404 protein-coding genes, 4 tRNA genes and 2 pseudogenes (2 of these 410 running past the window's edge) are annotated in these 455,549 nt (G+C 65.3%); 196 read left to right on the top strand and 214 right to left on the bottom strand.

Features of this window, described 5'->3' with window-relative positions:
- Nucleotides 1-854, top strand: partial view of a non-homologous end joining protein Ku gene (gene ku, locus CI41S_RS04215; protein WP_139857558.1) — the 3' portion only. 115 nt of this gene lie to the left of the window's left edge; the window shows 854 of its 969 coding nt (coding positions 116-969); the start codon falls outside the window, past its left edge; its stop codon occupies nt 852-854.
- A 47-nt stretch (nt 855-901) separates the two neighbouring features.
- Nucleotides 902-1,132 (top strand): hypothetical protein, encoded by a 231-nt coding sequence (locus tag CI41S_RS04210; protein WP_139857557.1) that lies wholly within the window; start codon nt 902-904, stop codon nt 1,130-1,132.
- A 30-nt stretch (nt 1,133-1,162) separates the two neighbouring features.
- Here the strand turns inward: CI41S_RS04210 and CI41S_RS04205 are convergent, their stop codons facing one another.
- Nucleotides 1,163-1,384, bottom strand: coding sequence for a Flp family type IVb pilin (locus CI41S_RS04205; RefSeq protein WP_347339231.1), 222 nt, complete (start codon nt 1,382-1,384; stop codon nt 1,163-1,165).
- Nucleotides 1,385-1,483: 99 nt separating this feature from the next.
- Nucleotides 1,484-4,960: an AAA family ATPase gene (locus CI41S_RS04200; protein WP_139857556.1), complete on the bottom strand. Its 3,477-nt coding sequence runs from the start codon at nt 4,958-4,960 to the stop codon at nt 1,484-1,486.
- 127 nt (nt 4,961-5,087) lie between these two features.
- Between CI41S_RS04200 and CI41S_RS04195 the strand changes: the two genes are divergently transcribed.
- The 3 genes from CI41S_RS04195 to CI41S_RS04185 all read left to right on the top strand — a co-directional run bounded on the left by CI41S_RS04195 (nt 5,088) and on the right by CI41S_RS04185 (nt 8,998).
- A complete protein-coding gene (locus CI41S_RS04195; protein WP_139857555.1) occupies nt 5,088-5,567 on the top strand; it encodes a DUF6647 family protein in 480 nt (159 codons plus the stop codon).
- 144 nt (nt 5,568-5,711) lie between these two features.
- Nucleotides 5,712-7,454 carry a thiamine pyrophosphate-requiring protein gene (locus CI41S_RS04190; protein WP_347339244.1) on the top strand — a complete coding sequence of 581 codons (1,743 nt, stop codon included), beginning with the start codon at nt 5,712-5,714 and terminating at the stop codon, nt 7,452-7,454.
- A 329-nt stretch (nt 7,455-7,783) separates the two neighbouring features.
- Entirely contained in the window at nt 7,784-8,998 is a 1,215-nt protein-coding gene (locus CI41S_RS04185; RefSeq protein ID WP_139857553.1) for an NAD(P)/FAD-dependent oxidoreductase, read from the top strand.
- Between the two features lie 125 nt (nt 8,999-9,123).
- On the opposite strand, the gene CI41S_RS04180 is transcribed toward CI41S_RS04185, so the two are convergent.
- The 5 genes from CI41S_RS04180 to CI41S_RS04160 all read right to left on the bottom strand — a co-directional run bounded on the left by CI41S_RS04180 (nt 9,124) and on the right by CI41S_RS04160 (nt 14,970).
- Entirely contained in the window at nt 9,124-10,368 is a 1,245-nt protein-coding gene (locus CI41S_RS04180) for an ABC transporter substrate-binding protein (RefSeq protein WP_139482339.1), read from the bottom strand.
- A 38-nt stretch (nt 10,369-10,406) separates the two neighbouring features.
- Nucleotides 10,407-11,885: an ATP-binding cassette domain-containing protein gene (locus tag CI41S_RS04175; RefSeq protein ID WP_139857552.1), complete on the bottom strand. Its 1,479-nt coding sequence runs from the start codon at nt 11,883-11,885 to the stop codon at nt 10,407-10,409.
- Nucleotides 11,885-12,811 carry a branched-chain amino acid ABC transporter permease gene (locus CI41S_RS04170; protein WP_139857551.1) on the bottom strand — a complete coding sequence of 309 codons (927 nt, stop codon included), beginning with the start codon at nt 12,809-12,811 and terminating at the stop codon, nt 11,885-11,887. Before CI41S_RS04170 ends, CI41S_RS04175 begins: the two co-directional genes overlap by 1 nt.
- A gap of 1 nt (nt 12,812) precedes the next feature.
- A complete protein-coding gene (locus tag CI41S_RS04165; RefSeq protein ID WP_139857550.1) occupies nt 12,813-13,688 on the bottom strand; it encodes a branched-chain amino acid ABC transporter permease in 876 nt (291 codons plus the stop codon).
- Nucleotides 13,689-13,782: 94 nt separating this feature from the next.
- On the bottom strand, nt 13,783-14,970 hold the full coding sequence (locus CI41S_RS04160; RefSeq protein WP_244626398.1) for an ABC transporter substrate-binding protein: 1,188 nt from the start codon (nt 14,968-14,970) through the stop codon (nt 13,783-13,785).
- A gap of 1,318 nt (nt 14,971-16,288) precedes the next feature.
- Here CI41S_RS04160 and CI41S_RS04150 point away from each other — a divergent pair.
- From CI41S_RS04150 to CI41S_RS04140, 3 genes are read left to right on the top strand one after another with little or no spacing between them, the layout of a single operon-like run.
- Entirely contained in the window at nt 16,289-18,325 is a 2,037-nt protein-coding gene (locus CI41S_RS04150; protein WP_244626397.1) for a GAF domain-containing sensor histidine kinase, read from the top strand.
- Nucleotides 18,322-18,711 (top strand): response regulator, encoded by a 390-nt coding sequence (locus tag CI41S_RS04145; protein WP_139857548.1) that lies wholly within the window; start codon nt 18,322-18,324, stop codon nt 18,709-18,711. Before CI41S_RS04150 ends, CI41S_RS04145 begins: the two co-directional genes overlap by 4 nt.
- Complete coding sequence (locus CI41S_RS04140; RefSeq protein ID WP_139857547.1) at nt 18,708-19,958, top strand: adenylate/guanylate cyclase domain-containing protein; 1,251 nt, start codon at nt 18,708-18,710, stop codon at nt 19,956-19,958. Before CI41S_RS04145 ends, CI41S_RS04140 begins: the two co-directional genes overlap by 4 nt.
- A gap of 21 nt (nt 19,959-19,979) precedes the next feature.
- Here the strand turns inward: CI41S_RS04140 and CI41S_RS04135 are convergent, their stop codons facing one another.
- The 3 genes from CI41S_RS04135 to CI41S_RS04125 form a co-directional block, all read right to left on the bottom strand.
- Complete coding sequence (locus CI41S_RS04135) at nt 19,980-21,569, bottom strand: MDR family MFS transporter (protein WP_139857546.1); 1,590 nt, start codon at nt 21,567-21,569, stop codon at nt 19,980-19,982.
- Nucleotides 21,570-21,788: 219 nt separating this feature from the next.
- The gene (locus CI41S_RS04130; protein ID WP_210242622.1) at nt 21,789-22,901 is read right to left on the bottom strand and encodes a zinc metalloprotease; all 1,113 of its coding nucleotides are present in this window, start codon (nt 22,899-22,901) and stop codon (nt 21,789-21,791) included.
- Between the two features lie 201 nt (nt 22,902-23,102).
- Nucleotides 23,103-23,618 carry a YcgN family cysteine cluster protein gene (locus CI41S_RS04125; protein ID WP_139857545.1) on the bottom strand — a complete coding sequence of 172 codons (516 nt, stop codon included), beginning with the start codon at nt 23,616-23,618 and terminating at the stop codon, nt 23,103-23,105.
- Nucleotides 23,619-23,892: 274 nt separating this feature from the next.
- Between CI41S_RS04125 and CI41S_RS04120 the strand changes: the two genes are divergently transcribed.
- The 3 genes from CI41S_RS04120 to CI41S_RS04110 are packed head-to-tail and all read left to right on the top strand — an operon-like array spanning nt 23,893 to nt 27,402.
- A complete protein-coding gene (locus tag CI41S_RS04120) occupies nt 23,893-26,202 on the top strand; it encodes a transglycosylase domain-containing protein (RefSeq protein WP_139857544.1) in 2,310 nt (769 codons plus the stop codon).
- A 1-nt stretch (nt 26,203) separates the two neighbouring features.
- Nucleotides 26,204-26,782, top strand: a complete 579-nt coding sequence (locus CI41S_RS04115; RefSeq protein WP_139857543.1) for a DUF1214 domain-containing protein — start codon at nt 26,204-26,206, stop codon at nt 26,780-26,782.
- Nucleotides 26,779-27,402 (top strand): DUF1254 domain-containing protein, encoded by a 624-nt coding sequence (locus CI41S_RS04110; RefSeq protein ID WP_139857542.1) that lies wholly within the window; start codon nt 26,779-26,781, stop codon nt 27,400-27,402. The genes CI41S_RS04115 and CI41S_RS04110 overlap by 4 nt, the downstream gene beginning before the upstream one ends.
- Here the strand turns inward: CI41S_RS04110 and CI41S_RS04105 are convergent.
- Nucleotides 27,399-28,241 carry an MBL fold metallo-hydrolase gene (locus tag CI41S_RS04105; RefSeq protein WP_139857541.1) on the bottom strand — a complete coding sequence of 281 codons (843 nt, stop codon included), beginning with the start codon at nt 28,239-28,241 and terminating at the stop codon, nt 27,399-27,401. The two genes, CI41S_RS04110 and CI41S_RS04105, sit on opposite strands and share 4 nt — an antisense overlap.
- Before the next feature lie 92 nt (nt 28,242-28,333).
- Between CI41S_RS04105 and CI41S_RS04100 the strand changes: the two genes are divergently transcribed.
- Nucleotides 28,334-29,194 (top strand): LysR family transcriptional regulator, encoded by an 861-nt coding sequence (locus tag CI41S_RS04100; RefSeq protein WP_139857540.1) that lies wholly within the window; start codon nt 28,334-28,336, stop codon nt 29,192-29,194.
- On the opposite strand, the gene CI41S_RS04095 is transcribed toward CI41S_RS04100, so the two are convergent.
- Nucleotides 29,191-29,937 (bottom strand): hypothetical protein, encoded by a 747-nt coding sequence (locus tag CI41S_RS04095; protein WP_139857539.1) that lies wholly within the window; start codon nt 29,935-29,937, stop codon nt 29,191-29,193. The genes CI41S_RS04100 and CI41S_RS04095 overlap by 4 nt on opposite strands.
- Before the next feature lie 18 nt (nt 29,938-29,955).
- On the bottom strand, nt 29,956-30,150 hold the full coding sequence (locus CI41S_RS04090; protein WP_139857538.1) for a hypothetical protein: 195 nt from the start codon (nt 30,148-30,150) through the stop codon (nt 29,956-29,958).
- A gap of 294 nt (nt 30,151-30,444) precedes the next feature.
- Between CI41S_RS04090 and CI41S_RS04085 the strand changes: the two genes are divergently transcribed.
- The gene (locus CI41S_RS04085; RefSeq protein WP_139857537.1) at nt 30,445-31,377 is read left to right on the top strand and encodes a DUF2336 domain-containing protein; all 933 of its coding nucleotides are present in this window, start codon (nt 30,445-30,447) and stop codon (nt 31,375-31,377) included.
- A gap of 67 nt (nt 31,378-31,444) precedes the next feature.
- On the opposite strand, the gene CI41S_RS04080 is transcribed toward CI41S_RS04085, so the two are convergent.
- Nucleotides 31,445-32,524, bottom strand: coding sequence for a helix-turn-helix transcriptional regulator (locus tag CI41S_RS04080; RefSeq protein WP_139857536.1), 1,080 nt, complete (start codon nt 32,522-32,524; stop codon nt 31,445-31,447).
- Nucleotides 32,525-32,839: 315 nt separating this feature from the next.
- Between CI41S_RS04080 and CI41S_RS04075 the strand changes: the two genes are divergently transcribed.
- Nucleotides 32,840-34,507, top strand: a complete 1,668-nt coding sequence (locus CI41S_RS04075) for an adenylate/guanylate cyclase domain-containing protein (protein WP_172627898.1) — start codon at nt 32,840-32,842, stop codon at nt 34,505-34,507.
- 5 nt (nt 34,508-34,512) lie between these two features.
- Here CI41S_RS04075 and CI41S_RS04070 read toward each other — a convergent pair whose 3' ends face one another.
- Nucleotides 34,513-34,941, bottom strand: coding sequence for a GFA family protein (locus tag CI41S_RS04070; RefSeq protein WP_139857534.1), 429 nt, complete (start codon nt 34,939-34,941; stop codon nt 34,513-34,515).
- A gap of 209 nt (nt 34,942-35,150) precedes the next feature.
- Here CI41S_RS04070 and CI41S_RS04065 point away from each other — a divergent pair, with 209 nt between their 5' ends.
- Nucleotides 35,151-35,594 carry a GFA family protein gene (locus tag CI41S_RS04065; protein ID WP_488230464.1) on the top strand — a complete coding sequence of 148 codons (444 nt, stop codon included), beginning with the start codon at nt 35,151-35,153 and terminating at the stop codon, nt 35,592-35,594.
- Between the two features lie 173 nt (nt 35,595-35,767).
- Here CI41S_RS04065 and CI41S_RS04060 read toward each other — a convergent pair whose 3' ends face one another.
- Complete coding sequence (locus CI41S_RS04060; RefSeq protein ID WP_139857532.1) at nt 35,768-36,112, bottom strand: DUF1491 family protein; 345 nt, start codon at nt 36,110-36,112, stop codon at nt 35,768-35,770.
- Between the two features lie 215 nt (nt 36,113-36,327).
- Here CI41S_RS04060 and CI41S_RS04055 point away from each other — a divergent pair, with 215 nt between their 5' ends.
- Nucleotides 36,328-37,983 (top strand): ankyrin repeat domain-containing protein, encoded by a 1,656-nt coding sequence (locus tag CI41S_RS04055; protein ID WP_139857531.1) that lies wholly within the window; start codon nt 36,328-36,330, stop codon nt 37,981-37,983.
- Between the two features lies 1 nt (nt 37,984).
- On the opposite strand, the gene CI41S_RS04050 is transcribed toward CI41S_RS04055, so the two are convergent.
- Both CI41S_RS04050 and CI41S_RS04045 read right to left on the bottom strand, forming a co-directional pair.
- On the bottom strand, nt 37,985-38,740 hold the full coding sequence (locus tag CI41S_RS04050) for a peptidoglycan-binding domain-containing protein (RefSeq protein WP_172627897.1): 756 nt from the start codon (nt 38,738-38,740) through the stop codon (nt 37,985-37,987).
- Nucleotides 38,733-40,547: a PAS domain-containing sensor histidine kinase gene (locus tag CI41S_RS04045; RefSeq protein ID WP_172627958.1), complete on the bottom strand. Its 1,815-nt coding sequence runs from the start codon at nt 40,545-40,547 to the stop codon at nt 38,733-38,735. The genes CI41S_RS04050 and CI41S_RS04045 overlap by 8 nt, the downstream gene beginning before the upstream one ends.
- A 431-nt stretch (nt 40,548-40,978) precedes the next feature.
- Here CI41S_RS04045 and CI41S_RS04040 point away from each other — a divergent pair, with 431 nt between their 5' ends.
- Nucleotides 40,979-41,362, top strand: a complete 384-nt coding sequence (locus tag CI41S_RS04040) for a DUF5330 domain-containing protein (RefSeq protein ID WP_139481902.1) — start codon at nt 40,979-40,981, stop codon at nt 41,360-41,362.
- Between the two features lie 92 nt (nt 41,363-41,454).
- Nucleotides 41,455-41,889 (top strand): SufE family protein, encoded by a 435-nt coding sequence (locus tag CI41S_RS04035; protein ID WP_139857529.1) that lies wholly within the window; start codon nt 41,455-41,457, stop codon nt 41,887-41,889.
- A 33-nt stretch (nt 41,890-41,922) separates the two neighbouring features.
- Here the strand turns inward: CI41S_RS04035 and CI41S_RS04030 are convergent, their stop codons facing one another.
- Complete coding sequence (locus CI41S_RS04030; RefSeq protein ID WP_139481904.1) at nt 41,923-42,336, bottom strand: Ros/MucR family transcriptional regulator; 414 nt, start codon at nt 42,334-42,336, stop codon at nt 41,923-41,925.
- A 184-nt stretch (nt 42,337-42,520) separates the two neighbouring features.
- Entirely contained in the window at nt 42,521-43,405 is an 885-nt protein-coding gene (locus CI41S_RS04025) for a DUF308 domain-containing protein (RefSeq protein WP_139857528.1), read from the bottom strand.
- Nucleotides 43,406-43,742: 337 nt separating this feature from the next.
- Here CI41S_RS04025 and CI41S_RS04020 point away from each other — a divergent pair, with 337 nt between their 5' ends.
- Together CI41S_RS04020 and CI41S_RS04015 are read left to right on the top strand one after the other, a co-directional pair.
- Nucleotides 43,743-45,392 (top strand): ArnT family glycosyltransferase, encoded by a 1,650-nt coding sequence (locus CI41S_RS04020; RefSeq protein WP_139857527.1) that lies wholly within the window; start codon nt 43,743-43,745, stop codon nt 45,390-45,392.
- Nucleotides 45,393-45,566: 174 nt separating this feature from the next.
- Nucleotides 45,567-46,346 (top strand): class II aldolase/adducin family protein, encoded by a 780-nt coding sequence (locus CI41S_RS04015; protein ID WP_139857526.1) that lies wholly within the window; start codon nt 45,567-45,569, stop codon nt 46,344-46,346.
- Between the two features lie 204 nt (nt 46,347-46,550).
- Here the strand turns inward: CI41S_RS04015 and CI41S_RS04010 are convergent, their stop codons facing one another.
- Both CI41S_RS04010 and CI41S_RS04005 read right to left on the bottom strand, forming a co-directional pair.
- Entirely contained in the window at nt 46,551-47,951 is a 1,401-nt protein-coding gene (locus CI41S_RS04010) for a M20/M25/M40 family metallo-hydrolase (protein ID WP_139857525.1), read from the bottom strand.
- Nucleotides 47,952-48,041: 90 nt separating this feature from the next.
- Complete coding sequence (locus CI41S_RS04005) at nt 48,042-49,667, bottom strand: helicase HerA-like domain-containing protein (protein ID WP_139857524.1); 1,626 nt, start codon at nt 49,665-49,667, stop codon at nt 48,042-48,044.
- 407 nt (nt 49,668-50,074) lie between these two features.
- Here CI41S_RS04005 and CI41S_RS04000 point away from each other — a divergent pair, with 407 nt between their 5' ends.
- The 12 genes from CI41S_RS04000 (at nt 50,075) to CI41S_RS03945 (ending at nt 60,170) form a co-directional block, all read left to right on the top strand.
- The gene (locus tag CI41S_RS04000) at nt 50,075-50,440 is read left to right on the top strand and encodes a DUF2267 domain-containing protein (protein ID WP_139857523.1); all 366 of its coding nucleotides are present in this window, start codon (nt 50,075-50,077) and stop codon (nt 50,438-50,440) included.
- 59 nt (nt 50,441-50,499) lie between these two features.
- On the top strand, nt 50,500-50,907 hold the full coding sequence (locus tag CI41S_RS03995; RefSeq protein ID WP_139857522.1) for a DUF4332 domain-containing protein: 408 nt from the start codon (nt 50,500-50,502) through the stop codon (nt 50,905-50,907).
- A gap of 102 nt (nt 50,908-51,009) precedes the next feature.
- Nucleotides 51,010-51,867, top strand: coding sequence for a dihydropteroate synthase (gene folP, locus CI41S_RS03990; protein WP_139857521.1), 858 nt, complete (start codon nt 51,010-51,012; stop codon nt 51,865-51,867).
- Nucleotides 51,864-52,250 (top strand): dihydroneopterin aldolase, encoded by a 387-nt coding sequence (gene folB, locus CI41S_RS03985; RefSeq protein WP_139857520.1) that lies wholly within the window; start codon nt 51,864-51,866, stop codon nt 52,248-52,250. The genes folP and folB overlap by 4 nt, the downstream gene beginning before the upstream one ends.
- A gap of 19 nt (nt 52,251-52,269) precedes the next feature.
- A complete protein-coding gene (gene folK, locus CI41S_RS03980) occupies nt 52,270-52,761 on the top strand; it encodes a 2-amino-4-hydroxy-6-hydroxymethyldihydropteridine diphosphokinase (RefSeq protein ID WP_139857519.1) in 492 nt (163 codons plus the stop codon).
- 128 nt (nt 52,762-52,889) lie between these two features.
- The gene (locus tag CI41S_RS03975) at nt 52,890-54,764 is read left to right on the top strand and encodes a methylmalonyl-CoA mutase subunit beta (protein ID WP_139857518.1); all 1,875 of its coding nucleotides are present in this window, start codon (nt 52,890-52,892) and stop codon (nt 54,762-54,764) included.
- Nucleotides 54,761-55,231, top strand: coding sequence for a GFA family protein (locus CI41S_RS03970; protein WP_139857517.1), 471 nt, complete (start codon nt 54,761-54,763; stop codon nt 55,229-55,231). The genes CI41S_RS03975 and CI41S_RS03970 overlap by 4 nt, the downstream gene beginning before the upstream one ends.
- A gap of 39 nt (nt 55,232-55,270) precedes the next feature.
- Nucleotides 55,271-57,427, top strand: a complete 2,157-nt coding sequence (gene scpA, locus CI41S_RS03965) for a methylmalonyl-CoA mutase (RefSeq protein ID WP_139857516.1) — start codon at nt 55,271-55,273, stop codon at nt 57,425-57,427.
- A gap of 64 nt (nt 57,428-57,491) precedes the next feature.
- A complete protein-coding gene (locus CI41S_RS03960; RefSeq protein ID WP_175607147.1) occupies nt 57,492-57,815 on the top strand; it encodes a hypothetical protein in 324 nt (107 codons plus the stop codon).
- Between the two features lie 113 nt (nt 57,816-57,928).
- Nucleotides 57,929-58,921 (top strand): methylmalonyl Co-A mutase-associated GTPase MeaB, encoded by a 993-nt coding sequence (meaB, locus tag CI41S_RS03955; RefSeq protein ID WP_139857515.1) that lies wholly within the window; start codon nt 57,929-57,931, stop codon nt 58,919-58,921.
- On the top strand, nt 58,918-59,565 hold the full coding sequence (locus CI41S_RS03950; protein WP_139857514.1) for a pyroglutamyl-peptidase I: 648 nt from the start codon (nt 58,918-58,920) through the stop codon (nt 59,563-59,565). The genes meaB and CI41S_RS03950 overlap by 4 nt, the downstream gene beginning before the upstream one ends.
- 239 nt (nt 59,566-59,804) lie before the next feature.
- Nucleotides 59,805-60,170: a hypothetical protein gene (locus CI41S_RS03945; protein WP_139857513.1), complete on the top strand. Its 366-nt coding sequence runs from the start codon at nt 59,805-59,807 to the stop codon at nt 60,168-60,170.
- Between the two features lie 52 nt (nt 60,171-60,222).
- On the opposite strand, the gene CI41S_RS03940 is transcribed toward CI41S_RS03945, so the two are convergent.
- From CI41S_RS03940 to CI41S_RS03925, 4 genes are all read right to left on the bottom strand, one after another.
- Entirely contained in the window at nt 60,223-60,549 is a 327-nt protein-coding gene (locus CI41S_RS03940; RefSeq protein ID WP_139857512.1) for a DUF1330 domain-containing protein, read from the bottom strand.
- 38 nt (nt 60,550-60,587) lie between these two features.
- Nucleotides 60,588-62,291: an amidohydrolase gene (locus CI41S_RS03935; RefSeq protein ID WP_139857511.1), complete on the bottom strand. Its 1,704-nt coding sequence runs from the start codon at nt 62,289-62,291 to the stop codon at nt 60,588-60,590.
- A 237-nt stretch (nt 62,292-62,528) separates the two neighbouring features.
- Nucleotides 62,529-65,081 (bottom strand): MASE1 domain-containing protein, encoded by a 2,553-nt coding sequence (locus CI41S_RS03930; protein ID WP_244626395.1) that lies wholly within the window; start codon nt 65,079-65,081, stop codon nt 62,529-62,531.
- Nucleotides 65,082-65,434: 353 nt separating this feature from the next.
- Nucleotides 65,435-67,210: an adenylate/guanylate cyclase domain-containing protein gene (locus CI41S_RS03925; RefSeq protein WP_139857509.1), complete on the bottom strand. Its 1,776-nt coding sequence runs from the start codon at nt 67,208-67,210 to the stop codon at nt 65,435-65,437.
- Nucleotides 67,211-68,115: 905 nt separating this feature from the next.
- Here CI41S_RS03925 and CI41S_RS03920 point away from each other — a divergent pair.
- Nucleotides 68,116-69,486, top strand: coding sequence for a TIGR03808 family TAT-translocated repetitive protein (locus tag CI41S_RS03920; RefSeq protein WP_139857508.1), 1,371 nt, complete (start codon nt 68,116-68,118; stop codon nt 69,484-69,486).
- Nucleotides 69,487-69,508: 22 nt separating this feature from the next.
- Here the strand turns inward: CI41S_RS03920 and CI41S_RS03915 are convergent, their stop codons facing one another.
- From CI41S_RS03915 to CI41S_RS03900, 4 genes and pseudogenes are all read right to left on the bottom strand, one after another.
- Nucleotides 69,509-69,988: a TIGR03809 family protein gene (locus tag CI41S_RS03915; RefSeq protein ID WP_139857507.1), complete on the bottom strand. Its 480-nt coding sequence runs from the start codon at nt 69,986-69,988 to the stop codon at nt 69,509-69,511.
- 785 nt (nt 69,989-70,773) lie between these two features.
- Nucleotides 70,774-71,535 (bottom strand): annotated as a pseudogene (locus CI41S_RS03910) (IS5 family transposase).
- Between the two features lie 191 nt (nt 71,536-71,726).
- Nucleotides 71,727-72,461 (bottom strand): hypothetical protein, encoded by a 735-nt coding sequence (locus CI41S_RS03905; RefSeq protein ID WP_139857506.1) that lies wholly within the window; start codon nt 72,459-72,461, stop codon nt 71,727-71,729.
- Entirely contained in the window at nt 72,458-73,027 is a 570-nt protein-coding gene (locus CI41S_RS03900) for a sigma-70 family RNA polymerase sigma factor (protein ID WP_139857505.1), read from the bottom strand. Before CI41S_RS03900 ends, CI41S_RS03905 begins: the two co-directional genes overlap by 4 nt.
- Before the next feature lie 412 nt (nt 73,028-73,439).
- Between CI41S_RS03900 and CI41S_RS03895 the strand changes: the two genes are divergently transcribed.
- Nucleotides 73,440-74,588 carry a GGDEF domain-containing protein gene (locus CI41S_RS03895; RefSeq protein ID WP_139857504.1) on the top strand — a complete coding sequence of 383 codons (1,149 nt, stop codon included), beginning with the start codon at nt 73,440-73,442 and terminating at the stop codon, nt 74,586-74,588.
- Between the two features lie 62 nt (nt 74,589-74,650).
- Nucleotides 74,651-75,757 carry a DUF2336 domain-containing protein gene (locus CI41S_RS03890; RefSeq protein WP_139481932.1) on the top strand — a complete coding sequence of 369 codons (1,107 nt, stop codon included), beginning with the start codon at nt 74,651-74,653 and terminating at the stop codon, nt 75,755-75,757.
- A 90-nt stretch (nt 75,758-75,847) separates the two neighbouring features.
- Here CI41S_RS03890 and CI41S_RS03885 read toward each other — a convergent pair whose 3' ends face one another.
- Nucleotides 75,848-76,486, bottom strand: a complete 639-nt coding sequence (locus CI41S_RS03885) for an NrsF family protein (RefSeq protein WP_139857503.1) — start codon at nt 76,484-76,486, stop codon at nt 75,848-75,850.
- 2 nt (nt 76,487-76,488) lie between these two features.
- Entirely contained in the window at nt 76,489-77,034 is a 546-nt protein-coding gene (locus CI41S_RS03880; protein WP_139481934.1) for a sigma-70 family RNA polymerase sigma factor, read from the bottom strand.
- A 339-nt stretch (nt 77,035-77,373) separates the two neighbouring features.
- Here CI41S_RS03880 and CI41S_RS03875 point away from each other — a divergent pair, with 339 nt between their 5' ends.
- Both CI41S_RS03875 and CI41S_RS03870 read left to right on the top strand, forming a co-directional pair.
- Nucleotides 77,374-78,039, top strand: coding sequence for a hypothetical protein (locus CI41S_RS03875; RefSeq protein WP_139857502.1), 666 nt, complete (start codon nt 77,374-77,376; stop codon nt 78,037-78,039).
- Between the two features lie 139 nt (nt 78,040-78,178).
- A complete protein-coding gene (locus CI41S_RS03870) occupies nt 78,179-78,958 on the top strand; it encodes an enoyl-CoA hydratase (RefSeq protein WP_139481936.1) in 780 nt (259 codons plus the stop codon).
- A 178-nt stretch (nt 78,959-79,136) separates the two neighbouring features.
- Here the strand turns inward: CI41S_RS03870 and CI41S_RS03865 are convergent, their stop codons facing one another.
- Complete coding sequence (locus CI41S_RS03865; RefSeq protein ID WP_139857501.1) at nt 79,137-80,996, bottom strand: acetyl-CoA hydrolase/transferase C-terminal domain-containing protein; 1,860 nt, start codon at nt 80,994-80,996, stop codon at nt 79,137-79,139.
- A gap of 268 nt (nt 80,997-81,264) precedes the next feature.
- On the opposite strand from CI41S_RS03865, the gene CI41S_RS03860 reads away from it, so the two are divergent.
- Together CI41S_RS03860 and CI41S_RS03855 are read left to right on the top strand one after the other, a co-directional pair.
- Entirely contained in the window at nt 81,265-82,647 is a 1,383-nt protein-coding gene (locus CI41S_RS03860; protein WP_139857500.1) for a TolC family outer membrane protein, read from the top strand.
- A gap of 140 nt (nt 82,648-82,787) precedes the next feature.
- Nucleotides 82,788-83,756 (top strand): amidohydrolase family protein, encoded by a 969-nt coding sequence (locus tag CI41S_RS03855; protein ID WP_139481939.1) that lies wholly within the window; start codon nt 82,788-82,790, stop codon nt 83,754-83,756.
- Nucleotides 83,757-83,761: 5 nt separating this feature from the next.
- On the opposite strand, the gene CI41S_RS03850 is transcribed toward CI41S_RS03855, so the two are convergent.
- The 3 genes from CI41S_RS03850 to CI41S_RS03840 form a co-directional block, all read right to left on the bottom strand.
- The gene (locus tag CI41S_RS03850; protein ID WP_139481940.1) at nt 83,762-86,890 is read right to left on the bottom strand and encodes an efflux RND transporter permease subunit; all 3,129 of its coding nucleotides are present in this window, start codon (nt 86,888-86,890) and stop codon (nt 83,762-83,764) included.
- A gap of 87 nt (nt 86,891-86,977) precedes the next feature.
- Nucleotides 86,978-88,225: an efflux RND transporter periplasmic adaptor subunit gene (locus tag CI41S_RS03845; RefSeq protein ID WP_139857499.1), complete on the bottom strand. Its 1,248-nt coding sequence runs from the start codon at nt 88,223-88,225 to the stop codon at nt 86,978-86,980.
- A gap of 150 nt (nt 88,226-88,375) precedes the next feature.
- Nucleotides 88,376-89,767 carry a CoA transferase gene (locus CI41S_RS03840; RefSeq protein ID WP_139857498.1) on the bottom strand — a complete coding sequence of 464 codons (1,392 nt, stop codon included), beginning with the start codon at nt 89,765-89,767 and terminating at the stop codon, nt 88,376-88,378.
- 105 nt (nt 89,768-89,872) lie between these two features.
- Here CI41S_RS03840 and CI41S_RS03835 point away from each other — a divergent pair, with 105 nt between their 5' ends.
- Nucleotides 89,873-90,160, top strand: coding sequence for a hypothetical protein (locus tag CI41S_RS03835; protein WP_139857497.1), 288 nt, complete (start codon nt 89,873-89,875; stop codon nt 90,158-90,160).
- A 168-nt stretch (nt 90,161-90,328) separates the two neighbouring features.
- Here the strand turns inward: CI41S_RS03835 and CI41S_RS03830 are convergent, their stop codons facing one another.
- The 4 genes from CI41S_RS03830 to CI41S_RS03815 form a co-directional block, all read right to left on the bottom strand.
- A complete protein-coding gene (locus CI41S_RS03830) occupies nt 90,329-90,880 on the bottom strand; it encodes an REP-associated tyrosine transposase (RefSeq protein ID WP_139857496.1) in 552 nt (183 codons plus the stop codon).
- Between the two features lie 78 nt (nt 90,881-90,958).
- Nucleotides 90,959-94,522 (bottom strand): error-prone DNA polymerase, encoded by a 3,564-nt coding sequence (locus CI41S_RS03825; RefSeq protein ID WP_139857495.1) that lies wholly within the window; start codon nt 94,520-94,522, stop codon nt 90,959-90,961.
- Nucleotides 94,519-96,009 (bottom strand): Y-family DNA polymerase, encoded by a 1,491-nt coding sequence (locus CI41S_RS03820; protein ID WP_139858553.1) that lies wholly within the window; start codon nt 96,007-96,009, stop codon nt 94,519-94,521. The genes CI41S_RS03825 and CI41S_RS03820 overlap by 4 nt, the downstream gene beginning before the upstream one ends.
- 184 nt (nt 96,010-96,193) lie before the next feature.
- Nucleotides 96,194-96,997, bottom strand: a complete 804-nt coding sequence (locus tag CI41S_RS03815) for an ImuA family protein (RefSeq protein WP_139857494.1) — start codon at nt 96,995-96,997, stop codon at nt 96,194-96,196.
- Between the two features lie 254 nt (nt 96,998-97,251).
- On the opposite strand from CI41S_RS03815, the gene CI41S_RS03810 reads away from it, so the two are divergent.
- Nucleotides 97,252-98,676 (top strand): UdgX family uracil-DNA binding protein, encoded by a 1,425-nt coding sequence (locus CI41S_RS03810; protein WP_139857493.1) that lies wholly within the window; start codon nt 97,252-97,254, stop codon nt 98,674-98,676.
- Between the two features lie 495 nt (nt 98,677-99,171).
- Nucleotides 99,172-100,800 carry an inorganic phosphate transporter gene (locus tag CI41S_RS03805; protein ID WP_139857492.1) on the top strand — a complete coding sequence of 543 codons (1,629 nt, stop codon included), beginning with the start codon at nt 99,172-99,174 and terminating at the stop codon, nt 100,798-100,800.
- 230 nt (nt 100,801-101,030) lie between these two features.
- Here CI41S_RS03805 and CI41S_RS03800 read toward each other — a convergent pair whose 3' ends face one another.
- The gene (locus CI41S_RS03800; protein ID WP_139857491.1) at nt 101,031-102,203 is read right to left on the bottom strand and encodes a M20 aminoacylase family protein; all 1,173 of its coding nucleotides are present in this window, start codon (nt 102,201-102,203) and stop codon (nt 101,031-101,033) included.
- 489 nt (nt 102,204-102,692) lie between these two features.
- Here CI41S_RS03800 and CI41S_RS03795 point away from each other — a divergent pair, with 489 nt between their 5' ends.
- The 4 genes from CI41S_RS03795 (at nt 102,693) to CI41S_RS03780 (ending at nt 106,494) form a co-directional block, all read left to right on the top strand.
- Nucleotides 102,693-103,223 (top strand): MaoC family dehydratase, encoded by a 531-nt coding sequence (locus tag CI41S_RS03795; RefSeq protein ID WP_139857490.1) that lies wholly within the window; start codon nt 102,693-102,695, stop codon nt 103,221-103,223.
- Between the two features lie 11 nt (nt 103,224-103,234).
- A complete protein-coding gene (locus tag CI41S_RS03790) occupies nt 103,235-103,675 on the top strand; it encodes a MaoC family dehydratase (protein ID WP_139857489.1) in 441 nt (146 codons plus the stop codon).
- 302 nt (nt 103,676-103,977) lie between these two features.
- A complete protein-coding gene (locus CI41S_RS03785) occupies nt 103,978-105,597 on the top strand; it encodes a GMC family oxidoreductase (protein WP_139857488.1) in 1,620 nt (539 codons plus the stop codon).
- A gap of 6 nt (nt 105,598-105,603) precedes the next feature.
- On the top strand, nt 105,604-106,494 hold the full coding sequence (locus CI41S_RS03780; RefSeq protein ID WP_139857487.1) for an alpha/beta fold hydrolase: 891 nt from the start codon (nt 105,604-105,606) through the stop codon (nt 106,492-106,494).
- Between the two features lie 373 nt (nt 106,495-106,867).
- On the opposite strand, the gene CI41S_RS03775 is transcribed toward CI41S_RS03780, so the two are convergent.
- Nucleotides 106,868-107,275, bottom strand: a complete 408-nt coding sequence (locus tag CI41S_RS03775) for a GFA family protein (protein WP_139857486.1) — start codon at nt 107,273-107,275, stop codon at nt 106,868-106,870.
- A gap of 227 nt (nt 107,276-107,502) precedes the next feature.
- On the opposite strand from CI41S_RS03775, the gene CI41S_RS03770 reads away from it, so the two are divergent.
- The 4 genes from CI41S_RS03770 (at nt 107,503) to CI41S_RS03755 (ending at nt 110,222) form a co-directional block, all read left to right on the top strand.
- On the top strand, nt 107,503-108,453 hold the full coding sequence (locus CI41S_RS03770; RefSeq protein ID WP_139857485.1) for a metallophosphoesterase family protein: 951 nt from the start codon (nt 107,503-107,505) through the stop codon (nt 108,451-108,453).
- A 14-nt stretch (nt 108,454-108,467) separates the two neighbouring features.
- Entirely contained in the window at nt 108,468-108,791 is a 324-nt protein-coding gene (locus CI41S_RS03765; protein ID WP_139857484.1) for a cupredoxin domain-containing protein, read from the top strand.
- 94 nt (nt 108,792-108,885) lie between these two features.
- Nucleotides 108,886-109,443 carry a sigma-70 family RNA polymerase sigma factor gene (locus CI41S_RS03760; RefSeq protein ID WP_139857483.1) on the top strand — a complete coding sequence of 186 codons (558 nt, stop codon included), beginning with the start codon at nt 108,886-108,888 and terminating at the stop codon, nt 109,441-109,443.
- A complete protein-coding gene (locus tag CI41S_RS03755) occupies nt 109,440-110,222 on the top strand; it encodes an anti-sigma factor family protein (RefSeq protein WP_139857482.1) in 783 nt (260 codons plus the stop codon). The genes CI41S_RS03760 and CI41S_RS03755 overlap by 4 nt, the downstream gene beginning before the upstream one ends.
- Nucleotides 110,223-110,345: 123 nt before the next feature.
- Here CI41S_RS03755 and hpnO read toward each other — a convergent pair whose 3' ends face one another.
- Nucleotides 110,346-111,737, bottom strand: coding sequence for an aminobacteriohopanetriol synthase HpnO (hpnO, locus tag CI41S_RS03750; RefSeq protein ID WP_139857481.1), 1,392 nt, complete (start codon nt 111,735-111,737; stop codon nt 110,346-110,348).
- Nucleotides 111,738-111,839: 102 nt separating this feature from the next.
- Here hpnO and CI41S_RS03745 point away from each other — a divergent pair, with 102 nt between their 5' ends.
- Complete coding sequence (locus tag CI41S_RS03745; protein WP_139481961.1) at nt 111,840-112,475, top strand: DUF2147 domain-containing protein; 636 nt, start codon at nt 111,840-111,842, stop codon at nt 112,473-112,475.
- A gap of 76 nt (nt 112,476-112,551) precedes the next feature.
- On the opposite strand, the gene hpnN is transcribed toward CI41S_RS03745, so the two are convergent.
- Nucleotides 112,552-115,167 (bottom strand): hopanoid transporter HpnN, encoded by a 2,616-nt coding sequence (gene hpnN / locus CI41S_RS03740; RefSeq protein WP_139857480.1) that lies wholly within the window; start codon nt 115,165-115,167, stop codon nt 112,552-112,554.
- A 453-nt stretch (nt 115,168-115,620) separates the two neighbouring features.
- On the opposite strand from hpnN, the gene ispH reads away from it, so the two are divergent.
- Together ispH and hpnH are read left to right on the top strand one after the other, a co-directional pair.
- Nucleotides 115,621-116,547, top strand: coding sequence for a 4-hydroxy-3-methylbut-2-enyl diphosphate reductase (ispH, locus tag CI41S_RS03735; protein WP_139857479.1), 927 nt, complete (start codon nt 115,621-115,623; stop codon nt 116,545-116,547).
- A gap of 41 nt (nt 116,548-116,588) precedes the next feature.
- Nucleotides 116,589-117,755 carry an adenosyl-hopene transferase HpnH gene (gene hpnH / locus CI41S_RS03730; RefSeq protein ID WP_139481964.1) on the top strand — a complete coding sequence of 389 codons (1,167 nt, stop codon included), beginning with the start codon at nt 116,589-116,591 and terminating at the stop codon, nt 117,753-117,755.
- Between the two features lie 108 nt (nt 117,756-117,863).
- On the opposite strand, the gene CI41S_RS03725 is transcribed toward hpnH, so the two are convergent.
- The 6 genes from CI41S_RS03725 to CI41S_RS03700 form a co-directional block, all read right to left on the bottom strand.
- Entirely contained in the window at nt 117,864-118,598 is a 735-nt protein-coding gene (locus CI41S_RS03725; protein WP_371815022.1) for a phosphorylase, read from the bottom strand.
- Complete coding sequence (gene shc, locus CI41S_RS03720) at nt 118,595-120,589, bottom strand: squalene--hopene cyclase (RefSeq protein ID WP_139857478.1); 1,995 nt, start codon at nt 120,587-120,589, stop codon at nt 118,595-118,597. The genes CI41S_RS03725 and shc overlap by 4 nt, the downstream gene beginning before the upstream one ends.
- A 59-nt stretch (nt 120,590-120,648) precedes the next feature.
- Entirely contained in the window at nt 120,649-121,905 is a 1,257-nt protein-coding gene (gene hpnE, locus CI41S_RS03715) for a hydroxysqualene dehydroxylase HpnE (RefSeq protein WP_139857477.1), read from the bottom strand.
- Nucleotides 121,905-122,744 (bottom strand): presqualene diphosphate synthase HpnD, encoded by an 840-nt coding sequence (hpnD, locus tag CI41S_RS03710; RefSeq protein ID WP_139857476.1) that lies wholly within the window; start codon nt 122,742-122,744, stop codon nt 121,905-121,907. Before hpnD ends, hpnE begins: the two co-directional genes overlap by 1 nt.
- The gene (gene hpnC / locus CI41S_RS03705; RefSeq protein WP_139857475.1) at nt 122,741-123,619 is read right to left on the bottom strand and encodes a squalene synthase HpnC; all 879 of its coding nucleotides are present in this window, start codon (nt 123,617-123,619) and stop codon (nt 122,741-122,743) included. Before hpnC ends, hpnD begins: the two co-directional genes overlap by 4 nt.
- A gap of 193 nt (nt 123,620-123,812) precedes the next feature.
- Nucleotides 123,813-124,049, bottom strand: coding sequence for a hypothetical protein (locus tag CI41S_RS03700; protein WP_139481969.1), 237 nt, complete (start codon nt 124,047-124,049; stop codon nt 123,813-123,815).
- 406 nt (nt 124,050-124,455) lie between these two features.
- On the opposite strand from CI41S_RS03700, the gene CI41S_RS03695 reads away from it, so the two are divergent.
- The gene (locus tag CI41S_RS03695; RefSeq protein ID WP_139481970.1) at nt 124,456-124,959 is read left to right on the top strand and encodes a hypothetical protein; all 504 of its coding nucleotides are present in this window, start codon (nt 124,456-124,458) and stop codon (nt 124,957-124,959) included.
- 134 nt (nt 124,960-125,093) lie between these two features.
- Here the strand turns inward: CI41S_RS03695 and CI41S_RS03690 are convergent, their stop codons facing one another.
- From CI41S_RS03690 to CI41S_RS03675, 4 genes are all read right to left on the bottom strand, one after another.
- Complete coding sequence (locus CI41S_RS03690) at nt 125,094-127,478, bottom strand: efflux RND transporter permease subunit (protein WP_139481971.1); 2,385 nt, start codon at nt 127,476-127,478, stop codon at nt 125,094-125,096.
- 196 nt (nt 127,479-127,674) lie between these two features.
- On the bottom strand, nt 127,675-128,469 hold the full coding sequence (gene eutC, locus CI41S_RS03685; protein ID WP_139857474.1) for an ethanolamine ammonia-lyase subunit EutC: 795 nt from the start codon (nt 128,467-128,469) through the stop codon (nt 127,675-127,677).
- 4 nt (nt 128,470-128,473) lie between these two features.
- On the bottom strand, nt 128,474-130,060 hold the full coding sequence (locus CI41S_RS03680) for a B12-binding domain-containing radical SAM protein (RefSeq protein ID WP_139857473.1): 1,587 nt from the start codon (nt 130,058-130,060) through the stop codon (nt 128,474-128,476).
- A 133-nt stretch (nt 130,061-130,193) separates the two neighbouring features.
- Entirely contained in the window at nt 130,194-131,576 is a 1,383-nt protein-coding gene (locus CI41S_RS03675) for an ethanolamine ammonia-lyase subunit EutB (protein WP_139857472.1), read from the bottom strand.
- 348 nt (nt 131,577-131,924) lie between these two features.
- Between CI41S_RS03675 and CI41S_RS03670 the strand changes: the two genes are divergently transcribed.
- Both CI41S_RS03670 and CI41S_RS03665 read left to right on the top strand, forming a co-directional pair.
- Nucleotides 131,925-133,631, top strand: coding sequence for a methyl-accepting chemotaxis protein (locus CI41S_RS03670; RefSeq protein WP_139857471.1), 1,707 nt, complete (start codon nt 131,925-131,927; stop codon nt 133,629-133,631).
- Between the two features lie 559 nt (nt 133,632-134,190).
- Nucleotides 134,191-135,690 (top strand): sensor domain-containing diguanylate cyclase, encoded by a 1,500-nt coding sequence (locus CI41S_RS03665; protein ID WP_139857470.1) that lies wholly within the window; start codon nt 134,191-134,193, stop codon nt 135,688-135,690.
- A gap of 20 nt (nt 135,691-135,710) precedes the next feature.
- Here the strand turns inward: CI41S_RS03665 and CI41S_RS03660 are convergent, their stop codons facing one another.
- The 10 genes from CI41S_RS03660 to CI41S_RS03615 form a co-directional block, all read right to left on the bottom strand.
- Entirely contained in the window at nt 135,711-136,589 is an 879-nt protein-coding gene (locus tag CI41S_RS03660; RefSeq protein ID WP_139481977.1) for a transglutaminase family protein, read from the bottom strand.
- Complete coding sequence (locus CI41S_RS03655) at nt 136,586-139,129, bottom strand: circularly permuted type 2 ATP-grasp protein (RefSeq protein WP_139857469.1); 2,544 nt, start codon at nt 139,127-139,129, stop codon at nt 136,586-136,588. Before CI41S_RS03655 ends, CI41S_RS03660 begins: the two co-directional genes overlap by 4 nt.
- Nucleotides 139,130-139,246: 117 nt before the next feature.
- A complete protein-coding gene (locus CI41S_RS03650; protein WP_139857468.1) occupies nt 139,247-142,513 on the bottom strand; it encodes a transglutaminase family protein in 3,267 nt (1,088 codons plus the stop codon).
- 202 nt (nt 142,514-142,715) lie between these two features.
- The gene (locus CI41S_RS03645; RefSeq protein ID WP_139857467.1) at nt 142,716-144,239 is read right to left on the bottom strand and encodes a UxaA family hydrolase; all 1,524 of its coding nucleotides are present in this window, start codon (nt 144,237-144,239) and stop codon (nt 142,716-142,718) included.
- 193 nt (nt 144,240-144,432) lie between these two features.
- Nucleotides 144,433-145,209, bottom strand: coding sequence for an HpcH/HpaI aldolase family protein (locus tag CI41S_RS03640; protein ID WP_139481981.1), 777 nt, complete (start codon nt 145,207-145,209; stop codon nt 144,433-144,435).
- 51 nt (nt 145,210-145,260) lie between these two features.
- Nucleotides 145,261-146,346 carry a malate/lactate/ureidoglycolate dehydrogenase gene (locus tag CI41S_RS03635; protein WP_139857466.1) on the bottom strand — a complete coding sequence of 362 codons (1,086 nt, stop codon included), beginning with the start codon at nt 146,344-146,346 and terminating at the stop codon, nt 145,261-145,263.
- A gap of 72 nt (nt 146,347-146,418) precedes the next feature.
- Nucleotides 146,419-147,147: an ABC transporter ATP-binding protein gene (locus tag CI41S_RS03630; protein ID WP_139481983.1), complete on the bottom strand. Its 729-nt coding sequence runs from the start codon at nt 147,145-147,147 to the stop codon at nt 146,419-146,421.
- Nucleotides 147,147-148,922 (bottom strand): branched-chain amino acid ABC transporter ATP-binding protein/permease, encoded by a 1,776-nt coding sequence (locus CI41S_RS03625; RefSeq protein ID WP_139857465.1) that lies wholly within the window; start codon nt 148,920-148,922, stop codon nt 147,147-147,149. The genes CI41S_RS03630 and CI41S_RS03625 overlap by 1 nt, the downstream gene beginning before the upstream one ends.
- Nucleotides 148,919-149,794 (bottom strand): branched-chain amino acid ABC transporter permease, encoded by an 876-nt coding sequence (locus CI41S_RS03620; protein WP_139481985.1) that lies wholly within the window; start codon nt 149,792-149,794, stop codon nt 148,919-148,921. The genes CI41S_RS03625 and CI41S_RS03620 overlap by 4 nt, the downstream gene beginning before the upstream one ends.
- A gap of 181 nt (nt 149,795-149,975) precedes the next feature.
- Complete coding sequence (locus tag CI41S_RS03615) at nt 149,976-151,121, bottom strand: ABC transporter substrate-binding protein (RefSeq protein WP_139481986.1); 1,146 nt, start codon at nt 151,119-151,121, stop codon at nt 149,976-149,978.
- Between the two features lie 248 nt (nt 151,122-151,369).
- On the opposite strand from CI41S_RS03615, the gene CI41S_RS03610 reads away from it, so the two are divergent.
- A complete protein-coding gene (locus CI41S_RS03610) occupies nt 151,370-152,365 on the top strand; it encodes a GntR family transcriptional regulator (protein WP_139857464.1) in 996 nt (331 codons plus the stop codon).
- A 4-nt stretch (nt 152,366-152,369) separates the two neighbouring features.
- Here the strand turns inward: CI41S_RS03610 and hpaR are convergent, their stop codons facing one another.
- The gene (gene hpaR, locus CI41S_RS03605; RefSeq protein ID WP_244626435.1) at nt 152,370-152,834 is read right to left on the bottom strand and encodes a homoprotocatechuate degradation operon regulator HpaR; all 465 of its coding nucleotides are present in this window, start codon (nt 152,832-152,834) and stop codon (nt 152,370-152,372) included.
- Between the two features lie 186 nt (nt 152,835-153,020).
- Here hpaR and hpaH point away from each other — a divergent pair, with 186 nt between their 5' ends.
- From hpaH to CI41S_RS03575, 6 genes are all read left to right on the top strand, one after another.
- A complete protein-coding gene (gene hpaH, locus CI41S_RS03600; protein WP_139857462.1) occupies nt 153,021-153,827 on the top strand; it encodes a 2-oxo-hept-4-ene-1,7-dioate hydratase in 807 nt (268 codons plus the stop codon).
- A gap of 21 nt (nt 153,828-153,848) precedes the next feature.
- Complete coding sequence (locus CI41S_RS03595) at nt 153,849-154,247, top strand: 5-carboxymethyl-2-hydroxymuconate Delta-isomerase (protein ID WP_139857461.1); 399 nt, start codon at nt 153,849-153,851, stop codon at nt 154,245-154,247.
- Nucleotides 154,240-155,781, top strand: coding sequence for a 5-carboxymethyl-2-hydroxymuconate semialdehyde dehydrogenase (gene hpaE, locus CI41S_RS03590; protein ID WP_139857460.1), 1,542 nt, complete (start codon nt 154,240-154,242; stop codon nt 155,779-155,781). The genes CI41S_RS03595 and hpaE overlap by 8 nt, the downstream gene beginning before the upstream one ends.
- A gap of 119 nt (nt 155,782-155,900) precedes the next feature.
- Nucleotides 155,901-156,884: a 3,4-dihydroxyphenylacetate 2,3-dioxygenase gene (gene hpaD / locus CI41S_RS03585; RefSeq protein ID WP_139857459.1), complete on the top strand. Its 984-nt coding sequence runs from the start codon at nt 155,901-155,903 to the stop codon at nt 156,882-156,884.
- 149 nt (nt 156,885-157,033) lie between these two features.
- Complete coding sequence (locus tag CI41S_RS03580; protein ID WP_139857458.1) at nt 157,034-157,906, top strand: fumarylacetoacetate hydrolase family protein; 873 nt, start codon at nt 157,034-157,036, stop codon at nt 157,904-157,906.
- A gap of 24 nt (nt 157,907-157,930) precedes the next feature.
- A complete protein-coding gene (locus CI41S_RS03575; RefSeq protein ID WP_139857457.1) occupies nt 157,931-159,559 on the top strand; it encodes a thiamine pyrophosphate-dependent enzyme in 1,629 nt (542 codons plus the stop codon).
- Nucleotides 159,560-159,574: 15 nt separating this feature from the next.
- Here the strand turns inward: CI41S_RS03575 and alkB are convergent, their stop codons facing one another.
- The 4 genes from alkB to CI41S_RS03555 all read right to left on the bottom strand — a co-directional run bounded on the left by alkB (nt 159,575) and on the right by CI41S_RS03555 (nt 163,168).
- A complete protein-coding gene (gene alkB / locus CI41S_RS03570) occupies nt 159,575-160,228 on the bottom strand; it encodes a DNA oxidative demethylase AlkB (protein ID WP_139857456.1) in 654 nt (217 codons plus the stop codon).
- A gap of 12 nt (nt 160,229-160,240) precedes the next feature.
- Entirely contained in the window at nt 160,241-160,984 is a 744-nt protein-coding gene (locus CI41S_RS03565; RefSeq protein WP_139857455.1) for a 2OG-Fe(II) oxygenase, read from the bottom strand.
- 155 nt (nt 160,985-161,139) lie between these two features.
- Nucleotides 161,140-161,826, bottom strand: a complete 687-nt coding sequence (locus tag CI41S_RS03560) for a DUF2848 domain-containing protein (protein ID WP_139857454.1) — start codon at nt 161,824-161,826, stop codon at nt 161,140-161,142.
- Nucleotides 161,819-163,168 carry an amidase gene (locus CI41S_RS03555; protein WP_139857453.1) on the bottom strand — a complete coding sequence of 450 codons (1,350 nt, stop codon included), beginning with the start codon at nt 163,166-163,168 and terminating at the stop codon, nt 161,819-161,821. The genes CI41S_RS03560 and CI41S_RS03555 overlap by 8 nt, the downstream gene beginning before the upstream one ends.
- Nucleotides 163,169-163,367: 199 nt before the next feature.
- On the opposite strand from CI41S_RS03555, the gene CI41S_RS03550 reads away from it, so the two are divergent.
- The 4 genes from CI41S_RS03550 to CI41S_RS03535 all read left to right on the top strand — a co-directional run bounded on the left by CI41S_RS03550 (nt 163,368) and on the right by CI41S_RS03535 (nt 167,298).
- Nucleotides 163,368-163,781: a Zn-ribbon domain-containing OB-fold protein gene (locus CI41S_RS03550; RefSeq protein WP_139481999.1), complete on the top strand. Its 414-nt coding sequence runs from the start codon at nt 163,368-163,370 to the stop codon at nt 163,779-163,781.
- 4 nt (nt 163,782-163,785) lie between these two features.
- A complete protein-coding gene (locus tag CI41S_RS03545; RefSeq protein WP_139482000.1) occupies nt 163,786-164,925 on the top strand; it encodes a thiolase C-terminal domain-containing protein in 1,140 nt (379 codons plus the stop codon).
- Nucleotides 164,926-165,101: 176 nt separating this feature from the next.
- Nucleotides 165,102-166,016 (top strand): SDR family oxidoreductase, encoded by a 915-nt coding sequence (locus tag CI41S_RS03540; RefSeq protein WP_139482001.1) that lies wholly within the window; start codon nt 165,102-165,104, stop codon nt 166,014-166,016.
- Between the two features lie 169 nt (nt 166,017-166,185).
- Nucleotides 166,186-167,298 (top strand): SMP-30/gluconolactonase/LRE family protein, encoded by a 1,113-nt coding sequence (locus CI41S_RS03535; protein WP_139857452.1) that lies wholly within the window; start codon nt 166,186-166,188, stop codon nt 167,296-167,298.
- Nucleotides 167,299-167,428: 130 nt separating this feature from the next.
- Here the strand turns inward: CI41S_RS03535 and ppc are convergent, their stop codons facing one another.
- The 3 genes from ppc to CI41S_RS03520 form a co-directional block, all read right to left on the bottom strand.
- The gene (gene ppc, locus CI41S_RS03530; RefSeq protein ID WP_139857451.1) at nt 167,429-170,236 is read right to left on the bottom strand and encodes a phosphoenolpyruvate carboxylase; all 2,808 of its coding nucleotides are present in this window, start codon (nt 170,234-170,236) and stop codon (nt 167,429-167,431) included.
- Between the two features lie 102 nt (nt 170,237-170,338).
- On the bottom strand, nt 170,339-171,883 hold the full coding sequence (locus CI41S_RS03525) for an acyl-CoA synthetase (RefSeq protein ID WP_139857450.1): 1,545 nt from the start codon (nt 171,881-171,883) through the stop codon (nt 170,339-170,341).
- A 75-nt stretch (nt 171,884-171,958) separates the two neighbouring features.
- Nucleotides 171,959-172,771, bottom strand: coding sequence for a crotonase/enoyl-CoA hydratase family protein (locus tag CI41S_RS03520; RefSeq protein WP_139857449.1), 813 nt, complete (start codon nt 172,769-172,771; stop codon nt 171,959-171,961).
- Nucleotides 172,772-172,869: 98 nt separating this feature from the next.
- Here CI41S_RS03520 and CI41S_RS03515 point away from each other — a divergent pair, with 98 nt between their 5' ends.
- A complete protein-coding gene (locus tag CI41S_RS03515; protein WP_139482006.1) occupies nt 172,870-173,745 on the top strand; it encodes an SDR family oxidoreductase in 876 nt (291 codons plus the stop codon).
- 311 nt (nt 173,746-174,056) lie between these two features.
- Here the strand turns inward: CI41S_RS03515 and CI41S_RS03505 are convergent, their stop codons facing one another.
- Nucleotides 174,057-175,097, bottom strand: coding sequence for an IS110 family RNA-guided transposase (locus CI41S_RS03505; RefSeq protein ID WP_139857447.1), 1,041 nt, complete (start codon nt 175,095-175,097; stop codon nt 174,057-174,059).
- Nucleotides 175,098-175,302: 205 nt separating this feature from the next.
- Between CI41S_RS03505 and CI41S_RS03500 the strand changes: the two genes are divergently transcribed.
- Entirely contained in the window at nt 175,303-176,439 is a 1,137-nt protein-coding gene (locus CI41S_RS03500; RefSeq protein ID WP_139857446.1) for a hypothetical protein, read from the top strand.
- A gap of 79 nt (nt 176,440-176,518) precedes the next feature.
- Here CI41S_RS03500 and CI41S_RS03495 read toward each other — a convergent pair whose 3' ends face one another.
- The 3 genes from CI41S_RS03495 to CI41S_RS03485 are packed head-to-tail and all read right to left on the bottom strand — an operon-like array spanning nt 176,519 to nt 179,422.
- Nucleotides 176,519-177,109 (bottom strand): Smr/MutS family protein, encoded by a 591-nt coding sequence (locus CI41S_RS03495; protein WP_139857445.1) that lies wholly within the window; start codon nt 177,107-177,109, stop codon nt 176,519-176,521.
- Complete coding sequence (gene mltA / locus CI41S_RS03490) at nt 177,106-178,740, bottom strand: MltA domain-containing protein (RefSeq protein WP_172627895.1); 1,635 nt, start codon at nt 178,738-178,740, stop codon at nt 177,106-177,108. The genes CI41S_RS03495 and mltA overlap by 4 nt, the downstream gene beginning before the upstream one ends.
- Nucleotides 178,718-179,422: a Tim44/TimA family putative adaptor protein gene (locus tag CI41S_RS03485; protein ID WP_139479585.1), complete on the bottom strand. Its 705-nt coding sequence runs from the start codon at nt 179,420-179,422 to the stop codon at nt 178,718-178,720. The genes mltA and CI41S_RS03485 overlap by 23 nt, the downstream gene beginning before the upstream one ends.
- Nucleotides 179,423-179,823: 401 nt before the next feature.
- Here CI41S_RS03485 and secB point away from each other — a divergent pair, with 401 nt between their 5' ends.
- Complete coding sequence (gene secB / locus CI41S_RS03480; RefSeq protein ID WP_139857444.1) at nt 179,824-180,312, top strand: protein-export chaperone SecB; 489 nt, start codon at nt 179,824-179,826, stop codon at nt 180,310-180,312.
- A gap of 324 nt (nt 180,313-180,636) precedes the next feature.
- Here the strand turns inward: secB and dnaQ are convergent, their stop codons facing one another.
- Genes dnaQ through CI41S_RS03460 form a run of 4 tightly spaced genes read right to left on the bottom strand, consistent with a single transcriptional unit; the run spans nt 180,637 to nt 183,487 of the window.
- Nucleotides 180,637-181,362, bottom strand: coding sequence for a DNA polymerase III subunit epsilon (gene dnaQ / locus CI41S_RS03475; protein WP_139857443.1), 726 nt, complete (start codon nt 181,360-181,362; stop codon nt 180,637-180,639).
- Nucleotides 181,363-181,390: 28 nt separating this feature from the next.
- Nucleotides 181,391-181,990 (bottom strand): dephospho-CoA kinase, encoded by a 600-nt coding sequence (coaE, locus tag CI41S_RS03470; RefSeq protein ID WP_139857442.1) that lies wholly within the window; start codon nt 181,988-181,990, stop codon nt 181,391-181,393.
- A gap of 41 nt (nt 181,991-182,031) precedes the next feature.
- Nucleotides 182,032-182,640 (bottom strand): Maf family protein, encoded by a 609-nt coding sequence (locus tag CI41S_RS03465; protein ID WP_139857441.1) that lies wholly within the window; start codon nt 182,638-182,640, stop codon nt 182,032-182,034.
- Nucleotides 182,641-182,650: 10 nt separating this feature from the next.
- Complete coding sequence (locus CI41S_RS03460) at nt 182,651-183,487, bottom strand: pyruvate, water dikinase regulatory protein (RefSeq protein ID WP_139479580.1); 837 nt, start codon at nt 183,485-183,487, stop codon at nt 182,651-182,653.
- 445 nt (nt 183,488-183,932) lie between these two features.
- Here CI41S_RS03460 and hemJ point away from each other — a divergent pair, with 445 nt between their 5' ends.
- The 7 genes from hemJ to CI41S_RS03425 all read left to right on the top strand — a co-directional run bounded on the left by hemJ (nt 183,933) and on the right by CI41S_RS03425 (nt 192,374).
- Nucleotides 183,933-184,355, top strand: a complete 423-nt coding sequence (hemJ, locus tag CI41S_RS03455) for a protoporphyrinogen oxidase HemJ (protein WP_139479579.1) — start codon at nt 183,933-183,935, stop codon at nt 184,353-184,355.
- A gap of 250 nt (nt 184,356-184,605) precedes the next feature.
- Nucleotides 184,606-185,871, top strand: a complete 1,266-nt coding sequence (gene rho / locus CI41S_RS03450; protein WP_021078151.1) for a transcription termination factor Rho — start codon at nt 184,606-184,608, stop codon at nt 185,869-185,871.
- 309 nt (nt 185,872-186,180) lie between these two features.
- A complete protein-coding gene (gene mnmE / locus CI41S_RS03445; protein ID WP_139857440.1) occupies nt 186,181-187,506 on the top strand; it encodes a tRNA uridine-5-carboxymethylaminomethyl(34) synthesis GTPase MnmE in 1,326 nt (441 codons plus the stop codon).
- A 265-nt stretch (nt 187,507-187,771) separates the two neighbouring features.
- Entirely contained in the window at nt 187,772-189,655 is a 1,884-nt protein-coding gene (gene mnmG, locus CI41S_RS03440; protein ID WP_139857439.1) for a tRNA uridine-5-carboxymethylaminomethyl(34) synthesis enzyme MnmG, read from the top strand.
- 144 nt (nt 189,656-189,799) lie between these two features.
- A complete protein-coding gene (rsmG, locus tag CI41S_RS03435) occupies nt 189,800-190,483 on the top strand; it encodes a 16S rRNA (guanine(527)-N(7))-methyltransferase RsmG (RefSeq protein ID WP_139857438.1) in 684 nt (227 codons plus the stop codon).
- Between the two features lie 13 nt (nt 190,484-190,496).
- The gene (locus CI41S_RS03430) at nt 190,497-191,348 is read left to right on the top strand and encodes a ParA family protein (RefSeq protein WP_139479576.1); all 852 of its coding nucleotides are present in this window, start codon (nt 190,497-190,499) and stop codon (nt 191,346-191,348) included.
- Between the two features lie 141 nt (nt 191,349-191,489).
- Entirely contained in the window at nt 191,490-192,374 is an 885-nt protein-coding gene (locus CI41S_RS03425) for a ParB/RepB/Spo0J family partition protein (protein WP_172627894.1), read from the top strand.
- Between the two features lie 116 nt (nt 192,375-192,490).
- Here the strand turns inward: CI41S_RS03425 and holA are convergent, their stop codons facing one another.
- The 4 genes from holA to CI41S_RS03405 form a co-directional block, all read right to left on the bottom strand.
- The gene (gene holA / locus CI41S_RS03420; protein ID WP_139857436.1) at nt 192,491-193,522 is read right to left on the bottom strand and encodes a DNA polymerase III subunit delta; all 1,032 of its coding nucleotides are present in this window, start codon (nt 193,520-193,522) and stop codon (nt 192,491-192,493) included.
- Between the two features lie 112 nt (nt 193,523-193,634).
- The gene (gene lptE / locus CI41S_RS03415; protein ID WP_139857435.1) at nt 193,635-194,186 is read right to left on the bottom strand and encodes an LPS assembly lipoprotein LptE; all 552 of its coding nucleotides are present in this window, start codon (nt 194,184-194,186) and stop codon (nt 193,635-193,637) included.
- Nucleotides 194,173-196,797, bottom strand: coding sequence for a leucine--tRNA ligase (gene leuS, locus CI41S_RS03410; protein ID WP_139857434.1), 2,625 nt, complete (start codon nt 196,795-196,797; stop codon nt 194,173-194,175). The genes lptE and leuS overlap by 14 nt, the downstream gene beginning before the upstream one ends.
- A gap of 226 nt (nt 196,798-197,023) precedes the next feature.
- Nucleotides 197,024-198,715: a sensor domain-containing diguanylate cyclase gene (locus CI41S_RS03405; protein WP_139857433.1), complete on the bottom strand. Its 1,692-nt coding sequence runs from the start codon at nt 198,713-198,715 to the stop codon at nt 197,024-197,026.
- Between the two features lie 109 nt (nt 198,716-198,824).
- Between CI41S_RS03405 and CI41S_RS03400 the strand changes: the two genes are divergently transcribed.
- Complete coding sequence (locus CI41S_RS03400) at nt 198,825-199,529, top strand: YggS family pyridoxal phosphate-dependent enzyme (RefSeq protein ID WP_139857432.1); 705 nt, start codon at nt 198,825-198,827, stop codon at nt 199,527-199,529.
- A gap of 182 nt (nt 199,530-199,711) precedes the next feature.
- On the opposite strand, the gene CI41S_RS03395 is transcribed toward CI41S_RS03400, so the two are convergent.
- Together CI41S_RS03395 and CI41S_RS03390 are read right to left on the bottom strand one after the other, a co-directional pair.
- Nucleotides 199,712-200,497, bottom strand: a complete 786-nt coding sequence (locus CI41S_RS03395; protein WP_139857431.1) for a 2-keto-4-pentenoate hydratase — start codon at nt 200,495-200,497, stop codon at nt 199,712-199,714.
- A gap of 14 nt (nt 200,498-200,511) precedes the next feature.
- Nucleotides 200,512-201,051, bottom strand: coding sequence for a L,D-transpeptidase family protein (locus CI41S_RS03390; protein WP_139857430.1), 540 nt, complete (start codon nt 201,049-201,051; stop codon nt 200,512-200,514).
- A 274-nt stretch (nt 201,052-201,325) separates the two neighbouring features.
- On the opposite strand from CI41S_RS03390, the gene CI41S_RS03385 reads away from it, so the two are divergent.
- Together CI41S_RS03385 and CI41S_RS03380 are read left to right on the top strand one after the other, a co-directional pair.
- A complete protein-coding gene (locus CI41S_RS03385) occupies nt 201,326-202,012 on the top strand; it encodes a response regulator transcription factor (RefSeq protein WP_139479567.1) in 687 nt (228 codons plus the stop codon).
- Between the two features lie 59 nt (nt 202,013-202,071).
- On the top strand, nt 202,072-202,512 hold the full coding sequence (locus tag CI41S_RS03380) for a cyclic nucleotide-binding domain-containing protein (protein ID WP_139479566.1): 441 nt from the start codon (nt 202,072-202,074) through the stop codon (nt 202,510-202,512).
- Between the two features lie 353 nt (nt 202,513-202,865).
- On the opposite strand, the gene CI41S_RS03375 is transcribed toward CI41S_RS03380, so the two are convergent.
- The 9 genes from CI41S_RS03375 to CI41S_RS03335 all read right to left on the bottom strand — a co-directional run bounded on the left by CI41S_RS03375 (nt 202,866) and on the right by CI41S_RS03335 (nt 213,270).
- Nucleotides 202,866-203,681 (bottom strand): exodeoxyribonuclease III, encoded by an 816-nt coding sequence (locus CI41S_RS03375; RefSeq protein WP_139857429.1) that lies wholly within the window; start codon nt 203,679-203,681, stop codon nt 202,866-202,868.
- Nucleotides 203,682-203,773: 92 nt separating this feature from the next.
- The gene (locus tag CI41S_RS03370; protein ID WP_139857428.1) at nt 203,774-204,607 is read right to left on the bottom strand and encodes an outer membrane lipoprotein carrier protein LolA; all 834 of its coding nucleotides are present in this window, start codon (nt 204,605-204,607) and stop codon (nt 203,774-203,776) included.
- A gap of 98 nt (nt 204,608-204,705) precedes the next feature.
- Complete coding sequence (locus CI41S_RS03365; protein ID WP_139857427.1) at nt 204,706-207,192, bottom strand: DNA translocase FtsK; 2,487 nt, start codon at nt 207,190-207,192, stop codon at nt 204,706-204,708.
- 16 nt (nt 207,193-207,208) lie between these two features.
- Nucleotides 207,209-208,432: an aminotransferase class I/II-fold pyridoxal phosphate-dependent enzyme gene (locus CI41S_RS03360; RefSeq protein WP_139857426.1), complete on the bottom strand. Its 1,224-nt coding sequence runs from the start codon at nt 208,430-208,432 to the stop codon at nt 207,209-207,211.
- Nucleotides 208,433-208,788: 356 nt separating this feature from the next.
- Nucleotides 208,789-209,193, bottom strand: a complete 405-nt coding sequence (locus CI41S_RS03355) for a GFA family protein (RefSeq protein WP_139857425.1) — start codon at nt 209,191-209,193, stop codon at nt 208,789-208,791.
- A gap of 200 nt (nt 209,194-209,393) precedes the next feature.
- On the bottom strand, nt 209,394-210,842 hold the full coding sequence (locus tag CI41S_RS03350; protein WP_139479560.1) for an ammonium transporter: 1,449 nt from the start codon (nt 210,840-210,842) through the stop codon (nt 209,394-209,396).
- Nucleotides 210,843-210,883: 41 nt separating this feature from the next.
- Entirely contained in the window at nt 210,884-211,222 is a 339-nt protein-coding gene (locus CI41S_RS03345) for a P-II family nitrogen regulator (protein ID WP_044539269.1), read from the bottom strand.
- 306 nt (nt 211,223-211,528) lie between these two features.
- Nucleotides 211,529-212,860 carry an ammonium transporter gene (locus tag CI41S_RS03340; RefSeq protein WP_139857424.1) on the bottom strand — a complete coding sequence of 444 codons (1,332 nt, stop codon included), beginning with the start codon at nt 212,858-212,860 and terminating at the stop codon, nt 211,529-211,531.
- Between the two features lie 71 nt (nt 212,861-212,931).
- On the bottom strand, nt 212,932-213,270 hold the full coding sequence (locus CI41S_RS03335; protein WP_139479558.1) for a P-II family nitrogen regulator: 339 nt from the start codon (nt 213,268-213,270) through the stop codon (nt 212,932-212,934).
- Nucleotides 213,271-213,581: 311 nt separating this feature from the next.
- Between CI41S_RS03335 and CI41S_RS03330 the strand changes: the two genes are divergently transcribed.
- Nucleotides 213,582-214,475 carry a DUF4339 domain-containing protein gene (locus tag CI41S_RS03330; RefSeq protein ID WP_139857423.1) on the top strand — a complete coding sequence of 298 codons (894 nt, stop codon included), beginning with the start codon at nt 213,582-213,584 and terminating at the stop codon, nt 214,473-214,475.
- Nucleotides 214,476-214,560: 85 nt separating this feature from the next.
- Here the strand turns inward: CI41S_RS03330 and tesB are convergent, their stop codons facing one another.
- Nucleotides 214,561-215,421, bottom strand: coding sequence for an acyl-CoA thioesterase II (gene tesB / locus CI41S_RS03325; RefSeq protein ID WP_139857422.1), 861 nt, complete (start codon nt 215,419-215,421; stop codon nt 214,561-214,563).
- Nucleotides 215,422-215,610: 189 nt separating this feature from the next.
- Here tesB and CI41S_RS03320 point away from each other — a divergent pair, with 189 nt between their 5' ends.
- Nucleotides 215,611-216,831, top strand: coding sequence for a ubiquinone biosynthesis hydroxylase (locus CI41S_RS03320; protein WP_139857421.1), 1,221 nt, complete (start codon nt 215,611-215,613; stop codon nt 216,829-216,831).
- A 101-nt stretch (nt 216,832-216,932) separates the two neighbouring features.
- Here CI41S_RS03320 and CI41S_RS03315 read toward each other — a convergent pair whose 3' ends face one another.
- Nucleotides 216,933-217,130, bottom strand: coding sequence for a Trm112 family protein (locus CI41S_RS03315; RefSeq protein WP_018269337.1), 198 nt, complete (start codon nt 217,128-217,130; stop codon nt 216,933-216,935).
- A 103-nt stretch (nt 217,131-217,233) separates the two neighbouring features.
- Nucleotides 217,234-217,776, bottom strand: coding sequence for a TetR/AcrR family transcriptional regulator (locus tag CI41S_RS03310; RefSeq protein WP_139857420.1), 543 nt, complete (start codon nt 217,774-217,776; stop codon nt 217,234-217,236).
- Between the two features lie 105 nt (nt 217,777-217,881).
- On the opposite strand from CI41S_RS03310, the gene CI41S_RS03305 reads away from it, so the two are divergent.
- From CI41S_RS03305 to CI41S_RS03275, 7 genes are all read left to right on the top strand, one after another.
- A complete protein-coding gene (locus CI41S_RS03305) occupies nt 217,882-218,232 on the top strand; it encodes a hypothetical protein (RefSeq protein WP_139857419.1) in 351 nt (116 codons plus the stop codon).
- A 14-nt stretch (nt 218,233-218,246) separates the two neighbouring features.
- Nucleotides 218,247-219,050, top strand: coding sequence for a crotonase/enoyl-CoA hydratase family protein (locus tag CI41S_RS03300; RefSeq protein WP_139857418.1), 804 nt, complete (start codon nt 218,247-218,249; stop codon nt 219,048-219,050).
- Nucleotides 219,047-219,469, top strand: a complete 423-nt coding sequence (locus tag CI41S_RS03295; protein ID WP_139857417.1) for a PaaI family thioesterase — start codon at nt 219,047-219,049, stop codon at nt 219,467-219,469. Before CI41S_RS03300 ends, CI41S_RS03295 begins: the two co-directional genes overlap by 4 nt.
- 25 nt (nt 219,470-219,494) lie before the next feature.
- Nucleotides 219,495-220,307, top strand: coding sequence for an SDR family oxidoreductase (locus CI41S_RS03290; RefSeq protein WP_139857416.1), 813 nt, complete (start codon nt 219,495-219,497; stop codon nt 220,305-220,307).
- A 183-nt stretch (nt 220,308-220,490) separates the two neighbouring features.
- Nucleotides 220,491-223,025: a bifunctional diguanylate cyclase/phosphodiesterase gene (locus tag CI41S_RS03285; RefSeq protein ID WP_139857415.1), complete on the top strand. Its 2,535-nt coding sequence runs from the start codon at nt 220,491-220,493 to the stop codon at nt 223,023-223,025.
- Nucleotides 223,026-223,249: 224 nt separating this feature from the next.
- A complete protein-coding gene (locus CI41S_RS03280) occupies nt 223,250-223,528 on the top strand; it encodes a PepSY domain-containing protein (protein ID WP_139479548.1) in 279 nt (92 codons plus the stop codon).
- A gap of 94 nt (nt 223,529-223,622) precedes the next feature.
- On the top strand, nt 223,623-224,210 hold the full coding sequence (locus CI41S_RS03275) for a cytochrome b/b6 domain-containing protein (RefSeq protein ID WP_139857414.1): 588 nt from the start codon (nt 223,623-223,625) through the stop codon (nt 224,208-224,210).
- Between the two features lie 18 nt (nt 224,211-224,228).
- On the opposite strand, the gene CI41S_RS03270 is transcribed toward CI41S_RS03275, so the two are convergent.
- Complete coding sequence (locus CI41S_RS03270) at nt 224,229-224,903, bottom strand: LON peptidase substrate-binding domain-containing protein (protein ID WP_139479546.1); 675 nt, start codon at nt 224,901-224,903, stop codon at nt 224,229-224,231.
- 114 nt (nt 224,904-225,017) lie between these two features.
- Nucleotides 225,018-225,938 carry a thioredoxin gene (gene trxA, locus CI41S_RS03265; protein WP_172626590.1) on the bottom strand — a complete coding sequence of 307 codons (921 nt, stop codon included), beginning with the start codon at nt 225,936-225,938 and terminating at the stop codon, nt 225,018-225,020.
- A gap of 430 nt (nt 225,939-226,368) precedes the next feature.
- Between trxA and CI41S_RS03260 the strand changes: the two genes are divergently transcribed.
- The 4 genes from CI41S_RS03260 (at nt 226,369) to CI41S_RS03245 (ending at nt 229,666) form a co-directional block, all read left to right on the top strand.
- Nucleotides 226,369-226,443: transfer RNA gene (locus CI41S_RS03260), tRNA-Gly, on the top strand.
- Between the two features lie 276 nt (nt 226,444-226,719).
- On the top strand, nt 226,720-227,343 hold the full coding sequence (locus CI41S_RS03255) for a DUF2865 domain-containing protein (RefSeq protein WP_139857413.1): 624 nt from the start codon (nt 226,720-226,722) through the stop codon (nt 227,341-227,343).
- Nucleotides 227,344-227,608: 265 nt separating this feature from the next.
- Nucleotides 227,609-228,886, top strand: coding sequence for a PQQ-dependent sugar dehydrogenase (locus CI41S_RS03250; protein ID WP_139479544.1), 1,278 nt, complete (start codon nt 227,609-227,611; stop codon nt 228,884-228,886).
- 192 nt (nt 228,887-229,078) lie between these two features.
- On the top strand, nt 229,079-229,666 hold the full coding sequence (locus CI41S_RS03245; protein WP_139857412.1) for a c-type cytochrome: 588 nt from the start codon (nt 229,079-229,081) through the stop codon (nt 229,664-229,666).
- Nucleotides 229,667-229,928: 262 nt separating this feature from the next.
- Here CI41S_RS03245 and panE read toward each other — a convergent pair whose 3' ends face one another.
- The 3 genes from panE to CI41S_RS03230 form a co-directional block, all read right to left on the bottom strand.
- Nucleotides 229,929-230,849 carry a 2-dehydropantoate 2-reductase gene (panE, locus tag CI41S_RS03240; RefSeq protein WP_139857411.1) on the bottom strand — a complete coding sequence of 307 codons (921 nt, stop codon included), beginning with the start codon at nt 230,847-230,849 and terminating at the stop codon, nt 229,929-229,931.
- Between the two features lie 114 nt (nt 230,850-230,963).
- The gene (locus CI41S_RS03235; RefSeq protein ID WP_172627893.1) at nt 230,964-231,569 is read right to left on the bottom strand and encodes a 2-hydroxychromene-2-carboxylate isomerase; all 606 of its coding nucleotides are present in this window, start codon (nt 231,567-231,569) and stop codon (nt 230,964-230,966) included.
- A gap of 180 nt (nt 231,570-231,749) precedes the next feature.
- Entirely contained in the window at nt 231,750-232,337 is a 588-nt protein-coding gene (locus tag CI41S_RS03230; RefSeq protein WP_139857410.1) for a DUF2239 family protein, read from the bottom strand.
- Nucleotides 232,338-232,468: 131 nt separating this feature from the next.
- Between CI41S_RS03230 and CI41S_RS03225 the strand changes: the two genes are divergently transcribed.
- Nucleotides 232,469-233,134: a glutathione S-transferase family protein gene (locus CI41S_RS03225; RefSeq protein ID WP_139857409.1), complete on the top strand. Its 666-nt coding sequence runs from the start codon at nt 232,469-232,471 to the stop codon at nt 233,132-233,134.
- Nucleotides 233,135-233,142: 8 nt separating this feature from the next.
- Here the strand turns inward: CI41S_RS03225 and CI41S_RS03220 are convergent, their stop codons facing one another.
- Nucleotides 233,143-233,583 (bottom strand): DUF1330 domain-containing protein, encoded by a 441-nt coding sequence (locus tag CI41S_RS03220; protein ID WP_139857408.1) that lies wholly within the window; start codon nt 233,581-233,583, stop codon nt 233,143-233,145.
- A 104-nt stretch (nt 233,584-233,687) separates the two neighbouring features.
- On the opposite strand from CI41S_RS03220, the gene CI41S_RS03215 reads away from it, so the two are divergent.
- A complete protein-coding gene (locus CI41S_RS03215; RefSeq protein ID WP_139858550.1) occupies nt 233,688-234,023 on the top strand; it encodes a GIY-YIG nuclease family protein in 336 nt (111 codons plus the stop codon).
- Here the strand turns inward: CI41S_RS03215 and CI41S_RS03210 are convergent.
- The 3 genes from CI41S_RS03210 to ggt form a co-directional block, all read right to left on the bottom strand.
- Nucleotides 234,020-234,895: an SDR family oxidoreductase gene (locus tag CI41S_RS03210; protein WP_139857407.1), complete on the bottom strand. Its 876-nt coding sequence runs from the start codon at nt 234,893-234,895 to the stop codon at nt 234,020-234,022. The genes CI41S_RS03215 and CI41S_RS03210 overlap by 4 nt on opposite strands.
- A 220-nt stretch (nt 234,896-235,115) precedes the next feature.
- Nucleotides 235,116-236,411 carry an MFS transporter gene (locus tag CI41S_RS03205; RefSeq protein WP_139857406.1) on the bottom strand — a complete coding sequence of 432 codons (1,296 nt, stop codon included), beginning with the start codon at nt 236,409-236,411 and terminating at the stop codon, nt 235,116-235,118.
- 203 nt (nt 236,412-236,614) lie between these two features.
- Entirely contained in the window at nt 236,615-238,381 is a 1,767-nt protein-coding gene (gene ggt / locus CI41S_RS03200; RefSeq protein ID WP_430649993.1) for a gamma-glutamyltransferase, read from the bottom strand.
- A 92-nt stretch (nt 238,382-238,473) separates the two neighbouring features.
- Between ggt and CI41S_RS03195 the strand changes: the two genes are divergently transcribed.
- Nucleotides 238,474-239,790: an MFS transporter gene (locus CI41S_RS03195; RefSeq protein ID WP_139857405.1), complete on the top strand. Its 1,317-nt coding sequence runs from the start codon at nt 238,474-238,476 to the stop codon at nt 239,788-239,790.
- 134 nt (nt 239,791-239,924) lie between these two features.
- Here CI41S_RS03195 and purH read toward each other — a convergent pair whose 3' ends face one another.
- From purH to CI41S_RS03180, 3 genes are all read right to left on the bottom strand, one after another.
- Nucleotides 239,925-241,517: a bifunctional phosphoribosylaminoimidazolecarboxamide formyltransferase/IMP cyclohydrolase gene (gene purH / locus CI41S_RS03190; RefSeq protein ID WP_139857404.1), complete on the bottom strand. Its 1,593-nt coding sequence runs from the start codon at nt 241,515-241,517 to the stop codon at nt 239,925-239,927.
- 387 nt (nt 241,518-241,904) lie between these two features.
- On the bottom strand, nt 241,905-243,656 hold the full coding sequence (locus CI41S_RS03185; protein WP_139857403.1) for a heparinase II/III family protein: 1,752 nt from the start codon (nt 243,654-243,656) through the stop codon (nt 241,905-241,907).
- A gap of 180 nt (nt 243,657-243,836) precedes the next feature.
- Entirely contained in the window at nt 243,837-245,189 is a 1,353-nt protein-coding gene (locus CI41S_RS03180; RefSeq protein ID WP_139857402.1) for an RsmB/NOP family class I SAM-dependent RNA methyltransferase, read from the bottom strand.
- A gap of 223 nt (nt 245,190-245,412) precedes the next feature.
- Between CI41S_RS03180 and CI41S_RS03175 the strand changes: the two genes are divergently transcribed.
- Both CI41S_RS03175 and CI41S_RS03170 read left to right on the top strand, forming a co-directional pair.
- Nucleotides 245,413-245,637, top strand: a complete 225-nt coding sequence (locus tag CI41S_RS03175) for a DUF1674 domain-containing protein (protein WP_139857401.1) — start codon at nt 245,413-245,415, stop codon at nt 245,635-245,637.
- A 65-nt stretch (nt 245,638-245,702) separates the two neighbouring features.
- On the top strand, nt 245,703-246,314 hold the full coding sequence (locus CI41S_RS03170; protein WP_172627892.1) for a thermonuclease family protein: 612 nt from the start codon (nt 245,703-245,705) through the stop codon (nt 246,312-246,314).
- A 70-nt stretch (nt 246,315-246,384) separates the two neighbouring features.
- Here CI41S_RS03170 and CI41S_RS03165 read toward each other — a convergent pair whose 3' ends face one another.
- Both CI41S_RS03165 and acs read right to left on the bottom strand, forming a co-directional pair.
- A complete protein-coding gene (locus tag CI41S_RS03165) occupies nt 246,385-246,900 on the bottom strand; it encodes a L,D-transpeptidase (RefSeq protein ID WP_139857400.1) in 516 nt (171 codons plus the stop codon).
- A 317-nt stretch (nt 246,901-247,217) separates the two neighbouring features.
- On the bottom strand, nt 247,218-249,170 hold the full coding sequence (gene acs, locus CI41S_RS03160; protein ID WP_139857398.1) for an acetate--CoA ligase: 1,953 nt from the start codon (nt 249,168-249,170) through the stop codon (nt 247,218-247,220).
- A gap of 199 nt (nt 249,171-249,369) precedes the next feature.
- On the opposite strand from acs, the gene CI41S_RS03155 reads away from it, so the two are divergent.
- Nucleotides 249,370-249,879, top strand: coding sequence for a DUF2059 domain-containing protein (locus CI41S_RS03155; protein WP_172627891.1), 510 nt, complete (start codon nt 249,370-249,372; stop codon nt 249,877-249,879).
- A 278-nt stretch (nt 249,880-250,157) separates the two neighbouring features.
- Complete coding sequence (locus CI41S_RS03150) at nt 250,158-251,327, top strand: DNA topoisomerase IB (protein WP_139479527.1); 1,170 nt, start codon at nt 250,158-250,160, stop codon at nt 251,325-251,327.
- A 155-nt stretch (nt 251,328-251,482) separates the two neighbouring features.
- Here CI41S_RS03150 and CI41S_RS03145 read toward each other — a convergent pair whose 3' ends face one another.
- The 3 genes from CI41S_RS03145 to tsaD form a co-directional block, all read right to left on the bottom strand.
- Entirely contained in the window at nt 251,483-251,896 is a 414-nt protein-coding gene (locus CI41S_RS03145; protein ID WP_139479526.1) for an EVE domain-containing protein, read from the bottom strand.
- 2 nt (nt 251,897-251,898) lie between these two features.
- Nucleotides 251,899-252,879 (bottom strand): NAD(P)H-dependent glycerol-3-phosphate dehydrogenase, encoded by a 981-nt coding sequence (locus tag CI41S_RS03140; RefSeq protein WP_139857393.1) that lies wholly within the window; start codon nt 252,877-252,879, stop codon nt 251,899-251,901.
- 232 nt (nt 252,880-253,111) lie between these two features.
- A complete protein-coding gene (tsaD, locus tag CI41S_RS03135) occupies nt 253,112-254,185 on the bottom strand; it encodes a tRNA (adenosine(37)-N6)-threonylcarbamoyltransferase complex transferase subunit TsaD (protein WP_139857390.1) in 1,074 nt (357 codons plus the stop codon).
- Nucleotides 254,186-254,363: 178 nt separating this feature from the next.
- Here tsaD and CI41S_RS03130 point away from each other — a divergent pair, with 178 nt between their 5' ends.
- The 4 genes from CI41S_RS03130 (at nt 254,364) to CI41S_RS03115 (ending at nt 258,387) form a co-directional block, all read left to right on the top strand.
- Complete coding sequence (locus tag CI41S_RS03130) at nt 254,364-255,104, top strand: uroporphyrinogen-III synthase (RefSeq protein ID WP_139857388.1); 741 nt, start codon at nt 254,364-254,366, stop codon at nt 255,102-255,104.
- Between the two features lie 113 nt (nt 255,105-255,217).
- Complete coding sequence (locus CI41S_RS03125) at nt 255,218-256,435, top strand: COG4223 family protein (protein WP_139857386.1); 1,218 nt, start codon at nt 255,218-255,220, stop codon at nt 256,433-256,435.
- Between the two features lie 20 nt (nt 256,436-256,455).
- Complete coding sequence (locus tag CI41S_RS03120) at nt 256,456-258,201, top strand: heme biosynthesis HemY N-terminal domain-containing protein (RefSeq protein ID WP_139857384.1); 1,746 nt, start codon at nt 256,456-256,458, stop codon at nt 258,199-258,201.
- A gap of 110 nt (nt 258,202-258,311) precedes the next feature.
- A tRNA-Thr gene (locus tag CI41S_RS03115) sits at nt 258,312-258,387 on the top strand.
- Between the two features lie 523 nt (nt 258,388-258,910).
- Here the strand turns inward: CI41S_RS03115 and CI41S_RS03110 are convergent.
- Entirely contained in the window at nt 258,911-260,128 is a 1,218-nt protein-coding gene (locus CI41S_RS03110) for an NAD(P)/FAD-dependent oxidoreductase (protein WP_139857382.1), read from the bottom strand.
- A 182-nt stretch (nt 260,129-260,310) separates the two neighbouring features.
- The gene (locus CI41S_RS03105) at nt 260,311-261,360 is read right to left on the bottom strand and encodes a polysaccharide deacetylase family protein (protein ID WP_139857380.1); all 1,050 of its coding nucleotides are present in this window, start codon (nt 261,358-261,360) and stop codon (nt 260,311-260,313) included.
- 228 nt (nt 261,361-261,588) lie between these two features.
- On the opposite strand from CI41S_RS03105, the gene CI41S_RS03100 reads away from it, so the two are divergent.
- Nucleotides 261,589-261,861, top strand: a complete 273-nt coding sequence (locus CI41S_RS03100) for a hypothetical protein (RefSeq protein ID WP_139857378.1) — start codon at nt 261,589-261,591, stop codon at nt 261,859-261,861.
- Between the two features lie 195 nt (nt 261,862-262,056).
- Complete coding sequence (locus CI41S_RS03095) at nt 262,057-262,275, top strand: hypothetical protein (protein ID WP_139479517.1); 219 nt, start codon at nt 262,057-262,059, stop codon at nt 262,273-262,275.
- Between the two features lie 114 nt (nt 262,276-262,389).
- Here CI41S_RS03095 and CI41S_RS03090 read toward each other — a convergent pair whose 3' ends face one another.
- A complete protein-coding gene (locus CI41S_RS03090; RefSeq protein ID WP_139857376.1) occupies nt 262,390-264,078 on the bottom strand; it encodes an MFS transporter in 1,689 nt (562 codons plus the stop codon).
- A gap of 150 nt (nt 264,079-264,228) precedes the next feature.
- Here CI41S_RS03090 and CI41S_RS03085 point away from each other — a divergent pair, with 150 nt between their 5' ends.
- The 7 genes from CI41S_RS03085 (at nt 264,229) to CI41S_RS03055 (ending at nt 272,173) form a co-directional block, all read left to right on the top strand.
- Nucleotides 264,229-265,599 carry a hydrolase gene (locus tag CI41S_RS03085; protein WP_139857374.1) on the top strand — a complete coding sequence of 457 codons (1,371 nt, stop codon included), beginning with the start codon at nt 264,229-264,231 and terminating at the stop codon, nt 265,597-265,599.
- A gap of 146 nt (nt 265,600-265,745) precedes the next feature.
- Nucleotides 265,746-267,131: a cytochrome P450 gene (locus CI41S_RS03080; RefSeq protein WP_139857372.1), complete on the top strand. Its 1,386-nt coding sequence runs from the start codon at nt 265,746-265,748 to the stop codon at nt 267,129-267,131.
- Nucleotides 267,132-267,199: 68 nt separating this feature from the next.
- The gene (locus CI41S_RS03075) at nt 267,200-268,609 is read left to right on the top strand and encodes an adenylate/guanylate cyclase domain-containing protein (protein ID WP_139857370.1); all 1,410 of its coding nucleotides are present in this window, start codon (nt 267,200-267,202) and stop codon (nt 268,607-268,609) included.
- A 209-nt stretch (nt 268,610-268,818) separates the two neighbouring features.
- Nucleotides 268,819-269,322 (top strand): tellurite resistance TerB family protein, encoded by a 504-nt coding sequence (locus CI41S_RS03070; protein ID WP_139857369.1) that lies wholly within the window; start codon nt 268,819-268,821, stop codon nt 269,320-269,322.
- Nucleotides 269,323-269,558: 236 nt separating this feature from the next.
- The gene (locus tag CI41S_RS03065) at nt 269,559-270,338 is read left to right on the top strand and encodes an SDR family NAD(P)-dependent oxidoreductase (protein ID WP_139479511.1); all 780 of its coding nucleotides are present in this window, start codon (nt 269,559-269,561) and stop codon (nt 270,336-270,338) included.
- 120 nt (nt 270,339-270,458) lie between these two features.
- Nucleotides 270,459-271,247, top strand: a complete 789-nt coding sequence (locus CI41S_RS03060; RefSeq protein ID WP_139857367.1) for a glutamine amidotransferase — start codon at nt 270,459-270,461, stop codon at nt 271,245-271,247.
- A 116-nt stretch (nt 271,248-271,363) separates the two neighbouring features.
- Entirely contained in the window at nt 271,364-272,173 is an 810-nt protein-coding gene (locus CI41S_RS03055) for an enoyl-CoA hydratase (protein ID WP_139857365.1), read from the top strand.
- Nucleotides 272,174-272,299: 126 nt separating this feature from the next.
- Here CI41S_RS03055 and CI41S_RS03050 read toward each other — a convergent pair.
- Nucleotides 272,300-272,375, bottom strand: a tRNA-Ala gene (locus tag CI41S_RS03050).
- Nucleotides 272,376-272,556: 181 nt separating this feature from the next.
- Between CI41S_RS03050 and CI41S_RS03045 the strand changes: the two genes are divergently transcribed.
- The 3 genes from CI41S_RS03045 to folD are packed head-to-tail and all read left to right on the top strand — an operon-like array spanning nt 272,557 to nt 274,098.
- A complete protein-coding gene (locus tag CI41S_RS03045) occupies nt 272,557-272,847 on the top strand; it encodes a YggT family protein (RefSeq protein WP_139479508.1) in 291 nt (96 codons plus the stop codon).
- Between the two features lie 35 nt (nt 272,848-272,882).
- Nucleotides 272,883-273,212, top strand: a complete 330-nt coding sequence (locus CI41S_RS03040; protein WP_139858547.1) for a DUF167 domain-containing protein — start codon at nt 272,883-272,885, stop codon at nt 273,210-273,212.
- A gap of 1 nt (nt 273,213) precedes the next feature.
- The gene (gene folD / locus CI41S_RS03035) at nt 273,214-274,098 is read left to right on the top strand and encodes a bifunctional methylenetetrahydrofolate dehydrogenase/methenyltetrahydrofolate cyclohydrolase FolD (RefSeq protein ID WP_139857363.1); all 885 of its coding nucleotides are present in this window, start codon (nt 273,214-273,216) and stop codon (nt 274,096-274,098) included.
- Between the two features lie 227 nt (nt 274,099-274,325).
- On the opposite strand, the gene ppa is transcribed toward folD, so the two are convergent.
- Both ppa and CI41S_RS03025 read right to left on the bottom strand, forming a co-directional pair.
- The gene (gene ppa / locus CI41S_RS03030; protein WP_139479506.1) at nt 274,326-274,859 is read right to left on the bottom strand and encodes an inorganic diphosphatase; all 534 of its coding nucleotides are present in this window, start codon (nt 274,857-274,859) and stop codon (nt 274,326-274,328) included.
- A 156-nt stretch (nt 274,860-275,015) separates the two neighbouring features.
- Nucleotides 275,016-275,525, bottom strand: a complete 510-nt coding sequence (locus CI41S_RS03025) for a GNAT family N-acetyltransferase (protein ID WP_139479505.1) — start codon at nt 275,523-275,525, stop codon at nt 275,016-275,018.
- A gap of 352 nt (nt 275,526-275,877) precedes the next feature.
- Here CI41S_RS03025 and CI41S_RS03020 point away from each other — a divergent pair, with 352 nt between their 5' ends.
- The 3 genes from CI41S_RS03020 to CI41S_RS03010 are packed head-to-tail and all read left to right on the top strand — an operon-like array spanning nt 275,878 to nt 278,180.
- Complete coding sequence (locus CI41S_RS03020) at nt 275,878-276,345, top strand: DUF2269 family protein (RefSeq protein ID WP_139857361.1); 468 nt, start codon at nt 275,878-275,880, stop codon at nt 276,343-276,345.
- A 60-nt stretch (nt 276,346-276,405) separates the two neighbouring features.
- The gene (locus CI41S_RS03015; protein ID WP_139857359.1) at nt 276,406-277,731 is read left to right on the top strand and encodes an SDR family oxidoreductase; all 1,326 of its coding nucleotides are present in this window, start codon (nt 276,406-276,408) and stop codon (nt 277,729-277,731) included.
- Nucleotides 277,732-277,772: 41 nt separating this feature from the next.
- Complete coding sequence (locus CI41S_RS03010) at nt 277,773-278,180, top strand: thiol-disulfide oxidoreductase DCC family protein (protein ID WP_139857357.1); 408 nt, start codon at nt 277,773-277,775, stop codon at nt 278,178-278,180.
- A 94-nt stretch (nt 278,181-278,274) separates the two neighbouring features.
- Here the strand turns inward: CI41S_RS03010 and CI41S_RS03005 are convergent, their stop codons facing one another.
- The 8 genes from CI41S_RS03005 to CI41S_RS02970 all read right to left on the bottom strand — a co-directional run bounded on the left by CI41S_RS03005 (nt 278,275) and on the right by CI41S_RS02970 (nt 285,820).
- Nucleotides 278,275-279,522, bottom strand: a complete 1,248-nt coding sequence (locus tag CI41S_RS03005; RefSeq protein ID WP_139857354.1) for a flavin monoamine oxidase family protein — start codon at nt 279,520-279,522, stop codon at nt 278,275-278,277.
- Nucleotides 279,523-279,750: 228 nt separating this feature from the next.
- Nucleotides 279,751-281,577, bottom strand: a complete 1,827-nt coding sequence (gene typA, locus CI41S_RS02995; RefSeq protein WP_139479500.1) for a translational GTPase TypA — start codon at nt 281,575-281,577, stop codon at nt 279,751-279,753.
- A 276-nt stretch (nt 281,578-281,853) separates the two neighbouring features.
- On the bottom strand, nt 281,854-282,009 hold the full coding sequence (locus tag CI41S_RS43260) for a hypothetical protein (RefSeq protein WP_172627890.1): 156 nt from the start codon (nt 282,007-282,009) through the stop codon (nt 281,854-281,856).
- A 109-nt stretch (nt 282,010-282,118) separates the two neighbouring features.
- Nucleotides 282,119-282,373 carry a hypothetical protein gene (locus CI41S_RS02990; protein ID WP_139857352.1) on the bottom strand — a complete coding sequence of 85 codons (255 nt, stop codon included), beginning with the start codon at nt 282,371-282,373 and terminating at the stop codon, nt 282,119-282,121.
- 17 nt (nt 282,374-282,390) lie between these two features.
- A complete protein-coding gene (locus CI41S_RS02985; protein ID WP_139857350.1) occupies nt 282,391-282,651 on the bottom strand; it encodes a hypothetical protein in 261 nt (86 codons plus the stop codon).
- The gene (locus tag CI41S_RS02980) at nt 282,648-284,093 is read right to left on the bottom strand and encodes a radical SAM protein (RefSeq protein ID WP_139857348.1); all 1,446 of its coding nucleotides are present in this window, start codon (nt 284,091-284,093) and stop codon (nt 282,648-282,650) included. Before CI41S_RS02980 ends, CI41S_RS02985 begins: the two co-directional genes overlap by 4 nt.
- Nucleotides 284,074-284,793, bottom strand: coding sequence for a prolipoprotein diacylglyceryl transferase (locus CI41S_RS02975; RefSeq protein ID WP_139857346.1), 720 nt, complete (start codon nt 284,791-284,793; stop codon nt 284,074-284,076). Before CI41S_RS02975 ends, CI41S_RS02980 begins: the two co-directional genes overlap by 20 nt.
- A gap of 262 nt (nt 284,794-285,055) precedes the next feature.
- Complete coding sequence (locus CI41S_RS02970) at nt 285,056-285,820, bottom strand: Crp/Fnr family transcriptional regulator (RefSeq protein ID WP_139857344.1); 765 nt, start codon at nt 285,818-285,820, stop codon at nt 285,056-285,058.
- Nucleotides 285,821-286,104: 284 nt separating this feature from the next.
- On the opposite strand from CI41S_RS02970, the gene CI41S_RS02965 reads away from it, so the two are divergent.
- Nucleotides 286,105-286,470, top strand: a complete 366-nt coding sequence (locus tag CI41S_RS02965) for a response regulator (RefSeq protein ID WP_244626394.1) — start codon at nt 286,105-286,107, stop codon at nt 286,468-286,470.
- 207 nt (nt 286,471-286,677) lie between these two features.
- On the opposite strand, the gene CI41S_RS02960 is transcribed toward CI41S_RS02965, so the two are convergent.
- Together CI41S_RS02960 and CI41S_RS02955 are read right to left on the bottom strand one after the other, a co-directional pair.
- A complete protein-coding gene (locus CI41S_RS02960) occupies nt 286,678-288,240 on the bottom strand; it encodes an alkaline phosphatase D family protein (protein WP_139857338.1) in 1,563 nt (520 codons plus the stop codon).
- Nucleotides 288,241-288,634: 394 nt separating this feature from the next.
- On the bottom strand, nt 288,635-290,041 hold the full coding sequence (locus tag CI41S_RS02955; protein ID WP_139857336.1) for a TAXI family TRAP transporter solute-binding subunit: 1,407 nt from the start codon (nt 290,039-290,041) through the stop codon (nt 288,635-288,637).
- 310 nt (nt 290,042-290,351) lie between these two features.
- On the opposite strand from CI41S_RS02955, the gene CI41S_RS02950 reads away from it, so the two are divergent.
- Both CI41S_RS02950 and CI41S_RS02945 read left to right on the top strand, forming a co-directional pair.
- Nucleotides 290,352-290,651: a 4a-hydroxytetrahydrobiopterin dehydratase gene (locus CI41S_RS02950; RefSeq protein WP_139857333.1), complete on the top strand. Its 300-nt coding sequence runs from the start codon at nt 290,352-290,354 to the stop codon at nt 290,649-290,651.
- A gap of 226 nt (nt 290,652-290,877) precedes the next feature.
- The gene (locus tag CI41S_RS02945) at nt 290,878-291,270 is read left to right on the top strand and encodes a YkvA family protein (protein ID WP_139857331.1); all 393 of its coding nucleotides are present in this window, start codon (nt 290,878-290,880) and stop codon (nt 291,268-291,270) included.
- Nucleotides 291,271-291,623: 353 nt separating this feature from the next.
- Here the strand turns inward: CI41S_RS02945 and CI41S_RS02940 are convergent, their stop codons facing one another.
- Nucleotides 291,624-292,604, bottom strand: coding sequence for an NADPH:quinone oxidoreductase family protein (locus tag CI41S_RS02940; protein ID WP_139857328.1), 981 nt, complete (start codon nt 292,602-292,604; stop codon nt 291,624-291,626).
- Between the two features lie 89 nt (nt 292,605-292,693).
- Here CI41S_RS02940 and CI41S_RS02935 point away from each other — a divergent pair, with 89 nt between their 5' ends.
- The 6 genes from CI41S_RS02935 to argG all read left to right on the top strand — a co-directional run bounded on the left by CI41S_RS02935 (nt 292,694) and on the right by argG (nt 298,682).
- A complete protein-coding gene (locus CI41S_RS02935) occupies nt 292,694-293,533 on the top strand; it encodes an SDR family oxidoreductase (RefSeq protein WP_139857325.1) in 840 nt (279 codons plus the stop codon).
- A gap of 181 nt (nt 293,534-293,714) precedes the next feature.
- Nucleotides 293,715-294,281 carry an invasion associated locus B family protein gene (locus CI41S_RS02930; protein WP_430649992.1) on the top strand — a complete coding sequence of 189 codons (567 nt, stop codon included), beginning with the start codon at nt 293,715-293,717 and terminating at the stop codon, nt 294,279-294,281.
- 101 nt (nt 294,282-294,382) lie between these two features.
- On the top strand, nt 294,383-295,597 hold the full coding sequence (gene rlmN, locus CI41S_RS02925; protein WP_139857321.1) for a dual-specificity RNA methyltransferase RlmN: 1,215 nt from the start codon (nt 294,383-294,385) through the stop codon (nt 295,595-295,597).
- A gap of 119 nt (nt 295,598-295,716) precedes the next feature.
- A complete protein-coding gene (locus CI41S_RS02920) occupies nt 295,717-296,205 on the top strand; it encodes a hypothetical protein (protein ID WP_139857319.1) in 489 nt (162 codons plus the stop codon).
- A 277-nt stretch (nt 296,206-296,482) separates the two neighbouring features.
- A complete protein-coding gene (locus tag CI41S_RS02915; RefSeq protein WP_139858546.1) occupies nt 296,483-297,265 on the top strand; it encodes a phosphatase PAP2 family protein in 783 nt (260 codons plus the stop codon).
- A gap of 79 nt (nt 297,266-297,344) precedes the next feature.
- The gene (gene argG / locus CI41S_RS02910) at nt 297,345-298,682 is read left to right on the top strand and encodes an argininosuccinate synthase (protein ID WP_139857317.1); all 1,338 of its coding nucleotides are present in this window, start codon (nt 297,345-297,347) and stop codon (nt 298,680-298,682) included.
- Between the two features lie 71 nt (nt 298,683-298,753).
- Here argG and CI41S_RS02905 read toward each other — a convergent pair whose 3' ends face one another.
- The gene (locus CI41S_RS02905) at nt 298,754-299,341 is read right to left on the bottom strand and encodes a TetR/AcrR family transcriptional regulator (RefSeq protein ID WP_139857315.1); all 588 of its coding nucleotides are present in this window, start codon (nt 299,339-299,341) and stop codon (nt 298,754-298,756) included.
- Between the two features lie 95 nt (nt 299,342-299,436).
- Between CI41S_RS02905 and CI41S_RS02900 the strand changes: the two genes are divergently transcribed.
- Nucleotides 299,437-299,802: a nuclear transport factor 2 family protein gene (locus tag CI41S_RS02900; RefSeq protein ID WP_139857313.1), complete on the top strand. Its 366-nt coding sequence runs from the start codon at nt 299,437-299,439 to the stop codon at nt 299,800-299,802.
- Nucleotides 299,803-299,961: 159 nt separating this feature from the next.
- On the opposite strand, the gene CI41S_RS02895 is transcribed toward CI41S_RS02900, so the two are convergent.
- The 7 genes from CI41S_RS02895 to CI41S_RS02865 form a co-directional block, all read right to left on the bottom strand.
- Nucleotides 299,962-302,172, bottom strand: coding sequence for an OmpA family protein (locus CI41S_RS02895; protein ID WP_139857311.1), 2,211 nt, complete (start codon nt 302,170-302,172; stop codon nt 299,962-299,964).
- A 255-nt stretch (nt 302,173-302,427) separates the two neighbouring features.
- Entirely contained in the window at nt 302,428-302,679 is a 252-nt protein-coding gene (locus tag CI41S_RS02890) for a hypothetical protein (protein WP_139479642.1), read from the bottom strand.
- Nucleotides 302,680-302,744: 65 nt separating this feature from the next.
- Entirely contained in the window at nt 302,745-303,131 is a 387-nt protein-coding gene (locus CI41S_RS02885; protein WP_139857309.1) for a VOC family protein, read from the bottom strand.
- 209 nt (nt 303,132-303,340) lie between these two features.
- Entirely contained in the window at nt 303,341-304,168 is an 828-nt protein-coding gene (locus tag CI41S_RS02880) for an FkbM family methyltransferase (protein ID WP_139857306.1), read from the bottom strand.
- A gap of 62 nt (nt 304,169-304,230) precedes the next feature.
- Nucleotides 304,231-306,291, bottom strand: coding sequence for an ABC transporter ATP-binding protein/permease (locus tag CI41S_RS02875; protein WP_139857305.1), 2,061 nt, complete (start codon nt 306,289-306,291; stop codon nt 304,231-304,233).
- Entirely contained in the window at nt 306,255-306,809 is a 555-nt protein-coding gene (locus CI41S_RS02870) for a hypothetical protein (RefSeq protein ID WP_139857304.1), read from the bottom strand. Before CI41S_RS02870 ends, CI41S_RS02875 begins: the two co-directional genes overlap by 37 nt.
- 232 nt (nt 306,810-307,041) lie before the next feature.
- The gene (locus CI41S_RS02865; RefSeq protein WP_139857303.1) at nt 307,042-309,186 is read right to left on the bottom strand and encodes a hybrid sensor histidine kinase/response regulator; all 2,145 of its coding nucleotides are present in this window, start codon (nt 309,184-309,186) and stop codon (nt 307,042-307,044) included.
- A gap of 404 nt (nt 309,187-309,590) precedes the next feature.
- Here CI41S_RS02865 and CI41S_RS02860 point away from each other — a divergent pair, with 404 nt between their 5' ends.
- Both CI41S_RS02860 and feoB read left to right on the top strand, forming a co-directional pair.
- A complete protein-coding gene (locus tag CI41S_RS02860) occupies nt 309,591-309,878 on the top strand; it encodes a FeoA family protein (RefSeq protein ID WP_139479476.1) in 288 nt (95 codons plus the stop codon).
- Nucleotides 309,875-311,752, top strand: a complete 1,878-nt coding sequence (feoB, locus tag CI41S_RS02855; protein WP_139857302.1) for a ferrous iron transporter B — start codon at nt 309,875-309,877, stop codon at nt 311,750-311,752. Before CI41S_RS02860 ends, feoB begins: the two co-directional genes overlap by 4 nt.
- Nucleotides 311,753-311,788: 36 nt before the next feature.
- Here the strand turns inward: feoB and CI41S_RS02850 are convergent, their stop codons facing one another.
- From CI41S_RS02850 to CI41S_RS02830, 5 genes are all read right to left on the bottom strand, one after another.
- Nucleotides 311,789-312,574 carry a succinate dehydrogenase iron-sulfur subunit gene (locus CI41S_RS02850; protein WP_139479474.1) on the bottom strand — a complete coding sequence of 262 codons (786 nt, stop codon included), beginning with the start codon at nt 312,572-312,574 and terminating at the stop codon, nt 311,789-311,791.
- A gap of 104 nt (nt 312,575-312,678) precedes the next feature.
- On the bottom strand, nt 312,679-314,520 hold the full coding sequence (sdhA, locus tag CI41S_RS02845) for a succinate dehydrogenase flavoprotein subunit (protein WP_139857301.1): 1,842 nt from the start codon (nt 314,518-314,520) through the stop codon (nt 312,679-312,681).
- Nucleotides 314,521-314,523: 3 nt separating this feature from the next.
- Nucleotides 314,524-314,898: a succinate dehydrogenase, hydrophobic membrane anchor protein gene (gene sdhD / locus CI41S_RS02840; protein ID WP_139479641.1), complete on the bottom strand. Its 375-nt coding sequence runs from the start codon at nt 314,896-314,898 to the stop codon at nt 314,524-314,526.
- 14 nt (nt 314,899-314,912) lie between these two features.
- Nucleotides 314,913-315,311 (bottom strand): succinate dehydrogenase, cytochrome b556 subunit, encoded by a 399-nt coding sequence (sdhC, locus tag CI41S_RS02835; RefSeq protein WP_139479472.1) that lies wholly within the window; start codon nt 315,309-315,311, stop codon nt 314,913-314,915.
- Nucleotides 315,312-315,512: 201 nt separating this feature from the next.
- A complete protein-coding gene (locus CI41S_RS02830; protein ID WP_244626393.1) occupies nt 315,513-316,466 on the bottom strand; it encodes a LysR family transcriptional regulator in 954 nt (317 codons plus the stop codon).
- Nucleotides 316,467-316,564: 98 nt separating this feature from the next.
- On the opposite strand from CI41S_RS02830, the gene CI41S_RS02825 reads away from it, so the two are divergent.
- Both CI41S_RS02825 and CI41S_RS02820 read left to right on the top strand, forming a co-directional pair.
- A complete protein-coding gene (locus tag CI41S_RS02825; protein WP_139857299.1) occupies nt 316,565-316,810 on the top strand; it encodes a hypothetical protein in 246 nt (81 codons plus the stop codon).
- Nucleotides 316,811-316,815: 5 nt separating this feature from the next.
- A complete protein-coding gene (locus CI41S_RS02820; RefSeq protein ID WP_139857298.1) occupies nt 316,816-317,676 on the top strand; it encodes a sulfite exporter TauE/SafE family protein in 861 nt (286 codons plus the stop codon).
- Nucleotides 317,677-317,925: 249 nt separating this feature from the next.
- On the opposite strand, the gene CI41S_RS02815 is transcribed toward CI41S_RS02820, so the two are convergent.
- Together CI41S_RS02815 and CI41S_RS02810 are read right to left on the bottom strand one after the other, a co-directional pair.
- On the bottom strand, nt 317,926-318,423 hold the full coding sequence (locus CI41S_RS02815; RefSeq protein WP_139857297.1) for a hypothetical protein: 498 nt from the start codon (nt 318,421-318,423) through the stop codon (nt 317,926-317,928).
- Between the two features lie 24 nt (nt 318,424-318,447).
- Nucleotides 318,448-319,977, bottom strand: coding sequence for a malonate--CoA ligase (locus CI41S_RS02810; RefSeq protein ID WP_139857296.1), 1,530 nt, complete (start codon nt 319,975-319,977; stop codon nt 318,448-318,450).
- Between the two features lie 87 nt (nt 319,978-320,064).
- On the opposite strand from CI41S_RS02810, the gene CI41S_RS02805 reads away from it, so the two are divergent.
- The 4 genes from CI41S_RS02805 (at nt 320,065) to CI41S_RS02790 (ending at nt 323,352) form a co-directional block, all read left to right on the top strand.
- Nucleotides 320,065-320,826 carry an SDR family oxidoreductase gene (locus CI41S_RS02805; RefSeq protein WP_139857295.1) on the top strand — a complete coding sequence of 254 codons (762 nt, stop codon included), beginning with the start codon at nt 320,065-320,067 and terminating at the stop codon, nt 320,824-320,826.
- 361 nt (nt 320,827-321,187) lie between these two features.
- Entirely contained in the window at nt 321,188-321,739 is a 552-nt protein-coding gene (locus tag CI41S_RS02800; protein ID WP_139479465.1) for a fasciclin domain-containing protein, read from the top strand.
- Nucleotides 321,740-321,920: 181 nt separating this feature from the next.
- The gene (locus CI41S_RS02795) at nt 321,921-322,553 is read left to right on the top strand and encodes a cytochrome b/b6 domain-containing protein (protein ID WP_139479464.1); all 633 of its coding nucleotides are present in this window, start codon (nt 321,921-321,923) and stop codon (nt 322,551-322,553) included.
- A gap of 13 nt (nt 322,554-322,566) precedes the next feature.
- On the top strand, nt 322,567-323,352 hold the full coding sequence (locus CI41S_RS02790; RefSeq protein WP_139857294.1) for a molybdopterin-dependent oxidoreductase: 786 nt from the start codon (nt 322,567-322,569) through the stop codon (nt 323,350-323,352).
- 77 nt (nt 323,353-323,429) lie between these two features.
- On the opposite strand, the gene CI41S_RS02785 is transcribed toward CI41S_RS02790, so the two are convergent.
- A complete protein-coding gene (locus tag CI41S_RS02785; protein WP_139857293.1) occupies nt 323,430-324,608 on the bottom strand; it encodes a YbfB/YjiJ family MFS transporter in 1,179 nt (392 codons plus the stop codon).
- A 300-nt stretch (nt 324,609-324,908) separates the two neighbouring features.
- Here CI41S_RS02785 and leuB point away from each other — a divergent pair, with 300 nt between their 5' ends.
- Nucleotides 324,909-326,021: a 3-isopropylmalate dehydrogenase gene (leuB, locus tag CI41S_RS02780; protein WP_139857292.1), complete on the top strand. Its 1,113-nt coding sequence runs from the start codon at nt 324,909-324,911 to the stop codon at nt 326,019-326,021.
- Between the two features lie 459 nt (nt 326,022-326,480).
- Here leuB and CI41S_RS02775 read toward each other — a convergent pair whose 3' ends face one another.
- On the bottom strand, nt 326,481-326,891 hold the full coding sequence (locus CI41S_RS02775) for a hypothetical protein (RefSeq protein WP_139857291.1): 411 nt from the start codon (nt 326,889-326,891) through the stop codon (nt 326,481-326,483).
- A gap of 176 nt (nt 326,892-327,067) precedes the next feature.
- Entirely contained in the window at nt 327,068-327,868 is an 801-nt protein-coding gene (locus tag CI41S_RS02770) for a hypothetical protein (protein ID WP_139857290.1), read from the bottom strand.
- Nucleotides 327,869-327,984: 116 nt separating this feature from the next.
- On the opposite strand from CI41S_RS02770, the gene CI41S_RS02765 reads away from it, so the two are divergent.
- The 3 genes from CI41S_RS02765 to CI41S_RS02755 all read left to right on the top strand — a co-directional run bounded on the left by CI41S_RS02765 (nt 327,985) and on the right by CI41S_RS02755 (nt 332,015).
- Nucleotides 327,985-329,019 (top strand): aspartate-semialdehyde dehydrogenase, encoded by a 1,035-nt coding sequence (locus CI41S_RS02765; RefSeq protein WP_139479458.1) that lies wholly within the window; start codon nt 327,985-327,987, stop codon nt 329,017-329,019.
- 117 nt (nt 329,020-329,136) lie between these two features.
- Nucleotides 329,137-329,724: a TIGR00645 family protein gene (locus tag CI41S_RS02760; RefSeq protein ID WP_139857289.1), complete on the top strand. Its 588-nt coding sequence runs from the start codon at nt 329,137-329,139 to the stop codon at nt 329,722-329,724.
- A gap of 152 nt (nt 329,725-329,876) precedes the next feature.
- Entirely contained in the window at nt 329,877-332,015 is a 2,139-nt protein-coding gene (locus CI41S_RS02755; protein WP_139857288.1) for a C1 family peptidase, read from the top strand.
- A 24-nt stretch (nt 332,016-332,039) separates the two neighbouring features.
- Here CI41S_RS02755 and CI41S_RS02750 read toward each other — a convergent pair whose 3' ends face one another.
- Nucleotides 332,040-332,681 carry a carbonic anhydrase gene (locus tag CI41S_RS02750; RefSeq protein ID WP_139479455.1) on the bottom strand — a complete coding sequence of 214 codons (642 nt, stop codon included), beginning with the start codon at nt 332,679-332,681 and terminating at the stop codon, nt 332,040-332,042.
- 146 nt (nt 332,682-332,827) lie between these two features.
- On the opposite strand from CI41S_RS02750, the gene CI41S_RS02745 reads away from it, so the two are divergent.
- Nucleotides 332,828-333,706 carry an HpcH/HpaI aldolase/citrate lyase family protein gene (locus CI41S_RS02745; protein ID WP_139857287.1) on the top strand — a complete coding sequence of 293 codons (879 nt, stop codon included), beginning with the start codon at nt 332,828-332,830 and terminating at the stop codon, nt 333,704-333,706.
- Between the two features lie 586 nt (nt 333,707-334,292).
- A complete protein-coding gene (locus CI41S_RS02740; protein ID WP_139857286.1) occupies nt 334,293-334,583 on the top strand; it encodes a GYD domain-containing protein in 291 nt (96 codons plus the stop codon).
- A 311-nt stretch (nt 334,584-334,894) separates the two neighbouring features.
- On the opposite strand, the gene CI41S_RS02735 is transcribed toward CI41S_RS02740, so the two are convergent.
- The 3 genes from CI41S_RS02735 to CI41S_RS02725 form a co-directional block, all read right to left on the bottom strand.
- Nucleotides 334,895-335,683, bottom strand: a complete 789-nt coding sequence (locus tag CI41S_RS02735; protein WP_139857285.1) for a glycosyltransferase family 32 protein — start codon at nt 335,681-335,683, stop codon at nt 334,895-334,897.
- 92 nt (nt 335,684-335,775) lie between these two features.
- Complete coding sequence (gene leuD, locus CI41S_RS02730) at nt 335,776-336,378, bottom strand: 3-isopropylmalate dehydratase small subunit (RefSeq protein ID WP_139480020.1); 603 nt, start codon at nt 336,376-336,378, stop codon at nt 335,776-335,778.
- Nucleotides 336,379-336,464: 86 nt separating this feature from the next.
- A complete protein-coding gene (locus CI41S_RS02725; RefSeq protein ID WP_139857284.1) occupies nt 336,465-336,863 on the bottom strand; it encodes a metallopeptidase family protein in 399 nt (132 codons plus the stop codon).
- A 101-nt stretch (nt 336,864-336,964) separates the two neighbouring features.
- Here CI41S_RS02725 and CI41S_RS02720 point away from each other — a divergent pair, with 101 nt between their 5' ends.
- The 3 genes from CI41S_RS02720 (at nt 336,965) to CI41S_RS02710 (ending at nt 338,220) form a co-directional block, all read left to right on the top strand.
- Entirely contained in the window at nt 336,965-337,279 is a 315-nt protein-coding gene (locus CI41S_RS02720) for a hypothetical protein (protein WP_139857283.1), read from the top strand.
- A 280-nt stretch (nt 337,280-337,559) separates the two neighbouring features.
- The gene (locus tag CI41S_RS02715) at nt 337,560-337,787 is read left to right on the top strand and encodes a hypothetical protein (protein ID WP_139857282.1); all 228 of its coding nucleotides are present in this window, start codon (nt 337,560-337,562) and stop codon (nt 337,785-337,787) included.
- A gap of 127 nt (nt 337,788-337,914) precedes the next feature.
- Nucleotides 337,915-338,220 carry a hypothetical protein gene (locus tag CI41S_RS02710; protein ID WP_139857281.1) on the top strand — a complete coding sequence of 102 codons (306 nt, stop codon included), beginning with the start codon at nt 337,915-337,917 and terminating at the stop codon, nt 338,218-338,220.
- 76 nt (nt 338,221-338,296) lie between these two features.
- Here the strand turns inward: CI41S_RS02710 and CI41S_RS02705 are convergent, their stop codons facing one another.
- On the bottom strand, nt 338,297-338,590 hold the full coding sequence (locus CI41S_RS02705; protein ID WP_139480015.1) for a DUF1330 domain-containing protein: 294 nt from the start codon (nt 338,588-338,590) through the stop codon (nt 338,297-338,299).
- A 151-nt stretch (nt 338,591-338,741) separates the two neighbouring features.
- On the opposite strand from CI41S_RS02705, the gene CI41S_RS43995 reads away from it, so the two are divergent.
- Nucleotides 338,742-339,323, top strand: coding sequence for a hypothetical protein (locus CI41S_RS43995; protein WP_175607145.1), 582 nt, complete (start codon nt 338,742-338,744; stop codon nt 339,321-339,323).
- Between the two features lie 58 nt (nt 339,324-339,381).
- On the opposite strand, the gene CI41S_RS02695 is transcribed toward CI41S_RS43995, so the two are convergent.
- The 6 genes from CI41S_RS02695 to CI41S_RS02670 all read right to left on the bottom strand — a co-directional run bounded on the left by CI41S_RS02695 (nt 339,382) and on the right by CI41S_RS02670 (nt 345,210).
- The gene (locus tag CI41S_RS02695) at nt 339,382-339,591 is read right to left on the bottom strand and encodes a hypothetical protein (protein WP_139857280.1); all 210 of its coding nucleotides are present in this window, start codon (nt 339,589-339,591) and stop codon (nt 339,382-339,384) included.
- Nucleotides 339,592-339,719: 128 nt separating this feature from the next.
- Nucleotides 339,720-341,126 (bottom strand): 3-isopropylmalate dehydratase large subunit, encoded by a 1,407-nt coding sequence (leuC, locus tag CI41S_RS02690; protein ID WP_139480013.1) that lies wholly within the window; start codon nt 341,124-341,126, stop codon nt 339,720-339,722.
- A 340-nt stretch (nt 341,127-341,466) separates the two neighbouring features.
- Entirely contained in the window at nt 341,467-341,847 is a 381-nt protein-coding gene (gene rplS, locus CI41S_RS02685; protein WP_139480012.1) for a 50S ribosomal protein L19, read from the bottom strand.
- 110 nt (nt 341,848-341,957) lie between these two features.
- Nucleotides 341,958-342,692 (bottom strand): tRNA (guanosine(37)-N1)-methyltransferase TrmD, encoded by a 735-nt coding sequence (gene trmD, locus CI41S_RS02680; RefSeq protein ID WP_139857279.1) that lies wholly within the window; start codon nt 342,690-342,692, stop codon nt 341,958-341,960.
- A 10-nt stretch (nt 342,693-342,702) separates the two neighbouring features.
- On the bottom strand, nt 342,703-343,785 hold the full coding sequence (locus CI41S_RS02675; protein ID WP_139857278.1) for a zinc-binding dehydrogenase: 1,083 nt from the start codon (nt 343,783-343,785) through the stop codon (nt 342,703-342,705).
- A gap of 222 nt (nt 343,786-344,007) precedes the next feature.
- Complete coding sequence (locus tag CI41S_RS02670; RefSeq protein WP_139857277.1) at nt 344,008-345,210, bottom strand: MFS transporter; 1,203 nt, start codon at nt 345,208-345,210, stop codon at nt 344,008-344,010.
- Between the two features lie 173 nt (nt 345,211-345,383).
- Between CI41S_RS02670 and gcvA the strand changes: the two genes are divergently transcribed.
- On the top strand, nt 345,384-346,295 hold the full coding sequence (gene gcvA / locus CI41S_RS02665; RefSeq protein WP_139857276.1) for a transcriptional regulator GcvA: 912 nt from the start codon (nt 345,384-345,386) through the stop codon (nt 346,293-346,295).
- A gap of 15 nt (nt 346,296-346,310) precedes the next feature.
- On the opposite strand, the gene rimM is transcribed toward gcvA, so the two are convergent.
- From rimM to ffh, 3 genes are all read right to left on the bottom strand, one after another.
- A complete protein-coding gene (rimM, locus tag CI41S_RS02660) occupies nt 346,311-346,832 on the bottom strand; it encodes a ribosome maturation factor RimM (RefSeq protein ID WP_139857275.1) in 522 nt (173 codons plus the stop codon).
- Nucleotides 346,833-346,846: 14 nt separating this feature from the next.
- Complete coding sequence (rpsP, locus tag CI41S_RS02655) at nt 346,847-347,179, bottom strand: 30S ribosomal protein S16 (RefSeq protein ID WP_139857274.1); 333 nt, start codon at nt 347,177-347,179, stop codon at nt 346,847-346,849.
- A gap of 85 nt (nt 347,180-347,264) precedes the next feature.
- Nucleotides 347,265-348,812: a signal recognition particle protein gene (gene ffh / locus CI41S_RS02650; RefSeq protein WP_139857273.1), complete on the bottom strand. Its 1,548-nt coding sequence runs from the start codon at nt 348,810-348,812 to the stop codon at nt 347,265-347,267.
- 449 nt (nt 348,813-349,261) lie between these two features.
- Between ffh and CI41S_RS02645 the strand changes: the two genes are divergently transcribed.
- Nucleotides 349,262-350,326, top strand: a complete 1,065-nt coding sequence (locus tag CI41S_RS02645; protein ID WP_172627889.1) for an MBL fold metallo-hydrolase — start codon at nt 349,262-349,264, stop codon at nt 350,324-350,326.
- 103 nt (nt 350,327-350,429) lie between these two features.
- Here the strand turns inward: CI41S_RS02645 and CI41S_RS02640 are convergent, their stop codons facing one another.
- Together CI41S_RS02640 and CI41S_RS02635 are read right to left on the bottom strand one after the other, a co-directional pair.
- On the bottom strand, nt 350,430-351,131 hold the full coding sequence (locus tag CI41S_RS02640) for an SIMPL domain-containing protein (RefSeq protein ID WP_139857272.1): 702 nt from the start codon (nt 351,129-351,131) through the stop codon (nt 350,430-350,432).
- A gap of 5 nt (nt 351,132-351,136) precedes the next feature.
- Nucleotides 351,137-351,856, bottom strand: a complete 720-nt coding sequence (locus CI41S_RS02635; RefSeq protein WP_139480003.1) for a GyrI-like domain-containing protein — start codon at nt 351,854-351,856, stop codon at nt 351,137-351,139.
- A gap of 247 nt (nt 351,857-352,103) precedes the next feature.
- Here CI41S_RS02635 and dapF point away from each other — a divergent pair, with 247 nt between their 5' ends.
- On the top strand, nt 352,104-352,976 hold the full coding sequence (gene dapF / locus CI41S_RS02625) for a diaminopimelate epimerase (RefSeq protein ID WP_139857271.1): 873 nt from the start codon (nt 352,104-352,106) through the stop codon (nt 352,974-352,976).
- A gap of 63 nt (nt 352,977-353,039) precedes the next feature.
- Complete coding sequence (mtaB, locus tag CI41S_RS02620; RefSeq protein ID WP_139857270.1) at nt 353,040-354,293, top strand: tRNA (N(6)-L-threonylcarbamoyladenosine(37)-C(2))-methylthiotransferase MtaB; 1,254 nt, start codon at nt 353,040-353,042, stop codon at nt 354,291-354,293.
- 11 nt (nt 354,294-354,304) lie between these two features.
- Here mtaB and CI41S_RS02615 read toward each other — a convergent pair whose 3' ends face one another.
- Complete coding sequence (locus tag CI41S_RS02615; RefSeq protein WP_139857269.1) at nt 354,305-355,438, bottom strand: DUF2336 domain-containing protein; 1,134 nt, start codon at nt 355,436-355,438, stop codon at nt 354,305-354,307.
- Between the two features lie 111 nt (nt 355,439-355,549).
- A complete protein-coding gene (locus CI41S_RS02610) occupies nt 355,550-356,251 on the bottom strand; it encodes an RluA family pseudouridine synthase (RefSeq protein ID WP_172626615.1) in 702 nt (233 codons plus the stop codon).
- Nucleotides 356,252-356,300: 49 nt separating this feature from the next.
- Between CI41S_RS02610 and ftsY the strand changes: the two genes are divergently transcribed.
- Complete coding sequence (ftsY, locus tag CI41S_RS02605; RefSeq protein ID WP_139857268.1) at nt 356,301-357,248, top strand: signal recognition particle-docking protein FtsY; 948 nt, start codon at nt 356,301-356,303, stop codon at nt 357,246-357,248.
- A gap of 61 nt (nt 357,249-357,309) precedes the next feature.
- The gene (locus CI41S_RS02600) at nt 357,310-357,912 is read left to right on the top strand and encodes a septation protein A (protein ID WP_139857267.1); all 603 of its coding nucleotides are present in this window, start codon (nt 357,310-357,312) and stop codon (nt 357,910-357,912) included.
- A gap of 94 nt (nt 357,913-358,006) precedes the next feature.
- Here CI41S_RS02600 and CI41S_RS02595 read toward each other — a convergent pair whose 3' ends face one another.
- The 5 genes from CI41S_RS02595 to ccmA form a co-directional block, all read right to left on the bottom strand.
- Entirely contained in the window at nt 358,007-358,600 is a 594-nt protein-coding gene (locus tag CI41S_RS02595) for a DsbE family thiol:disulfide interchange protein (RefSeq protein WP_139857266.1), read from the bottom strand.
- Nucleotides 358,597-358,776 (bottom strand): heme exporter protein CcmD, encoded by a 180-nt coding sequence (gene ccmD, locus CI41S_RS02590; protein WP_139479995.1) that lies wholly within the window; start codon nt 358,774-358,776, stop codon nt 358,597-358,599. The genes CI41S_RS02595 and ccmD overlap by 4 nt, the downstream gene beginning before the upstream one ends.
- A gap of 4 nt (nt 358,777-358,780) precedes the next feature.
- Nucleotides 358,781-359,575: a heme ABC transporter permease gene (locus CI41S_RS02585; RefSeq protein WP_139857265.1), complete on the bottom strand. Its 795-nt coding sequence runs from the start codon at nt 359,573-359,575 to the stop codon at nt 358,781-358,783.
- Nucleotides 359,576-359,651: 76 nt separating this feature from the next.
- Nucleotides 359,652-360,320 carry a heme exporter protein CcmB gene (ccmB, locus tag CI41S_RS02580; protein WP_139857264.1) on the bottom strand — a complete coding sequence of 223 codons (669 nt, stop codon included), beginning with the start codon at nt 360,318-360,320 and terminating at the stop codon, nt 359,652-359,654.
- 259 nt (nt 360,321-360,579) lie between these two features.
- Nucleotides 360,580-361,182: a heme ABC exporter ATP-binding protein CcmA gene (gene ccmA, locus CI41S_RS02575; RefSeq protein ID WP_139857263.1), complete on the bottom strand. Its 603-nt coding sequence runs from the start codon at nt 361,180-361,182 to the stop codon at nt 360,580-360,582.
- Between the two features lie 241 nt (nt 361,183-361,423).
- On the opposite strand from ccmA, the gene acnA reads away from it, so the two are divergent.
- The 3 genes from acnA to CI41S_RS02560 all read left to right on the top strand — a co-directional run bounded on the left by acnA (nt 361,424) and on the right by CI41S_RS02560 (nt 366,052).
- Complete coding sequence (gene acnA / locus CI41S_RS02570; RefSeq protein ID WP_139857262.1) at nt 361,424-364,144, top strand: aconitate hydratase AcnA; 2,721 nt, start codon at nt 361,424-361,426, stop codon at nt 364,142-364,144.
- 246 nt (nt 364,145-364,390) lie between these two features.
- A complete protein-coding gene (locus CI41S_RS02565; RefSeq protein WP_139479991.1) occupies nt 364,391-365,152 on the top strand; it encodes a DUF1223 domain-containing protein in 762 nt (253 codons plus the stop codon).
- A gap of 528 nt (nt 365,153-365,680) precedes the next feature.
- Entirely contained in the window at nt 365,681-366,052 is a 372-nt protein-coding gene (locus tag CI41S_RS02560) for a DUF2794 domain-containing protein (protein ID WP_139857261.1), read from the top strand.
- Between the two features lie 216 nt (nt 366,053-366,268).
- Here the strand turns inward: CI41S_RS02560 and CI41S_RS02555 are convergent, their stop codons facing one another.
- The 4 genes from CI41S_RS02555 to CI41S_RS02540 all read right to left on the bottom strand — a co-directional run bounded on the left by CI41S_RS02555 (nt 366,269) and on the right by CI41S_RS02540 (nt 371,204).
- A complete protein-coding gene (locus CI41S_RS02555) occupies nt 366,269-366,811 on the bottom strand; it encodes a GNAT family N-acetyltransferase (RefSeq protein WP_139857260.1) in 543 nt (180 codons plus the stop codon).
- Nucleotides 366,812-366,895: 84 nt separating this feature from the next.
- Complete coding sequence (locus CI41S_RS02550; RefSeq protein WP_139479988.1) at nt 366,896-367,684, bottom strand: Bax inhibitor-1/YccA family protein; 789 nt, start codon at nt 367,682-367,684, stop codon at nt 366,896-366,898.
- Between the two features lie 233 nt (nt 367,685-367,917).
- Nucleotides 367,918-370,488 carry an ABC transporter permease gene (locus tag CI41S_RS02545; protein WP_139857259.1) on the bottom strand — a complete coding sequence of 857 codons (2,571 nt, stop codon included), beginning with the start codon at nt 370,486-370,488 and terminating at the stop codon, nt 367,918-367,920.
- The gene (locus tag CI41S_RS02540) at nt 370,485-371,204 is read right to left on the bottom strand and encodes an ABC transporter ATP-binding protein (protein WP_139857258.1); all 720 of its coding nucleotides are present in this window, start codon (nt 371,202-371,204) and stop codon (nt 370,485-370,487) included. Before CI41S_RS02540 ends, CI41S_RS02545 begins: the two co-directional genes overlap by 4 nt.
- Before the next feature lie 55 nt (nt 371,205-371,259).
- Between CI41S_RS02540 and CI41S_RS02535 the strand changes: the two genes are divergently transcribed.
- From CI41S_RS02535 to CI41S_RS02480, 12 genes are all read left to right on the top strand, one after another.
- Entirely contained in the window at nt 371,260-371,895 is a 636-nt protein-coding gene (locus CI41S_RS02535) for an arylesterase (protein WP_139858544.1), read from the top strand.
- A gap of 171 nt (nt 371,896-372,066) precedes the next feature.
- A complete protein-coding gene (gene thpR / locus CI41S_RS02530) occupies nt 372,067-372,603 on the top strand; it encodes an RNA 2',3'-cyclic phosphodiesterase (protein WP_139479985.1) in 537 nt (178 codons plus the stop codon).
- 136 nt (nt 372,604-372,739) lie between these two features.
- Nucleotides 372,740-373,924, top strand: coding sequence for a cell division protein ZapE (zapE, locus tag CI41S_RS02525; RefSeq protein ID WP_139857257.1), 1,185 nt, complete (start codon nt 372,740-372,742; stop codon nt 373,922-373,924).
- Nucleotides 373,925-374,145: 221 nt separating this feature from the next.
- Nucleotides 374,146-375,114, top strand: a complete 969-nt coding sequence (mdh, locus tag CI41S_RS02520) for a malate dehydrogenase (RefSeq protein WP_139479983.1) — start codon at nt 374,146-374,148, stop codon at nt 375,112-375,114.
- Between the two features lie 161 nt (nt 375,115-375,275).
- On the top strand, nt 375,276-376,472 hold the full coding sequence (gene sucC, locus CI41S_RS02515) for an ADP-forming succinate--CoA ligase subunit beta (protein WP_139857256.1): 1,197 nt from the start codon (nt 375,276-375,278) through the stop codon (nt 376,470-376,472).
- A 2-nt stretch (nt 376,473-376,474) separates the two neighbouring features.
- The gene (locus CI41S_RS02510; RefSeq protein ID WP_139479981.1) at nt 376,475-376,951 is read left to right on the top strand and encodes a DUF1579 family protein; all 477 of its coding nucleotides are present in this window, start codon (nt 376,475-376,477) and stop codon (nt 376,949-376,951) included.
- Nucleotides 376,952-377,042: 91 nt separating this feature from the next.
- Complete coding sequence (sucD, locus tag CI41S_RS02505; RefSeq protein WP_139857255.1) at nt 377,043-377,924, top strand: succinate--CoA ligase subunit alpha; 882 nt, start codon at nt 377,043-377,045, stop codon at nt 377,922-377,924.
- Nucleotides 377,925-378,174: 250 nt separating this feature from the next.
- Nucleotides 378,175-381,135, top strand: a complete 2,961-nt coding sequence (locus tag CI41S_RS02500) for a 2-oxoglutarate dehydrogenase E1 component (protein ID WP_139857254.1) — start codon at nt 378,175-378,177, stop codon at nt 381,133-381,135.
- Between the two features lie 176 nt (nt 381,136-381,311).
- On the top strand, nt 381,312-382,565 hold the full coding sequence (gene odhB, locus CI41S_RS02495; protein ID WP_139479978.1) for a 2-oxoglutarate dehydrogenase complex dihydrolipoyllysine-residue succinyltransferase: 1,254 nt from the start codon (nt 381,312-381,314) through the stop codon (nt 382,563-382,565).
- A gap of 75 nt (nt 382,566-382,640) precedes the next feature.
- On the top strand, nt 382,641-383,390 hold the full coding sequence (locus CI41S_RS02490) for an SDR family oxidoreductase (protein ID WP_172627888.1): 750 nt from the start codon (nt 382,641-382,643) through the stop codon (nt 383,388-383,390).
- Between the two features lie 27 nt (nt 383,391-383,417).
- Complete coding sequence (lpdA, locus tag CI41S_RS02485; RefSeq protein ID WP_139857252.1) at nt 383,418-384,818, top strand: dihydrolipoyl dehydrogenase; 1,401 nt, start codon at nt 383,418-383,420, stop codon at nt 384,816-384,818.
- Between the two features lie 116 nt (nt 384,819-384,934).
- Entirely contained in the window at nt 384,935-385,465 is a 531-nt protein-coding gene (locus CI41S_RS02480; protein WP_139479975.1) for a hypothetical protein, read from the top strand.
- Nucleotides 385,466-385,910: 445 nt separating this feature from the next.
- On the opposite strand, the gene CI41S_RS02475 is transcribed toward CI41S_RS02480, so the two are convergent.
- Nucleotides 385,911-386,501 (bottom strand): DUF4337 domain-containing protein, encoded by a 591-nt coding sequence (locus tag CI41S_RS02475; RefSeq protein ID WP_139857251.1) that lies wholly within the window; start codon nt 386,499-386,501, stop codon nt 385,911-385,913.
- Nucleotides 386,502-386,682: 181 nt separating this feature from the next.
- Nucleotides 386,683-387,654, bottom strand: a complete 972-nt coding sequence (locus CI41S_RS02470; protein WP_139857250.1) for a tyrosine recombinase XerC — start codon at nt 387,652-387,654, stop codon at nt 386,683-386,685.
- Nucleotides 387,655-387,761: 107 nt separating this feature from the next.
- On the opposite strand from CI41S_RS02470, the gene CI41S_RS02465 reads away from it, so the two are divergent.
- The gene (locus CI41S_RS02465; RefSeq protein WP_139857249.1) at nt 387,762-389,969 is read left to right on the top strand and encodes a primosomal protein N'; all 2,208 of its coding nucleotides are present in this window, start codon (nt 387,762-387,764) and stop codon (nt 389,967-389,969) included.
- A gap of 101 nt (nt 389,970-390,070) precedes the next feature.
- On the opposite strand, the gene CI41S_RS02460 is transcribed toward CI41S_RS02465, so the two are convergent.
- Nucleotides 390,071-390,556, bottom strand: coding sequence for a septal ring lytic transglycosylase RlpA family protein (locus CI41S_RS02460; RefSeq protein WP_139857248.1), 486 nt, complete (start codon nt 390,554-390,556; stop codon nt 390,071-390,073).
- 645 nt (nt 390,557-391,201) lie between these two features.
- Between CI41S_RS02460 and CI41S_RS02455 the strand changes: the two genes are divergently transcribed.
- From CI41S_RS02455 to CI41S_RS02430, 6 genes are all read left to right on the top strand, one after another.
- The gene (locus CI41S_RS02455; RefSeq protein WP_139479970.1) at nt 391,202-391,762 is read left to right on the top strand and encodes a F0F1 ATP synthase subunit delta; all 561 of its coding nucleotides are present in this window, start codon (nt 391,202-391,204) and stop codon (nt 391,760-391,762) included.
- On the top strand, nt 391,762-393,291 hold the full coding sequence (gene atpA, locus CI41S_RS02450; protein ID WP_139479969.1) for a F0F1 ATP synthase subunit alpha: 1,530 nt from the start codon (nt 391,762-391,764) through the stop codon (nt 393,289-393,291). Before CI41S_RS02455 ends, atpA begins: the two co-directional genes overlap by 1 nt.
- Nucleotides 393,292-393,393: 102 nt before the next feature.
- On the top strand, nt 393,394-394,272 hold the full coding sequence (locus CI41S_RS02445; protein ID WP_139857247.1) for a F0F1 ATP synthase subunit gamma: 879 nt from the start codon (nt 393,394-393,396) through the stop codon (nt 394,270-394,272).
- A gap of 26 nt (nt 394,273-394,298) precedes the next feature.
- Nucleotides 394,299-395,741: a F0F1 ATP synthase subunit beta gene (gene atpD, locus CI41S_RS02440; RefSeq protein WP_139479967.1), complete on the top strand. Its 1,443-nt coding sequence runs from the start codon at nt 394,299-394,301 to the stop codon at nt 395,739-395,741.
- Between the two features lie 116 nt (nt 395,742-395,857).
- On the top strand, nt 395,858-396,265 hold the full coding sequence (locus CI41S_RS02435) for a F0F1 ATP synthase subunit epsilon (RefSeq protein ID WP_139479966.1): 408 nt from the start codon (nt 395,858-395,860) through the stop codon (nt 396,263-396,265).
- Between the two features lie 408 nt (nt 396,266-396,673).
- A complete protein-coding gene (locus CI41S_RS02430; protein ID WP_139857246.1) occupies nt 396,674-397,669 on the top strand; it encodes an AraC family transcriptional regulator in 996 nt (331 codons plus the stop codon).
- Here the strand turns inward: CI41S_RS02430 and CI41S_RS02425 are convergent.
- The 12 genes from CI41S_RS02425 to CI41S_RS02370 form a co-directional block, all read right to left on the bottom strand.
- Complete coding sequence (locus CI41S_RS02425) at nt 397,615-398,127, bottom strand: RNA pyrophosphohydrolase (RefSeq protein WP_139857245.1); 513 nt, start codon at nt 398,125-398,127, stop codon at nt 397,615-397,617. The two genes, CI41S_RS02430 and CI41S_RS02425, sit on opposite strands and share 55 nt — an antisense overlap.
- Before the next feature lie 16 nt (nt 398,128-398,143).
- Nucleotides 398,144-398,647: an RNA pyrophosphohydrolase gene (locus tag CI41S_RS02420; protein WP_139857244.1), complete on the bottom strand. Its 504-nt coding sequence runs from the start codon at nt 398,645-398,647 to the stop codon at nt 398,144-398,146.
- A gap of 84 nt (nt 398,648-398,731) precedes the next feature.
- Complete coding sequence (locus CI41S_RS02415; protein ID WP_139857243.1) at nt 398,732-399,940, bottom strand: divergent polysaccharide deacetylase family protein; 1,209 nt, start codon at nt 399,938-399,940, stop codon at nt 398,732-398,734.
- Nucleotides 399,941-400,099: 159 nt separating this feature from the next.
- Nucleotides 400,100-401,470, bottom strand: a complete 1,371-nt coding sequence (locus CI41S_RS02410; RefSeq protein WP_139479961.1) for a S41 family peptidase — start codon at nt 401,468-401,470, stop codon at nt 400,100-400,102.
- Entirely contained in the window at nt 401,467-402,861 is a 1,395-nt protein-coding gene (locus CI41S_RS02405; protein ID WP_430649990.1) for a murein hydrolase activator EnvC family protein, read from the bottom strand. Before CI41S_RS02405 ends, CI41S_RS02410 begins: the two co-directional genes overlap by 4 nt.
- A 39-nt stretch (nt 402,862-402,900) precedes the next feature.
- Nucleotides 402,901-403,383 carry a 23S rRNA (pseudouridine(1915)-N(3))-methyltransferase RlmH gene (gene rlmH, locus CI41S_RS02400; protein ID WP_139857241.1) on the bottom strand — a complete coding sequence of 161 codons (483 nt, stop codon included), beginning with the start codon at nt 403,381-403,383 and terminating at the stop codon, nt 402,901-402,903.
- Between the two features lie 49 nt (nt 403,384-403,432).
- Nucleotides 403,433-403,801, bottom strand: coding sequence for a ribosome silencing factor (rsfS, locus tag CI41S_RS02395; protein ID WP_139480204.1), 369 nt, complete (start codon nt 403,799-403,801; stop codon nt 403,433-403,435).
- 188 nt (nt 403,802-403,989) lie between these two features.
- Complete coding sequence (locus tag CI41S_RS02390) at nt 403,990-404,613, bottom strand: nicotinate-nucleotide adenylyltransferase (RefSeq protein WP_139858543.1); 624 nt, start codon at nt 404,611-404,613, stop codon at nt 403,990-403,992.
- Between the two features lie 45 nt (nt 404,614-404,658).
- On the bottom strand, nt 404,659-405,951 hold the full coding sequence (locus tag CI41S_RS02385; RefSeq protein WP_139857240.1) for a glutamate-5-semialdehyde dehydrogenase: 1,293 nt from the start codon (nt 405,949-405,951) through the stop codon (nt 404,659-404,661).
- Between the two features lie 265 nt (nt 405,952-406,216).
- Nucleotides 406,217-407,359, bottom strand: a complete 1,143-nt coding sequence (gene proB, locus CI41S_RS02380; protein WP_139857239.1) for a glutamate 5-kinase — start codon at nt 407,357-407,359, stop codon at nt 406,217-406,219.
- A gap of 70 nt (nt 407,360-407,429) precedes the next feature.
- The gene (gene obgE / locus CI41S_RS02375) at nt 407,430-408,479 is read right to left on the bottom strand and encodes a GTPase ObgE (RefSeq protein ID WP_139857238.1); all 1,050 of its coding nucleotides are present in this window, start codon (nt 408,477-408,479) and stop codon (nt 407,430-407,432) included.
- A 101-nt stretch (nt 408,480-408,580) separates the two neighbouring features.
- Nucleotides 408,581-409,060, bottom strand: coding sequence for a MaoC family dehydratase (locus CI41S_RS02370; RefSeq protein ID WP_139857237.1), 480 nt, complete (start codon nt 409,058-409,060; stop codon nt 408,581-408,583).
- Nucleotides 409,061-409,341: 281 nt separating this feature from the next.
- Between CI41S_RS02370 and CI41S_RS02365 the strand changes: the two genes are divergently transcribed.
- Nucleotides 409,342-410,256, top strand: coding sequence for a DMT family transporter (locus CI41S_RS02365; RefSeq protein ID WP_139857236.1), 915 nt, complete (start codon nt 409,342-409,344; stop codon nt 410,254-410,256).
- Between the two features lie 170 nt (nt 410,257-410,426).
- Here the strand turns inward: CI41S_RS02365 and CI41S_RS02360 are convergent, their stop codons facing one another.
- From CI41S_RS02360 to CI41S_RS02345, 4 genes and pseudogenes are all read right to left on the bottom strand, one after another.
- Nucleotides 410,427-411,023, bottom strand: a complete 597-nt coding sequence (locus CI41S_RS02360) for a GNAT family N-acetyltransferase (RefSeq protein WP_139479952.1) — start codon at nt 411,021-411,023, stop codon at nt 410,427-410,429.
- Nucleotides 411,024-411,193: 170 nt separating this feature from the next.
- Entirely contained in the window at nt 411,194-411,463 is a 270-nt protein-coding gene (gene rpmA, locus CI41S_RS02355) for a 50S ribosomal protein L27 (RefSeq protein WP_139479951.1), read from the bottom strand.
- A gap of 117 nt (nt 411,464-411,580) precedes the next feature.
- Nucleotides 411,581-411,961 (bottom strand): 50S ribosomal protein L21, encoded by a 381-nt coding sequence (rplU, locus tag CI41S_RS02350; protein WP_139479950.1) that lies wholly within the window; start codon nt 411,959-411,961, stop codon nt 411,581-411,583.
- A gap of 255 nt (nt 411,962-412,216) precedes the next feature.
- Nucleotides 412,217-412,372, bottom strand: a pseudogene (locus CI41S_RS02345) (helix-turn-helix domain-containing protein); the annotation flags it as partial.
- Nucleotides 412,373-412,460: 88 nt separating this feature from the next.
- Between CI41S_RS02345 and CI41S_RS02340 the strand changes: the two are divergent.
- Nucleotides 412,461-413,630, top strand: a complete 1,170-nt coding sequence (locus tag CI41S_RS02340; protein WP_139857235.1) for an ROK family protein — start codon at nt 412,461-412,463, stop codon at nt 413,628-413,630.
- Between the two features lie 211 nt (nt 413,631-413,841).
- On the opposite strand, the gene CI41S_RS02335 is transcribed toward CI41S_RS02340, so the two are convergent.
- Nucleotides 413,842-414,708 carry an alpha/beta fold hydrolase gene (locus CI41S_RS02335; RefSeq protein ID WP_139857234.1) on the bottom strand — a complete coding sequence of 289 codons (867 nt, stop codon included), beginning with the start codon at nt 414,706-414,708 and terminating at the stop codon, nt 413,842-413,844.
- 214 nt (nt 414,709-414,922) lie between these two features.
- Here CI41S_RS02335 and CI41S_RS02330 point away from each other — a divergent pair.
- Nucleotides 414,923-415,012, top strand: a tRNA-Ser gene (locus CI41S_RS02330).
- A gap of 299 nt (nt 415,013-415,311) precedes the next feature.
- Here the strand turns inward: CI41S_RS02330 and CI41S_RS43255 are convergent.
- The 3 genes from CI41S_RS43255 to CI41S_RS02320 all read right to left on the bottom strand — a co-directional run bounded on the left by CI41S_RS43255 (nt 415,312) and on the right by CI41S_RS02320 (nt 418,757).
- Complete coding sequence (locus CI41S_RS43255) at nt 415,312-415,539, bottom strand: hypothetical protein (protein WP_172627887.1); 228 nt, start codon at nt 415,537-415,539, stop codon at nt 415,312-415,314.
- 171 nt (nt 415,540-415,710) lie between these two features.
- Nucleotides 415,711-417,300, bottom strand: coding sequence for an ABC-F family ATP-binding cassette domain-containing protein (locus CI41S_RS02325; RefSeq protein ID WP_139857233.1), 1,590 nt, complete (start codon nt 417,298-417,300; stop codon nt 415,711-415,713).
- A gap of 137 nt (nt 417,301-417,437) precedes the next feature.
- On the bottom strand, nt 417,438-418,757 hold the full coding sequence (locus CI41S_RS02320) for an Hsp70 family protein (RefSeq protein WP_139857232.1): 1,320 nt from the start codon (nt 418,755-418,757) through the stop codon (nt 417,438-417,440).
- A gap of 211 nt (nt 418,758-418,968) precedes the next feature.
- Between CI41S_RS02320 and CI41S_RS02315 the strand changes: the two genes are divergently transcribed.
- The gene (locus CI41S_RS02315) at nt 418,969-419,718 is read left to right on the top strand and encodes a class I SAM-dependent methyltransferase (protein WP_139857231.1); all 750 of its coding nucleotides are present in this window, start codon (nt 418,969-418,971) and stop codon (nt 419,716-419,718) included.
- An 8-nt stretch (nt 419,719-419,726) separates the two neighbouring features.
- On the opposite strand, the gene CI41S_RS02310 is transcribed toward CI41S_RS02315, so the two are convergent.
- Nucleotides 419,727-420,686 (bottom strand): LysR family transcriptional regulator, encoded by a 960-nt coding sequence (locus CI41S_RS02310; protein WP_139857230.1) that lies wholly within the window; start codon nt 420,684-420,686, stop codon nt 419,727-419,729.
- 102 nt (nt 420,687-420,788) lie between these two features.
- Here CI41S_RS02310 and CI41S_RS02305 point away from each other — a divergent pair, with 102 nt between their 5' ends.
- Nucleotides 420,789-421,970 carry an MFS transporter gene (locus CI41S_RS02305; RefSeq protein WP_139857229.1) on the top strand — a complete coding sequence of 394 codons (1,182 nt, stop codon included), beginning with the start codon at nt 420,789-420,791 and terminating at the stop codon, nt 421,968-421,970.
- A 33-nt stretch (nt 421,971-422,003) separates the two neighbouring features.
- Here CI41S_RS02305 and CI41S_RS02300 read toward each other — a convergent pair whose 3' ends face one another.
- Nucleotides 422,004-423,248, bottom strand: a complete 1,245-nt coding sequence (locus CI41S_RS02300) for a helix-turn-helix transcriptional regulator (RefSeq protein ID WP_244626392.1) — start codon at nt 423,246-423,248, stop codon at nt 422,004-422,006.
- On the opposite strand from CI41S_RS02300, the gene CI41S_RS02295 reads away from it, so the two are divergent.
- Together CI41S_RS02295 and acmB are read left to right on the top strand one after the other, a co-directional pair.
- Entirely contained in the window at nt 423,204-424,844 is a 1,641-nt protein-coding gene (locus CI41S_RS02295; RefSeq protein WP_139857228.1) for a flavin-containing monooxygenase, read from the top strand. The two genes, CI41S_RS02300 and CI41S_RS02295, sit on opposite strands and share 45 nt — an antisense overlap.
- A gap of 81 nt (nt 424,845-424,925) precedes the next feature.
- Nucleotides 424,926-426,119: a methyl acetate hydrolase AcmB gene (acmB, locus tag CI41S_RS02290; protein ID WP_139479939.1), complete on the top strand. Its 1,194-nt coding sequence runs from the start codon at nt 424,926-424,928 to the stop codon at nt 426,117-426,119.
- A gap of 215 nt (nt 426,120-426,334) precedes the next feature.
- Here acmB and CI41S_RS02285 read toward each other — a convergent pair whose 3' ends face one another.
- From CI41S_RS02285 to CI41S_RS02270, 4 genes are read right to left on the bottom strand one after another with little or no spacing between them, the layout of a single operon-like run.
- Nucleotides 426,335-426,880, bottom strand: coding sequence for a DoxX family protein (locus tag CI41S_RS02285; RefSeq protein ID WP_139858541.1), 546 nt, complete (start codon nt 426,878-426,880; stop codon nt 426,335-426,337).
- A complete protein-coding gene (locus CI41S_RS02280) occupies nt 426,880-427,662 on the bottom strand; it encodes an HvfC/BufC N-terminal domain-containing protein (protein ID WP_172627886.1) in 783 nt (260 codons plus the stop codon). Before CI41S_RS02280 ends, CI41S_RS02285 begins: the two co-directional genes overlap by 1 nt.
- Nucleotides 427,649-428,560 (bottom strand): MNIO family bufferin maturase, encoded by a 912-nt coding sequence (gene bufB, locus CI41S_RS02275; protein ID WP_139857227.1) that lies wholly within the window; start codon nt 428,558-428,560, stop codon nt 427,649-427,651. The genes CI41S_RS02280 and bufB overlap by 14 nt, the downstream gene beginning before the upstream one ends.
- 48 nt (nt 428,561-428,608) lie before the next feature.
- Nucleotides 428,609-428,908 carry a BufA1 family periplasmic bufferin-type metallophore gene (locus CI41S_RS02270; protein ID WP_139479937.1) on the bottom strand — a complete coding sequence of 100 codons (300 nt, stop codon included), beginning with the start codon at nt 428,906-428,908 and terminating at the stop codon, nt 428,609-428,611.
- Nucleotides 428,909-429,304: 396 nt separating this feature from the next.
- Between CI41S_RS02270 and CI41S_RS02265 the strand changes: the two genes are divergently transcribed.
- Nucleotides 429,305-431,347, top strand: a complete 2,043-nt coding sequence (locus CI41S_RS02265) for an adenylate/guanylate cyclase domain-containing protein (RefSeq protein WP_244626391.1) — start codon at nt 429,305-429,307, stop codon at nt 431,345-431,347.
- Nucleotides 431,348-431,404: 57 nt separating this feature from the next.
- The gene (locus CI41S_RS02260) at nt 431,405-432,538 is read left to right on the top strand and encodes a PLP-dependent cysteine synthase family protein (RefSeq protein ID WP_244626390.1); all 1,134 of its coding nucleotides are present in this window, start codon (nt 431,405-431,407) and stop codon (nt 432,536-432,538) included.
- Between the two features lie 11 nt (nt 432,539-432,549).
- Here CI41S_RS02260 and CI41S_RS02255 read toward each other — a convergent pair whose 3' ends face one another.
- On the bottom strand, nt 432,550-433,683 hold the full coding sequence (locus tag CI41S_RS02255; protein ID WP_139857224.1) for a threonine synthase: 1,134 nt from the start codon (nt 433,681-433,683) through the stop codon (nt 432,550-432,552).
- A 47-nt stretch (nt 433,684-433,730) separates the two neighbouring features.
- Nucleotides 433,731-435,776 carry an acetoacetate--CoA ligase gene (locus CI41S_RS02250; RefSeq protein ID WP_139857223.1) on the bottom strand — a complete coding sequence of 682 codons (2,046 nt, stop codon included), beginning with the start codon at nt 435,774-435,776 and terminating at the stop codon, nt 433,731-433,733.
- Nucleotides 435,777-435,971: 195 nt separating this feature from the next.
- Here CI41S_RS02250 and CI41S_RS02245 point away from each other — a divergent pair, with 195 nt between their 5' ends.
- Entirely contained in the window at nt 435,972-436,979 is a 1,008-nt protein-coding gene (locus CI41S_RS02245; RefSeq protein WP_244626389.1) for a glycoside hydrolase family 3 N-terminal domain-containing protein, read from the top strand.
- Between the two features lie 95 nt (nt 436,980-437,074).
- Nucleotides 437,075-437,257, top strand: a complete 183-nt coding sequence (locus tag CI41S_RS02240) for a hypothetical protein (RefSeq protein ID WP_139479932.1) — start codon at nt 437,075-437,077, stop codon at nt 437,255-437,257.
- A gap of 91 nt (nt 437,258-437,348) precedes the next feature.
- Here the strand turns inward: CI41S_RS02240 and CI41S_RS02235 are convergent, their stop codons facing one another.
- The gene (locus CI41S_RS02235; protein WP_244622086.1) at nt 437,349-437,714 is read right to left on the bottom strand and encodes a hypothetical protein; all 366 of its coding nucleotides are present in this window, start codon (nt 437,712-437,714) and stop codon (nt 437,349-437,351) included.
- Nucleotides 437,715-438,342: 628 nt separating this feature from the next.
- Between CI41S_RS02235 and CI41S_RS02230 the strand changes: the two genes are divergently transcribed.
- The gene (locus CI41S_RS02230) at nt 438,343-438,963 is read left to right on the top strand and encodes a response regulator transcription factor (protein ID WP_139857222.1); all 621 of its coding nucleotides are present in this window, start codon (nt 438,343-438,345) and stop codon (nt 438,961-438,963) included.
- Nucleotides 438,964-438,972: 9 nt separating this feature from the next.
- Here the strand turns inward: CI41S_RS02230 and CI41S_RS02225 are convergent, their stop codons facing one another.
- From CI41S_RS02225 to CI41S_RS02215, 3 genes are all read right to left on the bottom strand, one after another.
- Complete coding sequence (locus tag CI41S_RS02225; RefSeq protein ID WP_139479929.1) at nt 438,973-439,215, bottom strand: hypothetical protein; 243 nt, start codon at nt 439,213-439,215, stop codon at nt 438,973-438,975.
- A 183-nt stretch (nt 439,216-439,398) separates the two neighbouring features.
- Complete coding sequence (locus CI41S_RS02220; RefSeq protein WP_244626388.1) at nt 439,399-440,118, bottom strand: Crp/Fnr family transcriptional regulator; 720 nt, start codon at nt 440,116-440,118, stop codon at nt 439,399-439,401.
- A gap of 180 nt (nt 440,119-440,298) precedes the next feature.
- Nucleotides 440,299-441,009: a Crp/Fnr family transcriptional regulator gene (locus CI41S_RS02215; RefSeq protein ID WP_244626387.1), complete on the bottom strand. Its 711-nt coding sequence runs from the start codon at nt 441,007-441,009 to the stop codon at nt 440,299-440,301.
- 573 nt (nt 441,010-441,582) lie between these two features.
- Here CI41S_RS02215 and CI41S_RS02210 point away from each other — a divergent pair.
- From CI41S_RS02210 to CI41S_RS02170, 9 genes are all read left to right on the top strand, one after another.
- Nucleotides 441,583-443,181, top strand: a complete 1,599-nt coding sequence (locus CI41S_RS02210; RefSeq protein WP_139857220.1) for a flagellin N-terminal helical domain-containing protein — start codon at nt 441,583-441,585, stop codon at nt 443,179-443,181.
- A 355-nt stretch (nt 443,182-443,536) separates the two neighbouring features.
- The gene (locus CI41S_RS02205) at nt 443,537-446,266 is read left to right on the top strand and encodes a hybrid sensor histidine kinase/response regulator (protein WP_139857219.1); all 2,730 of its coding nucleotides are present in this window, start codon (nt 443,537-443,539) and stop codon (nt 446,264-446,266) included.
- A 17-nt stretch (nt 446,267-446,283) separates the two neighbouring features.
- Entirely contained in the window at nt 446,284-446,769 is a 486-nt protein-coding gene (locus CI41S_RS02200; RefSeq protein ID WP_139857218.1) for a chemotaxis protein CheW, read from the top strand.
- Between the two features lie 43 nt (nt 446,770-446,812).
- Entirely contained in the window at nt 446,813-447,202 is a 390-nt protein-coding gene (locus CI41S_RS02195; protein WP_139857217.1) for a response regulator, read from the top strand.
- 33 nt (nt 447,203-447,235) lie between these two features.
- Nucleotides 447,236-448,084, top strand: coding sequence for a CheR family methyltransferase (locus CI41S_RS02190; RefSeq protein ID WP_139857216.1), 849 nt, complete (start codon nt 447,236-447,238; stop codon nt 448,082-448,084).
- A 4-nt stretch (nt 448,085-448,088) separates the two neighbouring features.
- Nucleotides 448,089-448,409 (top strand): PilZ domain-containing protein, encoded by a 321-nt coding sequence (locus CI41S_RS02185; protein ID WP_139857215.1) that lies wholly within the window; start codon nt 448,089-448,091, stop codon nt 448,407-448,409.
- Between the two features lie 384 nt (nt 448,410-448,793).
- The gene (locus CI41S_RS02180; RefSeq protein ID WP_139479922.1) at nt 448,794-449,426 is read left to right on the top strand and encodes a response regulator transcription factor; all 633 of its coding nucleotides are present in this window, start codon (nt 448,794-448,796) and stop codon (nt 449,424-449,426) included.
- A 178-nt stretch (nt 449,427-449,604) separates the two neighbouring features.
- The gene (gene araD / locus CI41S_RS02175) at nt 449,605-451,344 is read left to right on the top strand and encodes an L-arabinonate dehydratase (RefSeq protein WP_139857214.1); all 1,740 of its coding nucleotides are present in this window, start codon (nt 449,605-449,607) and stop codon (nt 451,342-451,344) included.
- Between the two features lie 105 nt (nt 451,345-451,449).
- On the top strand, nt 451,450-452,169 hold the full coding sequence (locus CI41S_RS02170; protein WP_139857213.1) for a ribonuclease activity regulator RraA: 720 nt from the start codon (nt 451,450-451,452) through the stop codon (nt 452,167-452,169).
- A gap of 404 nt (nt 452,170-452,573) precedes the next feature.
- On the opposite strand, the gene CI41S_RS02160 is transcribed toward CI41S_RS02170, so the two are convergent.
- Together CI41S_RS02160 and CI41S_RS02155 are read right to left on the bottom strand one after the other, a co-directional pair.
- Complete coding sequence (locus CI41S_RS02160; RefSeq protein ID WP_139857211.1) at nt 452,574-454,673, bottom strand: S9 family peptidase; 2,100 nt, start codon at nt 454,671-454,673, stop codon at nt 452,574-452,576.
- A 185-nt stretch (nt 454,674-454,858) separates the two neighbouring features.
- Nucleotides 454,859-455,549: the 3' end of an ABC transporter permease gene (locus CI41S_RS02155; RefSeq protein ID WP_139857210.1), read on the bottom strand. Its footprint extends 1,031 nt past the window's final position; only the last 691 of its 1,722 coding nucleotides appear in the window; its start codon lies beyond the right edge, outside the window — the gene reads right to left on this strand; its stop codon occupies nt 454,859-454,861.

The raw sequence follows: 455,549 nt of genomic DNA, 5'->3' as shown, positions 1-455,549 counted from the left end.
GCAAGACCGGCCACCGCATCAAATACGCCAAGGTCGACGCGGAGACCGGCGAGGAAGTGGCCTCCGAAGACATCATGAAGGGCTACAAGGTCGACACCGACAGCTACATCGAGGTCACCAAGGAAGAGCTCGACGACATCGCGCTGGAATCGACCCGCACCATCGAGATCGACGAGTTCGTGCCGCGCTCCGAGATCGACAGCCGCTATCTGATCCGCCCGTATTATCTCGTTCCCGACGGCAAGGTCGGCCACGACGCCTTCGCGGTGATCCGCGAGACCATCCGCAGCCTGAACAAGGTCGCGATTGGCCGCGTGGTGCTGACCAACCGCGAGCACATCATCGCGCTCGAGCCGCTCGACAACGGGCTGATGGGCACGCTGCTGCGCTATCCCTACGAGGTGCGCAGCGAGAAGGAATATTTCGACGACATCCAGGACGTAAAGATCACCAAGGACATGCTGGATCTCGCCAAGCACATCGTCGAGCAGAAGTCGGCCGAGTTCGATCCGGAGGAGTTCGAGGACCGCTATGAAGAGGCGCTGATCGAGCTGATCAACCAGAAGCGCAACGGCATCAAGGTGACCAAGCCCGCGGCGAAGGCCAGCGGCAACGTCATCAACCTGATGGACGCGCTGAAGAAGAGCCTCGCCAACGAGAAAGAGGCGGCGCCCGCCGCCAAGGCGGCCAAGGGCAAGAAGCCGAAGAAGCGCGCCGAGGGCCAGCGCGAAATGCTGCTGCCGATCTCGGGCAGCGGCAAGCGCGAGCCCAAGGAGGCCGCAAAACCTGAGCCGAAGAAGGCCGAGAAGCCGGCACGCGCGCAAGGCACCGCTGCGCGGAAGAAGGCGGGTTGATCGGAGCCCGCGGCGGCAAACCATGATCGCGATTTGCCGTTTCTAAAATGCCCTGGTCGACGCCCTTCGACGAACCGATCGCGCTGCAGCGCGGCAGCCTCGTGACGCTGCAGCAGGCGGCCGACTACATCATGAAACTGCCCGAGGACGCCCAGCAGGAACCGCGCTGGCAGATCGCGGTCGAGCACCTGATCAACGCGGCCGAAACCGGCGGCGGCTGGCTGATGTTCGCGCGCATCGCAATGCTGCGCGCGCTGAACGGCGACGACGACGATTAGCCTACTCGTATTGCGCTTGAACAGCCGCGCTTACTTCAGCGCCGAGCTGTAGGATTGGAAGCGGCCGGCCACGTTGAGGCCGATGCCATTGACCACGGCGACGATCACGATGCTGATGCCGCCTGCAATGACCGCATATTCGATGGCGGTTGCAGCGCCCTCATCGCGCAAGAATCCTGCAAGCAACGCACGCATGAAAAGCTCCTGTCGACGCCTGCGGTTTTCGCTCGCGCCGTAGAAATATTCCAGCAAAACTAGGTCACATTGGTTGACGCCCCATTGATGGACAGGATGAACGATCGCTTAACGGTTGTACGGAATCACGTCACATCCTTCATGCTCCGGCCACATTCACCCAAGCCTTCTCAGCAATTCGCCCGCATCCTTGAGGTCCGGCAGATCGACGCCGTCCTGAAATCCGCGATAGACCGAAAGCAGAACCGTTCTGGCCTCTTTATTGCGATTTTCCGAATTCCGCAGATTTGCCAGATCGTATGCGGCGCGCAATTCCCATAATTTGGCGTCCTGACTTCGTGCGCAACTCTGTGCGGCCTGGAAGCAGCTTTCCGCCTGCAGGCGGTTGTTAGGAGCCAGCTTCAGCAATATCTCGCCCCGTATTCTGTGCGCTTCGGCGGCCCACCAGCAGTCACCGGTTCGATCCACCTCCTTGATGGCCTCATCCGCGCAGTCCAGCGCGCGATCCCTGTCACCCGTCGCGGCATAGGCCTTGGCGAGGCAAGAAAGATTGAAGCCACTCTGGAAATTCGCCCCTGTCTTTCGATGCGCGGCGAGCGCCTGCTCCATCAAGACAATCCCGTCCCCGACGTTCCCGCTTTCGATAAAGGTGACGGCTCTCAGAATGTTGGCCCGCGAGACGTGATAGGGACTGCGCTGCTCGGTCGCGATTGCGAGGCCTTCATCGATGGCCGCGATTGCAGCCCTCGGATCGCGTGTATGAATGCGAAACCGGGCCTCCGCCAGCAGGGCTGACACCAGTGTGAAGGGATGCGAGCGGCTTCGCGCATCCTTGATGGCGGCCGCGATCGCGTCAGTCGCCCGCTCGATCTCGCCGAGATACAGATAGGCCAGGCTAAGCCAAATCAACGAAAATGACTGGATATGATGGCTAAGCATGCCGATGGGACGGCAGGCCGTTTCGTCGTAGCGCGAAAGGGCTTTCTCGAGATGAAATACCGCGTCCCTGAACCTGCCGATATGCAGGCAGGCAGTTCCGGACAGATGATGCACGATCGTGGCGCCCAATCGATCGTTCTGCCTTTGCAGATACGGCTCGAGAAGACGCAGGCTTTCCATCGACTCCGACCGCATCAAACGGTAATTGAACAGCCCCCAAAGTGCGCGCAGGCCCTCAAGCGGATGAATGGATTCATCGATGAGCTCGCGCGCTTTCAACAAGGCGGCTGCGACTTCGGGCGAGGCGAATCCCCTGGTCTGGATCAGGGTGTCGCCCAGCGCGTTCTGCACCCGGCCCTCGAGTTGGCGACGCGTCGCGTCGTCCTTGATCTGCGAAAGCAGGCCCATTGCCCGTTCCACGTGCGCATGCGCCTCCGCAGCGGCTGACCGATCAAGCGACATCCGGGCGGACCTCAGCCAAAACCCGATAGCCTTCACGAAAGCGCCGGCCTCGGTGCAGTGATGGGCGAGCACGTCCGGATTGCGCTCCAGCATTTCGCGTGCTTCGTCTTCAAAGACCTCTACGATGCGAGCGTGCACCTGCTGTCGTTGACCCTTGAGCATGGTGGCATAGGCCGCCTCCTGCACCAGCGCGTGCTTGAACGTATACATTGCGTGCGGAGCCGTGCCGCGCCGTCGTACCAACTCGGACGCGACAAGCTGGTCGAGCATGGGATTCAGTTCCGCATCGCTCAAGTTGCAGACGGCTCGAAGCAACGGATAGGAGAACTCGCGTCCCAGTGCCGCTCCGGCCTGCACGACCGTGCGCAGATGTGACAGCCGATCCAGCCGGGCCACCAGAGAGGCCTGCAGCGTGCCAGGCACGGAGAGAACCGGCGATCCTTCCGCGAGAACGTAAGCGCCATCCTGTTCACGCACGATGTTGCTCTCCAGGACGGACTTGGTCATCTCCTCGACAAACAGGGGTATGCCATCGGTTCGCGAAATGATCTGTTCAAGCAGGCACGATGGAAGTTCTGCTTTCGCCACGCTGCGAATGAGAGCCGCGTTGTCGCGACGGCCGAGCTTGTTCAGCGTCAGGACCGTCACATGTGACTGACCGAGCCAGGGCGGAGCAAATTCCGGCCGGTAGGTCACGATCAGCAGAACGGGAAGCGTGCGGATGCGATCAACGAGAATATCGAACAGTTCGAGACTTGTGGGATCTATCCAATGCGCGTCCTCGAATTCGATGAGTATCGGCTTGCCGGCCGCAAGGCTCGCGATCCGCTCGATGAATCGCTCTATGATCAGCTCCTTTCGCCGCTGAGGACTTGTCGAGAGAAACGGAGATTCGGCATGCCTTCCGAGGCAGAGCAGGTCGGCAAACAACGCGGCGTCATTGCCTGGCCCTTGCAGCAAGGCGCCGAACAGCGCCTCCAGCTTCTCGAACTTGACGGCGTCGTCATCGCCGGCCGCGAAGCCGGCCGCATGTTCGAGCTCACCGATGACCGGATGCAGCGCGGTGCGGGTTCGATGCGGCGAGCATTGAAAGCGCAGACAATGGTGCGCGCCGCTCTTGAGAGTCTCGCGGAGGGCGAAAACGAGGCGGGATTTTCCGATGCCGGGCTCTCCATAGATCAGCACGACCCGACCTTCGCCTGTCCTGGCCTGTCGCCAGCGCCGCTGCAGGAGCACCAGTTCCTCCTGGCGCCCGAGCAGCTTGAGGGGTTTGGAATGCAGGGCTTCGAAGCGGCTTGCGGTGGCGCTTTCACCAAGCACCCGCCAGGTCTTGATCGGCTCGACGCTGGACCTCACACTTTCCGGCTCGCCATAGTTGAAGAGGTCGCCGAGCAGGCGGTGCACGCCGGCTGAGATCACCAGCGTGCCGGGTGCGGCGCACGCCGCAAGTTCAGCTGCCAGCGGGAGTGCACCACCGATTGCCGTATGATCGGCCGTAAATCCGAGGTCATGAAAATCACCGACGACGGCAAGGCCGGCTGCAACACCGACGCGCAGCTGCGGCGATTTTTGCGGTAGCTTGCCGACCGTTCCGACGGACTTGATTGCTGCCAGTCCCGCGAGCACTGCCCGTTCTGCGTCATCTTCGCGGGCACGCGGATAGCCGAAATAGACCACGATCTCGTCGCCCAGCGACTTGGCGATAAAGCCGTCATGGGCGGCGATGACTTCCTTGATTTTGCCATGGCACGCCGATACCGGTTCCAGCAGGCTCTCCGGATCCCGGCTTGAGCGAAAATCGATGTCGGCCAGTTTGCAGACCATGACCGACAGTTGCCGGCGTTCAGGCCCGCTCGCGTCGTTGAGCGGCTGTTTCGCTCCGTCCGTGCCGTCCGTGACCAGGTCGATCTTCGGATCCCCGCATCGCTCCTGTACCTCGCCGACGAAGCGAAATCCCTTGCGGGCAAAGGTACGGACAAGGTCCTGCCGCTCGCCGCTGTCGCCGATGGCGGAACGGACGGCCGCGATTTGACTGCTGAGCGTGGATTCCGAAACGATGCGGCCATTCCACACCGCAGCAAGCAGGCCGTCCTTGCTGACGACACGTTGACGGTTTTGAATGAGATGGAGCAACAGGTCGAAGGTTTGCGGCTCTGTTCCGACGAGAACGGTGCCGCGCCGCAATTCCCGGCAATCGGTATCTAAAACAAAATCCCCAAAAACATAGATCATTGAAATTGACCGGGGTGCGCTTTGCAAACAAAACCAGCGAATTCCCAAGGCAAAGCCAAGCCTATCCCAAAGACGGGCGCGTTCCCACGGGTTTAAATGACCCCTCCCCCAAGCATGGAGGTGGCCGATGGACGCACTTCTCACCGCAATAGCGATCTGGATTTCGACCAACTACGGGCTTCCCGCCGATTTCGAGCATCCACGCATCGAGCGCGCCCCCTCGGTTGCAATGGCAGGGTTGCGAGAGAAAGGTCTCGTTTCACCGTTGCAGCGCGAAGCGTCCATCCTCGAGACCCAGGATGGTCCTCCGACACCGCGCGACGTCATCGCGGTGTACAACGATCGGACAAGGACGATCCATCTTTTGGACCGATGGTCCGGCCGTACGCCGGCAGAGCTGTCGGTTCTCGTTCACGAGATGGTTCATCATCTGCAGAACGAGGCCGGCGCCGCGTACGAATGCCCGGCGGAGCGCGAGAAGCTCGCCTATCAGGCGCAGGACAAGTGGCTGAGCCTGTTCGGCACAAGTCTCGAGAATGAGTTCAAGATTGATGGATTTACGCTGCTGATTTCAACGTCGTGCGCAATGTCAATGGGACTTCATTAGCAGAAGGCGACCGCTTGGCTCCTCCTGACCGGAGCTGCGCTGTGGTTGCTGGTCGACGGGCCTGCTCCCCTCTGACCGCGTCGTTCCGTCGGGACAGCAAGGGCGCCGGCCCCGCCATCGCTCGCAAACGCATATCAGAACTACCTGATCCGGCCCCGGCTGCGCTTTACCGAGCCTGCAAAATCCTGTTCCCTTGGCAGACAGGACGACAACGAGGCCGGACCAAACCGGCCGCATCCAGGGGAGACCGTCATGAAGCTCGGCACCGCGATCGCGGAAATCATGAAGCGCGAGGGCATCGAGATCCTCACCGGCTATCCGGTCAACCACCTGATCGAATACGCCGCCAATGCCGATATCCGCCCGGTCATGGTGCGCCAGGAGCGCATCGGGGTGCACATGGCGGACGCGATCTCCCGCGTCACCTCGGGCCGGAGCATCGGCGCCTTCTGCATGCAGCACGGCCCCGGCGCCGAGAATGCGATGGGCGGCGTCGCGCAGTGCTACGGCGAATCCGTACCCGTCCTGGTGCTGCCGATGGGCTATGCGCGCCGGCTCGCCAACATCGACCCGAACTTCAATTCCAGCCAGGCGATGAAGGCGTTTTCGAAGTCGTCGGAGCCGATCAATATCGCGGCCGAAGTCTGCAACATCTTCCGGCGGGCGTTCACGAAACTGAAGAACGGCCGCGGCGGGCCGGTGATCGTGGAAATCCCCGCCGACATGTGGAACGAGGAGGTGCCGGAACCGCTGAACTACACGCCGGTGCTGCGCACCCGCTACGGTGCCGACCCGGTGCATGTGAAGGAGGCCGCCGCGCTTCTCGTCAATGCAAAGCGCCCGGTGATCTATGCCGGTCAGGGCGTGCACTATGCGCAGGCCTGGCCGCAACTGAAGCGGCTCGCCGAGCGGCTCGCAATCCCGGTCACGACCAGCCTCGGCGGCAAGTCGTCCTTCCCGGAGACGCATCCGCTGTCGCTCGGCTCCGGCGGCCTCGCGGTGCCGCGCGCGGTGCCGAAATTTCTCGGCGACGCCGACGTGATCTTCGGCATCGGCTGCTCCTTCACCGAGACCTCGTTCGGCATCGCGATGCCGAAGGGCAAGACCATCATCCACGCGACGCTCGATCCGAACCACATCAACAAGGATGTCGAGGCCAAGATCGGCCTCGTCGGCGACGCCGGCCTGGTGCTCGATGCCCTGCTGGAGGAGATCGGCAAGACCGTGACCTCCGACCGCAAAGCCAGCGCGGTCGCCGAGGAGATTGCGGCGTCACACAAGGAGTGGCTCGCAAAGTGGATGCCGAAGCTGACGCACAACGAGGCGCCGCTCAATCCCTACCGCGTGCTGTGGGACCTGCAGCACACCGTCGACATCCACAACACCATCATCACCCATGACGCCGGCAGCCCGCGCGACCAGCTCTCGCCGTTCTGGAAATCGGTCGAGCCGCTGTCCTACATCGGCTGGGGCAAGACCACGCAGCTCGGCTACGGCTTGGGATTGGCGATGGGCGCCAAGCTGGCCAAGCCGGACAAGCTTTGCATCAACGTCTGGGGCGATGCCGCGATCGGATTCACAGGAATGGATTTCGAGACCGCGGTGCGCGAGCGCATCCCGATCATGTCGATCCTGCTCAACAATTTCTCGATGGCGATCGAATTGAAGGTGATGCCGATCTCGACCGAGAAATACCGCTCGACCGATATCTCCGGCGACTACGCCGCAATGGCCCGCGCCTTCGGCGGCTATGGCGAGCGGGTGACCAAACCGGAAGACATCATCCCCGCGATCAAGCGCGGCATCCAGAAGACCAGGGAAGGCGTGCCGGTGCTGCTGGAGTTCATCACCAGCAAGGAGACGGAAGTCTCGCGGCCGGGGACGTGAGACTGGCCGCATCGGTGCTCTGCTCCCTCGCCCCGCTCTTGCGGGGAGAGGATTGGGGTGAGGGGCTGTCTCCGCAACGTCGGTGAGCGACGGACTGATGGTGAGTCCCCCTCACCCGGATCGCATCTGGCGATGCGATCCGACCTCTCCCCGCAAGCGGGGCGAGGTAAGAGGAGTTCCCGTAGCCCGGATGAAGCGGAGCGCAATCCGGGAATCGCGCTATCCGGCGATAGCGGTCCCCGGATTTCGCTCCGCTTCATCCGGGCTACAGGTACTTGATTTGACCTTGCCCGAACGGGCAAGCTCCCTGCGTCAGGCAGGAGGGAGAGATGGCGCGCATCCTGGTGCTGGGAGCCGGCTTTGCCGGGCTGTGGGCCGCGCTCGGCGCGGCGCGCAAGCGCGACGAAATCGGCGCGCGGGCTGATGATACCGAGATCCTGGTCGTCGATCGCAACGCCTATCACAACATCCGGGTGCGCAATTACGAGGTCGATCTCAGCGACGTCGCGCTGCCGCTGGCCGGCCTGCTCGATCCCGTCGGCGTCAGCCACATCGTGGCCGAGGTCGAGGCGATCGATCCGGTGACGCGGCAGGTCACGGTGAGGAAAGGCGCCAGCACGGAGGCGCTCAGCTACGACCGGCTGGTGCTGACGACCGGCAGCGAGCTGGTGCGCCCCGCCATTCCAGGCCTCGCCATCCATGGCTTCGATGTCGATACCTATGACGCCGCGATCGAACTTGAAAAACACCTCGCGGCGCTTGGCAAGCAGCCGCCATCGCCGGCGCGTTCGACGGTGGTTGTCGTCGGCGCCGGCTTCACCGGGATCGAGGTCGCGACCGAGATGCCGGCCAGGCTTGCGCGCGCCGGCATCACCACTGACCGCCGCGTCATCCTGATCGATCCCAACCCGGTTGTCGGCGCGACTTTTGGCGCGCACGGACGCCCCGTGATCAACGAGGCGCTGTCGGCGCTCGGCGTCGAGACGCGGCTCGGCGTCAGGGTCAACGCGGTCGATGCCGGCAGCATCACGCTTGATACGGGCGACATCATTGCGACCCAAACCGTGGTCTGGTGCGCCGGCATGCGCGCCAGTCCGCTCGCCGCGACCCTTCCGGTGGAGCGCGACGGGCTCGGCCGCCTCGCCGTCGACCACTTCATGCGCGCCCAAGGTCTCGCGGGCGTGTTCGCCGCCGGCGACGTCGCGGCGTGCCTAATCGACGGCACGCATCCGACCGTGATGTCCTGCCAGTTCGCCCGGCCGATGGGCCGCTTCGCCGGCCACAATGTGGTCGCCGATCTCTTCGGCGAAAAACTGCTGCCGCTCACCATCGACTGGTATGTCACCGTGCTCGACCTCGGCGCCTGGGGCGCGCTCTACACCACCGGCTGGGACCGCGAGGTGCACACCACGGGCGCGGCAGCCAAGGTGACCAAGCAGACCATCAACCAGCAGCGCATCTATCCGCCGCGCGACGGCGACCGCGCCGCGCTGCTTGCCGCGGCCGCGCCGACGATCCAGGCCGCGCCGAAGACGAAGACCTAGCTTCCGTCGCGCGTAGTCTCTCCGCCGTCATTGCGAGGAGCGCAGCGACGAAGCAATCCATCTATCCCCGAGTGGAGTGACGGATTGCTTCGCTTCGCTCGCAATGACGGTGGTGAGGCTTTTCCTTACTGCGACAGCTTCACGAAGTTCGGAAACTTCATCTCGCCCTCGGCGATCGCCTTCGGCCAGACCGTGATCTGCTTGCCACCCTGCCACTGGAACACCAGGCCGGTCACCGCGCCCGGACCGGACTTGATGCCGTGGGTGAACTCGTCGCTCTTGCCGTAGAACTGGATCTTGCCGATCGTGCCTTCAAAATCGGTCTTCTCGAGCTCGGCGACCATCTTGTCCGGATCGGTCGAGCCGGCGCGCTGGATCGCTTCCGCGATGATGTAGACCTCGTCATAGGCGGTGTAGCCGGTATAGGCCGGCGGGGTGCCGAACTTGGCCTTGAAGGCCGCCGCAAACGGTTTGGTCTTCGGCGTCACCGCGACGTCGGGCGTTGCGACCGCGAGCGACGGCACGCCCTCGGCGGCGGCGTTGGTGTCGGCCCAGAACGTCGGGCTGAGCGCCTGCGCACTGATGCCGAACATCGGGATCGGCACCTGCTGGTTCTTCCACTGCACCGTCGGCTGCACGCCGACATGGGAGATGCCGGTCACGATCACGTCGGGCTTGGCCGCCTCGATCTTGTTGAAGATCGGCGTGAAGTCGGTGGTATCGGGCGAGAAGCGGATGTGCTCAACCACCTTCAGCCCGGCCTTCGGCAGGCAGGCCTCGTAGCCGACGTCGAGCGGCTTGGTCCACGCCGCATCCTCGCTCATGATCGCCGCCGACTTGAACTTGAGCTTGTCGGCGAGCAGCTCCTTGGCGGCATCGCAGACCAGTTGCGCCTGCGCGGCCGAGGTCAGGTAGCCGTGGAAGGTGTACTTGTTCTTCTCATAATCGTTGTGAATCGCCTTGGTGATCTCGTTCGACGCGGCGCCGGGCGTGATCAGCGGCATCTTCAGCCGCGCCGCCCACGGCTCCAGCGCCAGCACCACCTCGCTGATGTAGCTTGCGATCACCGCCGAGACCTTGTCCTCGCTGACCGCGCGCTGAAACGCGCGCACTGAATCGGCCGACGACGACTTGTTGTCGTAGGTGACGATCTCGATCTTGCGGCCCATCACGCCGCCCTTGGCGTTGATCTCGTCGGCCGCGATCTGCGCGCCGCCCGGCGTCGCCGCGCCGGCGATCGACTGCACCTCGGCAATCACGCCGATCTTAATGGGATCCTTCGACTGCGCGTAGGCCGGCGCCGCGAGGCACAGCGCGAGCGCGGAGGCGAGCAGGCTCGCCCGGGCGGCGGTTGAATGGTTGGACATCATGATCTCCCTTGCTTTGCTTTGTTGTTAATCTTCCAACGTCAGAGAAAATCCTTGCCGGCCTCCGCGGCGAACCGGCCGGGATCGCCCTCCCACACGATCCGCGCGTGCTCCAGCACATAGACGCGGTCGGCATGGGGAAGCGCGAAGGTCACGTTCTGCTCGCCGAGCAGCACCGTGATCCTGGTGGTCTGCCGCAGCTTCTCCAGCGCCTTCGACAGCAGCTCGAGGATCACGGGCGCAAGCCCCAGCGTCGGCTCGTCGAGGATCAGGATCTGCGGCTGCATCATCAGCGCGCGGCCGATCGCCAGCATTTGCTGTTCGCCGCCGGACAGCGTCTGCGCCATCTGGCCCTGCCGCTCCTTCAGGATCGGGAACAGCTCGAACAGCCAGGCCAGCTGTTTGGCCCGCGCGGCGTCGTCGAGATGCTGGCCGCCAAGATCGAGATTTTCCCGCACCGTCATCTCGCCGAACAGCTCGCGCGATTCCGGGCACTGCACAAGGCCCGAGCGGGCGATCTTGGCGGGACCCGTGCCGCGCAGCTTCTGGCCGCCGCGGAGGATCTCGCCGGTGTACGGCAGGAAGCCGGAGATGGTGTTGAACAGCGTGGTCTTGCCGGCGCCGTTGAGCCCGACGATCGAGACGAACTCGCCCTCATGGACGTGGATCGAGACGTTCTCCAGCGCCTGCGCCTTGCCGTAATGCACGCTGACGTCATCGACCTGCAGCAGCGGCACCTTGTCCTTGAACGAGGTTTCGGGGCGCGCATGGGTCTCGATCGCGCCGCCGAGATAGACCCGCCGCACCGTCTCGTTCTTCATCACGTCCTCGGCGCGGCCGGTCGTGATCTCCTCGCCGAGATACATCGCGAGCACGCGGTCGACCAGCGCCGCGACGCTCTTGACGTTGTGGTCGACCAGCATCACCGCGCGGCCCTCGTCGCGGAAGCTGCGGATCAGCGCGGAGAAGGTGCCGACCTCGGCGCTGGTGAGGCCCGCAAACGGCTCGTCGACCAGCACCACCTTTGGATCGCGCGCAATGGCTTTCGCCAGCTCGAGCCGGCGCAGATCGGCGAACGGCAGTGTCGGCGGGCGGCGGTCCATCACCGCCCCGAGTCCGACGCGCTCGGCGATCCATTTGGCGCGCTCGGTCAGCGCCTTGTCGGGGAACAGCATGAACAGGCTGTCGGGCAGCAGCGCGACCATGATGTTCTCCAGCACGGTCTGCCGATTCAGCGGCCGCGAATGCTGGAACACCATGCCAAAGCCCTTGCGCGCGATCTTGTGCGCCGGAAGGCCGGCGACATTCTCGCCCTCGAACAGCACTTCGCCTGCAGTCGGGCGCTCGATGCCCATCACGCTCTTCATCGCGGTCGACTTGCCGGAGCCGTTCGGCCCGATCAGGCCGAGAATCTCGCCGGGATGCAGCTCGAAGGAGAGATTCTTCACGGCAGTGAGACCGCCAAATCTCTTGGTGAGGCCGCGAACGCTGAGGGTTGCAGTGGTCACAGTCTGGTCCATCAGGAGCGCGCCTCGCGTGACAGGGCCGCTCCGAGGAAACCGCCGGGAAAGAACAGGACGACGAGCAGCGCCACCGCCGAGACGATGAAGGTGGCAAGCTCGCCGGTCGGACGCAGAAATTCGCCGGCGACGATCAGGAAGATCGCCCCCAGCGCCGCGCCGAGCACGGTGCGCCGGCCGCCGAGCACGGCGGAGACGATCACGTTGACGCCGACCGCGACGTCGACGACGGTGCCGACCGAGGCGGTGCCGAAGTAGAACACCAGGAGCGCGCCCGACAATCCCGAGAAGAACGCGCTGACGATGAACGCCGCGAGCTTGTGCTTGACGATGTTGAAGCCGAGCGCGCCGGCCTGCACCGGATCCTGCCCGCTCGCCTGCAGCACCAGGCCGACCGGCGATTGCGACAGCCCGTAGAGGATCGCGGCGCTGATGGTCATGAAGCCGAGCGCGATCCAGTAGTTGGCGCCGGCATTGATGGTGATGACGTCGGGGATGGTCAGCCCGATCTCGCCGCCGGTGAGATCTGCGAACACGACGACAAAATTCTGCAGCATCAAGACCGCGACCAGCGTGGTGAGGCCGAAATACGGCCCCCTCACCCGCAGCGCCGGCAGCGCGAGGACAAAACCCGCGACCACCGAGGCCAGCGCACCGAGCAGGATGCAGAGATAGACCGACCAGCCGAACTGGTTGTTGAGGATGCCGGCTGTGTAGGCGCCGGTGCCGATCAAAAAGGTCGGCCCGAAATTGACCTCGCCGGCGAAGCCGAACAGCAAGTCCCAGGCCATCGCGAACACGCCGAAATAGAACGCGACGGTGAGGAGCCCGAGGACATAGCCCGAAACGTAGAGCGGCAGCGTCGCGGCGATGACGACGCAGGCCAGCGAAATGAAGAACAGCCGCGAGGTGAAGAACGTGGCCATCTCAGCGCCTCCCGAGCAGGCCCTGCGGCCGGATATACATCACGAACACCAGCAGCAGCAGCGCCGGAATGGTGCGATAGGCCGGCGAGATCAGGTAGGCGGTCAGGGTCTCGAGATAGCCGACCACGAAGGCTGCGATCAGCGAGCCGGACACGCTGCCGAGGCCCCCCAGCACCACGATCGAGAATGCGCTCGCGGTGAGCGGCCCGACGCTGTAGGAGCTGACGCCGAGGAACATGCCGAGCAGCACGCCGGCGATGCCGGCGAGGATGCCGTAGATCGCCCACACCACGATGTAGATCTGGGTGAGCTCGAGCCCGAGCAAGGTGACGCCGCGCGGGTTCATCGAGGCCGCCAGCACCGCCTTGCCGGTGCGGGTGCGGTTCACCAAAAGCCACAACAGACCGATCACGAGGCAGCACACCAGCGCGGTGAAGATATTGTTGCGCGGTGTGCGGTTGCCGAAGATATCGACGACGCCCTCGACGATCGGCAGCACCGTCTTGGCGTTGTTGGTGAAGAAATAGGCGATCAGCTCCTGGATCATGATGCCCCACAGCAGGGTGCCGGTGAGGACGAAGATTTCCTTCTCCTCGTTGGGGATCCGCGTGGAATTCTGGATCGGCTTCACCACCGCGAAATAGGTCGCGAAGGAGACGACCAGCGCCACGCCGACACCGAACAGCGCGCCGCTGTAGATGTCGAGGTGCAGCACGCTGGCCGCGGCCCAGGCCGCCACCGCCGCGGCCACCATGATGGCACCGTGGGAGAGATTGAGGACGCCGGAGACCCCGAAGATCAGGGTGAAGCCGGTGGCGCCGAGGGCATAGAGGGCACTGATGGCAAAGCCATCGATCAGGATTTGTAACGCAAGCATCTCATACTGGCCGCGGCAGCGGCGCTGCCTGTTGTGGAGGACGCGGAACTGAACAGCGATGCTCCCGGGAGAGACCCGGGAGCACGACCATCAGTCAATTGGTGGTCGCCTTGACGAAGCTCGGGAACTTGAGCTCGGCCTTGGCCACTTCCTTCGGCCAGACCGCGACCTGCTTGCCGCCCTGCCACTGCAGCATCAGCCCGGTGATCAGGCCCTTGCCGTATTTGATCGAATGGGTGAACGGATCGTCCTTGCCGTAGAACTGGACGCGCCCGATGGTGCCTTCCCAATCGGTCTTTTCCAGCGCCGCGACCATCTTGTCGGCCTCGGCGGAGCCGGCGCGCTTCACTGCGTCGGCGATGTAGTAGACCTCGTCATAGGCGGTGTAGCCCGCATAGGACGGATAGTTGCCGAACCGCTTCTTGAAGGCTTCCGCGAACGGCACCGACTTCGGCGTCACCGCAACGTTCGGGCCCGACACGCCCTGATACAGCACGCCCTCGGCGGCGTCGTTGGTGTCCTTGCCAAAGGTCTCGTTGGTCGCCTGCGAGGAGATGCCGAACATCGGGATCGGCACCTGCTGGTTCTTCCACTGCACCGTCGGCTGCACGCCGACATGCGAGATGCCGGTGATGATGACGTCGGGCTTCGCCGCCTCGATCTTGTTGAAGATCGGCGTGAAGTCGGTGGTGTCGGGCGAGAAGCGGATGTGGTCGACGACCTTGAGCCCGATCTTCGGCAGGCACTCCTCGTAGCCGACGTCGAGCGGCTTGGTCCAGGCGGCGTCCTCGCTCATGATCACCGCGGTCTTCATGTGCTTCTGATCGACCAGGAGATCCTTGGCGGAATCGCACACCGACAGCGCCAGCGCCGCCGACGTCAGGTAGCCGTGGAAGGTGTACTTGTTCTTCTCGTAATCGGCGTGAACGCTCTTGCTGATCTCGTTGGAGGCGGCGCCCGGCGTCACGAACGGCGTCTTCAGCCGCGAGGCCCAGGGCTCCAGCGCCAGCACCACCTCGCTGATGTAGCTCGAAATGACGGCGTTGACCTTGTCCTCGTTCACCGCGCGCTGGAATGCGCGCACCGAATCCGCCGAGGACGAGTGATTGTCGTAGGTGACGATTTCGATCTTGCGGCCGTCGACGCCGCCCTTGGCGTTGATCTCATCGGCGGCGAGCTGCGCCGCCTGCGGGATCGAGGCGCCGGCGATCGCCTGGGCTTCGGCGATCACGCCGATCTTGAGTGTATCCGCGGCCAGCGCACCACTCGGGGCTGCCGCCATCAGGCCCAGAACAGCTACTCCCGCGAGTTGTTGCAACGCATGAAATGGCACTCGGGATGTTTTTCTCACCTTGTTTCACTCCTTCTTGTTCTTCGGCTGCTTCGAGCTCTGTTGGGCCCGCTTGGGCCTTTCTTTGGGGCGCGACTATAGCCGCGACAAAATGCGCAGCAAGTGAAACCACACGCAGATCGCCATGCGTTGATGGCAACTAAAGTAGTGGGTCGATGCCGACGGATTGAACAAGGAGTAGGCAGCACCGGACATATCGTGGGACGAGCTAGAATCGTTGGGCGGATGAACGAAGCGTAATCCGTCCCACGGAACGCGAGAGCAAGCACCGTAGGATGGTGGAGCGCAGCGATACCCATCATCTCACCGCGGACGCAATTGATGGGTTTTGCGGAGTTTATCATCGGGCCGCGCGCAGCGCGGACCCGTTGGCTCTACCCATCCTACAAGTGTGACGGACTGTGACTGCCCGACGGGCAAGTCAGCCCAAAAACCTGTCAATCCCCGCGCGCAAAAATATTTCGCTTTTTCGGAAGGGCAACTCGGTGTATGGTTCGCCCGTCTCACCCGATCGAGGGGCGCTGCGCATCGTCATAGTGTTGCGGTGAGATGCGGTGGACGCCGCGTGTGCCAGTGACGACAGCACGCGAGGCGGACGGTGAAGTCGTGCAGGCCTGACGCCCTAGTGGCAGGTGTCCTCTCGCAAAACGCGCAAGCGTTGTTGCGAAAGCGGTGACAAAAAAGCCCAGTCTCGCCGGGGAGAGCACGTATAAGCCGTAACCCATCGCGCAGGGAAAGCCGGGTTGTTTCCGGTTACACCTGTGGTCCTACCCCGGTGCTTTTTTGTTGCACCGGGCCCATGGGTGCAATCGGCACCCGGCTTTCCCTGCGCCCTCTGATCAAGGAGAGGGCGGAACGAAAGAGCAAAGCTCGGGCAATCCATGTCGCGAGATCGCGAAACTGCGCCCCCACCCACACCTGTCATCGCCCGGTTTAACCGGGCGATCCAGTACGCCGCGGCCTCTCGGCTCAATCACGACCGTCTCTGAAATGGATCACCAGCTGTTTGAGACGTGAACCCGCGCCAAGCGAATTTTGCGTCGCGGAAACGTGAATGTGCACACGCAAACGACCGCAATCGCACGACAATCACGGTCCCGTTCCGGCTTGCCCGGCGGCTATTTTTGGCGCTAAAGCCGCTGGCGCAGCATGGATTCCCAACTGGCGCGGGAGATTCGACGACCTCGGCCGGCCGGCTGTCAGCCGCCCATGACGTCGCACCCGCTCACGTTGCGGCGCCGAACAGACGATGAATGACCAGCCCATGGACGCCGATCTGAGGCGCAGGATCGACGAGCTCGAACAGCAACTGCAATGTGCGGTGGTCGAGACCGGCCGCGTGCAAGGCGACCTGGCGGCCGCGCGCGACCGCGAGGCCCAGGCGCTGGAATGGCAGACCGCGACGGCGGAGATCCTGAAGGTCATCGCCGCCTCGCCCTCCGACGCGCAGCCGGCATTCGAGGCGATCGCCTCGAACGCCAAGCGGTTGCTGCGCGGCTTCTCGGCCACCGTGCTCCGCTTCATCGGCGACGAGCTGCATCTGGTGGCGTACACGCCGACCAGCCCCGAGGCCGACGCCGGCCTGCGGGCCTCGTTCCCGCGCCACATCGCGGCGTTCCCGACCTTCGCGTTGGTCCGCGGCGGCGAGACCGTGCAATTCCCCGACAGCGAAGCCGACGAGGTTCCGGAGCCGAACAGGCGGCTGGCGCGGCTGCGCGGCTTTCGCAGCGTGCTGTTCACCCCGCTGATGAACCGCGGCACCGCGGTCGGCATGATCAGCATCACGCGCGCGGAGCCCGGCGCCTTTGCCGCCCACCACGTGCAATTGCTGCAGACCTTTGCCGACCAGGCCGTGATCGCGATCGAGAACGCGCGGCTGTTCAACGAAACGCGCGCGGCGCTGGAGCGGCAGACCGCGACCGCCGAGATCCTCAACGCCATCGCCAGTTCGCCGACCGATGTGCACCCGGTGTTCGACGCCATCTCCGAAAGCGCGCGGCGGCTGCTCGCCGGCCAGACCGCGCTGGTGACGCGCGTCGTCGGCGACATGCTGCATCTGGCGGCGTGCACGGCCGGAAGCCCGGAGGGCGACGCCGAAATCCGGATTTCGTTCCCCTCCCCGCTCAGCTCGCGCGCGATCCACAGCCGGGTCGCAGAGACCGGGAAGATCGCATTCCGCACCGATGTCGAAACCGAACCCGACGTTCCCCAGGCCGTGAAAGACATGGCCCGCGCCCGCGGCTATCGCAGCATCCTCGTGGTGCCGATGCTCCGCGAGGGCGTCGCAATCGGCACTATCGGCGTCTCGCGCGCCGAGCCGGGTGCGTTCCCTGAGGCCCAGATCAACCTGCTCAAGACCTTCGCCGATCAGGCCGTGATCGCGATCGAGAACGCGCGGCTGTTCGAGCAGTTGCAGGCGCGCACGGCCGAGCTCGCAAGATCGCTCGACGATCTGCGCGCCGCGCAGGACCGCCTGGTGCAGACCGAGAAGCTCGCCTCGCTCGGCCAGCTCACGGCCGGCATCGCGCACGAGATCAAGAACCCGCTCAACTTCGTCAACAATTTTGCCGCGCTCTCGGCCGAACTGACGGACGAGCTGAACGAGGTGCTCGCACCCGTCGCGCTCGCGGACAGCACCCGCGGCGAAATCGATGAGCTGACCGGGCTATTGAAGGGGAACCTGCAGAAGATCGTGCAGCACGGCAAGCGTGCCGATTCCATCGTCAAGAACATGCTGTTGCATTCGCGCAGCGGCAGCGGCGAGCACCGGCCGACCGACGTCAATGCGCTGGTCGAGGAAAGCCTCAACCTCGCCTATCACGGCGCGCGCGCCGAGAGGCCCCAGTTCAACGTCACGCTTGGGCGCGCGTTCGATCCCGAGGCCGGCGCGATCGAAGCGTTTCCGCAAGAGATCACGCGGGTGCTGCTCAATCTGATCTCCAACGGCTTCTATGCCGTGGAGAAGCGCTGCAGCCGGGGCGAGACCGGATTCGAGCCCACGGTGAGCGCCAGCACGCGAAGCCGCGGCGATTTCGTCGAGATCAGCATCCGCGACAACGGCGTCGGCATCCCGCCCGAGGTCAAGGACAAGATGTACAATCCGTTCTTCACGACCAAGCCGCCGGGCGAAGGCACGGGGCTCGGGCTCTCCATGAGTCACGACATCATCGTGAAGCAGCACGGCGGCAGGATCGATGTCGCGACCGAACCCGGAGAATTCACCGAGTTCACCATTCTGCTGCCGCGCAGAAGCAGTTTTTCCAACGGTACCAGGGGACAAACGTGAGTGTATTGGTTCTGGTGGTGGATGACGAGCCGGACATCGAGGTCCTGTTCCGGCAGCAATTCCGCCGCGACCTGCGCGCCCAGCGCTTCATGATGGATTTCGCCCATTCGGCGGCGCAGGCGCTCGGCCGAATCGGCGATACCGGCGAGCGAACGCTGATCCTTATCCTCTCCGACATCAACATGCCCGGGATGAGCGGGCTCGAGATGCTGCCGGAGGTGCGCTCCCGCCGGCCCGACGTTCCCGTCATCATGATCACCGCCTACGGCGATGCCGAAACGCGGCGCAAGGCGCTGGAGCACGGCGCCGAGGGCCTGCTGACGAAGCCGATCGATTTCGGTCAAGTCCGCCAGGAGATCGAGGCGCGACTGGAGCGGGCCGCATGACCTCGACCGTTCTCGTGGTCGACGACGAGCCCGATCTGGAAGCGCTCGTCCTGCAGCGATTCCGCCGGCAGATTCGCGACCGGCGCATCGACTTCGTATTCGCGCGCGATGGTGTCGAGGCGCTGCAGTCGATCGAGCGGCATCCGCATGTCGATCTCGTGGTGCTCGACATCAACATGCCGCGGATGGACGGGCTGTCGCTGCTGGCGCGGCTGCAGGAGCGCGAGGACAAGAAGTCGGCCATCATCGTCTCGGCCTATGGCGACATGAGCAACATCCGCACCGCGATGAATCGCGGCGCGTTCGACTTCCTGACCAAGCCGATCGATTTCGCCGACCTGGAAGCGACCATCCTGAAAACCCTCGGGCATATCGAGGTGCTGCGCGAGGCACGCCGCCGCCAGGCGGAGGCCGAACGCGCCCACGCCTCGCTGTCGCGCTATTTCTCGCCCGAACTGGCCAAGCGGCTTGCCGCCGGCGATGACGGCGACGAGATGCAGGTGCGCTGGCGCGACGTCGCCGTGATCTTCACCGACATCACCGGCTTCACCTCGCTGGTCGAGAGCGCCGAGGCCGAAGTGCTGGCGGAACTGCTCAACGAATATGTCGGCGGCCTCACCGATGTCGTGTTCGCCCATGACGGCACGGTGGCGAAGGTGATCGGCGACGCCATCCAGGTGCTGTTCAATGCGCCCGGCGACCAGGCCGATTACGCCACCCGCGCGATCGCCTGCGCGCAGGCGCTCGATCTCTGGGCGGAGGCGTTTCGCGCCCGCTGGAAAGACAAGGGCGTCGATTTCGGCGTCACGCGGATCGGCGTGCATGCCGGCCCGGCGCTGGTCGGCAATTTCGGCGGCGACCGCTTCTTCGACTACACGGCCTATGGCGACACCATCAACATCGCCGCAAGGCTCGAGGCCGCCAACAAGGTGCTGGGCACGCGGATCTGCGTCAGCGACACCGTCGCGAGCACCGCCGGGAAATTTCGCGGGCGGCCGGTCGGGGACCTCGTGCTGCGCGGCCGCAGCGAGCCGCTGCGCGCCCATGAGCCACTATCGCCGGCCGCGTTCGACGGGGCGGCCGCGGCGCAATACGCAAGCGCTTTCGCCAAGCTCGAGTCCGGGGATATCGCGGCAATGCCGGCGTTCGCCGCGCTGGTCGGCATCCATGCCGACGATCCGCTCGCGAGCTATCATTTGCGGCGGCTCCTCAACGGCGCCAAGGGCGCGCGCGTGCAACTGGAGTGAGGCGCAGTGAACCGCCGGTCCCTACTCCGCCATCTCCACCGGCGCTGTGCCGGGCCCGGCGAGCGGGCGCTCTTCCATGATGATCATGCAGACCGCGGCGGTCGTCAGCAGCGCGGCGGCGGCGGCGAACACGTAGCGGAACGCGGTGATCATGTCGGCGACCGGGATCGCGCTCACCGCGCCCGCTGCACCGTGATGCTCGCTGGCGAGCGAGATGTCGGAGCCCAGCGTCATCAAGAGGATCGTGGTGAAAGCGGCCACCGTGAAGGAGGCCAGCAGCGCGCGGAAGAAGTTCATCGCGCCGGTCACGGTGCCGACCTGCGCCCGCGCCACCGAGTTCTGCAACGACACCACGCTCACGGGGAATGTGGTGCCGAGCCCGAGCGCGAACACGCCCATCAGCGTCAGCAGGCCCCACAGCGGCAACGTCGTCACCGCCATGCCGACGGCGCAGATCGCGGCAACCGAGGTGCCGACGATCGCGACACGCTTGTAGTGCTTGGCCTTCGCCATGGTTCGTCCGGCGATCGCCGCACCGCAGGTCGAGATCGCGGCGAGCGGGATCAGCGCGAGGCCGGCCTCGCTGGCGCTGAGGTGGTAGACCACCTCGTAGTAGAGCGGCAGGTGCACGGTGAGGCCAACGATGGCGCCGAGCGCGCACCCGCCGGCGCACATCGCGAACGGCACCACCGAACCGCCGAGCAGCGACAGCGGCAGGAACGGCTCATCGGCGCGGCGCGCGTGCCAGACAAAGGCGCCGGCGAGCGCGATCGAGGCCCCGAGCATCGCGGTGATGGTCGGCGACAGCCAGGACAGGCGCGTGCCGCCCCAGGTCAGCACCAGCATGAACACGACGGCGGACGCCATCAGCAGGATGCCGCCCAGCCAGTCGACCTCGCGCTTGCGGTGGAACACCGGGATCTTTTTCATCTTCGGCAGCAGCAGCGCCAGCCCGGCGGCTGCAAGCGGCAGGTTGATCCAGAAGATCATCGACCAGTGCAGATGCTCGGCAAACACGCCGCCGATCACGGGACCGAGAATGCCGCCGGCCATCCAGACGCTGGAGAAATAGGCCTGGTAGCGGCCGCGCTCGCGCGGGGACACCACGTCGGAGATCACGGTCTGGACCACAGGCATGATGCCGCCGCCGCCGAGACCTTGCAGGCCGCGGGCGAGGATCAGCATCGCCATGCTCGGCGCGATCGCGCACAGGATCGAGCCGACCACGAACAGGCTGAGCGAGGTGATGATCATGGCGCGGCGGCCGTAGATGTCGCTCAAGGTGCCGAACACCGGCGCCACGGCGGTGGACGCGAGCAGATAGGACGTGATCACCCAGGACAGATTGGTGACGTCGCCGAACTGGCGGCCGATGGTCGGCAGCGCGGTCGCGACGATGGTCTGGTCGAGCGCCGCCAAAAACATCGTCAGCATCAGGCTGATGACGATGGTGCGGACCTCGTCGTGGGTGAGCGGGACCGGCGGCGCCAGCGGCGGCGCGCCGCTCAGTTCGATCACCTCGCTCGGGAGGCGGGACAGCTCGTCGGCAATGTCGTCAGGCAATGTCTGCTGGTCGGCAGGAAAACGGCTCTGCCGTTCATACTTGTTCATCTGAGGCGTAATGCTGGTGTCACGCAGCCCGCGGCCGCGATGGAATCATTCTCTCACCGGCAATTTACGCAGCAATTCGATGCTAAGGCAGGCCCCCGCGCGCATAGGTGCATCCCGCACCTGCAGCATCGCAAAGCCGTGATTGGACACAACAAAGTCCCTGGACCGCCGTCACCTATGACGGCCCAGGGCAAGGCGGGAGAAAGTCCTGCGTATCCGTCAGGAATACATCAGCGCGGTTTCACCGGTCGGTCCCGGATGCACGAGGCGCAACCGCGCAATGTAGCTGCGTCCCTCGAACAGCCGGTGCGTGATCTTGGCGTTGCGCTCCTCGCCGCTGTCGTCGTCGCCGGTGAGATAGCGCGATGTCCCGTCGACGTCCTCGAACAGCACCAGCGTCGTGTCGGAAGCGCCCTTGGTCTCGACGGTGTATTTTCGTGTCGCCGTGGGCTTGATCGCGTAGTCCATCTGCTGGCCCGCGGCCAGGGTGGCCACCGCCGGCTGGAACGGCGCCAGCGTTGCCAGCGTCGGCTGCAGCGGCGGATACCATTTCTGCACCCATGTCTTGTCGCCGGCGGAGAGCGTGGCCGGCGGCGTGATGCCGTCGGTCTCATATCTCTTCGGTTCGGCGATCAGGCCGGCCTCGAACTCGTACTCCATGATCGAATCGGGATCCCAGGTCGACCCCTGGACCTGCTGCGGCGTCAGCTTCTCCAGGATGTTGTGGAAGATGGTCTGGCGATCCCAGCTGTTGGGTGGCGCGCTCAGCGATTGGTAGACGGCGTCCTCGTGCCACTTGATGCCGGCAAACGGATTCTGATGCTCGTGCTCCATGCCCATCACGTGTCCGATCTCGTGCAGCGCAGTGCCGGCTCCGTAGTGCGAGGTCAGATCCCAGCCATAGACCGTGGTCGGCTCGTTCGCGGGCACGTCCAGCACGTCGCGTCCGACCGACGATGCGGACGAGCCATCCGCCGTCGAGTAGCCGATCCGCACCTCGGCTTCGCTGAGCTGACTGACCTCCTTGAAATCGAGGCCGATGCCGATCGCCTTCCACTTCTTGAACGCCTCGCGCACCGCGTCCGCCTGGGTCGTGGGGACCGCGAAATGGCCTGCGGTGTAGAAGCAATAGTGCAGCACCGTTCCGTTCACCCATTTGGTCCTGGTCCCGATGATGGCGCGCGCCCGGTTGGGATCGCCCATCACGATCGGGCTGAGCGGCGGCGGGACCCGGGGTGCGTTCCGGCAGAACGGACGGGCCTGAGCTTTGACGATCGGGCTTTTGATGACCGCGGACTTCTTCGCATAGTTGCGGGTTCGGGATCGCGCCATGGCTGGCTCCATGAATATGCGCCCGACGGCGGAATCGATGTGCCCGACGGCGGGGCGCGAATGAACAATACGAGTTCGGAAAAATTGCACCCCAGGATAGCATATATATCAGAATGCAAGTGTGAACGCCGCCACACTCCGCTCCGCAGGAGCAGCGCGCGGATCTTGCGGTCAGGTCTTGTTGTGTCTGATCTTGGGACGTTACGTCTTGGGACGCTTCTTCAGCCGCGCCCGCTTCGGCAGCAGGCCCGGCCAGCGCACGATGTGATCCTCGAGGTCGGCGTCGTTGACGTCGAGCTCGGTGCCCTCCACCCGGCCGCGCACCGAGACGCCGGCCTCATGGACGGTGTTGGGATCGCCGGAGATCAGGGGATGCCACCAATAGAGGTCCCGCCCCTCGGCCACCAGCCGGTAGCCGCAACTCGGCGGCAACCAGTTCAGGGTGCGCACGTTTTCGGGCGTCAGGCGGACGCAATCCGGAACCTTGTCGGAACGGTTCGGGTAGTCCTTGCAGGTGCACAGGCCGGCGTCGAGCAGCTTGCAGGAGATGTGGGTGAAATAGATCTTGCCGGTGTCCTCGTCCTCGAGCTTCTCCAGGCAGCAGCGTGCGCAGCCGTCACACAGGCTCTCCCATTCGGCGTTGGACATCTCTTCCAACGTCTTGGTTTTCCAGAAGAATCCCGTCTGGTCCGATGGGTGCTTGGGCGGTGCGGTCATGATTCCCTGTTAAGGTCGATGCGGTTCTTCTTGGGGTGCCGGCCGCGGCCGCGCAAGGGGGTGGTTTTGCGGGGCCGCAAAAGGCGGTGGGCAGCGTTAGGGGTTTCATTAAATTCGCCAGCCGCGCCATTGGTTTATGACGGCCGCTCGGATAGAACAACGAACAAGCCCCCAACGACGCAAAAGCGCCTTGGGTTTGCCGCAACATCGAAGCATGACGCGCGTTTGAGTGCCTCGCCGGGCGCTCGGAACGCTCAACCGATCAAGGGCTCTGGTGCCTAGGTTCCTGCCAAACGACTGGATAAGGCGGTTCAACAATCTCCGCCTCGATCTGGATGCACGGTTCGACTCGGCGCTGTTCCAGTCGGCGCGCGGCCTGCGCGAGCTCTACGAGCGCTACTCCACCTTCATGGACCGCTTCTATATCGGCCGCTGGAAGCGTTGGGTGTTCATCGAGCCGCTGTCGGAGGCCGCGACCCTCGGCCTCGGCGGCATGATCCTGCTGCTGACGCTGGCGATCCCCGCTTTCCGCGAGACCGCCGACGAGGACTGGCTGAAGAAATCCGACCTCGCGGTGTCCTTCCTCGACCGTTACGGCAACCCGATCGGCAGCCGCGGCATCAAGCACAACGACTCGATCCCGCTGGAAGATTTTCCCGACAACCTGATCAAGGCGACGCTCGCCACCGAAGACCGCCGCTTCTACGATCATTTCGGCATCGACATTCCGGGCCTGGCGCGCGCGCTGGTCACCAACGCGCAGGCCGGCGGCGTCCGCCAGGGCGGTTCGTCGATCACCCAGCAGCTTGCGAAAAATCTGTTCCTGAACAATGAGCGCACCATCGAGCGCAAGGTGAAGGAAGCCTTCCTTGCGATCTGGCTGGAGACCCGCCTCACCAAGAACGAGATCCTGAAGCTCTATCTCGACCGCGCCTATATGGGCGGCGGCACCTTCGGCGTCGACGGCGCGGCGCATTTCTATTTCAACAAGTCGGTGCGCGACGTGAACCTCGCCGAGGCCGCGATGCTCGCCGGCCTGTTCAAGGCGCCGACCAAATACGCCCCGCACATCAACCTGCCGGCGGCGCGCGCCCGCGCCAACGTCGTGCTCGACAACCTCGTCGATGCCGGCTTCATGACCGAGGGCCAGGTGTTCGGTGCCCGCCGCAATCCGGCGGTGGCGGTCGACCGGCGCGACGAGAACTCGCCGAACTACTATCTCGACTACGCCTTCGACGAGATGCGCAAGCTGGTCGACACCTTCCCGAGATCCTACACCGAGCGCGTGTTCGTGGTGCGCACCGCGATCGACATGAACGTGCAGAAGGCGGCCGAGGAAGCCATCGAGAACCAGCTCCGGCAGTTCGGGCGGGATTATCACGCCACCCAGGCGGCGACCGTGGTGTCCGATCTCGACGGCGGCATCCGCGCCATGGTCGGCGGCCGCGACTACGGTGCGAGCCAGTTCAACCGCGCCACCGACGCCTATCGTCAGCCGGGTTCGTCGTTCAAGCCCTATGTCTATACGACGGCGCTGTTGAATGGCTACACGCCGAACTCGAAGATCGTCGACGGCCCGGTCTGCATCGGCAACTGGTGCCCGCAGAACTATGGCCACTCCTATTCCGGATCGGTGACGCTGACGCAGGCGATCACCCGCTCGATCAACGTGGTGCCGGTCAAGCTTTCGATCGAGCTCGGCAAGAACATCGGCGGCCCGAAGGCCGGCCGCGCCAAGATCATCGAGGTGGCGCGCCGCTTCGGCATCAAGGCGCCGCTGCCCGACACGCCGTCGCTGCCGATCGGCTCGGACGAAGTCACGGTCATCGAGCACGCGGTCGCGTACGCGACCTTCCCGAATCGCGGCAAGGCAGTGACGCCGCATTCGGTGCTGGAAGTGCGCACCGGCGCCGGCGACCTGGTGTGGCGCTGGGACCGCGACGGGCCGAAGCCGCGTCAAGCGATTCCGCCGAATATCGCCGCCGACATGGCGGGCATGATGAGCCACGTGGTCAGCGAAGGCACCGCGCGCCGCGCTGCGCTCGACGGCATCCCGACCGCAGGCAAGACCGGCACCACCAACGCCTACCGCGACGCCTGGTTCGTCGGCTACACCGGCAACTTCACCTGCGCGGTCTGGTACGGCAATGACGACTATTCGCCGACCAACCGCATGACCGGCGGCTCGCTGCCGGCGCAGACCTGGCACGACATCATGGTCGCCGCGCATCAGGGCGTCGAGGTGCGCGAGCTGGTCGGCGTCGGCATGGGCCAGAAGCTGCCGCAGCAGCCGGCGCAGGCCAATGCCCAGGCCAATGCCGCGCCGAAGATTCTGGAGACCAAGCCGGGTCCGCCGCCGGTGTTGACCAAGCGCGGCGCCGATGTCCTGGTGCGGGTTGAGAAGCTGCTCGACGACGCCGCCAGGACCGCCGACAAGGCCAGTGGCAAGACCACGCTGAACGACCTCAAGGCCGGCAAGGCCGAATCGTCGAGCGCGCTGGCGTTCCCTGAAAACTACATCGCCGCAGCCGGGCCGGACGGCGCCACCGGCACCACCACGGCGACCGTGCCACGCAAGAACTGACGTGCGGCTGATCCTCACCACCCTGCTGGCGCTCGTGATCGCCGCCGCCGTCGGGCTCGGCCTGACCTATGCGACGGCGACGCGCGGCACCGATCTCGGCACGCTGAAGATCGGCGCCTGGACCGCGCGGCCGAAGAACGGCACCTCGGACGTCGATCCCTATTCGCGCGCCACCATCGCCCGCAGCGGCGAGCTGCCGGTCGGCACCGGCGACGGCATCGCCTTCACCACCACCACCGACGACAAGAACAAGCCGCTCGACGGCCGCTGCGACGTCGTGGTCAGCGGCGTCACCCCGGCGGCGCGGTTCTGGACGCTGACGCTGTTCGACCGCAAGGGCCACCTCGTCGCCAACTCGCTGCAGCGCTACGGCTTCACCAGCCAGGAGATCATCCGCGCCTCCGACGGCACCTTCGAGATCCACATCGCCTCGCGCTCGCGCGCCGGCAACTGGCTGCCGACCGGCGGCATCGAGCGCTATGCGCTGATGCTGCGGCTGTACGACACCCCGGTCGGGGTTGCGACCCGCACCCAGCGCGACGCGCCGATGCCGGCCGTTGCTACGACGGGGTGCCCATGATCCGCATCGTGTTCACCATTCTGGCGGGCGTGCTGCTTGGCGGCGTGGTGCATCTCGTCAGCGTGCTGGCGCTGCCGCGGATCGCCTCGCAGGACGCCTATTCGCGGCTGACGCCGATGACCAAGCTCAACGAGGTGACGCAGCTGCCGCTGGCTGATCCGAGCAACTCGCCGATGCCGCTGATGGACCCGGCATTCGCGGTGGCGATCTGCCGCTACGATCTGTCGGGCGGACCGCTCAAGCTCACCGTGCCGGTGAGCCAGGCTTATACCTCGGTGTCGTTCTACACCCGCAACGAGGTCGCCTATTACGCCATCAACGATCGCTCCGCCGGCAAGAAGGTGATCGAGCTCGATCTGATGACGGAGGCCCAGCACAACGACATCCCCGAAGACGAGGAAGTCACGGCCGCCGACCGCCTGATCATCGACTCGCCGACGACGACGGGACTGATCCTGTTGAAGGCGCTGGCGCCCGAGCCCGGCCTGATGCCGCAGGCGCGGGCCTCGCTGGCGGCCTCGACGTGCAAGCCGCAGACCGAGCCGGTGGCGGCCAAGCAGGAGGCGCCGCCGCCCCCGCCCGCTCCGGCCCCGCCGCCGCCCGCGCCGCGCAAGCGCTAGGCCGCCGCAGCCGCGTGCCGGCCGCGGCGGCAGGTCTCGTAGTCGACGGGATCGTGGCTGTTGACGATGGTGACGGTCGCGCCATGCGCCGCCTTCAACTGGCGCAGCCGCTCCTGGTTCTGGATGCGCGTCGCGCGATCCATGTCGGCCCGGCGCTGGAACATGCCGAGCACCAGCGGCATCCGCGGCCTGGCATCGAGCTGCGCGTGATGGAAATAGGCATCGCCGGCGTGCAGCAGCCACCCGCCATTGTGGCGCACCGCGATGCCGCAATGCCCGAGCGTGTGGCCCGGCAGCGGGATCATCAAAATATCCGGCTCGCGGTCGCCGAGCGCGCGCACGCCCGCAAAGCCGAACCAGTCCTCGCCGCCCTCGCCGTAGAACGCCCAGTCCGGCCCGTGCTGCCACTGCGCCGAGATGTAGCGCCCCGCCGGCGGCGCCACCTGACGCGTCACCGCCATCTCGTACTCGCGGCGATGGACATGCACCTTCGCGTTCGGAAAGTCCGGCACCCCGCCGGCATGGTCGCGATCGAGATGCGTCAGCAACACGTGACGCACGTCGCTCGGGGAGAAGCCGAGCGCCTGCACCTGGCGGACCGCGGTCTCGGCCGGGTCGAGCCGCGGCGTGGTCTGCCGCACCCATTTGCGCCCGAGCCGCGGCGGGTCGGCGATATCGTCGAGACCGATCCCGGTATCGACCAGCACCAGGCCGTCATTGCTCTCGACCAGCAGGCAATGACAGACCATCCGCGCCCGCTGGAAGATGCTGCCGCTACCGTTCACGAGCCGCTTTCCGATCGGGCACATCGTGCCAGTGTTGAGATGATGAATGCGCATGACAGGCCCTCCGCTGAACTCGGGTGCAGGCTTGCCAGCGGCAACGCCATAGGTAAAATATTGTCTTCCTATCCATTCAATAGGTCTGGACTATGGAAATCCGCGAGCTGCGCTACTTCGCTGCGGTCTACCGCGAGCGCAACCTGACCGCCGCGGCGCGGCGCTGCTTCATCTCGCAGCCGTCGATCTCGGCGGCGATCACCAATCTCGAGGCGGAGCTCGGCACCACGCTGTTCATCCGGCACAAGAAGGGCATGGCGCCGACCGAGTCGGCCGCGCAATTCCACAGCATTGCCCGCAGGATCATCGACGAGGCCGACGCGGCGAAGAACCTGTTTCGCAAACCGGTGACGCGGAAGGCGCTGACGCTCGGATTGTTGCGGACGCTCGACCAGGCGCGGACCATCGCCTTGCTGAAACCGCTGACCGGCAACACCGACCTCGCGCTGCGGCTGGTCGGCGCCGGCGAGAAGGCCGATGCCCGGATCGTCGCAAGGACGATGATCGGCGCAAGCGAGCACTTCATTCCGCTGTGGAGCGAGCGCTACGTCGCGGCGCTGCCGCCGTCGCATCCGCTCACCTTGAAGGAGACGCTGCGGACCACCGACTTCGCCGGCGTTCCGATGATCGACCGCTGCCATTGCGAGCAGCAGGATTTCTTCAAGCGCACCGCGCCGCCGCGCAAGCCGGTGGCGATTGCTGAATCGGAGGAATGGGCGATGGCGCTGGTTGCAGCCGGGGTCGGCGTCGCGATCGTTCCCGAGGGCGTGGCGCGCGGCAATCCCGACGTTGCGGTGCGCGCGATCGAGATCGATGTGAGGCGCGAGATCGGCCTCGCCTATCCCTCGGCCAAGCCGCCGTCGGATGCACTGAAGGAATTCATTGCCAGCCTGCCGCGACGGCAGGCGAAGCGAAGCGCGCGAGCGGCAGGAAGGCAAGCAAAACGGGTCTAGCCCTTCGACACCGCCACCGCCGCCTGGCACGCGGCCGGCGGCGTGGTGCCGGCGAGCCGGGCAAGCTCGTTGATCTGGCGTTCGGCGTCGGCAGCCATGCCGTCCGGCGCCTGGATCACCAGCCGCTCCAGCGCCCAGCGATAGGACGAGATCCGCCGCTCCAGGCTCACCTGCACCCATTGCACGATCAGCGCGTTCTCTTCCATCCGCGCCACCGCATCCGCCCGCTCGCGCGGCGACACGTCGGCAATCGCCTTGAGGCTGGCGCTGCGCTTGCAGTCGAGCGCGATCACCTGCGCCGCCGTCGCGAAGAACGGCTCGAACCGCGTGATGTCGTCGCGGACGTGGTCGATCAGCAGCGAATAGCGCGAGGCGAACGAGCGATGCGGCTCGTCGATCAGATTGCGGCCGTAGGCGGTGCGGTCGAACACCACGTTCTGCCGCCACGGCGCCGGCAGCTTCTGATAGTCGCCGAACACGCTCTTCCATGCCGGGCGCGACAGCGGCGACTCGATGAACTGGTAGGCCAGATCACGCAGCTGCCGTTCATGCTCGGTGAGCTGGAATTGCGAGGCCCTCATGCCGACGCTGCCGTTCGCTTCGGCGCCGAGCCAGCGATGCATGTCGTCGTTGCGGAAGTCGGCGCGGGTGCGGCCGAAATCGCCGCCGCTGCAGCCGCCGAGCGCTGCGCCCGCCAGCAGCAGGACCAGCGCCGGGATGATCGGCCGCGCACGCTCCGGCATTGCTCGATGTCCTAAAGGTCAGGAGCGACGGCGCCGGCGGCGGCCCGGTGCGGTCCCCTGCTCCGGTCCGCGATCGCCGCCGGTCTCCTCGACGGTTCGCTCGATCCGCACCACGGGGAGGATCAGCACGGTGCCGACACGTTCGCCTGCGGCGTCCGTCACGCTTGGCCGCCGCGTCGCCGCATCCGCCGGAAATTCGACGATGGTGCCCATGTTCCGCTCTCTCTGGCCCCGCACGGGCATGATTTGCCCCGCGCTCGCCGAGTTAAGAACGGGCATGGTTAACGACATCTTAAGCCGGCACTACGGACGGTTACGGATGTGGCGCTGTGCCCAATTCGACACGCGCAATTCGAGCGTTCGGCTTCACGACCTGTTTTCCTTAACTGCCCCTTAAAACAGCCCGCTTAGGCTCGCCTCGACAAGGATGTCCAGAACTCGAAGCTTTACCCAGTCGCGTACGCCTGAATGAGCGCAGCTCCACTATTTCCGGGTTTCGATGGGCTGATGACGCTGTCCCGTCGCGAGGGCGTCGACATCCGCCCGACCCTGCTGCGCGTCCTGACCGACCTCTATGTGCAGGCAAGTGCCCACTCCGCGGACGAGGAGCGGCAATTCGTCGAGCTGACCTCGCGGTTGATCGACGAGGTCGATGACGCGACGCGCGCCGCAGTGCGCGCACGGCTCGCGGTCTATCCGGCGACACCGGCCATCATCCTGGACAAGCTCGGGCTGCGGCGCGCCGATGCCGCGCAGCCAGCGACGGCGGCCGCGCCGATTCCGATGCCCGCGGCGGCCGCGCAATCGGCCAGGGCTCCGACCGATGTCGAGTTGCGGATGGCGGCGAGCCTGTCGATGCGGCCGAACGATGCCGCCGAAATCTCCGACATGTTCTTTGCCGCCAGCACCAGCGAGCGTGCGCAGATCCTGCACAATCTGCAGGATACGCCGCTGAAGGCCGCGGCGCGGATTCCCGCCGCCCGCGCCGCGCGCGCGATCCATATTCTGGAGATGGCCGCTTTCGCCGAGGACATCGACAATTTCGCGCTCGAGCTCGGCGAAGCCTTGATCCTGCCGTCGCGGATCGCGGCGCAGGTGGTGAACGATCGCGGCGGCGAGCCGCTCGCCTGCGCGATGCGCGCGCTCGACGTATCGGGCGCCGCGTTCCAGCGCATCCTGATGTTCCTCAACCCGGAGGCCGGCTCGTCGGTCAACTATGTCTACCGGCTGTCGCGGCTCTACGATCGCCTGAGCGAACGCTCGGCCCTGGTGATGCTCGCGGCCTGGCGCGGCTCGACCATGGCGGTCGCGCGCGCCAAGTATCGCTCGTCGCTCTATGACGATGAGCGTCATCGCCTGCGCGCAGCATCGTCGCAGACGCGCTCCGCGGTGCAGCCCGGCAGCGCGCCGGGAATTCGCAGCCAGAAATCGGGAAGCTAAAGCGCGGTTGATCCGCACGCTCGCCTATGGTTTGAGCTCTTTTCCTCTTACCAGGCTTGCAACTCCATCATGCTTTCGAGCGGCACCCCAGCGCAACGCGTACCAGGTCCGACTGCGAGCGCACGTTCATCTTTGCGAAGACGGCCCTCAGATGCGTCTTGACGGTGTTGAGGCTGATCGAACTGTTCGTAGCAATCTGCTGCAAGGTTCGGCCGGCCGTAATCTGGTCGGCGATCGCGGCCTCACTGCATGTCAACCCGAATTCCATTCTAAGCTTCGCAATGAGGTCTTGAAGGCCGGCGTCCGACCGCTGGAGAGTAACAAGCAGTGCGCCGGAGCCAATCAGGCCATGATCTCCCGCCAATGGAGATATCGACAGTTCGTATTCGCCCACGCGGACAGATCTGACGCCGGAGGAGAACTCGCCTGCTCTTGACGGATTGCGGATCAGACCTGCTACCGCGCTCCTCGCTTGCATGTTGTTGAACTTCAACCGACCTCCGTGGACCTTGGCGATGCTATCGCACGCCAGAACACGATCGGCCGCCGCGTTCATATGGATGATGCGCCCGTCCCGTTCGATCACGATGATGCCGATATGCAGTTGATCCAGCGCCGCGGTCGCCAGCGCAGCCGTGCGCGATGTCTGCAATCGATCGAAATAGAGCTGGGCGGAGTGAGAAAGGCTTGGAAACAGCCGGCTCAAGCGGCGCACGTCTTGTTCCGAATAGGGACCGTTCTTCGCGCTCCTGTGAATGCGCAGCATTGATACCGCATGGCCGCAATCGGCAAGCTTGATGCCCATGACGTACCGGGCCCCCAGCGGTCGCAGGAAATCGTTATAAATCTCCGTGTTGACAAAGGCTTCGCCATAATAGGCCTGGGTGAGCATGACCTCGCCCATCCCGGACCAGATGAGCGCCTCCCTGCAGGTGTCAACCCTGTGGAAATATCGAGCGTATTGCTCGTTTGCTTCTGCGGGAAATCGGCCGGCACGAGCGGAAAACAAGACACGACCTAGCGCGCGGTCCCAAACCGTAAAGTGCGATTCGATGCCGCCGAAAGAATCGGCCATTCCGGCGAGAGCGTTTGGCCAGCTCTCCGCGCCGGTGATCGCTTCCAGAAACCGATGGGCAAGCGGTTTCATTGCTCACCTTCGACTAGCGAGGTGAGCCTACAGGTAGCCCCTCCCAATGACAAGTTGCCTCACCCGAACGGATGAGGCGGCGGGAAAATCCAGGCGCAGACTTCGCTCCGGCGGACTGGTCGGATTCAAGCGCCGCGTATCTCCCTGCGCCGCACCCGGTCCGCCAGCGAATGTCCGACCGCCGGGAATCTTTCAGGAGGATGTGCCTGCGGCGCGCGTTCGGCATGAGACGGCGCTGATCCGGCGCTCATGCTGAACTGCCACTGTCGGGCCTGCCGGCGTGCGGCGGCAGTGCCTATCTGGAGGAAGAGCAGAATGGAGCGTCGTCTCACCGCGGTGCTAGCCGCTGACGTGGTCGGATACAGCCGTTTGATGGGTGCGAACGAGCTGAGAACGTTCGAAAGGCTTAAGCAGCTGCGTGAACAGCTCGTCGCTCCAACCGTTGCAAATTGCGACGGCCGCGTGGTCAAGCTGACCGGTGACGGATTTCTGGCCGAATTCGCGAGCGCGGCGCAGGCAGTTCGTTGTGCCATCGAGCTGCAAGGGGAGATGGCGAGACTGGAGGCAGCAACTCCCGAGAAAGAGCGTATCGTGCTGCGCATCGGAATTAATTTGGGCGATGTCATTCTCGAAGACGGCGACATCTATGGTGACGGGGTCAATGTTGCGGCGCGGCTTGAAGGCATGGCCGAACCAGGTGGAGTGCTGATCTCCCACTCGATCAGGGAAAATGCGGCGCCATCTGTCCAAACGACCTTCTTCGACAATGGCGAGCGCAAATTCAAGAACATCGAGCGTCCGATAAGGGTCTGGTCGTGGCCGAAGCGGCTGACCAGTTTGCGCGCAGAGGGCAAGCCGCAACTGTTCCTGGCCTCGTTTGAAGGACGCGGCGAGGTCGAGCAGCGGTTCGCGAACGACCTTGGTCACGAACTCAGGTCCTGTTTGGCACGGCTGACCGGACTTGAACTAACAGCCAATCGCGCCAGGGCTCACTACGTGCTTGAAGGCGCAGTTCACGTCGGCGACGGACGCCATCGGATCTTCGCGCGGCTGCTATCGTCCGAAGAAGAAAAGCAGATCTGGTCGGAGCGCTACGACGAGCGGTGCGACAGCTTGTTCGATGTTCTCGATCGCTGCGCGCCACGGGTGGCTATGAGCGTGCGGCGGCGGGTGGCGGCGGCTGACGCCCAGAGGCTTGCCGGTCGTCCCTTGGACGAGCTGTCGGTGGAAGAGCTTCTGGCGCTCGCCGGCATCAGTTTTTTCACTCCGACGAAAGAGGGTTGGCGCGGCGGCGGGGTGATCTCGGAACAAATCCTTGAGCTCCAGCCAAAGAACTTCATGGCATTGATGATGGCCGGTTCGGGTCTTGGAACGGCAGAATTCCTCTATGGTTTCGGCAGGCCAGAGGATACGGTCCTTAACATCGCCATTCGCAGAGTTGAGGAAGCCGTACGATTGAATAACAAGAGCGACGTGGTCCACACCGCGCATTCCCTGCTGCTACTGTTCGGACGACGACGGCATGCGGATGCGAAAGCCGCGGCTCTGCGCTCGCTCGAGCTCAATCCTGATTTCAATATGGCCATGTGGGCGCTGGGCGCGACCCAGGTATTTTCCGGCGATTTTGACGCCGGCGCCGAAAGCGCGATGCGGGCAGTCGGCATCGAATCCCGCGATCCTTATGTTCATCTTTACAGTCGGTTTGCGGGCTACGGCCATCTCGACGCGGGCCGCTTCGATGAAGCGCGTGCTTGGTTTCAGCGGGCCAACCAATTGGCACCAGCTGTGGGGCCAAACCTTGCCGCGCTGGCGGTCGCGTGCTGGCGGGAGGGCGATCATCCGAGCGCCAGGCACGCAATCGCGGCTCTTCTGGAGGAGGAACCGGATTTCTCGGTGAGCCGATGCAACCCACTTCCCTATCGCACTCCAGAGGCCTGGCTGGAATTTGCCAAGGCGTTACGCGCGGCGGGCGCTCCGGATTGAAATTGTCATTCGACCAGGGTCTCACCAGAGCCGCCGAATTGCGAGGGCAGATCCTTGAATTTCGGCAGGCCGTCCTTCACCGAGACGGACTTGTTCGCGTAATGGACGTGAAGCGTCGGTTGGTGCTTGAACGCCTGGAGCAACGGCGCATAGACATCAACAAGCTTCATCCCCGGATGCTCGGTCATGATATGCCCGCCACACCGGCTGCAGAATTTCCGGTAGCTGCCCTCGGTCTTGTTGAAGGTCTTGATATCTTCGCTCCCTCGCGTCACCCGCACCGAGTCCGGAGACCACAGGCTGAAAGCATTGATCGGCGCCGCCGACCAGGCTTGGCAGTCGTCGCAATGGCAATAGCCCATCACTGCAGGCGTTCCGGTCACTTCAATCTCTACGACACCGCAAAAGCATTGAGCCTTATAGGCCTGAGCCATCTGCTCCTCCTCGTGTTCGGTCCGGCTGCATTTGCAACAAAGCTAATCATGACGCGGCACGACTAGGTGAGCCTGCAAGTACCGCTCCCGATGGCGGGTTGCCTCACCCGAACGGATGAGGCGGCTGGAAAATCCAGGCCCAGACTGCGGCGGACCGGTCGGATTCAAGCGCCGCGCGTCTGCCTGCGCCGCACCCGATCCGCCAGCAAATGTCCGACCTCCGCGAAAGGGAGTCAGAGATGGCGTGCAATCTTTCAGGCGGGTGCGCCTGCGGCGCCGTTCGGTATGAAACGAGTGCTGATCCGATGCTCATGCTGAACTGTCACTGTCGGGCCTGCCAGCGTGCGGGCGGCGGTGCCTATGCGCCGATCGTTGCCGTGCCGAAGGATGGATTCCGGTTGTACGGCGAGCTTCGCTTTCATCGCAGAATCGGAGACAGCGGCAAGGCCGTCGATCGCGGTTTTTGTCCGAATTGCGGAAGCCAGATCGTGTTGAAGCTGGAGCGGATGCCGGACCTGATTTGCCTGCAAGCGGGGAGTCTCGCGGACCCGTCGAGATTTGCGCCCGCGATGGATGTCTTCACGGAGAGCGCGCAGCCGTGGGACCAGATGAATCCTGACGTGAAGAAATTCACGCAAGGACTGGCGAGCTGACGTCCCACAGCTCGGATGGCCGGATGAATACCCACGATGTCATCGATCTGAGAAACACCAACCTGCACAACTTGACGGCTCAAGATTTTGCACTTGTCTGGAGGTAGAGCCAGCTCATTGTCCCGGGCATGATCATTCCGGAAAACCGCTTCACACTTCTTCCGGATCATGCCCTAATTCTTTGCCAGATCGAGAAAGTGCCGCCCGGCGCGATCCTCGGTCTCGACGATCCACGCATCGGGATCGAAGCGGAGTTCCTTGGCCAACCGCTCCTCGATCGTCGGCTCGGGCACCGGCTGCGGCGCAGTCGGCACGAACAGCCGCTCGACCGGGCGGCTGTCGTCATAGACCGTCTGCGGCGCCGGCGCATACAGCACGGCGTTGCCGTCCATCAGCGCCACCTTGACGAACACCGCGCCGGCCTCCTCGGCGCCCTTCTTGCGGACCGCGCCGAACACGCCTTCGGTTTGGCAGCGGCGCAGATAGGCCGCGACCCAAATAGAGGTTTTCAATCGCATGCGGCGACCTATAGGCCAGCGACGCGGCCTCGTCCAATCGTCAGATCCCAGCGCCTTGACCGTCCCGCCGAGCGCCCATATCCTGCCTCTCGCGGTGCAAGCCGCACCCGGGTCCACGGGAAGGGTTGAACCCACTTGCAGCCTCCAAGCGGCAAACTAAGCCTTTGTGCAAGCCGGTTTTGTGGACCATCGGCGATTGATGCACGGAGGTTTCCATGAATCGATCGTCCGACCGATCGCCCGCGCGATTGAATCTCGAACATCTGAAGAAGCAGGCCAAGGAGCTCATTCGCCTCTATCGGCGACAGGCGCCGGAGGCCTATGCACGTTTCCGCAGCACGCTTCCGGCGGCGACCGGGCGCAGCGACGCCGCCATCGCAGCGCTTGATCTGCGGCTCCATGATGCGCAGTCCTGCGTGGCGCGCGATCTCGGCTTTGCCTCCTGGCCCGAATTGCGGCGCTATGTCGAGGCGCAATTGCCGCTCGGCAAAAGCAAAGACGATCGGATGCGACGCTGGCTGCAGCTGGTCTACGCCGGCGACGTCGACGGCACCGCCGATCGCGCCAATCCGCGCGTTGCGGCGCGGATGCTCGCCGAGGATCCCGATCTCGCCGCTGACGATCCCTATCTTGCCTGCGCCATCGGTGACGAAGACAAGGTGCGGCAGGCTGCGGCGAACGATCCGAGTTGGGTGAACCGGCCGGGCGGTCCGCTAAAATTGCCGCCGCTGGTCGCCGTGACGCATTCCAGCCTGCTGCAGCTCCCGGAATTTCGCGCGCGCCTGCATCGCTGCGCGCGCCTGCTGCTGCAGGCCGGCGCCGATCCCGATCAGCACATCAGCAGCCGCTGGCCGCCGGGTTCGCTCGAGAAGCCCGACGATCAAAATCCGCTGTCGGCGCTGTATGGCGCCGCCGGGCGCAACCACGATCTGGAGCTGACCAATCTGCTGCTCGAGGCCGGCGCCAACCCCAACGACAACGAGTCGCTGTATCACTCCCTCGAAGGCTTCGTGACGACAGGCGCCCTGCTCGCGCACGGCGCGCGGATCGCGGGCACCAACGCGATGTACAAGGTGCTCGACGGCGAGAACGTCGCGGCGCTCGAATTGCTGCTCAAGCACGGCGGCGATCCGAACGAGCCCGCCGGCACCGCGCCATTGACCGATTGCGGTTCGCCGCTGATGTGGGCGATCCGACGGCGGCGGTCGCGCCGTTGCATTGCGACGCTGCTCGATGCCGGGGCCGATCCGCATGTCAGGACGCCCGACGGCCTCGGCGCCTACCGGTTCGCGCTGCAATTCGGACTGACCGATGTCGCCGATCTGCTGCGCGAACGCAGCGGCGCAGAGACACTCCCCGACGAGGAGCGGTTCGTCGCCGCCTGCGCCAGCGGCGACGCGCGCGAGGCGCGCCGCATCCAGGCCGAACGGCCCGATCTTCCGGGCGCGCTGTCAGCGCCGCAGTTGCGTTTGCTTCCCGAGCTCGCCGCGGCCGGTGCCGATGACGGTGTGCGGCTGATGGTCAGCTTGGGCTGGCCGATCGCGGTGCGCGGCGGCGATTGGGATGGCTCGGCGCTCAATCACGCCGTGTTCCGCGGCAACGCCGGATTGACGCGCTTCCTGCTCGAGCACGGCGCGCAATGGACCGAGCAGCACGGCTTTGGCGACAACGCATCCGGTTCGCTGTCCTGGGCGTCCTGCAACGAACCGGTCGAAGGCGGCGATTGGGCCGGCTGCGCGCAGGCCCTGCTCGACCACGGCATGCCGCGCGCCACACCGGATCCCAACGATCCGGAATGGGTGTTGGTGGCCGGGCGCAGGAAGCTGTTCTCCGACGAGGTCCGGGACGTCCTGCTCGGCGACGCCGCGTAAGCTACTCGATCGAATGGCCGATCATCGCGGTCAGCTCGTGCACCAGGCGATCGGACATCTGACCGGTCACCGGCAGCTTGCGGGCGCGCTCGAACTTCGCGATCGCGGTCTGGGTGTCCGCGCCGATGGTGCCGGTCGGCTTGAGCTGGCCGTAGCCATATTGCGTCAGCGCGCGCTGAACCGCGGCGATCCGCTTCCCGGCCGCGTTCTGATGCGCGGTCGCGGCGGGCGGGATCGGCGCGGGCGGACGGATCACGTTGGACGGCGCGGCAGCCGCTGCCGGGGCGGTCGACTTCGTCACCAGATTGGTCATCGGGTCGGAAGGCTTGCTCTCGGCCGGCCTGGGTTCGACCGGCTTGGCGTCCTGTCTGGCTTCGGTCGGCTTGGTTTCCACGGCCCTGGTCTCGACCGGCTTCGGCGGCTCCACAGCAGCCGGCTCGGCCGGACGCGCGGCAGCTTCGGCCGGACGCGGGCGCGGCAACGGACTGGCGACGGCCGCGGCCGGCGCCGGCGGCGGCAGGGTCACAACCGAACCGCCGAACATCGGCGACGGGTGACGGCCGGCCTGCAGGAACAGCGCGTTGGTCAGAATCGCGACAATGGCGGCCGCGGCGAGCACGCCCGCGACCATGTCCTTTGGACTGTACAGCAGCACGCGCAGCAGCAGGCCGCGCTCCTGCTCGGCCTCGATCGCCACCGCCTTGGCGCCGCGGCGGCGGCGCGGCGCTTCATCGTCATCCAAAGTCTGTCTAGGCACTCTTCTTCACCTGCTGAGCTTGCTCTTGTAGTCCGGACCGCAGCGCGGGCTTCAGCGTCGAGACGTTGCTGGACGGCTCGCTCGCGGCCTGCGGCGTGAACGCCAACGGCAGCGCGACCGAGACTGTGGTCCCTTCGCCCACCTTGCTTTCCACATTCAGTTCGCCGTTGTGCAGGCCAACCAGCCCCTTGACGATCGACAGGCCAAGGCCGGTGCCTTCGTGGCGGCGCTGATAGGTCTTGCCGGCCTGGAAGAACGGGTCGCCGATCCGCTTCAGGTCGTCGGCGGCGATCCCGACACCGGTGTCGGAGACGCGCAGCACAAGCCGCGATCCCTCGACCGCAGCAGACACCGTGACCTTGCCGCCGCGCTCGGTGAACTTGATGGCGTTGGAGACGAGGTTGAGCACGATCTGCTTGAACGCGCGCGGATCGCCGTTCAGGTTCGGCAGGTCGTCAGCCACGCGGGTGACGAGGTCGACGCCGCTCTCGCGCGCCTTCAGCGCCATCAGGTTGCAGCAATTGAGCAGCGCCGGCCGCGGCGCGAACGGCTCCGGCGAAATCTCGAAATTTCCGGACTCCATCTTCGACATGTCGAGGATGCCGTTGACCACCGACAGCAGATGCTGGCCGGAATCGTTGATCAGCTGCGCGTATTCCTTGCGGCGCGCGGCATCGAGCCCGAGCACGTCTTCCTGCGCGATCATCTCGGAGAAGCCGATGATGGCGTTGAGCGGCGTGCGCAGCTCGTGGCTCATGGTGGCGAGGAAGCGCGTCTTCGACGCATCGGCCTGCTCGGCGGCGTTGCGCGCCTGCTCCAGCGCCTGCTCCTGCGTCTTGCGCTCGGTGATGTCGCGGATCACGGCGACGACTTCGGCGTCGGCGTCGGCAGCGGCCTGATCGAGCGGACGGCAACGCATCTCGACCCAGATGAAGTCGGTGCCGCCGCCCTGGCTCCACGCCGCGTCGCGGCGCAGCCGAAACTCGACGCTGCGCGACTCGCCGCCGCGCGCGGCGTCCGACAGCGCGGTGAGATAGGCCGGGCGATCGGCGACGTGAACGCGGTCGAACAGGCCGTGGCCGAGCAGCCTTGATGCCGGCACGCCGAGCATGATCTCGGCCGCCGGCGAGATGAAGCGCACCGCGCCGTTGCGGCTGTGCCGCGACAGCACGTCGCTCATGTTGTGCGCAAGCAGGCGGTAGCGGTCTTCCTCGACATAAAGCAGCGCCACGCTGGTGCGCGCCAGCGACTCGGCGCCGAAGGCGAGCCCGGCCGCATAGAAGATCGCGGACACGACGCCGAAGCCGACCAGCATGCTGTTCGCCGCCACCGCCGGATCGGCGGGCGGCAGCACGTGATAGTGTCCGAGCACGCTGAGCAGCGCCGCGCAGATCATCGCCAACGCAAAGGCAAACGCCACCACGCGCCGCGACGCCGACAGCGCCGCCTCGATCGGGATCACGATCAGCCACACCGCGGCAAACGAGGTGATGCCGCCGGTGGGCGCCGCAATGGTCATCACGAGGCCGGCGAGCGCGAGCGACGACAGCACATGCGCGCCTTCATAGCGGCCGGTGCGCGACAGGAACCATGACAGCAGGATCGGCGCGGTCAGCCAGGCGAACGCCGCGACCTCGGTCGCGGTGGGCGCGCCGCGCATCGCAAGAAACACCGGGAAGGATGCGAGCGCCGCCAGGCTGCCGAGCAGCCGCGGCGCCATGAAGGCACGATGGCGTGCGCGCGTCAGCGCATCATATTGCGCCGACGGATGCAGCAGCGCATCCAGGCAATCGCGGATCAGACTCACAATACTCACAGCACTCGCGCTTCGGCTCGATCGTCAGACAGACGCGCCGGAACGCCTCCTTCGTGATTGCAGGCCAACGTGTCAGAGCGAACTTAAGCGAACGCTAAGGCGGGGCGGCCTGCCGCCAAACACCGTGCATTGGCAGCCCTCCGGCCGACTATTCACCGCGCATTTGTCGCGGATGGTGAACGAGGGGTTTCCGGATGCGACGATCTATGGTTTCGAATTGGTGGACGCGGCGCAAACTGCACATCCGCCCGGCTTGCCGCCATCAATCGAAAATTTACGCCGAATCAAATCAGGCGGATTTTCCGCGATTTTTCGGCGGATTTACTTCAATGCAAATACTTCCGATTTATCGAGCGATGCTAGGCATAAAGCCAACCGCGGCATCGACCGCAAAAGAGAAGACAGACGACCGGGATCGCGCCATGTTTTTCCTGCTGCGTTTGGCATTCTGGCTCGGGCTTGTGCTCGTGCTGCTGCCCAGGGACAAGACACCTGAATCGGAGAAGGTGCCGCAGGTCAGCGCGTCCGACGCGGTGTCGGCGGCGACCGCGACGATCAACGACATGGGCCAGTTCTGCAAACGCCAGCCCGCGGCCTGCGAGGTCGGCGGCCAGGCCGCGACCGCGATCGGCCAGCGTGCGACCGACGGCGCGCGCAAGATCTATCAGATCATCACCGACAAGAAGCCGCCCGACCACACCGGCTCGATCGGCGCCGAGGATGCCGACGTAGCCCTTGCCGCGTCCCGCGACACGCTGACTTCGGACGATCAGGCGATCGAATTCCGCGCTCCGCCGGCGCCTTAACCCGCAAATTTAGCCGCGGAACCGGTTCCATTTCCGTCGCTTTCGCGGCCCGCCTTCCCTATATAAGCCGGTAAGAACGGGACGGGCCACGGATGACGACGACGATCGACGAAATCAGGGACAACTTCGCGCTGCTCGACGAGTGGGACGACCGCTACCGCTATGTCATCGAGCTCGGCCGCACGCTCGAGCCGTTGTCCGAGGCGGAGCGCTCGGCCGAGAACAAGGTGCAGGGCTGCGTCAGCCAGGTCTGGCTGTCGAAGCGGATCGATCGCGACGGCAAGGGCGAGCCGCGGCTGATCTATCTCGGCGACAGCGACGCCCACATCGTGCGCGGCCTGGTCGCGATCGTGCTGACGCTGTTTTCCGGCCACACGCCGAAGGAGATCCTCGGCACCGACGCGCTCGCGCTGTTCGAGGAGTTCGGCTTCCGCGACCATCTGACGCCGCAGCGCTCCAACGGCCTGCGCTCGATGGTCGAGCGCATCCGCAACGACGCGCGCGAGGCGCTGGCGTCCGCGGCGTGAGGCAAATGGCCTGACGCCTTTTCGCGATGTTGCTTACTTCTTCTTCCGCGCCTGCTGGCCCAGCCCCATCTTCTTGGCGAGCTGTGACCGCGCCACCGCATAGTTCGGCGCCACCATCGGATAGTCGGCCGGCAGCCCCCATTTCTCGCGGTATTGCTCGGGCGTCATGTTGTACTGCGTGCGCAGATGGCGCTTGAGCGATTTGAAGCGCTTGCCGTCCTCGAGGCACACCAGATATTCGGGCGTGATCGACTTCTTCATCGACACCGCAGGCTTGGCCGGCTCGAGCGGCGTTTCGGTGCGCCCGGTCGAGACGCGCAGCAGGGCGGCATGAACCTGACCGATCAGGCTCGGAATATCGGAGGCCGGCGTCGGATTGTTGCTGAGATAGGCCGACACGATGTTTGCGGTCAGCTCGACCGGAGTTTTGCTTGACGTCTCGGACATGGCTCTACCTTCCCTATGCAATCGACGGCGCGGCCCAACACGCCGGCCCGGACAGTATCCGGGCATAAAAATACATTAACAGAATCGCGTACTACTTCGCTGATATGAGCGGATTACAGGAATCGCGACAAGAACGGCCGTATTTCTGCATCGAACGGCGGCCGTTGGCAAGTATTGGCGGAACTTACGGCCGCTGCTCCAGGTGCGACCTGAGCTCGTCGATCGAGGCAAACCGCATCATGCCCTCGGGCATCTGCGCTTCGATCGATCCGTCCGAATAGAGCGAATAGGCCATGCCGTCGACGACGCCCGACTTGAGGACGGTCACCGCGGGCTGTTCCGGGGGCGCCGGCGGGTGGCTGGGCGACGGCGGAGCTGAGGGCGGGGTCTGGGCCTCGCCGAAGGTCGAAGGCGAGCGGGCGCTGCGCCGCGGGGCAACGTCGACCGATCTTGGCCGTTCCGCCCTCGGCCAGGCATCGTCAAACGTGGCCGGCGCGGGCTCTGCGGCCGGGCTGGGACGCAGCTCCGGCGACAACAGGTCCGGCGTCAGCGGCTCCGCAGCGCGCCCCTGGGCACGTTCACGCTCCTTCCGCGAGGTCGAGGAAAACAGCAGGTTCCGCCGCTTGGGCGGCGCCGAGGCGTCAGGTGCGGCGGCGCTCGGCTCCGCCGCCGGGCTATCCTCGGTATGGCCGCCACGCGCGGCGATTTCTTCGTGCCAGGGCGGTGTCGCGGCCGCCGGTGTGGGGGGCGGCGACGCCGGGGCCAGCGGCGGAGGCTGCAGCGGCGGGAAGGCGATCTCGCCGGCAGCCGAGGTGCGCGGGGAAGTTGCAGGCGCCGGGAACTCGGGGCTGGCGCCGGTGGCAAGCGGGCCGAGCCGCCGGGCGATGGCCCGCAGCTCCCGGATCGCCACCGCGAGCGCCAGCACGATCGCGCCGGTGCAGACGCCAGTGACGCCGGACTGGATCAACAGGCCGCCGACGCTGAATTCCTTGTATTGGATCCCGAGGCCGATCGCCGCCAAACCTGCCAGGACGAGGCCCGCGCCGACGACCAACAAAGCAACCATCATCGAACTAACCCCCGGGAGAGCCGCCGGAAAATCGGCGCAGCCACCGACGGCCACGATACCGTCATATTGCCCACACCGCCAACCGGCAATTGTGGACAGAGTTCCTGAAAAGCAGATTTTGCCGGTATTTCGGCCTCGTCGGCATCGCGTCAGGCCTGCCGGACAAGAGGCTCCCGTAAATCTACTGACCTACGAAATACTGCCAATATATTGCAATGCATCTGGGAAATTACGCCACAATTGCCAATTACTTGGAAACGGAACTGCGCTATATGGATGCCGGGGAATGAGGCCCTAAAGCGCCAAAACGGGCCAAGGGACGCCGGTACCATTAGCCATGTCATCGATTACGACGTCTGCCATCGACACGCCTGCGCGTCGCTCGGTGGAGAAGACCTGCGACGATCTCGCCCTTATTGTCCTCGGCGCGGTCGCCTTGATCGCCGGTCTCACATTTCGCGATTACGGCCTGGGCTGGGACGATTACACCCACGCTGAGTATGCCGATCTGTTGCTGCGCATGTACGGTTCCGGTTTCAAGGACACCGGCGCGCTGTCGTTCGCCAATCTCTATATGTACGGCGGCGGCTTCGATATGGCCGCGGCGCTGCTGCACAAGGTGATCTCGCTGGAACTGTTCGAGACGCGCCGGCTGGTCGGCGCGATCGTCGGCGTCATCGGCCTTGCGGTCACCTGGCGGCTGGCGCGGCGCGTCGGCGGTCCGGTGGCCGGACTGGCCGCGCTGCTGCTGCTGGCGCTGTGCCCGACCTTCTACGGCCACATGTTCATGAACCCGAAGGATGCGCCGTTTGCCGTGGCAATGGTGATCCTGATCCTCGGCCTGGTCCGCCTGGTGGAGGAATATCCGGCGCCCTCGCCGCGCACCATCCTGATCGTCGGCCTCGGCGCCGGCCTGTCGATCGGCTGCCGGGTGCTCGGCGGACTGGCGCTGGTCTATGCGGTGGTCGGTTTCCTGCCGCTCGGAATCGAGGAATTCCGCAAGCAAGGCGCCCGCGAAGCGACGCACCGCTTTGCCCATGTGGTCTACGTGCTGCTGCCCGGCCTTGTGTTCGGCTATCTCGTGATGGGCCTGATCTGGCCGTGGTCGATCATGGAGCCCGGCCATCCGCTCGAGGCGGTGACCTATTTCTCGCATTTCTTCGAGAAGCCGTGGAAGGAGATGTTCGACGGCGCGCTGGTGTCGGTGCCGGACATGCCATGGTCCTATCTGCCGACGCTGTTCGCGCTGCAGCTGCCCGAGGTGCTGCTGTTCCTGCTGATCGCGGCCGTCGTCATCACCCTGACGTCGCTGTCGCGCGACGACGTGCCGGCGAAGCGCAAGACCATCATGCTGATGCTGACGCTGGCGGCGATGCTGCCGCTGGTGATCGCGATGGTGAAGCGGCCGGCGCTCTATAACGGCATCCGCCATTTCATCTTCGTGATCCCGCCGATGACGGTGCTTGCTGGCGTCGCCTTTGCGCGCGGCATGGACTGGCTCGGCGAACAGCGCCGCGCCTGGCAGCCTGCGGCCGTCGCGGTGTTCGCCTTCGGCCTGCTGCTGCCGCTCAGCGAAATGATCCGCCTGCATCCGTACCAGTACACGCACTTCAATCATATCGCCGGCACGGTGCGCACCGCCGACAACTACTTCATGCTGGACTATTGGGGCCTGGCGCTGAAGCAGGCCTCCGACGGATTGCGCGAGCAGCTTGCCGAACGGCAGGAAGTACCGCCGCAGAACCGCAAGTGGAAGGTCGCGGTGTGCGGACCGCAGCGTCCGGCGCAGGTCGCGCTCGGGCCCGACTTCACCATCGGCTGGGACAGCAACGCCGCCGACTTCGCGATGACGCTCGGCGAGTTCTACTGCAAGGGCCTGGCCGCGCCCGTGATGGTCGAGATCAAGCGCGACGACGTCGTGTTCGCTCGCGTCTACGACATCCGGGGCCGCAGCATCTCGAGCCTGCTGGCGATCCCGGCGCCGTAAGGCACGGCAAGCTAGTCAATTCGCTGCCCACTTTCTCCGTGCCGGAGCATGATCTTTCCGGATCGTGGGCCAGCGTTCACATGCCGGCATGACTGTCACGCCGGTACGCCGCCTTGCTGCGCTAACGCGGCAGCGTTAGGCTCCGACGAAATCACACCAACGGAGCAAACGGCCATGTCCCCAGCGGAAGCACGCTTGAAGGAAGTCCCCGCGGATATCAGCGCCGCGGAATGGGAGCAGCGGATCAATCTCGCCGCCTGCTATCGCCTGGTCGCGCTCTATGGCTGGGACGATCTGGTCGACACCCACATCTCGGCGCGCGTGCCGGGACCCGACCATCACTTCCTGATCAATCCCTACGGGCTGATGTTCGACGAGATCACGGCGTCGAGCCTCGTCAAGGTCGACCTCGACGGCAACCAGCTGTCCAAGAGCGACTACAGCATTAACCCGGCCGGCTTCACCATCCATTCGGCGATCCACGAGGTGCGCGAGGATGCCGGTTGCGTGCTCCATCTGCACACGATCGACGGCACCGCGGTATCGTCCGACCCCAAGGGTCTGCTGCCGCTGAACCAGACCGCGCAGCTCGTCACCCACGACCTCGCCTATCACGACTATGAAGGCATCGCGCTCGATCACGACGAACGCCCGCGCCTGCAGCGCGACCTCGGCAGCAAGAACCACATGCTGTTGCGCAACCACGGCACGCTGACCGTCGGCCGCTCGGTCGCCTCCGCGTTCGAGCGCATGTATCATCTGGAGCGCGCCTGCTCGATGCAGGTGGCAACCCGCGCGCTCGGCGGCGCCGCCTATCCGGTCGACCAGCTCGCGATCGACAAGAACACCGAGCTGCTGTCCAACCCCGACCGTGCCGAGCTGCGCTCGACCCAGCTGGTCTGGCCGCCGCTGCTGCGCAAGCTCGACCGGGTGAACCCCGGCTACCGAGATTGAATTTTCACAATCTTCGGGTAAGATTCGCCTCAACACCCTCTGCACTATCGGAATCAAAACGCCGTCCAATCCCGGGCGGCGTTTTTACTTTCAGATCCGTAGCCCGGATGCAGCGCAGCGCAATCCGGGGCGGCGCATCCGCGGCTCGACTGTCCCGGATTACGCTTCGCTCCATCCGGGCTACGGGCCGCACTTCGCTGCCTGCTATTTCGCCTCGGCGAATGCGGCGAGGATCCGCGCCCAGGAGCGGATGCCCTTGTGAAAACTCTTGAGGTCGTACTTCTCGTTCGGCGAGTGGATGTTGTCGTCGTCGAGGCCGAAGCCGATCAAGACGCTGTCGAGGCCGAGGGTGCGCTTGAAGTCGGCGACGATCGGGATCGAGGCGCCGGAGCCGACCAGCAGCGCCTCCTTGCCCCATTCGTCGGTCAGCGCGCGCTTCGCCGCCGCTAAGGGCTTCATGTTCCAGTCGAGCGCGATCGCCGGCGCGCCGGAATGCTCGGTGAACTCGGCCTTGCAGTCCGCCGGCACGCGGGCCTTCACATAGGCGCGGAACGCCTCGCGGATCTTTTCCGGGTCCTGCCCTTCGACCAGGCGGAACGAGACCTTGGCCGACGCCTCGGCCGGGATCACCGTCTTCGAACCCTCGCCGGTGTAGCCGCCGACGATACCGTTGATGTCGCAGGTCGGACGCGACGACACCTGCTCGATCAGGAGCCGATCCGTCTCGCCGGCCGGCAGCGACAGGCCGATCGGCTTCAGAAAACTGTCCGCCGTCATATTGAGGGTCTTCCACTGCGCCAGGATGTCCGGCGGCAGATCCTTCACGCCGTCGTAGAAGCCGGGAATGGTGATGTGGCCGTTCTCGTCATGCAGGCCGCCGAGGATGCGCGTCAGCACGCGGATCGGATTCTGCGCGCCGCCGCCGAACACGCCGGAATGCAGGTCGCGATTGGCAGCCTTGATCTTGACCTCGTCATAGACCAGGCCGCGCAGCGCGGTGGTGATCGCCGGCGTGTTGGGATCCCACATGCCGGTGTCGCACACCAGCGCGAAGTCGGCCTTCAGCTCGTCCTTGATCGCCTCCAGGAACGGCACGAAGTTCTTCGAGCCGATTTCCTCCTCGCCCTCGATGACGATGGTGATGTCGATCGGCAGCGATCCCGTCACCGTCTTCCAGGCCCGGCAGGCTTCGACGAAGGTCATCAGCTGGCCCTTGTCGTCCTCGGCGCCGCGCGCGACGATGATCTTGCGGCCGTCGGCGTGGTCGGTCACCACCGGCTCGAACGGCGGGCGATGCCAGAGGTTCAGAGGATCGACCGGCTGCACGTCGTAATGGCCGTAGAACAGCACGTGCGGCCGCCCGTCGGTCGAGCCGTTGAGCTTGCCGACCACGGCCGGATGGCCGGCGGTCGGACGCACCTCGGTCTTGAAGCCGAGCGTCGCGATATCCTTGGCGAGATGATCGGCGGCCGCCTTGCACTCATCGGCAAAGGCCGGATCGGCCGAGATCGATTTGATCCGGAGCAGCGTGAACAGCCGCTCGAGGCTGTTGTCGAAATCGGCGTCGATGCGGTCGAGGACCGGCTGCAGCTTGGCGTTGGACATCGCGGATATCCTGTTGGTTGGACGGTTGCGCCGGGTTGTAGCGCGCCGGCCGCGGGAGAGCAAAGCGGCGCTCGCGCCCAACGTGTATGACTATCTGCGCAGCAACCCGCCGAGCGCGCCGCGCACCAGCGAACGGCCGATCGAGCCGCCGATCGAACCGCCGACCGACTTGCCGAGATCGGCGACCACGCCGCCGATCACCTTATCCGTGACCGAACGGGTGACGTTGCGCGCAATCACCTGCCCGGTCGACAGCCGGCCGCGCTTGACGTTGGTGCCGAAGATCGTGGCAGCGATCGAGCCGATCTGGCCGAGCAGGCCGCCGCCCTCGCCGCCGCCTCCCTCGCCGTCCGCGGGCGCGGCCGTGCCGGCGATCCGCTTCTGGATGATCTCGTAGGCCGACTCGGCGTCGACCGCGGTGTCGTATTTGCCCTTCACCGGGCTCGCATCCATGATCGCCTTGCGCTCTTCCGGCGTGATCGGTCCGATCCGCGCCGACGGCGGCCGCACCATGACGCGCTCGACCATCGACGGCGTGCCGCCGCCCTCCAGGAACGACACCAGCGCCTCGCCCTTGGCGAGCTCCATGATCACGCGCGCGGTGTCGAGCTTCGGATTGGGCCGGAAGGTCTGCGCCGCCGCGGCCACCGCCTTCTGGTCGCGCGGGGTGAAGGCGCGCAGCGCGTGCTGCACGCGGTTGCCGAGCTGCGCCAGCACCTTGTCCGGCACGTCGATCGGATTCTGGGTGACGAAGTAGACGCCGACGCCCTTGGAGCGGATCAGCCGCACCACCTGCTCGATCTTGTCCATCAGCGCCTTCGGCGCATCGTTGAACAACAGATGCGCTTCGTCGAAGAAGAACACCAGCTTCGGCTTCGGCAGGTCGCCGGCCTCCGGCAATTCCTCGAACAATTCCGACAGCATCCAGAGCAGGAACGTGGCGTAAAGCCGCGGGCTCTGCATCAGTTTGTCGGCGACGAGGATGTTAACCATGCCGCGGCCGTCGCGGTCGGTCTTCATGAAATCCTTCAGCGTCAGCGCCGGCTCGCCGAAGAATTTCGTGCCGCCCTGGTTCTCGAGCACCAGCAGCTGGCGCTGAATGGTGCCGACCGTCGCCTTCGAGACGTTGCCATAGCTTTGCGCCGCCTTGCGGATCGGCGCCAGCGGATCCTCCTCGTCGTCGGCGGCCTTCTTGCCGCCGTTGGGCGCGATCGCATCCAGCAGCGCGCGCAGATCCTTCATGTCGATCAGCGTCAGGCCGTTTTCGTCGGCGACGCGAAAGGCGACGTTGAGCACGCCTTCCTGCACGTCATTCAGATCGAGCATCCGCGACAGCAACAGCGGGCCCATCTCGGTGACGGTGGCGCGCACCGGATGGCCCTGCTCGCCGAACACGTCCCAGAACACGGTCGAAAACTGATCCGGCTGGAAATCGAGCCCCATCTCCTTGGCGCGCTTGATAGTAAAATCCTTGGCCTCGCCGACCTCGGAGATCCCGGAGAGGTCGCCCTTGATGTCGGCCGCGAACACCGGAACGCCGGCGCGCGCAAATCCTTCCGCCATGACCTGGAGCGACACCGTCTTGCCGGTTCCGGTCGCGCCGGTCACAAGGCCGTGTCGGTTGGCCAGCGCAAGCGTCAGCCACGCTGTCTCCTCGCCCTTGCCGATAAAAATCTTTTCATCGGTATCGGCCAGTTTATTGCCGGAGGTCGCCATCGCTTCGCCTCTTCGCGCAGATTAGATCGGTTCGAGCTCGAACCCGGTTCGATATCGAACCGGTGCCATCATAATGTATCTTGCAGGACGAATGAAACCATCGCCCGGTGCCGACGTATATCGCGGCCCTATAAGTTCCTCATACTTTAATTCTTTGCCAATTGATCTTCGCCAAAAGAATTCTGACGAGCCTTATCCAAAGTGAACTTTACCAACAAAACAAAGCCATTGCGCATTGCGACAAGATGGCGTGAATCCCGGATTTACTCTTGCATCGATGCAACACCTTCAGCGCGATCGAAAAAGAAAGACGCAGTGCATGCCCGGATCGCTTGTATTTCGCGGCACAGGCGCTCAAGATAAATCTTCAAGAATGAACCGGTAAGAACCGGTTGAGGCGGGGCAATATGGACGAATTGGTTGGACGGCTGGCCGACAAGGCCGGCATCGATGGTGCTGTCGCTGAAAAAACCATCGGTATCGTTCTGGGCTTCCTCCGTAACGAGGGGCCTTCAGACAAGGTCCAGGTTCTGATCGACCAAATCCCCGGCGCAGAAGCGGCCATTGCCGCCTCCAACAACAGCGGTGGTCTGTCGCGATTGATGGGCGGCGGGCTGATGGCCGTCGGCACCCGGCTGATGGGGCTTGGTTTGAGCATGAGCGAGATTCAGAACGTGGCGCGTGAACTTTTCAGGTTCGGCCGCGACAAAATCGGAGCGGATCAAATGGGCGAGATCATCTCGGGGACGCCGGGCCTCAGCCAGTTTGCCTGAAGCATCCCCCAACGACGCCCTGTTGCGCAGACGCGCCTTTCTACCTGCATACGAGTATCATGACATACCCCCTCTCCGAGATCGAAGGCCTGTCCGCCTATTGCGCCAACAAACTGAAGTCACAGGGTATCCGCACGACCGAAGCGCTGCTTGAAGCCGCCCGCACCGTCAAGGGACGCAAGGGGCTCGCAGCCAAGACCGGGATCAGCGAACAGCAATTGCTCGAATGGGCCAACATCTCCGACTACATGCGGATTCCCGGCATGGGCAAGGCGAAGGTCGGGCTGATGCGCGCCGCCGGCGTCACCACCGTGCGCGAGCTCGCGCACCGCAATCCGTCGCGGCTGGCGCAGAGCATGAAGGACGCCAACATCAAGCGAAAGCTGGTCCGCGTGATGCCGTCGGAGAAGTCGGTCGAGCTCTTGATCGAACAGGCCCGCAAGCTGCAGCCCAAAATCACTTATTAAGATCACCCATTAAGGTCACCTGTTAAGGTACAGGTCGCGGCCCACCCCGGCCGCTGCTGCCCACACCTTGACTCGGCGGCGCCGCCAGCGCAAAGCCACCGCATGATGGCAACCTCGCTTATTGCGTCAGCGGCAGCCGGCCCGGCCGGACGCGCGCTGCTGCCGGCATTGCTGTCAAAGCCCTATCCGGCGGTGATGGGCGTCCTCAACGTGACGCCGGATTCATTCTCCGATGGCGGGCAATTCATCGCCCCCGAGCAGGCGCTGGCGCAGGCCCGCAAGCTGGTCGCCGACGGCGCTGACATCATCGATATCGGCGCGGAATCGACCCGTCCCTATGGCTCGCAGCCGGTCACGGCGGACGACGAGCTGCGACGGCTCGAACCGGTGCTGGCCGGCGTCATTGCGCTCGGCGTGCCGGTCTCGATCGACAGCATGAAGTCGGAGGTGGTGGCCTGGGCGCTCGGCCTGGGCGCGGCGATCACCAATGACGTCTGGGGCCTGCAGCGCGATGCCGGCATGGCCGCCCTGGTCGCCGCGCGCGGCGTGCCCGTGATCATCATGCACAACCGCGACCGTGCCGATCCGGCGATCGACATCATGCAGGATATCGCGGCGTTCTTTGCCCGCTCGCTCGAGATCGCAGCGCGCGCCGGCGTATCGACCGACCAGATCGTGCTCGATCCCGGCATCGGCTTCGGCAAGACGCCGGAGCAGAGCATGATAGCGCTGGCGCGGCTGTCCGAGCTCAGCGCGTTCGGCCTCCCGGTGCTGGTCGGCGCCTCGCGCAAGCGTTTCATCAGCACCATCGTGCCGTCCGAGCCGCAGCAGCGCATCGGCGGCTCGCTCGCCGCGCATCTGATCGCCGCGCAGAACGGCGCGCGCATCATCCGCGCGCATGATGTGGCGGAAACCGTGCAGGCGCTGCGGGTGGCCGCGGCAATCAGGGAACAGCAATGACCGACACGATCTTCATCACCGGGATCGTCATCCATGCCCGTCATGGCGTGATGGAGCATGAGACCGAGGTCGGGCAGCGCTTCGTCATCGACCTCGAACTCTACACCGATCTCTCGGAGTCCTCGCGCACCGACCGCCTGTCCGACACGGTGTCCTATTCCAACGTGGTGGCGACCGCCACCTCGGCGTTCAAGAACACCAATTACAGGCTGCTGGAGCGCGCCGCCGGCGCGGTCGCCGACGACATCCTCGCCGCGTTCCCGCGGGTCAGGGCGGTCAAGGTCACCGTGCACAAGCCGCACGCGCCGATCGCCGCGATCTTCGAGGATGTCGGCGTGGTGCTGACGCGCTCGCGGCATCAGCATCCGCCGGCGCAAAGCTGAGCGCCCAGGTTGAACACTCATGGCGAGCGTCCTGATCGCACTCGGTGGCAATGTCGGCGACGTCCGCGCGACCTTCCGCAAGGCGATCGCCAAGATCTGCGGCATGACGCAGGCGGCATTGCTGGCGCGCTCCTCGGACTATTCGACGCCGCCCTGGGGCGAGGAGGCGCAGGACAGCTTCATCAATGCCTGTATCGAGATCGAGACCAGCCTCGATCCGCATGCGCTGCTGTTCACGCTGCACAAGATCGAGACCCGGTTCGGCCGCGACCGGACCAACGAGCAGCGCTGGGGCCCGCGCACCCTCGACCTCGACCTGATCGCCTATGACGACGTCACGCTGAACAAGCCGGAACTGACCCTGCCGCACCCGCGTTTGTTCGAACGCGCCTTCGTGCTGGTGCCGCTGGCCGAGATCGTTCCCGACCGCGTCATTGCCGGCCGCCGCGTCGCCGACGCCCTGGCCGGGGTTTCCGCCGACGGTATTTTCCGCCTGCCGGACCTCGATTGAGGCCAAGAGGCCTCAGAGTGGCCTCAGAGCGGGGCCGCAAAACAACCGTTTGGCTTGGCCGCCCGCCCGTGGCAATTTCCGGCCAAATCAAGGGCCCGCATCGGGCCGGCGAAGGATAATTTGGGCGGATGACGACCACGACCGACGATTTGCCACTGGCTGCGGATTTTCCGCCGGCGACCTATGACGACTGGCGCAAGCTGGTCGACGGCGTGCTGAAGGGCGCCCCGTTCGAGAAGCTGGTCGGCAAGACCTATGACGGCGTGAGGATCGATCCGATCTACCGCCGCGCCACCAACACCGGCCCGATTGCCGGCCGCGCCGCCGCCGCGCCCTGGCAGATCCTGCAGCGGGTCGACCATCCCGACGCCGCCGCGGCCAACGCGCAGGCGCTGCACGATCTCGAGAACGGCGCCACCGGCCTCGAATTCGAGTTCGCCGGCGGCCCCGGCGCCCGCGGTTTTGGTCTTGCCGACGCCAGCAAGGCGACGCTGGCCAGGGTCTGCGACGGCATCCATCTCGATGCCGGCATCATGATCGCGCTTAACCCGGTGCTCGGACGCGAGAACGCCGGCGAGACCTTTGCCGACCTGGTCGAAGCCCGCAAGGTCGATCCGGCGAAGCTCGACCTGCACTTCAACTACCAGGCGCTCAGCACGGTCGCGGTGCGCGGCGCTGCCGCGGCCGCCTGGGCCGAGTACCAAAAGCCGTTCGGCCAGGTGGTCAGCGGACTGATCAAGCGCGGCTTCAAGGGGCCGTTCGCGCTGGCCGACGGCCGGCCGGTGCACGATGCCGGCGGCTCGGAGGTGCAGGAGCTCGCCTTCACGCTTGCTGTCGCGCTCGCCTATCTGCGCATGCTGGAGGCTGGTGGCATCGACCTCGATGCAGCGCGTGCAGCAATCTCGTTCCGGCTTTCCGCCGACGCCGACCAGTTTTTGACGATGGCAAAATTCCGCGCGCTGCGGCTGTTGTGGGCGCGGGTCGAGCAGGCCTGCGGGCTCGTGCCGAAGCCGATCTTCGTCAACGCGCAGACCGCATGGCGCATGCTGACCCAGCGCGACGCCAATGTGAACCTGCTGCGCGCGACCATGGCGACCTTTGCCGCCGGCCTCGGTGGCGCCAATGCGATGACCGTGCTGCCGCACACGCTGGCGCTCGGCCTGCCGGACGACTTTGCACGGCGCGTGGCGCGCAATACGCAGCTGGTGCTGCTCGAGGAATCAAATCTGGCAAAAGTCTCCGATCCGGCGGCGGGCTCCGGCGGCATCGAGACGCTGACGTCGCAGCTGAGCGAGGCGGCCTGGGCCCTGTTCCAGGAAATCGAGAAGGCCGGCGGCGTCTTCGCCGCGCTCGAGCAAGGGCTGCTCCAAAGCAAGGTCGCCGCGACGCGCGCGTTGCGCGAGACCAATGTGGCCAAGCGCCGCGACGTGCTGACCGGCGCCAGCGAGTTCCCGAACCTGCACGAGGCCGAGATCGCGGTGCTGGATGTGAAGCCGGTCGCGCTGAGCCCCCTGCCCGAGCCGAAGATCAAGTTCGACGCACTGGCGCCGATGCGCCTTGCCGAGCCGTTCGAGGCGCTGCGCGACCGGTCGGACGCAGCGCTGAAGGCGCATGGCGCGCGGCCGCGGATCTTCTTGGCCAATCTCGGCACGCCGGCGGATTTCACCGCCCGCGCCACCTTCGCAAAGAGCTTCTTCGAGACTGGCGGCATCGAGGCGATCGACAGCGAGGGTTTTGCCGATCCGGCGGCGCTGGCGAGCGCCTTCAAGGCCTCCGGCGCCGCGATGGCGTGCGTCTGTTCCTCGGACAAGGTCTATGCCGGCAGCGCGGCCGACGCCGCCAGGGCCCTTCAAGCGGCCGGCGCAAGGCATATCTATCTGGCAGGACGGCCCGGCAACCAGGAAGCGGTGCTGCGGGCGGCCGGCATCGGTGAGTTCGTCTTCGCCGGCGGCGATGCCCTGGCGACATTGCGCGACGCCTATCGTCGGATGGAGCGAGCATGACGGCTGAGACCCCAGCAAAACCCGTTCTGACCGGCGGCTGCCAGTGCGGCGCGATCCGCTTTGCCGTGTCGGCGCCACCGACCCGGATCAGCATCTGCCACTGCCGGATGTGCCAGAAGGCCTCAGGCGCGCCGTTCGCCTCCTTTGCCGACATCGAGCGAACCGACTTCACCTGGACGAGAGGCAGGCCGGCGGCATTCAGATCCTCCTCGATCGCCGAGCGCGACTTCTGCGCCGCCTGCGGCACCCCGCTCAGCTTTCGCCGGATCGACGGTCCCCGCATCGAGATCATGACTGGCACCTTCGACAGGCCCGACCGGGTGGTGCCGACACGGCAATACGGAACCGAATCCCGGCTCGGCTGGGTGGTCGGCATCGCCAATCTGCCGAGCCAGACCACGATGCAGAATTACGGACCGGAGAAGATGGCGACCATCGCAAGCCACCAGCATCCGGACCATGATTGAGAGCGCCGCAGGCCGACCGCCAATGATACGATGGACACCATGACCAAAATTCCCAATTTCGCCGATGTCGCTTTCCAGCCCGTCGCCAGCGCGGCGCACGCGGCAAGCGCCGAGCCGTGGCTGACGCCCGAGGGCATTCCGGTCAAGTCGATCTACAGCGAGGCCGACCTCGAAGGCATCGACTTCCTCGAGACCTGGCCGGGCATTGCGCCCTATCTGCGCGGTCCCTACCCGACCATGTACGTCAACCAGCCCTGGACCATCCGGCAATATGCCGGCTTCTCCACGGCGGAGGATTCCAACGCGTTCTATCGCCGTAACCTCGCGGCCGGGCAGAAGGGCCTGTCGGTCGCGTTCGATCTCGCCACCCACCGCGGCTACGACTCGGATCATCCGCGCGTCTCCGGCGACGTCGGCATGGCCGGCGTCGCGATCGACTCGATCTACGACATGCGCACGCTGTTCGCCGGCATCCCGCTCGACCGGATGAGCGTGTCGATGACAATGAACGGCGCGGTGCTGCCGATCCTCGCGCTGTTCGTCGCTGCGGCCGAGGAACAGGGCGTGCCGCCGGAAAAGCTGTCGGGCACCATTCAGAACGACATTCTGAAAGAATTCATGGTGCGCAACACCTACATCTATCCGCCGGTGCCCTCGATGCGGATCATCTCCGACATCTTCGCCTACACCTCGCAGCGGATGCCGAAATACAACTCGATCTCGATTTCCGGCTACCACATGCAGGAGGCCGGCGCGACGCAGGACCTCGAGCTCGCCTATACGCTTGCCGACGGCGTCGAATATCTGCGCGCGGGCTTGGCCGCGGGCCTCGACGTCGACCGCTTCGCGCCGCGGCTGTCGTTCTTCTGGGCGATCGGCATGAACTTCTTCATGGAAGTCGCCAAGATGCGCGCCGCGCGGCTGTTGTGGGCCAAGCTCTTGAAGCCATTCAACCCGAAGGATCCGCGCTCGCTCAGCCTGCGCACGCATTGCCAGACCTCGGGCTGGTCGCTGACCGCCCAGGACGTCTTCAACAACGTGATGCGCACCACCATCGAGGCGATGGCGGCTACCCAAGGCCATACCCAGTCGCTGCACACCAACGCGCTCGACGAGGCCCTTGCGCTGCCGACCGATTTTTCCGCCCGCATCGCCCGCAACACCCAGCTGTTCATCCAGCAGGAGAGCGGCACCAACCGCATCATCGATCCCTGGGGCGGCTCCTATTACGTCGAGCGGCTGACCCGCGACCTCGCGGCGAAGGCCTGGGGCCATATCCAGGAGGTCGAGGAGCTCGGCGGCATGGCCAAGGCGATCGAGGCCGGCGTGCCGAAACTGCGGATCGAGGAAGCCTCCGCCAAGACCCAGGCCCGGATCGATGCCGGCCGCCAGGCGGTGATCGGCGTCAACAAGTTCAAGCCGGAGAACGAGAAGCCGATCGACGTGCTGAAGGTGGAGAACTCCACGGTGCGGCGGCTGCAGATCGACAAGCTGGCGCGGCTGAAGAAGGAGCGCAACCAAACCGACGTCGATGCAGCGCTGGCGGCGCTGACCCGCAGCGCGGGCGAAGGCAACGGCAACCTGCTGGCGCTGGCGATCGACGCCGCGCGCGCCAAGGCAACCGTCGGCGAGATTTCGGACGCGATGGAAAAGGTGTTCGGCCGCCACCGCGCCGAGATCAAATCCATCACCGGCGTCTACAAGCGAGAGGCAGCGGCGATGTCCAACAAGGTCGAAAAGGTGCAAGCGCTGATCGACGCCTTCGAGGAAGCCGAAGGCCGCCGCCCGCGCATCCTGGTGGCAAAAATCGGCCAGGACGGCCATGACCGCGGCCAGAAGGTGATCGCATCCGCCTTCGCCGATGTCGGCTTCGACGTCGATATCGGGCCGCTGTTTGCGACCGCCGACGAAGCCGCCCGCCAGGCGGTCGAGAACGACGTCCACATCCTCGGCGTCTCCTCGCTCGCCGCCGCCCACCTCACCGCGGTGCCGGAATTGAAGGCCGCGCTGAAGAAGCACGGCCGCGAGGACATCATGATCATCATCGGCGGCGTGGTGCCGCCGCAGGACTACGACGCGCTCTACGCCGCCGGCGCCGAGGCGATCTTCCCGCCCGGCACCGTGATCTCGGACGCCGCCGAGGAGCTGATCCGCAAACTCAACACAAGGCTCGGCCATAGCGAGGCAGCGGAGTAGGTCGCCGCTTTATTCCTTTGCGCGGTGCTGCACGCCGTTTGCTGTTGAACGCCTTGAGGTAACCATGGACACGCTACTCAAGGCGCTATCTTCCGCCGAGATCGACACTGTGCGCGACGCGCTCCGCGCAACCGTGGAAGGTACTTTCTTCCCCGATTGGGAGTTCGAAACTTTGATCGGCGTTGATCGCGCCACCGTGAGAGAGGTTCACGCGGCGTGGCCTCGACGAACGGTCGACCAAATTGAGTTCACTTGTGCGGTCATAAACTCGATGAACAATCTCGTTGGCTACCCTCATGGGAGGAATAATGAACTTGTTTCCTATGTTTCAGGGGGCCGCGCGGCGGTTGAGAAAACATTGGCTCGGCTGATTGCCCTGAGATTTTGATAGTTCTTGTGGAACCCAATGGAGGAGGCATCAGCTCTTTCTCAACTCATATAGACTTGGGACTCCAGCGCCGCCCTCTCGTCCGTAACTGGCCACTGTTGTAAACCAAGGCCATGACCTCACCGAAGCCTGCCTCCCCCGACATCCGCGCCCTCGCCCGTGACCTCCGCGCCGGCCACCGCGCGGCGCTGGCGCGGGCGATCACGCTGGTCGAGAGCCGGCGGAGCGATCACCAGGCCTCCGCGCGCGAGCTTGTACAAGCGCTGCTGCCGGACACCGGCAAGGCGGTGCGGGTCGGCATCACCGGCTCGCCCGGCGTCGGCAAGTCCACCACCATCGATGCGCTCGGCATGTTCCTGATCGCGCGCGGCCACAAGGTCGCGGTGCTGGCGGTCGATCCCTCCTCGGCGCGCACCGGCGGCTCGATCCTCGGCGACAAGACGCGGATGGCGCGGCTCGCGGCCTCCGATGACGCGTATATCCGTCCCTCGCCCTCGTCGGGTACGCTCGGCGGCGTCGCGGCAAAAACCCGCGAGGCGATGCTGCTGTGCGAGGCGGCCGGCTTCGACGTGGTGCTGGTCGAGACCGTCGGCATCGGCCAGTCCGAGACCGCGGTCTGCGACATGACCGATTTCTTCCTGGCCTTGATGCTGCCCGGCGCCGGCGACGAGCTGCAGGGCATCAAGAAAGGCCTGGTCGAGCTCGCCGACATGATCGCGATCAACAAGGCCGACGGCGACAATCTCAAGCGCGCCAACCTCGCCGCCGCCGACTATCGCAGCGCCCTGCATATCCTGGCGCCGCGCTCCGAGCACTGGCATCCGCCGGTCGAGACCTATTCAGCGCTGACCGGCGCCGGGCTCGACAAGCTCTGGCAAAAGATCCTCGAGCACCGCACCGCGATGAACGCCTCCGGCGAATTCGCCGCGCGGCGCCGCGAGCAGCAGGTGAAATGGATGTGGTCGATGCTGGAGAACCGGATCATGGCGCGGCTGCGCAGCGACGCTGCGATCCGCGCCAAGGTGAAGAAGATGGAAGCCGAGGTCGCCGAAGGCCGGATCTCACCCGCGGTCGCCGCCGAACAGATCGCGGAGCTGCTGCGATGAGCGAGAAGCTGCGCGTCCTCGTCACCGGCTTCGGCACGTTTCCCGGCGCGCCGTTCAACCCCACCATGCCGTTGGTGCAGCGGCTGACCGGGTTGCGGCGTCCGGCGTTCGACGACGTGGCGCTGACCAGCCACATCTTCCACGTCACCTACGCGAGCGTCGATCGCGAATTGCCGGAGCTGATCGCAAGGCATCGCCCGCAGGCCCTGCTGATGTTCGGCCTCGCCGGCCGCACCCCGCATCTGCGGATCGAGACTCGGGCCCGCAACGCGGTGACGACGCGCTTTCCCGACGCCGGCCACCAGCATCCGCACAAGGGCTCGATCGAGGACGGCGCCGACGCGCGGAGCTTCGGGCCGCACTCGGAAAAGCTGTTGCGCGCCGCGCTGGCGACCGGCATCGACGCGCAGTTGTCGCGCGATGCCGGCAGCTATCTCTGCAACTATCTGAGCTGGCGCGCCATCGAGGCCGTCAACCGCAACAACGGCCCGCGCCTTGCGCAATTCGTCCACGTTCCGCCGCTCGCGCATGACGGAACGGCGGCGCGCGCCACCTCGCCGATCACGCTCGAAGCGCTGGTCGATGCCGGCGAAGCGATGCTGCTGGAGCTGGTGAAGCTGACCCGGCAGGCCGCGCGCGCCTGAGCGACGCGTCAGGCCGCGCCGCGTACAGCATGACTGATGCGATAGGACAGTTGGTCGCCATGCTGGCCGGCTGGCACGAAAATCATTTGAGCCGAGGATGAGACAAGGATATCCTGGAACCGTTCATCTGATTTGATTTTTCCGTCTCGGAAACGGCTACCCGATCGTGGCTGCGAAGTATCGCACAGAGGCGGGACAGATATTTCGAGTTGCCCCAGGCTGTTCGGCGGGAGGGTCTCATGAAGATTGCACTGTTGTCGATGGTGATGATCGGAAGCCAGCTGGTGATCCCGGCCAGTGACCGCATTCCGAAACTGGACGTCGAGGCGACATGCAAGGCAACCGTCGCGGCGGATAACGCGGCGAATCTGGTTCTTTCCCAGGACTACGCGGGTTGCATGCGCGACGAAAATGAAGCGCAAGCGCAGCTCGGGGGCGTCTGGTCTACGAGCCCAGACAGCGTGAGGAATACATGCGTGGATGAGGCGACCGCCGGCGGCAACGACAGCTACGTCGACCTGCTCGTGTGCATGCAAATGGCCGGCTGGGCGTCCGCGCCTGCCGCGCCCCTGAAAGGTGCGAGTAAAGTTCGCAACAAAAAGTGAGCTGCGCGCCGCCTGGTGAGACAATGGCGTTCGCTTCCCCGTCCCGCAGGCGCTAATTGGCCGCAGAGCTCTCGACGGCAAACGTGTGGTACGTGGCGTATTTCTCGCCGACGGCGCGCACTTGCACGTAGGCTGGATCGTTTCGCCAGGCACGAAGCGCCTCCATGTTCGGATACACGTAGATGACGACGCGCCGGGGTGGATTTCCGTCAACCGCAACGACCTGTGAACCGGTTGCCGCAGCGCCTGCGCGCGAGACGTTTCCGATCACCCGCCCGACGGAGCCGGTGATGGCAAGCAGGCGCGGTCGACCTCGACCAAAGCGCGCCTCACGGACGACCTGACGCGCAACCGGGCCCGCAGGACCCGCGCGCTTCATGTCCGCTTTCGGCGTATCATCTCTTCTGCGATTGCGGTTCAGCGCTGAAACACGACCTGGCCGCCTACCAGCGTCATTTCAGCCTTGATGTCCTTGATCTGTGTGTCCGGTACCGCCATGTAGTCGGCGGAGAGCACCACGAGGTCGGCAAGTTTCCCGGGCTCGATCGTCCCCTTGCGCGTTTCCTCGAATGTGTAGCGCGCGGCCGCGCTGGTGTAGAGGCGCAGGGCCTGCTCGCGACTAATCGCTTCCGCCGCGCCGTAAACGTTCCCATTCGGATCCTTCCTGGTCACCATGATGTACATGTTGAGGAAAGGGTCGATCGGATTGACGGGAAAGTCCGTTCCTGCGCCGAGATTGTCGAGCCCCATTTTCGCGATCAGCGTCCTGGTCGGCACGGCGCGGTCTGCGGTCGCCCGTCCCAGAAAACGCTCGACGGTCGCGGCCTTGTCCCACATGAAGACGTTCTGGAAGTCGATGCGGACGCCCAGCGCGTGCGCACGCTCCATCTGCTCCGGCCTGATCAGACTGGCGTGGATGAGGACGAAACGGCGATCCCGGATCGATTTCTCCTTGTCGGCTGCTTCGAGCGCGTCGAGCACCTGGTCGACGCCGAGGTCGCCGACGACATGCACGCCGACGCGCCAGCCGTAGCGGTTGCAGATCGAGATGAGCTGCTTCAGCCGTTCGGGTGTCTGCTGCGCGATGCCGCGATAGTTGTCATGTGAATCGGGATAAGCGTCGCGCATCAGTGCCGTCTTCAGCGTCATGCCCCCGTCGTAGAAAATCTTGATTCCAGCGAATTTCAGCCAATCGTCGCCGAAACCCGACGCTGCCCCGTTGCCCGACATGATCGTTTCCCATGCGGTCAGATCGGCAGGCGGCTCCGGCCGGAACATCAAGCCGACGCGCAAAGTCGCTTTTCCCGAGGCGGCAAGTTTCTGCAACGTGCGGATATCCCGGGCTTCCGTTGCGCCTTCGACTGCGCTCGTGATTCCAAAACGGTTCAGCACGCCCTCGGCAATTGCGAACTGCCGGATTTCGTCGTCTTCCGTCCACGGCGGCACGGCTTTCTCGACCCGATCGATCGCCGTCTCGACGAGGACGCCGGTCAATTCACCGGCAGCGTCGCGCTCGAAGGATCCGCCGCTCGGATTCGCGGTGGTCTTGTCGACCCCTACCGTTTGCAGCGCCAGGGTGTTTGCCATCGAAAAATGCCCGACGGTGCGCAGGTAGACCGGATTGTCAGGGGCGACGCTGTCGATCTCCTGTCTGGTCAGATAACGCTTCTCGGCGAGCTGCGACGGCGGATGCCACGCGCCACCGACGATCCACTCGCCTGGCTTCTTCCTGGCCGCGAATGCCTTGATCATCTCGAGGGCTTCCGCGACCGTCTTTGCCCGGCCCATGGTCACGACATAGTCGGCAAGGCCGGCCGCCTTGAAGTGAGCGTGGGTATCGATCAATCCGGGAATGACGGTCTTGCCGGACACGTCGAGCACGCGGGTCTTGGCGCCGGCAAGCGCCTTGATCGATGCACTGCTCCCGGTCGCGAGAATCTTGCCGTCCCTGACCGCGACCGCCTCGGCCACGGTCGATCGTTCGTCGAGCGTCAAAACCCTTCCGTTGACGAGGATGAGATCGGGTGCGTTGACATCTCCCTGCTGGGCCAGCGCCGCTGCAACGCCGGCGAACCACAGTCCCGCACCCAAAATCGCAAGCGCCCTCAACTTGCAAACCATCACGCCCTCCCGGTCCCCGGCTGTTCAATAGGCGAACATTTGTTCTATTTTAGGAGGGTAGCTGCAAACCGGGGGATGTTCAACGCTTCCTGGACAAAGCTGACGCAAGCCAAGCCGTGCAAGCCAAGTCGTGCAAGCCAAGTCCTGCAAGCCAAGTCCTGCAAGCCAAGTCCTGCAAGCCAAGTCGTCAGCTTGGCCAGACGCGGACTTCGCATTTCAGTGTGTGACTTCCCCGTCTCACCCGATCGAGGGGCGCTTCAAAGCGTCAGTCGCGCCTGACGCCAAAGGCACGCCGGATGATCGTGTTGATCGCGGCGGCGCAAGATCCTGGATGAAATCTCTCAGTGCCTCGGTATCGAACGGCTTGCGGAGTATTCTCAGATTTGGCGGAGCTGCCTTTGCAGCATCGCTGTAGCCGGTTGTAAGGGCTATCGGCAAACCGGGATATCGCGACCTGACTTCTCTCGCGAGCCCGACGCCATCGATGGTCCCCGGCATGACGATATCGCTGAACACGAGATCGATCTTTGTTCCACCTTCGAGCAATTTGAGCGCCGCTTCGGCCGAATCTCGATAGATCGTGTCATAGCCCAGATGCTCGAACAGCGAGGATGTCACATCCGCCACTTCGGGGCTGTCGTCGACGACGAGAACCGTCGGCCGCGGCGCTTGCCTTGCCTTCGCTCTGGCGGCGGCGAGCTCCTTGCTGGCGATCTGCTCGTCTGCGCAGGACGGCAAATAGATCGTGATCGTTGTTCCCTGGCCAACCTTGCTGTCCGCCGTCACCGTTCCGCCCGCCTGGTGCGCAAAGCCATAAACCTGGGACAAGCCGAGCCCGGTGCCCTTGCCGACCTCTTTGGTCGTGAAAAACGGATCGAACATCTTGGACAGAAGATGCGGCGGAATGCCGGTGCCGGTGTCGCCAAGCGCTATCGCAAAGAAGGCCTTGGCGCGGCGATCGCCGCCGGTTTCCTGGTCCGCGGTCACCGCATGGACTGACAAGTTGAACGTGCCGCCGCTTGGCATCGCATCGCGCGCATTGACGGCAATGTTGACGATCGCAAGTTCCAGCTCGGCGAGGTCCACCTTGACTGGCGCCGTGCCCTCGCCGACGTTCTCGTCGTACACGATGTTCCCGCGCAGCGAACTCTCGATCATGGTCCGCATGTTCTTGATGGCCGCATTCAGATCGACGACCGTCGGGCTGAGATGCTGATGCCGCGAGAACGTCAACAATTGGCGTGTGAGGCTCTCGCCGCGCTTGGCGGCGGTCTGGATGGCTTCGATTGCTCTCGGCAGCTTTGGATCAAGCAGGCGGGTAAAGATCTGGGCACTGCCTCCGATGATCATCAATAGATTGTTGAAGTCGTGTGCAATCCCGCCGGTCAGCTTGCCGATTGCCTCCATTTTCTGCGACATCGCGAGCTGTTCGCGGGCCTGAACCAGCTTCTCCTCGGCGTCGCGGCGCTCGGTTGCATCCCGCAGGATGCTGATGAAGCCGATCAGATTTCCCGCATCATCGCGGCTCGAAGCGACCGAGCCGGTGATGAAGAACGGCGTACCATTCTTTCTGATGCGCCAACCCTCGACCTCGTGCTTGCCTCGCTCGATTGCCGATTCCAATGCGTGGGCCGGCGAACCCGCGCGGCGTTCATCCGGCCGATAGAAGATCCCAAAATGCTTGCCGATGATTTCTTCCGGGGTGTAGCCGGTGATTTTCTGAGCGGTGCTGTTCCAGCTGGTAACGTGTCCCTCTTGATCGAGGGCAAAGATTGCATAGTCGACGACGCCTTCGATCAGGCTCTGGAAGTGGCGCCTCACGTTGCCGAGCGCCACGGTCTTCCGTTCAAGCTGACTGTTCAGCTGGTCCTGAACCGAACGCAAATGGGCTTCGATGCTCTGGCGGGTCGCAATTGCCGCAGCCAGGGCAAGCGGCGGCGCCGATACGCTGATTGAAAGCACGAGCAATGACAACAGTGCTCCGTTCGGATCCACCTTCGGAAACGGATCATTCCCCACCGCGAATCCCCACACGGCCATTGCGGTGAAAATGAGCGCGGCCGTCGCCACGGTGCATCTATTGCCGCGCAGAGCAGCCCAGATCAACGGCAGCAAAGCCAGAAAGCCCAGAAGGCTGCGATGCGGCAGCGGCACGTCGAGATCGCTGCTGATGAGGTCACTGCCGATCAGCGGGCTGTAGGCGACGATCCCGATGATGCCGGCGAGAGCACAGACTGCGATCGCTTCCAACAGATCCCATCTGGAGGAAATCCGCAAAGGCATCATCGCCCAGAGCACGATGACCGGAGCAATCACCAGGGTCGCAGCCGCGTCTGCAAGCCACCAGGTCAACCCGGCGACGACGGCATCGAAAATGCCCGGTTCGTTGACGAGAATGAATCCGGCCAAAGCGATCAAGGAACTGATCATCGTGGTCGGCGCCATGGAAAGGAGTGCAAACTTTGCGACACCGGAAGGTGTGGCAAACGTCTGGCAACCGTTCGACCAACGTTCGATCAACCAGGCCCCGGCAAAGGCAGCAAGGAGGATGCCGATCCCGGCGGCGCCAAACTCCAGGAACGATCGGTCGGTGATGAAGTAAGGCGCGATGGTGCCCAGCAGGATCGCGGGCCAAATCCGGTAGCCGCGCAGCAGAACCAGCGCGAGCGCAACCCCGGTCGGCGGCCACAGCGGTGTCGCGGCTGGATTGATTGCGGGAAGCAGGTGCGCGGAGGCGGCAAGGCCACCATAGATCGCGGCGACGATCAAAACCTCGACCGCGTAGGTCACAGCGCTTCGAGTATCGCCAAATGCGAATATACCGGCCTTATCGAACCTTGCCCGTTCCATCACAAGCCTTTGCGGTGGGCACCTCAAGAATACGGCAGGGAGCGACCTGGCACCCGGTCAGATATCACCCGAACGAGGGCAATTGCATTTTTTCACTAATGTCGGCGCCCCCTGCCAAACACTCAACGCAGTTTTGACCAAAGCATGGCCGCTGGATCGAGAGTAGAGGGGTACGAGGCACCTTCGGAACCAGGAACCCATCGGGCAGCACCATTGACCTAACAGTAACTGCTGCGTTCGAATGCTCGTAAATGCAGCTATTCGATCACCCGATCGGCGCGGCCGAGCACCAATCATTCGGGCAACCCCGCCTTCCGAAGACCCTCAATCAGCAGCTTCGCGTTCAAGTACCCGCCCCGGGCGATCAACGCAGATATTGTAAAGGCGGGATCGAGCTGAAGCACGAGCGCCGCCGCCTCACGCGCCTCGACGTCGCGCCCAAGATGGGCGAAGGCGGACGCGAGACAACGGTAAGCCGTCGAGTAGGAGGCGTTCTGACGTCGGCTTCTATTCCCCGCGACAATCGCCTCGTCAAAGCGGCGAAGCTCAACAAAGGCCATCCCCATCGCAACAAACGTTATGGGTAGCCGCGGGTCTACCGGGCTCAGGCGGATGGCACGTTCGAAGCTCCGGACCGCTTCCTCCGGAAGCCCTGCAATTCGATAGACTTGGCCTCTGCAGTGCCATGCACGATATGAATTGGGGTTGAGCGCGACCGCCCGGTCAGCCATTTCGACCTCACTTTCGCTGTCGCCGACCATGTACGCCGAGATGAGGGAAACCCATGCCAACGTCTCCGAATCACCATCGTCGATGCTCAATGCCAGGCGAAGAAACCGCACGGCTTCCTTACGGTCGAATTGAGGATCGATCGCATGCCCCCAAATGACGTTCCGCATGTGACAGTGGCCTGCCAGAGCAGCGACAAGGCCGAACCGCGGGTCAAGCTCCAGAGCACGATGCGCCAGCCTGATCGCCTCCGCCAACCCTTCGGGGGTCATGAGGTAATACTGCTGCATGGCGCGGAGATAGAAATCATAGGCGGTGAGGTTCTCCGGTCGCCGCCGTGCCGACAGGTCGATTTCTGTTTGAAGCAGTTTTGGCTGAATGGCCGAGACAACGGCAACCGTCACCTCGTCCTGGAGGGCAAACACGTCCGTTAGGTCACGCTCGAACCTGTCTGCCCAAATGTGCGCTCCGGTCACCGCATCGATCAACTGCCCGGTGATCCGAACTTTCCCCGCCGCCTTGCGCACCGACCCCTCAAGGACATAACGGACGCCAAGCTTGCGTCCGACCTCCTTGATGTCGACGGCTCGGCCCTTGAAGGTGAAGCTTGAATTTCGCGCGATGACGAACAGCCATTTGAAGCGGGACAGCGCAGTGATGATCTCCTCGACCATTCCGTCCGCGAAGTATTCCTGCTCGGGGTCGCCGCTCATGTTCTCGAACGGCAGCACGGCGATCGACGGCTTGTCCGGGAGCGCCAGAGCTTGCGTGCTTTCGGGCGGCTCGGTCGGCGCGGCCGCTGAACCGCCCGCATTGATCCTCAACCGCCACGCGCGCATCGGCTCAGCGATGTTTTTCAGGTTCTGCGAGCCCATGTCCTCGCAGGCAGTATCGATCTTGCCGCGGATTTGACGTTGCGCGTCGTCCGAGATGCAGATCCCGCCGGGCTCCGCGATGCCTTCGAGGCGCGCGGCGATATTGACGCCATCTCCAAAGATATCGTTCTCATCGACGATGATGTCGCCGACATGGATGCCAATGCGGAATTCGATCCGCTTGACCTGCGGCACCGTGGCATTTCGCTCAGCCATACCGCGCTGAACCTCGATGGCGCAGCGCACTGCATCCACGACACTGCAGAACTCGGCAAGCACGCCATCGCCGGTGTGCTTGACGACCTTGCCACGGTGCTCGCTGATCTTGGGATCAGCGAGTCCACGCAGACGCTCCCTCAGCCGGAGGTGTGTCCCTTCCTCGTCCAAGCCGGTCAGGCGGCTATAGCCCGCCACATCAGCCGCAAGGATAGCTGCAAGCCGCCGTTCAACGCGATTGCCGGTCAAAACGGCCTCCCGAGATCGGTCGATCCGCCGGACATATTAAAGCATAGGGCGTTGCCCTCGGGCTAGGGGCCCATGCTCGCGCGGGTCGTAAGCGGCGATCGGCTGACGGCCACTCGCCGGCATCTGACGCTTCAAGAAAATCTCAATGGCCTGCCCGCGGTGAGATGATGAGTTTCGCTTTACTCTACCCATCCTGCGGAGCAGTCTCCCAGAGTGTTGCGCATTCGACACGACGGGCAAGTCAGCCAAAAAACCGTCAAGCCCTCGTCGCAACAATATTTCGGTTTACACGAACGGAAAATTATCCTATGGTCTCGCCCGTCTCACCCGATCGAGGGGCGCTTCGCGATCGTCACGAGTGTTGCGGTGAGATGCGGTGGCCGCTGCGGCGCACGAGACGAACGTGCCGCAGGGGACGGTGAAATCGTGCAGGCCTGACGCCCTAGTGGCAGGTGTCCTCTCGCAAAACGCGCAAGCGTTTTTGCGAAGGCGGTGACAACAAAGCCCAGTCTCGCCGGGGTGAGCACGTATAGGCCGTAAAACCATCGCGCAGGGAATGCCGGAGTGCCTCCGCTGAACCTGTATGCTCGTGTGCGTCACTTTCTACCCATTGGCACACGAGACCGCGGGTGCAGCGCGCCCCCGGCATTCCCTGCGCCCTCTGTTCTCGAGGGCGAAACGATAAACAAGGCTCGGACGAAACACGTCGCGAGAATGCAGATGCACGCTCAAACCCATCACCGTCATCCCCGCAATCATCGCAGAGCGCCGTCAGTTGCACCGGCGATTAACCCTACCGCCAACAATCGCCCCGCTGCGTCGGTGTGTTCACCATGCGGCGCCGCATTTCGCGCTACCTAGCAGGGGCGAACGTCACGCTCGCTGTTCAGCGAGGACCACGGATTATGGACGTCAACCGCCGTCACCTGATCGGAGCTTCCGCCGCCGGCGTCGCCGGCGCGCTTGCCATGTCGCCCGACGCCGCCCGCGCGGCGCAAGCGGCCGGCTCGCTCGGCCGCGACGTCACGCAATATGGTGCGCGTCCGGGCAGCCCCGACGACCAGACCCGCAATCTGCAGCGCGCGATCGATGAGGCCGCGCGTGCGCAGGTGCCGCTGGCGTTCCCGCCCGGCGTCTACCGCACCGGGCCGCTGAGCCTTTCACCCGGCAGCCAGTTGATCGGCGTGCGCGGCGCCAGCCGGCTGGTGTTCAATGGCGGCGCCTCGCTGCTGGAAAGCCAGGGCGCCGGCGGCATTGTGCTGATGGGCCTCACCTTCGACGGCGGCAAAATTCCGCTGCCGAACCGGCGCGGCCTGGTGCATTGCCTGTCCGGCCGCGACATCCGCATCACCGATTGCCAGTTCATCGGCAGCGGCGGCAACGGCATCTGGTTCGAGCAGATCTCGGGCGACGTCAGCAACAATTTCTTCACCGACATCGCGACCACCGCGCTGGTGTCGTTCGATGCGCTCGGCCTGATGGTCGCGCGCAACACCATCAAGGGCACCAACGACAACGGCATCGAGATCCTGCGCACGGCGATCGGCGACGACGGCTCGATCGTCGCCGACAACCGCATCGAGGACATCAAGGCCGGCCCAGGCGGCTCCGGGCAGTACGGCAACGCCATCAACGCGTTCCGCGCCGGCAACGTGATCGTGCGCGGCAACCGCATCAAAAACTGCGACTTCTCCGCGGTGCGCGGCAATTCGGCGTCCAATATCCACATCACCGACAACAGCGTCAGCAATGTCCGCGAGGTCGCGCTCTATTCGGAGTTCGCCTTCGAGGCCGCCGTGATCGCCAACAACACCGTCGACGGCGCCGCGATCGGCGTCTCCGTGTGCAATTTCAACGAAGGCGGCCGCATCGCGGTGGTCCAGGGCAACATCTTCCGCAATTTGCTGCCGAAACGCCCGGTCGGCACCGACCCCAACGACGGCGCCGGCATCGGCATCTATGTCGAGGCCGACACCTCGGTCACCGGCAACGTGGTCGAGAACGCGCCGACCTTCGGCATCGTCGCCGGCTGGGGCAAATATCTGCGCGACGTCGCGATCTCCGGCAACGTGATCCGCAACGCCCCTGTCGGCATCGGTGTCTCGGTGGTACCGGGCGCCGGCACCGCGCTGATCAACAACAATGTGATCTCGGAAACCCCGCGCGGCGCGATCGTCGGGCTCGATCACGCCCGCCCGATCACGACCGACCTGTCGGCCGGCGGCGCCCAGCAATATGCGCAGCTGACGGTGGGTGCGAACGCGGTGCGGCGTTAGCGCATGATCCGGAAAATGATTGCTACAGCGTGTTGCGCAGCAGCGGATAGCGCGCCTTGATCGCGTCGAGATCGAGCACCGGCGCGGGCATCTTCAGCGGCGGCGCGTCGGCCACGGCGGGCGCCTCCTCCAGCACCGCGGTCACCGTTTCGAGCGCGGCCGCGACCGCGGTCATGGTGGCTTCAGCCAGCGCGGCGGCCTCCGGCCGGCGCTCCGGTGCCGGCATGACATCGCGCAGCGGCAGCTTAGACGTGCCGCGGCCGAGCCAGGACAGGTCGATCGGCGAATTGTCGAGCGAGGCCTCGCGCGTCAGCAGTTCGCGCCAGGTGTCGACCGCGGCGCGCGCTTCCTTGATGTTTTCGAGAAATGCCTGCTCGGTGTGATAGCGCCGCCAGCGCCCGGTCTCGAACAGTTCGGTGAGGTGTTCCAGTCGTTGCTCGGCCAGGTTGCACCAGCGCGCAACGATCTCCTGGCCTCTGGCCACGTCAGTCCGGTGTGTCATTCCACTTTGCCCGCAGGGAGAGAAACCGACGCAGACGCAACCGAACCGAATCAACTCGACGTGACATCGATATTCTGTGGAAAAGGTAAATAAAGTCTAACTAAATTCTTAATCGACGCCGGGTGACGAAAGAAGTCCGCACCACTACGGGGTTTCTCGCCGTATCCTCAGTCAAGTCATCGGCTTGTATGGTGGCGATGCACAGCGCTTCCACAGCGGGGCGTTGCTGAACGATCCACACCATTTCGTCGCAGCGGGCATCGCGCGACTGATGCGCGGGACTGGTTGATCGATTGCGTCTCGCGTTACGTAAGGCGTACCCGGAAATGAAAGACCCGTCCGGGGGGACAACCGGACGGGTCAAAGCCATATGGGCGCTTGGGGTGGATGGGCGCTCGCGCCTGATATAGCCGGGGAGGGTAAACCGCTCCCACGCATATAAGTCGTGAGAGCAGCGCCGACGTTCAAACCCCCGGCCATTTTTTTAACCTTCGCGCTGCGCGGTTCCAGCGCATCATTTCGCGCGTTCAACGTCGAAAATCACTGCGCCGCAGGGCGTTTTGCGCTGGATTCGTCCAGCGCCATCGACGGTGCGGTATCATTCAACGCGCGGCTCACGGAAGTGTTATTGCCATCAGGCAGCTGCGATGGCTGCGACGGTTTGTCCACAACGGCTGCGACCGGCGCGCCGGCTGCGTTGACTACCGCGATCACGGCCGCGAGAGCATCCGCCTCGCCTGCCCGAACAGATCGTCGCGGCCAGGCGCCCTAGGTGGTGTGGACACTTACCGCAGCCAGAGAATGATGGCTGCGAGGGTGACGACCGCCCGATAATTTCGAGCGGTCTTTTCGAAGCGGGTTGCGACGCGGCGGAATTGCTTGAGCTTTGAGAAGCAGCATTCGACGAGGTGGCGCTGGGTATAGAGACACTTGTCGAGCGGATGATTGAGCGCTCGTGACGGGTTGTTGGGGATGACGGCGAGCGCCCCTTTGGCTGCGATGGCTTGGCGTAAGTGATCGGCGTCATAGGCCGTGTCGCCCATGACCACCTCGGCAGGCAACCCTTCGATCAATTCGGCAGCTTGCGGTGCATCGCCCTTCTGACCCGCGGTGATCGTGAACCGTACGGGACATCCCAAGCCGCGAACGGCCATATGTATCTTGGTGCTCAGGCCGCCGCGCGAACGGCCAATCGCCTGATCTTCAGACCCCCTTTTTTGGCCCCGGCAGCATGCTGATGGGCTCGGACGATGGTGGAATCGACGATCAAATATTCGAAGTCGGGGTCATCGGACATCGCCTCGAAGATGCGGCACCAGACGCCTTTGGCGCTCCATCGACTGAAGCGCCGGAACACGCTGTTCCAGTCTCCGAACGTCTCCGGAAGATCACGCCAGGGAGCGCCCGTACGCACGATCCAAAGCACACCCTCCACGAACATCCGATTGTCGCGGCCGGTCGAGCCCTTCTGGTCAGGCCGGTATGATCAGCGGCGCCATCCGCTCCCACGCCGCGTCGCTCAACACCAGCCGATCCATCACACCCAAGACTGCCTCCCCAAAAGCAATCTTGAATCTGATTTGCCCCCAAAAGGGAATCCCTAGAGTCCACACCACCTAACCCTGATGTTGAGATTGATCCGCAGCCGCGCGGCGCGGCCAATGCTTGGCTGCATGAAGTCCTGGGCGTGCGCCGAACCTGCAAGGGTCGCCCAGCAATCGAGCGACAGCCGCGTCGCTTACGGCGTCTCGGCGGCGAAGTTGACGATCTTCTCCTTCTGCAGTCGGGCGATGGTCGCCGCGACGTCGTCCTTGTTCAAGGTGCGGTTGCCGAACTGCACCCGGAACACGCCGCCTTTGGCGCCATCGATCGTGGCCTGATAATTGTCGAGCAGCGCGGTGATGTCGGCGACCCGTGCATCCGGCGTGAAGCGCAGCAGCAACCGGGTCGGCGCAGCGGTTGCAGGCGCAGGTGCAGCCCGGAGGTCGCGGGTGATCGGCGCATTCGGCGCGGCGGCGCGGTCGTCAAACTGGATCGACGCCGTCTTGATCGGGGCCGGCTGGTTCTGCATCAACACCGCGCCGATCACGCCGGCCTGCAGCAGCACGACGATGGCGCCTGCGCTGGCCGACCAGGCCAGCGTCCGCGGCGACAATTTTGCAAAGAACTCGGAAACAGAGCCCGAGATCCGTGCCGACGCCGACGGCTTGCGCTCGGGCTCGGCATCGATCGCCGCGAACAGCTTCCGCATGGCGCGGGCCGACGGCGCACCGAGGCTTTCGTTGAGCCGGATGGTCTCGGCATATTCCTCGCGGATGACAGCATATTGCCTGGCGAGCTCCGGATCGCGGGCGAGCGCATCCTCGACGCGGCGGGCGTCGCGTGCGTTCAGCGTGCCGGCGGCATGCCAGGGCAGCAGCATCTCGATATCGCCGGGCTCTTGATCCAGCACCTTGTTGCTCGCAGCCTTCATGGCCAACCTCGTTCGATGCCCGCCGCCTTCAGCAGCTCGGCAAGTTTCTTGCGCGCATAGAACAGGCGCGTCTTCACGGTGTTCTCCGGAATCCCGACGATCTCTGCGACGTCTTCCACGGATTTCTCGTGATAGTAGACAAGATCGACGATCTCCCGATGTTCCGCGGACAGCCCCCTCAGGCACTTACGCAGCGCGTCACCGGTGTCCTTCTTCTGCACCACCGTTTCCGGATCGTCGGACGTGTCCTCGATCGCGTTCGCGGCCTCATCATCCAGCTCCGCGTCCTTCCTGCGCCGGAGCGCAGACAACGCCTTGAACCGGGTAATCGCCAGCAGCCAGGTTGAAACGGCGGAACGTCCCTCGAACTTGCCCGCCTGACGCCACACATCGAGGAAGACCTCGCTGATGAGATCCTCTGCGACCTGTTCGTCCCGCACCAGCCGGAGCCCGAAGCGGAACACCCTGACATGGTGCCGCCCGTACAGCACCTGCATGGCGAGCCGGTCGCCTTGAGCGATCCGAGCGATCAGAACGTCGTCTGAAGCCGCCTGTGTCGCGCTCAATGGCCGTCTCGCAAAGTTGGTCTGAGGGGGATGGCGCGTGGTTCGACGCGAGAGCCAAGATTCTTCACATTACGGCAATGTCCTAACCGCATGTGTGATCTATGCCACAGACGGCGATCCGATCGCAGAAAAATCGCCGAATCCCCCAGAAACGGTATCATAGTAACGAACGCTCTTCCAGATGCCACGCCAACCGGCGCGACCATACCAAGCCTTTGCCGGCAGGCCAGTGTCAGCTGCGGTGCCGATAAGGACGCATGAAATCGGCGTGCGCGCTTCGAACCAAGCGGTAGCGGTCGGATTTCCCTTATGAAACAAGGGTCTCGACCGGATAAATTCGGGTTCCGAAAGATACCAAACCTAAAGGCTTTGCCCCGTAGATTTTCGCCGCATTTCCAGCAACGGCGAGACTATGGGCAGCGCTGCATCGTCAATTCCGCGACCGGTGACGGGCACGCTGGATAGCGGCCGTCCCAAGCTGACCGCGGAGCGCCTGGCGCGCCGGACCCGGCAGCGCCGCCAGATCCAGTCGATGATCGCCAGCTGCTTCGTGCTCGATGCGGCCGTGCTGCTGCTCTACGCCCATGCCGGCACCACATCGGTGCTGGTCGCGACCGGCTATGCGACGACCGGCCTTGCCCTGGTCGCGGCCTATGTCCTGCTCTCGGAGTTCGGCTTCCACGAGCGCTTCCGCGACCACTATCTGGTCGCGCCGCAATCGGCCATCAACATGGTGAACCTCCTGGTGTTCACCTATCTCGCGCCGGAAGTCGGCGTGCTGTTCCTCTGCAACCTGTTCGTGGTGTTCGGCTTCGGCGCGCTGCGCAGTTCGGCGCGGCAGAGCGCCGTCGTCTGGACCATCATGGTTCTCGGCCTGGCCGCGCTGTTCCTCGGAACCAACAAGCCGATCGCGATGCCGATGGGCAGCATGATCGACCGCCTGGCCACGATGCTGGTGTTCGCGCTGACCATCGGTCGCTGCATGGCGCTCGGCCTCTTCTCGAGCTCGATGCAGCAGTCGCTGTATCAGAGCGGCGTCAAGCTCAAGCAGGCCTACCGCCGCATCGAGGAGCTCGCCGAGCTCGACGAGCTGACCGGCGCCTTCAACCGCCGCTGCATCATGCGCATGCTCGAGGAGGAGATCGCGCGCTGCGCCCGCAGCGGCAGCACCTCGGCGGTCGCGCTGATCGATCTCGACCATTTCAAGCGCATCAACGACGTCTACGGACATCCGATCGGCGACGAAGCGCTACGCACCTTCGCCATCAGCATGTTCGCCAATCTGCGCAGCATCGACCGCTTCGGCCGCTACGGCGGCGAGGAATTTTTGCTGGTGCTGCCCGACCTGTCGCAGGATCAGGCGGTGCGCGCGCTCGAGCGGCTGCGCGTGATCATTGCCGATCTCGACTGGAGCGCGTTCTCGCCGGGCATGAAGCTGACGATTTCCGCCGGCGTCACCACGCTGCGTCCGCACGAAAGCTCCGACACATTGCTCGCCCGCGCCGACGGCGCGCTCTATTCAGCCAAGGCCAGGGGACGCAACCGCATCGCCAGCGCCTGATCCACTCGATTTCCGCCCCCGGCGCCGGAGAAGCCGACGCCACCGCTCCAGGACAGAAGTTCATGAGTTCGAAGACCGCGACCGCCCCCGAAAGTCTGCTCGACGAGTTGCAGACGACGCTTGCCCACGGCACCGTCGCGCGCCGTGTCGAGACGCTGCGCCGCGTAACCGATCTCTTCATCAACGGCTCGGTGAACTATTCGGACGAGCAGATCGGGTTGTTCGACGACGTGTTCCATTGCCTGCTCGAGCACATCGAGAGCTCGGCCAAGGCACTGCTCGCCAACCGCCTCGCCCCGATCGACACCGCGCCGCCGCAGACGATCCGCACGCTCGCCTTCGACGACCTGATCGAGGTCGCCGGCCCCGTGCTGGCGCAGTCGACACGGCTCGACGACGACACCCTGATCGAGACCGCGCGCAGCAAGAGCCAGGCGCATCTGCTGGCCATCTCCAACCGAACGACCTTGAGCGGCGCCGTCACCGACGTGCTGGTGCTGCGCGGCAATGACGAGGTGATCCAGAGCACGGTCAACAATCCCGGCGCCGAATTCACCGAGCGTGGCTTCAGCCGCCTGGTCAGCCGCGCCGAGGGCGACGACAATCTGTCGACCTGCGTCGGCCTGCGCCCGAGCATCCCGCGGCATCTCTATCTCAAGCTGGTCGCCAAGGCGTCGGACGCCGTGCGGCAGCGGCTCGAGGCCGCGATCCCGCAGCAGGCCAAGGAGATCCCGATCGCGGTGAAGGAAGCGACGCGGCGCGCGCGCTCGGCGCCGAGCGCCGTCACGGCAGACACCACGATCGCCCACGCCTTGGTCAGGTCGCTCTACCAGGACGGCCGGCTCGACGAATTCCAGCTCGCCGCGTTCGCCGAGGCCGGCAAGTTCGACGAGACCAACGCCTCGCTGGCTGCGCTCGCCAATGTCACGGTCAACGTCGCCGAGAACATGATGATGGAGACCCGGGCCGAGGGCGTGATGATCCTGGCCAAGGTGTCAGGCCTGTCATGGTCGACGGTGCGCGCGATCATCAATCTGCGCGACGACATTTCCGGCGGCGAGCCGACCGACCTGCAGACCTGCAAGGAGACCTATGAGCGGCTGCGGCCCTCGACCGCACAGCAGGTGCTGCGCTTCCACCGCATGCAGCAATCGGCGCCGGCGGCCTAATTTCCCGGATGGAGCGAAGCGTAATCCGGGATTCTGCGCCCGCGTAGGGTTTCCCGGATTTCGCTTCGCTGCATCCGGGCTACGATCAACTCAGTATCTCAACACCTGCTTCCCTGCGATCGCGCCGACGCTCGCGACGATCGCGGTTGCCAGCGTGTACCAGGTCGCGACGAACAGCGGCGAGTCATCGGTGCAGTGCGACGCATAGATCGTCGCGGCCAGCCCTGCCGACAGCAGCCCCGCGACCGCGCCGGCCACCGCGGGCTGCGCCGGCGCGCCCTGCCGGAGCCCGTACAACGCGCCGGCGAGCAGCGGCAGCGACATCGCGGGGATCGCGGTCATGCAGGCCACCGAGTTCTTGCCGATCAGGCGCGTCATCATCGGCGTCCGCTGCGGCATCATCATCTCGCCGCTCATGGCGGCCATCAGGATGCCGGCCGGGACCAGCAGCCACCAGCCGAAGCTGCGCAGCGAGGCTTCCGGGCGCGACAGATGCAGGCTGACCGCGATCGCCGCGGCGGCGAGCGCCAGCGTGACCGCGAACTTCAGGTCGAAGAACGGATTGCGCATCGCGGTCATCACGTCGGGCCGGACGCCGAGCTCGGCAAAGAAGATCAGCAGCGAGACCGGCGCCGCTGCGAGTAGCGCCAGCATCAGCGCGAGCCCAATCGGGCGCGGGCGATAGGCGTTGTCGGCGGTCAGGGTTCGAATGAGTTGATCGGTATCCATGCTCACTGGTCCCTGAGTTTTGCGGTGAGGCTCGCCAGTCCGCGATGCAGCGCGACGCGCACCGCGCCCTCGCTCATCGAGAATTTCGCCGCGGTGTCCTTGATCGAGGCGCTGTCGACGGCGATCGACTGCAGCACCTCGCGCTGCCGCGGCGGCAAGGTCTGCAACTGGGCAGCGACCTCGCCCGCCGACGCGGTCGGCTCCGGTGCCTCCCCCGGCAGCGTCTCGGCGAAGTCATCGATATTGACGAAGATGCGCCTGCCGCGGCGGCGCAGCGCATCGATCAGCTTGTTGCGCGCGATCGCGAACAGCCACGGCGCAAACGGGGCGCTGGTGTCCCAGGTCTGTCGCTTCAAATGCACCGCCAGCAAGATATCCTGCACGATGTCCTCGGACTGATCGACCGGTTGCCCTGCGCGCGCCAAGCCGCGGCGCGCCGCAGCACGGAGTACCGGCGTGATGGCCTTGAGCAGGCGATGATACGCCGCGTCATCGCCTGAAATGGCCGACCGCATCAGGCCGGTCCATTCATCCTCACGTTCGCGCACGCAGGCTCCTGAATTGCAATTCGGCCAATCTTTCAATTCGTTACGCCGCTGACCAGTGATCACGAATTCGTGATCGAATTCGTGATCCATGGTTCGGACGGGGCCGCACCGATGACCGGCCGCAAAGAATCACTCCGGCGGGGTTCTCCAGACACCGTGGCTCATAACATCGATCGGACCGACAAGCATCGGGGCTGCTTTCGCCACGCGCGTCCGCACGATGAAATTGCCCAGCTTTTGCCCCTGGAGGCCCGAAGATTCCCTGTTTCTGCCCCGGTGTAGACACGCGGCGGGGTCTCTGTTCGCCCGGCGGGCAGGCATAATGGGGAGATCATCAGAATGAAGATCAAAGCCAGTGGGCGCTTGGCCTTGATGGTTGCAGCAGGTTTTTTCGTGTGTCTCGCCGGTCCGTTGCCGGCCCACGCGGCCGGCGCGGACACCTCAGCAGACAAAACCGACAGCGCCACGCCGGACAAGACCGTCCGGCAGAGTTCGCGGCAAGCCAAGCGCTCCGCGCAGCACTCATCTTCCGGCACCGCCGCCAAATCAGCGACCAAGAAGGCCGCCGCGGGCGATGCCGGCAGCGTGACGTCGACGGGTATCCCCGCCTCGGTCGCCAACGCCAATGCCGAACTGACCTCCGGTGACAACGCGACCGCCATGCCAGCGCAGGCCAATGGCGTGCTGGCGGCTGCCGACAAGCCCGCCGATGACGGCAGCGTGGTCGCGTCCGATCAACTCAATGACGTCGATCGCGCCCTGCAGCAGGAGCAGCTGGCGGAACCGCAGCAGCAGGCCCAGCAGCAGACGACCCAGCCGCAGATGGCCCAGCAAGAGACCCCGCCCGTCCAGCCGCAGGCCGCCGCCGCGCCCCCCAAGCAGGCGCCGGTGCTGGCCAGCAGCGAAAGCTCGAGCCTCGACCAGACGTCATTGATCGGAAAGATCTTCATCGGCTTCGGCGCCCTGCTGACGGTGGCCTCCGCCGCGCGCATGTTCATGGCATAGCCTGCCCTGCGGCTCGCGGCTGCGGCGGGTAGCGCCGCACCGCGGGCCAAAGGCCGCGTCAAGAGACCCGTTTCAGCCACTTGAAGCGCATCCCGTCAGCGGGCACATTGCCGGGCAAATCAGGCACGGGATTGCGTCCATGGCTACGTTCGAATTCATCATCGTCGAGAGCAAGGGGCCGGTCGGCATCATCACGCTGAACCGGCCGAAAATGCTGAATGCGCTGTCGTTCGGCGTTTTCCGCGAGATCGCGGCGGCGGTCGACGATCTCGAGGCCGACGATGCCATCGGCTGTCTCCTGATCACCGGCAGCGAGAAGGCCTTCGCGGCCGGCGCCGACATCAAGGAGATGCAGCCGAAGGGCTTCATCGACATGTTCAACAGCGACTTCACCGCGATCGGCGGCGACCGCGTCGCCCGCTGCCGCAAGCCGACGATCGCGGCGGTCGCCGGCTACGCGCTGGGCGGCGGCTGCGAGCTCGCGATGATGTGCGACATCATCATCGCCGCAGACAACGCCAAGTTCGGCCAGCCGGAGATCACCCTCGGCACCATCCCGGGCATCGGCGGCACGCAGCGGCTGACGCGCGCGATCGGCAAGTCGAAGGCGATGGACCTCTGCCTCACCGGGCGGATGATGGACGCCGCCGAGGCCGAGCGCTCCGGCCTGGTGTCGCGGATCGTTCCGGCCGACAAGCTGATGGAAGAGGCGCTGGCCGCGGCGGAGAAGATCGCCTCGATGTCGCGTCCGGCGGCCGCGATGGCCAAGGAAGCCATCAACCGCGCGTTCGAGACGCCGCTGTCGGAAGGCATGAATGTCGAGCGCAATCTGTTCCACTCGACCTTCGCGCTCGAGGATCGCTCCGAAGGCATGGCGGCGTTCATCGAGAAGCGCAAGCCGGTCAACAAGAACCGCTAAGGCTGGATCGCCGCGGTCTCGGTTCACCTCTCCCCACCGGGGAGAGGTCGGATTGCGCTCGGCGATGCGAAGCATCGTCCGGTGCAATCCGGGTGAGGGCTCTTGCTCTCGATAGACCGTAACCCCTCACCCGATTTGCTGCGCAAATCGACCTCTCCCAAGGGAGAGGTGAACCTCCTTAGCCAGGTCGAGCCCGCTGCAGCGCTGCGTTGACCAGCGCGCGGTAGGCGCGCTCGCAAAAATGCGTCGGCTTGTCGAGGTCGAGCCGCGCCAGGCATTCCCGGCTCGCAACATCAGGCGGATGCCGCATGCCTTGCCAGAGCAGGCTTGCGAGTTGCAACGGCGTCGCCTGCGCCTGCTGCAGGATCTGCAGCGCCGGGATCAGCCGCTGCTCGACATCGGTGAAATCGCTGCCGAACGGGAATAACGGCAACAGGCCCGCCTCACGCGCGGGCTTCAAAGCATCGCGGATGCGCTCGGGAAAGTTTTCGCGGTAGGCCGCGGGCAGCTCATAATTGCGCGGCAGCTTGCCGGCGTCCTTGGCCTGCCGCATCAACTCGCTCTGGAAGCGGGAATCCGCGACCTGCAGCATCGCGGCAATCACGTCGGCGTCGGACTTGCCGCGCACGTCGGCGACCCCGTACTCGGTGACGAAGATGTCGCGCAGGTGCCGCGGAATGGTCTCGTGGCCGTAGGACCAGCGGATGTTCGACTGTCGTCGTTTGCCGGACGGACGCGTCGCCTCCAGCGCCAGCACCGAGCGCGCGCCTTCGAGCGCGAAGGCCTGTGCCACGAAATTGTACTGGCCGCCGACGCCGCTGACGACCTGGCCGTTCTCGAGCCCGTCAGAGATCGCAGCACCGAGCAGCGTCGCCATCATCGCATTGTTGACGAAGCGCGCATCGACGCGGGCGCGGCGCTTGCTGTCCGCGTCGGCAAAGATCTCGTTGGTAAAGGACACCGGCATCATCCGGATCCGCGCCAGTTGATCGGCGGGCATCTCTCGCAGCGCGCGATAGAATGATTGCGGCCCGAGGAAAAATGCGCCGTGCAGGATCACGCCGTCGACGTCGCGCTTGAGGATGCCGGCATCGATCAGCCCGAGGAATGCCTCGAACACCATCTCGCTGACGCCGTAAAGGCCTTTCTCGAACGGCGCGGTCTCTGCCGCGGCTGGCTCGGTGCCGGGCGCAAGCCGCTTCATGATGCCGTGGAACTGGGCGTTGTCGCGATGGCGAACGATCAGGCCCTGCGCCAGCGCGTCGCCGACCTGGCCGATCCCGATCTGCAGCGTGCCGCCGTCACGAACCAGGCCCGCGGCGTGCAGCCCGATGGCATATTTGGTGTCGCTGATCGGCTCGGACGGCGGCGCGAACAGCGGGAAGTCGGTGTCGGGACTGTCGAGCACCGCGGCAAATTCATCGGCCGGCAGATCGCCGGCGCCCGGCATGAACGGCAGTTCTGAATTGACCTGCCCGATCAGCTTGAACGACGCGCGCCCCTGCGCGCGGGCGCGCAGCACATCGAGCGTGGTGTCGGTGTTGCAGCTCAGGCTGTAGCGCGTCGCGCCGTCGACCACGCGCTTCGCAACAAGCTGCGGCACGACGTTCAGCCCGCGCGACAACAGATACGACGCCGCATGGGTGTAGTTCGCCGAAATGAAGTTCTGTTGCGCGACCGGCCGATACAGCCATTGCCCCGCGAGGAAGAAGAACTCGATCACATCGATGTTGGGCGGCAGCGCACCGGCGCGCAGCGCATCGGCATAGACGAGATCGGGATAGCCGCCGAACAAACGGTCGATCACCGGACCGATGAAACGCTGCTCGAGCAGGCTTTTCGGCTTCGGCTTCTCCAGCGTCAGCGCGGAGAACAGGGTCAGCTTGATCGAGCGGTCGGCGACGGCGCGCGCATAGAGCGCATTGACGATGTGGTTGGCCTTGCCGAGGCCGAGTGGCAGCCCGACCACCAGACTGGTTCCGACATCACGAATGACATGTTCCGCGATCCCCTCCGGATCGGTGAAGATGTTCGGCATCAGCAATCAATCCAGCGGGCTGTGGATAACCGGCGACGAGCGGCCGGCGGTCCAAGCTTATACTTCATGCGGCGTTCACCTGCGCCTGTGACGTGGCGGCAACAGACAAGAACTGAAATGATGTGCAGATGTCGCGCGGCGGTTTGCCTGTGGCGGCCCCGCCCCCTAAACAGGTAGATGTGTCGAGGGCATCGGCGGGGGCGCACTGCCGGGGTTTGTTTTGCGGGATCACATGGTTGAGCGTGCCGCCACAGTTGGCGAAGTCAAGATGCGCGTACTGTTGTCGGGCATCTGCCTTGGCGCGTTGGTATGCAGCCTGCTAGCCGCACCTGCCGCCCGCGCCGAGAGCCTGCCGGAGGCGCTGGCCAAGGCCTATCAGACCAATCCGCAGCTCAACGCCGAACGGGCCCGCCAGCGCGCCACCGACGAGAACGTGCCGCAGGCGCTGGCCGGCTACCGACCCCAGATCATCGCCGGCCTCTCGGTCGGTCTGCAGGCGGTGCGCGACCAGTTGCCCGGCAACGTGATCCAGACCGCGACGCTAAAACCCTGGCAGATCGGCGTCACGGTGACGCAGACCCTGTTCAACGGCTTCAAGACCGCCAACAGCGTGCGCGTCGCCGAGTTGCAGGTGCGGTCCGGCCGCGAGGCGCTGCGCAACGTCGGCCAGGGCGTGCTGCTCGACGCCGTCACCGCCTATACCAACGTGCTGGCCAACCAGACGCTGGTCGAGGCGCAGCGCGCCAACGTCGCCTTCCTCAAGGAGACCCGGGCGATCACCGAGCGGCGCCTCAATGCCGGCGACGTCACCCCGACCGATACCGCCCAGGCCGAAGCCCGGCTCAACCGCGGCCTCGCCGATCTCAACGCCGCCGAGGTCAACCTCGCGATCAGCCAGGCCACCTATGCGCAGGTGGTCGGCAACGCACCGTCGCAGTTGCGTCCGGCCGAGACCACCGACCGGCTGCTGCCGCGCAGCCGCGAAGACTCGATTGGGCTGGCGTTGCGCGAGCATCCGGCTGTGATGGCGGCGGGCTTCGACGTCGACGTCGCCTCGACCTCGATCCGCGTCGCCGAGAGCAGCCTGATGCCGAACGTTTCCGTGCAGGGCAACGTCAGCCGCGCCCGCGACAACGACTCCACCCTCAGTACCTTCGGGACGGATCAAGCCTCCGTGATCGGCCAGGTGACGCAGCCGATCTATGACGGCGGCACCGCGGCATCGCAGACCCGGCAGGCCAAGGAAGTCGCGGCGCAGAGCCGGCTCGTGCTCGATCAGGTCCGCAACCAGGCCAAGACCGCCGTGGTCAGCGCGTGGGTCGCCAATGAGGGCGCCAAGATCGCGGTGTCGGCTTCCGAGTCCGAAGTGAAGGCCGCCGAGGTTGCGCTGGCCGGCGTGCAGAAAGAAGCCGCCGGCGGCCAGCGCACCACGGTCGACGTGCTCAACGCGCAGCAGGATCTGATCACGGCCCGGGCGCGGCTGATCGGCGCGCAGCGCGATCGCGTGATCGCCTCCTACACGCTGCTCAGCGCGGTCGGACGCCTCGACGTCAAAACGCTCAATCTGAAGACGCCGGACTATTTGCCCGAGGTGCATTACCACCAGGTGCGCGACGCCTGGCACGGCCTACGCACGCCGTCGGGGCAATAGCTGTCGCGGAACCGCACGCAGCGCGCGCATCGAGCCCTTCCCGCCCGCACCGTCCCCCGATAACCTCCCCGCCGCCGGCGATGCATAACGCCGGGGCGCGGACATCGCGCATAACAGATGAGCATGCAGGGAGACGTCCAATGCTGACGCGACGCAGTATGATGCTTGCCTCCATCGCGGCGGGAGTGACCATGAACAGCAGCAACGCATTTTCCAAGGCAGCGCAGCCGGCGACGGCGGTGAACTTCGATGTACCGCCCGGGGCGTGCGACTGCCACACCCACATCCATGGCGATCCCGAAAAATTCCCGTTTTACGCCGGCCGCGTCTACACCCCGGAACTGGCCTCGCCGGAGGAGATGAGCGCGCTGCACAAGGCGCTGAAGATCGAGCGCGTGGTGATCGTGACGCCGAGCATTTACGGCCCCGACAATTCCTCGACGCTGTTCGGCATGACCGCGCGCGGCGCGACCGCGCGGGGCGTCGCCGTGATCGACGACAAGACCAGCGAGAGCGAACTCGATGCGATGCAGAAGGCCGGCTTCCGCGGCATCCGCCTCAACCTTGCGACCGGCGGCGTCAACGATCCCAATGTCGGCCGACAGCGCTTCTCCGCCGCGGTCGAGCGGATGAAGGCGCGCGGCTGGCATGTGCAGCTGTTCACCAGCCTCGCGATGATCACGGCGATCAAGGAGCTGGTCGCCGCCTCCCCGGTGCCGGTCGTGTTCGATCATTTCGGCGGCGCCGAGGCCGCGCTTGGCGTAGGCCAACCGGGATTTGCCGACCTCGTCGAGCTGGTCAAGTCGGGTAAGGCTTACGTCAAGGTCTCCGGCGCCTACCGCGCCTCCAAGCGAGGGCCTGACTATGAGGACGCTGCGCCGCTGGCGCAGGCGCTGATCGCGGCCAATGCCGAGCGCATCGTCTGGGGCACCGACTGGCCGCATCCGGATTCGGTGACGCCGGCCGGCAAGAAAATCTCTGATGTGACGCCGCTGTTCCAGATCGACGACGGCCGCCTCCTCAACCAGCTCGCGGTCTGGGCGCCGGACGCCGCGGTGCGCAAGAGGATTCTGGTCGACAATCCGGCACGGCTTTACGGCTTTGCCTGATTTGGTTAGCGCTCCTTCGGCCGGCGCGAGAAATAGGAGATCAAGACCGGCAGCGTGATCAGGATCACCAGCGGCGCTAGCAGCATGCCGGTGACGACGACGATGGCGAGCGGCTTCTGCACCTGCGAGCCGATGCCTTCCGACACCGCCGCCGGCAGCAGGCCGACGCCGGCGACGACGCACGTCATCAGCACCGGACGCAGCTGCAGCTCGCCGGTGCGGATCACCGCGCGCATCCGGTCGTAGCCCTCGTCGATCAGCTGGTTGAACTGCGACAGGATGATGATGCCGTCCATCACGGCGATGCCGAACAGCGCGATGAAGCCGATCGCCGCCGAGACGCTGAACGGGATGCCCGAGATCAACAGGCCAAGCACGCCGCCGAAGATCGCCATCGGGATCACGCTCATGGCCAGCATCGTGTCGACCATTGAACCGAAATTGAAGAACAAGAGCACCGCGATCAGCGCCAGGCTGATCGGCACCACGATCGACAGCCGCTTGATGGCGTCCTGCAGATTGCCGAACTCACCGACCCATTCGACATGGGAGCCGGGCGGCAGTTGCACCTGCTCGGCAATCTTCTGCTGCGCCTCCTGGATCGCGCTGCCGAGGTCGCGCTCGCGCACCGAGAACTTGATCGGCAGATAGCGCTCCTGCTGCTCGCGGTAGATATAGGCCGCGCCCGAGATCAGGTTGATCGAGGCGACCTCGCTGAGCGGAATCTGCGTGATCCCGCCGTTGGCATTGGCCACCCCGATCCGCAAATTGTGGATCGCCTCCGCGCTCTTGCGATATTCCGGCGCAAGGCGAACGATGATCGGGAAGTGCCGGTCGCTGCCGGGCTCATAGAGGTCGCCCGCGGTGTCGCCGCCGACCGCGACCTTGATGGTGGCGTTGATGTCGCCCGGCGACAGGCCGTAGCGCGCGGCGCGGGCGCGATCGACGTCGATCTGGATCGTCGGCTGGCCGAGCGAGGTGAACACCGCAAGGTCGGTGACGCCCTGCACCGTCGCCAGCACCGACTTGATCTTGTTGGCGGTGTCGGTCAGCGCCTGCAGATCGTTGCCGTACAGCTTGATCGAGTTTTCGCCCTTCACGCCGGACACCGCCTCGGAGACGTTGTCCTGCAGGTATTGCGAGAAGTTGAATTCGACGCCGGGGAATTTCTCCTGCAGCTGCGCCAGCAGTTGCGCGGTGAGCACGTCCTTGTCGTGGGTATCCGGCCATTCGCTGGCCGGCTTCAGCGGCGCGAAGAACTCCGCGTTGAACAGGCCGGCCGCGTCGGTGCCGTCGTCGGGACGGCCGTGCTGCGACACGACAGACACCACCTCCGGCCGGCTGCGGATCATGCGCCGCATCTCGTTGACGTAGGCGTTGCCCTCCTGCAGCGAGATGGTCGGCGGCAGCGTGGCGCGGATCCACAGATTACCTTCTTCCAGCTTGGGCAGGAATTCGAGGCCGAGGAACCGCGCCAACACGATGGTGGTGACGACAAGCGCGGCGGCGCCGGCCATCACGATCTTGCGGTTGGCGATCGCCCAGTTCAGCACCGGCACGTAGATCGCATCGAGCTTCTTGACGATCCAGGTCTCGGTTTCGTGGATATGCGCCGGCAGGATGATCGCGCTCAGCGCCGGTGTCACCGTGAACGTCGCGAGCAAGCCGCCGGCCAGCGCGTAGGCATAGGTGCGCGCCATCGGGCCGAAGATGTTGCCCTCGACGCCGCTCAGCGTGAACAGCGGCAGGAAGGCGGCGATGATGATCGCGGCGGCGAAGAAGATCGAGCGCGAGACGTCGGCCGCGGCCGACAGGATCGCGTGGCTCTTCATGCCCATCACCGTGTCCTCGGAGATGTGGCTGCGCTCCTCCTCCGACAGCGCGGTGGTCTGCGACAGGCGGCGGAAGATCGCCTCCACCATGATCACGGTGGCGTCGACGATCAGGCCGAAATCGATCGCGCCGACCGACAGCAAATTGGCGGATTCGCCGCGCAGCACCAGGATGATCACGGCAAAGAACAGCGCGAACGGAATCGTCGCGCCGACGATCAGCGCGCTGCGGAGGTCGCCGAGGAAGATCCACTGCAGCAGCACGATCAAGAGGATGCCGACCACCATGTTGTGCAGCACGGTGTGGGTGGTGAGCTCGATCAGGTCCTTGCGGTCGTAGATCCGCTCGATCTTGACGCCCGGCGGCAGCAGCGAGGAATTGTTGATCTGGTTGACCAGTTGCTCGACGCGGGAGATCGTCGGCGAGCTCTGTTCGCCGCGGCGCATCAGGACGATGCCCTGCACGATGTCGTCGTCATTGTCGAGGCCGGCGATGCCGAGCCGCGGCTTCTCGCCGATCGTGACGTGGGCGATGTCGCGCACCAGCACCGGGTTGCCGCCGGACTGCGACACCATGGTGTTGGCGAGGTCCTCGACCGAGCGGATCAGGCCGACGCCGCGCACCACCGCCGACTGCGAGCCGATGTTCACGGTGTTGCCGCCGACATTGATGTTGGCATTGCCGACCGCCTGCAGCACCTGCGGCAGCGTCAGGCCGTTGGCGACCAGCTTGTTGAAGTCGACCTGGATCTCGTAGGTCTTGGTCTTGCCGCCCCAGCCGGTGACGTCGATCACGCCGGGCACCGCGCGGAAGCGGCGCTGCAACACCCAGTCCTGCAGCGTCTTGAGATCGAGCACGCTGTAGTTCGGCGGGCCCTTCAGGCGGTAGCGAAAAATCTCACCGATCGGGCTGAGCGGCGAGATGCCGGGCTGTACGTTGCCCGGCAGCGGCGTCAGCTGCGCCAGGCGGTTGAGCACCTGCTGCAGCGCCTCGTCATAGGTGTAGTCGAACGAGAACTGCAGCTTGACGTCGGACAGGCCGTACAGCGAGATGGTGCGGATGGTGCGCAGGTTCTTCAGGCCGGCGACCTGGGTCTCGATCGGGATCGTGATGTAGCGCTCGATCTCCTCCGCCGAGAGGCCCGGGCTCTGGGTCACGATGTCGACCATCGGCGGGGTCGGATCGGGATAGGCCTCGATGTTGAGCTGCTTGAAGGCGAGCACGCCGCCGATCAGCACGGCGACGAACAGGGCCACCATCAGATAGCGGCGATTGACGGCAAGGGCGACGAGACGATCCATTCAGATCGAGGCTTTCAACTCAGAGGGGCTTTATGATTGAGCATGATCTCTTCGGAAAACCGGTTCCCACTTTTCCGGATCATGCTCTCACGTGCCTGACGCGGCGCGGTCGATGAAGAGGCTCCCCTTCGTCACGATCTGCTCGCCCGGCTTCAGATTGCCGGCGACCTCGACGAGCTCGCCGTTGATGAGGCCGGGCTTGATCTGGCGCAGCTCGATGGTCTTGTCGTCGGGCCGGGCGACCCAGAGGCGGACCTGGTCGCCTTCGTAGATCAGCGCCTGCTTCGGCACGCCCACGGCCGGGTGATCGCCCTTGGAGAACAGCGTCACATTGGCGAACATCTCGGGCTTGAGGCGGTTGTCGACGTTGTCGATGGTGGCGCGGACCAGCAGCCGGCGCGAGGTCGGATCGATCGCGGTGGCGACATAATTGACCCGGGCGTTCAGCACCTTGCCCGGCAGCGCCATCACGCTGAAGGTGAGGTCCTGCCCGACCGCGACGCTGTCGGCGTCGGATTCGCGGACAAAGGCGATCAGCCACACGGTCGAGAGATCGCCGATCACGTAGACCGGATCGCTGGCGCCGGTCGCAACATACTGGCCGGGACCGGCCTTGCGCTGCACCACGGTGCCGCCGATCGGCGCGTACACCGTCGTCTCCGGATTGAGGCGGCCCTTCTGCTGCAGCGTCGTGATGGCGTCGTCGCCGAAGCCGAGGATGCGCAGCTTGTTCTGCGCCGCTTCCAGCAGCGTCTGCGCCGAACGCGCATCGTTCTGCGCCTGCACCAGCGCCGCCTGCGCCTGCTGATAATCCTTCAGCGGGATGGCTTTGCCTTCCGAGAGGTCCTTGGCGCGCTTCTCCTGGATCTGGGCGAGGTCGAGCGTCGACTGCGCCTTGTTGAGGCCGTTCATCGCCGCGACATAGTCGTTTTGCGCCTGCACGGTGTCGGCGGCCTCGATCACGAACAGCGGCTGGCCCTTCACCACGGCATCGCCCGGCCGCACCAGGAGACGGGTGACGCGGCCGGTATAGGGCGAATAGACCGGGGTGGAGCGGTCCTCGTCGATCCCGATCTTGCCCTCGGTCACCAGTTCGGAGCGGAAAGTATGTTCCTTGACGGTCTGGAAGGTCAGGCTGGCCCACTCGGCCTGCGTCGGTGCGTAGCGCGAGGCGCCCTTGCGCGACTGGCTGGATACTTCTGAAGGTGTCTGTTTTGCTGTGCTGAAACGCACGTAGCCGTAGCCGCCCGCGCCAACGATCGCCAACAGCACCACGGCCGCCGCCAGTCGCGGGCGGCTGAAGCTCTGCATTGTCCTGGTAAGGTCTTTAAGCATGCGGTCCGGGGGTCGATCGTTGCGGCTGCCGGCGTGACGGCCCCAGCGCTGCGCTAATAGTGCCGAATTGGCGTCGCGAACAATCGAAAAATCGCAGTTCCGCGGCGGCAGCCGTTAAAATCTGGATAGCATGAACGGCGCCTGAATGGCTCATCCGGGAAACTCCGGGGGATTGCTGCCGAGCGGCATGGCCGGACGGGACCAATGGGCCGCCGTTTGTGACAGCAGGGCAGCGTGCCTGACCGAGCTCAGGGTGCCAAACCCGGACGGCAACTGCTCGATCAGGGGCGTCACCGCGTCGGCCTTCAGGTCCTCGGTCGACAGCCCGCCGGCAATGCGGCCGAGATTCCACAGCCAGCGCCCGGTTTGCGCCAACGAGACCCGGACGTGCCAGCTGCCGCCCTCGCGCGCCTGGCGGGCCTTGGCCATCATGGCGCCGAACGCCATGAAATATCCGGTGGCGTGGTCGAGCATCTGGGCCGGCAGCTCCTTGGGCCCATCGACCCCGGCGGCCTCGCCCTCGGCATGGTTGAAGCCGGTCGTGGTCTGCACCAGGGAGTCGAAGCCGCGGCGCTCCGCCCACGGCCCGGCGTGGCCATAGGCCGAGAGCGTCACATAGACGATGCCCGGGTTGATGCGAGCGGCCTGCTCCGGCGAAAAGCCGAGCCGCGCGATCGCCTGCGGACGATAGCTCTGCGAGAGAATGTCGGCCTGCGCGAGCAGGCGCTCCATGATGCGACGGCCCTGCTCGCTTTTCAGATCGAGGAAGCTCGTGAGCTTGCCGCGGCCGGTATCGATGGTCAGCCACGGGATCGCCGGCAGATCCGGACCGGAGATCAAGAGCACGTCGGCGCCGTGCGCGGCGAGCGTCCGGCCTGCAACGGGACCGGCGATCACGCGCGACAGATCGAGCACGCGGATGCCGGCGAGCGGCCGGTTGCCCGCGGGCCATGGTTTCGGCGCGGCCTCGCCGATCTTCTCGATCGAGATCAGCGGCAGCTCTGCCAGCGCCTTGGCATGCGGTGTCGCCGACCATTCATCATATGAGCGCATCAGGGCGACGACACCGCCGCTGGCATAGGCCGCGGTCTCGAACGCTTCGCCGTCCCACTGCATGAGCGCGGCCTGGACGTCGTCACGCTCGGCGTTGCAGTTCAAGACCTTGCAGACGGCGTCGCGATGATGCGGAAAGTTGGTGTGAAGGCGGACGAAGCGGTTGTCCTTGACACGGTAGACGCCGGCGATCTTGTCCCAGGTCGGTGGCGGCGGCTTGTCGTCGACGCGCAGGTAACGCTCGCTGCGGCATTCGACGACGGCATGGCGCATGTCGACCGCGACCTGCTGCGTCTCGCCAGTGCGCGCCCGCCAGATCTCGGCGGCGGCAAGACCAGCCGCGGCGATCAAGACCTGTGCCGCTGCGCCGACGCGAAACGTCGACGGCAGTTGCGGCTCGCTGCCGGTCAGCCTGACCATATCGAGCGCGGACGCTGCGCCGCCGGCGCCGGTCCAGATCCCGGCGAGGATATCATTGACGTTTTGCATGCGCGTGTCCCTTTGCGGTTGTTCTATGCCCGAGCATGATGACAAAAAGGCGGAGTCTTATTGTCTCGTCATGTCCCGCTCTGCCCGACCTGAACAGGAGTTGCAATGGCTGTCATCGATCCCCTCACCGCCGGCGCCGTCTTCCTCGCGACCGCCGGCACCGATGCCGTCTATGTCATGTTCACTTCGGCGGTGGTCGCCCGCAAGCGGGTGCCGGCGGCAACCTGGAGCAGCATCTGGTATCTGCTCTCTTCCTATGCGGTGATCAGCTACACCGAGAACTGGGTCTACGTCGCCTTCGCCGCTGCCGGCTCCTGGGTCGGCGCCTACGTCTCGCTCACCTTCCTGCACCGCCCGCCGGGTGGGCCACCGGTGGGCGCGGCGGTGGAGTAGGTGGCCGCCGGACGTGCATGCGCGCTGCGGTCAGTCCCGCCATCCCCACGCAAAGGCGAAGCCTTTGTCGCGGGGATGACGGGGATAGGATTGATCGTGCAGTCGTAGGGCGGGTTAGCGAAGCGTAACCCGCCGTCTCTCCAGCGGCAAGGAAGTGGGTGGGTTAGCCTACGGATCTTCGCGCACGGCGGATCGCTCACCAAAATCGCCAATCGTTGTAACGTCGCCGCCCCAATCGTGCGGAAATAATCCGCCACGCACGTCGCGGTGAAACGAAGAGTGCGGCCAGTCAGATACCCGCGCGACATAGCGGTGCTTCAATGGATTGATGTAACAATACTCGACGTGACGTGCATAGTCGGCTTCATCGCGGATCAGGTGCTCCCAGAACCGGCGCTGCCAGATTCCTCGCTCGTTGCGGGCGATCCGAACGGAGTCGAGCGTCTCTCGCCTCGGCAGCGTTTTGACAAAACGACTCTTGATCAACCGCCAGCGTGTGGAAAAATCAGAATCGCCGGGCGGCAAACTCCAGATCGCGTGTAAGTGGTCAGGAAGCACAACGAATGCGTCGATCACGAATGGGTAGTCACGACGCGTCGCTATGATCGCCTCGCGCAGTGCTGCGATGTGATCCACGAGCAAGGTTTGTCGCCGGTCCAGCAGATTGACAGTAAAGAACCAGCAGCCACCAGGAATAGACGCGCGACGGTAATTCGGCATGGACGTTCATGTTTGTTGAAGAAGCGGCGGATTACGCCTTCGGCTAATCCGCCCTACGATTCCTGCGCCGCTTGCACCTCAATGAAAATCCCGTGACGGCGGCAGGATGCGGACATTGCGGGGGTGGCGGATCTTCTGCGCCGGCGTGTCGGCGTGGTCGCGGCGGTCGTCGTTGAGCGGTTCGATCAGCGCGGGACCTGCAGGCACCGGGTGCTTGCGCGAGAGAGATTCGTTGGCGAGGCCGATCAGATCGTGGGAGCGGTCGATCATGCGCTGCGCCACCAGATGGGTGACACCTTCCGGGCTGCTCTGGATGTAACCCTCGACCAGGATCAGGCGCGCGCCCATCACCTCCTTGCGGTACTGCTCCATCACCTTCGGCCACACCACGATGTTGGCGATGCCGGTCTCGTCCTCCAGGGTCATGAACACGACGCCCTTGGCGCTGCCCGGCCGCTGCCGCACCAGCACCACGCCGGCGCAGCGGACGCGACGGCGGTCATTGTCGCGGTTGATGGTGTGGCAGGCGACGACGCGCTCGCGCGTGAACATCTCGCGCAGAAATTCCATCGGATGGCCCTTCAGCGACAGGCGGATGGTCTGATAGTCGGCGACTACCTGCTCGGGGCGCGGCATCTCCGGCAGCGGCTGTGCGCCCTCATCCGGCTGCTCGCGCGCGACTGCCGCCTCGAACAGCGGCAGCGGCACGTCGTCGGGCAGCCGCCGCACCGCCCACAACGCCTCGCGGCGGTCGAGCCCGAGCGAGCGGAACGCATCGGCATCCGCAAGCAGGATCAGCGCGCGTTTCGGCAAGCCGGTGTCGCGCGCGAACTCTTCCAGCGAGGTAAAAGGTTTTCGGTTGCGCGCGGCGACGATGCGGTCGGCCCAGTCGGGTTCATCTCCATCCAAGGCCACGCGAGAGGTGGGTGGGTTCCCTCCCCCCTTGCGGGGGAGGGTTAGGGAGAGGGGTAAACCGCACGGGCGGTGGTCGTGGCTTACCCCTCTCTCCAACTCTCCCCCGCAAGGGGGGGGAGAGCCCAACCGTTCGTGCCTCCCTGACGCACGCACATTTACGCTTTGCATCCTTCGCAACGCCTGATCCTGCTTCAGCCTCTCCTCGTCCTCATCGAGCCAGTGAAAGCCGTCGATCTGCCGGAAACCCAGCCGCACCGCGCAATACTTTCCATCGCGTTTCTCCAGCGTGTTCTGCGCAAAGCTGTAGGACACATCGACCTCGCGCACGGTGACGCCGTTCTTGCGGGCGTCGCCGACGATCTGGGCCGGGGCGTAAAAGCCCATCGGCTGCGAATTGAGCAGACCGCAGCAGAAGGCGTCGGGGTGATGGTGCTTCAGCCATGAGGAGATGTAGACGAGCTGCGCGAAGCTGGCGGCGTGGCTTTCCGGGAAGCCGTAACTGCCAAAGCCCTTGATCTGGTCAAAACAGCTGCGGGCGAAGTCGGGCGAGTAGCCGCGCGCAACCATGTTGCCGACCAGCTTCTCTTCGTAGCTGCCGATGGTGCCGAGGTTGCGGAAGGTCGCCATCGAGCGGCGCAGGCCGTTGGCTTCCTCCGAGGTGAACTTTGCCGCCTCGATCGCGATCCGCATCGCCTGCTCCTGGAACAGCGGCACGCCGAGCGTCTTGTGCAGGACATTGTAGAGCTCGTCCTTGTTGCCTTGATCCGGCGCCGGCGACGGATAGGTCACCTTCTCGATCCCGTTCCGCCGCCGAAGATAGGGATGCACCATGTCGCCCTGGATCGGTCCGGGGCGGACGATCGCGACCTCGATGACGAGATCGTAAAATGTCCGCGGCTTCAGGCGCGGCAGCATGTTCATCTGCGCCCGGCTCTCGACCTGGAACACGCCGAGCGACTCCCCGCGGCACAGCATGTCGTAGACGCGCTTGTCGTCCTGCGGGACGGTGGCGAGCTCCCAACGCTCGTTCTTGTGCAGGTCGATCAAATCGAAGCATTTGCGGATGCAGGTCAGCATGCCCAGCGCCAGCACGTCGACCTTCATCATGTTGAGCGCGTCGACGTCGTCCTTGTCCCATTCGATGAAGGTGCGGTCGTCCATCGCGGCATTGCCGATCGGCACATAGGTGTCGAGCCGGTCCTGGGTCAGCACATAGCCGCCGACATGCTGCGAGAGGTGGCGGGGAAACTCGATCAGCTCGGTGGCGAGCTCGACCGCGAGGTTGATCATCGCATTCTTCGGATCGAGCCCGGCCTGCCGCACCTGCATCTCGTTGAGGCCCTTGCCCCAGCTGCCCCAGACGGTGTCGGCGAGCGCCGCGGTGACGTCCTCGGTCAGCCCGAGCGCCTTGCCGACGTCGCGGATCGCGCTGCGCGGCCGATAATGGATGACGGTGGCGATAACAGCGGCGCGGTGGCGGCCGTAGCGGCGGTAGACATATTGCATCACCTCCTCGCGCCTGACGTGCTCGAAATCGACGTCGATATCGGGCGGCTCCAGCCGCTCCTTGGAGATGAAGCGCTCGAACAAGAGATCGACCTTGGTCGGATCGACCGAGGTGATGCCGAGCACGTAGCAGACGGCAGAATTCGCCGCCGAGCCTCGCCCCTGGCACAAAATGCCCTGGCTGCGTGCGTAACGTACGATGTCGTGCACGGTGAGGAAGTAATGCGCGTATTTCAGCTCGGCGATCAGCGCGAGCTCCTTGTTGAGGGTGGCGCGCAGTCTGTCGTCGATCTGGCCGTCGAAATAGGTGTCGACGCCGGCCCAGGTCAGGTCTTCCAGATGCTGCTGCGCGGTCTTGCCCGGCGGCACCGGCTCGTCGGGATACTGGTATTTGAGCTGGTCGAGCGAGAACGTGATGCGCGCGGCGAAGCGCATGGTCTCGGCGATCGCCTCCGGCCAGTCGCGGAACAGCCTGATCATCTCATGCGCCGGCTTGAGATGCCGCTCGGCATTGGCCTCGAGCTTGCGGCCAACAGCCTCGATGGTGGTCTTCTCGCGGATGCAGGTCAGCACGTCCTGCAGCGGGCGGCGCGCGGGATGATGGTAGAGCACCTCGTTGGTGGCGAGCAGCGGCACAACGGCCTTGGCGGCGAGCGCATGCAGCCGCGCCAGGCGGCGCCTGTCGTCGCCGCGGTAGAGCAGGCTTGCGGCAAGCCAGACGCCGTCGGCGGCACTGGCCTTCAGTTGCGCGAGCAGGTCGTGCGCCTTTGCCGCGTCGAAGCGATGCGGCAGCGCCAGCACCAGCAGTTGGCCCTCGGCGAACTCGATGAGATCGGACAGCGTGAGACGGCAATCACCCTTCTCGATCCGCACGATATCATCGCCGCGCTTGCCGCGGGTCAAGAGCTGGCACAGCCGGCCATAGGCGGCGCGGTCGCGCGGATAGACCAGGATATCGGGCGTGCCGTCGATGAAGACGATGCGGGCGCCGATCAGGAGTTTTGGCGGATGCAAAACCTTGTCGCTGTCGAGCTCCTTGTAGGCGCGCACCACGCCGGCCAGCGTGTTGTGGTCGGCAATGCCGATCACGGGAATTCCCAGCTCGCTCGCCTGATGCACATAGGCGCGCGGATCGGATCCGCCGCGCAGGAAGGAGAAATTGCTGGTGATGCCGATCTCGGCATAGTCTGGAATTCGCTGAATTCCGGATGGCGCCTTCATGCGAACAGCCCGTGCACATACCAGTTGGCCGGCCTTGGCTCGCCGTCGTCGTCCTTCAGCTCGCTCTCATAGAGACCGTCGCGAAAAATCCAGAAGCGCTGGCCCTCGGCATCCTCGACGCGAAAATAGTCGCGCGTCAGCGACCCGCCTTCCCGCTTCCACCATTCCATCGCGATGCGCTCGGGGCCCTCGATCCTGACCACCGCATGCAGCGCGCGCCGCCAGGTGAACTGGTGCGGCGGACCGTCGGGCACGGTCGCGAACGGCACTTTGATGGGCTCGGGCCGCTCGAACAGCCGCAACGGCCGCAGCGGCGGCTCACCGGCGACGCGCTCCGGCCAGGCCGCGGCGTTGGCGGCGGCAAGATGATGCTGCGCCGGCACGGCGAGCGCTGCACGCTCCGGGATATGGCTTTCCAGCGGCAGATGCACGACGACGCGCTTGCCGCCGATGCGGGCGGCTATGCGGTCGATCAGCGCCGACAGCTGGTCATTATCGTGCACGTTGGCGTCGAGGTCGCGCTGCTGCTGCACCACGATCTCGGTACGCCCGGCGGCGAGACGAATGAGATCGAAGCCGAAGCCAGGATCGAGCGGATCATTGAGCGCCTCGAGTCGCTCGCGGAACAGGCGGTCGATCAGCTCGGGCTGCGTCACCGGACGCCCGGTCTCGACCATGATGCTGCATACCGCGCCGTCGGTGCGGAAGAAGCTCGCTTCCAGCTGTCGCGCGCCCTTGCCCTGCTTGTCCATCGCCGCGACCAGCATTTTGGCGAGGCTTTGCAGCGTCAGCATGATCACAGTGTCGGTGGCAACAGGTTCGGGAAAGCGCTTCTCGACGATGTAATCGGGCAGCGGCTTGCGCGGGCTGATCGGGGCATCGCCGCGCCCGAGCGCGTGGCCGAGCAAGGTGGTGAAGGCGGCGCCAAACCGCGCCGAGATCTCGTGCGGCGCGCGCGCGGCGACATCGCCGATGGTCTTCAAGCCGGCGCGGCGCAGGCCGGTGGTGATGGCGGGATCGGCGCCGAGCGCTGCGACCGGCAGCGGGCCGACCGCCGCCGCCTCCTCGCCGTCGGCCACGATCATTCCCGAAGCGCAGCGCGTCAGCGTGCGCGCCGCGATCGAGGTGCCTGATATCGCCGCGCTGACGGCAAAGCCGCGCTGGCGCAGCGCATTGGTGACGATCTGCAGCAGCGCACGCTCGCCGCCGAACAGATGCGCGCAGCCGGTGATGTCGAGGAACAGGCCGTAAGGCGGATCGAGCGCCACCAGCGGCGTAAAGCGGTCGCACCAGTCGGCGATGTCGTTCAGCGTCTTGCTGTCGGCAGCGGGATCGGCGTCGTAGACGGTCAGCTCCGGGCAGATCGCGCGCGCATTGGCGAGCGGCAGCCCGATCGACAGCCCGGCATGCACCGCGGCCTCGTCGATGGAATGCAGCAGGATGGCGTTGTGGTCCTTTGCCACGACGACGCTGGGGATGTCTTGCAGAGGCGCTGCTTGCTTAGCCTCATTCGTAAGGGACGCATTAGCGGCAGGGTTCCCTCCCCCCTTGCGGGGGAGGGTTAGGGAGAGGGGTGAGCCGCATACGCCGGCGTCCGTGGTACCCCTCTCTCCAACTCTCCCCCGCAAGGGGGGAGAGAGCCCTACCGGTGTGCTCACCTCACATAAAGCATCAGCTTGCGAGACGGACTGCGCGAGCTGGCGCTTGATGCGGTCGATGGGCAGGCGTGGCAGCCAGAGGCTGAGGATACGCCGGCGGTTCACTGAACTGGCACTCATCACATTTCCATTCCATGATCCATCGCCCGACCGGGCCATGACGGTTGCGCACGAGTTCGGCGTCGAAGCGCGGCGCGCCCCAGGCGCTAGCGGTGGACCCCGGCGGCGAATGCGCCGCGCGCACGATCCAGCGCGTTTCCGCGGTCGAGGGGATCGGCGTCGCTGCGATCCGCAGCAGCAGCGCTGACACGCCGGAGGCTTGCGCGGCGAGCGTCAGCTTGCGGCTGGCGACGAGGTCGAGCTGGCGTACATTGCCCCAGATCTCGATCACGACGGCACCGAGCGCATCGCAGGCGAGCGCGTCGGCCGCGGTGCGCAAGGCGGCATCGACATCGGCGGCGCGCACGGTGACGAGCAGGCGCGGATCGAGGCCGAGCTCGCACAACCCGCTCATCGACAGCGTGCCGTTTTCAACATCGGAAAAATCCTGCCGCACCCAGACCAGCGGCTTGCGCGGCGACAGCCGTCCGGCCAGCCCCGTGATGAAGCCGGTCGCAGCTCCCGCTTGATGGCCGTCGGCGAACACCTCATGCAGGGTGGCCGGCGCCAGCCCGCCGCGCAGCATCGCGTCAGCGCTGGGGTGGCCGAGCGCGATGCGGTTCGACAGACCCGCATCCAACCCCGCGTCCATGGGCGCCTCGATGCGCGCGATGCTGCCGCGCAGGGACGCAAGCGTACTCATGCGTGCGCCGTTCATATGCGCCGCTCCTTCCTAACCAAATTTTGAGGCCGTCACTGGTCTGAACAGAGAACCAGGGACTGGCTCATTTGTTCATGATATGTTCTAATATAAAGCTAACAGGGCCGGCGGAGTCAACCGGATTGGTGGGCTCTCCGATTCATCAGCGGAATCAAGGGGATTCAGGACTGATCCGAACCGGACGCAGTGCCCCCGCGGCATCGGACGCGCGGGCGCTCGAAACGACGGCGTGACGACAACGGAGCAATTGCATGCGCATCATCACGCTCGACAGCGACACCGATTTCGAGGGCTGGCGCAAGGCCGCGCGACGCCTGGCGGTGAATGAGGTGAAGCCATCCGACGTCACGTGGACGGTGCGCGGTGCGGCCGGATCGTGTGCGGCATTCGGCGTCGACGATCTGCCCGATGCGCCGCAAGCGTTCAACGTGCCCGCCACCTTCGTCGAGCTGGCACGGACCGCGATCCTGCATCAAAGCGGCGAGCGCTTCGCCCTGCTCTATCGCCTGCTGTGGCGGCTGCGTAGCCATCATGATCTGCTCGGCGCGACCACCGATCCTGATGTCGCCGAGGCCAACGCGATGGCGCGCGCGGTCTACCGCGACATCGACAGGATGCACGCGCGGCTCCGCTTCCGCGAGATCGGCCGCGAGCAGAACGCGCATTACGTCGCCTGGTTCGAGCCCGAGCATCACATCGTCGAATGCGCCGCGCCGTTCTTCGCCAGCCGCTTCGCCGACATGCCGTGGTCGATCCTCACCCCCGACGTGTCGGCGCATTGGGATGGCCATGCGATCTCGATCACGTCAGGCATCGACAAGGCCGAAGTGCCGAGCGAGGACAAGCTCGAGGAAGCCTGGCGACGGCATGGCAGCGGCCTGTTCAATCCGGCGCGACTGAAACTGATGGAGGCACCGCAGGCCTATTGGAGGAACCTGCCTGAGGATTCGATCATTAGGCCTCTGATCGAAGACGCGATGCGGATGACCAGCGGCTCCTTCATCGCCCGCAAGGCAACCGAGCCGCGTCAGCCCGAGCAACGGCAAGATGCGCCGATGGCGAGACGAGAGGCCCACGACACGCTTGCGGCGCTACGCCAGGAGGCCGCCGATTGCCGCGCCTGTCCGCTGTGGAAAGACGCGACCCAGACCGTGTTCGGCGAGGGCCGGCAGACCGCGTCGATGATGCTGGTCGGCGAGCAGCCCGGCGACAAGGAAGATCTCGCCGGAAAACCCTTCGTCGGCCCGGCCGGACTGATGCTCGATCGCGCGCTGGAGGAGGCCGGCATCGATCGCCGCAAAGTCTATGTCACCAACGCGGTAAAGCATTTCAAATTCGTGCCGCGCGGAAAAATCCGGCTGCACCAGAAGCCGAACACGCCGGAGATCCGCGCCTGCCGGCAATGGTACGAACGCGAGCTCGCCGCCATCAAGCCCGACCTCGTGGTGGCGCTCGGCGCCACTGCGGCGCAAAGCGTGCTGGGCAAGATCACGCCGATCAACAAAAACCGCGGCCGTCCGATCGAGCACGATGGAACCAAGGTGCTCGTGACCGTGCACCCCTCCTATTTGCTAAGACTGCCGGATGAGGAGGCCAAGGCGCGGGAGTATCAGCGTTTTATAGACGATCTAAAAATCGCGGCGGGCCTGCTGCGCCGCGCGGCGCACGCCGCGTGACATGCAACCGTATGGAATCCCTGCGGAACGACGTTTGCGCAAGGCTATTGGTGAGAATGTTATAAAGACTCACAAACCACTACAACCTTTAATTGATCTGTGCTACGATAGCATTTCCAAGGATCGGGCGTCATGTTCACGCCATGACGTTCCCTGAGGTTCGCGCGCCGCACGGCTCGACTAGCCCCAGCTGCGCGGCGCGCGACCTCGCTTCCGCCCCCTCCCCGCGATGCCACCGTTTCCCGCCACGGGCGCGATCTGCGCCGATGGCGGCGCGTGTTTCATGGCAATAGTCATGACGTGATGCGGCGCGTGCGGCCACGACGCTCGTACTGTGCGAGCGATATCAAGGGGAAGCACGAAGATTCAGCGCATCGCGCGCGGTGCCCGCCCAGATGCCTGCTGCAGCTGCACAAATCAACGTTGCTACTGTCATCTAACCTTCAACTCCCTCAGTCAAAACTGGGCCTCACACTGTATGTGAGGGGCGTCAGAATGACCGATATTACAGCCAATTCTTCGATGGCCGACGGAGCGCCGATCCAACCGGCGTCACGGCCCAATCTCGACAAGGGTTTTAACCCGCTCACCATGATCATCTTCTTCGGCATCCTTGCCGCGGGGCTCTTGTACGTTGCCTACAGCATCTACGCCGACGTCGATGCCACCGGCACCAGGGTCACCTCCTACCTGCCCTACATTCTGCTGCTCGTTGCGCTGCTGATCGCGCTCGGCTTCGAGTTCGTCAACGGCTTCCACGACACCGCCAACGCGGTGGCCACCGTGATCTACACCCACTCGCTGCCGGCGGAAGCCGCGGTGATGTGGTCCGGCCTGTTCAACTTCCTCGGCGTGTTGACCTCGAGCGGCGCGGTGGCGTTCGGCGTCGTCTCGCTGCTGCCGGTGGAATTGATCCTGCAGGTCGGCTCCAGCGCTGGCTTCGCCATGGTGTTCGCGCTGTTGATCGCCGCGATCCTGTGGAATCTCGGCACGTGGTATTTCGGCCTGCCGGCCTCCTCCTCCCACACGCTGATCGGCTCGATCATCGGCGTCGGCGTCGCCAACGCGCTGCTGCGCGGCCGCGACGGCACCTCGGGCGTGGACTGGGGCAAGGCCACCGAGATCGGCTACGCGCTGCTGCTGTCGCCGCTGGTCGGCTTCATCTGCGCCGCCGTACTGCTGCTGCTGCTCAAGATGATCGTCAAGAACCCGGCGCTGTATGCAGCTCCCGAGGGGCACAAGGCGCCGCCGCTCTGGATCCGCGGCCTCTTGATCCTGACCTGCACCGGCGTCAGCTTCGCCCACGGCTCCAACGACGGCCAGAAGGGCATGGGCCTGATCATGCTGATCCTGATCGGCACCGTGCCGACCGCCTACGCGCTGAACCGCGCGCTTCCGGACAGCCAGGTGGTCAAGTTCCAGCAGACCTCGGAGGCCGCCTCCAAGGTGATCGCGACCAAGGGCGCCGGCCACAACATCATCGGCGATCCCCGTCCCGCGGTGACGCAGTACGTCTCCTCGCACCACATCAGCGAAGGCACCTATCCCTCGCTGTCGGTGCTCGTGAAGGACATCGGCGACCAAGTGCAGAAGTACGGCTCGCTCAACAAGGTGCCGTCGGAAGCCGTCGGCAACACCCGTAACGACATGTACCTGACCTCGGAAGCGATCCGCTTCCTAATGAAGGACAAGGAAAACGATCTCAACAAGGAAGAGGTCGCGACCCTGAACGCCTACAAGGCCTCGCTCGACAGCGCCACCAAGTTCATCCCGACCTGGGTGAAGGTTGCGGTCGCGATCGCGCTCGGCCTCGGCACCATGATCGGCTGGAAGCGCATCGTCGTCACCGTCGGCGAGAAGATCGGCAAGACCCACCTGACCTACGCGCAGGGTGCCTCGGCCGAGCTGGTCGCCGCCGCCACCATCGGCGCCGCCGACGTGTTCGGCCTGCCGGTCTCCACCACCCACGTGCTGTCGTCGGGCGTCGCCGGTGCGATGGCGGCCAACGGCTCCGGCCTGCAGGTTGCCACCATCCGCAACATGGTGATGGCCTGGGTGCTGACCCTGCCCGCCGCGATCCTGCTGTCCGGCGTGCTCTACGTGATCTTCGCCCGGGTGTTCTGATCCCGCGCGAGCCACGCGGCTCACAGATGCAAAGGCCCGCGCCACCGGCGCGGGCCTTTTGCTTTGGGCAACATCGAGCCACACTGTCATTGCGAGGCGCGGTAGCGACGAAGCAATCCATCCTTCCGCAAGCGCGGAGCAATGGATTGCTTCGCGGAGCCTGTCATCGGGCGGCGCTACGCGCCGACCCGTCGGCTCGCAATGACGGTTGGGAGGGCAGCACCGAGCCCTCACGCCGCCAGCGCGTTCTCGACGATCTTGACGAAATACGAGGTGCCGAACACGATCGCCTCGTCGTTGAAATTGTAGGCGGGGTGGTGCAGGCCGGCGCTGTCGCCGTTGCCGCAGAAGATGAAGGCGCCGGGGCGCGCTTCCAGCATGTAGGAGAAATCCTCCGCGCCCATCAGCGGCGGCATCTCGTGCACATTGCTCGCGCCCGCGACCTCGCGCGCGATGCGCGAGGCGAACTCGGTCTGCGCATCGTGATTGACGGTGACGGGATAGCCGTGCTCGTAGGTGAGATCGATCCTGGCGCCGGTCATCCTGGCGACGCCGTCGACCACCTCGCGTACCCGCTTCTCGACGAGATCGCGGACCTCCTTGGTCAGCGTGCGCACGGTGCCGCGCAGCTCCGCGGTCTGCGGGATCACGTTGCGGGCGTTGCCGGCGTGGAATTCGCACATCGAGATGACGGCGGAATCCAGCGGATCGATGGTGCGCGCAACGATCTGCTGCAGCGCGGTGATGAGCTGGGCACCGACCAGCACGGAATCGATGCATTTGTGCGGCCGCGCGGCGTGGCCGCCGTGCCCTTCGATCTTGATGTCGATCGCATCGGTCGCGGCCATGATCGGGCCGGAGCGGATCGCGAACGAGCCGATCGGAATTCCCGGGCCGTTGTGCATGCCGTAGACCTGCTCGATGCCGAAGCGGTCCATCAGGCCGTCCTTGATCATGGCCGCGGCACCGGCGCCGCCCTCCTCGGCCGGCTGGAAGATCACGACGGCGTCGCCGGCGAAATTGCGTGTCTCGGCGAGATAGCGCGCCGCGCCGAGCAGCATCGCGGTGTGGCCGTCATGGCCGCAGGCGTGCATCTTGCCCGGCGTCTTCGACGCATACGGCAGGTTCGTCTGCTCCTCGATCGGCAGCGCATCCATGTCGGCGCGCAGACCGATCACCTTGACGTCGCCCTTGGCGGGCCCCTTTTTGCCTTTGATGACCCCGACCACGCCGGTCCTGCCGAGGCCGGTCGCGACCTCGTCGCAGCCGAACTCCCGCAAGCGGTCGGCCACGAATGATGCAGTGCGGTGCACATCGTAGAGCAGCTCGGGATTTTCATGGATGTCGCGGCGCCAGGCCTGGATATCGGGTTGCAGATCGGCGACGCGGTTGACGATGGGCATGTGAATTCGAACCTCGGGGTTGGACGGCAGTACCCTGTCTAGCATGCAAGAGCCGGTCCACCCAACAGGCGGCGGCATGCCTCTGGCTCGGGCCCGTATTCGCGAAATGCGATGAAGCGGCCCGCAAGATCGGGGATTCGCGTCGGCAACGCGATCCGGGTCACAGCCGCCGTCAGCCGCATTGCCTCCATGGCCGCGCCGATCTGACACCCGTCGCCAAAATGCCGAAAAACAACCCCATGCAAAGTAGCCGGCGGCCGGCGCTCGGACCCGGCGACTGTCCGTAGCCGCCGCTGTCCGTAGCCGCCGCTTGACACGTCGGGCAACTCAGGGGTACTATTCCAATATTCCGAAATCATGCAAACGCCCTTCACCCCGGGGCAGTTTCGCATGTCATACCTAACCCGAAATCATCTGACTGCGGATATGCCGCGCGGTGCGCCGCAGCGGCAGCAGATATTTGTCCGCACGCCGGCAGGAGGAAACACGATGGCGCAATCCGAAGGTTCTGCGGCCGCACCATTCGAGACCGACTTCTGGAAGGACGCGAAGCTGCGCAAGATGTGGGACGAGATCGTTCCCGGCGAGCCGCGCAAGACGCTGCCTTACAGGCTGACGCAGGAGGCCATCGCGCTGTATTGCCGCGCGGTCGGCGAGACCAACCCGCTCTATCTCGACGAAGCCGCCGCCAAGGCCGGGCCCTATGGCGGGCTGATCGCGCCGCCCGCGATCCACATCCTCCTGATGTTCGCCTGCACGCCGCCCGCGATCCACATCCTCCTGATGTTCGCCTGCACGCCGGCCGACGACTGGATGCGCTCGCCCGGCACCGTCAATGCCGGCCAGTCCTGGAGCTACAACATCCCCGCCCGCCCCGGCGACACCATCACCTTGCAGGCCCGCGCACTCGACAAGTTCATCAAGCGCGAGCGGCTGTTCGTGGTGCACGACAACGTCTTCTTCAACCAGCACGGCGACGTGATCTGCTCGGGTCGCGGCCAGACCATCCGTCCGATGTGAGGAGGTTCACGATGACCCCAGCGAATTTCGATACCCTCAAGGCCGGCGACAGCATCGAGGGCCCGGCATTTGCCGTGTCGCGCGAATCGATCCGCCTGTTCTGCGATGCCTCGCTCGACTACAACCCGCTGCATCTCGACGACGACTATATGAAGGGCGATTTCGGCAAGACCAATTTCGGCGGCATCATCATGCACGGCATGAACAATTTTGGCCTGATCACGCGCATGCTGACCGACTGGGCAACGCCCGCGGGCGCAATCCATCGCCGGCTGGAGACGCGCTGGCTGAAACCGGTGAAGCCCGGCGACACCATCCGCCCCGCCGGGACCATCAAGGCCAAGCAGACCACAGCAAAATCGCGCTGGGTCGTGGTCGACGTCGCCGTGCAGAACCAGCGCGGCGAGACGGTGGCGGCGGGTGAAGCGATGCTGGAGTTTCCGGTGAAGTAGACCTCGCGCCGCAGGCTCGCACTTCGCCTCTCCCCGCCTGCGGGGAGAGGCCGGAACGCATCGTCAGATGCATTCCGGGTGAGGGGGAGCCTCCGCAAGAGCAGCTATCACCATTGATGCGGAGACAGCCCCTCACCCCAACCCTCTCCCCGCATCCGCCTTCGCCCGAAGGCGGGCTTCGGCGAGACAAGAGAACGGGGCGAGGGAGCGCAGTACCGTCGCGTTCGTCGGCCGGGCTTGTCTCGACCGGCCGCGTCTGACTAATAGTCATCCAACAACAAACGTTTGCCGGGAATGAGGACATGCCGCGAAGGCTCGAGGGTGATTACGACTACATTATCGTCGGCGCGGGCACGGCGGGCTGCATCATGGCCAACCGCCTGTCGGCCGATCCGACCAAGCGGGTGCTACTGCTGGAAGCCGGCGGCAACGACAACTGGATCTGGTTTCACATCCCGGTCGGCTATCTCTTTGCGATCGGCAATCCGCGCTCGGACTGGATGTTCAAGACCGAGGCCGAGCCCGGCCTCAACGGCCGCGCGCTGAGCTATCCGCGCGGCAAGGTGATCGGCGGCTCGTCGGCGATCAACGCCATGATCTCGATGCGCGGACAGGCCGCGGATTACGATCACTGGCGGCAGCTCGGCCTTGCCGGCTGGAGCTACAGCGACGTGCTGCCGGCGTTCAAGCGGCTGGAGGATCATTTCCTTGGCGCGAGCGAGCACCACGGTGTCGGCGGCGGCTGGCGCATCGAGGCGCCGCGGCTGTCGTGGCAGATTCTGGACGCGGTCGGCGATGCCGCGGAGGAGATGGGCATCAAGCGGATTGCCGACTTCAACACCGGCGACAACGAAGGCACCAGCTATTTCCACGTCAACCAGAAGCGCGGCCGGCGCTGGTCGTCGGCGCGCGGCTTCCTCAAGCCGGTCTTAAACCGCCATAATTTGCGGCTCGAGACCAACGTGCTGGTCGACCGCCTGGTGATCGAGAGCGGCCGCGCCGCCGGCGTCCAGTTCCGCCAGGGCGACGAGACGATCGAGGCGCGCGCCGGGGGTGAAGTGATTCTCTGCGCCGGCTCGATCGGCACCACCCAGGTGCTGCAGCGTTCCGGCATCGGCCCCTCGGAATGGCTGTCGCCGCTCGGCATCGACATCGTGGTCGATGTGCAGGGCATCGGCCGCAATCTGCAGGACCATCTGCAGCAGCGCGCGATCTACAAGGTGAGCGGCGTGCGCACGCTGAACGAGACCTATTACAATCTGTTCCGCCGCGGCCTGATGGGGCTCGACTATGCGGTGCGCCGCCGCGGGCCGCTGACCATGGCGCCGTCGCAGCTCGGCATCTTCACCCGCTCCGATCCGACGCGCTCGCGCGCCAACATCCAGTTTCACGTGCAGCCGTTGTCGCTCGACAAGTTCGGCGATCCCCTGCACCGCTTCCCCGCGATCACGGTCAGCGCCTGCAATCTGCAGCCGACCTCGCGCGGCACGGTGCGGATCCGCTCGGCCGCTGTGGACGACAAGCCGGCGATCGCGCCGAACTATCTGTCGACCGAGGACGACCGCCAGGTCGCGGCCGACGCGATCCGCACCACGAGAAAACTGATGAAGCAGAAGGCGCTGGAAAAATATCAACCGGAGGAATTTTTGCCCGGCCCGTCGGTTGGCGACGACGACACATCGCTGGCGAAGGCCGCCGGCGACATCGGCACCACGATCTTCCACCCCGTCGGCACCGCGAAGATGGGTACGGCCAACGATCCCTTGGCCGTGGTCGACGAGCGCCTGCGCTTCTACGGCCTGCACGGCCTGCGTATCGCCGATGCCTCCGTGATGCCGACCATCACCTCGGGCAACACCAACACGCCGACCGCGATGATCGCCGAAAAGGGCGCCGCGATGATCTTGCAGGATGCGCGATAGCAAGCGATGACGCAGGCGCAACGCATCTTCGTTGGTGACACCGACGCGCCGGTCGCGCTGGCGCGATGGGGCGAGCCCGGCAGGCCGCCAGCACTGCTGCTGCACGGCACGGGGTTTGTGGCCGAGGTCTGGACCGAGGTGGCGGAGGCATTGGCCGCCGATCACACGGTCTATGCAGTCGACCGCCGCGGCCACGGCCTGAGCCACAAGCCTCCGGCCGATCGCTACCACTTCCGGGATTTCGCCGACGACCTCCGCACGGTGGTCGAGCAGCTCGACCTGCGCGACATCTACGGCATCGGCCACAGCGCCGGCGCCACCGACCTGTTGCTGGCGACGAAGCTGATGCCGGACCGCTTTGCGCGGCTGTTCGTGATGGAGCCGACGGTGATGGACCCGCACACGCCGCGCCCCGGCGGCCTGAGCGAGATGTCGGCGGCGTCGGTGCAGGGCGCGATGCGCCGCCGCGCCGAGTTCGACAGCGCCGACGCGTTGTTCCAGCGGCTTTGCGCCGCCCCCGCGTTTGCGCCGTGGACCGAGCGGTCGCTGTGGGCCTATGTCAACAACGGTTTTGCAAAACTCGACGACGGCCGCATGCGGCTACGCTGCACGCCGGAGATCGAGTCCGCGCTGCTGCTGCCGATCGTCGAGGCGATGGAGCAGGTCTATGCCGGCGACGGCCGCGGCAATCCGTTTTCGTGGCTATCCGAAATCTCCTGCCCGGTCTGCATCGCGACCGCCGAGCAGTCAGGGCAGGTCTACAAGATCATGGCCGACCGCGCCGCGGCGCTGATGCCGCATGCAAGCCGCATGAGCTTTGATGGCATCGGACATTGCGTCGCGCAGGAGGCGCCCGAGCTGCTGCTCGACGCGCTCCGGGCATTCGCGGCGCGCTGATCGGTGGACCGACGGCAAAGAAAACGCCGTCCCCTTGCGGGGACGGCGGCACGCCACTCACGCAGTACTGGAACCGTTTCTTCGTGCTTGTCGTGATGCCCGGCGTCAGCCGGCCGGCCAAAAAGCCTGCGACGCCAAGCAAGACGGAAATAAAGCGCGCTACCCTTACACCCCGGCGCTGACACTAAGCTGACGGTTGCAAGACAGCCGTGTTGCGGCCAAGCCTGTGGCGCCGGGGCAACGGCCGCCCGGCCGGCCGTCACGCATTCGCGCTAAAGCGCGATGAGATTAGGTTGAATCGTCATCGCGCTTTAGCTCCTTGTTTGAGCATGATCTTTTCGGAAAACCGCTTCACACTTTTCCGGATCATGCTCTAGGCCTGCGGCGGGAAGCGCTCGAAGGTCGGCAGACGGTGCGCATCTTCCATCCAGCGCAGCCGCTCGGCGACCTGGACATGCATGGCGGCCGGCACCGCGTCGGGGTCGTCATAGGTCCCGCTCTGAATATCGATCAGCCCGGGCATGACGTTGTCATTGATGTAGAAAAGCCCGGTGCCGCAGTTTTCGCAAAACTGCCGGCGGCCATGTTCCGAGGACTTGTAGAGCTTGGGCTGGCCCTTGGTCAGCTTGACCGCCTCCTGCGGGTACGTCGCCCATCCGACCATCGGCGCGCCGGCGTGGCGCCGGCAGTCGGTGCAGTGGCACAGCGAATGGACGATGGGTTCCCCCGTCACCTCATATCGAACCGCGCCGCAATGGCAGCCGCCGCTGATATTTCCCATGGTCGCCTCCGCCTGATGCGCGTTTTGCCGGAGCGATAGACCCGGCGGATGGCCGCTGCAACGGCGCAACATGCCGTTGCGTCCACCTGTCGCGCGACCGGCCGCGCGGCCCTCACGAAATCGTCATCGCCGCGCTCAGACCGGCGCAGGCCGACGGGAATAAAGCCCCGGCGCTTCCAATCACGTCTCCGGAAACCCAATCCCTGGGGACCACGGGAGACTATGTCATGAGCGGACACGATCACGACCACCACAACGAGGACAACGGCGTCAGCCGGCGCAAGGTGCTGGAATGCATGACCTGGGCCAGCACCGGCGTGCTCTGGACGATTTCCGGCGGCGTGCCGCGCTCGCTCGGCATCGTCGGCTCGGCCGCCGCCGCCGAACCCGCCGGCATGACCTTCCTGCAGATCAGCGACAGCCATGTCGGCTTCGACAAGCCGGCCAATCCGAACGCGATCGGCACGCTGGAAGAAGCCATCAACCAGGTCCGCGGCATACCGGCAAAACCGTCGTTCATGATCCACACCGGCGACATCACGCATTTGTCGAAGGCCAAGGAGTTCGACGACGCCGACCGCATCATCTCGCAGGCCAAGCTCGACGTGCATTACGTGCCGGGCGAGCACGACATCATCGACGAGGAGGTCAAGCTCTACAAGGAGCGTTACGGCAAGGGCACCAAGGGCGCCGGCTGGTATTCGTTCGATGCCGGCGGCGTGCACTTCATCGGCCTCGTCAATGTCGTCGACCTCAAGGGCGGCGGCCTCGGCAATCTCGGCAATGATCAGCTGGAATGGCTGGAGAACGACCTCAAGGGCCGCTCCAAGTCGACCCCGATCGTGCTGTTCGCCCACATCCCGCTGTGGACGGTGTATCCGCAATGGGGCTGGGGCACCGAGGACGGCGGCCGCGCGCTGGAATACGTCAAGGGGTTCGGCTCGGTCACCGTGCTCAACGGCCACATCCATCAGGTGATGCAGAAGGTCGAGGGCAACGTCACCTTCCACACCGCGCGCTCGACCGCGTTCCCGCAGCCGGCGCCGGGCTCAGCGCCCTCGCCCGGCCCGATGAAAGTGGAGGATGCCAAGCTGCGCAGCATGCTCGGCGTCGCCAGCATCAACTTCAAGCAGGGCACCGAGCGGCTCGCGATCATCGACACGCCGCTGCAGGGCTGAAGGGAAGACGGAAGATGAGTACGATCAGTCGCCGCGACTTCGGCATCGCCGCGGTCGCGACCATGCTCCTGCCTGTGTCCGCGGCCCGCGCCGACGATACCGCGATTCACATCGACAACTTCGTGTTCGAGCCGGCCAAGCTCGACATCAAGACCGGCACCACCGTGACCTGGACCAACCGCGACGACATCCCGCACACCGTGGTGTGCGCGGGCAAATTCCGCTCCAAGACCATGGACACCGACGACAGCTTCTCGTTCACCTTCACCGCGCCCGGCGAGTACAAGTATTTCTGCTCGCTGCATCCGCACATGACAGGCAGCATCAAGGTTGGCTAATTTGGCGAGCCAGGTCATCACACCCCTGCCCGGCCGGTGGGCTCCCGCCCCCGGCCGGGCGCGACCGCCTTCCAAAAACACCGGGCAGGACACGATGGCTGCCAAAGCGTCGGACGAAGATCCCGAAAAGGCGCGGCGCTTTCGCGAGGCCGCGCTGCCCTACCTCGACGACGCCTATACGCTGGCGCGCTATCTGCTGCGCGACGCCGCCGACGCCGAGGATGCGGTGCAGGAATGTTACCTGCGGGCCTACAAGCATTTCGACAGCTACCGGGGACCGGCGATGAAGCCGTGGCTGTTCGCGATCCTGCGCAATGTCTGCCGCGCCGAATATGCGCGGCGTAAGTCCGCGCCCGCCCCGGTCGAGGAGCTACCCGAGAGCGCCGAGCAGGCGCCGATGTGGAATGAGCCGGCCGAGACGCCGGAGCGCCAGCTGCTGCGCCGCTTCGACGGCGACACCGTGCGCCGGCTGATCGCAGCGCTCGCCGAGCCGTTTCGCGAAACCTTCGTGCTCAGGGAAATCCAGCATCTTTCATACCGCGAGATCGCCGATGTCGCCGCGGTGCCGGTCGGCACCGTGATGTCCCGCCTCGCGCGCGCCCGCGCCATGCTGCGATCAGCCTGGCTCGCGGAACAGGAGCAAGCGAAATGACATGCGAGGAAGCCGAAGTGCTGCTTCACGCGCTGATCGACGGCGAACTCGACGCCGGCCATGCGCGCGAGGTGGAGGCGCATATCGCGGGCTGCGCGCACTGCGCCGCCCTGATGCAGGAGTATCAGGAGATTCGACAGGCCATGGCCGAGAGCGACGTGCAATACAAGGCGCCGCTCGAGCTGCGCCGCCGCATCGAACAGGCGCTGCCGCAGCCGCAAGTGCAGGCCAACGTGCAGCCGCTGCCGAGCCGGCGCGCGGTGCTGCGCGGCTTTGCGATGGGCTCCGCGGTCTCGGCGATCGCCGCGACCGGCCTGGTTGCGATCGTGCTGCGCAACGACGACGCGCAGCGCATCGAGGCCGAGATGGTGTCGGCGCATCTGCGCTCGCTGCAGGCCGGCCACCTCACCGACGTGATCTCGACCGATCAGCACACGGTGAAGCCGTGGTTCAACGGCAAGCTCGACGTCTCGCCGCCGGTGATCGACCTCACCGCGCAGGGCTTTACCCTGATCGGCGGCCGGCTCGATTACGTCGACGCCCGCGCCATCGGTGCCGTGGTCTACCGGCGGCGCCAGCATGTGATCAATTTGTTCGTGGCGCAGACCGCAAACACCGAGCGGCGCGCGGCGCAGACCGCGACCTTGCAGGGCTTCAACATCCGCCGCTGGAGCGACCGCGGCCTGAACTACTGGGCGGTCAGCGATCTCGGCGCCGACGAGCTCGCCGAATTCGGCGAGAAGTTCGAAGGCGCGATGCGCGCCAACAAGGAGGGGTGATCTTGTAGCCCGGATGAAGCGCAGCGTAATCCGGGGCCAGCCGATCCGCGGGGAAACTTTCCCGGATTGCGCTTCGCTTCATCCGGGCTACGCATCTTGCGACGACGGATGAAGGAGCGCGGCTTACGCCGACTTGCGTACCGCGTTGTCGACCAGGGTCTTGCCGAGCGACCAGATCGCGCCGGGGACCTTGTGGCTGCCGGCGATCACCTCGTCGAACGCCTTCTCGATCCAGGCGCAGTCGTCTTCGGTGATCGTGAGCGGCGGCAGCAGCTTGATGGTGTGGAGGCCGTGGCCGGCGACCTGGGTCAGGATCTTGTGATCCTTGAACAGCGGCACCGTGATGAGCTGGCAGAACAGGCCCTTGTTGGCGGTCTCCAAGAGATTCCACGACGCCTTCAGCCGCAGCGATTTCGGCGGGCCGAACTCGACGCCGATCATCAGGCCCTTGCCGCGGACTTCCTTCATCAGCTCGTAGCCCGGCACCATGCGGGTGAGCGCGAGACGCAACTCGGCGCCGCGCTTGGCGGCCTGCTCGACCAGCTTCTCGTGCTTGATCACGTCGAGCGTGGCGATGCCGGCGGCCATCGCGAGATCGTTCTTGCCGAACGTCGAGCCGTGCACGACGGCGCGGTCCATCTGGTTGAAGATCTTGTCGAAGATGTGCTTGCGCGTCAGCAGCGCGCCGATCGGAACGTGGCCGCCGGACAGCGCCTTGGCGAGCAGCACCATGTCGGGCTCGATGCCCCAATGCTCGACCGCGAGAAATTTTCCGGTGCGGCCGATGCCGGTCTGAATCTCGTCGGCGATGAACAGCGTGCCGTATTTGCGGCACAGCGCCAGCGCGCCGGGCAGGAACTCGTCGGTGGGCAGGTTGACGCCCTTGCCCTGGATCGGCTCGACGATGAAGGCGCCGACCTGGCGCGACGACAGCGCCTTCTCGAGCGCCTCGAGGTCGTTGAAGGGAACGGGGGTGCAGCCGGGCAGCAACGGCTCGAAGCCGCTGCGGAAGTTGGTGTCGTCGGTCAGCGACAGCGCGCCATAGGACAGGCCGTGGAACGAATGCGTGCAGTAGACGATACCGGGACGGCCGGTGGCGGCGCGCGCGAACTTGATCGCGGCCTCGACGGTTTCGGCGCCGGAATTGGCGAAAAACACCTTGTCCAGATATGGGACATGTTCCAAAAGGCGTTCCGCGAGCACGCCGGCGAGCGTGGAGACATCGAGTTGCACGAGATTCGGCAGATCGGCGTCGAGCACACTCTTCAGCGCCTCGCGCAAGGCCGGATGATTCCGGCCAATCGCAAAAACGCCAAATCCACTCAATAGATCGAGATAGCGAGCCCCCTGACGATCATAGAGGTACTGGCCTTGCCCCTTCTGGAAGCCGACGTCGTAGCCGATGGTTTTGAGAACGCGAACGAGCTGTTCGTTGAGGTGTCGCATGTGCATGGCACCGCGCTGCCCCTCTCGCTCCACAAAAATCTCGGAAACGTCTAGATTGGAACTTACCATTCGTTACATACGTCGGTTGATGGCCATTTCGTCAACATAAAACGCTCGATAGCGGCGTTTTGCCCCCCGCTCGGATCGTCGACTTAAGCACAGGTTTGGACCATGTTGCACTGCCCAAGAACTTTCGCGCGCACAATAGCCCTCTCAAGTTTATTTTTGGCCACCGTAGTATCACCGGCACTGGCTGCGGACCCCACTGGCGACTGGAAGGTCGCTGACGGCGTTGCCATCATCCGCGTTGCCCAGTGCAATGGCAACATGTGGGGTGCGGTCTCGTGGGAAAAAACCCCCGGCGGCACCGACAAGAACAATCCCGATCAGGCGAAGCAGACCCGGCCGACGCTCGGCATGCCGATCCTGATCGAGATGAAGAAAAAGCCCGGCGTCGATGCATGGGAAGGTCAGGTCTACAACGCCAAGGACGGCCAGCACTACAGCTCGACCATCAAGCCGGTCGGAACCGATCAGCTCGAGATCCAGGGCTGCGTGCTCGGTTTCCTCTGCGGCGGCGAGACCTGGACGCGCGTCGGCCCGCCGATCCCGGTGAGCGCCGCCGGCAACCCGGCGGCCAATCCAGCTGCAAAGGGTGCAGCGCCCAAATCGACGGCAGCTGCGCCGAAGACCACCGGCACGGCAGCGCCCAAGAGCGCGCAGAAGCAGGGCGCCAACGCCTCAGCTGCCGATATCGGCGATATCTGCCTGCTTCCCGAGATCGCGCATCCGACGCCGACGCGCTAGCTCAAACGACCTAAGGCGCGATGACGATCCAACCCGATCGCATCGCGCTTGAGCGGCCGCAGCGGGCGCCGACGCGTCAGGTGACATCGTCGGCCGTATCGCCCTCCTTTGCGACCTCGCGCGGCTTGCCCATCAGCGCGGGCTGGAACAGCAACACCGCCGCCAGCGTCGTGACGAGCGAGAGCGCCAGCAGCTTGCCCATGCTCGCGGTTCCGGGATGACTGGATAGCCAGAGGCTGCCGAACGCGGTTGCCGTGGTCAGCGCGCTGAAAAAGATCGCGCGGGTCAGGCTCGATTGCAGCAGATTCGTTCTGCCCTGCCGCCATGCCGTGACATAATAGATCTTGAACGCGACGCCGACGCCGAGCAGCAGCGGCAGCGCGACGATGTTGGCGAAGTTGAGCGGCAGGCCGATCAGCACGCAGATCTCCAGCGTGACGATGCCGGCGACCAAGAGCGGCACCAGCGTCAGCAGCACGTCGACCACCCGCCGCAGCGTCAGGTACAGCAGCACGCTGATCGCCACCAGCGCCAGAATGCCGGCGTGGATGAACGCATCCACCACCACATCGCCCGATTTGAGGATCGAGACCGGCCCGCCGATCGCGGTCGGCTCGGCGGCGAGCACCGCGTCGGCGAAGCGGCGCAGGTTGTCGTTGTCGTTCGGGTCGCCCTTCGGCTCGACCTCGACCCGCATCAGGCCGTCCTTGGTCTTCCAGCTCGCGACCAGTTCCGGCGGCAAGTTCTGCAGCGTCACGGTCTGGGCCTGCAGCGTGTTGCGCAGCTGCTCGAACACGATCTTCATCGGCGCAACGAAGATCTCCTGCGCCTTGTCACGGGTCGCCTGGTTCGAATCGGCGAGCTTCTGCAGGTCGTCGGCGAGCCGGCGCGCGGCGACCGCGCCCGGCCCCTTGCCGTCGCCCGCGGTCTTGCGCAGGCTGTCGACCGAGCTCTTCAGCGACTCGATGTTCTCCTGATCGGACGGCGCCGGATCGACCGAATCCGGGTTGAGCGCCGGACCCAGCGTCTTGGCCGCCTGCGCGATCAGCTTCAGCTTGGCCGGCTGGTCCTCCGGCACGAAGCTGTCGAGCGACATCACGCGCGACACTTCCGGCAGCTTCTCGAGCTTGGCCTCGATCTTCCTGGCGTCGGCCTCCGAGTTCGTCATCACGTTGATGGCGTTGGCGCCGGTGTTCGGATCCTTTCTCAGGTCGAGGAAGGTCGCGATCGATTCCGCATGCTTGTTGCGCAGATTGATCGGGTTGAAGTCGAACTTCATGTAGTGGAGCAGCGGCAGGCCCGCGACCGAGACCAGGATGGTGCCGACGATGATCGGGATGCGGTGCTTTTCCAGGAAGTGATCGACCGGCGCCAGGAAGGCGTAGCCGACCGGCTCCTTCTCGCCGGGCGGGTTGAGCAGATCGAGCAGCGCCGGCAGCACCGTGATGCTCGAGATGAACGCCACCACCATGCCGGCGCCGGCGATCTTGCCGAGCTCGGAGATACCCTTGTAGTCGGTCGGCAGGAAGCAGAGGAAGCCGGCGGCGGTCGCCATCGCCGCGAGCGACAGCGGCACCGCGGAGCGGCGCGCCGCGTTCTCCAGCGCCAATGTCAGATTGTCGTTCTTGAAGCGCTCGGAGCGGTAGCGCACGCTGAACTGGATGCCGAAGTCGACGCCGAGGCCGACGAACAGCACGGCGAACGCGATCGAGAGCAGGTTCAGCGATCCGACCATCATCAGACCGACCGCCGTGGTGATGGCGAGGCCGATGAACAGATTGAGGAACACCGCGAAGATGATCTTGCCCGAGTGCAGCGCCATCCAGAGGATGATCAGCACGATCACCACGGTGCCGATGCCGTTGGTGATCGCACCGTCCTGGACGGTGGCGTATTCCTCATTGGCGATCGGCACCGGCCCGGTCAGCCGCACGCGGGCGTGGAAAGCGGTCGGGAAATTCAGGTCGGCCGCGGCCTTGCGGATCGCATCGGTCGCGCCCTTGCCCGGCTCCAGGGCCGAATAGTCGATGATTGGCTTGATCTCGATGAAGGCGCGCTTGTCCGAATCGGTCAGCGGTTTGTCGCTGGTGAGCTCGCGCCAAGAGAACGTCGCGTCGCCCTTGGTGAGGACGCTCTCGACCGTGTCCGAGATCAGGTTGAACGGACGCACGGCATTGTCGAGCTTGACCTGGCCGCGCTTGACGCCGGCAAGGCCGGTCTCGAGTGCACCGGTCAGCCCGCGGATCGAAGGATCGCCCGCCATGATCTCGACCAGCGGAGCCGACTGCTCGAGCTGGGCCGTGGTCTTGGCGACCTCTTCGGTGGGCAGGAACAGCAGGCCGTTCTTCTCGAAGAACTCGCCGGAGCCGAGCGGCGTGATCGACTCGAAATTCTTCTTGTCGCCTTGCAGCCGCTCGGTCAGCGCCTTCGCCGCCGAGCTGGTCAGCTCAGGCGTCTGCGCCTCGACCACCGCCAGGATCAGCCGCTCACGGTCGAATGCTTCCTCGAACTGGTTGTCGCGTTTGCGCCAGTCCAGATCGGCCGAGATCAACTTGTTGATGTCGGTGTTGATCGAGAAGTTGCGCGCCGCGTAGATGCCCGCGCCGATCGAGAGCAGCAGAGAAAAAATGACAACAGGAAGGGCAAAACGCGTACACGTCCGAACAACTGAGACGACAATATTTGTCAGCACTTCTTATCTTTCCAATCTCGGGGAAGCATGGCCGAAAACGCCCGCTCTCTAGCGGAGTTCCCGGGGCCGATCTAATGTTGTTTTGGTCATTCTCCTCGACGGGATGGCGAGGAGGTCCCGGACAACCGACACGGCCGTGAATGGCCGGTATAAACCGCCCCAGAGGGCGATAAAGTGACGAACAAGTGAGGGGGACGGACGGTCGCAGGGGCGACATCCCATACCATAGTACCTCAGACGGCTTCCTGCACGACCCAGCAACATTTCGTAGCACTACCTTTTTGGGGCAAAACCCTGTAGTTCCATGTGCTTGGGGCGTTGGATCAGCCACAGGAACTGTGATGGCACGGATGGTGCAGCTCACGCTGCGGTGTCCGGCCCGGTGAAGTGCGACGCCGAAATGGTCGCAAGCGCGTTGAACGGACTGGTGCAATTTTGCGTAACGGACGTCCTATGGAAGTGTTTCTGGCCCAGCCGCGCGGCTTCTGTGCCGGCGTCGTGCGCGCCATCGAGATCGTCGAACGTGCGCTCGAGAAGTACGGCCCGCCGGTCTATGTCCGCCACGAGATCGTGCACAACAAGTACGTGGTTGAAAGCCTGAAGAAGAAGGGCGCGATCTTTGTCGAGGACCTGTCGGAAGTGCCGGCCAAGGCGGTCACCGTGTTCAGTGCCCATGGCGTGGCGAGGAGCGTCGAGGAGGAGGCTGCCGCGCGCGACCTGCCGGTGCTCAATGCCACCTGCCCGCTCGTCACCAAGGTCCATAATCAAGGCAAGCGCTATATCTCGAAGGGCCGCGCCCTGATCCTGATCGGGCACGCCGGCCACCCCGAGGTCGAGGGAACCATGGGGCAGGTTCCCGGCCCGGTTCTGCTGGTCCAGAGCGTCGAGGACGTGGCGGAACTCACCCTTCCGACCGACACCCCGGTCGCCTATATCACCCAGACGACGTTGTCCGTGGATGACACAAGGGACATAATCGGGGCTCTTCAGGCAAAATTTACAGACATTCAAGGCCCGGACACCCGGGATATCTGCTATGCGACACAGAACCGCCAATCCGCGGTAAGGGACCTGAGCAAACTGGTGGACGTCATATTGGTGGTTGGGGCCGCCAATAGTTCCAACTCAAACAGGCTTCGCGAAATCGGCACCGAGGTCGGCGTCGCGAGTTACCTCATTGCCGATGGGAGCGAGCTCAACCCGGATTGGCTGAAGGATGCGAAGGCTGTCGGCATTACAGCGGGCGCCTCGGCGCCGGAGGTTTTGGTCGACGATGTGATCGAGGCGCTGCGGCGGATCGGACCGGTATCGGTCTCGGTGCTCCCCGGCCGCGAGGAGAATATCGAATTCCGGCTGCCAGCCGAACTGACTGCAGGCTGATCTGAACCCACTTCCGTTAAGTGCAGAAAGAAAATCGTCTAATGGCTATACCGTTCTTCAAGGAAATGCGTATCGGCGGTTATCTGATCAAGCAGAAACTGCTTGGCCGCAAACGCTATCCGCTCGTGCTGATGCTGGAACCCCTGTTCCGTTGCAACCTCGCCTGCGTCGGCTGCGGCAAGATCGACTATCCCGATGCGATCCTCAACCGCCGCATGACCGCGCAGGAATGCTGGGACGCCGCCGATGAATGCGGCGCCCCGATGGTGGCTATCCCCGGCGGCGAGCCGCTGATCCACAAGGAGATCGGCGAGATCGTGCGCGGCCTCGTCGCGCGCAAGAAGTTCGTCTCGCTGTGCACCAACGCGCTGCTGCTCGAGAAGAAGCTCGATCTGTTCGAGCCGTCGCCGTATCTGTTCTTCTCGGTGCATCTCGACGGCCTGAAGGACCATCACGACAAGGCGGTGTCGCAGAAGGGCGTGTTCGATCGCGCCGTCTCCGCGATCAAGGCGGCGAAGGCCCGCGGCTTCACCGTCAACGTCAACGCCACCATCTTCGACGGCCACCCGGCCGAGGAGATCGCAAAATTCCTCGACTTCACCACCGAGCTCGGCGTCGGCGTCTCGATGTCGCCCGGCTATGCCTATGAGCGTGCGCCCGATCAGGAGCACTTCCTCAACCGCACCAAGACCAAGAAGCTGTTCCGCGACGTCTTTGCGCTCGGCAAGGGCAAGAAGTGGAACTTCATGCATTCCGGGCTCTTTTTGGACTTCCTCGCCGGCAACCAGGAATACGAGTGCACGCCGTGGGGCATGCCGGCGCGCAACATCTTCGGCTGGCAGAAGCCCTGCTATCTGCTCGGTGAAGGCTACGCCAAGACCTTCAAGGAGCTGATGGAGACCACCGACTGGGAGACCTACGGCACCGGCAAGTACGAGAAGTGCGCCGACTGCATGGCGCATTGCGGCTACGAGCCGACCGCGGCCACCGCTGCGATCAACAACCCGCTGAAGGCGATGTGGGTGTCGCTGCGCGGCATCAAGACCACCGGCCCGATGGCGCCGGAGATCGACATGTCGAAGCAGCGCCCGGCGCAGTACATCTTCTCGCAGCAGGTGCAGAAGAAGCTCTCGGAAATCCGCCGCGACGAGGCGCTTGCCGCCGAGCAGAAGAAGGCCGCAGCCGCCCAGAAGTCGACGGCCGCGTAAGCCGCGCCGGCAAGCATCCAAATCAAAAAGGCCCGATCGCATCGCGATCGGGCCTTTTGTTTTGAGCTTGTCCTGAGCCTCGGTGAGCAGCTCCGCTGCCCGCGACGGTTATGCCTCGACCGGCACCAGCGCGTCGCTGCCGAGCAGGAAGCCGCGGCAGCCGCGCAGCGAGCGCAGCGCGCGGTTGAAGTCGATGCCGGTCGACACCAGCGCCCGCAGCGTCCGCGGATTGCGCGCGATGCCGCGCAGCACCTTGCGCAGGTCGATGTCGCCGTTCGGCTTCACGGCGGATTTCGCCAGTTCCGGCAGTGCCCGGTGCGCGGGATCGCTGATCACGCGCAGCGCGGCGAACGGAATGCCCGCCCGCGCGGCATAAGCCGCCGCGATGTGGCTCTCCATGTCGACGGCTGCAGCACCCGTCACCGAGCGCAGCGCGGCCTTGCAGGCCTTCGCCGCGATCACCTGCTCCACACCGGCGAGCCCGCCGCGGACGATCCTGCGGCGCTTCAGCGCGGCGCTGGCGATCATCTCCTCGTTCAGCGCGGACGCCGCCAGGAAGCGGGTATCGCCGGCCAGCACCTCGGTCGCGACCACGACATCGCCCGACTTGAGCGACGGATCGAGCCCGCCGGCCACGCCGAACGAAATCACGCCACGGAAAGTTGTAGGGTCCAGCGTCGCCAGCAATGCGCGCAACTGCTGCGGATCGCTGGAACTGCAAATCACGATCATGCCGGGACCTGCCGCGATGCGGGCCTCCTGCACCAATCCAGTCACAATCAACACCGGCCGAGGATCAATTTGACTGCCCACGGTCTCGGCGGCCCCCGCCCCCAAAATCACATCCCGACCCCTACCACCCTGCTATTGGTGCTTCTCAGATTCCGATACCGCGCCAGTGCCCAGAGCGGAAAGAACTTCGAGTAGCCATGATATCGCAAGTAAAACACCCGCGGAAACCCCGTTGCGGTGTATCGCTGCTCGTCCCACAGTCCTTTTTCTGACTGTGTTGCCTTTAGGTACTCCACCCCGCGCACGACCGCCGGATGTTCCACCTCGCCGGCCGCCATCAGACCAAGCAAAGCCCATGCCGTCTGTGAGGAAGTCGAGGGTGCGACCTCATATCCCTTGTAATCCAGCCGGTAGCTGACGGCGTCCTCGCCCCAGCCGCCGTCCTGATTCTGGACCGAGACCAGCCAATCGACCGCTTTGCGAATCATCGGGTCGTTGCGGTCGATCCCCGCGACATTTAGCGCTGAGAGTACCGACCAGGTGCCGTAGATGTAATTCAGGCCCCAGCGGCCGTACCAGGAGCCTTCCGCGAGCTGGGTGCGGCGCAGGTAGGCGACGCCGTCGGCCATCGCCTTGCTGGTCGCGGCGGTCTCGCCGAGCTGGCCCAGCATCGATATGCAGCGCGCGGTGACGTCCTCGGTCGGCGGATCGAGCAGCGCGCCGTGATCCGAGAACGGGATGTTGTTGAGGTAATATTCGAGGTTGTTGACGTCGAACGCGGCCCAGCCGCCGTCGCGGCTCTGCAGCCCCTCGATCCACTCGCGGCCGCGCGCGATCGCCGCGTCATATTCCCCGGTTCCGGTCTGGCGCCGCACCCGGTCCATCGCCATCACCACCACGGCGGTGTCGTCGAGATCGGGATAGTGGTCGTTGTTGTACTGGAACGCCCAGCCGCCGGGGCGGACGTTCGGCGCCTTGACCGCCCAGTCGCCCTTCAGCTCCAGCACCTGTCGCGGCTTCAGCCAGTCGAGCCCTTCCTTGGCCCGGGCGAAGCTGTCGCCGCCCACCTCCTCCAGCGCGTGGCAGGTCAGCGCGGTGTCCCACACCGGCGAGACGCAGGGCTGGCAATAGGCCTCCTGCTCGCGGATCACCAGCAGCTTGTCGAGCCCGCGCCGCGTGGTGGCGCGCGGCGGATAGCTCTCGTCCTTGCCGAGCGCGTCGTACATCATCACGATGTTGGCCATCGGCGGATAGATCGCGCCCATGCCGTCCTCTCCGTTCAGCCGCTCCTCGGTGAAGGCGAGCGCGGCGTCGATGGCGCGCTGGCGCAGGCTTTTCGGGAACATCGGCTCGATCACGCGCAGCACGGCATCGAGCGAGCGGAACAGATAGAACCAGCTCGCGCTCTGGTGCGGCGCCTTCGGCGCCATGCGGACCGATTTCGGATCCTCGAGGAACAGCTCGTCGATGCCGACGCCCTTCGGGTTCTTGGCGCGCGGCTTCAGCGCGGCCAGCACCATCAGCGGCACCATGGTGGTGCGTGCCCAGTACGAGATCTTGTTGATGTGGAACGGCGACCACATCGGCAGCAGCATGATCTCGATCGGCAGCACCGGCGTGGCGCGCCAGCTCACGACGCCATAGAGCGCAAGCAGGAAGCGGGTGAAGACGTTGCTGCCCGCGGCACCGCCGCGCGAGCGGATCGCCTCGCGCGCCCGCACCATGTGCGGCGCGTCGACGGAATCGCCGATCATCTTCAGCGCGAAGTACGACTTCACGCTCGCGCTCATGTCGAACGGGCCGTCATGCACCAGCGGCCAACCGCCGTGCGCGCCCTGCACCCGGCGCAGGTAATTGCCGATCTTGGCCTCGAGCGCGCTGTCGACCGGCTCAGCGAGATAGTGACGCAGCAGGATGTACTCGGCCGGAATGGTGCTGTCGGCCTCGAGCTCGAACACCCAATGTCCGTCGGCCTGGCGATAGCCAAGCAGCGCCTCGGTCGCCTTTGAGATGCTGTTCTGCAGCGCGACCGGATCGACTGACGCGGTGTCGACTGTCGCGACGCGATCAACTGCTGCTACGCTGTGATCTCTCGAAAGCATGTCGCTCGATATCCTCTTCATCGCGGGCCGGCCCTCACGGCCGGCGTCGCTGCAACAGGTCAAATTGAGCGTCTGGCGAGAACCAGATCGGCGGCGCGATCACCCGACCGCACCGACCCCTCGATGGTTGCCGGCAACCCGGTAGCAGTCCAATCGCCGGCAAGAAACAGGTTTTTTTGCCCGGTTGCGGCGCCCGGACGCAGGGCATTCTGCTCCGGCGTTGCCTCAAATGTGGCACGGCGTTCCCGCACGATCTGCCAGGGCGGTAACTCGCCTGATACCCCCGAGGCCTTGCAGACATCGCGCCAGATCGCCTGCGCGAGCTCCTCGCGCGGCATGTCGACCAGGCGGTCGCCATTGCTGATCGTCACCGACAGCCGCTGCGGGAACGCAAACAGCCATTCCACGAGGCCGCCGACGACGCCGAGGATCGGCGCGGCGTCGCGCGGCGGATCGACGCGGAAATGCGCGTTGACGATGGCGCGGAACTTGGTCGGCGTCTTCAGGCCCGGCAGCAGGGCGCTGGCCGCGCGCGGCGGCACCGCGAGCACAACTGCATCGCCCTCCGCCAGCGCGATCTTGTCGCCATTGCCGAAGTCGAGCTCGCTGACGCGATCGCCCGACATCGTGAAGGCGCGCAGCTCATGGCTGAAGCGGACGCTGTGGCCGCGATCCTGCAACAGTTTTATCGCCGGCTCGATCAGCACCGAGCTCAGGCCGTCGCGCGCGATCAGCGGACGGCAGGCCTGCCCGCCCGCCAGCAGCGTCTCGCGCACGATGGCGCCGGCAAGCCCGGCCGAGCCCTCCGGCGGATCGACGTTGAGCGCGGCGAGCAGCAGCGGCTGCACCAGGCGGTCATACAGCGTGCCCTTGCAGGGAATGGTGTTGCCGACCAGCGCCTCGGTGCCGGCCCAGGCCAGCGGCGCCAGTGCGAGATAGTCGCGCAGGCCGGTGTCGGGGACGCGGCGCGCCTCGTCGAACACCCAGAGCGGCAGACGGGAATCGCCGAGGTCGAGCTGCCAGCGCTGGCCCGTCGAGAAATCGACGAACGGAAACTGCGCGCGCGCAGGTCCGACCAGGCCGGCTTCGGTGCCGATCGCGCGCGCATAGTCGCGCGCGTGGCGGTTGCCCGACAGCAAGAGATGGTTGCCGTTGTCGATGGTCAGGTTGGTGGCGGCATCGAAATAGGAGCGGCAGCGGCCGCCGGCCTGCTGCGTCGCCTCGTGGACGGCTACCTTGTAGCCGGCATTGACGAGCCGCACGGCGGCGGAGAGGCCGGAAATACCGGCACCGATGATATGAGCGGTGTTTTGCATCAGATGATCGCGTAACGAAGAAGAATGCCGATCTTGGCCGCCTTCGACACCCGCACCGGCGCACGCGGCGCGGCAAAGCCGCGCGCGATCAACAGGTCGAGAATCGCGCGGTAGTATTTCCCCATGATCCGCGGCGCGCGCACCGCACGGCGCGAATTGCGCTTCATGATCTCGTCGGCCTTCTGGAAATGCATCTTGGCGCGTTCGGCGAGCGGCGCGCACACTTTCGGCAGCGCGCGGTCGGCGACGACGCGGGCCGGATCGTTGTTGGTGATGCCGGCGTGCCAGAGCCATTCGCGCGGCAGATAGAGACGGCCGAGGCCGGCATCCTCGTCGATGTCGCGCAGGATGTTGGTGAGCTGCAGCGCGCGGCCGAGGTGATAGGCGAGCTGCACGCCGTCCTCCTCGGGCAGGCCGAACACACGCACCGACAGGCGGCCGACGGCGCTGGCGACGCGATCGCAATAGAGGTCGAGGGTGGCGAGGTCGGGCGCGCGGATGTCCTGTGGGACGTCCATCTCCATGCCGTCGACGATGGCGAGGAAATCCTCACGCTTCAGGCCGAAGGTCTTCACCGAGGCGGCGGTGTCCTTCAGCCGCGCCGGCGGATTGCCCTGATAGAGTGCGTCGATGTCGTCGCGCCATTGCTGCAGCGCGGCCAGGCGCTCCGGCCGCGGGCCGTTCGAATCGGCAATGTCGTCGACCTGCCGGCAGAAGCTGTAGATCTGGAACATCGCCTCGCGCTGCGCGCGCGGCAAAATCCGCATCGCGGCGTAGAACGAGCTGCCCGACGCGGTGCTGCCGTAGTCTCCTGCGTTGGCCGCCGCCTCGACGCTCATGCGCCGGCCGCCGTCTTGGAGACCGGACGCCGTCCGGTGGCGCGTCGCGCGGTCTCGCCAGCGACACCGCCGAGGCTCTGCAGCAGCAGCTCGACCGGGCTCAGATGCACGCGCTCGCTAAGCGGATCGCGCACCTTCAGCAGGTTGACGATCTTGTCGGCGAACGCCTGGATCACCGAGATCTCGAGGCCGAGCCTGAAATCCTTCACCTCGGCGGCGAGCGACTTGCTTTGCTCGAGCAGCGCCTCGGTGCGCACCGCGAGCGCCTGCAGGCACTTCAGCAGCGCCGGCGGCGACTTCGCCCCGCCGAGCATCTCGACGTCGGCGCCGGCGGCGGCCAGCGCATCGCGCGGCAGGTAGACGCGGTTGAGGTTGCGGTAATCCTTGCCGCAGTCCTGCAAATGATTGTTGATCTGCAGGCCGGCACACAGCGCATCCGATGCAGCCCAGGTCGAGGTATCCTCGCCGTGCACGTCGAGCATGAAGCGCCCGACCGGCATCGCCGAGTACCGGCAATAGTCGATCACGTCATCCCAGTTCTCATAGCGCAGCTTGGTGACGTCGAGGCGGAACGCCACCAGCACGTCGAGCGCGTGCCGCGGCGGCATGCCGCGCTCGGCGAGGGCGCGGCGCAACGTGACGGCTTCCTGCTGGGTGTCGCCATTGCCGAGCAGCTCGGCCTCCATGAGGTCGAGATAGCGCAGCTTCTCCTCGGGCGGCAGCGTGGCGTGATCGGCGATGTCGTCGGCGGTGCGGACGAAATTGTAGAAGGCCAGGATCAGGGCACGATGCCGCGGATGAATGATCCACGACGCGACCGGGAAATTCTCGTCGCGGTGGGTCTTTCCGGATCGCAGGTCGCTCGCGGTGGTCATCGGGAATTTGGGCTACACTGGTCATGGCACGGCGCAGGCGCGGTGGCCCGGCGCGTGCGGGGATTGCGAGCCCCATATAGGGGAATACGCCGCCAAAACCAATGCTATCTGTGACCGCCAGCATACGCGACCGTGGCCGGCAGCGGTGCCGGCCACGGTCTGTTCGGCGGTCTCTTGAGGCCTGAAGGCGGCCTTACTGGCCGTGGGTCTTCAGCACCTGGTCGCAGGCGGCGCTGATCTTGGACCGGTTCTGCTGCAGGCAGGCGAGAATGGTGAAGTCGCCCTGATCGATCACGGAGCGGCAGTGACGCTGCACGTCGCGCGTGCACGCCTTCTGCTCTTCGGCCGTGCCGCGCTGCTGTTGCTGAGCGAAGGCGCCAGAGGAGAGCGGGACCGACAACAGGGCAAGTGCCAGGACAAATCTACGCATCGTATTCCTTCATTTCCGACAACACTAAACCTGACCCCGAAACGCGCTTCGGCATGACCGGGACGGATTTATGGGGATTGCAGACGCCGCGTAACGCAGCAACGGACGAACGACAAGCACTGTTAAATGCGGCTAAATTTGCGGCGCTGTAAACCCCTGCATAAGCCGTTGATTTCAAAGGTCGATTTATGTCATCACTTTGCCGCGTTTGACGATTGCAGAGGAGCCTTGCGCAAAGCTAGATGCAATCGTGGCGCGGATTTTTTGATTCCGTTCGGTGACGGAACTGGGTGGCGGGATGGCGGTTCTGTCGATTGAACCTAACATACTGCAGTGACACTAAACCTTCGATGCGGCGAGACGCTTTCTTGCGATAGGGGCGTTGATTTTGATGGGAATATTCACAATGAAACTGTTTGGTTCCAGCCTTTATGGCCAGGCCCTGAAGGCTGCCGGCGTCGGCGCCGCGCTCCTGCTGTCGGTCTCCGCAGGCCACGCCCAATCCGGCGGTCCGTTTGCCGGCTTTGCCGGCTCATGGAGCGGCACCGGCACGGTCTCGTTGTCCAACGGCACCACCGAACGCATTCGTTGCAAGGCGGATTACAAGGTCGCCCCGTCGGGCATGGCCCTGAAGCAGACCCTGCATTGCGCCAGCGACAGCTACAAGTTCGACCTCTCCAGCGACGTCACCAGCCAGGGCGATCGCATCTCCGGCAACTGGAGCGAGGCGAGCCGCAACATCTTCGGCAATCTGCAGGGCACCGCGGGCGGCGGGCGGATTGACGTGTTCGTCGAGGCGGCCGGCTTCGCCGCCAACCTCAACCTGCAGACCAACGGCTCCAAGCAGGTCGTGCAGATCGACTCCAAGGGCGAGATCCGCGGCGTCACCATCACGATGACGAAGAGCTGACGCTCTCCGCGATCTTCTGCTCCAGGCAAAAAGGCCCGGCTCCGAGATCATCGGAGCCGGGCCTTTTGTTATAGCTAGTTTGAGCATGATCCTTCGGAAAACCGCTTCACGCTTTTCCGGATCACGCTCGTGCATCAGGCCTTTTCGATCGGCGCCGGCTGACCGGCCTTGCCGCGCAGCTTTTGCGACAGGTTGATCAGGAACATCGAGGTCGGCCGCAGGATGAAGAGGTCGGCGACCAGCGCCGCGACCATCGAGAACGCGCTGAGCCAGCCGAACAGCCGCAGCGACGGCAGGTCGGAGAACACGGTAACGACGAGGCCGCAGGCCAGCACCACCGTGGTCAGGATCAGCGCCGGCCCGACCAGCACGGTGGCGCGCTCCACCGCAAGTTCGGACGTCACCCCGGGCTTGGTCTCGAGCCGCAGGCGGTTGAGGAAGTGGATGGTCGCGCTCAGGCCGAGACCGAACGAGACCGTCAGCGCCACGACGCTGGCGAATTGCAGCCCCTCCCCGAGCAGCCACAGCACGGTGCCCGACAGCACCACCGGGAAGATGCCGGGCAGGATGCAGGAAAACAGCACCACGACCGAGCGGAAGGCGAGCCCGATGAAGATCGCGACCAGCAGAAACTCGATGGTGAGGCCGTGGTTCAGCTTCTCGATCATGTTGGCGCTGTTGCGCGCGGCAATCACCGACAGGCCGGTGACCGCGATCTCGTAACCGGGATGCTCGGCGCGCACCTTGTCCAGCGAGTGATCAAGCTTGTTCACCACGGGAAGCAACTGGCTCGAGTCCACGTCCGGGACGCGGCCCGACACCACGACCGCGTCCTGATTCTTGTCGATGAACCGGCGCACCAGGTGTTCCGGGATCAGGTCGACATATTCCTTCAGCGTCGCGACGTCGTTGCTGCCGGCCTTTTCGGCGAGCCAGCGCCGCAAGGTTTCCAGCGACCAGACATTGCCGACGCCGGCCGTGTCCTCGACCATCGCATGGACTTGCGCGATCGTCTTCAGGGTCTCCGGCGAATACAGCGATTGGCCCTTGGGGAATTCGATCAGCACATCGACCGGATTGGCGCCGGTCAACTTGGCGTCGAGACGGCTCGACGCCTCGACCGCCTGGCGCTTGTCCGGCACCTGATCGGCGAGCCGGTAACGCGGCTCGAGGCTGCCATAGATGACCCCAAGCCCGCCGACCACGATCACCGCGAGCAGGCTGAACAGCCCGGGACGGCTCACCATGCGCACCGCGATCCAGTAGCAGAAATTGCGCAGCGCCTGCACGCCGGCGTCCGCGCTCTGGAACTTGACCGCAAAGATCCGCTCGTTGCGCACGAACAGGATGCCGAACACCGGCACCAGCGAGAGCACGGCGATCAGCGCGATGATGGTCGCCGCGAGGCCCGCCTCGCCGAACTTGCGGATCAGGTCGGAATCCGAGAACTGCAGCGCGATGAACGAAATGCCCGCGGTGCCGTGGGTCAGCACGCAGGCAGGTCCCACCACCAGCACCGCATTCTTGAACGCGGTGAACTTGTCCTGGCCCGCGATCAGGCGGTCGCGCGCCGCAAAGGTCAGCTGCATCGAGTCGGAGAAGCTGATCACCATGATGAGCGGCGTCATCACGTTGAGGAACATGTTGAGATTGAAATTGGCCCAGCCAAGGCCGCCGAGCGCGAGCAGGATCGCGATCATCGGCGGGAACGCCGCCGCCACCATGAAGGAAATCTTGCGGAAGAAGATGATGGCGATGATGCAGCCGGCGAGGATGCCGAGGATGTTGTAGGTCAGGCCGTCGCGCTCGACTGCGTTGCGGATCTCGAGCTGCATGACCGGCACGCCGGAGAGCTGGGCGTTGAGCCCGCTGCCCGACAGATCGTCGGCCATGATCTTCCTGATGTCGCCGACCACCTTGCCGAGCTTGTTGCTGCCGACCACCTCGGGATCGAGCGACAGCACGATCAGCGCCAGCGTGCCGTCCTCCGACAGCAGCTTGCCGCGGATGATCTCGTTGCTTTTGACGGTCTCGACGAACTTGTCGTAGGCCGCGCCTTCCGGAAGCTCGTTCGGGAATAGCGCCGCCGGCAGCCTTCCCTTCTCCGGTGCCTGGCGTGCCGAGAACAGCGACACCAGACCGCGCACGCCGTCGACCAGCTGCAGGTCGGTGACCATGTCGCGCAGCTTCTGGAGATTGTCGCGCGCCAGCAGCGTCTTGCCTTCGACCACGACGAGGACGTCGAACTCGGTCGCCGGGAAGCGCTTGGTCACCGCCTCATATTGCTTGTAGTCCTTGGAATCGGAACGGAACAGCTGGGACAGCGAGTCGTCGATCTTGATCCGCTGCACGCCGAACACGGCGCCGATCATCAAGAGAACGAGGACAATGCAGGACAGGATTGGTGCCCGCATCGGGATAAGGCCGAGCCGCTCGATGCCGAATGCGATGCTCGGACCCGATCGCGGCTCCTCGACCTTCTCGACGTGGACCTGACTTTCGGAATTCTTTTCGAGCATGCCCTGTCCAGTTCTGAAGTCGGCTCAATCTGTTTCGCTGGGTCCTGCGGCGCGAATGCGGCTCACGAGCGCGGCTGATCGGCGCTAGTCCTTGAAAACACGCGAATATTGACCGGCGCCGGTTTTACAGGTCCGTCCCCCTGCTCGCAAGCGCGGGAGCCTGCCCAAATGGGTACAAAACTGCCGAAAAGCGGCGTCAAGTAGCTGATTTGCCACAGCCGGGTAACGCATTCTGGGACCATCCACCGCCGCTCTCGTCTTTCAGTGCGACACCCGTGATCTGGCGTGCCAGACCCTCGCGCACAAGCCAGGCGATCCTGAATGCGGCCTCGGCATAGCTCAGCCCGGCACGGTGGATGTTGGAGACGCAGTTGCGTTCAGCGTCGGTGCGGCCGATCCGCGGCGAAAAGGTCAGATAGGCGCCGAGGCTGTCGGGCGCCGACAGGCCCGGCCGTTCGCCGATCAGCATCACCAGCATGCGCGCGCCGATGATGGCCCCGATCTCGTCCCCGAGCGCAACGCGCGCCCCGGAGGCGATCAGCACCGCGCCCGGCTCGGCCTTGTCGGCGGCGAGCAGCGGCAGCAGATCGCGGAGCAATTCGACGGCATGGACGTTGACTGCGGTCGGCGACAGCCCGTCCCCGATCACGATGGCGCAGCGGCACGAGGTGATGCCGCTGGCCTCGAGCGATCGTCGCGATGCGGGATCGAGCATGCGCCCGAGATCGGGACGGCGCAGATAGTCGCGCCGGATCTGCGCCTGGCTCGACACCTCGCGCGGCGCAAGGCCAAGGCCGGCGAGACCGGCCGCGATGGCAGCGGCATCGAACGCCGCATGGACCGCGTCGCGGGCGCGGGCATGGTCGAGCGTGAAGGCGAGCAGCGCCTCGGTCGGCAGGCTGACGCCGGCGCGGCCGAGGCCGACGCGCGCCGACGTCAGCCCGCGCAGATCGGTGAGCGAATCGGACGATGGGGCCGGCGGTATCGTCATGCGGCTATTCGGCAGGGACGGAGGCCTCGCGCAACCGGAGCGAGTAGTTCGATGCGTTCTGCCGGCCGCTGGAGGCCGCGCGCGCGAACGTGATCAGGTGATGCGCGACCAGCGTCGCCCCGATCAGGCCCTCGATGTCGCCGCGCTTGATCCGCCCCAGCGCGAACTTCCAGAACACCCGCCGGTAGTCGCCGAGCACGCCGACCTTCCAGAAGATGTTGCGCAGCATGATCAGGCCGCGCCGGATGTTGGCCCAGGTCTTCATCTCCGGGCTGACCGGCACCTGGAGGCGGTTGGCGTAGGTGTAGTCGCACTGATGCTGGTAGCGCGCGAACAGCTTTGCCGGCTCGTAGGCGATCTCCATGCATTTGCGCCACGAGCTGACCACCTCGTCATACGGCAGCAGGAACTGGACGTTGGAATCGCGGCTGTCGTCGTCGATCAGCCGGCCGGCCTTCTCGAGGCGATCCCACAGCGGCGTCTTCGGCAAGGCCTGCAGTAGGTTGATGGTGAGCAGCGGTATCCGGGACTCGTCGACAAAGGAGAGCAGCGCATCGCCTGTCTCGGGCTTGTCGGTATCGAGCCCCATGATGATGCCGGAGACGACTTCCATGCCGTAGGAATTGATGGTGCGCACGCCCTCCAGGATCGGGACCATCATGTTCTGGTCCTTGTGCATCGCCTTCAGCGCGTCGGGATCGGGCGTCTCGATGCCGACGAAGATGGTGACGAAGCGGGCTTCGCGCATCTTCTCCAAAATCTCGGGCCGCTTGGCGATGTTGAGCGTGGCTTCGCAGGCCAGCCGGGTGACATAGCCGGTCTTCTTCTGCCACTCGATCAGATGCGGCAGCAGATCGACCGCGGCCTTGCGGTTGCCGATGAAATTGTCGTCGACGAAATAGACCGTATCGGTCATGCCGCATGCCCGCAGCTTGTCGAGCTCGGCAATGATCTGCTGCGGCGACTTCAGCCGCGGGTTGCGGCCGTAGAGGCCGGGGATATCGCAGAACTCGCACTGATACGGGCAGCCGGAGGAGAACTGGATGCTGCCGAGAAAGTACCTCTTTGTCTCGGCGAGCTCGTAGGCCGGCAGCGGAAACTCGGTCATCGGCAGGCGGTCGACGGTCGTCAGCACCACCTGCGCGTCCGGCCGCGTGGTGTCCTCGGCGAGCCGCGCGATCAGCGCATTGGTGGCATCGCCGAGCTCGCCGACATGGAGGTAATCGAATGCGGGATAGTAGTCCGGGCAGGCGCTAACCGACGGGCCACCGATCGCCACCGGCAAATCATAGTCGTGCGCGCGATGGCAGATGTCGTTCATCTGCTGGCGCTGGATGTGCATGCCGCTGACGAACACCGCATCCGCCCACTCGAAATCCTCCTGCGTCGCCGGACGCAAATTCTCGTCGACGAAGCGGACCGGCCAGTTCTCGGGCAGATAGGCCGCGATCAGCAACAGCCCCTGCGGCGGCATGAATGCCCTGACGCCGTCCGTGAGCGGATAGGAATGTTCGAAGGTCCCAAAGGACGACGTGTAGCGCGGAAAGACGCAGAGGATACGCCGCACCGTCTCCATGCGTTCAGCTCTCATCAATCCGCCCTCAACCGAAGCACCACAAATCTAACCATGGCTGCGAACGCTGGGCCAGAAATTCTTCAACATTGTGGCACCTTTAACGTCACAAGGCTGAGATGGTTGCTCCATGCGGGAGTTCAATCTCACCTCAGGTCAGGAGCTTTGCTGCGAATTCGGGCAGCCGCCCTGCATCGGCGACGGGACGAAGGTCCGGCCCAGCGAGACCGGCACGGACCAGCCAGTCGTCGAATTCGGGCGCCCGCTTCAGGCCGAACAGATCGCGGACATAGAGCGCATCGTGAAACGATGTCGACTGATAGTTCAGCATAACGTCATCGGCGCCCGGTACGCCCATGATGAAGTTGACGCCAGCAGCCGCGAGCAAGGTCAGGAGATTGTCCATGTCGTCCTGGTCGGCCTCGGCGTGATTGGTGTAGCAGATATCGATGCCGATCGGCAGGCCGAGCAGCTTGCCGCAGAAATGATCCTCGAGCCCGGCGCGGATGATTTCCTTGCCGTCGTAGAGGTATTCGGGCCCGATGAAGCCGACCACGCTGTTGACGAGCAGCGGATCGAAGGCGCGCGCCACCGCGTAGGCCCGCGCCTCGCAGGTCTGCTGGTCGACCTGGTGGTGGGCGTTGGCCGAGAGCGCCGAGCCCTGGCCGGTCTCGAAATACATCACATTGTCGCCGACGCTGCCGCGGCGCAGCGACAGCCCCGCTTCGCGCGCTTCCCGCAGCAACGAGAGGTCGACGCCAAAGCTGCGGTTGGCCGCCTCGGTGCCGGCGATCGACTGGAACACGAGATCGACCGGCAGCCCCTGCCCGATCAGGCCGAGCGTGGTCGTGACATGGGTGAGCACGCAGGCCTGGGTCGGGATCTGCAGCCGCGTGATGATGTCGTCGAGCAGCTTCAGCAGGGTCGCGATCACGTTAGGATCGTCGCTCGCCGGATTGATGCCGATGCAGGCATCGCCCGATCCGAGCAGCAGGCCGTCGAGGATCGAGGCGGTGATGCCCCTCGCATCGTCGAAGGGATGGTTGGGCTGCAGCCGCGTGCTCATCCGACCGTGCAGCCCGATGGTGTTGCGGAAGCTGGTCGTCACCTCGCACTTTTTCGCGACCAGGATCAGATCCTGGTTGCGCATCAACTTCGAGACCGCCGCCACCATCTCGGGCGTAACGCCGCGCGAGATCCGTTTCAGAACATCGCCGGTGGCGGCATCCGACAGCAGCCAGTCGCGGAAACCGCCGACGGTGAGCGACGACACCGGGACGAAGCCCGCCACATCGTGGCTGTCGAGGATCAGGCGGGTGACCTCGTCATCCTCATAGGGGATCACCGGCTCATCGAGGAACTGCTTGAGGGGGATGTCGGCAAGCGCGCGCCGCGCGGCGACCATTTCCGCAGCGCTGTCGGCGGCGATGCCGGCCAGCCGGTCGCCGGAGCGCGGCGTCGAGGCCTTGGCGAGCAGGTCGCGCAGGCCATCGAAGGCGTAGTTGGTGGTGTCGACGGTGTGGCGGTAGAGCATGGCGAGTTCGGACCCTGGGCAGGTCGGCGTAACCTAACACCGCATTGCGAATGCCGTTCCATGTTGGATGCCGCCGCGCGATGACGACATTTGGTGAGGCCGGCGGGACGCGAAAAGGGGCTGCGGCGGGGCGCCGGAGGTTAGCTCGTGGGCGACAGCAAGGCAGGTAAACGGCTGTTATTACTCGGAAAAGTTTCGAAAATCGTAACCATGCCGAGCTCGCGCGTTAAGGAAATGTCCATGAAGATTTTCCATAAATCGTAGCGGCCGAAGGTACTCCCCGGCCTTTTTGGAGTGCCCTCAATGCCTGCCCCCTATTCATCCCCTGCCTCATTTTTCCGGTCCTCGATGGCGTCCCGATTCTCGCTCACAGCGAAGCTGTACTCGACGTTTGCCCTGATCGCACTGCTGACCGCGGCGATCACCGTCCTGTCCGAATACTACGCGCGGCGCAACACCGAGCTGACCGAGGCCGTCGACCTCGCGAGCCGGGCCGCCCTCAATGTCGAGCGGATCAACTCGCTGGTCTATGCTGTCGTCACGGAGTCCCGCGGCATCTACATGTCGACCGAACAGGCGGCCGTGAAGAAGTATGGCGAAGGCCTGCTGAGGTTCAACGACCGCATCCTCGCGGTGGTCAAAAACTGGGAAGCGCTTGTCCAGGCTGACGATGCCGAACAGTTCGCGGCGTTCAAGAAGCGTGTCGAGCAGTTCGTCGAATTCCGCGCCGAACTGGTGCGCCGCGGCGTCGAGATCGGCGCCGCCGCCGGGCGCGAATGGGGCGACAACGACGCCAACCGCGACGTGCGCACCGCGCTGAACAAGGATCTCGAGGCGCTGTCGAAGGTCTATGCCGAGCGCAGCAAGAAGCTGGCGCGGCAGACCGACCTCAACCGCAACATGGCCCTGGTGCTGACCGGGCTCGGCGCCGCGGCGCTGATCGCGGTCCTGCTCGGCGTGCTGATCATCGCCCGCTCGGTGGCGCGTCCGCTGTCGCAGATCACCACGACCATCAAGCGCGTTGCCGAGGGTGCCGATCATGTCGAGGTGCCGCATACCGGCCGCAGCGACGAGATCGGCGCACTGGCGCGCGCCATCAAGGTGTTCCAGGAGGCGATGGACCGCAACCGCAGCCTCAACGCCCAGGTGGTGCGGGACTCCGCGGCGCGCGACGCCCGCAGCCGGCACATCGAGACCTCCGTCGAGACCTTCCGCGGCACGATCGGCTCGGTGCTTCGCGCGGTGCAGGACAATGCGACCACGATGCGCGAGACCGCGCGGACCATTGCCAGCGTCGCGGCCAATGCCAGCGGCCGTGCCGTGGCGGCGGCGAGCGCGACCGAACAGGCGTCCAGCAACGTCTCGGCGGTGGCAAGCGCGGCCGAAGAACTTTCCGCCTCTGTCGAGGAGATCGGCCGGCAGGTCAAGCAGTCGTCTGGCGCGGTCGAGCAGGCCGGTGCGCGCACCGACCGGTCGATCAGCGAGATCGAGGGGCTTGCCGCCACCACCCAGCGCATCGACGGCGTGCTGAGCCTGATCCAGGCGATCGCCGAGCAGACCAATCTGCTCGCGCTCAACGCCACCATCGAGGCAGCCCGCGCCGGCGAGGCCGGCCGCGGCTTTGCCGTGGTCGCGCATGAGGTCAAGGCGCTGGCCGGGCAGACCGCCAAGGCGACCGCCGAGATCGGCGAGAATGTCGGCCTGATCCAGGCATCGAGCCGCAATTCGGTTGCCGCCGTGCGCGACATCGGCCAGGCGGTGCGCGAGATCAGCAGCGTGACGACGAACATCGCCAGCGCGATCGGCCAGCAGGACGCGGCGACGCGCGAAATCTCTGCCAACGCGCAGATGGCCGCGCAGGGCAACGAAACCCTGGTGGTCAATATCGGCTCGCTGCGCGACGACATCGGCCAGACCAGCCATGCCGCCGAGTCGGTGCTATCAGCCTCGAGCGACCTGACCGCGACCGCCGAAACGCTGTCGCGCGAGGTCGAGCAGTTCTTCCGCAACCTGCGCGCCGACGCCGCCGAGGAGCCGCGGCGGACCGGGACGTAGGTCCGGCCGCTATGTCGTCCTGGCGAAAGCCCCTTCACACCGTCATCCTGAGAGGGTGTGAAGCTTTGTCCTCACCCACCGCTGTCATCGCCCGGCTCGACCGGGCGATCCAGTACGCCGCGGCCTCTCGCTTCTATCACCGGCGTCTCTGGAATACTGGATCACCCGGTCAAGCCGGGTGATGACACCGAGCAAGTTGAGCAAACCAACACTGTCATCCTGAGGAGCGGCCACTTGGCCGCGTCTCGAAGGATGCACGGCCCGGCTGGTGGCCGATTCATCCTTCGAGGCTCGCCGAAGAGGCTCGCACCTCAGGATGACGGGGTGAAAGTGTGAGTCCGCGATCTCGCGACATGAATTGCCCGAGCTTTGCCATTCGTTTTCCGCCCTCTCTCGAAACAGAGGCGCAGGGAAACCGGCGCTCCAGCCCCCCGCCGTGGTTAATCCTGCGTAAAGCCGCTCGAATAAATTGCGTCCGGTTCGCGCCGGGTTTCTCAATCCGATACCCCTATCAAATTCCCTGAAGCACGGGGGTGCTGGGAACTTCGGGATGCGAGCAATGCACGGGCTCATGCCACGACGGACGGCGGTACCGGCCAAACGGCTGCTCGCCCTGGGCATCGGCCTGGTGCTCTGCTTTTGCGCCGTCTGCGCCGCCATCCTCAGGGAGATGGCGCAGAAGGACTACCAGCACGCCAGGGAAGCATCCACCAACCTCGTCGCCAGCATCGCAAGCGAGATCGACCGCAACATCGAGCTCTACGATCTCTCGCTGCAGGCCGTCGCCGACGGCGTGAAACTGCCGGAAATCAACAGCATCAGCCCGGAGCTTCGGCAGGTCGTGCTGTTCGACCGCGCCGCCACGGCAAAGGATCTCGGTTCGATTCTCGTGCTGAACCCGGCCGGCGACGTCATGCTCGATTCCACGACGGCGGTGCCGCGGCAGGCCAATTTCGCCAAGCATGATTTCTTCCGGGTCCACACGCGCGCGACCATGGGATTGTACATCAGCCCGCCCTGGGTCACGCCGGAGGGGGAGTATCTGATCAGCCTGAGCCGGCGCATCACCAACAGCGACGGCTCGTTCGCCGGCGTGGTCGCCGGCAGCATGCGGCTCAGCTACTTCCACAATCTGTTCCGCAAGCTGAACTTCGGTCCCAGCGACAGCATGGCGCTGTTCAACACCGACGGCGCGATGCTGATGCGGGCACCGTTCGACATCACCAAGATCGGACAAAGCATCAAGGAATCGCAGGCCTTGAAGCAGTTTCCGGCACGACGATCCGGCTCCTATGTGACGAAATCGGTGGTCGATCATGTCAGCCGGCTCTACGTTTTCCAGCAGGTCGGAAATCATCCGCTGCTCATCGCCGAGGGCCTCGCGATCGACGGCATCTATGCCGACTGGTGGCAACAGTTCTGGCTGATCGGCACCCTGGTGGCGGCACTCGGCGGCTTCTCGATCGTGCTGATGTTCTATTTGCTGGCAGCCGTCAAACGGCGGGCCGCGGCCGAGGACCGGCTCGCGCACCTCGCCAGCACCGATGCACTGACCGGCCTCGCCAACCGCCGCCGTCTCGACGATACGCTGGACGCCGAATGGCGCCGCGGCATGCGTGCTAAGTCGCCGGTCTCGCTGCTGATGATCGATGTCGATCATTTCAAGATTTTCAACGACACCTACGGGCACCAGGCCGGCGACGCGGTGCTTGCCACCGTGGGGCGGTGCATCGCAACCAGCACCAAGCGCGTCACCGACCTCGGCGCGCGCTATGGCGGCGAGGAGTTTTCCGTGCTGCTGCCGGGCATCGGCAAGGCGGGCGCGCTGGAGGTGGCGGAACAGATTCGCACCAGGCTGACGGCCGAGCGCGGATCCGATCCGCAGCTGCCGACCATCAGCGTCGGATTGGCCTGCCTCGTTCCGGACGACGAGCGCACGTCGCGCGATCTGATCAAGGCCGCGGACCTCGCCCTCTATGAAGCCAAGCGCGAGGGCCGCGACCGTGTCGTGGTCGGTCCGATCGGGTGGGACAAATCGGGCAAACGCCGCGTGGCCTGATCGCGGCGCCCATCTCCCCGTCACTCCACCAGCAGCACGTCGACCGCGACGTTGAGCTTTTGCTTGCGGGCGCCGACGATGACGCCGTCGACCGGCGAGACGTCGGCGAAGTCGCGGCCGATGGCGAGCACGACGTGGTCGCCTCCAACCATCAAATCATTGGTGGGATCGAAGCCAATCCAGCCGAGCTCGCTGCCGCACCAGACCGACACCCAGGCATGGGTCGCATCCGCGCCCTGCAGCCGCGGCTGGCCCGGCGGCGGGACGGTGCGCAGGTAGCCGCTGACATAGGCCGCGGGCAGGCCGAGGCCGCGGAGGCCTGCGATCATCACATGGGCGAAATCCTGGCAGACGCCGCGGCGCTTCTCGAACACGTCGCGCAGCGGCGTCGAGATCACGGTCGCCTTCGGATCGTATTTGAACTCGCTGCGGATGCGGCGCATCAGATCGGCGGCACCGGCGAGAATGCCGCGATCCGGCGGAAAGCTGGCAAAAGCATACTCCGTCACCGGCCGCAGCACCGGCACCAGCGCGCTGGCAAAGACGTAACCAACCGGCGACGCCGCTTTCAGGCTCGACGCCGCGAAGGCGGCCTCGCGCACCCGCTCCCAGGGCGGGCTTGCGGCATCGCGCGCCGGCGCCAGCCGCTCGACCGACACGCGCGAGCGGGAATCGATGCGCAGACTGCGGTGCGCGGTCTCGATCAGGACGCTTTCGGTCAGCGTCCCGAAGAAGTCGCGCCGCACGGTGCGCTCGGCAGGCCTCGGGCGGATGTCGACACTGTGGGAGATCAGCCGCTGGCCGTCACCGCTCATCGGCTCCAGCCGCAGCGAGCAGCGCGCGAAACTGACAGGGGTCTCGTAGCTGTAGGTCGTGACGTGACGGACGTCGTAGATCACGCCAGCCCCGTGAGCTTCTCCGGCCGGCTGGCATTCGGACCATGCGGGAAATAATGCAGACCGATCGCATCGGCGAGCTGGAGCAGATCCTGCTCCAGGGCAAACAGCGTCCCGACATCGAGGCTGGCGGCTTCAGCCGTCGTCAACATCGCCTCGACGGCAACGGCGAGACGCTGTGGCCGTTCGATCAGGCCGTGCTCCTTCAGGCTCGGCAGCGCGGCGATGTGCTCGTTGAGGCCGGCGACCTGGAATGCGACCGAGCGCGGATTGTAGGGATCGAGTACCGCGAGGTCGCGGACCGGTGAGAGCAGCGGCTGCAGCAGATAGCGCGAGCGGTAGGTGATCTGGCAGTCGACCAGCGTGAGCAGGACGTCGAGATCCTCGTCGCCGGCCTCGTCATAGGCGAACTGGCGGGCAAAGCGCGTGGTGTTGACGGCGCGCTCGGCGCGGCGGCCCATGTCGAGGAAGCGCCAGCCGGCGGCGCGGTTCATGTTCTCCTGCGCGAGCCCGGCAAAGCTCGCCAGCTCCTGCAGGGTGAGCTCGGCGGCGCTGACCACGCCGTCGTCGTCATACACTTCGATCGCGAGCCGGTCGGCCATCTCGGTGATGACCTGCCAGGCGTCCGGCGACAGTCGCTCGCGCAGGCCGGTCGCGGTGCGCTGCGCCGATCGCACCAGCGACAGCGCCGAGCCGAACTTTTCCTCGCTCTGCAGCGCTTCGAGCGCGACCTTCGCGGGGTTGGCGCGCGCGGACTGCGAGCTCGCGCCCCAGGCCACCAGCATGCGCTGGATGCGCTCGGCCGAATGCAGCGTCGGTGCGCTGCCGCTGGAATTCGCCCGCGCCGGATCGCGCAACGGCGTACACAGCGCGCGGATCAGCCGGATCGTCGCCTCGGCGCGCTCCAGATAGCGGCCGAGCCAGAACAGATTGTCGGCGGCACGGCTCGGCAGCACGCCGGCGATGCGGCGGATCCGCACCGTGTCGACCGCCGGCAGCAAGGTCGAGGTGGCGACCGCCTTGTCGGAAACCACCCAGACATCGGCGGACACGGCGCCATCGCCCATCGACACCGCGCGGGCATCCGCCCGTTCGGCGATCCGGCAGAAGCCACCGGGCAGCACGGTCCAGCCATTCGGCGTCGCCGCGGCGAACACCCGCAGCACAAAGGGGCGCGGCGCGATCCGGCCATTCTCCCAGACCGGCGTCGTGGACAGCCGCACCAGCTCCTGGCCGACATAATCGATGCCGCGCTCGCTGATCGCGTGCTTCAGCCGGTCGCGATCCGGCGCCGACAACTCACCTGGCAGCACCGGGCCGTTGCTGGAAAAATCCGGAGTGCCGCGGCCATAGGCGCCTTCGATCGCGAACTCGTCGAGCCGCGACAGCACCTCCTCGCGCGCCCGCGGCTGGCCGCACCACCAGGTCGCGATGTGCGGCACCATCAGGTTCTCGCCGAGCAGGCGGCGGCAGAGATTGGGCAGGAAGCCGAGCAGCGCCTTGGCCTCCAGCACGCCCGAGCCCGGCATGTTGGCGACCACGACGCCGCCCTTGCGTAGCACCTCGACGAGGCCGGGCACGCCGAGATAGGACGAAGCGTCGAGCTCGAGCGGGTCGAGCATGTTGGAATCGACGCGGCGCAGCAGCACGTCGAGCCGCTTCAGCCCGGCAACGGTGCGGATGTGGACGCGGTCGCCGGAGACCGCGAGATCGTCGCCCTCGACCAGCAGGAAGCCGAGATAGCGCGCCAGCGTGGCGTGCTCGAAATAGGTCTCGCTGAATGCGCCGGGCGTCAGCAGGCCGATCCGCGGCTCATCGCGGTCGGCGCTGGCGCGCAGCGAATCGCGGAACGCTTCGAAGAACGGCGCGACGCGCTCGACATTCATCGACTTGTAGAGATTGGAGAAGGCGCGCGACAGCACCAGGCGGTTCTCCAGCGCATAGCCCGCGCCCGAGGGCGCCTGAGTGCGGTCGCCGAGCACCCACCAGCGGCCGTCGGGCCCGCGGCCGATGTCGGCCGCATAGAGGTGCAAATAGCGGCCGCCGGGCGGCTTGATGCCGCTGACCGCGCGCAGATACTCGCTGCTCCCGGCGATCGCCGCGGCAGGAATCGCGCCATCGGCGACGAGACGGCCCTCCCCGTAGAGATCGGCCAGCACCATTTCGAGGAGCTGCGCACGCTGCGCGATGCCGGCCGCGAGTTGCCGCCAGTCGGCGGCATCGATGATCAGCGGCAGATGGCTGAGCGGCCAGATCCGGTCGGCGGTGTCGCCGGGCGCACGATAGGTGACGCCGGCCTCGTGCAGATGACGATCCGCCGAGGCGAACCGGCGCTCGATGTCGCCGGGCGACAGCGCGGCGAAGGCGTCAAAGAATCGGGTCCAGGCCGGCCGCGGCGCACCGTCCTGGGCGATATATTCGTCGGGAATGCCCGGCAGCCGGACATAGTCGCGCGTCCACTGCGCCATCCGGCGCCGACCGGGACGGGCCCTGCTCTCCTGACTGCCGCCTTGGCCGTCTCCCTGGCCACCCGATCCGGTCATTGCCTCTCCCTTCGAGCATGATCCGGACAAGCGCGGCGCGGCCTTCCGGAACGATCATGCTCAAACCAAGCCCTGAGGCACGATGATTCAACTCCGGCCTCATCGCGCTGTGGCCAATTACTGCAGGAGTGGGGACCGCAAGTCGAGGGTCAACGGAAACTCAATTGTGCGTTCCTCCGGCGGAATCTCGATCGTACCCGGGGTGTGGCCGTGGTCCTGGAAGCGCGCCAGCCGCCGCGCCTCGGCCTCATAGGAATTGACCGGCTTGGTCTCGTAGTTGCGGCCGCCGGGATGGGCGACATGATAGACGCAGCCGCCGAGCGAGCGGCCGTTCCAGGTGTCGATCAGATCGAACGTCAGCGGTGCATGCACCGGGATGGTCGGATGCAGGCCTGAGGGCAGCTGCCAGGCCTTGAAGCGGACGCCGGCGACCGCCTCACCTGCGCGTCCGGTCGCGGTCATCGGCATCCGCCTGCCGTTGCAGGCGATGACGTGGCGGCCCTCCACGAAGCCGGTCGCCTTGACCTGCACCCGCTCGACCGAGGAATCGACATGGCGCACGGTGCCGCCCGAGGCGCCCTCCTCGCCCAGCACATGCCAGGGCTCCAGCGCCTGCCGCAGTTCGAGGCCGACGCCGCCGTGATGGACGCGGCCGAAGGCGGGGAAGCGGAGTTCGAACTGGGCCTCGAACCATTCGGCCTCGACGGCGTAGCCGGACTGCTTGAGCTCGGCCAGCACACCCAAAAAATCCTCCCGCAGGAAATGCGGCAGCATGAAGCGGTCATGCAGCGCGGTGCCCCAGCGCACGAACCTGCCCTGCTGCGGCTCGCGCCACAGTTTGGCGATCAGCGCACGGATCAGAAGCTGCTGCGCCAGCGACATGCGCGGATCGGGCGGCATCTCGAACGCGCGGAATTCGACGAGGCCGAGCCGGCCGGTCGGGCCATCGGGCGAATAGAGCTTGTCGATGCAGATCTCGGCACGATGGGTGTTGCCGGTGATGTCGACCAGGATATGCCGGAACAGGCGGTCGACCAGCCACAGCGGCGCGTCCGTCCCCGGCGGCGGAGTCTGCGCCAGCGCGATTTCCAGTTCATAGAGCCCGTCATGCCGCGCCTCGTCGATGCGCGGCGCCTGGCTGGTCGGGCCGATGAACATGCCGGAGAACAGATAGGACAGCGACGGATGCCGCTGCCAATACAGCACGAGGCTCTTCAGCAAATCGGGCCGGCGCAGGAATGGCGAATCCTGCGGTGTCGCGCCGCCAACCACGACGTGATTGCCGCCGCCGGTGCCGGTGTGACGGCCGTCGATCAGGAAGCGGCTGGCGCCGAGCCTCATCTTCGCGGCATCCTCATAGACGCCGAGGGTAATGTCGACGGCCTCGCGCCAGTCTTGCGCGGGCTGCACGTTGACCTCGATCACGCCGGGGTCGGGCGTCACCTTGATCACCTCGATGCGCGGATCGAACGGCGGCGGATACCCTTCGACATGCACCTGCAGCTGCAACTCCTCGGCGGTCGCCTCGATGGCGGCGACCAGATCGAGATAGTCCTCGACCTTCTCGACCGGCGGCACGAAGGCGCACAGCACGCCGTCGCGAAGCTCGATCGACATCGCGGTGCGCACCGGCAGCGGTTCGGGAATCTCCTTCAGCGCCTGCAGCAGCTCCGCATCGATCTCGGCCAGCGCGTCGCGCGGCGCCATCGGATCGGGCTCGACGATGTAGGGATAATCGTCGGGCGGAACGTATTCGAGCGAGGAGATCGGCAGCCGCAGGCCGAGCGGGGAATCGCCGGGAAACAGGAACAGATGGCTGCGCCGGATTTTCCAGTGCTCGCTGCGCCAGCGCGCCGGCACCCGATCGCCGAGCGGGCTCCAGCGCTGGATCGGCAGCACAAAACCCTTCGGCTCCGTAAAGCCCTCGTCGAACACCCGCGCGAGGCGCGCGCGTTCTTCCGGATCGCCGAGCCTCGAATTGGCGGGGCTGACATTGGCGGGCAGGCCCGCCTCGCGCTGCAGCCAGAACGCCGGGTCTTCGTAAGCGGGCGCGACATAGTCAGTGCTCAGGCCGAGCCTGCGCGCGACGCTCTCGGCAAAACGCCTGGCTTCGCCGATGTCGGCCTTCGAGGGATTGTCGATCGGCGCGATCAGCTCGGCATTGTTCCAGATCGGCTTGCCGTCCTTGCGCCAATAGAGACCGAACGCCCAGCGGGGCAGGCTTTCGCCCGGATACCATTTGCCCTGGCCGTAATGCAGCAGGCCGCCCGGCGCGAAGCGGGCGCGGAGCTTGCGGATCAATGCGTCGGCGAGCGCACGCTTGGTCGGCCCCAGCGCGGCGATGTTCCACTCGGCCGCCTCCGGATCGTCGATCGCAACGAAAGTCGGCTCGCCGCCCATGGTCAGCCGCACGTCGTGCGTCTTCAGGTCGGCATCGACCTGCTCGCCGAGCCGGTCGAGACGCGCCCAGGATTCATCGGAGAACGGTTTTGTGATCCGCGGCACCTCGCGGATCCTTCTGACGTTCATCTCGAAGCTGAAATCGACGTTGGCGATGCCAGCGGTGCCGGTCACCGGCGCGGCCGAGCGGTAGTGCGGCGTGGCGCAGACCGGGATGTGGCCTTCGCCCGTCAGCATGCCGGAGGTGACGTCGAAGCCGATCCAGCCCGCGCCCGGCAGATACACCTCGGCCCAGGCGTGCAGATCGGTGAAATCGGTCTCGACCTCGCGCGGGCCCTCGGCCGGATCGAGGTCGGGCCGCAACTGGATCAGGTAGCCGGAGACGAAGCGTGCGGCGAGCCCGAGGTGGCGCAGCGCCTGGATCAATAGCCAGGCGGAGTCGCGGCATGAGCCCGCCCCCGCGGCAAGCGTCTGTTCCGGCGTCTGCACGCCGGACTCCATGCGGACGACGTAGCTGATCCTCTTCTGCAGCTGCGCGTTCAGCTCGACCAGGAAATTGACGGTCGAGTCGGCCGCGCGCGGAATCCCTTCCAGATAAGCGGCAAGCAGCGGACCGGGCGCTTCGGTCTCCAGATAGGGCGCGAGCTCGGTCTTGAGGTCGCCGGCGTAGTCGAACGGAAAGCTGTAGGCGTAGGGCTCGACGAAAAAGTCGAACGGATTGATCACGGTCATCTCGGCGGTGAAGTCGACCTCGATCCTGAGCTCGGTCGCCTTCTCCGGAAAGACGTAGCGCGCGAGCCAGTTGCCCTGCGGGTCCTGCTGCCAGTTCACGAAGTGATTGGCGGGGGTGACCTTGAGCGAATAGCTCAGGATCGGCGTTCGCGTGTGCGGCGCGGGCCGCAGGCGAATGGTCTGGGGCCCCAGATCGATCGGCCGGTCATATTTGTAGTGCGTGACGTGATGCAGCGCGACGAAGATCGACACGGACCGAGGGCTCCAGCAGCTTTTTTGAGCAGAACACTGCGGCCGGTCGACATCAAGCACTAACAACGGGCATGGGGTGCCCAACGGACGGGCGAATGGCCCCTGCCCCGTAGCCCGGATGGAGCGAAGCGCAATCCGGGTTCTTTATCCGCGGTGAGAATCCCAGATTTCGCTGCGCTCCATCGGGGCTACGGGACCTCAGCTACATCGTCGCGCCGAGCACCCAAGGCGCGAACTCGGCGCCGCCGAAATCAAAGCTTTCGCTCTTGGTCGGCTGGCCGGAGGCGGTCTTGAGGATCAGGTCGAAGATGCGCTGGCCGCATTGCTGCACGCTCTCCTCGCCGTCGAGGATGGTGCCGCAGTTGACGTCCATGTCGTCTTCCATCCGCTTGTACATCGGGGTGTTGGTGGCGAGCTTGATCGAGGGCGCGGGCTTGCAGCCGAACACGCTGCCGCGGCCGGTGGTGAAGCAGACGAGGTTGGCGCCGCCGGCGACCTGTCCGGTCGCCGCGACCGGGTCGTAGCCCGGCGTGTCCATGAACACGAAGCCTTTCTTGGTCACGGGCTCGGCATAGTGCAGCACGTCGACGAGGTTGGTGCTGCCCGCCTTGGCCATCGCGCCCAGCGACTTCTCGAGGATCGTGGTGAGGCCGCCGGCCTTGTTGCCGGGGCTCGGATTGGCGTTCATCTCGGCGCCTTCGCGCTGGGTGTATTCCTCCCACCAGCGCATCAGGCCGACCAGTTTTTCGCCGACCTCGCGGCTGACCGCGCGCCGGGTCAGAAGATGCTCGGCGCCGTAAGTCTCTGGCGTCTCCGACAGGATCACGGTGCCGCCATGGCGCACCAGCAAATCGCTCGCTGCGCCGAGCGCGGGATTGGCCGAGACGCCGGAATAGCCGTCGGAGCCGCCGCATTGCAGGGCGACGGTGAGCTCGCTCGCCGGCACCGCCTCGCGCTTGACCTTGTTGGCGTCGGCGAGCGCTTCCTTGACGAAGGCAACGCCGGCTTCCACCGTCTTGCGCGTGCCGCCGACCTCCTGAATGTCCATCGCCCGCAGACGGCCGGCGAGTTTCTGCTCCTGCATCAACCCGCCGATCTGGTTCACCTCGCAGCCGAGGCCGAGCACGATGACATTGGAGAAGTTGACATGCCGCGCGTAACCGCCGAGCGTGCGGCGAAGCAGCGCCAAGGGCTCGTCCTGGGTCATGCCGCAGCCGGTCTTGTGGGTCAGCGCGACGACGCCGTCGACATTGGGGAAGCCGGCCAGCGGGTTCTCGCCGGTGAACGGGTTCTTCTTGAAGACGTCGGCGACGAGGCCGGCGACATGGGCGCTGCAATTCACCGAGGTGAGGATGCCGATATAGTTGCGCGTCGCGACGCGGCCGTCGGGACGGCGGATGCCGTCGAAGGTCGCCGGCAGGTCGAAGTTCGGCACCGGCTTGACGTCGACGCCATAGGCGTAGTCCTTGGCAAAATCGCCCATGCCGCAGTTTTGCGTATGCACGTGCTGGCCGGGCGCGATCGCGGTGGTGGCGAAGCCGATGATCTGGCCGTAACGCCTGATCGGCTCGCCTTGCGCGATCGGCTTGATCGCGACCTTGTGGCCGGCCGGAATCCGATCGGCCGTGATGACGCCGTCAGCCACCTCCAGCCCCGGCGGCAGGCTCGCGCGCGCAATCAGGACGCTGTCGTCAGGATGCAGGCGGATCACTTGCGTCGGGGCCATGGTGGAATCTCCTTCGGAGTTTCTTTCACCTCTCCCCGCCCTTTGCGGGGAGAGGTCGGATCGCGACAGCGATCCGGGTGAGCGGCGAAGCACAATGCGAGCTACAATCATGGTGCTCGCCGGATAGATGCCCCTCACCCCCACCCTCTCCCCGCAAGAGCGGGGCGAGGGAGAGGATAGAGTTACGTCTTGATTACGCCTTGCCGCCGGACTTCTCGCGGGTCGCGTTGACCTGCATCTTCGCGTAGGTCTGCATCAGGCCGACCTCGTTCGACAGCGTGACCAGCTTGAAGCCCATGTTGATCGCGCGCACCGCGCCGTCGGCGCCGGAGCAGTGGATGCCCGGATTGAGGCCGCGCTTGCCGCACTCCTTGATGATCTTCTCGTAGATCTTCAAAATCTCCGGCTCGTCGCGATCGAGCTTCGGCACCAGGCCGTAGGAGAAGCCGAGATCGGACGGACCGATATAGACGCCGTCGATGCCTTCGACATCGAGGATCGCTTCCATGTTCTCGACCGCGGTCTTGGTCTCCATCATCGGCAGCAGCACGATCTCGTCATTGGCGGTCTGCTGATAGGTGCCGGCCGAGCCATACATACCGGCGCGGATCGGGCCGTTGGAGCGCACGCCCTTCGGCGGATATTTTGCGTAGGAGACGAGGTTCTTGGCTTCCTGCGGCGTGTTGACCATCGGGCAGATCACGCCATAGGCGCCGCCGTCGAGCACCTTGCCGATGATGCCGGGCTCGTTCCAGGGCACGCGGACCATCGGCGTCACCGGATGGGCATGCATCGACTGGAAGCACTGCACCATCGAGAGATAATCCTGCACGCCATGCTGCATGTCGACGGTGACGCTGTCGAAGCCGCATTGCGCGATCACTTCGGCGGAAAACCCGGAGGGGATCGCGAGCCACGCGTTCACCACTGCCTTGCCCGATGCCCAGACCTGCTTGACCTTGTTTGCCATTGATCGCGTTCCCTTTTGCGTTCCGCTTTGAGTTTTCTTGGAGGGCGAGCCCTAGCTGGTCGCCCGCTGGATGGAGGCTTCACTGACGCCGACTTCGCGCGCGGTGTTCACTATCGCCGCCCAGGTGTCGTCAGGCAAGGGGATGCCATTCTTGGTCCGGTCGGCGCGGGTCTTGCGTTCCGGATCGCCCGGTATCAACACGGATTCGGTGCCCGCGATCGGCTTGGTGGCGCGGATGAAGTCGCTGTAGCGGGTGATCTCGCCGTCGAAGAAATTGCTGGTGTCGATCACCTTGGGGTCGATGTAGAACGCCATCATGCCGTTGGCGAAACGCCGGTCCGACGAGGTCGCGCCGGTGCCGGTCAGCGCGCCGCCGAGCAGCTCGCAGATGAACGCAAGGCCCGAGCCCTTGTGATCGCCGAAAGCGCGGATCGCGCCGGTTCCCTTGGTGTGGTCGCGCGGTCCGTCGGGCGTGTAGGCGCCATACAGCACATGCGGATCATCGCTCAGCGTGCCATCGGCATCGACCAGCGCGCCCGGCGGCAGCTTCTTGCCGCCGCGGCTTGCAACCAGGCACTTGCCCTCGGCAACGACGGAGGTGGCGAAATCGAGCACGATCGGGTCCTGGCCCTGGCGCGGAATGCCGACGCAATACGGCGCGGTCGACAGCCGCTTCTCGACGCCGCCATAGGGCGCGACCAGCAGCGAGCCTGCCGCCGTGACGAAGTGAATCGAGACGAGCCCTTCGGCAGCCGCCATTTCCGCCCAGTCGCCGACGCGGCCGAGATGACCGGAGTTGCGCAGCGCAACCGCAGCAAGCCCGGCCTTCTTGCATTTCTCGATGCCGAGCTTGACCGCGATCGGCGTGACGGTCTGGCCATAGCCGAACTTGCCGTCGACCACCGCGAGCGATGGCGTGTCGACCACGACCTCGGGGGTCTGGTTCGGCACGATCGAGCCCATCTTCTTCCACCTGACATAAACAGGCACGCGGATCACGCCGTGGCTGTCATGCCCGGTGAGGTTCGCAGTCGTCAGATAGGTCGCGATGCGCCTGGCTTCTTCGGGCGAGGACTCCGAATGGGAAAACACTTCGGCGACGAAATTGATGAGGTTCTCGACCTTGATGGTGACCATGAAGAAAAGGCTCGCTCAGTTATTGGAGCATGATCTGATCGGAAAACCGGTGCCCGCTTTTCCGGATCATGCTCAGGCGTGAGTTTTGGCGTGGCCGCCGAGATAGGCCGCGGCGATGGCTTCGTTGCCCCACAATTCGTCGGGCTTGCCGCCGAGCACGATCCGCCCGGTTTCGAGGACGAAACCGTGATCGGCGACCGAGAGTCCCATGCGCGCATTTTGCTCGACGAGCAAGACCGTGGTGTCCTTCCTGATCTGCGAGATGATGCGGAACACCGCCTGCACGATCACAGGCGCGAGCCCGAGCGAGGGCTCGTCGAGCAGCAAGAGGCGCGGCTTCGCCATCAGGCCGCGCGCCACCGCAACCATCTGCAGCTGGCCGCCGGACAGCGTCCAGCCGAGCGCGTCTGAGAACGCGCGGATATCCGGGAACAGGTCGAACATCGCGTCCGCCTCCCGCGAGATCTGCGACGCCGACACCTTCCGGTTCGACGCCCCCAACATGATGTTCTCTTTCACCGTGAGACCCGGGAACACGCGGCGCCCTTCCGGAACGTGCGAGATGCCGAGCCGCACGATCGCCTCCGGCCCGAGGCCGGCGATCGAGTGACCGTCGAACAGGATGTCGCCGGCGGCAGGCTTTGCCAGACCGGAGATCGCGCGCAACGTGGTCGACTTGCCGGCGCCATTGGCCCCGAGCAGCGTCACCACCTGGCCCTGCTCCACGACGATAGACACGCCGCGCAGCGCCTCGATCTCGCCGTAGCGGACCACGAGATTGCGGATTTCGAGCAGCGGCATCATTCGCTCCCGAGATAGGCCGAGACGACGTCGGGATGGCGCAGCACCGCCATGGATTCGCCGTCCGCGATGCGGCGCCCGAAGTTCAGCACCGTGATGTGCTGGGCAGCTTCCGAGACCAGCGTCATGTCATGATCGATGATCAGGATGGTGAGGCCCTGTGCCGCGATGCGCTTGAGCAACTCATGCAGCTCGAGCTTCTCGGTCGAGTTGAGGCCAGCGGCGGGCTCGTCGAGCAGCAGCAGCGTCGGGTTCGACGCCAGCGCGCGGGCAATCTCGATCAGGCGCTGGTGGCCGTAGGAGAAGCTCGAGATCAGCTCGTTGGCGCGGTTGCCGAGGCCGACAAACGTCAGCGCCTCCATCGCGCGCTCGGTCAGCGCATCCTCGCCCTTCCCGATCATGGTATTGCCGGGCCGCTCGGCGCCGATCTCGACGTTTTCCAGCGCCGTCATCGAGCGGAACAGGCGGATGTTCTGGAAGGTCCGCCCGAGGCCTGCGGCCGTGCGCTGATGCGGCGCCATGTTGGTGATGTCGGTGCCGTCGAGCACGATCCTGCCCGAGGTCGCCTTGTAGAGGCCTGACAAGACGTTGAGTGTCGTGGTCTTGCCGGAACCGTTGGGACCGATCAGCGCATGCACGCTGCCGCGCTTCACCGCGATGTCGACGCCGTCGACCGCCTTGAGGCCGCCGAAGTGCTTCGACAGACCGGTCACCTCCAGCACAATGTCGCCGCCGCTGGTTGCCGGCCTGAGCTGCAGCGCGGCCGCCGCCGGCGGCGCCTTGGTCTGCGCGCGCCAGCGCGTGAAGGCGTCCGAGACAAAGCCCCAGATGCCGTCAGGCATGAAGCGGATGATCAGGATCACGAACAGGCCGTAGATCGCGAGATAAAGCCCCGGCACGCTTTTCAGGAAACGCAGCCATTCCGGGATCAGGATCAAGAGCCCGGTGCCGATCACCGAGCCGATCGGCGAGGCCACGCCGCCGAGCAGCGACATGGTCAGGAACACGATCGATTCCGCGAACGAGAACTGATCGGGGCTGACATAGGCAAAGCCGCCGGCGAACAGGCCGCCGGCAAGGCCGCCGAGCAGCGCGCAGATGCCGAAGGCGTAGACCTTGGTGCGGAACACGTCGATGCCGTTGACCCCGGCCGCGAGCTCGTTGTCGCGCACCGCGCGCATGGCGCGGCCGATCCTGGTGTCCGGCAGGTGCCAGACCAGGTAGCCGACGATCGCGAGCATCGCGACGCAGAAGGCGAGATAGCTCTGCGAATTCTGGAACAGCTCCGGCCGGCGGATGTTGGCAACGCCGTCCGGCCCGTGGGTAATGCCGATGGCGTTGATCATCACCAGCGTCACGATCTGCTGGAACGAGATCGTCACCATCGCAAGGTAATGCCCGCCGAGCCGCAGCGTCGACATGCCCAAGAACGCGCCGGCGATCAGTGTGATCGCGCAGGCCCCGACCAGGCAGAGCCAGAAGTTCAGATGCAGATCGGCGGTGCCGAGGCCGACCGCATAGGCGCCGAAGCCGAAGAACGCGGCCTGCGCCAGGTTGATCTGGCCGCACAGGCCGAGCACGACCGACAGGCCGAACACCGCGATCGAGAACGTCGTCGCCTGCAGCAGGATGTTGAGGATGTAGCCGTCGAACCGCATGCCGGCGGCGAGCGTCACCAGCACCGCGGCCGCGATGAAGTACGGCAGATGGCGGATGATCAGCGGCTTCGAGCGCACCGCCGGCGCCGGGATCTGGACGTTGTCGCTGGCGCTCATGCTTTCTCCGCCACGCGCTCGCCGAAGATGCCCTGCGGCCGGAAGATCAGGAAGGCGATCAGCACCAGGAAGGCAAAGCCGTCCTTGTAGGGTACCGAGACGTAGGCCGCGCCAAAGGTCTCGATCACGCCGAGCGCCAGCCCGCCGACGATGGCGCCGGCCACGTCACCGAAGCCGCCGATGATGGTGGCGGCGAACGCCTTCAGCGCGATCGTCGAGCCCATCTGGATCGAGACGAACAGCACGGGCGCGACCAGGATGCCGGCAAGGCCGCCGAGCACCGCCGAATAGATGAAGGTGATCATGATCATGGTGGAGACGGAAATGCCGAGCAGCGAGGCCATTTCCTTGTCCTGCGAGGTCGCCTGCAGCTTCTTGCCGAGCAGCGTCTTCTCGAAGAACCAGAAATTGAAGAAAACCAGGAAAATGGTGACGCCGATGATCAGGAGATACTGGCTGTCGAGATAGACCGGGCCGAGCTGGATGCCGGGCGTGTCGAACCAGCCCTGCAGCACCTGCGGCTGCGGGCCGTAGATCGCGAGCACGGAGTTCGACAGCAGGATCGAGGCGCCGATGGTGGCGATGATCACCGGCAGATAGGTGCGATGACGCAGCGGATAGTAGACGCCGAGATTGAAGAAGATGCCGAGCAGCGCCATGCCGGCCAGCGCGATCAGGAACGACAGCCAGTACGGCCAGCCGAGATCGACGGAGAACACGACCATCAGATAGGCCGCGACCATCGAGAACTCGCCCTGGGCGAAGTTCACGACGTTGGTGGCGCGGAAGATCAGCACGAAACCGAGCGCGACCAGCGCGTAAACCGCGCCGATGCCGATGCCGGTGAACAGGAGTTGAAGGATCAGATCCATGACAGCGCTCGATTGGAGTTTAGGGCCACTCGGGAGGTGGTAGGGCTCTCTCCCCCTTGCGGGGGAGAATTGGAGAGAGGGGTGGCCAAGAGCACCGCCCGCGGGGCTCACCCCTCTCCCTAACCCTCCCCCGCAAGGGGGGAGAGAACCCATCCGTTCGGGCCTCCCTGACCCTGTCAGATCAGTCGTTGAAGTCGATGTGCTTGTCGTAGACGATCTTGCCCTTGTCGTTTTTCACGACGTTGTAGCCATGCAGGCCGTCGCCGTTCTTGTCGAAATTGTACTCGCCTTCGGCGCCGGCGAATTTCTGCGTCGCCAGTATGGCGTCGCGGATCTTGTTCGGATCGGTCGAGCCGGCCTTGTTGATCGCCGCCGACAGGATGGTGATCGCATCGTACGGCCAGGCGCTCTGGTTGTCGGGCGCGGTCTTGTAGGCATCGCGATAGGTCTTGCTGAACGCCTTCGCGGCGTCGCTGGAGTCTTCGGCGAAGTCGGCCACGCCGTAGGTGCCGTACAGCGCGGGACCGGCCAGCTTGGTCGATGACACCGCCACCACCGAGGGCGAGCCGACCCAGGGAATGTTGACGCCGAGCTGGCGCAGCTGCCGGGCGAAGATGCCGAGATCGTTCTCGAAGGTGAAGTAGGTGCCGAGCACGTCGGCGCCAGACTGCTTCACCGCCAGCACCACCGGCGTGAAGTCCTGGCTCTGGTTGGCGTAGCCCTGGTCGAGCACCGGCGGCGCGCCGAGCTTGGTCAGCGCTTCGGAGAGCGCCTTGCCGCCGGCGGTGCCGAACGCGTCGGTGGAATGCACGATCGCCCATTTCTTCTTGCCCAGCGTATTGACGCCGAAATCGGCGATCACGCGGCCGGAATAATTGTCGTTCGGGCGGAAGCGGAACAGCCACGGATTGCCGGAATGGGTGAGGTCCGGATTGGTGCCGCCGATCATCACGGGCTTGCCGACCTTGATCACGTCGGGCGCCATCGCCTGCACCTGGGTCGAGCGGATCGAGCCCAGGAAGGCGACGATGTCGGACTGCGCAGCGAGCTTGGAGAACGCCAGCACGATGCCGGGATTGGTGGTCTGGTCGTCCTCGATGACGAGCTCGACCTGCTTGCCGAGCACGCCGCCGGCCTTGTTGACTGCGGCCAGCGCCAGCTTGGCGCCGTTCTGGGCCCACAGCCCCTGCTCCGCGGCCGGGCCGGTGACCGGCACGCACATGCCGATCTTGAGGGTCGCGCCCTGCGCCCACGCACTGCGCATCAGTGCCGGAGCAGCGAGACCTGCCGCCAAGCCGGCGGAAAACCCACGTCTCGTCAGTTTCATCGATTCCTCCCTGTTGTATCGCGCCGAACTTGCATGTCGGCTGCATTGAGACGAGCTAGACGCAAACGTTCACACCGCTGCAGCGCACGCAACGCGCAACGGCGATCGTCAATCCAATCGTACGATCAGCTAATCATGATTGCACATTGCACGCAATGGCCAAAAATTCACCTTGGCCGGTGCGTAAATGCCGGTTGTCGGCGACCTCGCCGCGATCACGTGTTAGTGTGGTTTGCGGGCAGCCATTCATGTCGATGCCGAGAGCGAAATCGCAGACCAGACGGAAACAGCCGGCCTATGCGCTGATCAAGGCGGCATTGGCGAAGCGCATCCGCGCCGGCGACGTTCCGCCCGGCACCGTTCTGTCCGAATCGGCGATCGCGACCTTATTCGGCTCCAGTCGCTCCCCGGTGCGGCAGGCCTTCGAGCAGCTGGAGCACATCGGCCTGGTGCGCCGGTTCGATGGCCGCGGTGTCATCGCCGGCAGACGCGAGGTCGAGCCGCGGCGCGTCCCGATCACGCCCGACATGCTGGGGCTGACCGGCGGGCCGGTCGAGGCCGTTAGAAGCGACGCCTGGGACGCGCTGTACTACAAGCTCGAACGCGAGATCATCTACCGCTCGCTGTTCGGACGCTTCCGTGTCAGCGAACTGGCGCTGGCGCGGCATTTCCGGGTCGGACGCACGGTGGCCCGCAACCTGCTGCTGCGCGCGCAGGCGATCGGCATCCTGGAGAAAGGCGCCAAGGCCCATTGGTATGTGGTGCCGCTGGACGAGGACCGCGTCCGCGACATCTTCGAGCTGCGCGCAACGCTCGAGCCGCTGCTGCTGAAATCCGCTGCGACGCAGATTCCGGCGGCGCTGCTCGACCGGATGGCGGAGCGGCTGCGCGAGGGGATCCGGTTCCGCGACCGCGTCGGTGTCGGCGAGCTCGACGAGATCGAGGGCGACCTCCACATCCGGTGCCTGGGCTACGGCATCAATCGCGAGATGATCGAGGCGCTCAAGCGCACCCACTGCGCGTTCGTGATCGGCAAGCACATTCAGGTGGCGCTGACCGCGCCCCAGATCGATTCCTTCATGGACGAGCATCTGGTGATCGTCGATGCATTGCGCGCCGGCGACGGCGACGCGGCAGCCGCGACACTGCGCCGCCACATCGAATGGTCGCACTCGAAAGTGGCCGGCTGGATTGCCGAGTTCCGCGCCATCAATGCAATTTCGCGCGTGCCCTATATGGTGTAGCCGCCTATTCGTCGGCTTCGATCTCGCCGTTGTCGGCGGACGCCATGTCGGCCAGGCTCGCTTCGAGCACGCCCAGCATCTCCTGCAGCTCCGCGAGCTTGCGTGAACCGAACCGCCGGGTGATCTCGGCGTAGATCGCCTCCGAGGTCGGCGCCACCGCCTCGATCAGCTTCAACCCCTTGGCCGAGATCGACACCACCGCGCGGCGCGCGTCGGTCGCGGCCGCCTTGCGCTCGATCAGCTGACGGGCTTCGAGGTCGCGCAGGATCCGCGACAGGCTCGGGCCGAGCAGGAACGCCACACGCGCGAGCTCGGTGACCTCGATCTCGTCGACCGCGGTGAGCGCGCGCAGGATCCGCCATTGCTGCTCGGTCATCCCATGGTTGCGCAGCGACGGGCGGAATTGCCGCATCACGGCTTCGCGCGCACGCAGCAGCGACATCGGCAGCGAGCGCGAGAACTCGCGCATCGGCGCGCGCCAGGGCGGCCCCGTCTCGGCCGGAGCTGGTCGCGTCTCGTTCGGCGATTTCTTGCGCGCCATTATTGTTCAGTCCATCGCGACAAACTTTTGCGCTGCACCATGCAGCGATTCAGTTTGCAGAAATCTACTTAACATGTTAATCATCTCCCGGCATCCACTTTCTGTGTAGCACCCATGGCCCTCTCACCGGACGATATCCGCGCTGCCGCAGGCAGGCTCGACCAGGCGGAAAAGACCCGCAAGCAGATCCGCCAGCTTTCGCTGCAATATCCCGGCATCACGCTGGAAGATGCCTACGCGATTCAGAAGGCCTGGGTCGAGATGAAGGTGGCGCAGGGCCGTGTCGTCAAGGGCCACAAGATCGGCCTGACCTCGAAGGCGATGCAGAGCGCGCTCAACATCGACGAGCCGGATTCCGGCATCCTGCTCGACGACATGTTCTTTGCCGATGGTGGCCTCGTGCCGAGCGACCGCTTCATCGCCACCCGCGTCGAGGCCGAGCTCGCCTTCGTGATGAAGCATCGGCTGGCCGGGCCCGATTGCACGCTGTTCGACGCGCTCAATGCCACCGACTTCGTGGTGCCGGCGCTGGAGATCCTCGATACCAGGGTCGAGCGTGTCGACCCCGAGACCAAGGCGACGCGCAAGATCTTCGACACCATCGCCGACAACGCTGCGAATGCCGGCATCGTGCTCGGCGGCCGCGCGATCCGCCCGCTGGACGCCGATCTGCGCTGGATCGGCACACTGTGCTTCCGCAACGGCCAGCTCGAGGAAACCGGATTGGCCGCTGGCGTGTTGAATCATCCGGCGACCGCGGTGGCCTGGCTCGCCAACAAGATCGCGCCGAACGGGCTGGCGCTGGAAGCCGGCCAGGTGGTGCTGGCGGGCTCCTTCATCCGCCCGATCGAGACCCGCAAGGGCGACACGATCCAGGCCGACTACGGACCGTACGGTTCCGTGAGCTGCTACTTCGCCTGATGCTTTCGATGGGAGCGCTGCATGCCGCACTTCACGCTTGAATATTCCGCCAATCTCGATGGGCTCGTCGACATCGGCAAGACCGTCGAGGTGGTGCGCAAGGCGGCGGTCGAGACCGGCATCTTCCCGCTCGGCGGCATCCGCGTCCGCGCCATCAGATGCGAGTATTATGCGATCGCCGACGGACGCAGCAACTACGGCTTCCTCGACATGGTGCTGCGGCTCGGCGAAGGCCGCGACCTCGCCACCCGCAAGAAAGCCGGCGAACACATCTTCAAGGCGCTGTCGGCACATCTCGATCCGGTGTTCGCCAACAGCAAGTTCGCACTGTCGTTCGACATGCAGATCAACGACAAGGAGACGAGCTGGAAACGCAACAACATCCACGATGCGCTGAAAGTGGAGACGGTCAATGGATAAAGCCACCCCGAAATCCGCCGACGTGTTCCAGGCCAACCGCGACCGCGCCGGCCCGCTGCTCGCGAAGCTGAAGGCGGAAGGCATCGGACATGTGATCGACGGCAAGGTCGTGCCGTCGGCCTCGGGCCAGACCTTCGAGACGAAGTCGCCGATCGACGGCAGCGTGCTGGCGACGGTGGCGCGCGGCAATGCCGAGGATATCGACCGCGCCGCGACCGCTGCATCGCGGGCCTTCAAGGCCTGGCGCGACATGCCGGCCGCCAAGCGCCGCAAGATCCTGCACGGCGTCGCCGATGCGATCGAGGAGCACGCCGACGACATCGCGGTGCTCGAATGCATCGACACCGGGCAGGCGCATCGCTTCATGGCCAAGGCCGCGATCCGCGCCGCCGAAAATTTCCGCTTCTTCGCCGACAAATGCGCCGAGGCGCGCGACGGCCTCAACACGCCGTCCGACGAGCACTGGAACATCTCGACCCGGGTGCCGATCGGCCCGGTCGGCGTGATCACGCCGTGGAACACGCCGTTCATGCTGTCGACCTGGAAGATCGCCCCCGCCCTGGCCGCCGGCTGCACCGTCGTGCACAAGCCGGCCGAATGGTCGCCGGTGACCGCCGACCTGCTGGTGAAGCTGGCAAAGCAGGCGGGCCTGCCCGACGGCGTGCTCAACACCGTGCACGGTTTCGGCGAGGACGCCGGCAAGGCGCTGACCCAGCATCCCGCGATCAAGGCGATCGGCTTCGTCGGCGAAAGCGCCACGGGATCGGCGATCATGGCGCAGGGCGCGCCGACGCTGAAGCGGGTGCACTTCGAGCTCGGCGGCAAGAACCCGGTGATCGTGTTCGACGACGCCGATCTCGACCGCGCGCTTGATGCCGTCGTGTTCATGATCTACTCGCTCAATGGCGAGCGCTGCACCTCATCGAGCCGTCTGCTGGTGCAGCAGAGCATCGCCGACACATTCGTCGAGAAGCTGACCGCGCGGGTGAAGGCGCTCAAGGTCGGCCATCCCCTCGATCCCGCGACCGAGATCGGGCCGCTGATCCACGAGCGGCATCTGGCAAAGGTCTGCAGCTATTTCGACGTCGCGAAAAAGGACGGCGCGACCATTGCGGTCGGCGGCAAGCCGTATGATGGCCCCGGCGGCGGGCACTATGTGCAGCCGACGCTGGTGACCGGCGCGAATGCAAACATGCGCGTCGCGCAGGAAGAGGTGTTCGGGCCGTTCCTCACCGTGATCCCGTTCCGCGACGAGCAGGACGCGGTCGAGATCGCCAACGGCGTGCAATATGGCCTGACCGGCTATGTCTGGACCGGCGACATGGGCCGCGCGCTGCGCGTTGCCGATGCGCTGGAGGCCGGCATGATCTGGCTCAACTCGGAAAACGTCCGCCATCTGCCGACGCCGTTCGGCGGCATGAAATCATCAGGCATCGGCCGCGACGGCGGCGACTATTCGTTCGACTTCTACATGGAAACCAAGCACGTCTCGCTTGCCCGCGGGACGCACAAGATCCAGAAGCTGGGAATGTAATTGCACGCCGTTCCGGGGCGCGCAGCGAACTACGGTGCGCAATGCGCACCTGAGAACTTCGAGATTCCGGGTCCGGTGCCGACGCACCATCCCGGAATGACGATCCAGAGGGAAACACCATGCCCATTCCGAAGCACGTCTTCGATCCGCCGTTCAACATCATCCGCTGCAGCCATGCCGTGCTCGACGTCACGGACCTCGACAAGAGCGCCGCGTTTTATGAAAACACGATCGGCCTCCACATCGAGGACCGCGACGACAAGGCGGTATACCTGCGCGCCAGCGAGGAGCACCAGCATCACTCGGTGGTGCTGCGCAAGGCGGCGAAGGCGGCCTGCAACCGGCTCGGCTTCAAGGTCGGTAATGACGGCGATCTCGACAAGGCGGCGTCGTTCTTCTCCGAGAACGGCATCGCCTACGCCTTTTCCGACCAACCGTTCCAGGGCCGCACCCTGCAGTTCACCGATCCGTTCGGCTTCCAGATCGAGCTCTACGCCACGATGGAGAAACGCCCGCATCTTTTGCGCCGCTACGACCTCTACAAGGGCTGCCATCCGCAGCGGCTCGACCATTTCAACGTGTTCGCCGCCGAGGTGCAGGACACCGTCGACTTCTACGCCCGCCTCGGCTTCCGCCTCACCGAATATGCCGAGGAGGACGGCGATGGCGGCCGCATCGCCGCGGCCTGGATGCACCGCAAGGGCAACGTCCACGACTTCGCCATCACCAATGGCAAGGGCCCGCGCCTGCACCACATTGCCTATTGGGTGCCGACTGCGATGAACATCGTGCATCTCTGCGACGTGATGGCCTCGAGCGGCTTCCTGAAGAACATCGAGCGCGGCCCCGGCCGGCATGGCATCTCCAATGCGTTCTTCCTCTATGTCCGCGATCCCGACGGCCATCGCATCGAGCTCTACACCAGCGACTACTTCACCGGCGATCACGACCACGAGCCGCTGCGCTGGTCGCTGCGCGATCCGCGCCGCCAGACATTGTGGGGCGCACCGGCGCCGCGCTCCTGGTTCGAGGAGGGCTCGCCCTTCGCCGGCCAGACGGTGCGCGAGCCGCGCTTCGTCGCCGACGTGCTGGTCGCGGATTAGGCGTCAGCATCCACGTCGTCCCGGCGAAGGCCGGGACCCATAGCCACCGAAGTGGGTTGCCGAAAGAATGTCTAGCCGCGTACCCATTCCGAGGGCCGCGGCGTATGGGTCCGGCCTTCGCCGGGACGACACTGATGGATGGATTGCCAATGCCCGCCCCTCGCCTCGCCACCTACTCCGTCAACGGCACCACAAAATACGGCGCCGTGACTGACGCCGGGATCGTCGATCTCTCGTCACGTTTTGCCAGGGACTATCCGACCTTGCGCGAGGCGATCGCCGCCGGGGCGCTGACGAAGCTTGCGGACGACGCCGCCAAGCGTGCGCCCGATCACGCGCTCGATGCGGTCATCTGGCAGCCGCCGATCCCGGCGCCGGACAAGATCATTTGCATCGGCGTCAACTATCCGGACCGCAATGCCGAGTACAAGGACGGCTCGGACGCACCAAAATATCCCAGCATGTTCTTGCGGGTGCCGCGCTCCTTCGTCGGCCACAACACGCCGGTGGTTCGGCCGCGGATCTCGCCGCAGCTCGACTATGAGGGCGAGCTGGTGCTGGTGATCGGCAAGGCCGGCCGGCACATTCCGGAGAGCGCCGCGCTCGATCACATCGCCGCGATCACGCTGTGCAACGAGGGCACCATCCGCGACTGGGTGCGTCACGCAAAATTCAACGTCACCCAGGGCAAGAATTTTGATTCCACCGGCAGCCTCGGGCCATGGATCGTGCCCTACAGCAACGAGGCGCAGATCGCCGATATCCGCCTGACCACGCGCGTCAATGGCGAGGTCAGGCAGGACGACCGCACCTCGCGGCTGATCTTCGGCTTCCGCTATCTCATCAACTACATCTCGACCTTCACGACGCTCGTTCCCGGTGACGTCATCGTGACGGGCACGCCGACCGGCGCAGGTGCGCGGTTCGATCCGCCGCGCTATCTGAAACCGGGCGACGTCGTCGAGGTCGAGGCCGAAGGCGTCGGCATTTTGCGCAACGGCGTCGTCGACGAAGCCAACTAAGCCCTCAATGAAATGGACAGTGCCATGACCTCAACATCCGGCGGCGAAGCGATCGTCAACGGCCTCGTCGCCCACGGTGTCGACACCGTGTTCGGCTTGCCCGGCGCGCAGATCTACGGCCTGTTCGACGCCTTCCACCAGGCGCAGCTCAAGGTGATCGGCGCGCGGCACGAGCAGGCCTGCGGCTATATGGCGTTCGGCTATGCGCGCTCCAGTGGCCGGCCCGGCGTGTTCAGTGTGGTGCCCGGCCCCGGCGTACTCAACGCCTCGGCGGCGCTGCTCACCGCGTTCGGCTGCAACGAGCCGGTGCTGTGCCTGACCGGCCAGGTGCCGACGCCGTTTCTCGGCAAGGGCCGCGGCCATCTGCACGAGATGCCGGACCAGCTCGCGACCTTGCGCACCTTCGTGAAATGGGCCGAGCGGATCGAGTATCCCGACAACGCGCCCGCGATGGTGTCGCGCGCGTTCCAGGAGATGCTGTCGGGCCGGCGCGGACCGGCGTCGCTGGAGATGCCATGGGACGTGTTCACCCAGCGTGCCCAGGTCGCCCCGGCAAAGCCGTTCGACCTATTGCCTGCGCCGCAGCCCGATCCTGACCGGATCAAGGCGGCGGCCGATCTGATCAAGGCCAGCAAGACGCCGATGATCTTCGTCGGCAGCGGCGCGATCGACGCGGGCGAGGAGATTCTCGAGCTCGCCGAAATGATCGACGCGCCGGTGGTCGCCTTCCGCAGTGGCCGCGGCATTGTCTCCAATGCGCATGAGCTCGGGCTGACGATGGCTGCGGCCTACAAATTGTGGCCGAAGACCGATCTGATGATCGGCATCGGCACACGCCTGGAATTGCCGACGATGTCGCGTTGGCCGTATCGGCCGGACGGCCTGAAATGCGTGCGCATCGATATCGATCCGGTGGAGATGCGGCGCTGGCCGGCCGATGCCGCCGTGATCGCCGACGCCAAGGCTGCTACAGCCGATCTCGCGGCCGCCGTGCGCAAGGCCGGCTACAGCAAGACCAGCGGCCGCCGCGGCGCGATCCGTGAAGCCACCGCGGCCGCCGAGCGGGAGATCCAGCGCATCCAGCCGCAGATGGCCTACTTAAAAATCCTGCGCGAGGTGCTGCCGGCGAATGCGATCGTGACCGACGAGCTGTCGCAGGTCGGCTTCGCCTCCTGGTACGGTTTTCCGATCTACCAGCCGCGGACCTTCGTCACCTCGGGCTATCAGGGCACGCTCGGCGCCGGCTTCCCGACCGCGCTCGGCGCCAAGGTCGCCAATCCGGACAAGCCTGTGGTCGCGATCACCGGCGACGGCGGCTTCATGTTCGCCGTGCAGGAGCTCGCCACCGCGGTCCAGTTCAAGATCGGCGTGGTGACGCTGGTGTTCAACAACAACGCCTATGGCAATGTCCGCCGCGACCAGCAGGAGCGTTTTGACGGCCGCGTCGTCGCCTCGGATCTGGTCAATCCGGATTTCGTCAAGCTCGCGGAATCCTTCGGCGTCGGCGCCGCGCGTGTCACCTCGCCGGACCATTTCCGACCGGTGCTGGAGAAGGCTCTCGCCGACGGCGGGCCCTATGTGATCTCGGTGGAAGTGCCGACCGGCACCGAAGTCAGCCCCTGGGCGTTCATCCACCCCGCGAAGAACATCTGAGGCGCCGCTAACGCCTCAGCGCACCTTGCGAAACGTCAGGTTGATGCGCTGGCGGCCGAGCACGCCGTGCTCGCCGTCGGCAAGCGGCGCGATGCCGTGATAAAACAGCCGTGACGGGCCGCCCCACACCGCGACGTCGCCATGCTCGAGCCGGTAACGGCGCGGCGTGTCGCTGCGCTTCAGGCCGCCGAACAGGAAGATCGCGGGCAACCCGAGCGAGACCGAGACGATCGGCGCGGCGTAGTCGAGCTCGTCCTTGTCCTGATGCAGCGACAGCTTTGCGCCCGGCACGTAGCGATTGATCAGGCAGGCCTCCGGCGCAAAGCCGTTGAAGCCGCCCTGCTCCGCCGCGCTCGCCGCAAGCTTGCACAGGACGTCCGGGAGTGGCGGCCAGGGGTTTCCGGAGTCCGGATCGATCGGGTCATAGCGATAGCCGCTGGGATCGGAGACCCAGCCGAGGCTGCCGGAATTGGTCATCGCGACCGACATTCGATGGCCGCCCGGCGTGATCAGATGGCGGAACGGCGCCTGCTTCACGATGGCGCGCAGCGCCGAAATCAGCTCCGCCTCGAACGGCCAGGCGAAACCGCGCAGCAGCACCGCGCCCTCCGCGATCGTCTCGCGCGTGGGGGGTGCATCGCCGACAGTCTCGAACAGATCAGCAGTCACGCTCCTTGGCACTCACTTTGCATCGTGAAAAATCACGCCGACGGTATGGCGATGGCCGGACCTGATCCGGCTGACGCCGTGGCGCAGATTGACACGATACGGTCCGCGCGTCCCCTGCACCGGACGGTGATGCACGGCAAACGCCACCGCATCGCCCTGCGTCAGCGGCACCACCTCGGGACGCGACTGCATCCGCGGCCGCTGCTCGGTCAGCACGAACTCGCCGCCGGTGAAATCGCGCCCCGGCTGCGACAGCAAGATCGCGACCTGGATCGGGAACACGTGCTCGCCATAGAGGTCCTGGTGCAGGCAATTGTAGTCGCCCTCGCCATATTGCAGCAGCAGCGGTGTCGGCCGGGTCTGCCCGGCGTCATGGCATCGCTTCAGAAACGCCGCATGCGATGCGGGATAGCTGATATCGATCCCCATCGTCTGGTTCCAGCGATTGGCGGTGGCGATGAGATGCGCATAGAGCACCGGCCGCAGCTCGGCGATCAGGCCCGGCAGCGGGTAGGAGAAGTACTTGTACTCGCCGCGGCCAAAGCCGTGACGGCCCATCACGACCTTGCTGCGGAACTGGCTGTCGTCGGGATACAGCGCGGCGATGGCATCGCACTCCTGCGGCGCCAGCAGCTGCTTGAGGACGGCGCAACCCTGGGCGTCGAGGTCGGCCGTGATCTGCTCCCAGCCGAGCGCGTCGACGCGGGCGGGGATGTCGGGGCTGGTGCGGGTGATGGTTTTGGCTGTTGCTGTCATGGGTGGAATCTGGCCCATGATCGCGGTCGGCGCCACCCGATTTCCGATAGTTCCGCCGTCATTGCGAGCGAAGCGAAGCAATCCATCGGACCGCATATGCCGCGCGGTGGATTGCTTCGTCGCTTCACTCCTCGCAATGACGGCGGAGAGACCCGTCAGCCCCGCACCGGCAGGGTGATCACGTCGTAGCCGTGGCTGATCTTCCGCTTCAGCACCGGGTCTTCCAGCTCGAAATCGAAGCGGCTGGCCGGGCGAATGCCGCCCTTGGCGGCGAACGTGCCGCCGAACATGGCGCAGCCGTCGGGCAGGCCGCCGTCGCCGAAGCCGCGCGCGATCAAATCCTTGACCGGCAGCATGTGGTCGAGCGTGCCTTCCTGGTAGAGCACGCGCTCGCCGCCGATCGTGGCCCAGGAGCGCAGCACCAGCTGGTCCCAATGGCCGATGACATCCTCGAGCTCCCACAGTTCGGACGCCATCGGCTTGTCGCACATCTGCTTCGACACCGTGACGCTGTAGCTCTCGACCTTGCGGTCGGTGTGGTCGGAGCCGCAGCCGACGAAGATGCGGCCCTGCCAGCCGATCAGCACGAACTCGACCTCGCCGCTGGAATCCTCGCCGCAGACCTCGATCGTGTCGGCGAAGGTGAGCCGGCGCGCCGAGCAGCGGTAGTAGATCGGCGTGGTCGCGGGCCGCGCGATGCCGAGGGCTTCGAGCTCGGCGATGTGCTTGTCGCGCGCCACCGGATCGCGGCCGGTCCAGCCGGCGATCACGGCCTGCTTGATTTCCAGCGTGAGCGGCGTGGCGAGGCCCTTGTCGTCGATGGTGAAGGTGAGATCAAACACGGATGACGGTCTCCATTCCGGCGGCAAGCTCGAAGATGCGGCGGTCCGAACCGCCGGCGGCGGCGAGCATCAGGCCGACCGGCGCCTCGCCCTCGCGATGCGCAGGCAGCGAGATGGCGCAGCCGTCGAGCACGTTGATCAGCGTGCAGTTGCGCAGCGCGCGCAGGTTTTGCACGGTGAACGCCTTGTCGTCGGCGAGGTCGGCAATAACGGGCGGCAGGTTCGCGGTGGTCGGCAGCACCATCGCATCATAGGGCGCGATCCGCTGCCCGGTGCGCGCGATGAAGGAGCGGCGCGCATTGAGCAGATCGATGTAATCAGCCGCGAGAAATCCCTCGCCCCGCGCGATCCGCGACGAGACGCGAGGATCGTAGATGTCGCCCTTGCTGGCGAGCAGGAAGCGGTGCCAGGCATAGCTTTCCGCCGCGGCGAAGCCGCCCTTGGCCTGCATCACGCCGACGTCGAGCAACTCCGGCACCTCGATGCGCTCGATCAGGGCGCCGGCGCGCGACAGCGACGCCAGCGCCCGCTCGAAGGTCTTGGCGACTCCATCGTCGAGATCGTCGAGCGCGACCGTGGTCGGCACCGCGAGCCGCATGCCCTTTACCGGGCGCGGCGTCAGCGGCTTGACCGGCTCATCGGCCAGCACCGCATCGAGCGCCGCGCAGCAGGCCACCGAATTGGCCAGCGGCCCATAGCTGTCGAGCGTGAACGAGAGCGGCACGCCGCCGTCGAGCGGAATGCGGCGCTGCGTCGGCTTGTAGCCGACGATGCCGTTGAACGCCGCAGGAATCCGGCAGGAACCGCCGGTGTCGGTGCCGAGCGCGCCGAAGGCCATGCCGTCGGCGATCGAGACTGCGGCGCCCGAGGATGAGCCGCCGGGCACGTGGCCGACGCTCCGGTTCCAGGCGCTCTTCGGCGTGCCGTAATGCGGATTGATGCCGATGCCGGAATAGGCGAACTCGGTCATGTTGGTGCGGCCGATCACGACAAAGCCGGCCCGCTTGAGCCGCGCCACCACCGGCGCATCGGCCTCCGCCGGCGCCGAATCCTCCAGCGCCCGCGAGCCCGCGCGCGTCACCTGCCCCTTGATGTCGAACAGGTCCTTGACCGAGATCGGAATGCCGGCAAACGGCGACGGCGCCGCATTGGCCTTACGCAGCCGGTCCATGGCGTCGGCGGCCGCCAACGCGGCGTCCTTGTCGACATGGATGAAGGTGCGTTGGCCCTCGCCGGCGGGATCGGCGATTTTGGCGATGCATTGCTCGACGAGCTTGCGGGCGGTGGTCGCACCGCTGTCGAGATCGGCGGCAAGGGAGGCGAGTGTCGGATTGTTGGGCATGGTTTTCCGGTTGGTGTTATCCCTGCGGCATCACGCATTGCTGCGATTTGCCGTGCGGCGGACTATCGTCGATGATGCGTTGGCATACAAGCGTCCTCAACGGTCGGCATACCGCCATGCGGCAACGCTGCTGGACCGTTGACGAGGAATAGCTGATTGTCGGATCAAGTCGCAAATATTCATGGGAGGATCAGCCGACATGGCCGAGGCCGCGCGCGCCAAACCAAAACCGACTCCGGAAACCCAGCATTTCTGGGATGGCACCAAGGCGGGCGAACTGCGCCTGCAGCGCTGCGATGCCTGCGCCAATGTCTACTTTCCGCCGCGGCCGTTCTGCCCCTCCTGCGCCTCGCGAAAGGTCTCGGTGTTCAAGGCCAGCGGCAAGGGCAAGCTCTACAGCTATGTCATCAACCACCGCCCCGCCGCGCCCGGCTTCACGCCGCCCTACGCCATCGCCGTGGTCGAGCTCGACGAGGGCCCGCGCATGATGAGCAACATCATCGATTGTCCGCAGACGCCGGAAGCGCTCGAGCTCGACATGAAGCTCGAGGTCGCGTTCCAGGCGCTCGACGACAAGATCACCCTTCCCGTGTTCCGTCCGGCCAAGGGGTAACGCAATGCGCAGGAACCAGGTTGCCGTCGTCGGTGCGGCCGAAACCACCGAGCTCGGCGTCATCCCGAACATGTCGCAGCTCCAGCTCCATGCCGACGCAGCGCTGAACGCGATCGCGGATGCGGGACTAAAACTGTCCGACATCGACGGCTTTGCGACGGCGGTCGAGACGCCGCAGCAGGTCGCGCACTATCTCGGCATCACGCCGACCTGGGTCGACGGCACCTCGGTCGGCGGCTGCTCCTTCATGCTGCATGTCCGCCACGCCGCCGCGGCGATCGAGGCCGGGCTGTGCAAGACCGTGCTGATCACCCACGCCGAGAGCGGCAAGTCGATGATCGGCAAGCAGCCGCGCTTCACGGCACCGGACAGCCTCAACGGCCAGTTCGAGGCGCCCTACGGCGTCTACGGCCCGCCGAGCATGTTTCCGATCCCGGTGCTGCGCTTCATGAAGACGCACGGCATCACCCATGAGCAGCTTGCGATGGTCGCGGTCGTGCAACGCGAATGGGCGGCAAAGAATCCGCGCGCGACGATGAAGGACCCGATCACGGTCGCCGACGTCCTGAACTCGCGGATGATCGCCTATCCGTTCCGCCTGCTGCAGTGCTGCCTCGTCACCGACGGCGGCGGCGCGCTGATCCTGACCTCGGCCGACCGCGCCAGGGATTTCCCGAAGAAGCCGGTCTACATTCTCGGCACCGGCGAGAGCGTGGAGACGCCGATGGTCAGCCAGATGAAGACGTTCGACTCGTCGCGCGCCTTCAAGGTCGCGGGCCCCCTCGCCTTCAAGGAAGCCGGCATCGCGCACAAGGACGTCGATCATTTGATGATCTACGACGCCTTCGCGCATCTGCCGCTGTACGGCCTCGGCGACCTCGGCTTCATGCCTTACGAGGAAACCGGCAGGTTCATCGCCGACGGCAACACCCGCCCCGGCGGCAAGCTGCCGCTCAACACCAATGGCGGCGGGTTGAGCTACATGCACTCCGGCATGTACGGCATGTACGCGCTGCAGGAGAGCGTCCGGCAGATGCGCGGCATCGCGCCGGCGCAGGTGCCGAATGCGAAGATCTCGGTCTGCCACGGCGTCGGCGGCATGTTCGCGGCGAGTGGCACGATTATCTTTACGAACGAGAAGTGAGCGAGCCGCCCGCCTCTCCCTCTCCCCTTTCTTACGGGGAGAGGGTTGGGGTGAGGGGCTGTTTCCACACATTCGGACTCGCGGAGAGTCCCCCTCACCCGGATCGCCCGCTTACGCGCACGATCCGACCTCTCCCCGCAAGCGGGGCGAGGTAAGCAAGCAACAAGGAGCACCACATGGCAAAATCATTGCAAGACAAAGTCATTATCGTTACCGGTGCGGGCCGCGGCATCGGCCGCGAGATCGCGCTGCTGTGCGCCGCTGAGGGCGCCAAGGTCGTGGTCAACGATCCCGGCGGCGCGGCGGATGGCGCCGGCTCGAGCGCGGCGCCGGCCGAGGAAGTGGTCGAGGAGATCAAGAAGCGCGGCGGCACAGCCGTGGCCAATTTCGAGTCGGTGGCGGAAGCGATCCCGGCCAGCAAGATCGTGAAGACCGCGACCGACGCCTACGGCCGGCTCGACGGCGTCGTCAACAATGCCGGCATTTTGCGCGACATGATCTTCCACAAGATGAGCGTGGAAGCGTTCGAGGCGGTCATCAAGGTGCACCTGATGGGCTCGTTCTACGTCTCGCACGCCGCGGCGCGCATCTACCGCGAGCAGGAGTCAGGCTCGTTCGTGCACTTCACCTCGACCTCCGGCCTGATCGGCAATTACGGCCAGGCCAATTACGCCGCCGCCAAGCTCGGCATCGTCGGCCTGTCGAAGTCGATCGCGCTCGACATGGGCCGCTTCAACGTGCGCTCGAACTGCGTGTCGCCGTTCGCCTGGACCCGCATGATCGGCACCATCCCGACCGAGACCGACGCCGAGAAGGCGCGGGTCGAGAAGATCAAGCAGATGGGCCCGGAGAAGATCGCGCCGGTCTGCGCCTATCTGCTCTCGGACGCCGCCAAGGACGTCACCGGGCAGATCTTTGGCGTGCGCATGAACGAGATCTTCCTGTTCGGCCAGCACCGTCCGGTGCGCTCGGTGCATCGCGGCGAAGGCTGGACGCCCGAGACGATCGCCGAACACGGCATGCCGGCGCTGAAGGGATCGTTCGCCAAGCTCGACCGCTCGGCCGACGTCTTCACCTGGGATCCGATCTGAACTTTGATCTGAACTTGGGATCAGATCTGACGGTTTTATGAAACGTCGCTCCGGCGCGAATGCCGGGGCGGCACACTCTTTGGTTGTTTCATCACAGCGCGCCCGCATTGTGCCAGATTTGCGGGCGCATGATCGTCCCCCCGATAACAAAAAACCTGGGAGGACGTTCGTGACAAATTCGAGCAACATTCAGAAACATCAAGACGACGGCGCGAAGGCGTTCGACCGTCGCACGCTCTTGCGCGGCGCAACCGCGCTTGCTGCAACTGCGCTCGCCGCATCGGATGCTGCAGCGCGCGACTTCGGCCCCAACGCGGAGCCGCAGCGCTATCCCGACCCTGACATTGTCGTGATCGACGACAAGCGCTTCAAGGCCAAGGTCGGCAACACCGCGATCAAGCGGCTCTACACCGGCTGCCTGTGGGCGGAAGGTCCGGCCTGGAACGCGCAGGGCCAATATCTCGTGTGGAGCGACATTCCGGCCAACCGGCAGCTGCGCTATCTCGACGATGACGGCCACATCTCCGAGCAGTTCCACAAGCCGTCGAACGAGGCCAACGGCTCGACCTTCGATTTCGAGGGCCGCCAGATCACCGCCGAGCGCACCCGCCTGGTGCGCTACGAGCACGATGGAACCGTGACGACTTTGGCCGAGAAGGCCAACGACAAGCCGCTCAACGGGCCGAACGACATGGTGGTGCATCCCAACGACAAGTCGATCTGGTTCACCGATCCCGGCTATGGCGCGATCTCGATCTATGAGGGCCAGTTGGCCAAGACCGGCTCGAACCAGCCCTACCAGAAGGAAGCGGTCTATCGCCTCGACGCCACGACCGGCCAGGTCACCAAGGTCGCCGACGAGCCGTTCAAGCCGAACGGCATCGCCTTCAGCCACGACTACAAGAAGGTTTATGTCTGCGACACCGGCATCACGCACTACCCGAACGCGAAGAACATCGTCTGGCAGTACGACCTCAACGGCGACAAGCTCTCCAACCCGCGCACGCTGATCGACATGACGCTGGACGGCAAGTCGGGCTTCCCCGACGGCCTGCGTGTCGACGTCGACGGCAATGTGTGGGTCGGCGCCGGCTGGGTCGGCCCCGGCTATGACGGCGTGCAGATATTTTCGCCAGACGGTGCGCGCATCGGCCAGATCCTGCTGCCGGAGACCTGCGCCAACCTCACCTTCGGCGGCAAGAAGCGCAACCGCCTGTTCATGACCGCGAGCCAGTCGCTGTATGCGGTCTATGTGGAGACCAAGGGCGCGCACATCTGTTGATGCAGTTTCTTCACCTCCCCCTGAAAGGGGGAGGTCGGCGCCTTCAGGCGCCGGGTGGGGGTCAGCCGCATGCACCGCTCTCGCGGAGAGAGACCCCCACCCCGCCCTCCCCCTTTCAGGGGGAGGGAGATCACCCGCTATTCCGCAGCCCCGCCGAAATGCCGTTGATCGTGATCTGGATTCCGCGCAGAATCTGGTCATCCGGGTTCTGCGCGCGGTACTCCTTGAGCAGCTCCACCTGCACGTGGTTGAGCGGATCCATATAGGGGAAGCGGTTGCGGATGCCGCGCTCCAGCAGCGGGTTACCCTGCAGCAGCCGGTCATGGCCCATGATGTCGAGCAGCGTCTCGATCGACAGGTGCCATTCGCGGCGGATCCGGCCGAAGATCTTTTCGCGCAAGGTCACGTCGGGCACCAGTTCGGCATAGCGCGAGGCGATCGCGATCGAGCTCTTCGCCAGCACCATGTCCATGTTTGACAGCAGCGTGCGGAAGAACGGCCATTCCCTGTAGAGTTCCTGCAGGAACGGCATGCCCTGCTCCGGATGCTCGGATATCCAGGTTTCGACCGCTGCGCCAAACCCGTACCAGCCCGGCAGCATTAGCCGGCACTGCGCCCAGGAGAACACCCAGGGAATCGCGCGCAGGTCCTCGATCTCGCGGGTCTTCTTGCGCGAGGCGGGACGGCTGCCGATGTTCAAGGTCGCGATCTCGTTGATCACGGTCGAGCCCCAGAAATAATCGGCAAAGCCTTCGGTCTCGTAGACGAGGCCGCGATAGGCCTTGAAGGCGAGCGCGGAGATTTCCTCCATCGCCTTGAGATATTCCGGGCGCGGCGCGCTCTGCCGCGGCTGCAGCAGGCTGGTTTCCAATGTCGCCGCGGCGAGGATTTCCAGATTGCTGCGGCCGACCTCGGCATTGGAATATTTCGAGGAGATGATCTCACCCTGTTCGGTGATGCGGATCTGGCCGTTCACCGCGCCGCCGGGCTGCGCGATGATCGCATCATAGCTCGGGCCGCCGCCGCGGCCGACCGAACCGCCGCGGCCGTGGAACAGCCGCAACCGCACGCCGTGTCGCTCGAACACCTCGACGAGGCCGATCTCGGCCTTGTAGAGCTCCCAGCCTGAGGTGACGAAGCCGCCGTCCTTGTTGCTGTCGGAATAACCGAGCATCACCTCCTGCACGCTGCCGAGGCTGTCGACCAGCTTGCGATAGTCGTGCAGCGCCAGCATGCGGTCCATGATGGCGCTGGAGGCCTGCAGATCCTCGATGGTCTCGAACAGCGGCACGATATTGATCGCGCTGCGGCCGGACGGGTTGATCAGCCCGACCTCCTTCAAGAGCACCGCGACCTCGAGCATGTCGGACATGCCCTTGCACATCGAGATGATGCATTGCGGGATCACCTCGGCGCCGAATTTTGCGTGCGCCTCGGCGGCGGCACGGAATACGGCGAGCTCGCTCTGGGTCTCCTCCGAATATTTCACGAACGGCGACGCCAGCGGCCGCGCGCTGCGCAGTTCGCCGAGCAGCAGGCTGACGCGCGCCTCTTCGCCGAGCGCGAGATAGGACATTCCCGGCGAGGCGGCATCGAGCAACTCGGCAATGGTGCGCTCGTGCACCGCCGAGTTCTGGCGGATGTCGAGCCGCGCCAGATGGAAGCCGAAGCAATCGACGGCCCGCCGCAGCAGCCGCAGCCGGCCGCGCGCGATCACGCCGGAATTGTTCGCGATCAGCGAGCGGTTCAGCACATCGAGATCGGCCTGGAATTCCCCGACTCTGGCATAGGGCTCGGCCTTGCCGACCGGCGGGCGCGTGGTCTCGACCTCGAGCTTCGCCGCCGTCGCGCTCAGCCTGGCATAGATGCCGGAGACCGCGAGCCGGTACGGTTCGCCGCTGCGGTGCGGCGAGGTGTCGGGCGAACGCTCGGCGAGCGCGCGCAGCTCGTCCGAGACGTCGGCGAGATGCGCCGCCAGCGACAGCTCGGCGCCGAGTGCGTGCAGCTCTTCCAGATAGAAGCTGAGCACCCGGCTCGACTGCAGCCGCAGCGTGCCGCGCATCACGTCGGCGGTGACGAACGGGTTGCCGTCGCGATCGCCGCCGATCCAGCTTCCCATCCGGAGGAACGAGGCGAGCTCGCCGGCCTCGCCGCCCTCCTTGTTGAGGCGGTCCTCCAGCGCGCAATGCAGCCGCGGCACCTCCTGCAGGAAGGTGTAGTCGTAGAACGACAGGCCGTTGCCGACCTCGTCGAGCACGGTCAGCTTGGTCCGGCGCAACAGATTGGTCTGCCATAGCGTCACCACGGCGCGGCGGAGCTGCTCGTCGCTGGCTTCACGCTCCTCCGGCGTCATCTGCAGCCGCTCGCGGCGGTCGAGCAGCTCGGCGATCTCCATCTCGCGGTCCATCGTGCTCTTGCGGCGGACCTCGGTGGGGTGCGCGGTCAGCACCGGGCTGACCAGCGCGCCCTTGAAGAAGCTGCGCAGGTCGGCCGGACTGATGCCGGCCTCACGGGCATGGATAAGCGTCTGCTCCAGCGTGCTCGGCCGCGGCGTCCCGCCGGGGCCACTTCTGCGCATCTGGCGGATGTTGTTCTGGTCCTCGGCGATGTTGGCGAGGTGGGAGAAATAGCTGAAGGCGCGCACGATCTGCAGCGTCTCCGCGATCGACATGCCGTCGAGGATGCCCTCCAGCTCCTGCCGCGCCGCCCTGTCTTCGTCGCGGTGGAACCGGACCGAGGTCTGGCGGATGCGCTCGACCAGGTCGAACACGCCGGCCCCTTCCTGGTCACGCACGGTATCGCCGAGCACGCGTCCGAGCAGGCGGATGTCGTTGCGGAGCCGCGCATCCTCCTCCTGCGCCGCTTTCTCAAGCAGGCTGGCCTCTGCGGCACTCCGGGCGCGGGTGTCGGTCTCGGAAGGCATGGTCTGGGGAGGCATAGGCTGGCTACTCCAGAGGCTTGCCCGGCTCCTCCCAAGTGTGCGCTTTTTTTGCCGCAGCGCAAGATGAACTTGGAGGCGGTGCACACCAACCCTATGGTGCTAGATCCGCCTGCCCGCCCTTTCCCAATACGGATCGCGCAGCCGGCGCTTGAAGATCTTTCCGGAATCCTCGCGCGGCAGGTTGCTCTGGATCTCGATGTGTTTTGGCACCTTGTAGTCGGCGAGCGCGGTCTTCAGCTGGGCCCGGATCGCACCGATGTCGAGCGTCACGCCCGGCTGCGGCTCGATCACCGCCATCAGCGCCTCGCCGAATTCGGCGTCGGGGATGCCGAACACCGCGCAGTCGTGCACGCCGGGGACGGCATGCAGCACCGCCTCGATCTCGGCCGGGTAGATGTTGACGCCGCCCGAGATCACCATGTCGCGCTTGCGGTCGCAGATGAAGACATAGCCGTCCGCGTCGATGTAGCCGACGTCGCCGGAGGTGATGAAGCCCTGGCGGTCGATCTCGGCGCGCTTCTCCGGCTTGTTGTGATAGGTGAAGTCGGGGTTGCCTGATATCCGCGAATAGATCTCGCCGATCTGCCCCTGCGGCACCTCACGGCCGTCATCGCCGATGAAGCGGAGCTCGGCGCCGGGCGAGATCTTTCCGACCGTGCCGGGCTTCTTCAGCGCATCCTCGGAATTGGCGAAGGTCACGGCGCCGGACTCGGTCGAGCCGTAGAATTCGTAGATCACCGGGCCCCACCACTCGATCATCGCGCGCTTGACGTCGGGCGGACATGGCGCCGCGGCATGGATGATGTGGCGCAGCGACGACATGTCGTATTTGCGGCGCACCTCTTCCGGCAGCTTCATCAGGCGAATGAACATGGTCGGCACCATGAAGATGGTGTCGATCCTCTCGCGCTCGATCAGCCGCAGAAATTCCTCAGCATCGAAGCGCGGCATCAGCACCAGCGCACCGCCGAGCTTTCCCGAGCGAAGGCCGAAGGAATTCGGCGCGGAGTGGTAGAGCGGCCCGGGCAGAATTGCGCGCGCGCCGGGTTTCAGGCCGTAGATCATCGCCCGCATCGCCTCCGCATTGGCGGTCTGCGCGGGCGTCGGCGCGAAGCGGCGCACGCCCTTGGGATGGCCCGTGGTGCCGGACGTATAGATCATGTTCTGCGGCTGCGGCACCGCCGGCCCATCATAGCGCGGGAATTGAGCGAGCCAGGGTTCGAAATCGATCGCGAAATCGGGCGTCGCGAGCTGGTCACGATCGATCTTGTAGTTCGCGAGGATTTCCGGCGGCGTCGGCACGCTGAGCACGGTGACGTCGGGCGGGATCGCGCCGCGCAGCGGATGCAGCATGTCGGCATGACCGATCAGGACGCGGCTGCCGGAGTCGGTCAGCACGTAGTTGATCTCTTCCGGCTTGAAGTGCCAGTTGATCGGCACGCCATAGGCGCCGAGCCGCATCGCCGCATAGGCCGCCTCGATGAAGGCGATGTCGTTGCGCATCAGCATGCAGACGCTGTCGCCCGGCTTGACGCCGAGCCTGCTTAGCCCGCTGGCGATGCGGTCGGTGCGCTCGGCGACGGCGCCATGATCGCGCCGGCGCTCGCCGCTGATGATGCCTAGGAAGGGTTTTGGCGTTTCCATTTGTCGTGGTCCGACCTTTCGTCGGTTTCATCGGTCATTCCGGAGCGCACGAAGTGCGACCCGGAATGACAGTCATCACACATCCACAAACTTCGGCGCGCGCTTGTCGAGGTTGGCGCGCACCGACTCGGTCTGGTTCGGACTGCCGATCAGCTTCTGCTGCTCGACCGACTCCGCAAGCAGCGCGGGGCCGGGATCGACCGAGAGATTGTTCAGCATGCGCTTCGCGGCGCGGATCGCATCCGGGCTCTTGCCGGCGATTTCGCGCGCGACCTCGAACGCTGTGGCACGCGGATCGTCGCAGATCCGGGTGGCGAGGCCGTAAGTCTGGGCCTCCTGCGCCGAGAAGATGCGGCCGGTGTAGGTGAGCTCGCGCAGAATATCGTCGCGCACCAGGCTCGCGAGGATCGGCGTGCCCGCCATGTCGGGGACCAGGCCCCACTTGATCTCCATGATCGACATCCGCGCGTCGGGGCTAAGGAAGCGCATGTCGGCGCCGAGCGCGAGCTGGAAGCCGCCGCCAAAGGCAACGCCATGGACCGCGGCGATCACAGGCACCGGCAGCTGACGCCAGCCCCAGACCGCCTGCTGTGCGAAATTGGCCTTGCCGTGGGTGCGTGCCGTGAGGTCGCGGTTCTCGCCGCCCGGCACTCCATTACCGCCCTTTTCCTTCATCGCGGCAAAGCGCCCCATGTCGAGACCGGCGCAGAAGGCGCGACCCTCGCCCGACAGCACCACCACCCGCAGGCCTTTTTCGTTGGAAAGCCGCGCGGTTGCGGCCACCAGCGCCTCGAACATCGCGGCGTCGAGCGCGTTCATCTTGTCGGCCCGCACCAGGCGGACATCGGCGATACCGTCCGAAATCGATATCGAAACCCGATCTTCCATTGAAATCTCCTCCGCTGTTCGTCGTTGGCGCTTTACAGAAAGGCCGTTGTCCGGTTTTAGTCAATCGACCAATTAACACAACCCCGAGGGAGGGAACGATGTTCAGCGACCAGCTTCTCGCCGGACGCCGCATTCTGGTAACCGGAGGCGGCACCGGGCTCGGCAAATCCATGGCGTCGCGCTTCCTGCAGCTCGGGGCCGAGGTCCATATCTGCGGCCGCCGCAAGATCGTCTGCGACGAGACCGCGACCGAACTGATGGCCGAATATGGCGGCCGCGTCGTCAGCCACGGCGTCGATATCCGCAACGCCATGGCGGTCGACGAGATGATCGAGGCGATCTGGACCACCAGCGGTCCGCTCACCGACCTGATCAACAACGCCGCCGGCAATTTCATCTCGCGCTCCGAAGAGCTGTCGCCGCGCGGCTTCGATGCGGTCGCCAACATCGTGATGCACGGCACCTTCTACGTGACGCATGCGGTCGGCCGCCGCTGGATCGCCGGCGGTCACCGCGGCAACGTGGTGTCGATCACGGTGACCTGGGTGCGCAACGGCTCGCCCTATGTGGTGCCGTCGGCGATGAGCAAGTCGGCGATCCACGCCATGACGATGTCGCTCGCGACCGAATGGGGCCGCCACGGCATCCGCCTCAACACCATCGCGCCCGGCGAGATCCCGACCGAGGGCATGAGCAAGCGGATCAAGCCCGGCGACGAGGCCGGCGCGCGCACCAAGGCGCTGAACCCGATGGGCCGTGTCGGCACCATGGAGGAGTTGCAGAACCTCGCCGTGTTCCTGATCTCCGGCGGCTGCGACTGGATCAACGGCGAGACCATCGCGATGGACGGCGCGCAGGCACTGGCGATGGGCGGCAACTTCTACCAGCTGCGCGACTGGAGCGACCAAGACTGGACCAACGCCCGCGAGTCGATCAAGGCGCAGAACGAGAAGGACCGCGCGGCGCGGGGGTGAGGCTACCGCTAGCGCCTCAACCATCGCCGTCGTCCCGGCGAAGGCCGGGACCCATATGTGGACGGCCCCCGTGGCACAAGAGCTTTTTGGTGAGATCGGGTCGCTTGCATCCATATGTCCGGCCTGTTGAGGGCGATCGGATTGATCGCTGGCCAAGATGGTTTGCGCGAAGCGAGCTCCAAACAACCAGGCGGCCTGTTCGCGGCCGATGGGTCCCACGGATTGTCTCGCATCGTTGCTCGATCGATCGCTCCATCTGCTCTTGCAGCTCCGGGTCAGCCGGCGGGCGAGCCCGCCGGCCGGCCAATCTGTCAGGCGGCGACTGTCGGGATCGGGTTTATCCGTGCCGCGTCATAACTTTCCCCCGTCACCATCAGCTTCCAAGCGATGCGGGCCACCTTATTGGCGAACGCCACGGCCGCAAGCTTCGGCGGCTTGCGCTTGATCAGCGCCAGCAGCCAGCGCGAGTGACGGCCTCGCCCATGTCTGGCCTGCTGGATCACCGATGTCGCTCCGATCACCAGCAGGCGGCGCAGGTCTTCGTCGCCGGCCCGGGTGATCTTGCCAAGCCTGGTCTTGCCGGCGGTGGAATGATCCTTCGGCGTGAGGCCGAGCCAGGCCGCAAAGTGACGGCCGGAGCGGAACGCGTGTGGATCGGGCGTCTTCATCACCAGCGCCGTGGCAACGATCGGACCGACCGAGGGGATCTGCGCCAGGCGGCGGCCCGTGGCGTCAGCCCGGTGCCAGGCTATCAGTTTGGCCTCGATCTCCCGCAGCTCAGTCTCGAGCCTGGCATACTCGCGGCCGAGCATGACAAACAGCTCGCGGGCCAGAGTGGGAAGCGTCTCGTCCTGCGCAATCCGCGCCAGCAGCGGCTCGATCTTGTCGGTCCCTTTGGGCGCGATCAGGCCGAACTCCGCCGCATGGCCGCGGATCGTATTGCCAAGCTGGGTACGCCGGGCGATCAATCCATCGCGGACCCCCGTCAGCATCAGCGCCGCCTGCTGCTCGGCGGTCTTGACCGGCACAAAGCGCATGCTCGGCCGGCCCATCGCCTCACACAGCCCTTCCGCATCCCGCCCGTCGTTCTTGTTCCGCATCACGTAGGGCTTCACCAGTTGCGGAGCCATCAGCTTCACCTCATGGCCGAGCTTGCCAAGCTCCCGCGCCCAATGTTGCGAAGCCCCGCAGGCCTCTATCCCGATTGCAGTCGGCGGCAGTTGGGCGAAGAACTCCAATACCTGCCTGCGCGAAAGCCTCTTGCGCAGCACCACGCGTTCCTCGGCATCAACCCCATGCAGCACAAAAATATGCTTCGACGTATCCATGCCAATGCGGATAATCTCTCTCACGGACGGCTCCCTTGTCTGAGATTTGCAACAACCTCATTCTGGCACAACTGATGCCGTAGGGGGCCGTCCACACCATCAACCACCGCTGCCCGCATTGAACAAGACTCGGGCCGCTATCCCGTCTAAGAACCAATTTCGGTGGCTATGGGTCCCGGCTCCCGTGCGCAATCGCGCACTCGGCCGGGACGACGAGAGTGGACGGTTCATGAATTCACGGGTCTGGCAAAACCCTCTGCAAAACCCCTGGCGCTTGCTGCTGGCCATCAACGCCGCCGTGCTGGTCGGGGTGTTCCTGCACAAGATCCAGCTTCGGCCCTTCGTCCCCTACATCCACCTGTTGGTCGACTACCACTACGGCTTCACCAAGCGCGCGCTGATCGGCGCCGTCGTCGCGCTGTTCACCGACAAGGTGCCGGTGTGGCTGGTGTTTGCACTCGCCGGCGCGATCTGGCTGCTGACGTTCGGCCTGTTCGCAAAACTGTTTCGCCGCACGTTTGGTTTCGATGACGCGCAGCTTCCGCTGTTCGTTTTCATCGCGGGATCGCCGTTCTTCCTGAAGAATTTCATGCACACGCTCGGCCATTTCGACATCTATGGCTGCGCGCTGACCATCGTGCTGCTGCTGATCCCGGCGCGTTCGATCGCCTATGTACTCGCGGCCGCGCTGGCCTCGATCGTGCTGATCCTGATCCACCACATCTTCGTCCTGATGTACGTGCCGACGATCGCGGCCATCGTGGTGCTGCGCTTCTATCTCGTGCAGGGCGTGACCCGGCTGAACCTTGCGGCCGGGATCGGCGCGCTTGCCGCGGTCGGCATCCTGTTCCTGGTCGCGCAATTCGCCGGCACCGTGCCGGTGCCCTATGACGAATTCATCCGGCATCTGCAGGGCCGGATGGCCGATCCCTCGCGCACCGACCTGCTGCAGTTCGGCTACATCTGGTACCAGCCGCTGGCGAAGGAGATCGCCGACACCTGGGGGCGCATGCCCTCGAACATCCTGGGCATCCCGGTGTTCGCGCTGCTGATCTGGCTGCACACGCCGCTCTGGCAATACTTCGCGCGGCTGATCGGCGCGCTGGCGAGTGAATTGCACCGCCGGATCGTCGTCGCGGCGCTCGTGATGATCGGCGCCGGCTATCTCATCATGTTCGCGATCGTGTTCGACTATTCGCGCTGGATCTCGAACTGGGCGGTTTGCATGTTCCTGATGCTGCATGCGGTAAAGATGCTGCCTGCATCGAAAGAGGTGTCGATGATCCCGCCGGACGATCGCAACACGAACATCTTCGGCTGGGTCATCACGCTGATCCCGCGCGTCGGCATCGTACGGCCTTTTTAGTTGGAAGCATGATCTCCGCGCAAACGCGTCCCGCGTTTGTCGCGAGGGAAAACCGTTTCACACTTTTCCGGATCACGCTCTAACGCGCCCGCCGGACACGCACATACAGCGCGCCCTCGCCGCCATGGCCGACATGCGCCTCCTCGAAGCCGACGACCAGCGAGCGGAATTCCGGCAGGCTGAGCCATTCCGGCACCTGGCGGCGGAGGACGCCGCGCTCGGTGTCCGGGCTGCCGGCCTTGCCCTTGCCGGTGATGACGAGCACGAAGGTGAGCCCATCATGATGGGCGCGCTGGAGGAAGGCGAACAGCACGCGATGCGCGCGGGTCTGCGTCATGCCGTGCAGATCGAGCCGCGCATCGATCTCCTGCCGGCCGCGCGACAGTTTTGCGCGCTCGCGCCGGCCGATCGGCGCCAGCGGCGGGATTGGCGGCCGCGGCGCCGGCGCAGTCTTGACGGGCGCCGCCGGCTTGACCGGAGCAGGCTTTGCCGCGACGTGGTGGGTAACGGGTTCAGATGCCGGCGCATGCGCCTTCGCGGCACTCGGTTTCTTGCGCAGCGGCTTGACGTGTTTTGCGACGCTCTCCCAGAGCGCGCGCTCTTCCTCGCTCAGCGCACGCTTGCGCCGCGACGGCGCGGAGAGATCGGGGATCGGCGCTGGGCGTTTCATCGGTAGCGGTGATGGCGAGTGCGCCGGTAGCGCCGCTTCTCCTGAACTTGCGGAATATCGGGCCGGGCTGCCGGCAGCGGCACCGGTTCTGCCACAGGTGCGGCCTGTGCGACAGGGGTCGTCCCGACCGGCGGGGCATCCTTCGCGGCGGGATGGCCCTTGGCCGCATTGCCGGCCGTTTCCCTCGCCGGATCCTTTGCAGAATCCTTCGCCGTGCTCCGGGCGACCGTTGCCGTCGGCAGGTCGGCCGATTTCACCGCCGGCTTGTCCTTGTCAGGATCGGTCTGCGGAAACAGTTTTGCGATCTTGGCCGACGGCCGCTCGTCCGGGACCGGCAGCTTGCGGCCGCGCGCCACCGGATCGAGGCCCTTCGGCACCAGCATGACGAACTGCATGTTGTGCCGCAGGCGGCCCGAGACCTTGCCGGCATCGGCGCCGGCGCCGAAATAGAGGTCGGCGCGCGCCGGGCCAACAATCGCCGACCCCGTGTCCTGCGCGATCATCAGCCGGTGGAACGGCGTCTTCGACAGCTCGGATTCGATCGGCAGCTCGCCGGTGATGAAGAACGGCGTGCCGTAGACATGCAGCGCCTTGTCGACCGCGATCGAGCGGCCCGCCGTCAGCGGCACGCCCTGGGCGCCGACCGCCTCGTCCTTGTCCGACAGCGGCACTTCGCGGAAGAACACATAGGCGCGGTTCTGCCGCCGCAGCTCGTTGGCACCGTCGGGGTTGTGCTCCATCCACTCCCGGATCTTCTGCATCGACATCTGATCCTTCGGGATGATGCCGCGGTCGATCAGGATGCGGCCGACCGCCGTATAGGGGTAGCCGTTATGCGCGTCGTAATTGATGCGCAGCGTGGTGCCGTCGTCGAACTTGATCCGGGCCGAGCCCTGGATTTGCGCGAACAGCAAATCGGTCTGGCTCTTCAGCCAGGCGAGCTCCAGCCCGCGGCCGGCGATCGCGCCGTCCTCGATCTGGGCGCGGTCGTAATAGGGCACCAGCTTGCGGCGGCCGATCTTGCGATACACCGGCCCGCTGTTGGGCAGGCCGACCGAAGCCTGGGTCTTGCCGCGCACGAACAGATTGGACGGCCGGCGATAGACCGGGACGTTGTAGACGTCGGTCCGCGTCCGCGAGCCGTCGAGCACCGGCTCGTAATAGCCGGTGACGAAACCGGCGTCCTCGCCGAGCCGCGAGATCCGCAGCGGCACAAAATTCTGCTCGAAGAAATCCTTCGCCCTGGCGCGGTCGGAAATCTCCAGCCCCTTGGCGATCCGGCAGGGATCGCGCAGCGAGCCGCCGAGCGCCTTCGCTTCCGCCTGGCCGTGCTGGGCCGCGATCGGCTTGCAGCTGGTCCGGAACGCCTTGTAGGCGGCGAGCTGATCGTCGTCGCTCCAGCCGGGGACATTGGCGAAGGCGAGCGGCTGATACTGGCTGCCGCCGACCTGCAGCGGCAATTCCAGATTGGGATAGGGCAGCGCGCGGCTGTGCTCGTGCCGTGGGGCGGCGTGCCGGGTTCGGTAATGTTGTGCAGCGATCGCCGCCGTGGAGCAGACCACCGCGAGCGCGCAACTCGCGACGGCGAGGCGTCCGTAGCTCAGATGTCTAGTGAGCGCTTCCAGTGCCAACCAGCTTCCAGTTCGGATCGCGGGAAGTCGAGTCGCGGGCGAATGTCCAGACGTCAGTGATGTCGGCGACCTTGTCCGGGCTGCCGTCGACGATCGTGCCCGCCTTGTCGCGGGTGACCGAAATCATCTGCGACACGAAGCGGACGGTCAGCTGCGCCGAACGGTCACGCGTTTCGGCATTGACGATCTCGGCCTTGTCGATCGACACGAACCGCGTCTCGGTCTTCTGCTCGTGCTTCTCGCGATCCTTGATCGCCGTCTCGAAGCTTTCATAGACCTCAGTCGACAACAGATCCTTAAGCGCGCGGCGGTCGCCATTGGCGAAGGCCAGCACGATCATCTCATAGGCGGAACGGGCGCCGGACAGGAAATGCCGCGGATCGAACGAGGAATCCTGGGTGGCCACGGCATCGAGGCCCTGCGCCAGGGCGGTGCCGGGTTCCGCGACCCCCTTCCAGCGATCGGTCGGCTCGACCGGCTCAGTCGGCGCCGCGGCGGTCGGCTGGTCGATCACCGATCCGGGCATCGGAACGACGTTATTGTCCTGGCCGCGCTGCACGACGTTGGGCGCGGCACGATCATAGGGCGGCCGCTCGCTTCCCGTGCGCTGTCCGAGTACGCTGCGCAGGCGCAGGAAGATGAACACAGCCAGCGCCAGGAAGATGATGGTGTAGATATCCACGTCGAATTCGCTTTCTGATCTCTGCCGGCAACCGGCCGGCCGTCCAAACGTTCCCGGTGGGGAACGGCAGAGATTACATCACCGATTAAGTCCGCAGCATGTAGGCACGAAACTATGCTCGGCCAATGGCGCTTTTTGGCACGGGCAAGTGTAGCGGTTTTACCGCCGAGGGGAAACCCGTCCCGTCCAGGAAATCGCGCATCTTCAATAATTTAGGAAGCCGTTAATGGATTGGGCAGAGCTGCGGAGATCCGCCTTGGCCCACCGCTTGTGCCCCTTCGTCGTCCTTGTGGAGCAAGCCGGGCCTATGATAGCCGTTCGCGCGGCATTCGGCATTTCCAACACCTTAGCGCGTGCCGACGGACATCCTGTCATTCGCGCATCGCTTCAGGAGACATTTCATGACCAACGGCAACGGCGCACCTGTCGAACAGGCTCCTCCCCAGCTCAACGTGCTGGCGCAGTACACCAAGGACCTCTCGTTCGAGAACCCGAACGCGCCGGCCTCGCTCGGCCCGCAGCAGCAGCAGCCGGCGATCAACATCCAGATCAACGTCTCCGCCAACAACCTCGCCGAGAACGAGTACGAGGTGGTGTTGTCGATCGAGGGCAAGGCCGAAGGCGGCGGCAAGGTGATGTTCAGCTTCGACCTCGCCTATGCCGGCGTGTTCCGGATCGTCAACGTGCCGAAGGAGAATTTGCACCCGCTGGTCATGATCGAGTGCCCGCGGCTGCTGTTCCCGTTCGCCCGCGAAATCGTCGCAACCGCAGTCCGCGACGGCGGCTTCCCGCCTTTGATGCTGGATCCGGTCGATTTCGTCGGCCTCTACCGCCAGAACATGGAGCGCCAGGCCGCCGCCCAGGCCGCCAGCGGCGCCAAGCCGAGCTGAGCTGATTGGCGTTCCTGAAGCCTAACCCGTCATCCTGAGGCGCGAGCTCTTGCGAGCCTCGAAGGATGAGTCGGCCCGGCTGGTGGCCGTCGACCCTTCGAGGGCCGCTGAAGAAGCGGCCACCTCAGGGTGACGGGGATATATTTTGGCGCGCGGCCTCTCCCACCGTCGTCCCGGCGAAGGACGGGACCGATAACCACCGAAGGTTATTGTTGCGCGACGCTGGGGCCACAGCTTTCTTTAACAACCCAACCCTGTGGTAATGCGTCCCGGCCTTCGCCAGGACGACGGACATGGGGAGGCCGCGCGCCTCGGGATAACCGGTCACGCCGCCGGCGCTGCGGCTGCCGCGGACGGCGGCGGCAGGTAATCGTTCCAGATCGGCTTGTCGCCGAGGGTGGCGACAAAGGCGCGGTGGGCTTCGCGGTCGGCCTCGCTGACCCGTGCCGCCAGCGGGACTTCGCGGTGCCGCCGCGGCATATCGCCGTAGCTGCCGGAGCGGGCATCAGCCGCCTCCGACGCCAGAATGAGCTGCGACTGCCGCGCTCCGATCAGGTCGATATAGACCTCGGCCAGCAATTCGGCGTCGAGCAGCGCGCCGTGCTTGGTGCGGCGAGAATTGTCGATCGCATAGCGCGAGCATAGATCGTCGAGCCGGTTCGACACGCCGGGATGCTTGCGGCGCGCCAGCAGCAGCGTGTCGACCAGACGATCCTTCGGGATCGCCGCCCGCTTGATGCGGTCGAGCTCGGCGTTGATGAAGCTGATGTCGAACGAGGCGTTGTGGATCACCAGCGGCGTGTCGCCGATGAAGGCCAGAAAATCGTCGACCACCTCGGTGAACAGCGGCTTGCTGGCCAGGAACTCGGTCGAGAGCCCGTGCACGGCGAAGGCTTCCGCCGGCATGTCGCGCTCGGGATTGATGTAGACGTGAAAGGTCTGCCCGGTCGGCATGCGGTTGAAAATCTCGATGCAGCCGATTTCGACCAGCCGATCGCCGCGGAGCGGATCGAGGCCGGTGGTTTCGGTATCGAGAACGATTTCACGCATGAGACGACAGGACCCGGAGGCGGGCGAATCACTCGCGCCGCTGCGGCATCTTAACAACCTCGGCCAGAATGTCGCGGATGCGCGCCCGCACCGGGTCGAGTCCGTGCGAGGTATCCACGATGAAATCCGCCCGCTTGCGCTTCTCGGCGTCGGGCATCTGCTTGGCAATGATGGCGTCGAGCTTCGCCGCATCCATGGTGCCGCGCGCCAGCACGCGCTCGCGCTGCAATTCCGGCGAGGTGGTGACGACGACGACGGCATCGACGCGCTTCTCGCCGCCGGTCTCGAACAGCAAGGGGATATCGAGCACGACGACGGGCGCGCCGGCGGCCTCCGCATCGGCAAAGAACTTTTGCCGCGAGGCGCCCAGCATCGGATGCACGATCTGCTCGAGCTGCTTCATCGCCGCGGCATCGTGCACCACGCGCGCCGACAGCTTTGCGCGGTCGACCTTGCCGCCGGCCGTGGTGCCGGGAAACGCCGCCTCGATCGCCGGCGCCGCCTCGCCTTCGTACAGCCGATGCACCTGGGCATCGGCGTCGTACAGCGGAACGCCGGCTTCGACGAACAGCTTTGCGGTGGTGGATTTCCCCATCCCGATCGAGCCGGTCAGTCCAAGGATCAACATCGGATCAACAATCTCTTCGTCCTCTCGCCGGTCAACAGCACTTATACCGCGAGCAATTTCTCGCTGCGCAGGAATGCCAGCAGCGACAATAGCGGCAGGCCGAGAATGGTAAAATGGTCGCCCTCGATGCGCTCGAACAGATGCACGCCAAGGCTCTCTAGCTGATAGGCGCCGACGCTGGTGGTCACCGCGGCGCCGGCCTGGTCGAGATAGGCCTCGATCTCGTTCGCACTGAGCCGGCGCATCGTCATGCGGGCCACGCTCACATCCGTGAAGGGGGTTTTGCCGTCGCGTGCGACTGAGACCGCGGAATGCAGCTCATGGGTCCGGCCGGCCAGCAGGGCCAGTTGCTCGGCGGCCTGGGCCCGGCCCGCCGGCTTGCTGAACAGACGCTCGCCCAGCGCCAGCGTCTGATCGGCACCGACGACATAGTGACCTAACTTTTGTCTCGAGACGAACAGCGCCTTCTCGCGCGCCAATAGCGCGGCGATCTCGCCCGGCGCGGTGAGACCGGAATCGTGCTGCACGGCGCGCTCGTCGATATCGGCCGGCAGCGCCTCGAAATCGAGGCCGGCATTGTCCAGCAGCATTTTTCGCGCGCGGCTCTGCGACGCAAGAATCAGCTTTTGTTGTCCGCGCCAGATGCTCATGAGGCCGCGATCATTCCGGCGGCCGCGCGCGCAAACGGTCATTGTAGAGCTTCATGACCGCAGCCGCCGTCTCCTCGATCGAGCGCCGCGTCACGTCAAGCAGCGCCCAGTTGAATTTCGCGCTCAGGCGGCGCGCGAAGGCGACTTCGTCGGCCACCGCCTGCTTGTCGATATAGGTTTCATTGTCGCGGTCACCCATGGTGAGCAAACGATTTTGCCGAACCTGAATCAGCCGCTCCGGCGTCGCGTGCAGGCTGACCACCAGCGGCTTCTTCAAGGTCTCGAGCTGGTGCGGCAGCGGGATGCCCGGCACCAGCGGCACGTTTGCAGTTCGGATGCCGCGGTTGGCGAGATAGATCGAGGTCGGCGTCTTCGAGGTGCGGGACACGCCGACCAGGACGACGTCGGCCTCCTCGAGACCTTCGACATGCTGGCCGTCGTCATGCATCATGGTGAAATTCAGCGCATCGATGCGGGCAAAATATTCGGCGTTGAGCACGTGCTGCGCGCCGACGCGCCCCGTCGTGGCGGCACCCAGATACGCCTCGAACAACTGCATCACCGGCCCGATGATCGACAGGCTCGGAACGTTGATCTCCCTGCACTTGGCCTCGAGCCGGCCGACCAGATCCTTCTCCAGCAGCGTGAACAGCACGATGCCGGGCGATTCCTCGATCTCGTCGAGCACGCGATCGAGCTGCTTCTGGCTGCGCACCAGCGGATAGACATGCTCGACCGCGGTCACGTTGGCGTATTGCGCGGCGACCGCGCGCGCCACGGTGATCAGCGTCTCGCCGGTCGAATCAGACACCAGATGCAGATGGAAATAGTTGGAGGTGTTGGGCACCAGAACCCCTGTCTATCCTGTGAATCCCTGTGGAGGTCGAGGACGAAAATTGGCGGCTGCCGACCCGCCCCTGAATATCTCGTCCCTTTCTTCACAGCACCTCGACAAAGGATAAGTCGAGGTCATGGCCGCGATGATAGTGGGTAGGTGTGGATTTGTCTCTTCATAAGCTGACCACAGGGACGCGCAAGCAACTGAGTCGAACAACAGATTCCGGATGCCTGTGCCGGCTGGTCGGAATGTTGAGGGATGTGAACAAGCCTGCGGGAACGGCGGGATCGCCTTGCGTGAGTCAAATCCACCGTCACCTAGACTCAAACCTAAGATTCTAAAATTAATAGGTTTAGGAAAGCGGAGCTTGCGGATAAGTATCGGTCCCTCGCTTGAAGAGCTTGGTCAGCAACGCTGAGACCGTCCGAGCTGTTCCCTGAAAGGCAATCGCGCGATGTACGAGTGGATCAAGGCGCTGCACATCATCGCCGTTATCTCCTGGATGGCGGGCATGCTCTATCTGCCGCGGCTGTTCGTCTATCATTGCGAGGCCGAGGCCGGCTCAAAGCAGTCCGAGACCTTCAAGGTCATGGAGCGGCGGCTTTTGAAGGCGATCATCAACCCGGCGATGATCGTGACCTGGCTGGCCGGCCTTTACCTGGTCTGGGACAGACAGTGGTATTTTTACGGATGGTTTCACGCCAAATTTATGCTGGTGTTGATCATGTCCGGTATCCACGGTTTTTTGTCTCGCTGCGTGAAGGACTTTGCCGCCGACCGGAATCAGCGCAGCCAGAAATTCTATCGTATTATCAATGAAGTACCGACGTTACTGATGATCCTGATCGTGATTCTGGTGGTCGTGAAGCCATTCTGAGAGGCTTCTCGATGCTCAAGAAGCATGCTTCAGTCCTTCTTGCGCAGCGGAGACCGATTTTCTATATAGTGATTATCCCACCCCACGCAGGCGGATGGTCGCGCTCCGGTTCTTTTCGAACCGGCGCCGCATCAGGTTTGAAGCCTCATTGGCACTTTCCTGGCTGAGACCTGCGGACCTTCCCTTTGGCGTCCGCTTTTTCCAAAGCCTCGCATCCCTTCCCTACTTACTTCCTCACAGGACGACCCCCATGCGGGAAATCAAACTCCAGGACCTCAAATCGAAAACGCCGGCCGAGCTCGTCTCGTTTGCGGAAGAGAACGGGGTCGAGAATGCCAGCACCATGCGCAAGCAGGAGCTGATGTTTGCCATCCTCAAGCAGCTCGCGATCGCCGAGACCGACATCATCGGTGAAGGCGTCGTCGAGGTTCTGTCCGACGGCTTCGGCTTCCTTCGTTCGCCCGACGCGAACTACCTGCCCGGCCCCGACGACATCTACGTGTCGCCCTCGCAGATCCGCCGCTTCGGCCTGCGCACCGGCGACACCATCGAAGGCCATATCCGCAGCCCGAAAGAAGGCGAACGCTATTTCGCGCTGCTGAAGGTCAACACGCTCAATTTCGAAGATCCCGAGAAGTCGAAGCACAAGGTCAATTTCGACAACCTGACGCCGCTGTTTCCGAATCAGCGCTTCCGCATGGAGCTCGAGGACTCGACCAAGAAAGACCTTTCCGCGCGCGTCATCGATATCGTCGCGCCGATCGGCAAGGGCCAGCGCGCGCTGATCGTGGCGCCGCCGCGCACCGGCAAGACCGTGCTGATGCAGAACATCGCGCACTCCATCACCGCCAATCATCCCGACTGCTATCTGATCGTGCTGTTGATCGACGAGCGTCCGGAAGAAGTCACCGACATGCAGCGCTCGGTGAAGGGCGAGGTGGTGTCGTCGACCTTCGACGAGCCCGCGGTGCGTCACGTCCAGGTCGCCGAGATGGTGATCGAGAAGGCCAAGCGGCTCGTCGAGCACGGCCGCGACGTCGTGATCCTGCTCGATTCGATCACGCGCCTCGGCCGCGCCTACAACACGGTGGTGCCGTCATCCGGCAAGGTGCTGACCGGCGGCGTCGACGCCAACGCGCTGCAGCGCCCGAAGCGCTTCTTCGGCGCGGCGCGCAACATCGAGGAGGGCGGTTCGCTGACCATCATCGCGACCGCGCTGGTCGATACCGGCAGCCGCATGGACGAAGTCATCTTCGAAGAGTTCAAGGGCACCGGTAACTCCGAGCTGATCCTCGACCGCAAGGTCTCGGACAAGCGGACCTTCCCGGCGATCGACATCGCCCGCTCCGGCACCCGCAAGGAGGAGCTGATCACCGATCCGCAGGTGCTGAAGAAGATGTACGTCCTGCGCCGCATCCTCAATCCGATGGGCACCATGGACGCGATCGACTTCCTGCTCGACAAGCTCCGCAATACGAAGAGCAACTCCGAGTTCTTCGATTCCATGAACACCTGAGGCCGGCCGCCTCGGAAGAACAGGGCGCTCCGTTCACGCGGGGCGCCTTTTCTTTTGCGCGTTATGCTGCAGCAAGGGTGCAGCATAGGATGAAGCGGCTTAACGATTCATTTTCTTAATAAGCGGTTGATATAGCTTATTGTTTTCGCGATATGAGATGTTGCGGGCAAGGAATTTCGGTTCCCTGCAACATAATTGCTGCAGGAATGTTGCAGTCTCAAGACGCATATATTGCGATGCAGCATTTCGCTTGATCGCTCACGGATTGAATCGTCATTGCCTTTGTCAGAAGCCGGGAACTAATAGGCGATGCATCCACGCGACCAAACCATCTTTGCACTGTCGTCCGGCCGGCTACCGAGCGCGATCGCCATCGTCAGGGTCTCTGGTCCAATGGCCGAGCAGGTCGTCTCGGGCCTGGCCGGCAAGACTCCAGCTCCACGGATGGCGACCCGGGCGCTGCTGCACGACCAGAATGGTCAGCCGATCGACGACGCCGTCGTCCTCTGGTTTCCGGGTCCGGCAAGTGCGACCGGCGAAGACGTCGCCGAGTTTCATGTCCATGGCGGCCGCGCCGTGCTGGCAACGCTGTTCGGCGCGATCGCGGCATTCAAGAATGTGCGGCCGGCCGAACCCGGCGAGTTCACGCGGCGGGCGTTCGAGAACGGCAAGCTCGACCTGACCGAAGCCGAGGGCCTCGACGATCTGATCCACGCCGACACTGACCGTCAGCGGCGCCAGGCGCTGCGGCAGTTGAAGGGCCTGTTAGGGGATCGCGCGCGCGACTGGCGCGAGCGGGCCATTGCGGCGTCGGCCTTGATCGAGGCCGGCATCGATTTCTCCGACGAGGGCGATGTGCCGGCCGAATTGATCGCGCCGGCGCTGGACAGGATCAGATCGCTGCACGCCGAGATTCAGGGCGTGCTTGCGGCGCAGGGGCAGGGCGAACGGCTGCGCGACGGCGTGGTGGTCGCGATTTCAGGTCCGCCGAATGTCGGCAAATCGACCCTGATCAATCAGCTGGCCCGCCGCGAGGTCGCGATCGTCTCGCCGCACGCCGGCACCACGCGCGACGTGATCGAGGTGCAGCTCGACCTCGATGGCTATCCGGTCACGGTGATCGACACGGCCGGGATTCGCGAGACCGAGGATCCGGTTGAGCAGGAGGGTGTCCGCCGCGCCCGCGCCCGCGCCGCGGAAGCGGACCTCGTGTTGTGGCTGGCCGACAATGCCGATGCCAGGGTTGGGCACGAGGGCACGACGCCGGTCTGGTTGGTGCACAACAAGATCGATCTGGGTCGGCCTTTGGCCGAGCCGGGCGCAGGGGTTCCCGAGTTCAGCATCTCGGCTGTTCGGGGTGACGGCATCCCCGAGCTGATCGCGAGCCTGGTCGGCTTTGCGCACGATTACTTCGGCGCCAGCGAGGGCGGACTGATCATGCGGGTGCGGCAGCGCGAGTTGCTGCAGCAGACGGCCGATGCGCTGAGTCGCAGCGTCGACGTCGTGGGGCAGGGCGAGGAACTTGCCGCCGAGGAACTGCGCTCTGCGGCACTCTCGCTCGGCCGCCTCCTGGGTCGGGTCGATGTCGAGGACATCCTGGACGTGATCTTCCGGGAGTTCTGCGTCGGCAAGTAAGGCTACTTTGCATGGGGTTGTTTTGCGCGAAATGAGTCCATGGGCCGGCGCATTACGTTTCACGTGAAACAAGTCCTTGAAGCTGCCGTCTCTGTTTCACGTGAAACAGCAATGCGAGGGCGGCCATGTTTCACGTGAAACACGCGTCTTCGTTGCAAGGAGCTGGAGGCTCTCCATATCTCCTGATCTGACCAATTTCCCTCCGGTCTGGACGACTCCAACATTCGTTCTTCCGGCATTCATCACTCCGCGATAGAAGTCCGCCATGAATTCCCGGGCAGATACATTTGACGTCATCGTCATCGGCGGCGGCCATGCCGGCTGTGAGGCCGCGAGCGCTTCCGCCCGGATGGGGGCGAAGACCGCCCTGGTCACCCATCGTTTTGCGACCATCGGCGCGATGTCCTGCAATCCCGCCATCGGGGGCCTCGGCAAGGGGCATCTGGTGCGCGAGGTCGACGCCCTGGACGGTCTGATGGGTCGGGTAGCCGACGCCGGCGGCATCCAGTTCCGGATGCTCAACCGCCGCAAGGGTCCGGCGGTGCGCGGACCCCGCGCCCAGGCCGATCGCAAGCTCTATGCCGCCGCCATGCAGGCGGCGATATCGGAGACCGCGAACCTTAGCGTCATCGAGGGTGAGGCGGATGAACTGATCGTTGTCGATGGCCGGGTCACCGGTATTCGCCTGGGGGACGGTCGTCAGCTCGCTGCGGGTGCCATCGTCATCACCACCGGCACCTTCCTGCGGGGCCTGATCCACCTTGGCGAGAAGAACTGGCCCGCAGGCCGGGTCGGCGAGGTGCCGGCCATGGGTCTGTCTGCATCCTTCGAACGGGCCGGTTTTATCCTCGGCCGGCTCAAGACCGGCACCCCGCCGCGGCTCGACGGCACCACGATCGACTGGTCGGCGGTCGAGATGCAGCCCGGGGACGAGCCGCCCGAGCCGTTCTCCGTGATGACCGACCGGATCACGACGCCTCAGATCCAGTGCGGCATCACCCGGACCACGCCGGCCACCCATGAGGTGATCCGGACCAATGTGCACCGCTCGCCGATGTATTCCGGGCAGATCAAGAGCAGTGGCCCTCGCTATTGCCCCTCGATCGAGGACAAGATCGTCCGCTTCGGCGACCGCGACGGCCACCAGATCTTTCTGGAACCGGAAGGGCTCGACGACACCACGGTCTATCCCAACGGCATCTCCACCTCGCTGCCGGAAGAGGTCCAACTCGCGATCCTCGCCAGCATCCCCGGCCTCGAGCGGGTGAAGATGGTGCGTCCGGGCTATGCGATCGAATACGACCATGTCGATCCCCGCGAGCTCGAGCCGACCCTGCAGACCAGGCGTCTTCGCGGGCTGTTCCTGGCCGGCCAGATCAACGGTACCACCGGTTATGAAGAGGCGGCCGGGCAGGGCATTGTCGCCGGGCTGAACGCGGCCCTGGCCGCCAGCGGCACCGATCTGGTCGTCTTCGATCGCGCCGACGGCTATCTCGGCGTCATGATCGACGATCTCGTCACCCGTGGGATCACCGAGCCCTATCGGATGTTCACCTCGCGCGCGGAGTACCGGCTGACCTTGCGGGCCGACAATGCCGATCAGCGGCTGACGGACAAGGGCATCGCCCTCGGATGCGTCGGCGAGGCTCGTGCCGAGCGCCACCGGACCAAGATGGCGGCGCTGGACGCGGCCAAGACGCTGGCGAAGTCGCTGTCGATCACCCCGAACGAGGCCGCAAAGCATGGTCTGGCGCTCAACCGCGACGGCCAGCGTCGCTCGGCGTTCGAGCTGATGGCGTATCCGGAGGTCGAATGGCCAACGGTGCAGGCGATCTGGCCGGAGCTGTCGGCCATTGATCCCGCCATCGCCGTGCATCTCGAGATCGACGCCAAGTACGATGTCTATCTGAAGCGCCAGAGCGCCGACGTCGATGCCTTCCGCCGCGACGAGAGTCTGGCCCTCACCGATGTCGACTATGCCGATGTGCCCGGCCTCTCCAACGAAGCGCGTGCCAAGTTGCAGAAGGCGCAGCCGCGCACCGTCGGGCAGGCCGGCCGGATCGACGGCATGACGCCGGCGGCGCTGGGCATCCTGGCCGCCTATCTCCGGCGCGAAGCGCGGCGGAAGGCGGCGAAGGCGTCCGCGTAGCGTTTCACGTGAAACGGGTAGGCCGATGGCCTATCCGCGTCATTGCGAGGAGCGAAGCGACGAAGCAATCCATCGCTTCCCCGGACGGCACCATGGATTGCTTCGCTTCGCTCGCAATGACGAGCACGACCGGCATCCAAGAGAATGGCTTCATCCGTCCGTACCAAGACCTCTGAGATTTCCGCTGACGACAAGGCAGCGGCTTTGGCCCTCACCCCCATTTCGCGCGAAATCGAAGCTCGCCTCGATCGCTACGTTGCACTCCTGCTCGAGTGGCAGGCCAAGACCAATCTCGTCGCCCCCTCGACCCTGCCGACGCTCTGGACCCGCCACATCGCCGATTCGCTGCAGCTCCTGAGCGTCGCGCCATCGGCAAAATCCTGGGTCGATCTCGGTAGCGGCGGCGGCTTTCCCGGCGTGGTCCTGGCCTGCGCGCTGGCCGAGGTGCCGGGCGCCCGGATCCATCTGGTTGAGCGAATCGCCAAGAAGGCGGCATTCTTGCGCGAGGCGATTCGCGTCACCGGGGCGCCGGGGACTGTGCATCTCGCTGATATCGGGGATACTGTGGATAGAATCCCGGGCCCGATCGATTGCGTCACCGCGCGGGCGCTGGCTCCATTACATCAACTCATCGGCTTCGCGGAGCCGTGGGTCAAAAAGGGCGCCAAAGCGCTGTTTTTGAAGGGCCAAGATGTAGAGGCTGAATTGACCGAAGCCACTAAATATTGGAAAATCGTGCCAGAGCTACATTCCAGCCGGACCGGCGGACAGGGTTGGATCGTCGAACTCGGATCAATCGAGCGGCGCCAGGGGACACCGCAACAGTAAGTGGTATTTTGGTATGACTGTGATGGACGAGATTTCTCAAGAGGATAGGGCGCCCCAGGCGCCGGGCCATCCGCGCATCCTGTCGCTCGCCAACCAAAAGGGCGGCGTCGGCAAGACAACCACGGCAATCAACCTAGGCACCGCACTCGCGGCGATCGGCGAACGGGTTCTGGTCGTCGATCTCGACCCGCAGGGCAACGCCTCGACCGGGCTCGGCATCGACCGCCGCAACCGCAGCTGCTCCACCTACGACGTCCTGATCGGCGAAGCGCCGCTGCGCGATGCCGTGGTGGCGACCGCGGTGCCGCGGCTGCACATCGCGGCCTCCACCATGGACCTCTCCGGCCTCGAGCTCGAGCTCGGCACCACGCCGGGCCGCGCGTTCCGGCTGCGCGATGCGATCGCCGGTCTCAACAACAACGTCTCGCCCGACAACGACTACACCTATGTGCTGATCGACTGCCCGCCGTCGCTCAACCTGCTCACCGTCAATGCGATGGCGGCGTCGGACGCGATCCTGGTGCCGCTGCAGTGCGAGTTCTTCGCGCTCGAAGGTCTGTCGCAATTGCTGCAGACCGTGGAGCAGGTGCGCTCGACGCTCAACCCGAGTCTGTCGATCCATGGCATCGTGCTGACCATGTTCGACTCGCGCAACAACCTGTCCAACCAGGTCGTCGCCGACGTGCGGCAGTTCATGGGCGCCAAGGTCTACAACACCATGATTCCGCGCAACGTGCGCATCTCGGAGGCGCCGTCCTACGGCAAGCCGGTGCTGGTCTACGACCTCAAATGCGTCGGCAGCGAAGCCTACCTCAAGCTCGCCACCGAAGTGATCCAGCGCGAGCGCGAGCTGCGCACGCATTGATGGTGCGTCGGATGGGTGGAGCGCGGCGATACCCATCACGACACGCAACGAGCGCGATGGGTTTCGTTGCGCTTGACCCATCCTACAATTCTGAAATTCAAGTCCGGAGTACTGCGCGTGAATCCAAGGGAGCTCGCAACAATGGCCGATGAAGCGCGTTCGCGACTGGGGCGCGGGCTGGCAAGCCTGATCGGAGATGTCGGCGGCGAGGCGGCGCATGTCGAGCGGCCGCGCAATCAGCGCAAGGTGCCGATCGAATTTTTGAAGGCCAATCCGCGCAACCCGCGCCGCAGCTTTGCCGATACCGAGCTCGGCGAGCTCGCCGACTCGATCAAGCAGCGCGGCGTGATCCAGCCGATCGTGGTGCGCGCGATCAAGGGCGTGCAGGACCGCTATGAGATCATCGCCGGCGAACGCCGCTGGCGCGCCTCGCAGCTCGCCGGCCTGCACGAAGTGCCGATCGTGCCGGTCGAGGTCAGCGATTCCGATGCGCTCGAGATCATGATCATCGAGAACGTCCAGCGCGAAGATCTCAACGCGATGGAGGAGGCGCAGGGCTATCACGCGCTGGCCGACGAGTTCAAACGCAGCCCGGAAGAGATCGCAAAGATCGTCGGCAAGAGCCGCAGCCATGTCGCCAACATGATGCGGCTGACCAAGCTGCCGAACGAGGTGCAGGCGCTGATTGCCAAGGGCGATCTGTCCGCCGGCCACGCCCGCGCGCTGATCGGCGTGCCGGATCCGCTCGCCGCGGCGAAGCGCATCGTCGCCGAAGGCCTCAACGTCCGCCAGGCCGAGGCGCTGGCGCATGAGGAGGGCGTGCCGGAGCGCAAGCCGCAGAAGCCGCGCGCAGCCGCGGCCAAAGTCAGCAAGGATGCCGACACGCTGGCGCTGGAGAAGCGGGTCAGCGATGCGCTCGGCCTCACCGTCACCGTCAGCCACCGCGATCCCGGCGGCACCGTGCAGATCAGCTACCGCAACCTCGAGCAGCTCGACGAGGTGGTGCGGCGGCTGGAGGGCGGTTAGCCCTTCGATCTCACTCCACGTCATTGCGAGCGAAGCGAAGCAATCCATCCTTCAGCATATGCGGAGCGATGGATTGCTTCGCTGCGCTCGCAATGACGGCGCTGCAATACCGCGTTCTATCCCCGCCGCTTCGCGTTCGCCGCGATCGAGAGCAGCGCGCGCTGTCCGATCACGGCGGCGAGCGAGGCCTGCTTGCGCATGTCGAGCGCGGCGGTCGCAAGCTGATCGATGATGACCACCAGACGCGGCGCGCTGAAATTGCGCAGCGCGATTTCGACCGCGGCCTTGCGGGAAAAATGCAGCCGCGGGAAGCTGCCTTCGAGCACCGCGGACGCCGGCGTGCCTTCGGCAATTGCCAGCGCCGATTTGTGCAGCCACGCCGCCTGGCGCTGCGCGGCCGAGATGATCACGCCGGGATAGGTGCCGGCGACCATCGCCTTTGCAAACTCGCTCTCGACCAGCGCGGCGTTGCCGGCAAAGGCGCCGTCGACGATCGGATCGAGTTTTAGCTCGGAGGCGTCGGAGACCACGGTCATCACGTCGTCGAGCGTGATCTCGCCTTGGCCGTGGGCGAACAGCGCGAGCTTGCGCAGCTCGTTGCGCGAGGCCTGGCGGTCGCCGCCGAGCAGCGACATCAGCACCGCGCGCGCGTCCGCCGCCAGCCTGAGATTGGAGACGCGCAGCTCGTCCTCGATCAGTTTGGTGAGATCGCGCTCGGTGTCGGGATAGCAGCCGATCGCGACCGCATTCTTGGCCCGCTCGCAGATCTTGCGCAGCGGCGATTCCGGGCGCAGCTCGCCGGCCTCAATCACGATGCGGCAATCCTTCAAAGCGGGCGTCTCGGTCAGCGTCTCGACGCCGCTCGAAAAATTGCGCGAGCCGGCGCGGACGCGGATGGCGCGGCGGCCGCCGAACAGCGGCACCGTCATCGCTTCATCGACCAGCCGCGACGGTTCGGCCGCGAGCTCGTCGCCATCGAGCCGGACCAGTGAGAACGGATCGTTGGGATCGTCGACCGCGGAGGCCATCAGCGCGTCGGCGCGCTCGCGCACCAGGCCGGCGTCCGGTCCGTAGAGCAGGATGATCGGGCGACCGGCGTCGGGCCGGGCGAGGTAGCTGTCGATCTCTTTTCCGCGCAGCGCGACCATCTATCCCCAAAATCGTCATTCCGGGGCGCGCGACGCGCGAACCCGGAATCTCGCGCTATCATCTCCAGATTCCGGGTTCATGCTTCGCATGCCCCGGAATGACGGAGTCGCGTCAAGTCCCGGTGGCGAAGAACGAGGCGAGCCGGGTCTGGATGTTGTCAGCGATCTCCTGCGCGGCGCGATCCTCGGCGTCGCGGAAAGCGCGGGCGCGGGCGAAGCGCTGGTAGGAGCCCGGCAGATCATAGGACACCCGCGAGAAGGTGGTGCCGGTCATCACCGACTTGTTCGACGCGATCTCGACCAGGTTGAACTGCGCGTCGACCGAGTAGTTCTCGCTGGTCGGCAGCCCGGTGTTGGTGTCGACCATCAGCGAGGAGCGGCCGGAGCTGAACCGCAGCACCAGCTTGTGGGTCGGCGGCATGCCGGTGGCGGTGCCGTAGAGCTTGAAGGCGAGCGCGTTGCGGATCTCGACGCCGACCCGCGCCTCGCGCGAGGCGTTCGCCTTGTCGACCGGCGGGATCTCGATGCCCATCAGCTTCTCGCGCAGGCCGGGGGTGCCGTCGGTGCGCTCGGCATACATCGGCTGGAAGCAGCCGGCCGTCAGCGCGGCCAAGGCGGCCACGGCCACAAGCCGGGCGGCAATCCTGATGCTAGCCGACAACATTGACGATCCTCATGGGCACTACGATCACCTTGCGGACGGCCTTGCCGCCCAGGGCGACTTTTACCGTATCGAGCGCCAAAACGGCAGCCTCTATATCCGCATTTTGGGCGGCCCGTGGCACGGTAACATCACCCCGCTTTTTACCGTTGACCTGGACGACCAGGGTCACGCTGTCTTCGACCAGCAAATCACGTTCGATTTGGGGCCAATCGGCCTCCGAAACCAGCCCGTTCTGGCCCAAAACGCCCCAGCACTCTTCGGCCAGATGCGGCATCATCGGCGAGAAAAGTTGAACGAGGATGACGGCGGCCTCCTTGACGGCCCAGGCGACGTCGGGGGCCGGCTTGTCGCCTTTGCCCAGCACCTCGGCCAGCGCATTGGCGAATTCGCGGATATGGGCGAGGCAGACGTTGAAGTGCAGCCGCTCGATGCCGCCGGACACCTTGTCCAGCGCGCCATGGGCGGCCTTGCGCAGCGCCAAGGCCTCGGGCCCGAACGTCGCCGGCCGGGTCGCTGGCGCCGCCTTGGCAATCTCGGCCGATTCGTTGACCAGCCGCCACAGCCGCTGCACGAAGCGCGAGGCGCCCTGCACCCGCTCGTCGCTCCAGATCACGTCGCGATCCGGCGGCGAGTCCGACAGCATGAACCAGCGCGCGACGTCGGCGCCGTAGCTCGCGATGATGTCGTCGGGGTCGACCGTGTTCTTCTTCGACTTCGACATCTTCTCGATCGGGCCGATCTCGACCTCCTCGCTGGTCTCCATCAGCACCGCGCGGCGGCCGTTGCCGTCGATCTCGATCTTCACCTCGGCCGGCGTGACGAAGCTGCCGTCGGCCTTCTGATAGGTCTCGTGCACCACCATGCCCTGGGTGAACATGCCGGCGAACGGCTCGGTCATGTCGACATGGCCGGTCGCCTTCATCGCGCGGGTGAAGAAGCGGCTGTACAGCAGATGCAGGATCGCGTGCTCGACGCCGCCGATATACTGATCGACCGGCATCATCCGGTTGATGACCGCGGGCGTGGTCGGCGCGGTTGCGTTCCAGGGATCGGTGAAGCGCGCAAAGTACCATGACGAGTCGACGAAGGTGTCCATGGTGTCGGTTTCGCGCACCGCCTTGCCGCCGCATTGCGGACAGGTGACGTGCTTCCAGGTCGGATGATGGTCGAGCGCGTTGCCCGGCTTGTCGAAGGTTACGTCTTCCGGCAGCACCACGGGCAGGTCGGCGTCGGGCACCGGCACCACGTCGCACTTCGGACAGTGGATCACCGGAATCGGGCAGCCCCAATAGCGCTGGCGCGAAATGCCCCAGTCGCGCAGGCGGAAATTCACCTGACGCTCGCCGACCGGGGCATTGCCGCGCACCTCGCTCTCGAGACGTTTGGCGACTTCTTCCTTGGCCTGCTCGATGGTCATGCCGTCAAGGAAGCGCGAATTGATGATGCGGCCATCGCCGTCATAGGCGGTGTCGGTGATGACAAACGTCTTCGGGTCCTGGCCTTCAGGACACACGACGGGCGTGTTGCCGAGATTGTACTTGTTGACGAAATCGAGGTCGCGCTGGTCGTGCGCCGGGCAGCCGAAGATCGCACCGGTGCCGTATTCGATCAGCACGAAGTTCGCGACATAGACCGGCAGCTTCCAGTTCGGATCGAACGGATGCACCGCCTTGATGCCGGTATCAAAGCCCTGCTTCTCGGCGGTGTCGATAATCTCCTGCGCGGTGCCGATCTTCTTGATGTCGGCGATGAACTCGGCAAGATCAGGGTTCTTCGCGGCAGCCGCCTGCGCCAGCGGATGATCCGCCGAGATCGCCATGAACTTTGCGCCGAACAGCGTGTCCGGCCGCGTCGTGAAGATTTTCAGCTCGCTCTCGCCGTCCGGCGTCGTCGCCGGATCCAGCGCGAAGCGGATCAAGAGGCCCTCCGAGCGGCCGATCCAGTTGCGCTGCATCAGCCGCACCTTGTCGGGCCAGCGGTCCAGCCCGTCGAGCGCGTCCAAGAGCTCCTGCGAGTACTTCGTGATCTTGAAGACCCACTGGCTCATTTCGCGTTGTTCGACAACGGCGCCCGAGCGCCAGCCGCGGCCGTCGATCACCTGCTCGTTGGCGAGCACGGTCATGTCGACCGGGTCCCAGTTCAGCTTGCGCTTCTCGCGCTCGGCGAGGCCGGCGCGCAGCATGTCCAGAAACATCTTCTGCTGATGCTTGTAGTAGCTCGGGTCGCAGGTCGCGAATTCGCGTGACCAGTCGAGCGACAGCCCGATCGACCGGAGCTGCTTCTTCATCGCGGCGATGTTGTCGTAGGTCCAGGCCTTCGGCGCCACCTTGCGCTCGATCGCGGCGTTCTCCGCCGGCAGGCCGAATGCGTCCCAGCCCATCGGGTGCAGCACGTTGAAACCCTTGGCCCGCATGTAGCGCGCCAGCACGTCGCCCAGCGTGTAGTTGCGGACATGCCCGATATGGATGCGCCCGGACGGATAGGGAAACATCTCGAGCACGTAGTATTTCGGCCGCGTGTCGTCGTTCTTGGAGGCGAAGATCGCCTTGTCATCCCACAGGCGTTGCCAGCGGGGTTCGGATTCACGGGCGTTGTAGCGTTCGGAGGTCATGAAATCGCAGAGCTTTTGGGTGGTTTTCTGGTCCGGGCAAAGGACGGCGGACTAGGCCATGAAAACGCCCATGGGGTCAACGGTTTGGGGGGCCCAAAGGCCGCACCCACGGGCGTAGCGGCCCTGCCGCCGCCGCAGGGCGGCCCGGAGACGCCCGTCGGGCGCTCGGAACCACCCTCACCGTCGTCCTGGCGAAAAGCCAGGACGACGGCGAGAACAGAAGCCGCTAGCTCGCCAGCGCCATCCCAGCTTCGTCGAGCCGCTGCACAAATCCGTGCTCGACCACCGCATTCCGCCCGCCGCGCTTGGCGGCATAGAGCGCGGCGTCCGCCGCTTCGATCAGGTCGCCGGGGGTGTGGACGTCGTTCGGCCTGGTGCTGGCGACGCCGACGCTGACGGTGACGATGCCGTGGCCGGAGGTGCAATGGGGCACGGCGAGGCCGAGGATGGCGGTGCGCACGGTCTCGCCGATCGCGAGCGCATGCGGCGCATCGGTGTTGGGCAGCAGCAGACAGAATTCCTCGCCGCCGTAGCGACCGGCAAAGCCCATGGTGTCGGCGGCGATGCCGGCCAGCGTTGCGCCGATCCGGGTCAGGCAGGCGTCGCCTTCGGGATGGCCATAGGTGTCGTTGTAGAGCTTGAAGTGATCGACATCGATCATCAGCAGCGACAGTGCGCAGTCATATTGCTGCGCCTTCATCCACTCGAAATCGAGCCGGCTCTGGAAGCCGCGGCGATTGGCAAGGCCGGACAGCGCATCGATCGAGGCCATCACGGTGAGACGGTCGTTGGAGGCGACGAGCTCGCGCTCGCGCTGGCTGAGCTGCGCCGCCATCGCGTTGAAGGCGCGCGCCAGCGGCACGAATTCCGCGGGCAGTTTCTGCTTGGCGACACGCGCCGACCAGTCGCCCTCGCCGAAGCGGCGCGCCATGCCGGTCATCAGACCGATCGGATGGATCACCAGCCGCTCGGCGCCGACGAGGGCGCCCAGCAACACGAACAGGCAGACGAAGCCGAGCTGCAGATAGGCGGTGCGGATCTCGCGGTTGATCGCCGCCGTCACCTTGGCTTCGTCCATGCTGACGATCAGCCGCGATTGCGTGCCGGCGATACGGGCAAAGCTCAGCGTGCGCTGCGCGCCGTCGGCCGCCGTGAACGACACCGAGCCCGACGGCTCGTCGTAGCTCAACGCCTTCTCCGCGATCGCCGCCATCAGCGGGATGGTATCGAGCGAGTGGCCGATCAGGCTCGCATGGTCCTTTGGCGCGGCGATCACGACGCCGGTACTGTCGACCAGCACCGCCGACATCCCCGGCTGGCCGCCGAGATTGCCCATGATCTGCGACAGCCAGTCGATGTTGATGCCGGCGACGACCACGGCGTCCTGTTCCGGATTGATCGCAGCGACCGGATAGGCCGCCATCATCATCGGACGGCCGTTGGTCTTGCCGAACAGATAGTCGCTGAAGACGAAGCCGCGGGTGTCCTGCGCCTTCTTGAAATAGTCGCGGTCGCTGAGGTCGAGCCCGACCTGAACGTTGAGGGTGGAACATTGCACCAGCCCATCCCGCGACACGAACATGATGCTGCGGATCCACGGCAGAACCGTCGGCAGGCTGGCGCGCAGCAGCTCGCAGCTCCGCGCGACTCCGCCGGAAGCCCGGATATAGGCGGCCGATTTCAGCATGGTTTCGACCGACGACACCACCTCGCGCTGGGTTTCGGCGGCGTGGCGGGTCAGATTGGCGTAACCATCCGCGGCCTGCGCGATCTGCGTGGCGCGGGAATTCTCCAGCGTGCGGACGCGGTCGAGCATCAGCGGCGCGACCAGCATCACGGCAAGCAGGGCCAGCCGGGCACGAATGCCCAGAAGCTTCTTGAGTTTGACCCGGTTGCGGTTGAAAGTTACGCCCGACATTCTCGTCCTTGCCCCGTGCGCCAAGGTAGAATGAAGGGCTTCAAAAAGCCTTTCCCGAATTTGGTAAAATTCGACCCAAGCCCACCATCTGTCAGAGAACGGCACAAGCATGACGCAAAGCCAAACCACGCCGTTATCGGCTGATTCACCACACGGCCTCGCCGCCGTGGCGCAGGAGATCGCGCGCGCCTGCAAGGAAGCGCGGCGCGACCCCGCATCGGTGACGCTGATCGCGGTGTCGAAGACCTTCGCCGCCGATGCAATTTTGCCGATAATCGGCGCCGGACAGCGCGTATTCGGCGAAAATCGCGTGCAGGAGGCCAAGGGCAAATGGCCGGCGTTAACGCAGGATCATCCCGGCTTGAAGCTGCACCTGATCGGGCCGCTGCAATCGAACAAGGCGAAAGAGGCGGTGGCGCTGTTCGACGCGATCCATTCGGTCGACCGCGCCAGCATTTGCGAAGCGTTAGCCAAGGAAATCAAATCTCAGGGCAAGCAGCCGGAATTGTTCGTCCAGATCAACACCGGCGAGGAGCCGCAGAAGGCCGGCGTCGCACCGCAGGACGCCGATACCTTCATCGCGGCGTGTCGCGAGAAGTATGGCCTCGCGATTTCCGGACTGATGTGCATCCCGCCGGTCGACCAGGCCCCGGCCCCGCATTTCGCACTCTGCGCAAAAATTGCCGCGCGCAACGGCTTGAAGAATCTGTCGATGGGCATGAGCGCGGATTTCGCCACCGCGATCCAGATGGGCGCGACGCATGTGCGCGTCGGCTCGGCGATCTTCGGCACGCGGACGGCGCCGCACGCTTAGCCGTTATTCCTGGCTCATGCACCGCTATTCGTCCCGTCATCCTGAGGTGCGAGCCTCTTCGGCGAGCCTCGAAGGATCGACGGCCACCAGCCGGGCCGATTCATCCTTCGAGGCTCGCCCAGCAGCGCAATTGCGCTGCAAGGCTCGCACCTCAGGATGACGGTGTTGGTTTGGTTGTCGTCTTATCCGAACTTCACCGACACCTTGCCGAGCACGCCGAAATCCACGGCGAACGTGTCGCCCGCCGCGATTGGCAGCGGCGGGTGGCAGGTGCCTGTGGTGACGACCTCGCCGGCGCGCAGCGTGAGGCCGAGGCCGCGCAGCTCATTGGCGCACCAGGCGAGTGCGACACGGGGATCACCGAGCACGTTCTTGCCATGGCCGATAGTGCGCTCGCCGCGCAGCGTGATCGTCGGGCGCTCCTCGACCAGATCCATGGCGCGCCAGTCGGCGGATGTCGCGGGCCCAAGCACGAACAGATGCGCGCAGGCATTGTCGGCGATCAGCTGCGCTTCGCCTGCGGCGGTGAAGTCGGCGAAGCGCGAGTCCGGGATCTCGATCGCCGGATGCAGCGTGGCGACGGCGTCGAGCACCTCCTGCACGCTGTAGGGTGTCGCGCGCGGCGGTAGGTCGCGCGCCATGCGGAAGCAGAATTCCGGCTCGCCGACACGCATCTCGTTGCCGGCCATCGAGGCAGTGCCGCCATCAGCGATCACGGTTTCGGCAAGAATGCGCCCGGCCAGCGGTCCCGCGACATTGATGTGCTTCTGCCCGGCCGTGCTGGTCGCGGCGATCTTCCAGCCGAACAGCTTTTCGCGCGAGGTTTTTTCCAGCGCCGCCTGCACCGCATAGCCCTCGGCGCGATCACGCGGCCGGATCGCCGCGTCGAGTGCGCCGAGCTTTGTGCCCGCGCGCCAGTGCGCGTTGAGGATTTTTGCGGCGGCCGCGATCTGGTTGTCGTCGAGCATTTCGAATTCCCAATTTACCCGATGACAATCCTGGTCCGCGGGCTCATCCGCCGCAACAGGCGCAGCATCGACGCTTTGGTCATCGAGACGCAGCCCGCGGTCGGCGCGAAATTCGGCCGCGCCAGATGCAGGAACACGGCGCTGCCGCGGCCGGCGACGCGCGGCGCGGCGTTGTGGTCGATCTCGACGATGAAGTCGTAGAGGTGATCGGCACGCGTCAGGCGGTCGCCGGCCTGCTCCGCGCCGAGCCGGATCGGCTGGTTGTAGTGGCGATCGGCGGGGTCCTCGCACCAGGCGTCGTCGAGCCGGATCGGCCGCGTCGGCAGGAAGGTTTTGGGCCGCTGGTGACGGTCGGCACGCCACCACAGACGCAGCGGATGGTAGATGCCGCGCGGCGTACCGCCGTCGCCTTCGCGCTTGTTGGCGAGGATGCCGCCGCGCCCGAGCGCCACCGGCACGGTCCAGCCGCCGGCCGAAAGCCAGCCCCGCCGCGGGTCGCCGGCGGCGCGCTGCACGTGCACGCTAGAGAGCAGATGATCACGTCTTTCTGTCATATAAGTGATTGAAATAGCTGGTCTTCCTTTAAGAATCGTTCCAAATCGAACTTGCCTCGAAAGCCCCATTTGCACTATTCCCGCGGTATTACAGGACATTCACCTCCTGCCCGCTGATTCTGGGGTAAACTGCGTCGCCTTGTGAATCGGTAACAATCGCCTACCTGAGAGCATATCTAGCCCAAGTCCGGCTGGACCAGCTCAGGTCACGTCTAGACCACGTTACGGCCATAAGCGCTCGCTTCTGACCGCCCCGCCCCGAAGGATTGTACCTATGGCCAATGCCCGCAAGATCTTGATCGTGGATGACGATACCGATCTGCGCGATACGCTGGTCGAGCAGCTCTCGCTGCACGAAGAATTCGAAGCCTCCGCTGTCGATACCGGCGCCAAGGGCGCCAGCGCCGCCAAAGCCAACTCTCCCGATCTCGTTCTGATGGATGTCGGCCTGCCCGACACCGACGGCCGCGAAGTGGTCCGCAGCTTGCGCAAGGGCGGCTTCAAGGCCCCGATCATCATGCTGACCGGCCACGACACTGATTCCGACACGATTCTCGGTCTGGAAAGCGGTGCCAACGACTATGTGGCCAAGCCGTTCCGCTTCGCCGTGCTGCTCGCCCGGATCCGGGCGCAGCTGCGCCAGCACGAGGCCAGCGAGGACGCGGTGTTCTCGGTCGGCCCCTACTCGTTCCGGCCCGGCTCCAAGATGCTGACCGGTCCCAATGCCCGGAAGGTGCGGCTGACCGAGAAGGAAACCGCGATCCTGCGCTTCCTCTACCGTGCCGGCCAGCTGCCGGTGTCGCGCGAGACCCTGCTCCAGGAGGTCTGGGGCTACAATTCCGGTGTCACCACCCACACGCTTGAAACCCACATCTACCGCCTCCGCCAGAAGATCGAGAAGGACGCCGCCAACCCGGAAATCCTGGTCACGGAAGCCGGTGGCTACAAGCTGGTGCCGTGATACGCTTTGCGCTCAACGATTCGTGAAATCGAGGCGCACCCCCCGGTCACCGGCCCTGAATGTCGATCGATGATGACGTAGCCCTGCTCGAGCGGGTCCCGACGATGCGTCTGTTGGGCGAGAGCTCCCTGCGCATGCTGGCGATCGGCTCCGAGCAACGCGACTTCAATACCGGCGACGTGCTGTTCCGCGCCGGCGACGACGCCGATGCCGGCTATGTCGTGCAGCGCGGTACCTTTCGGGTCGAGGAAGGCGGCGCCGAGATCGTCGCGGCGCCCGGCGCGCTGATCGGCGAGCTCGCACTGATCGTCGCGATGAAGCGGCCGTCCACGGCGATCGCGCTGGAGCGCGCCTCCGTCATCCGCGTCGCGCGCTCTCTCTTTCAGCGCGTGCTGGAAAGCGATCCCGCCGCCGCCCGCCGCCTGCGCGATGAAATGGCGATGCGGACCAGCCAGCTCGCCAGCGATATTTTGATGGCGGGCGCCAAGCTGAGTACATAGCCGGCGCCATCCCGGCGAAAGCTCTCTGATCCGTCATCCTGAGGTGCGAGCTCTTGCGAGCCTCGAAGGATGAATCGGCCACCAGCGGGGCCGTCGACCCTTCGAGGCTCGCAAGAGCTCGCACCTCAGGGTGACGGGTTGGTTAGCTCAACTTGCTCGGTGTCATCACCCGCGCATGCGGGTGATCCAGTATTCCAGAGGCAGTGGTGAATGAACCGAGAGGCCGCGGCGTACTGGATCGCCCGGTCCATGTGCGCAATTGCGCACAGGCCGGGCGATGACAGCGGTGGGTGAGGACAAAGCTTCACACCCTCTCAGGGTGACGGATCACGGGCCTGGTTCGGCGAGACCAGTCACACCTCCAGCACCGCCGTCACCGGCACGTGGTCCGACGGGCGATCCCAGCTGCGGGCGTCGCGGGTGATCTTGAAGTCGCTGACAGAATCCTTCAGCGCGCGCGACACCCAGATGTGATCGAGCCGGCGGCCGCGGTCACCGACTGTCCAGTCGGCGGCGCGGTAGCTCCACCAGGTGTAGACCTTTTCCGACATCGGAATGCGCTCGCGCGCGATGTCGAACCATTCGCCATGCGCTTGCGCTGCGAGCAGCTTTTCGGTCTCGACCGGCGTGTGCGAGACCACCTTCAACAGCTGCTTGTGCGACCACACGTCGTTCTCGTGCGGCGCGACGTTGAGGTCGCCGACCAGGATGTGGCGGTCGTCGCCGCGCGGATGCAGCGGCTCGCAAGCTTTCATCTCGTCGAGGAATTGCAGCTTGTGCTCGAACTTCGGATTGAGCGCGGGATCGGGGATGTCGCCGCCGGCCGGCACGTAGAAATTATGCAGCACCAGCGGCTTTGCCAGCTGCGCCTTCTCGCCGAACGAGACCGAGACATGCCGTGAATCGAGCTTGTCGCAGAACGTCCTGATGTCGGTGCTCTCGAACGGCAACCGCGAGACGATGGCGACGCCGTGATAGCCCTTCTGCCCGTTCAGCGCGACATGCTCATAGCCGAGCCGCTTGAAACGCTTCAGCGGAAACGCATCGTCGATGCATTTGGTCTCCTGCAGACAGAGTACGTCCGGTCGCGCCGCCTTGATGAATTTGGCGACGATATCGATGCGCAGGCGCACCGAATTGATGTTCCAGGTGGTGACGGAGAACCGCATGAGAGCTGCGTCTTAGCACGGTTCTCGCTGCGGCCGAGGCCTTGTCCACAAGCGGGATCTCACCTCGCCCGCTTGCGAGGGAGAAGACGAGGCTACCCCGGCGAGCTGCCCGGATAGGTCGTGAAATCGATCTTGAACAGCGCCGGATCGGGCTTCTGGTTGACGTCGAGATTGTAGACCGCAACCGTGGTGTCGTAGCCCTGCGGATCGGTGACGGTCCACTGCTTGAGCTTGCCGTCCTTAGCACCGACCATCAGCAGGAAGCGGCTGGTGCCGACCAGCGCCTGCTTCTCCTCGATGGTGATGCTGACGAAGACGTCGTCGGCGGTGACGCTGATGACGTTGGTGTCCTTCATCAGGTCGATGCGGTCCGACAGCAGATAGCGCAGCGGGGTCTGCGACAGCGGATAGATGTCCTGGGTGGCGAGCCGGCGGTCGCGCACCGCCACCGACGAGCCGTCGGCGATGATCTCGATCGGGCTCGGCTCCTCATATTCGAAGCGCACCTTGCCGGGCTTCTGGATGTAGAAATCGCCCTTGGTCTTGGTGCCGTCGGGGCCGACCTGGACGAAATTGCCGACCATGGTCTGCAGCGACGACAGATAGGCCGAGACCTTGGCGGCCTGCGCCTTCTGGTTGGCGTCGAAGGTCTGGAAGATGTTGGCGGGCACGTTGCGCCGCGGATCGGGGATCACCGGGTTCGGCGGTGCCTGGGTGGCGCCCGTCGTCGTCGGGCCCTTGTCCTTATCCTTGTCCTGCGCATTGCTCTGGGCGCCGGCGTCCTTGGCCTTCGGCGCCGCTTTGGGCGCCGGCGCGGGCTTTTGCGGCGCCGGCGCGTTCTGCGCGGTGGCAGCACCGGCGATCGCAGCGGAGACGAGGAGAGCCAGCGCGGTGCGCGTGCCGCGGTGAGTGAGGTGTTTTGCCATCAGATATGTCAGTCTCTGTTCGACGCTCGTCCCGCTTGCCCGACTTTATCCCGCCTCTTCCGAGGGAGATATGGTTTTTCCGTGATGATCGCCCCCGGTCAGAACTGGCCTTCTTCCTCGCCGACTAGGATTTCGCGCTTTCCGGCGTGATTGGCCGGGCCGACGATACCTTCCAGTTCCATCCGCTCCATCAGCGAGGCGGCGCGGTTATAACCGATTTGCAGCCGGCGCTGAATGTAGGAGGTCGAGGCCTTGCGGTCGCGCTTGACGATCGCAACCGCCTGCGTGAACAGATCGCCGCCGCCGTCGCCGCCCATGCCTGTGGCGTCGAACACCGCGCCGTCCTCGCCCTCCGCGGGTTCTTCCGCGGTGACCGCCTCGAGATATTCCGGCGCGCCTTGCGTCTTGAGATGACGCACCACCTTCTCGACTTCTTCATCCGACGCGAACGGGCCGTGCACGCGGCTGATGCGGCCGCCGCCGGCCATATAGAGCATGTCGCCCTGGCCAAGCAGCTGCTCGGCGCCCATCTCGCCCAGAATGGTGCGGCTGTCGATCTTCGACGTGACCTGGAAGGCAATGCGGGTCGGGAAGTTCGCCTTGATCGTGCCGGTGATGACGTCGACCGACGGACGTTGCGTCGCGAGGATCACGTGCAGGCCCGCGGCGCGCGCCATCTGCGCGAGACGCTGCACCGCGCCTTCGATGTCCTTGCCGGCGACCATCATGAGGTCGGCCATCTCGTCGACGATGATGACGATGTAGGGCAGCGGATCGAGGTCGAGCTTCTCTTCCTCGTAGATCGCCTTGCCGGTCTCCTTGTCGAAGCCGGTGTGCACGGTCCGCGTCAGCTCCTCGCCCTTGGTCTTGGCTTCGACCAGGCGCTGGTTGTAGCCGTCGATGTTGCGGACGCCGAGCTTGGCCATCTTCTTGTAGCGCTCTTCCATCTCGCGCACCGCCCACTTCAGCGCCACCACCGCCTTCTTCGGATCGGTGACGACGGGCGTCAGCAGATGGGGAATGCCGTCATAGACGGAGAGTTCGAGCATCTTCGGGTCGACCATGATCAGGCGGCACTGATCCGGGCGCAGCCGGTAGACCAGGCTGAGGATCATGGTGTTGATCGCGACCGATTTGCCGGAGCCGGTGGTGCCGGCGATCAGCATGTGCGGCGTGCGCGCGAGATCGATGATGACAGGGTCGCCGCCGATGGTCTTGCCGAGGCACAACGGCAGTTTTGCAACCGACTCGGTGCTCTCCTTGGCGACCAGGAGCTCGCGCAGATAAACCTTCTCGCGATGCGCGTTCGGCAGCTCGATGCCGATCGCATTGCGGCCGGCGACGACGGCGACGCGGGCCGACAGCGCGCTCATCGAGCGGGCGATGTCGTCGGACAGGCCGATGACGCGCGACGATTTGATGCCAGGCGCCGGCTCGAGCTCGTACAGCGTCACCACAGGACCGGGATTGGCTTTGACGATCTCGCCGCGCACGCCGAAATCCTGCAGCACGCCCTCCAGCGCGCGCGAATTGGCTTCCAGCTCGGCCTTGCTCAGCGGCTGGCGGTCGCTGGCCTTCGGCGCCGTGAGCACGGAGACGGACGGCAGCTCGAACTTGTCCGAATTCCTTTTCTTCGGCTTCGGCTCGGCTTTCTTGCGCGGGGCGCGGGCAGCGGGAGCTTCCTCGTCCTCGTCCTCGTCTTCCTCATCGTCGCCGCCGTGGTCGAAGGCTTCGTCTTCGTCCTGGTCGTGTCCGGCGGGCGCGATCGAGGGCGCGGCGCGGCCGCTGCCGCCGATATTCGGTTCCTGGCGCTCGAAGGCGCCGGCGCGACCCTGCGAGGCGCTCGATACCAGCGATTTGTAGGCGGTGGTGAACAGCCAGCCGAGCCGCGCCTTGGCGCTCATCAGCGCATGGAACAGCCAGCCCAGCGAGACCGAGCTGCGGTCCTCGTCCTCCTCGACGAACGGCTCGTCGTCATCGGCGATCGGCGTCAGCTCGTCATCCTGCTCTTTGGCACCCCAGCCGCAGGCGAACAGGAAGCACGGCACCATTGCGACAAACAGGATCAGGCCGAGCACGACGCGGTAGATGAAGCCGGGCGGACCGAATGCCACCGCCGGCGCGCGCAGCAGCGCATCGCCGACCACGCCGCCGAGCCCGGTCGGCAGCGGCCAGGCGGTGTTGTGCGGCCAGCAGCTGGCAAAGCCCGCCGCGATCACGGTGGTGAGGATCCAGCAGCCGAGCCGTAGCGCTTCGCGGTCGAACGGCCGGTGCGTCAGCATCCGCCAGCCCCACACCGCGACCGGCAGCACCAGCATGATCGCGCCGAGCCCGAGGATCTGCATCAAGAGATCCGCGCCGATCGCACCGGGATAGCCGACCACATTGCGGATCGCGCGCGAGGTGGCGTGGCTCAGCGAAGGGTCCTGCACCGACCAGGTCATCAGCGCCGCCGCGACCACGCCCGACAGCGCGATCAGGCCGAGCCCGGTCAATTCGCGCAGCCGCCGCGCCAGCGCCTCGCGCATGGAGTGCGGCAGATGGCCGACCAGGGGAATGACTCGTTCGATCGCAGGCATACTCAATCTTCGCGCTTTGCGATTAACCCAGGGTTTCGACCAGGCGGTGCAACGCCTCCGCCGTGGATTCACTGTCGGAGACCAGCGCAAGGCGGATGTAGCCCGCGCCCGGATTGGAACCGTCGTTCTGCTGGCGCGCCAAATAGCTGCCGGGAATTACCCGCACGCCGGCGTCGCGATAGAGCTGCACCGTCACCGCCTCGTCGCCGCCGCGATCGGAGACATCGAGCCAGACGCAGAAGCCTCCGGCCGGTCGCTTGAAGCCGTAGCGGTTGCCGAGAATCTGGTCGGCGAAATCGAACTTGATGCGATAGAGCCGGCGGTTCTCCTCGACATGCGCCTCGTCGCCGTAGGCGGCGACCGCGACATGCTGCAGCGGCACCGGTACCTGCGGCGCCGCGACGTTACGCAGCTCGAGGAATGCGGCCAAAAACTTTTTGTCGCCGGCGGCGAAGCCGACGCGCATGCCTGGCAGGTTCGAGCGCTTCGACAGTGATTGGAACACGACCACATTGGCGAAGTCGGGCCCGGCGCATTCCAGCATGCTGCCCGGCGCCTCGCGGGTATAGATCTCCGAGTAGCACTCGTCGCTCAAGATGATGAAGCCGTAACGGTCGGCGAGCTCCTTCAGCCGCATGAAGTAGGCGCGCGAGGCGACCGAGCCCTGCGGGTTCGCCGGCGAGGCGATGAAGAACGCGACGGTGCGCGCCCAGGTCGCCTCGTCGATCGAATCGAGGTCGGGCAGAAAACCGTTGGCGAGCGTGGTCGGCAGATAGATCTGCTCGCAGCCGGCGGCGCGGGTGCCGGCGCCATAGGCCGGGTAGAATGGGTTCGGCATCAGGATCGCCGGCCGTCCCTTGCGCGGACTGACGTAACGGGCGGCCGTGATCGCGGCAAAGAACAGCCCCTCGCGGCTGCCGTTCAGCACGAGCACCTCGCTCTCCGGATCGACCGCCCGGGGCAGCCGGAACCGGCTCGACAGCCAGGCCGCGGCGGCACGGCGGAACGGCTCGATGCCCTTGGCCATCGGATAGCGGCCGAACTCGGCGGTATGCTTCGCCAGCACCGGTCCGACGAACTCCGGCACCGGGTGCTGCGGCTCGCCGACTGATAGCGTAATCAAGGGCTTAGCCGGCTGGTAGGGTGCCAGCAGCTCGGTGGTCCGCACGAATGGGGAACGCTCGGCCTGGCCGGATGCGACATTGCCGGCGCCCTGCGCCACGCCGGATGAGGCGGTCATTGCCATGTTTGAAGCGCCAGCACTTTCACTGCGGTCGGGGGTGGAGGGGGGCCGACCGTAAACCGATCAAGTCACCATAGATAGGGCGAGGTTAAGACGCGATTAACCATCGGCGCCCGGTCCGAACTGCGGAGAAGCCTGCCCGCATGATAGCAGCGCGGGCCCCGGAAAAATTGTACTGAGACATGATTTTTCGCCGCGCTATCAGAGCGCTCATCATCACGCCGGAGCGCGAAGTCCTGCTGATGCGGCCTCCCACGACTCGTAATGCCCGGGCTTGACCCGGGCATCCATCAATCGGGAAAGAATCTTGCGAAGCGGGATGGATGGCCGGGTCAAGCCCGGCCATGACAAGCGCTCGCCTACCGCGCCGGCAGCTTCTCGAAGGCCGGCTTGCCGTCGGGCACGTGGTGGAAGGTCTGCTTGTCGCAGGTGTAGATCGTCATCTGCGGGCTGAACACCGAGGGGTCGTCGAAGGTGCCGACCTTGAGGATGGTGGCGGGCAGACCGGGTACCTTGGTCACCAAATGCGTGCCGCATTCCGGGCAGAATTCGCGGGTGACCGCACGCTCGAGGTCCTTGCGGGTGAACTGCTTGGGCTCGCTTGCGGTGTATTTGAAGCCGGTGGTCGGCATCGCCATGAACATATTCGGCCCGCCGCCGGTGATGTACTGGCACTCGCGGCACAGACACTGCGCCGCCATCATCGGCTCGCCCTCGGCCTCATAGCGCACCTTGCCGCAATAGCATCCGCCTTCGAGCTTCATGACGTCCTCCCGATTGTTGTTGGTCTGACCGTATCATTCCACGGTGGCACGTTATTCTGACAATTTTTTCTCAAGCGCGGGGAAAAAGAAAGGGGCTCCAACTTGCGCTGGAGCCCCTCAACGGTCCGGGCATTGCCGGGTATGTGCCCGGGCCGTAGTTCTGGGAGCGGCCGCTTGGGGAGGCCGCCCCCCGGGAGAACTCACATGTTGTAGGCGCGCTCGGTGTGCTCGGTGATGTCGAGGCCTTCACGCTCGGTCTCGACATTGGCGCGCAGGCCGACGATCACGTCGACGACCTTGTAGAGGATCGCCGAGCCGATGCCCGACCACACCAGCGTGGTGCCGACGCCCCAGCACTGCGAAACCATCTGGGTCACGAGGTCGTAGTCGGCGACCTTCGGCGGGATCGCGGTGTAGTCGATGATGCCCGCGCCGCCGAGCGCCGGGTTGACCAGGATGCCGGTGCCGAGCGCGCCGACGATGCCGCCGACGCAGTGGACGCCGAACACGTCGAGCGAGTCGTCATAGCCGAGCGCGTTCTTCACTACGGTGCAGAAGAACAGGCACACCACGCCGACCACGAGGCCGAGCACGATGGCGCCCATCGGACCGGCGTAGCCGGCCGCCGGCGTCACCGCGACGAGGCCCGCGACCGCGCCCGAGAGCGCGCCGAGCAGCGAGGGATGGCCCTTGATGATCCACTCCGCGAACATCCAGGCCAGCGCCGCCGCGGCCGTGGCCACGAAGGAGTTGGTCATGGCGAGCGCAGCGCCGCCATTGGCTTCGAGGTTGGAGCCGGCGTTGAAGCCGAACCAGCCGACCCAGAGCAGCGAGGCGCCGATCATGGTCATGGTCAGCGAGTGCGGAGCCATCAGCTCCTTGCCGTAGCCGGTGCGCTTGCCGATCAGCAGCGCGCCGACGAGACCGGCGATGCCCGCGTTGATGTGCACCACGGTGCCGCCGGCGAAGTCGATCGCGCCCTTCTTGAAGATCCAGCCGGCGTCGGCGTTGATCTCGTCGAGCTTGGCCTGCGCCGCGGTCTTGGCCGCGCCGTCAGCCGCAGCGGCGAGCGCCTTGGCGGCATCCTGGATCGCGTCCGGGCCCGGCCAGTACCAGACCATGTGCGCGATCGGGAAGTAGATCAGGGTCACCCAGAGCGGGATGAACAGCGCCACCGCCGCGAACTTCATGCGCTCGGCGAAGGCGCCGACGATGAGGGCCGGGGTGATCGCCGCGAAGGTCATCTGGAAGCAGACATAGACCAGCTCCGAGATGTTGGCGTCGACCGAGAAGGTCGCCGCCTTCGAGTCGGTGGTGATCCCCATCATGAAGGCCTTGGAGAAGCCGCCGATGAAGTCGGACCCGCCGGTGAAGGCGAGGCTGTAGCCGTAGAGGGCCCAGAGCACGGTGACGAGGCAGACGGTGTAGAACACCTGCGCCAGCACCGAGAGCATGTTCTTGGAGCGGACCAGACCGCCGTAGAACAGCGCGAGGCCCGGGATGGTCATCAGCAGCACCAGCACCGTCGAGGTCAGCATCCAGGCGTTGTCGCCCTTGTTGACGGTTGGCTCGGCGTAGGCGGCGGTCGCGGCAAACAGGCCGACTGCAAGTGCCGCCAGTCCCGCGCCGTAGGGACGCTTGAACGTCATGTTATTTTACTCCTGAGGTCTTGTAAGGTTTGAGCGCGAAATCAGAGGGCCGCGGCATCAGCCTCGCCGGTGCGGATGCGCACGGCGTGTTCGAGGCTGATGACGAAGATCTTGCCGTCGCCGATCTGCCCGGTCTTGGCGGCAGCGGTGATGGCGTCGATGGTCTTGTCGACCTGATCGGAGGCGACTGCGACCTCGATCTTGATCTTGGGCAGGAAGCTCACGGCATATTCGGCGCCGCGATAGATTTCCGTGTGCCCCTTCTGACGGCCGTAACCTTTGACTTCCGTCACCGTGAGACCGTGAACGCCAATGGCGGTCAGGGCGTCACGGACCTCTTCGAGCTTGAATGGCTTAATGATCGCCATAACAATTTTCATGAGTCCTATCCCCGCTTGGACCCGATGCGGACACCGGGAAGTTTGCGACTGAGAACCACCACGCGGAGGACATCCACAACGCGGGCACAGCCGGGACCCCTAGAATCAAATGCCGTGCCAGTCGGCGGGACTTCGCTAACGGTTTATGAATCCGGTTCTTTTCCCGCTTTGCGGGAGGGAGGCGACCCTGCGCTATTCCGTCGCGCCTAAAACTTAATCAGGCCTGTCTAAAACGCAGGCATGGCCTACTCCGGACATAATTGTGCCCAGAGCGGCGGCAGGGTGGCGGTAGCCGGATAGCGTGAATTACTGCAGCGCCTCGCCGTGCTGTGAGATGTCGAGCCCCTCGAGCTCCTGCTGCGCCGAGACCCGCAGCGGCACGAAGGCGCTGACCAGTTTGAGCAGCACGAAGGTGACGCCGCCGCACCAGATGAAGGTGACCGCCACGCCGTAGAGCTGGATCACGAGCTGCTTCGGGTTGCCCTCGAGCAGGCCGGCGGTGCCGCCGATCGCGGAGGCCGCGAACACGCCGGCGAGCAGCGTGCCGGTCAGGCCGCCGATGCCGTGCACGCCGAACACGTCGAGCGAGTCGTCATATTTGAAGCGGTGCTTCAGCCAGGTGCAGGCCCAGTAGCAGACGAGGCCAGCGATGATGCCGATGACGACGCCGTGCCACGGCGCGACGTAGCCGGAGGCCGGCGTGATGGTGCCGAGGCCAGCGACCGCGCCCGAGATCATGCCGAGTACCGACGGCTTGCGGCGCGTTGCCCATTCCATCGCGCCCCAGGTCAGCGCGCCGGCGCAGGCCGACAGATGCGTGGCGGTGATCGCCATCACCGCGCGCGAATTGGCCCCGTACGCCGAACCGCCGTTGAAGCCGAACCAGCCGACCCAGAGCAGGCCGGTGCCCATCACCGCGAGCGACAGATCGAATGGCGCCAGGTTCTCGCTGCCATAGCCGTGGCGGTTGCCCATCACCTTGGCCGCGACCAGGCCGCTGATGCCGGCAGACAAATGCACGACGAGGCCACCGGCGAAATCGAGCACGCCGGCCTGCGCGAGGAAGCCGCCGCCCCACACCCAGTGCGCCAGCGGCACATAGGCGAACACGAACCAGCCGATCGAGAACAGCACATAGGCGGAGAACCGCATGCGGTCGGCAACCGAGCCCGCGACCAGCGCCACCGTGATGATCGCAAAGGTCATCTGGTAGAGCATGAACAGCGCTTCGGGGATGGTCTTGGCCGCCGGATTGATGCTGTCCATCGTCATCCCTGCGAGAAACCAGCGGTCGAGCCCGCCGAGCCAGGCGCCATCGCCGACGAAGCTCAGCGAATAGCCGAAGGTGACCCAGAGGATCGAGACGATGGCGACCGCGGCAAGGCTCTGCGCCATCGTCGCCAGCACGTTCTTTTTGCGCACCATGCCGGAGTAGAACAGCGCCAGCCCCGGGATCGTCATCATCAGCACCAGCGCGGTGGCGACGATCATCCAGGCGGTGTCGGCGCCGTTGATGCCGGGATTGGCCGCCGACGCGCCGGCTGAATCTTGCGCGAAGGCAGGCGTGCCCAGCGCCAGCAGAATTGCAGCATTGATCGGCGCAGCTGCGATCGCTGCGCGAAGAGCCCGTGCCCCCATCATCATTCCCCGGCGGTCGTCGTTGTTTGGATGCGCCGGCGTCGTTGCCGGCGGTGATCTCGATTGGAAAGTTACAGCGCGTCGCGGTCGGTCTCGCCGGTGCGGATGCGCAGAGCGTGGTCGATCGGCGTGACGAAGATCTTGCCGTCGCCGATCTGGCCGGTGCGGGCATGCTGGGTGATGACGGCAACCGCCTTTTCGGCGAGGTCGGTATCGACCGCGATCTCGATCCTGAGCTTGGGCAGGAAGTTCACGACATATTCGGCGCCGCGATAGATCTCGGTGTGACCCTTCTGGCGGCCGTAGCCCTTCACCTCGGTCACCGTCATGCCGTGGACGCCGATCGCAGTCAGCGCCTGGCGCACCTCGTCAAGCTTGAACGGTTTGATGATCGCGACGACGAGTTTCATGGTGAGGCCTTCATTCCCTTGAGGTTTTTCGCAACCCGCAGCAGTGGACGGAGCGGCACGTGCCGTCTTGTGGAGCGGCAAGTTGCCGCCCCCTCGCGGCTGGCGTTCTGCGTCCACCAAATCTGGCAGCTTTCTGGGCAAATGGCACAAAAAAGTTGCAACATGAAGCGGAAAACATACGCAGCCGGTGAGCTCGCTCACTATACGGAACGATTACCCTCGGCCAGAATGTGGCTTTTCCACCCGGTCAGCGGCTCCCCGCTGGCTTGTTTCGCCACCGCGTTCCCCGCGCGCGCCCCGAGGAAACAAAAATGTCGAACCGAAACTGGTTTTATGCATCCGAAGGCCAGCAGAAGGGTCCCCTGCCGGAGGGCCAGCTGCGCGACCTCATCAGCCGCGGCATGGTGCGGGCCGATACGCTGGTGTGGACCGAAGGCATGTCCGGTTGGCAGAAGGCGGGCGAAATTCCCGGCCTCGTTCCCGGCGCGGGCGCGCCACCGGCGTTTCCGCAAGCAGGCGGGGCGCCGCAGGTCGCGGCCTCCGGCAGCTACACCGGCGGGGCGCTGTCGGCCGACTTCCCGATCTGGGGCCTGTTCGGACGCAGCCTGCTGCTGTTCATCGGCCAGATTTTCGTCATTCCGGCGCCGTGGACGGCGACCGCCCTGTACCGCTTCGCGATTCCCCACATCCGCGTCCCGGGCCGGCCGAATCTCGAATTCACCGGACAACCGCTCGACATCTGGTACGTCTTCATCGTGTTGGGTCTGTTGACCTATGCCGGGGTCGCCGACAGCAACATCGTCACGCTGCTCTCCCTGGTGCTGCAGGCTTTCCTCGGCTGGATGATCGTCCGCTGGATCGCCAGCCGTCTCAGCTCGAACGGCCAGGAGCTGCCGATCGCGTTCAAGGGCAGCCCGGCGGTCTATATCGGCTGGTATGTGTTGATGGTGATCTCATCGATCACGATCATCGGCTGGGCCTGGGTGATGACGGCCTGGATGCGCTGGATCTGCCGCAACATCGAAGGCACGCGTCGCGAGGTCACCTTCAACGCGTCGGGGCTCGAGGTGCTGTGGCGAACCATCGTGTTCGCGATCGGTTGCGCGTTCCTGATCCCGATTCCCTGGGTGCTGCGCTGGTACGCCAACTGGTACATCTCGCAATTCGCGCTGGTCGAGCGTCAGTCCGGCTTCGTCGCCGTCTAGCTCATTGTTTGAGCATGATCTCCGCGCAAACGCGTACCGCGTTTGTCGCGAGGGAAAACCGCTTCACACTTTTCCGGATCATGCTCTACCGTCGTTCGCGCACCGAGCCTTCTTGCGCGACCGACGCCACCAGCGTGCCGTCCGGCTTGAAGATCAAGCCGCGGGTCAGCCCGCGGCCGGATTGCGCGCTCGGCGAATCCTGCACGTAGAGCAGCCATTCATCGGCGCGGAACGGGCGGTGAAACCACATCGCATGGTCGAGGCTCGCCGGCATCATGCGCCGGTCGAACAGCGTGCGGCCGTAGCGCGCCATCACCGCGTCGAGCAGCGAGAAATCCGAGGCATAGGCGAGCGCGCACAGATGCAGCGCGGGATCGTCGGGCAATTTTGCCGCGGTGCGGATCCAGACATGGATGCGGCCGTCGTCGATCTTCTGGCCGAAATAGCGGCCGAGCTCGACCGGGCGCAGCTCGATCGGCCGGTCGCTCTCGTAGTAGCGGCGGATGAACTCCGGCATTTCCTTGAATATCGGCTGCTTCGACACTTCCTCGGCCGTCAGCTTCTCCGGCGGCGGCACGTCGGGCATCTTGTCCTGATGGTTGAAGTTGCTCTCCTCGTCGGCGTGGAACGAGACCATGATCGAAAAGATCGCGTTGCCGTGCTGGATCGCGGTGACGCGGCGGGTGGTGTAGCTCTTGCCGTCGCGCAGCCGCTCGACCTGGTAGATGATCGGGATCTGCGGATCGCCCGGCAGGATGAAATAGCAATGGATCGAATGCGGCAGCCGGCCCTCGACGGTGCGGCACGCCGCCACCATCGCCTGCCCGATCACCTGGCCGCCGAACACGCGCTGCCAGCTGGTCTTCGGGCTGTTGCCGCGGAACAAATTCACCTCGAGCTGCTCGAGATCGAGGATGGACAGCAGGTCGATCAGGCTTTTGGACATGGATAGCTTTCGGTGTCTTGGCCCGTCATTCCGGGGCGCGCGAAGCGTGAAGAATCTCGAGATTCCGGGTTCGATGCTATCGCATCGCCCCGGAATGACCGCGTTGGGCTTGTTTCTGGCACCTGTTTCGCCCAGCTATTATCAGGTAGCAAGCACAGTCTGAGGGCGCCACGCGCGTAAAGGAACGGCATGCCGGCACAGCGAAGTATTGTCATCTGCGGGGGCGCATTTGCCGGGCTGGCGCTGGCGGTGGCGCTGCGCCAGGGGCTCGGGCCCGACGTCGGCGTGATCGTGGCCGATCCGGCGCTGAGCCAGCGGCCAAGCCGCGACCCGCGCGCGACCGCGATCGTGGCGGCCTGCCGGCGGCTGTTCGAGACGCTCGGGGTCTGGGGCCAGGTCGCGCCGACCGCTCAACCGATCACCGACATGGTGGTGACCGACTCCAAGCTGGAGGACGCCACGCGTCCGGTGTTCCTGACCTTCGCCGGCAATGTCGAGCCCGGCGAGCCGTTCGCGCATATGGTCGAGAACCGCTATCTGATCGATGCGCTCGCCGCGCGCGCCGAGGCCGAGGGCGTCGAGCTGCGCGCCACCGCGGTGTCGGGCTTCGATGCGCGCCCCGACGGCGTCAGCATCACCTTGGCGGACGGCACCGTGATCGACGCGAGCCTCCTGGTCGCCGCCGACGGCGCGCGCTCAAGATTGCGCGAGCGCGCCGGCATCGCCACCCATGGCTGGGACTACGATCAATCCGGCATCGTCGTCACCGTCGGCCATGAGCGCGCGCACAACGGCCGCGCCGAGGAGCATTTCCTGCCCGCGGGCCCGTTCGCGATCCTGCCGCTGACCGGCAACCGCTCGTCGCTGGTGTGGACCGAGACGCGCAAGGACGCCGCGCGCATCACGGCGCTGACTGACGAGGACTTCCATGCCGAGCTCGAGCAGCGCTTCGGTCTGCATCTCGGCGAGATCAAGGCGCTCGACAAACCGCGCGCGTTTCCGCTCGGCTATTTCGTCGCGCGCTCCTTCATCGCCGAGCGGATGGCGCTGATCGGCGACGCCGCGCATGTGATCCATCCGATCGCAGGGCAGGGGTTGAACCTGGGCCTGAAGGATGTCGCCGCGCTGGCCGAAGTCGTGGTCGACGCGGCGCGGCTCGGCATGGATCTCGGCCAGGCCGACGTGCTCGAGCGCTACCAGCGCTGGCGCCGCTTCGACACCATGGCGATGGGCGTCGCCACCAACTCGCTGAACTTCCTGTTCTCCAACGAATCGACCCTGCTGCGCACCGTGCGCGATATCGGCCTCGGTCTCGTCGATCGCACGCCGCCGCTGAAGGAGATGTTCATCCGTCAGGCCGCGGGATTGTCAGGCGAGGTGCCGCGGCTGCTGAAGGGCGAGGCGCTGTAGCTCTTGTAGCCCGGATGCAGCGAAGCGCAATCCGGGACAGACTTTCCGCGGTGAGACTTTCCCGGATTTCGCTTCGCTTCATCCGGGCTGCGGGTTTTCCCTCAATCGATCTTTCTTGCCTCTTCCGGCAGCATGATCGGGATGCCGTCGCGGATCGGATAGGCGAGCTTGGCGGAGCGCGAGATCAGCTCCTGCCGCGCCGCGTCGAATTCCAGCGGGCCCTTGGTGATCGGGCACACCAGAATTTCCAGCAGCTTTGGGTCGGCGGTGCTTTCGAGATGGTCGGTCGTGGAATTCATTGCGGTCTCCGGCTGGTCCTTTGAAGTGCGCATGATCTTGTTCGGAAAACCGCTTCGCACTTTTCCGGATCAGGCTTGATCTAGCACACCCAATCGGCACGAGTCATGACGGCGCGCGGGCCATCCGCAGCAGCTCGTCGAGCGCGGCCTGCTGCCGCGCCTTCGGCCCGGTCTGGTCCGACAGCGCGTAGCCGACGAACGCCCAGTAGAAGATCTGCGCGCGGCCGCGCGCCACCTCGTCGGCAAATCCGGCATGCCGCAGCAGGGTCTCGATATAGCCGATCCGGCGCTGGTCGACCGCGAGCACCGTGGCGCGCGCCTCCGGATCGACGGTTGCCCAGCTGCGCACCGCACGTTCCAGCAGCAGCCGCGCCGAGAACGTGCGGCGCAGCAGCAGCGCCAGCGCGTCCTCGCCGCTCGGAACCGTCTCGAGCTCGGCGATCACCTGCTCGGCGCTGACCTCGCGCCAGTGCTTGAGGATCGCCGCGCGGTAAGCGCCGATATCGGCAAAATGCCAGTAGAAGCTGCCGCGCGAGACGCCCATCGCCTTCGCCAGCGGCTCGGCCTTGAGCGCCGTGAAGCCGCTTTTTGCTAGCGTCTTCAGGCCGCGATCGAGCCAATCCTTTGCCGAAAGCTGTTCCGTCATGGTTCCCCGTTCCCGCGCCGGGTCGACCATACACAACTGTATTGACAGGCGCCAGCCGCCGGTGCGATAAGCATCAACCATACAGTTATGTATGGAGGCGTCGCGATGCGTGATCTTCTGCTGCAGGCCGCCGGACTGATCGCCATCGGCATCAGCCTGGCGCATGGCGTTCTCGGCGAGACCAAGGTGTTCGCGCGCGCCACCGTCGAGCCGCCGCGGCTGCGACTTCTGCTCCGCCTGGTCTGGCAGGCCGGCACCATCGCCTGGATCGCCGGCGGCGTGCTGCTGCTCGCAGCCCCCGCAATGGCGTCGGACGCGGCGCGGCACTGGATCGTGGCGACCTTCGCCATCGTCTTCGGCTTTGCCGCGATCGCAAATGCGATTGCGACCCGGGGCCCGCATCTCGGCTGGATCGGGATGAGCGCGGTCGTGGCGCTCGCGGTGGCCGCTTACTAGCGCAGGAGTTCACCATGGACGATCGCATCCGCCTTTCCATCGCCAACGGCGTCGCCGACGTCCGGCTGAACCGACCGGACCGGCTGAACGCGCTCGATCCCGCGATGTTCGTGGCGATCGCCGATGCCGGCGCGCGGCTTGCAGATAACAGCAGCGTCCGCGCCGTGGTGCTGTCGGGCGAAGGCGAGGCGTTCTGCGCCGGCCTCGACATCGAGCGCCTGGTCGCCACCACCGAAGGCGAATCGATCCTGCCGTTTGCCGATCTGGGCCGCCGCACCCACGGCATCGCCAACTGGGCGCAGCATCTGGTGTGGCTGTGGCGGGAACTGCCGGTGCCTGTCATCGCCGCCGTCCACGGCGTCGCGCTCGGCGGCGGATTCCAGCTCATGCTCGGCGCCGATATCCGATATCTCGCGCCCGGCACGCGGCTCGGCATCGTCGAAGCCAAATGGGGCCTGGTGCCCGACATGGCCGGCACCCAGCTGATGCGTCATCTCGCCCGCGAGGATTTCGTCCGCGAGCTGACCTACACCGCGCGCATCTTCTTCGCCGACGAAGCGCTCGCCTATGGCTTCGCTACAAAAGTGGTCGACGATCCCCGAGAGGCCGCGCTGGCGACAGCGCGCGCGATCGCCGACCGCAGCCCGGATGCAATCCGCGCCGCCAAGCGGCTGCTCAATCTCGCGGCCAACTGCGACGCCGCGACCGGGCTAGCGGCCGAGACCGCCGAGCAGGCGCAGCTGCTCGGCACGCCCAATCACGTCGAGGCGGTCAGGGCCAATCTCGAACGCCGCCCGCCGCGCTGGAGTGTTGCATGACCGTGAATCCAGGATTCGATCTGCAGCGTCTCGCCGCGGTCAATGCATCCGCCGCGTTCAACCGGCTGATCGGCCTCGAGGTCGTCGCGGCCGGCGACGGCGAGGTCGAGCTGCGCATGCCGTGGCGCGACGACTTCGGCCAATATGCCGGCCATTTGCATGCCGGCATGATCGCAGCGCTGCTCGACACCGCCTGCGGCTTTGCCGCGGCGACGGTGGTCGGCAGCGTCACGGCGTCGCATTTCGCGATGAACTGCCTGAAACCCGCCGCCGGCCTTAGGTTTGTCTCGAAGGGCACCACGGTGCGCGCCGGACGCAAGCAGGTGTTCGCACGGGCCGAGCTGTTCGCGGAGGATGAGCGGGGCGACATGATCCTCGTCGCCACCGGTGAGACGGTGCTCGTTCCGCTCGGGAACTGATCGGTCAACACCAGGGAGTGCGAACATGTCCCTCGTTCTCGTCACCGGCGGCAGCGGCCATCTCGGCCGCGATCTCGTCGACCGGTTGGTTCAGGCCGGGCACCGCGTGCGGGTGTTCGCGCGTTCGCCGCAAGCTCGGGCCGATATCGAGTGGGCGACCGGCGACCTCGCCACCGGCGAAGGTTTGCGCGCGGCGCTGCGCGGCGTTGACACCGTGATCAACGCGGCGACCTGTTCGCCGATCGCACGGCGCGGCGGCATCAGGCCGATCGATTTTTTCAGATCGCCCTCCGCCGTCGATGTCGAAGGCACCGAGCGGCTGCTCGCGTCGTGCGGTGACGCGGAGGTCCGGCACTTCCTTCATGTCTCGATCGTCGGCCTCGACGATGCGTCACTGCCTTATGCCCGCGTCAAACTTGCGGGCGAGCGCCTTGTGCGCGGCTCCGACTTGTCGTGGTCGGTGGTCCGCGCGATGCCGTTCTACTATCTGCTGGAGACCATGCTCGCCTCCCTCTCCTGGCTTCCGCTCTGGCCGGTGCCGACGACCGTGTTCAATCCGGTCGATACGTCCGACGTCGCCGGCTATCTCGTCAGCTGTGCGTTCGACGGAGAGCGCGGCGAGCGTGCCGAGATCGGCGGCCCCGATGATCTCGGCTGCGATGCATTCGCGCGGCAGTATCAAGCCGCCCGCGGCATCCGCCGGCCGATCCTGCCGATGCGGGTGTCCGAGCGCACGGCCCGCGGCATGGGCCTTGTCGTGAGCAGCGGCGTGCGCGGAACTCTGTCCTGGTCCGATTGGCTGCAGCGGCGGTCATCCGCGTTCCAAATCGCGGCGTGAGCCGTTGGAACCACGATCTTCCGCGCTGCAGTAGCCGGACATTGCGGAATTTGATGGAGTCATCAATTCCGCAGCAGATCCGGCTTACGCGCGGATAACCATGCCACCGAAAGTTGCGAAAAATTATCGAGAAGAAAATCCACTCGGCCTATTGGTTGGAGCAGTTGTTCATGGGCCGATTCAATGTTCCGTATTCTTACGTGCATTTCCGGTGAGCATGACTGGCGGCTCGTTCTGCTCGCCGGCCTTGTCTGTTTCGTTGCCAGTATCGTTGCCGTCAACATCTTCCATCGCGCGATGGCGTCGCAAGCAAGGACGCGCCTGATCTGGATCGCGATCGCCGGCGCCGCGATCGGCTACGGAATCTGGGCGACGCATTTCATCGCTATGCTCGCCTATGAGCCGGGCGTGCCGACCGGTTACGCCATTGCGCTGACCGCGCTGTCGCTCGCCGTGGCGATGATGCTGACATCGGTCGGCCTCGGCTTTGCCGCGAGCGAGACCAGCCGCTGGCGCGCGCCGGTCGGCGGCGCGGTGATCGGGGCCGGCATCGCCTCCATGCACTATCTCGGGATGTGGGCGCTCGAAGTGCCGGGCCACGTCACCTGGTCGCTCGACCTCGTGGCCGCCTCGATCGTGCTCGGCATGCTGTTCGGATATGCCGCGCTGGCGATCGCGGTCCGCCACCAGGACCGCTGGATGTCGCTGGCGGCGGCGCTGCTCCTGACGCTTGCGATCGTTTCGCATCACTTCACGGCGATGGGTGCAGTGGGGATCATTCCCGACCCGTCGCGGGTCTCCGACGCGCTCTCGCTGTCGCCCGCCTTCCTTGCCGTCACCATCGCCGGTGTGGCGCTGACGGTGCTCGGGATGAGCATGGTCGGCGTGCTGGCCGACCGGCGGCTTGCACTGCGCACCAGCCGCTTCGAGGAGATCATCAGTCAGCTTTCGCACGCGCGCCAGCAGGTCGAGGCGCAGCAGAACGAGTTGCAGGAGCAGAAGCTCCGGCTCGATACCGCCATCAACAACATGGGCGAAGGCCTCTGCATGTTCGATGCGGATAAGCGCCTTGTCGTGTGCAACGACCGCTACGCCCGGATGTACCGGCTGCCGCCGGAACTGCTGATGTCGGGCACGCCGCACGGCGAGATCATCCGGCATCGGATCGCCAACGGTATTCTCAAGGGCGAGACCAGCGACACCGCTGCGACCAAGGTGCTCGCGACGTTGAATGCGCTGCCGACCAACGAGACCACCAGCCGGATCGACGAGCTCGCCGACGGCCGGCTGATCTGCGTCACCCGGCAGCCGATGCCGAGCGGCGGATGGGTGGCGACCCATCGCGACGTCACCGAGCAGGTGCGCTCCGAAGCCAAGATCACCCACATGGCGCAGCACGACGCGTTGACCGATCTGCCCAATCGCGTGCTGCTCAAGGAGCGGATGGAGCAGGCGCTGGCGGCGACGCTGCGCGGCGGACCGAGCTTTGCGGTGCTGATGCTCGATCTCGATCGCTTCAAGGAAGTCAACGACACGCTCGGACATCCGGCGGGTGACGCGCTGCTGCAGGCGGTGGCGGCACGGCTGCGCCGCTGCGTCAGCGAGTCCACGCTGATCGCGCGCCTCGGCGGCGACGAGTTTGCGGTGATCGACTATGTCACCGATCCGGTCGCGGATGCAGGCCAGCTCGCCGAGCAGATCAGGAGGGCGTTGAGCGAGCCGGTCGATCTCGGCGATCACCGGGTCACCACCACGACCAGCATCGGCATTGCGATCGCGCCGCGCGACGGCACAGATTCGGACGAGATCCTGCGCAGTGCCGACCTTGCGCTGTATTCGGCCAAGAGCGGTGCGCGCGGCTCGTTCCGCTTCTTCGAGCCCGAGCTCGACCGGCAGCTGCAGGCCCGGCGCAGCCTGGAGCGCGACATGCGCAGCGCGCTCGCGCACGGAGAGTTCGAGCTGCACTATCAGCCGTTCATTCATGTCGTGAGCGGCGAGACCTGCGGCTTCGAAGCGCTGCTGCGCTGGAATCATCCGGAACGCGGCCGGGTATCACCCGCGGATTTCATCCCGCTCGCGGAAGAGACCGGCCTGATCGTGCCGCTCGGCGAATGGGTGCTGATGACGGCCTGTGCCGAGGCCGCGAAATGGCCCGACGATCTCAAGATCGCCGTCAATCTGTCACCGGTCCAGTTCCGGAGCCCGGAGCTGGTCCCGGTCGTGATGCGCGCGCTGGCGAACGCCGGCATCGCCTCGCACCGGCTCGAGCTCGAGGTCACCGAGACCGCCATCATCCACGACAGCGAGACGGTGTTCGCGGTGCTCGCTCAGCTGCATGCGCTGGGCGTGCGGATCGCGCTCGACGATTTCGGCACCGGTTATTCGTCGCTGAGCTTTCTGCAGAAGTTTCCGTTCGACAAGGTCAAGATCGATCGCAGCTTCGTCTCCGAACTGTCGGGCGCGAGCGACGAGTCGCGCCGGATCGCGCGCGCGGTGGTTCGCTTCGCCGTCAGCCTCGGCAAGACGACGACGGCCGAGGGCGTCGAAACCCGGGAGCAGCTCGATATCCTGCGTGCCGATGCCTGCGTGGAAGTGCAGGGCTTCCACTTCAGCCCGCCGGTGCAGGGCGCCAGGGTCGCGCAAATGATCGGCGAACGGGCGCCGGCCGAGACGCCGCGCCCTGCCGTTCGCCGCGCCATGGCGGGGGCCGCATTCTGATTGCGGCGGTGGCCCCGATTGCGGCTCGTGAGGCGTAACGCCGCAGCACACGGCCAAACGCAAATTGCGCGCGGACACCACGGCGGTTTTCGCAACCGTTAGAATTTCTCTAAAGCGTGCCCCTGACAGCGCTGCCTTGACTTGGCAAGAGCCTCGGCTTCCTTCACGCATGTGTTCTGCGCGACGGCGTTTCGCGCATGATCGAAAACGGAGGGGAGATGCGCGTGAGCGTCATTCGGAGTGCTGTGCTTGCTGTGTCCGTGCTGGGGCTGATGGGATCGACGGCGCTGGCCGACGGCTTCAAGAACTGCACCAAGCTCGACAAGGCGTCGTGGAAGCCTGCAGCCGACGCGGAAGCCAAGGCCAAGGCGGCCGGCTACGAGGTGCGGCGGTCCAAGGTCGAGGGCTCCTGCTACGAGGTCTACGGCGTCAAGGAAGGCAAGCTCTATGAGCTGTTCTACAGCCCCGAAGATCTCAGCCTGAAGAAGACGATCGCGAAGTGAAGCCGAGCATAATCCGGACCGGCACGGCCGCGTTAGCGAAAAGTGCGAAGCGGTTTTCCGACCAGATCATGCTCAAGCAACAAGCGAAAGCACGATGAGCGAGACGGTGCACGGTCTGCGCGATGCGTCCACAGCGGCGCCCGCGCAGCGCACGGCGTCGCGGACGGTGCAGGTCTGGGACCTGCCGCTGCGGCTCTGGCACTGGGCCCTCGCGGTCCTGGTGCTGATCGCGTGGCTGACGCCGAGCGCCTATGACCGGCTGCACCGGCTCTCCGGCTATGCGGTGATCGCCCTGCTGGCGTTTCGGCTGGTCTGGGGCTTTGCCGGCACGCGCTATTCGCGGTTCAGCAAGCTCGGCGTCCGCTTGCGCGCCGCGCCGCGCTACATCTGGAATCTCCGCCGCGGCATCACCGGGCGCTATATCGGGCTCAACCCCGCGGGCACCATCATGCTGGTCGCGCTGCTGCTCTCGCTCGCGGTCTCGACGATCACGGGCGCGATGTCGGTCACCGTGACCTTCTTCGGCGTGTGGTGGGTCGAGGACACCCATGCTTACGCGTCGGATGCGGTCATCATCCTCGCCGGGCTGCATGTGCTCGGCGTCGTCGTGATGGCGATCCTGCAGCGGCAGAACCTGGTGCGCGCGATGTTCAGCGGGCGCAAGCACCTCGGCCATCACTGACTGCGCGCGCGAAGCGCGCTACTGCACCGGCGGGTCGCCGCTGGTGCGCTTCTTGGCGAGATCCATTTCGGTGATGGCGATCAGGATTTCGGCACGGGTCTTCAGGTCGGGGGCTTCCAGCATCGCCTGCTTCTCGGCGGCGCCATAGGGCGACATCATCGCGAGCGCGTTGACCAGGGCCTCGTTGGGCGCGGCCTCGATGCCTTCCCAGTCGACCTTCAGCTTGTTGGCTTCGAGGAAATCGGCGAGCACCTCGAGCAGCGCCTTGCGGTCGACCGCGTCCTCGCCCTTGCGCGCGGTGAAGTCGCCGGTGAAGGAGAAGAAGTCGACCTTGCATTGCCGGTACGGCGTCTGCACGTTCAATTCCTCGACCACCTTGAAGCGGGAGACGCCGGTCAGCTCGAGGATGTAGCGGCCGTCGCCGGATTCGGCGAGCTGGGTGATGCGGCCGACGCAGCCGATCTTGAACAGCACCGGCTTCGCCTCCTTCGGCGAATGGGCGACGTCGGGCTGGATCATCCCGATCAAACGGTGGCCGTCGCGCAGCGCGTCGTCGACCATCGCAAGATAACGCGGCTCGAAGATGTTGAGCGGCATCTGGCCGCGCGGCAGCAGCAACGCACCAGGCAGCGGAAACACCGGGATCACTTCCGGCAACTCGCCGGGCCCGCGATATTCGGCATTGATCGGCATCTGCGGTCCCGCTGCTGTTACCGGCGCGCTCCGAGCATGATCCGGAAAAGTGTGAAGCGGTTTTCCGACAAGATCATGCTCAAACAATATCCTAAAGCGCGACCTTGTTGCGCTTTAGGAGAAGAGGATGGTCGACAACCGCTTGCGCCCCTCGACGGTTGCCTCATCGGTGCCGCCCCACGCTTCGAAGAACTGCACCAGCTGCTTGCGCGCGCCGTCGTCGTTCCACTTGCGGTCGCGCTTGACGATGGCGAGCAGCTGCTCGGTCGCCTCGACGCGCTTGCCCATCGCATTGAGGGCGGTCGCGAGATCGAATCTTGCCTGATGATCGAGCGGGTTTGCGGCGACTTTCTGTTCCAGCTCGGCAACGGGGCCAACCGACTGCGCCTGTTCGGCGAGGTCGATCGCGGCCTGCACCGCCTTCACCGCGGCATCGTTGCGCTTGGACTCCGGAACCATCGCGAGCGTTTGCTTGGCCTGCTCGACCGCGCCGGTCGTGATGTAGCATTTTGCCAACCCGGCCAGCGCCGCGATGTTGGTGGCATCGTGCGCCAGCACCTCGGCATAGATCTGCGCGGCGGCGGCGGCATCGCCCTCGGCGAGCACGGCCTCGGCCTCGGCGATGATCTCGGCGAGATTGGGCTCGCCCGCCGCCGGCACGCCCTTGGTGATCTTCTCGATGAAGGCGTTGACCTGGCTTTCCGGCACCGCGCCCATGAAGCCGTCGGCGGGCTGGCCGTTGACGAAGGCGATGACGGCCGGAATCGACTGGATGCCCATCTGGCCCGGGATTGCCGGATGCTCGTCGATGTTCATCTTGACCAGCTTGACCCGGCCCTTGGCGTTGCGGACCGCTTTCTCCAGCATCGGGGTGAGCTGACGGCAGGGGCCGCACCAGGGCGCCCAGAAGTCGATCATGACCGGCTGGCGGCGCGACTCCTCGATGACGTCCTTCACGAAGGTCTGGGTCGTGGTTTCCTTGATCAGATCGGGCGCTGCCTCGGGCGTGGGGCCGCCCTGCTCCATTATCGTCACGTTGTCCTCGCCTGTCGTCTGAGGTCGAAAAAGCTGGAGGCGTTCTAGCACGCTCCACACGGCCGGTTCAGCCGTTCTGTCAGGCTAAATGGCGGTCAGCCAGCAAAATTCAATCGTCTCCCGTGCCGACCAGTTCCGTCGGAGATCGGCGGAATCCGTCCCGCGGCGCTGCAGCGAGCTGAACTGGACGCAGACCGGCTGGCTCGAGACCTGGCTCGAATCGCTGCGGGACCGGATGGCGCTCTGAGGCCGGTTCCCCGCGGGCCGCGAAGAAAATTTTGGCCCGACCCGGTTTGGGGCCGATTCGAGCGCAATTTTTAAGGAATTCACGCTATTTCGACAGCTTCGGACCGTGCTCTTGTGTTGCATTCATGGAGCGCATTTGGCATAGGTCTGCCGTTGCCGGCGAGCGATCGCCGCCATCTCGGATGCGGGTGTAGCTCAGTGGTAGAGCACGACCTTGCCAAGGTCGGGGTCGAGGGTTCGAGCCCCTTCGCCCGCTCCAAACTTCTCGCTGACCGAGCTGACAGTCTGATGAAGGCCCGCTGACTTGAGGCGGGCTTTTTGCTTTTCGCCGATTGACGGTCGTGTCGCGCCGCCCTGGTTCGTCATCGGCGCGTCGATGTCCAATCAACCGTTCCGGCGGCTGTTCTCAAAACTGATAGAAATTTGTGGTGTTGTCGGCGTCGGACCCAGGTGGTGGCCGCGATCGCCGCGTGCGATCCGGCAAGCAGCACAGATGCCGGTAAGTTGGAAGCCAGAGCGGGGACTGAAACGACGCATGGCGCGCGCGAGCATTGCTGCGCTTGTCGTTCTCGGCTGCAGCTCGTTGTGCGCGCCGGCCTCGGCGCAGTTGATGCCGGGGGACACGGCATATGCGGCGGCTCCCGCCGCGCCGCAGAGCTTTTTTGTCGCGCCTGACTTCGATCCGCAGGACCGGCCACGCACCCGTGTCTACATCCCGACACGGTCGCATTCGGGCGGCAGCCAGAACTTTTGTGTCAGGACCTGCGACGGCCGCTACTTCCCGCTGCCGCGCCTGAGTGAAGCGGCTAACGTCAGCGCATGCGAGGCGGTCTGCCCCGCCGCCGAGGTGCAGCTGTACGCGGGCGCCGACATCGAAAGCGCCAGGACCGAGCAGGGCCAGCCCTACAAGACGCTGGCGAACGCGTTTCGCTTCCAGCGCGAGATCGTGCCGCAATGCGCGTGCCGTGCCGGCACGCCCGGCCTTTCGCCTGTCGCGATCGAGAACGACATGACGCTGCGCACCGGCGACATCGTTGCGGCGGATGATGGCTTCAAGATCGCGGCGGTCTCCGGCGGGCATCGGCGCAGCGTTCTGTTCAGGCCGCTGTCGAAGGCGCGCGCGCAGGCGCTCGGCCTCGCACGCATCTCGTCCAGATAGCCGACGCGATATGACGCGTTGGCTTCGCGCGAATATTGCGTTGCAATGCGCGTCAAAATCGTCCGAGGCAAATTGCGCTCAAAATTTAGTCGCTCAACTTGTTTTGACTGCAGCGCAGCACAAAGCGGGCTGCACTTCTCAGCCGCATCGGATGTGCTACCATTTTGCCGTCTGACCTACCTCCAGACCGCCACCATCATCTCTCAAGGCGTTCAAAATCAATAACAGCGGCAGGCTGCAACGGCCTGCATAGGGGAGTGACGCGATGAAATCGGCTTTCAATCGATCCATATTTGCGTTCGCGGCGATTGCATTGCTGGCGGGGACGACCTTCGCCAGTGCGCAGCAACAAACAGACAAGAACCGGGCGCTGAAGAAATACGAATCAGGCACCAAGGAATTCTGGACCCATCCGCCGGATGACTGGTTCCTCGGCGACGAGACCGAGGCGCAGAAGGGCCTCGCGCCGCCGTCCGGTCCGCCGACCGGCGCCTCCGATACCGAGCTCGCGGCGATGATGAAGAAGATCAAGCTGCCGCCGGGCTTCAAGATCGAGGTCTATGCTTCCAACGTGCTCGCGGCGCGGCAGATGGCCTGGGGCGACAAGGGCACGCTGTTCGTCGGCTCGTTCGGCCTCGGCAACGTCTATGCGATCAAGGACAACAACGGCAAGAAGGAGGTCAAGACCATCCTCAAGGGCCTCAACATGCCGACCGGGCTCGCCTTCCAGAACGGCGCGCTCTACGTCATCGCGGTCGACAAGCTGATCCGCTACGACAATGCCGAAGCCAATCTCGACAATCTCGGCAGCGGCAAGGTGGTGTATGACGACATGCCGTCCTACGCGGCGCATGGCTGGAAATACATCGCGGTCGACAAGGACGGCTGGTTCTACCTGCCGTTCGGCCCGCCCTTCAACATCGGCATCCCGCCGACCTCGGTGTCGCAGATCCGCCGCGTCGATCCGAAGACCGGCAATGCGGAAATCGTGGCGCTCGGCGTCCGCAACTCGGTCGGCGGCGACGTCGATCCGCGCACCGGCAAGTACTGGTTCACCGAGAATGCGCGCGACTGGATCAGCGACGATCTGCCGAGCGACAAGCTCAACATGATCTCGAAGATCGGCGAGCACTTCGGCTATCCCTATTGCCACCAGGGCAACCTGCCGGATGACAAGTTCGCGATGGGCCACAAGTGCTCGGAGTTCACGCCGCCGGTGTTCAATCTCGGCGCCCACGTCGCTCCGCTCGGCATGAAGTTCTATACCGGCAGCCAATTCCCTGCCGAGTACAAGAACAGCATTCTGATCGCCGAGCACGGCTCCTGGAACCGGCACAAGTATCAGGGCGGCCGCATCGTACGGATCACCGCTGGTCCCGACGGCAAGAACGCCAAGCAGGAGATCTTCGCCTCCGGCTGGATCGAGGGGGACCAGGGCTATCTCGGCCGTCCCGCCGACATCGTGCTCGACAAGGACGGCTCGATCCTCGTCGCCGACGACTGGGCCGGTGCGATCTATCGCATCAGCTACAGCAAGAAGTAACCGGCTGAACAAGGATGAGGCTGCGGTGGCCGACAAGGCGGCCGCAGCCTCATGTTTTTTTGACTTTCGATCGGACGCGCGCCGACGTATCCGGAACTCACGATCCTCGATCGGGGTTATGACATCCGGGCCTGCGCTTGACGCATCCCAATAAAACGATCGCAACACTCTCCTCGCGAAAGCGCTGTCCCCATGCTCAACAGATTGGTATTACGTGCCACCCTCGGCGTCCTGCTTGCGTTCGCGATGGCGCCAGGCCAGGCCGCCGACGTCGCCGCCGGCAAAACGAAGGCCGAGGTCTGCATCGGCTGCCATGGCGAGAACGGCCTCTCGCAGATCGAGAATATTCCCTCGCTGGCCGGCCAACTCGATCAGTTCGTGCAATGGCAGCTGGTGTTCTTCCGCGCCGGCGCCCGCAAGAACGACCAGATGCAGCCGATCGTCGAGCAGCTCACGAATGACGACATCCGCAATCTCGGCGCCTATTTCGCTTCGCTCGAGCCATTCAAGGGCGGCAAGGACGACAATCCGGAATTGTCTGAGAAGGGCAAGCAGGCCGCCGCCGGCCGCCGCTGCGCTTCATGCCACACCGACACCTATGTCGGCACCAAGGCGGTCGCCCGCATCGCCGGCCAGCGCGAGGATTATCTCGTCAAGGCGCTGCACGACTACAAGTCGGGCCTGCGCTCCGGCGGCGCCCAGGCCGCGATGGCCGACGTCGCCTATCCCCTGAGCGACGAGGAGATCACCGCGCTCGCGCATTATCTCGCGCATCTGTGACAAGGCCGTAGCCCGGATGAAGCGCAGCGCAATCCGGGGCTGCTGCATCGGCGGAACGACCGTTCCCGGATTACGCTTCGCTCCATCCGGGCTACGAACTCCACCTCCCCTTGAAAAGGGGAGGTCGCTTTGCTCGTGAGAGCAAAGCGGGTGGGGATCTGCTCTATCCTCATATAGCGTCGCCTGCGGCTGACCCCCATCCCGAGCTTCCCCCTTTCAGGGGGAAGGGGAAGTCAGCGCGTCGCTTGGATCGAAACCTGCGTTACGCCTGCCGCTGCTTCTCATACGCCTTGAGATGCGTGTAGGCCGTGCGCAGCTTCGGCACGGGAATCTTCGCCGCATCGGCGCGCACGATCAGATCGCCGATGACGTGATCGGCCTCGACCGGCAGCCCCGCTCTGATGTCGCGGAACATCGATGCCGTCATAGGCGAGCCTTCGGTGGTGAGCAGGCCGCGGGTGCGCTGGAAGAACGGGCCGCCCGGGGCATGGCCGGCGTCGGCGGCGATCGCGCTGCATTCGTCGAGAATGCCGAGCAAAAAATCCTTGCCGCCGGGCGCGGCCAGGATGTTGCCGACCGAGGTCCGCATCAGGCTGGTCGAGGCGGCGAGCGAGGCCAGAAACACCCATTTCTCCCACATGTCCTGCATCACGTGGTCGCTGGCGGCCGCGCCGTTGATCGCGGAGAAGGCGTCGGCGATGGCGCGGACCCGGTCCGACAGGCCGCCGGCGCGTTCGCCGAAATTCAGCGACTGCATCGGCTGCAGCTGCACCACCTCGCGCTTCTCGTTCAGCGTCGCCGCGATCGCACACAAGCCGCCGAGCACGTGCTGCGCGCCGAACCTCTTGTCGAGCGCATCGAGATGCAGCATGCCGTTGAGCAGCGGAATGATCGCGGTGTTGTCGCCGACCGCGGGCGCAAAGGACTTGATCGCATCGTCGAGATCGAAGGCCTTGCAGCTCAGCAGTACGACGTCGAACTTTTGCGACAGCTTGTCGGCCTGCACGGTCGGCGGATTCGTCAAGGTCGCATCGCCGTTCGGGCTCTTGATCACGAGGCCGGCCGACGCCAGCTCGGCGGCGCGGCGCGGCCGCACCAGGAAGGTGACGTCGCGGCCGGCCTCAAGCATCCGGCCGCCAAAATATCCGCCGATCGCACCGGCGCCGACCACGAGAACGCGCATGGGGATTTTTCCTTCTTGTTGCCCGGGGAGATGGGCGAATAGCGAATGGTGAGTAGCGAATAGATAAGGACGTGAGAAGTCTATTCGCTACTCGCTATTCGCCATTCGCTCATCTCACTTTCCCGACACCAATTCCTCGACTTCGCGGAGCTGCTCCTTGCCGAAGAACATCTCGTTGCCGACGAAGAAGGTCGGCGAGCCGAATGCGCCGCGCTCGACGGCTTTCTGGGTGTATTCGATCAGCTTGCCCTTCACCTCGGCTTCCTGCCCGCGGGCGAGCAGTTTGGCGCCATCGAGGCCCGAGGCGGTGAGGGCCTTGGCAGCCACTTCCGGATCGTCCATCTTCTTCGGCTCGACCCACATGTGGTGGAACGCGGCCTCGATGTAGGGCTCGAACACGCCTTCCATCTGCGCCGCGACCGCCGCGCGCATCAAGTTCAACGTGTTGATCGGGAAGAACGGGTTCCAGACATAGGGCGCGACGTTGAAGCGCTTGAGGAAGCGCTTGGTCTCGACCTGCTGGAACTCGGGCTTGTTCTTGACGCCGGCCAGCGTCTCGGCCGGCGACTTGTTGTTGGTGGCCTTGAAGATGCCGCCGAGCAGGATCGGGACATATTCGAATTTCACCCCAGTGCGCCGCTCGATGGCCGGGATCGCCTTGTGGCTGAGGAAGGCGTTGGGACTGCCGAAATCGAACAGGAATTGCGGATTTTGGCTCACGGCAGTCTCTCCCTGAAGCTTCGCTTGGCACAGGCCTGCTGTCGCAGGCCCCGCGCGTAGAATATGATACTCATCATGTGAGCCGTGCGACGGGTTGTCAAACGCTGGATCGGCCGCGCATACGCGCCATTCCGCACGCGGATCGCAGGGGTCCGGAACAACGCGCAGCAAGGCGGCGCGCTAATCCGCCTGATCGCTGTGGGCGAGGCTGATGGCGTGGTCGCGGATATCGGCGGGCCAGTCCGCGATCAGCGTCGCAAAGCGCCGGCGGTCGTGCGCGAACAGCGCGCGGATCGCGTCCTCGTAATGCGGCCGGTTGCCGGCCATCGTCGTCATGAAGCGATAGGCCGCGTCCTGGGCGAGGCGGGTGCGATCCTTGTCGCCGCTGGAGCGGCGGGCCTCGTCGATCAGCTTGCGGATCGCGACCGATGCGCCGCCTTTCTGCTGCGCCAGCCAGTCCCAGTGCCGCGGCAGCAGCGTGATCTCGCGCGCGACGACGCCGAGCTTGGGACGGCCGGGGCCGCGCGGCGCGGCGGGCGCCGGTGGCTCCTCCGCCGGCGCAGCGGCCGGCTTCGGCAGACGCTTGAGCACGTCGTCGACCGAGCCGCGATAATCGATGTCGACCAGCGCCGAGGTGTGGCCGTTGAACACGAGGATCGCGGCGTCCTTGCGCCGGTCCAGCAGCTGCTTGGCCGTGCGGACAACCTCGGGGAGGTCGCCGGCGGCGATGCGGCGCTCGCCCTCGAAGGCGACATAGGCGGGATTCATTGCGGACCTCTCGGGTTGCGCGACATATTGTCCGGGTAATTTTTGATGGCCGTAGTGCCTCGATCTCGACTTTCTCGCGTCCGGCTGGCACCAAACAGTGCTCGACTGCCCTGAGGCTTCAGAGGACACCCATGCTGACGGTTCATCATCTCAACAATTCCCGCTCGCAGCGCGTGCTGTGGCTGCTCGAGGAGCTGGGAGTGCCCTACGAGATCGTGCGCTATCAGCGCCAGCCCGACATGCGCGCGCCGAAGGAGCTGCGTGCGATCCATCCGCTCGGCAAGTCGCCGGTGATCACCGACAACGGCAACACCATCGCGGAATCCGGCGCGATCCTCGACTACATCATCGCCACCTACGGCAATGGCCGGCTGATCCCGCCGGCCGGCACGCCGGAGCGGCTGCGCTTCACCTATTGGCTGCACTATGCCGAGGGCTCGGCGATGACGCCGCTGCTGCTCAAGCTGTTGTTCACGCTGATGCCGAAGCGCGCGCCGGCGCTGCTGCGGCCGCTGGTGCGCAAGGTGTCCAACACGGCGCTGTCCACACTGGTCAATCCGCAGATCAAGCAGCACATGGCCTATTGGGAGGGCGAGCTCGGCAAGAGCGAGTGGTTCGCCGGCAACGAGTTCACCGGCGCGGACATCCAGATGAGCTTTCCGCTCGAAGCGGCCGCGGCGCGCGGCGGGCTCGAGGACGGCCATCCGAAATGCGTCGCCTTCCTCGCGCGCATTCACGCGCGCCCGGCCTACGCGCGGGCGCTGGAGAAGGGCGGGCCGTATCAGGTCGGTCGCTAAGTGGGCGGTCATCGCGGCAACTCGATGAGCGGCAGCAGCCGCGAATCCGACAGCGCCGCGGTGCGATGTCCGATGCCGGCGAGATAGGCCTCCGCCACTGCAAAGGCGAGGAATGCGCCGCGGCTCTTCTGCCGGATCAGCATGGCGCGGTCCCAGCGCTCGCCCTCGGGCCCGATCAGGAACGCGCCGCCTTCGCCCATGAACAACAGATCGCCGCCGCTCTTGCGCAGCAGCGGCAGCGTGTGCGCGACATAGCGGTCATAGGCCTCGGCGCCCGAGATCGGCCGCAGTGGCGCGAGCTCGGGGCTTTGCGAATAATCGGCGATGGCCCGAAAGCGCAGCAGATTGAGCATCACCATCTCGCCGGCGATCTCGCGCTGGGCAAAGGCGCGGCCGGCGTCCCAGGTCGGCTCCAAATAGGTCGGCTCCAAGTGGCAGGCGGTGTCCATGTCCGGTCGTCCCGTCGGGCTTCGATAGACATGTTTTACCCGGGTCTTATTGCCATGTCAATAATACCCGGACATAAATAGGCGAGCGACAGGAGCCCGCCATGATGAAGACCGAGACCCGAAAACTTGCCATCGCCGACTACAAGAAGCGCCCGAGCATCGCCGGCGTGTTCGCGATCCGCTGCCGCGCGAGCGGCGAGATCTGGGTCGGGCAGGCGTTCGACCTCGACAAGATCCAGAACCGGATCTGGTTCGCATTGCGCATGGGCGATCATCGCAACGCCGAGCTGCAGCGCGCGTGGTCGGCGCATGGCGAACAAAACTTCGCGCTCGAAGCGCTCGAGCGCATCGAGGACGAGGAGCTCGCCTATGTGCGCGATACGCTGCTCAAGGAGCGCGTCGCGCACTGGCGCGCGCAGCTCAATGCGTCAGCGATCTAGTGCGACGGTAACGCCTGCACGGTGACGCCGGGCGGCGGCACGTCGTCGTCGGGCACGAAGAAGTCCGCCATCAGCGGTACCGACGGATCGACGCGGTAGTGCTCGAAGTCGCGCATGCCGTTGGCATAGAGCACCTTGTCGTCGATGCAGAACTGGCCGGTGAACTCGCGCGCCGGCCGGGTGAAGATCGCATAGGCCACATCGCCCATGATCTCAGGCGTGCGGCTCGCGCGCATCACGGTGTCGCCGCCGAGCAGATTGCCGACCGCGGCGGTGGCGATGGTGGTGCGCGGCCACAGCGCGTTGACGGCGATGCCGGCGGCCTTCAGCTCGCCGGCGAGGCCAAGCACGCACATGCTCATGCCGAACTTCGCCATCGTGTAGGCGGTCGAATGCTCGAACCATTTGGTCTTCATGTCGAGCGGCGGCGACAGCATCAGGATGTGCGGGTTCTCCGCCTTCTTCAGATGCGGGATGCAATATTTCGACACCATGAAGGTGCCGCGGGTGTTGATGCCCATCATCAGGTCGTAGCGCTTCATGTCGGTCGCCTGCGACGTCGTCAGGCTGATGGCGCTGGCATTGTTGACGCAGATGTCGATGCCGCCGAATTCGGCCACGGTCTTCTCGATCGCCGCCACCACCTGCGTCTCGTCCCTGATGTCGCAGATCACGGGCAGCGCCTTGCCGCCGGCGGCGCGAACCTCGTCGGCGGCGGTGTAGATCGTGCCCTTCAGCTTGGGATGCGGCTCGGCGGTCTTGGCCGCGATCGCGACATTGGCGCCGTCCCGTGCCGCCCGCAGCGCAATCGCGAGCCCAATGCCGCGGCTCGCACCCGAGATGAACAGCGTCTTGCCCTTGAGCGATGTCATCTGCTGGCTCCTCGATAGTTAGGGACGCACGAACCGATGGCTCCCTCTCCCCTTGTGGGAGAGGGTTGGGGGTGAGGGGTATCCTTCCACACGGCAAACTGCATGGACAGACCGCAACCCCTCACCCGGATCGCATTCCGCTTCGCTTCATGCAATCCGGCCTCTCCCACAGGGGGAGAGGCGAAGCGGAGCAAGCGGCTTGACCATGTCGCGACCTCTTTCAATCCGCATGCAGCACCCGCCCGCGCGTCTCCGGCAGCGCGTAGGCGGCAAGGAAGAACACGCCGTAGGCCGCCACTGCGAAGATCGCGATCGCGTTGGCCAGCGAGGTCGTGGTCGAGAGCGCGCCGACCAGGAACGGGAACAGCGCGCCGATGCCGCGGCCGAAATTGTAGCAGAAACCCTGGCCGGAGCCGCGCAGCCTTGTCGGATAGAGCTCGGTCAGGAACGCGCCCATGCCGGAGAAATAGCCCGAGGCGAAGAAGCCGAGCGGAAAGCCCAGCACCCAGAGCACCTCGTTGGAGAGCGGCAGCTGGGTGTAGAGCAGCACCACGGCGATGGCGCCGAGCGAGAAGATCAGGAACAGGTTGCGGCGGCCGATGCGGTCGGCGAGCCAGGCGCCGACCAGATAGCCGATGAAGGAACCGATGATCAGGGTCGCGAGATAGCCGGTCGAGCCGACCACCGACAGCTTGCGTTCGGTGGTGAGGAAGCGCGGCACCCAGAAGGTGATGGCGTAGTAGCCGCCCTGCATGCCGGTGCCGACCAGCGACGCCAGCAGCGTGGTCTTCAGGATCGGCCCCTGAAAGATCTCCCACAGCGCGGCCGGGCCGCTGCCGGACGCCTGCTGCTGCGCCATGGTTGCTGCGGAAATCTCCGGCTCGGTGACGTAGCGGCGCAGATAGAACACCAAGAGCGCCGGCAGCGCGCCGATCATGAACATCCAGCGCCACGCGCTTTCCGCGGGCAGGATCGAGAACAGCACCGCCTGCGACAGCACCGCGAGGCCCCAGCCGACCGCCCAGCCCGATTGCACCGAGCCGACCGCGCGGCCCCGATATTGCGGCCGGATCGCCTCGCCGATCAGCACCGCGCCGGCGGCCCATTCGCCGCCGAAGCCGAGCCCGAGCAGCGCGCGGGCGATCAGCAGCTGGTCGAAATTCTGCACCAACGCGCAGACCAGCGAGAAGAACGAGAACCAGATGATGGTGAGCTGCAGCGTCTTCACCCGCCCGATGCGGTCGGAGAGATAGCCGCCGAGCCAGCCGCCGACGGCGGATGCCAGCAGCGTCACGGTGCCCGCAAGGCCGGCGGTGCCGGGGTCGACCTTCCACAGCGTGATGATGGTTCCGATCACCAGCGGATAGATCATGAAATCCATGCCGTCGAGCGTCCAGCCCGAGGCGCAGGCCCAGAAGGTGTGCCGTTCCTTGTTGTTCATGTCGCGATAGAAGGCGAGGAGGCTGGTGTCCTCGATCTCGGCAATTTCCATCGGCTTGGGTTCGGCTTGGCTCATGCGCGCTTCCTTGGAAGATTTGTCGCCGGCTTCTGAACCGCGGCCGGCTTTGCGGAGAGAGCAACTTAGCCCGATGCCGGTGGGTGGGCAAAGGCGTGTTTGCACCGTGCCCACCATCGGTAGTGTGCTCGTGATCGTGGGTACACTTCCGCCTTCGCTCTCCCGAGCTACGGCGCGACGGGTCCGCTTTGCCGCCCCGCGATTTACTGCCCCGCCGCCTCCGACCCCCGCGTGCGCGGATCGGGGGCGCCGAGCAGACCATTCGGTGTCACGAGGATCGAGTTGGCCGAGGAATAGCCCAGCGGCTCGACCAGCTTGTGGCCCTTGCTTCGCAGCTCGGCCAGCACATCATCGGGAAAACCACGCTCGATCCTGACCTCGTCGGGCAGCCATTGATGATGCACCCGCGGCGCGGCCACGGCGGCCGCGATATCCATCTTGTAGTCGATGACGTCGACGATGATCTGCGTCACCGCGGAGATGATGCGGCTGCCGCCGGGCGATCCCGTCACCAGCACCACCTTGCCGTCCTTCAGCAGAATGGTCGGCGACATCGACGACAGCGGACGCTTGCCGGGGCCGGGTAAATTGGCCTCGAAGCCGACCAGGCCGAAGGCGTTGGCGGCGCCCGGCGCGGCGGTGAAGTCGTCGAGCTCGTTGTTGAGCAGCACGCCGGTGCCCTCGGCGACGAGGCCGACGCCATAGGGGAAGTTCAGCGTATAGGTGTTGCTGACGGCGTTGCCGCTGGCATCGACCACCGAATAGTGCGTGGTGTTGTCGCCTTCCTTCGGCGGCTTGGCGTTCTGCACATCGACCCAGGGCGTGGCACGGGCGAGATCAATGGTCGCGCGCTGCTTGGCGGCGTAGTCCTTGGACGTCAGCAATTGTGTCGGCGCGTCGACGAAGGCGGGATCGCCGAGATAGCGCGCGCGGTCGGCATAGGCGCGCTTCATCGCCTCCAGCATTACATGCAGCGAGGTGGCCGAGCCCTGCTTCATGTCGGACATCGGCAGGCCCTCGAGAATGTTGAGGATCTCGATCAGCACCACGCCGCCGGAGGAAGGCTGCGGCATCGACACCACATCGTAACCGCGATAGCTGCCGCGCATCGGCGCGCGGATCACCGGCTGGTAGGATTTGAGATCGCCGAGAGTAAAGATGCCGCCGGAATTGTTGATGCCGTTGACGAGCTTCTCGGCGACCGTGCCTTGGTAGAAGCCGCGCGGGCCCTGCTCGGCAATCGCCGTCAGCACCGCCGCGAGATCGCCCTGGATCAGGCGGTCGCCCTCGCGCAGCGGCCTGCCGTCGGCGTTCGAGAACGTCTTTGCCGAATTCGGCCAGCGCGACATCCGGCGGTACATGTCTCCGAGCGTGTCCGATGTGTCGTCGGTCACGATAAAGCCGTCGCGGGCGAGATCGATCGCGGGCTTGAGAATCTGCGCCAGCGTGAAATGGCCGGAGCCGTACTTCTCCAGCGCCAGCGCGAGGCCCGCGACCGTGCCGGGCACACCGATCGCGAGCGCGGAGTTGCGCGACTTGTCCGGATCGGGCTTGCCGTCGGGGCCCAAAAACATGTCGCGGGTCGCGGCCTGCGGCGCAGTCTCGCGATAGTCGATCGCGATATCTTCATTGCGCCGGGCAAGATGAATCACCATGAAACCACCGCCGCCGATATTGCCGGCGCGCGGATAGGTCACCGCCATCGCAAAGCCGGTGGCGACTGCGGCGTCGACTGCATTGCCGCCCTGCCGCAGGATGTCGGCGCCGACCTGCGCGGCGAGCTTCTCCTGCGCCACCACCATGCCGTGTTCGGCGGGAACACTGCTGACCGCATCGGCGGACGGCGGCGAATAGAAGCGGCGCTGCTCCTGGCTGAATGCCGGTGCGGAGATGCCGATGAGGAGGAGCGCGGCAAACAGCCGCCGCGAGAGTGTTGCCGCCATCGAGAGCCCCGCCCTGTTCATCGCCATCCGGTATTCACCCAACAAGCCCATGCTATATGGGAACGGATTGCAGAGGCGAAAGCCTGCGCGTGATCGGACTTTTGGGAATAGCTTTGGCGATGACGACGATTGAGACGAGCACCGACAGCGCAAAAACCTATCCGGGCCGCGCCGCCGTCGTCAGCTGGATCTTCTTCGACTGGGCCGCGCAGCCTTATTTCACGCTGATCACGACCTTTGTGTTTGCGCCTTATTTTGCCGGCTTCGTCGCGTCCGATCCGGCGAGCGGGCAGGCGCTGTGGGGCTTTGCCACCGCAGCCGCCGGGCTCGCGATTGCGCTGCTGTCGCCGGTGTTAGGAGCGATCGCCGATGCCAGCGGCCGGCGCAAGCCGTGGATCGCGGGTTTCGGCGCGCTGCTCGTGATCGGCGCCAGCGCGATGTGGATCGGCAAGCCGGGCAATCCTGACGTCATTCCCGCGCTGCTGCTGGCGTATGCGATCGCCAGCGTCGGCGTCGAATTCGCCACCGTCTTCAACAATGCGATGATGCCGACGCTGGTGCCGCCGGACAAGATCGGGCGTCTGTCCGGCACCGGCTGGGCCACCGGCTATGTCGGCGGCATCTTGAGTCTCGTTCTGGTGCTCGGCTTTCTCGCCGCCAATGCCGAGACCGGCCGCACGCTGTTCGGTCTCACCCCGTTGTTCGGGCTCGATCCGGTCACGCATGCGGGCGACCGCATCACCGGACCGCTGACGGCGCTGTGGTTCGTCGTCTTCGTGACGCCGATGTTCCTGTTCACGCCGGACTATCCGGCGAAACGTCCGATCCGCGACGCGCTTGGCGAAGGCCTGCGCGAGCTGCGCGAATCCCTGGCGAGCCCGCCGAAGCAGAAATCGATGGCGCGGTTCCTGCTCGCCAACATGATCTATACCGACGGGCTGGTCTCGCTGTTCGCATTCGGCGGCATCTATGCCGCGGGCACGTTCGGCGCCTGGCTTGGCGGCAAGCTCGACGATGCGCTCGGGCCGAAGCGGGTCATCACCGGCAGCCTCGTGATCCTGCTGTTCGCGATCGTGGTGATCCTCACGGTGAACAAGGATTCCATCCTGTTCATTCCGGTCGCGCCGCCGGTCGCCGATGGCCCGCTGTTCGCCGGCGCCGCCGAGCGCGCCTACATCGTGCTCGGCTGTCTGATCGGCGCCGCCGGCGGGCCGCTGCAGGCCGCCTCGCGCACGCTTTTGATCCGCCTCGCACCGAAGGATCGCATCGCGCAGTATTTTGGCCTGTTCGCGCTGACCGGCAAGGTCACGTCATTCATCGGCCCGCTCCTGATCGGCGCCATCACCGCCGCGACCGCGAGCCAGAAGGCGGGGATGGCGGTGCTGGTGGGGTTTTTTGTGCTGGGGCTGGCGCTGCTGGCACGGGTGCGCGCGTAAACCACCACCGTCGTCCCGGCGAAGGCCGGGACCCATACTCCGCGGCCGTGGGAAGAGGCACAAGCGGAGACGGCCCACTTCACAACGAGCATTCGTGGTTGGTCCCGGCCTTCGCCGGGACGACAACCGATGCATCAGTGCCGGAAATGCCGCACGCCCGTGAACACCATGGCGATGCCGTGCTCGTCGGCGGCCTTGATCACCTCGTCGTCGCGCATCGAGCCGCCGGGCTGGATCACCGCGGTGGCGCCGGCCTCGATGCAGGCGAGCATGCCGTCGGCGAACGGGAAGAACGCATCCGAGGCGACCACCGAGCCCTTGGTCAGCGGCTCGGCGAGCTTCAGCTCGGCCGCCGCATCCAGCGCCTTGCGCGCGGCGATGCGCGCGGAATCGACCCGGCTCATCTGGCCGGCGCCGATGCCGACCGTGGCGAGATCCTTGGCATAGATGATGGTGTTCGACTTGACGTGCTTGGCGACGCGGAAGGCGAATTTCAGGTCGCGCAGCTCGGCGTCGGTCGGCGCGCGCTTGGTCGCGACCTTCAGATCCATGTCTTCGACCACGGCGTTGTCGCGGCTCTGCACCAGGAGGCCGCCGGCAACCGTCTTGGCGGTCAGGCCGACGGCGCGCGGGTTGGGCAGGCCGCCGGCGAGCAAGAGGCGCAGATTGCGCCGGCCGGCGATGATCGCGATCGCCTCCTCGGTCGCGTCGGGCGCGATGATCACCTCGGTGAAGATGCCGATGATGGCGCGCGCCGCATCCGCATCGAGCGTGCGGTTGACCGCGATGATGCCGCCATAGGCCGAGGTCGAATCGCAGGCGAGCGCGCTGCGGTAGGCGGTGGCGAGGTCCGGGCCCTCGGCGACGCCGCAGGGATTGGCATGCTTGACGATGACGCAGGCCGCCGTGCGCTGCGGATCGAACTCGCCGACGCATTCATAGGCAGCATCAGTGTCGTTGATGTTGTTGTAGGACAGTTCCTTGCCCTGCAGCTGCCGCGCGGTCGCAACGCCTGGCCGCTTCTCCGGCGTGGCGTAGAACGCCGCGGTCTGATGCGGGTTCTCACCATAGCGCAGCGACTGCAGCAGCCTGCCGCCGAAGGCGCGGAAGTCCGGCGCCTTGGTGTCGAGCTGCACGGCAAACCAGTTCGAGATCGCGGCGTCATAGGCCGCGGTGCGCGCGTAAGCCTTGGCGGCGAGCCGGCGGCGCAGCCCAAGCGACGTCGCGCCCTTGTGCGCGGTGAGTTCCTCGAGCACGGCCTGGTAGTCGCTCGCCTCGACCACGACGGCGACATCGTCATGGTTCTTGGCCGCGGCGCGGATCATTGCGGGGCCGCCGATGTCGATGTTCTCGATGCACTCCTCGAAGCCGGCGCCTTTGTCGACGGTGGCCTCGAACGGATAGAGGTTGACCACCAGGAGATCGATCGGCGCGATGCCGTGCGCGGCCATCGCGGACGCGTGCTCCTTGTTGTCGCGGATCGCGAGCAGGCCGCCATGCACCTTCGGATGCAGCGTTTTGACCCGGCCGTCCATCATCTCGGGGAAACCGGTGAGCTCGGAGACGTCCTTGACCTGTAGCCCCGCCGCCGCGATCGCTTTCGCAGTGCCGCCGGTCGAGACCAGCTCGACGCCATGGTCGGACAGTGCCCTGGCAAAATCGATCAATCCGGTCTTGTCGGAAACCGACAACAGAGCGCGGGTCACGCGGCGAAGCTGTTCAGTCATCTGAGGAAATCCCTGGCTGTTAAGGCAGCCGGGTAGCACGGTTTGCCGGGGACCGAAACCGGTTCCGGAGGCGGATTCCCCGGAAATTGCGGGCGATTGGGGAGCAATCAGACCCGTCACCCTGAGGTGGCCGCTTCTTCAGCGGCCCTCGAAGGGTCGACGGCCACCGGCCGGGCCGTGCATCCTTCGAGGCTCGCCGAAGAGGCTCGCACCTCAGGATGACGGGGATAGAGCGACCATCTCACTCGTCGTCCCGGCTCCAGTGCGCAATTGCGCACTAGGCCGGGACGGCGCCGAATCTTGGTGTCGAAGGCCGGCTGCCCCGCGGCCGGCTACTTTGCATGGGGTTGTTTTCGCCAATTTGGCAGCGCGCCCCTCAGGCCGTCCCTACAGCGGCAGTTCCGGCTCGCGGCGGGCGTTGCGGCGGGCGTTGGTGGCGGAGGCCGAGGTCGATGAGCGGACAAAGCTCCAGCGCACCGTGGACGCCTGCCGGGCGTCCTGCCGGATCACGATCTGGGAGGTGCGGCGCGGGCCGTCATTGCCGGCGAGGAACACGCTGTCCTCGAGCTCGACCTTGTCGTCAACAGCCTCGAAGGTCCAGACGTCGCGGTTGGGCAGCACCAGCATGACGCCGCGCGCGTCCGACAGCCGGCTCGCCTTCACCGACGGGTGCAGATGGAAGCGCAGTGCGAAATCGGCGTCGCTGCCCTTGATGCGGCCGCTCGGCGCCGGCCCGACCTGGTCCTCGCCTTCGAGGCGGGTGCCGTCGTCGGAGACCATCAGCACGCGGCGGTGGATCACGCCGAAGCGGGAGAGATAGCCGTCATGCGACGCCGTGAGCATGTCGCCGTCGCTGATGGCCTCGCGGTGGCTGTCGACATTGCTGGGGCCTGAGGTGATCGGCGAACCGCGCAGCAGCCGCTTCATCGCCGACAGCTCGACGAACTGGCACGACGACGACTCGTGATAGGTCAACGTCGAATGCGCCGCGGTGGAGCGCGCGAACGGCCGCCAATTGTCGCGGCCGGTCGACGGCATGCCGCAATTGACCACGATGCGGCTCGCCCCGGAGGAGAACTCGAACGACAGGCAGCCGGCATGCGCGTCCTGGCTGACGCTCGGCGGCGGCGGCGCGCCGGTGTCGATGATCAGCGCGGTCGTGCCGGCATCGATCCGCTGGAACCCGGAATGCGGCATGTTCGACATCGGCACGCCGCGGGTGTCGTCATAGGCGAGCAGCGTCGCGACGAGATCGGACGGCGCGGTCGACATGCCGTTGAACAGCGCAAAGCTGCCGTCGCCGTGACGGAAGAAGCGCAGCATCGGCATCATGCGGTCGATGGCGTTGAGCAGCGCCGGCGGCGGCGCGATGTTCCGTGCAGCAAACGTCTGCCGCAGTGGCAAGAGATCGCTGAGCAGTTCGACCAGCGCGCCGGGATTGCGCGAGATGTGGCCGCCGTCGGGCAGGATCTGGCGCTGCAATTCGTCCGACAGCTTCCGCGAGGCGGTCTTGATGTTGCGCGCCTGGTTGGCGAGGCAGAGCGAGGCGTAGCACAGCGCGATCAGCACCTGCAGGCGCGGCACGCCGTCATTGTCGAGCGTGGAATAGCGCAGATATTTGATCTCGCGCGCCAGCCCGCGCAGATATTTGCGGTAGAATTTGCCGTCGGTGTCGCCGAGCACCAGCGGCGCCTGCGACAGCAGCGAGATCACGCGGCGCGCGCGCACGTCGGCGCGTCGCTCCAGCGGCCGCTTGCGCGCCTGGTTGGAGATCCAGTCGTCGACCAGCGAGCGGGCGTTGGCGCGGGTCAGCGCGGTGTCGGCGGCGCGCAGATGACGCAGCCAGCCGAAGCCGAGCAGCGCGGCTTCCCAATCCTCCGACGGCGGCTCGAGATCGAAGATCGAGCGGCCGTGGCAGGTTACGATCTTGCCCGCGAACACGAATCGTCCGGCATAGATCTCGGCGGCGCGGGTGGCGTCGGCGGTCCGCAGGTCGTGCGGGGCGATGATCAGGCGGTCGGTGCGGCCCGGCCACAGCCGCGACAGCGCGACGGTTCCCCCGCTCGCGCGCGCAATCATGCTGCGCGCGAAGCGGCCAGCAATCAGCGTCGAGATGCGTCTGCTTTGAGCGACCGACACGCCTAACCTTGTGGGGAGGAGTTGTTCAACGAATCCTTATTTAATCCGGAAACGCGCCCAAGAAAACGTGCCCAAGAAAACGTGCCAAGAAAACGTACCCAAGAACGCACTCGGACACCGTCTTGTCACACGCGCGAATCACTGCAACGAGCTTAGAAGAATCACGCTCAAAATCAGGATTTAACCAGCGGATTTAACCAGCCTCGCCGCGTAAAATCCATCCAGGCCGCCAAGCCGCGGATCGGCGTGCGGCAAATGGCAGGGCAGGGTGCGCAAATCACCCTCAGTGGTGATGATCTCCTCGAGGCCCGCGACTTCGCCCTTCTCGACCGGCGCGCGCCGCAGGCCTGATTCGCTCGCCAGCAGCGCGGCGATCGCCCGCTCGCCTTCCTCCGGCTCCAGCGAACAGGTGCAGTAGATCAGCGTACCGCCGGGTTTCAGCAACGCGACGGCCTTTTGCAGGAGCCGCTTCTGCAACGCCGCCAGCGCGCCGATGTCGGCCTCCTGGCGCAGCCAGGCAACGTCGGGGTGACGGCGGATGGTCCCGGTCGAGGTGCAGGGCGCATCGACCAGGATGCCGTCGAAACTTGCGGCCTGCGCCGGCCATTCGGCCGCGTCGGCGACGATGGGCTCGGCCGATAGCGCCAGCCGCGTGAGGTTGTCGCGCAGCCGCGCCATCCGCGCCGGCGAGCGATCGATCGCGGTGACACGGGCGCCGGCCAGCGCCAGTTGCGCGGTCTTGCCGCCGGGCGCGGCGCAGAGATCGGCGATCGCCTTGTCCTTGACGTCGCCGAACAGCCGCGCCGGCAGCGCGGCGGCAGCGTCCTGCACCCACCATTGGCCTTCGGCGAAACCGGGCAGCATGGTCACGGAACCCTGCAGCAGCGTGCGCACGGTTCCCGTCGGCAGCCGCTCGCCATGCAGGCGGCTCGCCCATTGCAGCGCGTCCGCCTTCACCGTGAGATCGAGCGACGGCTCGTGGCCGAGCGCGAGCGCCATGTTGCGCGCGGTCTCCTCGCCGTAATGCGCGGTCCAGCGCGCCAGCATCCACTGCGGCAGATCGAGCGTCTGCGTCTTCACCTCGTCGATCAGCCCCTGGCCCTCGCGCGCACAGCGGCGCAGCACGGCGTTGACGAGCCCGGCATATTTCGCCGCGCGGCGGTCCGATTGCACCAGCCGCACCGAGAGATCGACCGCGGCGTGATCGGGCACGTCCATCCAGATGATCTGCGCGGCGCCGATCAGCAGCGCACTTTGCGCGCGCGGCGCATCGGTCGGCACGCCGCGATCGAGCAGCCGCGACAGCAGATGGCCGAGCGTGCCGAGCCGGCGCAAAATGGTCGACACCAGCCGGCGCATCAGCGCGCGGTCGCGATCGGCGAGCGATTTCAGACCGGGATGCGCGCCGGCGCCGTCGAGCTGATCATCGAGCGTGCGATGCTTGTGCAGCACGCCGTCGAGAATGTCGGCCGCAATACGGCGTGCCGCGAGACCGGGCACTTCGGCGGGAACTGCAAACCTTGAAGGGGGCATGAAGCGGAGATATCTCGAAAGGTGCTGAGTTACATTCGGCTCATGCCCGTAACGCGAGAAACACCTCTGGCATGCGAATATGCCAAATGTAAGAATCGCGCTGAGGGATTTCAGGAACGTGATGCCGTCACTGTGAGGGCATCACAAGTCGAGGCATGCAGCCGGAGAGTTTGAGAGATCTGCCGAAGAGCTTTGCCAAAGAGTCCTGCCAAAGAGTCCCGCCATGTCCGAGAAATCTCCATCTGAAAAAACTGCATCGCCAGCGGAACCCGCCGCGCGCAAGCCACTGACGCCGGCGGCGCAACGCGCGCTCGCCGAAGCGGAGGAGCGCCGCAAGGCGGCGGAGCAAAACGCGGCCGCGCGGCCGAAGGAATATCAGGGCCCGAAAGGTCCCGAGCCGACGCGTTACGGCGATTGGGAAACCAAGGGCATCGCGTCAGACTTTTGAGACTCTTGGTAACCTGTGCCGTGCGACCCTTGCCTGAGGCCACGACTCCGGCTTAGCTTGGGAATATGTCCCCATACGAGAGAATAAATGCTCATCGGGTGCCGGGACGCCCGCCATTCGGGCGGCCGTCGTCCGGTCGCTCGGTATGGGGCCGGCGCTTCTCCTCGGTGCTGCCGTGGGTGTTCGTGCTCGGCATCGCCGTCGGCAGCACGCTTCCGATCCGCCAGTGGGTGCATTGGCCGCCGCACTGGTCGCTCGGCCGGTCGCACGATACCGACGTGATCCTGCAGCGTACCGGCGCGCCCGACATCCGGCATGCCGTCGACGTGATCAGGACCATCGATGGCGACACCTTCGAGGCGCGGGTGCATCTGCCGCCGGGCCCCGATCTGATCACGCGGGTCCGGCTGCGCGGCATCGATGCGCCGGAGTTGAAGGCGTCGTGCCGGCGCGAGTTGCAGATGGCGGAAGCGGCGACGGTGGCGCTGCGCGATCTGCTCGGCCAGGGCAGCGTCGCGATCTACAATGTCGGCCCCGACAAATATCAGGGACGCGTCGTGGCCGACGTCGCGACGAAGAAGACCGACAACGTCTCGTCCGCGTTGCTCGCCGGCGGCTATGCGCGCGCCTACAATGGCGGTCACCGCTTCGGCTGGTGTGCGAACGCCGCGCGCTGAGCGGCCGTGCTGACCAAAGCAAAAGGCCGCGCAGAGGCGCGGCCTTTGTCGTGCGCAGCTCTGATGCGTGTCAGCGCGTGACGACGACGGTCGCGCCGACCGAAACGCGCTGATAGAGATCGGTGATATCGCTGTTCAGCATGCGGATGCAGCCGTAGGAGACGAAGCCGCCGACCGAACCCGGCACGTTGGTGCCGTGGATCGCGTATTCGCCGCCGGCGAGCGTCATCGCGGCGACGCCCATCGGGTTGCGCGGCGAGCCGCCGGGGATCACGTCCGGCATGTTGGGCTTGTCGCGCCTCACCTCGGCGGGCGGCGACCAGGCGGGATTGGTGTATTTGCCGTCGATCTTCGTGGTGCCGGCCCACTGCTTGCCGGCCTTGCCGACGCCGACCGGGTAACGCATCGCGTGGCCGGAATCGAGAATGAGATAGAGCCGCCGTTCGTTGGTCCTGACCACGATGGTGCCCGGCTCGTAATTGTCACCGCGCATCCCGACCATTTCCGGCCGCGCTTCGGCCGCAGATGACATCAACACGCCCGCCCCGATGGTGGCGGCCACCGCCACCGCAATCCTCACCGACATCACACTCTCCACGTCCCAACAGCTCCCGGAGGGAGCCAAAAACGAAGCAACAAGCCCCTGCAAAAACGGGCCTGCGGTCTCACGCACGCGATGTTAACCGCGTGTCTTAACCGGATGGTTGCCACGGCGGTCGCGAGACACGTTCTGATGGCGGCAAGAAAGAAAATCTTCCGATTAAAGTAAATGACTTGAAAACAACACTTGGCCACAAACGCGCCGCGTGCGCGCCTCGTCTCTGGCAATCCCGTGAAAAGCAGAGGGCCGCGGCGAATTGCGCGCGGCCCTCAGATTCGTCGTGCGATGTTGCCGGTGTCAGCTTACGCCGGCGCGCCCTTCTTGTTCTGGCGGTTGTGTACGAGGTCGTCGACCACGGCCGGATCGGCCAGCGTCGAGGTGTCGCCGAGGCTGGACGGATCGTCCTCGGCGATCTTGCGCAGGATGCGGCGCATGATCTTGCCGGAGCGGGTTTTCGGCAGGCCGGGCGCGAATTGAATGAGATCCGGCGAGGCGATCGGGCCGATGTCCTTGCGGACCCAGGCCACCAGCTCCTTGCGCAACGCTTCGGTCGGCTCGGTGCCCTTCATCAAGGTGACATAGGCATAGATGCCCTGGCCCTTGATGTCGTGGGGGTAGCCGACCACCGCAGCCTCGGAGACCGCCTCATGCGCGACCAGCGAGCTCTCGACCTCGGCGGTGCCCATGCGGTGGCCCGAGACATTGATGACGTCGTCGACCCGGCCGGTGATCCAGTAAAAGCCGTCGGCGTCGCGCCGGCAGCCGTCGCCGGTGAAGTACTTGTTCTTGTAGGTCGAGAAGTAGGTCTGCTCGAAGCGGTCGTGGTCGCCATAGACGGTGCGCATCTGGCCCGGCCACGACCTCGTCAGGCAGAGATTGCCCGAGGTCTCGCCGTCCAGCGTCTTGCCGTCGGCGTCGACGATTTCAGGCACTACGCCGAAGAACGGCCGCGTCGCCGATCCCGGCTTCAGTTTTGTGGCGCCGGGCAGCGGTGTGATCAGAATGCCGCCGGTCTCGGTCTGCCACCAGGTGTCGACGATCGGGCAGCGGTCGTCGCCGACCACGCGGTGGTACCACTCCCAGGCCTCCGGATTGATCGGCTCGCCGACCGAGCCGAGCAGCCTGAGCGACTTGCGCGAGGTCTTCTTCACCGGCTCGTCGCCGCCCTGCATCAGCGCGCGGATTGCGGTCGGCGCGGTGTAGAAGGTGTTGACCTTGTGCTTGTCGATCACCTGCCAGAACCGCGAATTGTCCGGGTAGTTCGGCACGCCCTCGAACATCAGCGTGGTCGCGCCGTTGGCGAGCGGCCCATAGAGGATGTAGCTGTGGCCGGTGACCCAGCCGACGTCGGCGGTGCACCAGTAGATGTCGCCGTCGTGATAGTCGAAGACGTATTGATGCGTCATCGACGCGAACACCAGATAGCCGGCCGAGGTGTGCAGCACACCCTTCGGCGTTCCGGTCGACCCCGAGGTATAGAGGATGAACAGCGGATCCTCGGCGTTCATCGGCTCGCACGGGCATTCGGTGGTCACCATCTCGGCGGCGGCGTGATACCAGAGGTCGCGCGTCGGGTTCATGTCGACCTTGCCGCCGGTGCGCTTGACCACGACGACCCAATCGACCCCGCCGGTTTTGGCGATCGCCGCATCGACATTGGCCTTCAGCGGCACCTTCTTGCCGCCGCGCAGGCCCTCGTCGGCGGTGATGATCACCTTGGAGTCGCAGTCCTTGATGCGCTGGGCGAGGCTGTCCGGCGAGAAGCCGCCGAACACCACCGAATGGATCGCGCCGATCCGCGCGCAGGCCAGCATGGCGTAGGCCGCCTCCGGAATCATCGGCAGATAGATCGTGACGCGGTCGCCCTTCTTCACGTTCCGGGTGCGCAGGATGTTGGCCATCTTGCAGACTTCGTCATGCAGCTGGCGGTAGGTGATGTGCTTGGATTCGGAGGGATCGTCGCCCTCCCAGATGATCGCGGTCTGGTCGCCGCGCTTGTCGAGGTGGCGGTCGATGCAGTTCCAGGCGACGTTCAGCACGCCGTCCTCGAACCATTTGATCGAGATGTTGCCCGGCGCGAAGGAGACGTTCTCGACCTTGGTGAAGGGCTTGATCCAGTCGACCCGCTTGCCGTGTTCGGCCCAGAAGCCGTTGGGGTCCGTGACCGAGCGCGCATACATCTCGCGATATTTGGCGTCATCGATATAGGCGCGCTTGGCCCAGTCGGCCGACACGTCATAGATCTTCTCGGACATTCGCTTCCTCCACTCACTGCCACCAGCCAACAACGCGCCGGCAAGCCTTCTTGATCATTGCCGAATTATGCGTTGCCGCATTCCGGCCCGGCAAGGAAAAAGGACTGTACTTTCGTCGCGTCAAACCGCCGGGCATGCTCTGCAGCTTCTACCTGTGGTAGGATGGCTTGCCGCAACGCACCGACGAGTAACCTCTATGATGGATCGCCTGCTCCGCGTCACTGCTCTCTTGGTCGTAGTCATGTCGCTCTCGGCGCCGCTCGCCCGCGCCCAGACGGCGGCGCCGGCGCCGTCTGCGGACGCGCTGGCGGCCGCGCGGGAGCTGGTGACCACCATCCACTTCGTCGATCAGTTCAAGGCGCTGATGCCGACGCTGATGACGAGCCTCAAGCCCGCCATCGTGCAGGGCCGCAGCGAAGTCGAGCGCGACTACGACGCCCTGATGCCGGTTATGCTCGCGGCCTTCCAGGCCCGCTTCAGCGAATTGTCGGAGGCGGTCGCCATCGTCTACGCCAACAACTTCACTCCCGACGATCTGCGCGGCCTGATCGCCTTCTACAAGACCCCGGTCGGCCAGAAATTCCTCGCCAAGTCGCCCGCGCTCACGCAGCAATCGTTGCTGGCCGGCCAGAAGTTCGGACAGTCGGTTTCCGTCGAGCTGCGGCAGCGGATGATCGAGGAGTTGCGCAAGAAGGGCCACAATATCTGACCCGGTTCCGGGTCGCTCCCGGGCCCAAAATCGGTACGGACCGCCGCCTCCGTCGGCGGTTCCAGCGATCAATTCCCCGTATCGGGGCAGGCCGACATCAAGGTTATCGGCCGAATGGCACCCATGAAAGGTATTTAGAAACCTCTAGCGACTGATTCGCGACTCGCAATGTCGGCCAAGACCCCCTAAATGGCCTTCCCGGGGCCCAGACGGCCCGCCGGAACGAAGCCCCAAGAAGCGGCATTACCCGGAGAACAGGAACAAGGCGTCTAGCGAAGATGATGGATCAGCAGAACATCGCGGCTGTGCGGCCCGTTTCCGCCGATCCTGCTGTCGCTTTGGCAAAGGCGCTTGGCCAATGGCCGAAGCCGCGTCCGGCCAGCAAGCCCGGCACAATCAAGCTCGACGCATCAGGCGCCATCAAGGCCTCGGTTGAGGAACTCGCCCGCGACCTCGGCCTGCGGCTCGGCGACCAGAACGAGCTGACCATCCGCCGCATCAAACGCGGCAAGACATATTCATTCGTTCGCGCCAACGGCTCGCACGTCCGCGACGCCCGCACCATCCGCAGGCTGCACGCGATGGCGATGCCTCCGGCCTATCGCCAGGTGCGCTACTCCACCGATCCGAACACGCATCTGCAGGCGGTCGGTCTCGATGCCGCCGGCCGGCTGCAATACCGCTATCACGCCGATTGGGAGAAGGTGCGCGAGCAGCGCAAGGCGCATCGCCTCGCCAAGCTGGTGGCCGCGCTGCCGAAGATCCGGCGCAAGGTCTCGGCGTTTCTGTCGGGCGACGAGCCGACCCGCGAATTCGCGCTGTCGGCGGTGATCGAGTTGATCGCGCGCACCGCGATCCGTCCCGGCAACGAATCCTATGCCCGCCTCAACGGCACCCGCGGCGCCACCACGCTCTTGAAGTCCAACGTCACGCTGGAAGACGATTCGCTGGTGCTGACCTTCAAGGCCAAGGGCGGCAAGGCCGTGCGCAAGGAATGCGATGCGGCCAAGCTGGTGCGCGCGATCGGCGTTCTGCGCGCGGTGCCAGGCAAGCGCATGTTCCAGTATTACGACCGCTCGGGCGTCGTCCGCGCCGCCTCGACCACGGCGGTGAACGCGTTCCTGCGCGAGATCGCCGGCATCAAGATCTCGCTGAAGGATTTCCGCACCCTGATGGCATCGGCGGTCGTGGTTGAATCACTGTCGCGGATCACGCCGGCCACCAGTCAGCGCGGCCGCAAGCGCCAGGTGCTGGACGCGATCCGCGCCGCCGCCGACCAGCTCTCCAACACGCCGGCGATCTGCCGCAAGAGCTACGTCCACGACACCATCGTCACCGCTTTCGAGGACGGCATCCTCGAACGTTTCGCCGCGACGATGGGCGGCTACCGCACCCAGTCCAAGCGCGAGCAACTGCTGGCGCAGGTGGTGATGGCGGCGGGGGCTTGATTTCTTCCCTTCTCCCCTTGTGGGAGAAGGTGGCGCGGACGTAGTCCGCGACGGATGAGGGGTCTCTCTCCGTTTGCGAGAGTGTGCCGAGGGGCGCGATACCCCTCACCCCGCTTCGCTTCGCGAAGCGACCCTCTCCCACAAGGGGAGAGGGTTCACAGCCCGCCCATCTTGCAGACCATCTTCCACTCATCCGCCGTCACCGGCTGCACCGACAGCCGCGAGTATTTCACCAGCGCCATGTCGGCGAGTTTCTTGTCGGCCTTGATCGCGGCCATCGTCACCGGCGTCGGCAACGGCTTGTCGGCCTTGATGTCGACGCAGACGAACTTGCCGGTCTTGTCGGTCGGATCGGGATAGGCTTCCTTGATGATCTCGGCGATACCGACGATCTCCTTGCCCTCGTTGGAGTGATAGAAGAACGCTTTGTCGCCCTTCTTCATGTTCACGAGGTTCTGTCGCGCGGTGAAATTACGCACGCCGGTCCAGGCTTCGCCCTTTGCGCCCTTGGCGACCTGCTGGTCCCACGACCAGCTCGACGGTTCGGATTTCACCAGCCAGTACGCCATCGTCATTCCTCCGCCTTGAACGGCCGTGTCAGCAGGCCCTCGATCGCGGCATCGATGGTCAGCTTGTTCGCGAGAATCGCCGCGACCGCATTTGATACTGGCATATCGACACTTTGCGAAGCCGCCAGCTCGACCAGCACCGGCGCGGTGAAGGCGCCCTCGGCGAGCTTGCCGACCGGCGCGGCCTCGCCGCGGCCGAGTGCTGCGCCGAGCGCAAAGTTGCGCGATTGCGCGGTCGAGCAGCTCAGCAGGAGATCGCCGAGCCCGGACAGGCCGGCCAGCGTCTCGGCGCGGGCGCCGCAGGCGCGCCCGAGGCGGGCGAGCTCGCTGAAGCCGCGCGTCGTCAGCGCCGCAAGCGCGGAGGCCCCGAGATTCTTGCCCACCACGATGCCCGCCGCGATCGCCAGCACGTTCTTCGCCGCGCCGCCGATTTCGACGCCGCGCACGTCGGTCGCGTGATAGGGCCGGAACGTCGCCGAGCCGAGCGCCTGCACCAGCGCGCGCGCCAGTGCCTCGTCTTTCGTCGCCAATGTCACTGCGGTCGGCAGCCCGCGCGCGACGTCATCTGCAAAACTCGGCCCCGACAGGATCGCCGGCACCGCCTGCGGTGCCGCTTCCGCGACGACCTCGGTCATGAATTTGTGCGTGCCGTGCTCGATGCCCTTGGCGCAGGCGATCACGGGCGTGCCGGGCTTGAGATGCGGCGCAAGGTGACCGACCGCGGCGCGCAGATGCTGTGCCGGCGTTGCGGCGAGAATGATGTCGGCGCGCGCCGCAGCCGCGATATCTGATGTCACCGCGATCGCAGGGTCGAGGCGCACACCGGCGAGCTTCGGATTGATCCGCGTCGCCTCGATCTGCGCCGCATGCGCGGCATTGCGTGCGTAGAGCGTGACGCTGCGTCCGGCGCGCGCGGCGACATCGGCCAGCGCCGTGCCCCAGGCGCCGGCTCCGATCACGCTGACTGATGTGTACGCCGGCATCGGCTGGCTCTATCGGGCTCCCTCTCCCCGCGCTTGCGGGGAGAGGGTTGGGGTGAGGGGATGCATCAGCGAGCACCGGCCGTGCGGAGAGTCCCCCTCACCCGGATCGCATCTCGTGACGCGATCCGACTTCTCCCCGCATCCGCCTTCGCCCGAAGGCGGGCTTCGGCGGACAAGAGCGGGGCGAGGTGAAGCGGAGATCGCGGCGCGAGTGATTTCCATTTGCAGAAACTCAATATCCCGCGCGGCTGTTGGCGTGGCCGACGGGCGCCTTGGCGTTGGCGTCGAGCAGCCAGCGGGCGCGCGGCGGAGCTTCCATCGTGTCGGTCAGGCCGAGCGCCATCCGCTCGGCGCCGGCCCAGGCGATCATCGCGCCATTGTCGGTGCACAGCGCCGGCGGCGGGATGATCAGCGTGGTCTCGGCGCGCGCCGCGACATCCTGCAGCGCGCCGCGGATCGCGCGGTTGGCGGCTACGCCGCCGGCCGCGACCAGCGCCCGCGGCGTGCCGAACTGCTCCTGGAACAATTTTAGGCCGACGCTCAGCCGGTCCGCCGTCGTTTCCAGCACCGCGGCCTGAAAGCTCGCGCAGAGATCGCTGACGTCCTGCGGCTCCAGCGGCACCAGCCGGCTCGCTTCGTTGCGCACCGCGGTCTTCAGTCCCGACAGCGAGAAATTCGCATCGGGCCGCCCGAGCATCGGGCGCGGAAAGGTAAAGCGTTTGGCGTCGCCGTCCTCGGCGGCGCGCTCGACCTGCGGCCCGCCCGGATAGGGCAGCGACAGCATCTTCGCCACCTTGTCGAACGCCTCGCCCATGGCGTCGTCGACCGTGGTGCCGAGCCGCACATATTGCCCGACGCCGACCACGGCGACGATCTGGGTGTGGCCGCCCGAGGCCAGGAACAGGCAGTACGGGAACGCCAGCGCGCAGGTCAGCCGCGGCGTCAGCGCGTGCGCCTCGAGATGGTTCACCGCGATCAGCGGCATGTCATGCACCATCGCGATCGCCTTTGCGGTGGTCAACCCGACGATCACGCCGCCGATCAGGCCGGGGCCCGCAGCCGCCGCCACGGCCGAGAGCTGCGCATAGCCGACGCCGGCCTCCTTCATCGCGCTCGCGACGATGCCGTCGAGCAGGTCGACATGGGCGCGCGCGGCGATCTCCGGCACCACGCCGCCGAAGCGGGCGTGCTCGGCGGTCTGCGAGCGCACGATGTTGGACAGGATTTTTCCCGAGCCGTCCGCCTGGCGCTCGACCACGGCGGCCGCGGTCTCGTCGCAGGTGGTCTCGATTCCCAACACCAGCATCGGCGGTTCGTGACCCAATTTCGGCTCTTGTGCTACGGAGCATGATCCGGACGGGTGGGAACTACCTGTCCGGCCCGTGCTCAATTTCGAGAGAGATGTCCCTTCCGGGGTAGCATTGCGAGGTCTCAAAGTGCAATCGGTCACCAAGTCCCATCTCTTGCGCCTGGAGTCCTGACCGGTGGTTGTCCTCGTTACGCGCCCGCATCCCGACAATGAGGCGACGCTGGCGGCCCTGCGCAAGCGGGGCTTTGACGCCCTGGCGGCGCCGCTGCTGCGCTTCGAGCCGCTGCCGTTTCATGACGATGACGGCGCCGATCATGACGCCGTCATCGTGACCAGCGCCAATGCGCTGCGGGCGATCGATCTCGCCGGCAGCCGGCTGTTGCGGCTGCCGCTGTTCGCGGTCGGGACCCACACCGCCGATGCCGCGCGCGCGGCCGGCTTCGACCAGGTGATCGCGGCCAAGGGCGATGCGGCGGCGCTGCGCGACCTGGTGCTGGCGCAGGTCAAGGCCGGCAAGCTGAAAAAGGCCGCCACGCTGCTCTATCTTGCCGGCGCCGACCTGTCGCGCGACCTCGCCGGCGAGCTCGGCGCCAAGGGAATGACCGTCGTCACCCACACCGCCTACCGGATGGCGCCGGTGGCAAGCTTGCCGGGCGAGATCGGCGACGCCTTCATGGCGAACCGGATCACGGCGGTGCTGCATTATTCCCGCCGCAGCGCCCGGGCCTTCGTCGACGCCGTGCGGGCCGGCGGGCTGGAGATTTCGGCCTTGGCGCTGCCGCAATGCTGCATGTCAGCCTCGGTCGCCTCCGTGCTGCACGACGCCGGCGCCACCCAGGTGGTGGTGGCGGCGCAGCCGGATGAAACTGCCCTGCTCGACGCCTTAGGGCGCGCCCTGCGCCCGACGTCGACATAATTCTTTCGTCTGAACATGATGTTAGCCAGTGCTCGGTTTTTCCGATCGTGCTCTAAGAAGCTGCGCCGATTCTGTTAGAATGCGCGGCCAGCAAGTATTGAGGACCCCCCGCGATGGCTGAAGAGAGGCCCGAGGACACCACACCGTCGCCGGATGCAAGGCCGAAGCGCGCGCCGCCGACCATCGATCTCGCGGCGACCGAGGTTTCCAGCGAGACCAAGGCGGAGGGGCCCAAAGAGGCGGGCGTAGAGCCGGCCAAGGACGCGGCGAGCGCATCCGCGGATGCGGCCGCGCCTGAGACGACGCCCCAGCCTGAGGCCGCGCCGCAGCCGGAGCCCGAGACCGTTGCCACGGCGTCGGAATTTGAACCGCCGCGCCCGGTGTCGCCCTGGGTGATCGCGCCGGTATCCGGTGCGGTCGCCGCGGCGCTGGTGATCGCCGTCGGCTGGCTGCTCGGCTGGCCGGCGGTGCAGCCGGCGGCGACACCGCAGCTCAATACCGCCGCGGCCATCGACGAACTCACCGGCCGCATCACCGGCGTCGAAGCGAAGCTGAGCAAGCCGGCGGGCGATCCCGCGACAGCGGCGCGGCTGGAGGCGCTCGACAAATCGATCACAGCGCTTCGCAGCGAGCTCGCCACGACGCGCGCGCAATCCGACAAGCTCGCGGCCGCGGCCAATGCCGCGCCCCGCAACGGTGCGGCCGCGCCGGATCTTTCCAGCATCACCGCGCGGATCGACCGGATCGAGGGCGCGCTGAAAGCACAGGACGGCAAGATCGCCGACAGCAAGGCCGAAGCTAAGGCCGATGACGTGCCGCTGCGCCGGGTGGTCGCGGCGTCGCTGCTCGACGTCGCGGTCCGCCACGGCGATCCCTACGGCTCGACGCTCGACGCCGCCAAGGCGCTGTCCGACGATTCCGCGACGCTGAAGCCGCTCGAGACCTTTGCGGCGTCGGGCGTGCCGAGCGCGAACGCGCTGTGCCGCGAGCTGCTCGAGATCGTGCCGCGCCTCGCACCGCCGCCGCCGGACGCGCCGGTGGCGAACGCCGGGCTGGTCGATCGTCTGCAGGCCGGCGCCTCAAAGCTGATCCGCATCGAGCGGACCGACGGCACCGGCACCGATCGCGGCAGCATCGTCGCGCGCGTGACATCTGCCGCCGTCCATAATGATCTTGCATTGACCGAGCGCGAATTGAAGTCGCTGCCGCCGGCCGATCGCACCGCGGCGCAAGCCTGGCTCGACAAGGTGGACGCACGCCGCGCGGCGCTTGGCGCCTCGCGGAAATTCGCCGACAACGCCATGGCGGCGCTCGCCACGGTCAACCAGTAGGTCATTGCAATAGGTCTTTGATGATCCGGATCATTCTGTTTCTCCTGCTGATCGCGGTCGTTGGTGGGGGCGCGGCCTGGCTGGCCGATCAGCCCGGCGATCTTGTGCTGTCATGGGGCGGGCTGCGCCTGACGTCGAAGCAGCCGCTGTTCCTGCTCGCGCTCGTGCTGGTCGGCGCGATGCTGGCAGGCGTGATCCTGCGCGCGCTGTGGAAGGTGCCGGCTTACGTCCGCCGTAACAGGCGCGAGCGGCTGCACGCCCGCGGCCGCCGCGCCATCACCCAAGGTTTGCTCGCGATCGGCCACGGCGATTCGACCTCGGCGCGCGTGCATGCCGAGGTGGCGCGGCGCCATGCCGGCAACGATCCGCTGACACTGCTGTTGCACGCGCAATCGGCGCAGCTCGACGGCGACCGCGACGGCGCGCAGCGCGCCTTCCGCGCCATGGCCGAGCGCGAAGACACGCGGCTGCTGGGCCTGCGCGGCCTGTTCATCGAGGCGCAGCGCGCCGACGATCCGGTCACCGCGGTGATGGTCGCGGAGGAAGCGCTGAAACTGTCGCCGTCGTCGTCATGGGCCTCGCATGCGGTGCTCGGCTTCTGCTGCGCCAAGGGCGATTGGGCCGGCGCTCTCTCGATCATCGACAACAACCAGAGCTCCGGCCTGATCGACAAGGCGACCTACCGGCGCCAGCGCGGCGTGCTGCTCACGGCGCGCGCGCTGGAATTGGAGAGCGTCGATCGCGACCTGGCGCGCGAGAGCGTGAAGGAGGCGGTCAAGCTGGCGCCGACGCTGATCCCGGCCGCGGTGTTGGCGGCGAAATTCGAGAGCGAGGCGCATCAGGTGCGCCGCGCGATGCGCCTGGTCGAGACCGCATGGCTGGCGCAGCCGCATCCCGACCTCGCCGACGCTTATGCCCATGTGCGGCTCGGCGATGCCGCGCGGCAGCGCCTGGTGCGGGTCGAGACGCTGGCGGCGAAGACGCCGGGCCATATCGAAGGCGCGCTGGCGATCGCCCGCGCCGCGATCGATGCCGCCGAATTCGCCAAGGCGCGCGCGGCGCTGGAGCCGTTCACTTCAGCGCCGACCCAGCGCGTCGCGCTGCTGATGGCCGAGATCGAGCGCACCGAGCACGGCGACAGCGGCCGCGCCCGCGCCTGGACCTTGCGCGCGGTGCGCGCGCTGCACGATCCGGTGTGGACCGCCGACGGCTATGTCTCGGACCGCTGGCGTCCGGTGTCGCCGGTCACCGGCCGGCTCGACGCCTTCCAGTGGCAGACCCCGGTCGCCGCCCTGCCGTCGGACAAGGGCAGCGCGATCGAGACCTCGCCGTTCGAGGAAGCGATGCTGGCGCCGCGCCCGGTCGAGCCGCCGAAGCCGGCGGCCGGCGAGCTGCCGGCCCCCGCGCCAACACCGGCCGAGCCGATCGAGGTGAAGCCGGCCGAGCCAGCCCCGACCGTACAGGACAACGCCCCGGTGCCCACGGCCCTCGAAGCTGAACCGGCCCCGGCCGAAGTGGTGGCCGCACCCGAGCCCGCCCCAAAGCCCGAATCAGCGCCCCCGGCGCCGGCCCCCTTGTTCCGCTCCCGGACCGACCTGCCAAAATCAGCGCCGGCCCCGATCCCGGCCGTGATCCCGATCGTCCGCGCCCCCGACGACCCCGGCGTCGACGAGGACGGCCCCGCGGACGAATTCGCGGAACAAATCGGCCCGCCAAAGGCCCAGATCGGCGGCTGGAAGGGATTTCTGTCACGTTTGGGAAGCTAATCTGCGGTTAGATGTCAGCAGAAGCGCGGGTTGCAGACCCTTTGCCTTGCCAATTGGGCCCATGCCCGATATCAGGTGGCACGCGTTATCAGGCACTCGCCGAACGGTCCGCCGCAATAGCTCAGTCGGTAGAGCACGTCATTCGTAATGACGGGGTCGGGGGTTCGAATCCCTCTTGCGGCACCAGCACTTAGCCCCGATTTCGCGACTTCAGATTTTGCCATAGGTGCGGGAGGCCATCCGCGCTGCTTCCCGGACGCGTGGAAATCGACTTCGCCCCTTGCGCCGATAGCCGCAGCTCGCTCCCGTGAAAGGGAGGCGGCCGTTGCCTTGGCTGAGCCGATCCGATGCAGTAACCTCATTGAGCGCATGACAACCATGTTAAGCGGAGGCCCTCCGTGGAACATCGAGGCATCAGCTTTTCAGTCATAGAAATGAGCTACCCGAGCGGTTGGAAATGGACCGTGGGAAAGGGCAGGACAGTCTCGGTCGGCGTTTGCGCTACTAGGCAGGATGCGATCCGTCAGGCTCAGACTTTCATTGACGCAATCATGGACTGGGCAGCGTAGAGGCCCTCGGCCCCAATTTCTGGAATTTTCTGCATCGTGCCGAGAGGCATTATGGGCCGATCCGCGCCGACGAATTTTGGCCCTACCCCCGGGGGCGCACCCTAGGCCAGGAGGGATCGGCCGCGCGGCGAGGGGGCTAGTTAGACCGCGCCGTAGAAGTGCCGGTATTGCCAAGCCGCTTCCCTGTGCAGCTCGGGTTCAGACCATGCCCGGTCGTTGAAGCGCGTGACGGACATCAGGGAGAGATCAACGCGCGGCTCGCCGTCCACTATCCAGGTTGCGAGCAGCTCTCCAACGGCTGGCGAAATCGAAAGTCCGGCGACATTGCATCCGCTTGCAAAGTAAAAGCCCGCAGTCCCGGGCGCGGGGCCGAGAATATGATGACCGTCGGCCGTCATCGTCGGTATGCCGCCGCGAAATTCTCGCACCTTGGCGGTTTGCAGGACCGGGAACTGATCCTTGACTTCGATGGCGGCAGCACGAAGCACCTCGATGTCGAGTGGCATGTCCTTGACGTCGAAATTGGCACCGAGCGACTGCATGTCGAAAAATCTCGGCGTTTCCTCGTAAACGCCCCAGAGGAAGCCACCCTGGCACGGGCGCGTGTACACCGCGGCATCCATGATCCGAACCATCGGCAGGTCGGCGCGCGCGCCGTCCAACGGTTCGGTCACGATCAGTTGCTGTCGGGTCGGGACCAGCGGGACACGAATTCCACTTGCCTCCGCTACCTGTCGCGTCCATGCACCCGCCGCATCGACGACGATGGAGCCTTCAATGATGCCGTTCGCGGTGGTTACGCCCGTCACCTTGCCGGCGCTGATGTTCACGCTCAGCACGTCTGTGTTCGGCAACAGGGTCGCGCCCTGACGCGCCGCTGCCTTGGCGAAGCCGACAGCAACCTGAGCCGGGTCGAAATACCTGTCGTCGCCGATCCACATTGCCGCTACCACGCCCGTCGGCTTCAGAAATGGATTGAGGCGGCTGGCCTGCTCTGGAGAGATCAGCTCGACATCGAGGCCCATACGCCGACTGCGCTCAAAGTCGGCCTTGATCACCTCCGCGTCTTGCGGCCGACGCGCGATCTTCAGGCTGCCCGAATGCACCCAATCGAGAGGTTGTCCGGTTTCTTCGGTAAACGCCTCAATCTTGCGGCATGCGTCCTTGATGAGGCTCGTCATCAGGTCGCTTTTGCGAACGCAGCTCACCATGCCTGCAGCGCGCGGCGAGGTTTGCGATCCGATATCATGCTTGTCGACGAGAGCTACGCTGAGACCTTTGCGTTTGCTCAAGTAATATGCTGTGGCAGCGCCGAGGCCGCCGGACCCAATAATGATGGCATCGGCTTTGTTGATCATGACGCCGGCCCCGAAATGGATTAGGTGCGACCAAACCCTATCACGCGGCGGAGCCGACTGACCATGCCCGGCTGTCGTTGGCCCCAGCGCAGCGGCGGCTTTACGGCAATAAGAAAAAACGCCCCTGGATCGAATCCAGGGGCGCTGTCTGCTCGAATGCTGATCCCGGCGAAGCTACCGCGCTAATCCGCCACCGTCTGAATCACGCTGCTCACCGGCCGCGCCGCTGCGGTAGGCACCTTCTCGTTCTTCACCATCATCGCGTCGTATTCGGGCAGCGTCTCGAGCTGTTGCTTGGCCTTCATCCAGACCACCTTGTAGCCGCCGGCCTTCAGCTTGCGCAGCAAGGTCGGCAGCGCCTGGGCGGTGTGCTTCTGCAGGTCGTGCATCAGGATGATGCCCTTGTGCTCCTTGTCGAGCTTGGTCATCACGTTGTTGATCACCTCGTCGGCGTTCTTCGACTTGAAGTCGTTGGAATCGACGTCGACCGAGAACATCGCGATGTTGCGGGTGCCGAGATAGGCCGTGGTCGCCGGCGTGTGGGCCAGCGCCGGGAAGCGGAAGAACGGCGCGGGGTTTTGGCCGAGCGCGAGCTTCACCGCGCTAAAACCCTTCTCGATCTCGTCCTTGGCCTGCTGCTCGGTGATCTTCTTGCCGGCGAGATGCGCGTGCGACCAGGTGTGGGCGCCGATGGTGTGGCCGGCGGCGGCAACCTGGCGGAGAATGTCCGGATGGTAGGTGGTGTGCATGCCGATCGGGAAGAACACCGCCTTGGTGCACTCATCGGCCAGCGCCTTCAACACGGCGGGCGTGGTCGGCCACGGACCGTCGTCGAAGGTCAGCACGATCTCCTTCTCGGTCAGGAAGTCGTACTGCTTGTACTGCAGGAAGCCGAAGCCGGGTCCGCCGTTGGTGTCGACCACCACGGTGCGGCTGACGCCGAGCGCGTCGGGATTGTTGCAGGTCGTCTTCGGCGCGGCCGCGACCGGTGCGGGCTGCGGCGCCGGAGCGGGAGCCGGGGCCGGCGCGGCCTCGGCGCGCTTCGACGAGAGCGCCGCGGTGACCTCGACATCGTCCCTGGCGGCCAGCTTCGGCGCCGGCGCGGGAGCCGGATCGGCCTTGGCAGCCTGGGTTTGGGGAGCGGTGGCGCGGGAGGAGGTCCAGAACCACGCTCCGGCGATCACGACCGCCATGACAACACTGGCCAGCATCAGGCCCAATGGATTACGCATCGCTACAAAACTCTCTCGGAACTCGGGGGAACGCCAACAGCTGTAACGAGCGATTAGTGCCAACAAGGTCTTAACGCGATCCCAACACGGCGCCGGAAGCGGAAGAAAAAGCGTGCCTTGGACCCGTGCCTTGCACCTTCGTGACGACCGTCACAGTCGAGAATCGCGCGCCCGCGCAGGATCGGACCCGCCAACCGGCCCACGCCGCGGGGCCAATGGGAGCCGATCATGACCGCATTCAAAAGTCAGGTTGCAAAGGCCGGCGCCGCGCTGGCGTTTGCGGCTGCCGTCTCCGCGCTGTCCTCGACCGCGAGCTTTGCCTTCAGCGCGGAAGCGCAGCAGATGTGCACCGGCGACGCCTTCCGCCTGTGCAGCGACGAGATCCCTGATATCCCGAAGATCACCGCCTGCATGATCAAGCACCGCGCCCAGCTGAGCAGCGGCTGCCGCGTCGTGCTGGACCGCGATCTCGCCGCCCAGCGCCGCCCCTCGGCGGATTGATTGCGGTGCACTCAAGCGGCTGCGGCGACGAGCCGCGGGCCGGGGATCGCCCAAGGGATCGGCAAGAGATCGCCAAGAGATATCCGAGGGGATTGCCAGGCAAATCGGAACCTTGGTGCCCGTTCCGCCGTTTCAAGCTTCTGCGGCGCGCTGAAACCCTATAGAACCGGCGGCGCATTGATTAGAGGCTTTGAGATGACCCGATTCCTGCTTGCCGTGATTCCGCTGGTTCTGCTGACGTCCGCTGCTTCGGCGCAGCAACAACAGGGGCGAGAAGCCTGCACCCGCGACGCCCAGCGGCATTGCCGCCCCGTGCTCAATAACGGCGACGACGCCGTGCTGGCCTGCCTGCAGCAGCATCGCGCCCGGCTGAGCAAGGGTTGTCAGAAGACGCTGACCGAGCACGGGCAGTAGGGCCCAACCACCATCATTCTGGGCGATGCGAAGCATCGAACCGCGGTGCGCGCACCTGAGAATCTCGAGATTCCGGGTTCATCGCTGGTGCGATGCCCCGGAATGACTAAGCGACTACGTGCTGTTTCCCGCCGCGCCCGCGGCGGTCGCGACCACCGGGATCACTTCCCTCGCGGCCCGGTCCGGCGTCTCGTCCTTCCAGCGCACCGATCCGAACGGACGCTCCAGCATCCGGCGCACCCGCACCGGGTCGGGGCCGATGTGGAAATCCATCGCCTTCTGGTGCAACTCGCGCTCGGCCTGGGTGGCGCGGTTGCGCTGGCGTAGGAAATCGAGCCAGGTCGGGCAGTGATAGCGCTCGGTCCACAATTCCGGATCGGCGATGTCGCGCGCGATCGACCAGCCATAGGCGCCGTTGCGCTGGCGGCTGAGCTGCACGTCCTGCATCACGTTGTGAAAGGCGCGGGCGTTGTCCTGCGCCACCCGATACTCGATCTCGACCACCAGCGGCCCGCTGCGGGCGGTGAGCTGCAGCTGCACCTCGGGATCGGCCAGCGCTTCGCTGGCATCCTCGTTGCGGGCGCCGACCCGCGGCATGCGCAGCCAGATGCCGAGCAGCGGCGACAGCAGCATCAATCCGGCGGAAATCAGCAGCGCGGTCTCGACGCCGCCGATGTCGGTGATGCGGCCCCAGCCCCAGCTGCCGATCGCGATGCCGCCGGCAATCGCGGCCTGGAAGGCGGCGAGCGAGCGGCCCGCGACCCAGCGCGGCGCCGAGAGCTGCACGCCGATATTGAACAGCGCCACCGCGAGCATCCACGCCGCGCCGGCGACGACCAGGGCGGCGGCCGTGATCACCGGCTCCTTGCTCAACGCCACCGCGGCGATCGCCGCGCCCATCGACAGCGCGCAGGCGCGCACCGCGGCCTCGCCGCTGAGCCGGCTCCGGATCTGCGAAATATTCAGCGCGCCGACCACCGCGCCCATGCCGAAGGCGCCCAGCATGATGCCGTAGGTCTGTGCGCCGCCATGCAGCAAGTCGCGCGCCACCAGCGGCATCAGCGCCGAGACCGAGCCGCCGATGATGCCGGTCACCATGGTGCGGGTCAGCACGATCTTGATCGACGGCGAATTGGTGATGTAGCGCACGCCGGAAACCATGGCGCGGTTGAGCCGTTCGCGCGGCAGCCGCGACGGCTCGGTGACCCGATTCCACAGGAACAGCACCACCAGCAGCGGCAGATAGAGCACAGCGTTGGCGGCGAACGCTGCCACCGCGCCGGCGGAGGCGACCACGATGCCGCCGATCGCGGGGCCAAAGCTGCGCGCGATGTTGTAGCTGATGCCGTTGAGCGCGACCGCGGCCGGCAGCGTCTCGGCCGGCACCTGCTCGCTGACCGAGGATTGCCAGGCCGGGCCGAACAGCGCCATGCCGCTGCCGACGACGAAGCACAGCGCGAGCAAAATGTTTGGCGTCACCAGATTGAGCCAGGCCAGCACGGTTAGCGTGGTGGCGCCGACCAGCGCGATCGCGAGCGACACCAGCGCGACGATGCGGCGGTCATGCATGTCGGCGATCGCGCCGGCCGGCATCGAGATCAGCATCACCGGCAGCATCAGCGCGGTCTGCACCAGCGCGACCTTGTCGGCCTCCGACGTCATTTGGGTCATCGCCCAGGCGGCGCCGACGCCCTGGATCAGGATGCCCAGGTTGGAGAGCAGGCTGGCGAGCCAGATTCGCCGGAAGATTGAGTGCCATAACGGTGCAGTGATACTGTCGGTGCGTTGCCGCGGTTCGGTCATATCCGGTTCCGTTTGGCCTGCTATGGCTTGAATGAAGATTCCGGCTGCATCAAGAGATGCCCGCGAAACGCGTGTCCTGTCCAGCGTTTACGGTATCATTCGCCGGCGCAGGGCACAGCTAAAGTACTGAAACGCTTGGGGAAGGGGACAATGGGGCTGACGCGGCGAACAATTTTGCAAGGTGCCGGGGCGCTGTCCCTGATGGCGGGCCGATTCGCTGCGCCGGCGATGGCCCAGACGGCCGCGACAGCAGCGGCCGGCGAGATGCCGCCGATTCTGTTCGTGCATGGCAATGGCGACCAGGCGCCGCTCTGGATGACGACGATCTGGCGGATGGAATCCAACGGCGTGCCGCGCGAGCGGATGTTCGCGATCAATTTCACCGATCCGCTGGCGCGCACCGACGACAAGGTCGAGCAGGCGGGCCGCTCCTCGACCGAGGACCAGCGCCGCGAGCTTGCCGAGGCGATCAAGCAGTTGAAGCAGACGACTGGCGCCGCGAGGGTCGCGCTGGTCGGCAATTCGCGCGGCGGCAATGCGATCCGCAATGTCGTCAAGAACGGCAATGGCGGCGATGTCAGCCATGCCGTGCTGTGCGGCACGCCGAACCACGGCGTCTATGCCTGGGATGACGGCCTCGGCAACGAGTTCAACGGCCGCGGCCCATTCCTGCACGGCCTGAACGAGGGCGACAGCGAGGTGACGGCGGGCACCGCGTTCCTGACGCTGCGCAGCGACGGCATCGACAAGTTCGCGCAAGGCGACGGCCGCTTCGTCGGCAAGCCGGGCACGCCGACCAACATCACCGCGGAAGGGCCGGCGCTGAAGGGCGCCACCAACCTGGTGCTCGGCGCGATCGATCATCGCGAGACCGCCTTTCATCCGCGCGCCTTCCGCGAGATCTACAAGTTCATCGCCGGGCGCGAGCCGGCGCGAATCGAGATCGTGCCGGAGGCCGAAGTCAGGCTGAGCGGCATCGTCACCGGCACGCCGGGCGGCGTGCAGACCAATCGTCCGGTGTCCGGCGCGTCGGTCGATATCTATCGCGTGGCCGCGGAGACCGGCGAACGCATCGGCGGCCCAGTGCACTCGTCGCAGACCAGCGCCGACGGCCGCTGGGGCCCGGCGCAGGTCGATGCATCCTGGCCGCTCGAATTCGTGCTGACCTCGCCCGGCGCGGTGACGACGCACATCTACCGCTCGCCGTTCCCGCGCTCGTCCGACATCGTGCATCTGCGCGCGGCGCGGCCGCTCGGGCAGGCCGATGCCGGCGCCGGCGCGGTGGTGCTGATGTCGCGGCCGCGCGGTTATTTCGGCCTGCCGCGCGACGTCGTGCTGCTCGACGGCAAGGAGCCGACCGACGTCAAGAGCGGCGTGCCGACGGATTCGGTGACCACCTTACGGCTCGCTGCGGCGGATGCCGGCCGTCCGGTGATCGCGCTGTTCAACCAGGAGCGTATCGTGATGCGGGCCTGGCCGGCCGCAGAGAACCGGATTGCGGTCGCCGAACTGACCTACTAGTTGTTTTCAAGGTCCGCGCGCCTTGTTGGCGCCGGGATCGCCTGCCTGGATGACATTGTAGCCCGCACGAGCGCAGCGACTGCGGGTGTCTTGAAACCGGCCCCGGATGTCGCTTCGCTCATCCGGGCTACCACTGCGGGACACCCATGAGCATAGCCGAGGTCTACGACATCACGGTCACGCGGCGCCCCCTGGTGCCGCCGATGCCGCCGCGCGCGCCCGACAACATGACCGCGTTCGGGCGGATGCGGGCGATGCGCAACTCGCCGATCGAGACCTGGGGCGCGCGCGCCTATCAAGAGGATATTGTGCAGGGCCGTTTCTTCGGCCGCGCGAGCTTCATCCTCAACACGCCGGATGCCATCAGGCATGTGCTGGTCGACAATTTCGAGAACTACACCCGCACGCCGGCCGGCATCCGCGTGCTGCGTCCGATCCTGGGCGAAGGCCTACTCATCGCCGAGGGCCGGGCGTGGAAGCATCAGCGCCGCACCCTGGCGCCGGCGTTCACGCCGCGTGCGGTGACGTCGCTCGTGCCCTACATGGTCGCGGCGGTCGACGAGACCATCGCCAAGCTGAAGGCCGCGACCGACGGCCCGGTCGATCTGCGCGAGGTGATGCAGCGGATGACGCTGGAGATCGCCGGCCGCACCATGTTCTCGTTTGGCATGGACCGTCACGGCGCTGCGCTGCGCGATTTCGTCATGGAGTATGCGGACAAGTTCGCCCGGCCGCATATGCTGGACCTGCTGTTGCCGCTGAGCTGGCCGAGCCCGCAGGATTTCCGCCGCGCGCGCTTTCGCAAGCGCTGGACGGCGTTCGTCGGCGAGCTGATGGCCGAGCGCCGCGCCGCCGGCAAGAACGACAACGCGCCGCCGCGCGACCTGTTCGACCTGATGGGCGCCGCGCGCGATCCCGAAACCGGCCAGGCGTTCACCGACGCCCAGCTCGGTGACGAGGTCGCCACCATGATCCTGGCCGGCCACGAGACCACCGCGACCGCACTGTTCTGGGCGCTCTATCTGCTGGCGCTGGATCCCGCGACTCAGGAACAGTTGGCGGCCGAGGTGCGCGGTGTGGCAGCAGTTGGCGCGCCAGACATCGAGCGGCTGAAATTCACCCGCGCGGTCGTCGAGGAGACCATGCGGCTCTACCCGCCCGCATTCCTGATCGCGCGTGCCGCGGGTGGTCCGGACACCATCGCGGGGCTTCCGGTCAAGAAGGGTGACCTGATCCTGATCGCACCATGGCTGCTGCACCGCCACGAGAAACTGTGGCGCGATCCCAATGCATTTGTGCCGGCGCGCTTCATGACCGAGACGCCCCCCGACCGCTTCGCCTATCTGCCGTTCGGCGTCGGCGCCCGCGTCTGCATCGGTGCGCATTTCGCGCAGGTCGAGGCGACGCTCGCGCTGGCCAAGATCATCGGCGCGTTCCGCGTCGCCTTGGCCGACAAGGAGCCGGTGATCCCGATCGGCGTGGTGACGACGCAGCCGAACCGGTCCCCGATGTTTGCGATCAAGCCGCGGTAGTCAGACCTGAATCGAGCCTCGAATCCAGCCTTGCGCCCCGGCTTCAGCCATCTCATGTTAGGTGCTTCATGAGCGATATTCAGGCCCAAATCTCGGTGTTGCGGCAGACCACGGATCCCGCGGTCGCCGAAGCCATTGCGCATCTGATCGCGAAGGGCGAGGACCACGAGCTCAACCGGGTCAATGTGCTCGACTTCGCCAAGCACAAGGGCTTCGACGAGGAGCGGGTGATCTCCGGCTTCCTGCATGCCGCGCGGCTCGGCCTGTTCGAATTGACCTGGAATGTGCTCTGCCCAGGCTGCGGCGGCGTGCTCGATGCCCACGCTACGCTGAAATCGCTGCGCAGCGACGACTATCAATGCGGCCTTTGCGCCTGCGGCTATGAGGCCTCGGTCGACGAGCAGGTCGAGGTCGCCTTCACAGTGAGCCCGCGGGTCCGCCGCATCGCCGCGCATGATCCGCATACGCTGCCGATCTGGGACTACTACAAGCAGATCTTCTGGAGCTCCGGCATCGACTTCAACAAGGAGTCGTTCGACGAGCTGTCGCAGGAGGTGGTGCTCGACGCGCTCGAATTGCCGGCCGGTGAAAAGGCGGTGCTGTCGCTGAATCTGCCGAAAGAGTTCATCATCGTGTTCGAGCCGGTGACGCATTCGGCGCAGTTCATCGACGTGCAGGGCGAGCCGACCAAGGACCGCCAGCATCTGTCGCTGATGTACAACAAGGTGCATGCGCCGGTCGGCAACATGACGTTGCGGCCCGGCCCCTTAAGGCTGTCGCTCGACAACCAGGCCGGCGTTCGGGCGTTGCCGTCGGTGTTCATCGCAGCCGAAGCGCTGCATCATCTGATCGGCAAGCGGAAACCGTTCCTCACCGCCAAGCGCGTCTTGAGCAACCAGACTTTTCGCGACATCTACAAGGCCGACAATCTCAATCTCGACCAGCGGCTCAAGATCACCTCGCTGACCTTCCTGTTCACCGATCTCAAGGGATCGACCGCGCTCTATGAGCGGGTCGGCGACCTGGCCGCCTTCGACCTGGTACGCGCGCATTTCCACGCGCTGCTCGACATCATCGCCTCGGAGCGCGGCGCCGTGGTGAAGACCATCGGCGACGCCGTGATGGCGACCTTTGTGCGTCCCGAACATGCGCTGGCCGCGGGCTTGCGCATGCGCGCGGCGATGAAGACGCTCAACGACGAGCGCGGCAAGGAGGATCTGGTCGTCAAGATCGGCATTCACGAAGGCCCGTGCCTTGCGGTGATGCTGAACGAGCGGCAGGACTATTTCGGCCAGACCGTGAACATCGCGGCACGGGTGCAGAGCCTGTCGACCTCGCAGGAAATCCACCTCACTCAGCCGGTGATCGCTTCGCCCGAAGTGACCGGCATTCTGGAGCGGGCGTCGATCAAGCCGATCCAGAAGGAAGCGGCGCTGCGCGGCATCGCCGACAAGATGGTCGTGTACGAGATACCGTGATTGCGCCAGCGGCAGCCGTCATTGCGAGCGAAGCGAAGCAATCCACGCCTCAGCGCGGGGATAGATGGATTGCTTCGCTTCGCTCGCAATGACGACGAGACCGGCTAGATTGCCGAAACGTAATGCCCCTGCGGGAACCGACACCAATTGCACCTAGTCTGTTTCCACGCCATATAGCCTGCAACAGGCTTCATTCGACAGAGAGAGCGATGCTCGACGGACTCCGCCAATTCATTGCCGATATCGTCGGCCCCGATCAGCAGGCTGACCGGACCTTCGACGACAACGACTATCGATTGGCAGCGACCGCGCTGCTGGTCCATGTGGTCTCGCTGGACGGCGAGCCGACGCCGGCCGAGAAGCGCAAGCTGCACTCGTTGATTGAGAGCCGATTCCAGCTCGATCCCGGCACCGCCGACAAGCTGATCACCTCGGCCACGCGTGTCGAGGGCGACTCCGTCGATCTCTATCGCTTTACCAGCGTGATCATGCGCTCGGTGAACGAGGAGGGGCGGCTGCGCATCGTCGAGATGATGTGGGAACTGGTCTATGCCGACGGCCAGGTCAGCGAGTTCGAGGACAATGTGGTCTGGCGTGCCGCCGATCTGCTCGGCGTGTCCTCGCGCGACCGCATCGATCTCAAGCATCGTGTCGCCGAAAAGCAGGCGGCGTTGCCGAAAGGCCCCTGGGGCGCGGCCGACGCGGCAATCTGACACGTCGCCGCGCGCAGGCGCGGCCACGATCGCGCCACCATCACAGATGACGAAACTTTAATGTGCGGTTCGGCCTGTCGCCATCCGTGGTGATGGGCTGAAAATCCGGCATTTGACTGCAAAATCGGCGTAGAACCGCTGTCCACAAAGTCGACGGACGGCTTGCGTCCCACCGCATGCCTATGCTCTCGTCGCCCTGTTGGGGACCTCTCTGGAATTTGAATAAGAGTTTGAACGTGACCGAGCGTGTGACGCTGATAACCGGGGCATCGGCGGGCATAGGCACCGAACTGGCGCGCATGTTTGCATCGAACGGTCACCGCGTGGCGCTGGTGGCGCGGCGCGCCGATCGCCTCAAGGCGCTCGCCGATGAACTGGGCGGCAAGGGCTGTGCCGTGCCGATCGTGATCCCCTGCGACCTGCAGCAGCCGGACGCCGGCGACAGGATCGAACAGGCCCTGCGCGAGGCCGGCGTCGAGGTCGAATATCTCGTGAACAATGCCGGTTTTGGCGTGTTCGGCCTCGCCGTCGCGCGCGACCGCGCCGAGCAACTCAACATCATCACGGTCAACATCCGCGCGCTGACCGATCTCACGCTGCGCTTCGCCGACCAACTGATTCGCAACCGCGGCGGCATCCTCAATCTGGGCTCGATCGCCGGCTTCCTGCCGGGGCCGGGCATGGCGGTCTACTACGCCAGCAAGGCCTATGTGCTGTCGTTCTCCGAGGCGTTGCGCTGCGAGCTGGCGCCGCAGGGCGTGCGGGTCACCGTGGTCTGCCCCGGCCCGGTGCCGTCCGAATTCCAGGACCGCGCCGGCTTCGCGCCTGGCTTCGATTCCGCGATTCTCAACGTTGCGGCGGCCGAGGTCGCGCGCCAGGCCTATCGCGGGCTGATGGCCAACAAGCGTGCCGTGATGCCCGGCTTCTTCATCAAGATGGTACCGTTCCTGCTGCGTTTTTTCCCGCGCTCCTTCATTTTGACGGCGGTCGGCGGCTTCCAGCTCCGCAAGCGCTAACCGGTAACGCTGTTCTGGCCCGCGATTTGCTTCGCGGGGCTGTGTGCGCAAACTCACACGATCTTAAGAACTGCTTAGTTATGATCCCGCCTTACGTGCCGAGAATTTAAGCAGGAGACGATGTCGTTCCGGTCGGACCAAGCCCGTGTCGTGCCCTTCGCAAGACGGAGGCCCGCCGCGGCCACGCCGGAGCAGGCCCGCCCGGTGCTGATCGTGCTGCACCAGGAGACATCGACGCCCGGCCGGATCGGCAATGCACTGCGCGCGCTGGGCTACCGCCTCGACATCCGCCGGCCGCGCTTCGGCGACGCCCTGCCCGAAACACTCGAGCAACATTCCGGCGCGGTGATCTTCGGCGGCCCGATGAGCGCCAACGATTCCGATGATTATGTGCGGCGCGAGATCGACTGGATCGCAATTCCCTTGCGCGAGCAGCGGCCGATGCTCGGCGTCTGCCTCGGCGCCCAGATGCTGGCAAGGCAACTCGGTGCAACCGTTGCGCCGCATGCGGAAGGCCGTGTCGAGGTCGGCTATTATCCGATCCGCCCGACCGATGCGGGTCGCGCGCTGTGCCCGGACTGGCCGGCGCGGGTCTACCACTGGCATGGCGAAGGATTTGAATTGCCCGATGGCGCCGAGCTCCTCGCGGAAGGCAATGACTTCCCGGTGCAGGCGTTTCAGTTCGGCAATGCCTTCGGCTTGCAGTTTCATCCCGACGTGACCTACGCGATGATGCATCGCTGGACCGCGCGCGGTTGCGTGCGGATGGAGCAGCCCGGCGCGCAGCCGCGTCATCGGCATTTTGCCGAGCGTGCGGTCTACAATGCCGCGGAGCGGGCGTGGCTGACGCATTTCATCGCCGGCTGGATCGTGCGCACGCCGCGCGCGATGCTGCAGGCTGCGGAATAGCCGCCGCGCGGAATTTTCCGCGCAGCTTTTCAGCGCCATGATTGTGCTAGTCTCGGTCGCCGCGCGCGGCCGCACCATCGCGCGTCTCAAGAACAACAACGCACAGGGAGATCGCCGTGAGCTACCAGCACATCCTCTACGAGGTCAGCGACCGGATCGCGACCATCACGCTCAATCGTCCCGACCGCATGAATGCGTGGACCGCAACCATGGAGCGCGACGTGCGTCAGGCGATGGATGCGGCGGCCAATGACGACGATGTTCGCGTCATCGTGCTGACCGGCGCGGGCCGCGGCTTCTGCGCCGGCGCCGACATGGAGGCGCTGCAGGGCATCGATCCGAACGAGGTCCGCCGCGGCGAGAGCATTCCGTTCGACATGAATCGCCGCGCCGACTGGCAGACGCGCTATGCCTATTACCCTGCGATCAAAAAGCCAATCATCGCGATGCTCAACGGCGCCACTGCCGGCATCGGTCTCGTCCATGCGCTGTATTGCGATCTGCGCTTTGCCGCCGACACCGCGGTGTTCACCACCGCCTTCGCGCGGCGTGGCCTGATCGCCGAGCACGGCATCAGCTGGATGCTGCCGCGGATCGTCGGTCACGCCAATGCGCTCGATCTGTTGATGTCGGCGAGGCGCGTCTCGGCCGCGGAGGCGCTGCGCATCGGTCTCGTCAACCGGCTCTCGACGCCGGACAAGCTGCGCGAGGAAACCTACGCCTATGCCCGCGACCTCGCCGACTTCGTCTCCCCGAGCGCCATCGCAGTGATCAAGCGGCAGGTCTACGACGTGCCGTTCCAGACGCTGGCCGAGGCCACCATCGACGCCAACCGCGAAATGCAGATCGCGCTGAAGGGCAACGATTTCAGGGAAGGCGTGGCGAGCTTTGTCGAGAAGCGGCCGCCGCGGTTTACGGGGACGTGAGGGGGGAGGGGCTTGCTGCACCAGCCCGCCGTCGCCCTGCGGGCTATGGCGGGGCAGCCTTCGCTCACTTCGCTACGAGAGACTTCCCGGGCTTGCCTAGCCGAAGCTCGCGAAGCGAGCGAAGGCTGGTGGAGCCAGGCGGGATCGAACCGCCGACCTCGTCATTGCGAACGACGCGCTCTCCCAGCTGAGCTATGGCCCCATCGCGGCCGGGTAATGCTGAGTGTCCCGGCCGACAGCAGGGCGCCATTTACAGTGCCGCCCAAGGCCAAGTCAAGAACGCTGAAACTGCGGTTTTTGCCCCGGAGGGCGGGGAACTTCCCTTGTTTGCAGGGGGGTGAACCGATATTTAGCAGGTTGTCCCACCTGCGAGCTCCCACCACATGCGCGCCGTCCTCGACATCGTCATCATCATCCTTGACCTCTATGTCTGGCTGCTGATCGCCGCCGCCATCCTGTCCTGGCTGATCGCCTTCAACGTCGTCAACACGCGCAACCAGTTCGTGTCCGCGGTGGCCGAGTTCCTGTACCGCATCACCGAACCGGTGCTGCGGCCGATCCGCAGCGTGATGCCGAACCTGGGCGGGCTCGATATTTCGCCGATCATCGTGATCCTGATCATCATGTTCATCCAGCGGGTGATCGCCTATTACATCTATCCCAACGTGATCTGATCCTTCGCGATGGAACCTTGGATGGACTCTTGCCGATGGATCCCTGGCGCTACTCCACCGAGGGCATCAGCATCGCCTTGCGCGTGACGCCGCGCGGCGGCCGTGACGGCGTCGACGGGATCGAGACGCTGGCCAACGGCCGCACGGTGGTGAAGGTGCGGGTCCGCGCCATTGCCGAGGGCGGCGAGGCCAACCGTGCGGTGACCGAGCTGCTGGCCAAGGCGCTCGGCGTGCCCAAGGCCAGGGTGAAGCTGTTGTCCGGCGCCACCTCGCGGCTGAAGCAGGTGGCTGTCGACGGCGATCCGAAAGGGCTTGGCGAGACATTGCGGAAGCTGACAGCGGCCAAGCAGGAGACAAAGGACTGACATGACTGCCCGCATCATCGACGGAAAGGCCATCGCCGCCGAGCTTCGCGCCCGCGTCGCCGCTGAGGTTATCAGGGTCAAGCAGGACCATGCGCTGACGCCGGGGCTCGCCGTCGTACTGGTCGGCAACGATCCGGCCAGCGAGGTCTATGTCCGCAGCAAGCATACCCAGACCCAGGCCGCCGGCATGGCCTCGTTCGAGCACAAATTACCCGCCGACGTGTCGCAGGCCGATCTGCTGGCGCTGATCGCGCGGCTCAATCGCGATCCGCTGGTGCACGGCATCCTGGTGCAGCTGCCGCTGCCGAAATCGCTGCACACCGAGACCATCATCCACGCGATCGACCCGGCCAAGGATGTCGACGGCCTGCATCCGCATAATGCCGGACGGCTCGCCGGCGGCCTTGCCGCGCTGTCGCCCTGCACGCCACTCGGCTGCATCATCCTGACCAAGAGCGTGCACCCCTCGCTCGAGGGCATGAACGCGATCGTGATCGGCCGTTCCAACCTGGTCGGCCGTCCGCTGGTGCAGCTGCTCTTGAACGAGAACGCCACGGTGACGATCGCGCATTCGCGCTCGCGCGACCTGGCAAAGCTCTGCGCCCAGGCCGACTTGGTCTATGCCGCGGTCGGCAAGCCGGAGATGGTGCGCGGCGACTGGCTGAAGCCGGGCGCGACCGTGATCGACGTCGGCATCAACCGCATTCCGGTCGAGGGCGGCAAGCCGAAGCTGGTCGGCGACGTCGCGTTCCAGGAAGCGGTCAAAGTCGCCGGCGCCATCACGCCGGTGCCCGGCGGCGTCGGCCAGATGACGGTGGCCTGCCTTTTGGTGAACACCCTGCGCGCCGCCTGCGCGATCCACGGCCTGCCAGCGCCGGCGGTGTGACTTTCCTTACCTCTCCCCGCTTGCGGGGAGAGGTCGACATTCAAGCGAAGCTTGAATGTCGGGTGAGGGGGAGCCTCCGCGTGTTCCGGTCGGCGTTGGAGTTCGCCGAGAGAGCCCCTCACCCCAACCCTCTCCCCGCATCCGCCTTCGCCCGAAGGCGGGCTTCGGCGGACAAGAGCGCGGGGCGAGGGAGCCCGGGCAGTGTGCCCGGAATGGCGACGGCTACGTCACTTCGCCTTCTTGTCTCGCTCGATCCCTTCCAGGATCAGCCTGCAGGCTTCATCGGCGTCGCCCCAGCGCAGCACCTTCACCCATTTGCCCTTTTCGAGATCCTTGTAGTGCTCGAAGAAGTGCTGGATCTGGTCCAGCGTGATCTGCGGAAGGTCGCTGTAGTTCTTCACCTTGTCGTAGCGCTGGGTCAGCTTCGAGGACGGCACCGCGATGATCTTCTCGTCGCCGCCGGCCTCGTCCTCCATCAAGAGCACGCCGACCGGGCGGACGCTCATCACCGCGCCCGGCACGATCGCGCGGGTGTTGATGATCAGCACGTCGCAGGGGTCGCCGTCGCCGGACAGCGTGTGCGGAATGAAGCCGTAATTACCGGGATAGCGCATCGGCGTGTAGAGGAAGCGGTCGACCACCAGCGTGCCGGCCTCCTTGTCCATCTCGTATTTGATCGGCTCGCCTCCGACCGGCACTTCGATGATGACGTTGACGTCGTGGGGCGGATTCTTTCCGGTCGATATGGCGTCGATACGCATGGATTGCTCCGCGTGGCCTTTGGAAGTTGAGAATGGAGGTGATTTTTGTTGGCGCTCGACGCGAACCGGCTTTAAGCCCGGCCGATGGCCGGGCTGGCCTGCGCGCAGCACGCCGGCTGGTTTAGCCTTGCTGCGGCTGCGAGAGAAGCAGGATTTTCAGGCGGACCAGGCGAAAGCGACCTTGTCGAGCGACTTCGGCCCGAACCGCTCCGACGAGCGCGCCACCATGCGGCCGCCCAGCGCGCGGTAGAACTCGGTGGCCGGCTCGTTGTCGGAGAGCGCCCAGATCACCATGCTCTTGAGGCCGCTCTGCAGCAGGTCGCGGCGCGCCGCGGCGAACAGGCGGCGGCCAAAGCCGAGGCCCTGAAATTCCGGCCGCAGATAGAGCTCGTAGATCTCGCCTTCGAAGTGCAGGCTGCGGGCGCGGTTGCGACCGTAATTGGCGTAGCCGGCGATCCTGTCGCCGAACACCAGCACGCTGACGCGGCTGCCCTTGCGGATCGCGCTGTCCCACCACTGCGGGCCACGGCGGTTGATCAGCTTCTCGAGTTCGGCGCCGGGGATGATGCCCTGATACGCCGAGCGCCAGGCTTCGTCATGGGTCGACGCCACTGCCGCCGCGTCTGCAGCTTTGGCCGGCCGGACCTCGATCAGCGTTGTGCTCATGGACACAATCAAAGCAAGTCGCAGCGCCGCCTTCAAGGTCCATCGTTAATTATCGGTTAACCTGTGGATTTTTTGCATCAGTGATGTGAAAACTTGTACCGAAAGAGGACAGCTTGCCGTCGCAAACCCACTTATCGGGATGGATTTCGTCGTTCGACAATGCGCGGTGGCGATTTGTGACAGTGCAGAGCTCGGGACATCGCCGGCCTGATTCGTCGCGGACAAATCCGGCACAGGAATTCAATCCATTGCGCGGGGAGCAGGCCGTGCTGCGATCGATTTGCCGGCGTCCGGCCTCTGGCAGAAACTGAGGTGACGTGAAACCGGCGCCTCTGACCGCAGGCGGAATGCGATGACGCTGTACTTCCTGCTCAAATACCTCCATGTGCTCGGCGCCATCGTGATCCTCGGCACCGGGACCGGGATCGCCTTCTTCATGCTGATGGCGCATCGCTCGCAGGATGCCGCCTTCATCGCGCGCACCGCGGCGACCGTCGTGATCGCGGACATGATCTTCACGCTGACGGCGGTGTTGCTGCAGCCGGTCAGCGGCGGGCTGTTGATGATGCTGTCGTCGATCGGCATCACCGAGCGCTGGCTGCTGGCCTCGCTCGCGCTCTACGCCGTCGCCGGCGCGTTCTGGGTCCCCGTCGTGTTTATGCAGATCGAGATGCGCGATCTCGCGCAGGCGGCGGCCGGCAAGGGCAATGCTTTGCCGCCGCGTTACTTCGCGCTGTTCCGGCGCTGGTTCCTGTTCGGTATTCCCGGCTTCGGCGCGGTGATGATCATCCTGTGGCTGATGATCGCGAAACCCTTTTAGAGCATGATCCGGAAAAGTGTGCAGCGGTTTTCCGAACAGGATCATGCTCATGAGACTCCGATGACCGACCAAACACGCAACATCATCGTGCTCGGCGCCTCCGGCCTGATCGGCCGCTATGTCACCGACGACCTGCGGGCACGCGGCTTTCAGGTGATCGGGATCGCGCGGCAATTTTCGCCGGCGCAGAAGGTGAGCGCGCTCGACCTCGCATTGCCCGTGATGGCGCTGGATGCCGCGGCGCTGGCGCAACTGCTCCGCACGCATGAAGCCGGCGTCGTCGTGAACTGCCTCGGCGTGCTGCAGGACGGCCCCGGCAGCGACACCAGCGCGGTGCATCGCGATTTCGTGTCGCGGCTGATCGAGGCGATCCGCGACAGCGGGCGCGCCGTCCGCCTCGTCCACATCTCGATCCCGGGGGTGGCCGGCGAGGATCGGACCGCCTTCAGCAGCACCAAGCGCGAGGCCGAACGGCTGATCGCGGCCTCCGCCATCGCCCATGCGATCCTGCGCCCGGGCTTTGTCGTCGCGCCCTCGGCCTATGGCGGCAGCGCCATGCTGCGCGCGCTGGCCGCGCTTCCGGTCGAGCTGCCGGCCGGTGAGGCGGCGACGCCGTTCCAGCCGGTCGCCGTCGAGGATATCTCTGCAACGATTGCCTGGCTCGCGACGCGCGACATTGCAGATGCAAGCGTGCGCGCGGTGAGCTGGGACCTGATGCAGCCGCAGCCGATTTCGCTCGGCGGCGTCATCGCCCAGTTCCGCTGGTCGTTCGGCACATCGAAGCATTTTCGCATCGCATCGCCGTCTTTCCTGATCGATCTTGGCGCCCGCCTCGGCGATCTTTCGACCTATCTCGGCTGGATGCCGCCGCTGCGCTCCACCGCGATCGCGGAGCTGCGCCGCGGCGTCAGCGGCGATCCCGCCGCCTGGATGGCGGCAACCGGCATCGTGCCGAAGACGAGCGCGCAGGTCATCGGCAGCCGTCCCGCGGCCATTCAGGACAAATGGTTCGCGCGGCTGTTCCTGATCAAGGCGCTGATCTTCATCAGCCTTGTGCTGTTCTGGGTCGTCTCCGGCTTCATCGCGCTGGTCATCTCCTATGACGCCGCCGCCGGCATCTTGCGCGCGCATGATTTTCCGCCGGCGCTGGTCGGACCCGTCACGGTCGTGACCAGCCTGATGGACATCAGTATCGGCGTCCTGATCGCCTTCCGCCGCACCGCGGCGTTCGGCCTCGTCGCCGGCATCATCGCCTCGCTCGGCTACATGGCGGGCTCGGCGATCCTGACGCCGGACCTCTGGATCGAGCCGCTCGGCGCGCTGGTGAAGACCGGCCCCGCGATCGTGCTGATGCTGGTCGCGCTGTTGATTTTGGACAATCGATAGCGATTTGAAGTGGTGGAAGCGAGACCGCCGAGGAAATCGAGATGCCGCATTGGCCCGACGATGACGTGATCCTCTACGACGGCGTCTGCATCTTCTGCTCGCGGTGGGTCGGCTTCGTCCTGGCACGCGACACCGCCCGCCGTTTTCGCTTCACGCCGATCCAGTCGGACTACGGCACGCGGCTGGCGAAAACATTCGGCATCGATCCCGACGATCCCGACACCAACGCCGTGGTCCATGGCGGCGTCGCATGGCTCAAATCGGACGCCGCCCTGACCGTGCTGAGCCATCTTCCCGGCTGGAGCTGGATCCGCACCCTGTTCGCAGTGCCAAAGCCGCTGCGTGACGCCGTCTACAGCCTCATCGCCCGCAACCGCTACAAGATCTTCGGGAAGTACGAGACGTGCTTCGTGCCCGACGCGGACATGCGGGCGCGGGTGCTGGAGTGATGTTCGTCCGTCATTGCGAGCGAAGCGAAGCAATCCATCGATCCGCATACCCGGCGCTATGGATTGCTTCGCTTTGCTCGCAATGACGATGTGGTTACTTGCGCGCCAATTCCACCAGCACTTCCTTCGCCGCGCGCTCGCCTGAGTCCCTCGCCCCATGCGCCGTCGAGAAAAAGTGCGGCGAGGTTGCCTCGCCGGCAAAGAACAGCCGGCCGTCGACCGGCGCGGCCAGCACGGCGCGCTTGTCGGCGTGGCCGGGCAGGGCGTGGGAATAGGAGCCGCGGGCGAACGGGTCGTGCGCCCAGTGCGATTCCCTGAGCGGGGTGAGCTTGCGGCGGAAATCGTTGCCGAGGAAGCCGGCGATCTCGTCGATGCTGTGGGCGGCAATCGCGCCGTCGCCGGCGTCTTCGAGCGCTTGCGCGAAACGGCCGCCGAAAAAGCCCTCGATGCAGGGCTGGCCGAACGGGCGGATATGATAGGTGCCCATCTCGGTGCGCATGGTGGCGCCGCGCAGATTGCCCTCCTTCGGCATCGTCTCCGGCTCGGCGAGCGCCAGCGTCACCTTGTCGGCGAGGCCGAGCGGCAGGCCGCGCGCGGCGTCGAGCTTGTCCGGCAGCGCAGGCGAGAAGCGGATCGCCTCATCGGCGATCAGATTGGTCGGCACGGTGACGATCACCTTGTCCGCTTCGAGCGTGCCGCGCGAGGTCTCGATGCGGATGCGCTTGCCGGAATGATCGATCAGGCGGGCCTCGCAGTTCAGCGCGACCGGCAGTTCTGCGCCATAGGCCGCGATCAGCGCGCCGTAGCCGCGCCGCACCCGCCAATTGACGTTGGTGTCTTCGTACGCGTCGACGTCGAGGATCGAGACCTGGTCGAGCTCGCAGCCGTTCACATAGGTCGAGATCGCGTCGATCATCGGGTTCCAGCGATTGCCGGGCTCGAGAAAGAGGTTTGCGGGAGCATCGTCGCCGCGCACCGCGGCCGCCTCGATTCGGTCGTAGAACTGGTCAAGCGCGAACACGAATTCGTCGCGATCGGCCTGCGGGAACGCCTTGCCATAGGCGCGCTCGCGCCACGGCGGCAGGTCCTTGTTGATCTCGAAATTGAGCCGCTCGGCGATCGGGACGAAACTGTTCATATCCGCCGAGTGCAGCCAGCCGCAGCCGACGTCGAACACGACGTCAGGCGCCGCCATGACGGTGTGGGCGCGGCCGCCGAGCCGGTCGCGGGCCTCCAGCACGATGCTGGAGAGGCCGGAATCCTTCAGCGCATTGGCCGCGCCGAGGCCCGCTGCACCTGCGCCGATGATGGCGACGTCGATCGTTGAGGGGAGGGAACTCATGCCTTGGCTCTAGCACGTTCGGCAGCGTGCCAGAAGCCGCCACGAGCATGACTGTCATCACCCGCGAAAGCGGGTGATCCAGTATTCCAGAGACGGCGATGATAGAGCCGAGAGGCCGCGGCGTACTGGGTGCCCCGGTCCCGTCTACGCCAAGGCTTCGACGGGGCTTGCGATCTCGGGCGCGCCGGAGCTTAGCGGAGGCGGCAAGCCGGGGCACGACAGTGGGGCTTACGCCACAGCTTCCTTGGCCTTTTCCGCGCGCTTGCGCTCGTTCGGATCGAGATGCTTCTTGCGCAGCCGGATCGACTTCGGCGTCACCTCGACGAGCTCGTCGTCCTCGATATAGGCGAGCGCCTTTTCCAGCGTCATGCGGATCGGCGGGGTCAGGCGCACCGCTTCGTCCTTCGAGGTGGTGCGGATGTTGGTGAGCTGCTTGCCCTTGAGCACGTTGATCTCGAGATCGTTGTCGCGGGTGTGCTCGCCGACGATCATGCCCTTGTAGACCTTCCAGCCCGGCTCGATCATCATCGGGCCGCGGTCTTCCAGCTTGAACATCGCGTAAGCCACCGCTTCGCCCTGGTCGTTCGAGATCAGCACGCCGTTGCGGCGGCCCTGGATCTCGCCCTTGTAGGCGGCATAGCCGTGGAAGATGCGGTTCATGATCGCGGTGCCGCGGGTGTCGGTGAGCAGTTCGCCCTGGTAGCCGATCAGGCCGCGGGTCGGCGCGTAGAACACCAGCCGCAGGCGGTTGCCGCCGGAGGGGCGCATCTCGATCATCTCGGCCTTGCGCTCGCTCATCTTCTGCACGACGACGCCGGAATGCTCCTCGTCGACGTCGATCACGACTTCTTCGATCGGCTCCTGCAACTGACCGGTGGCCTCGTCCTTCTGCAGCACGACGCGGGGGCGCGACACCGAGAGCTCAAAGCCCTCGCGGCGCATGGTCTCGATCAGGATTGCGAGCTGCAATTCGCCGCGGCCCGACACCTCCATGGAGTCCTTGTCGGCGGCCTCGACGACGCGCAGCGCGACATTGCCCTCGGCCTCGCGCAGCAGGCGGTCGCGGATCATGCGCGAGGTCACCTTGTCGCCTTCGGTGCCTGCGAGCGGCGAGTTGTTGACGATGAACGACATCGACACCGTCGGCGGATCGATCGGCTGCGCCGGCAGCGGCGTCTCGACGCTGGGATCGCAGAAGGTGTCGGCGACGGTGCCCTTGGTCAGGCCCGCGATCGCGACGATGTCGCCGGCTTCGGCCTCATCGAGCGGGGTGCGCTCGAGGCCGCGGAAGGCCAGAATCTTGGTCAGGCGGCCGCTTTCGATCAGCTTGCCGTCGGCGCCGAGCACCTTGACCTGCTGGTTCGGCTTGATCGAGCCGGAGGAGATGCGGCCGGTGATGATGCGGCCGAGATAGGGATTGGCCTCGAGGATGGTGCCGATCATGCGGAACGGACCCTGCTCGACCTTCGGCGGCTCGACATGGCGCACGATCAGGTCGAACAGCGGCTGCATGCCGGCGTCATGCGAGGCCTCCGGGCTGTCGCCCATCCAGCCCTGCTTGGCTGAACCGTAGAGGATCGGGAAGTCGAGCTGCTCCTCGCTGGCGTCGAGCGCCGCGAACAGGTCGAACACCTCGTTGATCACCTCGGTCGGGCGCGCGTCGGGACGGTCGACCTTGTTGATCACGACGATCGGCTTGAGGCCGATCTTGAGCGCCTTCGACACCACGAACTTGGTCTGCGGCAGCGGGCCTTCCGCGGCGTCGACCAGCACCAGCGCACCGTCCACCATGTTGAGGATGCGCTCGACCTCGCCGCCGAAGTCGGCGTGGCCGGGGGTGTCGACGATGTTGATGCGAATGTCCTTCCACTGCACCGAAGCGGCTTTGGCCAGAATGGTGATGCCGCGCTCGCGCTCCAGATCGTTGGAGTCCATGGCGCGCTCGGCGACCTTCTGATTCTCGCGGAAGGTGCCGGATTGCTGCAGCAGGCGGTCGACGAGGGTGGTCTTGCCGTGGTCGACGTGGGCGATGATGGCGACGTTACGAAGGTTCATGGCTCTTCTTCTGGTCGTGCAAAAGGTCCTGGCGCGATCTCGCCGGACCATCGGGGCCGGCCGTTCGCTCTCGCGGCCCGATCGGGGCCCGGATCACGCTCATACCTAAGAAATTTGACGGGGACGCATCGCCCCAAAAAGGAAGCCCGGTCGTCCGGACCGGGCACCTTGCGCGTTGCGGCGCAATATAGTCAGAAATCGCCAAAAAACAACGGTTTATTGGCGGGTTCGTTGATCGAAATTAGGGCCAGTCCGGGCGGGTTCCTTTATCCCGCGCTATTTTCGGGACTGTGCCCCGACGATCAATACAACGGCAAACACGATCAACAACATCACGTACCCGAATGGACCCCCGCCCGTTTCACCTGAAGCGACGAGCAGGACTGCACACAGCACGCCCGGCAGCAGCAGGATGACGCCGACGGCCAGCATGAACGAAGTCAAACAGCCGCTGCGCGGCTCCGGAGGCGGGGGAACGTATTGGTACGGCGGCTCCGGTGGCTGGCTTGGCGGGGTCTGATCAGAACTGCTCATGATGTGGCTAGGCCCTGGGTCCCTTGATCGCGGCGTAGATCAGCAACACGCCGGCCGAGCCGACGAGCAGGCCGAGGAGAATCAGCGCCAGAATGGTGGCATCGGGGCGCTGATCGGCGAGGATGCCGAACCCGAACAGGATGGCGCACAGGCCGGGCAGCAGCAGGATGATCCCGAACAGCACCATGAAGGCGGTCGCGCAGCCGTGCCGCCGTGGCGGCGGTGCGGGTGGAACGGGGGATGTGGTGCCGGTCTCGCTCATTGATGGTCGGTCCTCGGTCAGCGCGCTCGGCCTTTGACGGCGGTGTAGAGCAGCATCACCCCGATCGCGCCGAGCATGAGACCAAAGACCCCGAGGCCGACCAGCGTCGAATCGGCGCCGCCGGTCGTCACCGAGCCGACCAGGAACAGGATGGCGCAGAGCCCGGGCAGCAGCAGGATCACGCCAAACAGCAGCATCAACGCGGTGCCGCAGCCGCCGGGCTGCGACGACGGCGGCAGCGGCGGCGGGATTTTTGGTGGCGTGCCGTAGTCGCTCATCGCGGCACCTCTTCGCGCGGCCGCGCCTCGCGGTAGGTCTGGCCCGCCAGCGCGGCGCGGATACGAGCGATCTTTCCGTCGCGGTAGAACAGATTGTAGGTGTCGAACGGGATGATCGCGCCGCTCTCGGTGACGAAGTGGATGCAGCTGCGCTTGACGTTGCCGACGCAGAAATTGAAGCGATCGAGAAACTGCACGATGGTGACGCGGAACACGTTCTCGTAAGTGAGGCCCTCCGGCACCTCGAAGCTCGGCAGGCAGCACAGCAGTTCGCAGACCCGCTCCGAGGTGTTGAGCGGCCCCGATGACAGCGAGAATAGATCGACGAATTTTTCCCGCAGCACCGGATATTTCTCCGGGCTGATCGTGTTCGGCATCACCGCGATCAGTTGCTCCTGCGGGATCAGCGAGGTCAGCGGCAGTACCTTGTCGCCGTTGCGCAGCCCGTAGCCGATCGAGATGCTCTCGGGATTGCAGGGCAGCGGGATCATGTCGTTAGCGCCGAACACACCGGTAGCGATCACCTGCTTGCGGATTTCCGACAGCATGATGCGGTCGGTGTTCTTGTCGAAATTCTCGTTGCGGCCGGCGTCCTGCACCGGCTGCAAGGTGACGCCGCGGACGCATTTCCAGGTCAGCGCATGGCGGACGATGTCGCCGATCTCGGCATCGTTAACGCCGCGCTTGATGGTCGCGACCAGCGTGGTCGAGACGCCGTAACGCTCGAGATTCTCCAGCGCCTGCTGGCGGATTTTTCGCAAGTCCGCGCCGCGCAGATTGACCAGCGCGTCGCGCTTCAGCGAATCGAATTGCAGATAGACTTCCAGCCCGCGCTTGTTCTCGGCAAGCCTTGCTACGAATTCCGGCTCGCGCGCGATGCGCAGGCCGTTGGTGTTGATCATGACATGGCGGATCGGCCGCGCCCGCACCGCATCCAGGATGGCGAAGAAATCCGGATGCAGCGTCGGCTCGCCGCCGGAGATCTGCACCAGATCCGGCTCGCCCTCGCTGGCGACCAGCGCATCCAGCATCTTCTCGATCTTGGCCAGCGGCGTGAAGCTGGTGCGCGCCGGCGAGGAGTCGGCAAAACACACCGGGCAGGTCAGGTTGCAGTGCTCAGTGATCTCGATCAGCGCCAGGCAGGAGTGCTGCTCATGGTCCGGGCACAGCCCGCAATCGTAGGGGCAGCCGAATTCGGTGTGGCGCTGGAACGCGAGCGGCCGGTCGCCGGGCTTGATGAAATCCTTGCACAGCCGCCAATAGGCCGAATCGGTCGAGACCAGCGTCGACTGCACGCCGTGTTGCTTGCAGCGCTTCTCGTACCACACCTCGTTGCCGAGGATCTGGATCTTGGTCGGCACCAGGGTCAGGCAGGTTTCGCAGAGCGATTGGGTCTGGCCCCAGAAGATGTAAGGGCGGGCCTTACGCAGCGGCGCGTTCATGCTTCAAACTCACTCGTGGCGCCGTCGCCAGCATGACGGCGGCATAGACCATGACAAACAGCGACAGCAGGTGAAACAGCGAGAACGGGCCGAGCAGCCCACCGTAGGGTTTTAGGAATTCCCAGATGAAGCGCTGCAGTCCGTAATAGAGCAGGACGAGGTAGAATCCGTTGGTGATCACAGCGGCGTTGCGGTTCAAAACCGACCCGACATAGAAGGCCGCGAACGCCGCCATCGCCAAGCTCTCATAGAGCTGCACCGGGTGGCGCGAGACGCCGTCGCCGAAATCATGCCCCCAGGGCAGCGCGGTCGGCGTGCCGTAAGTGAAATCCTCCAGCCCCGCGAAGTAGCAGCCGAGCCGGCCGACCGCGACGCCGACCGCGAACGGCAGCGCGAAGCGCGCGCCGGTGCGTAAGGAGATACCGTGCCGCCATTTGTAGAGCTCGATCGCGATGATGCCGCCGGCCAGCGCGCCCTCGACCGAGCGCGCGATGCCCGCCATACCCGAGGCCCACAGGTTCAGCGTGCCGAAGATGTAGGCGCCGATCCCGGCGCCGAACACCAGCGCGGCGATGTAGGACAATTCGAAGGATTGTCTGGGGAATTGCAGCCCGCGCACCCGCGACAGCCACCACATGGCTGCTCCCGCGGCGCACCATGCGGCAACGTCGAAGATGGCGTGCAGTCCAGCCCCACTCATGACGCGAGTGTAACGCGAATTTCGCGGTCCGCGATAGCTGCCGGCACTCCCTCTCCACGCAAAGAGCGGGGAGAGGAGAAGCCGTGTGCGCGGCCCTCTCTCCTCTCCCTCTCCCCGTTCTTACGGGGAGAGGGTTGGGGTGAGGGGCTGCTTCAGCAAATTCCGCAAGCAATGAGTTCGCGGAGGCTCCCCCTCACCCGGATTGCATCTGGCGATGCAATCCGGCCTCTCCCCGCAAGCGGGGAGAGGCGACTTCACCGCCTCAGTTCACCGGATTGTCCTCCTTCGGATAGACGCCGCGCAGCACCTCTTCGAAATGATCCTTGACCGCGTCGTTGCACCGGCAGGCGCGCTGTCGCAGCCGGTCCGGATCGCGAACCATGATCGCGCCGCGGCGGGTCTCCAGCACGCCCTCGGCCTTGAAGCCCTGGATCACCCGACTGGTGTAGCTGCGGCCGACGCCGAGCAACGTCGAGAGTTGCTCATGCGTCAGCGGCACCACGCCGTCGCCGTCGGTGCGCTCCATCGCCGAGATGATCCATTTCGCGGCGCGCTGCTCGATCGAATGGATCGCGTTGCAGGCGGTGGATTGGAAGATCTGCGCCAGCAGGCAGTCGGCATAGCGCGCGAAGATGTTGCGCACCGAGATCGATTTGAGCTTGGCGGCGTCGAGCTTGCTGATCGGCAGCCGCACGAACGGCCCGCCGAACTTGACGGTGATGCGGGTGTAAGCCGGCAGAAAACCCTGGCTGACGATGCCGCCGACCGCGCCCTCGCGGCCGACCAGGATGGTCTCGACGTCGCGCCCGTCCTCGTTCGGCACCATGTAGGCAACGAGACTCGGCCCGCACGGAAAGTGCACGGTCTGGACATCGTCGCCGGGGTTGTAGAACAGGTCGTTGGCCCGCCCGTCCACCGGCACGAGATGCGGTGCGATCAGCGCATAGTCGGCGGCGTTGAGCCGGCGCAAAAGATTGTTGAACGGCCGGTCGCTTGTCCCGGCCAAGTCCGTCTGTCTGTTTGTCATTGGAAATTCCTGCACATCCAACGCGGACGTTAGATGAAAAGTTCCCGCATTTGTGTGCACTAGTGAACAGACGGCGCGGCCTGCGATGTGTTGGTTTCATGCCGGGAACAGCCGGCGTGCTCGACAGGGGCGCCGGTCGCGGGCCAGCCGGCCGGACCTGATCCGGCCTCAACCTCACGCTCTTTGTTGAGCATGATCTGATCGGAAAACCGCTTCACACTTTTCCGGATCATGCCGCATGAAACGGATTCTGGTGAGCCATGGACCCCGCCCACAATATCTGCATGCCCGGTGACGTCCTCATCGTCGAGGACGACCCGATGATCTCGCTCTATTTCGAGGACACCATCCTCGGCTTCGGCGCCCGCACGGTGCGCACCGCTGCCAACGTAGCGCGGGCGCTCGATCTGATCGCAGCGCATGCGCCGGATTTCGCGCTGCTCGACGTCGGCCTCGTCAGAGGCGAGACGACATTCGCAATCGCCGAGCGTCTCGATGCGCTCGGCGTGCCCTACGTGTTCGTCACCGGTTATGGCGCGGAGATCAGGCTGCCGCCGTCGCTTGCCGACAAGCCGCGGCTGACCAAGCCGTGTTCGATCGACGCCCTGCAGGCGGCGTTGCGGCAGGGGCACAGCGCGCAGCCGCAGTGAACGCCGGGGGCTGCGGGCTCCTCACCTTCCCTTGAAAAGGGGAGGTCGCTTTGCTCGCCAGAGCAAAGCGGGTGGGGATCTGCTGTCTCCACACGCGACGGTGCTCGTGGCTGACCCCCATCCCGACCTTCCCCCTTGCAGGGGGAAGGGGAAGACGGAGCTGCACTCCATCGACGGAGTGTCGGCGTCATCCAGTTGAAGCGGTGTTCACACCACCTTCGGATCGAGCGCGATCGACCACAGCTCGACGTCCTTGCGGTCGCGCAGGCTGACCGTCATCTGGCCGCTCTTGCCGTCGATCTTGACGTGGCCGAAGAACTGCATGCCGGCCGACGGCGGCAGGTTCTGGTTGGCTTCGCCCGGCGCCTTGACGAACTTCACCTCGGGGCCGAACGTGTTGTCGAGCTCGTTCGGGCCGAACGTGCCGGCATGCAGCGGGCCGGAGACGAATTCCCAGAACGGGTCGAAGTCCTGGAACTGGGCCTTGTTCGGATTGTAGTAGTGCGCGGCGGCGTAGTGCACGTCGGCGGTCAGCCACACCGTGTTGACGACGCCCGAGGTCTTGATGAAGCGCAGGATGTCGGCGATCTCGAGCTCGCGGCCGCGCGCCGGGCCGTCGCCCTGCGCGAACGCCTCGGATCCTTTCTTGTTGGCGGCATCGTCATAGACGATCAGCGACAGCGGCATGTCGGAGGCGATCACCTTCCAGGTGGCGCGCGAGTTGAGCAGGCCGCGCTTCAGCCAGGCGAGCTGCTCGGGCCCGAGGAAATAGGCGCCGGGATCGTAGCTCTCCTGCAAATTCGGGCCGTTCGGGCCGCGATAGCTGCGCTCGTCGAGCATGAACACGTCGAGATGCGGGCCGTAGCTCAGCGTGCGATAGACCCGGCCCGGCTCGACGATGCTCTCGCGCATCGGATACATCTCGTGGAAGGCGCGCGCCGCCCGCGCGGCCAGCAGCGTGATGTCGCGCTCCTTGTAGGCCGCCGGCAGTTGTTTCGACAGCGACCAGTTGTTGGTCACCTCGTGGTCGTCCCACTGCACGAAGATCGGCACCTCGGCGTTGAACGCGCGCAGATTCTCGTCGAGCATGTTGTACTTGTGCGCGCCGCGGAATTCGTCGAGCGTCTCGGCGACCTTGGCCTTCTCGGCAACCGTGATGTTCTTCCAGATATTGCCGTCGGGCTGCTTCTGCTCGGCGTTGATGACGCCGTCGGCATAGATGGTGTCGCCGGAATGCAGGAAGAAATCCGGATTGTGCTTCTTCATCGCCGAGAAGGTGAACATGCCGCCGTCATCGGGGTTGATGCCCCAGCCCTGGCCGGCGACGTCGCCGCCCCACACGAAGGAGACGTCGCGGCGGTCGCTCGGCGCGGTGCGGAAGCGGCCGACCACCGGCTCGCCGACGATGTCGATATGCGACAGATCGCGGAAGCGGACCCGGTAGAAGATGTCCTGCCCGGACGGCAGGTTCTCCAGCAGCATCTTGGCGGTGAAGTCGCTCTCCGGCAGCGCCGCGATCGGCGGCAGCGTGCGGGCATCCTTGAATGATTCTGACGTCGCGACCTCGACCATCATCTGCGCCGGGCGGTCGGCCCGCGCCCACACCACGCCGCCGTCGGTGCCGACATCGCCGGACTGCACGCCATGGGTGATCACCGGGCGATCGGCGGCGCGCGACAGATAGGGCATCGCGATGACCCCGACGCCGGCCGCCGCCGCAGTGGACAAGAAGCGCCGGCGGGTCAGCTTGCGCGAAAACCGGATTGTCATGGGGATCCTCCTCAGGGGTCGCGAGCGCGACAATGCGCCGCAAGCGGGGCAAGACCTAGAAAAATTCCATGACGGCGAGATTACAGGGGTGGGCGAAATCGGCTCCGGGATCGCTGCCAGCTTCTACGTCAGGTGAGCACGCAGGCAGGGCTCCCTCCCCCCTTGCGGGGGAGGGCTGGGGAGAGGGGTAAGCCCCAGGCGAGATGATCGAGGCGTGTTTCGCGTTCGCAACGATTCTCTCTCCGTCGAAGCGCTATCGAGAGAGCACGTCGTGTGGCACCCCTCTCCCTAACCCTCCCCCGTAAGGGGGGAGGGAACCCTGCCGCCGGTGGCTCCCTGACGTGGGCCGCTCGTCGGGGTGGAAGGGAGAGTCGTTCTTAAGAGGAGATGAAAGCTACGCCGTCCCCGCGGCCCTGAACTGGGTCGCGGCGCGCTGCAGGTTTTGCGGCATGCTCAGCAGCAGCGCCTTGCGGTCGGCGACGGCGTTGTGAAACTGCTCGAGCGCGATGTTGAACGCGGTCAGCGTGCCTTCCTCGATCGCGCCGTGCTCGTAGCAGTCCAGCGTGTGGCGCAGGATGTCGTCGGCCTCGGCCTGCAACTGATCGAGCTCGTCGGTCGAATCGCTCTGCCGCGCAGTCTTCAGCATCTCCAGCAGGCGCTCGCGCTGCGAGGTGTTGGTGTTGCGCTCGTCCTGCTTGAGATAGCCGGCGAACCAGGCGCCGGCCGAGCCCATCGCCGAGAGCGCCATCAGGCCCCACCAGATGTAATCGCTGTAGCGGTCGAGGAAGGTCTTTTCCTCGCCGTCGACAAAGGCGGCGGCGCCCGGATGCACCGGGATGGTGGCGTCCTTGTCGGTGTCGGGGGTCTCGATCTTGGCGGCGAGCGGGAAGTCGGTCTTGAGCTGCTGGCGGATCGCGAACAATTGCCGGGTGAACGCCGCGACGGTGGATTCCGCCAGTCCCTTCCGCGCCACGATGTGATGCGCGAAGCTGATGGTCTTCACCTCGTCCTCGGGCCGGTTCGCCGTGCCGAGCGAGCCGGCAGGAATCTCGGCGGCCTCATAGGCCGGATGGTTCTGCGAGATCGCCTCCGCGGCGTCGATCGCAAGGAAGGTCGGCTCGCCGCCGTCGCGGCTCGATGCGGTGATCGCATCGATCGTGATCTTGCTGTTGGCGGGACCCGCGGCGAGATAGGCGTCGGCCTTCTGGTTGCGGATCGCGTCGGCCGCCTCATTGGCCGGGAACTGGACGATCTCGACCTTGTTTGGATCGACGCCGTATTGCTGCAGGATCAGCTTGAGCAGATTAACGTTGGCCGGGGTGCGGCCGACGACGGCGATCTTGTGGCCGGCGAGCTGGGTGATCTTGGTGATCTTCGCGCCCTTGCGCGCCTTGCCTTTGCTGGGCGGAGCCCACATCACCACGACGTTCTTGCGCAGCGTCGCAACCGCCTGCGCGTTCTTCGGCACATCGAGATCGCCGCGGATGATGGCGAGGTCGGCCTTGCCCTCGCCGAGCGCCTGCGCGCTCGCGCTGGCGCCCTCGGTCGGCACCGGGCGGAGCTTGACCTGGCTGTGCTGCTGGTTGTTGTTGAAGGCCTGCGCGAGCGCCTGCACCACCCTGAGATCGTCGCTGTTGGCCGGCCCGACCGCGATCTTCAGCGTCACCGGGCGCACCGCGAAGTAATAGCCTGCGGTCAGGGTGCCGATGATGGCGAGCACGCCCGCGATCAAAACGAAGATCACCCGCCGCTTCGCCGAACGCAGCGGTTTTGGCGATAGGTTGGCGGGGCCGTCGGTCATCGATCTCGCAAGCGGTCGGGGCTCGGTCTCGGCACTGTCAACGCGCGTATATCCCTATCTAGTAGCAAATTCCTGAACCGACAGATGTTACAACTCCGTCATGGTTACCAGTGGCCATAGGACGCGATTTCGGCCTTAATTTCGGCATGGATCCGATGCGGGCACCGGTTGTTAGGTCACAGCGGTTTGGCGCCAAGCGGATGCCGGTTCGCGCGAAGAAAGCGCGTCAAAACAACAAGCTAGAGCTTCGGCTCTGATCTGGTCAGAACCGGAAATGCCCTGGAATCAGGGCCAAGCGGGAGGGTTTGATATGGTCGAACGGCTGTCAGCGGAAGCAATGAAGGCCGCGCTCTGGGAATTGGCGGGATGGTCGGAGGTGGCCGGCCGCGAGGCGATCACCAAAACCTTCGTGTTCAAGGACTTCAACGAGGCCTTCGGCTTCATGGCCCGCGCCGCCCTGGTCGCCGAGAAGAACGACCATCACCCGGAATGGAAGAACGTCTACAAGACGGTCGAGGTGGTGCTGGCGACCCATGACGTCGGCGGGGTGACCAAGCGCGATATCGACCTCGCCAAGGCCATGAACGCGATCGCAAGGCAGCTTGGGTGAACTGACCTCACGGCTCCTCCGCGCCCCGTCATTGCGAGCGCAGCGAAGCAATCCATTGGCGCCCGGCGTGCGGAAAGATGGATTGCTTCGCGGAGCCTGTCATCGGGCGGCGCTTTGCGCCGACCCGTTGGCTCGCAATGACGGGAACCTTGCGGCAGTCGGCGAAAACCCCCAGATTCGTTCCGTCCGCCGCCGAACCGTCGTGCGGCGTCGAGGAACTCGAGCGATGCCATCGACTGATCACGGTGCGGGATTTGGGCCTGCCGACCGGCTGGCGCAGGACCCGGAAAGCGTGCGCCGCCGTTTCTGGATCAAGTTCAAGAAGGTGGTGGGAAGCCTGCCTTTTGCCGAGGAACTGCTCGCCGCCTACTATTGCGCGTTCGACCGCCAGACGCCGCGCCATGTGCAGGCGGCGTTGCTCGGCGCGATCGCCTATTTCGTGCTGCCGTTCGACTTCGTGCCCGACATGCTGCCGATCCTCGGCTTCACCGACGACGCCGCCGTGCTCGCCACCGCGATCCGCATGGTGGCAAGCCACATCACCCCCGAGCACCGCGAAGCCGCCCGTGCTGCGCTGAAGCGCGGGGTGGATGATGCACCTCTCGACCCGTCGTCCTGACGTGCAAGCTTTTGCGGGCTACGGATCCTCAATCCGTCATCCTGAGGTGCGAGCCTCTTCGGCGAGCCTCGAAGGATGCACGGCCCGGCTGGTGGCCGATTCATCCTTCGAGGCTCGCAAGAGCTCGCACCTCAGGATGACGGGGGAGGGAGCTGCGTAGCCCGGATGAAGCGAAAGCGAAATCCGGGAATCTTCTCTCACGTTCGAGCACCGGCCCTGGATTTCGCTGTGCTCCATCCGGGCTACGATTTCTTAGGGTGGGCAAAGGAGCGCTAGCGACGTGCCCACCATTCTTGCTCCGTGCGCGTGATGGTGGGCACGCGTCGCTTTGCCCACACTACGCAATCGCGCTCTCAGCTTCCCGGATGCAAAATCACCTTGCCCATCGCCTTGCGGCCGGCGAGCACCTTCAGTGCTTCCGCGGTCTGCGACAGCGGGAAGGTGCGGTCGACATGCGAGGAGATCTTGCCTTCCGCGGTCCACTGCACCAGCTTCTCGAGGTTCTTGCGGTTCTTGTCCGGATTGAGCCGCGCCCAGGCGCCCCAGAACACGCCTCTGATGTCGCAGCCCTTGAGCAGCGCAAGGTTGAGCGGGATTTTTGGAATGTCGCCGGCGGCAAAGCCGATCACCAGGAAGCGGCCTTCCCACGCGGTGGAGCGCAGCGCCGCTTCGGCATAGGCGCCGCCGACCGGATCGAACACGATGTCGGCGCCCTTGCCGCCGGTCAGCTTGCGCAGGCCTTCCTTCAAATCTTCCTTGGCGTAGTTCAGCGTCAGCTCGGCGCCGTGCTGCTTTGCGAATTCGAGCTTCTCGTCCGATGAGGCGCAGGCGATCACCTTGAGGCCCATCAGCTTGCCGAGCTCGCACGCCGCAAGCCCGGTGCCTCCGGCGGCCCCTAACACCGCGAGCGTCTCGCCCGGCTTCGGGCTGGCGCGATCTTCCAGCGCATGCAGCGCGGTGCCGTAGATGATGATGATGCCGGCAGCGCGATCGTAGTCGAGATTGTCGGGGATCTTCACGATCGAGTTCGCCGGCAGCGCGATCTTGTCGCGTGCGCCGTTGTGGCCGCACGACGCCACGACGCGGTCGCCGACCTTGAGATCGGTGACGCCATCGCCGACGCTCTCGATCACGCCCGCGACTTCCGCGGCCGGCGAGAACGGGAACGGCGGCTTGATCTGGTACTTGCCCTGGATCATCAGGATATCGAAGAAGTTCAGCGCCGCCGCCTTGATCGCGATCACGGCTTCGCCCGGCGCGGCCACCGGATCGGGTACGTCAGCCAGCACGAGGTCGTCGGGTTGACAGTATTGCGAGCAGAGGATGGCTTTCATGGACACACCTGAGTTTCGGACGCAAAAAGGCTGAAAGCTTCTTTGCCGGATTTGGCGCGGAGCGACAATACAAAGCGGAGGATCAAACTATGTTTGAAAAAGGCCTGCTGGCACACAAGCGCATCCTGATCACCGGTGGCGGCTCCGGGCTCGGCGCGGCGATGGGCCGCCGCTTTGCCGAACTCGGCGCCGAATTGATCATCTGCGGACGCCGGCAGGAGCTGCTGGAAGAGACCGCAGCCAAATTCCACAGCGAATTCGGGGCGAAGGTGTCGACCGCGCGTTGCGACATCCGCGATGGCGCGGCGGTCGAGGCGATGATGGATCAGGTCTGGCAGGACGCGCCGATCGACGTTCTCGTCAACAATGCTGCCGCAACCTTCATCGCGCAGACCGAGCATCTGTCATTCCGTGCGGCGGACGCGATCCTCGCGCCGACCTTGCACGGCACGCTGTATTGCACGCTCGCCGCCGGCCGCCGCTGGATCGAGGGCAAGCACAAGGGCGTGGTGCTCTCGATCCTCTCGACCTCGACCATCACCGGCCGCGCCTTCACCGTGCCGTCGTCGATGGCCAAGACCGCGGTGCTGGCGATGACCAAGAGCCTCGCGGTGGAATGGGGCCCGAAGGGGATTCGCACGGTGGCGATTGCGCCGGGTGCGTTCCCCACTCCCGGCGCGACGGGACAGCTGCGTCCCGAGGGGCGCGGCGAGAGCTGGGCGCAGCGTGTTCCGCTCGGCCGCGCCGGTGAGCATTCCGAGTTGGCCAATCTCGCGAGCTTCCTGATCTCCGACCAGGGCGGCTACATCAATGGCGAGATGGTGGTGGTCGACGGCGGCGCGCATTTGCGCAGTTCCGGTGCCGAGGACCTGCTGCAATGGACCGACGAACAGTGGGAGAAGCAGCGCGCGGCGCGCACCAAAGCATGATGCGCAACAGGGCCACGCTGCGCGCCGATCTCTCGGTGTAACTGCCTTCCCAAACAGGCGTTTCCCGGTTATCCATCCGCGCCGGCGGGGGGCGAATCGCCGAGCCATCTTCCAGTCACAATGATGGGGGAACCAGTTGGCCGTGCGGCAAATACTGACATCATTGGCTACGTGCAGCCTCGTGTGCGGGATCGTCTTCCTTGCGCCGGTGCAGGCTGCACCCAAGAAGGATGCGAAGGAAGCGGCCAAGGAAGCAGCCAAGCCGGCGCCTTCGGCCGCCGCGGCTGCGGCCGGCGGCGCGGAGCCGACACTGATCGGGCAATTCGGCACCTGGGGCGCCTACACGGCGTCGCCGAACGGCAAGAAGGTCTGCTTTGCGCTGGCAAAGCCGTCGTCGTCCAAGACCAACCCGCCGAACCGGCCGCGCGATCCGGCCTACGCCTTCGTCTCGACCCGTCCGGCGGAGAAGGTCGTCAACGAGGTCTCGATCATGATCGGCTACGCCGTGAAGCCGGGCTCGGAATCGACGCTCCAGGTCGGCGGCGGGACCTATGCGATGTACACCCAGGGCGACGGGCTCTGGATCAAGAACGCGGCCGAGGAGGAGCGGATGGTGGAAGCCATGCGCAAATCGGCCGACGTGACGGTGAAGGCGGTCTCGGCCAAGGGCACCGAGACCACGGACACGTTTTCGCTGAAGGGCCTGTCGCAGGCGCTTGATCGGTTGAACCAGGACTGCCGACGCTAAGACTGCCGGCGTTGCGATTCGCCCAAGAGGCGTACAAGAGACGTAAAATCGAGGTATTTGGTGGCTTTCCAGCACCGGCTGGAAGGCCTATTTGAGGTTTCATGACCGACACCCAGACCACCACTGCTGTGCCCGGCGCCAATACGCTGGTCGAAAAGGTTCCGCTGGAAACCTATGTGCCGCCGGCCAAGCCGTCGCTGATCGGGCTGTCGCGCGCCGAAATCGCCGACCGCCTCGGCGAGATCGGCGTTGCGCCTGCGCAGCGCAAGATGCGCACCCAGCAGCTCTGGCACTGGATGTATTTCCGCGGCGCCAAGAACTTTGCCGAGATGACCAACGTCTCGAAGGACATGCGCGCCGAGCTGGAAAAGCATTTCACCGTCGACCGTCCCGAGGTGGTTGCCGAGCAGATCTCCAACGACGGCACCCGCAAATGGCTGCTGCGGCTGCCGAGCGGCAACGCGCTGGAGCGGCCGCACGAGGTCGAGTGCGTCTACATCCCCGAGACCGATCGCGGCACGCTCTGTGTGTCCTCGCAGGTCGGCTGCACGCTGAACTGCGCGTTCTGCCATACCGGCACGCAGCGGCTGGTGCGCAATCTCACCGCCGGCGAGATCGTCGGCCAGGTGATGGTGGCGCGCGACCGGCTCAATGATTGGGCCGACCGCGAGGACGGCACGCGGCGCGTCACCAACATCGTGATGATGGGGATGGGCGAGCCGCTGTACAATTTCGACGCGGTGCGCGATGCGCTTCTGATCGTCGCCGACAATGAGGGCATCGGCATTTCGCGCCGGCGCATTACGCTGTCGACCTCGGGCGTGGTGCCGAACATTGCGCGCACCGGCGAGGAGATCGGCGTGATGCTCGCGATCTCGCTGCACGCGGTGCGCGACGAACTGCGCAACGAGCTGGTGCCGCTGAACCGCAAGTATCCGATCAAGGACTTGCTGCAGGCCTGCCGCGATTACCCCGGCGCCTCGAACGCGCGGCGCATCACCTTCGAATATGTGATGCTGAAGGGCGTCAACGATTCGCTCGATGATGCGAAACTGCTGGTGAAGCTGCTCAAGGGCATTCCGGCGAAGATCAATCTGATCCCGTTCAATCCATGGCCGGGCACGGCCTACGAATGCTCGGACTGGGACCAGATCGAAAAATTCTCCGAATACATCTTCAACGCCGGCTATTCCTCGCCGGTGCGCACCCCGCGCGGCCGCGACATCCTCGCCGCCTGCGGCCAGCTCAAGTCGGAGACCGAAAAGCTCTCCGCGCGCGAGCGCCAGGCGCTGCGCGCGATGGCGATGACGGATTGAGTGTTGTGGCGCACCGCGCTCTCCATATCGTCATTGCGAGCGCAGCGAAGCAATCCATCCTTCCGCGCACTCGGTGGCAATGGATTGCTTCGCTGCGCTCGCAATGACGGGGAGGTAGCATGGCGCTGATCGGCCGCCTGTTCGTCGTGTTCTTCGCCTTCCTGATGGCCTGCTTTGTCGCCGGCGCCATCGTGGTCGGCGCGGTGCTGTATCCCGAGATCAGCGATTTCGGCGGACAGATGGACCAGAGCGCGATCAACATCGTGCTCGGCTTCGGCTTCATCTTCATTTCCGGCTTCGCGCTGCTGCCCGCGCTGATCGTGGTGCTGATCACCGAGGCCTTCTATATCCGCAGCGTGCTGGCCTATGCGGTCGGTGGCGCGGTGGTCGGCGCGGCCTGCTATCTCGGCCTGATCCCGTTCGATCCCGATACGATGCGGTTCGACGGCATCGTGCGCCGGCATTTGGAGATCATGACCGGCGCCGGCATCGTCGCCGGCCTGGTCTACTGGCTGATCGCCGGCCGTAGCGCCGGCGCCTGGCGCGAGCCGCCGCGCCCGCTGACGCCGCCGCCGCCATTGCCGTCGCATTCGCGGCCGCAGCCGTGATCCTGAGAGGGTGTGAAGCTTTGTCCTCACCCACCGCTGTCATCGCCCGGCCTGTGCGCAATTGCGCACATGGACCGGGCGATCCAGTACGCCGCGGCCTCTCGCTTCTATCACCGGCGTCTCTGGAATACTGGATCACCCGGTCAAGCCGGGTGATGACACCGAGCAAGCTGAGCAAACCAACACCGTCATCCCCGCGCAAAGGCTTCGCCCTTGTGCGGGGATGACGATCACCCGCTACTTCCCTTGTCCCGCCGCCTCGGCTAAACCGCGCGCCATGAACCGGACCGGACTTGTCATCGCGCTTGGACTCGCGCTCGTCGTCGGCGTCCTGTTCGGGATCTTTCCCGAGCTCGACCTCAAGCTGGCGGCACTGTTCTACGATGCCGCGCAAAAAACCTTTCCGCTCAAGCTCGACGCATTGGCGGCGTTCGCGCGCGATGCGGCGATGTGGATCGCCTGGGCGCTGGTGCTGCCGGCGATCGTCGCCATCGTGGTGAAGTTCATTCGCCCCGACCGCCCGATGCTGATGTCGGGCCGCGCCGCGGTCTTCCTGCTCGCGACGATGCTGCTGTCCGCCGGCGTGCTCACCAACTTCACCTTCAAGAGCTATTGGGGCCGGCCGCGCCCGGTGGTGGTGACGCAGTTCGGCGGCGACCTGCAATTCGTGCCCTGGTGGGACCCGCGCGGCGCCTGCCCGCGCAACTGCTCGTTCTTCTCCGGCGAGGGCGCCACCGCGTTCTGGACCTATGCCCCGGCGGCGCTGACGCCGCCGGCCTGGCGGCCGCTGGCCTTTGCCGCGGCGACCGTGTTCGGCGTCGTCACCAGCGGGCTCAGGATGGCGTTCGGCGGCCATTTCTTCACCGACGTCGCGATCGCCGGCCTGGTCTCGTTCCTGGTGGTCTGGCTGTTCTATGCCCTGATCTACCGCTGGGCGGCGACGCGGCTGACCGACGCGCAGGTCGATGCGGCGCTGACCCGGCTGGCCCAGCCCGGCTATCGCCTGATGCAGCGCTGGCGCGGCCAGCGGCAGGCGCAGTCCGGTCAGCCGCAGGCCTGATTAAAGGCGTGCCCAGCCTGCCGAAATTTGTTATTCGGCCACGTCAAACACCACCGTTTTCGACCGATTGGACCGTCCCATGAGCACGATTCTGAAGAGCCTCCCCACCGGCGAGAAAGTCGGCATCGCATTTTCGGGCGGGCTCGACACCTCGGCGGCGCTGCTCTGGATGAAGCAGAAGGGCGCCAAGGTGTTCGCCTACACCGCCAATCTCGGCCAGCCCGACGAGGCCGACTACGACGCGATCCCGCGCAAGGCGATGGAGTTCGGCGCCGAGAAGGCCCGCCTGGTCGATTGCCGCACCCAGCTGGTGCATGAGGGCATCGCCGCGATCCAGTCCGGCGCGTTCCACATCTCGACCGGCGGCATCACCTATTTCAACACCACGCCGCTCGGCCGCGCGGTGACCGGCACCATGCTGGTGGCGGCGATGCAGGAGGACGGCGTCAACATCTGGGGCGACGGCTCGACCTACAAGGGCAACGACATCGAGCGCTTCTACCGCTACGGCCTGCTCACCAATCCGAGCCTGCGCATCTACAAGCCCTGGCTCGACCAGCAGTTCATCGACGAACTCGGCGGTCGCGCCGAGATGTCGGCGTTCATGACCGCGCAGGGCTTTGCCTACAAGATGAGCGCGGAGAAGGCCTATTCGACCGACAGCAACCTGCTCGGCGCCACCCACGAGGCCAAGGATCTCGAGAGTCTTTCCAGCGGCATCACCATCGTCAACCCGATCATGGGCGTGCCGTTCTGGCGCGCCGATTGCGACGTCAAGCCTGAGAAGGTTTCGGTGCGCTTCGCGGAGGGCCAGCCGGTCGCGCTGAACGGCAAGACCTTTGCCGATCCGGTGGCGCTGTTCCTCGAGGCCAATGCGATCGGCGGCCGCCACGGCCTCGGCATGAGCGACCAGATCGAGAACCGCATCATCGAGGCCAAGAGCCGCGGCATCTACGAGGCGCCGGGCATGGCGCTCTTGCACATCGCCTATGAGCGCCTCGTCACCGGCATTCACAACGAGGATACGATCGAGCAGTACCGCACCAGCGGCATGCGGCTCGGCCGCCTGCTGTATCAGGGCCGCTGGTTCGATTCGCAGGCCTTGATGCTGCGCGAGACCGCGCAGCGCTGGGTGGCGCGCGCCGTCACCGGCGAGGTGACCTTCGAGCTGCGCCGCGGCAACGACTATTCGATTCTCAACACCGAGAGCCCGAACCTGACTTACGCGCCGGAACGGCTCAGCATGGAGAAGGTCGAGGACGCCGCCTTCACGCCGGCCGATCGCATCGGCCAGCTGACGATGCGCAATCTGGACATCGCCGACAGCCGCGCCAAGCTCGGCATCTACGGCAACACCGGACTGATCTCCGGCGGCCAGGGCTCGGAGATCTTCAAGCTCGAGAGCGACAAGGGCTGATCGCACGTCCGCGCCACAAACTCGCCGTCATCCCGGCGAAGGCCGGGACGACGTGTGGAGAGATTTGCGGCCTACTTCACCCTGAGCGCATCCAGCAGCGAGCGAAATGCACGCGCGTAATCCGCGCCGCTCTTGCCGATGTCCGGTCCGGCCGACACCGCAACCGCGGCCTCCGTCACCGCGCCGAGCAGCAGCCGCGCCAGGGGCTCGATCGGCTGCTTTGCGATCACGCCGGCCTCCATCGCCGCCGAAAGCGCGCGCGGAAACTTTCCGCCGAAATGTTTGGCGTCGATCTCGCGCCAGCGCTCCCAGCCGAGTACGGCGGGGCCATCGCGCAGAATGATCTGGCCGGTCGGGCCTTTGGCGCAGGCCGCGAAATAGCCCTGCGTGCCCGCGGCCATCGCCGCGAGCGGATCGTTTTCCGCGCGCGAGATGCGATCGAGATCGGCGACGAGGTCGAGCGAGACCTGCTCGAACACCGCCTCGAAGACCGCCTCCTTGGTCGCGAAGTGATGATAGACCGCGCCCTTTGCCACCCGCGCGCCACTGGCGATGTCGTCCATCGTCGCCGCCGCAAAACCGCGCTCGCCAAAGATGCGACGCGCCGCCTTGACGATCGCCGCTCTGGTCTTCTCGCGCCGCTCGGCCTGGGTTGCCATGATCCATCTCTAACTCAGTTCCATCTGCAAGCCAATTGACTTACCGACTTGCAGTCGATAAATACCGACCAATAGTCGGTAAATGGAGCATCGCTATGCCGTCCCTGAAAACCCTGCAGGCCTTCGCCGACACGGTCGAAGCCAACGACCATGTCGGCGCGATCAAAAACTTCTACGCCGCCGACGCCCGCACCCAGGAGAACGACGGCGAACGGCGGGTCGGGCGCGAGGCGCTGGCGGCGCGCGAGGCGGCGGTGCTGGCCGCGGTCGCCGGCGTGAAAACCACGCGGCTCGGGCCGCTGCTGCTCGACGGCGATCATTCCGCGATCTGCTGGCGGTTCGAATTCACCGGCAAGGACGGCAAGGTCCGCAGCATGGAGGAGGTCGCCTGGCAGACCTGGCGCGGCGAGGAGTTGATCGAGGAGCGCTTCTTCTACGATCCCGCGCAGATGGGGCGGTGAGCATTCTCTGCAATACAATCATACCGCTTGTGGTGGAGGCGGCTACTTTGCATGGGGTTGTTTTTCGTCATTTTAGGAAGCGCGTCCCTGCGTCCGGCTCCTCAAACAAAAATGGCCGGGATCGCTCCCGGCCATTTCACATCGTAATGGGTCACCCGCTCAGCGCGGCGGCGGCGCGGCGGAGGCGGTGCCGCCGTTGAGCAGCGGGGTGATGCGGCGGACGGTGACGCGCCGGTTGATGCGGCTCGGTCCGTCGGTCTGCTCCTTGAGATACTGCTCGCCGTAGCCCTGCGAGGTCAGGTTCTCGGCCGGCACGTTGAACTGCTGGGTCAGCAATTCCGCCGCCGACTGCGCCCGGCGATCCGACAGCGACAGATTGTCGACGTCGTTACCGACCGCGTCGGTGTGGCCCTCGATCAGGAACACCTCGCTCGGGTTGCGCTGGAGCGCGCGGTTGATGCCGTCGGCGATCACCTGCAGCTTCGCGGCCTGGTCCGGCGGGATGGTCCACGACCCGGTGTCGAAGGTGATGGTGTCGATGTCGACGCTCGGCATCCGCATCCGGACGTTGGGGCTGTAGCGGATCTCGTCGAGCGAGTAGCGGCGGTCGATCCGCTCCACCGGCGGCGCCTCCATGGTCTCGTAGATCACGTCGGGCGAGGCATCGTCGGCGCTGACGATGTAGCGGTCGTAGGGAATGTTCACCACCGGCGGCGGCACGTCGACATAGAAGCCGCCGACCGCGCGCGGATCGCGGTAGCTGTTGTCGATGATGACGACCTCGCGGCCGCCGCGATCCCTGCGGATCCGGCGCAGCATCTGGCCGTCGCGGCCGACCACCGTGATGATCTCGGTGCCGTCGGGCCGCACCACGACGGTGCGGGTCTCGCCGCCGACCGTCTCGGTGCGGATGTCGCGCGCGCCGTAGCGGAAGCGATAGATATCGTCGCCGCGGACATAGGCCTGGCCGCTCGGGTCGCGGACGATGATGCGGTCGGGCTCGGTGTAGATGGTGCGGCCGTCCTCGACCACCTCGCGCCGCTCGTTGTGCAGGTCGGCGATGGTGCCGCCGATGAGGGCGCCGGCGACCACGCCGGCCCCGACCGCAGCGCCGATCGCGAGCGGCTTGATGTTGTCATGCCGCGGCGGTGGCGGCAGCGGGGCTGCAACCGTCGGCGCGCGCTGGAACGCCGGTGCGACCGTCGGCGGGGCGTATTGCGCGCGGCCGGGCGGCGGCGTTGCGGCCGCCGAGCCGGGCACCACGCTCGGCGCGGTGGCGCCGTCGCGGCGCACCAGCGGGGCTCCGCCCGCCGGTGGCGTGGCTGCGGCTCCACCTGCCGGCGGCGGAGTTGTCGGTGTTGCACCGGGCGCGCCGGGCCGTGCCGGGGGCACACCTGCTGCGGGCGGCGGGGTCGTCGGCGTAGCGCCAGGTGCACCGGGCCGCGCCGGCGGCACACCACCGGCCGCGGGCGGAGGCGTCGGCGCCGGAGTGGCGGCACCACCGGGCTGCGTCGGCAGCGTGCCCGGCCGTGCCGGCGGCGTCGCGCCACCTGCAGCGGGCGGTGTCGTCGGCGAAGGTGCGGGCGAACCCTGCGGTGCCGGCGTGGCGCCACCGGGCGGCGTGCCTGGGGCTGGCCGTGCGCCGGGAGCGCCCGGCGGCGGTCCACCTTGCGGGCGCGCACCTGGCGTCGGGCTCGGCGTGGCCGGCGTAGGCGTTGCTGCCGCGGGCGGCGCTCCGGGGCGAGCCGGCGGAGCGGCGCCCGGTGTCGGAGGGCTCGGCCGCTCGGGCGTTGCGGCGGCAGGCGGTGGTGTCGGTGTGGGACGCGCCGGGGCAGCCGCGGGCGGCGGCGGGGGCGTTGGACGCGCCGGTGCGGCCGCGGGTGGCGGAGTTGGCGTCGGACGCGCCGGTGCGGCCGCGGGTGGCGGGGTCGGCGTCGGATGCGCGGGCGCTGCGGCCGGAGGTGGCGGCGGTGTCGGACGGGCAGGCGCGGCCGCGGGCGGGGGCGGCGGCGGAGCCGGCCGTGCCGGTGCGGCCGCAGGCGGAGCAGGCGGCGTCGGATGTGCTGGTGCGGCTGCGGGCGGCGGGGGCGGCGGTGTCGGACGTGCAGGTGCTGCCGCGGGCGGCGGGGCCGGCGGTGTTGGTGCGGGACGTGCGGGCGCGGCGGCCGGAGGCTGTCCCGGCGGATGCGCAGCGGGTCCGCCCGGCGCGGGTCGCGCCGGCTGCTTCGGTCGTCCGTCCGGTCCAGTCTCTTCCCGTGGCTGCGCCTGGGCGACGACGAGCGGCGCAGTTTGCGCATGCGATGCGGAGGCGGCGAACTGCGACACCGTCAGTGCAGTCGTGGCGAGCAGCACGAGACGAAGCTTTGTCATGATCTTGGAATCCCCGGCGGAAGGTCTGGGCAGGAAGAAGAAAACGTGAGAACCGAACAAATTCGGCGACACGATGAACCTCCAGCGGTGAGGCCGCATTGTGGCGAGCAACGAATCGCGGACGCAGTTTATTTCGGCATCATAACGGGTTGCATATGACTTTGTTCACGGCGCATTCAGAAGAAATGCCCGGACACAACTATTCGTCGTGGAACTCGCCGCGCGCCGCGCGCAAACATCGTGCGCAAACAGTGGCTAGGGGTGCAGCCAATTCGCCCGCGTCTGTTGGCGATCCGTCGCGGGCGGCGGGCCGGTCGGACCGGGCGGCCCGCGCACCGGTGACTCCTCGGGCGTGTTGCCGGGCAGTTCGTCCGGCCGCGCCGGTTCGCCCGGTTCATGCACCGGCGGCGGAACCTCGGGGTTGGGATTGCCGGGAGGAATCCCCGGCGGCGGCTCGCCCGGCGTGCCCGGCGTCGTCGGCGGAATCTCGGGCGGCTCGATCGGCATCATGGCTCCATTGATGTCGAAGCGATAACCGGCCGCGTGCTGCGACGTTCCTGCGCCGCTTGAGCTCATTCAGGCGTGTGGCAGACCGCCTCGATGTTGTGGCCGTCGGGATCGAGCACGAACGCTCCGTAGTAGTTTTGGTGATAATGCGGGCGAATGCCCGGTGCGCCATTGTCGCGGCCGCCGGCCGATATCGCCGCCTGGTAGAAGGCGTCGACGGTGGCGCGGTCCTTTGCCGTGATGGCGACATGCACCGGCTTGTTCATCGCGCCTTCGCCGCCAATCCAGAAGTCCGGCTTGCCATTGGCGCCGAAGCCGGCCGCGGGCCCGTGCCCGGTCACCTCAGCCGGCACTTCCATGATCAGGCCGTAGCCGAGCGGCGCCAGCGCCGCCTGATAGAACGCTTTTGCGCGCGCGTAGTCGGAAACTGAAAAGCCGACGTGGTCGATCATCGCGAGGTTTCCTTTCTTGCTGGCGGATGTGCGTCCGCAATCTCGCTCTACCTCCCCCTGCAAAGGGGAGGTCGCTTTGCTCGCAAGAGCAAAGCGGGTGGGGATCTGCTCTCTCCGCTGAGAGCATCGTCTGTGGCTGACCCCCATCCCGACCTTCCCCCTTTCAGGGGGAAGGGGAAGATAGGTCCGTCGTCCGGAGCGGCCAAAACTCACCCGCGCACGAGCAGCGTGTTGCTGCGCGTGCGGCCCTGGTCGACGTAACCACGCATGTGCATGTCGGCAATGCAGTCGTCGGTCCATTCATCCTTCGACAGATGCTCGATCACCACCGCGCGCGGCCACAGCGCTTCAGGCGCGTCGCGGAAGAAGCCGATCAGCACGCGATCCTCAAAGCCCTCGACGTCGATCTTCAGCGCGTCGACCTGGCGCGCGCCGGCCTCCTCAAGGATGCGCTGCAGCCGCAGCGACGGCACCTTGAAGGCCTTGCCCGTCGGCGTGCCGGTGACGATGTGGCTGGCGCCGAGATTGTCGCCGTCGGTCTCGATCATCAATTCGCCGTCGGTCGGGCCCGCGGCGGCGGCGACCAGTCGCACCTGCGTATAGCCGGAGGCCGCCGTGTTGAAGGCGAGCCGCGCATGCGTCACCGGATGCGGCTCGATCGCGATCACCTTTCCAGTCGGCCCGACGTCGCGCGCCAGCGCCAGCGCGTAGGTGCCGACATTGGCGCCGAGATCGACGAAGGTGCCGCCCGCGGCGACATGGCGGCGCAGGAACTGCAGCTCCTCGAGATTGTAATCGGGATTGAACAGCGCGCCGCGCTCGGTGGCGCTGGCCTGATGATAGAAACGGAACGAGGCGCCCTGATACGGCACGTCGAGCGGCCCCGCGCCGAACAGGTTGACCAGCCGCGACAGCCAGGGCCGGAACGCGCCGCGCTTCAGCCCGGTCGCATGCGCAAGCCGGATGATCGCGGCCTGCGCCGGATTCGGCGCGAACGCGCCGAACGGCGCCGGTGAAAGATCGTTGCTGGGGATCAAGCGGTATCCTCGTCAAAAGCGGCGCATGCATAGCCGGTTTTGCCGCCGACTCCAACGGGCCGTTACGCCGCTCTGCCCGCTGCGTTCCGCTGCCCCAGAAAGCGCCCGAACAACCTTCGCCTGCCCTTGCGCGGAATCAGGTCGATGTCGCTGACCAGCTTGGCGCCACCCTTGCGCCGCTCCAGCACGATCTTGCGGCTGTGGAAGGCCTCGAGCTCGGCGCGATGACCGACGCTGACGATGGTCGCCTTCGGCAACTCCTTCGTCACCATCTCCATCATCTTGTCCTGGCTCTTCTCGTCGAGCGCCGAGGTCGCCTCGTCGAGCACGACGATGTCAGGGCTGTGCAGCAGCAGACGGGCAAAGGCGAGCCGCTGCTTTTCGCCGCCGGACAAAGTCTGGTCCCACGGCGCATCCTCTTCGAGCTTGTCCTTGAGATGATCGAGGCCGACCTTGTACAGGGCTTCGCCCATCTCTTCGACGCTCCAGTCATCTGCGGCGCCCGGATAGGCCACTGCGCGCCGCAGCGTGCCGGACGGCACGTAGGACTTTTGCGGCAGCATGAACAGGCGGCGATCCGCGTGCAGGCCGACGCTGCCGCCGCCCCACGGCCATAGCCCGGCGATCGCCCGCACCAGCGTGCTCTTGCCGGTGCCGGACTCGCCGGCGACCAGCAAACGCTCGCCGGCTACGATTTCCACCTCGGTCTCGCCGACCACGGCGGTGCCGTCATCGAGTGTGACCGAGAGATCGTTGAGGCTGAGCATCGCCGCGCCTTCGGTTTCGTCACGCTGGATGCGGCCAAAGCCGTCGCCGGTCTCGGCGCGCTCGAGCCCGTCCAGCGACATCATCAGCGAAGCGATGCGGCGCGCGCAGGCGTTCCAGTCGGCCAGCCGCGGATAATTGTCGACCAGCCATCCGAACGCGGTCTGCACGATGGTGAAGGCCGAGGCCGCCTGCATCACCTGGCCCAGCGACATGCTGCCGTCGAGAAATTTTGGCGCACACAGCAGCAGCGGAACGACCGGCGCGATCAGGTTCGACCCCTGCGACACCAGTGTCGTGCGCATGTGCTGGCCGGCGAGCCGCGCCCATTGCCGCAGCACGTTCGAGAATGTCCTGTCGATGCCGTCGCGCTCTTCGGCCTCGCCGCCGAGCAGCGCGATGCTCTCGCCGTTCTCGCGCACGCGGGTCAGGGTATAGCGGAGTTCGGCCTCGGCCTGGTTCTTGTCCTCGGAGATCTGCGCGAAGCTGCGGCCGATCGCCATGATCGAGCCGGACGCGATCGCGGCATAGATGACGGCGGCGACGACGAGGAAGCCGGGGATGGTGATGGAGGAGCCGCCGAGTGTCAGCGTCAGCGCGCCGCCGATCGTCCAGAGCACGACGATGAAGGTGATCGCGGACAGCAGCGCGGAGGTGACGCCGGCGACGAAGTCGACCGGCGAGTCGGTTGCGATCCGCAGATCCTCGGCGATGCGATATTCCGGGTTCTTGTGATCGCCCTCGACCAGGTTGAGCTGATAGTAGCGGCCGTTGGTCAGCCAGCGCGATACCACCGCGTTGGTCAGCCAGGCGCGCCAGCGGCGCTGGATGCCCATCCGGGCGAACACCTGGGCGACGCCGAGCAGCACGCTGCCGATCGCGAGCGGAACGAAGATCGCCGTCAGCTGGAAGACGCTGATCGAATCGCGCTTCTCGATCGCATCGAAGATCTCGCGATTCCAGACATTGATGCCGTACTGAACCGCGACATGGGCGATGATGAGTAGCCCGAGGCCGATCGTGAACAGCCACGCCAGGCGGTCGCCGCTGCGGCCCCAATAGCCGCGCGCGCTGATCCAGAACCGCGTCAGCAAATACTCTTTGCGGACCTGCTCGGCTTCCTCGGGCGACAGTTCGGGATCGGGTTCAAGCGCCTCCGGCGGCGGCGGCTCGGTATGGTCGCCATTCTCGGCGGTCACGTCGACGAATTCGGACGTATCGTCCGCGGCCTGCTCCTCGACGTCTTTATCGGGCGGCTTTGCCTTGGTCTTTGCTTTGGCGCGCTTGGCAGACGACGAGGTCTCGGTGGACGACCTCTTCTTTAGCTGCGATCCGGATTTGGCCGCGACCTTGCCCATGGGTTTGCAACGCGAGGGAAATCAATCGGTTCCCGGACAGGCCTGACGGCAAACCGCGAGCGCGGCGTCCTGTTCACCTGGTTTGGATGCGAGACGCGCCGGTTGTCCTCTGGCCTTGACGACTGCTGCGCGTATCGGAGGAGACGTGTGCAGGTGACAGGGTTGTCAAATCCGATCTCGGTGCGTCGCAGGCAGGAAACGTATTCCTCAGCCATGTCAGCGCACGCGCCATCGAGGCTGTATGCCTTCTGATGGCTGATTCTTTTGATCTGGAAACACTCATCGAAGTTATCCCATGATATCTCGAAGTTATCCCATGATATCGCTTCGTCGGGATGCGCGCCCGCTTCCTTCGCGATGCTGGCGCGAACGAATGAATTGTCCTGGCTTTTCTGAAATGAAGTTGCGGGATGCGAATTCGCCTCGCGATCCGGTACTGGCGTGACAACTTCGTGTCGGCCGCTTTGGTTCCTGGAAAAGCCCGCGTCGATCCGTTCCGCCTGAGGCGTTTGCACCATGAATTAGTCTAAGACGACCCTCGGCATGGCTCGCGCACGGGACGCGTGGAGAGGCAATGTGCTCAATCCCATCCCCGTCATCCTGAGGTGCGAGCCTCGCAGCGCAATTGCGCTGCTGGGCGAGCCTCGAAGGATGCACGGCCCCGCTGGTGGCCGTCGATCCTTCGAGGCTCGCAAGGGCTCGCACCTCAGGATGACGGGGCTGACAGCGTGTTTGCGGCACGCCATTCACTCACTCCGCCGTCGCCTGATCGCGCTTCAGGCGGCGCGCGCGCATGGCCTTGTGCAGGACGCGGGCGAGCTGCTCGGCCGAATAGGGCTTTTGCAGCAGTTCGAAACCGTGGCTGCCCTGCTGCGACAGCACCTGGCTGTAGCCGGATGCGAGCACGATCGGCAGGTCGAGCCCGCCCTTGCGGATCTCCTGCGCGAGCTCGATGCCGCTCATGCCGGGCATCACGACATCGGTGAAGACGAGGTCGAAGCGGGTGGGAGCGATCACGAGCTCTTCCAGCGCGTGGGTGGCGTTGTCGACCAGCACGCAGGTGCAGCCGAGCTGGGTCAGCGTGTCGGCGGCAAACTGCCCGACCTCGGCATTGTCCTCGACGATCAGCACCGAAGCGCCGCCCCGACCGACTGAGGGCGCGTCATCGGCGAGCGGCGATTCGGCGCTGCGCACCGCGGTCACGCGCGGCAGATAGAGCGTGAAGGTCGAGCCCTTGCCGACCTCGCTGACGACGTCGACCTCGCCGCCGGACTGTCGGGCGAAGCCGAATACCTGCGACAGGCCGAGGCCGGTGCCCTGGCCGACTTCCTTGGTGGTGTAGAACGGCTCGAAGATCCGGCCGAGCAGCTCTTGCGGAATCCCGACGCCGGTGTCGGTCACCGACACCGCGACATGGCCGTGCGGGCTCGGCGCATGGGTACTGGTGGCCGGCAGGCGGTCGACCCGGCGGACCGTGATCGTGAGCCGGCCGACACCGTCCATGGCGTCGCGCGCGTTCACCGCCATGTTGATCATCGCGGTCTCGAACTGGCCGGCATCGGCGTTGATGAGACAGGGCTCGTCCGGCACCTGCGCCGTGATCTCGACGCGTGAGCCGATCAGGGTGGCGAGCATCTCGCTCAGCGTGCGCACGTTCGCGCAGGCGTCGAACACCTCCGGCTGCAGGCTTTGCCGGCGCGCGAAGGCGAGCAGCTGGCCGGTCAGCTTGGCGGCGCGGCCCACGGTGTCGGAGATCGCTTCGATGTAGCGCAGCCGCCGCGGCTCCGGCAGATCCTGCCGGCGCAGCATGTCGACCGAGGCGCGGATCACGGTGAGCAGGTTGTTGAAGTCGTGCGCGACCCCGCCGGTGAGCTGCCCGAGCGCTTCGAGCCGCTGGCTGTGGCGCAGCGCCTCCTCGGCTTCCTCGCGCCGGTCGGCTTCCTCATGCAGGCGCTGGGTGCGCCGGAAGGCGAGCGCGAGCAGGCCGAACAGCAGCGCGGTGGCCGGCGCGCCGAAGATCAAATGCGGGGCAATGTTCGATATCCAGCGCGCGCGGATCGCCGACGTGTCGAGCCCGGCGCTGACATAGACCGGGTATTCGGCGAGCCGCTGATAGCGCATGCGCCGTTCGACGCCGTCGGCCGGGGAAACGATGGTCATGGTGCCGGCGAGCGGGTGGGCGACGAGCTGCTGGCCGAGCGCGCCGCCCGGGTCGAACCGGACGTCGTGGTCGACCGGCGGGAAGTGCGCCAGCAGCGCGCCGTCGGTCCGGATCAGCGCCAGGAAGCTGCCGGGCTCGCGGCCGATCCGGGCGTAAAAATTCTCGAAATATTCGGGCAGCACGGAGGCCTGGATCACCCCGGCAAAACTGCCATCTTTGTTGCTGCGGCGGCGGCCGACGCCGAAGAAGCGCGCTCCCTGGTAGGGCGGCCGCGGCGTCAGCACCTCGCCGATATAGGTGCCGATGTCGCCGCCGGCATGGATCCGGAAGTAGTCGCGGTCGGAGAAATCGATGCTCGGCGCCGGCGCCACCAGGCTGTTGACCAGGGCATGGCCCGTGGCGTCGAACACCCAGACCGATTTCACCTGGGGGAGGGTGCCGACGAGCTGCTTCAGCCGCTGATGCAGGGGGAGCTCGCGGGCCGAGATGTTGGCGTCCGACGCGCCGCGGATGATCTCGGCGATTTCGGACAGACTGTGGTCGATGGTCTCGAACACCTTGAGCGCGTGCTCATGGGCGACGTCGAGCGTGCGCTCGATCTCGCGGTCGGCGGTCTCGTTGGTGGAGAACCAGGACATCGTGGACGCAAACACGAACAGCGCCAGCGGGAGGGCCAGCGATGCGGCCATCATCCATTTCAGCAGTCTCAACGAATTGCGTTGGGCGGGTTGCACGGGCGCTCCGGCTCTCGGCAGACATTAACGCAAACCGCCGCGCCGGAGAAAGCGAAACCCCGCGTCCTGGTTGCCGGTTCGTCACCCCGCCACCACGTGGGGCCGTGGCGGCCGGGCCGGATCGCTAAATTGCGCGCCAACCCGCCTGCGCGACCCTCTGCGTGATCCCCCTGCGCCTTCCTTTGGAGCGGTCGCCGACGAACGCGACCGCAGGCCGCACCTGGCTCCCGGGAGCGGCCGCATGTCCGGCGTCGGCGGCGCCAGATCACGGCGGCGTCAACGGCGACCCGCGGCGCGGCCGAAAACCGGTCGGGACGCCGCTTGCGATCGCTGTTTTTAGCGGTTCTAAAACCCGCCGCGGGCTAATGCTTGACCCTATAACTACCTGCTGAAAAACAGGCCACATGACAGGCGATCCAAAACATTCCCAAGATATCCGGCAAGATACCCGGCTCGGACATGCGGATCGCGGTTTTGTCGGCAAAATCATCAGGCTCGATGCGCTCGTGACCGGCTCGTCGCTGTCGCCGCAGGAGCTGGAGCAGCGGCTGGTCGAGATGGGATTTGTGGAAGGCGCGCGCGTGGAAATCCTGCATGAGGGCACGATCAGGCGGGACCCGATCGCGGTGCGTGTCGACACCATCACGATCGCGCTGCGCCGGAGCGAAGCCATGGCTGTGATCGTCGAATGACAACTGCATCCCTGCGCCTGGCGCTGGTCGGTGCGCCGAACACCGGCAAGACCTCGCTGTTCAACCGGCTGACCGGCAGCACCCAGAAGGTCGCCAACTATCCCGGCGTCACGGTCGAGCGCAAATCCGGCAGCTTCACCACGCCGGAAGGCCGCAGCGTCACCGTGCTCGATTTGCCCGGCACCTATTCGCTGCGCGGCCGCAGCCCGGACGAGGAGATCACCCGCGACATCGTGCTCGGCCGCTTCGACGGCGAGGCGGTGCCGGACCTCGTGCTCTGCGTCGCGGACGCCACCAATCTGCGGCTGACGCTGCGGCTGGTGCTGGAGCTGAAGCGGATCGGCCGGCCGATGCTGCTGGTGCTCAACATGATCGACATCGCCAAACGCCGCGGCGTGACCATCGATCTCGAGCGGCTGTCGCAGGAGCTCGCTCTGCCGGTCACGACCGCGGTCGCGGTCCGTAAGGGCGGCGTCGACGACCTCCTGAAGCGGACCGACGAAGTGATGGCGCGCGCGCAAGAGGCACAGGCGGCCAATCAGTGGACGGCGCCGTCGATCTCGGATCTCAAGGCCGCGCAGCGCGAGGCCGACCGCATCATCGCCGCGGCCGTGACGCTGCCGACCAAGCCTGATACCCTGACCAACCGGATCGATGCCGTGGTGCTGCATCCGGTCTGGGGTCTGATCATCCTGGCGCTGATCCTGTTCGTGATGTTCCAGGCGGTGTTTAGCTGGGCGCAGCCGGCGATGGAGCTGCTGTCGGACAGTTTTTCGACGCTCGGGCAATGGGTCCACGACGTGCTGCCGGAAAGCTGGGGCCTGCTGCAAAGCTTCCTGCAAAACGGCGTGATCTCCGGCGTCGGCAGCGTCATCGTGTTCCTGCCGCAGATCATCATCATCTTCCTGTTCATCCTGCTGTTGGAAGATTTCGGCTACATGGCGCGCGCCGCGTTCCTGATGGACCGCATCATGGGCGGCGCCGGGCTGCATGGCCGCGCCTTCATTCCGCTGCTGTCGAGCTTTGCCTGCGCGATCCCCGGCATTATGTCGACGCGGGTGATCGACAATCCGCGCGACCGCCTGACCACGATCCTGATCGCGCCGCTGATGACCTGCTCGGCGCGGATTCCGGTCTATACGCTGATCATCTCGGCCTTCGTTCCCGCGACCAGGGTGTGGGGCTGGATCAATCTGCAGGGCCTCGTGATGTTCGGCCTCTATGCCGCCGGCATCACCAGTGCGCTGACGGTGTCGGCGATCGCAAAATTCTTCCTGTGGCGCGACCACGCGCCGGCGCCGTTCATGCTGGAGCTGCCCGACTACAAGGTGCCGCGGCTGCGCAGCATCGCGATCGGGATTTTCAATCGCGCCAAGGCGTTCCTGTACCGCGCCGGCACCACGATCCTGTCGATGATGGTGCTGATCTGGTTCCTGGCCTCGTTCCCGACCGCGCCTGTTGGCGCCGAGGGGCCGGCGATCAACTACTCATTTGCGGCGATGATCGGCCATGCGCTGGAGCCGCTGCTGCGGCCGATCGGCTTCAACTGGCAGATCGCGGTGGCGCTGATCCCGGGCATGGCGGCGCGCGAGGTCGCGGTCGCGGCGCTCGGCACCGTCTACTCGATCGAGGGCGGCAAGGAGGCGGCGGAGCAGATCGGCCAGGTGCTGGCGCAGAAGTGGACGCTGGCAACCGCGCTGTCGCTCTTGGTCTGGTACATCTTCGCGCCGCAATGCGCCTCGACGCTGGCGGTGATCCGCCGCGAGACCGGCAGCGCGAAGTGGATGGTGGTGACGTTCGTCTACATGCTCGCGCTGGCCTATGTCGCGAGCTTGCTGACCTTCAACTTGGCGCGGGCGCTCGGCATCAATTGATGCCCAGGCCGCGAAGCTTGATGTGTCAGGTCTGGATCAGATCTGCCGTTCGACCATCTTGAGCTTGAGCTCGGCGATCGCTTCCGACGGGTTGAGGCCCTTCGGGCACGCCTTGGCGCAGTTCATGATGGTGTGGCAGCGATAGAGGCGGAACGGATCCTCGAGATTGTCGAGCCGCTCGCCGGTCGCCTCATCGCGGGAGTCGGTGACCCAGCGCGTCGCCTGCAGCAGCGCGGCAGGGCCGAGGAAGCGGTCGCTGTTCCACCAATAGCTCGGGCACGAGGTCGAGCAGCAGGCGCACAGGATGCACTCGTAGAGGCCGTCGAGCTTCTCGCGGTCCTCGTGGCTCTGCCTCCACTCCTTCTGCGGCGTCGGCGTGGTGGTCTTCAGCCACGGCTCGATCGAGGCGTACTGGGCGTAGAAATTGGTCAGGTCGGGGACGAGGTCCTTGACGACAGGCTGGTGCGGCAGCGGGTTGATCTTCACCGCGCCGCCGGAGGCGACGTCGTGCATCGACTTGGTGCAGGCCAGCGTGTTCTGGCCGTCGATGTTCATCGCGCAGGAGCCGCAGACGCCCTCGCGGCAGGAGCGCCGGAAGGTCAGGGTCGGATCGATGTGGTTCTTGATCCAGATCAGGCCGTCCAGCACCATCGGGCCGCAATCGTGGATGTCGACATGATAGGTGTCGACGCTCGGATTCTTGCCGTCGTCCGGGTTCCAGCGGTACACTCGGAATTCGCGCGTCTCGGTGGCGCCGGCCGGCTTCGGCCAGGTCTTGCCGCCGGAAATCTTCGAATTCTTCGGAAGTGCGAATTCAACCATCTCTCTACCTTTCGTCATTCCGGGATGGTCCGAAGGACCAGACCCGGAATCTCGAGATTCCGGGTTCGATGCTCCGCATCGCCCCGGAATGACGGGCTAATTGTTCAGTAGACCCGCGCCTTCGGCGGGATGTACTGCACGTCGTTGGTCATCGTGTAGTCGTGCACCGGGCGGTAGTCGATCGTGGTCTTGCCGGCCGGATCGAGCCACGCCAGCGTATGCTTCATCCAGTTCTTGTCGTCGCGGGCGGAAAAGTCCTCGCGGGCATGCGCGCCGCGGCTCTCGGTGCGGTTGGCGGCGGAGTCCATCGTCACCAGCGCCTGCACGATCAGATTGTCGAATTCCAGCGTCTCGATCAGGTCGGAGTTCCACACCAGCGAGCGGTCCGACACCGAGATGTCGCCGATGCCGCCATAGACTTTGTGGATCAGGTTCTGGCCTTCCTGCAGCACTTCGCCGGTGCGGAACACCGCGCAATTGTTCTGCATCACATGCTGCATGCTGTCGCGCAGCTTCGCGGTCGGGGTGCCGCCGGAGGCGTGGCGGAAGTGATCGAGCCGGCCGAGCGCGCGGTCCGACGAATCCTTCGGCAGTTCCGGCTGCTTGGCGTTGGCGGTCAGCTTCTCGGCGAGCCGCAGCGCCGCGGCACGGCCGAACACGACGAGGTCGATCAGCGAGTTGGAACCGAGGCGGTTGGCGCCGTGCACCGACACGCAAGCGGCCTCGCCGATCGCCATCAGGCCGGGCACCACCGAATTGTCGTCGCCGTTGCGCTTGGTCAGCACCTCGGCGTGATAGTTGGTGGCGATGCCGCCCATGTTGTAGTGCACGGTCGGCACGATCGGGATCGGCTCGCGGGTGACGTCGACATTGGCGAAAATCTTCGCCGATTCGGAGATGCCCGGCAGCCGCTCATGCAGCACCTTCGGATCGAGATGATCGAGGTGCAGGAAGATGTGATCCTTCTTCTTGCCGACGCCGCGGCCTTCGCGGATCTCGATCGTCATCGCGCGCGAAACGACGTCGCGCGAGGCGAGGTCCTTGGCCGACGGCGCGTAGCGCTCCATGAAGCGCTCGCCCTCGGAGTTGACCAGATAGCCGCCTTCGCCGCGGGCGCCCTCGGTGACGAGGCAGCCGGAGCCGTAGATGCCGGTCGGGTGGAACTGGACGAATTCCATGTCCTGCAGCGGCAGGCCGGCGCGCAGCACCATGCCGCCGCCGTCGCCGGTGCAGGTGTGCGCCGAGGTGCAGGAGGCGTAGGCGCGGCCGTAGCCGCCGGTGGCGAGAATCGTGGTCTGGGCGCGGAAGCGGTGCAGCGTGCCGTCGTCGAGCTTGAGCGCGATGACGCCGCGGCAGACGCCCTGGTCGTCCATGATCAGGTCGATGGCGAAGAACTCGATGAAGAACTCGGCCGAGTGGCGCAGCGACTGGCCGTACATCGTGTGCAGCATGGCGTGGCCGGTGCGGTCGGCGGCGGCGCAGGTGCGCTGCGCCTGGCCCTTGCCGAAGTCGATGGTCATGCCGCCGAACGGGCGCTGATAGATCTTGCCGTCCTCGGTGCGCGAGAACGGAACGCCCCAATGCTCGAGCTCGTAGACCGCGTCGGGCGCGTTGCGCACCATGTATTCGATCGCGTCCTGGTCGCCGAGCCAGTCCGATCCCTTCACGGTGTCGTACATGTGCCAGCGCCAGTCGTCCTGATGCATGTTGCCGAGCGAGGCCGAGATGCCGCCCTGCGCCGCAACGGTGTGGGAGCGGGTCGGAAACACCTTGGTGATGCAGGCGGTGCGCAGGCCGGCTTCCGAGCAGCCGACCACGGCGCGCAGGCCGGCGCCGCCGGCGCCGACCACGACGACGTCGAAGGTGTGGTCGGTGATCGGGTAGGCCTTGCCGTTGGTGGCCGGGCCACTGCCGTTGGTGGCCTTGCCGTTGCCTTCGTTAGCCATGGGTCAAACTCCCGATGACAATTTGAGGATTGCGTAGATCGAGGCCAGAGCGACCGCGACGCAGAAGAAGTTGTTGGCCATCACGCCCGCGATCTTCAGCTTCTCGTTATGCACGTAGTCTTCGATCACGATCTGCATGCCGATCTTCATGTGCCAGGTGCTGGCGATGATGAAGAGCAGCAGGATCACGGCAATCGGGATCGAGCCGAGGATCTGCGCCGCGCCGGCATGGTTGCGACCGAGCAGCATGATCACGACGATGATCACCGGGACGATCAACAGCACCTGCGCGACCGCGGTGAGGCGCTGCCGCCAGAAGTCCTTGGTGCCGGAATGCGAGGAACCGAGATTGCGGACGCGCGCCAAGGGCGTGCGCATCGAGGACGGGCCGCTCATCGTCCACCTCCAACGGCGTAGGCAATGATCCAGACCAGCACGGTGGCCGAGATGCCGGCGATCAGCGCGCCCCAGGTCAGCGCCTCGCGCTCATTGGCCTTGAAGCCGTAGCCGAGGTCCCAGACCAGATGCCGGATGCCGCTGAACAGGTGGTGCATCAGCGACCACGTGTAGCCGAACACGATCAGCTTGCCGATCAGGCTGCCGGTGAAGGCCTGCACATTGGCGTAGGCGGTGGGGCCCGTGGCGGCTGCGATTAGCCACCAGGCGAGCAGCAGAGTGCCGAAATACAGCGCGATCCCGGTGCCGCGGTGAATGATGGACATCGCCAATGTCAGCGTCCACCGGTAGGTCTGCAAATGTGGCGAGAGCGGTCGTTCGATCCTGGCGGTCATCGGCGGGCTTCATGGTGTGAGGGACCGCGGCCGGCCCATCGGGGAACGCGGTAGATGAATTCTATTTACGGAGTCGCACCACGCCGCGCAACGGCCAATTAGCCTTCGTTCGAACCGAAGTTCATTACTAGCGCAGCCGAATTCTGGTTGATCCGCAGTCTGGTATACCAGACGCCATGTCGCGTGAACCAAGAATTGAATCTATGTGTCAGAATGAGAATCGACCCGTCGCGTCGCGTCTGGCGGCGCGCTGAAGGCGTCGATGCGGCGCCATCGCTCGACCAGATAATCGACAAATGCCCTGACCTTAGGCGATGCCAGGCGCGACGGCTGCAGCATCAGATGCAGCGGGGTCGGCGCCGGCTCGTGATCGATCAGCAGCCGTTGCAGCCGGCCGGCGGCGAGATCGTGCTCCACCTGCCACGACGGCGCCCGCACGATCCCCGCGCCGTCCCTGGCGGCGCCGACCAGGGCCTCGAGGCTATTCATCCAGAGCCGACCGGATATGCGGAATTTGCGACCCGTCCTGCTGCCGTCGGCAAAGCGCCATTCGGCGCTGCCCGGCGCATCCGAGAACACCAGGCAGTCATGCGAGGTGAGATCGTGCGGCGTTCGCGGCTCGCCGCGGCGCGCCAGATAATCCGGCGACGCGCAGGTGATCATGCGGATGTCGGCAAGCCGGCGCGCGATCAGTTGCGAATCGCTGAGGCGGCCGATTCGGACAGCGAGATGGATGTCCTCCTCGACCATGTCGACCGCGCGATCGACCAGCAGAAGGTCGACGGAAAGCGCAGGCTGGCGCCGCAGGAATTCGGTCAGCATCGGCGCGATCACCAGCCGCCCGAGCAGGCTCGGGGAGCTCACCCGTAGCCGTCCCGACGGCTGCCGAGGATCGCGCGCCAGTGCGGCTTCGATTTCCTTGACCTCGCCGATGATCGATTTGGCGCGCTCATAGAGCAGCCGGCCGTCGTCGGTCAGCGCGAGCTGACGGGTGGTGCGCAGCAGCAGCGGTGTCCCGAAATGCTGCTCCAGCGCCGCAATCTGCCGGCTGACCGAAGTCAGCGAACTCGGAATCGCTCGTGCGGCCGCCGACAGGCTGCCGGCCTCGACCACCCGCACGAAGGTCGACATGGCGGCGAGTTGATCCACGGCCATCCTTCCGAATTACGCAAGAGACCCTATCGAGCTGAAGTGATACTCCCGCAAAGGAGAAGGGTCTAGCCTGCCGTTTTCAATGATCCGAGGAGCCGGCAATGGCCTCGATTTCCAGTTACCCCGATTCCATCGAACGCCGCCGCGCAAGCATCGACGAGCCGGCCAACCTGCTTGTCTTCTCTTGCGCCGGATTGCTAATCGACGTGCTGGCGCTGCTGCTGCAGGGCGCAGCGCACTCGGCCTCACTCAGCTTTGCCTTGATCGCGGGCGCTGCTCCGGTGGCGGCGATGGTCATGTTGTGGTTGGCGGATCGCGCCGACGCAGGCGGGCCTGGGCAGGAATGAATTGAATGATGGCTGGACTTGATGTCGCCGAGCTGGTCGAGCTCGCGCTGTTGCTGGTTGCGGTCGGCGCGCTGTCCGGCTTTCTCGCCGGCCTGTTCGGGATCGGCGGCGGCGCCATCCTGGTGCCGGTGCTTTACGAATGCTTCCGCCTCGCCGGTGTCCCGCTCGAGGTGCGGATGCCGCTCTGCATCGGCACTTCGCTCGCGATCATCATCCCGACCTCGCTGAGCTCGTTCCGCGCCCATTATCGCCGCGGTGCGGTCGACATGACGATTCTCAAGCGCTGGTGGCTGCCGATCCTGCTCGGCGTCGCCGCCGGCAGCGTCACCGCGCGCTTCGCGCCGGAGCGGCTGTTCAAGATCGTGTTCGTGATGGTGGCGTGGTCGGCCGCCGCGCGGCTGCTGCTGGCGCGCGACACCTGGAAGCTCGGCGACGACGTGCCGAAAGGCGTTCTGATGCGCGTCTACGGCTTCTTCGTCGGCCTGCTGTCGACGCTGATGGGGATCGGTGGCGGCCTGTTCGCCAACCTCTTGATGACGTTCTACGGCCGACCGATCCACCAGGCGGTCGCGACGTCGTCGGCGCTGGCGGTGCTGATCTCGATCCCCGGCGCGCTCGGCTATGTCTATGCCGGCTGGCCGGCCGCGGCGCGCTTTCCCGACATCGCCGCGCTGCAACTGCCGTTTGCGCTCGGCTATGTCTCGCTGATCGGCGCGCTGCTGGTGATGCCGACCACGCTGGTCACCGCGCCGCTCGGCGTCAAGGTCGCGCACGCGCTGTCGAAGCGCGCGCTGGAGATGGCGTTCGGGGCGTATCTCTTCATCGTCGGCGGACGTTTCGTGATCAGCCTGTTGAACGGCGCGTAGCCCGCAGCCCGGATGCACCGAAGCGCAATCCGGGACCGGTCCATTTGTTAACCTCCCCTTGAAAAGGGGAGGTCGCTTTGCTCGTTAGAGCAAAGCGGGTGGGGATCTGCTCACTCCGCTTGCAGCGTCGCCTGCGGCTGATCCCCATCCCGATCTTCCCCTTTCAGGGGGAACGGGAAGAAAAATGCGAAGGTCGCGCCGGCTATCGACCGCTCCCGGATTTCGCTTCGCTCCATCCGAGCTACAGATCTAGTCCTTTAATCGTACTTCACTATGCCCCCACATCCGCAAATCGCCGATACCTTCGATTAGGTCAGCCTCGGAGAGGAATCGCAGACGTGCTGCCATCATGTGATCGACGTTCGGCAATCCCAATGCTTCGCAGCGCTTCACGCCTCGGCTCAAAACCATTGCGACCTTTTGCCAGCGCGGCGTCAACAGCGAGAAGATGATCTCGTCGAGCCGGCTCTCGGTCACATGTGAAGGTAGTTTCACCTCGTCCCAAGCGAGCTCGCTACACACTTCGGGAGGTTCTTCATCGATTAATGGCGGCTCCAGATCAGGATACTGCCTGTAGATCGGCTCAAGCAGCTTCTGCTGAAAATCTGCGATGACTTCTGCAAGCGAGCGATCGAAGTTGAGCCGCTCTGCTTTACCAAGGCCTGCAATCGCCATCTCGGCATCTTGCATCGCCGCCAATGCATCAAGCAGGTGATCGTTGATCTTGGATGCTTGCTGTTGGTTCATTGCCCCTCCACAATGTCCCTATTCTCACGCCTTCGAATAGATATCCTTATACATATCCCGCAAGATATTCTTCTGCACCTTGCCCATCGCGTTGCGCGGCAGTTCGTCGACCACGAACACGCGCTTCGGCATCTTGAACTTGGCCAGCCGGCCATCGAGCGCCCGCAGCACCGAGGCTTCGCTGACATCGGCGCCCTTGCTGCGGACCACGACCGCGGTGACGCCTTCGCCGAAATCGGCATGCGGCACGCCGATCACGGCCGACTCGATCACGCCGGGCATGGCGTCGATCTCGCTCTCGATCTCCTTCGGGTAGACGTTGAAGCCGCCCGAGATCACGAGGTCCTTGCCGCGGCCGAGGATGTGGACATAGCCCCTGTCGTCGATCTTGCCGAGGTCGCCGGTGATGAAGAATCCGTCGCCGCGGAATTCGGCTTTCGTCTTCTCCGGCATCCGCCAGTAGCCCTTGAATACGTTCGGGCCCTTGACTTCGATCATGCCGATGGTCTCCGGCGCAAGCGGCTTGCCGGTGTCGGGGTCGGTGACGCGCACGGAGACGCCGGGCAGCGCGAAGCCGACCGCGCCGGGCACGCGGTCGCCGTCATAGGGATTGCTCGTGTTCATGTTGGTTTCGGTCATGCCGTAGCGCTCCAGCACGGCGTGGCCGGTGCGATCAGACCATTCGCGGTGGGTGTCGGCGAGCAGCGGTGCGGAGCCCGAGATGAACAGCCGCATATGCCTCGTCGCGTCCTTGTTGAGGCCAGGATTTTGCAGCAGGCGGGTGTAGAAGGTCGGCACGCCCATCATCACGGTTGCGCGCGCCATCAGCTTGATGATCAGGTCCGGATCGAATTTCGGCAGGAAGATCATCGAGGCGCGCGCGAACAGCGTGACGTTGCTCGCCACGAACAGGCCGTGGGTATGATAGATCGGCAGCGCGTGGATCAGCACGTCCTTGTCGGTAAAGCGCCAGTAGTCGACCAGCGAGTAGGAATTCGACGCCAGATTGTCGTGCGACAGCATCGCGCCCTTGGAGCGGCCGGTGGTGCCGGACGTGTAGAGGATCGCGGCGAGGTCGTCATTGCCGCGCGGCACCGTGGCAAAATCCGTGGGCGCCTTGTCGGCGGCTTCGGTCAGCGAGCCCTTGCCGGTCGGATCGAGCGTCTCGACTTTCGCGCCGACCTTGGCGGCGATCGCCTTGATGCCCTCCAGCTTCGAGGGATCGCAGACCACCACCGTCGGCTCGGCGTCGGTGATGAAATACTCGAGCTCGTTGAGCGTATAGGCGGTATTGAGCGGCAAATAAACGCCGCCGGCGCGCACGGTGGCGAGATACAGCACGAGGCCGGAGACCGATTTCTCGGTCTGCGCCGCGACGCGATCCCCCGGCTTCACCCCGCGGCTCGCCAGCACATTCGCCATCTGGCCGGCGTGCGCGATCAGGTCGCCATAGGAGATGCGGCTGCCGTCGAGTTGCTCGATCGCCAGCCGATCGGGGTCGTCGAGGCCGTCGAACAGGCGGGAAAACAGGTTGGCGTTGGCGGTCGTGTTCATGCAACATCCCGTGAGGGGCGAAAGGGCCGGTAAGAGTCCGGCTGGATTAGCAAAAACGCCCTTCAAAAAGCAACGGAGACAGATTGCATGACAAACAATGGGAAACGCGTGGCCTGGGTCACCGGCGGCGGCAGCGGGATCGGCGAATCCGGGGCCGAGTTCCTCGCCGCGGACGGCTGGACGGTGGTGGTCTCCGGCCGCCGCAGGGAAGAGCTCGACCGCGTGGTGGCCAACATCACCAGGAAGGGCGGCAAGGCCGAGGCGATCCCGCTGGACGTCAGCAGCAAGGCCGACGTCAACAAGGCGGCGGAGGCCATCGTCGCCAGGCACGGCCGCATCGACCTCCTGGTCAACAGCGCCGGCATCAACGTGCCGAAGCGGAGTTGGGCCGACATGGAGCTGGAAGGCTGGGATAGGCTGGTCGAGATCAACCTCAACGGCGTGCTCTACTGCATGCGCGCGGTGCTGCCGACGATGCGCAAGCAGCAGGACGGCTGCATCATCAACGTCGCGTCCTGGGCCGGCCGCCATGTCTCGAAGATGCCGGGCCCGGCCTACACCACGACCAAGCACGCGGTGCTGGCGCTGACCCATTCCTTCAACATGGACGAATGCGTCAACGGCCTGCGCGCCTGCTGCCTGTCGCCGGGCGAGGTGGCAACGCCGATCCTGAAGCTGCGTCCGGTGGTGCCGAGCGAGGCCGAGCAGGCCAAGATGCTGCAGCCCGAAGATTGCGGCCGCACCATCGCCTTCGTCGCCAGCATGCCCGCGCGGGTCTGCATGAACGAGATTTTGATCAGCCCGACCCACAACCGCGGTTTCATCCAGACGCCGGCGAACCGGGATTAGGCCGTCGACGGGCGATGATCTCTCTTCTCCTTCCCCCTGAAAGGGGGAAGGTCGGGATGGGGGTCAGCCGCAGGCGATACTCTATGCGGTGAGAGCAGATCCCCACCCGCTTTGCTCTGGCGAGCAAAGCGACCTCCCCTTTTCAAGGGGAGGTGGACGCCGCGTAGCTCATGGCGGCGAGATGTACGCAATGCACGCCCGCCGGTTTCAGCAATCACAAAGAATTATTTCCGGAAACCGCCCGGAAAACCTCCCGTAGCTCGGGCCAACGACGACGCACTCACCAACCACCCGCGCCGTTGTTGCCCCTTCATCACCGGCGCAGAGCCGCCGGACAGCTGACCCATTGGGAGACGACACCATGTCGAAGCGTATTGCCATTCTCGCCGCCGCCTTCAGCGCGCTCGCGATCACTGCCACCGTCATTGCGCCCGCTCGCGCCGAGGAGAAGACCGTGATGGTCGGCGGCGCCGCGATGTTCCCGTCCAAGAACATCATCCAGAACGCCGTCAATTCGAAGGACCACACCACCCTGGTCGCCGCGGTGAAGGCCGCGGGCCTCGTCAACACGCTGGAAGGCAAGGGCCCGTTCACGGTGTTCGCGCCGACCAACGCCGCGTTCGGCAAGCTGCCGGCCGGAACCGTCGACAATCTGGTCAAGCCCGAGAACAAGGGAACGCTGACCAAGATCCTCACTTACCATGTGGTGCCCGGCAAGCTCGAGGCCTCCGACCTCACCGACGGCAAGAAGCTGAAGACCGCCGAGGGCGAGGAACTCACCGTGAAGAAGCAGGACGGCAAGGTCTGGATCGTCGACGCCAAGGGCGGCACCTCGATGGTGACGATCTCGAACGTCAACCAGTCGAACGGCGTTATCCATGTCGTCGACACCGTGCTGATGCCGGCGACGTAACACCTCACCGCCCTGTTTAGTCCCCGACGGGGCGCGCGAAACAGCGAGCCGGGGCCTGCACCCGGCTCGCATTTTTGTGACCGCCAAAGGCGGCCGTGGACTAAAATGATCGCCTGCGATCGTGTAACGGAACCCTACTTCCCGGCGAATAGACCTGTAACGACCCGAGCAGAGAAATCCCATGTCGAGTCTTGCCGTCAGCGACGACCATGCAGACACCGCAAAACCAACGAAGGCGATCCAGCCCGCCTGGGTCCGCGTGCTGCACTGGGTCAATGCGTTTGCGATGATCCTGATGATCATGTCGGGCTGGCAGATCTACAACGCCTCGCCACTGTTCAATTTCAGCTTCTCGCGCAGCATCACGCTAGGCGGCTGGCTTGGTGGCGCGCTGCTGTGGCACTTCGCCGCGATGTGGCTGTTGATGGTCAATGGCCTGATCTACCTGGCACTCGGTCTCGCTACCGGCCGCTTCCGCAAGAAGCTGCTGCCGATCACCCCCGGCGGCGTGATCTCCGACACCAAGGCGGCGCTGACCTTCAAGTTGTCGCACGCCGATCTCAGCAAATACAATTCGGTGCAGAAGCTGCTCTATGCCGGCATCATCGTGGTCGGTGTCGTCATCGTGCTGTCCGGCCTGTCGATGTGGAAGCCGGTGCAATTGCATTGGCTGGTGACGCTGTTCGGCGGCTATGACTTCGCGCGCTACGTCCACTTCACCTGCATGGCGCTGATCGTCGCGTTCCTCGTGATCCATGTCGCGCTCGCGGTGCTGGTGCCGAAGAGCCTGCGCGCCATGATCATCGGTCGCTAAAGGGAGAATTGCCATGGGCCGCCTCCGCAAATTGCTGATCCCCGGCGTCGATAAGAAATTGCTGGTCCGCGATGCCGTGAAGGTCATGCCGGATCCGACGCGCCGCCGTTTTCTGACGACAGGCGCGAGCCTTGGTGCGCTGACGCTGCTGACCGGCTGCGACGTGCTCGACTCGTCGTCCGCCGAGGAGATGCTGAAGAAGGTCTCCAAGTTCAACGACGCGGTGCAGGCCTGGATGTTCAATCCGAACGCACTGGCGCCGACCTTCCCGGAGAGCATGATCACAAAGCCGTTCCCGTTCAACGGCTACTACGATGTCGACGACGCGCCTGACATCGATGGCAAGGAGTGGAAGCTGGAGGTGCGCGGACTGGTCGACAACAAGAAATCCTGGACGCTGGACGAGCTCTATCAACTGCCGCAGGTCAAGCAGGTGACGCGGCACATCTGCGTCGAGGGCTGGAGCGCAATCGGCAGCTGGACCGGCACGCCGCTGCGCGACTTCCTCAAGCTGGTCGGCGCCGACACGCGGGCGAAATACGTCTGGTTCCAGTGCGCCGACAAGGACGGCTACAATTCGCCGCTGGATATGCCGAGCGCGCTGCATCCGCAGACCCAGATGTCGTTCAAATTCGCCGACCAGATTTTGCCGCGCGCCTACGGCTACCCGATGAAGATCCGGGTGCCGACCAAGCTCGGCTTCAAGAACCCGAAATACGTGATCTCGATGGAGGTCACCAACGAGTACAAGGGCGGCTACTGGGAAGACCAGGGGTATAATTCGTTCAGCGGGAGCTGAGGAGGCGAATGGCGAATGGGGAATAGCGAATTGAGAGCCGGGTTGGCACCGGCTATTCGCCACTCGCTATTCGCCAGTTACGGTCCCACCTTCCGCTGAAACGCCGACAGCAGCGCCCCCAGCGCCAGCATCGCCGCCGAGACATTCAGCGCAAATGACAGGCTGCCGACCGCGTCGGTGATGGCGCCGACCACGATCGGGCCCAGCGTCTGGCCGATGCCGAAGGCAATCGTCATCGCGGCGATGGCGGTCGGCCAGGCTTCCGGCGGATAGTTGTAGCGCACGAAGGCGGTGGTCGAGCCGACCACGGCGAAGAAGGCGACGCCGAACACCAACGCCGAGATCGCCAGCAGCAGCGGCGCGTGGCCGAAGATCGGCAGCGCCGCGCCGAGCGCGTTGACGCCGAGGATGATGGTGGTGGCGAGCCCGCCGCGGTTGAGCGCCAGCACGCGGCGCCAGACCCAGGGCGTGACGAAGGCGCTGACGCCGATCAGGCTCCAGAACGCACTCTGCGCCACCGCGCCGCCGCCGCCGTCGCGGACATAGGCGATCATGAAGGTCATGTAGGCGATGTAGCCGGCGCCGAACAGGAAATAGCCGGTGAGATAGATCAGCACCGGCATGACCGCGAATTTCGTTCTCACGATGCCGCCGGCAGCGGGACCGGCATGGAACGGCGCCAGCAGCAGCGGCACGGTCATGATGGCCGACAGCAAGGTCATCGCCCACCACACGATCCACCATGAGCCCGCGCCAAAACCCTGCAGCACGAAGGGGGCGACCAGGCCGGATGCCAAAATGCCGATGCCCGGGCCGGCATAGAACAGGCTGAGCAGGAAGTTGGCGCGCTCGGGGCGCGACTGCGCGATGGTCGCCGCCAGCGCGCCGCCGCCGACGAAGCCGATCGCCGCGGCGAAGCCGGCCAGCAAGCGGGCAAAGCTCAGCACCACGAAATTGCCCGAGACGGCGCACAGCGCCAGCGACAGCACGCAGGCCAGCGTCGACCAGCGCACCGATGTGGCGAGCCCAAAGCGCTGGATCAGGCGCGAGGCAAACAGCGCGCCGGCGAGATAGCCGGCGGCATTGATCGTGTTCATGAAGCCGGCGGCCGAATAGGACCACGCCAGCGAGTCCCGCATGTCGGGCAGCACCAGCGAATAGGCAAAGCGGCCGATGCCGAGACCGACGGTCGGCGCCAGCGACAGGATCAGGATCAGCCGCGCGGGATGCGGGTAGGACGGGGCAGGGGCTCGCACAAATCACTCCGGCAAGTCAGCCATTGTGGCAGCCCGCGACGGCCCTGCCCAGCGCCTCAGGCCGCAACGGTGTCTTGCATATCAGGCAATCGGGCGACGCGCGCCCGCGCCCGCCAGACCACCGGCGCGCCGTGCAGCATCATGGGCAACAGCAGCAGGAACAGCCGGGGCGAGAGTCGTTTCGGCCCTGCGTTGGGGTGCCTTGCCAATCGATGCCGGGCGTTTTAGCACTCGCGCCGGATTTCCCGCGCGCGTCATGCCCGGGCTTGACGGCAAAACAGCTATCTCGAGGTAACGACCATGGCGACCCATAAATTGCTGCTTCTCCCCGGCGACGGCATCGGCCCCGAAGTGATGGCCGAGGTGCAGCGCCTGATCGACTGGCTGAACGCGCAGGGGATCGCAAAATTCGAGACCGAGCAGGGCCTGGTCGGCGGCGCCGCCTATGACGCCCACAAGGTGTCGATCTCGGAAGGTGACATGGCCAAGGCGACCGCGGCCGACGCCATCATCTTCGGCGCGGTCGGCGGTCCGAAGTGGGACGCCGTTCCCTATGAGGTCCGGCCCGAGGCCGGCCTGCTGCGGCTGCGCAAGGATCTCGGCCTGTTCGCCAACCTGCGCCCGGCGGTGTGCTACCCGGCACTGGCGGATGCCTCCAGCCTGAAGCGCGAGGCGGTCGAGGGCCTCGACATCATGATCGTGCGCGAACTCACCGGCGGCGTCTATTTCGGCGAGCCGAAGACCATCACCGATCTCGGCAACGGCCAGAAGCGCGCGGTCGACACCCAGGTCTACGACACCTACGAGATCGAGCGCATCGGCCGCGTCGCCTTCGACCTGGCGCGCAAGCGCCGCAACAAGGTCACCTCGATGGAGAAGCGCAACGTCATGAAGTCCGGCGTGCTCTGGAACGAGGTCATGACCGCCGTGCACGCGCGCGAATACAAGGACGTCACGCTCGAGCATCAGCTCGCCGATTCCGGCGGCATGAACCTGGTGAAGGCGCCGAAGCAGTTCGACGTCATCGTCACCGACAATCTGTTCGGCGACATGCTGTCCGATATCGCGGCGATGCTGACCGGCTCGCTCGGCATGCTGCCGTCGGCCTCGCTCGGCGAGGTCGATGCCAAGACCAAAAAGCGCCGCTCGCTGTTCGAGCCGGTGCACGGCTCGGCGCCCGATATCGCCGGCAAGGGCCTCGCCAATCCGATCGCGATGATCTCCTCGTTCGGCATGGCGCTGCGCTACTCCTTCGACATGGGCGAACTCGCCGACAAGGTCGACGCCGCGATTGCAGCCGTGCTCGCCAGCGGCCTGCGCACCGCCGACATCAAGTCGGAAGGCGCGACGGCCGCCAGCACCACGCAGATGGGCGAGGCGATCCTGAAGGAGCTGCAGAAGCTGCACGCGTAGGGTTACGCCGTCATTCTGGGATGGTGCGCGAGCACCAGACCGGAATCTCCCGAACAATCCGACGACCAGCGCGTGAGGGAGCCACCAGCGGCAGGGTTCCCTCCCCCCTTGCGGGGGGGGGGAGGGTTAGGGAGAGGGGTGCCACACGACGTGCTCCCTCCATTAGTCTAGCTTTGCGCGCGAGCAGGATTGCGAAGACGGTGATCCTTTCGATCGTCTCGCCCGGGGCTTACCCCTCTCCCCAGCCCTCCCCCGCAAGGGGGGAGGGAGCCCTGCCAGCTTGCTCACCTCACGCCGGCAACAGAATGCCCGCGCATCGCGCCTTTCTCTCTTCAACCAGCTCCTCTTCAAAATCTCGAGATTCCGCGTCTGGGTCCTTCGGACCATCCCGGAATGACCCCCAAAACAAAAATGGCCGGCAAGCCCGGCCATTTTCGCGTCGGCAGATCGCCGAAAATCTCAGTACAGCGGGAAGGTCCGCGGATAGCCGCCGAGATCGCCGGGCGGGCTGAGCGGCTGCCGATCGATCGGCTGGTTCTTGTTCTCGCGCGCGAACGAGGGATAGCCTACGTCCGGCGGATAGGCGTAGTCGTTGAACTTGCGGTCGCCGGGCAGCACCTCGGTCCCGGCGTCGAGCCAGGAGCGCGTGGTGACGTAGACGCGAGTGCGCGGGCCTTGCTGGTACACCCGGTTCGGACCCTGCGCGCCGTAATAGCGGCGGCCGTCGCGGTCGTACTGGTCTTGCTGCTGCTGCTTGCGCTTGCTCGGGCTCTGCGCGCTGGCCGCGCTCACGCTGAATGCGGTTGCGGTGACGGCAGCCGCGGCAAGCAACACCACGAGCTTGTTCGCGGCAGGGAATTTCAGGGTCATCGCATCCTCGTCATTGCGGCCCCATCCGGGGCTGGCGCGTTGGCCAAAGTCACTGGGAACGTATTGTAGTGGCGGCCGCCCGCCGCCACTAGGTCAATTGCGCCACACCGGCAGACATAATGCGGCGAGAAGCGCAAAAGTTTCATGAAAACCAGTACCTTGCCACGGTCTCGCCATCAAAGGCCGCCGCGCAGCCTCGGGTTCTCGCTGCCCAGCACCCAGTCGGACGACAGGGTGGGCGGGCCGGCGGCGGCGCAGCCGGTGCGCTTCAGCTCGGCATGCGCGAACAGCTCGGCCAGCCGCGGATCGCTGCCTGACGTCAGCAGGGTCAGCCGGTTCAGCATGCAGCCGATTGCGGCGCGCTGGGCCGGCAGGCTGGCGCCCTGGCAGGTCCAGCCGGAGATCCGCAGGTCCGGCGCGTCGATCTGCTTGAGAAAGCCGAGGCAAGCGCGGTCGCCGTCCCGCCGTGCCGGGCGCAGCAGCGTGACGCTGCCGAACTTGCTGTCGATGATGCCGGCGGCCTCGAGCTCGCGCACGCCGCTCGGGTCGAGGCGTCCGGCAATCTCGGTGACCGCGGGGCCCATGGACTCCTCGCCCGGACGGTAGATCTCGAGCTCGGCCGCCGGCGCGCCTTCGGCCTCGGCCCAGCGGAAGATGTCCTTGCGGCCGCCCAGGGGGTGCCGGAGGACTTCGTAAGTCTCTGTTTTATCTCGGGGATCGAGCCTGCTGATGGCGAAGGCCGGGGCCGCGCGGGCGGCCGGGCTCCAATGCGCGGCGGCTGCGGGTACGGGCGCCATCGCGGTTACGTCGGGGAGCTGCCGCCATAGATGGACGCCGAGCCCGCCGAACAGCGCCAGCGCGGCGGCATAGGCGAACAGCCGCGACAGCGTGGCGTAGACCTCGTCGACGAAACTCGTCAGCGCCGACGGAATTCTCGTATGATGGGGTGCGGCCGGAACGGCCCGAAACGGACGCATCAAAACGCTCAAAAGCTACGCAACGTTGTCTTGACGGGGTTTCTCGCATAGAAGCGCTGCCTCTTCCCTTTCCGCTGCCAGCGGGGGAACGGGCATTTTTCGTCGGAGAGTGAACGATGGGTTACAAAGTCGCGGTGGTCGGAGCGACCGGCAATGTCGGGCGCGAAATGCTCAACATTCTCGACGAGCGCAAATTCCCCGCCGACGAGGTCGTCGTGCTGGCCTCGCGCCGCAGCGTCGGCATCGAGGTCTCCTATGGCGACCGCACGCTCAAGGTGAAGGCGCTCGAGCACTATGATTTCTCCGACGTCGACATCTGCCTGATGTCGGCCGGTGGCGCAGTGTCGAAGGAATGGTCGCCGAAGATCGGCGCCGCCGGCGCCGTCGTGATCGACAATTCGTCGGCCTGGCGCATGGACCCGGACGTGCCGCTGATCGTGCCCGAGGTGAATGCCGATGCGACCGCCGGCTTCACCAAGAAGAACATCATTGCCAATCCGAACTGCTCGACCGCGCAGCTCGTCGTTGCGCTGAAGCCGCTGCACGACAAGGCGACGATCACCCGCGTCGTGGTCTCGACCTATCAATCGGTGTCCGGCGCCGGCAAGGATGCGATGGACGAACTGTTCTCGCAGACCAAGGCCGTCTACACCAATGACGAGCTGGTCAACAAGAAATTCCCCAAGCGCATCGCCTTCAACGTCATCCCGCACATCGACGTCTTCATGGAGGACGGCTACACCAAGGAAGAGTGGAAGATGATGGCGGAGACCAAGAAGATCCTTGATCCCAAGATCAAGCTCACCGCCACCTGCGTGCGCGTGCCGGTCTTCGTCGGCCACTCCGAAGCCGTCAATGTCGAGTTCGCCAACCCGATCACCCCGGACGAGGCGCGCAACATCCTGCGCAACGCGCCGGGCTGTCTCGTGATCGACAAGCACGAGCCGGGCGGCTACGTCACGCCCTATGAGGCGGCCGGCGAGGACGCGACCTATATCAGCCGCATCCGCGAGGACGCGACGGTGGAGAACGGCCTGTCGTTCTGGTGCGTGTCGGACAACCTGCGCAAGGGCGCGGCGCTCAACGCCGTGCAGATCGCCGAAGTCCTGATCAACCGCAAGCTGATCACTGCCAAGAAGAAGGCGGCCTAGAGCACGATCCGGACCCGGAGGGCCGCGTTAGCGCAAAGTGCGAAGCGGTTTTCCGGAAAGATCATGCTCAAACAAAAGCAGTAGAACGCGGCATCTCGGCGTCAGGAAGCGCGTGCCATGGCGGAAGAACCGGCGACCTACCGGCCCAATCCGACGCTGAAGCGCGTCGAGAACGGCTTCGAGAGCCTGCTCTTCAACAGCCGCTGGCTGATGGCGCCGTTCTATTTCGGCCTCGTCATCAGCCTCGCGGCGCTGCTGCTCAAGTTCTGCCTGGAGCTGTGGCACTTCCTCCTGCATGTGCCGGACGCCAAGGAATCCGACATCATCCTCGGTGTGCTCTCGCTGATCGACATCTCGCTGACCGGCAATCTGATCCTGATCGTGGTGTTTTCCGGCTACGAGAACTTCGTCTCGAAGATCGATCCGGCGGGGCATCCGGACTGGCCGGACTGGATGACCAAGGTCGATTTCGGCGGGCTGAAGCAGAAGCTGCTGGCGTCGATCGTCGCGATCTCGGCCATTCAGGTGCTCAAGGCGTTCATGAACCTCGACACCGCGTTCGATCCGAGCAAGCTCGCCTGGCTGGTCGGCGTGCACCTCGCATTCGTGGTCTCGTCCTTCATGCTCGCGATCTCCGACCGCTGGGCAGCGGCCATCACGGCGGCGAATAGCCGCCCGTCGGCGCCGCCGGCGCGCCATCTCTGACTTTCCCTGACAACGCCCCTGCGCGCTCGTGTCGCGGGCGACGTGCTGACTGTTATTGCAACCTAAGGCAGTGCACGCCAGAATTGTGCCAGGCCGGCTTCGCGCCTGCGTCCGGCCTGCATTTTCAGAAATCCAGATTTCATGGTGAGCACATGCCGACCAAAACTCTTTTCAATGGCACCCGGACATTCGACGCGCGCCCCGACCGCATCGATTTTCGCGACCTGCCCTATCGCGCACGGCTGGTCAGCCTGCCGATGAAATATCCAAGCGATCAGCTGATTGAAGAGTGGTTTCCGATCTACCGCGCATCCGACATGGTTCTCGACCAGGGAGACGAGGGATCCTGCACCGGCTTTGGCCTCGCGGGAGTGGTGAATTACCTGCGCTGGGAGTTGGCAAACACCACGGCGATCGAACGTGGCGAGAAGCCGGCTCCCAAGGCCGACGGACGGGTCAGCGCGCGGATGCTCTACCAGAACGCCCGCCTCTACGATGAATGGAAGGGGGAGGACTACGAAGGTTCGAGCTGCCGTGGCGCCATGAAGGGATTTCACAAGCACGGCGTCTGTGCCGAGCAGTACTGGCCGTACCTCGAGAAGCGCAACAAGCCCGGCCTTCCACGCGAGGGATGGGACGCCAGTGCGCCTCAGACGCCGCTCGGCGCCTATTTTCGTATCGACGGCAAGTCAATCGTCGACATGCAGTCGGCGATCTACGAGACGCATGCGATCTACGTGTCCGCCGACGTGCATGACGGCTGGGTTCGGGTCGGAAACAACCGCAAATCCATCGACGACGCCCTGATCGGTCCCCCCAACAAGCCGAACGACGTCGGCGGGCACGCATTTGCGATGGTCGGCTACACGTCCAGAGGATTCATCGTGCAGAATTCCTGGGGGCCGGACTGGGGCTTTCACGGCTTCGCCGTCCTGCCCTACGAAGACTGGACCCGCCATGGCACAGACGCCTGGGCGCTGGCGCTCGGGGCTCCGATGGAGGTGTCGTTTCCCCCGGTCAAGCCGAAGAAGGGAGCCAAGCCCCAGACCGCCAGCCCGTTTCGCAGTCCGAAGATGCGCACGGACCTGTCGCTCGACGAACGGATGCGCGCGCGGTCGATGCAACGCGACGACGTCGCCAAGGACACCAGCGCGGTTTCACCGTGGATCAATGGCGAGGAGGCCCATCGCACCATTTTCATCGGTCACAATGGCCGCGCGGAGCGCGAGCTGGTGGCGGCGAACTCCGGCGACGATGCCGTCGTCAGCGTGGTCCGGGAATGCGTGGCCACCGCGGCCGACCGCGGCTATTCGCATGTTGCGATCTATGCGCATGGCGGATTGAACAGCCGCTCCGAAGGGCTGGATCGTGCGCGCGTGCTCGGGCCGTGGCTCGAGGCCAACGACATCATGCCGATCTTTGTGGTGTGGCAGACCGGCTTTTTCGAGTCCGCCGCCGACATCCTGAAAGGTGCGGTGGAAAAGATCGGCGTCCCCGCGGGCGCCGACAAGGGCTGGCTGCGCAGCAAGATCGACGAGATCAAGGATCGCGCCTTCGAGGTGTTTGCCCGCGACGCCGGCGTCAAGGCGATCTGGGAGAACATGAAGAACCGCGCCGACGGAGCCAGCCGCAGCGGCGGCGGCCTGATGACCGCCGCCACTGAATTGCGGTCGGCGATCGGTGCATTGAGCAAGGCCCAGCGGCCCGAAATTCATCTCGTGGGTCACTCGGCGGGAGCCATCATGCAGGGGCACTTCCTGTCGGCGATGAAGGCGCGGAGCCTGCAGGCAAGCTCCGTTCACCTGTGGGCGCCGGCCTGCACGGTCGAATTTGCCACCGCCAAATATGGCCAGGCTTTCGCCAACAAGGTCGCCGATCCCACCACCACGTTCATTGACGTGCTGAGCGATGACAACGAGCTGACCGACCCCTGCGTGCCGGTGCTGTACTCGAAGTCGCTGCTGTATCTGGTTTCAAGAGCGCTGGAGCCGGATCACAAGACGCCCATTCTCGGGTTGCAAAAGGTGTGGCCAAAATGGTCCGCGGGCGCCGACTTCATGCCGGGCTATCAAAAAATTCTTGCCGATTGGCAGGCCGACAGCGAGGGCGTCGTTCTGCAGTCGGTCACGGAAACCGAAGTGCCCGTCAACGACGAGCCCGACAAGGACGAGACGATCGACGCCGGCCATGGCTCGTTCGACAACAATCTGGAGGTCGTCAATCGCGCGATCAAGCTGATCACCGGCAAGAAAACGCTGCGCATGCCGGTGACGGATTTGCGCGGATTCTGACGCGGCGGCGCCAAGACCGCAGCGTCAGCCGTTCCTGACGCTGCGGAATTCTTTCGCGGCCTGATCGAGCACGAACAGCGAGCCCTCGGCGACGCCAAAATAGGCGCCGTGCAATTGCATCTGGCCGTTCTGGACGCGGTCGCGCACGAACGGGAATGTCATCAGGTTCTCGAGCGAGCGGAACACCGCGGCCTTCTCGATGCGGGTCACGAAATCCTGCATGCTCTCATGCTCGCGCTGCTCGACGATCTCGCCCGGCTTGATGAACATCTGCATCCATTTGCCGATGAAGTCGCCCGGTGTCAGCGGCTTGATCTTGTCGACAAAGGCGCGGATGCCGCCGCACTGGGCATGGCCGAGCACCACGACATGCTTCACCTGCAGCACGCTCACGGCATATTCCAGCGCGGCCGAGACGCCGTGGGCGGCGGTGTCGGGTTGATAGACCGGAACCAGATTGGCGACGTTGCGCACCACGAACAACTCGCCCGGGCCGGCATCGAAGATCACTTCCGGCGAGACGCGGGAATCGCTGCAGCCGATCAGCATCGTCTCCGGGGACTGGCCGCGTTCGGACAGTTCCCGGTAGCGCGACTGCTCGGTCGGCAGCCGTTGCGTCGCGAAAGCGTGGTATCCGTCGATCAATCGCTTCGGAAAGGATTTCATGGCCTCCGGCTAAACCACAAGCAGATGTCCGGAACAAGACTTTCGGTATCGGAGCTGAAATGATAGGGGCAGGGCTTGAAAAGCGCTGCCTGACCAGTGCCTAAACAATGGACTTTTGCCGAGCCAGAGGCCTTGAGGAGATCGCCATGACCCGTCCGCGCCGCAGCCTGCTGTTCATGCCGGGATCCAATGCACGGGCCCTGGAAAAGGCCCGCACGCTACCGGCCGACGGCATCATCCTCGATCTCGAGGATTCCGTTGCGCCCGACGCCAAGGCGGTGGCGCGCGAGCAGATCGCCAAGGCGGTCGCCGCCAAGGGGTTTGGCAAGCGCGAGATCCTGATCCGCATCAATGCGCTCGACTCGCCCTGGTGGATCGACGACATCACCATGGCCGGCAAGGCGCAGCCGGACGGCATCCTGGTTCCAAAAATCTCGACCGTGGACGATCTCAACGCCGTCGCCGATCGCCTGAGCGACATCGGTGCCCAGGCCTCGATCCGGGTCTGGGCCATGATCGAGACCGCGCGCGCGGTGCTCGACGCCGACAAGCTCGCCGCGGCATCGAAGGATTCCGAGACGCGCCTGGCCGGCTTCGTGTTCGGGCCGAACGACATTGCGCGCGAGACCCGGATCCGGATGAAGCCGGGCCGCGCGGCGATGATCCCGATGATCACGCATTGCATCCTGGCGACCCGCGCGCATGGGCTGGAAATCCTCGACGGACCCTACAGCGACATAGGCAATATCGACGGCTTTGCCGAAGAATGCGCGCAGGGCCGCGATCTCGGCTTCGACGGCAAGACGCTGATCCATCCGAGCCAAATCGACGCCTGCAACGCCATCTTCACGCCGCCGGAGGCCGAGGTCGCCGAGGCGCGCAAGATCATCGCGGCGTTCCAGCTGCCGGAGAACGCCTCGCGCGGCGCGATCCAGCTCGACGGCCGCATGGTCGAGCGCCTGCACGCCGAGATGGCGAAGCGCACGATCGCGATCGCGGACGCGATCGCCGCGATGGGGCATTGATCCAGCCGATCGGCGATCCTTCCCTTCTCCCCTTGTGGGAGAAGGTGGCGCGAAGCGCCGGATGAGGGGTTGTTTCCGCTTGAGAGATCGCGCCGTGTGGAGAGACCCCTCACCCGGATTCGCTTCGCGAAGCCACCCTCTCCCACAAGGGGAGAGGGTGCAGCGGTGCCTACCCCGCCAAGTTTCTCCATTGCCCACGCCTAGAGGCTGCGATCGCGATTGCCGATGCGCCGCGATGGGGCATTGACTCCACCCTCCCCTGGAGGGCAGGGCCATCGCATATGCAATGCGCGGGCTTGACCACGGGCTCGCTTCGCCTCTCCCGCTTGCGGGGGAGGCCGGATCGCATCGCAGATGCGATCCGGGTGGGGGTTATTTCCGCGATACGACTCCTGGAGAGACCCCCACCCCGACCCTGGAGGGCCCGCGAGTAGGAATGGCTCCGCGAGCCCACGTGATTAATTTTACGGATGTTGATTTAAGTCAAAGACAGGCATCCGCATCGCGTTGTCGGCTTGTTCGTTGTTACCCACAACGAGAATGCCGAACACTGCTCACTCTTGAGATGACCAAGGGAGGCTTACCCATGCCCACCTATATCTCCTTAATCAACTTCACTCAGAAGGGAGCCGAAGCGATCAAGGACGGGCCCAATCGCCTCGCTGCGGCAAAGGAACGTTTCCGCGCCGCTGGTGCCGAATTGAAGGCCTTTTACCTCGTAACGGGCCAGTATGATGCCGTGTCGATTGTCGAAGCACCGAATGACGAAGTGGTTGCAAAACTCGTCATGGGAACGGCAGCCCTCGGATTTGTACGGACGCAGACTTGTCGGGCGTTTACCGAGGACGACTACAAGAAGATGGCTGCATCTTTATGAGCAAACTTCATCTCTCAAATACAAACCCCGGCCTCGCGCCGGGGTTTTGTTTAACGACGCATGTCTGCTTTTGCGCTGCTACTGGGACAGGCGGACATCAAGTGCCGTTGCCGCGCTGTTTGAGCGCCCACAGCCGGTAGGCGTCGTCCTTGTAGGGATCATCGCCGGTCGATGCTTTGCATCGGCTACGGCGCCGGATGAGGGGTTGTTTCCGCTTGCGAGATCGCGCCGTGTGGAGAGGACCCCTCACCCGGCTTCGCTTCGCGAAGCCACCCTCTCCCACAAGGGGAGAGGGTGCAGCGGAGTCTGCGTCACGCGCCAAATTTCTCCGTTGCCCACGCATAGAGGCTGCCCGGAATCGGCGCGTCCTTGCCGCGGCCTTTCGGCGAGATGTGCAGGCCGATGATTTCCGGATCGTTCAGATAACGTGAATAGTCGGACGGCTCGAAGAACAGCTTCGGCTCGGCGTGCACGGCGTAGAATGTTCGTTTCGGCAGCGCGTGGTGCAACCTGCCTTCGCGGCGCGCCAGCGCGGTGAGGGCTGCGGGGCCAAAGATCGCAATGCGGATGTCGGCGAGGCGGTTCGATCGGCGGCGCAGCTGGCGCATCAGGAATGTCAGGCGATGGCGCAGCGCAAGCCAGTCCGGAGTGAGTTCCTCCTGCTCCATCAGGTCTTCGAAGGCGCGCACGATCGGATCGTGCGGCGGCAGATACAGCACGGAGTTGCCGAGCTGCCGCGGCCGCTCCCAGGCAAAATAGGGTTTTGCCGGATCGATCTCGACCGGCTTCAGCAGCAGCACATCGGCGTCGAGCCAGAGCCCGACGCGCTGCGCCATCAGCTTCATGCGGAAGAAGTCGCTGAACTGCAAAATGGTCCAGTCACGCCACGAGCCGTCCGGCTCTGCCGGACGCAGCTTCTCGGAGAACGAATGCGGCAGCACCGCCTCGGCCTCGGCGCTGCCGATGCCGTCGGGCAGGCCCGGAACCGGGTCGAAGCTGTAGACCGTGACCTTGTGGCCGGCCGCCAGTTGCGAGCGCAGGCAGGTCTGGCGCAACGCATCCATCGGGCCGTGCCAGAAGGTGACGATGTCAGGCAGCATGGGCGCCAGCTAGCAGCAGTCTCGCAGCGATGCAAATCGGCAAAGAAAAACCCCGGCGCCTGAAGGCACCGGGGCATTGATGAAGGTCGGCCTCAAGCCCAGGCGCGTTCCTTGAGCTTGGACTCGTAGGCGTCGATCGAGCTCTTCTTTTCCATCGTCAGCCCGATGTCGTCGAGGCCGTTGATCAGGCAATGCTTGCGGAACGGGTCGATCTCGAACTTGACCTTGCCGCCGTCGGGGCCGCGGATCTCCTGGTTCGGCAGGTCGATGGTCAGCGTCGCGTTGGCGCCGCGCTCGGCGTCGTCGAACAGCTTGTCGAGGTCTTCCTGCGACACGCGGATCGGCAGAATGCCGTTCTTGAAGCAATTGTTGTAGAAGATGTCGCCGAACGAGGTCGAGATCACGCAGCGGATGCCGAAGTCGAGCAGCGCCCAGGGTGCATGCTCGCGGCTCGAGCCGCAGCCGAAATTGTCGCCGGCGACCAGCACCTTGGCGCTGCGATAGGCCGGCTGGTTGAGCACGAAGTCCGGGTTCTCGCTGCCGTCGTCCTTGTAGCGCTGTTCCGAGAAAAGCCCCTTGCCAAGGCCGGTGCGCTTGATGGTCTTCAGGTACTGCTTCGGAATGATCATGTCGGTGTCGACATTGATGATCTTCAGCGGCGCCGCGACGCCTTCCAGCGTGGTGAACTTGTCCATGGCCTGAGCTTCCCGGTCAAAATCGAGGGATAGGGCGGGATATCTATCGCGAATGTGACAGCGGTAAAAGCGCGATTTCTGCAGGGCTAGCCCGCTGCCGCCTCAATCGCCTCCATATCGGCGTCCGAGAGGCCGAAATGGTGGCCGATTTCATGGATCAGGACGTGGCGGACGATGTGGCCGAGGGTCTCGTCGTGCTCCGCCCAGTAGTCCAGGATCGGCCGGCGGTAGAGCCAGACCAGGTTGGGCAGCCGGGCGACGTCGCCGAAGCTCTGTTGCGGCAGGCCGACCCCCTGGAACAGGCCGAGCAGGTCGAACTCGCTTTGGGCCTGCATTTCGTCGAGCACCTCATCGGTCGGGAAATCGTCGACCCGGATGATCAGGCCTTCGCAGAGCGTCCGGAAGGTCTTCGGCAGGCGCTCGAAGACCTCGTGCGCCATGGCTTCCATTTCGGCCAGCGAGGGGGCTTTGGCTGTGGTCCACATGACACTCCTTTAGCGCGAGTGGCGTCGGTGGCGCCAGCGCAGTTGACCTCGGCGGCGCAATGGGTGACCGTGCGGCCCGAGAATGGGGCTTGGTGGCGCAAATGAAACGGATCGTGGCGACGGCGCTGTTGGCGGCATCAGTCGGGCTCTCGGTTGCCGGGACCGAGGCGAAGGCGCAGTCCGCGCAAGCGGAAGCGCGCGTCGGCCAGCCGGCGGAGCGCAGGATCGTTGAACGGCGCCGCCCGCTGCGGCGTGTCCCGATCTACCGCTCCGAACATTGGGATCCGGATGTCATCCCGCGCTACAATCCCGGCCCCAACGCCGTGCGCGAGTGCACCGCCCATTATGTGCAGGAGTACCGGCCGAGCGGCACGGTGATCACGCCGCGGATGAACTGCTTCTGGCGGCCCGGCTAGCTGCGTGAAGCCTCGGCGCACCGCGCCGGGAAACCGCGATCTCGAACAGTATCATGGGACCACCCGGCGCCGCACGTTCGCCGTTCGCGCGCGGATGCGAATAATCATGCGATGTATCGGAACCCGATGCATCCGGCGGCATTCATCCTCGTGGCGCAGTTGTTCAATCTCCATTCACGTCGCGCGCATTCTGCTTGCGATCTGCGTCGCGGCAACGGGGTCGATTCGATCGCGGATCGTCGTTGCAAGACGTGACATCCGAAAATCGAGGAGACCACTGATGAAGATAACGAATGTTCTGGAGCTCGCGGCCGTTGCTGCCGTGCTTGTGCTGGCTGCGCCGGGCGAGCGCGCACATGCGATGTCGCTCGCTTCTCCAGGCACGGCCGCCGCGGTTCAGAGCGACGCCAACCAAATGACCACGCAGGTGCGCTGGGGCCGCGGCTGGCATCGCGGGTGGCATCGTGGACATCACCGCGGCTGGCATCGTGGACACCGGCGCTACTGATCGCGCGGCGTTTCAGCGCAGTTGAGACACAGGCCCGTGAGCAGCGGGCCTGTTGTCGTTCGCAGCCATGAAACAGGCAGATTCCAGCGCACGGGATGCAGCGGATCGAAATCTGCAGGAGTTGATCATGATGAGATGGATCGGTGTTGCGGTTGTCGCGGGCGCGTTCGCATTGATGGCGCCCGCAGCGGCGTCAGCGGCTGCGCAACAACGGCACGCGGGCAAGGCGACGGAGTTCAGCGCGCAGCGTCATTATCGCCATTACCATCGTCACCACTATCACTACGGCTACCGGCCGTATTACGGGTCGCATTATTCCTATTACCGGCCGTACGGTTCCTACTATTACGGACGGCCCTATTACTATCGGCCGTACCCCTATGCCACGCCGGCGCCCTTTGTCTTCGGCTTCGGGTTCGGTCCGTTCTGGTGACGCACACAGCGCTTGCGCGTGACGCGAGCGATGCGCGACAGAGCAGCCTCGATCGATCGGGGCTGCTCTGAGCAGGTCACGGCGCAAATCCCTGCGCCAGCAGCACGACGGCCTGTGCGCCCGCCTTGCGATCGCGTGAGATCTCGATGTAGTCGGGCGACTGCGACCATGCGCGAAATGCGGCTTCGTCGGGGAACGACATCAGCACCAGCTTGTCGCGATCCCAGTTGCCTTCGAGCACCTGGGGCTGCTCGTCGGCCGACAGCAGCCGTCCGTTGAATTTCCTGAACACGTCGAAGAAGCGCGCCTGGTAGCGATCATAGGCGGCGCGGTCGGTCATCTTCAGCTGCACGATCACATAGACAGTCACTGTTCCTCCGGACCATTCGTCGCACCTTGGGCACGTTCATGGCGCATTCACGTCGGCATTTCTAGCGTCGTGCCGGGAGCGACTGCAATGAACGCATGAAACCGGCTGCGGCGCAGCGCGGTTCTCATTGCCGTTGTGAGGAGGTTGAGGAATGAGGGAGAGGTATGTGAGACACGGGCTGCTGCGCCGTGTCGGTGTTGCGGCGGCCGCGATCTTCGCGCTGTCGATCGCGGCCCAGCAGCGCGCCGAAGCGCTGTCGCTGGTGAGCCCGGGCACGGCGCCGGCGGCGAAACATGCAAGTGATGCGCTGACGACGCAGGTCCGGCACGGCGGCGGAGGCGGCTTCCACGGTGGTGGAGGCGGATTCCGTGGCGGCGGTGGTTTCCACGGCGGCGGGTTTCGCGGCGGCGGCTTTCATGGTGGCGGTTTCCGCGGCTTCCATGGCGGCGGCTTTCGGGCCGCGCCCGCGATCCACGGCGGCTTCCGCCATGGTGGCTTCCATCGTCCCTACGGCGGCTACCATCGCTTCTACGGTGGCGGTTACCGCTATGGCTACCGGCCTTACTACCGTCGGCACTTCTACCACCGGCGCTTCTACGTGCAGCCCTACTATTACGGGTACCACCACTATCGGCGTTGCCGGGTGATCTGGACCTATTACGGGCCGCGGCGGATCTGCCGGCCGTGGTGGCATCGCCATCACTACTGGCGGCCCTACGGGGTCTATTGGTGAGGTAGGGAAAACGACAACGGGCGCCGAAGGGCGCCCGTCCTGTTGATGCCGCGCGAACCTAGTCCCAGTTCTTCAGCTTCCAGGACTTGATCTTCCACGGCGTCAGGTTTTCCAGCCGCCATTGCGTCCAGCGCTCCGGCGGCCAATGGCTGAGGCGCGAGGTTTCCTTCGCCTCCGGAGACGGATCGACTATACGCGGCATGGCGCGACGGCGCTTCTGCCGCGTCGCCTCGCTGATCATATCGACAAATTCGCGTTTATCAGCCACGTCCGGCTCCCCACGAAGACTGTCTTCGCCGGGGGCCAGTGTGCGTGCCGGCCGTTAACGGGCCGTTTCCGCAACGGTTCGAGCTTGAGACAAGAACCGTCGCGTTTTCGCGCGAAGTGGACGCGCGCTTACCGCCAGTCGCGGACGTCGACGAAGTGTCCGGCGATCGCGGCAGCGGCGGCCATCGCTGGCGACACCAGATGGGTGCGGCCCTTGAAGCCCTGGCGGCCCTCGAAGTTGCGGTTCGAGGTCGAGGCGCAGCGCTCTTCCGGCTTCAGCTTGTCCGGGTTCATCGCAAGGCACATCGAGCAGCCCGGCTCGCGCCAGTCGAAACCGGCGGCAATGAAGATCTTGTCGAGGCCTTCGGCTTCCGCCTGCTCCTTCACGATGCCCGAGCCCGGCACGATCATCGCGTTGACGTTGGCGTTGACCGTCTTGCCTTCGGCGATCTTCGCAGCGGCGCGCAAATCCTCGATGCGGCCGTTGGTGCAGGAGCCGATGAAGACGCGGTCGAGCTTGATGTCGGTGATCTTCGTCCCCGCGGTCAGGCCCATATATTTCAGCGCGCGATGCTTGGAGAGGCGCTTGGCCTCGTCCTCGATCTTGTCGGGGTCGGGCACGAAGCCGGTCACCGAGATGACGTCCTCAGGGCTCGTGCCCCAGGTGACGATCGGCGGCAGCTTTGCAGCATCGAGCCGGATCTCGTGGTCGAAATGCGCGCCCTCGTCGGAGCGCAGCGTCTCCCAGTAGCGCATCGCGGCGTCCCAGGCGGCGCCCTTCGGCGACTTGGGACGACCGCGCAGGAAGTCGAACGCCTTCTGGTCCGGCGCGACCAGGCCGGCGCGCGCGCCGCCTTCAATCGACATGTTGCAGACCGTCATGCGGCCTTCCATCGAGAGCGCGCGGATCGCCTCGCCGGCATATTCCAGCACATAGCCGGTGCCGCCGGCAGTGCCGATCTCGCCGATGATGGCCAAAATAATATCCTTGCCGGTGACGCCGTCGGGCAGTTTGCCGTCGACGACCGCGCGCATGTTCTTGGCCTTCTTCTGGATCAGCGTCTGCGTCGCCAGCACATGCTCGACCTCCGAGGTGCCGATGCCGTGGGCGAGCGCGCCGAATGCGCCATGCGTCGAGGTGTGGCTGTCACCGCAGACGATGGTGGTGCCGGGCAGCGTAAAGCCCTGCTCCGGGCCGATGACGTGGACGATGCCCTGACGCTTGTCGAACTCGTTGTAGTACTCGATGCCGAATTCCTTGGCGTTCTCGGCCATCACCCGCATCTGCTCGATGCTTTCCGGATCCGGGTTCGGCTTCGAGCGGTCGGTGGTCGGGATGTTGTGGTCGACGACGGCGAGCGTCTTGTCCGGCGCGTGCACCTTGCGGCCGGAGGCGCGCAGGCCTTCGAACGCCTGCGGCGAAGTCACCTCGTGCACCAGGTGGCGGTCGATGTAGAGCAGGCAGGTGCCGTCCTCGGCCTCGTGGACCAAATGGTCGTTCCAGATCTTGTCGTACAGCGTGGTCGGTTTGGACATGAGCTTGAGCTCCAGAAGAAATTCAGTGTGAGCAGGTTCAGCGCCGGTCGGCGCGCAGGCGAGAGCGTCCAGGCAGCGTTATGCTGCGCGCCTAAGCTCCGACGTCGCCGACGTCGCAAAGCGCCCGAAGAACCGGCCGGGCAGCCGCGAGCGATCGTCGATCACGACGCGCTGACAGGGCTGGTTGGCTTGATCCGGAACCATTCTAAATTTCTAACACAGGGCTCGCGTCCGCGACAATCAATCGATGCGCGGGGCTGCACCCTAGATAGGTATGCCGCAACAAAAAAGCGCGGGGCAGGCCCCGCGCTTTCGGTCACATCCCGAAGGAAGGAACGAATTACTCGCCGACGGCGGTCTGGCGGTCCTGCTTCTCGACGATGCGGGCCGACTTGCCGCGCAGGTTGCGCAGGTAATAGAGCTTGGCGCGACGGACCTTGCCACGACGCACCACCTTGATCGAATCGATCATCGGCGACATCACCGGGAAGACGCGCTCGACGCCTTCGCCGTAGGAGATCTTGCGCACCGTGAAGCTCTCGTTGAGGCCGTGGCCGGAGCGGCCGATGCAGACGCCTTCATAGGCCTGCACGCGGGTGCGCTCGCCTTCGACCACCTTCACGTTGACGATGACGGTGTCGCCGGGCGCGAATTCCGGGATTTCCTTGGTGGCGGCGAGCTTGTCGAACTGCTCTTTTTCGAGCTGCTGAATCAGGTTCATGTGAAATCTCCATCGGCGGCGCGCCCAGCCTTTGGCGGGCTGCGCAAACGTCCTTCTATCCTGCGCGTGTGCGGATTTGGGCGCTGCTATAAGGCAAAGCGCGGGGTTTGTCACCCGTCTGTCGTGTTTTTTGTCCCTCGCCGGAGGGCTTTTTGCGACCAGAGATCGGGCCGCCTCGCCTGGGTCAGGGCCTCGGATTGGGCCTGCCGCCAGGCCGCGACCTTGGCGTGGTCGCCGGAAATCAGGATTTCCGGGATTTGCCGGCCCTCGAACTCCTGCGGGCGGGTGTACTGGGGGTATTCCAGTAGTCCTTCGGAAAAACTTTCCTCGGTTCCCGAGGCCTGCTTGCCCATCACCCCGCGCAGCAGGCGGACGCAGGCGTCAATCAGGACCATCGCGGCGATTTCGCCCCCGGACAGCACATAGTCGCCGATCGAGACCTCCTCCAGCCCACGGGCCTCGATCACCCGCTGGTCGATGCCCTCGAAACGGCCGCAAACGATCAGGGGACCGGGCCCTGCCGCGAGCCCCACCACCTCCGCCTGGGTCAATGGCCGACCCCGCGGGCTCATCAAGAGGCGCGGGCGGTTCGGGACGATATCAGCGGCGTCGATCGCGGCGGCCAGCACGTCGGCGCGCAGCACCATGCCCGGGCCGCCGCCGGCCGGCGTGTCGTCGACGCTGCGGTGCTTGTCGGTGGCAGACGCCCTGATGTCGCGCGCCTCCAGCGCCCACAAGCCGGCGGCCAAGGCCTTGCCGGCCAGGCTCACGCCGAGCGGTCCCGGAAACATGTCCGGAAACAGCGTCAGCACGGTCGCGCGCCAAGGTGTGGGTTGGGAGGTCATGGCGTTCTGGTTACGGCACCACGGCCGTGAGGTCGAGGCTTTGCATCATCGCGGCGGCCTCAACGGCGCGGCGGAAGTCGGCAAGCTTGAAGGTCGCAACGTTGATCCTGGCGAGGTCCAGCAGGCCTTCGGCGGCCAGCGCCGCGAGCTGGCCCGGCGCCGTGCGGTCATACATGAATTGGCCGACCACCTCCCAGTCGTTGGCGAGCATCTCGCGGAACGAGAGCTCGAGCGGCACCTCGGCGCTGCCCATCAGCACCATTCGTCCGCCCCGCCGCAGCGCGCGCAACGACGACAGCGTGGTCGAGGTGCTCTTGGCGGCGCCGAGCAGATCGAGCGCGACGTCGGCGGTGCCGCCGGCCGCGCGGCGGATGATCGGCAGGTCGCTTGCCGCATCGCCGGTGACGACGGCCGGAATGACGCGCGGACCGAACGCGTCGCGCATCTGCGCGAGCGCGGCCTCTTTGCGTCCGACGGCGACGACACGGCCGGCGCCCATCGCGACCGCGAGCATCACGCCGCCCGAGCCGAAATAGCCGGTGGCGCCGTTGACGATGATGGTCTGGCCGCCGCGCAGGCCGGCGCGCTGCAGCCCGCCGAACGGCACGATCAGCTTTGCCAATCCGATCAGCTCGGCGGCCGGCTTGTCGTCGAGATTGGCAAGTTGGGTGACGCAGGCGGCCGGCCAGTGCGCGATCTCAGCGAATACGCCGTCGCGCCAGCGCGCCTGCAGGGCGAACGCCTCCGGTGTGGTCACCGTAGCGGTGAGGCCGATCAGGATTTGCGGCGGATCGCGATCCGGCACGTCGCCGCGCAGATGCGGGCTCAGGAACACGCGGTCGCCCTCACGAACATGCGTGACGTTCTCGCCGGTAGCGATAACGCGCGCGATCGCGTTGGTGCCGGGCACGAACGGCATCGGCGGCAGGCTGTAGGGCAATGCGCCCGACAGCAGCCTGTTGGTATAGGACAGCACCATGCCGGCCTCGATCCGGACCACGACGCCATCGGGCGCGGGCGTTGGCGTCGCGACATCGTCGAAACGCAGATCATTGTAGGCGTGCAGCCGCCAGGCCTTGTGGGTGCTTGTCATTGGGATGCTCCGTGAGACATTACTTAAGTAGACCGGATGGAGCGGAGCGCAATCCGGCTCCAACCTCCCCTTGAAAAGGGGAGGTCGCTTTGCTCGCAAGAGCAAAGCGGGTGGGGATCAGCTCTGTCAGCTTGCAGCGTCGCTCGCGGCTGACCCCCATCCCGACCTTCCCCCTTTCAGGGGGAAGGGGAAGACGGGCTAAGAGCCCGGTCTCGTTATGCGTCACGCCGTCGTTGAATCGTCGCGAAGATGCCGCGCCAGTGCGACCGCGAGCGGACAGATCACCAGTGCCGTGATCGCGGTGGCGACGGTCGCGAGAACAGGGCCGAGTGCGTCACCAAGCACGCCGTAGAGCACCGGCGCGACCGCACCCGATCCGATCGTCCCCGTGTAGAACAGGGCGAAGGCGCGCTCGGTGCGGTGCGGCGGCGTCAGCTCCGGCACGGTGCCATAGAGCACCGAGGATGTGCCGTTGAGCATCACGCCGAGCAGCGGCAGCAGCACGATGGCGGGCACCAGCGGCAATGCCAGCACTGCAACGATCAAGGCCGCTGTGCCGCCCTCGGTGAGCAGCACGGTGCGCAGCGTGCCGACCCGTTCGCCGAGCCATCCGCAGGTGAATTTGCCCGCGGCGCCGCCGATAAAGACCAGCGCCAGCGCAAGGCCGTTGATCGGAAGCGATCCGCCCTTGTCGAGCAACAGGAACGGCAGGAACGTGAGGAAGCCCATCCGGACCGCGGTATCGAGAATTCCGATCGCGAGCAGCCAGGGAAAGCCGCCTCGGTTGACGTTGTCGTGGCGCGCTGCGGCGGTCGTCTTGCGCTCCGCTCCCTTGCCGATCGAGGGCATCCACAGTGCGATGCAGACCGCAACCAGCAGGCCCATGAAGGCGAGCACGAGCAGAGTGTGGCGCCACGACATGATCACAAGCAGGATCGAGGTCAGCGCGGGGATTGCGGCCTTGCCGAGATCGCCGGTGAAATTGTAGATGCCGAGCGGTCCGCGCGCGGCGGTGCCGTAGGCGCGCGATACCGCGGCCGATGCGATCGGATGCTGCGTGCTCGATCCCGCGCCGGAGAGCGCGAGCGCGAGGCCAAGCCCGACGATGCCGCCGGACAGTCCCGCCAATACATAGCCGAGCGCAGCGAGCGCCGTGCCTGCGATCAGAATGATCTTGCCGTCGATCCGTTCGGCGACCCGACCGACCGGGATTTGCAGTCCGGCCATCGCACCCGCGTAGAGCCCGCGCAGCAGCGCGAGCAGCCCGTAGCTGAGCCCGAATTCCGCCTGCCAGACCGGCAGCAGCACGTAGATCAGGTCGGTGTAGCCATCATGCAGGGCATGATTGAGCCCGGTCACCGTCAGCGTCCGCGTCGCGCGGGCGCGTTCGGGACGGGATGTTTCGACCCCGACGGATACGCTCATTGCAGCCAGCCGATGGAAGAAAATCTAAAGATTGGACGGCGGGTCATCGGGGTTGGAGCCTCAGAAAATCAAGCAAACGACGTGCCTTGTGGTGCAGTATGCGCCCGTCCGCCTCTTGTCACAAATCAGTAATAATTGGATCATGAGTTAGAAAATCTTGCATTGAGGGGATCATGTTCGTCCCACGTCGAAGCCTGCCGCCGCTCAATGCGGTTCGTGCGTTCGAGGCCGCGGCTCGGCTCGGCAGCTTCAAGGAAGCGGCCAGCGAGCTCAGCGTCACCCATGGCGCCGTCAGCCAGCAGATCCGCCTGCTCGAGGAATGGCTGGGCGCGCCGGCGCTGTTTCGGCGATCGGTCCGCCGCGTCGTGCTGACGCCGGCGGGCGCGGCGCTGCTCGCCGAGTTCGCTCCTGCGCTCGACCGGATTTCGGCCGCCGTGCAGCAGCATCGCGAGCGGCGCGGCGATGCGGCCGTCGCGGTGCTGCGCGTCAATGCGCTCGCGACATTCAGCCTGCGCTGGTTGTTGCCGCGGATGAGCCGGTTTCGCGCCGAGCATCCGGATATCGAGGTTCGTCTGAGCACGTCGAACGATCCCGTCGATGCATTGCCTGACAAGTTCGACGTGGTGATCCGCGGTGGACCGGACACCTTTCACGGCTTCTCGTCGCGCTTTCTCGTATCCGAGCGACGGCTGCCGGTGTGCAGTCCGTCGCTATCAGCGCAATTGCCGGTGAATGAGATCACCGACCTGTCGCGGCATACGCTGCTGCATGTCACGTCGATGCCGCGGCTGTGGCGCGACTGGCTCACCGAGGCCGGGCATTCCGCGCTGGAGCCGGCGGCCTCGCTGAGCTTCGACCATTTCTATCTGACGATCCAGGCCGCGCTCGATGGCCTCGGTGTTGCGATGGGGCCGACGGCGCTGATCGCGGACGATCTCGCCGCTGGGCGCTTGGTGACGCCGTTTCCGGACATCAGCCTGCCGGCGCGAAGCTATTTCGCCTATTTCCCTGCCGGCCGCAGCAACGATCCGCACAGCGCGGTGTTTTGCGATTGGCTGGAGCAGCAGGGCCGGAAGACGGGGTGACGCGCGATCTCTCGATCACGCCGCCGACGGATCGTCGCCCTCGATCTCCTGCGGCAGGTCGATCACCACGCGGCCGCCGGCAACATCAACGGTCGGCACCACGGCGTTGGTGAACGGCAGCAGCATCGTCGCGCCCTGCGGCGGGGCGATCTCGATGATGTCGCCGGCGCCGAAATTGTGGATCGCGATCACCTTGCCGAGCGGCTGCTCTGCCGTCGTCACCGCGGCGAGGCCGATCAGGTCGGCGTGGTAATATTCGCCGTCGTCGGTCTCCGGCAGCCGCTCGCGCGGGATGTACAATTCGAGGCCGTTGAGCCGTTCGGCGTCATCGCGCGTGGCGACGCCCTTCAGCGTCGCCACCAGATGGTCCTTGGCCTCGCGGACATGCGTGACCTCGAACTGGCGCTTGCCGTCCTTGGTCATCAGCGGGCCGTAATCCTTCACGGCCAGCGGGTCTTCGGTAAACGTCCAAAGCCTGACGGCGCCGCGCACGCCATGCGCAGCGCCGATACGGGCGACACAGACCGGTGCAGCCACGGTCGCCGTTCAGCTTACGCCTTGGCGGCGGCTTCGGCCTGCGCCTTGCGCTCCTTGCGCGGCACGGCCTTCTCGGGGTTGTTGCGCGGGGTGCGCTTCTTGACGCCGGCGGCGTCGAGGAAGCGGGTCACGCGGTCCGACGGCTGCGCGCCCTTGGCGAGCCAGGCCTTCACCTTCTCCATGTCGAGCTTCAGCCGCGCCTCGTTGTCCTTCGGCAGCAGCGGGTTGAAGTGGCCGAGCCGCTCGATGAAGCGGCCATCGCGCGGAAAGCGCGAGTCGGCGACGACGACGTGATAGACCGGACGCTTCTTGGTGCCGGCACGAGCAAGGCGGATAACAACGGACATTCAGTTCTCCTTCAAAATACGATGTGTTCGGTTGATTGGTATTCCGCGTCGCGCCGCTCGTATTCGAGCCGTCGCGACGAATTCCTCATTTCTTCTTGCCCGGGAAGCCGCCGAGACCCGGCAGCGTCGGCTTGCCGCTGAGGCCGGTGAGCCCCGGCACATTCGGTAGACCGCCGCGCAGACCGAGCGGCATGTCCTTCGGCAGGTTCGGCAAGCCGCCGCCGGCGCCGCCCTGCATCTTCTCGGCCAGCGCCTTCATCTCCTCCGCCGACGGCGGCTTGGCACCGCCGCCAAAGCCCATCGCCTGCGCGATGCCGGCGAGCGGGCCGCGCTTGCCGCTTCCCATGGCCTTCATCATGTCGGCCATGTTCCGGTGCATCTTCAGGAGCTTGTTGACCTGCTCGACATTCTGGCCGGCACCGGCCGCGATGCGCTTCTTGCGGCTCGCTTTCAGAATGTCCGGGTTCTTGCGCTCCTGCCGCGTCATCGAATCGATGATCGCGACCTGGCGCTTGATGATCTTGTCGTCGATCCCTGCGGCGGCGATCTGGTTCTTCATCTTGGCGATGCCGGGCATCATGCCCATCAGGCCGCCGATGCCGCCCATGTTCGCCATCTGCTGCAGTTGCTCGCGCATGTCGTTGAGATCGAACTGACCCTTGCGCATGCGCTCGGCGGTGCGCGCGGCCTTCTCGGCGTCGATGTTGGCCGCGGCCTTCTCGACCAGCGAGACCACGTCGCCCATGCCGAGGATGCGGCCGGCGATCCGGCTCGGATGAAAATCTTCCAGCGCATCGGTCTTTTCGCCGGTGCCGATCAGCTTGATCGGCTTGCCGGTGACCGCGCGCATCGACAGCGCGGCGCCGCCGCGGCCGTCGCCGTCCACACGCGTGAGCACGATGCCGGTGAGGCCGACGCGCTGGTCGAACGAGCGCGCGAGGTTGACCGCGTCCTGGCCGGTGAGGCTGTCCGCGACCAGCAGCACTTCATGCGGATTGGCGGCGGCCTTGATCTCGGCCGCCTCCTTCATCATCTCTTCGTCGAGCGTGGTGCGGCCGGCGGTGTCGAGCAGCACGACGTCGTAGCCGCCGAGCTTGCCGGCTTCGAGCGCGCGCCTCGCGATCTGCGGCGGCATCTGGCCGGCGACGATCGGCAAGGTCGGGATGTCGAGGTCGCGGCCGAGCACCGCGAGCTGCTCCATCGCCGCCGGGCGGTAGACGTCGAGCGAGGCCATCAGCACCTTGCGCTTGTCGCGCTGGACCATGCGGCGCGCGAGCTTTGCGGTGGTGGTGGTTTTGCCGGAGCCCTGCAGACCGACCATCATGATCGGCACCGGGGGCACGGAATTGATGTCGATGGTCTGGCCGTCGGAGCCGAGCGTGGCGACGAGCTCGTCATGGACGATCTTCACCACCATCTGGCCGGGCGTCACGGATTTGACGACGGTGGCGCCGATCGCCTGCTCGCGGACCCGCTCGGTGAAGCTGCGGACCACTTCGAGCGCGACGTCGGCCTCGAGCAGCGCGCGGCGCACCTCGCGCATCGCGGCATCGACGTCCTTTTCGGTCAGCGCACCGCGCCCCGTCAGACGATCGAGAATGCCACCAAGCCGTTCCGACAGATTGTCGAACAATGCCGTTGTCCTTTTTTACCTCTCCCCGCCTGCGGGGAGAGGTCGCCGCGCACTTGCGCGGCGGGTGAGGGGGTACAGGACTATCTAAGCGCACTGCGCGCGGAGACAGCCCCGCACCCCGACCCTCTAAGAGCGAGCTTTCGCTCGTCTCGACCCCGCAAGAGCGGGGCGAGGGAGAAGTGGGTTCAAACACTTTCGCGCCCGAGGGCGCATCGCGCTGTCGGGCGTTGGCCTCCGGCCTCCAGGACCGGTCGGCGGGTCGAAAAGACGGATCTTTCCGAGAAAGTGGCGGCGTTAAACGCTGCCGGGCGCGGAAAGTCAAGGAAAGTTTGCCGGCCGCCTACCCAGCGAGATCGATAAGGCTCTGAAATGACGCCATTTTATCATATCAGTTCCGAATCTGCCGTAGCCACCCATATAGATCGAGCCGTCGCCATTCCGGAACCCGCTTGTCCATCACCCGCCGCCGTGTCCTTGCAGCCTTGACCGGAGCCGCCGCGGCGATCGGCGTGCCCTCGATCTGGATGTCCACCATGAAAACCTACGACGGCCCCGTCTCCGATCATTTCGACGGCCTGCACTTCTTTGATCCGGACGGATCGCCGCCGAAGTCGCTGGGCGAAGTGCTGCGCTGGCAGTTCGGAGGCCGCGGTGCGCGATCGGTCTGGCCGGACTGGGTCCCGAGCCCCTATGCCGATACGCCGCCGCCGCGGGTCGAGGGCGCAAAAGTGCGTTTCTCCTTCGTCGGCCATGCGAGCTGGCTGATCCAGACCGCAGGCCTCAACATCCTCGTCGATCCCGTCTGGTCGATGCGCGCCTCGCCGTTCAGCTTTGCCGGGCCGAAGCGGCACAATGATCCCGGCATCGCCTTTGAGAGGCTGCCCGAGATCGACGTCGTGCTGGTGTCGCACGGCCATTACGATCATCTCGACGTCGCGACATTGTCGCGGCTCGCCGCAAAGTTCGCGCCGCGCGTGGTCACGCCGCTTGGCAATGACGTGACCATGCGCGCGTCGGATGAAGCGATCAAAGCCGAGGCGTTCGACTGGCATCAGCGCGTCGAGCTCGGCAATGGGCTCGCCGTGACGCTGGTGCCGACGCGGCACTGGTCGGCACGCGGGCTGTTCGACCGCAACAAGGCGCTGTGGGCGAGCTTCGTGCTGGAGACGCCCGCCGGCAAGCTCTACATCGTCTGCGATTCCGGCTACGGCAGCGGCGTGCATTTCCGCCGCGTCGCCGAAGCGCACGGCCCGCTACGGCTCGCGATCCTGCCGATCGGCGCCTACGAGCCGCGCTGGTTCATGCGCGACCAGCACATGAACCCGGAAGACGCGGTGAAAGCGCTGGCCGATTGCGGCGCCGCGCAGGCGCTGGCGCATCACCACGGCACGTTTCAATTGACCGACGAAGCGATCGACGCGCCGGTGATCGCGCTCGGCGAAGCGCTGGACGCGGCAAAAGTGCCGCGGGAGAAATTTCAGACGCTGAAGCCCGGCCAGGTGTTCGAGATTTAGAAGAAAAGTAGCCCGGATGAAGCGCAGCGCAATCCGGGGCCGACCTCTCCGCGGATAGACTTTCCCGGATTGCGCTGCGCTTCATCCAGGCTACGCCTGCTGCTTACTTCCCCTTGATCGCCCAGGACACGCTGACCGTCACCGACAGCGTCTCCTCGCCCTGCGCGACCGGCGCGCCGGAGGCGGCCATCGGCGCGGCGACCTTGCTGCGATACATCGGCACGGGTGCGCTGCCTTCCTCGGAAATGCTGATGGGGTCGCCGAGCGTGACGCCGGCCGCCTTGGCGTAGATGTCCGCCTTGCGGCGGGCGTCGGCGACGGCCTTCTCGCGCGCCTCGTCGAGCACCTTGGAAGCCTGCGACACCACAAAATTGATGCCGCCGATCTCGTTGGCGCCGGCGCCGACCAGCGCGTCGATCACGCCGGCGACCTTGCTGACGTCGCGCACCTTGATGGTGACGCGGTTGCTGGCGCGATAGCCGCTGACCGTGGCCGGACTGCCGCCTGCGCGATCCGGCGCGTATTTCGGCTGCAGCGACAGCCGCGAGGTCTGGTAGTCCTTGTCGTCGAGGCCGGCGCCCTTCAGCGCCGCCAGCACTTTCGCCATCGCCGCGTTGTTGGCCTCGGCCGCCTCGCGCGCGGTCTTCGCATCCGAGGTCACGCCGCCGTCGATCATGGCCTGGTCCGGCGCGACCGAGACGGTGGCTTCGCCGGTGACGGAAATCGCCGGCGGCGGCACCTGCGCGAATGCCGGTGCGGCAAGCAGCGCGAGGGCGAGGGAGGCGAGCGGCAGGGTCAGTTTCATCGCTCTCACTTCAGTGGCACGTAAACGTTGATCACCAGCTTGTCCTCCGCGGTCTTCAGCGGATCGGTGATGTATTCCTCGATGAAGGTGTCCTTGGCCTCGAGTTTCTTGTCGTCGAGGTGATTGGTGATCGCCTCATAGGTGTTGTCCATGTTGTCGTAGGAGCCGCGATGGACGAACTTCAGCGCCTTGCCGTCGGGCGAATTGCCCATGCTCATGCTCTTGCCGAGATTCTTCACGTCCTGATCGACCGGGATCTCGGCGATGAAGGTGAAGCCGGTGTCGTCGGTCGAGGTGTAGACGATCATTGGATTGCCTGACGGCTTGACGTTCTCCTTGCCGAGCTGCGCGGTGAGCTGCTTGAACGCCTCGATCAGGGCATCGAACGCCGCATCCCAATTGGCGTTGCCCTTCAGCATGACGACCTTCTTCGGCTCCAGCGTGAACGGCTCGCCAAAGGGGTCGGCGGTCTGCACCGGCGCGGCCGGCGGCGGCGGGGCCGGCGTCTGGGACGCGGCGGGGCTGTCAGCCGGGGACTTGGTTTCGGCCGGCGGCGGCACCGGGGCCGGCGTTGCCGATGGTGCGGGGGCCGGCGCCGGGCTCGCGGCGGGCGCCGGGGAGGGCGAGGCGGCCGGCGACTGGGCAAATGCCGGGCTTGCCAGTGCGATTGCGGCCAAAGGGAGCAGCGCGACCAGGGCCGCGCGGAGCGTGCTGATACGGTTCATTCGGTATTCTCCATCCCCATCCTCAAGACGGCCGTTCGATCTGTCCCGGCGCACGGTCCGCGAGGCGCGATAGTCCTAACACGCAAGTTCCGCTTTCGTCCCATGACAGATGCGTCATGGGGCCATTCGGACTGTTGTTCTGACGCGTTTTCTTCACGCGAACCGGCATCCACTTCGCTCGAAAACGCTCTAGACTGGCCAACGCCCCACCACTCGCCATATAAGCAGGCGGAATTTGGGAAAATCGATGAGCGCGCTCGCCAACCACGCATTCGCCAAGATGAACGGCATCGGCAACGAGATCGTCGTCGTCGACCTGCGCGATTCCAAGGCATCCGTGACGGCGGAGGAGGCGCGCGCGGTGGCTTCGCCCGCCGGCGTGCCCTACGACCAGCTCATGGTGCTGCAGCCGCCGCGGCTCGATGGCACCGAGGCGTTCATCAAGATCTACAACAATGACGGCTCGGAGGCCGGCGCCTGCGGCAACGGCATGCGCTGCGTGGTGCGGCGGATCTTCGAGAAGACCGGCCAGACCACCGCGACCTTCGAGACCCGCGCCGGCCTCTTGAATTGCTGGCAGGGTCCGGCGCCCGATCTCTACACCGTCGACATGGGCGCGCCGAAGTTCGGCTGGCAGGACATTCCGCTGGCCGAGGAATTCCGCGATACCCGCTACATCGAGCTGCAGGTCGGGCCGATCGACAATCCGGTGCTGCACTCGCCCTCAGTGGTGAGCATGGGCAATCCGCATGCGATCTTCTGGGTCGATGACGTCAACGCCTACGACCTCGAACGCTTCGGGCCGCTGCTGGAAAACCATCCGATCTTCCCGGAACGCGCCAACATCACGCTCGCCCATATCGTCGATCGCGATCACATCACGATGCGCACCTGGGAGCGCGGTGCCGGACTGACCAGGGCCTGCGGCTCGGCGGCCTGCGCGACGGCGGTCGCGGCGGCGCGCTTGAAGCGCGCCAACCGTATCGTCGAGATGACGCTGCCAGGCGGCAAGCTCGGCATCGAGTGGCGCGAGCGCGACGACCACGTGCTGATGACCGGCACCGCCGACTTCGAATATGAGGGACGTTTCGATCCGGCGCTGTTCGCCAGCGTCGCTTAGAGCATGGTCCGGAAAAGTGGAAGCCGGTTTTCCGAAGAGATCATGCTCAAAGAAAGATCTCCCATGGGCGTCGACGTCGTCACCTTTGGCTGCCGCCTCAATGCATTCGAATCCGAGGTAATCCGGCGCGAGGCGGAGCAGGCGGGCCTCACAGATGCCATCGTCATCAACAGCTGCGCCGTCACCAACGAGGCGGTCGCGCAGGCGCGGCAGTCGATCCGCAAGTTGAAGCGCGAGCGGCCCGCCGCGCGCATCGTGGTCACCGGCTGCGCTGCGCAGACGCAGGCGCACATGTTTGCCGAGATGTCCGAAGTCGATCGCGTCGTCGGCAATGACGAGAAGATGCGCGGCGAGGCCTGGCGGGCGGCGCGCACTGCGTTCGATATCGGCGCAAGCGAGAAGGTCGCGGTCGCCGACATCATGGCGGTGACGGAGATGGCGCCGCATCTGCTCGACGGTTTCGAACGCGGCCTGCCGCGGGTGTTCGTGCAAGTGCAGAACGGCTGCGACCACCGCTGCACCTTCTGCATCATCCCGTATGGCCGCGGCAATTCGCGCTCGGTGCCGATGGGCGCCGTGGTCGACCAGGTCCGCGCGCTGGTCGAGCGCGGCCATGCCGAGATCGTGCTGACCGGCGTCGATCTCACGAGCTACGGCGCCGACCTGCCGGGTGCGCCGAAACTCGGCCAGTTGACCCGGCAGATCCTGCGCCACGTCCCCGAATTGAAGCGGCTGCGGATCTCATCGATCGATTCGATCGAGGCCGACCGCGACCTGCTCGACGTGATCGCCAGTGATGCGCGGCTGATGCCGCATCTGCATCTGTCGCTGCAATCCGGCGACGACATGATCCTGAAGCGGATGAAGCGGCGGCATTCGCGGCAGGACGCGATCGATTTCTGCGCCCAGGTGCGGCGGCTGCGGCCGGACATCGCGCTCGGCGCCGACATCATCGCGGGCTTCCCGACCGAGACCGAGGCGATGTTCGCGCGCTCGCTCGACCTGGTCGAGCAATGCGATCTCACCTTCCTGCATGTGTTTCCGTATTCGAAGCGGCCGGGTACGCCGGCCGCGCGGATGCCGCAGGTCGCAGGCGGTGCGATCAAAGAGCGCGCGAAGCGTCTGCGCGCGGCGGGCGAGGCCGCGCTGCGGCGTCGGCTCGCAGCGGAGGTTGGCGCAACGCGCGACGTGCTGATCGAAAGCGACAGGCAGGGCCGAACCGAGCATTTCCTGCCGGTGGCTATTGCAGGTGATGTGCCGGGCATGGTGCGGCGGCACGTCATCACCGGGCATGACGGCGCCCGTCTCACGGTCTGAGCCACGAAAGGCTAGCGCTTGCCCGGCGGTGGCGATTGCGATGCGCGGACCTGCCAGAAGCGTAACAGGCGGTCGGCATTGCCCGGCGTCAATCGCGTGAACTGGCTTTTGGCGTTGACGAGTTCCGCTGGTCCCATGGAGCCGGTCGTATAGCGGCATTCCATGATCGCTGCGGTGGTGTCCCAGCTCAGCCCTGCGGCCCGGCAGGGCACCAGCAGGCCTTCGCTGCGCAGGCTTTGCATCAAGGGACGGATCACCTCGATGCTCGATTGCGCCAGATACGCCAGCGCAACCACTGTCTCCTCGTATTTGCGCTGCCTGGCGAAGTTGAACAGGACAGCTTCGTCGAGCTCGCCGCTCTCCTTGAGTTTCGCGACGTGCCGCTTCGCCGCGGTGAAATCGCGGACCCGCGACATATCGCGCTCCACGCCGGCGGCGACCGCGGCGATTGCGTGGCGGATTTCCTCGAACAGATGCGGCGGGGCGCGTTCCAGCAACCGGCCGCGCACCTCTTCGGTGGCCTCGTGCAGCAGCTGCAGGCGGAGCTCGGACGGCAGATCGGCGCGGATGCCGGTCTCGACCGCAAGGTCGGGATCGTATTCGGCCTGGGCGAGGATCACGGTAAAGCCGCTCGCCGACACTTTTGCGCCGGGATTGCTGACCAGGCGCCGGCTCACGCTCGCAAAGCGGCGCGCCAACAGCGCGTCGGTGACGGCTTCCTTCAGCCACCAGCGGCCGGCGACGGCAAGCAGATGCTGCTCGCTCTTGGTCTGCGCGATCTCGACCAGATCCTCGGTGCTCAGGCGCGAGGATTCCTGCAACAGCGGCCGCGCGATCCTGATCTCGTCGTTCTTGGCAAGGCGGCGAACCAGCGCGGGCGGCGCCTGCGCCACCGGTGCCAGCTGCTCGCTGATCTCGGCGAGCGCCATCCGGGCGCTGAGATCGGCCAGCGCCCGCAGCTCGATGGTGTTGACCAGCCGCTCGAGCACGTTGTCGAACAGCTCGATCTGCTCGGCGTTGAAGCTGCCGGCCGATGTCAGGAACAGGTCGGTGACGCGCTTGGCCGTCGCCATGCATTTTTCGGCCGAACCGGCGCGGATCGCAGCCTCGACCTCATCGACAATGGATTGCCCTGCATTCTGCATTGCTCGTCCTGAGCCGTGGCGGCGCTTTTCTGGCCAGCTTGCAGGACTACCGGACGGAACCGAATGATCGGTAAAGGATAACGATCCGTAAAATCCCGGGGTCTCTGGTGTCTATTCGCCGTTCCAGCCGCAAGCCGTGAGCCGCTCCCGCATGTGCTCCGGCGGCGGCGCGACCACGCGCACCGGCTCCTTGTTGCGGGAGATCGGGATGCCGATCTCGCGGGAATGCAGATGCAGGATCGGCTCGCCGAAGCGCGGGCCGTTGCCGTAGATGTTGTCGCCGACGATCGGCCAGCCGGTGGCGGCCGAATGCACCCGCAGCTGATGGGTGCGGCCGGTGACCGGCTCCATCGCAAGCCAGGTGAGACCTTGGCCGCGCCCCAGCACCTTCCAGTTGGTGACCGCCTTCTGCCCATCCGGGTCCGGCTTCTGCCACCAGCCGCGTTCGGCGTTGAGCCGGCCGAGCGGCAGGTCGATAGTCCCCTCATCTTCCGCGGGCCCGCCCTCGACCACGGTCCAGTAGGTCTTCGCGATCTTGCCATGCTTGAACAGCAGCCCGAGCGAGGCGGTCGCCTTGCGATGGCGTCCCAGCACCAGGCAACCGGACGTGTCCTTGTCCAGCCGATGCGCCAGCACCGGCGGCCGCGGCAGGCCGAAGCGGAGCGCGTCGAACGATGCCTCGAGATTGGGGCCGCCCTTGGGACCGCGATGCACCGGCAGCCCGGGTGGCTTGTCGATGACCAGCATCAGCCCGTCGCGGTGGAGCACCCGCGCCTGGATTTGTTCAGGGGTCAATGAGGGAACATCGATCAATTCGTCGAGACTTTCGTTTGTGGGGCGAAACGGCTAACACAGCCGCGCCATGAACGATACCACTGCGGAACCCCCCAAGAAGAGCTGGTGGCAGCGGCTGACCGGCGGTCTGAAGCGCACCTCGGGTGCGCTCGGAACTGCGGTCGCCGATCTCGTCACCAAGCGCAAGCTCGATCGCGCCATGCTCGATGACATCGAGGATGTGCTGCTGCGCGCCGATCTCGGCACCGAGGTCTCGGTCAGGATCGCGGATGCGGTCGGCAAGGGCCGTTACGACAAGGCGATCTCCGCCGACGAGGTCAAGGATGTTGTCGCGATCGAGGTCGAGAAGGTGCTGTCGCCGGTGGCGAAGCCGCTGGAAATCGATGCCGCGAAGCAGCCGTTCGTGATCCTGGTGGTCGGCGTCAACGGCTCCGGCAAGACCACGACGATCGGCAAGCTGGCGGCAAAATTCTCCGCTGAAGGCCGCAAGGTGATGCTGGCGGCCGGCGACACGTTTCGCGCCGCGGCGATCGAGCAGCTCAAGGTCTGGGGCGAGCGGACCAAATCGCCGGTCATTGCCGGCGCCCAGGGCTCGGACTCCGCAAGCCTTGCCTTCACGGCGCTGACCGCGGCCAAGGAGCAGCAGCGCGACGTGCTGCTGATCGACACCGCCGGGCGGCTGCAGAACAAGTCGGAACTGATGAACGAGCTCGAAAAGGTGGTGCGGGTCATCAAGAAGGTCGACGCCGCGGCGCCGCATGCCGTGCTGCTCGTGCTGGACGCCACGGTGGGACAAAATGCGCTGTCGCAGGTCGAGGCATTTCATCGTACGGCAGGCGTCACGGGCCTGGTGATGACCAAGCTCGACGGCACCGCGCGCGGCGGCATCCTGGTCGCGCTGTCGGAGAAGCACAAGCTGCCGGTGCATTTCATCGGCGTCGGCGAAGGCGTCGAGGATCTCGCGCCGTTCGCGGCGAAGGATTTTGCCAAGGCGATTGCTGGAATCGAGGCATGACCCCGAAAAGTGGTAACCGGTTTTCGGATCAGGTCATGCCTCAAACCAAGATAGAGAATTGATGGACAAGACCCAGCCGCATCCACTGTTCAAGCTTGCGACCGAGCTCGGGCCGCTGCTCGTGTTCTTTGTCGTGAATGCAAAATATCATCTGTTCGCGGCGACCGGCGCCTTCATGGTCGCGATCGTCGCGGCGATGATCGCGTCCTATGTGGTCACCAAGCACGTGCCGATCATGGCGCTGGTGACCGGCGCCATCGTGCTGGTGTTCGGCACGCTGACCTTGGTGCTGCATGACGAGACCTTCATCAAGCTCAAGCCGACCATCATCTACGGGCTGTTTGCGGCCGTGCTCGGCGGCGGGCTGTTGTTCGGGCGCTCCTTCATCGCCATCATGTTCGACCAGATGTTCAACCTGACGCCGCAGGGCTGGCGCATCCTCACGGCGCGCTGGGCGCTGTTCTTCGCCGGCATGGCGATCCTGAATGAGATCGTCTGGCGCACCCAGTCGACGGATTTCTGGGTGAACTTCAAGGTGTTCGGCGTGACGCCGCTGACCATGGTCTTCGCCATCGCCCAGATGCCGCTGACCAAGCGCTATCATCTCGAGCCGGTCTCGCTGGAGACGAGCGAGGCTGACGCCGGCGACGTGCGGAAGGGGTGATTTTCGCCGTCATTCCGGGGCGGCTCGCAGAGCCGAACCCGGAATCTCGAGGTTCCGGGTTCATCGCTCCCGCGATGCCCCGGAACGACAGCGGTTAGCTACCCGCTGCCAACGCCTTCTCGATCTCGGCCTTCAGCACGGTGTTGACGTTGTCAGGCGTCACCGGGCCGACCAGCTTGTAGACGATCTTGCCCTCACGCCCGACCACGAAGGTCTCGGGCACGCCGTAGACGCCCCATTCGATCGAGGCGCGGCCGTTGCCGTCGACGCCGACGATGCCGAACGGATTGCCGTAGCGGCCGAGGAAGCGCCGGGCGTTCTCGGGCGCGTCCTTGTAGTTGATGCCGATGATCTGGAAGCGCTTGTCCTTGCCGAGCTCCGTCAGCAGCGGCGCCTCGTCATGGCAGGGCACGCACCAGGACGCCCAGACATTGACCACGCTGACCTTGCCCTTGAACACGGCGGGATCGAGCCCCGGAACCGGCGTGCCGTCCTTTGCCAGGCCTTCGAGCGCGGGCAGCGCGGTCTGCGGCGCCGGCCGGCCGATCAGCGCCGACGGGATTTTCGAGGGATCGCCGCCATAGAGCCGCAGCAAAAACAGGCCCGCGAGCCCGAGGAAGATGACCAGCGGCAGCAGCACCAGCCAGCGCCGGCCCTGTGGTGGGTGATTGGCCGCCTGCTCGCTCATCGCATGTCCGCCGCGCTGCGGCCGGAGCGGCGCGTCACGCCGCTGGCCTCGATCTCCCTCAGCCGCGCCTGCTGCCGGCGATAGTCGGCGACGATCCAGACGATCAGCAGCAGCACGACCGCCGTCACCAGCGCGTAGGAGGTCACGATGAAGGAGGCGTAGGGGCCGAGCGACATCGCGTCACGCTATCCCGATTTCTTTTGACCCGTTTCCTTCACACGAAGCGCTGCCCGCTTCGGCCGAAAACGTTCTGCTGCTGCTGGCCTGCATCATCTGCAGGCTGCGCACCCGCCGGCGCAAGATCTCGTTGCGCATTGCGGCGAGGTGCAAGGTGATGAAGAGCAGCGAAAACGCGATCGCCATCACCAGCAGCGGCCACAGGAACGCCTTGTCGAGCGTCGGTCCGCCGGCGCGGAACACCGAGGCGGGCTGGTGCAGCGTGTTCCACCAGTCGACCGAGAACTTGATGATCGGAATATTGATCGCGCCGACCAAGGTGAGGACCGCCGCAGCGCGTGCCGCGCGCGAGGGATCTTCGACCGCGCGCCACAGCGCCATCAGGCCGAGATACATCAGGAACAGGATCAGCACCGAGGTCAGCCGCGCATCCCATTCCCAGTAGGTGCCCCACATCGGCCGGCCCCACAGCGAGCCGGTGACCAGCGCAAGGAAGGTGAAGGCGGCGCCGATCGGCGCGGCTGACTTCGCCGCGACATCGGCGAGCGGATGCCGCCACACCAGCGTGCCGAGCGCGGCGATGCTCATGACGCCCCAGACGAACATCGACAGCCACGCATTCGGCACGTGGATGAACATGATCTTGACCGTGGCGCCCTGCTGATAGTCGTCGGGCGCCATCACCGACTGATAGAGGCCGATCGCGAGCAGGATCGCGGTCGCGCCCGCCAGCCACGGCAGGATCCGCGTGGTCAGCGCCAGAAATCTGGTCGGGTTGGCAAGATCGGTCAGCGTCATGACATTCCTGATAGTCGCCTGATGTGTCGCGGGCAATCGGCCAATGTCCTCTCGTCGAGAATTGATCTGTTCCGTTTCAGTCCAGCCCGTGCCGCAGGCTGGCGGCGGCGGCAAACGGCCCGATAACCAGACTGAACAGCGATAGCGCGCACAGGATCGAGAACGGCGTTCCAAACGACATCGGACCCGATATCGCCGCCTGCGAGGCCGCAACGCCGAAGATCAGCACCGGGATCGACAGCGGCAGCACCAGCACGGCGAGCAACAGCCCGCCGCGATGCAGCGTCACCGCCAGCGCCGCGCCGATCATGCCGGTGAAGGTCAGCGCCGGTGTTCCCGCCAGCAGCGTCAGCGCCACCGCCAGGGTCGCGGTGCCGTCGAGATTGAGCAAGAGGCCGAGCACAGGCGTCGCGACGATCAGCGGCAGGCCGGCGGCGAGCCAATGCGCCAGCGCCTTGGCCGCGCAGGCCAGTTCCAGTGGCGTCCGGCTCATCACGATGAGGTCGAGCGAGCCGTCCTCGTGATCGGCGGTGAACAGCCGGTCGAGCGTGAGCAGGCTCGCCAGCAGCGCGCCGAGCCAGAGGATCGCAGGACCCAGCCGCGACAGCAGGGCAAGGTCCGGCCCGACCGCGAACGGCATCAGCACGGTGACGGTGAGGAAGAACAGCACCCCGATCAGCGCCCCGCCGCCGACGCGCAGCGCGATCCTGATGTCACGCCGGATCAGTGCCGCGAGCGCGCTCATGCGGGGCGCTCGCTATGCAGAGAGAAGCCCAAATCTCGCCCCGCACGCGCTGCGCTCCCTCCCCCCTTGCGGGGGAGGGCCGGGGAGAGGGGTGGCCCCGGGCGAGATGTTTGAGGAGAACGTTGCTCTACCAATCTCGGGTGCTGACAGACGGACACATGGAGAGAGCACGTCGTGTGGCACCCCTCTCCCTGACCCTCCCCCGCAAGGGGGGAGGGAACGGAGAGAGCTGTGGTTGGTGACGAGAGGAAGAGCGCGATCATCCCGTGCCTCCCATGCGCAGTTCGCGCGCGTCGAGCCCGAGCGGCAGGTGGGTGGCCGCGATCACGATGCCGCCGCCGGCGAGATGGTCGCGCATCAGCCCGACAAACAGCGCCTGGCCGGCCGCATCGAGCGCCGAGGTCGGCTCGTCCAGCAGCCAGACCGGCCGCCGCACCGAGAGTAGGCGCGCGATCGACAGGCGGCGGCGCTGGCCGGCGGAGAGGTAGGCGGCCGGCAGATGCGCGGCGTGATCGAGCGCCACGGCGGCAAGGCATTGCTGCGTGTCCTGCGTGTCGCCGCCGAGGAAGTCGCGCCAGAACGACAGATTTTCGCGCACGCTGAGCGCCGGCTTCAGGGCGTCGCGGTGGCCGAGATAGTGCGCCTGCTCCGGCAAGCTCAACTCGTTATCGCCGCCTTCGAGCGCGACCGATCCTTCGGCCGGGACCAGCAGCCCGGCAATGACGCGGAGCAGCGAGGTCTTGCCCGCGCCGTTCGGCCCGGTGATGGCCAGCGCCTCGCCCGCGGCGGCCGACACATCCAGTCCGGAAAACACCTGCCGGCCGCCGCGCACGCATGTCAGATTTCGTCCCGAGAGCCGCATGGTTGGTCTTGTCACAGCCCTCTGAAATCTTTCGCTACCGCGTGAGAATTTTTGGGTCGCGCAACGCTGTCGCACGCTTGTCGGTGTGGCGGTGCTTCTAGAAAGGTTCTATAAGCCCGGAACTTGATGCAGCACACACAATCGGCGGCCGCAAGCCACCCCGGCCTGTCCTAGCTAGCCAGCGCGCCGCCGGTGTTTAGTTACCCTTTCTGGGTACAAACTAAAAATTGGGATCCCTCGCATGACCTCGCTCGACAGCTTCAAATGCCGCAAGACCTTGAAGGTCGGTGGCAAGACCTACGTCTATTACAGCCTGCCCACGGCAGAGAAGAACGGACTGAAGGGCATTTCGAAGCTGCCATATTCGATGAAGGTTCTGCTCGAGAACCTGCTGCGCAACGAGGACGGCCGCACCGTCAAGAAGGACGACATCGTCGCGGTGTCGAAGTGGCTGAAGAAGCGCCAGCTCGAGCACGAAATCGCCTTCCGCCCGGCGCGCGTCCTGATGCAGGATTTCACCGGCGTCCCGGCCGTGGTCGATCTCGCGGCGATGCGCAACGCGATGCAGAACCTCGGCGGCGATGCCGAGAAGATCAACCCGCTGGTGCCGGTCGACCTCGTCATCGACCACTCTGTGATCGTCAACTTCTTCGGTGACAACAAGGCGTTCGGCAAGAACGTGGTCGAGGAATACAAGCAGAACCAGGAGCGCTACGAGTTCCTGAAGTGGGGCCAGAAGGCGTTCTCGAACTTCTCGGTGGTGCCGCCCGGCACCGGCATCTGCCACCAGGTCAACCTCGAATATCTCGCCCAAACGGTGTGGACCAAGAAGGAGAAGATGACGGTCGGCAAGAAGACCGGCACCTTCGAGGTCGCTTATCCGGACTCGCTGGTCGGCACCGACTCGCACACCACCATGGTCAATGGCCTCGCTGTGCTCGGCTGGGGCGTCGGCGGCATCGAGGCGGAAGCCTGCATGCTCGGCCAGCCGCTGTCGATGCTGCTGCCCGAGGTCGTCGGCTTCAAGCTCAAGGGCCAGCTCAAGGAGGGCGTCACCGCGACCGACCTCGTGCTGACCGTCACCCAGATGCTGCGCAAGCTCGGCGTGGTCGGCAAGTTCGTCGAATTCTTCGGCCCGGGCCTCGACTACCTCTCGGTCGCGGACAAGGCGACCATCGGCAACATGGCGCCGGAATACGGCGCGACCTGCGGCTTCTTCCCGGTCGATGCCGCGACCATCGATTACCTCAAGACCTCCGGCCGCAAGGCCGATCGCGTCAAGCTGGTGCAGTCCTATGCCAAGGCGCAGGGCCTGTTCCGCACCGCCAAGTCGGCCGATCCGGTCTTCACCACCACGCTGACGCTCGACCTCGCCGACGTCGTGCCGTCGATGGCCGGACCGAAGCGCCCCGAGGGTCGCATCGCGCTGCCGGCGGTCTCGACCGGTTTCGCGACCGCGCTGGTCAACGAGTACAAGAAGCCCGACGGTGAGCAGAAGCGCTTTGCCGTCGAAGGCCGCGACTTCGATCTCGGCCATGGCGACGTCGTGATCGCGGCGATCACCTCCTGCACCAACACCTCGAACCCGAGCGTCTTGATCGGCGCCGGCCTGTTGGCCCGCAAGGCGGCGGCCAAGGGCCTCAAGGCCAAGCCGTGGGTGAAGACCTCGCTGGCGCCGGGCAGCCAGGTGGTGGCGGAATATCTCGCCAATTCCGGCCTGCAGGCCGATCTCGACAAGGTCGGCTTCAACCTGGTCGGCTTCGGCTGCACCACCTGCATCGGCAATTCCGGCCCGCTGCCGGAAGACATCTCGAAGTCGATCAACGAGAACGGCATCGTCGCTGCCGCCGTGCTGTCGGGCAACCGCAACTTCGAAGGCCGCGTCTCGCCCGACGTGCAGGCGAACTACCTCGCCTCGCCGCCGCTGGTGGTGGCGCATGCGATCGCCGGCACCGTGACCAAGGATCTCGCGGTCGAGCCGCTCGGCATCGGCAAGGACGGCAAGCCGGTGTTCCTCAAGGACATCTGGCCGACCGCGAAGGAAATCAACGCCTTCATGAAGCGCTTCGTCACCGCGACGATCTTCAAGAAGAAGTACGCCGACGTGTTCAAGGGCGACACCAACTGGCGCAAGATCAAGACCACGGAAAGCGAGACCTATCGCTGGAACATGAGCTCGACCTATGTGCAGAACCCGCCCTATTTCGAGGGCATGAAGAAGGAGCCCGAGCCGATCACGGACGTGGTCGATGCACGGATCCTCGCGATGTTCGGCGACAAGATCACCACCGACCACATCTCGCCGGCTGGTTCGATCAAGCTGACCTCGCCCGCCGGCAAGTTCCTCAGCGAGCACCAGGTGCGCCCCGCCGACTTCAACCAGTACGGCACGCGCCGCGGCAACCATGAAGTGATGATGCGCGGCACCTTCGCCAACATCCGCATCAAGAACTTCATGCTGAAGGGCGCCGACGGCAATATTCCGGAGGGCGGTCTCACCAAGCACTGGCCTGACGGCGAGCAGATGTCGATCTACGACGCTGCGATGAAGTATCAGGCCGAGGGCGTGCCGCTGGTGGTGTTCGCCGGCGCCGAATACGGCAACGGCTCGTCACGCGACTGGGCGGCCAAGGGCACGCGCCTGCTCGGCGTGCGCGCGGTGATCTGCCAGAGCTTCGAGCGCATCCACCGCTCCAACCTGGTCGGCATGGGCGTGCTTCCGCTCACCTTCCAGGACGGCGCATCGTGGTCGTCGCTCGGTCTGAAGGGCGATGAGAAGGTCACGATCCGCGGGCTGCAGGGCGATCTGAAGCCGCGCCAGACCCTGACCGCCGAAATCGTCTCCAGCGACGGCGGCAAGAAGGACGTCCCGCTGCTCTGCCGCATCGATACGCTGGACGAGCTCGATTACTACCGCAACGGCGGCATTCTGCATTATGTGCTGCGCAAACTCGCGGCTTAAAGGCCCTCCGTTTGAGCATGATCTGCACGGAAAACCGCTTCGCACTTTGCGCTAACGCGGCCCTCCGGGTCCGGATCATGCTCTACGCGGATTTGTGATCGGTGGCTCACCGCTTAGTGAGTAGCGACCAAAAAGAAGGCGGCCTATGACAAAGGCCGCTTTCTGGCGTTTTGGGGCACGCAGTTTTAGGGACAACTTCATGCTCCGTACAATTACGGATGGAAATCATCACGACTGGTTCGCAGTATGACAGCGATGATGGCCTATAATCGCATATCGCAATGGTCCAGCGCCCTCGGTATCTGCGCAATCATCGCGATCATCCGCCCCGCTCACGCCGACCCGCGTGCTGTCGTCGAACTCTTCACCTCGCAGGGCTGCTCGTCCTGTCCACCCGCGGACAAGGTCATCGGTGAGCTTGCGAAGGATCCCAACGTCATCGCGCTGAGCATGCCGATCGATTATTGGGACTATCTCGGCTGGAAGGACACGCTGGCCGATTCCCGTTTCAGCGCGCGTCAGAAAGCCTATTCGCATATGCGCGGCGATCGCGACGTCTACACGCCGCAGGCGGTGATCAACGGCTCCGCGCATGTGATCGGCAGCGACCGCGACAGCATCGAGAGCGCGATCAAGGCCACCGACAACAGCGCCGGCGTGATGTCGGTGCCGGTGACGCTGACGTTGAGCGGCAAGCAGATCAACGTTTCGGTGGCTGCGGCCAAGTCGCCGACGGCGGCGCGCGGCGAGGTCTGGATCTGCTCGATCTCGAAGTCGGTGCCGATCTCGATTGCGCGCGGCGAGAATCGCGGCCGCGAGATCACCTACCACAATGTGGTGCGCAATCTCCTGAAGGTCGGTGACTGGAACGGTTCGTCCGGAAGCTGGACCGTGCCGCTGGAGAACATCACGCGCGACGGCGTCGATGCCGCGGCGGTCTATATCCAGGACGGCAATCGTGAGAAGCCGGGCCCGATGCTCGGCGCGGCGATCACGTCGCTTCGCTAACCGTTAGCACGCAATCGTCGTCAACGGCGTCGTGCAATGCGCGACGTCCGTCGAGCGTCCTTCCAGACATCTTTTGCAACGAAGGTGGTCCGCGCCTTGCGCGTGACGCGATCGCGCCGCGTCGAGCAGTCCCCAAAAACAAAAAGGACCAACTTTCGTTGGCCCAGTGTTGGGATTAACTCCCCTGCGAACAGGCCCGATCCCGACGGCCCCGGGGGGCTGGGGGCTGAGGAATCCGGAACCGAAAGGACCGGGCCAACGCAGGATTTTGTTTTCGCAAGGCAGCAGGGCGGGCGATTGGCGGAAGTGGGGCAGCAATATGATTCCGCTAACGTTCCCGTGAGTCCTTCAGAGATAAGGGATTTTCGGGACAATCGGTCGCGCTCGAAGTGGTTAAGGTTCGGTTGCCTCGCGAATGGGCCCTTGCGGCGCTCTGCGCTTAGCGCAATCATGTCAGCCTCGTGACGATCCCGAACAAGCAGGGACCGGTTTGGGTGTGATCGTTACTGAGATGACAGGAGGCGCTCGATGAGTTTGATCTCGGAGGATACTGATCCGAGCGGGAGCCGCGCCGTGGCGCGTCCCGCCGCGGCGGCCCCTCAGTCCAACCGTGTGACGTTCAATCGACTTGAGCTCAATCGCATTCTCAATCTCTATGGCCGCATGGTCGCCGACGGTGAGTGGCGCGACTATGCGATCGACTTCCTCAAGGACCGCGCGGTGTTCTCGGTGTTTCGCCGCGCGTCCGAAGTGCCGATCTACCGCATCGAGAAGGATCCGCGCCTCGCGCGCAAGCAGGGCATGTACAGCGTGATTTCGGCGACCGGCCTGATCCTGCGCCGCGGCCATGAACTCGAACGCGTGCTGCTGGTGATCGACCGCAAGCTGGCGCTGGTGTAGGCGCGCAGCTTCCACCTCCCCTTGAAAAGGGGAGGTCGCTTTGCTCGCCAGAGCAAAGCGGGTGGGGATCTAATCTCTCCGCGTACAGCGTCGTTTGCGGCTGGACCCCCATCCCGACCTTCCCCCTTTCAGGGGGAAGGAGAAGAGAAATCCGTGGTCCCGGATTGCGCGGAGCCTGTCATCGTTCGCGACCCGTTGGCTCCATCCGGGCTAGCGTCAATCCGCCGGCACGGTCGCCGCGCCTTCGCCGAGCGCGCGCTGCATCATCACGGTGTCGAGCCAGCGGCCGAATTTCAGGCCGACGCTGGGATGGGTTCCGATCATCTGGAAGCCGCATCTGCCGTGCAGTCCGATCGAGCCCGCATTGGCGGAATCGCCGATCACCGCAATCATCTGGCGGAAGCCGGCGGCCTCGCAGTCGGCGATCAGCCGTTCCATCAGCCTGAGACCGATGCCGCGGCGATGGACGGCAGGATCCAGATAGACCGAGTTCTCGACCGTGAAGCGGTAGGCCGGACGCGGCCGGTAGGGGCCGGCATAGGCGTAGCCGGCGACGCGGCCGTCGAGCACGGCGACGAGATAGGGGAAGCCGCCGTCGGCCAGCGCCCGGTAGCGGCGCGTCATCTCGGCGAGGTCGGGCGGGATCAGCTCGAAGGTCGCGGTGCCGAAGCGTACCGCCTGCTCGTAGATCGCCGTGACGGCAGCAAGGTCGGCCTCGGTGGCGGGCCTGATCTCGGGATTGGACTTAAGCTCGGACATGGCGCGACACTATTTTTGCCCCGCGCAAAAGAAAAGCCCCGGCCGCGAGGCCGGGGCTTAACTCGATTGGCTGGCTCGTGCGGCTTAGTCGCGCTGGCCAAGCAGCTGCAGCAGCAGCGTGAACAGGTTGATAAAGTTCAGGTAGAGCGAGAGTGCGCCGGTGATCGCCGCACGCTCTGCCATCACGCCGCCCTGCGAGGCGTAGCCGTAGATGTAGTCGTTCTTCAGCCGCTGGGTGTCCCAGGCGGTGAGACCGGCGAACACCAGCACGCCGACAACAGACACGATGAACTGCAGCGCCGTGCTCGCCAGGAACAGGTTGACCAGGCTCGCGATGATGATGCCGATCAGGCCCATGAACAGGAACGAGCCCATGCCGCTCATGTCACGCTTGGTGGTGTAGCCGTAGAGGCTGAGCGCACCGAACGTTGCCGCGGTGATGAAGAACACGCGCACGATCGAGGTGTGCGTATAGATCAGGAAGATCGACGACAGCGACAGGCCCATCAGCGCCGAGAACACCCAAAACAGGAGCTGGGCGGTCGCCGGCTGCAGGCGGTTGATGCCGGCCGAGATGACGAACACCATCACCAGAGGGGCGAGGATGAACAGCCACTTCAGCGGGCTCACGAACATCGCGTAGCCGAACTGCGTCAGCGGCACCTTGCCGAAGTGCGCGACGGCCGAAGCCGGATCCGCCACCGCGGCCATGTAGACGCCGAGCGCGGCGAGGCCGGTGATGGCGAGGCCGATGCTCATGTAGTTGTAGATGCGCAGCATGTAGGCGCGCAGACCCGCGTCGACGGCCACAGTGTCAATGCGTCCGGCGGCCCGGCCGAATGGAGAAGTGTAATTGCGGTCTAGGTCCGACATGGTCGAATTCCCGTGGTTGGTCCCGGTGGAGCGCAAGGTATTTGCGGCGCCGGTGTAAATCTATCTCAGATGGCGTGACTTGAGGAACATTAATTCCGCGTCATCATAGCGGCCATCCGACCCGCTTGGTATGTGGGAAATTAGCACAGCCGACGCAAGCTTCCACGCGCGGCTGAATGTCGCTCTAACCCGGCGTATATAGGCAAAAGCGGCGTTAACGCCGCTACATAATGTCACAAATTGCGCAGCACCGAGGCCGGCTTCTGGTTCAGCGCCAGCAGTGTTCCGGCCAGTCCTAACCCGACCGTGACGATGAGGGCGGCGACCACGACCAGCGCGGCGCTGCCGGCCTGCCAGATGAAGCTCAGCGTCATCAGCCGCGTCACGATCATCCAGGCCGCAACCGAGCCCGCGATCACGCCGAACACGGCGGTTGCAAGGCCGATCATCAGGTACTCCAGCGCATAGGCGCCGAGCAGCCGGACCCGCGTGGCGCCCAGCGTCTTGAGGATCACGGCGTCGTAGACGCGGTGGCGGTGACCGGCGGCGAGCGCGCCGCCGAGCACCAGGATCGCCGAGATCAGCGTAACCGCGCTGGCGCCGCGAATCGCCAGCACGAGGTTGCTGACGACACTGCCGACCGTTTCCAGCGCCTCGCGGACCCGCACGCTCGTCACCATCGGGAAGGCATCGGCGACCTGCTTGATGATGCGCGCGTCATCGGCGGCGGTCGGATTCACCTCAGTCAGGGTCGCGACATGGCTGTGCGGCGCGCCCTTGAACGCATTCGGCGAGAACACCAGCACGAAATTGATGCCGAGTCCCTGCCAGTCGATGTTGCGCAGATTGGCGATCTTCGCCGGAACGTCGCGGCCGAGCACGTTGACGACGACCTCGTCGCCGATCTTTAAGGAAAGGCCGTCGGCGATCTTCTTCTCCATCGAGACCAGCGGCGGCCCGCTGTAGTCCGGTCCCCACCATTCGCCCTCGACGATCTTGGAGCCCTTCGGAACCTCGCCGGTGTAGGTCAGGCCGCGGTCGCTCTGCAGCACCCATTCCGAATCGACGGATGGCTTGAGCTGGTCGGCCTTGACGCCGCGGGCGGCGACGATGCGCCCGCGCAGCATCGGCACGTCCTCGACGGTCGCGTCAGGGGCGATCTGCTTCAGATAGGCGCCGAAGTGATCGGCTTCGGTGGAGGGGATGTCGATGAAGAAGAACGACGGCGCCCGCTCCGGCAGCGCGGCGAGGAACTGGCGGCGCAGATTGCCGTCGATCTGGGTGATGGTGACCAGCACGGCGAGCCCGAGCCCGAGCGACAGCACGACCGACGGCGTCAGCGCGCCCGGCCGGTGGATGTTGGCGATCGCCAGCCGCAGCATGGTCATGCGGCTGCGCGGCAACCGCCGCGCCACCGCCATCAGGAGTTCGGCGATCCCCCGTAGCAGCAGGAACACCGCGATCGAGGAGGCGACGAAAACCGAGGCGACCCGCTTGTCGTAGGCGAGCCCGATCGCCACGCCAATCAGCAGCACGATCACCACGGCCATCAGCGCGAGATAGCTCCAGCGCGGCCGGTGCCATTCGCTGGTGATGGTCTCACGGAACAGCGCCGCCACCGGCACGTCGTGCACGCGGCCGAGCGGCCACAGTCCGAAGGCCAGCGCGGTGAGCTGGCCGTAGATGAAGGACAACGCAAGCTCGTCGGGGTGCACCGTCGGCACCACCGGCAGCGGCAGCACCTTGCCGAACAGGCCGACGACGACGAACGGCAGCGCGGCGCCGAGCGCGAGCCCGATCACCGAGCCGATGCCGGCCAGCACCACAACTTGCGTGAGGTAGATCGTGAAGACGTCGCGCCCGGTGGCGCCGAGTGCCTTGAAGGAAGCGATGACGTCGCGGCGGCGGTCGATATGGCTCTTCACCGCGTTGGCGACGCCGACACCGCCGACCAGGAGCGCGGCGAGGCCGACCAGGGTCAGGAACTGGGTGAAGCGGTTGATGGTGCGTTCGAGCTGCGGCGAGGCGTTGCTGCGGCTGCGGACTTCCCAGCCGGCCTGCGGCGCCGCGCTGCGCGCGCCGTCGATCAGCGCCGTGGTGGCGCGTTCGTCATTGGCGCCGTCAGGCAGCTTCACCCGATAGATCCAGCGCACCAGGCTGCCCGGCTGCAGCAGGTCGGTGGCGCGCAGGCTGGCTTCGCTGACCAGGAAGCGCGGGCCGAGGCCGACGCCGCCGGCGAGCTTGTCCGGCTCCGACACCACGACGCTGCGGATCTGATAGGTCGCGCTGCCGATGTTGACGCGGTCGCCGAGCTTCAGATCGAGCCGCGCCAGCAAGGTCGAATCGACCGCGGCGCCATAGGCGCCGTCGCGCTCGGCGAGCAGATCGGCGAGCGGCATTTTCGGCTCGAGCGTCAGCTCGCCGAGCATCGGATAGTTGCCGTCGACCGCCTTGAGCTCGACCAGCGCCAGCTTGCCGTCGCCGCTGCGGGTCATCGCGCGCAGCGTGGCCGCGACCGAGACCTCGCCGCGGGTGCGCAGATAGGCGACCTCCTCGGGCTTGGCCTCGCGCTGGATCAGCGAGAAGGCGACGTCGCCGCCGAGCAGGGTGCGGCCTTCGCGCGACAGGCCGTCGCCGAGGCTCGCGGCGACCGAGCCGACGCCGGCGATCGCCATCACGCCGAGCGCGATGCAGGCGATGAACACGTAGAAGCCGCGCAGGCCGCCGCGCAATTCGCGCAGCGCGTAACGGAAGGCAAGCGACGACGCGCGGCCCTGCACCGCGACTTCGGACGCGATGCTCATGTCGCGGATGATCCGTCGATGCGGCCGGAGCGCAGCCGCACCACGCGATCGCAGCGCTGCGCGAGCGCGAGATCGTGCGTCACCAGCACCAGCGTCATGCCGCGCTCGGCGTGCTTGGTGAACAGCAAATCGACGATCTGCTTGCCGGTCGATTCGTCGAGATTTCCGGTCGGCTCGTCGGCGACCAGGATCGCGGGATCGGGCGCCAGCGCGCGCGCGATCGCCACGCGCTGCTGCTCGCCGCCGGAGAGTTGCGTCGGATAATGATGCAGCCGCTCGCCGAGACCGACCGATTGCAGCTCCTGCGCGGCGCGCTCCGCGGCATCCGCATTGCCGGCGAGTTCGAGCGGCACCGCGACGTTCTCCAGCGCCGTCATGGTCGGGATCAAATGGAACGACTGGAAGACGATGCCGACCTGGCGGCCGCGGAAACGCGCCAGCGCATCTTCATCGAGGGCATTGAACGAGGTGCCGCTCACGACCACCTCTCCGCTGTCAGGACGTTCCAGCCCCGCCATCACCATCAGCAAGGTCGACTTGCCCGAACCTGACGGGCCGATCAGGCCGATGGCCTCACCCGCTGCCACACGAAGGCTGATATCTTTGAGGATATGGACCCGTGCGGCGCCGGTGCCGAGCGACAGGTTGACGTTCTTGACAGAGATCGTGTCCGGCTCGACGCCGGTCAATGAAGGGGATTCGATGAGGCTGTCCATGGTTTGGTCATATGGCACTTCCGCGGTTGCGGTCGAGGGCCGGTTGCGAATCTTCGTGCACATACTCGTGTTGCTTATGGGCCTGATGACGGCGGCAAATGCGCAGACGGCGGACCCGGCGAAGCCGATCAAAATGGTCGTTCTGGGCGATTCCTTGAGCGCCGGTTTCGGCCTCCCGGCCGGCGCGGCGTTCCCGGTCCGTCTCCAAAAAGCCTTGGAAGCCAAGGGGATAAAGGTCGACATGATCAATGCCGGGGTGTCCGGCGACACTTCCTCGGGCGGCCGCGAGCGGCTCGACTGGTCGGTGCCCGATGGAACCAGTGTGGTGATTCTCGAACTCGGCGCCAACGATGCCCTGCGCGGCACCGATCCCGCGGTGACCCGCGCCGCGCTGTCCGACATCATCACAAAGTTGAAGGCGCGCAACATCGCGGTGCTCTTGTGCGGCATGCTAGCGCCGCCGAATTATGGCACTGAGTATGCGGCGAAGTTCAACGCGATCTATCCCGATCTCGCAAAGGCCTTCGGCGTGCCGCTGTACCCGTTCTTTCTCGATGGCGTTGCCGCCGATGCCAAGCTCAACCAGGCCGACGGCATGCATCCGACTGCGGAGGGCGTCGATATCGTTGTGAAAAATATCCTGCCTACGGTGGAGGCACTGCTCGGATCATTATCTGCGCAGCGTGGCTGAAAAGCAGAAGGCGGGCTGGTGGATTAACCGGAGCTTTACGAGCTGTTAACGCGTTATGCTTCGCAGAGTCATATAACTCGGGTACAAAAGAGACGTCGGTGATTCGTCACCGGGGTGTGTTCGACGGCGCGGGCTCCCAAAACTCGCGCCACTGCATCGAGGATTATTGCGATGCCGCGTCTGTTCACTGGACTGGAAATTCCGGCCGATATCGGTCAGACCCTCTCCAATTTGCGTGGCGGCCTTCCCGGCGCACGCTGGATCGATCCCGAAAATTATCACGTCACCTTGCGCTTCATCGGCGATATCGACGGCCTCTGGGCCAACGAGATCGCGTCGATGCTGTTTCGGGTGAACCGCAAACCGTTCGAGGTCAAGCTCAAGGGCCTCTCGAGCTTCGGCGGACGCAAGCCACGCGCCGTGGTTGCCTCCGTCGAGCCGAGCCGGCCGCTGATCGAGCTGCAGGCCGAGCTCGAGCGGATGATGCAGCGGATGGGGCTCGATCCCGAGGGGCGAAAGTTCACGCCGCATGTCACGCTCGCGCGTCTGCATGACGCATCGAGCCAGGACGTCGCGGATTATCTGTCGGTGCGCGGCTACTTCCCGAGCCGCAGCTTCATGGCAGACCGCTTCGTGCTGTACTCGTCGCGCGCGTCGACCGGCGGCGGACCCTACGTGGTCGAGGATGCCTACGCGCTCTGCGCGTAGGGCTTGATCCAGGCCGCGGTGTTCTGTGCGGCCGGCTCGTCCGGTCGGCCGTGGCATGCAAGGCGTGCGCTTGCATGGCTATCGCCCCAATTCACGGCTTGCATTTTCCCGCGCAGTAGGGCCGTAAGGTGGGCCGATGCAGTCCACCTCGCCCGCTTCTTTCCTCGAACACTACAACACCCTGGTCGCCTCCGGCGCGATCGAGGCCGATCCAGCGCAGGCGCGCGCCGCCGAGGCGTTCGGCGCGCTCGACGAGCGGCTCTCGTACTACAAGCCGCAGCGCAAGCAGGGCCTGTTCGGCCGGCTGTTCGGCGGCGACAAGGACGACAAGCCGCGCGGGCTCTATGTCCATGGCGAGGTCGGCCGCGGCAAGACCATGCTGATGGACCTGTTCTTCCAGCAGAGCCCGGTCGAGCACAAGCGCCGCGCGCATTTCCACGAATTCATGGCCGAGGCGCATGAGCGCATCTACGGCTATCGCCAGCAGATCGCGCGCGGCGAGATCGCAGATGGCGACGTGATCGCGCTCACCGCGCAGGCGATCTTCGACGAAGCCTGGCTGCTCTGCTTCGACGAATTCCACGTCACCGACATCGCGGATGCGATGATCCTCGGACGTCTGTTCGCAAAGCTGTTCGAGCTCGGCACCGTGGTGGTCGCGACCTCGAACGTCGCGCCCGACGATCTCTACAAGGGCGGCCTCAACCGTGCGCTGTTCCTGCCGTTCATCGCGCAGATCGCCGAGCACATGGACGTGCTGCGGCTCGATGCGCGCACCGATTTCCGGCTGGAAAAACTGTTCGGCGTGAAGATGTGGCTGGTGCCCGATGATGCCGCCGCCGGCGCCGCGCTCGATGCGGCCTGGCGCAAGATGACCGGCAATGCGCCGTGCAAGCCGCGTGACATCACGATCAAGGGGCGGGTGCTGCACGTGCCGTGCGCGGCGCACGGCGTCGCGCGCTTCAGCTTCGCCGAGCTCTGCGAGCAGCCGCTGGCCGCGTCCGACTATCTCAGGCTCGCGCACGACTATCACACGCTGCTGGTCGACCACATTCCGGTGATGGATTACGCCGAGCGCAACGCCGCCAAGCGCTTCATCTCGCTGATCGACACGCTCTATGACAATGCCGTGAAGCTGATGGCCTCCGCGGAGGCCGACCCGGTGTCGCTGTACCTTGCCGACGACGGCAATGAGGCGATGGAGTTCAAGCGCACCGCCTCGCGCCTGATCGAGATGAGCTCGGAATCCTATTTGGCGCTGCCGCACGGCCGAAAGGATTCCTCGGCAAGCGGCGCGTCGACCGGCCTGGTCGAAACCTGATTTCAGCCTTCAATTCGGCCTTGCGTGCCGCCCGGTTCGGAGCAATTTTTCGTGCGTCCAGGGCTGATGTCGCTGGCATGCCTGATCGAATTCGAGGCAGGGCGGCCAATCGGCAGGCCTCGACTTGCGGCCCGCGACTTGAATGGATCATTCGAAAGGGATAACCACCCTTGCAACCGACTTCCCTCCCTCCTGCATCCAGATCGAAGGACTGATTTCCCATGGCACGCGACAAGATTGCACTGATTGGCTCCGGACAGATCGGCGGAACGCTGGCGCACCTCGTCGGCCTCAAGGAATTGGGAGACGTCGTGCTGTTCGACATTGCCGAGGGCGTGCCGCAGGGCAAGGCGCTCGACATTGCGCAGTCGTCGCCGGTCGACGGCTTCGATTCCAATCTGGTCGGCGCCAATTCCTATGAAGCGCTCGACGGCGCCAAGGTCTGCATCGTCACCGCCGGCGTGCCGCGCAAGCCCGGCATGAGCCGCGACGATCTGCTCTCGATCAACCTCAAGGTCATGGAGCAGGTCGGCGCCGGCATCAAGAAGTACGCGCCCGACGCCTTCGTCATCTGCATCACCAACCCGCTCGACGCGATGGTGTGGGCGCTGCAGAAGGCCTCGGGCCTGCCGCACAAGAAGGTGGTCGGCATGGCCGGCGTGCTCGACTCCGCGCGCTTCCGCTATTTCCTCGCCGACGAGTTCAACGTCTCCGTCGAAGACGTCACTGCCTTCGTGCTCGGCGGCCACGGCGACACCATGGTGCCGCTGACCCGCTATTCCGCCGTCGCCGGCATCCCGCTGCCCGACCTCGTCAAGATGGGCTGGACCTCGCAGGCGCGCGTCGACGAGATCGTCGATCGCACCCGCAACGGCGGCGCCGAGATCGTCAACCTGCTGAAGACCGGCTCGGCGTTCTACGCGCCGGCGGCCTCCGCGATTCAGATGGCCGAGAGCTACCTGAAGGACAAGAAGCGCGTGCTGCCCTGCGCCGCCTATCTCAACGGCGAATACGGCGTGAAGGACATGTATGTCGGCGTCCCGGTCGTGATCGGCTCCAAGGGTGTCGAGCGCGTGGTCGAGATCGAGCTCGCCGGCAAGGACCGCGAAGCCTTCGACAAGTCGGTCGGCGCGGTGCAGGGCCTGGTCGACGCCTGCAAGAAGATCGCGCCCGATCTGCTCGGCAAGTAATTTGGCTTGGCAATGACCCGATAGGCGATTCCGATCGCCTGTCGGGTGCAACGTAATGAAATTCTGGCGGATTTTATGCTTGCACGGGCGTTGGTATATGGTATGCCAAGCCCAAGGCTGACTTGAAAGTTCGCCGCACGAGGGTTTGGGAGCGTCTTTCCATGAATATCCATGAATACCAGGCCAAGGCACTGCTGCATGAATTCGGCGTGCCGATCTCGCGCGGCGTCGCTGTGCTGAAGGCCGAGGAGGCCGATGCGGCGGCCAGGCAGCTCCCGGGCCCGATCTGGGTGGTGAAGAGCCAGATCCACGCCGGCGGCCGCGGCAAGGGCAAGTTCAAGGAAGCCTCCGCCGGCGACAAGGGCGGCGTCCGCATCGCCAAGTCGGTCGGCGAGGTCGGCGAATACGCCAAGCAGATGCTCGGCGCGACGCTGGTCACGGTGCAGACCGGGCCGCACGGCAAGCAGGTCAACCGCCTCTACATCGAGGAGGGCTCCGACATCGACAAGGAGTTTTATCTCTCGATCCTGGTCAACCGCGAGACCTCCGAAATCTCCTTCGTGGTGTCGACCGAAGGCGGCGTCAACATCGAGGACGTCGCCCACAACACGCCTGAAAAGATCGTCTCGTTTTCGGTCGATCCCGCGACCGGCATCATGCCGCATCACGGCCGCACCGTCGCCCAGGCGCTGAAGCTCACCGGCGATCTCGCCAAGCAGGCCGAGAAGCTCACTGGCCAGCTCTATGCCGCCTTCGCCGCCAAGGACATGGCGATGCTGGAGATCAACCCGCTGGTCGTCACCAAGCAGGGCCAGCTCCGCGTGCTCGACGCCAAGGTGTCGTTCGATGGCAACGCGCTGTACCGCCATCCCGACGTGATGGCGCTGCGCGACGAGACCGAGGAAGACGCCAAGGAGATCGAGGCCTCGAAGTTCGACCTCAATTATGTCGCGCTCGACGGCAACATCGGCTGCATGGTCAACGGCGCCGGCCTCGCCATGGCGACCATGGACATCATCAAGCTCTACGGCATGTCGCCGGCCAACTTCCTCGACGTCGGCGGCGGCGCCAGCAAGGAGAAGGTCGCGGCCGCGTTCAAGATCATCACTGCCGATCCGAACGTGAAGGGCATCCTGGTCAACATCTTCGGCGGCATCATGAAGTGCGACGTGATCGCCGAGGGCGTGGTCGCCGCCGTCAAGGAAGTCGGCCTCAAGGTGCCGCTGGTGGTGCGCCTCGAAGGCACCAATGTCGAGCAGGGCAAGAAGATCATCCGCGAAAGCGGCCTCAACGTCGTCCCCGCCGACAATCTCGATGACGCAGCCCAGAAGATCGTGAACGCCGTCAAGGGAGGCTAACGATGGCCGATCATCTCGACGCCCCGCTACCCTTGGAAGAGCACCGCAAGCTTGCGCTGTTCGCAGGCGAGTGGAACGGCGAAGAGATGGTGTTTCCGTCGCGCTGGACCGCGGGCGGTCCGGCGACCTCGCATGTGGTGGCGCGGATCGCGCTCAACGGCTTCTACCTGATCCAGGACACGGTGCAGAGCCGCGACGGCAAGGAGAGCTTTGCCACCCACGGCGTCTTCACCTACGACCGCGAGGACCGGACCTACAAATTGTTCTGGCACGATTCGCTCGGCTACTACCCGCCGTCGCCGGCCTCGGGCGGCTGGGTCAACAAATCGCTGATCCTGGTGCGCGGCTCGCTGCGCGGCAACGCCCGCCACGTCTACGAGGTCGTCGACGACAATACCTACAACATGAAGATCCAGTTTTCGCCCGACGCGGAAGGGTGGGCCGACGTGCTCACCGGCGTGTACCGGCGTATCCATTAGAGCATGATCCGGAAAAGTGGTCCCCGGTTTTCCGATAAGATCATGCTCAAACCATAGAGTCCCTTCTCGTCTCGCGAAAGCATCTCGAACCATGTCCATTCTGATCGACAAGAACACCAAGGTCATCTGCCAGGGCTTCACCGGCAAGAACGGCACGTTCCATTCGGAAGCGGCGATCGCTTACGGCACCAAGATGGTCGGCGGCGTGGCGCCGGGCAAAGGCGGCTCGACCCATCTCAACCTGCCGGTGTTCGACACCGTTGCCGAGGCGCGCGCCAGGACCGGCGCCGACGCCAGCGTGGTCTACGTGCCGCCGCCGGGCGCGGCGGACGCGATCTGCGAGGCGATCGATGCCGAAATCCCGCTGATCGTCTGCATCACCGAGGGCATCCCGGTGCTCGACATGGTGCGGGTGAAGCGCTCGCTGTCGGGCTCGAAGTCGCGGCTGATCGGGCCGAACTGCCCGGGCGTGATGACCGCCGGCGAGTGCAAGATCGGCATCATGCCGGCCAACATCTTCAAGCCGGGCTCGGTCGGCATCGTCTCCCGCTCCGGCACGCTGACCTATGAGGCGGTGTTCCAGACCAGCCAGGAAGGCCTCGGCCAGACCACCGCGGTCGGCATCGGCGGCGACCCGGTCAAGGGCACCGAGTTCATCGACGTGCTGGAAATGTTCCTGGCCGACGACAACACCAAGTCGATCGTGATGATCGGCGAGATCGGCGGCTCGGCCGAGGAAGACGCCGCCCAGTTCCTCAAGGACGAGGCCAAGCGCGGCCGCAAGAAGCCGATGGTTGGCTTCATCGCCGGTGTCACCGCACCTCCCGGCCGCCGCATGGGTCATGCCGGCGCCATCATCTCCGGCGGCAAGGGCGATGCGGGCTCCAAGACCGCGGCGATGGAAGCCGCCGGCATCAGGGTGTCGCCGTCGCCGGCGCGGCTCGGGCACACCCTGGCCGAAATGCTGAAGTAACGTCGCGACAGCAATTTTATCCGCTATCCCGCGCTCCCTGGTGGTTCAAATCGCCAGGGAGCGTATCTTTTTGTCCTGCGTTATCCGCACGGCGGGCGCTTCAATATGTTTTGAAAGTCCGTTCATTTTTTGGTTCTTTTAGGCGCGAATATCCGACTTAAATAGGCTAAAGGATATCCATTCAGCTGGTCCTTCGGACTGGTCTTGCGCCGTCTGCCACGCGCCAACCAAAAATCACCAGGACTTCCATATGTCTCGCCAAGACGCGAACGCCGCTTTTGCCCTCTCTTCGTTCCTCCAGGGCACCAACGCCGCCTATATCGACGACCTCTATGCGCGTTATGAGCAGGATCCGTCGTCCGTCGACGCCGAATGGCAGGATTTCTTCAAGAGCCTGAAGGACGCGCCTGGCGACGTCCGGAAGAACGCCGACGGCGCCTCCTGGGGCCGCGACAACTGGCCGCTCACCCCGCGCGACGACCTGACCTCCGCGCTCGACGGCAACTGGGCCCAGGTCGAGAAGGCGGTCAGCACCAAGATCGCAGCCAAAGCGCAGGCCAGGGGCGCCGAACTGTCCGACGCCGACGTCCACCAGGCCACCCGCGATTCGGTTCGCGCCCTAATGCTGATCCGCGCCTACCGCATGCGCGGCCATTTCCACGCCAAGCTCGATCCGCTCGGCATCGAGGCGCCGCGCGATCGCGAGGAGCTCGATCCGCGCTCCTACGGCTTCACCGAGGCCGATTTCGACCGCAAGATCTTCCTCGATCACGTGCTCAGCCTCGAATACGGCACGCTGCGCGAGATCGTGCAGATCTGCGAGCGCACCTACTGCCAGACGCTCGGCGTCGAATTCATGCACATCTCCAATGCCGCGCAGAAGGCCTGGATCCAGGAGCGCATCGAGGGTCCGGACAAGGAGATCAGCTTCACCCCCGAGGGGCGCCGCGCCATCCTCAACAAGCTGGTCGAGGCGGAAGGCTTCGAGAAGTTCTGCGACACCAAGTTCACCGGCACCAAGCGCTTCGGCCTCGACGGCGCCGAGTCGCTGATCCCCGCGCTGGAGCAGATCATCAAGCGCGGCGGCAATCTCGGCGTGAAGGAGATCGTGGTCGGCATGCCGCATCGCGGCCGCCTCAACGTGCTGACCCAGGTGATGGCCAAGCCGCACCGCGCGCTGTTCCATGAGTTCAAGGGCGGCTCGGCCAATCCGGACGCGGTCGAAGGCTCCGGCGACGTCAAGTATCACCTCGGCGCCTCCTCGGACCGCGAGTTCGACGGCAACAAGATCCATCTGTCGCTGACCGCCAACCCGTCGCATCTCGAGATCGTCGATCCCGTCGTGCTCGGCAAGGTGCGCGCCAAGCAGGACCAGCATGGCGATCCGCCGGATCAGCGCATCTCGGTGCTGCCGCTCTTGATGCACGGCGACGCCGCCTTCGCCGGCCAGGGCGTGGTCGCGGAATGCTTCAGCCTGTCGGACCTCAAGGGCTACCGCACCGGCGGTTCGCTGCACTTCATCGTCAACAACCAGATCGGCTTCACCACCTATCCGCGCTACTCGCGCTCCTCGCCCTATCCGTCCGACGTCGCGAAGATGATCGACGCGCCGATCTTCCACGTGAACGGCGACGATCCGGAGGCGGTGGTGTTCGCGGCCAAGGTCGCGATCGAGTTCCGGCAGAAATTCCACAAGCCGGTCGTCATCGACATGTTCTGCTATCGCCGCCACGGCCATAACGAGGGCGACGAGCCGGCATTCACCCAGCCGGTGATGTACAAGCGCATCGCCTCGCATCCGTCGACGCTGGAGATCTACGCCAAGCGGCTGATCACCGAGGGCGTGATCACCGAAGGCGAGGTCGACAAGGCCAAGGCCGACTGGCGCGCGCGGCTCGATGCCGAGTTCGAGGCCGGCGCCGGCTACAAGCCGAACAAGGCCGACTGGCTCGACGGCAAGTGGGCCGGCTTCAAGATCGCCGACCAGGAGGAGGACGCCCGCCGCGGCGTCACCGGCGTCGACGTCGCCAAGCTGAGGGAGATCGGCCGCAAGATCACCAAGGTGCCGGACGGCTTCCACGTCCACCGCACCATCCAGCGCTTCCTCGACAATCGCGCCAAGGCGATCGACTCCGGCGTCGGCATCGACTGGGCGACCGGCGAGGCGCTGGCGTTCTGCACGCTGCTGCAGGAAGGCCACCACGTGCGGCTGTCCGGCCAGGACTCCGAGCGCGGCACCTTCTCGCAGCGCCATTCGGTGCTGATCGACCAGGAAGACGAGAGCCGCTACACGCCGTTCAACCATCTCGGCGGCAACGACACCGGCCACTACGAAGTCATCAACTCGCTGCTCTCGGAGGAGGCGGTGCTCGGCTTCGAATACGGCTACTCGCTGGCCGAGCCGAATGCGCTGGCGATGTGGGAAGCCCAGTTCGGCGACTTCGCCAATGGCGCCCAGGTGCTGTTCGACCAGTTCATCTCCTCGGGCGAGCGCAAATGGCTGCGCATGTCGGGCCTCGTTTGCCTGCTGCCGCATGGCTATGAGGGTCAGGGGCCGGAGCACTCCTCGGCGCGGCTCGAGCGCTATCTGCAGCTCTGCGCCGAAGACAACATGCAGGTGGTGTATCCGACCACCCCGGCCAACTACTTCCACGTGCTGCGGCGGCAGCTGCATCGCGAGATCCGCAAGCCGCTGATCATGATGACGCCGAAGTCGCTGCTGCGCCACAAGCGGGCGGTGTCGCGGCTCGACGAGCTCGGCGAGGGCCAGACCTTCCACCGCATCCTGTACGATGACGCCCAGATGCTGCCGAACGAGGCGATCAAGCTCAAGCCGGACGACAAGATCCGTCGCGTCGTGCTGTGCGCGGGCAAGGTCTATTACGATCTCTACGAGGAGCGCGAGAAGCGCGGCATCGACGACATCTATTTGATGCGCGTCGAGCAGCTCTATCCGGTGCCGCTGAAGGCGCTGGTGCAGGAGCTCGGCCGCTTCAAGGGCGCCGAGATCGTCTGGTGCCAGGAAGAGCCGCGCAACATGGGCGGCTGGCACTTCATCGAGCCCTATCTCGAATGGGTGCTGAACCAGATCCATGCGCCGAACAAGCGTCCGCGCTACGCCGGCCGTCCGGCCGCCGCGGCCACCGCCACCGGCCTGATGTCGAAACATCTGGCGCAGCTCAAGGCGCTGCTCGACGACGCACTGAACTAACCACCTTCACCACCACCATGCCCCGCCTTGTGCGCAATTGCGCACTGGAGCGGGGCATCCGGTATCCCGGGTCATCCAGCTACGTCGCTGTCGTCACGGAGTACCGGATCGTCCGCTTCGGCGGGCGGTGGCCGTACCAAGTTTCATGACCGCAGGGTTGATCTGAGGAAAAGACCATGACTGAAATTCGCGTTCCAACACTCGGGGAATCCGTGACCGAGGCCACCATCGGCCGCTGGTTCAAGAAGGCGGGTGATGCCGTCGCGGTGGACGAGCCGTTGGTGGAGTTGGAGACCGACAAGGTCACGATCGAGGTGCCGGCGCCGTCCGCCGGCACGCTCGGCGAGATCATCGCCAAGGATGGCGAGACGGTCGCCGTCGGCGCGCTGCTCGGCCAGATCAATGATGGCGCGGCTCCGGCGAAGCCTGCCGCCGCCGCTCCGGCTGCCAAGGCTGCGGCGCCCGCCGCGGCGGCGCCGGCCGCCGCCCCCGCGCCGGCTCCTGCTGCGCCGAAGGCGCCGCCGGCTGATGCCCCGCTCGCTCCGTCGGTGCGAAAACTGTCCGCCGAAAGCGGCGTCGATGCCACCACCGTGCCCGGCTCGGGCAAGGACGGCCGCGTCACCAAGGGCGACATGCTGGCCGCGATCGAGAAGGCCGCTTCGGCGCCGACCCCGGTCAATCAGCCGGCCGCCGCGGTGCAGGTCCGCGCCCCGTCGCCGGCCGACGATGCCGCGCGCGAGGAGCGCGTGAAGATGACGCGGCTGCGCCAGACCATCGCGCGGCGCCTGAAGGACGTGCAGAACACCGCCGCGATGCTGACGACCTTCAACGAGGTCGACATGACCGAGGTGATGAAGCTGCGCGCCCAGTACAAGGACGTGTTCGAGAAGAAGCACGGCGCCAAGCTCGGCTTCATGGGCTTCTTCACCAAGGCCGTCGTTCAGGGCTTGAAGGACATTCCCGCCGTCAACGCCGAGATCGACGGCAGCGACCTGATCTACAAGAACTACTACCACATCGGCGTCGCGGTCGGCACCGACCGCGGCCTGGTGGTGCCTGTGGTGCGCGACTGCGACCACAAGTCGATCTCCGACATCGAGAAGTCGATCGCCGACTACGGCCGCCGGGCCCGCGATGGCCAGCTCAAGATCGACGAGATGCAGGGCGGCACCTTCACCATCACCAATGGCGGCATCTACGGCTCGCTGATGTCGACGCCGATCCTCAACGCGCCGCAGTCCGGCATCCTGGGCATGCACAAGATCCAGGAGCGGCCGATGGTGGTCGGCGGCAAGATCGAGGTCCGCCCGATGATGTATCTGGCGTTGTCCTACGATCACCGCGTGATCGACGGCAAGGAAGCAGTGACCTTCCTGGTGCGCGTCAAGGAGAGCCTGGAGGATCCGGCCCGCCTGGTGCTGGACCTGTAAGAAGGCCATTCGCGCGCGGCGCTCGACCCGATCGGGCGCCGCAATCGTTTTGGCCGCGTATCTTTGGGGATCAATGTGACGGATAAGGTTGTCATCATCACCGGCGGCAGCCGCGGCATCGGCCGCGCCACCGCCCTCGCTGCCGCGGCGCGCGGCTATCGTGTTGTGGTCGGCTATGCCAGCAACAAGAAGGCGGCCGACGAGGTCGTCGCCCAGATCGCGGCGAGCAACGGCAAGGCGATCGCGGTGAAATGCGATGTCGCCGAGGAAGGCGATATCCTCGACCTGTTCAAGGCGGCCGACAAGTTCGGCACGCTCGGGGCGCTGGTCAACAATGGCGGCATTGTCGGCACCAGCGGCGTGCGCGTCGACGAGATGTCGGCCGAGCGCATCCGGCGGGTGATGGCGGTCAACGTCACCGGCTCGATCCTCTGCGCCCGCGAAGCGGTGAAGCGGATGTCGACCAAGCATGGCGGTCAGGGCGGTGTGATCGTCAACCTCTCCTCGGTCGCGGCCAGGCTCGGCGCGCCCAACACCTATGTCGATTATGCCGCCTCCAAGGGCGCAATCGATTCGTTCACCGTCGGCCTCGGCCATGAAGTCGCGGCCGAAGGCATTCGCGTCGCCGGCATCCGGCCGGGGCTGATCGACACCGAAATCCATGCCGCGGGCGGCGAGCCCGATCGCGCGCACCGGCTTGCCCATATGGTGCCGATGAAGCGCGTCGGCACTGCGGATGAGATTGCAAATGCCATCGTCTGGCTGATGTCGGACGAGGCCTCCTATGTCACCAGCACGATCCTCGACGTGTCGGGCGGTCGCTAACAGTCAAAGAGTTACAGGACCTCAATCATGGCTTCTTACGATCTTGTCGTCATCGGCACCGGCCCTGGCGGCTATGTCTGCGCGATCCGCGCGGCGCAACTCGGCATGAAGGTCGCCGTCGTCGAGAAGAACGCGACGCTCGGCGGCACCTGCCTCAATGTCGGCTGCATGCCCTCGAAGGCGCTGCTGCACGCCTCCGAGATGTTCGAGGAAGCTGCGCATTCCTTCGCCAAGATGGGCGTCAGCGTCTCGGCGCCGAAGCTCGATCTGCCCGCGATGATGAACTTCAAGCAGCAGGGCATCGACGGCAACGTCAAGGGCGTCGAGTTCCTGATGAAGAAGAACAAGATCGACGTGCTCAAGGGCACCGGCAAGATTCTCGGTGCCGGCAAGGTCGAGGTCTCCGGCGACGGCAAGACCGAGACCGTCGAGACCAGGAACATCGTGATCGCCACCGGCTCCGACATCGCGCGGCTGAAGGGCATCGAGATCGACGAGAAGCGCATCGTGTCGTCGACCGGCGCGCTGTCGCTGGAGAAGGTGCCGTCGAGTCTGTTGATCGTCGGCGCCGGCGTGATCGGGCTCGAGCTCGGCTCGGTCTGGCACCGTCTCGGCGCCAAGGTCACCGTGGTGGAATTCCTCGACCGCATTTTGCCCGGCATGGACGGCGAAGTGGCAAAACAATTCCAGCGCATGCTGGAGAAGCAGGGCTTCACTTTCAAGCTCGGCGCCAAGGTCACCGCGGTCGACACCTCGGGCAAGACGCTGCAGGCCAAGGTCGAGCCGGCGGCGGGCGGCGCGGCGGAGACGATCGAAGCCGACGTCGTGCTCGTCTGCATCGGCCGCGTGCCCTACACCGAGGGCCTTGGGCTGAAGGAAGCCGGTGTCGCGCTCGACAATCGCGGCCGCGTTGAGATTGACGCGCACTTCTCGACCAACGTGAAGGGCATCTACGCGATCGGCGACGTCGTCGCCGGACCGATGCTCGCGCACAAGGCGGAAGACGAAGGCGTCGCCTGCGCGGAGATCATCGCGGGGCAGGCGGGCCATGTGAACTACGATGTTATCCCAGGTGTCGTGTATACCACGCCGGAAGTGTCGTCGGTCGGCAAGACCGAGGAGGAGCTCAAGCAGGCCGGCGTCGCTTATACCGTCGGCAAGTTTCCGTTCACCGCGAACGGCCGCTCCAAGGTCAACCAGACCACCGACGGTCTTGTAAAAGTTCTCGCAGATGCGAAAACGGATCGGGTGCTCGGCGTGCACATCGTCGGTCGCGAAGCCGGCGAAATGATTCATGAAGCCTGCGTTTTGATGGAATTTGGCGGTTCGGCCGAGGATCTGGCCCGCACCTGCCACGCCCATCCGACCCGCTCGGAAGCCATCAAGGAAGCCTCGCTTGCGGTGGGCAAACGCGCCATCCATATGTGATCGAAGTCCGGCGCGAGCCGGCGGAGCGTGACCTGGATAACTGAAGCCGGCTTCACGCTCTGGTAAAGAGATGAGATCATGATGCTCAGTCGCATCATGATCGAGAGATCACGACGATGTTGCGCCGCCTGCTGAACGCGTTCTGGATCCTGCTTGCGATCATCTTCCTGATCGAGGCGTGGCTGTGGGACCACCTCGAGCCGATCGTCGAGCGCATCGTGGCCGCGCTACCGCTGCGCGCGATGAAGCACTGGGTGGCCGAGCGGGTGCATTCGCTGTCGCCGGCGACCACACTGTTCATCTTCGTCATTCCCGCGATCTCGCTGTTTCCGCTGAAGCTGATCGGGCTCTGGCTGCTGGCGAACAATTACTGGATGAGCGCCGTCTCGCTGATCCTGTTCGCCAAGTTCGTCGGCATGGGCCTCACCGCTTTCCTGTTCGACGTGACGCGGCCGAAGCTGTTGCAGATGCGCTGGTTCCAGCGGCTCTATGATTTCGTGATCGCGCTCCGCGCCAAGGCCACCGCTTTGGTCGAACCGGTCAAGCAGCGCGCCCTGGAGGCGCTGCGCGGCGACGGCGACGGCTGGACCGCGCGCACGCTGCGCTCGATCGCGCGCTTCCGCAAGAGCGTGCACCAGGCGCGGTGAGTTTCTTCATCGGGGTTCAGTGATCCGTCGAACCGTCATCCTGAGAGAATGTGAAGCTTTGTCCTCATCTACCGTTGTCATCGCCCGGCCTGTGCGCAATTGCGCACATGGACCGGGCGATCCAGTACGCCGCGGCCCCTCGCTTCTATCACCGGCGTCTCTGGAATACTGGATCACCCGGTCAAGCCGGGTGATGACACCGAGCAAGCTGAGCAAACCATCACCGTCACCCTGAGGAGCGCGCACTTGCGCCCGTCTCGAAGGGTCGACGGCCCCGTTGTCACCACGCGCACACTGTTTCGGAATATTAGAAGAATACCCCTGAGTTGCCCGACGTGTCAAGCTGCCATGCGAACAACGGCAGCCGCCGGCTACTTTGCATGGGGTTGTTTTCGCCATATTGGCGGCGCGCACCCGCCGCGGGGCGTGCCTCCCAGCCCAGACCTCAATGCAGATGCAGCCAGTGCGGCTGGAACAGACCGAGCGCGGTCATCGCGATGCCGGCCAAGGTCACGATGCCGGACACCCAGGCCAGCGCGAGGATGCCGGTGATGATGGTCGCCGACGCCAGCACGATGGCGATCTGGAAGGCGGCGGAGGCAATTTCGAAATGGTGATATTTCGCGGTCGCCTCGTCGCGCTCGTGCTCGGCATGCTTGGCGCGCTCCGACAGTTGCTCCGAGCCTTCTCCGGTGTCCGGCTCCGAGCGGTAGCGCGCCGCGGTCTTGGTCCAGTCGTCGATCTGCTTCTGCAGCGCCGCCTTGGCCGCCTCGTCGGTCGTGGCGCCGAGGCTGAGCTTGCCCTGATCGGCCGCGACCTGCACCGTAGTGCGGCGGATGCTCTTGGCCTGGAAGAAGGCCCAGAGGTTGGAGGCTTCGACATTCTTGGCGATCGCTTCGGTCTGCGCGCCCTTGCCGAGGGTTTCCGACAGCGCCAGGAACAGCGCGATCACGGCGATCAAAAGGGCGATCTTCTTGTTCGAGCCGGATGCATGCTCGGCATGTTCGGCGTGCTCCATACTTTCATGTGCGCTCATGATTCCCCTCCGGATGCGACCGCGGCACGATTGCCGAATGCGCCGCACAACGCAAGGGGCGAGCGATTTATGGCAGCCGTATGAAGACGAACGGCGCGGGCCGCGTTCACAATGATGAACGCCGCGCCTATTTGAGCATGATCTTCTCGGAAAACCGCTTCACACTTTTCCGGATCATGCTTTAGCCGCGCGGATGCGCCGAGCGATAGACTTCGAGCAGGCGTTCGCTGTCGATGCCGGTATAGATCTGCGTGGTCGACAGCGAGGCGTGGCCGAGCAGTTCCTGGATCGCGCGCAGATCGCCGCCGCGGCTGAGCAGATGGGTGGCAAAGGAGTGCCGCAGCGCGTGCGGGGTTGCGCTGTCGGGCAGGCCGAGCGCGCCGCGCAGCCGCTCCATGGTGAGCTGGATGATGCGCGGGCTGAGCGGGCCACCGCGCGCGCCGACGAACATCGGCCCGGTCGGGCTCAGCGGATGCGGACAGATCGCCGCGTAGTCCGCGATTATCTGCAGCACGTTCTGCAGCACCGGCACCATGCGGGTCTTGTTGCCCTTGCCGGTCACGACCAGCACGTCGCCCTCGCCGGGCTTCGGCACGTCGCGGCGCTTCAGCCCCAGCGCCTCGGAGATGCGCAGGCCCGAACCATAGAGCAGAGCCATCACGGCGGCGTCACGCACCAGGATCCAGGTCTCGCGTTCCTCGCCGGCGCGCTCGTCGGCATCGGCAAAACGCTTCGCCGCCTCCATGTGGATCGGCTTCGGCAGGCTCTTGGCCACCTTCGGCGCGCGGATCGCCGACAGCGCGCCGACCTTGCCCTTGCCTTCGCGCTCCAGGAAGCGCCCGAACGAGCGCAGCCCCGCCAACGCCCGCATCAGCGATCGGCCGCCGATCTCGTCGGCGCGCCGCATCGCCATGAAGGCGCGGACATCGCTCGCCTCCACCGCGGCAAAGCCGGCAAGCGTGACCTTGGCGCCCCAATGCTCCGCCAGGAAGGCGAGGCATTGCCTGACATCGCGGGCATAGGCTTCGAGGGTTTTGGGCGACAGCCGCCGCTCGGCGCGCAGATGCGACAGCCAGCGCGTCATCTCCTGCGTGATTGACACGTCGGCGCAGTCGAGCTCAAGCGCTTGAACGGGCTGATCGGTCCGGGCCATATCTTGTAAGCGACCTTGGGGCTATTGGCGCTGCGATTCTCCTGATTATATCGCACTTCCTTCGTTTACCGTTCGCTAAGGCGGCGCAGCGGTGCTAGGCGATTCCGATGGACACCACGCGCAGCAGCACGGCTTCCGCATCGGCGACACGTGTCGTCGACGTGCTGGTGCCTGTCGCGCTGAACCAGACCTATTCCTACCGCGTTCCGCGCGGCATGGAGCTCGCGCCGGGCGACGTGATCGCCGTTCCGCTCGGGCCGCGCGAGGTCGTCGCGGTGGTATGGGCCGAGAACGCCAGGCCCGATCCGCGGCTGCACAACCGCCTCAAGGACGTCAGCGAGAAGCTCGATGTCCCGCCGCTCAAGGCGGAACTGCGTCAGCTGGTCGACTGGGTGTCGAACTACACGCTGTCGGCGCGCGGCATGGTGCTGCGGATGACGCTGCGCATGGGCGAGAATCTCGGGCCCGAGCGCACGCGGCTCGGCGTCCGCCTGGTCGGTGAGCCGCCGCAGCGCCTGACGCCGGCGCGGCGGCGATTGATCGAGGTGCTGTCGGACGGTCTGCTGCACGGCAAGTCGGACGCAGCGAAGGAGGCCGGCGTCAGTGCCGGCGTGGTCGACGGCCTGGTCGATGAGGGCACGTTGACGGTCGAGGCGATGCCGCCGCCGGCGCCGCCACCGCGTCCGGATCCCGCCTTCGCGCAGCCGGATTTTTCCCGCGAGCAGCGCAGCGCCGTCGACGTGATGCGCACGCTCGCCGCCAGCGGCAGCTTTCATGTCGCGCTGCTCGACGGCGTCACCGGCTCGGGCAAGACCGAGGTCTATTTCGAGGCGATCGCGGAAAACATCCGGCGCGGCAAGCAGTCGCTGATCCTGATGCCGGAGATCGCGCTGACCGGCCAGTTCCTCGATCGTTTCTCGCAGCGTTTTGGCGTGCGGCCGCTGGAATGGCATTCCGAGCTCACGCCGCGCACCCGCGCGCGCAACTGGGCGGCGATCTCGGAAGGCAAGGCGCCGGTCGTGGTCGGTGCCCGCTCGGCGCTGTTCCTGCCCTACGCAGATTTGGGCCTCATCATCGTCGATGAGGAGCACGACCAGGCCTACAAGCAGGACGACGGCGCGCATTATCACGCGCGCGACATGGCGGTGGTTCGCGCCCATATCGCAAAGATCCCGATCGTGCTGGCGTCCGCCACGCCGTCGGTCGAGAGCGAGGTCAATGCGCGCAAGGGGCGCTACCAGCGCGTCGCGCTGCCGTCGCGGTTCGGCGGCCAGCACATGCCGCATATCGAGGCGATCGATCTGCGCCGCGCGCCGCCGCCGCGCGGCCGCTTCATCTCGCCGCCGCTGGCCGAACAGATTCGCTATGCGATCGAGCGGCGCGAGCAGGCGCTGCTGTTTCTCAATCGTCGCGGCTATGCGCCGTTGACGCTGTGCCGCGCCTGCGGTCATCGCTTCGCCTGCACGATCTGCGATGCCTGGCTGGTCGATCACCGGTTTCGCCAGCGGCTGGTCTGCCATCACTGCGGCTTCTCGATGCCGCGCCCGAACATCTGCCCGAACTGCGCGGCGGAGGAATCGCTGGCCGCCGTCGGTCCCGGCGTCGAGCGCCTGCAGGAGGAGGCAGCTCACATCTTCCCCGAGGCGCGCACCATGGTGCTGTCGAGCGATCTCATCACCTCGATCGAGACCATGCGCAGCGAGCTCAATGAAATCGCCGAGGGCCGCGTCAACATCATCATCGGCACGCAACTCGTTGCCAAGGGACATAACTTCCCGCGGCTCAATCTAGTCGGCGTCGTCGATGCCGATCTTGGCCTCAGCAATGGCGATCCGCGCGCCGCCGAGCGCACGTTCCAGCTGCTGAACCAGGTGGTCGGCCGGGCCGGGCGCGAGCAGGGCCGCGGCGTCGGCTTTCTGCAGACGCACCAGCCCGAGCATCCCGTCATCAAGGCCCTGATCGCCAACGACCGCGAGGCGTTCTACGCCAGCGAGATCGATATCCGCGAGCGCACCGGCTATCCGCCATTCGGCCGGCTGGCGAGCCTGATCATTTCCGCTGGCGATCGTCCGACCGCGGAGGGCTTTGCCCGCAAGCTCGCTGCGGTGGCGCCGCTCGACGAACGGATCCAGGTGCTCGGTCCCGCCGAGGCGCCGCTTGCGGTGATCAAGGGCCGCTACCGCTTTCGCCTGCTGGTGAAGTCGCTGCGCAATGTCGACCTGTCGCAGTACTTGCGCGAATGGCTGGCCGCCGGTCCGAAGACCAAGGGCAACCTCAAGCTCGAGGTCGACGTCGATCCGCAGAGCTTCCTGTGACAACAAAAAAGCCTGCCGTCATTTGCGACGGCAGGCCATTTGTCGGACGCGCGAGGCACGGGCCTCGCGGCCGTACGCGACGCAACGCTTACTAAAGACGCTTAGATGACCTCGGCGGTGACGCGGCCGACGCCGGCGCCGGTCAGGCCGATGGCGCGGGCGGCGCCGGTCGAGAGGTCGAGCACGCGGCCGCGGATAAACGGGCCACGATCGTTGATGGTGACGACGACGCTGCGGCCGCCATGGCTGACGCGGAGCTTGGTGCCGAACGGCAGCGAGCGATGGGCCGCGGTCATGGCGTTCTGGTTGAAGCGCTGACCGGAGGCGGTGCGGCTGCCGGACTCATTGCCGTAGAACGAAGCCATGCCGGAGAACGAGTGGCCGCCGGTGGACTGCACCGAGGCATTGGCGTTGCGCCAGGCCGACCCCTCAGCCCGGGCATGATGATGGTGATGATGGCGATGATGATGCCTGGACTTCGCGGACGCTTCGGTCACACTGCCCCCAACCAGAAGCGTCGCGGCCACAACAGCAAGCGCCGTACGCGACTGGGTTACGCCCAGTACCATTTTCTTGATATTCGTCATTGATTTAAGACCCTCAGACAGTATTGCCACCAACCGTGGCAAGTGGAACCCCCGTCCCTTGTTGACCAAGGCCGTTTGATTTCGCAATGCGGCGTGAATTGGGCAGTAAATCCGGATTGCCTCCGGCTGAAATATCTTGTTACCGCTTCGGGGTGGTCTGGAGAGGTTCCGTAACCTTCTGCTTTAACTAAATTTTAACGATTGAAATACTTGTGAATACTGAAAAACGACACCGTAGTAAGTTTTCGGTAAGTATTCGCCAAATGGAGCGCGTCCCTCGCGATTTGTTCCCTCGCGATCACTCATGGCCGCATGTGAATTTTTTCTGGAACGAATCTGGTCCGTGCGAATCCGGTGCGGTGCCGGCAAAATTCCCGTCCGCAGAATTCGCTGATTCGGCCGGCGGTCGTGGCCGCCAAGGCACGTGTGCGACGCGCGTGCGACAAGGCGGCGCCAGCGCGTGTCGTCATGTTGCACCTGCGCGATTGCTATGTTAGCAAAGCCCGCGATTTTAACGGTCCCGGCACGTCCTGTGCCGGTCGAAAATCGAAGTCCCGCTTGAATTCCAAGGGCTTGGATCGCTAGGCGCTGCTTTGGTGGCGACGGTTTTTCCCTTGCGAATTTAACAGCAAAAAGAGCGAGCTCGTGGCTGCTGAAGATCCGTCCGTTTCGGGAGTGTCCGGCCGTTATGCAACGGCGTTGTTCGAGTTGGCGCGCGACGAGCAATCCGTCGATGCCGTAAAGGCTGATCTCGACAGATTCGAGGCCATGCTGAACGAGAGCGAGGACCTCAAGCGCCTCGTCCGCAGTCCGGTGTTCTCCGCCGAAGCCCAGCTCAAGGCGCTAACCGCGGTGCTCGACAAGGCCGGCATTTCCGGCACCTCGGCAAAATTCCTCAAAGTGCTCACCTCCAATCGCCGGCTGTTCGCAATTGCCGATGTGATCCGCGCCTATCGCGCGCTGGTGGCGAAGTTCAAGGGCGAGGCGACCGCGGAAGTCACCGTCGCCGAACAGCTCAGTGACAAGAATCTCGACGCGCTGAAGGCCGCACTGAAATCAGTGACGGGCAAGGACGTCGCGCTCAACGTGAAGGTCGATCCCTCCATTATTGGTGGCCTGGTGGTCAAGCTCGGCAGCCGGATGGTGGATAGTTCGCTTCGCACCAAACTCAATTCGATCAAGAACGCGATGAAAGAGGCAGGCTGATGGACATCCGCGCCGCAGAAATTTCTGCGATCCTCAAGGACCAGATCAAGAATTTCGGCCAGGAAGCCGAGGTCACCGAAGTTGGACAGGTGCTGTCGGTCGGTGACGGTATCGCCCGCGTCTACGGCCTCGACAACGTCCAGGCCGGTGAGATGGTCGAGTTCGAGAACGGCACCCGCGGCATGGCGCTCAACCTCGAAACCGACAACGTCGGTATCGTGATCTTCGGCGCTGACCGCGAGATCAAGGAAGGCCAGACCGTCAAGCGCACCCGCGCCATCGTGGACGCGCCGGTTGGCAAGGGTCTGCTCGGCCGCGTCGTCGACGCGCTCGGCAACCCGATCGACGGCAAGGGCCCGATCCAGGCCACCGAACGCAAGCGCGTCGACGTCAAGGCGCCCGGCATCATTCCGCGCAAGTCGGTGAACGAGCCGATGGCCACCGGCCTGAAGGCGATCGACGCGCTGATCCCGATCGGCCGCGGCCAGCGCGAGCTGATCATCGGCGACCGCCAGACCGGCAAGACCGCGATCGCGCTCGACACCATCCTGAACCAGAAGCCGCTCAACGCGCAGCCGGACGAGAACATCAAGCTGTACTGCGTCTATGTCGCGGTCGGCCAGAAGCGTTCCACCGTTGCGCAGTTCGTCAAGGTGCTCGAGGAGCAGGGCGCGCTCGAATACTCGATCGTTGTTGCCGCCACCGCGTCGGACCCGGCGCCGATGCAGTACATCGCGCCGTTCACCGGCTGCACGATGGGCGAATACTTCCGCGACAACGGCATGCACGCCGTGATCATCTATGACGACTTGTCCAAGCAGGCCGTCGCCTACCGCCAGATGTCGCTGCTGCTGCGCCGTCCGCCGGGCCGCGAAGCCTATCCGGGCGACGTGTTCTATCTGCATTCTCGTCTGCTCGAGCGCGCCGCGAAGCTCAACAAGGAGCATGGTTCGGGCTCGCTGACTGCGCTGCCGGTCATCGAAACCCAGGCCAACGACGTGTCGGCCTACATCCCGACCAACGTGATTTCGATCACCGACGGCCAGATCTTCCTGGAAACCGATCTGTTCTTCCAGGGCATCCGTCCCGCGGTGAACGTCGGTCTGTCGGTGTCGCGCGTCGGCTCGTCGGCGCAGACCAAGGCAACCAAGAAGGTCGCCGGCAAGATCAAGGGCGAGCTCGCGCAGTACCGCGAAATGGCGGCGTTCGCGCAGTTCGGCTCCGACCTCGACGCCTCGACGCAGCGCCTGCTGAACCGCGGTTCGCGCCTGACCGAGCTCCTGAAGCAGCCGCAGTTCTCGCCGCTGAAGATGGAAGAGCAGGTCTGCGTGATCTGGGCCGGCACCAACGGCTATCTCGATCCGCTGCCGCTCAACAAGGTGAAGGCGTTCGAGGAAGGCCTGCTGTCGCTGCTGCGCGGCAAGAACGCCGAGATCCTTGACGCGATCCGCACCAGCCGCGATCTCTCCGACGACACCGCCGCCAAGCTGAAGACGGTGGTCGAAGGTTTCGCCAAGACTTTTGCGTAAGACGTTTGCATAACAAGGGGCGTCGCCCGGCGTGCCGCCGGGCGTGACGAACAGAGGCTTGCGATCTGACCCTTGCGGTCGGATCGCCGGGGTGGACGAAGAATGGCGTCACTGAAAGACATGCGGGTCCGCATCGCCTCGACCAAGGCGACGCAGAAGATCACCAAGGCCATGCAGATGGTCGCAGCCTCCAAGCTGCGCCGCGCGCAGCACGCCGCTGAGGCGGCGCGGCCCTACGCCGACAAGATGGACGCGGTGATCTCCAACATCGCTGCCGCCGCGAACGGCTCGCCCGGCGCGCCGGCGCTGCTCGCGGGCACCGGCAAGGATCAGGTGCATCTGCTGCTGGTCTGCACCGGCGAGCGCGGCCTGTCGGGCGCGTTCAATTCCTCGATCGTGCGCCTGGCGCGCGAGCGGGCGCAGTCGCTGATCGCGCAGGGCAAGGAGGTCAAGTTCTTCTGCGTCGGCCGCAAGGGCTACGAGCAGCTGCGCCGGACCTTCGAGCGGCAGATCGTCGAGCATCTCGACCTGCGCTCGGTGCGCCAACTTGGCTTCGTCAATGCCGAGGACATCGCCACCAAGGTGCTGGCGCGGTTCGACGCCGGCGAATTCGACGTCTGCACGCTGTTCTATTCGCGCTTCAAGTCGGTGATCGCGCAGATCCCGACCGCGCAGCAAATCATCCCGCTGGAGGTCGCTGCACCCGCGGCCAATGCGGCGCCTGCCACGTCCTACGAATACGAGCCGGAAGAGGACGAGATCCTCACCTCGCTGCTGCCGCGCAACCTCGCAGTGCAGATCTTCCGTGCGCTGCTGGAGAACAACGCCTCGTTCTACGGCGCGCAGATGAGTGCGATGGACAACGCCACCCGCAACGCCGGCGAAATGATCCGCAAGCAAACCCTTATTTATAACCGGACCCGTCAGGCCCAGATCACGAAGGAGCTGATTGAAATCATCTCCGGCGCTGAAGCGGTCTAAGGCAAGTTTTTCGAAGGAGAACATCCATGGCTACAGCAGCCACCCAGGTCGGTCGCGTTACCCAGGTCACGGGCGCCGTGGTCGACGTCCAGTTCGAAGGCCACCTTCCGGCGATTCTCAACTCGCTCGAGACCAAGAATGGCGGCAACCGCCTGGTGCTCGAGGTCGCCCAGCATCTCGGCGAATCGACCGTCCGCACCATCGCGATGGACACCACCGAAGGTCTGGTCCGCGGCCAGGAAGTGACCGACACCGGCGCGCCGATCCGCGTGCCGGTCGGTGAAGGCACGCTCGGCCGCATCATCAACGTGGTCGGCGAGCCGATCGACGAAGCCGGCCCGATCAAGTCCGAAGGTCTCCGCGCCATCCACCAGGATGCGCCGACCTATACCGACCAGTCGACGGAAGCGGAAATTCTCGTCACCGGCATCAAGGTCGTTGATCTTCTTGCTCCGTACGCCAAGGGCGGCAAGATCGGCCTGTTCGGCGGCGCCGGCGTCGGCAAGACCGTGCTGATTCAGGAGCTGATCAACAACGTCGCGAAGGCGCACGGCGGCTACTCGGTGTTCGCCGGCGTCGGCGAGCGCACCCGCGAAGGCAACGACCTCTATCACGAGTTCATCGAATCGAAGGTCAACGCCGATCCGCACAATCCGGATCCGAGCGTGAAGTCGAAGTGCGCGCTGGTGTTCGGCCAGATGAACGAGCCGCCCGGTGCCCGCGCCCGCGTCGGCCTCACCGGTCTGACGGTCGCCGAGCACTTCCGCGACCAGGGCCAGGACGTGCTGTTCTTCGTCGACAACATCTTCCGCTTCACCCAGGCGGGCTCGGAAGTGTCGGCGTTGCTCGGCCGTATTCCTTCGGCGGTGGGTTATCAGCCGACGCTCGCGACCGACATGGGCGCGCTGCAGGAGCGCATCACCACCACCCAGAAGGGCTCGATCACCTCGGTGCAGGCGATCTACGTGCCGGCCGACGACTTGACCGACCCGGCGCCCGCCACCTCGTTCGCGCACTTGGACGCCACCACGGTGCTGTCGCGCGCGATCTCGGAAAAGGGCATCTATCCGGCGGTGGACCCGCTCGACTCGACCTCGCGCATGTTGTCGCCGCTCGTCGTCGGTGAAGAGCACTACAACACCGCGCGTCTGGTCCAGCAGATCCTGCAGCGCTACAAGTCGCTGCAGGACATCATCGCCATTCTCGGCATGGACGAGCTGTCGGAAGAGGACAAGCTGACGGTGGCGCGCGCCCGCAAGGTCGAGCGCTTCCTGTCGCAGCCGTTCCACGTCGCCGAAGTCTTCACCGGCTCGCCGGGCAAGTTCGTCGACCTCGCGGACACCATCAAGGGCTTCCGCGATCTCTGCCAGGGCAAGTATGACCACCTGCCGGAAGCGGCGTTCTACATGGTCGGCACCATCGAAGAGGCCGTCGAGAAAGGCAAGAAGCTCGCCGCCGAGGCGGCCTAAGCTTCATGATGTCGTCATCGCCGGACTTGATCCGGCGATCCATCGAACGAGACCAGTTTTGACGGATGGACCCGCGGGTCAAGCCCGCGGGTGACAGCGCAAAGAACGGAAAGACCATGACCACCTTCCACTTCGATCTCGTCTCTCCCGAAAAGCTCGCCTTCTCCGGCGATGTCGATCAGGTCGACGTTCCCGGCGTGGAGGGTGATTTCGGCGTGCTGGCCGGACACGCGCCGGTCGTCGCCACGGTTCGTCCGGGCATCCTGACGATCACGGCTGCCGGCAAGCGCGAGAAGGTCATCGTGCTCGGCGGACTTGCCGAAGTGTCGGACAAGGGTCTCACCGTGCTCGCCGACGTTGCGACTGCGATTGTGGATCTCGATCGTGCGAAGTTCGCCGAGACGATCAAGGAAATGGAAGAGAAGCTCGCCGAAAAGGAGGGCTCCGAACTCGATCACGCCATCGAGCGGCTCGACCACTTCAAGAGCATCCAGCACGAGCTCAACGCGACGGCAATGCATTAAGCGCGGTGGCGATTCGTCGCCGCGCTTTATGAAGCCGCTCACGGTTTTTCCGTTTATCACATACGACGACTTGAACGATTCAGCGCTCGCCGGACCTGGCGGGCGCTGAATGCTTGTTGCACCCGCGAACGCCTGACGGCATGCTGCACGGCATATTCGGGGTCCGGGGCTGGGATTCATGAAACGCAAGATCGCAGCGATCTTCGCGGCGGATATTGCAGGCTGCCGTCAAGGCGGCCCGTGGCGAATGCGCCAAACGCGGCAGCGATATCGGGCCGTTCGCGGTGGCCCCAACGAGAGCGTGAGACGGAAATGTGAAGCAGCTTACAGCGGCGCTCGTGCGCAAATGACAAGTTGAAGCGCGGTGACCGATCGGCCCAACCTCACCGCTCCCCTGGACGCAATGCCGTGCTGACCTTCTCCACCGACGCTCTCCGTCCGCAGGACCGTTTTGAACATTGGTGCGACGTCCGCGGCAAGAGCCTGTTCGGGGTCACGATCGAGCTCGACCGCGACAAGCGTCCGGATTTCCGCGGGCGGTTTTCCGCCACTGCCGTCGGCGATGCCGTGCTGGCGGAGATGAAGGCATCGTCCTATCGCGTCAGCCGGACCTCGACCGACATTGCCCGCGTGCCGAGCAACAGCCTGCATCTCGCCTGGCAGGTGCGTGGGCCCGGACACCTGAACATCGGCCGCGATCGCGTTCACTACGTCCGCAACGGGGATCTGGTGTTCGGCCATTCCAACCTTCCGTTCGCGTCGACGCCCGAACGCAGCGACGGCTTTCACTTCTACAGCCTCAAGATTCCCGTCAGCAGCGAGCTCGTGCTCGGGGCGCCGATCGAGGACGTGCCGCCGGTCGCGCTGCCGCGCGATGCCAGCCTGACTCGCCTGGTCGGCGCCATGTTCCGCTCCATGACCCGCGATCCCGCCAACGCCGGGCGCTTCGCCGGCGACGTCGCTCATATGGTGCGACTTGCGTTGCTGTCGCGCGGGCGCGCGCGGCCGCGCCAGGATGAAATCCGTGCAGCGTTGCATGCAGGCTATCTCCACGCGGCGCGCGAGATCATGCTCCGCGACCTGCATCGTCCGGCGCTGACGCCGGCGGTGGTTGCCTCCGAGCTCGGCATTTCGCTGCGGCAATTGCATGCGCTGTTCGAGCCGACCGGCCTTTCCTTTGCGCGGACGCTGACGGCGATGCGGTTGAAGGAGGCGAGGCGGCTGCTCTCCACCATGCCGGAATGCGGCGTCGACGAGATCGCCTTCTCCTGCGGCTTCGACAGCATCGCGACCTTCTATCGCGTGTTCCGCGCCAGCTTTGGCATGACGCCGGGCGATGCGCGGCGCGTTCAGGCCGCCGACGTGCCGGCGAATTCGGCGAAGCTGGCGGCGACCGCGCGATAGACCTCGCGGCGGAACGGCACCACGAGATCGGCGACGCGGTCGAGCCGCTCCCAGCGCCATTGGTCGAATTCCGCGGGCTGGCCGTTGCGCGGCGTCAGCGGGTCGATCTCGTCATCGCGTCCGGTGAAGCGCAGCGCGAACCACTTTTGCCGCTGGCCGCGAAATTCTGCGAGCCGGTGCGTTGCCGGGCCGTGATAGGGCGGGAATTCGTAAGTCATCCAGGTGGTCTCGCCGAGATAGTCGGCGCTGACAGCGCCGGTCTCCTCCCACAATTCGCGCATCACGGCCTGGCGCGGATCCTCGCCGGCGTCGATGCCGCCTTGCGGCATCTGCCATTCGAGGCCGGGCAGGATGATCTCCGGACCGTCGTCCTTGAAGCGGCGGCCGATCAGCACGCGTCCTTCGGCGTTGAACAGCGCGATGCCCACATTGGGGCGATAGGGCTTTTCCGATGACATGGCGGCGCGGTGTCGTTCAGCCGCCCGCGAGGCCGGCGAATTCCTTCACCACGCGCTCATAGACCGGACGCTTGAACGGCACGATCAGCTCGGGAAGGTTCTTCATCGGCTCCCAGCGCCAGGTGATGAACTCGGCCTTGTGTCCGCCGCCGGGACTGGCGACGTTGATCTCGTTCTCCTTGCCGGTGAAGCGCAGCGCGAACCACTTCTGCCGCTGGCCGCGATAGCGGCCTTTCCAGGCGCGGCCTGCCACGGTGCGCGGGATGTCGTAGATCAGCCAGTCCGAGACCTCGCCGAGCTTCTCCACCGATTTGATGCTGGTCTCCTCGTACAGCTCGCGCTTGGCGGCCTGAAAGGTGTCTTCGCCGGGATCGACGCCACCTTGCGGCATCTGCCAGACATGGGCCTCGTCGACATGCTCGATCCCGCCCGCGCGGCGCCCGATGAAGACCAGCCCCGCCTCATTCAGCAGCATGATGCCGACGCAGGTTCGATAGGGCAGGTCTTCGTAACGTGCCATGCTGCCGCTACCTCGCACAGTTCTGGAGCTGCCTCCCGACCCGGCCCCCCGGCATGGTCTCAAGGCGCCCCAACGGATTGATTGTTAGCCCGATTTTGATTTCAGCATCGCCGTTGTCAATGGCACGAGCATGATCCCCTTGGCGTCCAGGGTCTTGACCCAGGCGCCGAGCCGCTCGATCGAGACCGGCAGGGCCGAGGCGACGCCCACGGCGGTGCCGCGTTCCTTGGCGAGGGTTTCCAGCTTGACCAGGGTGCGGTCGATCTCCACCGAGGTCGGGACCGCGTCTATGGTGAAATCGGCCTTGGCGAACGGCATCGACTGGCCCGCCGCCGCGGTCTGGGCCACGCTGCGCGGGGTGGAACCGTCGTCGAAATAGCCGAGGCCCCGCCTCGCGGCATCGCGAACGATCGGCTGCATCACGGCATCGGACGCGGTGAATCGGGCACCCATGAAATTGGCGATCCCGGCATAGCCCTGCAGGCGGCTGAGGTGCCAGTAGAAGCGATCGAGGTTCTGCTCGCCGCTCAGCGTGGTCAGCAGGGTCTGCGGCCCCGGATCATTGTCGGGGTAATCGAACGGCTCCATCGGGATCTGCAGCAGGATCTCGTGGCGCTGGGCCCGGGCCCGCTCGGCGAGCTTGCCGGGGTCGGCCCCGTAGGGCGTGAAAGCCAGCGTCACGGCCGGCGGCAGCTTCATGATGGCGTCGGTGGTCTTGGCGGCGCCGACCCCGAGGCCGGCGACCACGACGGCCACCACGGGCATCCGGGCGGCCTTGGCGCGGTCGGAATCGGCGGCATAGACCGTGAACGGCTTCAAGCCATCGGCAACCGCCGGGATCATGCCGTAGCGCGACTTTTCCAGCAGGCGCTGGTCGATCCCGGTCATCATCGCGGCGGGCGCGTCGCCGCCATCGGCCTTGTCGGCGGCATCGCCGGCGCCGATCACCACGTCCTGGCGCTTGCCGCTGGAGCCGTCGATGATGGTCACGGTCCTGGAATCGCCGGCAGCCGCGGGCGGCTTGGCGGCGGATTTGGCCGCAGGTTCGGCCTGACCGGCCGGGGCGTGCTTGTCTTCGGTGGCCGGCGGGGTCTTGCGCAGCGCGATATGGGCGACCGGCTCGCCGCCGAGCGGGTTATTGTTGAACAGCGCGACGCCGGCGAAGGCGACCAGCATGAGCCCGAGCAGCACGGCGAGCGCCTGCATCGCCGTGAACGGCAGCCGGATCCGGCGCCCCTTGCTCGCGGTTTTCTGCCCAAGCGGCGTGCTGAGCTCGTCGGCCGCCTCTGCCATAGCCCTCCCCGAATCAATCGGGGGAACGATAGCACGATGCGGCGTACACCGGCGCGCGGCGCCTGCTCCGTGGAGGCACGGTGTGGCCGTCCAGGGCGCGTCATCCAAAGCAAAAAGGGCGGCCCGAGGGCCGCCCTTTTCGCCAGATCGATGATTGGATCAGTTCGCGGCCTTGTTGCCCGGCTTGTCGACGGCGGCCTTGTCGCGCGCGGCCTCAGGTGCCGCTGGCGCGCTCGAGGTCGACTTGATGCCGTGCAGCAGGTCGTCGGCCATCTTCAGCGCCTTGTCGTCCTTGGCGTCCGGCGGCACGTAGGACTGCGAGCCGGTCTTCTCGTCGCCGTCGTTGGTCTTCAGATGGCCGCGCAGCGAGGCCTCGCCCTTGGTGTCGGTGCGCGCCTTCAGCTCATCCGGCACGTCCTGCAGCACCTCGATATCGGGCACGATGCCCTTGGCCTGGATCGACTTGCCCGACGGCGTGTAGTAGCGCGCGGTGGTCAGGCGCAGCGCGCCGTTGCCCGAGCCGAGCGGGATGATGGTCTGCACCGAGCCCTTGCCGAACGAGCGGGTGCCAACCAGCGTCGCGCGCTTGTGGTCCTGCAGCGCGCCGGCGACGATTTCGGAGGCCGAGGCCGAGCCGCCGTTGATCAGCACGATCACCGGCTTGCCCTTGGTCAGGTCGCCCGGATGGGCGGCGCGGCGCTGCGTCTCCTCGGCGTTGCGGCCGCGGGTCGAAACGATCTCACCGCGCTCCAGGAAGGAGTCGGACACCGTGACCGCCTCTTCGAGCAGGCCGCCGGGGTTGTTCCTGAGGTCGATGATGTAGCCCTTCAGCTTGTCGCCGATCTGGCCGGAGAGATTGGCGATCTCCTTCTTCAGGCCTTCGGTGGTCTGCTCGTTGAAGGTGGTGATGCGGATATAGGCGATGTCGTCGGCCTCGACGCGCGCGCGCACCGAGCGGACGCGGATGTTGTCGCGCACCAGCGTGACTTCGATCGGATTGTCCTGGCCCTTGCGGACGATCTTGAGCTTGATCTTGGTGTTGACCGGACCGCGCATCTTCTCGACGGCCTGGTTCAAGGTCAGGCCCTGCACCGCTTCATCGTCGAGCGTGGTGATGATGTCGTTGGCCATGATGCCGGCCTTCGAGGCCGGGGTGTCGTCGATCGGCGAGACGACCTTGATCAGGCCGTCTTCCATCGTGACCTCGATGCCGAGGCCGCCGAACTCGCCGCGGGTCTGCACCTGCATGTCGCGGAAGCTCTTGGCGTCCATGTAGCTCGAGTGCGGATCGAGGCCGGACAGCATGCCGGAGATCGCGGATTCAACCAGCTTGGAGTCGTCCGGCTTCTCGACATAGTCGCTGCGCACGCGCTCGAACACGTCGCCGAACAGGTTGAGCTGGCGATACGTGTCAGAGGTCGCAGCACGTGCGCTCGATCCCATCAGCACAGCGCGCGGCTGCGTGACGAAAAGCGTCAGTGCTGCGCCGGTGGCGGCGCTAAGGAGAATTACAGAAGTCTTGCGCATCATCCGCGAACCTTTTCGCCTTCATTTGTGGCCCACCATGGACCTGGATCGATTGGAGTGCCGTCTTTCCGGAACTCGACATAGAGCACTGGCTGGCTCGCATTGGTCGCGAGGATAGATGCAACTTGGGATGTCGACCCCATGGTCGCAACCGGCTCCCCCGTAAGTACAAACTGGCCGATGTTAACCGAAATACGCTCCATCCCGGCGATCAGGACATGATACCCGCCCCCGGCATTGAGGATCAAGAGTTGTCCATAGCTACGGAAAGGACCAGCGTAAACAACCCAGCCGTCACACGGGGTTGTGACCTGTGCACCGGGCTTGGCTGCCAAAGAAATGCCTTTTTGTACGCCGCCTGAGCCGTCGGAACCGCCAAAATCGCGAATCTTGCTGCCGTTCACGGGATACGCGAACAGGCCCTTGGCCGAGGCGAAGGCGACCGCCGGGGTCAACCGGGCCGGGTCCTTGAAGGCCCCCAGATTCGGTTTGCCGTTAACCGTCGCCGGTGCCCCCTGCAGGCTCGCGGTGGCCGCGGCCTTGGCGGCGCTCTTGATGTCCTGCTCCATCTTGGCGATCAGGCCTTGCAGGTCGGTGACCTGCTTCGACAGCGCGATGGCGCGGGCGCCCTCGGTTGCCATGTCCTTTTCGGCCGCGGCCTGCTGCCGCTGCCGCTCGTCGACCAGCGCGGCGAGGCGGGTCTGATCCTCCTTGAGCCGGTCGCGGTCATGCGCCAGCGCATCGCGTTCGGTCGCAATCGTCTTGCGCAACGCGACCAGTTCGCCGAGGTCGTTGGCAAGCTTCTCGGCGCGGGTGCGCAATTCCGGCACCACGGCCCCGAGCAGCATCGCGGTGCGCAGCGATTGCAGCGCGTCCTCGGGCCGCACCAGCAGCGCCGGCGGCGTGCGCCGTCCGGCGCGCTGCAGCGCCGCCAGCACCTCGATGACTTCGGCGCGGCGTGAATCGAGCGAAGAGCGGATTTCGCGCTCGCGGTTGTCGAGCGGCTGCAGGCGCGCCTCGGCGTCGGCGATCCGCGTCTCGACGCTGCGCACCTGGCCGGCGATGTCGATCAACTGCTGATTGAGCTTGCTGCGATCCTGGCCGATCGCGGCGATGTCGGCCTTCAGCTTCTCCTGCAACTCGGTCGCCTTGCGCTGCTCCTCGCGCGCCGCCTCAAGCTCCTGCTCGCGCTGCTTGATGGCATCGGGCGCGGTCGCCGTCGCCGCGGCCTGCTGCGCCGGCGGCACCGATTCCTGCGCGGACGGTGTCGCCTGGGCATGCGCTGGTGCAGGCGGATGTATCGCGAGTGCGGCGATTGCAAGCGGCAGCGATGCGCTCAGCCAGCCGCGACGCGCGGTGCCGGAATACGAACGCATGTTTCGCCTGTGCTGCATCCGATGTGTTCAGCGCTTTCAATCGCCCGTCATCGCGCGTCAGGCGCGGTGATAGGGGTGGCCGGCCAAAATGGTGGCGGCCCGATAGATTTGTTCCAGAAGCATGACGCGGACCATTTGATGCGGCCAGGTCGCGGCACCAAATGCCATGCGCAGCGAAGCTCTGCGCTGCAATTCAGGCGAAAGTCCGTCCGCACCGCCGATCACGAAGACAGTATGCGCGATTCCCTCGTCGCGCCAGCGGCCGAGCTGCTGGGCAAAGCTGGTGCTGTCGACGTTCTTGCCGCGTTCGTCGAGCGCGACCAGCGTAGACTTGCCGGGGATCAGCGCGGCGATCGCCGCGGCCTCCTCGGCGATGCGCGTGGTGGCGTCTCGCGCGCGGCTTTCCGCGATGTCATGAATATCGAGGCCGCGAAAGCCGAGCTTGCGGCCGATGTCGTCGAAGCGCTCCCGATAGCGCTCGGCGAGCTCCCGTTCCGGACCCTGTTTCAGACGGCCGATGCAGATCACAGCAAGACGCATCAACGCAGACTAGCTGCGCTGCTGCCGATTCGCATCGGCTCAGTACGTCCTAGACCGCCGCGACCGCCGGGTTCTGAGCCCACAACCGTTCGAGATTGTAGAACTCACGCACCTCGGGTCTGAACACATGCACGATCACGTCGCCGGAATCGATCAGCACCCAGTCGCAATTGGGCAGGCCCTCGACATGGATGTTCTTGACCCCGTTTTCCTTGAGGCCCTTCGTCACATTTTCCGCGATCGCGCCGACGTGCCGGTTGGCCCGGCCCGAGGTGACGATCATGTAGTCGGAATATGCGGATTTGCCTCGAAGGTCGATGGTGACCGTCTCTTCCGCCTTCATATCCTCGAGGCGGGAGAGGACCAGGCTCAGCGTCTTGTCGGCATCCGGTTTGTCGGCGTCCGGTTGCGCCTGCAAGGCCGCGGTTTTCGTCGGTGTTTTACGCGAAGTTTTGGGAACCTTGGGTAAAACAGACTTGGACAATACAGATGTGGCCAGGGACCATTCCTTTCACTGTATCGCGGGTGCCGAATCCTCGGCGCCCACGGACCATACTACGCATGTGGGGTTAATGGTTTCAATATTCCAGTAACCCTTTTGCGCTCTCACGCCATTCTCCAGCTCCCGTCCGGGTTCCGAAGTCCGGTCGAAGACAGATTGGATTTCATTCCTGTCAGGAACACCCAGGCCGGCGCCTGCTGGTCGGCCAGCCGTGTCGCCTGATTTTCGGGCATGCGATAGCGCGCGAGCGCCTGCGCCGCCGGTGCGGCAAGGGCGCGGAAGCTTTGCGGCGGTCGATCGATCACGGCAATCGGCACATCCGAGGCGATGCGCCGCCAGTCTTTCCAGCGATGGAATTGCGCGAGGTTGTCAGCGCCCATGATCCAGACAAAGTGCACGCCGGAGACGCGGCGCCGCAAATGGATGATCGTGTCGACAGTGTAGCGCGTGCCAATGACAGCTTCGAGACAGGAGATGTCGATGCGCGGATCGTCGGCGACGCGGCGCGCGGCTTCGGCGCGCTCGGCGAGCGCGCGCAGTCCGTCGTGATTCTTCAGCGGATTACCCGGCGTGAGCAGCCACCAGACGCGGTCGAGCTGCAGCCGCTTCAGCGCGAACTGGCTGATGGCGCGATGCGCGGCATGCGGCGGATTGAACGAGCCGCCGAGCAATCCGATGCGCATGCCGTTGGTGTAGAACGGCAGCGCCTGGGCTGCGGAGAGCGGCACGCTCGAGGCTTGCTGCAAGGGTCTACCGTGCACGGGCGAACATGATCACGGCCGCGTCTGCCCGGTGCCGTGGACGCGGTACTTGAAGCTCGTCAGCTGCTCGGCGCCGACCGGGCCGCGGGCGTGGAATTTGCCGGTGGCAATCCCGATCTCGGCGCCGAAGCCGAACTCGCCGCCATCGGCGAACTGGGTCGAGGCGTTGTGCAGCACGATCGCCGAATCGACCTCGCTGAGGAATTTCGAGGCTGCTTTGGCATCCTCGGTCACGATCGCGTCGGTGTGATGCGAGCCATGATTCTGAATATGCGCGATCGCTTCATCGAGGCCGTCGACGATCTTCGCCGAGATGATCGCGTCCTCGTATTCGGTGGTCCAGTCTTCGTCGGATGCTGGCTTCACCCTGGTGTCGGCGCCTTGCACGATATCGTCGCCGCGCACCTCGCAGCCGGCGTCGATCAGCATCGCGACTAGCGGCTTCAGTTTTTCCGCGGCGGCGCCGCGATCGATCAGCAGGGTTTCGACGGCGCCGCAAACACCGGGACGGCGCATCTTTGCGTTCAGCACGACCGCCTTGGCCATATCCAATCTGGCGCTGGCATCGACGTAGATGTGGTTGACACCCTCGAGGTGCGCAAACACCGGAACGCGCGCCTCCGCCTCGACGCGTGCGACCAGGCTCTTGCCGCCGCGCGGCACGATCACGTCGATGCCGCCGTTCAATCCCGTCAGCATCAGGCCGACGGCTGCGCGGTCACGGGTCGGCACCAGGGTGATCGCGGCCTCGGGCAGGCCGGCCTCACGCAGGCCTTGCACCAGGGAATCGTGGATCGCGCGGCAGGACCGGAAGCTGTCGGAGCCGCCGCGCAGGATCACGGCATTGCCCGACTTCAGGCACAGCACGCCGGCATCGGCCGCGACATTGGGGCGGCTCTCGAAGATCACGCCGATCACGCCGAGCGGCACGCGGACGCGCTCGATGGTCATGCCGTTCGGCCGCTGCCAGCTTTCGGTCACCGCGCCGACCGGATCAACGATCTCGCGCACGGTTGCAACGCCGTCGGCCATGCCGTCGATCCGCGCCTGTGTCAGGGTCAGGCGGTCGACGAAAGCGGAGGTCATGCCGGCTGCGCGCGCCTCGGCGACATCCTCGGCATTGGAGGCGAGGATCGCCGGCGCGTTGGCGCGGATCGCGCGTTCGATCGCCGCGAGCGCCCGGTTCTTCTGCTCCGGCGGCGCCAAGGCAAGTACGCGCGCGGCGGCGCGCGCTTTCGCGGCGAGGTCGGTCATCAGGGCGGCGAGATCGGCGTTGCCGTCGATCGCCTTCAGGGGCGCGGTCATGGAAGTCCCAGCTTTTTGTTTGAGCATGATCTTTTTCGGAAAACCGGTGTCCACTTTTCCGGATCATGCTCTAAGGCCATGTTCTAGCATGGCAATTGAGGGGTGGCGAGGTACGGAACCGGCATGGCAGATGGGCGGCCGGCTGCCGGGGTCGGTCAGAGCATGATCCGGAAAAGTGGAACGCCGGTTTTCCGAAAAGATCATGCTCAAACAAAGAGATGAGACCGGAAAGCGATTTCCCTGCAATCGCATCCCGGTCTCATGCCTATTTGGCCGGAATCGCCCCGGCCGGCCCGACCACAAGGTCGTCGCGGTGGATCATCTCGGAACGGCCGCTGGTGCCCAGAATGGCCATCACATCGCGGGAGGAGCGGCCTTTGATCTTCTCGGCGTCCTCGGCGTCGTAGGCGATCAGGCCGCGGCCGATCTCATGGGTGTCGGGGCCGCGCACCACCACGGCATCGCCGCGGGCGAACTGGCCGTCGACCCGGATCACGCCGGCCGGCAGCAGGCTCTTGCCGGCCCGCAGCGCGGCCACCGCGCCGGCGTCGATGGTCAGCGTGCCCTTCGGCTCCAGCGAGCCAGCGATCCAGCGCTTTCGCGCAGTGACGGGATTGGCCGGGGTGAGGAACCAGGTGCAGCGGCCGCCGTCGGCAATCGCGGCCAGCGGATGCTCGATCTTGCCGGAGGCGATCAGCATATGCGTGCCCGCGGTGGTCGCGATCTTCGCGGCCTCGATCTTGGTCGTCATGCCGCCGCGCGACAGTTCGGACCCGGCCGAGCCCGCCATCGCCTCGATCTCCGAGGTGATGCTCTCGACCACCGGGATCAGCGTCGCATTCGGATCGACCGCGGGCGGCGCGGTGTAAAGGCCGTCGATGTCGGACAGCAGGATCAGCAAATCCGCGCTCGCCATGGTGGCGACGCGCGCGGCGAGGCGATCATTGTCGCCGTAGCGGATCTCGTTGGTAGCGACGGTGTCGTTCTCGTTGATCACGGGCACCGCGCGCCATTCCAGGAGCTTTGCGATCGTCGAGCGCGCGTTGAGATAGCGGCGGCGTTCCTCGGTGTCCTGCAGCGTCACGAGAATTTGCCCGGCGCCGATGCCGTGATGGCCGAGCACCTCCGACCAGATCCGCGCCAGCGCGATCTGCCCGACCGCCGCGGCCGCCTGGCTCTCCTCGAGCTTCAGCGGCCCGCGCGGCAGTTTCAGGCGGCTGCGGCCGAGCGCGATCGAGCCCGACGACACCACCAGCACCTCGCTGCCGTCCTTATGCAGCTTGGCGATGTCGTCGACCAGCGCGGCGAGCCACGCCGCGCGCACCTCGCCGGCCTGCGAGTCGACCAGTAGCGAGGAGCCGACCTTGACGACGATGCGGCGAAAGTTCTTGAGCGCGGGGCGTTTCATGGGCTTGGTCTAGCGGGACGGTGGGAAGCAATACGCGCCACGAGGTGGCTTGGGAAGTGCAGGGCGGCTGTTAGCCCTGCGGCACCGGCGTCGCCCACGGCTCCGCCTGAGCCTTCGCCTTGTTGGAGACCGGCGCTTCGCCGATCACCTCGACCAGCGCAGCAAGTGCGTCCTGCACGCCTTCGCCGGTGGCGCCGGAGAGCAGCAGCGGCGTCTTCTTCGCAGCCCGCTTCAGCCGGTCCTTCTGCTTCTTCAATTCGTCCGGCGTCACCGCGTCGATCTTGTTCAGCGCGACGATCTCGATCTTGTCGGCGAGCTGGCCCTCATAGGCCTCAAGTTCGGTACGCACCGTCTTGTAGGCCTTGCCGGCGTGCTCGGAGGTCGCATCGATCAGATGCAGCAGCACGCGGCAGCGCTCGACATGGCCGAGGAAGCGGTCGCCGAGGCCGGCGCCCTCATGTGCGCCCTCGATCAGGCCGGGGATGTCGGCGAGCACGAATTCACGGCCGCCATAGTTCACGACGCCGAGCTGCGGATGCAGCGTGGTGAAGGGATAGTCGGCGATCTTCGGCTTGGCGGCGCTGACCACCGAAAGGAAGGTCGATTTGCCGGCATTGGGCAGGCCGACCAGGCCGGCATCGGCGATCAGCTTCAGCCGCAGCCAGATCCAGCGCTCTTCGCCGGGCGCGCCGGGATTGGCGTTGCGCGGCGCGCGGTTGGTGGAGGATTTGAAATGCGCGTTGCCGAAGCCGCCATTGCCACCCTTGGCCAGCACGAATTTCTCACCGAGCTCGGTGAAGTCGTGCAGCAGCGTCTCGCGGTCCTCGTCGAACACCTGGGTGCCGACCGGCACCTTCAGCACGATCGACTTGCCGTTGGCGCCGTGGCGGTCCTTGCCCATGCCATTGCCGCCCTTCTGCGCCTTGAAGTGCTGCTGGTAGCGATAGTCGATCAGCGTGTTGAGGCCGTCGACGGACTCGATGATGACGTCGCCGCCGCGGCCGCCATTGCCGCCGGAGGGGCCGCCGAACTCGATGAACTTCTCGCGCCGGAACGCGACGCAGCCGTTGCCGCCGTCGCCCGAGCGAATGTAGACTTTTGCTTCATCGAGGAATTTCATGATCCGCTCTAGTTAGGGCAGGGCGGCCTTTGCGGCAACCCGGAAGCGCCCCGAACTCAGCGAAAAGCCTTAATTTTCGGCCTTTTTTACGGTCCGAGCGGCTAAGTGGGCCGCCGCCGGACCAGGAATTTCTGCATGCCTTCCAACACCAGCTCGCGGCGCTGGTTGTGCACGGTGGAGCGCAGCGTCACCACCCCGGTGGTGCGGCCGGGGGCCAGCTCGATCACCTCCAGCGCGGGGTAGATGGTGTCGCCGGCATAGACCGGTTTCAGGAACTTGCTGGACTGCTCAAGGAAGCCGATCAGCGATTCCTCGACGACATAAGGGAACAGCCCCGCGCCGGGCGCGGTGTGCACCAGCGTCTGGAAGCCATGCGCGAGCAGATCGGGCATGCCGCGGGCACGGCAATATTCGACGTCGTAATGGATCGGATGGGTGTCGCCGCTCGCGGTCTGGAACGCTGCAAACACCGCCGACGTCTGGGTCCGGCTCGGAATGACAAAACGCTCGCCGAGCACGAAATCCTCGAACCAGCGCTGCGCGGGGACCATGCGGTGCTGCGTGGGGTCGAACTCGGTCATGCGGCATTTCCTGCGCGTTTTTGTCACTGGTTGCGCTCGAGCATGATCCGGAAAAGTGTGAAGCGGTGTTCCGAAAAGATCATGCTCAAACAAAGAGCTAAAGCGCGATGACGATTCAACCCAATCTCATCGCGCTTTAGAGGTAGCGCAGCGGTCGAGGTGCGGCAATCCGTTCAATTCGTCATCGGCGGGCTTGTCCTACCCGCGCACGTCTTTAAAACCGGACGACCCGGGACCCGCCCGGCCGCGACCAAGAACGACGCAAACGCGCAAAACCATTCATGAGCCTGTTCGCAAAGCTGTCCTCCTATGACGATCGATCGGCGCGGCTCGCCGGCATCGGGTTGATGCTGCTGTCGATCTTCATGTTCTCGTTCGGCGATGCGATGGGCAAATTCCTCGTCGCCACCTATTCGGTCGGACAGCTGCTGTGGCTGCGCGCCTGCGCGGCGCTGCTCGTATTGCTGCCGATGGTTTGGAAGCAGCGCGCGGATTTTCTGCATCTCGAGCGGCCGTGGCTGCAATTGCTGCGGGTCACGCTGTCGACATTGGAGGTCGCGGCATTCTTCCTCGCCACCATCTATCTGCCGCTCGCCGACGTCATCACCTACTATTTGGCCGGACCGATCTTCGTTACGGCAATGTCGGGCCTCGTGCTCGGCGAGCACATCGGCTGGCGGCGCTGGACCGCAATTCTGGTCGGCTTTTGCGGTGTGCTGATCGCGCTCAGGCCGTCGGCGCAGACGATCAGCTGGCCGGCGATGATCGCACTTGGCGGCAGCCTGTCGTTTGCCGTGTTGATGCTGGTCACGCGCTCGCTGCGCGCGACGCCGGACATCGTGCTCGCGACCTCGCAGTTCGGCGGCACGTTTCTGCTGGGCGCGGTGCTCTCGCCGATCGGCTGGGTGACGCCGTCAGCCGGCAGCCTGATGCTGTTCTTCGCCGCCGGCCTCGTCTCGGTCGCTGCGCTGCTCTGCGTCAACCGCTCGCTGAAGCTCGCGCCGGCAAGTGTGGTGGTGCCCTACCAGTATTCGATGATCGTGTGGGCGGTGATCTTCGGCTTTGTGGTGTTCGGCGACGTGCCGTCCTGGGCCACCATCGTCGGCGCCGCGATCATCATCGCCGCCGGGCTCTACATCTTCGTACGCGAACAACAGCTCGGCCGCGAGGATCCCGCAGTGAATCCGCCAGTGTAGCCTCTCATCCTCCCCTGGAGGGGGAGGATCGGTTCGCATGTCATGCGAACCGAGGTGGGTGACAGCCTCTCCATGCGGTCGCTGCCCGTGTTGAGAGATCACCCCACCCCGTCTCGCATTTCGCGTTGCTCAATGCGATCCGACCCTCCCCCTCCAGGGGAGGGTGAAGATCAACCCTTCCGCCGGATCGAATTGTTCCAGCTCTTCAGCGAGGCCCAGACGCTGCGCGACAGGCGGAAGCAGTCGACCGGGCTCGACGAGCCCAGCGCTTCGAAGCGGTGCAGCTCGACGCCGCTCCACTGGAAGCCGCACTTCTCGAGGATGTTGCGCGACGACGGGTTGACGACGCGGGCGCCCGAGATCAGCTGGTCGAGGTCGAACTCCTCGAAGAAGTAATCGATCACCGCGCGCGCGGCCTCCGTGCCGAAGCCCTGGCCCCAATGGTCGACGCCGAGCCAGTAACCGAGCTCAGCTGCGTTCTCCTCGCGCCAGTCGAGGCCGACCATGCCGATCGGCGTGTGATTGTTCTCGATCAGGAAAACGGTTTCGCGGCCGCCATCGGCCACGGCACGCACGAAATCGATGGCATCGTCCTGGGTATAAGGATGCGGCAGGCGGCGGGTGTTCTCCGCGATGCGGCGATCATTGGCGAGGCGTGCAATTGCTTTTACGTCCGCGAGCGTCGGCTTGCGCAATGTCAGCCGTTCGGTCTCGAGGACGCAAGCTCTTGCTTCGCGCAAGGTCGGCGTCGGGATGTCCTGCAACATGTCGAGCTCCTGTGATGCGAATAAATGATACGCAACGCTTGGAACGTCACGCGTGGCCCTTCAGGAACACGCGCAACAAAAAGGGGAGGCCGGTAATCCCGCCTCCCCTTGGAGCCCTTTGCGACTCCGCCGGTTCAACAGGACCCGGCGGACTCATGTGTGTCCACCGTCTACTCGGCCGCCTCCGCCACCGGAATAACCGATACGAATGTGCGGCCATTGGCCTTGGCACGGAACTCGACATGACCCTCGACTTTCGCGAAGAGAGTATGGTCAGTGCCCATGCCGACATTAAGGCCGGGATGCCAGGTGGTGCCGCGCTGACGCGCGATGATGTTTCCAGGGATTACGAGCTCGCCGCCGAACGCCTTGATGCCAAGGCGCTTGCCCTTGGAATCACGTCCGTTGCGCGATGAACCGCCTGCCTTTTTGTGAGCCATGGCTCGTCTCCGACTTCGCTTTGATCTCTAGATCAATTCCTTGACGGAATCATTTCACGTTTTGTCACGCTTCAATTCTTGCAGCGCGACGATCACTTCTCGCTTGCAGCGCCGGTCTTACTCGGCGGCCTCGGCGGGAGCTGTGACCTTTTCCTTCTTCGGCCGCGGGCCGATGGTCGGCTTGGCGTTATCGGCGAGGATCTCGGTGATGCGAAGCACCGTGAGCTCGTCGCGATAACCGCGCTTGCGGCGTGAATTCTTGCGGCGACGCTTCTTGAACGCGATCACCTTGGCACCGCGCTTGTGCTGCAGCACTTCGGCTGCAACGGACGCGCCTGCGACGGTGGGCGTTCCCAGCACCGGCGTGTCACCGCCGAGCACCAGAACTTCGCCTAGCTGCACGATCGTGCCGACATCGCCGGCGATCTTGCCAATCTCGAGTACATCATTCGGAACGACGCGGTACTGCCGGCCGCCGGTTTTGATGACTGCGAACATCGTTTGATTCCTTCGTGTTCGATTCCGGCCTCGGACGGTCGCCCGGGTCGGCTTTTTGTTCAGTCGCTATGGGTTCAGATTTTCGCACGAAGGGAACGAATTCCCAAAACGGTTCGCGCAAAAACAAGCGGCGCGAGAAATCCTCGCGCCGGATGGAGCGGACTTATAGCCGCAAACCGCCGAGAGTCAAGGTAAAGCGGGGCAAAAACCGGCCAAAAATGAATGGTTTGGCGTGATTTTGGCCCTGGATTGGCCTCAGGCCGTCACTTGGGCGGCCACCCGGGCGTGCCGGCGGATGGTCTGCGGCGGCTGGCCCAAAACCCGCAGAAACGCCCGCCGCATCCGCTCGCGGTCGGCAAAGCCGGTTTCGCTTGCAATCTCGTCCATCGAATGACGGCCGTCGCCGATCAAAAAATGGCGTCCCGCGCCGGCCAAAGCGGGCGCAACCATTTGGGTTCCCCGCCGTTAGTGACCCGGAACCTCAAGCGGGCAAGGGCGAATGGCGGAAGAGACCGGACTGACCACTGGCATCGCGCACCACGGTGCCGCGCGGCTGCCGTCGGTCGACATCGACGGTTTCAACATCGAGCTGAAGGACGAGGACGGCTTCCTCGGCGACCGCGCCTCCAAGGGCGCGTTCCGCAAGATCCTGGACCGCTGGCGCAAGCCGCTGCGCAAGTCGGGCGAGGACCCGTTCGGCGACGAGCCATCGGACAAGATCAGCAAAAAGAAGCTGGATGAGATGCTGGTCGGCGACGACACCGAGGCCTCGGCGGTCGTGCACAGCGCGATCGAGGAGTTCGCGCAGGAGCTTGCCTATGTGACGCGCCGCTTCCTGAAGACCAAGGCCTGGGCCAGGACCGAACGCATCGTGGTCGGCGGCGGCTTTCGCGAAAGCCGGCTCGGCGAACTCGCCATCGCGCGCACCGAGATCATCCTGAAGTCCGAAGGCTTCAAGGGCGACATCGTGCCGATTCGGTTTCATCCCGACGAAGCCGGCCTGATCGGCACGCTGCATCTGGCGCCGTCATGGATTTTCGAGGCCCACGACGGCGTCCTCGCGGTCGATATCGGCGGCACCAATATCCGCTGCGGCGTCGTGGAGACGCGCTGGAAGAAGGCGCCCGACCTGTCCAAGGCGTCGGTGTGGAAATCGGAGCTGTGGCGGCATGCCGATGACGAGCCGACGCGCGAAGGCGCGGTGAAGCGGCTGGTGAAGATGCTCAAGGATCTGATTGCCGCCGCCGAAGCGGAGGACCTCAAGCTCGCGCCGTTCATCGGCATCTCCTGTCCCGGCGTCGTCAACGAGGACGGCTCGATCGAGAAGGGCGCGCAGAACCTGCCGGGCAACTGGCAAAGCAGCAAGTTCAACCTGCCGGCGAGCCTGGTCGAGGCGATCCCGCAGATCGGCGATCATGACACCGCGATCGTGATGCACAATGACGGCGTCGCGCAGGGGCTCGCCGAGGTCCCGTTCATGCAGGATATCGAGCGCTGGGGTGTGCTGACGATCGGCACCGGGCTCGGCAACGCGCGTTACACCAATCGTAGGAAAGAAAACGGCAAGAAGGAAAACGGCAAAAAGGAAAATGGAAAGGGCGACAGGAAGGCCAAGAACGGCGACGAAAACGACAAGAGCGAGAAGAAGGCCAAGAAGGCCGATGCCTGAGTTGTGCCGTTGACCGAACCGGGGCAGGCGCGGCCCGGTAAGGTTGACGGGTTAGGTTAAGATCGGCTTCGCGTTGCTGTTTCGATGCTGCTTGCTACCGTGAGCCCTGTCGCTCCCGCCGACCGGCGAAGCCGCACTTCCCGGCCAGCAATATTGAGAAGCGGCACGGGGCCGCCAGTTTTTTGTCGCGTCCTGGCGGTCCCACTCTTCTCTATCTCCAGTTGATCGAGGAGAAGAAGCCGGCGATCTCGAAGGCCGCACGGTCGGGGTCCTCGCGATGCGGGAAATGCCCGACGTTGCCGAACATCTTGAGATCAAGATTGGAGAAGGTTTCGCCCAGCCGGTCGGTCCAGGCATAGGGAAACAGCGGATCGTGCTCCGCCCAGCGGACGCAGGTCGGCACCGTGATCGGCGGCAGCGCGGGGGCTTCACCCTGCATCATCCTGACGCGCGCGGCATGCGCCGCCCGGTAATGCGCAAAGCCGCCGGCGAGGTTGCCTGGCTTGAAGAAATTGTCGGCAAAATCCTCCAGCACATCGTCGAACGCCGTCTTGCGATGCGACCAGTTGCGCAGGAAGTGCCCGATATAGGTCCGGCAGCTCTCGCGCGTCGCGCCGACCAGCGCGGGCGCCATCTCCATCTGGTGGAACGACTGGTACCAGATGTGATTCAGCCGGTCGGGCGCCGCCATCCGCGGGCCGATACCCGGATAGACGAAATCGAACAACAACAGCCCGGCGGCGCGTTCCGGCGCCTTGCGGGCGAGCGGCTGCATCACTGCGCCGCCGACGTCGTGGCCGACCACGCCGGCCTTGTCGATGCCGAGCGCATCCAGCAGCGCCAGCATGTCGTCGGCATGTTGGTCGGGACCGTAGGCCGCGGCATCGGGCTTGTCGCTGTCGCCGAAGCCGCGCAAATCGGGCGCGATCAGCGTGTAACGGTCGGCCAGCCGCGTCATCATCGGCTCCCAGGTCAGCCAGAACTCCGGCCAGCCATGCAACAGCAGCAGCGGCCTGCCGCTCCCGATCCGCGCGACGTGGAACGCGGCGCCATTGGCCCTAACAGTCAGATGCTCCATCTCTCCGCTTCCTCTTCCGGCCGGCGCGGCGGCGGTCGGTCCGGCCAGAACCGCGCCGCTAGCGCCTTGTTTCCATGCGCTTTCTCCGGACGCCTCGATACCTCTGCGGTTCGCCGGCGCCGTGACGGAAATATTATTGCAGCGCCTTGTCTGGCCCGCCATCCTCGCCTAGAACACGCCCCGACCGCGGGTGGTGCAAATCACCTGGTCCACTGGAGAGGTGGCAGAGTGGTTGAATGCACCGCACTCGAAATGCGGCATAGGTGCAAGCCTATCGGGGGTTCGAATCCCTCCCTCTCCGCCACTCACGAAGAGATCCGACCTCGCCAAAGCCATCTGGCTGCCCCGGACCATGCCGTGAGGAAGGCGCTTTGCGAGCCGGAAACCCCAGCCTGTTTGGATGGGCGTCGTCGGTAACCTTAATTTCCCGTTTCGATTGTCGATAAAGTTTTATCGATTATCGTTGTGACAGTTCAGCGGTGTGACGAACCGCCTGTTGGGAGGCAAGAGCCGAGTGGCTTGACGACCTCTCTGAAATCGAAGGGTGGGCAGAGCGCAGTGCCAGCCACCTTTCGGGCTTCCGGCGGCGGCCGGCGGGGCAAATCAATTCCTGAAGTGCATTTTTGATTGCCAGGCTGCGGCGCAGATAGCGCCGCACGAAACTTCACAATTGGGATGTTCCAAATGACGTTCGCGCATTTCTTGATCGCGGTCGGTGGCGGCCTTTTGTTGCTGGCTGGCTTCGTCGCATTTGCCCTTCGGAGAAACGCACTCCATTCGACGGCGCGCATTTAACAGCAGGCGAAATTGAGCTCCGACGGCCTCGCTCATGGGGTGAGCGAAGCTTGCGGGGATGGCCGCACCGCCGCGCGGCCTGGCAGCCGAGCACCGCGCCTTTACAACCTGCCCCAAGGCGACGCGTGCTCGGCTGTTCCCTTTCTGACCAACCTTCGTCGTTCGAAACATTGAATCGCGTGACGACAATTTCGTGAACTCTCCGCATCACCTCCACGACGCGAGATCCAACCTGCGGGTGATCGCGATCGCCTCGAGGAAGGTTTCGTCGTGACTCACGACCAGCAGCGCCCCATCATAGGCGCGCAGTCCGGCCTCGACCGCCTCCATGGAATCGATGTCGAGATGATTGGTCGGCTCGTCGAGGATCAGCAAAGGCGGCGGGGTTGCGCCGCCCAGAACGCAGGCAAGGCCGGCGCGCAGCAACTGGCCGCCGCTGAGGCAGGAGGCGGTCTGCAGCGCCGCGTCGGCCCGGAACATGAATCGCGCCAATGCTGCGCGACAGGTATTCTCGTCGGCATGCGAATTGATGCGCCGGAAATTGTCCAGGATGGAGGCGGACGCATCGAGCAGGCTGACCCCCTGATCGAACATGGCGAAGCGGGTCATCACCTCGACCGTGCCGCGCAATGGCGGCAGATCGCCGGTGATGAGCCTGAGCAATGTCGTCTTGCCCGCGCCGTTGGGACCTGTGATCGCGACACGTTCCGGACCTGACATGGAGAAGGTGACGCCACGCAGGATCGGTGCTTCGGCTGTGTAGCCGGCATCGGCGGCTTCGATCCGCAGCACGGTCTGCCCCGCCGGCAGGCGCGTGGATGGCAGTTGGACCGAGAACGGCTGCAGGACCTCGATGCGCTGCCGCGCCGCGGCCGCAAATTCGAGCGCCTGCGTCCGCCTGCGCTCGGCAAGGCGTGCGTTCTCGCCGCCGGTATCTTCGCTGCGATCCTTGCGCAGCCCGGCGGCGATACGTGGCATGTCGCCCTTGGCGCGCTTCTTCGCGCCCGCGCCGTCCTTGCGTGCTTTCCGCTCGGTGGTTTCCCGCGCCTTGCGATCGATGTCATCCACGCGCTTCTCGGCATCCGCGAGGTCGTGCCTTGCGGCCGCAAGCTCGATGGCCTTGCGCGCGCGGTATTCGCTCCAATTGCCGCCGTAGCGTCTGGCTTCCAGCGAGGTCAGTTCGACGATCGCATCCATGGTCTCGAGCAGCTCGCGGTCGTGGCTGACGACGATGGCGCCATGGCGCCAATTGGCGAGCAGATCGATCACCGCCCCTCGTCCGTCGCGGTCGAGATTGTTGGTGGGCTCATCGAGCAGCAGAAAGTCCGGCTGCGCAAAGGTCAGCGCGGCGAGCCGCACCCGGGTGGTCTGTCCCCCGGACAGTGTCGCCAGCGGCGCTTCGAGATCAGCGTTCAATCCGACGCGGTCGAGTGCGGAGGCGATGCGGACATCGAGCGTCCAGTCGACATCCGCAAGCTCCTCGGCGGTCGCAAGGCCCTGTTCGGCGCGGCGCAGCGCGGCAAGCGCCTGGCGCGCGCCGAACAGATCGATGACGCATTCGTCCGGCCTAGTCTGGACCGCCTGATGCAGCATCCCGACGCGTCCCTGGACCGAGACCGTGCCGGATTGCGGCGCGTGTTGACCTGCGATCAGGGCGAGCAGCGTCGTTTTCCCGACGCCGTTCCTGCCGACAAGGCCGGTCCGTTCGGATCCGAAACTGAGGTCGATGTTGGAAAGGAGAACCCGGCCGTCAGGCGCGGACAGAGCCAGATTCGAGAGAGTGATCGATGCAGGCATGGCGATGGATATCCCGGTGGGCAACGCTGATGGGCTTTGCTGTCCGGATGAAATCCATGGCCGTCGGCATCCTCTCGGATTGATGATTGACGTGATGTAGTCTTGCCTCGATGCGGGATCAAGGCCGAAGCGGCAGATCACGCCGCCGCGGCGACCGTCCAGCGATCCGGATCCTGCGTATGCCCGATCAACGCAAGCCCATAGGCGATGGACTCGAACTGATCCGCCGATGTCAGCCGCGCTGCGCCAAAACGCTCGGCGAACAGGCGCTGCACGGCCGGCACGAATGAGGTGCCGCCGGTCAAGAACACTTTTTCGACGTCGCGCGCGGTGATGCCGGCTTTCGCCAGGGCCTCGTCGACGGTCGCGCCCAGGCGCTCGATGTCGTCGGCGATCCAGCTTTCGAAATCGTCGCGGGTGACGGTCGCGCTGATGTCGATGCCTTCGCGGGCGAAGCGGAACTCGACGCGGTCGCGGCTCGACAGCGCGACCTTGGTGTCGGACACCGCGCGATAGAGCGCAAAGCCGAGATCGTGGTCGACGATGGTGATGAAATCCTGCAGCGGCGCGGGATCGAGCGCGGTGCGCGCGAGCTGCTGCAACTCGCGCAGATCGCCATTGCCCCGCATCATCGCCAGCTGGTGCCAGCGGGCGAGGCTCGAATAGTAATGATTGGGAATCGGCAGCACCTTGTCGAACGAGCGATAGCTGGTGCCCTTGCCGAGCCGCGGCGAGACGATGTGGTCGACGATGCGGTAATCGAAGGTGTCGCCGGCGATGCCGATGCCGGCATGGCCGAGCGGCTCGGCGCGCAGCACGCCGCCCTTGCGCGAGAACCGCATCACCGAGAAGTCGCTGGTGCCGCCGCCGAAATCAGCGACCAGCACGGTGGCGTCGTGGTCGAGGCTGCGCGCGAAGGAGAGTGCGGCGCCGACCGGCTCGTAGACATAGAGCGCGTGGCCGGCACCTAACCGCTCGAACGCGGCGCGGTAGCGCTGCATCGCGAGTTCGTCATTGGGATTGCCGCCGGCGAAGCGCACCGGACGACCGACCATGATGGTCGGCGCGCCGAGATCGAACCCGTCGCCGGCATGGCGCGTCAGCGTGCGCAGAAAGGCCGCGAGCAGGTCCTCGAACTTGTAGCGCTGGCGGAAGATCTGCGTGGTGTTGAAGGCCGAGCTCGCCGCAAACGTCTTGAACGACTGGATGAACCGATGGATGGTGCGCCTCTCGAGGAACTGCTCGATCGCCCACGGGCCGCCCTCGGCGCGCGGATGCAGGCCGGCCCCCGGCCGGTCCTCCCAGAAGCACAGCGCCGACACATAGACGCTATGGGTGCGGCCGCCATGGTCGAATCGGATCGCCTCGACGCGGCCATCGCCGTCGGACAAGGCAACCACGGTGTTGCTGGTGCCGAAATCGACGCCGATCGAGACGGCGGGCGGGGCGCTCGACATGTCATGCTCGGATGGTGATGTGAAGGGGGCGGACCTTTAGCGGCTTTGGCCGCGGTTGCCAACCCCCTGCTGCAAGATGCCCTGTGACGCGACGGTGAAGCATGATCAGCGGATTTTGAATTGATAGGGCGCGCGCGGCGTTGCGCGTCTGCTGCGCGCGGCCATCCGCCGGGCTATACGGTCGCAGCAAATGGCGCGCAGGAGAAGCTGAATGACCTTGAACCCAACAGCCCAGAATTATCGCGTCGCGGTTAGTGCCTATGAGGCAGGCCGGCCCAGTTATCCGGCCGACATCGTCGCCGCGCTGCCGCTGCAGAGCGCGCGTTGCATCGTCGACCTCGGCGCCGGAACCGGCAAGTTCACCCGCCTGTTGCGTCCGCATCTCGCCCCGGGCGCCCGGCTGGTCGCGGTCGAGCCCGTTGCGGAGATGTCGGCAAAGCTCGCGAGCGAAGGCAAGGCGGAGGTCATCAACACCCGCGCCGATGCGATCGGCCTCGACACCGGCAGCGTCGATCTCGTCACCTGCGCGCAGGCGTTCCACTGGTTCGATAACGAGCCGTCGGTCGCCGAGATCGCGCGGCTGCTGCGCCCCGGCGGCACGCTGGCGCTGGTCTGGAATGTCAGGAACGACGGCACGCCGTGGGTCAAGGCGCTGTCCGTGATGATCGAGAAATACGCCGGCGATACGCCTCGGCATCAGTCGGGCCGCTGGCGCTGGATCTTGCAGGACCCGCGCTTCGCGCTCGACAAGGAGATCGTGCAGGACCATCCGCATCGCATGTCGCGCCAGGGCGTGTTCGAGCGCATCGTCTCGACCAGCTACGTCGCCAACCTTCCCGACGCCGATAAGGCGATCCTGCGCAAGAAGACCGACGATATCCTGCGCGAGGCCGGGCTCGGCGACGCCGACGAGGTGGTGTTTCCCTATGTCACGCGGCTGTATCTGCTGAAGCGGGTCTGATCGCGCTCTTACTTCCCCGGCACGATCTTCCACTTTCCGTCCGCGCCACGCCGCAGCGCCGGGGCGCCGATCCGGATGTGTTTTGCCAGGAAATCGATGAAGGCGCGCACCCGTGCCGGCAGCGGCCCGGCATGGCCGACATAGACCGCGTGGATATCCTCGCGATCGCCGGGGTTGAGGTTCTGCAGCACCGGCACGAGCCGCCCGGCATCGATATCGGGGCCGATGTGGAACAGCGCGAGCCGCGCGAGGCCAATGCCGCCGAGCGTGAGCCGGCGCGCGACCTCGCCGTCGCTGGCGCGGGCGACCGGCGGCGGCAGCGCCTCCTCGATCTTCTCGGCGCGGCGGAACGGCCAGCCGCGGATGCTGCGCGGAAAGGTCCAGCCGATGCCGCGATGCGCGGCGAGGTCCGCCGGCGTCTTCGGCGCGCCGTAGCGGGCGAGATAGGTCGGCGCGGCGACCACGGCCATGCGGCTGGTGCCGAGCTTGCGCGCGATCAGCCGCGAAGCGCCGAGCGGGCCGGCGCGGATCGCGACATCGGCGCGCTCCTGCATCAGGTCGACCAACGTGTCGGTCAGCACGAGGTCGAGCGTGACGTCCGGATGCTCGCTCATGAAGCGCGGCAGCAGCGGCATCACATGCAGCATGCCGAACGGGATGTTGCAGTTGACGGTGAGATGGCCGCGCGGCGCCGCGCCGGAGCCGGCCAGCCGTTCGGCTTCCTCGATATCGGCGAGAATGGTTTGCGCGCGCTCGTAGAAGGCCTTGCCTTCCGCGGTGAGCAGCAGCCGGCGCGTGGTGCGGTTGACCAGCCTTGTGCCGAGCCGGGCCTCGAGCCGCGAGACTAGCTTGCTGACGCCCGAGGGCGTGAGGCCGAGATTCTTCGCCGCGGCGGTGAAGCCGCCGAGATCGACGACGCGGACGAAGACCTCCATCTCGCCGGAGCGGTTTGTGTCGGATCGGGCCATGTTGAATTCACGTCACAAATGATTGGATTTCGGCCATCCTAATCCTCAGCCGAGCGCTTCGCTATCTCGGATCGCGGAATCCCATTCGATCCGGAGCGACCCATGCCTGCTGCTGTTCTTGCCCTCACCGCCGGTGCCTTCGGCATCGGCACCACCGAATTCCTCATCATGGGGCTGTTGCTGCAGGTCGCCGCCGACATGCAGGTCTCGGTCTCCGCGGCGGGCCTCCTGATCTCCGGCTATGCGCTCGGCGTGTTCGTCGGCGCGCCGATCCTGACGCTGGCGACACGCAAAATGCCGCGCAAGGCGGTGCTGCTGGCGCTGATGGCGATCTTCACGCTCGGCAACGCGGCCTGTGCGCTGGCGCCGAGCTATTCGCTATTGATGGCGGCGCGCATCCTGACCTCGCTGGCGCACGGCACGTTCTTCGGCGTCGGCTCCGTGGTGGCGACCAGCCTCGTCGCCGAGGACAAGCGGGCTTCCGCGATCGCCACCATGTTCATCGGGCTGACGGTCGCCACTTTGCTCGGCGTTCCCTTCGGCGCCTGGTTCGGCCTGATGCTGGGCTGGCGCGCCGCGTTCTGGGCGGTGGCGGCGATCGGCGTGGTCGCCTTCGTCGTGCTGGCCGTGCTCGTTCCCGGCCATGTCGGCGCCAAGGACAAGCCTGCGCCGCTGCGCGAGGAACTGGCCGTGCTGGGCCGGCCGCAGGTCCTGCTCGGGCTGGCGATGACGGTGTTCGGCTTCGGCGGCCTGTTCGCGGTCTTTACCTATGTGCAGCCGATCCTGACACGCCTCACCGGATTCTCCGACGCGGCGGTGTCGCCGATCCTGCTGGTGTTCGGCGCCGGCCTTGCGGTCGGCAACGTCGCGGGCGGCCGGCTCGCCGACAAGGGACTGGCGCGGGCGCTGCTCGTGACGCTCGGCGGCCTCGCGATCGTGCTCGTCGCGCTCGCGGCCGTTGTCTCCTTCAAGGCGCTGGCCGTGGCATTGCTGTTCATCCTCGGCATCGCCGCCTTTGCCACCGTCGCGCCGCTGCAGCTGCGCGTGCTCGAGGCCGCCGGCGTCGAGGGGCGCACGCTGGCCTCGAGCCTGAACATCGCGGCGTTCAATCTCGGCAATGCGCTCGGCGCCTGGGCCGGCGGCGTCACCATCGATCGCGGCCTCGGCCTCGGCGCGCTGCCGCTGGTCGCGGCCGCCATCACCGCGGTCGGGCTGCTGCTCGCGCTGTGGAGCCTGCGGCTCGACCGGCCGGCCGTGCTCGCCGCGCAGTGCCCGGCGGAATGAACGGCAAACTCGCCGCCGACGGCGCAGGCCGCCTCACGCCTGCGCCGTGTGCTCGCACACTTGCCGGCGATACTCCGCCGGCGTCACGTTCATGTGCTGCCGGAAGACGCGGTTGAGGTGGCTTTGATCTGCGAAGCCGCTCAGCAGCGCGATCTCCTTCAGCGCGACGCGGTCTTTGCGCAGATGCTGGCATGCGTGCTCCACCTTGCGCCGCAGGACATAGGCGTGCGGCCGCATGCCGTAATGCACGCGGAATTTGCGGGCAAACTGGACCGGCGTGCAATTGCAGATGTTCGCCAACTCCTCGAGTGTGATGTTTCGGAAGATGTTCTGCTCGATATAGTCCTCGATCAGCCGGGCATGCGCCGGGCGGAAGCGTCCTTGCGCGCAGGGCATCTTGAACTCGATCGCCGCATATTTCCGCAGGATGTGCACGCTCGCCTGCAGCGCCAGCGCGTCATAGCAGAGGCGTCCGCCCGGACCTCCTGAGGCAACCTCCTGAACCATCTGGTCGTTGATCCAGGTCAGCATCGGATCTTCGGCCTTAAGGAGATCGTGAAGCTCGATCGACTCGGCGTCGCGGTCGAAGGCATCGCTCGCCGTCTTCATCATGAGGGCGGGGGAGATATAGAAATGCGTGACCTCGATGTCATTCTTCCAGTGCCAGCTTGACGGCTCCGCGCGGGTCAGGAACGACGTGACGCCGCGGCCGACGTGATCCTGCTTCCAGGCGCCGGTGACACGGCGGTTCATCGACGTCACGCCGTCGCGATAGAGCACAAGCAGAAAGTTGGCCGATGGGGGAACCCAGATATCCGATGGCGCATAGCGAAAGATGCGCAACCGGAAATCGTCCCTCCCGATTGAGGCGCTGTCCAGCTTCATCTCTCCGGGAGCGTAGCGCGGCAGCTCCTCGACCGTGATCAATTGGGCCATCGCGCGAGCCTCCTCCCTGGAATCCGTGGCGCGGTTGACCGCTTCTTCTTGGCCGGACGTCTGAGCGCAGGATAGGCCGCTTTCGCGGTTTGCCAAGCCGACCAACGGCCGATGGCTCGATTGCACGGCCGCGTTCCAGAGATTGTCAGTTTCATCCAAGCCGCTCGGTCGAACGGCCTGCAGCCTGCTCAGCGTCTCGGCGACTGCGCCAGCGGCCGAGGCCAAATTGACGCAACGCACCATCGCCCGGCGACGCCGGTGGATGGGAGTGTGTGAATCAGGACACAGGAGGAAACGATGACCGAGACCGTCACGAGGTCGAATGGAAGCAATGGTGCGCATGCTACGACCAAGCTCGACGCCGTGGTCGTCGGCGCCGGCGTCGCCGGTCTCTATCAATTATTCCGCCTGCGTGAGCAGGGACTGAGTGTGAGGGGGATCGACGCCGGGTCAAGCGTAGGCGGCACCTGGTACTGGAACCGCTATCCCGGGGCGCGCTTCGATTCCGAAGGCCACACCTATCAGTACCTGTTCTCGGAGGAACTCTACAAAGGTTGGAGCTGGAGCGAGCGCTTCCCGTCCCAGCCGGAAATCGAGCGCTGGCTGAACTATGTCGCCGACCGCCTCGACCTCAAGAAGGACATTCAGTTCGGCACCACGGTCAAGAGCGCGCACTTCGATGAGGCGGCGCAACGCTGGCTGGTGACGACGGACAAGGGCGATGTCATCGACACCCAGTTCCTGGTCACCTGCTGCGGTATGCTCTCGGCGCCGCACGTGTCCTTCCCGGGACAGGAGACGTTCAAGGGCGAGCTGTTCCACACTGCGCGCTGGCCTAAGGGGCCGATCGAACTCGCCGGCAAGCGCGTGGGCGTGGTCGGCAACGGCGCGACCGGAATCCAGGTGATCCAGTCGATCGCCGGCGAGGTCGGTCACCTCAAGGTGTTCATCCGCACGCCGCAATACATCATCCCGATGAAGAACCCGAAATGGGAGGCGTCGGATATCGAGGCCTACAAATCGAAGTTCAAATCCCTCACCGAGCGGCTGCCGAAGACGTTTACCGGATTCGAATTCGACTTTGAGCACGTCTGGGCCGACCTGACGCCCGCGCAGCGACGTCAGGTGATCGAGGACTGCTGGAACCACGGGTCCCTGAAGCTGTGGGTCTCATCCTTCGCCGAATTGTTCTTCGACGAAGCCGTCAACGCCGAGATTACCGAGTTCGTGCGCGAGAAGATGCGCGAGCGGCTCAAGGACCCCAAGCTGTGCGAGCAGCTGATTCCGTCCGACTACGGCTTCGGCACCCACCGAGTGCCGCTCGAATCCAATTTCCTCGAGGCCTTCCTGCGGCCCAATGTCGAGATCGTCAGCGTCAAGAACAATCCGATCGCCCGCATCACGCCGGAGGGCATCCAGACTGCCGATGGCACGGTGCACGAGTTCGACGTCGTCATTCTGGCGACCGGCTTCGACGCCGGAACGGGAGCGTTGACGCGGATCGATATCCGCGGCCGCGACGGACGATCGCTGAAGGAGGACTGGGGCAGGGACATCCGCACCACGATGGGCCTGCAGGTTCACGGCTACCCGAACCTGTTCACCACTGCGGTGCCGCTCGCGCCCTCGGCCGCATTGTGCAACATGACCACCTGCCTGCAGCAACAGGTCGAGTGGATCGACGATTGCATCAAATATTTGCGCGGCAAGAATCTGAACGTCATCGAGCCGACCAGGGATGCCGAAGATCAGTGGGTGGCGCACCACGATGAAACGGCAAACGCGACGCTGATCGCGAAGACCAATTCCTGGTACCTCGGCTCGAATGTCGAGGGCAAGCCGCGCCGGGTGTTGTCCTATTGCGGCGGCGTCGGCACCTATCGCCAGAAATGCGACGAGGTTGCTGCAAGCGGTTATCAGGGCTTTGCCATGCAGTAACGGTTGCGTCCGGCGCCGCGGCCTTCCGGCCGGCGGCGCCGCTCACGATCGATCACATCACAAACAATATGGAGGACGACAATGAGCACGAATTTCAGTGCGGCAGCAGATGCGATTCTCGACGGCGTTGTGACATCCAGTCCGCGCGTTCCCGGCGTCGTTGCCATGGTGACCGACCGCCATCGCAACATCTATGAAGGTGCCGCCGGCAAGCGCCGCCTCGATCAACCCGCCGACATGACGACCGACAGCGTGTTCGCGATCTTCTCGACCACCAAGGCGATCACCGGGACGGCCGCGCTGCAACTCGTCGAGGAGGGCAAGCTCGATCTCGACGCGCCGGCCAAAACTTACGCCCCCGACATCGGCAAGCTCCAGGTCATCGAAGGCTTTGACGACAACGGCGAGCCGCGGCTCCGCGCGCCGAAGCGCGACATAACCACCCGCATGCTGATGGTCCACTCCGCCGGCCTGAGCTACGACTTCATCAATCACACCTACAATCGGCTCGCGCAGGAGAAGGGACAGCCGAGCGTCATCACGGCGTCCAGGGCCGCGCTGATGACCCCGCTGCTGTTCGATCCGGGTGAGCGCTGGGAATACGGCACCAACATGGATTGGTGCGGCCAGATCGTCGAAGCGATCGCGGGCAAGCGGCTCGGCGAGGTGTTCAGGACGCGCATCTTCGAACCGCTCGGCATCGAGGATACGACGTTCGAGCTCACCGATGCGATGCGGCGCAGGCTCGCCGGGATTCATGCCCGCAACGCCGACGGTTCGCTGACGCCGATGGATTTCGAGCTGCCGGCAAATCCCGAAATCCACATGGGCGGCCACGGGCTCTACGGCACGATCGGCGACTACATGCGCTTCATCCGGATGTGGCTGAACGACGGCGCCGGCGAGAACGGCCGCGTGCTGAGGCCCGAAACCGTGCGGATGGCGGAAAAGAACCACCTTGGCAACAACAAGGTCACCGCGATCACCGGCGTGATCCCCTCGCTCGCCAACGACGCGGAGTTCTTCCCCGGCCAGTCGAAGTCGTGGGCGCTCAGCTTCATGATCAATGACGAGCAGGCTCCGACCGGCCGCCCGGCCGGTGCGCTGGGCTGGGCCGGCCTTGCCAACCTGTTCTACTGGATCGATCGCCACAACGGGTTCGGCGGATTCTGGGCCACCCAGATTCTCCCGTTCGGCGATTCGGCATCGTTCATCGGCTACATGAATTTCGAAACCGCCCTCTACGATGCGCTGAAGCTGCGCAGGGCGGGGTAAGGGCGGTACTTCCAGCGTGCTGCCGGAGGCGAATTATGATGACATGGTCCCATGTCGAACGGGACCACGTTCTCCCGCCACAATCCCTCAGCCGGGCCGAGCAATCGGCGCGGCTGGGTCGACGGCACCGTGTCGGCGATCGAGCATTAGGGCGGCAACTGCCATCTGATCGACGATGGCCGCGCGCTCTATGCCGAAGCCGCATCGACGCGCTGTCATTCGCCCAAGCGCGTTTCCCTTGCTGCGGTCCGCCTGTCATTCGGTAACTGAACGTGCCCGCGCACCAGATGATCGAGTGAGAGGCGTCCCGGTCCCCAGGCCATGATCCCAAGCGCCATCGCCGCCCAGGTCATATGAATCGGCCAGCCGTCAGGCACGGTCAGTTCGACAATCACCGTCATGACCAACAGCCCGAGCGCCGCGAAGCGGGTGCCCAGCCCAAGCACAAGCAGAACCGGAAAAAGGATTTCTCCCGTTCCGGACAGGAAGGCCATCACTGCCGGCACCGGGTAGTGATAGGGCCCTCCGGGCAGATGCAGCATGAATTCATCGGTAAACAGGGTGACCGCGGTGTCGCTGAGTTTCCCAAAGCCGGTCCATTTGAGGATACCGGATTTCCAGAACGGCACGGCCAGGGCCAGGCGCATGACGAGTTGAACCAGCGACGGCTGCGCCACGGTCTGGATCAGGTGGATGGCCTTATCTGCAAGAAGGCTGAGCGGAAGCCGATCGCTCGCGCCGTACTGTCGATCGATGACCATCATGCTGCTCCGAGACTGAGAGTGGTGAAGGCACCCGCCTGAATCATTCCAGCAATGCCGGCGGCGAGATCGAAGGACGGCGAACAGCGCAACGCCAGCGCCGCGGCCTCGCCAAGTGATTGTCCCGATATCAGGCTTTCCAGGAACACGGCGCCGCCCTCGGGCAGATGCCGTACGATGACCTCGGCGTCGGGCCGCGTGATCAGGCCATCTTCCGGCGTACCGGCATCGATCTGCCCCACGGGGGCCTCGTTCCGGTTGGCCGCAAAGATGGTCACGGCCGAGAAACGGGAGCGCACGATCCGCGTTGCCGGATGTGCGGTAAACACCGCGTCCGCCAGCCGCTCGGGCGGTGTCGCCGCCAGCGACGCGGCAGACAGCGGTTCGGCGTCTGCCGCGTGGTATGCGTCGAGCCAGGCCCGCTCGATCCGTGCAACGTCGGCAAGCCACGGAAGGCCTCGCGCGTATTCGTAAGTCTCGATGAAGGCCGGAAAGTCGCGACCGTATTCGAACAGGAGCCGCGATGACGGCGGCGTGGCGCGGATGTGAAAGCGCGCCATGGCGCGAAAGAACTCGTCCCCGGTGATGCGTTGGACGGCTGGATAGACCGCGGCGAGCGCGTTGACGAGACTGACCGTAACGTTGTTGCGATAGACGTTGTAGCGCTTCACCGCGCCCTTGCCCGGGGGGCCGGTCACGATCGGAGGCGTCGCGCGCGTTGCATCGACGAGCGCCGCGGCAAACGCCGCATAGGACGGTATTTCCGGCTCAAGCGGCAGCATCACGCGCATCCCTTTTGTAACGGTCAAGGATCGCTTGCGCGGCTGCTGCTTCGGCCCTCAGAACGGGCCAACCGGGAATGTTGCTGTCCCACTCGATCAGGGTCGGGATGGGGCCGGATCGTGCGATGATGAGCTCGTACAGTTTCCATACCGGGTCGGCCACCGGTCCGTCGTGGCTGTCGATCAGGAGCAGGTCGCCCTCGTCGTCGGTCTGCTCGGCGTGGCCCGCAAGATGAATCTCGCCGACACGGTCAAGCGGAAAGTTCGAAAGATATTCGAGCGCAGAGAATCGGTGGTTGGTCGCGGAGACGAAGACGTTGTTGATATCGAGCAGCAGACCGCATCCGGTATGCTCCGCGATGCGCCGGATGAACTCCGTCTCTGCCATCGTCGATTCGCTGAACGACAAATAGGTGGACGGGTTCTCCAGCAGAAGCGGCCGCCGGATGGCATCTTGCACCTGGTTGACATGATCGCAGACCCGGCCGAGCGTCGCGTCGGTGTAGGGCAGCGGCAGCAAATCGTTGAAGTAAGTGGTCTGGTGGGTAGACCAGGCCAGATGTTCCGACACCAGCGCAGGCTCGTAGCGCTCGACCAGGGCACGGAAGCGCGCAAGATGAGTCCGGTCGAGCGGCTCCGGACCTCCTATCGACATGCAAACGCCATGCAGCGATATCGGATGGTCGCGGCGCACGGCCTCCAGCGCACGATGCGGCGGTCCCCCGGCTCCCATGTAATTCTCGGCATGGACTTCGAAGAAGCCGCGTTGCCTTCCGTCGTCGAGAATCGCCGGGAGGTGCTCATGCTTGAAGCTGCTACCGGCGAGGTCGCGTACCCGAAATACAGGAAAGCGATGAGCCTCGGTTGCATGCAATCCGGACAAGACCGCTGCACTCATGTCGTCTCTCCGCTTTCCCGCTATCGTGATGGTCGCCTGCCCGGTCGATCAGACCGGCTTGAGCGAGCCGGTCTTGCCGTTCGGAAGCTGGATGCTGGTGCAGGTGCCGCCCTGCACGAACTTCCAGGCGTTGCCCTGGAAGTCCACGGTCGAGGTGCCCTGGCAGGTGGTGCCGGGGCCGGCGGCGCAATCATTCTGGCCCTTCAGAGCGACGCCGAAGCACTTTTCCTTGTGCGCTGCGACGGCGGCATCGGCTTCCGCCTTGGTCAAGGGATTGGCGGCGGCAACGGTCGCGAGCGCTGTCGTCACGGCGCTCGCGAGGATGAGCGAGCTGACAATGGTCTTCATGGGTTTCTCCACTTTGGTTTACCTCGCCTCCTCGGCGAATGGGGGCGCGCCATCTCATTCGTATCGCCAACGGCTGCCGTTACGGTTCGGCCGCTCACAAATCGGTGAGATCGTCGCGGATGTCGCGCTGATCGCCCCACGGGGCCGCGCTTGGGTGCAGATAGGCGAAAACTTACGCTGCTTTCCAATGCCTGTTCGTTATCGAAACCAAACCCGCTGAGCATTGGCGGCGCCGACCTTCCTGCGGCATGATCGACGCGAGCTGGCCTCGCGTAACAATCCACCCCTGGCCGGCGTATCGCCACCAATGCCTGCCATAGACCGGCGGAAGCCAGTATGAACGCTGTTCTACCGCGAAGCGCATTGCGACGCCTGCGGCCTTCGTCGGTCAAGGCCATGACCGTCAGCATTCGCCTGGCCGTCTCGGCACTGGTGTTGACGGCGATCCTGCTTACCGCGGCCGCCTCGAGCCTGTTGTGGTGGCGTACCGCGGAATCGATCAGCCGGCAGCTCGCCTCGACGATCAACGAGCAGATCGTCGCCGCCGTCCGCAAGGAAGTCTCGGCGATCGTCGGCGAAGCGCGCGCCGCCCATACGGCGATCCGGACGCTGTTCCTGCAGAACGTCCTCGACACCCGCGAGGCCGACAAGCGTGAGTTCGTGTTCCTGTCGCAACTGCAGTCGCAGGCGACGATCTCCTGGGTCGCCTTCGGCTGGCCCGACGGTTCGTTTTTTGCCGCCCACAAGCTGGGCGACGGCCACCTCGAGATGATGGAAATTTCAAAGACCGATCATCCCGGCCAGCGCCGGATCGATGAATATCGGGTGATCCCCGGCGACATCGAATTCGAGACCCGCCGCTTCGAGCCAAGTGATTTTCGTGTCATCAACCAGGCCTGGTTCAAGACCAGTATGGGCTCCAACGGTCCGCAATGGTTCCGGGTGCTCGACCACCCGATCGGCCCGCGCCCCTCGATTGCCTTCGCGGGGCCGATCGACGTCTACCAGGAACGGCAAGGCGTGCTTGCGGTCGTGATCGAATACACGCGGCTGTCCCGGTTCCTCGCTCAGCTCGAGGTCGGACGCACGGGTACCGCGTTTATTCTCGACAAGAGCGGTGAACTGATTGCTGCTCCCGACAAGGATGCTGACGAGTTGCATCCCGCCCACAGCCGCATCGACATGTTGCCGCTGGCGCGCATGGCGATGAACGAGGCGGGCGATCGGGGCGGCGACGATGCGTGGCGCCGCAGGCTCTCGTCGGACGGCGCCGCCTATGAGGTCGCACTGACGCCGCTGCCGTTTCCCGGTTGGTCGCTTGTCACCGTCATCCCGGAGGCCGAGTTCCTCGCCCCGGTCGAGACCACGCTGAGGCGGCTCGTCATCGGTCTTGCCGTCGGCGCGCTGCTCGCGGCCCTCCTGTCGGCGATGTTGGCGCGTTCGGTGATCGCGGCTCCGCTCGCGCGTGTCGTCGGCGAGATCCGGCACGTCGAGAACTTTGCGCTCGATCAGGTCCGTCGCCATCCGTCGCGGCTCGCCGAGATCGCAAGTCTTTCGGGGGCAATCGCCGAAATGGCCGCGGGCCTGGCCGCCTTCCGCAAATTCATCCCGGCCGATCTGGTCAGGTCGCTGCTGCGCCAGGGCATCGAGGCGAAGCCCGGCGGCTCGATCCAGGAACTGACGGTGATGTTCATCGACGTGGTCGGCTTCACTGGGCTCTCGGAACGCATGGGCGATCGCGTCGTGCCGTTGTTGTCGCGATATCTCGACGTCGCCTCCGAAGTGATCGTCGCCCACGGCGGCACCATCGACAAATTCATCGGCGACGCCGTGATGGCGTTTTGGGGCGCGCCGACCGCGCAGGCCGAACATGCGCTGCTCTGTTGCCGGGCGGCGCTCGCCTGCCGTCAGGCGATCGAGGCCGCCGGCGTCAGGGACGACCAGGGCCATCTCCTGCAAATCAGGATCGGCATCAATTCGGGCCGCATGCTGGTCGGCAATGTCGGCTCCGAATTGCGGCTGAACTACACCGTGATCGGCGATGCCGTGAACGTGGCAAGCCGCCTTGAAGGCGCCAACAAGCACTATGCGACGCAAATTCTGATCGGCGCCGAGACCAAGCGCCTCGTCGAGGGGGCCATGGTCACGCGCGAGATCGATCGCATCGCCGTCTACGGCAGGACGGAAGGCCTCGCCGTGTATGAACTGATCGGTTCGGCAACAGGCGACGCGCGCCCGGCATGGATCATCCATTACGAAGAGGGACTGCTCAAGTATCGCGAGCGCGACTTCGCGGGCGCGCGTTACTGCTTCGAGGCTGCCTTGCGCCAGCGTCCTCACGACCGGCCGGCCGAGTTGATGCTCGAGCGCTGCAAGCTCCTCGAGCAGTCGGGCGCCGACGACGAGTGGTCGCCTGTCGCGACACTTCGATCGAAATAGCCCCTCTGGCACCCGACCGGCGAAGTGTGGTTACATGACGCCATGGCGAACGATCACATGCCCTTCCGCCAAGCGCCTCCGGCCGCGCCGAGCTACCGGCGCGGCTGGGTCGATGACGCGGTGTCGGCAATCGAGGCGGACCAGTGCCGGACCGCCGACACCCATCTGATGCGGCTGATCGTGCCGGCGCTGTCAGGCATCGACATCTATCTGAAGGACGAATCGACCCATCCGACCGGCAGCCTGAAACATCGCCTGGCGCGGTCGCTGTTTCTCTACGCGCTGTGCAACGGCCACATCCGCGAAGGCACCGCGGTGGTCGAGGCGTCGTCCGGTTCGACGGCGGTCTCGGAGGCGTATTTCGCGCAGATGATCGGCGTGCCGTTCTACGCGGTGATGCCGCGGACGACGTCGGCCGAGAAGATCGCGGCGATCGAGCATTACGGCGGCAACTGCCATCTGATTGGCGACGGCCGCGCGCTCTATGCCGAGGCCGCCGCGCTGGCCGCGCGTCTCGGCGGCCACTACATGGATCAGTTCACCTTCGCCGAGCGCGCCACCGACTGGCGCGGCAACAACAACATCGCCGAATCGATCTTCACCCAGCTCAAGGGCGAGCAGCGTCCGCTGCCGGAATGGATCGTGATGGGGGCGGGCACCGGCGGCACCTCGGCGACCATCGGGCGCTATTTGCGCTATCGCCAGTTTCCGACCCGGCTGTGCGTCGCCGACGTCGAGCATTCCGCCTTCTTCAACTGTTTCCGCACCCAGGACCGCTCCCATGTCTGCGAGCGGCCGTCGCTGATCGAAGGCGTCGGCCGGCCGCGCTGCGAGCCCTCGTTCGTGCCCGGCGTGGTCGATCGCATGATGAAGATCCCCGATGCGGCGTCGATCGCGGCGATGAACGTGCTGTCGCGGCTGCTGCGCCGGCCGGTCGGCGGTTCGACCGGCACCAATTTCCTGGCGCTGTGCCGCCTCGCATCGGAGCTGCGCGGCGCGGGAACGACCGGATCGCTGGTGACGCTGATCTGCGATTCCGGCGAACGCTACCGCCAGACCTATTACGACCCGGCGTGGCTGGCATCGCGCGGGCTTGATCCGGCTCCCTATGAGGCGGAGCTGAACGCATTCCTTGGCAACACCCAGCCGCTTGCGCTTGATGTCGCCGACGTCTCGAACCCGCGCGCGTGACGCGATTCGCGTCAGCCGGCGCCCAGTAGCTCGGTGATCAGCGACGCCGCTTTGATCCCCGTGCCGGAGATGATGACGACGGTGCGCTCCGCGGGCCGGATCGCGCCGCGCTGCGCGAGCACGTCGAGCGCGGCCGCGGCGGAGGCCGAGGTCGGCTCGACGAACAGGCCGGTCTGCGCCATCCGCTTCAGCGCCGCGACGATGCCGTCTTCGGGGATCGCCACCGTGCCGCCGCCGCTCTCGCGCAGCGCCGCGATCATCTGCTTCAGCCGCAGCGGATGCTTGATCGCGGTGCCCTCGGCGATGGTCTTGTGAACCTCGCGCGCCACCGGCGTGTCGACGCCGGCGGTGAAGCTGGCATCGACCGGCGAGCAGTTTTGCGGCTGCGACGCAAACAGCCGCGGCAGCCGCGTGATCTGTCCGGCTGCGAGCAATTCCTTGAAGCCGATGTAACAGCCGAGCAGGCTGCTGCCGGCGCCGACTGGCATGATGATGTTGTCGGGCGCGGTGAAGCCGCAGTCCTCCCAGATTTCGTAGGCCAGCGATTTGGTGCCCTGCAGGAAGAACGGCTGCCAATTGTGGCTGGAGTAGAAGATTTGCTTTGATTGGCGGATCGCTTCGGCTTCCGATTCCTCGCGCGGCCCTTCCACCAGCTGCACCTCGGCGCCGAAGGCATGCATCTGCGCGACCTTCATCGGCGACGTCGTGGCCGGCGCCAAAATCTTGACCCGCATTCCGCCGGCCGCGCCATAGGCTGACACCGACGCGCCGCCATTGCCCGAACTGTCCTCCAGCACGGCGTCGACGCCGAGCTGGCGCAGCAACGACAGCATCACCGTGGTGCCGCGATCCTTGAAGCTCGCGGTCGGATTGAACCATTCCAGCTTGAACTGCGGCCGCAGATCGCCCCACGCCTTCTCGACCAGGGGCGTGCAGCCTTCACCCATGGTGATCGGCTGCTTGATCTCAACCGGCAGCGCGGCGCGGTAGCGCCACAGCGAGCGCGTGCTGCGATCGATCTCGTCGCGGGAGATGCCGGCGAGCTCAGTCACCAGCAACGGCTTGCCCTCGTCGGAGCACCAGCGCGGAACGTCCAGCGGGTAGAGCTTTCCGTTGAGCGGGTCGATGTAGCTCGGTGACGGCATAATGTTCAAATCCCAAACGCGAAGTTGCAGCGAACGCAGCGCAGGCGTTAGGCCGCGCCGGCCTGCTTGCTCAGATAGCTCTTGGCAAAATCGAGATACCAGTCAAGGCATCCGGGATTGGCCATCGCATCGCGGTTGATGACCTTTTCCAAGGGATGGCCGAGCAGCAGCTTCTTGATCGGCAGCTCCTGCTTCTTGCCCGACAGCGTGCGTGGAACTTCCGCGACGGCAAAGATATCGTTGGGCAGGAAGCGGCGCGACAGGCCGGCCTCCACCGCCTTGTTGATCTTCGCCTTCATCGCGGCGTCGAGCGCAACGCCCTCGCGCAGTACCACGAACAGCGGCATGTAGCTGTCGCGGCCGAGATATTCGAGGTCGACGACCAGCGAGTCCAGCACCTCGGGCAGCGCCTCGATCGCCGAATACAGCTCGCTCGTGCCCATGCGCAGGCCGTGGCGGTTGATGGTGGCGTCGCTGCGGCCGTAGATCACGCAGGCGCCGTCGGGCTCGATCTTGAGCCAGTCGCCATGCCGCCACACCGGGCCGCGGCCGGAGCCGTCAAAGTTGTCCGGATAGGTCTCGAAATAGCTGCCGCGATAGCGCGCGTCGCCCGGATCGTTCCAGAACCGCAGCGGCATCGAGGGCAGCGGCTCGGTGCAGACCAGCTCGCCGACCTCATTGGTCACGGCGCGGCCCTGCTCGTCGAAGGCCTCCACCGCGCAGCCGAGCAGGCGGCACTGCATGGTGCCCGGCGTCTGCGGCAGCTCGCGATTGCCGCCGATGAAGGCGCCGGCGAAATCGGTACCGCCGGAAATATTCGCCCACCACATCTCGGCCTGCGCCGCGCTGCCGTTCTGATTCGCGAGCGCGGCGAAGCGGTCGTTGAACCAGCTCTGCGTATCGGCGCTGAGCGGCGAGCCGGTCGAGCCCAGCGCGCGCAGCGCCGCGAGATCGCCGATCGCCGCGACGTCGATCTCCGCCTTGGTGCAGTTGGCGAAGAACGCCGCGCCGGCACCGAAGAAGGTCGCCTTGGCGTCGGCGACGAAGCGCCACAGCGTGGTCCAGTCCGGCTTGTCCTTGGAGCCGCCGGGGCTGCCGTCGAAGATCAAGCAGGTGGTGCCGTTGAGCAGGCCGTTGACCTGACAATTCCACATGATCCAGCCGGTCGACGAGTACCAGTGGAAGCGTTCGCCGAACGAATTCGCATGGTAGCTGCAGCCGACGTCATTGTGCAGCGCGCCGAGCGGCAGCGTCACGATCATGATCCCGCCATGGCTGTGCAGGATCGGCTTCGGAAGTCCCGTGGTGCCCGAGGAATAGACGATCCACAGCGGATGATCGAACGGCAGCCATTCCGGCTCGAATGCGTCGATCTCGGCGCTGCTGCCCGCGAGGATCGACGACAGCAGCGTCCCGGCGCCTGCGTTCTCGCTGTGCAGGATGACGTGCTGCACGGTCGGCAATGCGGCTCGCAGTTCCCTAATCACGCCCTGCCGGTCATGCCGGCGGCCGGCATAGGTCACGGCGTCGCAGGCGATCAGCACCTTTGGCTCGATCTGCTTGAAGCGGTCGATCACCGCCGGCGCCGCCATATCGGGCGCGCAGACGCTCCAGATCGCGCCGAGGCTCGCGGTCGCCAGGAACGCGATGATCGTCTCCGGGATGTTCGGCAGATAGGCCGCGACGCGATCGCCGGAGCGTACGCCGTTGGCCTTCAGATGCAGCGCGAGCGCGGCGACCTGGCGCCGCAGCTCCGGCCAGCCGGTCTCCGACAGCTTGCCGTCCTCGCCGCTCGCGATCAGGGCCGGCAGGCCGGCGGCATGCGCCGGCTCGACATGGCGGAACACCTGCCGCACATAGTTCACCTGGGCGCCGGGAAACCACACCGCGCCCGGCATCTTGCGCTCGGCCAGCACGGCGCTGTGCGGCGTCGGCGAGCGCAGATCAAAATAATCCCAGATGCTCTGCCAGAAGCCGTCGATGTCGGTGACCGACCAGCGCCGCATCGCCTCGAAATCCGCAAACTCGAGGCCGCGCGTCTGCTTCAGCCATTGCCGGTAGAGGGCCATTTGCGGAACGTGAGGTGCGGTCATGGTCGTTTCCGGATCGTCTCGTTGTTGTCGTCGTTGTCTTCGCGGCGGCCGCTTGCGTGATCTCTTAACACAGGCGTGCGAGCGCGGGGAACGCCGTCCCGCCGCCATCGGCACCAGCATATTCTTACCGCCCTTTCCGCGTGCTAAGCCGTCTGCAGGAGGCCGCAGCTGATTCTGCACGCAGGACCAAAGCAAATGCCCATGTCGGTCGGCGAACTCTTCATCCTCGGCTTCTACGGCAAGGTCATTCCGCCGTGGCTGAGGGATTTTGCCGCGCGGTTCGGGCTCGGCGGGGTCATTCTGTTCGACTATTCCTGCCAGACCCGGCAATACGACAACAATATCGCCTCGCCGGCGCAGGTGCAGTCGCTCTGCGCCGAGATCGCGGCGCTGCCGTCGAACCCGCTGGTGTTCATCGACCAGGAGGGCGGCCTGGTGCGCCGCCTCAAGGACAGCCTCGGCTTTCAACCGCTGCCGAGCGCCCGGGATTTCAATCGGCTGCCAACGGATGAGAAGCAGGCCATCCTGGCCGCCAGCTATGGCGAATTGCGCCGGCTCGGCATCCGCTACAATTTCGCGCCTGCCATCGACGTCGATTACAATCCCGACAATCCCAATATCGGCCGGATCAAGCGGTCCTATTCGGCCGATATCGGCGAGGTCGAGGCCAATGCGCGGCTGGTCGACGCCGCAGCGCGGCAGGCAGGCGTCGGTCTCTGCCTGAAGCATTTTCCGGGCATCGGCGGCGCCGACGTCGATTCGCATTTGGAGTTCATGGATATTTCCGATGCGCTGCGGCCGGAGCAAGAGGAATTGTTCTACGCGCTGGCACCGCAGATTTTTGGCGATGCGGTGCTGGTCAGCCACGCCATCGTCCGTGCCTGGGACGCGCAGCATCCGATGACGATGTCATCGAATGCCATCGGCCGTCTGCGTCGTCGCCTGCCGGAAACGCTGCTGATCACCGACGACATGCAGATGCAGGGGCTGCAGAAGGCGCTCGGCACCCGCGCCGCCAGCCTCAAGGCGATCGGCGCCGGCATAGACATGCTTTGCATCGGCAACAATCTGTTCGACCAGGAGCAGGAGATGGCCGGCATCGCGGAAGCGATCGCGGGTGCGGTGCAGGATGGCTCGCTCGACCAGGTCGCGGTGCGGCACTCCGTTGCGCGGGTGCGAAAGCGCAAGGCGCTGCTCGCCTGACGGCGCCGAACGAATTCAGCGCGAGGCCACGCAACGGCCGGGAACCAATCCACCTTACCGCGATTTAACAAAGACGCTCATCGGGGCTCATCAACATGAAGATGCTCAAGCGTCTCTTCCAACTGACCTGGCTACGCCGCGGCGCGCGCAAGCCTGCCGATTTTCCGCCGCTCTCGATCGATCCCGACGAATTCAGCCGCCTGCTTTGCAGCGGGCGCAAGCAGGATTTGCGGATTCTCGCGCAGCGGCTGAGCCAGCGCTCGCGGGCCCACGCGTAGCCCAGGGTCCCGCTCAACCGTGAGCCGGTTCTGATCGAACCAAAACCGGCGAGTTTGGCGTGCGAGCTAATTCAGTCCCCGACACATCAGGCTATTGCTTCGCCTTGTCGTGATTGGCAATCCCGATCGCCTTGTAATCGTAGGTTGGATAGAACTCGGTGCGATAGGCGCCCCAGGCGCTGTTCTCGACGATGCGGTTGACCTCGCGCAGCCGCGATGCCGGCAGCCGCAACGTCACCACCTGGCCAACGCCCATCATTACATACCAGCTAACGACGTCGACGCCGTCAGGCGGAAACGCCTTGTAAAAACCCTGCCGTTCGAGCTGGGCATTGAGCTCGCTCAACGGCCGCGACTGGTCATGCTTGAAAAAGATCGTGAGCATGACCGCATTGTCGGGCGTCGGCGCGGCGTCGGTGGTCGATGTGGGCTGCGTCTGCGCGCTGCCTGCGAACATCAGGGCAGCGGCTAGCGCCGCAATCGTCATCCAGGATCGGTTTCGTCCGTGCGCCATCGCCGCCTCCTTGTTGGGGTCCTGCAGGCCATCCGGGGCCGCGATCATCGCGGCGCCCGCCGTCGCTGTAAATTGACATCTGGCTGAGACGGGGTTTTGGCAGCCATGTGAACTGCTTCACAGGCATGCGGTGCCGGGTGCGGTAAGCAGATGCCCATCCCAACACCCGAGGGCATGAGCGATGTCGACCCGGCGGAAGGTGCATTGGTGGTTCAGAGTCGTTTTGACCGGCCGGTTCCTGCAGAAGTTTCTCCAGCTGCAGTGACGGCGGAGCGCGCTCCCGTCGCCGGCCCCTGCCGACGGAGCCGCCGGGGCTTGCGAATCATGTCCCGTTTCCGGCCGTTGTGGCCTCGGGAAGGTAAACGCGGTCCGCGTGGAACTACCGGGATTAAGGCAGCCATCGTCCCGTAAGAATACTGTAATCCGACTCGGCTACGCGAGATTCATTGCCAAATCAGCGGCAATCTGCGTCTGTTTGACCACCGGGGCCCTAGGTCACAGTTGCGTCACCCGTATTTCTACGGGGTCCGGCATTAACTCGGCCATAGTTCACCTTCGGTAAACCATACTTATGACGCAACATGACAATCGAGCCGAGGCCCGCCTTCCGGCATGGATGGACGGCGATGCGCCGTTCGAGACGCAGCCGCTCGAGACCCACCAGCCGGCGGCTCCGCCGACCGCCCCACGACTGCCGCCGATCGAAGAGACCGGAGCCACGGTGGTCCGCCAGCTCAATGGGCCGGTGACGGCGCTGCTGCTCTATATGAATGAGCTCAAGCAGCACAGCCATCAGTTCGCCCAGGCGCCGGGCAACGGGGTCTATCTGCGCCAGGTCATCGAGAACGCGCTCGAGCAGACCGAACGCGTGTCGGCGATGCTGAAGCAGATTTCCGATCTCTATCCGAACGCGATTCCTGCCGCCGATCTCAGGCCGCTCCGCGACGAGCGGCCGGCCCGTTCCCGCCCGCCCCACGTGATGTTCGCGGCGGAAGCCGGCGGCAAGCCGCTCACCAGGCGCGAGCGCGAAGTGCTCAGCCTGATCAGCGACGGCTATTCGAACAAGCAGGGCGCGCTGCGCATGAACATCAGCCCGCGCACCTTCGAAAGCCATCGCGCCGAGGCGATGCGCAAGCTCGGCGCGCGCAACACCGCCGACCTCGTCCGCAAGGCGCTGCTGCAGCGGGCCTGACCGGCGATTCTAGAGATAATCTTCCGCAGCGAGGCACATCCGCGGCGCCCGCCGCATCGCCGGGGCGGCGGACTTCGGTGCATCCGGAACGATGGTGACCACCCACGCCGCGCCGCTCTCGCTTTCGACGATCGAGCGCACGCGTCCGGTGACGGTCGCACCGGCCGAGCGGACGGTGGCAGGCCTGGCGTTGAACTGGGCAATGCGGAGGCGCCTGGCCTCCTTCCGGTCGGTCGTCTGGTAGGTGAACATCGGCTCCCCCGCGCGTTCACGCACTGTGAAGATTCAGCGTTATCCGACGGTGAAAATTGCGGGCCGTAGAAGTACGGCTCGCGGGCTGATCAGAGCGTTTTCGAGCGAAGGGGATGCCCCTTCGCGAACGCGTCAAGACGACAAGCCGGAGCTACGGTTTGATTCAATCAGAACCAAGATACTCTAGCCTCTGATTTCCTGACAATGCAGCAGCCGCGCATACTGCGACTTCACCGTGGCGTAGCATTCGCAGGCGGTCCGGATCAGGCCATCGACATTGGTGATCTCGATGTGGCCGCGGCTGTAGTGGATGAAGTTCGCTTGCTGCAGGGTATGTGCGACCAGCGACACGCTGTTGCGCCGCGCGCCGATCATCTGCGCCATCGCCTCCTGGGTCAGAACGATCTTGTCGCTGCCGGAGAGATCCCGCGTGTGCAGCAGATATCGCGCCAGCCGCGATTCCACGGTGTGCGCGGCATTGCAGCCGGCCGTCTGCTGGATTTGGGCATAGACGGCGAGCCCGTGCCGGATCAGGGTCGTGCGAAGCGTGGGGCTCTGCCCGGCGGCCGCACGCAACGGCTCGAGCTCGATGGTCGAGGCGACACCGGGCACCAGCACCACGGCATTGTTCATCACGCGTTCCTGGACCAGCGGGGTGAACGCGCCATAGAGGCTGTCGCGGCCGACCATCGCGACCTGGACCCGCTCACCCTTTGCCAGCTTGACCACCAGCGAGATCACGCCCCTGTGCGGCATGTACGCGCGCTTGAGAACCTCGTCGGCTTCGATCAGCACCGAATCCGCGGCAAGGTCGACCATGCGCAGATGCGGCCGAATCAATTCGAAATCGCTCGCCGACAGCGACGACAGAAATCCGTTGGGCGATCGCGGAACCGTATCCAAAGCGACCTCCTGCCATCCGGCAATGCTTGTTTGTGGCACCTCCAAGGACGCGTGCACGTCGACGTCCCCACAACCCATCTTGCCACGTCTTCAATTTGAGAAAAATACACGTAACGCCGCACCGGCTAACGCCGCGGATACGGCTGGCACAAACTGCATATTCGGTAGGCAACGCCGCTCTCAGTCCTCCGGCCCGATGAATTGTTCCGCATGCGCCTTGACGGTGGCGTAGCATTCGCAGGTCGCCTTGCGCAGGCCCTCGATATCGGTGATCTCGATGTGGCCGCGGCTGTAGCGCAGGATGCCGGCCTGTTGAAATCCATGCGCGACGATCGAGACCGCGTTGCGCCGGACCCCGATCATCTGCGCCAGCATCTCCTGGGTCAGCGGCAACGCTTCGCTGCCGCACAGGTCGCGTGCGCGCAGCAACCATCGCGACAGCCGCGCCTCGACCGGATGCGACACGTTGCAGGCGACGGATTGCTGCGTCTGCGCCATCAGCGCCTGCTCGTAGAGCGCGACCAGGGTCCGCAAGGCGGCGCTGCGATCGACGGCCTCGCGGAAATCCTCCGCGCGCAGCGCCGAGGCGGTCCCGGGCACCACGACGATGGCGTCGGCGAGCGGCGGCCGGTCATGCAGCGCGGCCGAGGCGCCGACGATGCTGTCGCGGCCGACGGTCGCAATCTCGACCGATTGCCCGTCGGACAGATTGACCATCATCGAGACCACGCCGCTGTGCGGCAGATAGACCCGCTGCACCGGTGCGCCGGCGTCGGCCAGCACGGTTTCCTTGACCAGCTCGACGGTTTCGAGAAGCGGATGAAGTTGCGTGTAGTCAGCTGCGGGCAGCGCTTGCAACAGACGGTTAGGCGGACGTGAAACGGCAGACATTAGAACTCCTGCCGAGGGCGGGGAGCACTACGGTCTCGCATCACCTACTCTTGGCGCGTGGAATGAAAGCGACCATAGCTTGCCTGTCCAATTGCACAAGTGTTGTAGTGGCGGCAATATCCGGTTGTAGGATTGATAATATACCCGCTACAGGGCAGACAGCCCAGGCCGCCTTGGCCAGCGCGGCATCGATTCGACTTTGCCACACTCTCCGGTGGTGCCGCGGCAAAAGCTGCAGCTTTTCGTGGCATTTATTGATTTGCGTTAACTCTAATCCGCGCCGGATCCGGCCGCCGTCAATTCGCCGTCGCGGCAATACGCGGCGTCCAGCCAGCCGCGCGAGCTGCGGCAAGTCCTGAAAAAGCGAGACAATTTCGCCGCGGCGCCGTGGCCGATCGCCGGGCTTCCGCCGCGAGGTCGGGCGGCGCGTAGAATCACCGGGCGGGGCCGCTCTTGGTATTTGTACGGATTGGCTCTTTAACGAACGGGTAGCGCGGACAGCCCAGTGTGGCACGGACCGCCGCGTGAAACCTGCGGCGTTGCGTCAACGTGTTCATCCAGAAGGGTATCAGTATGTCCGGCATCGTTCTTTCGGCATCGGTCCGTCAAAACCTGCTTTCGCTGCAGTCGACGGCCGACCTGCTCGCCACCACGCAGAACCGCTTGTCCACCGGCAAGAAGGTCAACACCGCTCTCGACAATCCGACCAACTTCTTCACGGCGCAGTCGCTCGACAACCGCGCCAGCGACATCAACAACCTGCTGGACGGCATCAGCAACGGCGTGCAGGTGCTGCAGGCCGCCAACACCGGCATCACCTCGCTGCAGAAGCTCGTCGACAGCGCCAAGTCGGTCGCAAACCAGGCCTTGCAGGCTGCGGTCGGCTATTCGCAGAAGTCTTCGGTGACGACCGCCGCGATCCATGGTGCGACCACAGATGATATCCGCGGCACCGCCATCTACGCCAGCGCCACCCTCGCTGGTTCGGTCGTCAACAACAACCTGACGACGCCCGTGCCGATCACGGCCGCCACCAAGCTCGTCAGCGCGACCAACGCCGATACCCTGGCGTCGACCCCGACCGGTGTGATCAGCGTCAACGGCAAGACGATCACGTTCTCGACCGCGCAGACCACCTCGACGACCGATGCGTCCGGCAACGTGACCCTCGGCACCGGCGCGGGCAGCACGCTGACGGTTGGCGACCTGCTCACGGCGATCGACGGCATCACGGGTGCCACCACCGCCTCCACCGTGTCGGCCGGCGCGCTCCAGATCAGCACCGGCATCAACCAGGATCTCACCATCTCCGGCTCGGCACTGGCCGCTTTCGGCCTTACCGCCGGAACCACGGCGCGCACCGTGACGACGCCCTCGCCGCTGGATGGTTTGACGCTGACGATCGGCGCGACCGGCAACGGCACCGCCACCAACATCACCTTCGGCTCAGGCATCGGCAAGGTGAAATCCCTCAACGACCTGAACGCCGCACTGTCGGCCAACAACCTGCAGGCGTCGCTCAGCGCGGGCGGTGCGCTCACCATCAGCACCACCAACGACGCTGCGTCCGCGACCATCGGCACGATCGGTGGCACGGCAGCCGCTTCGGGCAAGCTGTTCAACGGCCTGGCGGGCAGCGCCCCGGTGCAGGATCCGGGTGGGCTGGCGAACCGTGCCAACCTGGTCAATCAGTACAACAACATCCTGGACCAGATCACCACGACCGCCCAGGACGCGTCGTACAACGGCATCAACCTGCTCAATGGCGATCAGCTCAAGCTGACCTTCAACGAGACGGGCTCCTCGACGCTGAAGATCCAGGGCGTCACCTTCGATGCCTCCGGCCTCAACCTCACCAAGCTGGTGGCCGGCACGGACTTCATCGACAACGCTTCCGCCAACGCTACGTTGAAGACCCTCAACTCGGCGAGCGGCCTGCTGCGCACCCAGGCTTCGACCCTCGGTTCGAACCTGTCGATCGTGCAGATCCGTCAGGACTTCTCGAAGAACCTGATCAACGTGCTGCAGACCGGCTCGTCCAACCTGACGCTGGCCGACACCAACGAGGAAGCGGCCAACAGCCAGGCACTGTCGACCCGCCAGTCGATCGCAGTGTCCGCGTTGGCGCTGGCCAACCAGAGCCAGCAGAGCGTGCTGCAGCTGCTCCGCTAAGCGAAGTAGCACCAGACATCGACTATCGAGGCGGCGGAGGAAACTCCGCCGCCTCTGCTTTGTGGGCTGATGCTGCGGATTGCCTGCAGCCCTGCGCCTGATGCGCGCTGTGCATCGGGCGCGCTCTCATCAATTTTGATTCAAGTCGGAATCGCCGGCGGAACGCGGTTTTGCCCATACGGGCGATAAGTAGCTGTTCCGTCGAGACTGCCGCGACGTCGTAATAATCGTGCAACCATTTGAATTACCTCATCGTCCGTATTTGCACGGACGGCAAAATTAACGCCGCCGTGAAGCCGGTGGAGTTATCGGTGCGAGGCGACCGTTCCGCAGCACTTTGAGGGGGCCTGTTCCGATGGACGATCTGTTGCGCGAATTCCTGACGGAGAGCAGCGAGAGCCTGGACACGGTCGACAACCAGCTGGTGCAGTTCGAGCAGGATCCGAACAACGCCAAGATCCTCGATAACATCTTCCGCCTGGTGCACACCATCAAGGGCACCTGCGGCTTCCTCGGGCTGCCGCGGCTCGAGGCGCTGGCGCATGCCGGCGAGACCTTGATGGGCAAATTCCGCGACGGCATGCCGGTCAGGGCGGAAGCCGTGACGCTGATCCTGTCCTCGATCGACCGCATCAAGGAGATTCTTGCGGGGCTGGAGGCCACCGAGGCCGAGCCGGAGGGCAATGACCGCGACCTGATCGATCAGCTGGAGGCGATGGTTGAACGCGGCATGGCCGCGATGTCAGCGTCGGCTCTGCCGATCGCGGCGGCTGGTGTTGAGGACGTCCCCGTCGTCGAAGCTCCATCGACGCAGCCGGCCATGACCGAGGGCACGCTGGTGGCGCAGACGCTGGAGCGTCCGCTGCGTCCGGGCGAGGTCTCGCTCGACGAGCTCGAGCGCGCCTTCCGCGAGACCGAGACCGAAGTCGCTGCGCCAGCGCCTGCGCCGGCTCCGGTTGCCAAGGCCGCAGAGCCCGTGGCCGCGAAGAAGCCGGCGCGCAAGGCCGCCGCCGAGACCGACGTCCAGGAAGGCGACAAGATCGCCAACCAGTCGATCCGGGTCAATGTCGACACCCTCGAACATCTCATGACCATGGTCTCCGAGCTGGTGCTGACCCGCAACCAGCTTCTGGAAATCTCCCGCCGCAACGAGGACACCGAGTTCAAGGTGCCGTTGCAGCGGCTGTCGAACGTCACCGCCGAGCTGCAGGAGGGCGTCATGAAGACGCGCATGCAGCCGATCGGCAATGCCTGGCAGAAGCTGCCGCGCATCGTCCGCGACCTCTCCGGCGAACTCGGCAAGCAGATCGAGCTCGAGATGCACGGCGCCGACACCGAGCTCGACCGCCAGGTGCTCGACCTGATCAAGGACCCGCTGACGCACATGGTGCGCAACTCCGCCGATCATGGTCTGGAGACCACCGCGGAGCGCGTTGCCGCCGGCAAGCCCGAGCAGGGCACCATTCGCCTAAGCGCCTATCACGAGGGCGGCCACATCATCATCTGCATCGCCGACAATGGCCGCGGCCTCAACACCGAGCGGATCAAGGCCAAGGCGCTCCAGAACGGTCTCGTCACCGAGGCCGAGCTGGAGAAGATGACCGAAGCCCAGATCCACAAGTTCATCTTCGCGCCGGGCTTCTCGACCGCGGCGCAGATCACCTCGGTGTCCGGCCGTGGCGTCGGCATGGACGTGGTGCGCACCAATATCGACCAGATCGGCGGCACCATCGACATCAAGAGCGTGGCCGGCGAGGGCGCCTCGGTCACCATCAAGATCCCGCTGACTCTTGCAATCGTCTCCGCCCTGATCGTGGAAGCCGGCGGCGACCGCTTTGCGATTCCGCAGCTCTCGGTGGTCGAGCTGGTGCGCGCCCGCGCCAACTCCGAGCACCGCATCGAGCGGATCAAGGACACCGCGGTCTTGCGGCTGCGTAACAAGCTGCTGCCGCTGATCCACCTCAAGAAGCTGCTCAAGATCGACGACGGTGCGACCACCACCGACGCCGAGAACGGCTTCATCGTGGTCACACAAGTGGGCAGCCAGACCTTCGGCATCGTGGTCGACGGCGTGTTCCACACCGAGGAGATCGTGGTCAAGCCGATGTCCACAAAACTGCGCCACATCGACATGTTCTCCGGCAACACGATTCTGGGCGATGGCGCTGTCATCATGATCATCGACCCCAACGGCATCGTCAAAGCGCTCGGCGCCTCCAGCGCCGCGGCGCATGACCTCGCCGAGGATCACAGCGCGGCGCACGCCAACTCCGGCGAGCAGCTGACCTCGCTGCTCGTGTTCCGCGCCGGCTCGAGCCAGCCCAAGGCGGTGCCGCTCAGCCTGGTCACGCGCCTTGAGGAGATCGCGACCGACAAGATCGAGCTCTCGAACGGCCGCTACATGGTGCAGTACCGCGAGCAGCTGATGCCGCTGGTGCAGATGGCCGGCGTCCAGGTGCAGACCCAGGGTACCCAGCCGATCCTGGTGTTCGCCGACGACGGCCGCTCGATGGGGCTCGTGGTCGACGAGATCATCGACATCGTCGAGGAGCGGCTCAACATCGAGGTGGCGGGATCGCAGGACGGCATTCTGGGCTCGGCGGTGATCAAGGGCCAGGCCACCGAGGTGATCGACGTCGGTCACTTCCTTCCCATGGCGTTCGCCGACTGGTTCTCGCGCAAGGAGATGCGGCCCTCGGCGAGCGCGCAGTCGGTGCTGCTGGTCGACGACTCGGCCTTCTTCCGCAACATGCTGGCGCCGGTCTTGAAGGCCGCGGGCTACCGGGTGCGCACCGCGCCGAGCGCGCAGGAAGGTCTTGCCGCGCTGCGTTCGGGCCAAAGTTTTGATGTGGTGCTGACCGACATCGAGATGCCCGAGATGAACGGCTTCGAGTTCGCCGAGAGCATCCGCTCGGACAACAATCTCAATGCGATGCCGATCATCGCGCTGTCGGCGATGGTGTCGCCGGCGGCGATCGAGCGCGGCCGGCAGGCCGGCTTCCACGACTATGTCGCCAAGTTCGACCGTCCCGGGCTGATCGCGGCGCTGAAGGAGCAGACCGCCGAGATGCGGCGCGCGGCATAACCAACGGAACAGGATCGATGACCAGCAAGACAGAAGCGAGCGAAGGCGCGATGGCCGAATACGTCACCGCCGTGATCGGCGGGCAGCTGTTCGGCCTGCCGATCTCGCGGGTGCAGGACGTGTTCATGCCGGAGCGGCTGACGCGGGTGCCGCTGTCATCCGCCGAGATCGCCGGCGTGCTCAATCTGCGCGGCCGCATCGTCACCGTGATCGACATGCGCGCCCGGCTCGGGCTGCCGAAGCCCGAGGACGGCCAGCCGCCGATGGCGGTCGGCGTCGACCAGCGCGGCGAATCCTATGGCCTGTTGATCGACCAGATCGGCGAAGTCTTGCGGCTGCCCGATGCCGGTCGCGAGAACAACCCGGTCAACCTCGATCCGCGCATGGCCAAGCTCGCCGGCGGCGTCCACCGCCTCGACGGCCAGCTCATGGTCGTGCTCGACGTCGATCGCGTGCTCGAACTGGTGCCCAAGCTTGATCTGAAGACAGCTGCTGCAGCGTAACGCTCCGCCGCGAAAGACGGCGGTTCAACAAGGAGGCCAACAGATGAAGACATGTCTCGTCGTCGACGATTCCAGCGTGGTGCGGAAGATCGCGCGCCGCATTCTCGAAGGCATGAATTTCCACATCATCGAAGCCGAGGACGGCGCGGTCGCGCTCGAGGCCTGCAAGCGTGCGCTGCCGGACGCGGTGCTGCTCGACTGGAACATGCCGGTCATGGACGGCTTCGAATTCCTGGTGCAGCTGCGCCGCCTGCCCGGCGGCGATCAGCCCAAGGTCGTGTTCTGCACCACCGAGAACGGCATCGACCACATCTCGCGCGCGCTGCATGCCGGCGCCAACGAATACATCATGAAGCCGTTCGACAAGGACATCGTGGTCGCAAAATTCCAGGAAGTCGGCCTGCTCGCGCTCGACGCGCCGACCGACGCGTAAAGCCACTTCCCCCTCTTGCGTTGTGAGGCTGCAGTGACGCCCCCTGACTACGAGTATCTGCGTAAGCTCCTGAAGGACCATTCCGGTCTCGACTTGTCCGCGGACAAGCAATACCTCATTGAAAGCCGCCTGCTGCCGCTGGCGCGCAAATACGGCCTGTCCGGCATCCCCGACCTGGTGACGAAAATCAGGGGCGGCGCGTATATCCCGCAGGTGGTCGAGGCCATGACCACGAACGAGACTTTCTTCTTCCGCGACAAGGTGCCGTTCGATCACTTCCGCGACGCCATCATGCCCGACGTGTTGAAGGCGCGTGCCGCGCGCCGCAGCGTCCGGATCTGGTGCGCCGCCGGGTCGACCGGCCAGGAGCCCTATTCGCTGGCGATGTGCCTGAAGGAAATGGGCGCGACGCTGGCCGGGTGGCGGGTCGAGATCGTCGCAAGCGATCTGTCGCAGGAGGTGCTGGAGAAATCCAAGGCTGGCATCTACAGCCAGTTCGAGGTGCAGCGCGGGCTGCCGATCCAGATGCTGGTCAAGTATTTCAAGCAGTCCGGCGAGCTTTGGCAGATCAACCCGGAGTTGCGCTCGATGGTGCAGCACCATCAGCTCAATCTGCTGCACGATTTCGCCCAGCTCGGCGTCTTCGATGTGGTCTTTTGCCGCAACGTGCTGATCTATTTCGACCAGGACACCAAGATCAACGTCTTCAACCGTCTCGCCCGATCGATGGAGGCCGACGGCTTCCTGGTGCTGGGCGCGGCCGAAACGGTGGTCGGCCTGACCGACAGCTTCAAGCCGGTGCCGGAGCGGCGCGGCCTGTACCGGCCGAACGGGGCGCGGGGACTTGCGGCCGCCATGCCCAGGGTCGCCGTCGCGGGATAGTGTGATGACGGAAGATGGCAAACTCGTCGAGCGGGTGACCTTCAGCCGGGGTGTCGATGTCTGCATCATGGCCATCGACGGCACCTGGCGGCGGGATTGCCTGCTCAACGCCATCTCCGACACCGATGCGGCGCTGACGGTCGAAGGTTCCATCCAGGGCCTCAACCTGAAGGAGTTCTTCCTTCTGCTGTCCTCAACCGGGCTCGCCTATCGCCGTTGCGAACTGGTCCGCGTCAACGGCACCGAGATGGACATCAGCTTCCTCAAGGGCAAGCCGGCCAAGAAACGGCCGCCGGCCGGCGAGGCGGACCGGATCGGGGCCTGAGCGGGCCCTGCGGGCCGTCCGTATCGTGGCCCCGCGAGGAACGGATCGCCGGCCTGATGTGTTGGAGCTTGTCGGCGTAGCCGGCCCGGATCAATCCCGGCGGGTTTTCGGGCTCGGCGGGATCAATTCAGGAGCCGCGCCGGCGCCGCGGACTCGCACAGCCGATCGAGCGCAGCCGCAAGGCTCGCGTCGCAGGTCACACCGTAACGCCATCCGCTGCCGGATATTCCATGCAAGTTTCTCCACTACCGCCATTTTTATGGAGCGCGCCGCTACTTGTGCGTTAAGCCGACGTCCCGTACAAATACGGGTCCATCGATCGAAATGGTCGAGCTATTCCTTGTGCAGTCGAATATGTCGCTGCACCACTGATGGACGATGCACATGGTTGAGAATGGTGTTCCGCGCGGAGAGATTTTCGTAGTCGACGACGATCCCGCCGTGCGCGAGACGCTTTCCGTGGTGCTGTCGACGGCCGGCTACAAGGTGATCTGCTTTGCCGATGGCGCCGCGCTGCTGCAGGTGGCGCGCAGCCGGACGCCGGCCTGCATCCTGCTCGACGTGCATATCCCCGGCAAATCCGGCCTCGATATCCTCAGAGAACTGCACGGCGAGGATTATCCGGCGCCGATCTTCATGATCTCGGGCCAGGGCGACATCCAGATGGCGGTCAGCGCCATCAAGAACGGCGCGCTCGATTTCATCGAGAAGCCGTTCCGCGGCAACGAGATCGTCAGCCGCCTCAATGAGGCGATCGAGGCCTACACTAGGCGCCGGACCGAGAGCTCGGCGTCGCGGATCGCCTCGCTGCATTTCCCGGGCCGCGAGCCGCTGACCCGCCGGGAGCGCGAGGTGCTCGAGCAGTTCACCGCGGGCGCCTCCAACAAGGAGGCCGGGCGTCATCTCGGCATCAGCCCGCGTACCATCGAGGACCACCGCGCCAACATCATGAAGAAGCTCGGCGCGCGCAACGCCGCCGATCTGGTTCGCATCGTGATGACGGCGCAGCAGAAGTAAGCCAAGGTCGGTTTACGCTCCGATTTCCACATTGCGGACCTGTGCGGCGCACGTTCAGCGAACGGCACCTCTGCGCCGCGCGTGGGGGACGACGCGTCCGGAAATCCTGTATATGCGTAGGCTAGGGCAGGTGCGCCGGGGACGGCGCGCCGTGCGAGCAACGTCGAGACCCATGGCGATGACGAAGAACAACAAGACCCCGGATCAATTGCGCAGCGCGCGCTGGTTTGCGCCGGACGATTTGCGCGCCTTCGGCCACAGATCGCGCGCGATGCAGATGGGCTACGCGCCGGAGGAGTGGCGCGACCGCCCGGTGATCGCGATCATCAACACCTGGTCGGACGCGCAGCCCTGCCACATGCACTTCAAGAGTCGGGTCGACGACGTCAAGCGCGGCGTGCTGATGGCCGGCGGCTTTCCGATGGAGTTGCCGGCGCTGTCGCTGTCGGAGTCCCTGCTGAAGCCGACCACGATGCTCTACCGCAACATGCTGGCGATGGACGCCGAGGAGCTGCTGCGCGGCCATCCGGTCGACGGCGTGGTGCTGATGGGCGGCTGCGACAAGACCACGCCCGCGCTGCTGCTCGGGGCCACCAGCATGAACCTGCCCGCGATCTACTTGCCGGCCGGCCCGATGCTGCGTGGCAACTGGAAGGGCAAGACGCTCGGCTCCGGCTCCGACGCCTGGAAATACTGGGACGAGCGCCGCGCCGGCAAAATTTCCGACCGCGACTGGGTCGACATGGAGGCCGGCATCGCCCGCAGCTACGGCACCTGCATGACCATGGGCACCGCCTCGACCATGACCGCGATCGCGGAGGCGATCGGCATGACGCTACCCGGCGCCTCGTCGATCCCGGCGGCCGACGCCAACCACATCCGCATGAGCTCGGAGGCCGGCCGCCGCATCGTCGAGATGGTGTGGGAGGATCTCACGCCGCAGAAGATCCAGACGCGAAGAGCGTTCGAGAACGCCATCACGGTTGCGATGGCGATGGGCTGCTCGACCAACGCGATCATTCATCTGATCGCGCAGGCGCGCCGCGCCGGCCAGGATATCGGGCTCGACGATTTCGAGACCGCGAGCCGCAAGGTGCCTGTGATCGCCAACGTGCGGCCGAGCGGCGACCTCTATCTGATGGAGGACTTTTTCTACGCCGGCGGGCTGCCCGGCCTGATGAGCCGGATCAAGCAGCATCTGCATCTCGACTGCGTCACCGTCACCGGCAAGACCCTCGGCGAAAACATCGCGCACGCCGAGGTGCATAACGACGACGTCATCCGCACCGTCGACAACCCGATCTACAAGGAGGGTGCGCTGGCGGTGCTGAAGGGCAATCTCGCGCCCGACGGCTGCGTGATCAAGCCGAGTGCCTGCGATCCGCGCTTCCTGAAGCACACCGGGCCGGCACTGGTGTTCGACGATTACCCATCGATGAAGAAGGCGGTCGATGATCCCGATCTCGACGTCACCGCGGACCACGTGCTGATCCTGCGCAATGCAGGCCCGCAGGGCGGCCCGGGCATGCCGGAATGGGGCATGCTGCCGATCCCGACCAAGCTGGTGAAGCAGGGCGTGCGCGACATGGTGCGGCTGTCGGACGCGCGGATGAGCGGCACCTCCTATGGCGCCTGCATCCTGCACGTCTCGCCGGAATCCTATATCGGCGGCCCGCTGGCGCTGGTGAAGAACGGCGACCGCATCACCCTCGACGTCGCCGCGCGCACCATCAATCTCGATGTGCCGGAAGCCGAATTGGCAAAACGCCGCGCCGAATGGCAGCAGCCCGAGCGCCGCTTCGAGCGCGGCTATGGCTGGATGTTCTCAAAACACATCAAGCAGGCCAATGAGGGCTGCGATTTCGATTTCCTCGAGACCGGCTTTGGCAAGCCGGTCGGCGAGCCGTCGATCTATTAGTCACCGTCGTTCCGGAGCGATGCGCAGCATCGAATCCGGAACCTCGAGATTCCGGGTTCACGCGCTGACGCGAGTGCCCCGGAATGACATTAAGGATAGAGCATCATGTCAAAACTCAGCGATACCACCCGCAACAAACTCAAATCCGTCTCCACCGCCACCGTCGCCACCGCGCTGTTCAAGCGCGGCTTCCGCATCCAGATGATCCAGGACGTCCATCCGCTGAGCCCGGACCAGCCGACCATGGTCGGCGAGGCCTTCACGCTGCGCTACATGCCGGCGCGCGAGGACCTCAACAAGATCGACGTCTTTCGCGATCGCGCGCATCCGCAGCGCAAAGCGATCGAGGATTGTCCGGTCGGCGCGGTGCTTGTCATGGACAGCCGCAAGGATGCGCGTGCGGCCTCCGCCGGTGCGATCCTGGTGACGCGGCTGATGAAGCGCGGCTGTGCCGGCGTCGTCACCGACGGCGGCTTCCGCGATTCCGCCGAGATCGCGCGGCTCGGCTTCCCCGCCTTCCACCACCGCCCGAGCGCGCCGACCAATCTGACGCTGCACCAGGCGATCGAAATCAACGTGCCGATCGGCTGCGGCGACGCGCCGGTGTTTCCCGGCGACGTGATCCTCGGCGACAGCGACGGCGTCATCGTCATTCCCGCGCATCTCGCCGACGAGATCGCCGACGAGACTTTTGAGATGACCGCGTTCGAGGATTTCGTCACCGAGCAAGTCCAGAACGGCCGCGGCATCTTCGGCCTCTATCCGGCGACCGACGAACAGACCCTGAAGGATTTTGCCGCCTGGCGAAAGGCGAAGGGTCGATGACCTCTTCGCCTCTCCCCGCCTGCGGGGAGAGGCCGGATCGCATGCAATGCGATCCGGGTGAGGGGGAGCCTCCGCGATTCCGTCTTTCACCGTTTTTGCAGAAGCAGCCCCTCACCCCAACCCTCTCCCCGTGAAGAACGGGGAGAGGGAGTCACGACGCCCGTAGCCCGGATGGAGCGAAGCGCAATCCGGGGAGATCTCGCCGCTGGCACGAATCCCGGATTTCGCTCCGCTCCATCCGGGCTACGCGACTCTTCGCCTCTCCCCGCCTGCGGGGAGAGGCCGGATCGCATGCAATGCGATCCGGGTGAGGGGGAGCCTCCGCGGGTCCGTCTCTCACCGCCTACGTGGATAGGGGCCCTCACCCCAACCCTCTCCCCGTGAAGAACGGGGAGAGGGAGCATTCACACCTCCGCCTCCGCCATCCCCACCGCCCACAGCGCGAAGGCGTAGACGATCGCGACCTCGTCGAGCCGGTTGAAACGTCCCGATGCGCCGCCGTGGCCGGCGCCCATGTTGGTGCGCAGCAAGACCGGGCCGCCGCCCGCCATGGTGGCGCGCAGGCGGGCGATCCATTTTGCCGGCTCCCAATAGGTGACGCGCGGATCAGTGAGCCCGCCCATCGCCAGGATCGCCGGATAGTTCTTGGCCGCGACATTGTCGTAGGGCGAATAGGACAGGATGGTGCGAAAATCCGTTTCGCTCTCGATCGGGTTGCCCCATTCCGGCCATTCCGGCGGCGTCAGCGGCAGCGTGTCGTCGAGCATGGTGTTGAGCACATCGACGAACGGCACCTCGGCGACGATGCCGCCGAACAATTCGCCGGCGCGGTTGGCGACCGCGCCCATCAGCATGCCGCCCGCCGAGCCGCCATGGCCGACGATGCGTTTCTCACTCGTATATTTGGCATCACACAGCGCGCGGCCGGCCGCGGCGAAATCGTCAAAGCTGTTGGTCTTCTTCTCGCGCTTGCCGTCGAGATACCAGCCCCAGCCCTTGTCGGCGCCGCCGCGGATATGCGCGATGGCGTAGACAAAACCGCGGTCGACCAGCGACAGCCGGTTGGCCGCGAACGACGCCGGCATCGCCATGCCGTAGGAGCCGTAGCCGTAGAGCAGCAGCGGCGCCTTGCCGTCGCGGACCAAATCCTTGCGATGCAGGATCGACACCGGCACCTGCGCGCCGTCATGCGAGGTCGCCATGATGCGCGTGGTGACGTAGTCGGCCGGATTGTGGCCGGAGGGAATCTCCTGCCGCTTGCGCAGCACCCGCGTCCGCTTCGCCATGTCGTAGTCGAAAACCTCCGACGGCGTCGTCATCGACGAATAGGCGAAGCGCAAATTGGTGGTTTCGAACTCGTAGCCGCCCATGGTGTCGAGCGAATAGGCGGCCTCGTCGAACGCGATCGCATGCTCCTCGCCGTTACTGAGGTCGCGGATGACGATCGCCGGCAGCGCATTGGCCCGTTCCAGCCGCACCATGTGGCCGGCATAGAGTTCGACGTCGAGCACATAGACGCCTTCGCGATACGGGATCAGGTCCCGCCAGTTGGCGCGCTCCGGCGCCGCGAGCGGCGCGGTCACCACCTTGAAGTCGATGGCATCGTCGGCATTGGTGAGGATGAACAGTTCGTCGCCACGATCGGCGACCGAATATTGCACGCCTTCCTGGCGCGCCGCGATCAGCCGCGGCGGCGCGTCGGGATCGGCGAGGTCGATCAGCCGCTGCTCCGAGGTCTCGTGGTCGCCGCCCGCGATCACGCAGAAGCGGCCGCTGGCGCTCTCGTGCAGATGGGTGAACCAGCCGGAATCCTGCTCTTCATAGATCAGGATGTCGTCCGCTTGCCTCGTGCCCAGTCTGTGCCGCCACACCTGCATCGGGCGGTGATTGTCGTCGAGCTTGACGTAGAAGAAGCTGCTGGAATCCGCCGCCCAAACCACGCCGCCGTCGGTCTCCTCGACGAGATCGTCGAGATCGCCGCCGCTGGCCCAGTCGCGCACCCGGATCGAAAAATACTCCGACCCCTTGGTGTCGGCGCTCCAGGCGTGCAGCCGATGACAGTTGGAGTGCCGGCTGCCGCCGAACTTGAAGTATTTGTGGTCCTTCGCCAGCGCGTCGCCGTCGAGCACGATCTGCTCGTCGCCGCCGTCGCGCGGCATGCGGCAGAACAGCTCGTGCTGGCCGCCCTCGCGAAATTTGCGGAAATAGGCGAACGGGCCGTCCGGCGACGGCACGCTGGAATCGTCCTCCTTGATCCGCCCGCGCATCTCCTTGACGAGTTGTTTCTGCAGGCCGTCGGTGTGGCCGAGCAGGCTCTCGGTGTAGCCGTTCTCGGCTTCGAGATAGGTGCGGATATCGGGATCGAGAATCGCGGGATCGCGCAGCACGTCCTGCCATTTCGGGTCCTTGATCCACGCGTAATCGTCCGTCACCGTGATGCCGTGGGTGGTGAAACTGTGCGGCCGGCGCGGTGCGACGGGGGGCTTGCTGGCAGGTTTGGTCACTCGATCCTCATTGTGCGGGGTTCCGCCTTATATCGGGATCAATGCGGCGATTGCCAGATGCGAAACCGTCGGTTGGGCGCTCCGCTCCATCCCCGTCATTGCGAGCGCAGCGAAGCAATCCATGCCTCCACAAGCGGTGAAATGGATTGCTTCGCTTCGCTCGCAATGACGGGGAAAGAGCGGTGCTACCCGTTCCGCAACTTCGCCCCGGCATTGCCGCCGGACATCGGAATCTGGTTCACCGCCAGCACCACCGCAAACGTGATCACCAGCATCGCGATGCCGAGCACCGCGATCGCGGCGAGGTCGCCGCCTTCGTTGAGGTCGTAGATCAGGACCGACAGCACCTTGGTCTGCGAGGTGAACAGCACGATCGCCGCCGACAATTCCCGCATCACGCCGATGAAGATGAAGCACCAGGTTGCGATCACGCCGGTGCGCAAGAGCGGCGCGGTGATCTGGCGCAGCGCCTGCAGCCGCGTCGCGCCGAGGATGCGGCTCGCTTCCTCCAGCTCGGGATGGATGGTGGCGAACGCCGCCTGCAATTGCTGATAGGCCGAGGGCAGATTGATGGTGAGGAAGGCGAGCAGCAGGATCCACAGCGTGCCATAGAGCACGAAGGGCGGCCGCGTGTAACTCAGGAACAGCCCGACGCCGAGCACGATGCCGGGCACCGCGACCGGCGCGGTGGCAAGGAAGCCGAGCACGCGGTGGCCCGCGATCACTTTTCGCGTCGTGACATAGGCGATCACGAGCGCGAGGATGGTGCCGATCGTCGCTGTCGCGGTGCCCAGGATCACCGTGTTCTTCAGCGCAAGCTGCGTCGACGACAGCTCGGTGAACACGAACACGATGTTGTGCAGCGTCGCCGTCGAC

Origin of the sequence: Bradyrhizobium ivorense, from assembly GCF_900696085.1 — a bacterium.
In the GTDB taxonomy this organism is placed as follows: Bacteria; Pseudomonadota; Alphaproteobacteria; order Rhizobiales; family Xanthobacteraceae; genus Bradyrhizobium; species Bradyrhizobium ivorense.
Note: the sequence above shows the minus strand (reverse complement) of the source record. Positions and strands in the feature narration are given on the sequence as shown.

Bases quoted from the DNA above. Each gene is read 5' to 3' on its own strand.
- CI41S_RS03400 (WP_139857432.1), top strand. From the start codon at position 198,825: ATGACGCAAAGCCAAACCACGCCGTTATCGGCTGATTCACCACACGGC.
- CI41S_RS02325 (WP_139857233.1), bottom strand. From the start codon at position 417,300: ATGCCTGCATCGATCACTCTCTCGAATCTGGCTCTGTCCGCGCCTGAC.
- ftsY (WP_139857268.1), top strand. From the start codon at position 356,301: ATGAACGATACCACTGCGGAACCCCCCAAGAAGAGCTGGTGGCAGCGG.
- CI41S_RS03175 (WP_139857401.1), top strand. From the start codon at position 245,413: ATGTCCGAGAAATCTCCATCTGAAAAAACTGCATCGCCAGCGGAACCC.
- CI41S_RS02915 (WP_139858546.1), top strand. From the start codon at position 296,483: ATGAACCGGACCGGACTTGTCATCGCGCTTGGACTCGCGCTCGTCGTC.
- CI41S_RS04150 (WP_244626397.1), top strand. From the start codon at position 16,289: ATGAATGACCAGCCCATGGACGCCGATCTGAGGCGCAGGATCGACGAG.
- CI41S_RS04035 (WP_139857529.1), top strand. From the start codon at position 41,455: ATGACGACGACGATCGACGAAATCAGGGACAACTTCGCGCTGCTCGAC.
- CI41S_RS03785 (WP_139857488.1), top strand. From the start codon at position 103,978: ATGCCGCGAAGGCTCGAGGGTGATTACGACTACATTATCGTCGGCGCG.
- CI41S_RS02935 (WP_139857325.1), top strand. From the start codon at position 292,694: ATGTTTGAAAAAGGCCTGCTGGCACACAAGCGCATCCTGATCACCGGT.
- CI41S_RS02825 (WP_139857299.1), top strand. From the start codon at position 316,565: ATGGCCTCGATTTCCAGTTACCCCGATTCCATCGAACGCCGCCGCGCA.
- CI41S_RS03205 (WP_139857406.1), bottom strand. From the start codon at position 236,411: ATGAGCCAAGCCGAACCCAAGCCGATGGAAATTGCCGAGATCGAGGAC.
- CI41S_RS03840 (WP_139857498.1), bottom strand. From the start codon at position 89,767: ATGCAAAACGTCAATGATATCCTCGCCGGGATCTGGACCGGCGCCGGC.
- CI41S_RS04060 (WP_139857532.1), bottom strand. From the start codon at position 36,112: ATGCGATTGAAAACCTCTATTTGGGTCGCGGCCTATCTGCGCCGCTGC.
- CI41S_RS04160 (WP_244626398.1), bottom strand. From the start codon at position 14,970: ATGGCGGCAGCCCCGAGTGGTGCGCTGGCCGCGGATACACTCAAGATC.
- leuC (WP_139480013.1), bottom strand. From the start codon at position 341,126: ATGTCCAAACCGACCACGCTGTACGACAAGATCTGGAACGACCATTTG.
- CI41S_RS03230 (WP_139857410.1), bottom strand. From the start codon at position 232,337: ATGAATCCCGCCTATGTCGCCTTCGAGGGCGAGCGCCGCATCGCCGCC.
- CI41S_RS03080 (WP_139857372.1), top strand. From the start codon at position 265,746: ATGAGCATAGCCGAGGTCTACGACATCACGGTCACGCGGCGCCCCCTG.
- CI41S_RS03380 (WP_139479566.1), top strand. From the start codon at position 202,072: ATGTCGATCGATGATGACGTAGCCCTGCTCGAGCGGGTCCCGACGATG.
- CI41S_RS03165 (WP_139857400.1), bottom strand. From the start codon at position 246,900: ATGTCGGTGAGGATTGCGGTGGCGGTGGCCGCCACCATCGGGGCGGGC.
- CI41S_RS03430 (WP_139479576.1), top strand. From the start codon at position 190,497: ATGACTGTGATGGACGAGATTTCTCAAGAGGATAGGGCGCCCCAGGCG.
- proB (WP_139857239.1), bottom strand. From the start codon at position 407,359: ATGAAACGCCCCGCGCTCAAGAACTTTCGCCGCATCGTCGTCAAGGTC.
- CI41S_RS02640 (WP_139857272.1), bottom strand. From the start codon at position 351,131: ATGAAACTGACCCTGCCGCTCGCCTCCCTCGCCCTCGCGCTGCTTGCC.
- leuS (WP_139857434.1), bottom strand. From the start codon at position 196,797: ATGACCTCCGAACGCTACAACGCCCGTGAATCCGAACCCCGCTGGCAA.
- CI41S_RS04010 (WP_139857525.1), bottom strand. From the start codon at position 47,951: ATGTCCAACGCCAAGCTGCAGCCGGTCCTCGACCGCATCGACGCCGAT.
- CI41S_RS03040 (WP_139858547.1), top strand. From the start codon at position 272,883: ATGGATCCCTGGCGCTACTCCACCGAGGGCATCAGCATCGCCTTGCGC.
- CI41S_RS04170 (WP_139857551.1), bottom strand. From the start codon at position 12,811: ATGGCCACGTTCTTCACCTCGCGGCTGTTCTTCATTTCGCTGGCCTGC.
- CI41S_RS02770 (WP_139857290.1), bottom strand. From the start codon at position 327,868: ATGCGTCCGTTTCGGGCCGTTCCGGCCGCACCCCATCATACGAGAATT.
- CI41S_RS03220 (WP_139857408.1), bottom strand. From the start codon at position 233,583: ATGGACACCGCCTGCCACTTGGAGCCGACCTATTTGGAGCCGACCTGG.
- CI41S_RS02555 (WP_139857260.1), bottom strand. From the start codon at position 366,811: ATGTCCGAGCTTAAGTCCAATCCCGAGATCAGGCCCGCCACCGAGGCC.
- CI41S_RS03870 (WP_139481936.1), top strand. From the start codon at position 78,179: ATGGCTACGTTCGAATTCATCATCGTCGAGAGCAAGGGGCCGGTCGGC.
- CI41S_RS03225 (WP_139857409.1), top strand. From the start codon at position 232,469: ATGCTGACGGTTCATCATCTCAACAATTCCCGCTCGCAGCGCGTGCTG.
- CI41S_RS02370 (WP_139857237.1), bottom strand. From the start codon at position 409,060: ATGACCGAGTTCGACCCCACGCAGCACCGCATGGTCCCCGCGCAGCGC.
- CI41S_RS02260 (WP_244626390.1), top strand. From the start codon at position 431,405: ATGCCCTTCCGCCAAGCGCCTCCGGCCGCGCCGAGCTACCGGCGCGGC.
- mdh (WP_139479983.1), top strand. From the start codon at position 374,146: ATGGCACGCGACAAGATTGCACTGATTGGCTCCGGACAGATCGGCGGA.
- CI41S_RS03095 (WP_139479517.1), top strand. From the start codon at position 262,057: ATGACCCGATTCCTGCTTGCCGTGATTCCGCTGGTTCTGCTGACGTCC.
- CI41S_RS02810 (WP_139857296.1), bottom strand. From the start codon at position 319,977: ATGAACACGACCGCCAACGCCAACCTGTTTTCCCGCCTGTTCGACGGC.
- CI41S_RS02600 (WP_139857267.1), top strand. From the start codon at position 357,310: ATGGACAAGACCCAGCCGCATCCACTGTTCAAGCTTGCGACCGAGCTC.
- CI41S_RS03855 (WP_139481939.1), top strand. From the start codon at position 82,788: ATGCTGACGCGACGCAGTATGATGCTTGCCTCCATCGCGGCGGGAGTG.
- eutC (WP_139857474.1), bottom strand. From the start codon at position 128,469: ATGACGATACCGCCGGCCCCATCGTCCGATTCGCTCACCGATCTGCGC.
- CI41S_RS02990 (WP_139857352.1), bottom strand. From the start codon at position 282,373: ATGAGCGAGACCGGCACCACATCCCCCGTTCCACCCGCACCGCCGCCA.
- ggt (WP_430649993.1), bottom strand. From the start codon at position 238,381: ATGGCGATGAACAGGGCGGGGCTCTCGATGGCGGCAACACTCTCGCGG.
- CI41S_RS04185 (WP_139857553.1), top strand. From the start codon at position 7,784: ATGGCGCGCATCCTGGTGCTGGGAGCCGGCTTTGCCGGGCTGTGGGCC.
- CI41S_RS03005 (WP_139857354.1), bottom strand. From the start codon at position 279,522: ATGAGTTCCCTCCCCTCAACGATCGACGTCGCCATCATCGGCGCAGGT.
- CI41S_RS03245 (WP_139857412.1), top strand. From the start codon at position 229,079: ATGCTCAACAGATTGGTATTACGTGCCACCCTCGGCGTCCTGCTTGCG.
- CI41S_RS03340 (WP_139857424.1), bottom strand. From the start codon at position 212,860: ATGGGGGCACGGGCTCTTCGCGCAGCGATCGCAGCTGCGCCGATCAAT.
- leuD (WP_139480020.1), bottom strand. From the start codon at position 336,378: ATGGACAAGTTCACCACGCTGGAAGGCGTCGCGGCGCCGCTGAAGATC.
- CI41S_RS03915 (WP_139857507.1), bottom strand. From the start codon at position 69,988: ATGACACACCGGACTGACGTGGCCAGAGGCCAGGAGATCGTTGCGCGC.
- CI41S_RS03140 (WP_139857393.1), bottom strand. From the start codon at position 252,879: ATGCCGGCGTACACATCAGTCAGCGTGATCGGAGCCGGCGCCTGGGGC.
- CI41S_RS03950 (WP_139857514.1), top strand. From the start codon at position 58,918: ATGAGCGAGAAGCTGCGCGTCCTCGTCACCGGCTTCGGCACGTTTCCC.
- CI41S_RS04065 (WP_488230464.1), top strand. From the start codon at position 35,151: ATGTCCGACCTCCGCGAAAGGGAGTCAGAGATGGCGTGCAATCTTTCA.
- CI41S_RS04075 (WP_172627898.1), top strand. From the start codon at position 32,840: ATGGAGCGTCGTCTCACCGCGGTGCTAGCCGCTGACGTGGTCGGATAC.
- panE (WP_139857411.1), bottom strand. From the start codon at position 230,849: ATGCGCGTTCTCGTGGTCGGCGCCGGTGCGATCGGCGGATATTTTGGC.
- CI41S_RS03760 (WP_139857483.1), top strand. From the start codon at position 108,886: ATGGCTGCCAAAGCGTCGGACGAAGATCCCGAAAAGGCGCGGCGCTTT.
- CI41S_RS03285 (WP_139857415.1), top strand. From the start codon at position 220,491: ATGTTCCGTATTCTTACGTGCATTTCCGGTGAGCATGACTGGCGGCTC.
- CI41S_RS02210 (WP_139857220.1), top strand. From the start codon at position 441,583: ATGTCCGGCATCGTTCTTTCGGCATCGGTCCGTCAAAACCTGCTTTCG.
- CI41S_RS03765 (WP_139857484.1), top strand. From the start codon at position 108,468: ATGAGTACGATCAGTCGCCGCGACTTCGGCATCGCCGCGGTCGCGACC.
- CI41S_RS03555 (WP_139857453.1), bottom strand. From the start codon at position 163,168: ATGCCCAACAATCCGACACTCGCCTCCCTTGCCGCCGATCTCGACAGC.
- CI41S_RS03825 (WP_139857495.1), bottom strand. From the start codon at position 94,522: ATGAAGGCGCCATCCGGAATTCAGCGAATTCCAGACTATGCCGAGATC.
- CI41S_RS03520 (WP_139857449.1), bottom strand. From the start codon at position 172,771: ATGGAAGATCGGGTTTCGATATCGATTTCGGACGGTATCGCCGATGTC.
- CI41S_RS02405 (WP_430649990.1), bottom strand. From the start codon at position 402,861: ATGCAGCACAGGCGAAACATGCGTTCGTATTCCGGCACCGCGCGTCGC.
- CI41S_RS03145 (WP_139479526.1), bottom strand. From the start codon at position 251,896: ATGGCGTACTGGCTGGTGAAATCCGAACCGTCGAGCTGGTCGTGGGAC.
- CI41S_RS03550 (WP_139481999.1), top strand. From the start codon at position 163,368: ATGGCCGAGGCCGCGCGCGCCAAACCAAAACCGACTCCGGAAACCCAG.
- trmD (WP_139857279.1), bottom strand. From the start codon at position 342,692: ATGACCTCCCAACCCACACCTTGGCGCGCGACCGTGCTGACGCTGTTT.
- CI41S_RS02970 (WP_139857344.1), bottom strand. From the start codon at position 285,820: ATGACAAACAGACAGACGGACTTGGCCGGGACAAGCGACCGGCCGTTC.
- CI41S_RS02475 (WP_139857251.1), bottom strand. From the start codon at position 386,501: ATGAGCGCACATGAAAGTATGGAGCACGCCGAACATGCCGAGCATGCA.
- CI41S_RS03940 (WP_139857512.1), bottom strand. From the start codon at position 60,549: ATGAAGCGCGCGGGTCCTGCGGGCCCGGTTGCGCGTCAGGTCGTCCGT.
- CI41S_RS04100 (WP_139857540.1), top strand. From the start codon at position 28,334: ATGGAAATCCGCGAGCTGCGCTACTTCGCTGCGGTCTACCGCGAGCGC.
- CI41S_RS02235 (WP_244622086.1), bottom strand. From the start codon at position 437,714: ATGTTCGCAGGCAGCGCGCAGACGCAGCCCACATCGACCACCGACGCC.
- CI41S_RS04025 (WP_139857528.1), bottom strand. From the start codon at position 43,405: ATGATGGTTGCTTTGTTGGTCGTCGGCGCGGGCCTCGTCCTGGCAGGT.
- CI41S_RS03515 (WP_139482006.1), top strand. From the start codon at position 172,870: ATGTTCAGCGACCAGCTTCTCGCCGGACGCCGCATTCTGGTAACCGGA.
- acnA (WP_139857262.1), top strand. From the start codon at position 361,424: ATGACCTCGCTCGACAGCTTCAAATGCCGCAAGACCTTGAAGGTCGGT.
- CI41S_RS02280 (WP_172627886.1), bottom strand. From the start codon at position 427,662: ATGCTGCCGCTTGAGCCGGAAATACCGTCCTATGCGGCGTTTGCCGCG.
- CI41S_RS02565 (WP_139479991.1), top strand. From the start codon at position 364,391: ATGACAGCGATGATGGCCTATAATCGCATATCGCAATGGTCCAGCGCC.
- CI41S_RS04000 (WP_139857523.1), top strand. From the start codon at position 50,075: ATGGACGAATTGGTTGGACGGCTGGCCGACAAGGCCGGCATCGATGGT.
- leuB (WP_139857292.1), top strand. From the start codon at position 324,909: ATGGCGACCCATAAATTGCTGCTTCTCCCCGGCGACGGCATCGGCCCC.
- CI41S_RS04080 (WP_139857536.1), bottom strand. From the start codon at position 32,524: ATGAAACCGCTTGCCCATCGGTTTCTGGAAGCGATCACCGGCGCGGAG.
- CI41S_RS04040 (WP_139481902.1), top strand. From the start codon at position 40,979: ATGTTTTTCCTGCTGCGTTTGGCATTCTGGCTCGGGCTTGTGCTCGTG.
- CI41S_RS03890 (WP_139481932.1), top strand. From the start codon at position 74,651: ATGAGTTCGAAGACCGCGACCGCCCCCGAAAGTCTGCTCGACGAGTTG.
- CI41S_RS02830 (WP_244626393.1), bottom strand. From the start codon at position 316,466: ATGGCCGTGGATCAACTCGCCGCCATGTCGACCTTCGTGCGGGTGGTC.
- tsaD (WP_139857390.1), bottom strand. From the start codon at position 254,185: ATGCTGGTGTTGGGAATCGAGACCACCTGCGACGAGACCGCGGCCGCC.
- CI41S_RS02425 (WP_139857245.1), bottom strand. From the start codon at position 398,127: ATGTCATCGGAAAAGCCCTATCGCCCCAATGTGGGCATCGCGCTGTTC.
- CI41S_RS04110 (WP_139857542.1), top strand. From the start codon at position 26,779: ATGATCCGCATCGTGTTCACCATTCTGGCGGGCGTGCTGCTTGGCGGC.
- CI41S_RS02420 (WP_139857244.1), bottom strand. From the start codon at position 398,647: ATGGCACGTTACGAAGACCTGCCCTATCGAACCTGCGTCGGCATCATG.
- CI41S_RS02385 (WP_139857240.1), bottom strand. From the start codon at position 405,951: ATGACCGCGCCCCTGAAGGCGATCGACGGCAACGCCGATCTCGCCGCC.
- CI41S_RS03655 (WP_139857469.1), bottom strand. From the start codon at position 139,129: ATGACCGGATCGGGTGGCCAGGGAGACGGCCAAGGCGGCAGTCAGGAG.
- CI41S_RS03170 (WP_172627892.1), top strand. From the start codon at position 245,703: ATGTCCCCATACGAGAGAATAAATGCTCATCGGGTGCCGGGACGCCCG.
- CI41S_RS03215 (WP_139858550.1), top strand. From the start codon at position 233,688: ATGAAGACCGAGACCCGAAAACTTGCCATCGCCGACTACAAGAAGCGC.
- CI41S_RS03100 (WP_139857378.1), top strand. From the start codon at position 261,589: ATGACCGCATTCAAAAGTCAGGTTGCAAAGGCCGGCGCCGCGCTGGCG.
- CI41S_RS03780 (WP_139857487.1), top strand. From the start codon at position 105,604: ATGACGCAGGCGCAACGCATCTTCGTTGGTGACACCGACGCGCCGGTC.
- bufB (WP_139857227.1), bottom strand. From the start codon at position 428,560: ATGAGTGCAGCGGTCTTGTCCGGATTGCATGCAACCGAGGCTCATCGC.
- CI41S_RS03290 (WP_139857416.1), top strand. From the start codon at position 219,495: ATGTCCCTCGTTCTCGTCACCGGCGGCAGCGGCCATCTCGGCCGCGAT.
- ccmD (WP_139479995.1), bottom strand. From the start codon at position 358,776: ATGTCGCTCGGCCCCTACGCCTCCTTCATCGTGACCTCCTACGCGCTG.
- CI41S_RS02315 (WP_139857231.1), top strand. From the start codon at position 418,969: ATGACCTTGAACCCAACAGCCCAGAATTATCGCGTCGCGGTTAGTGCC.
- acs (WP_139857398.1), bottom strand. From the start codon at position 249,170: ATGTCCGAGAAGATCTATGACGTGTCGGCCGACTGGGCCAAGCGCGCC.
- rho (WP_021078151.1), top strand. From the start codon at position 184,606: ATGCGGGAAATCAAACTCCAGGACCTCAAATCGAAAACGCCGGCCGAG.
- CI41S_RS02775 (WP_139857291.1), bottom strand. From the start codon at position 326,891: ATGACCCTGAAATTCCCTGCCGCGAACAAGCTCGTGGTGTTGCTTGCC.
- CI41S_RS03790 (WP_139857489.1), top strand. From the start codon at position 103,235: ATGACCCCAGCGAATTTCGATACCCTCAAGGCCGGCGACAGCATCGAG.
- hpaR (WP_244626435.1), bottom strand. From the start codon at position 152,834: ATGCGCGAGTTCTCGCGCTCGCTGCCGATGTCGCTGCTGCGTGCGCGC.
- secB (WP_139857444.1), top strand. From the start codon at position 179,824: ATGACCAACGGCAACGGCGCACCTGTCGAACAGGCTCCTCCCCAGCTC.
- CI41S_RS02815 (WP_139857297.1), bottom strand. From the start codon at position 318,423: ATGAACCAACAGCAAGCATCCAAGATCAACGATCACCTGCTTGATGCA.
- sdhC (WP_139479472.1), bottom strand. From the start codon at position 315,311: ATGACCGCCAGGATCGAACGACCGCTCTCGCCACATTTGCAGACCTAC.
- CI41S_RS03075 (WP_139857370.1), top strand. From the start codon at position 267,200: ATGAGCGATATTCAGGCCCAAATCTCGGTGTTGCGGCAGACCACGGAT.
- CI41S_RS04095 (WP_139857539.1), bottom strand. From the start codon at position 29,937: ATGCCGGAGCGTGCGCGGCCGATCATCCCGGCGCTGGTCCTGCTGCTG.
- CI41S_RS02365 (WP_139857236.1), top strand. From the start codon at position 409,342: ATGAGCCTGTTCGCAAAGCTGTCCTCCTATGACGATCGATCGGCGCGG.
- CI41S_RS02360 (WP_139479952.1), bottom strand. From the start codon at position 411,023: ATGTTGCAGGACATCCCGACGCCGACCTTGCGCGAAGCAAGAGCTTGC.
- CI41S_RS03610 (WP_139857464.1), top strand. From the start codon at position 151,370: ATGTCGATGCCGAGAGCGAAATCGCAGACCAGACGGAAACAGCCGGCC.
- rsmG (WP_139857438.1), top strand. From the start codon at position 189,800: ATGGCTTCATCCGTCCGTACCAAGACCTCTGAGATTTCCGCTGACGAC.
- meaB (WP_139857515.1), top strand. From the start codon at position 57,929: ATGACCTCACCGAAGCCTGCCTCCCCCGACATCCGCGCCCTCGCCCGT.
- CI41S_RS02720 (WP_139857283.1), top strand. From the start codon at position 336,965: ATGAAACGGATCGTGGCGACGGCGCTGTTGGCGGCATCAGTCGGGCTC.
- CI41S_RS02895 (WP_139857311.1), bottom strand. From the start codon at position 302,172: ATGACAAAGCTTCGTCTCGTGCTGCTCGCCACGACTGCACTGACGGTG.
- ccmA (WP_139857263.1), bottom strand. From the start codon at position 361,182: ATGCGGCTCTCGGGACGAAATCTGACATGCGTGCGCGGCGGCCGGCAG.
- CI41S_RS03395 (WP_139857431.1), bottom strand. From the start codon at position 200,497: ATGCTCGACGACAACCAGATCGCGGCCGCCGCAAAAATCCTCAACGCG.
- CI41S_RS03020 (WP_139857361.1), top strand. From the start codon at position 275,878: ATGACGCTGTACTTCCTGCTCAAATACCTCCATGTGCTCGGCGCCATC.
- CI41S_RS02200 (WP_139857218.1), top strand. From the start codon at position 446,284: ATGACCAGCAAGACAGAAGCGAGCGAAGGCGCGATGGCCGAATACGTC.
- CI41S_RS03255 (WP_139857413.1), top strand. From the start codon at position 226,720: ATGGCGCGCGCGAGCATTGCTGCGCTTGTCGTTCTCGGCTGCAGCTCG.
- CI41S_RS02755 (WP_139857288.1), top strand. From the start codon at position 329,877: ATGCCGACCAAAACTCTTTTCAATGGCACCCGGACATTCGACGCGCGC.
- CI41S_RS03970 (WP_139857517.1), top strand. From the start codon at position 54,761: ATGACGGCTGAGACCCCAGCAAAACCCGTTCTGACCGGCGGCTGCCAG.
- CI41S_RS04135 (WP_139857546.1), bottom strand. From the start codon at position 21,569: ATGAACAAGTATGAACGGCAGAGCCGTTTTCCTGCCGACCAGCAGACA.
- CI41S_RS02975 (WP_139857346.1), bottom strand. From the start codon at position 284,793: ATGAGTGGGGCTGGACTGCACGCCATCTTCGACGTTGCCGCATGGTGC.
- CI41S_RS03060 (WP_139857367.1), top strand. From the start codon at position 270,459: ATGTCGTTCCGGTCGGACCAAGCCCGTGTCGTGCCCTTCGCAAGACGG.
- argG (WP_139857317.1), top strand. From the start codon at position 297,345: ATGAGCACGATTCTGAAGAGCCTCCCCACCGGCGAGAAAGTCGGCATC.
- CI41S_RS02470 (WP_139857250.1), bottom strand. From the start codon at position 387,654: ATGGCCCGGACCGATCAGCCCGTTCAAGCGCTTGAGCTCGACTGCGCC.
- hpaD (WP_139857459.1), top strand. From the start codon at position 155,901: ATGCCCATTCCGAAGCACGTCTTCGATCCGCCGTTCAACATCATCCGC.
- CI41S_RS03195 (WP_139857405.1), top strand. From the start codon at position 238,474: ATGACGACGATTGAGACGAGCACCGACAGCGCAAAAACCTATCCGGGC.
- CI41S_RS03375 (WP_139857429.1), bottom strand. From the start codon at position 203,681: ATGCGGTTCTCCGTCACCACCTGGAACATCAATTCGGTGCGCCTGCGC.
- CI41S_RS02250 (WP_139857223.1), bottom strand. From the start codon at position 435,776: ATGACCGCACCTCACGTTCCGCAAATGGCCCTCTACCGGCAATGGCTG.
- hpnC (WP_139857475.1), bottom strand. From the start codon at position 123,619: ATGACCACCGCGAGCGACCTGCGATCCGGAAAGACCCACCGCGACGAG.
- hemJ (WP_139479579.1), top strand. From the start codon at position 183,933: ATGTACGAGTGGATCAAGGCGCTGCACATCATCGCCGTTATCTCCTGG.
- CI41S_RS04020 (WP_139857527.1), top strand. From the start codon at position 43,743: ATGTCATCGATTACGACGTCTGCCATCGACACGCCTGCGCGTCGCTCG.
- CI41S_RS03390 (WP_139857430.1), bottom strand. From the start codon at position 201,051: ATGACAGAAAGACGTGATCATCTGCTCTCTAGCGTGCACGTGCAGCGC.
- CI41S_RS02890 (WP_139479642.1), bottom strand. From the start codon at position 302,679: ATGCCGATCGAGCCGCCCGAGATTCCGCCGACGACGCCGGGCACGCCG.
- CI41S_RS03330 (WP_139857423.1), top strand. From the start codon at position 213,582: ATGTCGAACCGAAACTGGTTTTATGCATCCGAAGGCCAGCAGAAGGGT.
- CI41S_RS02340 (WP_139857235.1), top strand. From the start codon at position 412,461: ATGGCGGAAGAGACCGGACTGACCACTGGCATCGCGCACCACGGTGCC.
- CI41S_RS02900 (WP_139857313.1), top strand. From the start codon at position 299,437: ATGCCGTCCCTGAAAACCCTGCAGGCCTTCGCCGACACGGTCGAAGCC.
- CI41S_RS02955 (WP_139857336.1), bottom strand. From the start codon at position 290,041: ATGACCGACGGCCCCGCCAACCTATCGCCAAAACCGCTGCGTTCGGCG.
- CI41S_RS02670 (WP_139857277.1), bottom strand. From the start codon at position 345,210: ATGAGCGTATCCGTCGGGGTCGAAACATCCCGTCCCGAACGCGCCCGC.
- CI41S_RS03105 (WP_139857380.1), bottom strand. From the start codon at position 261,360: ATGCGTAATCCATTGGGCCTGATGCTGGCCAGTGTTGTCATGGCGGTC.
- CI41S_RS03385 (WP_139479567.1), top strand. From the start codon at position 201,326: ATGGCCAATGCCCGCAAGATCTTGATCGTGGATGACGATACCGATCTG.
- CI41S_RS03025 (WP_139479505.1), bottom strand. From the start codon at position 275,525: ATGAGCACAACGCTGATCGAGGTCCGGCCGGCCAAAGCTGCAGACGCG.
- CI41S_RS02820 (WP_139857298.1), top strand. From the start codon at position 316,816: ATGATGGCTGGACTTGATGTCGCCGAGCTGGTCGAGCTCGCGCTGTTG.
- CI41S_RS02310 (WP_139857230.1), bottom strand. From the start codon at position 420,686: ATGGCCCGATCCGACACAAACCGCTCCGGCGAGATGGAGGTCTTCGTC.
- rlmH (WP_139857241.1), bottom strand. From the start codon at position 403,383: ATGCGTCTTGCTGTGATCTGCATCGGCCGTCTGAAACAGGGTCCGGAA.
- rplS (WP_139480012.1), bottom strand. From the start codon at position 341,847: ATGAACCTGATTCAGCAGCTCGAAAAAGAGCAGTTCGACAAGCTCGCC.
- CI41S_RS03495 (WP_139857445.1), bottom strand. From the start codon at position 177,109: ATGAAACGCCCAGCGCCGATCCCCGATCTCTCCGCGCCGTCGCGGCGC.
- CI41S_RS02300 (WP_244626392.1), bottom strand. From the start codon at position 423,248: ATGCGCACCATTGCTTCCATTCGACCTCGTGACGGTCTCGGTCATCGT.
- hpnH (WP_139481964.1), top strand. From the start codon at position 116,589: ATGGCTATACCGTTCTTCAAGGAAATGCGTATCGGCGGTTATCTGATC.
- rlmN (WP_139857321.1), top strand. From the start codon at position 294,383: ATGACCGACACCCAGACCACCACTGCTGTGCCCGGCGCCAATACGCTG.
- CI41S_RS02295 (WP_139857228.1), top strand. From the start codon at position 423,204: ATGACCGAGACCGTCACGAGGTCGAATGGAAGCAATGGTGCGCATGCT.
- thpR (WP_139479985.1), top strand. From the start codon at position 372,067: ATGCCGCGTCTGTTCACTGGACTGGAAATTCCGGCCGATATCGGTCAG.
- CI41S_RS03070 (WP_139857369.1), top strand. From the start codon at position 268,819: ATGCTCGACGGACTCCGCCAATTCATTGCCGATATCGTCGGCCCCGAT.
- CI41S_RS43255 (WP_172627887.1), bottom strand. From the start codon at position 415,539: ATGAGCGAGGCCGTCGGAGCTCAATTTCGCCTGCTGTTAAATGCGCGC.
- CI41S_RS43995 (WP_175607145.1), top strand. From the start codon at position 338,742: ATGAGGGAGAGGTATGTGAGACACGGGCTGCTGCGCCGTGTCGGTGTT.
- CI41S_RS02540 (WP_139857258.1), bottom strand. From the start codon at position 371,204: ATGGACAGCCTCATCGAATCCCCTTCATTGACCGGCGTCGAGCCGGAC.
- CI41S_RS03640 (WP_139481981.1), bottom strand. From the start codon at position 145,209: ATGGCAAACAAGGTCAAGCAGGTCTGGGCATCGGGCAAGGCAGTGGTG.
- CI41S_RS02205 (WP_139857219.1), top strand. From the start codon at position 443,537: ATGGACGATCTGTTGCGCGAATTCCTGACGGAGAGCAGCGAGAGCCTG.
- CI41S_RS04090 (WP_139857538.1), bottom strand. From the start codon at position 30,150: ATGGGCACCATCGTCGAATTTCCGGCGGATGCGGCGACGCGGCGGCCA.
- CI41S_RS02460 (WP_139857248.1), bottom strand. From the start codon at position 390,556: ATGACGAATATCAAGAAAATGGTACTGGGCGTAACCCAGTCGCGTACG.
- CI41S_RS02560 (WP_139857261.1), top strand. From the start codon at position 365,681: ATGAGTTTGATCTCGGAGGATACTGATCCGAGCGGGAGCCGCGCCGTG.
- CI41S_RS03835 (WP_139857497.1), top strand. From the start codon at position 89,873: ATGGCTGTCATCGATCCCCTCACCGCCGGCGCCGTCTTCCTCGCGACC.
- CI41S_RS03575 (WP_139857457.1), top strand. From the start codon at position 157,931: ATGACCTCAACATCCGGCGGCGAAGCGATCGTCAACGGCCTCGTCGCC.
- atpD (WP_139479967.1), top strand. From the start codon at position 394,299: ATGGCTACAGCAGCCACCCAGGTCGGTCGCGTTACCCAGGTCACGGGC.
- tesB (WP_139857422.1), bottom strand. From the start codon at position 215,421: ATGTCCAAAAGCCTGATCGACCTGCTGTCCATCCTCGATCTCGAGCAG.
- zapE (WP_139857257.1), top strand. From the start codon at position 372,740: ATGCAGTCCACCTCGCCCGCTTCTTTCCTCGAACACTACAACACCCTG.
- atpA (WP_139479969.1), top strand. From the start codon at position 391,762: ATGGACATCCGCGCCGCAGAAATTTCTGCGATCCTCAAGGACCAGATC.
- mtaB (WP_139857270.1), top strand. From the start codon at position 353,040: ATGGGCGTCGACGTCGTCACCTTTGGCTGCCGCCTCAATGCATTCGAA.
- CI41S_RS04195 (WP_139857555.1), top strand. From the start codon at position 5,088: ATGGACGCACTTCTCACCGCAATAGCGATCTGGATTTCGACCAACTAC.
- CI41S_RS02920 (WP_139857319.1), top strand. From the start codon at position 295,717: ATGGCGCTGATCGGCCGCCTGTTCGTCGTGTTCTTCGCCTTCCTGATG.
- CI41S_RS02180 (WP_139479922.1), top strand. From the start codon at position 448,794: ATGGTTGAGAATGGTGTTCCGCGCGGAGAGATTTTCGTAGTCGACGAC.
- CI41S_RS03425 (WP_172627894.1), top strand. From the start codon at position 191,490: ATGGCCGATGAAGCGCGTTCGCGACTGGGGCGCGGGCTGGCAAGCCTG.
- CI41S_RS03895 (WP_139857504.1), top strand. From the start codon at position 73,440: ATGGGCAGCGCTGCATCGTCAATTCCGCGACCGGTGACGGGCACGCTG.
- CI41S_RS04125 (WP_139857545.1), bottom strand. From the start codon at position 23,618: ATGACCGCACCGCCCAAGCACCCATCGGACCAGACGGGATTCTTCTGG.
- typA (WP_139479500.1), bottom strand. From the start codon at position 281,577: ATGAACCTTCGTAACGTCGCCATCATCGCCCACGTCGACCACGGCAAG.
- CI41S_RS02170 (WP_139857213.1), top strand. From the start codon at position 451,450: ATGTCAAAACTCAGCGATACCACCCGCAACAAACTCAAATCCGTCTCC.
- shc (WP_139857478.1), bottom strand. From the start codon at position 120,589: ATGCTTTCGAGAGATCACAGCGTAGCAGCAGTTGATCGCGTCGCGACA.
- CI41S_RS03300 (WP_139857418.1), top strand. From the start codon at position 218,247: ATGGACGATCGCATCCGCCTTTCCATCGCCAACGGCGTCGCCGACGTC.
- CI41S_RS03645 (WP_139857467.1), bottom strand. From the start codon at position 144,239: ATGGCCCCGACGCAAGTGATCCGCCTGCATCCTGACGACAGCGTCCTG.
- CI41S_RS03830 (WP_139857496.1), bottom strand. From the start codon at position 90,880: ATGCCGAATTACCGTCGCGCGTCTATTCCTGGTGGCTGCTGGTTCTTT.
- CI41S_RS02715 (WP_139857282.1), top strand. From the start codon at position 337,560: ATGAAGATAACGAATGTTCTGGAGCTCGCGGCCGTTGCTGCCGTGCTT.
- odhB (WP_139479978.1), top strand. From the start codon at position 381,312: ATGACTGAAATTCGCGTTCCAACACTCGGGGAATCCGTGACCGAGGCC.
- CI41S_RS02225 (WP_139479929.1), bottom strand. From the start codon at position 439,215: ATGTTCACCTACCAGACGACCGACCGGAAGGAGGCCAGGCGCCTCCGC.
- CI41S_RS03210 (WP_139857407.1), bottom strand. From the start codon at position 234,895: ATGACATCGCTCAAGGGCAAGACGCTGTTCATCTCGGGTGCGAGCCGC.
- folD (WP_139857363.1), top strand. From the start codon at position 273,214: ATGACTGCCCGCATCATCGACGGAAAGGCCATCGCCGCCGAGCTTCGC.
- CI41S_RS03935 (WP_139857511.1), bottom strand. From the start codon at position 62,291: ATGGTTTGCAAGTTGAGGGCGCTTGCGATTTTGGGTGCGGGACTGTGG.
- CI41S_RS03090 (WP_139857376.1), bottom strand. From the start codon at position 264,078: ATGACCGAACCGCGGCAACGCACCGACAGTATCACTGCACCGTTATGG.
- CI41S_RS02185 (WP_139857215.1), top strand. From the start codon at position 448,089: ATGACGGAAGATGGCAAACTCGTCGAGCGGGTGACCTTCAGCCGGGGT.
- CI41S_RS02335 (WP_139857234.1), bottom strand. From the start codon at position 414,708: ATGGAGCATCTGACTGTTAGGGCCAATGGCGCCGCGTTCCACGTCGCG.
- CI41S_RS02305 (WP_139857229.1), top strand. From the start codon at position 420,789: ATGCCTGCTGCTGTTCTTGCCCTCACCGCCGGTGCCTTCGGCATCGGC.
- CI41S_RS03815 (WP_139857494.1), bottom strand. From the start codon at position 96,997: ATGAACGGCGCACGCATGAGTACGCTTGCGTCCCTGCGCGGCAGCATC.
- ppc (WP_139857451.1), bottom strand. From the start codon at position 170,236: ATGCCTCCCCAGACCATGCCTTCCGAGACCGACACCCGCGCCCGGAGT.
- CI41S_RS03305 (WP_139857419.1), top strand. From the start codon at position 217,882: ATGCGTGATCTTCTGCTGCAGGCCGCCGGACTGATCGCCATCGGCATC.
- CI41S_RS03355 (WP_139857425.1), bottom strand. From the start codon at position 209,193: ATGAAGCTCGAAGGCGGATGCTATTGCGGCAAGGTGCGCTATGAGGCC.
- CI41S_RS02945 (WP_139857331.1), top strand. From the start codon at position 290,878: ATGCCATCGACTGATCACGGTGCGGGATTTGGGCCTGCCGACCGGCTG.
- CI41S_RS02320 (WP_139857232.1), bottom strand. From the start codon at position 418,757: ATGTCGAGCGCCCCGCCCGCCGTCTCGATCGGCGTCGATTTCGGCACC.
- CI41S_RS04210 (WP_139857557.1), top strand. From the start codon at position 902: ATGCCCTGGTCGACGCCCTTCGACGAACCGATCGCGCTGCAGCGCGGC.
- CI41S_RS02735 (WP_139857285.1), bottom strand. From the start codon at position 335,683: ATGCTGCCTGACATCGTCACCTTCTGGCACGGCCCGATGGATGCGTTG.
- CI41S_RS02265 (WP_244626391.1), top strand. From the start codon at position 429,305: ATGACCGTCAGCATTCGCCTGGCCGTCTCGGCACTGGTGTTGACGGCG.
- CI41S_RS03635 (WP_139857466.1), bottom strand. From the start codon at position 146,346: ATGGTCACCATCAAGGTCGAGAACCTCATCAATTTCGTCGCCGAAGTG.
- CI41S_RS02245 (WP_244626389.1), top strand. From the start codon at position 435,972: ATGCCCATGTCGGTCGGCGAACTCTTCATCCTCGGCTTCTACGGCAAG.
- CI41S_RS03945 (WP_139857513.1), top strand. From the start codon at position 59,805: ATGAAGATTGCACTGTTGTCGATGGTGATGATCGGAAGCCAGCTGGTG.
- CI41S_RS03310 (WP_139857420.1), bottom strand. From the start codon at position 217,776: ATGACGGAACAGCTTTCGGCAAAGGATTGGCTCGATCGCGGCCTGAAG.
- CI41S_RS02860 (WP_139479476.1), top strand. From the start codon at position 309,591: ATGACAGGCGATCCAAAACATTCCCAAGATATCCGGCAAGATACCCGG.
- CI41S_RS03350 (WP_139479560.1), bottom strand. From the start codon at position 210,842: ATGACGTTCAAGCGTCCCTACGGCGCGGGACTGGCGGCACTTGCAGTC.
- CI41S_RS02585 (WP_139857265.1), bottom strand. From the start codon at position 359,575: ATGACGCTGACCGATCTTGCCAACCCGACCAGATTTCTGGCGCTGACC.
- CI41S_RS03885 (WP_139857503.1), bottom strand. From the start codon at position 76,486: ATGGATACCGATCAACTCATTCGAACCCTGACCGCCGACAACGCCTAT.
- CI41S_RS03995 (WP_139857522.1), top strand. From the start codon at position 50,500: ATGACATACCCCCTCTCCGAGATCGAAGGCCTGTCCGCCTATTGCGCC.
- CI41S_RS02615 (WP_139857269.1), bottom strand. From the start codon at position 355,438: ATGCAGAATGCAGGGCAATCCATTGTCGATGAGGTCGAGGCTGCGATC.
- CI41S_RS03015 (WP_139857359.1), top strand. From the start codon at position 276,406: ATGACCGACCAAACACGCAACATCATCGTGCTCGGCGCCTCCGGCCTG.
- CI41S_RS03755 (WP_139857482.1), top strand. From the start codon at position 109,440: ATGACATGCGAGGAAGCCGAAGTGCTGCTTCACGCGCTGATCGACGGC.
- CI41S_RS02510 (WP_139479981.1), top strand. From the start codon at position 376,475: ATGGCCGATCATCTCGACGCCCCGCTACCCTTGGAAGAGCACCGCAAG.
- CI41S_RS02195 (WP_139857217.1), top strand. From the start codon at position 446,813: ATGAAGACATGTCTCGTCGTCGACGATTCCAGCGTGGTGCGGAAGATC.
- CI41S_RS02710 (WP_139857281.1), top strand. From the start codon at position 337,915: ATGATGAGATGGATCGGTGTTGCGGTTGTCGCGGGCGCGTTCGCATTG.
- CI41S_RS03960 (WP_175607147.1), top strand. From the start codon at position 57,492: ATGGACACGCTACTCAAGGCGCTATCTTCCGCCGAGATCGACACTGTG.
- CI41S_RS03110 (WP_139857382.1), bottom strand. From the start codon at position 260,128: ATGATCAACAAAGCCGATGCCATCATTATTGGGTCCGGCGGCCTCGGC.
- sdhA (WP_139857301.1), bottom strand. From the start codon at position 314,520: ATGGCTAACGAAGGCAACGGCAAGGCCACCAACGGCAGTGGCCCGGCC.
- CI41S_RS03465 (WP_139857441.1), bottom strand. From the start codon at position 182,640: ATGAGCATCTGGCGCGGACAACAAAAGCTGATTCTTGCGTCGCAGAGC.
- folK (WP_139857519.1), top strand. From the start codon at position 52,270: ATGGCGAGCGTCCTGATCGCACTCGGTGGCAATGTCGGCGACGTCCGC.
- CI41S_RS03845 (WP_139857499.1), bottom strand. From the start codon at position 88,225: ATGCTTAAAGACCTTACCAGGACAATGCAGAGCTTCAGCCGCCCGCGA.
- CI41S_RS03545 (WP_139482000.1), top strand. From the start codon at position 163,786: ATGCGCAGGAACCAGGTTGCCGTCGTCGGTGCGGCCGAAACCACCGAG.
- CI41S_RS03405 (WP_139857433.1), bottom strand. From the start codon at position 198,715: ATGTCGGGCGTAACTTTCAACCGCAACCGGGTCAAACTCAAGAAGCTT.
- CI41S_RS03500 (WP_139857446.1), top strand. From the start codon at position 175,303: ATGAATTCACGGGTCTGGCAAAACCCTCTGCAAAACCCCTGGCGCTTG.
- CI41S_RS02765 (WP_139479458.1), top strand. From the start codon at position 327,985: ATGGGTTACAAAGTCGCGGTGGTCGGAGCGACCGGCAATGTCGGGCGC.
- ppa (WP_139479506.1), bottom strand. From the start codon at position 274,859: ATGCGTATCGACGCCATATCGACCGGAAAGAATCCGCCCCACGACGTC.
- CI41S_RS04105 (WP_139857541.1), bottom strand. From the start codon at position 28,241: ATGCGCATTCATCATCTCAACACTGGCACGATGTGCCCGATCGGAAAG.
- CI41S_RS02595 (WP_139857266.1), bottom strand. From the start codon at position 358,600: ATGAGCGAGCAGGCGGCCAATCACCCACCACAGGGCCGGCGCTGGCTG.
- CI41S_RS03320 (WP_139857421.1), top strand. From the start codon at position 215,611: ATGCCGGCACAGCGAAGTATTGTCATCTGCGGGGGCGCATTTGCCGGG.
- CI41S_RS03690 (WP_139481971.1), bottom strand. From the start codon at position 127,478: ATGCTCGAAAAGAATTCCGAAAGTCAGGTCCACGTCGAGAAGGTCGAG.
- CI41S_RS02675 (WP_139857278.1), bottom strand. From the start codon at position 343,785: ATGACAAGCACCCACAAGGCCTGGCGGCTGCACGCCTACAATGATCTG.
- CI41S_RS03250 (WP_139479544.1), top strand. From the start codon at position 227,609: ATGAAATCGGCTTTCAATCGATCCATATTTGCGTTCGCGGCGATTGCA.
- CI41S_RS04015 (WP_139857526.1), top strand. From the start codon at position 45,567: ATGTCCCCAGCGGAAGCACGCTTGAAGGAAGTCCCCGCGGATATCAGC.
- lpdA (WP_139857252.1), top strand. From the start codon at position 383,418: ATGGCTTCTTACGATCTTGTCGTCATCGGCACCGGCCCTGGCGGCTAT.
- CI41S_RS43260 (WP_172627890.1), bottom strand. From the start codon at position 282,009: ATGCTGGCCGTCGGCGTCATCCTGCTGCTGCCGGGCGTGCTGTGTGCA.
- CI41S_RS03920 (WP_139857508.1), top strand. From the start codon at position 68,116: ATGGACGTCAACCGCCGTCACCTGATCGGAGCTTCCGCCGCCGGCGTC.
- CI41S_RS03270 (WP_139479546.1), bottom strand. From the start codon at position 224,903: ATGCCGATCAATGCCGAATATCGCGGGCCCGGCGAGTTGCCGGAAGTG.
- CI41S_RS04165 (WP_139857550.1), bottom strand. From the start codon at position 13,688: ATGCTTGCGTTACAAATCCTGATCGATGGCTTTGCCATCAGTGCCCTC.
- CI41S_RS02465 (WP_139857249.1), top strand. From the start codon at position 387,762: ATGGACACCACGCGCAGCAGCACGGCTTCCGCATCGGCGACACGTGTC.
- CI41S_RS03745 (WP_139481961.1), top strand. From the start codon at position 111,840: ATGTTGCACTGCCCAAGAACTTTCGCGCGCACAATAGCCCTCTCAAGT.
- CI41S_RS02255 (WP_139857224.1), bottom strand. From the start codon at position 433,683: ATGCCGTCACCGAGCTACATCGACCCGCTCAACGGAAAGCTCTACCCG.
- hpaH (WP_139857462.1), top strand. From the start codon at position 153,021: ATGGCCCTCTCACCGGACGATATCCGCGCTGCCGCAGGCAGGCTCGAC.
- CI41S_RS03345 (WP_044539269.1), bottom strand. From the start codon at position 211,222: ATGAAAATTGTTATGGCGATCATTAAGCCATTCAAGCTCGAAGAGGTC.
- CI41S_RS02950 (WP_139857333.1), top strand. From the start codon at position 290,352: ATGGTCGAACGGCTGTCAGCGGAAGCAATGAAGGCCGCGCTCTGGGAA.
- CI41S_RS02270 (WP_139479937.1), bottom strand. From the start codon at position 428,908: ATGAAGACCATTGTCAGCTCGCTCATCCTCGCGAGCGCCGTGACGACA.
- araD (WP_139857214.1), top strand. From the start codon at position 449,605: ATGACGAAGAACAACAAGACCCCGGATCAATTGCGCAGCGCGCGCTGG.
- scpA (WP_139857516.1), top strand. From the start codon at position 55,271: ATGACCAAAATTCCCAATTTCGCCGATGTCGCTTTCCAGCCCGTCGCC.
- CI41S_RS03295 (WP_139857417.1), top strand. From the start codon at position 219,047: ATGACCGTGAATCCAGGATTCGATCTGCAGCGTCTCGCCGCGGTCAAT.
- CI41S_RS03335 (WP_139479558.1), bottom strand. From the start codon at position 213,270: ATGAAACTCGTCGTCGCGATCATCAAACCGTTCAAGCTTGACGAGGTG.
- hpnO (WP_139857481.1), bottom strand. From the start codon at position 111,737: ATGGTAAGTTCCAATCTAGACGTTTCCGAGATTTTTGTGGAGCGAGAG.
- CI41S_RS02980 (WP_139857348.1), bottom strand. From the start codon at position 284,093: ATGAACGCGCCGCTGCGTAAGGCCCGCCCTTACATCTTCTGGGGCCAG.
- CI41S_RS02805 (WP_139857295.1), top strand. From the start codon at position 320,065: ATGACAAACAATGGGAAACGCGTGGCCTGGGTCACCGGCGGCGGCAGC.
- CI41S_RS03595 (WP_139857461.1), top strand. From the start codon at position 153,849: ATGCCGCACTTCACGCTTGAATATTCCGCCAATCTCGATGGGCTCGTC.
- CI41S_RS02885 (WP_139857309.1), bottom strand. From the start codon at position 303,131: ATGATCGACCACGTCGGCTTTTCAGTTTCCGACTACGCGCGCGCAAAA.
- rpmA (WP_139479951.1), bottom strand. From the start codon at position 411,463: ATGGCTCACAAAAAGGCAGGCGGTTCATCGCGCAACGGACGTGATTCC.
- CI41S_RS03865 (WP_139857501.1), bottom strand. From the start codon at position 80,996: ATGCCGAACATCTTCACCGATCCGGAGGGGATCGCGGAACATGTCATT.
- CI41S_RS03615 (WP_139481986.1), bottom strand. From the start codon at position 151,121: ATGAAACTGACGAGACGTGGGTTTTCCGCCGGCTTGGCGGCAGGTCTC.
- ispH (WP_139857479.1), top strand. From the start codon at position 115,621: ATGGAAGTGTTTCTGGCCCAGCCGCGCGGCTTCTGTGCCGGCGTCGTG.
- CI41S_RS04200 (WP_139857556.1), bottom strand. From the start codon at position 4,960: ATGATCTATGTTTTTGGGGATTTTGTTTTAGATACCGATTGCCGGGAA.
- CI41S_RS03670 (WP_139857471.1), top strand. From the start codon at position 131,925: ATGGCGTCCCGATTCTCGCTCACAGCGAAGCTGTACTCGACGTTTGCC.
- CI41S_RS02795 (WP_139479464.1), top strand. From the start codon at position 321,921: ATGTCGAGTCTTGCCGTCAGCGACGACCATGCAGACACCGCAAAACCA.
- CI41S_RS03875 (WP_139857502.1), top strand. From the start codon at position 77,374: ATGAAGATCAAAGCCAGTGGGCGCTTGGCCTTGATGGTTGCAGCAGGT.
- mnmE (WP_139857440.1), top strand. From the start codon at position 186,181: ATGCATCCACGCGACCAAACCATCTTTGCACTGTCGTCCGGCCGGCTA.
- CI41S_RS02435 (WP_139479966.1), top strand. From the start codon at position 395,858: ATGACCACCTTCCACTTCGATCTCGTCTCTCCCGAAAAGCTCGCCTTC.
- CI41S_RS02285 (WP_139858541.1), bottom strand. From the start codon at position 426,880: ATGGTCATCGATCGACAGTACGGCGCGAGCGATCGGCTTCCGCTCAGC.
- lptE (WP_139857435.1), bottom strand. From the start codon at position 194,186: ATGTTGTCGGCTAGCATCAGGATTGCCGCCCGGCTTGTGGCCGTGGCC.
- CI41S_RS02875 (WP_139857305.1), bottom strand. From the start codon at position 306,291: ATGGGCAAGGTCGCGGCCAAATCCGGATCGCAGCTAAAGAAGAGGTCG.
- obgE (WP_139857238.1), bottom strand. From the start codon at position 408,479: ATGAAATTCCTCGATGAAGCAAAAGTCTACATTCGCTCGGGCGACGGC.
- CI41S_RS03525 (WP_139857450.1), bottom strand. From the start codon at position 171,883: ATGGAAACGCCAAAACCCTTCCTAGGCATCATCAGCGGCGAGCGCCGG.
- CI41S_RS02410 (WP_139479961.1), bottom strand. From the start codon at position 401,470: ATGATGCGCAAGACTTCTGTAATTCTCCTTAGCGCCGCCACCGGCGCA.
- CI41S_RS03800 (WP_139857491.1), bottom strand. From the start codon at position 102,203: ATGCCCATCGTCAACCGCGTCGCCGATCTGCAACCCGATATCCAGGCC.
- CI41S_RS02790 (WP_139857294.1), top strand. From the start codon at position 322,567: ATGGGCCGCCTCCGCAAATTGCTGATCCCCGGCGTCGATAAGAAATTG.
- rplU (WP_139479950.1), bottom strand. From the start codon at position 411,961: ATGTTCGCAGTCATCAAAACCGGCGGCCGGCAGTACCGCGTCGTTCCG.
- CI41S_RS02745 (WP_139857287.1), top strand. From the start codon at position 332,828: ATGACCCGTCCGCGCCGCAGCCTGCTGTTCATGCCGGGATCCAATGCA.
- CI41S_RS03665 (WP_139857470.1), top strand. From the start codon at position 134,191: ATGCACGGGCTCATGCCACGACGGACGGCGGTACCGGCCAAACGGCTG.
- CI41S_RS02905 (WP_139857315.1), bottom strand. From the start codon at position 299,341: ATGGCAACCCAGGCCGAGCGGCGCGAGAAGACCAGAGCGGCGATCGTC.
- CI41S_RS03085 (WP_139857374.1), top strand. From the start codon at position 264,229: ATGGGGCTGACGCGGCGAACAATTTTGCAAGGTGCCGGGGCGCTGTCC.
- CI41S_RS03580 (WP_139857458.1), top strand. From the start codon at position 157,034: ATGCCCGCCCCTCGCCTCGCCACCTACTCCGTCAACGGCACCACAAAA.
- CI41S_RS02725 (WP_139857284.1), bottom strand. From the start codon at position 336,863: ATGTGGACCACAGCCAAAGCCCCCTCGCTGGCCGAAATGGAAGCCATG.
- dnaQ (WP_139857443.1), bottom strand. From the start codon at position 181,362: ATGCGTGAAATCGTTCTCGATACCGAAACCACCGGCCTCGATCCGCTC.
- CI41S_RS04180 (WP_139482339.1), bottom strand. From the start codon at position 10,368: ATGATGTCCAACCATTCAACCGCCGCCCGGGCGAGCCTGCTCGCCTCC.
- CI41S_RS04055 (WP_139857531.1), top strand. From the start codon at position 36,328: ATGAATCGATCGTCCGACCGATCGCCCGCGCGATTGAATCTCGAACAT.
- hpnD (WP_139857476.1), bottom strand. From the start codon at position 122,744: ATGAGCGTCGAGGCGGCGGCCAACGCAGGAGACTACGGCAGCACCGCG.
- CI41S_RS03680 (WP_139857473.1), bottom strand. From the start codon at position 130,060: ATGAGAGCTGAACGCATGGAGACGGTGCGGCGTATCCTCTGCGTCTTT.
- CI41S_RS02760 (WP_139857289.1), top strand. From the start codon at position 329,137: ATGGCGGAAGAACCGGCGACCTACCGGCCCAATCCGACGCTGAAGCGC.
- CI41S_RS04085 (WP_139857537.1), top strand. From the start codon at position 30,445: ATGACGCTGTCCCGTCGCGAGGGCGTCGACATCCGCCCGACCCTGCTG.
- sucD (WP_139857255.1), top strand. From the start codon at position 377,043: ATGTCCATTCTGATCGACAAGAACACCAAGGTCATCTGCCAGGGCTTC.
- holA (WP_139857436.1), bottom strand. From the start codon at position 193,522: ATGGTCGCGCTGCGCGGAAAAGAGATCGACAGCTACCTCGCCCGGCCC.
- CI41S_RS03620 (WP_139481985.1), bottom strand. From the start codon at position 149,794: ATGGATCTGATCCTTCAACTCCTGTTCACCGGCATCGGCATCGGCGCG.
- CI41S_RS02985 (WP_139857350.1), bottom strand. From the start codon at position 282,651: ATGAGCGACTACGGCACGCCACCAAAAATCCCGCCGCCGCTGCCGCCG.
- CI41S_RS02960 (WP_139857338.1), bottom strand. From the start codon at position 288,240: ATGACAATCCGGTTTTCGCGCAAGCTGACCCGCCGGCGCTTCTTGTCC.
- CI41S_RS02480 (WP_139479975.1), top strand. From the start codon at position 384,935: ATGTTGCGCCGCCTGCTGAACGCGTTCTGGATCCTGCTTGCGATCATC.
- CI41S_RS03010 (WP_139857357.1), top strand. From the start codon at position 277,773: ATGCCGCATTGGCCCGACGATGACGTGATCCTCTACGACGGCGTCTGC.
- CI41S_RS03630 (WP_139481983.1), bottom strand. From the start codon at position 147,147: ATGCCGCTGCTCGAAATCCGCAATCTCGTGGTCCGCTACGGCGAGATC.
- CI41S_RS02750 (WP_139479455.1), bottom strand. From the start codon at position 332,681: ATGAAATCCTTTCCGAAGCGATTGATCGACGGATACCACGCTTTCGCG.
- CI41S_RS02415 (WP_139857243.1), bottom strand. From the start codon at position 399,940: ATGGCAGAGGCGGCCGACGAGCTCAGCACGCCGCTTGGGCAGAAAACC.
- CI41S_RS03180 (WP_139857402.1), bottom strand. From the start codon at position 245,189: ATGCCCCCTTCAAGGTTTGCAGTTCCCGCCGAAGTGCCCGGTCTCGCG.
- CI41S_RS02870 (WP_139857304.1), bottom strand. From the start codon at position 306,809: ATGGTGCAAACGCCTCAGGCGGAACGGATCGACGCGGGCTTTTCCAGG.
- rpsP (WP_139857274.1), bottom strand. From the start codon at position 347,179: ATGTCCGTTGTTATCCGCCTTGCTCGTGCCGGCACCAAGAAGCGTCCG.
- CI41S_RS04130 (WP_210242622.1), bottom strand. From the start codon at position 22,901: ATGGCGCGATCCCGAACCCGCAACTATGCGAAGAAGTCCGCGGTCATC.
- CI41S_RS03700 (WP_139481969.1), bottom strand. From the start codon at position 124,049: ATGCGTAGATTTGTCCTGGCACTTGCCCTGTTGTCGGTCCCGCTCTCC.
- CI41S_RS03155 (WP_172627891.1), top strand. From the start codon at position 249,370: ATGGATCGCCTGCTCCGCGTCACTGCTCTCTTGGTCGTAGTCATGTCG.
- hpaE (WP_139857460.1), top strand. From the start codon at position 154,240: ATGGATAAAGCCACCCCGAAATCCGCCGACGTGTTCCAGGCCAACCGC.
- CI41S_RS02800 (WP_139479465.1), top strand. From the start codon at position 321,188: ATGTCGAAGCGTATTGCCATTCTCGCCGCCGCCTTCAGCGCGCTCGCG.
- sucC (WP_139857256.1), top strand. From the start codon at position 375,276: ATGAATATCCATGAATACCAGGCCAAGGCACTGCTGCATGAATTCGGC.
- CI41S_RS02240 (WP_139479932.1), top strand. From the start codon at position 437,075: ATGAAGATGCTCAAGCGTCTCTTCCAACTGACCTGGCTACGCCGCGGC.
- CI41S_RS03370 (WP_139857428.1), bottom strand. From the start codon at position 204,607: ATGGCAAAACACCTCACTCACCGCGGCACGCGCACCGCGCTGGCTCTC.
- CI41S_RS03625 (WP_139857465.1), bottom strand. From the start codon at position 148,922: ATGAGCGCCAGCGACAACGTCCAGATCCCGGCGCCGGCGGTGCGCTCG.
- CI41S_RS03860 (WP_139857500.1), top strand. From the start codon at position 81,265: ATGCGCGTACTGTTGTCGGGCATCTGCCTTGGCGCGTTGGTATGCAGC.
- acmB (WP_139479939.1), top strand. From the start codon at position 424,926: ATGAGCACGAATTTCAGTGCGGCAGCAGATGCGATTCTCGACGGCGTT.
- CI41S_RS03695 (WP_139481970.1), top strand. From the start codon at position 124,456: ATGAAACTGTTTGGTTCCAGCCTTTATGGCCAGGCCCTGAAGGCTGCC.
- CI41S_RS03540 (WP_139482001.1), top strand. From the start codon at position 165,102: ATGGCAAAATCATTGCAAGACAAAGTCATTATCGTTACCGGTGCGGGC.
- sdhD (WP_139479641.1), bottom strand. From the start codon at position 314,898: ATGCGCACGCCCTTGGCGCGCGTCCGCAATCTCGGTTCCTCGCATTCC.
- gcvA (WP_139857276.1), top strand. From the start codon at position 345,384: ATGTTCGTCCCACGTCGAAGCCTGCCGCCGCTCAATGCGGTTCGTGCG.
- CI41S_RS02965 (WP_244626394.1), top strand. From the start codon at position 286,105: ATGCCCGGTGACGTCCTCATCGTCGAGGACGACCCGATGATCTCGCTC.
- folP (WP_139857521.1), top strand. From the start codon at position 51,010: ATGATGGCAACCTCGCTTATTGCGTCAGCGGCAGCCGGCCCGGCCGGA.
- CI41S_RS04175 (WP_139857552.1), bottom strand. From the start codon at position 11,885: ATGGACCAGACTGTGACCACTGCAACCCTCAGCGTTCGCGGCCTCACC.
- CI41S_RS02545 (WP_139857259.1), bottom strand. From the start codon at position 370,488: ATGAGCATCGCGTCCGAAGTCGCGGTGCAGGGCCGCGCGTCGTCGCTT.
- CI41S_RS02230 (WP_139857222.1), top strand. From the start codon at position 438,343: ATGACGCAACATGACAATCGAGCCGAGGCCCGCCTTCCGGCATGGATG.
- ccmB (WP_139857264.1), bottom strand. From the start codon at position 360,320: ATGAGCGCGCTCGCGGCACTGATCCGGCGTGACATCAGGATCGCGCTG.
- CI41S_RS03975 (WP_139857518.1), top strand. From the start codon at position 52,890: ATGACGACCACGACCGACGATTTGCCACTGGCTGCGGATTTTCCGCCG.
- CI41S_RS03565 (WP_139857455.1), bottom strand. From the start codon at position 160,984: ATGACAGCAACAGCCAAAACCATCACCCGCACCAGCCCCGACATCCCC.
- CI41S_RS02550 (WP_139479988.1), bottom strand. From the start codon at position 367,684: ATGTCGGACCTAGACCGCAATTACACTTCTCCATTCGGCCGGGCCGCC.
- CI41S_RS03360 (WP_139857426.1), bottom strand. From the start codon at position 208,432: ATGGCAATGACCGCCTCATCCGGCGTGGCGCAGGGCGCCGGCAATGTC.
- CI41S_RS03775 (WP_139857486.1), bottom strand. From the start codon at position 107,275: ATGGGAAATATCAGCGGCGGCTGCCATTGCGGCGCGGTTCGATATGAG.
- CI41S_RS04070 (WP_139857534.1), bottom strand. From the start codon at position 34,941: ATGGCTCAGGCCTATAAGGCTCAATGCTTTTGCGGTGTCGTAGAGATT.
- CI41S_RS03120 (WP_139857384.1), top strand. From the start codon at position 256,456: ATGATCCGGATCATTCTGTTTCTCCTGCTGATCGCGGTCGTTGGTGGG.
- CI41S_RS03275 (WP_139857414.1), top strand. From the start codon at position 223,623: ATGAGCGAGACGGTGCACGGTCTGCGCGATGCGTCCACAGCGGCGCCC.
- CI41S_RS04140 (WP_139857547.1), top strand. From the start codon at position 18,708: ATGACCTCGACCGTTCTCGTGGTCGACGACGAGCCCGATCTGGAAGCG.
- CI41S_RS03770 (WP_139857485.1), top strand. From the start codon at position 107,503: ATGAGCGGACACGATCACGACCACCACAACGAGGACAACGGCGTCAGC.
- hpnE (WP_139857477.1), bottom strand. From the start codon at position 121,905: ATGCAAAACACCGCTCATATCATCGGTGCCGGTATTTCCGGCCTCTCC.
- CI41S_RS02940 (WP_139857328.1), bottom strand. From the start codon at position 292,604: ATGAAAGCCATCCTCTGCTCGCAATACTGTCAACCCGACGACCTCGTG.
- folB (WP_139857520.1), top strand. From the start codon at position 51,864: ATGACCGACACGATCTTCATCACCGGGATCGTCATCCATGCCCGTCAT.
- coaE (WP_139857442.1), bottom strand. From the start codon at position 181,990: ATGTTGATCCTTGGACTGACCGGCTCGATCGGGATGGGGAAATCCACC.
- CI41S_RS04030 (WP_139481904.1), bottom strand. From the start codon at position 42,336: ATGTCCGAGACGTCAAGCAAAACTCCGGTCGAGCTGACCGCAAACATC.
- CI41S_RS03795 (WP_139857490.1), top strand. From the start codon at position 102,693: ATGGCGCAATCCGAAGGTTCTGCGGCCGCACCATTCGAGACCGACTTC.
- dapF (WP_139857271.1), top strand. From the start codon at position 352,104: ATGAGCGCGCTCGCCAACCACGCATTCGCCAAGATGAACGGCATCGGC.
- CI41S_RS03150 (WP_139479527.1), top strand. From the start codon at position 250,158: ATGATGGATCAGCAGAACATCGCGGCTGTGCGGCCCGTTTCCGCCGAT.
- CI41S_RS02445 (WP_139857247.1), top strand. From the start codon at position 393,394: ATGGCGTCACTGAAAGACATGCGGGTCCGCATCGCCTCGACCAAGGCG.
- CI41S_RS02215 (WP_244626387.1), bottom strand. From the start codon at position 441,009: ATGTCTGCCGTTTCACGTCCGCCTAACCGTCTGTTGCAAGCGCTGCCC.
- CI41S_RS02740 (WP_139857286.1), top strand. From the start codon at position 334,293: ATGCCCACCTATATCTCCTTAATCAACTTCACTCAGAAGGGAGCCGAA.
- CI41S_RS03315 (WP_018269337.1), bottom strand. From the start codon at position 217,130: ATGAATTCCACGACCGACCATCTCGAAAGCACCGCCGACCCAAAGCTG.
- CI41S_RS03045 (WP_139479508.1), top strand. From the start codon at position 272,557: ATGCGCGCCGTCCTCGACATCGTCATCATCATCCTTGACCTCTATGTC.
- CI41S_RS04005 (WP_139857524.1), bottom strand. From the start codon at position 49,667: ATGGCGACCTCCGGCAATAAACTGGCCGATACCGATGAAAAGATTTTT.
- CI41S_RS03125 (WP_139857386.1), top strand. From the start codon at position 255,218: ATGGCTGAAGAGAGGCCCGAGGACACCACACCGTCGCCGGATGCAAGG.
- CI41S_RS02500 (WP_139857254.1), top strand. From the start codon at position 378,175: ATGTCTCGCCAAGACGCGAACGCCGCTTTTGCCCTCTCTTCGTTCCTC.
- CI41S_RS02850 (WP_139479474.1), bottom strand. From the start codon at position 312,574: ATGGTTGAATTCGCACTTCCGAAGAATTCGAAGATTTCCGGCGGCAAG.
- CI41S_RS03675 (WP_139857472.1), bottom strand. From the start codon at position 131,576: ATGCTCTACCGCCACACCGTCGACACCACCAACTACGCCTTCGATGGC.
- CI41S_RS03805 (WP_139857492.1), top strand. From the start codon at position 99,172: ATGACCGATATTACAGCCAATTCTTCGATGGCCGACGGAGCGCCGATC.
- mnmG (WP_139857439.1), top strand. From the start codon at position 187,772: ATGAATTCCCGGGCAGATACATTTGACGTCATCGTCATCGGCGGCGGC.
- CI41S_RS03905 (WP_139857506.1), bottom strand. From the start codon at position 72,461: ATGAAGGCTGCGAGCAACAAGGTGCTGGATCAAGAGCCCGGCGATATC.
- CI41S_RS02635 (WP_139480003.1), bottom strand. From the start codon at position 351,856: ATGAACCGTATCAGCACGCTCCGCGCGGCCCTGGTCGCGCTGCTCCCT.
- purH (WP_139857404.1), bottom strand. From the start codon at position 241,517: ATGACTGAACAGCTTCGCCGCGTGACCCGCGCTCTGTTGTCGGTTTCC.
- CI41S_RS03850 (WP_139481940.1), bottom strand. From the start codon at position 86,890: ATGGATCGTCTCGTCGCCCTTGCCGTCAATCGCCGCTATCTGATGGTG.
- feoB (WP_139857302.1), top strand. From the start codon at position 309,875: ATGACAACTGCATCCCTGCGCCTGGCGCTGGTCGGTGCGCCGAACACC.
- CI41S_RS03810 (WP_139857493.1), top strand. From the start codon at position 97,252: ATGCGCATCATCACGCTCGACAGCGACACCGATTTCGAGGGCTGGCGC.